Raw genomic sequence first — 413,492 nt, forward strand, 5'->3', positions numbered from 1 at the left:
ACCTTGTTATGGATACTTTACTACTTGATCGAAACAAAATTATATACACATGAAACTATTCAAGAAAGAAGAGCCACAACCAATAGAAGTAGCCGGGCATGAGCTGTCTTGCCCGATTTGCTATAACAAACTGTTCTGGTCAAGGAGGGCTCAAATGAATTCCGCTGTGTCAAGCTTCTTCAACCTCGACTGGACTGACCGCACTGCCACTTGCTTTGTCTGCTCCGAATGCACTCATATTGAGTGGTTCCTCGGGTAATTTATTGCGAACCTGTTTTAACCATGACTTTTGGAGAGGACAACACAAGGCGCCCAAGAAAAGCAACCAACCCCACCAAACACCCCCACGCCATCCAATCTCCTATCTTCGAGTAGATAGTTGCTACCCCTTTCGTTGCCAGATGACTGACCATCACATGTTCACCCGCTGAGCTAAAGTCATTGGAGACTAGTACTTTTCCATAGTAGTCTGAGGCGATGGATGTAGCATTGCTAACGGGCCGCAGCAGCGAAAAACCATTTTCTATAGCTCTGACTTTGGCCATCCAGGCGTGATACGGAGCAATCTCTTTCCAGTCGCCGGAAGGGAGCAGCATTATGTCAGCATTTTGCTGCCCTGGCTGCCTCATCAGGTAGGGAAAGTCGGCGTCGTAGCAAATGGAAATCGCAATGCGGCCATAAGGCGTCTCAACAACAGGAACCTTTCCATCGCCTTGTATGCTCGGCTCTACAAGCGGCACAGGCTTGTTTTTAAAAAAGGTGTTGAGCACTTGTCCATCAGGGCCAATGAACAAAGCCTTATTCTCCAGGTACTTTGAACCCATGGTGACTTCGCCCGGGATAATGGAGGCCATCGTTAACAATAGATAGAATTGGTTTTCCATTGCCAGGTTTCTTGCCTTGGCAATAAGCTTGTCCTCAGTGGCTTTGGTGGTGAAAAGGAGCCCTTCGGAAAAAGAGACAATCTTGGCGCCTGCCACTGCTTCCTTTTTAGCGACAGAGAGCATGCTGTCCTGAAAGGCTTCCATTTGAAGATGGGAAGCTGCAAATATTGGATCTGTTGGATTTTCAATGAACTTCACAAGTCCCTTGTTTAGCTCCTGAAGTGCTGGTGAGGTTTGGGTAAGCTTGGACAGATCAACATCCAATCGGCTTCCAAACACGGCTTCATAAGTTGACTGAAGCAACTCGAGGTTTTGCCCTGTGATGCCGACGACCCTTACCGTAGTTGTTTCTTTCTGCCACAGTGAGTTGATTCTTATGCTTCCACCAATCAGTACAGCTACGAATAATGATGAGCATACAGTGGCTGGAGTTTTTATTGAGGAAAAGCTAAAGCCACTGGTGTACCATGCTGATAAAAGTGCCGAAACCCAGGTAATGAGAAACGTAACACCCCATAAGCCAGTAACGGCAACCAGCTGCATCAAAGCATCATTGTTCACCTGGGTATAGCCCATCGACCCCCAGGTGCCACCGCCATCGAAACCATTGAGGTAGTCGTAGGCCACATAAAGGCACGGAAACAGCAGAGTAGCATACCAGCCTTCAACTCTTTTTGAAAGCAAGCGGAAAAGAAAGAAGGGAATCAAGTGCTTCAAGGCACCAATCAGTGCGATCACCACAAATACGATGGTAGGGAAAGGCATTACTTTGTAACTGCCAATCAACGACGAAACATAAAGGACCGACAACCCCATTAACAGGCTTTTCCAGGGCTTGTATTCTTTCATCAACAAAATAAGGAAGGCCGGAGCCACCCAGGCTGCGGGAGCGAACATCCATTTAACTGATAGTAGTGAGAAGCTGATCGTTGCCAACACCCAAAGTGCAGTAGTTTTTGTGTTTGTGAAAGTTTTCATGATGTCTCTGTTTTTTGAACAAAGGAGACATATTGTACTCACTCCCACGACCGACTGCCGGAAGTCGAACGCTTTTTCAAAAAGAAAACTGCAAAAGGTTATTCCTACTGCCAGGCTATAAAAGGCTTTTCTGCCGGGAGATAAATCCGAAGCTTTATTATTTAGGTTGAAGCGGCCAGTTTATGTAGAGCTTCTTTCCTAAAGGCAGAAGGAGTGGTTCCAGTCTTTTCTTTGAAGATGGTGTTGAACGACGACTTGGAATTGAAACCGACCTTGTAGAGAACTTCCAGCACAGTAAGCTTTGAGTCGGGCGAATTGGACAGGATGGTCATCGCCTCATTGATCCTGTAAGAATTGATAAAGTCATAGTAGCTTTGACCTAGCTGCTCATTGAGTACCTGAGAAAGCTTTTTGGGTGCCACTTCCAGTTTTGCGCACAGCTGCTCAAGGCTTATTTCAGGATCCAGGTATAGCTTTTCATTTTCCACTAGCTGAATCAGTTTATCCTTCAGCGCTTGCTTTTCTTCGCTGCTTAGAGTTGAGCTTGTGTATTTGGCAGTGTCCTTTTGTTCAAGGCCAGCGAATATTTCAGGTTGTTGCAAGCCTTTGAAAACGACTGCATTCACGAAAAGAAAAAAGAGCCCCACCACTATGGCGAAGGTGGGTTGAAACCAGGCGTCAAGCCCGGCATACGGGGCCATCACATTCACGAGAGAAAATAAAAGAATGCCTGTCATGGTCAGTATCAGGAAGCGTAGCCAGGCAAGGCTGATTTTTTCAGTGGACGAAAAAAGGTCTTTGATTCGCTGCTGATAGAACCTGATTTCTTTCAGCGCCAGAAAAAAATAGCTCAAAACATGGCCATAAACCAAAGCTACCGAAAAATAGAAGCCTGGAGGAAGTTGCCGGTTGGCGATAGATTTTTGTACGAAAAGTTGCTCTTCCTGGCTGTAGGAATGATAAAAGACCTGAAAAGTAGTTGTGATAATTATAAAAGGAAGGAGATGAAGCAGGTGGGAAGTTTTCATCTGAAATCCTTCATAAACTACTGACCGGGTGTAGAACAATAGCAAGGGACCAAGCAATAAGGCAAAGCCGTCTTCGAGGTGGGCAATGGCCGGGTATTGTTGGTAAAAACCGGTTAAGCCGATAAGGCCGTCGGAGAAATTGATTCCCAAAAACAGAAAGAATAAGGCGAGCAGTCGATTGCTTAGCTTTTTGCCCTTTTTAAGGGCGAAGAGAAAAAAGGCAAGCAGCAATACTTGCAGGATGATGATGGGCAGAAGAGTATTTAATACTATGTCCACCGCTTTTCCTTTTATTGAAACACAATATCCTTCAACACCTTCTCGCCAAACTCCTTCTTGAAGATATCAAGTACCTTGGCTTTATTTAAATTCATCTCGCTTTTGAGTGGGGCTGAGGTGAGGCGGACGAACAACACATTGTCTTTTACAAAAAGCTTGGAGGTGCGGCTGGCAATAGGCTTACCCATGAGTCGTTCCCAGGAAGCAAGCAGCCTGGTGTGATCAAATTTCTCCTCAATATGGTAATTCTGGAGCATTTCCCTGATCACATCCTTCAGCTCCAGCGACTCGTTTTTTCTATCGTCTTTCTTTTTGTACATACTTTCCACTCTAAAAGTCTATCTCCTCTACTTTTCCTTCCTCCACTTTAAATAGCTTCTTGTCTTTCTTCAAGCCCTTAAAAAGCGTCATCGTTCGTTCTGGTCTCGCATCAGTTACAAACAACTGACCGAAGTCGTCTTCCCCTACAAGTTCCATCAATTTTTTGATGCGATCGTCATCAAGCTTGTCAAATATATCGTCGAGCAGTAGAATGGGCGCAAAGCTTTTCACCTGACTGGTGATGTCAAACTGAGCTAATTTCAGAGCAATCACAAAAGACTTTTGCTGGCCTTGGGAGCCAAACTTCTTCACCGGTTCTTCTTCCAGCAAAAACTCAAAGTCGTCCCGGTGGATGCCAAAAGTGGTTCTTTGCAAGGCCATGTCTTTATCGATCGCCTTTTTGAAGTTTTCCTTCCACGAGGTTTCGGAAAGCTCAGAAACGTACACCACCTTGGTTTGCTCGGCTCCCCCTGAAAGCCACTGGTAGCGGGGGCTGAACAAAGCTTCAAACTTTTCAGTGAAGTCCCGTCTGCTATCGAAAATCAATTGCCCCGACTTCATCAAATGCTCATCGTACACTGCGAGCAACGTTTTGTCCAGCCGCCTGGTGTCCCCATATTGCTTCAGCAGACTGTTTCGCTGCTTAAGGTAGTGATGATACACCATCAGGTTTTCCAGGTAGCTGGCATCCAGCTGGGAAATAATACTGTCGAAGAATTTGCGCCGACCGTCGCTGCCTTCCCTTATCAGGTCGGTGTCGTTGGGGGCGATCAACACCACGGGGAAGCGACCTATGTGGTCAGCCAGTTTCTCATACTCTTTTTGATTCACTTTGATGAGCTTTTTTTGCCCCGGTTGAAAAGCCACCTGCACCTGTTCTCCCTTCCCAGCCCCCTTTTTAGCAGCCTTCCATTCGCCTTTTATAAAAAAAAGTGGATCACCTTTCCTTATGTTTTGACTATCCACACTATTCAACGACCCTTTTGTCATCGACAAATAGTGGATCGCATCCAGCAAATTGGTCTTTCCTGAGCCATTTTTGCCCACAAAACAATTTATACCCTTTGAGCAGTTAATAGCAAGTGACTGGTAATTTCGGAACGACTCAAGGTACAGGTTACTCAGATACATTTACTTTTGTTGAATGAAGGCAATTTACTTATTTTGCGGGGGTTAAATCTGCCGGGCGCATTCCAGGGCAGCGTAACACATCCCAAAAGTAATATTACAATTCGTAGACACAGAAATATTTCCAATAATGGCTAGTGTAAAAGATAAGGCGAAGGCAAAAGCAACAGCGAAGGATAACTTTTCGAATGAAACCTACATGTTCTGGTATGAAACCATGCAGCTGATGAGGAAGTTTGAAGAGAAGGCGGGGCAGCTATATGGTCAGCAAAAGATACGTGGCTTCTGTCACCTTTATATCGGCCAGGAGGCTTGCGTAGCCGGCGCTATTTCTGCACTGGAAACAGGCGACAAGTACATCACGGCCTACCGTGACCACGCCCACCCAATTGGACTTGGATCCGATCCTAAAACCATCATGGCCGAGCTTTACGGTAAAGAAACCGGTATTTCGAAAGGCAAGGGAGGTTCCATGCACATGTTCGATAAAGAGAAGGGTTTCTTTGGCGGGCATGGTATCGTTGGAGCGCAGGTGCCACTTGGCCTGGGAATTGGGTTTGCCGAAAAATATTTGAAGACAGGTAAGTTGTGCGTCACTTACATGGGAGACGGTGCTGTTAGACAAGGTGCTTTTCACGAAGCGCTTAACCTGGCCATGACTTACAAGATTCCTGTGATTTTCGCTATCGAAAACAACGGCTATGCAATGGGTACTTCTGTGCAGCGTACGTCCAACGTAACCGAGCTATATAAACTGGGTTCTGCGTACGACATGCCTTCATTCCCGGTTGATGCCATGTCGGTTGTTGATGTGCACCATGCATTTGCCGATGCGGCCGAGCGTGCCAGAAAAGGTGACGGACCCACGCTTTTGGAGCTTCGGACTTACCGTTACAAAGGACATTCAATGTCTGACCCTGCCAAGTATCGCACCAAAGAAGAGCTTGAGGAGTACAAAGCAAAAGACCCGATTGAGCAGGTTCGCCAATTGATACTCGATAAGAAAATTGCCAAAGAGGCTGACCTCGAAAAGATCGACGACAAAATTAAGGATCAGGTAGCTGAGGCTGTCCAGTTCTCCGAGGACTCAGGCTGGCCCGATCCGTCAGAATCGCTAAAAGACGTGTATGCCCAGCAGGACTACCCTTACCTGATGGAATAGTACTTATCATTGGTCATAGAAGCAAAAAGAGCTGCCCATCAGGCAGCTCTTTCGTTTATATAATGAATGAAACTTTACACTTTCAAACGAATATTGACTTTTTCCAGTAAGCTGGTGATGTAAATAACCAGCAGCGAAAACAGCAATGTTTTGACAAGCCCCACAACCCCAACTGTAGCAAAATTGGGAAGCCAGGCCGCAATGGTGACCATAAAGATCGGGTAGAACCAATAGGGCACCAGGTAACAGGTGAGCGTGCTTCTTCCCGCTGGTGCCAGAAAGCCAGCCCAACTCGTCTTCTTCCACACGTCGGCAATCAGATAAACCAGCGCAAACGAAATGGTGCTTATGCCAGCGCAGATGGCTGTCCAGGAAGGCGTAGCCCTGATTTTAGATATTCCCCATTCAGGGCGGGTAATGAAGCCAAAGGCCAGAGATATAACAGCAAAGGCCAAACAAGCGGTAAGAAAAAGGCTCAGTTTGTTCTTTTGACCAAAATAAGTGAGCATAAGGCTTACCCACACGCCGCTGAGCACACTGGCGTGGTTGGAGGCATTCACAACGAGAAGTCCCTTTGGCACCCCTCCCAGCAGGCCGTTCATTTGGTGAATATTGAATAGATAGAAGGCCACAAGTATTGCTGAGATAATAACTATTCTGTCACCTACGAAAACGTAGATAACCGAGCAGAAGAGATAGGCCCAGCCAATGAGTCCAAGAATGCCCCACCAATGTGTTTTCATCCAGACGGGGTTGTCTGTGGGCCCTCCTTTATATATGGCACACAGGGAGATAAGAATGCCGATGCCTGCTACCTGCATCACCCACTCAGGCACTTTGCCGAAGGCATTTTTGTCTTTATAGTTGTTCCAAATGAGAATAAACCCAATAGCCATAAGGATCTGCCAGGCTTGCTTGGGGATAGGAATCAGTTCTTTGTTGATGCTCTCCAGATTCACCATCATTACCCCCATCACAATTAGCGCCAGGCTTCTTTTAGCAATGTGGATAATCACCTCAGTGTTGTTTTCTCCCTTTGCCCTGCGTGCCTTAATGGCCATGGGCACTGAAAGGCCTACTATGAACAGAAATGCTGGAAACACCACATCTGCCAGGCCGAGACCGTCTTCGTTACCCGCTTTGTGGCCCATCCATTCCGGCACTTCACTGAGCGACCACAGGTCATTCACAAAAATCATGAGCAGCATGGTGAGTGCCCTGAAAATATCTATGGAGGCGATACGATTGTTCATGATCATCAATGTTATTTTGACTGGCTATTGATTGCCGAAAACATAGCCTTAAAGCAATTGGCCTGACCATCTTCAGAGGTGCCTTTTTCCTTCAGCTCATAGTACTTGTCAAGAAAACCGTCAGCACCACTCCATACGGTGTGCATCATACCAAGGTATCTTTCCTTCAGTACTTTACTGCCATTTTCTCTCAGAGCTATTGTTTGTGCTACTTGTTTTTTGGCAGGCTCTGGCTTATTCCATGGGCAGGTGATTACCGAGAGGCCTTTCATGGCCAGGTAGGCCGCTGTTGGGTCGGCCCGTTCATAGTGCCAGTCGCAAATGACCACATCTTTGGGAATCATGTCCACCGCCCTGTGCGTGTTGTTCATGCTCGCCTCCCACATGCCCAGTCCGGTGTTACTTCCGTCTAACAACCGATCACCCCAAATCCACAGCTTTCTCCCTTTCTGTGCCAGGTGGTTTCTTATAGTAGTGACTTCTCCGGCAAACAGCTCTGCCTTGTCCATGCCTTTGCAGCGTGGGCACTTGTCGTCCCCAATGTAGAACACCTCATCCATGCCTGCGTGGAAAGTTTTGGCCTCAAACACCTCCATTATTTCGTCTACCAGATCGAAAACTACCTTGTGCACATCAGGATGCAGCGGGCAGTAGCTTTTGCAATAGAGCCCGTCCGGGTTAGGCCACTCATACTTTTCCGGCATGGTCACATGCGGCGTTTCGTCAAACTGAGGATATTCTTTCAGCAGGGCATAGGTGGTGCTGGCCCACGATTGATGCCCAAGCAGATTAATTTGCGGGATCAATTCAATATTACTCCGTTTCGCAGCCGCCACCAGCTTTTTGACCTCCTCCTTTGTGAGGCCATCTTTGTCGGCAAGTTTTGGGTAAGACTTGTACTGATACTTCCAGTCAACCCTCAACACCAGGGTGTTTACATTGTTGGCCGTCAGTTCATTCTCCATGAATTTAATGAAGCGGTCAAGGCTTTTGGAACTCGGTGCCACTATCGCCAGCCCCCGTACTGGCATGATGGAATCAAGTGGCTGAGCCTGGATGACGCCCCCTAGGCAGAGCATAAAAAGAAATGCGATTTTTTTCATAGTGGTGTTCTTTAGCAGGTTATGAGTCATCAGTCAATTTAAAAATATTAAAGTGTTTGCGCACACAATTCACTGGAAAGGTGATGAGTGGTAATATGAAAGATAAATAGGGGGGTTAAAATAATGTAGTTGTTTAATAGCTGATAGTCTTTATTTTATCGAAAAAAATATATCTTTGCGACCTCAAAAGATTAGGATAAATGGCGAAGACTAAAAAGGCGTCAGCTAGAAAGGGTAAAGAGCACGGAAATGATTTGTTGGAAAGCCCCGAAGCGTTAGCCGAACAACTCACCCGTACAGAAGAATTTATTGAAAAGAACAGGCAGCTGGTATTTGCCATTGGTGCTGTCATTATTTTGGGAGTCACCGGGTTCATATTTTATAATTACTATCAGTCGAACCAAAATACGGCTGCTCAGAAGGAGCTCTTTCAGGCAGTTTATTATTTCGAGGCTGACAGCCTTGGACAGGCCTTAAATGGTGATGGAAACAACTATGGTTTTCTTGATATCATTGACCTGTATGGCAGCACGAAGGCTGGCAACCTGGCTAACTTTTATGCCGGAGCCACCTACCTGAAAATGGGCGATTTCGAATCAGCCATTCGTTACCTGACGTCGTTTGGAGCTTCTGACGATTTGGTGCAGGCCAGAGCGTATTCACTCATTGGAGATGCTTACATGGAGCAGCTGGACTACAAGAACGCAGCAGACTACTATCAGCAAGCATCAGACTACAAACCGAACAAGCAGTTTACGCCTGTGTATTTAACCAAAGCGGCCATTGCTTACGAAAGGCAAGGAGATTTAAGTGCAGCACTGAAGTGTTACACAACCATAGTAGATAAGTTTTACGGAGCAGCTGAATACCAGGACGCCAAGAAACACAAGGCCAGACTGGAAGCCCTCGCTTCAAAATAGTTGATGAAAACATCGGCAGAAGGAGGGATAAAGATAACTTTATCCCTTTTTTGTTTCTAAAAACCAAAAAATGGCGTCTTCAGAAAAGAACTTGAGCAGTTTCTCCGGCAGTAACGTTGGGGACGTAAGCAAAAAGAAATTTGGTATAGTGGTCTCTGAGTGGAATGAAGAAGTGACAGAGGCGCTTTTTCAGGGTGCTTACGGGGTTTTGGTAAAGCACGGAGTAAACAGAGACAATATTATCAGGAAGAACGTGCCCGGCAGTTTTGAGCTAAGCCTGGCTTCTCAGTGGCTGGCTCAGCAGGCAGACATTGACGCTGTTATTAGCCTCGGTTGCGTGATACAAGGCGAAACAAAGCATTTTGACTTCATTTGCCAGGCCGTGGCCAACGGTATTACAGAAGTGGGCTTGAAGTACAATAAGCCCGTAATTTTTGGAGTTTTAACCACCAATAATAAGAAGCAAGCATTGGAAAGAGCTGGCGGAAAGCACGGAAACAAAGGAGACGAGGCAGCCATCACGGCCATAAAAATGCTTGGATTTTAAACCTATCTAGTAACAATGATTGTAGTAAAATTCGGAGGTACATCAGTTGGGAAGCCTGAGCGGATGCATTCTGTGAAGGACATAGTGATGAGTGTGCCAGGCCAGAAGCTGGTCGTTCTTAGTGCCGTGTCAGGCACCACCAATGAGCTCATTGCGATTTCTGATGAGTTCTCCAATGGCAATATAGAGGGAGCGCTTGACAGAACCAGGAAGCTTTATGCGCAGTATGTTGACTTTGTGCAACAGCTTTATGCAACTGAGGAAGGCAAGCAAAAGGGAACTGACGTCATCGACAGATACTTCCAGCAGATTGAAACACTTGTGAAGCAGCCCTTTTATGGTAAAGCCAACAAGCTTCTGGTCGCTCAGGGAGAGATTATTTCCACCAGTCTTTTTTATGAGTACCTCAATGAGATTAAGGTTCCGGCTGTGTTTCTTTCAGCACTCGACTTCATGTACCTTAAAGACAATGGAGAGCCCGACCTTGACTTGATTTCCGAAAAGCTGAGGAAAATTTTGGCAGGCATCGACAATAAGAGTGTAATAGTTACTCAGGGATACATCTGCAGGAACGCTTCTGGCGGTGTCGATAACCTGAAAAGAGGAGGAAGTGACTATACCGCTACCCTCATTGGAGCTGCCATCAAAGCAGAAGAGGTTCAAATCTGGACGGATATCGACGGAATGCACAACAATGACCCGAGGATTGTTGAAAACACAATGCCTATTGCAGAGCTGTCGTTCGAAGAGGCAGGCGAGCTGGCATACTTTGGAGCAAAAATTCTGCACCCTACCTGTATTCTTCCGGCGCAGCAAAAGAATGTGCCGGTTCGTTTGAAAAATACTTTGAATCCAGCTGCCCGGGGAACCTTGATTACATCTAACAAAAACCCAGACGCAATCAAGGCCATTGCTGTCAAAGATGGCATCACAGCTATCAAAATCAAGTCAACCAGGATGATTCTGGCCTACGGCTTCCTGAGAAAGATTTTCGAGGTATTCGAAAAGTACCAGACTTCTATCGACATGATTACGACGTCGGAGGTGGCTGTGTCGCTCACGATAGACGAGCCCACTTACCTCAACGAGATCATCGAAGAGCTGAAGCCCTACGGCACCATAGAGGTCGACAAGAACCAGTCGATTGTGTGTATTGTGGGCGACTTTGTTGCCGACAAGAAGGGCGTGGGTAAAGACATTTTCGCTTCGCTGGAGGATATACCTGTCAGAATGATTTCGTACGGTGGAAGCAAAAACAATATTTCTTTGCTCATTGACACCATCTACAAAACAGAAGCGCTGAAGGTTTTGAACAAGGGATTATTCAATTTATAATCCCTTGTTCTTTTATCAAACGGGCTGGCTGTAGAAGAAAATCAACCACACAATGATGAACAGTGGAATGAGGATCGGAATGGAGAATCTCAATATATAGCCAAAGAAGGACGGCATTTTGATGCCTATTTGTTCGGCTATCGATTTCACCATAAAGTTCGGTCCGTTGCCTATGTAGGTCATTGCACCAAAAAACACCGCCGCAATAGAAATTGCTTTTAATGCCAGCACCGAATTAGCAAAAGTACCGCCGGCCGCAAATGCCGTCACATCACTGACCTGGCCGATATCTCCCCCTTTGGCAGCCATAGCTGCAGTCAGAAAGTTAAGATAGGTGGGAGCATTGTCCAGAAAGCCTGAGAGTGCGCCAGTACCCCAGTAGAGTGAATTGTGGGTGATGAGTGGAGCGCCGGCCTCAGATTGAGCAAAGTTGCTTACCAGCTCAAGAGCGGGCATCATGGTGCCGAAGATCCCTATAAAAATAAAGGCGACCTCTCTGATAGGTTCAAAGTTGAAGTCGTTGCCCTCCAGTGCCTTTTTCTCCGCAAACTTGAATGAAAGGAAGGCAGCGGAAAGCATAATGATTTCTCTAATGAAAGAAAATTTTTGCCCTTCGTAGTGTATGGCCGGAACCCATTCTAGAACATTCGGATCAAGGAAAACAGAAAGAATAATGACCAAAAGCCAGCCGAAGTTTCTGGCGCCGACCACGGTTACCTTATTGGTGAAAACCTGAGGATCCTCGCCGAAGCTATAGTCCGCTTTGTTGTTTCTGTCGATGAAGTAAAAAATCGCCGCCAGGAAGACAAGCGCAAAGACCCATGAAACGCTGTTGTTCAATAGTGTCCAAAAGAAGGGAACGCCTTTCAAAAATCCCAAAAACAGCGGAGGATCACCAATAGGAGTAAGAGAACCACCAATATTGCTTACCATGAAAATAAAGAAGATGATATGGTAGGCCTTGATCCTGTTCTTATTGAGCCTGATAAACGGCCTGATCAGCAGCATGGAAGCGCCGGTGGTACCAATGATATTGGCTATTACTGCTCCAACAAGCAGGATAATGATATTGGTCAGGGGCTTGGCTTCTTTGTCCACATTGATCATAATGCCCCCACTGGCAACAAAAAGGCCCGTAAGCAAGGCGATGAATTGTATGTACTCAGCCAGCGCATGCACTGGATTGTGCACGTTGTGCAACACAAACAAATAATACAGCACCACTAGTATGGCAAGCGATACAGCTACAATTGGGTAGTTTTTGTGCCAGAAATGCTCGTAGAACAACGGCCCCGTGGCAATCATTAACAGTAGCAGCACGAAAGGAATGACCAACCAACCTGGCGCACTGGGGTGCTCTCCTTCTTCAGCATGCCCATCCTCCGCTGTGCCGGGGGCTTCCTCAGCACTGTCACTCAAGTCAATATTGGCTGCCACCTCATTGTTTTCATGCAATGCTTTTGCTTTTACTTCATTGGCAAAAACGCTCGTTATAAGAGCGACACTAAGGCACAGAAATATTGCAATTTTTTTCATCAAAGGCCGATCAAAGTAGAGTGTTAGGTTCTGGAGGAGGGGCGCTACTGCTTTGCCAATTAGCTCCTCTTATTTTTACACTTGGTTAATTCCTGCTTAAATAAGTTGTTTTAGTGCGATTTCAAAAGAAGTTTTAGGTATTTGTTAACCGTGATTATGTAGCTGGTATGATTTCGAAAGAGAGCGCCCCGATGAGCTTCGAAACACGGCATATGAGCACAGCAAACACTATCACATTTTAGTCCCCCTCGAGCATAAGATAGGTAAAAACTATCTACTATTCTAAATAGAAATGACTAGTCGGGTTCCTGGTGATTCCCAAAACCACTTTTAACATCGTTAGTGGCTGATAGAGCCCACAAGATGCGGTGTACCAGTTTAGCTATTATATCGACACCTTAAAATTTCCATGTAAGCTTCCTGCCGACACATCTTTTTTGCTGCCGGTCACTTGAGAGGAAACGTTGGGTTGTCCGAGAAACCTTTGCAATCCGAGGAAGGCAAACACCAATGCTTCCTTAAACTCAACTGTTTTTCTATCGGGTGCCTCGTAAGTAAACTTTCCTTTGCCATAAATATTGAGAGCGTCCATCAGGAACCCGTTTAACGTACCACCACCTGTAACCATTACTTTTTCTGTAGAAGATCCAAGGCCATCCATACCATTATTCACCTGAAAGGCAATGTGATGAATGAAAGTGCAGAGGGCATCTTTCACTGGTGTGCTGCTGTTGTCAAGTAAAGTCGCTACTTCTTTCTCGAACCATTCGTAGCCCAACGATTTTGGACCTTTTTGCTGAAAATAATCAAGCTTGTTGAGCGATTGAAAAAGGGAATCACTCATGGATCCGGTTTTTGCCACTTCACCATTTTTGTCGAAGCTCATCCCAAGCTTCCTCGCCAGATGGTTGAGCCCCATGTTGCAGGCACAGGTATCAAAGCCTTTCATAGTGTTTTGACTGTGCAAGGCGACATTGGCTATGCCACCAAGATTAAGAAAAGCATGGTAGCCAGGAAAAAGATAGTGTTCGCCATAAGGAACTAAAGGAGCACCTTGTCCACCATTCAAGACGTCTTGAAGTCGGAAGTTGGCAATAACTGGTAGCTGAGAAAAATGACTGATGGCTTCAGGATTCCCTATTTGAAGCGTGAGAAGTTTCTCGGGCTGATGGAACACAGTGTGACCATGAGAACCTATTAATAGTGGCTGAATCCCATGCTTCCGGCAAAAGGCCTTGACGCTCGTGCCGAAGAATTTTCCGAGCTCAACATCCAGCAAGGACAACTCAAGGCCCGACAGCGTCACCGAATCTTTGAGCTTCTGTTGCATTTCGTCATCATAAGCTATCGATTCAGCAGCTTCGATAACATAACTCCATTTGCCTTGAGCCAGCCGAAACCGGCATGCTGCCATGTCGAGCCCATCCAGAGAAGTCCCCGACATAAGCCCGATCACAAGAAACTCTTTTTCCATAATTGCATCTATATAGGTAATATCGCCGACTAATTGTTTACGCTACTATGAACGCCGCCATTGATATAGGTAATACAAGGTGCAAGATAGGTTTTTTTGAAAATGACTCGCTCATAAAGCTGAAGACTGATATTGCTATCGACGCCATCGTGGCCACCCTGAAAAGGGAGGAGGTGTCGGACATAATCATAAGTTCTGTTGGCAAAGACGTAAGCAATCTGGAGAAAGAGTTACTTGAGAGATATAAAGTGGTCATATTGACCCACCTGGTATCGTTACCAATTGTGCTTGACTATGCCAGTAAAGACACCCTTGGAACCGACAGAATTGCCGCTGCTGCAGGAGCTTTCCATCTTTATAGTGGAAAGAACTGTCTGGTAATAGACGTGGGTTCCTGCATTACATATGACATCATAACCAGCGATGGTTACTATAAAGGTGGAGCTATTTCGCCCGGAGTAGAGATGAAACTAAAATCAATGCATACCTTTACGGCCCGATTACCGTTGATAGAGCACCCCGACTGGGTTGATCTGCCGGGAAAGGACACAAAAACATCAATGATCAATGGGGTTTTGCACGGCACACTGGCAGAAATTGAAGGCATGATCGAGAAGTTCTCCGGTTTGTTGCCTGACTTGCAAGTGATTATGTGTGGTGGTGGGAGTCATTTTTTTGAATCTAAGATAAAACACCACATCTTTGTACGCTCCGAATTGGTCCTCATCGGACTCAACAGTATTTTAAGGCACAATGAGAGGAATTAGATTGGTTATTACGGGCTGGGTAGCATTGTTTTGCTGTGCCACTTCCTATGCACAAGTTACGCTTTCACCATTCACGCTTTACGGCGTAGGTGACATCAAAGAGGGGAGTTTTGCGAATCAATTTGCCATGGGCGACCTGGGTATTGGCACGCCAACAGTATTTCATATTAATGGGATGAACCCGGCTATGCTTACCCGGAACTTGATGTCCACCTTTCAGATGGGCGTGGCGGCAGATATAAGGACGCTGTCCAGCTCAAACGGCAAGGATAAAAATGGGGGAGCCAACCTTAGCTATTTTGCGTATGCGTTTCCAATAATATCTGGCAAATGGTCTTCCAGCTTTGGGTTGGTGCCATTGAGTAGGATGAACTACAATATTGGCTATACGACCGACGTGAATAATTCCACTACTCAAGTCGAGTATCTGTTCAAAGGAAACGGCGGCCTTTCAAAGGCTTATTTCTCCAATGGATTCAAAATATACAAAGGTCTCTCATTAGGCGTTCGTGGCTCATTTGTTTTTGGCGAGTTTAACAAATCTGCGGAAACGCTTTTATTGGGGCTTACCAGTGGCACCAATTACACCACCGCCTATAAAGAGAAAATTAATTACGCAGATTTCGAATTTGGAGGAGGCCTTCACTACCATCAAAAAGTGACTGAAAGAACGGCTATCAACTTGGGTGTGGTATACGATCTTCCGTCATCTATCTCAGGTACTCGATTTGCAGGGCTTGAAAGAAGAAGTACCGGCGGCTCCACACCCGGCGACACACTGATTCTGGATCAATCAGTTGCATTTAATTTGCCAAAAAAACTGGGATTTGGCGTTTCGTTCGAAAATCTTAATAAATTTATGGTTGGCTTTGATGCCAGGATTTCCGAATGGAATGAAAATCCGTCTCCTGAAATAGTTAGCACCACTTATCAAAAAGGGCTAAAATTGGTTTTAGGGGGAGAATATACACCCGATATTAGCAGCGTGGATAGTTATCTGGCACGCACAACATTCCGGCTAGGGGCCGCTTGGGAGAGGTTGCCTTACTTGGCCAATGGGAATGACGTTACAGACTTTGGCATAAACTTTGGATCATCTTTCCCAATGGGTGTGTCAAGTTTTGATGTAGCAGCCAAAATCGGAAGAAGAGGTAGTGTGACGGATAACTTGATAAAAGAGAATTACATTCAGATATATATTGGAGCAACCATCAATGACAGAGGTTGGTTCGTTAGACGTAAATATGACTAAAACTAAGTAATCATGAAAAAGACGTGGATTTTCAGTTTGCTGTTTTTCCTTGGTATCCAGCTGGTAGCGGTTGCTCAGCCAGGGTGGAATTGGCCTGAAGACAGAGCAACGGCAGAAGAGAAAAACGCTCTCTACACAGACTTCTTAAAGCAAGATAATTTCAAAGCGGCATTGCCTCACCTTGATTGGTTGTTGGCTAATGCGCCTGACTTAAATGAGTCGCTGTATATTAACGGAGCAAAGATTTACGAAGGATTAGCCGACAATGAGCCTGATGCCGCTAAAACAGTACAATATCAGGAGCAAGCGCTGTCAATGTATGATAAGCGCATCCAGTACTTTGGTAACGAAGGGGACGTGCTTAACAGAAAAGGCTACACAGCTTATAAGTACTACAAAGACAATAAGGCCAAATACCCGGATCTTATCAAAATGTTTGAAAAGGTGTACGAACTTAATGGAGTGAACACCCTCGACAACAACTTACTGGCTTTTATGGACGTGGTTAGACGCTTTAAGCTAACCGGTGGTGCTATTACCGACGTGCAGGTGCTTGACTACTATGACGAGATCATGGCCATCATTGATTTGAAAAAGGCTACAGGCAAGAACCTGGATAGGATTGAAAAGATTTCTGAAAATATTGACAAGCTGCTTACAGCCACAGTAACCGTTGACTGCGAATTTGTAGAGAACAACCTGGGACCTAAGCTGAAGACAGATCCTACAGATCTTAAGTTGGCTAAGAAAATTTTGCAACTTCAGCTGACTGGCAAGTGTACCGACAGCCCTCTTTTCATGACATCAAGTAAGATTGTCAACGAAAAGGAGCCGACATATTCTCTGACCAAGGTAATTGCTCAGAAGCTGGCTGCTGAAGGAAAGAACGAAGAAGCGTTTAAATATTACAATCAGGCGGTGGAATTGGCTGACGACAACCAGAAGAAGGCTGAAATTTATTACGACATGGCCAGAATCAATGCGTCTGACGGTCAGAAAGTGGCAGCTCGTGCCAACGCAAGAAAAGCCTTAAGTATGGATCCTTCTTTTTCTGATGCTTACACACTCATCGGTAACCTTTACCTGACAAGCTATGACGATTGTCGTGGAGGTGAGAGCAAGGTGAAAGACAGGGCTGTTTATATTGCTGCTTATGAAATGTATAAGAAGGCAGGCAATAGCCAGGGCATGGAAAAAGCGAAAGAACAATTTCCTTCCATCGGAGAGATATTTGAGGAAGGCATGAAAGAGGGAGATGTCCTGAGTGTTGGCTGCTGGGTACAGGAATCTGTTACCTTGCAAAGAAGGCCAGCGTAAGAAAAACAACCATATTGAAACGGTCGTTGTAACGCAGCGACCGTTTTTTATTTATATGAGAGTCTGCTTAGGTTATCTTATTTCATTTGCTCTTCTTATCTTTTCTTGTGAGAAAAAGGAAGACATGTCGGACATGCCGCTTTACGAAGGGCCTGTCATGGAGATCAAAGACGTGGTCACCTTGTTTAGCGACTCCGCTAAGGTAAGAGTCAGGCTGGAAGCACCAACGCAATTCGAGTTCGAGAATGGCGACAGAGAGTTTCCTGATGGTGTCTACATCGAGTTTTTTGAGAAAGATGGCACCAAGTCATCCACCCTGAGGGCCGACAGAGGGGAGAAAAATGCTAAAGAGAATCTTTACAAGGCAGAGGGAAATGTGGTTGTGATCAGCCTTTTGGACGGAGATGAGCTAAACACAGAAGAGTTGTACTGGACCCCGATAAAAGAAGAGATTTTCACTGATAAATTTGTTACTATTAGGTCTGAAGGCGAAATCCATACTGGAGAGGGAATGACGGCCCGGCAAGATTTTTCAAGTTATTCCATCACCAAGCCAACAGGAACAATGACCATAGATGATCCACAATGAAGAAAGGTTGGGGTATAATATTGCTGACACTCAGCGTTGGTTTTTTAATTATCGGCGTTCATCAAACGATGACTGTCGGTGTGGTGCATTCATACTGGATCCTAATGATCAGTGTTTGTCTGCTACTTTTGTATAAATTTGTGAAATGATAAACCGAAATAAACATTTCAGGAGTAAGTCGGGTAACAAAATTTGTACTTCTTCTTTGCAAGGCAATAGAGGCTTCCAAAGCTAATGGATCCAAACCAAGTCATAATTATTCTCATTTGCCTGGCTTTTTCAGCCTTCTTTTCGGGTGTAGAAATTGCGTTTGTCTCGGCCAATCGACTTCACATCGAACTTCTGCGTAAGCAGGGAGCTATTTCAGGGCAAATTTTAACCCGGTTTGTAAAAAACCCATCCCAGTTTATAAGCACAACGCTGGTAGGGAACACCATTTCATTGGTATTGTATGGGTACTACATGGCTGGGCTGCTCGAGCCCTGGCTGGCGACAAGCCTTCCTGACTCTTTGAGGAACGATGTGACGGTGGGGCTAATTCAAACCCTGCTTTCAACTTTTATAGTGATCATCACTGCGGAATATACGCCCAAGAGTATTTTTATGATCAATCCGGATTGGCTGCTCACACTGTTTGCAGTGCCAATTTTGATCATCTACTATGTGCTTTACCCCTTTGTATTTATTATCGTTCTTTCATCCAAGTTTGTTATAACAAAAATACTTAGGTTCGAGTACTCTGAGGACAAGCCCATTTTTGGACTGATTGACCTCAATAATTACCTGAAAAACTTGTCGACAAGCGAGAACCAGAATGACAACAGGGAGGTTGATGCGAAAATTTTCAATAATGCCCTTGAGTTTAAGACGGTTAAAGTGAGAGACTGCATGGTTCCACGTCCGGAGATTGTGGCAGTTGACATTGAGGATGGGATAGAAGAACTAAAAAATGCTTTTATCGAAAGTGGACATTCGAAAATCGTGATTTATAAGAACACGATTGACGAAGTGATAGGGTACTGTCATTCGCTTGAGGTATTCAAAAAGCCAAAGGACATCAAGTCTATTCTAACGCCGATCATTATCGTTACCGAAACTTCTCTTGTTAATGAGCTGATGATTCAGTTTCTGACCGAAAGAAAGAGCCTTGCTTTGGTGGTAGATGAATATGGGGGCACGTCAGGTATCGTGAGCATGGAGGACATCATCGAGGAAATTTTTGGAGAGATCAACGACGAGCATGATGACGATGAGGACCTGGTAGAAGAAAAAATCGATCAACGAAATTACATTCTAAGTGCGAGACTTGAGATCGATTACCTCAACGACAGATACGATTTGAATTTGCCGGTAGGAGATTACGAAACGCTCGGCGGTCTGATACTTTCTGTGAACGAAAACATTCCTGAAGTAAACGACATTATAGAGGTTGCTCCTTTCGTGATCACCGTTTATTCAAAAACGGACAACAGGATTGACAGAGTGAAGCTAACGGTTCAAAATGAGGAAGATAGGGGCTAGTAAAACCTCGAATCTCCATTTTGATTTTAGCTTCGAATGATATTATTTTGCGGCTCGCTAAAAACGAAGATATGGGTTTCATTAATAAAATAAGAGAGAGAACTGGGTTGGCAGTAGGTATTATTGCTCTTGGGTTGGGGCTATTCGTAGTGGGTGGAGACTTGCTTGGCCCAAACTCGACCTTATTGGGCGGTAATACGAACGAAATAGGAGAAATTAATGGCACCACTATTAAGCTTGATGAATTTCAGAGCAAGGTAGATGAACTTTCGTTCAACTTTCAAATGAGTCAGGGCCGAAGCCCAAGTGGCGACGATATGTACTCTATCAGACAGCAAGCTTGGGATTTGTTGGTTAACAAGTATGCTTATGAAGAAGAGTTCGACGGGTTGGGAATAACTGTTTCTGATGAGGAAGTGGTTGATATGGTTCAGGGTAATAATATTAGCCCGGAAATCGTTCAGGCGTTTACAAACCCTGAAACTGGCCAGTTTGACAAAGACCAGATCATCACGTATTTGCAGAACCTTAGTGCCATGCCCGCACAGCAGCAGGCAGCGTGGTACAACTTTGAGGGCACGCTGGCTCCGGCGAGACTGATGCTGAAGTTTGACAATTTGTTTCTTCAAACTAATTATGTCACACAGGAAGAGGCTAAAAGGGAATATGTTCAAGCCAATAAGATCGCTGAGGTAAAGTATCTTTACGTCCCTTATTACACTGTTAGCGACTCTTCTGTTTCTGTAACTGATGCCGAGCTACAGGCATACTTAAAAAGCCACGCTGATCAATACCAAAGAGAACTCTCACGATCTCTTGAGTACATTTCTTTTCCTATCATTGCTTCCGCTGACGACACAGCGGCAGTGATCGAAGAGATTAATGAGATCAAAGGCTTATTAGCACAATCGAAGAACGATTCGCTTTTTTCCAGAGCCAACTCTGATGCACCGACGCCTTTTAGAACATACACTCCTGACCAGTTACCGGCGTCTTTGAACGACACTATCAAAACAATGCAGGAAGGCGATATCATTGGCCCAATTTTAGCCAATGACAGGTACACTGTTTACAAGCTTTCCAAGAAAGCAGAAGGCACAACCGGCTACGCCCGTGCCAGCCACATCCTCTTCAAAGGCGAAGACGAAACCGAGGCAGCCAAAAGCGCAGCCAAGGCTGAGGCCCGGAAGATTCTTGCTGAGATAAAAAGGGGGGCAAGTTTTGCCGAAATGGCTCGTATTCACGGAACCGACGGCACAGCTACCAGAGGTGGTGATTTGGGTTGGTTTGGTGAAGGCCGCATGGTTGAGCCCTTCGAGAAGGCCGTATTTGATGCAACAAAAACCGGCCTTCTGAACGATGTAGTTGAGACAGACTTTGGGTATCATATTATAGAGGTAACTGCTGTTAAAACAAACACTACCTATAAAGTAGCTACCATAGAAAAGGAGATTATTGCCAGTGACGATACCCGTAACATGGCGTATCGTGATGCAGATATGTTTGCATTGAGCAGCGAAAACCTGGAACAGTTTCGTGCCAATGCAGCAGAAAAGGGCCTTGAAATAGAAGAAGCGAAGGGAGTAGCACCAAATGCTAGGCGTTTCGGCGGACTTTCTGATGCCAGAACAATCATCATCTGGTTGTTCAACGACGGCAGTGTGGGCAAAGTTTCGGAGGTTTATGAGCTGGATAGCGAATATGTAGTGGCAGCCATGACTGGCGAGCAGCCTAAAGGACTTGTGGAGCTGAGCGCCGTTAGGGACGACATTACCAAAAAGGTAAAGGACGAAAAGAAGGCGGCTGTAATTGCTGATCAACTGAAAACTAAGACGGGCACTCTGGATGAAATCAGCGATCAAATGGGAGCTGATGCCACAGTCTATACAATGAGTGATTTGAAACTAAGCGCTAACGCACTTACAGGTGTGGGTAATGCGCCTGAGGCTGTTGGAAAAGCATTTGCGCTGGCAGCAGGCGAAAGGTCAGATGTGGTGAAGGCAGATAATGGAGTAGTAATTGTTGAAACTGTTTCGATCACCGAGGCCCCTGAAGTGGCTGATTTCAGCACGTTCAAAGATCAATTGAGTCAGCGTCGTCAGTCGAGGATATCATTCAGCTTGTCGCAGGCTATTCGGGAGTTTGCCGAAATAGAAGATGAGCGTTATAAGTTTTTCTGATAATATTTAGAAGCTAAAGAAAGGAGTTGCCGATATTTTTTGGTAACTCCTTTTTTCTTTTTACTACACGCAAGAATGGACCCGCAAATCGTTTCTTTCAAAGAAAAGCTGGAACAAGAGCACACATTTCCAGGAGCTTATATTTTCAAATTTATTGTTCCAAGTGAAAAAGTTGCTGACGTCGAAAGCCTCCTGCCTGTTGGAAAACTGAGTTTGAGGAGCTCCAGCAACAACCGGTACACCAGTTTGACTTTGGAGAAGATCGTCGAGTCGAGCGAGGAAGTGGTCGAAGTGTATGTTACTGTGAAGTCGGTGGAGGGCGTTATATCTTTATAATATGATTGGCTTTCAACAGTTCCTGGTTATTATGGGTATAGGCGTTGTGGTGATGTCGTGTGGTGGGGAAACTATTAGCAATGACGAGTCAAGCCAAAAAAAGGAAGTGGTCGGAACTGAGAGTGTGCCTGTCGGTGGGGAAGACTTGTTTTCTGACGAGTTTGAAGACCCGGATCGGGATAGCTGGCAAAAGCCTGGCGAGGTCATACAAAAGTTTGGTGACGCACACGGGAAGAAAATCGCCGACATTGGTGCCGGAGCTGGCTATTTCACTCTACGGCTGGCTACCGCAGGGGCTGATGTGATAGCGATAGATATTGACGACAACTTTTTGCAGCACATTGAGGAGGAAGCTACAAAACTGCCAACGCACGTTGGCAGTATAGAGACGAGAAAAACAGTGCCGGAAACACCTGGCATTGCGATAAACGAAGCTGATGGAGTACTCATTGTCAATACCGCATCTTTTTTACCAGAGCGAAAGAACTACTTTAGTGAAATAATGAGCGGGCTAAAAGAGGGGGGGCAACTGGTGATTGTTGACTTTAAGCCCGAGCGATCTCCGGTAACACCACCTGATAATCTTTGGATTTCTAGCCAAAAACTGGTGAACGAATTGAAGGCAGTTGGGTTTACTATAAAAGAGGTAGATGCGAAGACGCTACCCTATCAATACATCATTACCGCCACTAAAAGATAAAACATTATGTGGAAAGAAGAGAACAACAAACTTTTACGAGAAATTACCTTCAAGAATTTTGTTGAAGCATTCGGGTTTATGACAAAGGTAGCCATTGAAGCAGAGAAAATGGATCACCACCCTAATTGGAGCAACGTTTACAATAAAGTGACCATAGAGTTGACCACCCACAGTGCGGGCAATACTGTGACTGAGAAGGACAGGAAGCTTGCGAGCGTGATTGATGCGCTCTTGAAATAGATGGCGGCAGCGAAGCTATATCTGGTTCCGACGCCAATTGGCAACCTGGAGGACATCACTCTCAGAGCGCTAAGGGTATTGAAGGAGGTGGATGTGATACTGGCGGAAGACACCCGTACATCCGGGGTTCTACTCAAGCACTTTGAGATCAGCAAACCGGTTAAAAGCTTTCATATTTTCAATGAGCATAAAGTAGTAAGTGACCTTGTGGCAAGGTTGAAAGCAGGCGAGAGTATGGCGTTGATTTCTGACGCCGGGACTCCCGGAATTTCCGACCCCGGATACCTGATAGTGAGGGAAGCGATAAGTGCAGGCATTGTGATCGATTGCTTGCCAGGCCCAACGGCGCTCATTCCTGCTGTTGTCAAAAGTGGGTTTCCTTGCGATAGATTTGTATTCGAAGGTTTTCTTCCTCACAAAAAGGGTAAGCAGTCCAAAATAGAAGCCATTAAGGAAGAAGAAAGGGCAGTTATTTACTATGAATCACCACACAGGTTGGTAAAAACTCTTGAAATGTTTGTTACCTTACTTGGCGGCGAGCGAATGGTTTCGGTTAGCAGGGAGCTCTCCAAGCTCTACGAAGAAACCATTACCGGAAGCGCAACGGAGGTTTTGGCTCATTTTCAGGCTAAGCCACCCAAAGGGGAAATTGTGATCGTCGTATCAGGAAAGTAATAACACGATGGAAATACCATTAGAAACACTTGTTCACCACGTAATAGCCATCAGTAAGGAAGCCGGGCAATTTTTGAAAAAAGAAGCAGAAGGCTTTACACCTGACATGATAGAACTAAAGGGACACAACAATTTGGTGTCCTATGTTGACAAGGCGTGCGAAGAGATGATCGTAGAGCGCTTGAGAGAAGTGCTGCCGGAAGCTGGCTTTATTACCGAGGAAGGAACCGTGGCCAGCTCAGAGCAATCCTTACAATGGGTGATAGACCCGCTTGACGGCACCACAAACTTTGTGCACGGCCTTCCTATTTACTCTGTGAGCCTGGCGTTGGTGCGAGACAAGCAAGCGATTCTGGGGGTAGTGTATGAGGTAAACCGTGACGAGTGTTTTCATGCTATCAAGGGTAAGGGAGCCTTCTGCAATGGAAAGCCAATTAGGGTGTCAAATGCTACCCAAATAAATGAGTCGCTGCTCGCCACGGGCTTTCCATATAACGACTTTGGAAAAATGATGCCCTATCTGAATATTCTCAATGAATTGATGAAGTCTTCTCATGGGCTCAGAAGGATGGGCAGTGCGGCTGTGGACCTAGCCTATGTTGCGTGCGGCCGTTTTGAAGCGTTTTTTGAGTTCAACCTGAATTCCTGGGATGTTGCAGCGGGCGTCTTACTTGTAACGGAGGCAGGCGGTACTGTTACGGACTTCAAAGGGGGCGACAACTACATATTCGGCCGGGAGCTTATAGCTGGCTGTGGCATACAAAGCGAGCTGCTGGGTACGATTAAGAAATTCTGGTTAGACTGAACTTCAGCAGCAATACTACCGTTGACTTACTGAAATGATCGAAACTATTATCATCGGGGTATTATTTGCAGGTGCCGTCTTATTCCTGGGGAGAAAGATTTATCTGAGCCTGAAAGTTGACAAGGGGTGTGCCAAAGGCTGTGGCTGTAGCGAAGCCGACATCCAGAAGGCCCTGAAAGAAACGGCTCAAAAGTAAAAACTCAGGCCCAGACTGCTCCACCCTCGCTGCAATTCTTGCAAATGTCGATGTCTTTTCTTGACCGCAGCAAAGCGTTTCTGAATCGATTGTACGACGCTCCCCTCCAAATCTCTGCCATAGAGCTGTCCGAAACATTCCCCATTGAATGGGTAGCGTCTTTGTCGAAGCAGCAGGGTACCATTTGGCCATCCCAGGTAATTACTCCTGAGTGCCACATTTTCCAGCACTCATTGCGAAGGACGTTTTTCAGAGACCACTTTCCCTCGCCATTTTGGCTGTATCGGGAATATTTCTCGATGGTGGGAATTAGCGGAGACCCATTTTCGTAGTCATAAATTTGGGCTGTTTTGAACCGGATCTCATCAACACCAAGTTTTTTCCCCAGTTCTTTTATCTCGTCAATTTCATGCTCGTTTGGTTTGACTACCAAAAATTGAAAGATCAAGTGTGGCGTTTTTGAACCTAACTCCTTTTTCCACTTCACAAGCCGTTTGGTGCCGTCTATTACTTCCTGGAGTTTGCCCTCTTTACGGTAAGAGGCGTAGGTGTCCTGCGTGGCCCCGTCAATAGAGATGATAAGCCTGTCGAGGCCTGACTCAATAGTCTTTCTGGCCATTTCGTCCGAAAGGAAATGTGCATTGGTGGAGGTTGCAGTGTATATTTTCTTTTGGTGTGCATAACTCACCATTTCCAGAAAATCAGGATGAAGATAAGGCTCTCCCTGAAAGTAGAAGGTGAGGTAGAGCAAATGGCTGTGCGCCTCATCAATGATTTTTTGAAAAAACGGGAGCGCAATTTTTCCTGTGGGTCGGCTAAATGACCTCAGTCCGCTGGGGCATTCGGGACAACGCAGATTGCAGGCTGTTGTAGGTTCTATGGCCAGGCTGATCGGCAGCCCGCTGTGACGTGCCCTGCCCAGCTGCTTACTCACCAGGAAGCTACCCAGCAGCTTGCCACCATTGACAGCCTTGCGCCAGCTCAATTTGTTGAGCAGTCTTACGTTATCATTAAATGTTGCCAGGTTCATTGTTGAATAAATTCAAGTAAATTTAGCGTCTAATCAGCGACATCCTAAATCAGAGATGTTCTAAATTGGCATTAATGAAAAAGCTCGTCTTAATCAGCTTCCTCCTGTTCGGAGGAAGTGGCCTTGCAGAAAGCGTGGCACAAATACCACCCTTTATAAGCGACAGTACCACGGTATCGGTAATGACCATGGGTCCTTCGCAGGTAGAACTGTACACTGCTTTTGGCCACAGTGCATTTCGGGTGCTTGATCATAAAACCGGGATCGACCTGGTGTTCAATTATGGTATCTTCAGCTTCAATCAGCCTAATTTCTACTTAAACTTTGCCAGAGGGAAGCTCCTTTACAAATTGGGAGTTAACCGGTATGAAGACTTCAAGGAGGCCTACATCGAAGAGAATAGGTCGATTGTGGAGCAAAACCTCAATCTGACAGTCAGTGAAAAACACCAGCTGTATGCCTTTTTGGTGGAGAACAATAAGCCAGAAAACAGAGATTACTACTACAATTACATTTACGATAATTGCGCCACTAAAATCAGGGACGTGCTGGAAACGGTTTTCAAAGACCGGATCACGTTTGACTATTCTTACGTCACTGAAGATTTGACTTTTCGTCAGTTGATGGACATGAACCTCGGCCAACAGCCCTGGGGCGATTTAGGTATCGATATTTGCCTAGGCACGGGTATCGATAAGGTAGCCACTGGCTATCAGTACATGTACCTGCCTGAATACATACAAAAGGCTTTTGCTGGGGCGACCATTAAGAGAGGTAATAGCACTGTGTCTCTTGTGAGTGATACTAAGGTGGTGTTTATGCCGATAGAGGAAGGAGAATCGCAGGCCTCACTGGTTACTCCCACCATTGTATTTGTTCTCGTATTTATGCTGGTTGGTTTTTCTACACAGCAAGAGTGGAAGGCAGGAAAGCGGAGAAAGTGGCTCGACTTTACTTTGTTTTTTGTGATCGGGGTAGTGGGAATTCTGTTGTTGTTTTTGTGGTTCGCCACAGATCATATCTCGCAGTACAATTTCAATCTGCTTTGGGCATTTCCGGTGCATGCATTTGTAGCCTTTTATGCATTCAAAAATAGTCCCCCGAATTGGCTAAGCATTTACCTGCTTTCAGCAGCGGTGTTGCTCGCTATAGTGATTGTTTCGTGGAGCTTTTTGCCGCAAATGTTGCACCTGGCGTTGGTGCCAATTATGCTCACGCTGGGTTTAAGAGCTATCTTCTGGAGGAAGAGTGCCTTTAGGGCATCATGAACCAGTTGTAAAAAGAGTAGAGCCCCATCGTGAGAAGAACAATGCCGGGGATTTTGTTGACGGTTTTCCTGTTTTCCACCACCTTCTGGAAGCGGTGCGACAAGTAAGCTACGCTGGCCATTAGGGCAAAGGTGCCTGCTGAAATACCTGCTACGTAAATGAACAGGTCGTATCCTTTGATGACCACTATACTCCGGCTTTGCAGGTAGGCCGTTACTGCCAGCCAGAATGGGATCACCATAATATTAGTCACACCAATGATCAGGCCTTTCCGAAAAGCCCTGGGCGATTCCTCCACAGCTTTTTCTGAGGGGGCCTTGTTTGAGCTCAGCAAACTAGCAATTCCTAAAATAGTTAGGACAATCCCAGACACCAGTTCGAAGTCTTCAGTGAAGGAAGTATTCTCTGTCAGAAAAATATGGAAACGGACAGTGGCAGCGGCATATACAAACTCGACCAGACTGGCTGCCAGACCGAACCTCAGCCCGAGGGATCGGTGCCCGTGCAGTCCGTACTGAAGTACACTGACGTTGATAACACCGGGGGGAATCGATCCGAGGTAACTGCAAACAAAACCAACTACAAATAGCCAGAGTAGATTCATTCACTCTCTTTTAACCGATTGTAGGCTTTGACTTTTTTGATGAAACGAAGCCCTTCTTTAAATGAGGTATACGGCACCCCCAATCGGTGATTTTGGATGGCAATATTACACAAAACATTCAAATGATGGAGAATGTCTCTATAGCCTTCCCAAATAGACCTGCCCGGGTGGTAAATATGGCCCGGCTCGGCACCGGCACCGTTCAATTCCAATATTTTGAAGTTGATGCCCTTTTCCAGTTCATCGTATGATTGGCAGCGGAGATCAAACCTGCCGAAATGGAAGCCAGGGATGGAAACAGCAATTTGATCGAAGGTAGCTTCCAGCGCTTCCGTCACTTTTCCGGTGTCGTCCAAAAAAGTCGTGCCTCTGCAGTGATTACCAATTGGCTCAACTTCGATGGTTTCACCTTTACCAGGTACTGAGTTCATTTTTTCTGGATACTTTTCTTCGAAGTCGTTGATATAAAGACGGGCTCTCAGATTGGACTTCAGCAGGCTGCGGACGGTGGTTTTGCCATCGCCAGTCACCGCCATCAGGCCCTTTCGGGTGATGGACGAAATGCGGCCTTTTTTGGCCCCGGGAAACCTGTAGTAGAACAGCCCCAGCTCAATTGGGTACGGAACGTAGGCCTGGGCCAGAAAATCGACCTTGACGCTCCTCAAATACTGCTCAATGTCAGCCAGGGAGTCGATTTTTTTCACCATCCAACCCCTTTCGCCGATGTCCGGCTTGAGCAAAATCGGGTAGGCGAGCCCAGTTGCTTCCATCCAGCTGGTAATGTCCGTGGCAGAAGAGGAAGGAGGGAAGCACTTTGTCGTGGGGATGTATTTTTCCGGGATGAGGTTAAAAATGTCTCCTTTTGATTCGCCAAGCATCCCGCCAAATTCGATAGTTGGATTGGCCGCCGAAAAGAAAAAAACTGATCGGGCCCTGACAGCCAGAAAAGCGTAGTAAACGAAGACGGGAAAGTAGACGACATTAAATGGCCAGAATTCCCAATGGAAGAGCTTCATAAAGAAAGGCACTTCAAACAGCTTTCTTTTGAATAGCTGCCAGCTGCTTTGACGCATACTACTGAAATAGGTGATGATGAAGAATCTTAGTTACTCGCTTGTCTGCTTCGAATGGTACTACTGGCCACGCCAAAGTCTTCAGGCAGCTGCACGTAACTGCAAAACTCGTTAATCGCCACCCTTATCAACGCCATGTGGTGAATAGCATGTTCAATATTGTAGACCAATTCACGAAGGTAGTTGGAGGGTATGCTTACCATTGCTTCCCGGTCAGCCTGTCGGTCTGTTGATCCAAAATCTGCTTCAAGATTCAGCGCAGAATTTTCTTTATGGGATTTTACAAAGTCTCCAATACTTCTCAGGACTTGCCGGGCAAAGTCCATGTCGTCTTCAATCATCTTGTCTCTTCTGCGGTTGTCATAATTGACCACACCGCTGGGAGTGCCGTCCATGAGGCAGATAAAGAATTCTAGCGTGTGCCTTACATGCTGGCCAATAGTTGAGTTGTTGAGAAGTTTAACCGGGCGTGAGTAGTCTTCAGGCTTTAGTTGAACGATTACATCATCAAGCTGAGACAAAACGTTTCCTGTCGTGGTTATTAGGTTCATATATGCTGGGTATCCGAACAATAAAAATACTTACCGATCATTTAACATACGGTCAAATGAAGGACAAAAAGTCAATTCAGAACAAATTTTTTAAAATAGGGATATCATTCTTACGATCTAAAACAGCCACCAGGCTAGCAAGAAATACAATGACAGCATAGGCAAACAACAGGCCACCATCTCCCTGCACCTCGATGCCCAAAAACGCAAAGTGGAAGAACAAGGCTCCGGCCATTAGCCCCATCCCAAGCAGGCCGCCAAGCCAGTAGATTTTTGGGATGAGTAAAAGCACTGATGCAACAAGTTCCATGCAGCCTACCATGTACCTGCCCCAGGGTTCCATTCCGATGGTGCTGAATATATAAATGGACTCTGGTGCACCCGAAAATTTAAAATACAGTGTTTGGAGCATAATTATTGCGGCCACTATCCGCAAAATTATAACTCCGGCCTTCCTGATTTTCATGAGACTTCATTTGAGTGAATAACTCAACAGTTTACGGGAATCAGGATGAATTTAATCATTCTGATTGAAAAAAAGACGGGCTTTAGTCAAATACGAGACAATTCAAGGCAACGCTTGAATAGTTTTCCAAACGAGATCAGACTCGAAGCCACGCTGTAGAAGAAATCGGGCAATTTTGTTGTTACGGTCTGCCGTGCTGGTTGAGCGGGTATCTTTGAGCTTTCTGGTGGCTAAAGTAGTAATCAGTTGTTGGTAGTCTTCTTCGTCTATTTGTTCGAGGCCTTTTTCAATGATGGCACTATCCACCTGCTTCTTCCTCAGCGCATAGCCGATCTTAATCCTGCCCCACTGATTTAATTTGAACTTGTCGTTGGCAAAGGCTCTGGCATACCTGGCCTCATCAAGAAAACCTTCTTTTTTCAGCGTTGCTACGATGTGGTTCTTGTCATCATCAGACAAAGCAGCGCTTCGCAATTTCAAGAGGATATCAGAAACGGCACGTTCCTGCATGGAGCAATAATGCGCCATCTTCGACAAATGCGGTTTTATTCTTTTTTTGTCTGCTTCAGTCAAAGCTATTTGACAAGGCCTTTTCTTTTCAGAATGGTTTCCACAAACTTCACCTCATTCTCGGTGTTAAAAACCTTGAACGGTAGATGAATAATTTGCGCTTTGTTCACAAACAGTGTAAAGGCGTCTTTTTTGACTTGCGCCCGGGAGATATTTTCCCATTTCATTGGCATCCCCTGCTTGGTATTTATTTTGATCAGGATCTGTCGGCTGTCAATTTCATAGCCCAGTTTGTCAAAAAGAATTTTGAATTGCTCCATTTGAGTGGCGCCAGCAAACTGAATCAGCCAAAACAGTATATACAGTACAAGTGCAATGGTAGAGCCAATGAACCACCACCAGCTGGGTAGAAAAAACACTGGCAGATTGAGGCCGACATAGATGAGGGAAACCCACCATTGCTGCTTTAACACGCTCCAAAGAGCAATTTTTATATAAGTATTTTTTGGAAGTTGATACTTCTTGGTTTTTACGATCATGAATTATTCTATTACTACTTTCAAACTTAAATCCAGGCTTTTATAAGAGTGCGTGAGTGCGCCAACCGAAATAAAATCAACCCCGGTTTCTGCTATCTCTTTTATTGTCTTTTCGGTTATTCCTCCGGAAGCTTCCACTTTGGCTTTTCCGGCGATCAAAGCTACTGCTTTTTTCATTTCTGTGGTGCTCATATTGTCGAGCATGATAAAATCGACCCCGCCTTCTGCCAAAACTTCATTAACTTCTGCCAGGCTTCTGGTTTCAACTTCAATTTTAAGGTCTTTTCCTTCCTCTTTCAAGTAGCTCCTGGCGGAATGAATAGCTGGACCGATGCCCCCGGCCATATCGATATGATTGTCCTTGAGCATGATCATATCGTAAAGGGCGAAGCGGTGGTTCTTGCCGCCTCCGATTTCAACTGCCTTTTTCTCCAGCAACCGGAAGTTCGGTGTCGTTTTTCTCGTGTCCAACAGCTTAGCCTTTGTATGCGAAATCATGCTACTTAAACTATTTGTATAGGTAGCAATTCCACTCATTCTTTGTATGCAGTTGAGCACCAACCTTTCTGTGGTTAGGATCGACCTGGCACTTCCCATTAGCTCAAAGGCTATGTCGCCTGCCGTCACCGCTGAGCCATCTTCAATGTGCTGGGTAAACTGAAGAGCGGGATCGTATTTGTGAAAGATAAATTTTGCCACGTCCATTCCGGCTATAATGCCGTCGTCCTTCACCAGAAGCCTTGCTTTGCCTTGCTTTGCCGCAGGCACAGTGGAAAGAGTTGAGTGATCACCCTCGCCAATATCTTCCGCCAGGGCATTTTCCACAAGTGCTTTGAGTTGCGTGTAAAAGAAGTCCTCCTGTTTCACGTCGCAAAAATAGGCAAGCGATTTTTATTTAGTGGGGAATGATCGAAAATCTTGGTTAATATTTAACCAGTAGTTGACCGCAAATTATCCAGCCCAGCCCTCTCTGTCCAAGCTCCTGTACTGAATAGCTTCGGCGAGGTGTTCGATCCTGATTTCCTCGGTGCCAGCCAGGTCTGCAATAGTTCTCGACACTTTAAGAATACGGTCGTAGGCCCTGGCCGAAAGGCCCAGCCGCTCCATGGCAGTCTTGAGTAGCTTTTTCCCTGCTTCGTTGATCTGGCAAATGTCTTTCACCATCGGGGGTGGCATCATTGCATTGCTGAAAATGGTGGGGTGATCTTTGAACCGTTCGGTTTGGAGCAGCCGTGCGCTGATCACCCTTTCCCTGATTTGCGTGCTTGTTTCCGCTTGCCGGTCTGCGGTCATTTCGTCAAAGGAGACAGGCGTGACCTCCACATGCAGATCAATCCGGTCGAGCAATGGGCCGCTGACTCTGTTAAGGTAGCGCTGTACTGTGCCAGGTGGGCACACGCATTCCTTCTCAGGGTGATTGTAATAGCCACAGGGGCAGGGGTTCATGCTGGCCACCAGCATAAAGTTGGCGGGAAAGTCGATGGACACTTTGGCCCTGGAAATGGTTACCCGCCTCTCTTCCAGTGGCTGCCGCATTACTTCCAGCACGGTTCGCTTAAACTCCGGTAGTTCGTCAAGAAACAGTACACCATTGTTCGCCAACGAAATTTCACCCGGCTGGGGAATGCCACCTCCTCCAACAAGTGCAACGTCAGAAATGGTGTGGTGCGGTGAGCGAAAAGGCCTTGTAGCTACAAGTGAAGCATGAGCCCCAAGCTTTCCGGCGACAGAATGAATCTTGGTTGTTTCGAGGGCCTCGTGAAGGTTCAGCGGTGGCAGGATTGAGGGAAGCCGTTTGGCCAGCATGGTCTTGCCTGCCCCCGGAGGGCCAATCATGATCACATTGTGGCCGCCAGCAGCGGCAATTTCCAATGCTCTTTTGATATTCTCCTGTCCCTGCACCTGAGCAAAATCTGCCTCATACCCATCATAGGTATCTTCGAAAATGCTTCTTGTATCTTTTTTTAGCGGTTCAATTTCAAGCCTGCCCTCCACAAACTCAATGGCTTCATTGATCGTCTCAACCCCAATAATATCAAGCTTATCGACGATGGCTGCTTCAGAGGCATTTTCCTTTGGCAGGATGAAACCTTTAAATCCTTTCTTCCGAGCCTCAATGGCAATCGGTAAAACGCCTTTGATGGGTCGCAGCAGGCCGTCGAGTGAAAGCTCACCCATGATGATGTACTGCTCAAGCGCTTCTGTAGTTAGCTGGCCCGATGCCTTTAGAATGCCCAGGGCGATTGGCAGGTCGTAGGCGGAGCCTTCCTTTTTTATGTCGGCTGGAGCCAGGTTCACTACTGTTTTTATCCTTGGCATAGAATAGCCAAAGTATTTAATGGCCGATTCTACTCGCTGCTCACTCTCTTTAACGGCATTGTCGGGCAGGCCCACCATAAGAAACTTGGTGCCGGCGCTCACATTTACCTCAACGGTAATGATAGAGGCGTCTACTCCATATACAGCGCTTCCAAAGGTTTTTGCCAGCATCAGTACCCCAATTTCTTTTCAATGAGAAGAATAAAAATATGAATGACTTTGATGTGGATTTCCTGAATCCTGTCAGCAAAGCCAAAATGCGGCACTCTTATTTCCACATCGCCTGCGTTGGCTAGTTTACCACCATCCTTTCCGGTGAGCAAAATAATGCGCAATCCCTTTTCTTTTGCCTTGGCAACCGCTTCGATGATGTTTTTGGAATTGCCGCTAGTTGAGATACCCAGCAGCACATCGCCCGGCTGTCCAAGCCCCTCAATATATCTTGAAAAGATGTAGTCAAAGCCGTAATCATTGCCCACGCAGGTAATATGGGTAGGGTCGGAAATTGAAACCGCTGGAATTGAGGGCCTGTCTCCTCTGTACCTCCCGCTTAGTTCTTCAGCAAAATGCATGGCATCCGACATTGAGCCACCGTTCCCGCAAGAAATTATTTTTTTTCCTTCCAAAATGCTCGTTACCATCAGGTCAACGGCCTTTTCGATGCTTTGAGCAGTAGCAGGGTCTGAGAGAAACCTTTCAAGAAGTTGATGAGCTTCTTTAAGCTCATTCTCGATCAATTCTTTCATTTTTCGTCGGAAGAGCTTGGTTGCGTTGTGGTAATCGACGGAGGAGTGGTCTTTTGCTCCCTGTCGTAAAGTTTTGCCTTCAAATCGTTAACCTCCCCTTCAAGACGGGCAATCTTTCTTCTAAGGAAAAGCTTCCCAAAGAAGTCAGAGAAAAGTATCAGGAAGCTAAATACAACAGCAAGGATGGTGAATATCTGGAACGATCTGAAGTAAGTTTCTAGAAACGAGATCACACCGAAATAACCTCCGAATGTTTCTTTTAAATAAAGGTAGAAGGCATCTTCTGTGGCGTCTGGCACTTTCAGAAGTTTAACGCAAAGGTACAGGAGCATCAGAGCGTAAAGGACGTAGACCAGATAAAATATATACCTAAAGCGTTTAAGCATTATTTTTCGATAACTAATGAGGCTAAAATGTAGTTAGAATGAGTGAGTAAACAAAAAAACGATATACTTCAATTTCAGAACTAACGTGTCTGGTAGAACCCAACCGGATCGTACCCAGGACGATAGTAGCTAATGTTTAAACGAGGAAATTTCTTCGACGTTGCTATGAGGCTTTGTTCAAAATAAAGAAAGACTATAGGTCGCTCTTCGTGCAGAATTTGTTGCAATTTTTTCAAATGAATGGCCATCTCTTCTCTTGAGGTAGATAAGATGGCCTTTTCAATTTCCCGGTCGCTTTCATCAGTTCCGAAGCCAGAAAAATTCATTTTACCCGGAGCAGCCGACGCAGTGTGGAACAGCGGAGAGTAATCATAGGCCTGTGGCGAGCCAACAAATGAATAGAGTACAGCGTCGAATTGGTGCGATCGCAGCCTTTTTAAAAGCGTGCCTGACTCCTCCGGCGCCAGGTTTACCTGCACGCCTATTTTCTTTGCCTCGCTTTGCACAATCAGCGCTATTTTTTGATAGTCCGGATTTGCCCCGTTGTAAGTGAGTTCGAAGTCAAGTGTTTCTTCAGCGTCATTCTTCCAGTTATTTCCGTTGAAGTTCCACCCTGATTTTTCAAGTAGGGCCCTGCTTTGGTCTGGGTTATAGGCGTAGGTGCTTATGTCGGCGTTGTACAGATCCGATAAAACCGGATGTACCGGCCCGACAGTAGGCTCAGCATAACCAAGGCGGACTGCGTCGATGATGCCCTGAACGTCGATAATATGGGAAAGAGCAATTCTCACGTCCTTGCTGCTAAATTTTGGCTGACGGGTATTAAAGCCAAAAAACACAAACTTGAACCCGGCTAGCCTGAAGAGATTAAGCGTGTTTGAGGTTTTGTTAAAGGCTTCCAGCTGAACAAACTCGGTGGCAGGAATCTGGGTAATAACGTCTACTTCATTGTTTTGCAGAGCAAATCTGGCGGCCGTGGGATCAGTTATCATCACATAGTTGATCCTGTCAGCCAACTGAAACTGCGAGGGCAGCTTTTCTTGGTCTGTTTCGCTCAGCGTAAGGCTAATGCTTTGGTCAGGATAGTAGCTCTCGATTTGGTAAGGGCCAGAACCTTTAAAATATACGGAATCGAATGGGGCAATGCTATTGAAACCTTCGAAGTATTTTTTTACATCATCTGGTGCGTTTTCGTCATTGAAGGTGCTTATCTCTTCCAAACTATAAGCTCTCAATGCTTTTTGAGGGTCAAAAATGTGTTCGGGCATAACAAGGAAATCTCCGGCTACTGACCTGCTATATTCCGGGTTGCCATGCGTTTCGAGCTGAAAAAACCGGGCGTTGGCAGAGTCTGGGTAAAAAGCTTTGATGGCATCTAAATGAAAGCTTCCTGAAGAAATCCCGCTTCTGAGCCTGCATTTATTAAGTTTTAAGGTAAAAAGCACGTCTTCTTTTGACACAGGAACGCCATTCACCCATTTGGCTGAGCTCTTTAATGTAAAGCCAAATAAACTAATTGTGTCATTTATAGGTATTTTTTCAGAAAGTTCCGCTAAATTTGAGACTATCTTATCCGTCGAATCTCTTTCGCTTAAAAATTGAAATATAATCCCATCGAACTCGTTTGTTTTGATGGGCGAAAAGCTTTCTGGGAAGCTATTGATTTGAATCCTTAATTGCGAAGGATAATCAGCCTGCGAAGTGCACCCAGCAAGAAAGAGTAGGGAATAACCTAATAACCTTAATTTCTTATTCATAAAAAAAGCCCCTCAAAGAGGAGCTAATTTAAACCTGAGAAATGATTATTAGTAATATATTGGATTATAATCCACCTGGCTCCCAACCGTCATCACCGCCCGTCTTAATGATGTGAAGTGATTTCTTTGCCTTTTTTGAGGTGTGAGAAGTGGTTGTTTTAGGAGCGGAAAAATAAAGTCCTAATGATAGAATCATAAAGAAAACATACTGTGCCATAGGTCAAGCGATTTAATTGTTTAAAATTGTATGGCACGAAGATGTGGCTGTGCTTTGGAAAAAAAACTGACACTTTGTAACTTGACGTAACTATAACAAAATGTAGTTGTTATGGTGTATATATTAATCTAGTGAGTATTTAGCAAGTAAGTAATTGTATTGAAATGGAGGAGATAAAAAAATTAGTACGGATTATAACAACAAGGGTAAAGAAAAACGTTTCGCTGATTGATGTTATTAGTCATGACGAAAACCCTAGCAAAGAACAGCAGCTTTTTAATGGGATTCAAAAAGGGCTGTACAACACAGATGATGAAGCCTCTTTGGGCATGTATGAATCGGACTCCACCGACCAGCGTTTCCGGATGCTCAAATCACGCCTGCGGTACAAGCTCTATAATCTACTTTATTTTGTTGATTTCAACGACTCAAAAGTGAACATCGGATTCCCATACGAGCAGGAGTGTCACAGTTACATTTTCAGAGCCAAAATATTGTTTAAGGAAGGCGAGTATGAACTGGCTGAAAAGCATATCAACAAGGCTCTGGCGATATCAAGGGAAGCAGAGTTTACAGAATTGACACTTTCAGGTCTAAGAATACTGAGGACAATTTACTCTCAAATGTGCAGACCCAATCATTTGAGGAAGACGATTGGGCGGATCAAGAAGTATGAAGAGTTGCTTAAAATAGAGGAGGAAGCTGAAAGTATCTTTTGTATGAAGAAAATGCAGCTTCAAAAGTCAGTTCATTCCAGGAAGACTCACCTCGATTCGACGTTGAAGTCGGTGCAACAATTGCAGAATCTTTGGGAAAAAAGTAAGTCATACAATGTATTTGAACGCTATTATAGGTTAAAAATAAGGTCTAACGAGCTTCTGGGGGAGTTTGAAGGAATTCTTCAGGTTACGGGAGAGGCTGAGGAGATGGTAAAAAAGGGGATAATTAACCCACTTAGATTTGATGTGAGATATAACGTTTACATTAAGACATATGCATACCTCAGGGCGAAGGACTACAAGAATGGTATGAACTACGCTAAGGCCGGTTTGGAGCATATCGGCCGCTCTTCACGTAATTGGTTTTCTCACATGGAGAACTACTACTTAATGGCGCTGCATAGTGGAAACTATGAATTGGCGGAAGATCTTATTGGTCAGGTGCAGAGAAACCCTCACATGGAAAAAATTTCCCAGATGGCAAAAGAGAGGTGGGAGCTGTACAAAGCCTACTTGTATTTCCTTATGCCAAATAGGGACGTGGAGGATGTGCTCGATTTCTCCAAAATTTACCAGAAGCTGCCCTTTTATACACAAGACAAGCAGGGGCTCATGGTCGCCATTATGATCCTGGAGTTTATCGATCTAATGAAGAAAGATAAACTGGATATTGCGCTCACCAAATTGCCAAACACAGAAAAGTATATTTATCGCTACCTCAACGAAAACCCGGAAAGCCAGCGGGAGAAGCTGTTCCTTAAGTTGATCACCATTATGGTGGAAAGTAGCTTTAACCCCACAATAGCAGCTAAGAAGGGAGAAAAGTATTTCAATAGGCTGAAAGGCACGCCAGAACCTGGTGATGCATTTGCAGAGATAGAAATTGTGCCTTACGAACAACTATGGGAAATGATGCTTCAAAACATGGAGCATTCGTTTGTCAAGCTGGACTTCGGCAGGTAGATGAAACTTTGATTAGGTCGATGCTTGTCATATGTTGATATGACAATATAACCCTGCTGGCTCTGTCAGCAGGGTTTTTATTCTTTTAAACTCAGGTAGATTTTCTAGAACGACTGCATTTCGATCAGCCTCGAATAGAGACCAGCTCTGGCAATCAACTCATTGTGGGTTCCCTGCTCGGCGATTTGTCCATTCTGCAATACCACGATAAGGTCAGCATTTTGTATCGTGCTCAGTCTGTGGGCAATCACTACCGACGTGCGGTTTTTCATCAGGTTGGTGAGGGCCTCCTGCACCAGCTTCTCCGACTCCGAATCAAGTGCCGAGGTAGCCTCGTCGAGAATCAGGATTGGTGGATTTTTGAAAATAGCCCGTGCAATGCTCAGCCTTTGCCGCTGACCACCGCTGAGTTTCACGCCTCTGTCTCCTATTTCTGTATAATACCCTTCGGGCATTTCAGCTATAAACTCATGCGCATTGGCGATTTTGGCCGCAGCTATTACTTTCTCCTCATCAGCATCGGCTACGCCAAAGGCGATATTATTCAACACCGTGTCGTTAAAGAGAATGGACTCCTGGGTTACAATGCCCATCTGCTTGCGGATTGAGTCCATGGTGTAGGAGGTGAGAGGCTTCCCATCGATGCACACTTCCCCTTCGTTGGGGTCGTAAAACCTCGGTATAAGGTCGGAAAGAGTGGATTTTCCGCCTCCGGATGGGCCGACAAGTGCTACTGTTTTCCCTTTTGGGATACTTAGGTTGATGTTTTTCAGTACCAGCTCTTTTTCGTAGGCAAACGAAACGTTTTTAAATTCGATTGACGTGCTGAAAGATGGAAGTACTGTGGAACTCCGGGCGTCAGTAATGGCCGACTGCGTATCGATAACCTCGAAAATTCTTTCACCGGCAGCCAGCCCCCTTTGGATATTACTGAAAGAAGACGACATAGCCTTTGCCGGGGGTAATATTTGGGAAAATATGATAAGGAATGCAAGAAACTCTGAGGGGGTAAGGGTGGAGTTGTCCTGCAGGATGAGGTTGCCACCAACGAGAAGGATTCCGGCGACGACTGAAACGCCGAGAAATTCCGAGATCGGCCCTGCCATTTCATACCTTCTGGCAATAGACACATTCTTTCTGGCGTAGTATTGAACCTCTTTTATGAACTTTTGGAACACAAACCTGGTAGCGGTGAACGCCTTGATAATCCGAATGCCGCCGATGCTCTCATCAAGGATGTTATTGATATTCCCAAGGGCCTGCTGGCTTTGATGTGCCCGCTTTTTGAGTCGTCTGGCAATGCCGGCGATGAGGCCACCGGAGATGGGCAGCAGCAGCATGGTGTATAGGGTGAGTTCCACAGACATGCTGAATAGCACAGCGAAATAGCCTATGATCATGGCTGGCTCTTTGAAAAGCACCTTCAAAGTGCTCACCACCGAGTGTTCAACTTCTTGCACATCATTGGTAACACGGCTGGTGATGTCTCCCTTTCTGCGCTCTGTAAAAAAGCTGACTGGAAAAGAGAGAATGCGTTCATACACCAGGCTACGGAGGTTTTTGATGACCAGCGCCCTTATTTTTGCCAGCATTACCGCAGACAGATATCTGAATAAATTGGCGAGAAACACGGAAACTACAATGACTGCGCAAACAAATTTCAAGGCGCCGGTTTTTCCAGCGGTGTCGATAAAACCAGAAAAATGATAATAGAAAAGGGATTTGAAATAGTCGACGCTGATCGTGAACTCGGGTAGGCGTTTAAGGTTCTCCAGCTTCTCCGGCTCTATCTGATCAAAAAGTATTTCGAGCAGTGGGATGAGCACAGCAAAGTTCACCAGACTGAATACGACCTGGAGAATGGTGACCAGTATATAAGTGGGAATAAACTTCCCGAAAGGGCGGGCAAAAGAAAGAAGTCTGAAATAGGTTTTCATTCAACAACGTGAAGTGAGGGCGCAAAGGTAGAGCCTAATGCTGTCAATTAGAAATAATGATGTTTTGTGTCGGTATTGAGCCGGATGCCAAAACCAAAGAACTGATCATTTTTACGCAGCGAAATACTTTCTTGTTGCTCTTTGCGGTAAATGAATCTGGCATCAATGAAAAGATTGTGGAGCAACTGATAGCTGGCCTGTAAGCCCACAAGGTTGATTTTTGTAACTATTCCCTGGCCTGTGGAGTTTCCAAATTCTCTTTCAAAGGTAGCATAGGGCAGTAGTGGATTTCTGCCCCAGTTCGACGCTAATGTATCCTCACCCTGGGAAGCAAGCATTGCCCTGGCAGCGAGTTGAAGCTTTCCAATTGGTTGATACCTAAGCACAGCCACCCATTCTTTGAAATTTGCTCCAAGCGGGTTGGCCATCGGTTGCCGGTAGTGCGTGAAGCTGGTGTAGCTGCTCTGATGGGCGTATGTGTAAGGCCGTGCGTAGTTGTGTTCAAGCTGAAGGTCGAGATTGGAGACGTTGGCCACATCCACCCATTTCAAACCAAGTTGATAGGCGTATTTGTTCGACCACCAGCCTGTCTTGTTTTTCAGGTTGGTAAACGATAGTTCGTCCAGCAGGAATTGCCCATAAGCCGAAAAGTGGTGAGCAAAATTCCATTTGGCATCAAACCCAACAAGCACATTGTCGGGGCTGCCCAGCTGCTGTTCGAGCCCTCTGTAGAAGATAAACGGGTTAAGATAGTTGGGATCGAACGAGCCGGTTCGTAACGAGTCTTCAGGCGAAAACATCACAGCCTCAAAAAGGCCAACGTTGAAGTTTTTGGTGACTTGCCAGTTGAGCTGGTGCATCACCAGGTTTTTGTTGGGGAACTCCTTAGTGCCCAGCAACCCGTCGTTGTAGTAGAATACATCTGCCTTGAGACGGGCGATAACATTAGTATAATTGAACTTCCAGATCTTCGCATTGAACCGAAGGAAAAAATAGTTGTTCGAAAAGTCGGAAAGAAACATCGACCGCATGCCGTTGCCCACGAAGAGCTTATCATGCCCAGCCTGCAAGTGGATGTGTTTTGTGGGACTAAAAGTTAAATAACCATTGGCGGTAATGTAGTCGGTTCCGGCTTCTCCAAACCGCTTCCAGAAACCTTCGTTGGGCACCACATGCCAGCGGTCGATCCATCGCTGTGTGTAGGCCGGAAACACTGCCTGATTCTCGGTGAGGTAGGTATAAAAGCCCAGTTTTTCATCGATTCTGCCCCGAACCACTATGCCACGTGTATTGATAAATGGCGTTGAGGGAGAATTTGCGTCGTGCCCCACATCAAATTGAAAAACAGGGCTGACGTGAAGATCAATACCATCTTCCTGCACATGAAAGGCGTCGGACGGTGTTCTGTAGAAATACTTCAGAATAGGTTTTTTGCTTTGGGGCGCTGCTTCCAGACTGTCGGCAAAGAACTCCCAGTTGTCCTGTCGCAGATATTTTTCATTGAACTTGTCAGACGAGCTCTTGAAAACACCAACGTTGGACACCGAATCGACAAACGCAGCTGCCGACTGGCGCAGTGTTGGCTTGAAAGAGCTGAAATAGCCATCGTGCATCTTTCCGCTTTTGATCTCGTACCGGTCAAGCAGGTGGTAGTAGTCGCTCCACAACGGCACATTGGCGCTTTGGGCAAATGACTCGGTTTGGGCCAGGCAAAATAAAAGGAAGACGAATGCTAAGTTTTTTTGCATGCAGCCGCTAAAATAACAGGTTTATCTGGTTAATAAATGAGCCGACTCGCTGGTAGCACAATTGTGCCCGGATCCAGCATGGCGTTGATGAGTGTGACGGATTCAAAGAATTTAATGTCGCTGAGCTCGATTTTTCGTTCGGAGACCAGACCTTTTTCAAGTAGAGATGCTCGTTTGGTACCGGCTAGTAAGGGCTCATCAGGAGTGTACCATTTGTCTCCATCCCAAAAGCAAACATTGGCGTAGCTACAGTCGGTAAGTAAGCCATTTTGAGCGATCAGTATGTCATCTGTAGCGCCTCTTTGGCTAAAAAGCGTATTGATAGCTGACCGGTCGGCATACTTATGACGGTAGTCGAGGCGGTTTGCTTCCACTACCGTTATCGATTGGATTGGTCTGACAGAGTAGGGCGCTATTTCGACTTTGTCAAGCTCTTCACCATAAATTACCCTCGCCTTATAAATAGTGGCTTTGTCAAGTTGGGAGGTGTTGAGTATTTCCTGAAGGTTGATTGGTGGCAGCTGCATACCAAAAACTTCCAGCCGACTTGCATCGAGCCGCCGCTGGTGCCATGGCAGGTTTTGGGGTTGCCCGTTAGCTATTTTGATAGACTCCAATAGTAGGCACATACACCTTGTCGATTAATTCCTGATATTCTTGCTGCACCTGGCTTTGCGCTGTGATGCCTCCACCGCTTCGGTAAAAAAGCTGATCACCGATCTTTTCTATGTACCGGATCAGTACGCAGCTGTTCAAGCTGACCCCATCAAAGTATCCTGCGACACCAGTATAGTAGCCTCTTTTTTCACCCTCAGCTTCCTTTATGATCTGGCAGGTCATTGGCTTCGGAGCACCGCAAATAGAGCCGGCAGGTAACAGTTCCGTTATAATTTCTCCCAGATTTGATTCATATCCACTTGGCAATCTGCCGGCAATTTTTGAACTGGTTTGAAGCAGGTGCTTGCCATTGGTGCGAATTTCTTCCGTATACCTGAATTTTTCCACCCGCACGTCGTGGCTCACCCTGCTCAAGTCGTTTCTCAGTAGATCCACTACTGTCACATGTTCGGCAAGCTCCTTTGGGTCGTTGAGCAGCCTGGTTGCCGCCCCAGGCAAATCGGCGTCTATGGTGCCCTTCATGGGGCAGGTTTCGATGATGTTTCCTGAAATTCTCACGAAAGTTTCTGGAGAAAAAACCACCCACTCGTCTTTGTAGAGGATTTTGTATTTGGCAGATGAGGCGTGATAGATGTCGGAAGGGCTAGCCGATGTAATGAGCTCAGTTTTGGCAGTAAGATTCACTAAAAATGAGTTGCCGACTTGTAAATGCTGGAAAACCTGATCAAATACCCTTTGATATGTTTCAAACGCCGGATATACTTTTTCGGCGTGAACAGGGGTAGCTTCTTTTTTCGGGTGATTGGAAAACCCTTCGAAGTTGAACAGGATATTTTCGTCAATGAGTGAGGCAATGTCCCAAACCTGTGGGTTGTGTAGCTCAAAGTCGACCACAAAAAAGAATGGAACCCTATCTTTCCCCTTCTTGTTGACCAATTCTATGAATGCGGATAGACTCAAATGACTGATTATTAAACTTCAAAGGTAAATATTTGGCGTTCACAATTGGAGCAAAAAAAAGCTTTTGTTATATTTGCCGTCCGATTTAGGAATCAGTTCCTTAAAAGACTTTCAAAATGAGAAAAGACATACATCCAGAATACAGAGAAGTGGTATTTCAGGACACTTCAAGCGACTATTCTTTCATTACTCGCTCGACAATGAACTCTGAGGAGACCATTAAGTGGGAAGATGGTAAAACATACCCGGTAGTGAAAGTGGAAGTGAGCTCAGCTTCACACCCTTTTTACACAGGTAAGAAACTGTTTGTGGATACTGCTGGCCGTGTTGAGAAATTCAACAAGCGCTATGTAAATAAGAAATAAGCAAAACACTTCTGAAAAGAAGTTTGTGCAAAAAGTCTTTAGGATGCTTAGTTCCTAAAGACTTTTTTATTTTTGCGCCATGAATATTATTCTCTTCGACGATCCTATTCTGCGCCTCCAGCTTTTACCCTTCACCTATACCCGCCCTTTGGCAGACATACGGATAGGTATATTAAAGGTGAATGAGAAGTGGCAGAAGCTTACCGGACACAAAGTGTCGTTTCTCACGGAGAATTATCTGTCTGCGAAATTTCCTTCCCACTTTGCATCTGACAATTTCTATATAAGCGGTGCCTTGTGCCCCACCGAATCGCTTGTAGAAGCTATTATTAACCTTGGTGAAAGCGAGGGGCTGATGGTTGGCGATTACCTCGCTGCTTTTCATTTGTCTGATCAAATACCATACAGTGAGCTTGCCAGCTTAACGCCGAAGAAAAAAGTGGTTTTTGAAGGCGAGGCTCATTTGATAGATCGTCCGTGGCGGATCTTTCAGTGGAATGGCCTTCAGATTCGCAGCGACTTCGACTTAATCACTACGGGCCGGATTTCTGAGGACATTACCGACCCATTTACCCGGGTTTACAATCCTGAAAATGTTTTCATCGAGCCGGGGGCTTCAATTAAAAGTGCGATCATCAACGCTGAAAATGGCCCCGTTTATATAGGAAAGAATGCCCAGGTAATGGAAGGAGCCATGATAAGAGGGCCCTTTGCCATGGGTGAGCAGTCGATTATTGGCATGGGAGCGGCTATCCGTGAAAACACCACCGTAGGGCCCTACTGCAAAGTAGCAGGCGAAGTTTCCAATGCGGTGTTTTTTGGCAACAGTAACAAAGGCCACGACGGCTACCTGGGCAACGCTGTTTTGGGCGAGTGGTGCAACCTCGGGGCTGATACCAATGCCTCCAACCTCAAAAATAATTATGCCAATGTGAAAGTCTGGAGCTTCGCAGATGAGGCCTTCGTTGATTCCGGGTTGCAATTTTGCGGCTTGCTAATGGGCGACCACTCCAAATGTGGCATTAACACCATGTTCAACACAGGGACGGTAGTTGGGGTAAGTGCCAATATTTTTGGCGGCGGCTTCCCCAAGTCTTTCGTTCCCTCGTTTGCCTGGGGTGGCTCGGAAGGCTTCACCACCTACCGAATTGAGCAGGCGCTTGATACCGCCAGCAGAGTACTGGAGAGAAGAAAGATGCCATTGGATGAAACAGAAAGAGCGATATTGCTGGAAGTATTCGAAAGGTCAGCTAAATTCAGGTCGTGGGAGGAAGAATAGATGCAATTTAGAGACATACCAGGGCTAATAGAGGAGAAATCGAGGCTGATTGCCTCGGTGCAAAAGAACCACATGGCGCATGCTCAGCTTTTTAACGGGCCGGAGGGCAGTGCCAACCTTTCTTTGGCCTTGGCCTTTATTACTTACATCAACTGCGACAAACCAGGTGACACCGATTCGTGTGGTGCATGCCCATCATGCAGCAAAATGGCTAAGCTGGTTCATCCCGACGTCACTTTTGCTTTTCCCATTGCAGACATCCCCAACAAAGACTTCAAGGAGGTGGTTTGTAAAAACTACCTCAAATGGTGGAGGCCTTTTCTGGTGGAACAGCCCTATGGCAATCTGCTGGACTGGACTCGCCATTTTGGAGCGGAGAGCAAGCAGGCTATTATTTACAGAGAAGAAAGCCGGCAAATTATCAGCGCCCTGTCGTTGAAAGCCTTTGAGGGCAGGTATAAAGCCATGCTCATTTGGCAACCCGAAAAAATGAATATTCAGGCGGCCAACGCCTTGTTGAAGATAGTAGAAGAGCCGCCTGAAAACACCTTTTTCTTCTTCATTTCCAACAACTATGAAGCCATCATTAACACCATTATCAGTCGAACGCAACTGGTAAGTGTCAGAGGCTTTACCGACGAGGAAGTGGCGGACTACCTTGTAAAAACGGCCGAGGTGGATGCAGCAAAAGCGCAGTCTGTGGCCCGGCTGGCTGCTGGCAACATGAACCTTGCATTGAGCCTGCTCAACGAGGTTGAAGACGAGTCAACAACGATTTTCAGAGAGTGGATGCGGATTTGCTGGTCATCCGATTTTGAGGGTATGGCCGGGCTTACTGATAAGTTTAACGGCATGTCGAAAATGGCTCAGAAAAGCCTGCTGGAATACGGCCTGACCGTTTACAGGGAGTCGCTCATTGTCAAGGCTGGTGAGGCCAGCTTACAGAGAACGATGCCTCACGAAGAAGAGTTTGTCAGCAAATTTGCCAAGTCGATATCTCTGCCCACCATTGAATTGGCTGCCAGGCTGCTAAACGATTCTATTTACCACCTTGAACGAAATGCGAATCCCCGGATTCTATTTATGGATTTATCACTCCAAATGGCCGGGCTTTTAAGAACCGGAGAGCTCCAATATCAATGAGAATGAAGAGCAGCTATACCATTGGGAGAAATGACATCATTGACTTGCCGGAGTTGGATCTTTTCAATATAAAAGCCAAAATAGATACCGGTGCTTTCACTTCTGCTTTGCACTGTTCCAGAATTAAGGTAATTGACAAAGAGGGTACGCCAACAGTCAGCTTTCAGATTTCGGGAGCTACAATTGGAAGGAAGGGCAGCACTAAATTTGAGACAAGTGATTTTACCCAGCGGAAGATCAAAAGCTCAACCGGACACATCGAAAACAGAGTGATCATCAAAACACGCCTGGTGTTGTTTGGCAAAAAGTTCAGAACAGAATTCTCGCTGACTGATCGTTCAGGCATGAAATTCCCAGTACTTTTGGGACGCAAGTTTTTGAAAAAAGGGTTTGTGGTGGATGTGCGGGAAGAAAATCTTTCTTATAAAATGAAGATCGCACAGTAGAGAAAAATTAAAGCTAGTTGTTGTGGAGAAAATAAAAATAGGAACCAGAGGAAGTTTGCTTGCTATGTGGCAGGCTGAGCACATTGCTGAGCTTTTGAACAAAGCAGGCCTTGCTACTGAGCTGGTAACCATCGAAACCAAGGGTGATAAAGTGCTCGACGTGTCTATAGCCAAAATTGGCAGCAAAGGGGTTTTTACTGAGGAATTGGAAGAACAGCTGGCCAGCGGAAGTGTGCACATCGCTGTTCACAGCGCCAAGGACATGCAGTCGACGCTGCCCAGGGGTTTTGAAATTATCGCCTTTACTGAGCGGGAAAGAGTCAACGATGTACTGGTAAGCCACAAAAAAGGCATTTCGCTCGAAGACAGAAAAACGCCGATTGTGGTCGGCACGTCTTCCACCCGGAGAGTCGCCGTGCTGAAGCACTATTTTCCACATATAAAAACGGTGGAGGTGAGGGGAAACCTTCAAACCCGCTTTCGCAAAATGGAAGAAGGCCATTGTGATGCACTGCTGCTGGCGTACGCTGGTGTGCACCGCATGGGACTTGCCGATAAAATTGCTCAGGTGCTTGATACAGATTTGTTTGTACCGGCTGTCGGTCAGGGCTCGGTGGCTGTGGAGGCCAGCTCCAGTCTGGATCCAGCTATCAAGAAAGCCATTAGAGATGCTGTTAACCACGACCGCACCGCAGCCAGGCTCATAGCCGAGCGGGCTTTTTTGGAAACGCTGGAAGGAGGCTGCAGCATTCCGGTATTTGGACTGGCTACTTTACATGAGGACAGGCTTAAGATCAAAGGGGGTATCATCAGCCTGAATGGAAAAACGATTGTGCAGGACGCTGTTACAGGAAAAGTTGCTGACGCACGGGCGCTCGGCAAAAAGTTGGCAGAAAGACTTCTTGACAAGGGAGGAGATGCTATATTGAAAGAGATTAAAATGCAACTTAAGAAATGAGCAGAGTGAAGCAGTTATTTTGGGGGCTGTCGTTGGCGGTGTTGATTACATCCTGCCGTGGAAACAAGGACTATCTTGTGACAATACACACGTCGTACGGCGACATGAAGGCGGTATTGTATGACGAGACCCCACAGCACAAGGCTAACTTTTTGAAGCTGGCTGAGAGTGGTAAATACGACAGCACAATTTTCCACCGGGTCATGGAGAATTTTATGATACAGGGAGGTGATATCAACCGCAAAAAGCCCCGGGATAAAAAAGAGCCGGAGTATACTGTCCCTGCCGAGTTTGTACCCAGATATTTTCATAAAAAAGGCGCATTGGCTGCGGCCAGGCAGCCCGACGAAGTTAACCCGGACAGGGCCTCAAGCGGCAACCAGTTTTACATTGTGCAGGGAACGGTTTATGAATCGGAGGAAGCCCTGAAAGTAGACCAGGAAAAGCTGGGAATGGCCATCAGAAAGCTGCTGGAAGATTCTACGCAGGTGGAGGTAAAGAACAGACTGACTGAGCTTTACATGGAGGGAAGGAAGACGGGAAATTTTGATGCCTATACAGCTGAGGTGCAGAGTCTGGTTCCGCTCGTTAAGGAAAAGATCACTACTGATATCTACACTGAGAAAACTTTCTCACCTGAAAGGGTAGAGGCTTACACAACGATAGGCGGGGCGCCCCACCTCGACGACGAGTATACCGTTTTTGGCCAGGTGGTGGAAGGACTAGATGTTGTCGATAAAATTGCCGCAGTCAAAACCGTGCAGACCGTACCTGCTGTTGAAGTATATATGACAGTAGAAGTGGAGGAAGTGTCCAAGAAGGAGCTGACCAAAAAATACGGCATTGAATACAAAGAATAAGCTATGTCTATACTGATCACCGGAGCTAACGGCCTGCTGGGTCAAAAGCTGGTTGTACTTCTTAGAGAAAAAGGCGAGGACTTTCTTGCCACCGGGAGAGGGGCCAGCAGGATTCCACTCGAAGGTATCCGGTACCAGTCAATGGATATTACCAACGCTGCGGAGACGTTCAAAGTCATAGCTACTGAAAAGCCGGAAGTGGTCATTCACACCGCCGCCATGACCAACGTGGATCAGTGCGAGACGGACAAGGAGGGCTGCTGGTTGCAAAATGTAGCGGCGGTAGAAAACATAGTAAAAGCCTGCGAGGCCAGCGGTGCATTTCTTTTGCATCTTTCTACGGACTTTATTTTTGATGGGGAGGATGGCCCGTATGACGAAGAGGCCAAAGCTAACCCGGTGAGCTACTATGGGGATAGCAAGTTGGCAGCTGAAAAGGCTGTGATGGCTGGCAGAATAGACTGGGCCATGGCCCGTACCGTGTTGGTGTACGGCATTGCTTTCGATATGAGCCGGAGCAACATTATTTTGTGGGTGAAGAAAAGCCTTGAGGAGGGCAAAACAATCAACGTGGTGAACGACCAGTGGAGAACCCCCACGCTGGCAGAAGACCTGGCCATGGGCTGCTACCTTATTGCGAGGAAGAAGGCTAAGGGCATTTTTAATATTTCTGGCAAAGACTTCATGAGCCCTTATCAAATGGCCATTGCCACGGCCGACTATTTTGGTCTTGACAAGTCCCTGATCAATGAAACGGATGGCTCAAAATTCAGCCAGCCAGCCAAGCGCCCGCCTAAAACTGGTTTTGTGCTGGACAAGGCAAAAGAGGTGCTGGGTTACAATCCTCACAGCTTTGAAGAGGGGATAGCCGTGTTGGCGGAGCAGCTCAAAAAATAGACGGCGATTTTTAAAGCCGCGGCAACCCCCCCTTTTTTCCTAGCATTTTATTGTGTATGTATTCTAGTGATCAAATGGCATGTCGCACTACCCCGCCAGCTTCTCATTTGGCAACGACTTCCCGATACAGATTTTGCAAAAAAAGTAGGCGGGAGCCTCGAAGCCATTCGAAACTTTCATGAAAATGGCTACTTATTTCAGTATCTTCTCGTAAAATTGGATATTGGCACTTATGAAAGCCATTCAAACAACTGCCCTGTTATGCGTGTTCCTGTACCTGTCAGCGTGTCAAAGTAAGCCAATGAAAGAACCTCACGTAAAGCTCTATCAGGAAAAATTCCGCCCTCAGTTCCACTTCTCGCCTGAAGCCCACTGGATGAACGATCCTAACGGGATGGTGTATTATGAGGGTGAATACCACTTGTTTTATCAGTATTACCCGGACAGCACCGTTTGGGGGCCTATGCACTGGGGGCACGCCGTGAGCCCTGATATGGTCAAGTGGGAACATTTGCCTATTGCCCTTTACCCGGACAGCCTCGGCTATATCTTTTCGGGCAGTGCAGTGGTTGACTGGGACAACACGGCTGGTTTTGGCACTGAGGACAACCCTGCCATGGTAGCCATTTTTACCTACCACGATGCAGCGATGGAAAAAGCGGGCAAAGAGGATTATCAATACCAGGCAATAGCTTTTAGTCTTGACAAAGGGCGTAGCTGGACTAAGTATGACGGAAATCCCGTGCTGCCCAACCAGGGAATTCGTGACTTTCGTGACCCCAAGGTGAGCTGGAATGCTGCGGCCGGGAAATGGATCATGACGCTGGCAGTTGCTGACCATATCAGCTTTTACAGCTCGCCCGACTTGAAGAACTGGGCTTTCGAAAGTGATTTCGGCAAAGAATTAGGAGCGCATGGGGGTGTTTGGGAATGCCCCGATCTTTTTCAACTGGAGGTAGAGGGTAGTAATGAAGAAAAATGGGTGCTGCTGGTGAGCATCAATCCCGGCGGGCCCAACGGCGGGTCGGCCACACAGTATTTTGTGGGAAGTTTTGATGGCAAACAGTTTGTGCCCGATGAGGAAATACCGACTACAAGGTGGGTAGACCAGGGCACCGACAATTACGCCGGCGTCACCTGGTCGGATGTGCCTGCTGAAGATGGGAGAAGGCTTTTCCTTGGGTGGATGAGTAACTGGCAATATGCACAAGTGGTGCCTACCGAAGCCTGGAGAAGTGCTATGACTTTGCCAAGAGAACTTAAGCTAAAGCAGGTCGGAAGCGAGGTTGTGTTGATCAACTTCCCGGCAAAGGAGGTTGGAAACATTGTTGGCAGTGGGAGGTCGTTCCAACCAGAAAATGGTCAGATCATTGAGCTTACTGATGCTCTTGTGGCGATTGACTTGGCGCTGGATGGCACCAGCTTCGATGGCCTTTCGATCAGCCTGGGCAACGATGCCGGTGAGGTGGTGCTGATTGATTTTTCAGATTCAGTGGTTTCAATCGACAGGTCAAAATCTGGTCTCGTAGGTTTTGAAAAGGGCTTTGCTGCTACTCACGTTGGGAAGCTCCTTAGCGGCACTCGCCCAGCCTCGATTCGGATATTTGTCGACACTGCGTCGCTGGAGATTTTTATCAATGAAGGTGAGCTGGTACTGACTGAGCTGGTTTTTCCAACACAACCTTACGATAAGCTTACGGTGGGCTGGCAGGGAGGTGCAGTAGTGAAAAATGTAACCCTCAACAAAGTGGAAGCTATTTGGTAGCACCCACTTTTCGCTTGGTTTGTTAGCCTGAGTGATTACTGGCAGAAAATTTTGTCATACTCTTCTCCCCGAAAGGCTTGCGATTTGATGGGATTGCCTTTGGCATCAGCGTAAACTACCACATAAAATTCGGCTTCCCGCACATGCTTTTCGGCGAAATAAAGCGGGAGAGTGTCGCTTCCAAGGTTAACAAGGTCGTTGTAGGTGGGGGCAAGCACCACGCCATTTTTGCTACTCAAAACCCCATATCCATCGTTAGTGTATATTTTCAGTATCTTTTCTTCATTGTCGTCTTTCACCACCTGAAAGTTGATGAAAGGCATATAATATGTTTTTTTCCCATCAAGGGACGTGATGCTCCACAAGCCTTCTTTCTGCGCCATCACCAGGGAGTCGTTCCAAACCTGCACCTTCTCATACTCAAAAGGAAGCACAGTCTTTCCTTCAAAGTTGGTTAGGCCGGTTGCACCTTTGAGGGTGGTAGTGAGCAATTGGTCGTTAAAATACCTCGCACGGGTTTCATATTTGGGAGCTGCCAGAGCGCCGGTGGCCAGGTGATAGCTGCCAAATTTGCCGTCGAGCAGTACGGTTACCAGCCCTTCTGCATCGGCCTGCCCAATTCCGTCGTATTTGATGGCAAGGGTTTGCTTGCCCGTGGTGTCTACAATGCCTTGCTTCCCTCGGTTTTCAACAACCAGGTAATTGGGAGAAAGATAACGAAGTGAGCCTTGTTTTAACTCAAACAGAAGCTTTCCCTGCATGCTGTAAACCTTTTTCAGTTTGCTATTTTCTATCACCAAAAACTGACTTTTGCTGTCATAATTGTCCTTTCGGTAGGGGTCGCCAAGCACATACACCTTGTCGCCTTTAGTGAAATCGACTCTGGTGCCGTTGTAAAAATGGGCAGTGCCTTTTAGGTCCTTGAAGGTGAGAGCAACGTCTTCATTGATAAGTTTTGCTGAGTCGAGTCGGAAAATAATGCCTCTTGCGCTTTGCTTGTTAACAAGCGCCCATGCGGTGTCGCTTTTCCATGCCAGCCATTGGGAATTGAATTCAACTTCAGGAAAAAGATTGTCAGAGTATTTTCGGGTGTCGTTATAGAAAATACGATAGCCAAAAGGCTGCTTCACGAGCCAGTTGTCACCCATAGGATAGATATTTTGAACACCCATGGGAATAACGACTTCCTGGTTTTTGTCGATGATGCATTCTGAATCACCATTGTAGCCAATCATGTCACCATTAGGCAACTTTTCCAATTCCTCATAAACGAAAGAGAGCTTCAGCTCTTCCTGATTGGCAATGGCAGCAATTTTTTTGATGTTGGTGAAGGCCAACAGGTCATCTTTTATAAAAATCCAAAATTGGCCTTCCACAGTGATGTCATCATACTGAGGGGCGATAAGTATCCGGCCATTGTAGGAAGCCAGGCCCGCCTTTTCGCCTTTTGAGATCAAAAGCAGCCTGCTGTCCAGCAGCGAAATATCGTCATATTGCCGGGGAAGAATCTGGTAGCCAGATTTATGCCAGACTCCCATTTTTCCTTCCGAGCCTGCCTTGATCAACCCACCACCGATACTCTCAACAACGTCAAACTCTCCTTCAGTAATGATGCCGCCTTGACGATTAATAACTTTGTCATCCACCAGCAAAAACTCACTTACAATGTCACCACATAGGTAGTCGGTACTTATCGATGAAAAGGTAGGCCCAAACAGCACAGCACCATTTGGCTTCAAAAACCCATACTTTTCGTTTTCGTAGAAGGGCACCAGATAGATGTTTTCAAGCTTGCGCAGGTTGTCGAGGGAGTCCTGAATGGCTCTGGTGGGTGTATAACGTGAGTAGTATTGAAAGTTATAGGCCGCCTGATCAATAGCGAAGATGAAGTCGAAGGCCCTTTTTTTCATGTGCGAGTTGGGGTACTCTGCCATGAACCTGAGGTACGATTCGGGTTCGTTGGCCGCAGTCATGATTTCGAATATTTGCTCTTCAGCCTCCTTTCTAAATGGCGTAGCTGGAAAATTTCGAAGGAAATCTTTGAAGCTGCTTAGCTTTCTGTCTTTCGTGAGGTCGTTGAAAATAAGCACTTTATACCGTTCTTGTGCTTCAGGTACCTGTTCAGCCTCGGGGTAGGCTTCGTAAAACCGCTGGTAAGCCTGCCAGGTGTTAACTTCAGAAGCATCGCTAAAGGCGACACTATCTCTTTTTGTTCTGGCAAGGGGCACCTTGTCGGCATCGGCGAACTGCCTCATGAAGCTTTCGTAAGCGACCACATCACCTTGTGCAACAGCTCTCAGAAACGCCAGGCTGTCTACCCGCTCCTTTTGTACTTCAAAAAGAGACGGGTAAAATCCATTCTTGACACTTTTTCCCTGCTCTTTTTCAGTAAGCAATGGCCAGTCGACCCTTGCTGCAAGTATATATTTTTGAGCACTGTCGATACTGTAATCGGGAAGTGAGTCAATCGTGTAGATAAGTGAGTAGAGATAATTGCCCCCGGGGTTAACGATGTCGTCCTGTAGCGATTCTATAACTATTTCTCTGGCTTTGTCTACATCGCCCTTGGCTAGCGCCTTGGCAGCTTTTTTGTTCTTATCGGCATGCAACGAAAAACTTATCAGCACTGTCAGTACTAGCAAGAAGGGTTTGTGCATTTTCATAAATAGTCGATACCGATTTATTTTAGCTGATCTCAATTACTATAGACTGCGAAATTACTAATTTTATTGTGGCTAAGCAGACAACACCACTTCTCTTTGTACTGAATGATTAGCAAATTTCAGTATTAGTAAGTATTTAGAAAAAACCTGATGGCTATGGTGTAATTTATGAAGCTTCCCCGCCCACCCCGAAAACAGACACGGCTTTCAAGTTATCTGCTGAAGATTACTCTCATTACTTCTTTATCGGCAGTTGCTCTTTACTTTTTATCTATTGGCACCCTCAGGGAGATGGCTGTGAAGCTTGCCGGAACAATCATTGTGCAGGTAGTGGAGGAGGAGAGCAATGGTTTTTACGGCGTTAGCTTCGACAAAATTGAGATTGACCTTTTCAGGCGGCAGATTAACTTCAGCAATTTTCGGCTGAGCGTAGACTCGGTATCGCAAGGCCGGTTCCATTCGGGAGAGGATACCAGGGAGAATATGTATATCACGCATATCCCGCTGCTGACGTTGAGAATTAAAAGCCTTTATGACCTTTATCTGAATCGAAATCTTCAGGTGGCAGCAATAGATATTCTCCAGCCAGACATCAAGTGGTACAAAAACCCGAAGGAGGAGAAGGCCGTTACTTTGTCGTTGGAAGCCGGAGATTTTTATCAGCTGGTAACTGACTACCTCAACCACTTTGAGATCACCGACTTCAAAATCACTGAAGGCTATTTCACGTATATTAAAAATCTGAATGATGTTCAACAGACCTACCTGGTAGGCCCGGTCAATGCCTCAGTTGATAACTTCGAGATAGGGCAGTCGGTGAAGAAGGAAGACAGGTTTTTGAACACCGAAAAACTTTTGTTGCAAATAAGCAAGCAAAGCGTGAAGTTGGCAGACAGCATTCACGTAGTAGAGTTCGACGACCTCTCCCTTTCAACCGAGACTTCCGACATTGTATTCACCAACCTGAAGCTTAAACCAAGAGTAGAAAAGCTGCCAGTGCCCGACAGTGTAAATAGCTACGAGGTTTTCATTCCTAAGTTCAGGCTGACAAACGTCGATTTTATTCAGGCCTACAACGATAACATCCTTCAAATAGGAGAAATATTTTTTGAAGAGCCTGCCATCAATATTAATGAGGTAACCAGGGTTACCAGAAAGCGGGGAGAAAATCAGGAGAGCACTTCCATTGTCGAGCTTCTCACCTCTCTTTTCGATGTGATTGAAGTTCAAAACTTTGACCTTGACAGGGCCTTGTTGGACCTCAAGTTCTATGGAGGAAAGAACCAGGATCGGTTTACGGTGCAAAATGCCAGTGTGGGCCTCAGAAAGTTTCGAATAGACACCAGTACCGTTATTTTCAGTCGGGACAACAAGATTTTTGAGCATATTGATTTTACGGTTGACGAGTACGCTTACTTTCTGCCAGACAGCATTCACCGATTGTTTATTAAGAAATTCCGGTTTTCGACGCTCGATTCCATTATCCGTGGCGACAGCCTGGTGATTGCACCAATACAGGGTTTGAGCCAGAGGTGGTTTGCCGAGAAGGCTGACATGCAAAAGCGATTTTATGTACCTGCTTTTGAGCTTAGTCAGGTGGAGCTATGGAACGGTTGGGAAAACAAGGAACTTGTGGTTGGGAAACTCGAGATAAGTAGCTCCGAGTTTTTTCTGAAAAGGCTCAATGACCCAAAGAAAAAGATTGGGTTTCGAGAAATAGCCAACTTTTACCCCTATATCAGCCATATATTCTCAAGCCTGTCGGTGGCCAAACTTCAGGTAGACAAAAGTGAGGTGTACTTTTACGATAGAGAAAAACAGCGGTTCAGTTCGCCGGAAATCGAGGTGTTTGCAAGCTCCTTCCGGGTCGATAGCCTTACTCAGCTCGACTCTACAAAATTTTTTCACGCCGATGACCTGGTTGTGAAAGTGGGGCAATCCCGGCTGCTTTTTCCTGACGACTCCCACATTCTGGAGATTGGAGATTTCAGTTTTAATCCGATCAAGGGTAATTACATCGTTGAGAACGTGGTGGTAACACCCTATACGCCATCAGGCTGGTCGGCTGAGGGTAAAATCAGACAGATGAAAATGACCGGCTTTTACCTGAAAGAGTTTCTGGTAGAGGGTGAATGGCTGGCCGACAGTGTAATGCTGATAAACCCCGATATCAGGATTAACTCATACCAGAGGCGGAAAGGCCTGAAAAAGGCGTCGCTGGGCAAAGTGGAGGTAAAGAACCTGGACATCTATCGGGGCAATCTTTTTGTGAACCTAAGAGACACCTCTTCGCTGCAACTTTCCGACTACTCAATTGGAATGACTGGCGTTGGCTACCAAATAGGACGCACTACTAATTGGCATATAGACGATGCAAGTACAACTATTGCCGGGCTCAAAATTGCTTTGCCGGGCAAGGTGAATATGGATGTGAAAGATATCAAAGCGTCGCTTAGTGACTCCACTTTTACCACCCTCGATTTTAGCTATACATTGCCACCGGGAAAGGGGCTTGCCAGGCTTGTTACACCCAGTATTGACATCAGCGGAATAGATGTACTGGCGGTTATAAAGGGAGATCATATTAAGTGGAATGAGGCAACTTTCGGGGGAGCAAGCATCGAATGGGCGATCGCAGGAGGATCGCCTGAGGAAAAAGGAATTGAAGCCGCAATTAATAACGTAAAAACCCGGATACTTGGCGGCTACGACTATGTGAAAGGAAATGAGATACACTTTCCCCTGCGTTTGCTCACAACCCGACAGGACACCATTTCAAAAAGGATTAGCAATATCACTTTTGACCTGGGTGACATTTATTTTGACAAACAATCTACTGTTGCCAATTCGCCCATAGGTTTTGCCCGGGATATATCTATGGAGACAAACCAACAGGATTTTTCCTGGCTGGATGGGTTCGATACCTTTGCTTTGAACAGGTTGTTGTTGAGCACAGCCGACAGGAAGATTTCTCTATTGGACTTTCGTGTGGCAACAGACAGGGAAGGTAAGTTTATTGCTATGGCTTTTGCTCCGCAACTCGATATTTCGGGGTTGGATTTAAAGGAGCTGCTGCTGCGTGGAAATTTTTCGGCAGACTCGATACAGGCCAGGTTGGATTTTTTGGCCATAGATGATAGAAACACAGGAGCCCCGAAAGGCGGCAAAAGTAAGCCAGCAAACGGAAACGCCGCACTAGGTAATTTGGCAGTGGGGTATATTAACATCGACGGCGACAAGCTAAGCTATCAGAATGACGCAAAGAACCGTTCGTGGGAGATTCCTTCATTCGAGATACAGCTCAGGGGCTTCCTGATGAATGAAAATCAGAAGATGAAAGAGGATCGTTTGCTGTTTAGCGAAGCTTATAAGGTGTCGCTGGACAATATCGCTTTTCGTTTGCCCGATAGCCTCTATAGAGTTCAAATTGACAGACTTTCTATTAACTCTCAAGCACCACAGGTGGTGATTGAAGGACCCACCGTGCTGCCGTTTTATGGTATGTACGAGCATGCCCACGTGGTAGGGCATCAAACTCCCTGGGTGCAAGCGAAGGGGCGACAGATAGCTTTGTATGATCCTAACCTTTTCGGCTTGCTTCAGGGGGATGAAATTGTTGCTCGCAAGGTGGAACTAAGCAATTTTTACGTTCGGATGTTTAAGGACAAACGGCTGCCGTTTCCGGCTGACCAGATAAGAAGCTTGCCGCAGCTCCAGCTTTTGGAAATGAAAATGCCACTGCAAATTGACTCACTGTTGCTCACAAATAGCGCCTTGCTCTATCTGGAATTTGCCGAGGATGGCACCGAGCCGGGCGAGCTGATGATTTCGGAACTCAGCGCACGGGGAACCAATATTACCAATAAGCCTGAGGCCATTGCCCGCAATGCCTATGCTAATTTGCATGCGCAGGCACTTATGATGGAAGCCGGGCAGCTCAAAGCCGATTTTGTATTTGACTTGACGAGTAAGGCAGGCACTCACTATGTGACAGGAAGCGTCGGCCCAACGGATCTTCAAAAGGTAAATTCATTTCTTGTGCCGATCACCTTTGTGCAGGTAAGGGACGGTAAACTCAATGAGGCCTATTTTAACTTTGAGGCCGACACTTCGGTGGCTGTTGGAAACATGGATTTTCTTTACAACGATTTAAAGATAAACGTGCTAAACAGAAAAGAGGAAAAACAGGGAACCGGGAAGGCCTTTGAAAGTTTTTTTGCCAACGCATTTATCGTTTCCTCCAACAACCCTACTCTTTTCTCTACCCGCCAGGGTGGGATCTTTTTCGAAAGAGATACTTCAAGAAGTATTATTAATTATTGGTCAAAGGCGTTTTTAAGTGGCGTTATCAGCAGTATCGGCGCCCGAAGCAATAAGGATAAAATCAAACATTGGCAGGAGGAGGTGTACGAGAAGAATGCCACCCAGCAAAGTGGAACAAATGAAGAAAAGTGATTTGATCTTTGTTTACGGCACACTCATGTCGGGTTTCGAAGGGCCTTATGCAGTTTTTCTCAGGAAAAACGCTGACCTGCTGGGAGAGGCCAGCTGTAGTGGGTACCTTTACCGTGTTTCCTGGTACCCGGGCCTGGTGTTGTCGCCTGAAGCACTCGCCTTTGGTGAATTGTATAAGATCAAGGAATCGTCGGGGATAACTTTTTGGGCTACCCTTGATGAATATGAGGGGGTTGACCCAGCGCTATTAGTAGGCGATGAATATATCAGAAGGCAGGTAGACGTGCGAATGGATGGCAAAGCGTTTACTGCCTGGACTTATTTATTCACTGACCCGAAAAAAGGAAAGCCAATTGCCGGAGGCAGATTTTATCCAGATACAAGTGAACTATGACGGATTTTCTCAATAAAATTCCTTTGCCATTACTCATCATTGTAAGTGGGATTGTTGGTGGGCTGATCCTGAGGTTTATTATCGTTCTAAGCATAAAACTAGGGCTGAGAGGAAGTGATCAAACTGACTTCATCAAATCACTCAGAAAGGTAAAAACTGCCAGCCTCACTTTGGTGCCTATATTAGTAATCTTCCTGACTTTCACTTTCTACGATCCTGAAGACACCTTCCACAACTGGCGGCTGCTGTTTCAGATATTGCTTATTATATCGGGTACCTGGTTTCTTATCAGGTTAACCAAGGTTTTTCAGGACATTATTCTCAGCCAATATGACCTAGCGAAGGATGATAATATCCAGGAAAGAAAGGTCATTACCCAGCTCACGTTTATGAAAAAGCTGGTCATTGTGGGGCTGTGCATCATCGCTTTATCTGCCATTTTGCTAAGTTTTGAGGAGGGTAGGAAATTTGGTGCCGGACTTATTACATCTGCCGGCATTCTCTCTATCATTGTAGGTTTAGCTGCTCAAAAGACTATTTCAAACCTGCTTGCGGGGCTGCAAATTGCTTTTACCCAACCCATCAAAATAGACGATGTGGTGATAGTGGAAAAGGAGTGGGGCAGGATTGAGGAAATTAACCTCACTTATGTGGTAGTGAAGATATGGGACTTGCGAAGGCTGGTGGTGCCTATCACTTATTTTGTGGAGCAACCTTTCCAAAACTGGACAAGAACCGAGGCCAGCCTGATTGGTACGGTGTTTATTTATACCGATTTCCGACTTCCTCTTGATCCGCTACGTAAGCAGCTGGTAAAATACCTGAAAACGGATCCTCTCTGGGACAAAGAGACACAGGTTGTTCAGGTTACGGACACCACAGAGTCCACGATGTTGGTGCGAGCCCTGGTTTCTGCCCGCAACTCGTCAGATGCCTTTGACCTGCGGTGCAATGTGCGGGAAATGCTTATCACCTTTATTAAAGACAACTACCCACATTATCTGCCAACCACACGGGTTTTGATGGAGCCTGCGGATAAAAAGGAATAAAGCTTTTGAAATAGGGGAATAGGTGATAATTTGATAGTTGATTATTACACCCGCTCTCATGATTTCAAAAAAGGTACTGATTTTTTTGTGTCTATTGGCAGCCACCGTTGCGTGTCAACCACCCAATACAGCAGAAAAGCTGGGTTATCCGGCTGACACCAAACTCTTGATCATTCATGCCGACGACCTGGGAGTGGCACATTCAGAAAATGCCGCCTCTATTGAGGCTTTTGAAAAAAGCGGCATCAGCTCGGCCAGCATCATGGTGCCGTGCCCCTGGTTCCCTGAGATAGCGAGATACGGAAGAGAACACCCCGACAAAGACCTTGGCCTTCATCTTACACTGACAGCCGAATGGGAAAACTACAAATGGGATGGTGTTTCCATGCCATCACAAATTCCGAGTCTTATCGGAGCCGATGGGTTCTTCTATCCTACTTCAGAGGAAGTGGCGCAGAAAGCCAAACCAGAAGAGGTGGAAAAGGAAATAAGGGCACAGGTGCAAATGGCTATCAACGCTGGCTTAAAGCCTTCGCACCTCGATTCTCATATGGGGAGCCTGTTTCAAACTCCTGATCTTTTCAAAATATACCAGAAGGTGGGGAAAGAGTTTGGCATACCTGTGATGATCCCCGCCGGATTGTTAGAGGCAGCGCCACCACTTTTTGAGGCGATAGATGAGGTTTTTGTGCCAGTTAACCGTCTATATATGATGGGGGAGGGTGTGGCCGCCGACCAGTGGGGCAGCACCTACACTGGCTGGATGAAGGAGCTGCAACCCGGACTTAATGTGTTGCTGGTGCATCTGGCTTATGACGACGACGAGATGCAGGCAGTGACAGTCAATCATCCCGACTTTGGAGCGGCATGGCGGCAAAGAGACCTCAATTATGTGCTGAGCGATGAATTCAAGGAAGTGCTCAAGAGTGAGGGCATTCAGCCGGTGACCTGGCGACAGATACAGGAAATAACTTTTAACCAGAAATAGCCTACTTAAAATATATTTACCATGAACATTTCGAGAAAAGAAGCATTAAAAAAAATGGCCGTCTCCTCCCTGGGAGTGGCGATGGCGCCATCTATCATAAGCCAGGCGGCTCCAGCAACCGGCAAAGCAGCACGGAAGGGCAATATCAACCACTCTGTGTGCCAGTGGTGCTATGGGAAGAAAACAATAGAGGAGCTTTGTGAAGCGGCTGTTGATATAGGGATTAAATCGGTGGAACTGCTGGGGGAAAAAGACTGGCCTACGCTCAAGAAGTATAACCTGCATTGCGCCATGGCCTATGGCTCGAACATTGGACTCAATAAGGGATTTAATGATCCCAGCCTGCACGCTGAGCTTTTGAAGCAGTTTACGGCGTCAATACCAAAAGCAGCCGATGCTGGATTTACCAATGTGATTACCTTCTCCGGCAACAGAAATGGCATGGACGACATGGTAGGCCTGGAAAACTGCGCCAAAGGCCTTGAGCCCGTGATGAAGGTGGCTGAAAAATACGGCGTGACCATTAGCATGGAGCTGCTCAACAGCAAGCGCAATCACCCCGACTACATGTGTGACAAGACCCCCTGGGGCGTGAAGCTGGTGGATAAGTTAGGTTCACCAAACTTCAAGCTGCTGTATGACATCTACCACATGCAGATCATGGAAGGTGACGTAATTGCCACAATCAAAGAGTTCCACCCATACATCTCGCATTACCACACAGGTGGCGTACCGGGCCGCAACGAGATTGATGAAACACAGGAGCTTTACTACCCCGCCATCATGAAGGCCATCATCGAAACAGGCTTCAAAGGCTATGTAGCGCAGGAGTTCATTCCCAAGCGTGACGATGTATTTGCATCGTTAAGGCAATCGGTAGATATCTGTGATGTTTAATCAGGCATAGACCAATTGGAAAAGACAATCCTTCTTGGGTCTGGAAACCATAAGTTCTCTCTGAAAGCTCAGAGAGGACTTTATTTTTTTGTTGGAGCAATTTTTTTACTTCAGGGATCATTCCATTTTTGGAAGCCGGATAGCCGCCCAGGTTGGTGTTGGATTTTGACCGTGCTACTGACGCTGGGTGGAATATTTTACTTTTTTATGGCCCTGACGATCACCTCCGAAAGGTCAAATTATTCCCCGAAGGTGAGAGTAACAGATGAGCAGATAGAAATCCGCTCTGGTTTTTTTCAGAAGAATACGATTTTACTTTGGACTGATATTAGGGCAATTACGTTGCTGTCATATTCCTTCGTTTTTGAATTGACTGAGGGTGTCCAGAAAGTAGAGTACCACACTTCTGCGTCAACCTCAAAGGAAATTAAAGCGGCGATATGGAAACTGGCTGAAGCCAAAGGTATTGTTGTAGCTGCCGGTTAAGCCCCATGGTTTACGATCCTCAAAAACACCATCGCCGATCGATCCGATTGAAGGGATATGATTATTCGCAACAAGGGGCATATTTTGTCACAATTTGCACCAAGGATAGGCAATGTTTTTTTGGGGAGGTGGTGGACGGTAGAATGGTATTGAATGATGCAGGAAATATGATCAATCGATGGGTGATGGAATTACCAAATAAATTTTCAGATATAGAATGCGATGTTTCGCAGGTAATGCCCAATCATTTCCACGCCATTATCATCAACAACGGAAATCCTGCAGGGGCCGACCCGTGTGTCGGTCCAAATAACACATCGGACGCATCCTTTTCAACCAACAATTCGGCCACGGAATTACTGGGCGAACACAAGGGTTCGCCCCTATATCGGGTTATACAATGGTTCAAAACCATGACAACCAACGAATATATACGTGGTGTAAAAAATGCCGGGTGGCCTGAATTTAACGGTAAATTATGGCAACGGAATTATTGGGAACATATCATACGGGATCAAAAATCTTACGACCGCATAGCCCAATATATTATCAGTAATCCGGCGAACTGGGACAAGGATCAGCTGAACGGTGTCGATAAAGGGCCTAATTGAGGGAGGCTAATCTATCATCTTCTCCACCCCCACATAGTACAAATCAAAACCACCTTTGCCTCCCGGTCTGTTCGACGAGAACAAGAGAAGATTATTGTCAAAGCCTATATCGAAGGCTAGAATCACGGGTCTGTATTCATCAAATTCCGTATTGATGCGCTCCCCGAAATTGATCGGCTCCGACCAGGCATTTCCTTCATAAAGACTGTAGTACAGGTCAAACCCACCATAGCCTCCTGGTCGGTCAGAGCTGAAAACCATTAGCTTGCCGTTGATAAAGCCACATTTATCGTTCCCTTCAGCACTACTGATGGAGAGTTTCTCAGGTGCGATAGCCTCAGCAGATGAAAGAGAAACAGTGGGGTCATCAATAGACAGGTCGATTTGATAGAAATCATAGACACCGTCCTTGTCTGTGCAATAAATCAGCTTCTCTACTGTCGTGGGATCGGTAGCATACCGGGATTCCCATTTAAAATCTTTACCAAAGAATGCTGGATAAAGCTCATTGGCTTCCGTGTTAACCATGGTGAGGCCAATGGGCGATGCTGCTGCTACCTGACTGCTTTCGGTGGGATCAACATAAGTAAATTTGATATCAAAATTGCCGGCACAATCATTAGCATACAAGAACAAATAGGTCAACTGGGTGTTGTTGTTCACCTGAGTTTCGTAAGTAATTGAGTATGGCCCCAGTTCATTGCAGAATGTGTTGACAGAGTCGAAGAGGGAACGCATTGGTAGCGAAGTGCCCCGGGCCTTGTTTACATCAATTGTTAAATGTTCCGCAGCATAGTCCCATTGCAAAATGAGGTTCTTACCAACAATGTCGTAATGATTTACATCTCCCCTGTTTGATGAGAAATGAAACATGTGCTCATCGTGAACTACAGGAAGATCCATGTTGTAGTCGTCTTCACTCGAGTTGACGGCTTCAAAGTTGACCACGTCGTCAGGAAAATGGCCTTCCGAATATTTGTTGCTTTTGTCGCAAGAGGAAGCGATTAGCAGGATGAAGAATAGTTTGATAAGAAATTTCATATTTTAAATATAGTTCAAACGTAGAACACTCATGGATATTGTGTCTTTGCCTTAGACTTGTCAAGTGCCTTGTTGAGAATAATCCCTTGACCAGAATCACCATTTCCCACTGACTTCTATCATCCAATGGCGGCGCCTAAAAAAGTAGTTTTATATGTCATCAGGTCATCAGCAAGAGCCGATTGCCTGGAGGACAGGAATAGGAATTAAACACGTACAGCCATGACTACCAATTATCAAAAGATTTACGAACAACTGGGTAATCTGTTTTTTGCCATTGCTATGGCCGACAACCACCTCAAGCACAAGGAGGTGGAAAAGCTGAAGGAACTTGTGAATAAAGAATGGGTGCCTTTGGAGCATTCAACAGATGAGTTCGGCACTGATGCCGCTTATTATATTTACATATCGTTTGATTACCTGACCGACAGTTTCACGACAGCGGAGGAGGCCTTCAATACATTTAAGGAGTATTATGAAATACACAAGGCAGTATTTAGCGAAAAATTGAAGGCCAAGATACTAACCACGGCGACTGATATTGCGGTCTCTTTCAGAGGAATAAGTAAGGCTGAGCATGAGTATTTGGACAGGTTGGAGCACCTGTTTGAAGTGAAGGCGCCTCAGCTGAAGTGAATAGTGGGATTTTGGGCGGTAAGTGAAGAGAAATGAGAAAAAGGGTCACATACCACAGTGCAGTGTTTATCGCCATTTTAGTGGCAGCTGTTATGATAGTGCTCAACAGTTGCAAGCCAACAGCAGGGCATGTGTTAGGTGGCCCGGACGACTCCCTGGAAATTGGAGTGGCTGCCACGACAGTTGATACCACCTTGCTCAAAGAATACGGCTTGACTTCGACATCGTCCGTTTTGGCATTCTACAAAGGCAACGGTGCTTCGCTGGCCTGGTTCAATGACGGCAAGCTGCTGCCGGCGGCCGATTCGATGCTGGAGGTGGTGAGGGAAGCGGAGAACTATGGGCTGTCACCGGAAACCTATAAGTTGGCTGAGTTGGAGGTTTTGCGCAACGAGTTACTGGTTTTTCAGTTTACAACACCCGACAGACTGGATATTCTCCTAACAGATGCGTTTGTCACCATGGCAAGGAACCTTGGGCACGGCATTTCCGGGCAAGTTGCCAGCACACCCGGAGTGAATGCTGGTGACTACGCTGAACTATTGCGCAAAACGTTGGAAGAAGGTGAAATAAGGCATTCGCTCGAATCGCAAGAACCGTGTGGTGAGCAATACCTTGCCTTAAGGAACGAGCTGAGAACGCTTTTGATCCGGCGGTCGACGGCGCCGGATGATTTGCCTGATATTAACAGCAAAATTTCAAAGCTAAAGATCAACATTGAAAGGTGGCGCTGGGAGGCTGGCCCGCTGCCAGAAAGGTATGTGTTCATAAACATTCCGGCCTATCAGCTGTCCGTGATAGAAGGCGGCGAGACTGTACTCCAGTCAAAGGTGATAGTGGGTGCTAAAAGTACGCCCACGCCAGTATTGGAAAGCAGCATCTGGTGTTTTACCATTTACCCTTACTGGACGGTACCAAGGAGCATTGCCGTGAAAGAGATTCTGCCTAAGATGAAGACAGACAGCGGCTACCTCAGCCGACATCTCTACGAAGTGCTGGACTACAAAAACAACCTGGTAGATGCGAAGGCCATTGACTGGTTTCAGTACAATGAAGATAATTTTCCCTACTACATCAGACAGAAAGAGGGAAGGGAAAATGCCCTTGGAATTGTGAAATTCAGGTTTGAGAACCCCTATGGGGTTTATCTGCACGACACGAACGCCAGGCAGCTTTTTTCAAGAAAGGACAGGGCGCTGAGTCATGGATGCATTCGCATGGAAAAGGCTGAGGAGTTTGCCTACTATCTGGTGAAAAACGACTCGGTCTACAGCAATCCGATGCTATTGGCACAGTATTTCAAGCTGGTGAAGCGAACAGAGATCAGCGTGATTCAGCCTATCCCCATCTACGTGAGGTACTTTACCGCCTGGGACGAAAACGGGCAGATAGTTTATTACCCTGATGTCTACAATAAGGACGGTCGGCTGGGTTTCAGGGAGGTGCTGTAAGTGCAAAGCAGGCTTACCTCTCTTTCGGAGGAAACTTCTTTAGCACGATACCGATCCCTTTTCGAAGGTTCCTCTCGGTCATCTCAGGATTTAGTTCCAAATAACGGCTGGCGCTGGAACGCCAAATCATCTGGCCCGTTTCCCTGTCGGCAATGTCCATAATGAGGGTGCCTTCGAGGAAGTAGTACACGTCGGACTGGTCAATGGGGTCAAGCTGCAGAAACCTGTCTTCTTCAAATCTGTATACGTTGGTTTGCCTGTTCTCCACCGTTACGTGAAAATCGAGCAGGAGGTCGGGACTTTGATCGTCGTAAGTAAAACCCTTTTCGGCCATTTCTTTGATGATGGCATTTTTGAGGTTGTTAACAACAGCGCTGTCTTTCATGTAACTGGGGCCTGTAAAGGTGAACTCGCACCCTTGCAGCCAGCAAAAAGTCTTGTACCGGCTAAAATCGGCCTGCCTGTCGAATGACGTGCTGACCTTGGTGGCGCATCCGCCCAGTGCAAGGCTCAAAAACACGATCCATGCGATTAACTTGTTCATTGGTTTTGCTTTAGAACCCAACTTAACGAAGTGCTGGTGGCCATTGAATGACAATTGTCAACTCAATGCATGCCTTTTGTTTGCAATAGGGAGCTGGCAAAAAAGCAGAAAGCCCGGTGAACAGCCGGGCTTTCCATATCCAAAATCATAAATTTCAAATCAGCAATCCAAAATTCTTAAGTCGCCCAGGTTTTTCCCACTTCTGAAAATGGAATGCATCCTTCGTACCTGCCAGGAATGGCTTCATAACGCAATACTTGCGTAGCGCCGATTTCCGAAGTAAAGAAACCAAGCAGGGTCAACTCCTTCATCGAGAGAAACCATGGTCTTTCACCCCCACCTGCACTGCTCAGTGCGGCAGAGTTCTCCGCTTTGATCACTTCCAATTGCTTGGCAGCGTCCAATTGATTGAAAGGGTCACCCTCTTTGTCTTCCACCTTCTTGCTGAAAGCAGCCAGCCCATCCATGAATTTCTTCACGTCGGCAGGCTTGTATACCTCATGCACCATTTTTTCAATGAAGGCAGGCACTCCGGCATCTTTGGCGCCGGGTGTGCCAGTGGCTGGGATGATGGTTTCGGCAATGGCCTCCAGCTCTACGGCCTGCTCTTTGGTCACATACTTCGGCGTCCAGTAAAGGCTGGGCTCTGCTGTGCATCCATTCAAAATACCCATTATCGCAGGAGCTGAAACAGATGCTCCCATGAAAAGGGCCGTCTTTTTTATTAGTTCTCTTCTGTTCATGGTTGTTCTGTTTACAGGTTTTGCTTTTTCATTTCCTTCACAGCATAATCGGCCGCTCTGGCAGTAAGTGCCATGTAAGTAAGCGACGGATTTACGCAGGAAGCCGAAGTCATGGCCGAGCCGTCCGTAACGAACACATTTTTGCAGGCATGCACCTGGTTCCATTTGTTCAGCACTGAGGTTTTCGGATCACGGCCCATTCTGGCAGTCCCCATTTCGTGAATTCCCAGTCCGGGCCCACCTGCGTCGTCGTAGGGTGTGACGTTTTTCATGCCTGCTGCTTCAAGCATGGCCACGGCCTGCTCTTTCATGTCCACCCGCATTTTTAGCTCGTTTTCTTTGATCTCGCAATCAAAAGTTACGGTTGGCATGCCCCACTTGTCTTTCAGGTCGTTGTTCATCACCATCTTGTTTTCATGGTAAGGCAACATTTCACCAAAACCGGTAAGACCTATTCCCCACTTGCCGGGGGTCATCATCATTTCTTTAAGCTGTGGCCCAACTTCCATCTCGGCAACACCTCTGCCCCAGCCATCACGGCTGCCACCACCCTGGTAACCATAGCCTCTGATGTAGTCTTGCTTGTCGCTTCCGATGTTTCTGAAACGTGGAATATAGATGCCGTTAGGCCTTCTGCCTACATAGTACTCATCTTCGAAGCCATCAAAATCGGCCCTGGCACCTACACGGAAATGGTGATCCATTAGATTGTGCCCAAGCTCACCACTGTCGTTGCCAAGTCCATTAGGGAATCGATCCGAAATGGAGTTGAGCATGATAGACGTGGTATTGATGGTGGAGGCATTGAGGAAAATGATATTGGCATAATACTCAACCGTCTCAAGTGTTTCTGCGTCGATCACTCTCACACCAGTAGCCTTGCCTTTTGCTTCATCGTAAATCACAGAGTGAACGATGGAGTTGGGACGCAGTTCCATGTTGCCAGTAGCCTCTGCCGCTGGCAGCGTAGAAGCATTACTGCTAAAGTAGCCACCAAAAGGACACCCCCTGATACACAGGTTGCGGTACATGCACTTGTGGCGGCCGTTGTGATCCTGTGTAATATTCGCCGAGCGGCCCATGGTCATGATCCTGTCTTTAAAGTTGGATTCGATGCCCTGCTTTACATGCTTTTCGATACAGTTCATCTCCATCGGAGGGAGGTACTTTCCATCGGGAAGCCCAATCCAGCCATCGGCTATACCGTTTACCCCAATGTACTGCTCGGCGTAGTCGTACCACGGTGCTATGTCGGCGTACCTGATAGGCCAGTCGACTGCGATACCATCTTTGGCGTTGGCCTCAAAGTCGAATTCTCCCAGGCGGTAGCTTTGGCGGCCCCACATGATGGAACGCCCTCCAACATGGTAGCCTCTGATCCAGTCAAATCTTTTTACTTCTGAATAAGGCTGGTCTGTATCCTTGATCCACCAGTGCTTGGTAGAGTTTTTTACGGTGTAGCCTGTTCTGTTCTGTTTTTCGTAGTCTTTTTGCTCTTCGGCGGTAATCCTATCGCCATTTTCAAGCTCCCAGGGATTCAGGTTCATCGTTGGGTAGTCAGCAACGTGGCGCACCATTCTGCCTCTTTCCAACACCAATGTCTTGAGTCCCTTCTCTGTGAGCTCTTTGGCTGCCCACCCACCACTGATGCCGGTTCCCACCACAATCGCATCGTAGGAGTTTTGCTGCTTTGCTTTCAGGTTCAAATTCATGAGATAAGGATGTGTAGTTTAAATATTATGTATCCGTTGTAATCAATTCAAAATATAGAAAATCTTTTCGGCTTACCCTTTTAAAACATACTAAAATCAGGGCCAGGGCCGGAATTAAGGTACCGAAATGGTGCTTCCAAAGAACAGCGCATTCAAAAACAGCTTGTTGGTTCCATACCAGTAGCCTCTGAAGTTGCAGTTGTCGGTGAACAAAATAGTTCTGCCCCGGCCACTGCCATCAAGTAGAATCGAAGGAGAATTCTTCACCTTCTCAACATTAGAAGGGGTGACAAAACCAGCCAACCATGGTTGAGCGGTGTACTGCGCCGCCGTTCTGAACGGGCTCTCACTTGACTTCAGAAAGATTGAGCTGTTCCGGTATACCGGCAGTTTCTTTGAGGTATATCCAAAGGCAATTGGGTTGGTTAAATCGATGTCAGCTTCGAAAATCACCCCGCCGATGCTTTGAGCGCCATAGTAGTTGCGGGCATCTTCATAGTCCATTCTCCCCGGAGTCTTTTCGTCTTTGCTTTCTGCCAGTTTTTCTTTCACCAGGCCTTTGGATATCGCCCATTGGGTAGCCCCTTTTTGAGTGATAAGCGTTCCTCCACCACGAACCCAGGCTTTCAGGTCTTCAATGAAACTATCTGACACATCATTGTACCGTCCGTTCACCAGGATCACAGTATTGTAGTCCGAGAGCCTCACCTGTCCTATGTCGCCCTTGTCCACTTTTGTGATGGGCATACCGATTTTGCTGTCGAGCAAATGCCACACTTCGCCAGCTTCATAAAGGAATATTCCCTCACCGATAACCATCAGCGCTTTGGGAAGCGTAACGGTTTCGAAGCTTCTTGAACCAAGTCCGACACCTTTGTCGGTGTAGCCAGTGGCCGTTGCATCAAACGTCAAGCCTGAGAGCTCACTTGCTTCTTTTACCAGGGAAAAGAGCTTGTCTGCATCCACATTCTGATCGGCAACTGACACGAGTATCGAGCCATAGGAGTAATTCTTTTCAGCGCCTTTCACTATGGCTGAAAAAGGCTGGTAAGCAACTTTGGCAAAAACGCCGTTTTTCAGCAAATGATAAAGCGCCTTTGGTGCCGCATATTCTCTCCAGTCGAGAATGTAGGCATACGTTGCTTTTTCTACTGTTTGCTTTGCCGCTGGAACTGCTGTGAGTTCAGCACCAAGTGCAGGTGCTTTGGCTTTGATTTCAGCATGTGGTAGCCCATAGGCCAGTATCATCGTCCACGTGGAGGCGTCGTAAAATACGGAGTCATCGTATTGTTTTACCTTCTCAAAAACAGAGCGCACCATCCGGTACTGATTCTGGTTAGTAGGTACGAGGTAAGATTTTCCGCTTTCGAAACGCTGCCCCGACAAGGTTTGAGTTGTTGGATTCTCATACACCTTTACGTGGTGCTGAAGCAAAAGATCAACGAAGGCATTGGTTCTTCCGCTGTCAAAGTTATCGCCAAACACATAGGCTTTGATAGGATCCGCAGCGCCCTGCTTTACGCTTTCTTCGAAGAACTCCTTCATGTGGCGTTGAAAGGTTTCTTTTTCCTTTACCACACCTTTCACTGTCGCCAGGCTGGTAGCCACATGGTTGCGAATGGTGAACGCAAAGGTGATGTCCTTAGTGGTGGTGTGCTGCAAATGCCCACGGCTACTGGCTTGCTCGAAAGTTACACCGAGGCCGCCATGTATGTCGGCATAGGTGGCGCCGTAACCTGGGTAGGAGTTGTCGTACTGCTCTCTTAAAAAATACAGGGAGCCGAGATCGTCCATGGACTCGTGAAAATATTTGGCCATGACAGGATTCAATACATCATAGTTCTTGCGGCCTACCACGGGATTTTCTGATCCATAAGGCTTCGTTGGCTCGAAGAAATAGGTGCTGTTGGTACCCATTTCGTGAAAGTCGGTCACCATGTTCGGGTACCACTTTTGGTGCCACTTAATTCTGTTTTGGCTTTCGATGTGAGCGAGCGGTAGCCAGTCACGGTTGAGGTCGTACCAGTAGTGGTTGGTTCGCCCGCCGGGCCACACCTCGTTGTGCTCCCTGTCGATCGGGTCGGCCACCGGTGGAAAGCCTTTGTGCATATTGGCCCAGTTGGCATGGCGGTCACGGCCGTCAGGGTTGAGAGATGGCTCGATAAAGATCACCCCGTTTTGACGGTATTGCTCAGCCTCGGGCTCGTTGGAAGCCACCAGATAATAGGCTGTGAGCAGGGCAGCTTCCGCTGAGCTTGGCTCATTGCCGTGCACGTTGTAGCCCAGGTGAATGATAGCAGGTATTTTGCTGATGTCAGGAATCGGCTGGGCCGGGTCTGTCAGCTTGAGGTGCTCCGTTCGTATGGCTTCGAGACGGCTAAGATTTGCCGGACTGGAAATGGTGAGCACCACCTGCGCCCGGTGTTCATAAGTATAGCCGATATTTTGAACCGTGGCTCTGTCGGAAACGGCTGCTAGCTTTTCCATATAAGCCACAATATTGTCGTGGCGGGTATGCCATTCCCCGATAGGGTAGCCAAGAAATTCTTCCGGGCTGGGGATGCTGGGGTCAAAGTTTCCGTGTTCCGGAAAGAAATACTCGTTTTGGGCCTGAGCTAACCCTGTGAATACAAAAGCAAATAGTAGTAGAAATAAACGCTTCATAACCGTCTTTGTCATGGTGAATATCAAAGTTACCATGACTGGCAACGGCCTCAACGTATTTGGGATGAGTGGTTATTTTATGGCACCTATTCTTTCAAGCTCGGCGATGCCTTCGGCGGTTGAGATGCCACGAAGAAAGATTTTTTTGATTTCGACAAATGCCGACCGGGTAGACATAACCGACGCATAGGGTAATTGGAGGATAAGGTTTCGGATATTGTTTTCCCAGAAACGGGAAAGGAATAGGGGGCTTAAATCGGCGATAATGTGACCATCTTTTTTCCCGCCTTCGATCATTTGGACGAAAATTTGGTCTATGAACTCCTGCTTGTAGGTCTCCCAAATGCTGTATACCTCCCGGTGGTGCTTCTCGATCTGCAGGATTACCCCGCCAGGGATTCGTTCCAAAACCATCCTGAAATGGTTAATAAAGAGAAGTAGTTTGTGAATAGAAGACTCGTCGCCTTCGATTATCGTCGATAACATCTGCCTTTGCTTTTCTAGCATGGTGGAAAATAACTCACTTAGCAAATGCTCTTTGGCCGGAAAATGCTTGTAGATCGTCTTCTTGGACATGCCGAGATCCCTGGCCCATTCGTCGACAGTGTCCAGCCGGGTAGGCTCTGTCAGGAATTTGTCCAGCAGGTAGCTGATGATTCTTTCTTTGGTGTCGTTTGCTTCCATGTATTCAAGAAATAAGGGCGGAGCGGAGCCATGAACTCCTTAACTCCGCCCATCCACCAACCAAACTTATGCGTGCATTAATTCTTCGATATGTTTCTCTTCCACGCCTTCGCTTTCGTCAAGTTCTTTGGCATAGTCGTGTCCTTTTTTGTCAAGCTCAAACCTGGCAAGAACGCTATCAACAATTTGATAGGCCACGGGTATCACCACCAGGGTCAGGAACATAGAGCTGATTAAGCCACCAATGATGGCCCACGCCAAGCCGTTTTTCCACGCAGCACCAGGTCCCGTGGCGATGGCGATTGGAAGCATGCCAATCACCATGGCGATGGTGGTCATAAGAATGGGCCTGAGACGCTCCTGGGTAGCTTCAACCAGAGCATCCTTCGTTTTCATACCTTTCTCCTTCAGGTGGTTGGTGAAGTCAACCACCAGAATGGCGTTTTTCGCTACCAGGCCTATCAACATAATGATACCCAGGATGGTAAATATACTGAGCGTGTTCTGGGTCATGGCAAGTGCCAGCAGGGAGCCAACCATGGCTAGTGGAATGGAGAACAACACCACGAAAGGATAAACATAGTTATCGTACAAGGCTACAAGGATTAGATACACCAGCAGGATGGAGGAAGCAAAAGCGATCAAAAGGCTTGAGAAGGCTTCGGATTGGTTTTGCGCATCACCGCCGAACTCGTAGCTTACCTCAGTCGGAGGATCGAGTTTCGCCAGTCTCTCCCTGATCTCAGCAGTTACAGTACCTGAGGGGCGACCTATTACCTGCGACTGCACAGACACGGAAGTAATTCTGTCCTTTCTTTCCAACCTTGACGGGCCTGTACTTTCCTTGACGGCGGCAAATTGATCCAGCCGGATAAGCTGTCCTTTATTGTTGACCAGACTGAGTGCTTTTATATCGTCTATGCTCTTCCTGTCAAAGTCGTCGAACTTGATATTGATATCGTAGTCGTACTCACCCTGGCGGAATTTGGCGTCGTTGTTTCCGTTGAAGGCTGTTTGCATAGTAGCACCAACCATCTCAAGAGATAAGCCAAGTGACGCCATCTTGTCACGGTCAACAGCTACAAATATTTCAGGGTTACCTGCCTCCACCGACAGTTTCATTTCCGTGGTGCCCGATACTTTCTTCACCTCTTCCAATACTTTGTTGGCATACACCATTACACTGTCAAGGGTAGGCCCCTTCACAATGATATCGATCGGCGCCTGGTTGGCCGTACCCATGATGGAAATCGGTGTGGTCTTGATTTTGGCTTCTGGCACTTTGGCTTCCAGCTCATTCTTAAGTAAGCTAGCCAGGATATTGCTGGAGTGCTCTCTCTGATCTTCTGGCACTACCTTAACGGTAATTTCGGCAGCATAAGCTGTTCCCTGTGCGGATCCACCCACACCACCGGTAGACTGCTGGCCAACAGTAGTGAACAGCGATGTAATCTCAGGTTTTTCTGCCAGAAGATCTTCAATTTTTCTGGTGGCAAGGTTTGTTTGTTCCAACGTGGCATCTTTTGGCATTTCCACCTGAACGATAAACTCTCCACGGTCGCCTTGAGTGACAAACTCAGCGCCAATGAAACCCATTGGAACCAGTGCTACGGCTGCCACAAAGAGAACGAAAGTGACAGCGATGGTCACAAACTTATGACCAAGGGCCCACACAAGAATTCCCTTGAGCCAGGATGCAAATCCGTCAATTCCTTTTTCGAAGCCAAGGATAAATCGTCCAAAGAGGTTTTTATTAGAAAGGTGCTCGAGTTTTGAAAACCTGGAGGAAAGAAGAGGGATGACAGTAAATGAAACCAGTAAGCTGAGCAGTGTAGAGATCACAACTACTATCGAAAATTGCTTCATCAGGTTAGAGATAAGCCCCGAAGTAAGTGCGATAGGGAAGAACACCACCACAATCACCATGGTAATCGACACTACGGTAAACCCGATTTCTTTTACACCGTCAAAGGCAGCTCTGGCCCTGCTTTTGCCCATTTCCATGTGGCGATAAATATTCTCAATCACCACGATGGCGTCATCCACCAGAATACCCACCACCAGCGAAAGCGCCAGTAGCGTCATCAGGTTTAGTGAGTAATCCAGCAGGTTGATAGCAATGAATGTCGAAATGAGCGACAGTGGCACTGCAATCATAACAATGATGGCATTTCGCAGCGAGTGCAGGAACAATAGCATCACAATTGCTACGAGAATGATAGCGATAAATAAGTCGTGTATTACCGAATCGGCGGCTTCCAGGGTGTATCCCGAAGAGTCGGAAGCAATGCTGAATCTCAAATTGTCGCCAGCATATATTTTTTGAAGCTTGGTGATTTCTGCATTCACCAGGCGGCTTACCTCCACAGCGTTGGCATCCGATTGCTTAAGAATGGAAATACCCAGTGAGTTAACCCTGTCCACACGGGTAATCATGGTAGCCTCCTTCTTGGTATCCTGTACTTCCGCAATGTCTTTCAGCCTCACAGGAGCACCGTCCACAACAGTCACCACCAGATTGCGCATTTGATCGAGTGACTCATATTTACCAGCCAGACGGACAAGCACCTGGTCTTCACTGGTTTTTATTTTGCCCGTAGGGAAATCAAGGTTGGCATTTTGAATGAGCTGCGACACCTGAAGGATGGACATGTTGTAAGCATTCAATCGCTCACGATTGATGTTCACCCTGATTTCTCGCTCTTCACCGCCTATGATATTGATTTGAGCTACACCTGGAATACGTGCCAGGGCTGGCTGTATCCTGTTTTCCACCACGTCGTAAAACTTGGTTGCCTCCATATCAGCAGTGGCTCCCATTCTCATAATGGGGAGGTCATCGAAGCTGAACTTGTTGAGGGCAGGCGCTCTTACGTCCTCGGGCAGGTTGCCCATAATGGTGTTGATTTTTCGCTGAGCCTCTTGCAGGGCCAGGTCAACATCTGCGTCAGCTTTTAGCTGAATCACAATGATGGACACGCCTTCAATGGAGGTGGTACGTAGCTGATCGATGTTTTCCAGGGAAGACAAGGTGTTTTCCAGCTCTTTTGACACTGAGTTTTCTACTTCATAAGGAGAAGCGCCCGGATAAACTGTGCTTACAGTTAATATAGGAGGGCTGAATTTTGGGATCAGCTCATAGTTGAGTGAGAAGTAGCTGATGGCACCCAGAAAGATCAGGATGGTAAACAGCACCACTACTAGCGATGGTCTTTTGATAGATATTTTGGTAATTTCCATGATTGCTGGTGCTTAGTTTTGTAGTACTTCAATGACATCACCATTGCTCAGGTTGATTTGGCCGCTGGTGATCACCGACTCACCTTCTTTCAGGCCTGCCACAATAGCCACTCTTTCGCCCACTGAGCCACCAGTAGTGACAGACCTAAGCACCGCCTTGTTGCCCTCATTCACATATACCTGAGCGTGTTCAAGGCTGCCAATGATGGCATTTCTGGTTACAGTAAGCTGGGGAGTCGCATCTCCCGTGCCGAATAGCGCCTGTGCATACATGCCAGCTTTCAGTTGGTCTGATGAGTTGTTGACTTCTATCTCCACAGGGTAGTTCAGGCTTGCGTCAGCTTTCACTCCGATAAAAGTTACTTTACCGTCGAACGTTTTGTTGGGAAGAATATCCGAAAAAACAGTCACAGCCATGCCTTTTTGAATTTCGAAAACCTGTGCTTCTGTCACTTTCACAACCAGCTTCAGCTTGCTCACGTCAACAATGTCAAACATTTTGGCACCGGCGTTCAGATAGGAGCCCACTTCGATGTACCGGGCATTCACAGTGCCTGCGAACGGAGCTTTGATGCTCGAGTCTTGCAGCTTCCTCTTTGCATTTTTGAGCCTTATGTCAGCGTTGGTGTAGCCAAGCTTGGCATCTTCCAGTTGCTGAGAGGTGATGGCACCGCCCTCGGCTAGCTTTTCGTACTTTTCAAGGTCGGCTTTCATCTTTTTGAACGCTGCCTCTGACGCAACTACTTCGTTTTGAAGCAACTCATGATCAAGCGTTGCCATCGTTTGAGACCTTGAAATTTTGTCCCCTTTTTCGACATTGACTGAAACTACCCTACCCGAAATTTCAGAAACAAAGGTGAGCTCTCTTGTCGGTTCAAAGTTTCCAAATGCAGCAAAGCCGTCTTTCAGCGACTCCAGCTTAGCTTTTTCCACCCTCACTGCCACGTAGCCGTTCGATTGCTGAGCCAGGCTGGTTAGTGCAGCTGCCTCTTCTTTGTTGCCTTTCAGCACCCACACAATACCGCCAATGATGGCAAGCACTACTACTATATTTATAATGATCTTTTTCATCTTCTTTGTCGATGTGTTATTGATTGACTAATGATTTGATATTTCCCTCTGATTTAAGGAGTTGGAGTTCTGATAATCTGTATTGCAAAAGGGCAGATGCATAGCCTAGCTGAGCGTCTGTGAGTGCTGTTTCTGCGTCGAGCAAATCGGACAACGAAGTGACTCCCTCGCTATAAGTCTGCTGGCCTTCGTTGTATACTTCCTGCGCCAGGGCTACGTTTTCCTGCTGAGCCAGAAGGCTTTCTCTGCTTGTTCTGATGGTGTTCAAAGCATTAGCTCTTTGCAGGTTCAACATTTTTTCGGTTGACCTCTTGTCTTCCTGTACTTTTAGCAGATGGATTTTTGACTGCTGAATCTGGGCGTCCTTTCTAAACCCATCGAAAATGGGGACGCTCAGCTGAAGCCCGATTGATGCATTGTCGTACCAGTTCAGTGTGCTGTTTTCTTTCGACTTGAAGTAGTCGAAGTTGTTGCCCACGCCGTTGTAGGCGTACTGGGCTGTCAGTGCCAGGGTAGGAAAGTAGCCCGACTTGAAGCTTTTTTCTTCCAGGCTGTACAGGTGCTGCTGTGCATCGAGCAGGCGGTAGGAGGTCAGGTTAGTTACTTCCGAATCATCAGCTAACTGAACCTGACCTGGCATCTCAGCTGGGTTTAATCCTTCCAAACTAACATCCTGCTCAAGAGGAATGCCAGTGTAATACTTTAGTAAATTCTTTTGTTGCGACAGGCCATCGCTGATGCCTTGAGCCTGCGTTTTCAGGTTGGTCTGACTCACCTTCAGGCGACTCAAATCGGTTTTCTTTACAAAACCCGCATCTACCTGAAGTGCTACCAGCCGAACATTTTCTTCCAATTTTTGCAAAGTACTTTCCATTTGCTCCAACTGATGCTGGGTGATCAGCACCTGATAGTAAAGCGAGGCCACTTGCTCAATCACTTGCTCCTCAGTAAGTGACTTGCTCAGCTCATAAAATTCTTCGCTGGCCTTGGCGGCTTGAAGTCCGGTGAACACCGACTGATTGAAGATTTGCTGAGAAGCGGAGGCGGAAGCAGCAAAATTATACTGCGTGCCTATTCGCACCTGTGAAACAGTACCAGGGTTGCCGGTAAATTCGCCAGGCAAAATAAGCACGGGCAACAATAGGTTGTCAGTCAGGTTGGCGTTGCCATTGAGTTGCGGCAATGCTTGAGCCTTCACCTCCCTTACTTTTTGCTGGCCTTCCAGGATACTGAGGTCTGCTTTCCGTATCTCTACATGATGCTCAAGCGCCAGCCCAAGGATTTCCTGCAGGCTGTAATTTCCATCCGACGCAGCTTCTTGCGCCAGCACTGGTTTGGCAATCAAACTTGCTGCTACCAACCCCACACACATTATTATTCCTTTCATTTGATTCGTTTGGTTCGTTTTTAAAAGAACTAACTATATAAAATTTTTATGAATGCATTTTTTCCCACTTGTCAATAATCTTGGGCATCTCCGCAGCCAGGTACTTGTGGAAGGCCTCCAGCTTCATCAAGTCTTGAGTAAACTCAGACTGCTTGTCGTCCCTGATGGACACGCAGTCATTGATCAATGATGAAAAAGAAGAAAAGAACTCTGCCCTCTCTTTTGTCTGACCGATCCAAGGCTTAAGGTCAAGAAAGAAATATCTTTTTCTATCTCCAGAGATTGTTAAATACTTAACTAAACCCTTTTCTACGAGCTTATTGAGGGCGTTGCTTACCGAGCTTTTGCTGGCATTGACGAACTGATGAATCTCATAGAAAGTTCTACCTTTCTCATTCGAAGTCATCAGATACCCAATGAGCCTTCCCGCCACTGGAGGGTATCCGTTCTGCTCAAAGAACACGCCGACTTTCTCAACATAATCAACTCTGGCCTTTTCGTTCATGGGTGCTAAAACTTTAGTTTATTTGGTTCGGTTTCAAACGAACTATTATGCAAAGAAACGAAGTACGCTTCGGAAAGTTTCCAGTTCTTTTGAAAAAAGTTACGCAAACGATTTAAATAGATTCGGTCGATGTCTCAGTTGAAAAATTTTGCTTGAGTTAGGATGCAGTACCTGAGCCGCTTGTTACCTATTGGCGTTTAAGCAACTTCAGAAAGCGAAAAAAACTTCACATATTTGAGTGTATGTACGCTATCATCGATATTGAGACCACGGGGGGCAATGCGCAGTTTTCCAAAATCACGGAAATTGCCATTTATGTCCATGATGGCACGCAGGTTGTCGATGAATTTACTACGCTGATTAACCCCGAATGTAATATCCCCCCCTTCATCACCAAACTCACCGGCATTACCAATGAAATGGTGGAAGGTGCGCCCAGGTTTTTTGAGGTGGCCAAGAAGATTGTGGAGGTGACCGAGGGTAAAATATTTGTCGCACACAATGTCAACTTCGATTATGGATTTGTGAGGCATGAGTTCAAGCGCCTGGGGTACGAGTTTAAGCGGGACACACTTTGCACTGTTAAGCTCAGCAGGAAGATATTGCCGGGCAAGGCAAGCTACAGCCTGGGAAACCTCTGCAAAAGCCTGGGTATTGAAATAGAAAACAGGCACAGGGCTGGGGGTGACGCCTTCGCCACCGTGAAGCTGATAGAGATTCTACTCCAGGCAGACAAGGGAGCAGTTTTCAACAAATTTTTGGAAGCCGGTGTGGGCATTGGCAAGGTCAATGAGTTTCTTACCTGGGAGGAAATTTCCAGTTTGCCAGAAAACCCAGGCGTCTACTACTTCCATAACCAGGCCGGTGAGGTGATTTACATAGGCAAAAGCAAGAATATCAGAAGCCGGGTTACTCAACATCTGAAGAAACCGGCTGGACTGAAAGGCAGAGAGCTGAAAAACAAGGCAGCGTCTGTCACTTTTGAAGAGACGGGCAATGAGCTGGTGGCACTTTTGCTGGAAAGTGAGGAAATCAAAAAAGTGCAGCCGATGTACAACAGGATGCAGTTGCGGAATTCCTATCGCTATGGCCTCTTTGCCGATCTTCAAATTGATGGCTATATCCATTTCAACGTGGGAAAGATTGATGGCAAAGCGGAGCCCTTTGTTGTTTGCTCCTCTGAGGACGAATCGTTGAAAGTGCTAAGACGACTGGTCAAGAGGTTTCAGTTGTGCGCCCATATTGCTGGCCTGGAAAGGCAGATGACGCCGGAGAGAGGTTGCTTTGATTATAGCTTGCAGTCATGTCAAGGGGCTTGTGTTGGCAAGGAGGAAAGCGACGTTTATAACGAGAGAGCGACTTTGGCCATGCGTTCCTGGCAATTCAAACACCCCAACTGTTTTATATTTGACAAAGGCCGTCATACGGAAGAGAAGACGATTATTTGTATAGAAAATGGCAACTATCGGGGCTTTGGCTACGCCGATGCCGACCTGCTGGGTAATAGTCCTGACCTGATCAGGGACTGCATTCAACCAAAGAAACCAAATAGAGAGGTGAACCGCCTGATTTACCACTACCTCGAAACCAAAAGGGTGGAGGCGGTGGTTGAATATTAACGACCAGCCTATTCGCAATCACTTCAATCCTCCGAACACATAATTTTTTAGCCCTCCTTCTTATCTATATCGTTTGCAGCGGGAAAAATTCCTAAATTGATGCTTGCTGAGTATTTGTGCGGGAACATTTTCTGCCAACACCTGCAAATTAATTATGAAACACCCTCAATTTATATGCTTTTGCCTGACCATTTTGCTGAGCGCTTTTGTAACAAAAGCCTCAGCGCAGGAGGTATTTGACTACGATACCGAGATTCGGCCTATGCTGGTGCAGAAGTGTATAGAATGCCACAATACTAACATGCCCAAGGCCAATGTCAACCTTGATAACTACAAGGAAAAAGCCAGGGTAGTCAAAGACGGCGCCTTTTGGCTCAAGGTACTTGAGCAAATCGAGAGCCGGGCCATGCCACCGAAGTCGAAATCACCTCTTTCCGAGGAAGACTACCGCTTGCTTGTGGATGGCATCAACGGCATTCTCCAAAACTCGCTCAAAGAACATGTGCCAGGCCAAATCGTTGTTCGCCGACTCAGCCATACCGAATATCAATACACCGTCAAAGACTTGACGGGTTACGATTTCGATGCCCGAAGCTATTTCCCCTCCGATGGTTCCGGTGGTGGTGGCTTCGACAATCAGGGAGGCTCACTTTTCATCACGCCCCTGAAACTGGAAAGGTACTACGACGCAGCAGACCTTATCCTTCAAGGGGTGGCGGAAAACGAGCAATTGTGGAGAAACATAGCGCCGGAGGAGTATGACCCCTCATGGTTGACCAGGCTAACTGTGTGGGTAAAATCACTTTTCGACGACTCCTATAATAGCAGTACACATGCTCAATTGGCGGCGGAAAAAACCATTTTCCCTTTTGCTACCAAAGCCTACCGAAGGTTTTTGAAAGATGACGAGAAAGCAAGGCTGAGCACTTTGTTCACCCAGGTGTACCAGGGCATGGACACGCTTGATAATCCGCAAAGATTCGACCAGAGCATTGCCCAGGTGTATAAGATGGTGATGGTTTCGCCTCATTTTCTGTACAGAACCGAGGAGGAGCCGCCCAACAGCAAGCCCTATTACCTCAGCGATTTTGAGATGGCCTCAAGGCTTTCTTATTTCTTGTGGTCAAGCATGCCTGACGACGAGTTATTCAGCCTGGCCTACATGGGCAAGCTACAAGATACACTTGTGCTGGAAGGCCAGGTGAAACGCATGCTCGCCGATCCAAAGGCTAAGAGATTTGCAGAAAGCTTTTCCACGCAGTGGCTAGGCATCAACAAGTTACTTGATACGCAGCCCATCGTAGACCCTGAGAAGTTTCCGGACTTTGATATGCCGCTTCGGGAGGCGCTTTACCGGGAAACAGTGGAATACTTCTACTATGTGCTGACTGACAGCAAGAACATGATGGAGCTGGTCAACAGCAATTACACGTTTCTGAACCAGAAGCTCGCCGATTTCTATGGTGTGGAGGGCAACTTTACTGATGAATACAAAAAAGTACTTTTGGCTAATGCCAACAGAGGTGGGGTAATGGGCATGGGCAGTGTGCTGACCGTTTCTTCACTACCTGTGCGCACAAGCCCTGTGCTGAGAGGAAAATATGTGATGGAACAGATCATGGGTATTTCCCCACCACCACCGCCACCAGAAGTGGCTGAGCTGGTGGAGGATGAAGGAGCGCATAGTGAACTGGGCCTTAGAAAACTACTGGAGAGGCACCGTTCAAGTCCCGGATGTTTTAGCTGCCACCAAAAAATGGATCCGCTGGGCCTTGGCCTTGAGAACTTTGATGCTACGGGCCGGTGGAGAGACAGCTACGGCAAGGCCGCTATTGATGCCTCAGGTACTTTGGCTGACGGCAGAGAGTTCAATGGGCCCGCTGAGTTAAAGGTGCTGCTGATGGACGAAAAAGAAAAAATAGCGAGAAACCTGGCGACAAAAGTGCTTTCGTATGCTTTAGGTCGTGGCACTATTTTTACAGACGAGCCAGCACTTCGAAAGCTGGAAACAGCTCTATTGGAAAATAATTTTAATCCTGATCCATTTATTGTCGAATTGGTGAAAAGCTACCCGTTCAGAATGAAAATCAATGATTTCAGGGACAAGATAAATGAAGTATTATGAGCAAGAAGTGGCAAATATCCAGAAGACGAATGCTAAAAGGGGTGGGTGCCTGCATGGCCTTACCTTTTCTCGACGCCATGGCGCTACCTGGCATGAGCTCCCCGGTTCCGTCTAAGTCCCCGTTGAGAACAGCCTTTATTGTGATGCCAAACGGCGTGCACCCTCACCACTGGACGCCGGCTGCTGTTGGCCGGGGTTATGAGTTTACCCAACAGCTGCTGCCACTCAAGCACCTGCAAGATGATTTTCTCGTGCTGGGAGAGCTGATGAATATGAATTCGCTTAGAACGGCAGACGGTCACTACACCAAAACTGCCAATCTTCTTACTTCTACCAGAATCCGGCAGACTACTGGTGACAATATCAACAGCGGAGGCGTTTCTATCGACCAGGTCATCGCCAATCACGTAGGCGGAGATACATTGTTTCCTTCGTTAGAATACGGCCTGGATCGCATTGCTACCGGCGTGGACATCAACGTGGGGCTGACGAGATTGTACGCCTCAAGTATCTCCTGGAAAACAGCAACGCAACCGCTAACCAAGGAGATCGATCCAAAGATGGCATTCGACAGATTATTTGGGAGGTATGTTCCCGGGGCGAAAATTAAAAACGATCCGTGGAAACAAAGTGTGCTCGACGCCGTGCTGGATGATGCGAAAAGCCTCAAGAGAAACCTTGGCAGGTCGGACCAGGATAAACTGACGGAATACCTGGACTCTGTTTACAGCCTGGAAAAAAGAATTTCCGACGGAGCCAATCAGGAAAAGTTTGCGGCCAACCTGACCGGCGACGTTAAAAAGGAACTGATTCGCCTGAACCAGAACATTGAAGAATATGCGGAGGTGCGCAGCGGAGTGGACGTGACAGAAAAGACCCGCATGATGCTGGACATCATGGCGCTGGCCTTCTGGAGCGACGCTTCCCGGGTAAGCACCTTTTTGTTTGGCAACTCGGTGAGCAACCGTAATTTCTCCTTCCTCCCCGGCGTAAACGACGGCCACCATTCCATTTCCCACCATATGGACGATGAGAAGAAGCTGGCGCAATATGTCAAGATCACCCAGTGGCACATGGAGCAGTACGCCTACTTCATTGAAAAGCTGAAATCGATGAAGGAAGGTGAGAGCAACGTTTTTGATAACTCCATGATCATGTTCAGCTCCGACCTGCGGGACGGCAACCGACACTCACCCCGCAACCTGCCCGTGCTTTTGGCTGGCAGGGCTGGGGGAAGAATTAAACCAGGGCAAAACCTGATCTATGAAAAAGAAACCCCTTTGGCCAATCTTTATGTAACCATGCTGGAGGCACTGAACATTGAAAAGACCAGCTTTGCCGACAGCACCGGCAAATTGGCAAACATACTGGCATAGTTAACAAGACCCTATAATTAGTTTGGCATTTGAGAGTAGAAGCATTAGTTAAGCATCCGGCGCTGGTTGTTTGTTCGTTTGTTATCGGAGTTCTTGTTTTGGGATTGCCATTTATCGGCAAAATTGAGGCGCCAGTTATCTTTTTGATGCTGGGGAGGTTCCATCCTCTCGTGCTGCATTTTCCAATTGTCCTTATTATTCTGGCTTTGATGCTGGAGCTGGCTATTAAGTTCAAATTCGTTCCCAATGCCACTGGCCTTCAGTTATCGTTGCTTGCAGCCTCCGCTTTCACGGCATTGGTTGCCATTCTGGCTGGCTATTTCCTTTTTGTTGGCGGAGAGTATTCGGGAGAGCTCATGGAGCAGCATTTTTGGGGAGCTACTGTGAGCGGGGCAGGTGTTTTTTTTGTAACCGGGCTGTATTTGCTGTCTCAGCGATTCACACCAGTTTACCCTTTCTATGTTGGACTTCTGGTGCTTACTAATCTATCAATAGGCTTCACAGGGCATATCGGAGGCTCCATCACCCATGGCAAGGACTATCTCACCGAGTACGTTCCCCTTATTTTTCAGGATGAACCAGCAGGTAATAAGACAGTAGAAGAGATGCTGGTATACGACGACATGATCAGCCCAATCTTCCAGGCCAAATGCATGAGCTGCCATAATCAGTCCCGATCAAAAGGGGGACTCATTATGAGCTCCCTGCAAAGTATTACGAAAGGAGGCGACAGTGGGCTTGCACTCATTACGCCTGAAGATTTGGATCAGAGCGAACTCGTCAACAGAGTGACGCTTCCGGCTGACCACGATGATGTAATGCCCCCGGAAGGGCAGTCACCCATGAGCGAGCAGGAAATTGAATTGCTTAAATACTGGATTACTTCTGGGGCCTCTCCGGAGCAGAAAGTGACAGCGTTACAGGCACAGCCTAGGATCGCCGGCGTAACCAATGAACTGCTTCCACAGCTGGCCAGGTACCGCCGCAAGCAGGCTATAGCCGAATTGAAATTGAAAGAGGTAACTAATGAGTTGGAAACTGTGGGCAAAAAACTGAACCTGGCCATAGAACCAGACAGCCTGGAACCGGGTCTTTTTAGCCTGAGGGTAAAATTTCCACCTGCGCCTTTCAATAATGATCAGTTCCGTGAGCTGGCGCCTTACAATGACGCTTTTAGCCGACTTTCAATCGTCTCCAGCAGTATAAATGACGATGGGCTATACCACATCAGCCAAATGACTAATGTAAAAAAGCTCTACCTCCAGAAAACAAATATTGATGGGTCAGGATTTATCTACCTGATGCAAATGCCGAACCTTGAAACACTCAACCTCTCTTTCACTAAAGTTGACGACAAGGTTGCATTGGACCTATTGAAGTTCCCAAGCCTGAAAGAAGTGTATTTGCTTGGCACCAAGTGCACGCCACAGGTGGTCGAAGCACTTAGAAAGAACAAGCCGGGATTGAAGATTCTTTTTGAAGAGGGGCCGTACTTTTAGCAAGAAGGGTGAACATCCATGCGAATGTTCACCCGGAAAAATTGTCTCGATCACTTAGGAAACACACTCTTATCAATATTAGGAATGATTTTGAGAGCGTTCTTATAGTACACTTTCTTTAGCACCTCATCCGGCAAATCTAGCCCATACATTCTCCAGAAAGCATGGTACCTTTTGTAGTAAGGAAAGTACTCATCGGCGGTTTCCAGCACTCTGAAGTAAGTGTAGTATTCTTCAGGGTTGTAAGCGTCTTTGCCAAATAAAATTCTGTCCTGATACTTGGTGAAAAATGCTTTGGCCGCTCTTGGCTGCCTGCCTAGCTCAGCGATGATGGCACCGATTTCGGTATACATATTAGGCATTTCATCCAGCAGCTTGCCAAGGGTCGCCAGGTCGTTGGCGTACCAGCCAAAGTGAGCATTGATGAAGATCGTCTTCTTGTGCTTTTTGAAAACATTGTGTTGCTCCTGAATAATTTGCTCCCAGGGAACCGGGTCAGTAGCCGAGCGCTTACGGTTCGGGTGTGTTTTTAACTCAAGCCACCGCTCGTTATTTTCATCATAGTCGTCCCAGAACGACTTTGGATCGGCAGAGTGGATCAGCACGGGTATTCCCAGCTCACCACATTTCGCCCAAACCGGGTCGATTCTTGGGTCGTCTACAGCTACTCTTTTTCCGGAACCATCAGTCACGCTGAAACCCAGGCTTTTGTAAATTTTCAACCCATTAGCACCCGCTTTCACATCTTCTTCAAGAGAAGCCGCAGCTTTTTTGCCCCATTCAGGGTCGTCGATGCCTGTGAAATCAAGGTTGGTGAAGATAATGAACCTGCTGGGCGAGTTTTTCTTTACGTTGTCCAGCACTTCCAGCAGGTAGCCCCGGCTTCCCCGACCTCTTCCACTCAAATTGACCATCACGCCCATGTTCAGGTCGTCCATTTCCTTCACCAAAGGAGCAAGATCCTGTTGATTCATCCTGAATTGGTGATTGTGGACATCAACAAATGGATACTTCGATTTTGTCAACGGGTGTTCCGGCACCACGAGTGTTGATGGGGGATCATATTTCTCCCAGTCCATGATCATTTCCGTATCCACTTTTTGTGCCGAAGCTTGCGAGAAAACAAAGAGACCAGAGGCAACGGTAAGTAAGAGTTTCTTCATGAGATAGATTTTATAGCATAACTAATTACGAAAGATTGAAAGGCCGGGGCATAACAGCTTATAGGAACGGTATTTAGAGAGTGTGAACTTAGCCGTTTTGAAACTTCGGTGCAAAAGATTATTTTTGTTATATTACTAATAGTTAGTATAACAACAATATACCCATTATGAACATTTTAGATCATTCTCATCAAAACACCATTGAGGCACCGGAGGACTTTTTGCCACTTTTGGGCACCGACTATCTGGAGCTTTATGTTGGTAATGCTTTGCAGGCAGCTCACTATTACAAAACTGCCTTTGGCTTTCAGTCGCTGGCTTTTTGCGGGCTGGAGACAGGTGTGAAGGACAGGACTTCCTATGTGCTGGTGCAGGACAAAATACGCCTGGTGCTGACAACCCCCTTAAAGGCAGATACCGAAATCGGCAGACACATTGATAAGCATGGAGATGGCGTGAAGGTGGTAGCACTTTGGGTGGAAGACGCAGCTAAAGCTTTCGAAGAAACAACGGCAAGGGGAGCAAAGCCATTCATGGAGCCGCAAGTTGAAAAGGACGAAAATGGCGAGGTGGTTCGCTCAGGCATTTATACTTATGGAGACACTGTTCACATTTTTGTGGAAAGGAAAAACTATTCTGGCGTTTTTCTGCCGGGCTTTAAGCTATGGAAGAGCAGCTACAACCCTAAACCCATTGGCTTAAAATATGTTGACCACATGGTGGGCAATGTAGGCTGGGGGGAAATGAATCAGTGGGTCGATTTTTATGCCAACGTGATGGGATTTGCTCAGCTGGTGTCTTTCGATGACAAGGACATTTCTACAGAATACACTGCGCTGATGAGCAAAGTAATGAGCAATGGCAATGGAAGGGTAAAGTTCCCGATCAATGAGCCAGCCGACGGTGCGAAAAAATCGCAGGTGGAGGAGTACCTGGATTTCTATAACGGGTCAGGCATTCAGCACATAGCCGTAGCCACTGATGATATCATTGAAACGGTTACTCAGCTTCAGAACAGAGGAGTCGAGTTTCTAAATGTGCCTACTACCTACTACGATGACCTGCTCGACAGGGTAGGCCATATTGATGAAGATTTGGAACCTTTGAAGAAACTCGGGATCCTTGTCGACAGAGACGATGAGGGGTATTTATTGCAGATATTCACCAAGCCTGTAGAGCCAAGACCGACGATGTTTTTTGAGATCATCCAAAGAAAAGGGGCCAGGTCGTTTGGAAAAGGAAACTTCAAGGCATTATTTGAAGCTATAGAGCGAGAACAAGAGCTAAGGGGGACATTGTAGTTCCCCTACAATTGCCGATACATGCAGAATAAATATGGATTTCTTATTGAAGTAGCCTCCCGCCAAATAAAGCAAGCATTGCAGCGAAAATTGCAACTTTCGGGAGCAGACTTAACGGTTGACCAGTGGGTGGTTCTCGATCAACTATCCGAAGGCCCCAAGTCACAGGTAGCGGTTGTAGAAGCGGTGTACAAAGACCCTCCAACTGTCACCCGTATCATAGACTTGCTTGGACAAAAGGGCCTTGTGGTGAGAAAAGCCGACCCCAATGACAGGAGGAAATTCAGCGTGGGATTAACTGCTGAAGGAGAGGCGCTTATTTCGCAACTCAGACCGGTAGTGGATGACTTTCGAAACCAGGGTTGGGAAGGCCTGAACGAAGAAGACTATGTGCATTTGCATCGTATCATGACCAAAATAGTTCATAACTTCGAGATAGCATCCGCAGCTACACTCATGGATGCCACTGCTATTTCTAATGACAAAGCCGCCTGAGATTTGAGGGTAATATATTCAAACATAGCCCGTTAATTAGGCAGTGTTATGTATAATTATAATCTTTGGTGTATGAAGTATTTTGGTGTAATCGTCTTTTTGTTTTTTCTCAGCTGGGGGGCCTCCGCCCAATCGTCAAGGGAAGTAAATACTGCCCAGAAGCAAGGTTCGCAGTACAACTCCACTCAAAAGATAAAGAAGGTAAAGAAGAAAAAGAAGAGCAAGAAGGACCAGCTTATCGAAGAATACGAGGAGCGGATGAAAGACAATGCCAAGGCCTACAAAAAAGCTTCCAAGGAGATGGAAAAGCCTCAGTATTCCGATCAGTCCTACTTCGGACACAAGAAGCCGCCTAAGAAAAGGCCCCTAGGCAAACGTAAATTTTGCAAGGAATGCGGAATTGTCCATTAATTATATTGCTCTAAAATATTCCAGTCCTGATGATAGCCCATGCAGCACATAGCCAGGTGCATTGAGCATACACTTTTACGCCCGACACTGTCCGACAAAGACATTGACCAATTGGTGTCGGAAGCAAAAACCCATGGCTTCTGTGGAGTATGTGTGCCGCCCTTTTGGGTGAAAAGAGCGCAGCGGGAAATAGGCTCCGCCGATATTCAGCTCGTAACGGTTGTGGGCTTTCCGCTGGGCTACCAGATGACTGAAACTAAACTCGAAGAGGCCAGGCTGGCGTTGAGGGACGGGGCCACAGAAATAGACATGGTAATGAACATTTCTGCTTTCAAAATGAACCACCCCTGGTTCAAAATTGATTTGGCCAAAGTGACGAAGCTGGCTCATGAGCAAGAGGCCATACTGAAGGTGATCATTGAAACGGCCTACCTCACCGACGAGGAAATAGTGAAGGCTGCAACTATTGCCAAAGATGCTGGCGCCGACTATGTTAAAACCAGCACCGGCTTTGCAGGCGCTGGGGCAAAGGCTGAGCATATCAAGCTACTCAGAGAAATATTGCCATCGCATGTGGGCATTAAGGCGTCGGGCGGTATCAAAACTTTGGCTCAAACGCTGGAGCTGATCAATGCAGGCGCCGACCGGATTGGCACTTCGTCTGGGGTGGCTATTGTCAGCGAGCTTTCAAACCCCTCCTGAAATTCGTTCTCATTTATTTGCATAAGGCTGTTTGATTTTTGAATTGGAATTTTCATTTTTCAATCCTAAACCGGCAATTGTCAGATGGTCTGTTATCAAATACGTGTGGTGGGCAAAGTGCAGGGTGTCTTTTACAGAGCCAGCACTAAAACCGTGGCCGACGAATTGGGCGTGAAAGGATGGGTGAAGAATGAGTTGGACGGAAGCGTATTGATAGAAGCTGAGGGCACCAAGGACAAATTGATCGATTTAATGGCCTGGTGCAAAAAGGGACCTCTGCACGCCAAAGTTGACAGTATAGAACGCACTGAGGTTGACTTGAAGCATCACAACGTATTTTTGATCCGGCATTAGGCTACTTTCATGGGCACTATGCCACGTAGTTTGTGCACCCGCACTTCAAATTGGCTATTTAAAAACACCCTCAGCCGGTTTTCTGCAAGTTCGCCTTGTCTCCTGTTCTTACAAAAAACAGTGGCAGCCAGCACAGCTTTAAGAAACTGAGGGTTTTGACCAAATTCGGTGCACCAGATTACAAAACGCTCAGTCCATTCCCTGGAATACTTTTCGAAGTGGCTGCTGCCATCCCAAATGAGCTCAAGCTGGTTGTTGCCATATTTGTACCTGTAGATTCCACACAGAGAAGTGTAGAACGTATGGAGATAGATGAGCTGATTTTTCTCGTAGCTTTCGATCCGCAGCGAGGTGTCATCGTTGAGCCCCAACGGATTATAAACCTGCTGATAGGCACTTTTTGAAATTGATATCAGCTCCGTGAGAAGGTCGGCTTCCAGATGGGCCTGGGCTTGCTTTAATATAAGGTTTTTGTCGTAGGGGAAAAAGCGGTGATCTGTCAACTCCATATGGGCACAAATATAAGCTTTTGAATTTTTACTGCACCAAAAAAGTAGAATTAGAACACGAAAAAATGGAGAACGCTAAAACGGTTCCTGACTGTTTTGCTATTTTATTTTCCACACCTTATCTTAACAATTAATTAACATCCCCTTAATTTTTCAGTCGGCAATAGCGGTCTGGCTATGCGCCGTGAATGTAGAAATTCTTGACTTAAGTTGACCGGCCAGAAGGTTCGGGTCAATTTATCTTTGGCAACACCACTTTATAGCAGGTTTTTATATTAAAGAAACTGATCTGATCAAAAGAATAATTGGAATCTAAAGCATTGTTTAACAAGGCGTTTTGGGATTAATCTTTCGTTAAAATTTAATTTCATTCATATCGAAAAGTTAACGTTTTCATGCTGGTCTGAAAACAAGTATCCTTTAGCTTTGCACCATATTTTATCGACCGTAAAATTTATTTAACAACCAAAAAAACAAATTATGAGGCGAATTTTACAATTGGCTCTTACCCTGTTGATTACGGCTTCGTTTTCGACGGTATTCGGGCAAGGCACCACCACTTCTGCGCTTAACGGGCAGGTAGTGGATGCAAACGGAAGTGCTCTGCCGGGTGCTACTGTTCTTGCTGTGCATACACCTACTGGATCGCAGTATGGTAATGTTTCAGATGTGGAAGGCTACTTCCGTATTTCTGGAATGCAGGTAGGCGGACCTTACACCGTGACCATTTCATTTGTAGGCTACAAGCCCTACCAGCAGTCTGGCGTATTCCTTACGCTGGGACAAACTTTCAGAATCAAGGCGGTTTTGGAGGAAGAAAGCACGCAACTCGAAGGCGTGGAGATCATCGCCAGTGCCAATGATGTGTTCGACGGCAACAAAACAGGCCAGTCGACGATTATTGATGAGGAGTCGATAAATGAATTGCCTACAGTTTCCAGATCTCTTGTGGATTTCACAAGACTCAATCCGCTGGTTAATACCCAGGGTGATGCAATCGAGATTGCAGGAATGAATAATCGCTACAATGCTATCTACATAGATGGTGCTGTGAACAATGATGTATTTGGTCTTGCTTCAAGTGGTACCAACGGAGGCCAAACAGGTGTTTCTCCCATTTCAATAGATGCCATTGAGCAGTTTCAGGTATCGGTGGCACCATTCGATGTTACACAGTCAGGCTTTGCTGGGGGATCGATAAATGCGGTCACCAGAAGCGGAACCAACGAGTTTGAGGGATCAGCATACTATTTTTTCAGAAACCAGAATCTGGCAGGTAAGACGCCTACTGAAGATGCAGATGCAGAAAGAACTAAGCTAGCAGACTTTACTGCCAAAACTTATGGCTTTCGTGTGGGCGGGCCTATCGTTAAGAATAAAGTGTTCTTCTTTGCAAATGCGGAAATGCAGCGAGACGAAACTCCTCAGCCATTTAACGCTTCCAGCTATATTGGTGATGCATCTACTGCAGATATTCAGGCACTGGTAAACAAGCTTAAAAGCGATTATGGCTACGACCCGGGCACTTACACCAACAACGCTGCGACTTTGAACAGCGATAAGTTCCTTGCCAAGATAGACTGGAACCTGAGTCAAAACCACAAACTGTCGGTTCGCCATTCATATGTGAAGGCGGAGAACCTTCAGGCAAACCGTTCCAACTCAAGCACCATCAACTTCGAGAATGGCTCTGTGTTCTTCCCATCTACCACCAACTCAACTGCACTGGAATTGAAGAGCAACTTTGGGGGTAATATGTCGAATCATCTGACTATTGGCGCAACGTTTGTTAATGATGACAGAGACCCTGCAGGAGCTTCTTTCCCTTATGTTGGGATAAACGACGGCGATGGATTTATTCAGTTTGGTAGTGAGCAATTCTCTACAGCCAATCAGTTGAAGCAAGATGTAATTACTGTGACAGATAATTTCCAAATCTTCAAAGGAAAGCACACTTTCACAATTGGTACACACAACGAATTCTACAAGACTTATAACTTATTCATTCGCCAGGCTTTCGGAGCATATCAATACGATAGCCTATCAGGTTTTATGAATGATTTGAATGCAAGGCAGTTTGACGTCAGCTATTCTCTGGTTGATGATGTGGTTGGTGATGGATCAGCCGGTGCTGCTGAGTTCACAGGAATGCAACTTGGTGTATATGGTCAGGACGAATTCCAGGCTAGCGATAAGCTTAAGCTGACTCTGGGTCTCCGTGTGGATATTCCCATCTTCAATGACAACACACTGGAGAACGCAGATTTTAACTCAAATGCTGTTTCAGCAATTGAAGCACAAGGATATGACTTGAAAGGCGCAAAGACGGGTGAATTCATCGGTGCCTCTGTATTGTTTGCTCCACGCTTCGGGTTTAACTACGACGTAACTGGCGACAGATCTACCCAACTCCGTGGAGGCGCAGGTATTTTCAATAGCCGCATTCCTTTGGTTTGGCCAGGTGGCGCTTACAATAACAATGGTCTGACCGTTGGCGGGGACAGAAGCTTCAATGTGCCGTTCAATCCAAATTGGGATGAGCAGCCACGTAATGTTGCACCAGGCCAGGGAGCTCCGTCAGGACAAATCGACTTGTTTGCCTCTGACTTCAAACTTCCTCAGGTGTTCAAAGTTAACGTAGGGGTTGACCAAAAACTTCCCTGGGGTATGGTTGGTTCGTTTGAGGCACTGTTTTCTAAGTTTCTTAACAACGTGTTCTACCAAAACTTGAACATCAAGCCTTCTACCACCAGACTGACTGGTTCGCCCGACGACAGAATCTTGTACAACAGGAGAGACGCCGTAGATGGAACTTACACAGGTATCTACCTTGGAAGCAACACAAGCAAGGGGTACACTTACAACCTTGCTGCATCGGTGAGTAAGCCCTTCTCAAATGGATTTACCACCACCTTGTCGTATACCTGGAACGATGCTTTCTCAGTCTATGATGGCACATCCTCTCAAAATTCGTCTCAGTGGAGAGGTTTGCACTCTGTAAATGGTAGAAACTTCTTCGATGAAGCACCACGCTCTGATTTCTCAATGGGATCCAGGGTAATTGCCCAGGTGTCATATAGAAAAGAATACTTTGGCTTCGGCGCTTCGCAAATCTCGTTGTTCTATAATGGTCAGTCTGGTAGGGTCTACTCTTATATTTACAATGATTCAGGCAACTTGACCAACGAGGACTCAAGAGAAAGAAGCTTGGTTTATATTCCAGCTACTCAAAATGACATCAACCTTGTTGACTATACATCTGGGGGCACTACAGTAACAGCGGCTCAACAGTGGAGCGATTTGGACGCATTTATCAAGTCCGATAAATATCTGAGTGAGCATAGAGGAGAATATGCTGACAGAAATCAGAGCAGATCACCCTTTGAGGGAGTAGTTGACTTCAGATTCCTGCAAGATTTCTATATCCAAACTGCATCCGGAAAAAGAAATACGCTTCAGGTGTCTCTTGACATTTTTAACCTAACCAACCTTGTTAACAAGGATTGGGGGAGAAGATATTTTGTAAGCGACGGCGGCAATTTCCAGAGTGCGGAGCTTCTTAACTTCCAGTCATTCCAGGCCGACGGTACAACTCCTACATTCACTTACAGAAAAGGCGCCGACTACCAACCATGGCAAATCGATGACTCTGGTTTCCAGAGCTCTCGCTGGCAGATGCAGATTGGTGTTAGATATATATTTAAATAATTTACTTCATAATTTGATACAGAAAAGAGGCTCGCCAGAGCCTCTTTTTTTTGTCTTCACGGCTGTTGAAAAATGGAGTGGCCAAAAGAGATTTCTTTGAGTTTGTCAGTAACCGTTTTACTCAGCTCAGTTTTGCATGTTTCTCGAAGAGGCAAACAGACCTTTCCACTTTTCAAGGGGCCATCCATAAGCGGTTACAATTTAGTTACGCTTTAAAGCCATTTATTTACCCTTCAACCCGTTTGCCACAAACAATGAACAAATTGTAATGCACCCCGTTTTTTGGGTGTAATTTTGTCATTTCCGAAAAAATAGAAATCCGCCCTAACGGATCATTCTATCAACCAAACGTATGAAGAAAACTGTAAGAAGGGTACTATTTTATGTAATGGTATTGGTTGTTTTAGTCTACCTGGCCGACCGCAAGTTTCATTTTATTTCAAAGGGAGAGGAGGTCGCTCAGGCTGAGACACGATCTTCAGGAGGATCCCTGCCAGTTACAGCCACCATCATCAAGCCAGAGCCGCTTGATGACAAACTGATTATTACAGGTGCGCTTATTGCTAACGAGGCCGTTGAGATTGCCTCTGAGGTGTCAGGTGTGGTGCAAAAAATTTATTTCAAAGAGGGATCCCGGGTAAAAAAGGGAGACCTGCTGCTGACCTTAAATACCGAAGACCAGGAGGCCCAGCTGGAGAAGTTGAAATTCTCGAAGAAGCTGAGAGAGACCAGCGAATATCGCCAGCGTCAGCTGCTTGAAAAGGAAGCGATTAGTCAGGAGGAATATGACGTGGCATTGACAGAGTTAAATACCGCCTCCGCCGACATCAAAGTACTGGAAGCTCAAATTGCAAAAAGCAAGATCAGGGCACCTTTCAATGGTACCATTGGCTTGAGGTACATTAGCGATGGAGCTTTCATCAACTCAAGCTCCCGAATTGCAAGTTTAATAAACATCAACCCCATCAAGGTAGAGTTCTCCATTCCCGGAAAGTATGGAACAGTGATAAATGATGGAGACCCTATTTTCTTCACAACCGACGCTTCTGAGAAGACATATCAGGGTACCGTTTACGCTGTTGAGCCACAAATTGACCAGGCTACCAGAACCATGAGGATCAGGGCAACCAGCGACAATTCGAAAGGAGAACTGTTTCCTGGGTTGTTTACCAGGGTGGAGGTAGTATTGAACCACAAAGACAATGCTTTGATGGTGCCGTCTATAGCGGTCGTGAATGACCTTGCTGGGCACAAAGTGTTCCTTGAAAGAGGAGGAAAAGTGGTTGAGCAGCCCGTTACCATTGGTATACGTACTGCCAACAGCATAGAAATAATTGAGGGCATTAAGGAAGGCGACACAGTGATCACTTCAGGTTTACTGCAAATCCGCCCGAATTCAGTGGTGGAGATCACCGATTTTAACTAAAACATTAAAACTATGGCAGGTCTATCCAATATCAGTATTAACAGACCCGTGCTGGCGGTGGTAATGTCCATCATTATCATCATTTTTGGCATCATAGGATTCAATTTTCTGGGCATCAGAGAGTATCCTAGTGTTGACCCACCTATTATTTCGGTAAGCACCTCTTATACCGGAGCCAATGCGAGCATCATAGAGTCGCAAATCACCGAGCCCTTGGAAGAATCGATCAATGGAATTGCCGGCATCAAAAGCCTTACGTCAACAAGTAGGGATGGAGCCAGTTCTATCAGGGTTGAGTTTGACCTGGAAATTGACCTGGAAGCAGCCGCCAACGATGTTAGAGACCGGGTGTCGAGAGCGACCCGAAACCTCCCGCCCGACTGTGATCCACCGTCGGTGAGAAAAGCGGATGCTGATGCCATGCCGCTGGTTTTTTTGAATGTGAAAAGTGACAAAAGAACCCTTTTGGGCCTTTCCGATGTAGCAGAGAATATTTTTAAGGAGCGACTTCAGACTATAAAAGGAGTGGCAGCCGTCCAGATTTGGGGCGAGCGTCGCTATTCCATGAGACTTTGGATGGATCCCGCCAAGCTGGCAGCCTACTCGCTCACGCCATTGGAGGTCTTGAATGCAGTGACACGGGACAACGTCGAACTTCCTTCGGGGCTGGTAGAAGGCACAAACATGGAACTTACTGTGAGAACCATGGGCAGGATTTCCACACCGGAAGAATTCAACCAGCTTATCGTCAAAGAGGATGACAACAACGTTGTGCGTTTTCAGGATGTTGGGAGAGCCGAACTGGGACCAGAAAACAACCGGACCATACTCAAAAGAGACGGTGTACCTATGGTTGGCGTTGTGCTTCAGGCGCAGCCCGGAACTAATATCATAGAGATTGTAGACGAGTTTTACAGAAGGCTGGAGTTTATCAAGAAGGATCTCCCCGCCGATATTGAACTCGGGATAGGCTTCGATGTGACTGAGTATGTGAGGAAATCTATCACAGAGGTGCAGGAGACTATTTTCATGGCCTTTGTGCTGGTGGTGTTGATTATTTTCGCCTTCCTGCGTGATTGGCGAACTACGCTAATTCCTGTTGCCACCATCCCAATATCGCTGATAGGCACTTTCTTCATCATGTACCTTGCGGGCTTCACCATCAACGTCCTGACACTCCTGGGCATCGTGCTGTCGATAGGGCTCGTGGTGGATGACACGATTGTGGTGCTGGAAAATATTTACACTAAGATAGAAGATGGGATGTCGCCGCTGGAGGCCGGGCTTAAGGGCTCGACGGAGATATTCTTCGCCGTTATTTCCACCACCGTGGCGTTGGTGGCAGTGTTCATGCCTGTTGTATTTCTCGATGGCCTCACAGGCCGACTCTTCAGGGAGTTTGGGATCGTCGTGGCCGGAGCGGTAATAATATCGTCGTTTGTTGCCCTTACACTTACGCCAATGCTCTCTACCAAAATTCTTAAGAAAAGAGAGAAGAAGCAGTGGTTGTACAGTGTAACCGAACCTTTTTTCGATTGGATGAACGAGGGCTACAACAAATCGCTCGAAAACTTTATGGCCCGCAAATGGCTTGCTTTGGTCGTTCTTGTTCTTTCTTTTGGAGGCATTTATCTGCTAGGTAATAATATCCAAAGCGAGCTATCTCCCATGGAAGACAGAGGTGAGTTCAGGATCAACAGCACCGGGCCCGAGGGTGCCACCTTCGAGTACATGGACGCCTACCTTGATAAGATGCTTGCGTTGATCAGTGAGGCAGTGCCGGAAAAAGAGGCACTCATTAGCATGACCAGCCCCAGCTTTGGATCATCGGGCTCCGTGAATTCTGGAAATGTGAGGGTGATGATGGTTGATCCGTCGGAGCGAACCAGATCGCAGCAAGAGGTAGTAGATGCCATTAGCCCTCTGGTGATGAGAATGACGGAGGCCCGTTCTTTTGTTTCTCAAAGCCAGTCGATAGGGAATAGAAGAGGGGGACTACCTGTGCAATACGTAATACAGGCAACTACCATTGAAAAATTGAAAGAAGTGCTGCCAGCCTTTGTGGATGCGGCAAGTGCCGACGAGCATTTTAATTTCGTTGACCTTGACTTGAAGTTTACCAAGCCAGAGATCAACATAGAAATAGATCGTGACAAGGCCCGTAGTTTGAATGTATCGATTCGGGACGTCGCCCAGACACTGCAGCTTGGCTTGAGCGGCTCCAGATTTGGTTATTTCATCAAAGACGGAAAGCAGTACCAAATAATAGGCCAGGTGGACAGAGAAGATCGCAACGACCCACTCGACCTGAAGGCACTTTATGTGAAGAACCAGGTAGGAGATCTTATTCAGATGGACAACTTGGTAAAGATTACGGAGCAAAGCACGCCACCGCAACTCTATCGGTACAACAGATTTGTGTCAGCAACGGTATCAGCGTCGTTGGTGCCTGGTTATACCATCAAGGATGGTATTGATGCCATGGATGCCATAGCAGCGAAAGTGCTGGATGGCACCTTTCAAACCGAGTTATCGGGCCCTTCTGCAGAGTTCAGAGACTCTTCTTCAAGCTTGTACTTCGCTTTTATATTCGCTCTTATTTTGATTTACCTGGTGCTGGCGGCTCAGTTTGAAAGCTTCAGAGACCCATTTATCATTATGCTTACTGTGCCCATGGCAATTGCAGGGGCATTTCTATCGCTATGGTATTTTGACCAGACACTCAACATATTCAGCCAGATAGGTATTATCATGCTGATAGGTTTGGTAACAAAGAATGGTATCCTGATTGTGGAATTTGCCAACCAACGCAAAGCTCATGACATGGCCGTGGAAGAAGCCATAGTTGGTGCGGCACAGCAACGATTCCGCCCTATTCTGATGACCAGCCTGTCGACCATTCTGGGTATTCTGCCGATTGCTTTGGCACTTGGTGCAGGCTCTGAAAGCCGTGTGTCAATGGGTATCGCCATCATTGGAGGGCTACTATTTGCAACAATACTCACCCTATATGTAATACCTGCCATGTATGTCTACATCTCTGGCAAGGAAAAAAGAATGGCTAGATTTTAATTTTCAAATAATAATATGAATAAAGTGAGGATTGTGTTTTTCGTTCTGGGTGCGCTGCTGCTATCAGAGAGTTTATTTTCTCAGGACATAATGAGCCTGCCGGAAGCGGTCAGGATAGCACTTGAAAACAACTACGACATTAAAATAGCTGACAATACCAGAGAAATTTCTGAAAATGATGTCACACGTGGAAATGCTGGGTTTTTACCTACCGTTGGAGTCACTGCATTTAAGAACTTTGCATCCAATGACACTTATCAGGAGCGAAACGATGCAAATAGGACAATAGTTGATATCCAGGGGGCAAAGTCGGAACAGGCTAGTATTGGTGCCTCATTTAACTGGGTTGTTTTCGACGGATTAGGAATGTTTTATGCTTACGACAGACTGGGCCAGCAGAACGAAGCCAGCAACTTGCTGATGAAGGTAACTATGGAGAACACTGTGGCTGAAGTGCTCTCCACTTACTATACTGTTGCCCTCGAAGTGGAGCGAATCAAGGTGCTAAACAACTCGTTGCAGCTTTCAGAGAGACGACTTGAAATAGCACAGAATAAATATGAAATAGGCAAAGCCAGTAAAGTTGAGTTTCTCGCTGCTCAGGTCGATTTCAATACCGACAAAACTTTACTGATCAATGAGGAACAGCTGCTATACCAGGCCAAGGTAGACCTTAATAGAGTGCTGGCAAGAGATGTCGAGGCAAATGTCGAAGTTGACCAAACAATTGACATCAACGAAAATTTGGTTTTGGGCGAACTGCTTGAATCGGCAAACATGAAGAATCCTTCTTTACTTCAGTCGCAAAGGCAGTTGAACATGGCTCACCTGCAAATGAGGGAATTGAAAAGTGATAGATTCCCAATAGTCTCCCTAACTACAGCATATTCTAAGGGCAATAGCAGCTCGCAGGTTGGCTTTGCTGCTTTGACACGTACAAATGGCTTTAATTATGGCGTTACAGCCAGTCTCAACATCTTTAATGGCTTCAACGTTAACCGTCGTGTACAAAATGCCAAAGTGCAAATGGAGACAGCCGAATACACGATAGCTGACTTAAGACTGTCCCTGGAAGCCGATATCAACAAAATGTACAATCGGTACGTAACCAGCCTTGATCTTATTAATATCGAAAGGCAGAACCTCGAGGTTGCCAGGGAAAACGAAAGTATTGCCTTAGAAAGGTATCAGTTGGGTAATTATACTCCACTGGAGCTAAGAGAAGCCCAAATCAATGCTGTGCAGGCCGAGAGCCGTCTAATCAATGCTGCGTTCTCCACAAAGCTGGCTGAAATTGAGCTGCTTCGGCTAAGCGGAAGCCTGATCACGACATTCTCTGAGTAGGTAGGAAAGCGGGGCAGATAGCGTAGCTTCCCAATTCTTTGATGGTCAGAACTAGCTTTTTAGCAAAAAAAGCCTATTTTAGGTCATGTTTCTTCGCAAACGTAGCCTGATAAACCAGTTGTGCCACCGCACATTTGGCTATCTATTGAGAATACTCCTTTGCTTTCTCCTATGCCTTTTTGCTGCCTGTGGCAGAACTTCCTCCGATTCTAAAGCCATTGACAAAAATAAAAGAGTGGCCGAAGAGGTAGTAGACTTCGACCTTGACAAGATCATGGCCAGAGGGTTGTTAAAGGTCATCATCGAAAACAGTTCTACTAGCTACTTTATCTATAAAGGCCAGCCAATGGGCTATGACTATGAGTTGCTGCGCAGGTATGCCAGGTCCATAGGGGTGAGGCTGCAGTTCATTATTTCTCAGGACCTGGAAGAAAGCTTCAGGAAGCTCAACAGCGGAGAGGGAGATATTCTTGCGTACAACCTTACAGTTACCAAGGAAAGAAAGGAGAGGATTGCGTTCACACATTACCACAATCTTGTCAGACTGGTGCTCATACAGCGAAAACCTGAAAATTGGTATCAGATGAAACTCCATGAGATTGAGGACCAGCTTTTGACGAATCCGGTCGACCTGATTGGCAAAGAGGTTGTTGTGCGCAAAGGCTCGTCATACATAAGCAGACTGGAGAACCTGAGCGACGAAATTGGTGGTGACATTGTGCTTGTTCCGGCTTTTGCCGAGCAGACAACGGAGAACCTGATTCATGAAGTAGCTACCGGAAAAATTCAGTACACGGTTGCCGAAGAAAATGTCGCTCTGCTCAACGCCACTTATTTTCCTATTCTTGATGTTAGCACTGCTATTAGTCTGCCCCAGCAAATCGCCTGGGGCTTAAGAAAAAACGGCAGCCAGTTACAGAAGTCTTTGAATCTCTGGATTGACGGCATGCGGAAGACGGCCGATTACAATGTTATCTACAATCGGTATTTCAAAAACACCAAGACATACACTTTGCTGGCGCAAAGCGACTTTTCTAACCTGAACAGTAATACCATTTCTCCCTACGACGAGCAAATCAAAGCTGCGTCTCATGAGCTGGGCTGGGATTGGAAGCTGCTGGCTGCGATGGTGTTCAAGGAATCTCAGTTCAAACCTAAAGCAAAATCGTGGGCCGGAGCTGTCGGACTGATGCAGCTGGTTCCTGATACCGGCGAACTGTATGGAGCGAAAGACCTCACCAACCCCGCTCAGAATATAAATGCTGGCGTTAAGTACCTGCTTTGGCTCGACAAACTGTGGACTAAACGGATTCCCGACAAAAAGGAGCGGATAAAGTTTGTTTTGGCCTCTTACAATGTTGGCCAGGGCCACGTGATTGATGCGGTCAAGCTCACTGAGAAGTATCACGGAGACGCTGCGAGTTGGAACGACGTGTCGGAGTATCTTCTGAAAAAATCGGAACCGAACTATTTTAACGACCCTGTGGCCGAATTTGGTTATTGCCGTGGAGCCGAGCCGGTCAATTACGTGGCCGATATCTTGTCACTGTTCGATCAGTATTCTCAAATGATTTCAGTGTAGGTCAGGAAAATAGCTTGCTACAATCTTTGCAGAAGAAAGACAAAGCGGAATGCCACCGCCCGGGTGCACACTGCCACCACAGAAATAGAGATTTTTTACCCGCCTGCTCTTGTTGGGGTGGCGAAGGAAGGCAGCAAATCTGTTATTAGAACTATTGCCGTAAAGTGCTCCCTGTGAGGACGATGTTTTTGACTCAATCCTGATGGGGTCTAGCACGGCTTCTTCCTCAATCAGTTTCGCTATGTCGGTTTTCAAAACCCCCGAAAGCTTTGTAAGGATGTGTTCCTTAGCCCGAACTTTTAGCAGCTCCCAATCTTGCCCCGAATTGTGAGGAACGTTGATCATAACAAACCAGTTTTCGCAACCGGCTGGCGCATCGCCAATCACTTCCTTTGATGTGATGTTTACATATACTGTAGGGTCGGCATAAATGTCACCCTTGGAGAATATGTGATCAAACTCTTTTTGATAGTCACCGCTAAAGAAAATATTATGGAGATCGAGCTCCTTAAAGTTCTTTTTAATTCCCCAGTAGAAGATAAGGGCCGAGCTGGATTTTGGCTGGTTCAAAAGTCTGGCTGGTGCTTTTGTGTCCGGGAGCAAGCGCTTGTAGGTGGCCACCATGTCCATATTGCTAACTATGTTGTCAAATGGATGATCCTGGCCGTTGACTCTGAGTCCAGTTACCTTGCCGCTCTTTAGATTGATTTTCTTCACCGGGCTATTGAAGCGAAATTCTACCCCACTCTCTTTCGCAAGGGTGAAAAGACTTTCTGTAATTTGGTGCATGCCTTTTTCTGGGATAAATGCACCCACCCCAAACTCCAGATGGGGAATGATATTCATCGTAGCTGGCGTTAAATATGGACTGGAGCCATTGTAGGTCGCATACCTGTTAAACAGTTGTGTGGTTTTGTCCTTGGCGAACCTTTGCCGGTTGGCAGCGTGCATAGTCCGGAAAAGGTCAAGCTTGTGAAGCACTTTGTATGCCTTAAACGCTTGCCTATTGAAAAATGTCTTGACATCGTGCAATGACCTGTGAATAAAGAGGTCAGCCAGGTGGTCGTATAGAAAGGAGCTGTGCTTGAGAGCAGCCAGTGTATTTGCAGTTGGTTCCCCAAGCTTGTCTTCGAGTTCAGTCGCCAGTAGCTGTGGGTTGGCAGAAGCCTGCAGAGAAATCCCATCATCGAAGAAGTAATTAGCGGTGTTAGAGAGTTGCTTATAGCTGAAGTGATTTTTTGGATCTTTTTTTGATATTCTGAATAATTCATCGACATAATCTGGCATTGTAAACAGGGAAGGACCAGCATCAAATCTATATTTCCCAAGCCTGAGTTCAGTCAATTTGCCTCCCGGATAATCGTTTCCATCAAAAATTGTGACCTCATACCCTTTGTTAGCCAACCTGATACCCGCAGCCATGCCCGCAATACCCGCTCCAATAATTCCGACTGTTTTTTCCATTAAATGTATTTTCTTAGTAACATTAAAGCCGGGCCTAGGTTATGACCTGAGCGCAATTTTTTAGCACAGTAAAATTTTACTAGAAAAAATTATATTTTTTATAAGATAGTTTCTAAAAATTGGTTACCTTTATTTTGTAAGGCGTATTAATCGATGATGTAAAGACAACCAGCAGTTAGAATACTACTTCAAATGAACGCAATTAACGACACCATGTCTTACGCCATCGACCGATTACAGCAGGAATACCAGAGGTACCGCCCTGCCAAGCTTACTCTTGAGCAATTTACTTATTTGGTTCAAATGTTTCCTTCGCTACTTGTTTCTATGAGCGATGGGGTGTTGGACAAAGAGGAATGGGATGCTGTGCTAAGGGCCGCCGAAAACCTAGGCAAGAACCTGGCAGCTAGCCCCGACGAAGTCGAATCCCTTTCCGATGTGTACAAAACAGAGTTTCGCTACCTTATTGACAATAGCGAACGCTGGAGAAAGAAATTTATTAATGCACTGAATGACTTCCTTAAGGAAGACCCAACAGCAAAGGATTTGGTACTGGAATCAATGTACCTGTTTGCCAATGCTACTGACGGGATTTCAAGTGCCGAGCAAAAATTGATTGACGAATTGTCAAGCAGGCTGGATTTAAATAACTAGTCCAGCCAACCAACGATTTTTTCCAGGTCGATAGCTTCCGGAGGTGTGCTCATTGGGTACACCTCCCTTATTTTACGCATAACCGACTCTTGCCTGTTGCCCTGCTCAAGTGCCTTGCTATAAGGCATGTTCGAAAATGTCACCATTGTGTAAAGCGGAGTCCATTTGTCCGGGTATTTTTCGTGAATCCTCGCTTCCAATTTTTTTTGCCAGATAAAACCGGCGTCTGCTACCTTGTCACGCATCTCAATAAAGTTGTCATTAGCAAGCTTGGCAATGGCGTCAGTATTTGGCTTGCGTGACTTTTCGAATGTCTGAAATACTGTTTCCCAGTTTGGGTATTCAGCATCTATAATCTCATCCAGTAGCCGACAGTCTTCGAAACCTGCATTCATTCCCTGCCCAAAGAAAGGAACAATGGCGTGTGAAGCATCGCCAAGCAGCAGGCTTCTTTTCTTACTCCAGGGGTAACACCGTATAGTGACAAGAGAAGAGGTTGGGTTAGTGAAAAACTGATCAATGAGGTTAGGAATTACCGGTAGTGTATCGGGAAAGACTTCGGAAAAGAAAGTAGCGACTTTTTCAGGGGAGTCTAGTGCTTCAAAAGATGACTCTCCTTCAAATGGAAGAAAAAGGGTGCAGGTAAAGCTCTTGTCGATGTTGGGCAGGGCAATGAGCATGAATTTGCCCCTCGGCCAAATGTGGAGGGCGTTGGGGTCAATCTGGAACTCCCCGTTTTTCCCAGCAGGAATGTTTAACTCTTTGTACCCATGTGGCAGGTAGTCTTGCATAAAGTTGAACCTGTCTGAATGTAAAAAAGAGGCCCGAAGAACAGAGTAGGCACCGTCAGCCCCAATAATAATGTCACCACCATGCTCCTTTGGTTTTCCACCTGTTGAGAAAGACAGCACAGAGTTATCGATGTCGGCCCGCTCACATTTGTGTTCAAACCTGAAGGATGCACCGGCGGCTTCTGCTTCACCAATAAGGTATTCGTTCAACAAACCCCTCGACACTGAGTTGATAGCCTGGTTGGCCTTTCCGTAAGGCTGAAAATGAACCTGCGAGTCTAATTGGTGAATCATACGACCATGCATAGCCAGCATCACCTGGTCGAGGTTCCTGGTAACCCCTGCTTTTTCCAAAGCCAGCAGACCCCTGTCGCTTAAAGCGAGATTGATGGATCTTCCCCCTAAAACATCGTTTTTTCTTGGGTCAGGGCGCTTTTCAAAAACTTCTACTTTGAAACCCTTCTTAGCTAAAAAAATGGACAGCAGCGAACCAACCAGCCCCGCACCCAGGATCAGTATTTTTTCTTTAGCCATGTTTTATTGATGCTAGCTTTAAAAGTTCTTCCTTAAGAATTTCAACAAACTGAAAGACCTCCTGAAAGGTATTGTATAATGGAGCGGGCGCTATTCTTATGACGTTCGGCTCCCGCCAGTCCGCAATAACTCCCCTTCTTTGGATAGCATTGAAGACCTCTTTGTTCCCATTGGTAATGAACAAACTCAACTGACTACCCCTTTCTTCAGGATTGGAAGGCGTAATAATTTGAACAGTTTCGTCGTCCTTATTAAGCTCCCTGAGTAAAAACTCCAAAAAACCCGTGAGGGCCACACTCTTCTTCCTCAGCTCATCAATGCCTGCTTTTTCAAAAATATTCAGCGAGGCCATGTGAGCCGCCAGCAGTAATACAGGGGCATTGCTTAATTGCCAGCCGTCGGCATTGGGTGTTGGATCAAACCCCTTTTTCATCTTAAATCTCTCCTGTTCATTATGTCCCCACCAACCACCAAAGCGATTCAAATCCTTATTGGCGGCATGTTTTTCATGGATATAAATTCCAGAAATGCCTCCCGGACTGGAATTCAGGTATTTGTAAGAACACCAGGTCGCAAAGTCAACCTCAGCATCATGCAAGGACATCGGCACATTCCCCATGGCATGGGCCAAATCGAAGCCCGCCAGCGCTCCGACCTCATGCGCTGTTTTGGTAATGGCAGCCATGTCGAAAAGCTGGCCGGTGTAGTACTGTATCCCACTGAACAGCACCAAAGCAAGTTCGTCTCCGGCTTTCGAGATTTCATTTACAATATGACCCGTAGAGTAAAGATTGGTGTCGACATCCGGCTCTACTTCTATGATGCACTCTTCCGGGTCGTAGCCATACCATTTCAAATGGCTTTCCAGGGCATATTGGTCAGAAGGGAAGGCGCCCTTCTCCATCAGAATTTTTCTCCGCAACCCCTGAGGTTGGTAAAAGGTCACGAGCAGCAGGTGCAAGTTTACGGTTAAGCTGTTCATGGCAACGACTTCATGCTCTTTCGCCCCAACGAGGCGGCTCAGCGTTTTCCTGGCTTGTTTGTGATAGGTCATCCAGGGTGTCGCTCCCTCAAAGTGACCTTCTACCGCAAAATGTGCCCAATTATCCATTTGCTCTGCAATGCTATTCGCTGCAGCTTTTGGCTGGAGACCAAGTGAGTTCCCACAGAAGTAGATACAATCCTTTCCATTTCTTTGAGGAATTTTAAATAGAGATCTGAATGAATGGAGGGGGTCATGTTCATCAAGCTCCCTGGCGAAGCTGAGAGAATGTTTATAAGGAATACTCATCTATTTTCTGGCTAAAGTTGTCGATAGAACTCTACAGTCAATGTGTTAATTTGGTTGCGTACAACAATGGCGGACTGTCCGGGGCACACCTTCATTTATCGTTTGTCAGAGACAAAAATAGGCAAATTAGGAAGCTTGGAGCGACGGGAGCTGCTATTATTCACGCCTTTGCTAATTTGTTTTGCTGGATGCCCAGCCAGTTGAGGGCGTTTTTGTGAAGTAACTTCTGCCGGGTGCTCTTCGAATACGGCATTGACTGTATAAGTTTGCCAGGCTCATGCTCACCCAAAGGGAAAGGGTAGTCCGACCCCAAAACGATGTGATCCTCGCCGACCAGCTTCACCAGCATGTCCAAAGCCATTTGATCATAAACCAGCGAGTCGAGGTAAAATTTACCTATATAATTTCTCGGGTTAACCGGGTTGTCAACAGCACAAAGGTCGGGGCGAACGTTGAAGCCATGCTCAATTCGGCCGATGGTTGAGGGAAATGAACCCCCTCCGTGGGCAAAGGCTATTCTAAGGTTTGGAAGCCTTTCGAAAACTCCCCCGAAAATAAGTGAGCAAATGGCCCTGGAGGTTTCTGCGGGCATGCCCACAAGCCAGGGCAGCCAATACTTTGGCATGTCCTCTTTGCCCATCATGTCCCATGGATGAACAAACACCGAAGCGCCCAGCTCTTCCGCTGCCTGAAAAACGGGGAAGAGCTCCTCTGCATCCAGGTTGAGCTTATTTACGTGTGTGCCTATCTCAATCCCGTGCAAGCCCAGTTGCTTCACGCACCTTTCCAGTTCCTTCACTGCGAGCCTGGTGTCCTGTAACGGCAGGGTGGCGAGGCCGATATATCTGTCGGGATATTCCTGCACAATGGAGGCTATGTGATCGTTCAGCAGCATCGAAAGATCATGGGCATCTTCTGCCCTGGCCCAGTAGTTAAACATCACTGGTACAGTCGACAGCACCTGCACGCCTACTCCATGTTGGTCACATTCATGAATTCTCCTTACCGGATCCCATGTATTGTCTTCTACCTCCCTGAAAAATTTATTATCGATCATCATGCGGGCGCAGCAAGGCTTGTGGTGCTCAAGCCTGATCCACCCCCCATAGCCATACTTTTCCTTCAAATCCGGCCATTTCTCCGGTAGAATATGGGTGTGTATGTCTATTTTGAAATCAGTATCCACTTTAACACAAAGTTAGGCTCTTGCTGGCGGCTCCATCACCGTGCCGCAGTTGTCACATGTTCTTTTTTCTTCGCTCTCGTAAAATTCCTGCATGATTGGGGGCAGTTGCGAAACGATGTCAGTAATTACCTCAAACTTCTCATGGAGTTTGTGGCCACACGCTTCACAAAACCACATGAAGCCATCCTTGTGTTTTTCTCCCCGGTACACTTCCATTACCAGCCCCACAGTGTTGGCGGGCCTTTGCGGGGAGTGCGGCACTCGGGCAGGCAGCAAGAAAATGTCTCCTTCCTTAATGATCAGGTCAAGCGGCCTTCCATCTTCTATTATTTTCAGTTTTATATCTCCTTCTACCTGATAGAAGAATTCTTCCGTTTCATTATAGTGATAATCCTTTCGGGAGTTAGGGCCCCCAACTACCATCACTATAAAATCATCGTTTCCTTTATAAACTTGTTGGTTTCCTACCGGAGGCTTTAACAAATGTCGATTTTCATCTATCCAACCTTTAAAATTGAAGGGTCTTTTAATAGTCATAGCTAAACGAATAATGTTTTCGTATTTTTCTAAAAATAACGAATAATACCCATTTAGGAAAAGGTAGTATTACGAGAAAACGGTAACAATAACTAAACTATGGATTTAGATTTAAAGGGAAGGAAAGCTTTGGTTTGTGGCAGCACCCAGGGAATTGGCCTTGCCAGTGCGGTTGAGTTGGCCAGGCTTGGCGCTGAAGTCACACTTCTGGCCCGAAATGAGACAGCCATGAAAAAAATTGTCGCTAGCCTGGCTGCTGAAAACGGGCAGTCGCACAATTACCTCTCGGCAGACTTCAGTAGCCCCTCTAGTGTTGAGGTGGCCGTCACAGCTGCTATCAACCGGGGAGCTCGCTATGACATACTGATTAATAACACCGGAGGGCCTCCGGGCGGGCCATTGCTCGATGCAAATTATTCGCAGGTGTTTGATGCCATGGAGGCGCACCTGCATTGTAACCATATACTTGTGCAGAAGCTATCGCAGGGGATGAAGGAAAAGAAGTTTGGCAGAATTGTTAATGTAATAAGCACGTCGGTGAAAATACCCATCAGCGGTTTGGGTGTGTCCAATACCGTGAGAGGAGCGGTAGCAAGCTGGGCAAAAACCCTTTCGCTTGAGCTGGCGCCTTTTGGGGTAACGGTAAACAATGTGTTGCCGGGCTTCACTGAAACTGAGAGACTCTTTTCCCTTATCAGGTCCAAGGCTGAAAAAGAAGGGAAGTCGGAAGAAGAAGTGGCCAGGTCGATGAGGATGGAGGCACCTGCGGGGCGTTTTGGCACGCCGGAAGAAATTGCATCACTTGTCGCTTTTTTGGCTACGCCTGCTGCCGCTTATATTAACGGTACAAGCATTCCTGTGGACGGAGGAAGAACTGGCTCTATTTAATATGAAGCAACCTATTGTCGACCTTCATTGCGATTTGCTGTCTTATCTGTCGTCAGTGCCAGGTGCTGGGGTTGATAAAGCAGCAGAATTTGGGGCTGCTGTTCCGCACTTAAAGGCTGGTAATGTTAAGCTCCAGGTAATGGCCATCTACACCGATACCAAAGCAGGAAGTAGTGCGGCTGGCGAAAAACAGCGAAAGCTTTTTGACGAGCTCCCAACTCTCTCGAACGGGTTTTTCAGCTGTTTTACGAGCAATGCACTTTCTCCGGAAGCATTGGATAACCAACCTGGCAGCTACGCCTGGTTGGCAATAGAAAATGGATCAGCCTTTTGTGAAGAGGACGAGAGCCTCAGCGCAGGCTTGCTCCGGCTGGAACAGTTGGTGGCATTGTCAGGGCCACTGGCCTACATTATTATGACTCATCACTATGAAAATCGTTTTGGAGGCGGCAACTATTCGGATGCGGGGCTGAAGGCCGATGGCGAGGTGCTGCTTGATTTTCTGGACGGAAAAAGGATTCCGGTTGATTTGGCACATACGAGCGACAAGCTGGCTTACGGCATTCTGAATTATATCGACAAAAGGAGCCTGAATGTCCCGGTGTTGGCTAGTCACTCCAACTTTCGAAACGTTCACAGCCATGTCAGAAACCTTCCGGATGAGCTGGCTATGGAGCTCATAAGACGAAATGGACTGATCGGCATCAATTTTCTGCGCAACTATATCAACGACACCGACCCCGGAGTGTTATACGATCACATTGACCATGGCATAGAGCTTGGGGCGCAGCACCTTCTGGCATTTGGCGCCGACTTCTTTTATGCATTGAATCATCCTGACCCGTCTCGTTACCCAATCTATTTTCAAGGACAGGACAACGCCTCCTGGTATCAAAAGATTCTGGCCGAAATAAGGGAGACAGGAGCGAAGCATTTTGAAGAGGGGATTGCCTATAAGAATGCGATTGGTTATTACTCGTCATTGAAGTGAAGAAGTTTGCCAACTATATCGACGGAAAGCTTGTGCCCTCAACGTCAAAGGATTATCTGGACAACTTTAATCCGGCGACAGGCGAAGTCTGCAGTTTGCTGCCCGACAGTTGCCAGGAAGACGTTGAGGAGGCAGTAGCCGCAGCAAAAGGAGCATTTCCGAAATGGTCTGGCCTCTCCCCCGAGGATCGGTCTCAGTACCTTATTAAAATTGCAGAAGCTGTGGAGAAGTGCCAGGCCGAGCTTGCTCTTGCCGAAACAACCGACACGGGAAAGCCCCTTTGGCTTTCAAATGCCATGGATATTCCCAGGGCTGCTGCTAATTTCCGTTTTTTTGGGCACGCCATTACCCAATTTGCTTCCGAGTCGCATCTGGTCGACGGTGTTGCACTGAATTATACCCGACGTGGTCCCCTTGGCGTGGTTGGGTGCATTTCTCCCTGGAATCTGCCCCTGTACCTCTTCACCTGGAAGGTAGCGCCGGCATTAGCTGCCGGCAACACCGTGGTTGCCAAACCGTCAGAGCTCACTCCCCACACGGCCTCCCTGTTGTCAGAAATTTGTATAAAGGCCGGACTGCCTCCTGGCGTCCTGAATATAGTACACGGGGCCGGCGGCAAGGTTGGTCAGTCCATCGTCCAACACGACGAGGTCAAGGCCGTGTCGTTTACAGGAGGCACTGCTACAGGAAGAAAGGTTGCTCTTACAGCTGCCGAGACGTTTAAAAGAACATCCCTTGAGCTAGGGGGAAAGAACCCAACCATCATTTTTGAAGATTGTGATTTTGATTTGGCTGTTGAGAGCGCTGTTCGGTCATCCTTCACCAACCAGGGCGAAATATGCCTTTGCGGTTCGAGAATTTATGTCGAGGAAGGTATTTATGAGAAGTTTTTGGGTGAGTTTGTAAAACAGGTCGACGCTTTGAAAGTGGGCGACCCATTGGACGGTGACGTAAAAGTAGGCGCCCTTGTCTCTCAACATCATCAGCAGAAGGTGCTGCAGTATGTAGCGCTTGCGAAGCAGGAAGGTGGACACATTTTGTGTGGCGGCGACAGGCAAGTCGTTGTTGGCCGATGTGAGAGGGGCTATTTTGTGCAACCTACTGTAATTGCTGACTTGCCAAACTCATGCAGGACAAACCAGGAGGAGATATTTGGGCCAGAAGTAACCGTTCAATCGTTTAAAGGGGCCGATCAGGCCATCAGCCTGGGCAACGAGTCATCATATGGTCTGGCGGCGAACATTTGGACGTCGGACCTGAAGATGGCACACAATGTTTCTCACAAGCTGCATTTTGGAATTGTCTGGGTCAATACCTGGCTTTTGAGGGACCTTCGCACCCCTTTTGGCGGGATGAAGAATTCTGGTTTGGGTAGAGAGGGTGGCTTCGAGTCGTTGCGGTTTTTTACCGAAGCCCAAAACATTTGCATCAAACTATAAAAAGAAAGGCCTCAATTGAGGCCTTTGATTTTTTACGAGTCGATGGTGATCGATTAAACAGCTTCGCCTTCTGGCTTAAGTTTGTTGATTTTGAATGGCTTACGCTCCTTATGTCCGCAGTAAGAGCATTCGTAATATTTCATCATTTCGCCGTCTTCATCATTAGTAGCCGTCCGTGTAACTTCTTCTTTCATCACCCTCAGGGTTTGGTAGTTACACTCGCTGCACTGTAGTGCATGCAGTCGACCATTGTACTTTTCAATCTTCACATAACCTGACACTTCATCAATCCAAACGTCATAGTCTACAGAGAAGGCAAGTTCTTCAGCCTGCATACCTTCGTCAAGGTATTCATCTTCCTCTTCTTCGCTCAGAAGCTTCATCTTACGACCATCAGGAGAAAGCCTTGGAGAGTATCTCAATTTCTTAAGACGCTTCTCAATATAGAAGGGGTAGTAAAACTTAAGTACGTTTTGAACAACCACGCCAGCAATGATACCAAGCATGGAACTAACGAATATCCTTACGAAGAACCAAAGAACACCTGTTTGATCAACCAGTGTGTTTGAATACAGAGCAGCACCAATGATTATAAGAAGAAAAGCATACCACAAAAAGTTAATCTCGTTTTTGTTGATATAGTCATATTTAGTTTTCTTATCACCGATAGAAGCTAATCTGAGGAAATGATAAATAAGGACAACTAAACCGATAGCAACTAAAGCATAAGCCCCATATTTCCCATAGGTGTTCCAAGCTTCAAGCAGACTAGGTGAAATTTCTTGCATAGCGATTCGACGTTAATAGGTTCAAAAGTAAGTTTTGTTCGATGTAAGGTTTATGTGGCAATTAAATAACTCTTTCGTTGTGAGAATTGCACATTTACAGTATTGCAATGTACAAATATATTTAATTCAGCATTTATTCAATCTTATAAACAGCTAAAATTAAAAAAAAATTGACGGCAACCAAAAGTATTAGACTGCCGGGGCAGGTCGTTTTGGGCTACTGGTCAATGTAATATGCTAATCAAAAAGGCAGGCATAGCTGCTTGACTTTCTTGTGGAAAGCAGAAATAGCACTCTCTTTCGCAACTTTTTGACGAAAATCTGGTTCAATAGTAGAAATACCTATTATTAGGTATGGAATTTGCAGGTGGTTATTGGTACCTTTGGGTAGTTTATTGACTCTTCAATTTCATTACCCCAAAGCCAACCATAATTATTTAGAATACCTCAATATAAATTGGGAGTATAGATGTTGTTAGCAACCCAAATTTTTAACCCTAAGGGCAATTAGGCCTCTGTTTGTTATCAAAGTGTAATTTTTTTGTAAAATCTCATTTGACCTGATAAAAACGTTGGTAAAATTTAAAAATAGCATTAACTGGGTATAAACTTTAATTTTTACGATATAATTCATAATCTTGCAAACCAATTCAAATTATTTAACCATGAAAAAACTATTTAGAAATTTATTGTTCTTTAGTGCAATCGGATCTGTAGCCATTTTGGCAAGTTGCGGTGGTGACGAAGAAGAGCCGCTACCAGCTGCACCTTCAATTACTGTTACTGTTTCAGGTGATGCAGAAGTGTCTGGTTCAGAAATTACAGCTATCACTGGAGATGAGGTGTCGTTTGCTGTAACTATTACAGCCCCTGGAGTGTTCAACACATTGAACATCACGCCTTCCGTTGACGGTGTTGCTGGAACCCCTACTGTATTTACGAGAAACTCAACTGAGGTAACAAAAAATGCTGATAATACAGAGGCATCTATTACGATTACCTACACTTTTGAGGAAGAAGATGAGGACACAGAAATTACGTGGACGTTTGAAGCTGTAGACGACAGTGACCAAACAGCAACGAAGGAATTTACAGCAACTGTAAGTGCGCCTCCTTCTCCTGAAGCAAGGGCTTACACTGCAGTATTGCTTTCAGCTCCACTAGGAGATAAGTCTGCTGATGGGTTCTTCTCTTCAAACACCGGCTTAGTGTATTCTCCTGCCGATGTAACTGGAACTAGTGCTGCTATTTCTCCAAACATTGATTTCGGTTACTACTACGGTGCTACTGATAAAGCTAGTTTAGCTTCTCCTAAGGCTTACTCTTTGTTATCAAACGCTGGCTTCACTGCTCAAGTGGCTGGTTGGGGAACTCTCAATGAAACGATGCTGAAGAAGACTACGTTAACAGCAGCAGCTTTTACGGAGGTGACTACCTGGGCTGACCTTGATGAAGTGTATACTGCGGCTACTGATGCCGCTGCCGGAGTGAAAACTACTCTTGAAGCGAATCAGGTGTTGGCGTTCAAAACAGCTTCAACCAAAACTGGTGGTAGCAAGATAGGCTTGATCCTTGTGAAAAGTATCACCGCTGGTGATGGCGTAGCAGGTAAAATCGAGCTTGAGATTCTTGTTCAGGAAGACGCTGAATAATTAGCTCAATTAGAAAATACTTTAGCAAAGGCCATCTCGTAGGGGTGGCCTTTCTTTTTTTACGCCAGCGAACCCAGCGCCGCTTTGCACGCTTCCGGCTTCTCATACATGCCCATGTGGGCCGTCTCCTCCAAAAGCACAAACTGATCAGACCTAACCATTTCCTTCATCAGCAGACTTTGTTCTAATGGCACGGCACCGTCTTTTTCACCGGCAATGATGAGCTTTGGCTGGCCAAACATTTTAAGCACTTCGCTTCTTTCGGGCCTGTCCCGCATGGCAGCAGTGTAGGCAGTCAGGGTATCAAGCCTGGTTCCTGCTGCCAGGTCAACCACTTGCTGCACAATGCCCGGGTTCTTTCTTCTGAAGAGGCTGTGGAAAAGGCCAGGGACAAATTCAGTGGTAAAGCTTTCTACTCCGCTTTTGTTGACGTAATCAACCACCTTGTTTCTTGTTGCCTTCTTTTCAGGTGAATCAGCAAAGACAGTAGAGTGAAACAGACACAGGCCACTCAGGCTATTCCCATATTTTTCTGCCAGGGCCAGCGCCACATAGCCTCCCAGTGAATGCCCGACAACAATTGGTTCAATCTGTTCAGGTTCAATCACCTGATGGTAAATAACCTCAGCCACCCAATCGATGGAAAGTGGGTGGGCTAGCTCTAAATTGCTCCTCCCAAACCCGGGAAGGTCTACGAGATAGATTGTTCTGCCTGGAAAAGCCGACAGCATGTTTTCCCAGATGCTGTGGTCTTCGCAAAAACCGTGAAGCAAAAGTAAGGGAGATTGATTCGAAGATGGTAGTTCTTCGAGGGGTAGTTTCTTTACAAATAGGGCCATACGGCCAATATAGTAAGATTATTTTAGTACGCCGGACAGCTCAAGCAGTTTGATGGCTGCCTCATAAATTCCCTGCGTATCAAAGCCGCATTCGTGGTGCAATTCATGCTGCTCTCCGTGCTCAATCACATCGTCAGGGATTCCGAGCCGCACAATTTTGGACGTATAACCGTTGTCGGCCATAAACTCGATGATGGCACTTCCAAAGCCGCCTTGCAAGCAGCCATCCTCAACGGTGATTACGTATTTGTGACTTTTGAAGATCTCATGCAGCATCGCTTCATCCAATGGCTTCACAAACCGCATATCGTAATGGGCTGCATCCACATGATCTTCTTCTAACATATGGCATGCTTCAGTGGCATAATTCCCAATGTGCCCAAGGGTTAGTATAGCCAGGTCACCACCTTCTCTAAGCTTTCTTCCTTGCCCGATAGGTATTTCTTTGAAAGGTGTTTTCCAATTAGGCATTACGCCGTTGCCTCTTGGGTACCTGATGGTGAATGCGCCTTCTTTTTGCAACTGGGCAGTGTACATCAGGTTGCGCAGCTCCTCTTCGTTCATTGGCGACGAAACGACCATATTCGGAATGCAACGCATGAAGGCGATATCGTAAGCCCCATGGTGCGTTGGGCCATCGGCTCCTGAAAAGCCCGCCCTGTCGAGGCAAAAAACGACCGGCAAATTTTGAAGGCAGACGTCGTGGATCACCTGGTCGTAAGCACGTTGCATAAATGTGCTGTAGATATTGCAGAAGGGTGTTAACCCCTGCGTGGCCAGGCCGGCCGAGAAAGTTACCGCATGCTGCTCGGCAATGCCTACATCAAAAGCCCTGTCTGGCATGGCTTTCATCATGATGTTCATGGAGGAGCCAGACGGCATCGCTGGCGTGATCCCCATTATTTTTTCGTTCTTTTCGGCCAGCTCAACAAGTGTATGCCCAAACACATCCTGATACTTAGGTGGCTGAGGCGCATCGTAAACCTTCTTGTGGATTTCTCCTGTCAGCTTATCGAACTTGCCCGGTGCATGCCATTTTGTTTGGTCTTTTTCCGCCAAAGCGAAGCCCTTGCCTTTCACCGTAACACAATGCAGAATCTTGGGCCCGGGAATGTCTTTCAGGTCATTGAAAATCTGAGCCAGATGGGTGACGTCGTGGCCGTCGACCGGGCCAAAATATCTTAAGTTGAGGGATTCAAAGAGGTTACTGCTCTTTATCAAAAAGCCCTTCACGCTGTTTTCGACTTTGGAAGCAATTTCCTGGGCGTTTGGCCCAAATTTGCTGATTTTTCCGAGGATGTTCCACACCTCATCTTTCACCTTGTTGTAGGTGTGGGAGGTCGTAATGTCAGTTAGGTAATCCTTTAGAGCGCCCACGTTGGGGTCTATCGACATGCAATTGTCGTTCAGCACTATCAGCAGGTTGCTGTTCGCTACGCCGGCGTGGTTCATGGCTTCGAAGGCCATTCCACCAGTAAGGGCACCGTCGCCTATCACTGCTATATGTTGCTTCTGGTTTTCTTTTTTGTAGTGGGAAGCCACTGCCATACCGAGCGCTGCAGAAATAGATGTTGAAGAGTGACCTACCCCAAAGGCGTCATATTCACTTTCCTTTCTTTTAGGGAAGCCAGATATCCCACCATAAAAACGGTTGGTGTGGAATACGTCCTTTCTTCCAGTGAGAATTTTATGCCCGTATGCCTGATGTCCCACGTCCCAGACCAGCTGATCGCTTGGCGTATTAAAAGCGTAGTGAAGAGCAACGGTTAGTTCTACAACCCCAAGGCTGGCTCCAAAATGCCCACCATATACTGACACATTGTCGACAATGAATTGACGTAATTCATCTGCCAGCTGAACTAGCTGTGATGGGTCAAGTTTTCTGACGTCAGAAGGATAATTGATAGTGGAAAGAAGCTCGCCGGGCTGTATCAGCATACTATTCGCAGGTTGTGATATAAGGTAATCAACTAACCAGTTCCTTAAATGTTTATTGTAACTATTGAATCTTTATGAGTCAATCAAGTTGGCAAAGGTACATTTTTTTGACTAAAGGCTTACTATTATTTATTGAGTTGATAAATTTGATGCTACCTTACTGAAAATGGATATCTCACAAACCGATTCTTCAAAGTTTGAAATCAAATTGCCATTGTTCGAAGGGCCGTTTGACCTGCTCTTGTTCTTTATTGAAAGAGACGAACTGGATATTCATGATATTCCCATCTCTAAAATTACGGCCGACTTTCTTGACTACCTGCAGCACCTCGAGTCAATGAATATAGAGGTGGCCAGCGAATTTATACTAGTAGCGGCTACTTTGATGAGGATAAAGGCAAAAATGCTTCTGCCAAGACCTGTGCTGGACGAGTTGGGCAATGAAATCGACCCGAGAGAAGAGCTGGTTAAACACCTGCTTGAGTACAAAAAGTACAAGTCAGTGGTGGAGGAGCTCTCGAAAATGGAAGCAGACAGATTGGACAGAGAGATGAGGGGAAACCTCGAAAAAGAGTTGAGGTCTCTGTCAGAAATAAACAATGTGGAAGCCGAGTTGCAGGATATCGACCTTTACAAACTGCTGAAAGTGTATATGCGGGTGTTGGAGAGGTTCGAGTATGAGCAGAAAAAACCGATACACAATGTAGTGCAATACCCGTTCACCATTTCCAGTCAAAGGGACTTCATCATGAATAAACTGGGTGATGCTGGCCGGGTGTCGTTTGCTAATGTAATGGAAGATATGCCGACGAAAATTGCCGTGATATTTAACTTCCTTGCCATTCTGGAACTGCTGCAAATGAGAATGATTACCATTTTCATAGGAGAGGGGTTCAACAACTTTTGGATTGAAAAGCTTGAAGGCGAAGAAGTGGTAGTTCTGCCTGAAGAATAAAAAAAAGCCATGAAATGCTTCATGGCTCTGGTGTTTACTTTGGCTGGTCTTTCTTAAACCCTCTCGAACTGAGAGAAAAAGAAGCCGGCTTCGATGGCAGCATTCTCGTCTGAGTCTGATCCATGCACGGCATTTGCCTCAATTGATTTAGCAAAAATCTTACGGATGGTTCCATCGGCCGCCTTGGTAGGGTCGGTGGCACCAATTAATTTACGAAACTCTTCTACTGCATTGGCTTTTTGAAGCACCAGTGCAATTATCGGTGCTGAAGACATGTAGGCGCAAAGCTCACCGTAAAAAGGACGTTCCTTATGTACTTCGTAGAACTTACCAGCGACTTCAGGAGTCAGCTTTGTTAGCTTCATTGCTTTAATAGTGAACCCAGCTTCCTCAATCATTTTTAGGATTGCGCCGGAGTTTCCTGCGCTGTAAGCGTCAGGCTTAATCATTGAAAAGGTAATTGATCCTGCCATTTTTTGATTATATATTAGAAAGGGTTTTCAAAACGCCCGCAAAGTTAGCAGATTAATTTGTTTTGAACGAACCCTTGCATTAAATACGCACTCCTTTAATCATTTGCGTTCGGGAATGCGTTTTTCTAATTAAAATATTCTTCTCACTTTTGCACTTCACATTTTACCTATTCTCCTCGGAAGGTATCATTTTACATGCAGCAAATTGACCAGTTCAGGGATTTACTCCTTCAACCCAAGCGAATAATCATCACTACCCATATAAAGCCAGATGCCGATGCATTGGGTTCTTCGTTGGGTTTGGCGAATTATCTTTTGGCAAAAGGGCATCATGTGGATGTGATTACCCCCACGGATTACCCTGAGTTTTTGGCCTGGATGAAGGGGAATGATGCTGTAATTAACTTCGAAGATGGAAATGAGGCGCTCTCGGCGAAGTTGATCGACGCAGCTGATATTATTTTCTGCCTCGATTTTTCCACGCTGTCCCGGATTGAAAAAGTGGGAGAGCTGGTGGCCGCCTCCAATGCAGTGAAGGTGCTCATCGACCATCACCTTAACCCGGGTGATTTCGCCGATTATAGCCTTTGGACGATAGAAGCTGCGGCAACCGCTGAGCTCGTTTTTCAGCTTATTGAGCAGCTGGGCGACAAGTCACTTATAGATAACGATATTGCAGAATGCCTGTATGCCGGCATTATGACCGACACGGGTTCATTTCGGCATCCTTCAACGTCATCCAGGGTTCACCGAATAGTGGCTGACCTGATAGACAGCGGTGCGGATGTCACCAAAGTGAGCAAACTGATTTATGATAACAACTCCATTGACAGGCTGAAGTTTTTAGGGTTCGCCTTTAGTCAAAGGTTGCAGGTGCTTCCCGAGTTTGGTGTTGCCTATTTTGTGATCAGCAAGGAAGACCTGAAGAAGTTCAACTCGAAGAATGGTGACACTGAGGGGCTTGTGAACTATGCCTTGTCAATAAAGGGCGTGGTGATGGCTGCTACAATCATCGAAAGAGACGGGAAGGTAAAAATGTCTTTCAGGTCGATGGGAGATTTTTCAGTCAACCAATTTGCCAGAGATCATTTTGATGGCGGGGGGCACAAAAATGCCGCTGGAGGAGCCTCCACTGATAGCCTGGAAGCTACTGTTGAAAAGTTCAAGAATTTATTGCCTTTATATAAAGAAGATTTAAACAAAAACATTTCATTCTTACATGTTTAATAAAATTAAAAACCTATCGGGGTTGCTGGGACTGGCAGCTTTGGTAATTGCCTGTGGTGGTGCTGACAAATTTACAACGAAATCAGGGGCAGAGGTGTCTTACATCCGCAACGGCGAGGGAGAGAAACCTTCAGACGGCCAGATTCTTACTATGCACATCTCTTACCTCAATGAGAATGGAAATGCGCTATTCAATAGTGTAGAAGCCGGTGGAGGACGACCATTGCCTATGCTTTACAATGATTCGGCCTGGCAAACTCAGGGAGTACTTTACGAAGTGTTCCGTGAACTGAAAAAGGGAGACAGTGTGCAATTTAAAATGACTGCTGAAGCGCTATTTGAAGATACATTTGGAACTCAGCTGCCGGATTCTATCAAGAGAGGCAGTCTGATCACCTTCAATTGCAGCCTGGTGGATATGATGAGTGAGGAACAATATCAGGAAGAGCAGATGGCGTTGCAGCAAGCTGAAATGGAAAAAATGCAAATGGAGGCCGAAGGTCAAATTATAGTTGACGGCGAAATCATAGACAAATATTTGGCTGATAATAATATCACCGCTCAAACCACTGAGTCTGGCCTTCGCTACGTTATCACAAAGCAGGGAACCGGAGCGACACCGACTCCTGGAAGCATGGTCAACGTGCACTATCTGGGTACTACCCTTGCAGGTGAGAAATTCGATGCTTCTTACGATAGGGGTGAGCCATTACAGTTTGTTATTGGCAGAGGACAGGTGATTCCAGGCTGGGACGAAGGCATTGCCCTGCTTAACACAGGTGCTGAAGCCACATTGTACGTACCATCTTCTCTGGCATACGGACCTAGAGGCGCAGGAGCTGCAATTAAGCCGAACGAAATTTTAAAATTTGAAGTAGTGTTGGTTGGGATAGAACAAATGTAGATTATGATGAAGCGAATTTCTCTTCTTTTACTCTTGGTGATTGGATTGGTGACGTTGGGATGTAATAAGGACGATGATCCGCTTACGCTACAGGAACAATACGATGCTATCGATAAGTACATTAAGAAGAACGACCTGAAAAACGTGCAAACTACCACAAGCGGCCTCAGGTATACAATCACCAGGGAAGGTGCAGGCGCCTTCCCCAGAGTGAACGAGGTAGTTACAGTCAACTACGAAGGCAAGCTGCTGAGTGGCAAGAAATTTGATTCATCTTATGACCGGGGTGAGGCTTTCAAGTTTACGCTTGGTGTTGGTAAAGTAATTAAAGGATGGGACGAGGGAGTGGCGTTGTTGCCTGTGGGCAGCGAAGCCATATTGCTCATCCCTTCAAATCTTGGCTATGGTACTAGCGGTTCAGGGAAAGATATAGGCGCTAATCAGGTTTTGATTTTTAAGATTGAGGTTTTAGACAGCAAAAGATAAATAAAGTCGAGCAATGGTATTTAGAGTTAGAACAGCGGCGGTTATTTTGTTTGTTGCTACACTGGCAGCGTCACTTGCAAGCTGCGATCTTAGCGTGAACGAACCTGATCCCGTATTTGATGTGGAGGCGCAATACAAAAAGGACAGCATAGCCATAGACGAATATTTGGCTAAGTACGGCATTGAGGGCGTGCAGACTACGGAGAGTGGGCTCAGGTACAAAGTGCTGGAAGAAGGCAGCGGGCCTGCCCCCAATAAGAATGACATCGTTTCGGTGCACTTTACCATCAGTAGAATGGATAGCGCCGTAATAGAGACTACATTCACAGACGTGGCTTTGAAGTACAATATCTATGACTCAGCCATTGCCTACGTGCCTTACAAATTCAATTTTGGTGCTGGATTTGTTTTCTCAGGCTTTCAGGTGGCAGGGCTTAAAGAAGGCAGTCAGTTAATGAAATTGAATGACCGGTTTGTGTTCTACTTGCCTTCAAAATTAGCCTTTGGACAGGTTGCCTATGGGCAAATACCAGCCAACTCACCATCCGTGTGGGAGCTGAAAATGGTTCAAATTCGTTAACGCCAGAAATGATCGAGATTTGTATTGCATCCAATAATGCACACAAGCTAAAGGAGATAAAAGAAATACTGGGGGAGAGCTATCAATTGCTCTCCCTTTCTGATATCGGCTGCACCGAAGACATACCTGAAACGCAGCCAACCATTGAAGGGAACTCGCTTCAGAAGGCCCAATACATTTGGGATCATTATAAAATCAATTGCCTGGCAGATGATACAGGCCTGTTGGTTGACGCTCTCAACGGCGAACCGGGAGTTATTTCTGCAAGGTATGCCGGTGACCACAGAAGCGGGGATGACAATATTGCCCTGCTGCTAAACAAACTCGATGGAAATCCGCAAAGAGATGCGCATTTCAAAACAGTAATCACCTTTATTGATGCAGGCAGCATTTATCAGTTCGAGGGAAAGGTGTTTGGAAAAATAACTACAAGGATCACAGGTGCAGGAGGCTTTGGGTATGACCCTGTTTTTTTACCTGAGGGTAAAACACTTACTTTTGCTGAAATGGGTAGCAAGGAAAAAAATGCGATAAGTCACAGGGGCAGGGCCCTGGCAAAGTTTGCTGCCTTTTTGAAGTTTCAGCAAATGTCGGCAAGCCTAAAATGAAAGAACCACTTGTTGTAGGAATGACTGGAGGTAGTGCTTCAGGAAAAACGTTGTTTCTTAGCAGCTTGATTGAAATTTTTCAGGAAAACGAAATCTGCCTCGTTTCTCAAGACAATTACTATAAATCAAGAGATACGCAACCAGTTGATGAAAACGGCGTCAAAAATTTCGACACTCCTCTTTCGATAGATTTCGACGAATTTCGGCACGACCTGGAGGAACTCAAAAGAGGCAATACGGTGCAGAGGCAGGAGTATACCTTTAACAACCCCAACGTCACTCCAAAGAACCTGGTCTTTAAGCCCTCTCCAATAATTATTGCAGAGGGTATTTTTGTGTTCTACGATAAAGAACTCTCCAGCCTTTTCGACCTCAAGCTTTTTATCGAAGCCAAGAACTACCTCATGCTCAAGCGCCGGATAACCAGGGATGCCCTGGAAAGGGGATATGATTTGGATGACGTGCTCTACCGCTATGAGAAACATGTGGCCCCTACGTTCGAAAAGTACATAGAGCCCCTTAAGCATGAGGCGGATATCATCATACCCAACAACCATCATTTTAAAAAAGCCCTTCAGGTGGTGGTTGCTTATCTGAAAATGGAATTGGCCGGCAGAAAGGCATAAATCGACAACTTTACTGGGAAGTTTGCCGGAAAGCCTTACTTTTGCGGTTCTTCATGAAAACTCAGTTGAAAATATTAAGCAAGAAGAAAAGCATCACGCTGGCAGTGGGTCTACTGGCTGCCGTCGTAGTGGCATGCACGTCGGTTTTTCAGTTCAGCTTAACTTCTATTGATGCTGACGTTGACAAAAGTGAAGTTGCTCAAACCCAGGGAGACAACGACAATTTGCATTTTGAGGCTCCCCGTAAGGCCGACAATAGTACCGATTCGCAAAAGACGGTATACAAGATCCAGGCTGTTTCGCAGGGAATCCAACTGCATGTGACCTATAGTCCCATTGTTTGGGAGTCGTTCGACATTGATTTACCTGAATTCAAGGCGGAGATTCCGCAGCAGTTGTATAAAGCCGGTTGGGAGTATTTTAGGGTACTCTTCACAGATATTATCGCTGCCAACGCTCCTTAGAGGAGCGCTTTTCCTGCAAGGCCAATTCTGGCCTGTCTATAACCTCATTAAACGCACTGCCACGACATAATCTTAAGGGCGATGTCGTAAAATCACAGAAGATTTTTGTGCAGCACGATGATGAGTTATTTAATAAACTACTGAAAAATAAACATAACACTCATGAAAAATAAAGGTGGAATAATACTACTTACCGTAGTTGTTTCCTTATTGTGTATCTACTACCTCTCCTTCACATTCGTGTCGAAGGGAGTGCAGAGCAAGGCTGACCAGTATGCGACCGACGCCTCTGGAACGATTGATTTTACCAAAAAACAACAATACCTGGATTCGATCTGGAATGAGCCGGTCTATAACTTTTTGGGTATTGAATTTACTTACAAAGAAATAAAGGAGACTGAATTGAACCTTGGTCTCGACCTTCAGGGCGGGATGCACGTAACCCTTGAGGTGTCGCCGATTGAGATTGTAAAGGGGCTAAGCGGTGATAGCAAGGATCCGGCTTTCATCACATCGCTGAATGAGGCGAGACAAGTAACCCTGACGTCTCAGGCTAGCTTTGTTCCCGAGTTCTACGCTGCCTATCAGCGGAATGCTCCCGGCCAAAAGCTGAGCTATATTTTCGCCAACGCAGCTAACAGAGGTCGAATCAGCCTCCAGTCTACGGACGAAGAGGTGCTTGAAATCATCAATTTCGAGGTAGAAAATGCAATTGATCGTTCTTTTCAGATTCTGCGCACACGTATCGACAGGTTTGGAACGTCTCAGCCCAATATTCAGAGACTGCCAGGCACGGGCCGCATTCAGATAGAATTACCAGGAGTTGACAACCCTGAAAGGGTACGGAAGCTTTTGCAGGGTGTTGCTCAGCTTGAGTTTTGGGAAGTAAATGAAGTGAATGATATTTTCAACACACTTTCGGCTATCAATCAGCTCGTTGTTGACGATGAGAAAGCAAAGAATGCCGAAATAACTGTTTACCCGGACTCGAGTGCCTCAGAGGCAGCCACTGCATCAAATGACCTGGCTGGCTTGCTTTCTGATTCAACAGCTGACGATTCAACAGATTTGGCTGCACAGTTGGAGTCAGACACTTCAGATATATCATCGCTGTCGAGTGGGCAGTCACCGCTTTTCAGCTTGATGAAAGGTGGTTATGGACTGATGTATGATGTGAAGGACACTGCCAAAATCAACCGCATATTTGAACGCAAAGATGTGCAGGGTATGATTCCTTCGACGATGAAATTTCTTTGGGCAGTAAAACCTACGAAAATCGACGAATTTTCAACCGAGGAACTTCTGGAGCTTTACGCAGTTAAAACAAGCAGAGGTGGCAGAGCCCCTCTTACCGGCGAAGTAATCACAGACGCCCGTCAGGATCTGGACCAAAGCGCCCGCCCGGCAGTAAGCATGCAAATGAATGCTACCGGAGCCAAAGCCTGGAGAAAGCTTACCAGCGAAAACATCAATCGCCGCATTGCCATTGTGCTTGACAATTACGTTTATTCAGCGCCCATGGTGCAGGGTGAAATACCTAATGGTAGCTCTTCAATTACCGGCACATTTACGCTGGAGGAAGCCAAGGATTTGGCCAATGTACTGAAGGCCGGTACACTTCCAGCACCCACGACTATCGTGGAAGACGTAGTGATAGGGCCTACTCTTGGTAAAGAGGCTCAGCAGCAGGGAATCATATCAATTGTGGCTGGCTTGGCCATAGTAATCATCTTCATGGTGGCGTATTATGCCAAGGGTGGCTTCATTGCCAACCTGGCACTTGCCTTCAACGTGTTCTTCATACTCGGTATTTTGGCCCAGCTCAGTGCCTCGCTCACCCTGCCGGGTATTGCGGGTATAGTGCTTACCATCGGTATGGCGATTGACGCTAACGTGTTGATCTTCGAAAGGATTCGTGAGGAGCTAAGAGGTGGCGCCTCAATCAAGCAGGCAATCTCAGGGGGTTATGAAAAGGCTTACAGCTCTATCATTGACTCCAACGCTACCACTTTCCTGACAGGCCTTATCCTTTACACCCTGGGGCAAGGACCTGTGAAAGGCTTTGCCATCACACTGATGATTGGTATCGTTTGTTCATTCTTCTCGGCCGTATTCATTACAAGGGTAATCGTGGAATGGTGGTCTAAGAAGGGCGAAGAAAGTAAGATTAGCTTTGATTCAGCACTTTCGAAGAACTTCTTACAGGATACAAAAATAGATTTCATAGGAAAAAGACGGTTGGCCTATATTTTCTCTGGCTCGTTTATCGTGTTGGGTATAGTTGCTTTCATTATAAAAGGCGGCTTAAGCATGGGTGTCGACTTCACAGGCGGGCGCTCTTATATTGTGTCGTTCGCTTCTCCGCAAACCCCGTCAGAAATGAAAGTGAAGCTGTCAGACTCCTTTGATGGACAGAGCACAGAAGTGAAGTGGTACGGTGGTGACAATGTACTGAAAATTACTACGAGCTTTTTGATCAACAACGAATCGGATGAAGCCGACTTGCAAGTGAGGGAAGCTTTGATCAGCGGCGTGAGCAGCATCACTGGTTTGCAATACACCGAAGACGATAGTAAAGTGGACGATACACACTTTACAATTTCGAGCTCCTCGAAAGTAGGTGCAACGATTGCAGATGACATAAAGGCTTCGTCCACGGAGTCTGTGATTTTTGCTCTTATCACAATCTTCCTTTATATACTGATACGATTCAGGAAGTGGCAATTTGGCCTGGGCGCCCTGGTGGCCCTGTTCCACGACGTACTCTTTGTATTGGCGGCTTTGGCAATTGCGAACTTGTTCGGCGTTTCCTTCGAGGTTGATCAAGTGTTTATAGCAGCCATGCTGACGTTGATCGGTTACTCAATTAACGACACCGTTGTGGTGTTTGACAGGGTGAGGGAGAATATGCAATTGAGACCATCAAGCGATAACAAAACAGTGTTTAACCTGGCGCTAAACGAAACAATAAGCAGAACAACTATCACCTCTGCAACCACTCTGTTTGTGGTGTTGATTCTTTTCTTGTTTGGTGGAGCAGTCCTCAAAGGATTCTCTTTTACGCTATTGATTGGTATTTTGATAGGAACATACTCTTCGTTGTTTATTGCAACGCCGGTTGTTTTAGACTTTGAGAAGAAAAAGAAGTAAAAGTGTAACAATCACTGAAAGAAGGAGTGCAGAAATGTGCTCCTTTTTTAATTTTCTTACTTGAGAAAGATGCAAGCGGATGCTGATCGTTTAGTTCAAATTGAGCTGGGTACCTTTGTATAGATCTTCAAGGTCTTTTGATCCAGCTATAAGAATTATATAAAAAGGGAAGCAGCTCTTAACTGACTTCCCTTTGCTTTTTTTATTTCAGATGAACCACGGCTAAATCTTGACTTCATCCAGGTTGATAAACTCAATCTCCCGGTTGTCATTGAGCGACACGCCAATGACTGAGTCCTTTTGTACCTTCCCAGCAAGAATCTGCTTCGACAGCTCGTTGAGAATCAATCTTTGCATCACTCTCTTTAAGGGCCTGGCACCAAACTGAGGATCAAAGCCCATTTCTCCAAGGTAATCCAGTACGTCTGCCGAAGCCTCTAGTTTTATACCATTTTCTTCAAGTCTTTTCTGAATCAGCTTAAACTGGATTTCGACAATTTTCCTGATGTCCTTCTTATTCAGTGGCTCGAAAAGAATGGTCTCGTCGATCCTGTTGAGGAACTCTGGCCTCACAGACTTTTTCAGCAGGTCAAACACGTTCTTTTTCACTTCCGCCAAAGTAGCCTCTCTGTTCGAGTCGTCCATGGTGTCGAATGCATCCTGAATAATGCCAGAACCAATATTGGTGGTCATGATAATGATGGTGTTCTTAAAATTAGCCACTCTTCCTTTGTTGTCGGTAAGCCTTCCATCGTCAAGCACTTGCAACAGGATGTTAAAGACATCGGGGTGTGCCTTCTCAATTTCATCCAGAAGGATGACTGAGTAAGGTTTTCTTCTCACCGCCTCTGTCAGTTGACCGCCCTCATCGTAACCCACATATCCTGGAGGGGCTCCAATCAGCCTGCTCACAGCATGGCGTTCCTGGTACTCACTCATGTCTATTCTTACCATAGCGTTGTCGTCGTTGAACAGGTATTCGGCCAGCGCCTTTGCCAGTTCAGTCTTACCAACACCAGTTGTACCCATAAAGATAAAGGAGCCTATGGGCCGCTTAGGATCCTGAAGACCAGCCCGGCTTCGCCTCACAGCGTCTGCCACTGCCTCAATGGCCTCAGTTTGTCCGGCCACTCTTTTTCCAAGCTCTTCTTCCAGCTTCAAAAGTTTCTCCCGATCGCTTTGAAGCATTTTGCTCACGGGTATGCCCGTCCATTTACCCACTATTTCAGCAATGTCCTCGGCTTCCACTTCTTCTTTCAATAGCGAGTTTCCTCCCTGAAGTTCCTTTAGCTGCTCCTGGAATTTCTTCAGCTTATCTTCACTCTCCACAATTTTTCCATAGCGAATCTCGGCTACCCTCCCATAGTCGCCACTTCTTTCGGCTTGCTCTGCCTCCAGCTTGTATTTTTCAATGGCTTCCTTTTCGTGCTGAATGCCTTGAATAACAGACTTTTCATGCTGCCACCTGGCCTTCAGTGCATCTCTTTGCTCGCTTAAGTCGGCAATCGTTCTTGAAAGCTCTTTTTCCTTCTCCCTGTCTTTTTCCCGCCGAATGGCCTCCCTTTCGATTTCCAGCTGCATAATGCGCCTGTTCAACTCATCCAGTTCCTCAGGAAGAGAATCAATTTCAATCCGAAGTTTTGAAGCAGCTTCATCCATTAGGTCTATAGCCTTGTCGGGCAGAAACCTGTCAGAGATATACCTGCTTGAAAGCTCAACGGCGGCTATCACAGCGTCGTCTTTTATCCGGACCCCGTGGTGCAGCTCGTATTTGTCCTTAATGCCCCGGAGTATCGATATGGCGTCCACTACGGAAGGCTCATCCACAACCACTGCCTGGAACCTCCTTTCAAGAGCCTTGTCTTTTTCGATATACTTTTGATACTCTTTTAACGTAGTGGCCCCGATGGCATGGAGCTCTCCTCGTGCCAGTGCGGGCTTCAGCAGGTTGGCGGCGTCCATGGCCCCTTCGCCTCCTCCACCAGCGCCAACGAGCGTATGTATTTCGTCTATGAAGAGGATAATTTCCCCATCGCTGTCGATCACTTCTTTGATCACTGCTTTTAGCCGCTCTTCAAACTCACCCTTGTATTTGGCGCCAGCCACAAGTAGACCCATATCCAGAGAGATAAGGACTTTCTCCTTCAGGTTTTCAGGCACGTCACCGTCAACAATTCTTTGGGCCATCCCTTCAACAATAGCTGTTTTACCCACACCTGGCTCACCCAATAGTATTGGATTATTCTTAGTCCTTCTGGAAAGGATTTGCAGCACCCTTCGGATCTCTTCGTCTCGTCCGATAACCGGATCGATCTTGCCCTGGCGGGCCATTTCATTAAGGTTTTTTGAATACCTCTCCAGCGACTTATATTTTGCTTCAGCGTTTTGATCTGTCACAGAGTTGCCACCCCTGAGTTCCTTGATGGCCAGCTTCATTTCCTTCTCTGCAAACCCGGCCGACTTCATGACTGTAGCAATTTTGTCTTTGCTGCTCAGCAACCCAAGAATGATGTGCTCAACGGCCACAAATTCGTCACCAAACTCTTTGAGATAGCCCGTAGCCTTCTGCAGGGCCGCCGCTGCTTCATTAGAGAGATAGGGCTGCGATCCTGAGACTTTGGGGTACGAATTTATTGTTTCTTCAATTTTGTCATCCAGGTTTTGTTTGTTGATACCTAATTTCTTCAAAAGAAAAGGCATAACATTCTCATCTGTCGACATGATTGCTTTGAGTATATGTGCTGGCTCTATGGCTTGCTGCTCATAACTTTGTGCGACTTCGGCTGCCTTTTGCACAGCCTCCTGCGATTTGATGGTATAGTTATTAAAGTTCATTTCCTTTTTCTTTGCTCCCTGTCGGTAGGGCAAATACCGATCCATGAGGTAATTGGATTATTTTTAGGTCAAAATGACAGGGAAACAAGATCGATCACAGACTTTTCAGACAATTTGGCGCACTCAAGCTTCATCAAAATGTAATACCAATTCCATTCTTTATTTCTTATTTTCAGGTCGAAATAGAAATCTTGAATGGAATCGGTAGCAGAGGATAATTTAGAGCAGCCACCAAAGGCGACGAAATTTGAAAAAGTTTTGCTTTGGCTGTCTTTGTATGTGGTGGTGGAGTTATACGTGAGTTCAGTCACAGAGTATACTCCCCTGGTGGACGATATAACATATTATGTCGATTTCGGCATATGTATGATTTTCTTATACGATTTTTTCAACGGACTTTGGAAAGCGGAGAACAAGTGGAGGTTTGTTGCCAACAACTGGGTAGACTTTGTTGCGTCCATACCGACTGTTGGATTTCTCCGGGCGGCGAGGATCTTTAAAATTTTCAAGCTTTTAAGAGTTCTCCGGTCTGCAAAGTACGTTTTCCAGTTTTTTAACCGAAAAACTTCCTTTAGCACCTTTCGGAATGTGGTCATTCTCAATGTAGTTGTCGTGTTGCTTTTCACGATCAGTTTCTACCATGCCGAGCGAGACTCTAACCCTCATATTTCCACCTTTACTGACTCGTTATGGTGGACTACTATTACGACGATGACAGTTGGCTTTCTGCAGGATATTCCACCCGTCACTCCCGAAGGGAAGGTGCTTTCTGTTGTGTTGATTTTTGCCGGGATGATTATTGGTGCTACCATGATTGCGACGATTACTGACTATTTTATTGAAGATGAAGACATTCAGGTGAACGTCAATAGGGTACATGACAAGTTGATGCAAGTAGAAAAAAAACTAGATGCCCTCACCGAAAAATTGGAGGAGTTGTCCAAATCCCAAAGGAATGGAAATTAACAGACGGGAGTTTTTAGCAAAAGGGGGATTGGGCTTGGCCGGTGGAACTGTGGGGTTGCTTTCTGCCTGCACAGAGGAAAAAAAGCAGCTCGAAACGCCATATATCAATTTCAACAAGTTGTTTGAGTGGAAAATGGTCACTACCTGGCCGCCAAACTTCCCGGTGGTAGGTGAGGGTTGCGTCATGATGGCGAAATGGGTGGAAACCATGAGTGGCGGGCGCCTTAAAATAAAAGTCTATGGTGGAGGGGAGCTGGTTCCGTCGTTGGAAGTGTTTGATGCCGTAAGCAGCGGTGCTGTTGAGATAGGCCATGGTGCTTCCTATTACTGGGCGGGCAAGGTACAGGCTGCGCAGTTTTTCGCAGCGGTTCCTTTTGGTATGAACGCCCAGCAGATGAATGCATGGATCATAAGCAGCGGATCTATTGCGCTATGGGAGGAGCTGTATGAACCCTTCAGACTGCTGCCAATGATTGCTGGGAATACCGGCGTGCAAATGGCGGGCTGGTTCAACAGGGAGCTCAATACCATGGATGACCTGAAAGGACTGAAAATGAGGATTCCCGGGCTGGGAGGAAAGGTGTTGTCGGAGGCTGGCGGCACGTCGGTGCTACAGGCTGGGGGCGAAATTTACACCAATCTGGAAAGGGGAGTGATCGATGCGGCCGAATGGATTGGTCCCTATCATGACTACCTCATGGGGTTTCAACGAGTGGCTAAGCACTACTACTACCCTGGCTGGCATGAGCCAGGCTCTGTACTGGAGCAAATGGTGAACAAAGACAAATTTGAGGCGCTTCCAACAGACCTGAAAGAGATAGTAAGGGCTGGAGCATCGAAGCTCAATGAATGGATGCTTGCTGAGTTTGACGCAAAGAACAGTTTGTACCTTAAAAAGCTCCGGGAGGAAGAGGGAACGGATATCAGAAAACTTCCTGATGTGATTTTGAGGGAACTAAAGAAAATAAGTGATGTGATGCTTGGCGATATGGCTCAAGGCGATCCTATTATTAAAAAAGTATACGACAGCTTTACAGCGTTTCGAGATCAAATCAAACCCTGGTCCGACATTAGCGAACGAGCTTTTTATAATGATGTGCTAGGTCAGTAGAGCTGTTGTTGACTATTTTTTGAGCAGATTCGGTAGAAAAGAGATAATCTCTGGAAAAAGAACTACCAGCAGAAGAAACGCCAGTTGTATCAAGACGAAAGGAACAATTCCTCGATATAATTGCCCGGTGGTGATGTGTTTTGGCGCCACCCCTTTCAGGTAGAAAAGTGAGAAACCAAAAGGTGGTGTGAGGAAGGAAGTTTGCAGATTGAGCGCCAACAATATCCCCACCCAAACGAGGTCAACGCCCAGCTTAGCAAATATTGGCGCCACCACTGGCACTATGATGAAGATGATCTCTATAAAGTCGATGAAGAATCCAGCGACAAATACAGCGAGCATCACTACAAACAGGAATGCATTCACCGACAAGTCGGAATTTTCGATGAGTTGAATAAGGAAGCGATCGCCTCCCAATGCTCTGAAAACCAAAGAGAAAGCCGTAGCTCCAATGAGAATGGTAAAGACCATCGTGGTGAGGTGTGTCGTTTCCCTCATCACCCCTTTCAACACGTCAAGGTTGAACTTGCCAGACATAATGGTGAGCAAAGTCGCTCCAAGGGCGCCAACTCCTGCCGCCTCAGTTGGCGAGGCTATGCCCGCAAAAATGGAGCCCAGCACAGCTACAATAAGCAGGAGAGGAAGCACGAAAGCTTTAATAACCTGCCCCGTTATTCCCCTTTCCCTGAAAGCCCTGATTTCTTCTTCGGGCATGCCGGGTGCTTTGTTCGGTTTCACAATGGCGTATCCTACAATAAAAGCCAGGTAGCAAAAAACCAGGGCAACACCGGGTACTACTGCTGCAGTGAAGAGGTCTCCAACCGATACGTTGAGCACGCTGCCCAGCAACACCAAAACCACTGATGGTGGGATGATTTGTCCTAACGTGCCAGCTGAAGCAATGGTGCCAGTGGCCAGCTCAGGGCTAAATCCCCGCTTGAGCATGGTTGGTAAGCTAATTAGCCCCATCGTAATAACCGTGGCCCCAACTATGCCTGTAGAAGCTGCCAGCATGGCCCCCACCAGCACAACGGCGACGGCAAGACCACCTTTGAACTTGCCAAAAATGAGCGCCATTGTTTCAAGCAGGCTCTCTGCCAAGCCAGATTTCTCCAGCATAATTCCCATAAAAACGAACAACGGCACAGCTATTAGAACAAAATTGTTCATGGTGCCATAAATACGAAGGGCAACCAGGTAAAAGAAGTCGGCATCAAAGAATATTAGACCAAAAATTACAGAGAGGCCTCCTAGCGTGAAGGCAACAGGAAAACCCCAGAGAATGAAAATAAATATCAGACCGAAGAGTACGAGCGCCCAAATCTCATTCATGATCTTCGGATTTTGAGGGGTTCACGATGGTGATCAATGATTTAAGAGCGAGTGAAGTGCCTTGTAAAAACAAAAGAGAGAAGCCAATGGGGATGAAGGCTTTAATAATGTAACGAGCTGGAAGACCACCCGGGTCAGGAGAATTTTCTCTGATGATCCAGGAATTGTAAACAAAAAGCAGGGAGGTCTTGATGATCACTACACATGTTGGCAGAAGAAAGAGCAATACTCCGAGTAAGTTGACGTAGGCCTGTTTCTTAGGCGACATTTCCCCATAAAATACATCGACCCTAACATGCTTGTCATGCTTGAGTGTGTAACCTGCTCCAATTAAAAAAATGGCTGCAAAAAAATGCCATTCCAGCTCAAATACAGAAGCAAAGCTGACATTAAAGATATACCTCATTGCCACGTCGAAGCAAAAGACAACGACCATGATGCCGGCTAGCCAGGAGATAAGGCGCCCCGTGTATTCATTCAGCGCATCAATCCTTTCCGAAATAAGGGTAAGTAGGTGCATATCAACTTTTGTGGAATGAAGATATGGTTTTCCTTTTTAAGAGCAAGGTCAGATTTGCACAAGAGTGGGAAAATGGTTTGTGAGGCGGATATTGGGCGATTTGTGTCTTGGGGTAGGCCTCATTGAGGTACCGTGCCAAAAAAAGCTAGTTAGTAATGGTCAGACTATTATCCTTTAGTCTGACTTATCTAGGTATAGACAAAAAAACCCCGGCAACTGCCGGGGTTTAAGTGTTTAAAGATCATCGTCCAGTCATTGATTCACGTTTTGCAAACGCACACCTGAACCATATTTAACTGTCAACTCAAATACTTCTCCAGAAACGGCGTAAACGCTGGTAGGTCCGGAGTAGGCTCCAAAAGCGCTGTTGTTCAACTCTTGCATATACCCAGAACCTTTGTCCGTTACAGTCCATGAAGAACCATCCCATTGAACCTCGCCTGTCCCAAGTGTTGTGAAGTCGAATAATTGGATTGCTGCACCTGTTCCGGGTGAAGTAGCCAGTGTTGGCATGATAGTTACTCCGAAGACTCCAGTATAACCCATTCCTTCATCTTCATCAGATAAGCCTGCAATGGTTCCGTCTGAATTGATGTCAACGCTAGCAGAGGCTGTCATCGCCATTGGTTCGACAATTTCAAGAACGGGAGCAGCGTACGAGATTCCAGTTCTCAAGTTGGTTACTGTTCTTGTCAAGATCAGGTTCCCTGTGCCGTCGATGCCAAGAAGATCGTCAAGGTTGCCTGTCAAGCCTGTTCCGGCCTCTGTATAAGAGATTACGTCTGTGTCAGTTGCGCTAGCGTCTGGGAAGCTTGCAACGGATGTGTTATACCAGTTTACATCGGGTAGAATAGTGTAGGGTACAGTAATACCAGTATTGTCGATAGCTATAGTGTATTCAAACCCGGTTGCTACCACGTCTACAACTGGCAAAGCAGCTCCTGTGCCACCTCCAGCAAAAGTTATTCCAGTGATCCCGGCTGAATATCCAACGCCTGTAGTAGTCGTTTGGATAGCATCTACCCTACAGTCACAAGTAACTGTGATTGTTGCGGCTGTTGTAGGCGCAACAGCTGGTGCTACCTCAGTTACTGTTACCTGATAGCCAGTTACACCGAAAGAGTTAAGGTTATCACTGCCGTCGGTAAGGATATTTCCACCTGTTTCGTCGATGGTAGGCAGAACGCCATTTCCAGTACCATCATCCACTGCGGTTTCAGTTACCGTAACAGTCTGAAGGACTGTAGCGCCGGAAAGTACATCAATAGTAATGTCATAGTCTCCACCAATTGTATAGCCAACACCACCAGCAACCGTTAGATCAAGGTCGCCAATAATAGAGGTCTGAAGCGCAATTGGTGTGGTAGGGGTAGTAGCAGTTGCTACAGCAGCTGTGGGAGAAATCTGAACAGTACCACCGTCACTGATAATGTCGAATTCAACGTTTCCAGAGTTAGGAGTAGTACCTGCATTGCCATCAATAGTGAATCCGATATTCAAATCTCTAGGTATCACTGTAAACGTCAAGTTTGCGCCATTTCCAGCGCCCGTGGGTGCAGGGAATACAGCTTTGGCACCAGCGATAGAAATTGCTGGAGAGAAAGAAGTGGCATTTACAGGCCCGTATCGTGCTGGCACGGTAGCAAGTTCAGGCGCAGCCAGAAGCACGTCGTCTCTTGTATCAATAACAATAGTTTGGTCGGCTGTTACGTCAGGTACCATTAGTGAATATGAAATACCTCCCTCAGTTGCGGGTAGAACCATACTAAAGCGCCCGGTTGTATTGTCTACAACAGCTGAGCCGATTCCTTCACCTATAAACCTGAAATCAGACATGGTTACAGATGAATTGAAGAACCCAGAAACACCGCTACCGGAGTAAGCTGTTCCATTAAGGTAAGCCACAATTGTCACATCTTGTGGAACTTCAGAAGCTGAGTTAGTAAGGTCAGTTTCAATTGTTGCGGAGCCATTCACTGTTGCAAATGTTCCGCTAGCCCCATCTGCTGAAAGCAAAGTGATACGTGATGTCTCACGTCTTCCCAGGGGATAAACTCTCTCTCCAATAACAAAGAAGTCTTCATAGTAGTTGATGTTGTAAAGGTCTAGAATATAAGAAACCCCTACGAAGCCAGGTGCCGTGACGGTAATTGGGCTGGCTCCGATTACAATATCCTCGATAATCACCTGACCGGTAGCGTCAGTCACGGCATCAACCCGAGCAGCAGGGTTACTTCCCCCCACTGAAACAGTAACGCCTTCCAATGGAACACCACCCTGATTTTCGATCGTCACTGTGTAAGACGACAAAAGGCCTGCCTGACGTAATGCCTCAGTGTTTTCATCTCTGATGACGTTGGCCAATTCTGCTTGAAACACTCTCATCAGCGAGTCATTCTCACGCATGAGCTCATATTGTAGAATAAGTTTCTCAAGGTCAAAGCTATGCTGCGAAGCAGCCAGCTCAGCTTGCTTGTCGAGGAAGTCTTCCTCTGTGAATTCATCTTCGCAGGACGTGAAGGTGAATACACCCAGCGCCATTATTACGAGTAAAAAATTGAGTTTGATTGTTTTCATGATTTTATGAAGGTTTGTTTTTTAAATCTTTAAAAGAAATACCCAAAGTTGATGCTGAGAGTGGATGGAATAAGTCTTCCTCCAGTACCAGGATACCCTGAATAAATGTTAATGTTGTCTAGTCCATGGCGATAGCGTATTTCCTGATAAAAGGATTTACCATTGCCCAGGTCATACTCCAGTGCGAAACCAGCATGGCCAGCGAACTGATGGCTTTGCATACTGCTGGTAATGTTTTCACGAGAGTTGGAATGAATTCCTGTGGTGCCATTAGCAAAATTGTAATAGTTGTCCCGTGTCTCAAATGAGGCCACTGAATAACCATAACTGGCTCCAATCAGGATTTTTGGAGAAACAGAGCTTCCCGATGTTGGAATGCTGATTACTGCCATCACAGGCAGTTCTGCATTTTTGATCGACACTGATCTGTTCATAAAAGTGATTGAAGACACATTTCCCTCGATTTCAGAATAATCAACGGTCCTGTCCTCCAAGCCACCACCGATACCCATGTACAGCAACTCACCCCGGACGGCAATCATTTCTGTCACCTGATAGTTGCCAACTGCGCCAACATTTACATCAAGTGTCATGCCTGTCTGGCTGAACTGGTTTAGGTTCGCACCAACCTTCGCCCCATAGCGAAAAGGGCTAAAGGCACTAAGTCCATCATCCTGTGCGGACGCATCATGGACCCACAACCCACATAATAGAAATATTAAATGGGTGCTTCGCAAACGCCTTAAGCGTGAAACAAAACTTCTCATATATTATATAGTTAAGAATGGTTTAAATACTTAGTTCTGTTTGATGACCAAAGTCTAAAAGTAACCACAACCGAATTCGATGGAAATACCCATTTCTAGGTATTTTATCATTATCTAATCCAAAAGTTCAAAAAACACGGGACATGAAATAGGGAATTTTTTATTTGTTAGTCAAGTTTTAGCAAAAGTACTTTATCAATTAGTATTCGCTATTTTGTGTATGCCGCTAATTTTCCCATCAAATGCTCCTTTTTTCTTGTAGCCACCGGAAGGGTCGTACCGTCTTTCAGCACGATCGAACCTCCATCGGCTTTGTCGAGGCGAAGAAAAAACTTAAGATTGACCAGGTGAGACTGGTGTGCACGAAAAAACTGATTTGAAGAGAACAGGCTGTCAAAATCTTTCAGCGTCTTTGAAATAAGCAAGAACTTGCCATTGGCTAAATAGAACTTTGTATAGTTCCCTTCAGCCTCACACCGCACAATCTCATCCGTTTCGATCAGGTGAATGCTATCATGATCCTTTAGCAGTACCCTTTTGGGTAGCCGCTCATCTCTGGAACTCTCCAGAAGTAACTTAAGAGAAAGCTTGTCAAAATGGGCTTTTAGAGATTCTCTGGCTTTAGATACTGCAAAATTGAGTTCACCTGGATCAACTGGTTTTAGCAGGTAATCTACAGCGCTGAATTTGAAAGCCCGGATGGCATACTCATTGTGCGCCGTCACAAAAATGATTTTGAAGTCGATCGTCTCAAACTTTGAAAGTAAGTCAAACGCTGTGCCTTCATTAATCTCGACGTCCAAAAAAACGAGGTCAGGTTTTTTACTGCTGATCACCTGAAATCCAGTACTAACTGAGTCTGCCTCACCTGCGATTTGGATATCAGGGTGTGAAACCTTTAAGAGAGCTTTTAGTGCCTCTCGCAGTGGGGCCTCGTCGTCAACTATGATTGCTTCCAACTAGTTTTGAACAGTTAGTATGTAGTAAACTTATTGAAAGGTAATAATAGTGAAACTTTTGTGCCCGGGCCAACTCGTTGGAGCGTGAAAGTTTTATTGGTCAATTTTCATCTTCCTTTAGAGTTTCTGTGGTTACAGCTATCGAATCCCTGCTAACTGTGATGGCGTTCATTAATACAATCAAACAGGTGGAAGGAACTTCATGAAGCCACATAGGGTTACCCGCCTAAATTGTTGTTAAACCTGGAGGCATCAGCTGGTCAATTTTTTTCAATTCTAATTTTAGTGCAACACCTCTTCTTAGGCAAAAACCAAATTCCCTTGCCACCGGCGTCACTTAACAACTAATAGTCGTTAACTTTACAGCTTTAATACCCACACATAGTGCAAGATATTCGAAAAATTTCTTCATCAGAGCTTGTCGATGTTTTTAAAACATGGGGAGAACCTGCTTTCAGAGCCAAGCAGGTGAGCGAATGGCTGTGGAAAAAGTCTGCTACGTCCTTTGATGAAATGACCAACCTGTCGTTGAAGACAAGGGATATGCTGAAGGAGCATTTCAGTATTTTGGCTGTAAGCACGGCCACTAAGCAAATGTCTTCAGACGGAACGATTAAATCTGGCTTCCGGCTGCACGACGGCCACATGATTGAGGGTGTACTTATCCCGGCCGATGACCGGATGACCGCTTGCGTGTCTTCGCAGGTGGGCTGCTCATTGACTTGTAAGTTTTGCGCCACCGGTTATATGGAGCGCAAAAGGAATTTGGATCCCGCAGAAATTTACGATCAGGTGGTGATGATTGACAGGCAGGCAAGGGAAGCCAACAATGTGCCTCTTACTAATATAGTGTACATGGGCATGGGCGAACCGCTGCTCAACTATGCCAATGTGCTCAAGTCGGTAGAGTATATTACGTCTCCTGACGGGCTAGGCATGTCGCCAAAACGAATCACGGTTTCTACGGCTGGCATTGCCAAAATGATCAAAAAGCTGGGCGACGATGAGGTGAAGTTTAACCTGGCGTTGTCACTGCATGCCGCCAACGATGAAAAGCGCAACCAGATCATGCCCATCAATGAGTCCAATACATTGGAGGCATTGAAAGAGGCCTTGCAGTATTTCTATCAGAAAACGAAGAACAAGATTACTTTTGAGTATATCATGTTCTATAGTTTCAACGACACATTAAAGGATGCTGAAGAGCTTTTCCAGTTTACAAAGGCTGTGCCCAGCAAGGTGAACATTATAGAGTACAATCCGATTGCAGAAGCAACTTATAAAAATGCCGACCCCGAAGCGCTTGATAAGTTCTCGGCCTACCTGGAAGACAGGGGTGTGGTGGTGAATGTGCGGCGCAGCAGAGGCAAAGATATCGACGCAGCCTGCGGGCAGCTAGCCATCAAAGACAAACCCGCCGCCTAATCTGGTCTTGACATTAACCACATTTTCTATTTCTTGCTTGCGTTGAAAAGCTTCTGCTTTTCTTCTTTGCTCAGGCTCTCATAGCCGGAGTGCGAAATCTTGTCGAGGATAGCATCAATTTCATCCTGATCAGATTTAGTGTTGGACGCTGAAGCTTTCTTCGTGCCGGTGAATTTCGTGCTTTTGTGCGTGACCCTGATTTTTGGGGAGGGCTTGAATAAACCTTTGAACCATTCCATCACACTTACAACTGGCGTTCCAATATCGTTGCCTCGCTGGAGCTGTCGAATAAAGATGAAACCCATCAAAGCACCTCCGAGGTGAGCCAGTTCGCCGCCAGCGTTGGCACCAATGGTTTGTGAAAAAGACAGCAGTATGTAAAAGATGGCAATGTATTTGATTTTGACTGGCCCGAGAAAGAGCAGGAAAAAGGTATAGTTGGGCATAAACGTGGCGGCTCCTACCACAATGGCGTACACACCTGCGGAAGCTCCCAGCATGACCGATCCAGCCACTCTTTCGTGAAAGTAAGGGATAAGGTTATAAATGAGTATGTAGAAGAGCCCTCCAACGATGCCTCCAATCACATACATGGAAATGGCCCGCTGGTCGCCGAGATACTCTACAATGATCTTCCCGAACCAAAAAAGGAAAAGCATATTGAAGATAATGTGGAAGAAGCCTTCGTGGGTAAAGAAATATGTGAGCAGGGTCCACGGTTTGACGATGAAGCTATCGATGGACGCAGGTAACATGAACTGGCGAAGGATCATCTGATAGACATCAGGGTTGCCCGACAAGACCAATATCACTTTGAAAATGATCAGCGCTACAAAAATAATCACATTGATCATGATGAGCTGGATTAGCCCATTGTTAGGCCTGCTCCAGGCGTTTTTAAAATCGTCGAAAAGTCCGCCGTTTCCGTACATAGTCTTCTAATAGAATTTGCTGGAGTTTTTTTGCCAGTATTTAATCACTATAAATGCGATGAGCATACCACCCAGGTGGGCCAGGTGAGCGACATTGTCCCCCTGAGAACGGTTTAGCTCCGAATACAATTCATAAGCTCCGTAGAAAAATACCAAATATTTTGCTTTGATGGGTATGGGAGGGAATAACAAAAACAGTTGCGTATTGGGAAACAGCATTCCAAAGGCCATCAAAATTCCAAACACAGCGCCAGAAGCTCCCACCATGGGCACGTTTTCAATCCTTCCCATAAGATCCTGCACAAACACTCTGCTTTGGCTGATATACTCCGGGTTGTTTGGGTTTTCTACATAAGCATCGATAAAGCTAATCAGGCTTTCGTAGTACTGGCTGGCATGCTGCACCACAAAAAGGTTGAAAGCTTCAGGGTCAGGGTCGGCCAGGTAGGCCATCGCATCATTTGAAACAGCTGAAGTTTCGATATAGTCAATAGTGGCGTATAAAAGGCCAGCACCTATGCCAGTGACCATATAAAAGAAAAGAAATCTCTTTGGCCCCCAAAAGCGTTCCAGCATGTTGCCGAATATGATCAGGGCAAACATGTTGCCAAACAGGTGCATAAAGCTGCCATGCACAAACATGTAGGTGATGAACTGGTATGGCGCAAATGAGTCGGCCAGAATATACCGCAGCCCAAATGTGACTGCGAAGTCCATTTTTAAAATACTTTCCAAAAAAAACACCACCAGATTTACTATCAGGAGGTTTTTCACCATGGGTGTCAGGTTGAACATAGGCGTTTATTCATTAAAGAAACTGGCAAGCCGATCAAGGCCTAATATGTACATGGTTGCCTGGCCGCCGGGCGTATAGTTAGGTTGGGTGCAGGCAAAAAGCTGATCGATCAATGAGACCATTTCTTCGTTGCTAAGCATCTTTCCATTTTTGAGCCCGGTGCGTTTGGCCATGGACCTCGCCAGATTCTCTTTACGATTTATACTCAATTCAGATTTATAAACTTTAAATTGTTCTATCAGCCCCTCCAGCACTTCCTTCTCGTTGGAGCCGGAAAGTTCTGCAGGCATGCCGTTGATCACGAGGGTATTTTGGCCGAATATACTGAAAACAAATCCCAGTGCTTTCATTTCTTCCTCCATTTCCATTACTAATTGATAATCGGATGGATTAAGGTTGAGCTGCTGCGGAAAAAGGAATTGTTGCGAAGCTGCCTGCCCTTTTTCGAGGTGGTGTGTGAACCTTTCAAAAAGTATCCTTTCGTGGGCGTGCTCCTGATTGATGATCAGCAAGCCTGATTTCACCTGCTTACAAATGTATTTTTTGTGAAGCTGAAAAGGTGGATTGATTTCTGCTTCAAGTGTGGCCGCTTGAATCTCCTGCGTGGGTTCCTCCGGCGTTGCGTCGCTGGCAAAAGTTTTAACAATAGGCTCCACTCCGGCAGCCCCCTCTTTCTTCACATCTTCAAAAGAATATTGGGCTTCCAGGTTGGCATCTTCGTAGAGTCTTTCCCAGTTCTTTGCGTTGTTTTTACTCAACGGGGAGCTGAAAGATGACGAACCGGCTGGCATAGGTCTTTTCGCCTGGCTGATCTCATCAAAATTAAGCTTTGAGCGGGTGATCGCCTCAAAGTTCACGTCGTAATTGAAGTCCAGCGAAGGGGCAATGTTATGTGCGCCAAGTGCCTGCCTGATGGCAGATTTAACCACCCCATATATCATTCGCTCGTCTTCAAACTTTACCTCTGTTTTTGTCGGGTGTACATTGATATCGATTTTGGAAGGATCCATATCAATGAAAAGCACGTAAAACGGGTGAGTGTCTGCCGACAAAAGTCCTTCGAACGCACTTGTGAGGGCGTGATTCAGGTAATTGTTTTTGATGTAGCGATTGTTGATAAAGAAGAACTGCTCGCCACGGGTTTTCTTGCTGAACTCCGGCTTGCCAATGTAGCCATGAATTTTTATTTGGTCGGTGCTTTCGTCCACTGGCACCAATTGCTCCCGGTAATTCTTGTTGAAGAGCCCAATGATCCGGCCCGATAGCTTTCCTTCCTCGAGCTGATATACCGGCAGGTCATTTTGATGGAGGGAAAATGCAATGCCCGGATGTGCCAGTGCCACCCGCTGGAATTCATCAATAATATGGCGCATTTCCACCGGGTTGCTCTTGAGGAAATTACGCCTGGCTGGCACGTTGAAAAAAAGATTTTTTACTGACACCGTACTGCCCTGGGGCGTTACGCAAGGCTCTTGTTTTTTGATTTCCGACCCTTCAATGCATATAAATGAGCCCAATTCCGACTCCTTTCGTTTTGTTTTGAGTTCTACCTGAGCCACAGCAGCAATGGAAGCGAGAGCCTCGCCCCGAAAGCCCTTTGTTTGAATCCGGAAGAGATCTTCGGGCGTTCTTAGCTTGGAGGTGGCATGTCTCTCAAAACTCATGCGTGCGTCCGTTTCGGACATGCCAGCTCCGTTGTCTATCACCCGGATCAGTTGCTTGCCAGCCTCCTTCACAATCAATTGAATGGAAGTGGCACCAGCATCTACGCTGTTTTCCAGTAATTCTTTGACGGCCGATGCAGGGCGCTGTACGACTTCTCCTGCTGCTATTTGGTTGGCTAGCGACTCAGGAAGGAGACGTATGATATCACTCATTTGCTATTTTTTGAAAAAGATACCTCTGAAGCGAAAGTAAAGGTAAACAGGAACACCTAGCATTAAGAAGTAAAATACCTGATTGCCGTAAAAAAGATAGCCAACAAACCCACCGAGCAGGATCACAGCAATGACGAGCTGCAGGAGCGACGTGGAGTAATTGGTGCCTGTGAACGATGAGCCCGTTTTTCTTCTGAATGCTCCGGCAATGCTGGAGGTAGTGCCACTTTCGGCATCCTCATTCATCTCATTCTTTATTTTTCTGGTGCGCTCTTCGATATCTTCCTTGACAGGATCGTAGTGTCTTGGTGTATAATCAAAGTTCTTATACCTTGGCAGGCGAATAATTGAAGGAATTCTCATAATAAGCAGGTCTTCCGTTCTTCAAAATTTGGTACCGCTTTTGCTACTGTGTGCAGAAGGGCGAATAAAATCTTTACGTTTTAAAACAAAGTTAGGTTATATTTTAGGATTAACACAGATCAAAAGATCAATGTTCCAAAAACTTTACCCGGCCTCATTAACGCTACTTTGCCTGGTGCTGATGCACTTCGGAGACAAGGCGTATGCATGGGGCGAACAGGAAGTTTTCGGTGAAATAGTGACACAGAGGTGGATGTTGATGCTGGAGGAGGTTGATAGAAGATCACAAAACGACTCTGTTTTACAATTTCTGAATCAAAGCGAAATTGGGGGCATTTTATATCAGCCGCACCACTCCCTTGCCGAAATCGCAGCCCACATCGACTTGGTTGAAGAAGGCACGGGACATCAATTGCTGATCGGACTCAACCTCAGTGCCGCTGATCAAAAAACCTATCGCAACCTTGGACTGACGGCTCCGTCGGTGCTCGCAGCAGTGGCGGACGACGACTTGATACGAACGGCGGCCTCACGTGACGCAGTGCTCTTGCGTCTTGCAGGCATTGACTTTGTGATGGTAGACCTCTTTCGACTTTCTTTTTGGCAAGGCTATGGTGAGGAGCCCGAAGCTGTGAAACAGTCTGCCGTTGCTTATCTGAAAGGCCTTACCGAAGGGGGGATTGATGTTGTGGGTAATTTCTCGTCCAGTGCGTTTGGTGAGCCAAGACTTCCTTTAACCGAAGAGCTCAGCCTGTATAAGGAGGCCGAAATTAGAGGGGTCAATATTAGTTCTCTCCAAAATCAGCCAGTGGCTTTCGAAAACGGCTACGAGGCGACTAAATTCCTGGCTAAGGAGTTTAGCTACCATCCAATTACATTCGCCTCTTACCCTTCAGAAAAGGCCTGGAGTCAAGACTTGAAGAACCCTGTTGCTGATTTTCTTTTTGTGTCGCCAGGGCAGGCATTTCACGAGTTGGCAAGGCTTGCTGATGCCAAAATTAAATACAAAAAACAAAAAGCGGTAACGGGGAAAATCTCGCAATGGAAGTTGCAGCGACTCCTGCTCCGAAGCCAGCCTGAGAACTTTTCGCCAGCTGCAGGCAACACAGCTGAAAGGTCATTTGCTTTTCAACTGAATTTGAAGTCTGCTACGCTTCTGACAAATGCTGAGTCCTTGATTCCGTTTAAAAAACTGGAAAACCAATCCTTTGCAACATCTTCTTTTGGTGACGTGAGCAAGGATTTTCTTGAGCATATGCACAAGTATGCTTCGGTAACAGAATTTGCCTTTCCGATGGGGCTGATGAGCTCAGAAATGCCAGCCTGGCAAATCGCTCATTTCGACAATTACATCGCCGCTATCGACCTGGCGTGGTTCGATGCCCTGAGCCACGAGGAGCAAGCCAGGCTGCTGAGTTTTTTGATCAAGCTGCAAAAAGAGCGGACGAAGGTTACCCTGGTGCTTTTGGGATTGAGCGAAAACCTTGAGTTGTTTGCAGGCATTGAGCACATAAGCTACCACCCTGTGGGCGGTGAACAGGCAGAGCGACTGGCACCACAGCTTCTTTTTGGGGCCTATGGTTACTCAGGTAAATGGAATGGGTCGAAAGAGCTTTTTGCCAATGCATCTTCAACAGCGTCGCTTGCCAGACTAAAGTATGGAGAGCCATGGATGAGAACCATTAAAGGACTCAATGTGGTGGACAGCATTGCGATAAAAGCCATTGCAGACAAGGCCACTCCTGGCTGTCAGATTTTAGTAGCCAAAGGTGGCGTGGTGCTTTACGAAAAGTCCTTTGGCTACCTGAGCTACGACAGCCTGATGCCTGTTACCAACGAGACACTTTATGACCTTGCTTCGTTGACCAAGGTGAGTGCCACTTTACAGGCGTTGATGATTTTGGTGGATCAGGGAAAAATCGATATTAAATCCAACCTTGGAGCCTACATTAAGAGTACGCTAGGCACAAACAAAGAGAGGCTGATTGTGGAGGATGTGCTGCTTCACCAGGCTGGGCTCAAGCCCTACATTCCTTTTTGGCAGCGATCTTACGAAAGCAAAAGAAAGAAGATACTTGACCCTATGTTCTTCAATGCTTCCGCCGGCGAAGAATTTTCCATGGAGATTCTGCCCGGCATGTACTCAACTCCGGCCATGAAGGACTCTGTTTGGCGATGGACCTTGCAGACGGATTTGATGACCTTAGGGCCAAAAGATTCAGTTTACACCTACAAATACAGTGACCTTGGGTTCATGATCATCCAAAAACTAGTAGAGGAAGTTGCCGGAATGCCACTCGACGAGTTTGTGAGCAGAGAGGTGTACAAGCCTCTTGGCATGGATCGGCTTTGTTTCCAGCCTTTGTGTAGTTATCCCTACCAGTCGATCGCACCAACTGAGCTCGACTTCTATTTCAGAAAAAACATGGTATGGGGAACAGTGCACGATGAAAACGCAGCGATAATGGGTGGAGTAGCCGGGCATGCCGGCCTGTTTGGAAATGCGAATTCACTGGCAATTTTGCTTCAAATGCACCTGCAAAAAGGTTATTACGGAGGCAGACAATATGTTGACAATAAGACAGTTGATTTGTTTACTCAGCGCCTGTCTAACAATGCTCCACGGGCGTTAGGCTGGGACATGAAAGACCTCTCTTTCACAAGAAATAATACTTCTTTTTGGAGTTCTGAAACTACTTATGGTCATACTGGGTTTACTGGTACGGCGGTGTGGGTAGATCCGGAAATGGAACTGATTTATATCTTCCTTTCCAATAGGGTTCATCCGGACGCTCACAATAACAAACTCGTAGAATCGAATATACGTACAAGAATCCAGGACGTAATCTATCAGTCGCTAGGTTGGCAGCTTACTTCCGGTGAATAGTTAGCAAGAGATATGAACATCGGAATAGTATGTTATCCCACGTTTGGTGGTAGCGGAGTGGTGGCCACCGAGCTTGGAAAGGCCCTGGCCAAAGAGGGGCACAGGATTCACTTCATTACCTATTCACAACCCACACGACTTGATTTCTTTAATGAGAATCTTTTTTACCACGAGGTAGACGTTCAGTCATATCCCTTGTTCCAGTATCCGCCCTATGAGTTGGCTTTGGCTAGCAAAATGGTGGAAGTGGTTCAGTTCGAGAAGCTAGACCTGTTGCATGTGCACTACGCTATTCCTCATGCGTCGGCCGCTTACATGGCTAAACAGATACTGCGGGTCAAGGGGATAGAAATTCCGGTGATTACGACGCTGCATGGTACTGATATTACGCTGGTCGGTAAGGATCCGTCGTATGAGCCTGTGGTCACGTTTTCGATCAATCAGTCCGATGGTGTAACTGCTGTTTCAAGCTCGCTGCGAGATGAAACCTATGAGCACTTTGCAATCACAAAAGATATTGAAGTCATTCCAAATTTTATCGACCTCGAGCGATTCAAAAAGCAAAAGAAGGATCACTTCAAGAAAGCTATATGCCCTAATGGAGAGAAACTGGTTGTGCACACTTCCAATTTCAGAAAGGTAAAACGGGTCGAGGATGTGATAAAAATCTTCATCGGTATCAGGAAGGAGATGCCAGCGAAGCTTCTTATGGTGGGTGATGGTCCCGAAAGAAGTAAGGCAGAAGCACTTTGCCGTGAGACATGTTCGTTTGAAGACACCAGGTTCCTGGGTAAGCTTGACCACGTGGAGGAAGTGCTGTCAGTGGCGGATCTGTTCCTGATGCCTTCGGAAAAGGAGAGCTTCGGTTTGGCAGCGCTGGAGGCTATGGCATGCGAAGTACCGGTGGTGTCCTCAAATACAGGCGGTCTTACAGAACTCAATGTTGATGGCGTTTCAGGGTTTACCTGCGACATAGGTGACATTGAAAGCATGACGAAAAAGTCGCTTCACATTTTGAAGGACGAGAATTTACCCAACTTCAAAGAGGGAGCGCTTAAACGTGCCAAGGAGTTCGATATTTCGAATATCCTTCCGATGTATGAGTCGTTTTACAATAAAATCGTGGAATCGTTCAAAATAAGTGCGGTATAGTGGAATTTAAGGGGACAGGAATTTTGTTGTAAATCGAGCCAATTTTCGAGCGCAAAATAAATTTTTGTTGGAAATAAGAAGTAAGGAAAAATGCCTGCAAGCGTTAGAACGAAGGTAAAACCGAACAACAGTGGTACCACGCAGCTTTTTAAAAACCCTGTTCTTGAAAGACTGACAAGGGCCCACTATTCAGTAACACTTGGGATACTCTGCTCAATAGCCGCTTTTTTGTTGTACTGGTCGGGCATGGAAATAGGGTTTTCTATCACCCAAATTGCCGGCTTGTTTACTGTCGGCTACTTCAGCTGGACTCTGGCTGAGTATCTGTTGCACCGCTTCGTGTTTCATATGGCACCGACCAACAAGATCAAGAATGCTATTCAACACACTTTGCACGGGGTTCATCACGAATACCCTAAGGATAAATCAAGAGTCGTAATGCCGCCGACCGGCGCATTAATCATTGGAAGTGTGCTTTTTGTGATCTTCTGGATTCCGATGCAACAGTACGCATTTGCGTTTGTTCCGGGCTTTTTACTTGGGTATGTGACCTATGCCTTTATGCACTATGCCATACATGCCTATCAACCGCCTAAAAACTTTCTGAAGGTACTGTGGATCAACCACGGCATACACCACTATAAGGACGATGACCGGGGCTTCGGCGTTTCATCCCCATTTTGGGATTTTGTATTTGGGACGTTACCAAAAAAGTAGTCAATGAAGGCCGCCCTAAGCGACCTTCATTTTGAAGTTAAACATTCACCAATAGTCAATGTGTACTAAAGTGATGGTGTTTGTTAGTCTCAGTACCTTTTTGATCTGACTCGGCTAAAAACTTGTAGAATAGGTCTTTAACGAGCGTAAAAAAGAATCTTCTTCTGCCTTTCATAGTTATAATGCTCAAATGGTAGAAATAAGTTAAAGTATTACTTTAAGTATTCAAAGTCATTCAAGAATAAAAATATTAATGTGGTATTTAAAGTACAATTTAATATGTAATTAGTACAAATTATTATTACCATCGATTCACGTAGAGCAAGTTATTTTGTGTTAAGGACTGAATCAATAACTTTAATTGTTGGTTAATGGTTATAACGAAAAGGAACACATGATAGGCTACCGCTTTACTGACTATATACCCTCCAAAGACAAAGAGAAGACCGAATTTGAGAACTTGCTCAACATTTTCCATCAGCTCCTGGTCATTACATCGGGAGATGTTTCGGAGGCTTTGAGTTGGCTGACCAACCTCGACAAACAATATTCCATCACAAATCCTGACTACGGCATAGGAGATTTTATAGATGACCTCAAGAACAAGGGGTTCATTACTGACAAGACGCCAGATGGTGAGTTTAAGATAACAGCGAAATCGGAGAGAGCCATTCGAAAAAATTCTCTGGAGGAAATTTTCGGAAAGCTGAAGAAATCGGGCAAGGGAAACCACGCTACGCCTATGCCGGGTCATGGAGATGAGCCGGGTACCGACAGGAGAGAATTTCAATTTGGGGATACCCTCGAGCAGATTTCACTGACCGATTCTATAAAGAATGCACAAATAAATCACGGGTTTTCGGATTTCAGGTTGACTGAAGACGACCTGGAGATAGTGGAAACAGAATACAAGACGCAGACCAGCACTGTGCTGATGATCGATATCAGCCATTCGATGATCTTATACGGAGAAGACAGGATTACGCCGGCGAAAAAAGTAGCCATGGCGCTTTCTGAGCTGATCATGCACAAATACAAAAAAGACACGCTGGACATACTCGTGTTTGGCAACGATGCCTGGCAGATTGACATTAAGGACTTGCCTTACCTCAGCGTAGGGCCTTACCACACCAACACTGTTGCCGGGCTTGAGCTGGCAATGGACCTGCTGCGGAGAAGAAAGAATAAGAACAAGCAGATATTTATGATTACAGATGGGAAGCCTACCTGTATCAAGCAAGGGATTAAGTACTATAAGAACAGCTTCGGGCTTGATCCAAAGATTCTGAACAAAACATTAGATTTGGCAGCTGCCTGCCGCAAACTCAATATCCCTATTACCACCTTCATGATTGCTTCCGATCCATATTTGAAGCAGTTTGTGAAGGAGTTCACTATGGTTAACAACGGCAATGCTTACTACAGCAGCCTTAAGGGACTTGGCGAACTCATATTTGAAGATTACCGCCGGAACAAAAAGAAAAGATTTTAACCAACCAGAAAATTAGTAAGCACAAATGAAATATAGGGATCTTTCCTCTGCACAACTACGCAAAATACATACACTCGGCGAGCTCAAAGCATGTGGCTACCAGCCCGAATCCATCAAAGACGAGCTTAGGCGCAACCTGATAGCCAGGCTCAAAGCCAAAAAGAGCGTTTTTGAGGGGATATGGGGCTATGAAGAAACTGTGATTCCAGATGTGGAAAGGGCTATTTTGTCGAGACACAATATTAACTTCCTCGGACTAAGGGGGCAGGCCAAGACAAGAATGGCACGCCAAATGATTGAGCTGCTTGACGAATACATCCCGGTGATTGAGGGTGCAGATTTGAATGACGATCCGTTGAACCCGATTTCAAGGTTTGCCAAAGACCTGGTGGCTGAGCATGGAGATAAAACGCCCGTTAGCTGGCTGCACCGGGATGAAAGATATACGGAGAAACTGGCAACGCCCGACGTGACCATTGCCGACTTGATTGGAGACGTGGATCCGATAAAAGCCGCTTCGCTGAAGTTGCCCTATTCAGACGAACGGGTGATTCATCATGGCCTGGTGCCGAGGTCGCATAGAGGGATTTTTGTGATCAATGAGCTTCCCGATTTACAAGCGAGGATACAGGTGGCGCTTTTCAATATACTTCAGGAGGGCGATATCCAGATTCGGGGCTTTAAACTAAGGCTTCCTTTGGATATTCAGTTTGTGTTCACTGCCAACCCTGAAGACTATACCAACCGGGGAAGTATAGTGACGCCGCTGAAGGACAGGATTGACAGCCAGATTATTACGCACTATCCTAAATCTATTGAGATAGGAAGGAAGATAACTGATCAGGAAGCAAGGGTTTTGAAAGAGCAGTTGGCTATTGTGAGTGCCGGAGAGCTTGCCAAAAATCTGATTGAGCAGATAGCCTTTGAAGCACGCTCCAGTGAGTATGTAGATGCGAAGAGTGGCGTGTCGGCCAGATTGACCATTTCTGCCATGGAAAACATGTACAGTTCGGCTGAAAGAAGGGCACTGATCAACGGAGAAAAATCGACTAGTGTGAGGGTAGGGGATTTTGTCGGCGTGCTTCCCTCCATCACCGGAAAGGTGGAGCTGGTTTACGAGGGTGAGCAGGAAGGCCCTGGCATTGTGGCGCAAAACTTGGTTGGCAAGGCGATCAGGAGTCAATTTTTGCTTTACTTTCCCAATCCGGAAGAAATAAGAAAGAAGAGAAACGCCCCCAACCCTTACAAAGCAATCACTGATTGGTTTGGCGAGGGCAATATGGTCGACATATTAAATGAATCGACTGAGCAGGCGCATCGCAAGTTGCTTGAGGGAGTGCCCGGATTAAAGGAGCTGGTGAAAGAATACCATAAGCAAGCAGACGAAAAGCTGAGATACTTTTTGATGGAGTTTGCCCTTCATGGCCTGGCTGAATTCAGCCAGCTTTCCAAGCATCATCTGGCCACGGGCACGTCGTTCAAAGATTTGCTGAGCAGCATGTTCAGCATGCCTGGCCCTGGTGAGGAAGATGATGAGGATGACGATTTTAATCCATAATATTAAGGCTGATATTGATTCAGTTGTATCATGCCGGTGTCACTTCAGGAAATCAAAAAACTTGTTCGGAGGGGAGAGGGTCAGCAGATAGAGTTCAAGCGGAAGGTAGCCCATCCGGAAAAGATTGTGCGGGAGATTGTGGCCTTTGCCAATGCCGATGGAGGTTATTTGCTTGTTGGCATTAGCGATGAGGGGGGCATTCCCGGTCTAAAATATGCCGAAGAGCACGACTACCTGCTGAAGAAGGCGATCGATGAGTTGTGCAGGCCAGCCCTGAGCTACAAGTCGGAGATAGTGCCTATCGATGATAACCTTGGGGTACTCTATTATTTTATTAAACCCAGCAAAAGACGCCCGCACTATGCGCTTGCTGACACCACACAAGCTTACGGCAAGGCCTACATCAGAGTGGGCGACAAAAGCATTCAGGCAAGTGACGAGATGCGTCAGATTTTAAAACAGAGTCGGCGAACAAAAAATATCAAGTTTACTTATGGTGAGAATGAAAAAAAGCTGATGGAGCATTTCAAATTCAACAAGACGATTACCCTTTCTGAGTTTGTATCCATAGCAAAAATTCCCGGCATCGTTGCTTCCAGAACATTGGTGCGGTTGTGTCTTGCCAATGTGTTAACAATTCAACCTCTTGAAAAAGGAGATTTGTTCACACTGAAGGAGAGCTTTTGAGCCTTCACTTAATACCTAAAGAAGAGGAATGTACATGTCTATGCCACTGACAGATAAGAGTTTCTGTCGTCAATCCAGGTGGTATGGAGTGTTGAGTAAAGTCAAAAAAATGACAAATTTTTTATAAAGTTAACTTAGAGATTTAGGCATTTATCATTAACCTTAGAGCAACTTGTATTGTTGGTTTTTTTGATAAAGTACACATGGCTAAAGCATCGAAGGAAGGGAAAGTTTTTGTACTCGACACATCAGTTATTCTTTATTCTCACGACTCAATCATGAACTTTGCAGAGCACGATGTGGCCATCCCCATCACCGTGCTGGAAGAGCTTGATAATTTCAAAAAGGGGAACGACACCAAGAATTTTGAGGCCCGGGAGTTCATCAGGCTGATAGATACGTTGTCGGAGAATTACATGCTGCAGGATTGGATTCCACTGAACGGCAAGACAAAGGGCAAATTCAAAGTGGTGATGCAGAGCAATCCGGAGGTGGATGCGGAGAAGGTGTTTGATGAGCCGAAAGCAGACCATAAGATTCTGAATGCTGCCCTCACGCTAAAGAGCGAAGAAAAAGCTAAGAAGGTGATTCTTGTCAGCAAGGATATCAACCTGAGGCTGAAGGCCAAATCGCTGGGCTTGCTGGCAGAAGATTATGAAACTGGCAAAATTAAGAATGTAAGCGATCTATATACAGGCAAGTCGATCATCGAAAACATAGACCCTGACCACATCAGCAAGCTGTATGAAGAAAATGTCATCGACAGAAAAGAAATCCTTAAGGGTGTTAAACCTACAGCCAACAACTACTTCATTCTAAAGAGTGACAAGAACTCGATTCTTTCCACTTACAACCCCAACTCAAAGAATGTAGAAAAGGTGGATAAGGTGCCGGTGTATGGCATTAAACCCCGCAATGCGGAGCAGACCTTTGCCATACACGCAATTATGAACCCGGAGGTAAGACTTGTGTCAATTACAGGGGTGGCAGGCACGGGAAAAACCCTGCTGGCACTGGCGGGCGCTCTGGAGCAGAAACGAAACTACAAACAGATTTACCTGGCCCGCCCAATCGTTCCGCTGAGCAACAAAGACATCGGTTACCTGCCGGGCGACATCAAATCGAAGCTGAACCCCTACATGGAGCCACTGTGGGACAACCTCAAATTTATTCAAAACCAGTTCAGCGAGTCGGATAAGGAATATTCACGGATAACGGATATGGTGAATCAGGAGAAGCTGGTGATTACGCCGCTGGCCTATATCCGGGGACGAAGCCTCTCCAACATTTTCTTTATCGTCGACGAGGCACAGAACTTAACGCCCCATGAGGTGAAAACAATCATTACCAGAGCAGGTGAAAACACTAAGATCATTTTCACTGGAGACATTTACCAAATAGACACGCCTTACCTCGACTCTCAAAGTAATGGACTATCGTATCTGATCGACCGGATCAAGGATCATCCTCTTTATGCCCACGTGACGTTGGAAAAAGGAGAAAGGTCTGAACTGGCGAACATTGCGAACCAGCTGCTATAATATTTTCTAGGTTGTCGCTTCTCTTTTACTACATTTAGAGAAGAAACAACGTGTTATGGCATTACCGGATCTTCCGGATAGGGTATTGAACAGCTCCTTTCACAGGGATTTCTTCGCCAGGGGCTTGCAGGAAGTCGACTATCAGGATCTTCAAATATTGAAAGTCTACACCAGCAGATCGTTGTTTGCAAAGTCTTACGGCTTCAAACTTGGCGGGCAACGGCATCACTGTCGCTATACTTTTGACGAGCTTGGCCTGGCTACTCAGTTCACTATTTTCGAAAGAGGCAGCATTGAATTTGAGCGCCGTATTGACTTCTACAGGAATAAATTTACTCCGAACGACATTCTTATCAGCCTGGCTAACGTCATCTCAGGTATTTATAAAATACCAGTCGGCGGGCTTTTTTTTAATAGCCGTGTCGATGGCTATTTGGACGGGCTACCGGCCAGGCTTTTTGATTTTCTTGCCGATGAGTGGAATATAGATCTTGGTGATAACAGGGAATTTGATGATTTTGAAGAGCTGGTTGGCACTTTGGTGCTATTTCTAAAAACGCAAAGGGTAAAGGACCCTAGGGTGCTGAGAAATGGCAATTGATTTTTGTCTAGTAAGGGGCTAGGTGAGCAGGTTTGTTCAGAAAGGGTAATTATAATTGGATGCTACGATTTCTACTACTAACGCTAACCGTATTCACTTTTTTATCTTTTCATTCGTTCGGGCAGCAAATTTCCGACGTAAGGATTGATAAAAAATTTGAAAGCGAATTATTGACTGATGTGCTCAGTCAAATTGAAGCAAACTCATCTGTTAAGTTTTTTTATGACCCTTCCTGGCTTGAAAATGTGCGTGTTTCAGGGGAATACGCTGACACGTCGTTAAGGTCGGCGTTGGAAGACTGGACAGCGAATACAAGACTCAACTATCATTTTTATGATGCCTTTAATGTAGTACTCTATCTGAGGAGTGACCTGCTCTCAACCCTGAACCTGGCTGGCCTGAAAGACACCGACGTTATTATTGTTGGCGACTCTACAAATGCTGTGTCGGGCAGTGCCGTTGCTGTGAGAGGAACCATACGAAATGGGCAAACCAACGAACCGCTTCTTGGAGCCAGTGTCTACGTGGATGAGCTGGCCAGTGGAACAGTGACCAATGCAGCCGGCAGGTTTAGCCTCCAGCTTTTGCCTGGCGACTACCATGTGAGAGTGAGCCACGTAACCCTGCAACAGGAAGCTAAACGGATGTTTGTTTTTGGCCCCGGAGAATTTCAGTTGGATCTTTATGAAAAGACGATACAACTCGAAGGCGTTACCATTGCCGGACAGGCTCCGGATATTAACGTGAAGGGCATTCAGATGGGCACTGTGCAGTTGCAGGTGGAAGATGTGAAGAAGCTGCCTGCATTTTTGGGTGAGGTTGATATTATTAAATCGCTTACTCTGCTGCCAGGTGTAAGTACCGTTGGTGAAGGCACCACTGGGCTCAATGTGCGGGGCGGTACTGCCGATCAAAACCTCATTTTGCTTGACAAAGCCCCTGTCTACAACACCTCGCACCTTTTTGGTTTCTTTTCCATCTTCAGCCCAGATGCGACTGATGACGTGACTATTTACAAGGCTGGTATTCCTGCCAACCTCGGCAGCAGGGCCTCATCGGTGGTGGAGGTAAAGCAAAAGTCGGGTAGCAAGGAAAAATTTGGTTCACAAGGGGGGATTGGTTTGGTGGCGAGCAGGGTAATGGCGGAAGGGCCAATCAAAGAAGGTAAGAGCAGCTTTATTGTGGCCGCCCGCAAGTCTTATGTCAATTATCTTTTCGATACCTTCATCAAAGTGGAGGAATTGGTGGGAAACAAAGCCGGCTTCTGGGACTTGTCGGGCAAACTGGACTTTGCATTGACCGATCGGCTGTCTTTGAAGGCATCTGGCTATGTGAGCAAAGACAATTTCACCATTGCTAACGAGTCGTCGTTCGACTACCAAAATGGGCTGGGCTCTGCGGAGTTGGGTTATGTGTTTTCGGAAAACTTGCTTGGAGGACTGTCGGTAGCTTACAGCGATTATCAATATCAATTAGGTGATCTTCAACTGGCTGACCCCTATAAGGTTTCGAGTGGAGTGGGCCAGCTTGATATAAAAGCCGATATGACCAGGTACACCGAAAAGCATGCCCTGCAATTTGGGGGAGGCACTACTTTTTATGGGTTTAAGCCCGGTGAAAGAAGTGGGATAAATGCCGACTCGCAGATTACGCCGGTTGCTTTGCCGGAGCAACAAAGCCAGGAAAGTTTTTTGTATGCAAACGACGAAATTAACCTGAACGACACGTGGTCAGTAATGGCGGGACTTCGGTATTCGATGTACCGCAGCTACGGGCCAGCAGACGTTTTTGTTTATTCAGGTGAAAGGCCTGGAAGAACATCAACACTGACGGACACCCTTCAGTACTCAGGCAATGAAACCATCAAAAACTACTCAGGCCTGGAGCCCCGGCTGTCGCTTAGGTACAGCCTCGATGATGAGACTTCTCTAAAAGCCAGCTATAACCGGATTTACCAGTATATCCACCTGGTATCGAATACCACAGCCATTACGCCGTACGACATCTGGATGGGAAGTAACTATTATTTAATGCCGTTGATAGCTGACCAGTATAGCATCGGCTACTTCAAAAACTATGAAGACAATACATGGGAGACCTCTGCTGAAGTATATTTTAAGGACATAGATAATCTGGTGGACTACAAGGATGGGGCCGATCTGGTGCTCAATCCTACTTTGGAAACGGAGCTCATTCAGGGCAAAGGCATGGCATATGGCCTTGAGCTGCTGGTGAAGAGAAGCAAAGGCAAGCTCAACGGGTGGGCAAGTTATACCTACTCAAGAACGCTCCGGAAAATGGAGGGCGCTGACAGGGAATCCACAATCAACAAGGGCAACTGGTTTCCATCTTACTATGACAAGCCGCACGACTTGACACTCTCCGGCAGCTACAAGGTAACCAGAAGGTGGACGATCAGCTCGAACTTCACCTACTCAACAGGGAGGCCCTTTTCTGTTCCTGAAAATGGGTTTCTTTTCGACGGGGTGCTGGTGGGCAACTACACGGAGAGAAATAACGGGCGAATTCCTGACTACCACCGCCTCGACCTGGCCTTCACACTTGACACCAGTTTGAAAATAAAGAAGCTTTGGGAAAGCAGCTGGACATTTGCCGTGTACAATGTATACGGCAGAAAAAATGCATACAGTGTTTTCTTCAAAGACACGGCAGACGCCAGACCAACGGCCTACAAGCTGGCCATTTTAGGTGCTGCGTTTCCTTCTATAACCTACAACTTTAAGTTTTAGTCATGCAGGTTGCAAAAAAACTATCGTGGTCGGTGTGGGTGTTGTTAGTAGCGTGTATTGATCCCTACGACTATCCCTTTAAAGAGCAGACCAACTATTTGGTGGTTGAAGGAGCGGTTACCACCGAACCGGGCCCGTATGCTATAACGCTTACAACCACACGGAACATCAATAATGAAGAAAATGCATTCAAGCTACGTGAGCAGAATGCAAGGGTGATCATTGCTACGTCATCGGGCAAAGTGGAGAAGCTTGTTGAGAAAGACACCTCGGGAGTTTATTATACCTCAGCAAGTTTCCGGGGGCAGATTGGCGAGAGCTACCAGCTTACTGTAACGCTGGAAAATGGGATGATTTACAAATCGGAAGAAGTTGAATTGCTGCCAATGCCCCCAATTGACAGCATCAGCATCAAGTATGGTTCACAGAAATACGTTTCTCAGGCAAATGCCATAGTTGACAGAAAAGGATTTTACATAACAGCTTTCGTTAACGACCCGCCTGAAACAGAGAATGCCTATTTGGTGAATTGGGACTACACATACAAAATATTTACACACCCCGAACTGGCTAATTATTACGATGCAGAAGGTTGCGAATGCTGGGTTTCAAGCCCCAAAGAATGCTGTGCAGTTTGCTGGGTTGAGGAAGAATCACTGGATTTTGCCGTTGCCAATGACAGGCTTAATAATGGCAGTTCGCTCACACAATACGATCTTTTCTTTTTGCCGGTCGTAGGTATCATGCTGTATGAGAAGATTCACCTTGAAGTGTCAATTAGCTCGTTATCAAAGGATGCCTACTTTTTTTGGAATGCTGTATACGATTCCCGCTATAGCCAAGGAGGATTGTTCGATCCTACGCCAAATACTGTTGAAGCCAATGTTTACAACGTGGATGATAAAGAGGAGTTGGTATTGGGTTATTTTTATGCTTCTGATGTAAGAAAAATTTCGAGGTTCATACATCCGACAGATTTTCCCGAGCGTATCGACCCTGACACGGGCTACCCCGACACATGCCTTCTTTATCCCAACACAACGGCTGAAGAGCCAGAATACTGGAATGAGTAGTCGTATGTACATATCATTTGTTCTGGCTATGGGGGCACTAACCCTGCAGGGTTGTGTTGATCCGTATGACTACCCTTTCGAGGAAAAGACAAACTATTTGGTAGTGGATGGAGCGATTAGAACTGAGCCGGGCCCGCACAAAATAACCCTCACCACTACCAGAAATATAAAGAACGAAAAAAATGCCTTCAGACTCCGTGTACAGAACGCAAGAGTAACGGTTGCTACTTCTTCCGGGCGGGTGGAGCGGCTGGCTGAGCAAGACAGATCAGGGGTTTACTATAGCTCGGACGATTTTAGGGGGGAAGTGGGAGAAAAATATCAGCTGAAAATAGTTTTGGAGGATGGCCGGGAATACCTGTCAGATTCAGTCGAACTGCTGGCGATGCCCTACATAGATAGTATTGGAATAAAGTACGGAGCAGAAAAGTATGTGTCAAAGCTTAATTCAACTTTGGAAAGCACAGGTTTTTTTGTCGATGCGTTTGTGAAAAGCCAGGCTAATCAGAGTAGTTACTTCCGGGCCGAATGGCACTACACCTATTTGTTGAACACCAATGGTGCTGCTCCGAATACCTGCTGGGTCAATGTTGTGCCAGTCGAGTACAGAGTGTTCTCTTATGAAGCCAGTGGAAGCAATAGCAGCAAACAGCATCCTCTCTTTTTCCTTCCGGTGAGAGGTGTGATGTTTGCTGAGAAGATAAAGGTTAAAGTGATTTTTTCTTCCCAGACCTTGTCCTCTTACCGGTTTTGGAGCAGTGTTTACAATACCACCTATAACCAGGGAGGCATTTTTGACCCGACACCGGCCTTTATTCCGTCGAACATTCATAGCTTAACTGACCCGGCTGAAATTGTGCTTGGGCAGTTTTTAACATCAGACGTGAAAACTATTGTAAGAGAAATCTATGCTCAGGATTTTCCAGAGCGGGTAGATACCGGAAGTCCCTGGGCAGATATTTGTCTTAGGTATCCCAGGGAAGATCATTCCACAATCACTGATATTGAGCCTCACGACTGGAATGAATAAAGCAAAATTTCATATTGCTATTCTATTCATTTCAGGGCTTGCTTTGAACATGTGCGTTGAGCCTTATGACTATCCCGCTGGTGAAAGGAGCAACAACCTGGTGGTAGAAGCACTAATTGCTAGCAATCCAGGGCCGCAAGCAGTTAGGTTGACGACCACCAGAAACATTTACAATACAGGGAACCAGTACATTCTATATGTGAGCGGTGCAGAAGTGTCTGTTCTCGACAGCGATGGTCGTTCCTTTCCTTTCAATGAACAGGGAGGGGGACAATACTACTCCGATTCGTCTTTTAGTGCCGTGGGCGGAAAGGCGTACAGGCTCCGGATTGTCACGAAGGAAGGAAAGGTATATGAATCGAATGAAGAAACTGCCTTGCCCACTTCGGAGATGGACAAAGTAGAGATAGCGTACACTGTTAAGTCGGAAAAGAATGAACTCGGGAATTTTGTAGATGTTGATGGCTTCAGCGTTAAGGCCATCGTCAATGATTTACCCAGCCAAAAAAACTACTACCTGCTCAGGATGACCACCATATTCAAAGTGCTGACTGAGCCATCTGCTTATCAGGTCTTCGACCGGGAGCTTGGCAACTACGTTACTCAGCCTAAATCCTGCTGCAATATTTGTTGGGTTACCAAACCCCTTGATGAGTTTGTTGTCTTTAGTGACCAGCTGGTAGATGGAAGGGAGGAGGCTGAAATTCCGTTGACCTTCTATCCTGTAGATCAGAAGTACTTTTATGACAAGGTGTATTTTGAAGTGACTCAGTATTCTCTCACGGCCGAAGCTTATGTGTTTTGGAAAGGGTTGTACGACCTGAAATTCCGACAAGGCACTCTTTTTGACCCTGCACCGTCCGGATTACCCGGTAATATTTTCAACGTTGACGACCGGAGCGAACAGGTAGTAGGATATTTTACCGTGTCAGATGTTACAACAAAAGGAGAGTTTATGACTAAAGATTTTATTCCGAGAAACGTAGTCTATACTTACAGGTACGCAGATGACTGTAGAACTCTGCCAAACAGCACTACAACGCAGCCAGCTTTTTGGCGGTAAAAGAAAATGAACCAAAGAAAAATGAAGAAGCTATATACACTCATTTCACTTCTTATTCTTGCCTGCTCAGTTGGTGCGGCACAGGACAAAGTTATTGACCAGTTCAAGCTTTTTGCGGCCAACAAAACACAGGAAAGAGTGTATTTGCACATGACCCAACACTATGCCCAGCCGGGTGATAGGATATGGTTCAGCGCTTACGTATTTGACGATGCCAATCAGAGGTTGTCAGATGGAAGTAAAGTGCTTTACCTGAATGTGGTAAGCAAAACAGGGGACGTGGTTGTGGATGAAAAGGTGTCGCTTGAAGCAGGGGTTGGTGAGGGGTATATTGATGTGCCGGCGGACTTTAGCAAAGGGTTGTATGTGGTAAGGGCCTATACCGGGTGGATGAGGAATTTTGGGCCGGAGCATTTTTTCAGGGACTGGCTTTGGGTAAATCAGCAGCCGGGCGAACTGAGTCTCGCTGATGGCGAGCTCCCGCATGTTGATGACATGGAAGTTGCCATAACCGCAGAGGGTAATTTGACACCTGTTTCAGGGCTCACGTCAAGGTTCACCGTAAGAGTATTTGACGGTCTTGGACGAGGGGCGGTACTTGAAGGTGAGGTAGTGAACAAGGCGCATGAGTCCCTGGCTACTTTCTCCACCAACAAGCACGGCTACGGTGCTTTTATCTTGCGTCCTGAGGCTGGGGAAAAATATGAAGTAATTTTAAAAGATCAGCGAGGGGATGCGGTCACTCATTTCTTACCCGAAGTGAAAGCAGAAGGCATCTCTATGCTTGTCACAACCCAGCCCACCGTGGTGAGGGTATCGCTTCAGAGTAAATTAGCGGCTGTTGAAAGACAGAAACTCAGGCTCATTCTCCAGTCAAAAGGCACCATTTACCTGGATCGGGGGATCGATTTTGCTGCCCAGCCTGCTCAGGCCCTCAGCATACCAGCAGCTGGCCTTAAAACAGGTATTTACCAACTGTCGTTGCTCGATGGGGATGGGATAGAAATAGGTCAGCGAGTAATTCAGATATATCCGGCTTCCGATGAATTAACGCTGACAACCGATCAAAGAAATTTCAAAAGAGGAGAAAAGGTGAGGACGTCTTTCGCTGCCAGCAATGTGGCTGCCTACTCAGTTAGCGTGTCCGACAAGCTGCTCGAAGGTGACTATGTCGCCCCTGCCATCGACCAGATATTTTATATGGCCGATGTGCTTGCGCCGGATGCCGCTGAAATGATCAAGTTTTTCGATAACAGCTTTAAGTCCCCTGAAAACTGGGATTTGTTTTTGCTCACTAAAAAGCTGCCGGCTTATTCCTGGCGAGAAATAATGTCGTATAAGGCAATCTATCCTAAATGGCCTTACGAAAAGTATATCAGTGCCTATGGGCAAGTACGAACTTCTGATAGCCTGCTGCTGGGCCAGGAGCTTTTCACATTCTATAGCTTTGCCCACGAGGAAATCATTCCCGCCCGAACCGATGAGTATGGATGGTTTTTGCTTCCTGTTTTTGATTTTTCAGGGCCTACTAAAATTGTATGCTTATCCGACAATACCAACGTTTCGTTTTCGGAGATGAAAATAGACATTGAAAGCGGCCTTCCATCCACTGCTCTGGAAGTAGACATGATGAAAAAGTTAGCCCAAAGCGGAGTCACCTTTGCAGATCAAAAGAGAGACAAGCTGGTGTTCAAAGGGTCTTACAGAAAGCTGGTGCCTGGGCTGTATCCTGAGAGGAAAGAAACAGAAGTGAGCAGAGAGTTTTCACCTCTGACAAGGAACACTGAAGACTATCAGCTTGATTTACGTCAATATCTGAGCTTTAGTAGCCTAAGAGAGGTATTCATTGAAATAGGCCGTGGTATAGTGGTGAGGGAAAGAGGGGGAAAACGAGTAATCATGATGTATAACCCGGTTAACGCTACTTTATTTAACGATCCGGCGCTGATTTTCATCAACGGCATTCCGACTATTGACTATGATCTGGTGCTCACACTAGACCCTGATGTGATAGAAACCATCCAACTGTATCGGTCTGCCACTGCCCAGGAGCGCTTTGGTGCGATGGCCAGGAATGGCATTCTGTCTATCTCTACTAAGGACAAAGCACTTGAAATTCCCAACCAGGAGAATATCAGCTTCAGTTTTGAGGGATTTCAGCCCGAAGAAGAATTCACCAATGCCAGCCTGGCGCAGCAAAAAGCGTACTTGCCTGATCTGCGTCACCTGCTTTACTGGCGCACCGGAACTAGTCTACCCACTTACATAGAATGTACTTCGTCGGATGTGCTATCGAACTACGAGGTGAACATTATCGCAATCACTCCGGACGGAAGTTTAAAAACAGGCACTGCGGAGTTTAGTACTCTTCCTGTTGAAATGGCGGGCAACTAATCGATGGCGTACTCTGAGATATCCTTTGTGCCGGGCATCAAATGGAAGAAGTTGATTTGGCGCTGGATAAGGTCTTGCAATTCAGCAGTCATAAAGGCCTTCTTGTTTCTGTAGTAGCTACTGATGTACGAAAGAGCGTCTCTCGCAAGCGCCATGTGGTGGGGATTGGTCGGGTCGTAGTAGCTGTTGAGATAATAGAGCGATTTCAAATAAAAGCTTAGGGAAATGTTTTCAATCAGCACAGGGCATAACCGACCGGGATCTCTTGCCAATCTTCTCACAAGCTCCTGCATCTTTTGAATGGAGATGTCTTCGTCCAGCCAAAAATTGCGGACTGCGTCAAAGCTTTCAACCTGATAGTCAATAAAGTGATAAAGGTCAAACTCTATCATCTGATCAGACTGGTTAACCAGGCGCAGCATGGTTTCGTCTTCATTGATAAAGAGGACTTTAAGAAAGAAGTAGTAGTCAGAATAAGACCCTTTGTAAAAGGACGGTGGTTCCAGGTTCCCGTTCTCAAAAGCTGATTGATAAGTGCGGGCACTTTGCTCAAGCCTTTCAGCCAGACCCTCCACATCTGTTGATCTGAACCGGTGGCTTGCACCTTTGTACGAGTACTCATATGCCCTGCCAGAGTAGCAGCTTACTCCAGCGGCCAGGTTTGGCGGCAACTGCTGGAGGAAGGCATAATGATTGAGTTTGAGGGCATAAAATCCAGGCGTATTTGGGTAAGAAAACCGACATAGCACTGATGGGCTCAGCGAGCCATTCATAATGTATTTGAACGTATAATATTGCAGATCGACGGCCATCCCGTTGAGCATAGTCTTGGTATTGGCAGCTATGGTTTTCGAATAAAGCAGAGAAATGATGTCCTCGTTGGCTGCTTCGAACAATCGATCCCGGTCAAATTCCGCTAGCTTGTTATGCCATACCAGCGAGTCTACCTGAATCGGCCGCTTCCTCTCAAACTGCTCGATGAGCATATACATGAAAAGCACCCGAACGAATGGGGCATTGGGAGCTGCGTTAACGGCATACACCAACTCGTCACTTGTGATTTCGTCGCCCACGTAGATTCTGAAAAGGTAATGAAGAATGCCGCTGACCCGTTGCTGGTCGACTGTGCCTATGTGGCCAGATCGGGTGGCTACCACTCTGTAGGCAGTCTGGTTCAACACCCTGAAGGCCTTGTCAATCCGCTCTTCTTTGTTAAGCCTTTTGGCCAAAACTAATTGCAGTTCGGCTTTTCTGGATTGCTGTAGCAGAGGCTCCAGCCTGGCGAGCAAAAGGGTATCCTTTTGCAAGGTATCCTTCAACTGGGCTTTTGGCATGGCTTGAATCCACTTGATAGAATTCTTTTTTGCGAGTGCCACGAGCGCCTCATAACCATCATCAAAGCCAATCGAATCTGCTTCCACTGGGTCGCTGCTCATTTCATTCAGCAGTTTGTAGAGAAATGAAGCCCGCTTTTCCTGTAGGTTGCGGTTCAGGAGGCTGTCGCCTTCCAGCGAAGAATACCCATAAAAGTCAGCCTTCAAAATGCTGAGGTCATTGTCGTTCAGGTATTTCCTGAGTGAGTCAATCGAGACGGACTCAGGTTCGTATTTGTTCTTTGGAAAGTAGATTCTCTGCCGTCTTTTGAGAATGTCCTGGTCGTGGCCGGTGTAGGGTTGGTAGGTTATTTTGTCAATACCGTAGCCTTTAAGCTTTCGCAGCTCAAAAAAGCGGTCGATGGGCACACATTCTACATTTGACAGCGTCGGTAGGTAAGGGAGGCTAATTGTCCTCAGCTCTTCCAGCGTTAGTCTTGCCACCTTTCTAAAAGGTCTTTTTACCAGTACCGAGATTTCCGAAGGCGTGGCAGCACCCTCCCACTGCGCCAGAGTAATCCACTGGCTGTAGACCCATCTGCTTGGCCTTTTGCCCATCGTAAAATTGAGCAGGTCGTCGCTGTACTTTTGTTGAGTTTTCCCGGTGGTCTCTTCATCCATCGACAACGTTGTTGCCAAGGGCAGTGTGGCTTGCTGGCTTAAGATAGTTTGTATAACCTGCTTTTTATTGACCTTTTGTTTGACGCCATTTTTATCGAGAATAAATGCAAAGCGCAGGTTTTTGATATTTGACACTGGGTGTGCCTTTAGTTCCGTTTTGCCATCGGGTGTTGTTGTTAACCGAAGGCGGTGTCGGAGAAGCCGTTTCTCCCACTTGCCCTGTTTTTTGGCCAGGAGCTCGACTTGGGTGGTGTATGAGTAGTTGCTGATTTGTCCTTTTGAAGGGACGCAAAATGCAAGGAACAGAAGACACAGCCAGGCGATTTGGATTCTCATTGGTAGTAATTTCCAGAATTACCGCCGCTTAAAAAAGAAAAGAATGCTTAATTGGTGTTCGGAGGAAGAATTTTCCGAAAAAGATGAAAAGTGGTCCCGGCAGGAATCGAACCTGCACCTCAAGCTCCGGAGGCTTGCATAATATCCATTTTACTACGGGACCTTTTGCTATTGTGTTATTTGCGACTTCAAATATCTACGACCGCTCGCAGTTTTAAAAAATTTTTCTCTCTTAATTGCCTCATCCCTGGTTTCAAAAGTCTCGAAGTAGACCACTTCCCAGGGCGCATACCTGGCAGTTGATGTTGTTCGCCCCTGATTATGTTCTTTAAGCCTTCTGTCCAGGTCTTCACAATGTCCTTTGTAGAAATTCTTTTTATCAAGGCTCCTAAGAACATATGCATAGTACATCGCACCAATATTATTTAATCTTGCATCTCAAGCTCCGGAGGCTTGTATAACCTGCCCGACAGCGTGGTCAGGCGGGTATCCATTTTACTACGGGACCGATAAGAATTGAAAAGCAAATGTCTTAATGCTGCACGAAGAAGTGGTCTCGACAGGAATCGAACCTGTATCTAAAGTTTAGGAAACTTCTATTCTATCCATTGAACTACGAGACCTTGATGTCTTTTCAACAAAAAGGAGTGCAAAATTAAATTAATAATTGACGTTTTTCAAGTAATTGGGGTAAATGCTAATGTGATGCTCCAATACTTCCTTGTAAAGCGTTTCACGCAGCTTGCTGATGTCCCCCTTGCTCGTGGCTGAAATGAATATCAATTTTGTGTCGGGTTTCTCGGTGTAAAGAGCCAGGGCACGTTCTCTTGGTGTGGGCGCTACCGGCTCCTGGATCTCAAATTCATCTGTTGTTTCTTCCTGCGGCTCCTCAGGAATGAGATCTATTTTATTGAAAACAGTGATAACAGGCTTAGCATCGGCGCCGATTTCTTTCAGCGTTGCTTCCACTACCTTTGCGTGTTCCTCAAAAGATGGGTGCGATATGTCCACTACGTGCAGGAGAATATCTGCCTCCCGTACTTCGTCAAGTGTAGACTTGAACGACTCGATGAGTGCATGGGGCAGTTTTCTGATAAACCCGACTGTGTCTGAGAGCAGGAAAGGAATATCGTTGATAACCACTTTCCTGACAGTGGAGTCAACCGTGGCAAACAACTTATTTTCGGCCAGCACATCAGATTTGCTAAGCTTGTTCATAATCGTGGACTTGCCAACGTTCGTATAGCCCACCAGGGACACTCTTACCAGTTGCCCTCTGGCTTTGCGCTGTGTAATCCCTTGTTTTTCTATTTTTTCCAGCCGCTTTTTGAGCACAGTAATTTGATCCCGAATGGCCCGGCGGTCAGTTTCTATTTCTTTTTCACCAGCACCGCCCCTGGTGCCGGTTCCACCCCTTTGCCTTTCAAGGTGAGTCCACATTCTGGTTAGCCTTGGCAGCAAATATTCATATCGTGCCAGCTCCACCTGGGTTCTCGCCTGAGATGTTTGGGCTCTCTCCAGAAATATGTCGAGGATAAGGAGGCTCCGGTCGTAAATTTTTACTTTCAGCTCATTTTCCAGGTTTCTGAGTTGAGAGGGTGTAAGGTCGTCGTCAAAAATGACTACGTCAATTTCTTCCGCTTTAACAAAGGCGTTTATTTCCTCTAATTTTCCCTTGCCCACGAAGGAGCGTGTATCAGGTCTGGGCAGCCGTTGGGAAAATTTTCCCTTAATTTCCAGGCCAAGCGTTTGCGCCAGGAACTCCAGCTCATCAAGGAATTCCTCCGCCTTTGATGGCGGCTGATCTTTATTAATCAAAGCTACTAACACAGCTTTGAGTGGAACTGGGGCCGTAGAGATAAGTTTATCCATTTGTTGAAGTAACTTGCAAGTAAACCAATAAATAGCAATCGTTCATCGAAAAGTTCACCCCATTCATCTGATTATTGATTTTCCTTCTCTAATAATTAATACTTTCGATAAGACAAGAAGGAGTTAGACCTCCATCTAATTTTAAACTTCATTAATTAAGTTTAACTAATTAGAGGAATAATAATAATTTGCACAACCATTGGAAATATAGTCAGTCTGTCGCATTTGGTTTTTGTTTCTCGGTTTTCTTTCAAATATGTTTTAACGAAGTAGAAACAATTACTTGCATCGACTGTTTATAAACCACCTCGCCTTATTATGAGAATTGCTATCGTCATCAATTCGTCCTGGAACGTATTCAACTTTCGAAAGAACCTTATTCACGCTCTTTTGGAGAGGGGAGATGAAGTGATAGCTATTGCGCCAGAGGATGAGTACTCTAAAAAATTGGTGGCAATGGGCTGCGAGTTTTATCCGGTTCCCATGAACACTACGGGAGTAAATCCGATACGTGACCTGCTGCTTCTGTTTCGACTTATCAGAATATACAAAAAAGTGAAGGCAGATGTTTTTCTTCACTATACTATTAAGCCAGGTATTTACGGCACGCTCGCTGCCAAACTTGCTGGTAGTGCCGCTGTTATTAATAACGTGAGCGGCTTAGGAACTGTCTTTATTCAAGACAACTGGGTTTTATCTGTGGCGGTGCAGCTTTACAAGCACTCGTTCAAGTTTGCCGATCACATTTTTTTTCAGAACCCTGACGACAAAAAGCTCTTCATATCCTTGGTGAATCCTGAAGGCCCTTCTACAAGCGTTATTCCTGGTTCGGGTATCGACCACCACAGGTTTTTTCCAAAATTCAATACAAATGGGCATTTCACTTTTCTGATGGTGGCGAGAATTCTGGTGGAGAAGGGAGTGAAAGAATATGTGGAAGCAGCCAGAATTTTGAAAGGAAAAGGCCTTAATGTAAAGTTTCTCCTGCTTGGGCAAATTGAGAAAAAGCATTTGAGAGCAATATCTGCCGCTACGGTTCAGCAGTGGCATGACGAAAAGGTCATTGAATATGTGGGAGTTACCGATAAGGTTGAGGACTGGATTGCCAGAGCCCATGTGGTCGTACTTCCATCTTACAGAGAAGGGCTGCCCAAAACCTTGCTGGAGGGTGCCGCTATGAGCAGGCCCCTGATAGCGTCAGACGTCCCCGGGTGCAACGCAGTAGTACATGATGGTGTTACGGGACTGCTTTGCAAGGAGCGAGACGTTAACAGCCTTGCTGATGCCATGCAGCGAATGATGTTCTTCACCGACAAAGAAAGAAGCGCAATGGGCGAAAACGCCAGACAGCATGTTATCACACACTTTGACGACAGCTTCGTTGTTGACGAGTACTTAGAAAAAATTGACTCCTATACTTCCGCTGAGACACCAAAAACTCATCAATTAAAAGAAGTATTTGGTTGAGAATCTTTACTTTTCCGCATTAATTGACCTCCAGGGTTAACTTTTCTACTTTATCGAAGCATGGTATGAAGAACTGTGGAAGAACAGTTGTTTTTTTTGCATTACTTATATTGAGTTCCTGCAAGCTCTACAAGCAGGATATCATGTTCAAGATGGACGAGGAGTTCACCGAATCAGACCTCAAGCAGGCAGTTTCTTTGGCAGAGAAGAATTATCAGATAAAGAAAGACGACTATCTGAGGTTAGATGTGTTCACCAACGGAGGCGAAAGAATTGTTGATCCAAATTTTGAGCTTCGCCAGGGCATGACGAATCAGAACATGCAAAATACCCGTCAGTTCGTTTATTTGGTCAGGCAGGATGGTCTGGTGAAACTACCCATGGTTGGAGATGTCGATATCCTCGGCATGACTATATACGAAGCAGAACAAAAACTTCAGGCACTTTATAGTGAGCACTATATAGACCCTTATGTTGTATTGCGTTACGAAAACAGGAGGGTGATTGTGCTTGGCGCCAACGGCGGACAGGTGATTCCGCTGGTCAATGAAAATACTTCACTCATTGAGGTGATTGCTTTGTCGGGAGGAATTAATCAGGGGGCTAAAAGTCAGACTGTACGGCTAATTAGGGGGAACCTGAACAACCCAGAGGTATACATGATCGATTTGTCAACCGTTAGTGGAATGCGATCATCTATTGTGAGGCTGGAGCCAGGCGACATCGTCTATATTGACCCGTGGAGGCGGGTGTGGATAGAGTCTCTCAGAGACGTATCCCCAATTTTAAGTCTGATCACTGGGGTAATAACTTTGGCTTTGGTAGTAAAAAGCATCAATCTTAACTAAAGTGAGCAATTGACAGAAAGCAGCAACACAAGCGGATCAGGTTTAGGTTCTGACGTGAATGAATCAGAAGCGTTCAACGACCTTGACGTCGAAAAGCTACTTCAGGTAGTAAGGAGTAGTATTTTGTATGTGGCGGCCATTTTTGCTGTCGCTGGAACCGCTTCATACGCTTTTCTCAGATACACCAAGCCCGTATACGAATCCGAGTCGCAACTGAAACTCAATATTCAGAATGAAGCAGTGATTTTGGGGGTGCAAAATCCCCTGGAGAACTCTGGCGTGAACTCGCTATCAGGTGAGATCGAACTTCTTAAATCAAACCTGTTTTTCAGTCGGGTGGTTGAGGCGATTAATTACAATGTGTCTTACCACTACTATGGGAATATCCTTACTGAGGAGCGATACCGGAACAGCCCATTTGTGGTTAGTTATAAGTTGCATAACGCTGGTTTTTTCGATAGGCCTATCGATATCGAAATTATTTCGGAAAACGAATTTGAACTATCCTTTCCACCAGCTGAGCAGTCAGGTACCTCCCGGCATAAATTTGGCGAAACCATCAGCACCGCTGACTACAACCTTCTGATTGAGAAGACTGAGAATTTCGCCGATGACAACGGTATTGGCAAATATTACTTTACGATTAACAGCGAGTCGGCCCTGATAAATTTTTTCCAGTCAAACGTTACGGTTCAGCCACTCAACTTTAGTGCAAAAACGATAAAGATCTCTTTGAGAGACTTCAATAAGTATAAAGCAAGGGATTTTGTGACCGCTATTGACACCCTTTATCTCAAATACACAACGGAAGAAAAAAACCAGGCTATTGAGCAAAAGCTTTCATTCCTGAATGAGCAACTGGGAATTACCGAAAGGAAGATAGAAGAGTACGAGGACTATTTTGAAAACTTTACCATTGAGAACCGAACCACCAATATTCAGACGGACTTAGGTCGAACAATCGTGCTGTTACAGTCGCTCGACTCACAGCGATACGACCTTCAAAACAAGCTGACCAATATTCAGATGGCACAGGAGCAAATGGACAGGAATGAGCCATTGCTGCTAGCTAACTACAGCTCCAGGTCTTTACCAGAGTTCATATCCAGTTCTTTGACAGAATATAACAAGTTGTTCGGCGAGCGGGAATTGTTACTGGGTTCTTACAGTGAGAATACCTATGCCGTCTCTCGCATGACTCAGCGGCTGGCAACTTTGAAGAAAAATGTAACGAGTATCACAGAGGAGTACAGAGAAAACCTTGTGAAGGCGCTCAGGGAGTTGGACGTTAGAAAGGCCAACCTCGAACGTAACTTCGTCGAATTACCTTCGATGGGTACCGAGTTTAACAAAACAAGAAGGTTTTACAATCTTCAGGAGGAGTTCTATTTCTCCTTAATAAAAAGCAAGGCCGAGCTGGAAATCGCCAAAGCGGGAACGGTTCAGGATTTCGACATTCTGTCGCCCGCATCTTTGCCAGTGGATCCGGTGCATCCGAAACAGCTGCTCATTTATGGTGTTGGTGCCGTTAGCGGCCTTTTGTTGAGCCTTCTCTTTATTGGCTTGAGGTACCTGTTGGACAATAAGATATCTCATCAAAGAGAGCTTGAGCGCCTGGTTAGCGTGCCAGTTCTTGGTTCCATTCCGGTGTACAAGAGAGAGAAGTTGCTGACTACAAGGCTGTTGGTACATAAAGTTCCTCAGTCGGTATTAAGCGAGTCGCTACGCAGTATCAGGACAAACATGGACTTTTTACTCAATGGTGGAGACCAGCGGGTAATTGCTGTGACTTCTACCATTAGCGGTGAAGGCAAAACGTTTGTAGCAGTAAATCTGGGTGGTATTTTGGCTAAAACAGGACAGAAGGTGCTTGTGGTGGATCTTGATATGCGAAAGCCCAAGATACATTTGGCGTTTGGCAGAGAGAAAGATGACAAGGGGATGTCTACTGTCCTTATCGGGCGGGACAAATTTGAGGATTGTGTGCAGACGACAGAGATTGAGGGACTTCAATACTTAGGCGCTGGCCCTATTCCTCCAAATCCCTCTGAGTTGATGCTTGGGGAGAGGTTTGACAATTTTATCAGACAAGCATCGAAAACGTATGACGTGGTAATTCTTGATACACCTCCTGTTGGCTTGGTGACAGACGGCGTGATTGTAATGAAGAAAGCGGATTTAACCCTGTATGTAGTAAGGGCTGACTATTCCAGGAAGGTTTTCTTAAAAACGCTACAGAAGCTGATCAAAATGAACAAGTTCAACAACATTTCTGTCATTCTGAACTCAGTAAAAATTCTGAATAAGAAAGGCTATGGCTATGGTTACGGCTATGGCTACGGTTACGGCTATTACGACGAGGATCATAAGGAAAAAAGTTAAGTGATTCGTCAATTGACTGACTATCAATAAATAATAGGTCAATACTTCAATTTGGCATTCAAGCAAAATCATTGCGAATTTTTTCGAAAACCAATCTTTCTATTAGAACGGATTTAATTATTGCACTTTTTTTTGAGAGGAATTTAAATAATTGCCTATCTTTCATAAACCCTCTGCGACATAATGAGCAAAGAAGTTTTTCACTTAGAAAGATTGTTTTCGGGGATTCAATACCCTAGTTTTTTTGTTCCTACCTTTGTCACACTATTAATCATCACATTTAATGGCGGAAGATTTTCGTAAGAAAGAGCTTAAAGAGCTGGTAGAGAAATTTGAGGACTTTGTGAAAGGGAGAGTCAGCCATTATTTTGAGGAAGACGACTTCGAGAATATCATCGACTATTACCTTGACAAGCTGAAGTTCAGCAAAGCATTAAAAGCAGTCAATGTGGCTTTTGATCAATTTCCATTTTCAGTGGAATTAATGCTGCGAAAAGCAACTATCCTCACATCGCTTGAGGAATATGACGAGGCACTCAAATTACTGGAAACTGCTGAAAATCTACAGCCTGGAGATTCTGAGATCATTCTGCTGAAGGGTAATATATTGTCTCTCAATGGAAATTATGATGAAGCCATTGATGCGTTGAACAACGCACTGGAGTGGATAGAAGATAAGGACGAAGTTTTTTATAATATCGGCCTCGCTTTTCAGGGTAAAGGAGACTATAAGCAGGCGGCTGATAATTACAAGTTAGCCATAGAGTTCAATATCAATCATGAAAATGCGCTGTACGAACTGGCTTATTGCCTGGATGTAGCAGGTGAGCTTGAGAGCAGCCTTGATTATTATAGGCAATTCATTGACAGAGATCCGTTTTCGGAGTATGCCTGGTATAACCTCGGCATCGTATACAACAAGCTTGGAAGGCACGTAGAGGCTATCGATGCGTATGAGTACGCAGCCGCCATCGACGATAGTTTTAGCTCTGCCTACTTTAATATGGGCAATGCTTACCTTAACATAGAGGAGTACGACAAAGCGCTAAAGGCGTTTCAAACTACCGAAGAGTTAGAGGGGCCGAGCTCCGAAACCTATTGCTATATTGGAGCCGCCTATGAAAAATTGGGTGAATTAGATGAAGCGCTGTCTTTTTACAGACGAGCGGCCAAGCTTGACGACATGTATGACGAAGCATACTTTGGCATTGCTTCATGTTTGAAGGCTCAGGAAAGGTGGTTTGAATCCATTCATTTCTATAATAAAGCACTCAAACTCAACGCTGAAAACCCCGATTACTGGTTAGCAGTTGCCGAAGCGGAATACAAAGTTGGCAATATTGTGTCCAGTATGGACGCTTTTGAAGAGGCAACCATATTAGATCCCAAAAATCCCATGGCCTGGCTTGGTTGGTCGCACATTTATTTTGAGCAGGGCCAATATGAAAAAGCTGTCGACACTGTTTCTTCCGGCATGGACGAATGCCCCGAGGAGTCCGATTTATATTACAGGGCTACAGTGTATTTAATAACTGCGGGACGATTCAAAGAGGCCTTTGCAATTTTGGAAAATGCCTTAACTTTGAATTTTGAAAATCACGTCGTCCTCTTTGAGTTTTTTCCAAAACTTGAGACTCAGAAGGCACTATACAAAATCATTGAGCGCTATAAGTCTAATAATAAAGATAAATAAGAATTGCCTTTTATCGAAGGGTGTTTGAAAGCCATGCCTGGAGTGTACTGGCTTTTTTTGTTGGGAAATTTAGGAAATTGAAATGTTAGAAAACTATGCATTAAGTAAGGTTCCGGAGAGAACCAAGAAGCCACGGCAGACAGGTTTTACCATGGTGATGGATAAGGGGAGCAGCCTTAGAGAAGCAGCGGATTTGATAGAAACATGTGGTGAGTATGTAGATATTATTAAGCTTGGCTGGGCTACTTCATATGTGTTCCCAAAGCTGAAAGAGAAAATTGACCTCTATCAGTCGGCGGGCATCCCAGTCTATCTTGGAGGTACTTTGTTTGAAGCCTTTGTAATCAGAGATCAGTTTGAGGACTACAGGAAGGTTTTGGACAAATACGGATTGAAGTATGCAGAGGTGTCGGACGGCTCCATTACCCTCGATCATGACAGAAAATGCGAATACATTAGGCAGTTGTCTGGTCAGGTGACGGTATTGTCAGAAGTCGGATCAAAGGATGCTGCCAAGATTATCCCACCCTACAAATGGATTGAGCAGATGCAAACGGAGCTGGACGCCGGCGCCTGGAAAGTGATTGGAGAGGCCAGAGAAGGAGGAAACGTTGGTCTGTTCAGAGACTCCGGAGAAGTTCGCCAGGGACTGGTAGAGGAAATTTTGACCAAAATTCCGTTCGAGCGGATTATCTGGGAGGCACCGCAAAAGACACAGCAAGTTTGGTTCATCAAATTGCTGGGGGCCAATGTGAACCTGGGAAATATTGCCCCACAAGAGGTAATTCCTTTAGAAACGATAAGACTGGGCTTGAGAGGTGATACATTTGACCACTTCCTGTCTCAGTTCTAACTAACTATTATTGGGAGGTCATTTCTGTTTGAAGAAATGGCCTCTTTTTTCAATACCCTGGACATCATTTTAATGCCGAGAAAGTTAACTGACTATTTTTTGCTCTTTTTGAAGGGCCTGGCTATGGGAAGTGCCGACGTGATTCCGGGAGTCTCCGGTGGAACAATAGCCTTCATTACAGGAATTTATGAAGAGCTGCTAGACGCTATCAAAGCATTTGACCTGACTGCGCTTAAGCTGCTTTCAAGCTTCAAAATCAAGGAGCTTTGGAAGCACATTAATGGCAATTTTCTTGTCGCCCTGCTTGCTGGCATAGGACTGAGCATTATCATCTTTGCGCAGGTGATTACGCACTTGTTGGAGCTGTATCCGATCTATGTTTGGTCTTTTTTCTTCGGTCTTATCATCATTTCCTCCATTACCATTGCCAGGCAAATCAAAAGGTGGTCTCCGGGTGTTATATTTGCCTTTATAGCAGGTTTAGTTTCTGCATACATCATTGTTTCGTCCACACCTGCCACAACCCCAACATCGTGGTGGTTCATTATCCTGAGCGGGATGGTTGCCATAACAGCCATGATACTTCCGGGTATTTCGGGCAGTTTCATTTTGCTGATCATGGGCAAATATGAATATGTTTTAAGAGCGCTCAAGGAGCTAAATTATCTTGTTATAGCACTTTTTGCAGCTGGCTGTGTCATTGGGCTTTTATCCTTTTCCCGAGCCATTTCGTGGTTTCTGAAAAAATACCACAACATGGCCATTGGTTTATTGTCGGGGTTTATGGTCGGATCGCTATACAAAATATGGCCCTGGAAACGAGTGGCGCAATTTAGGCTGAACAGCGCCGGCGAACAGGTGCCATTTATCGAAAACAATGTTTGGCCACATTATTATCATAAGCTTACCGGGCAAGATCCTCAAATTCTTTTCGCTCTGCTTTTTATTGCACTTGGCTTTGGCGTTGTGGTGATTATTGAAAAAATTGCACACACAACCGTCAAGTACAAAAACAAGTAATGCCGAGGCTGTTTGGACTAATCGGGTTTCCACTGACCCACTCTTTTTCAAGAAAATATTTTTCGGAGAAGTTCCTGAGAGAAGGGATCAGCGATGCTTCCTATGAGCTGTATGAGATGGAAACCGCCGCCAGCTTTCCAGCTTTGTTTGCCGAGAATCCCAATCTGGTAGGGATAAACGTCACCATCCCTCATAAAAAGGCAGTCATTCCTTTGCTGAACAAGCTTGACCAGAGTGCTTCAAGAGTTGGGGCGGTCAATGTGATAAGAAAAGAGCGGGACGGACAGCTAACAGGATTTAACTCAGACTATATAGGTTTTTTGCGGTCGTTGCAGAGCTGGGCCGGTGATGCAATAGTTGGAGCAAAAGCCCTGGTGCTTGGCACAGGTGGAGCGGCTTCTGCAGTAAGGGTGGCACTGGAGGACTTGAAGATTGAATACCTTCAGGTGTCTAGGTCTGCTGGGAATGGAGTTATTACCTACGGAGATTTGAAAAATGATCCCACGATTCTTGAATCGAGGAAATTGATTATCAACACAACACCATTGGGCACGTACCCGGATACCGGAAAATGCCCGGAGATTGATTTCGAGAGAATTGGTTCCGGCCACTTATTCTACGACCTCGTCTACAATCCAGCCGAGACACTTTTTATGAAGAAAGGGCAGGAGCATGGCGCCAAAGTAAAAAACGGATACGACATGCTGGTGTTGCAAGCCGAGAGAGCCTGGGAAATCTGGAATCAAAAGTGATGAATATTTCGTTTATTCGTTGACCAACAAATTTCTACTCTTTGGACTTCGAACTAACATCTGAATACCAACCCACCGGGGACCAGCCAAAGGCAATTGCAGAGCTTGTAAAAGGTCTCAATGCCAACGAACCCGCCCAAACGCTGCTGGGAGTGACAGGCTCCGGCAAAACCTTCACAGTGGCCAACGTCATCAAGGAAGTGAACAGGCCAGCCCTTGTCCTCAGTCATAATAAGACGCTGGCAGCACAGCTTTTTGGAGAATTGAAGCAGTTCTTTCCTAACAATGCTGTTGAGTACTTCATTTCCTACTACGACTACTACCAGCCGGAAGCGTTTATTCCAACCACAGGACTTTACATAGAGAAGGATCTTTCTATCAACGAAGAAATTGAAAAGCTGAGGCTAAGTGCCACTTCGGCGCTGCTTAGCGGAAGGCGGGACGTGATAGTGGTTGCTTCAGTCTCCTGCATATACGGTATAGGCAATCCGGATGAGTTTGGCAAAAATGTTATTCGGTTAGAGGAAGGGCAGCAGATCACCCGAAATCAACTGCTTTTCAGCTTTGTGGATATTTTGTACAGCAGAACGGAGGTAGAGTTTAAGCGGGGTAACTTTAGGGTGAAGGGGGACACGGTTGATATTTTTGTTGCGTATGCCGACTTTGCCTACCGCATTATTTTCTGGGGAGACGAAATTGAATCCATTCAGCGGATCGATCCACAGTCAGGTAAAAAGCTCAGCGACGAGAAAATAATAACAATATTTCCTGCCAATCTTTTTGTCACCGGGAAAGATGTGATCCAGCAGGCCATCATCGAAATTCAGGACGATATGATGGCTCAGGTCAACTATTTTGAAAGTGAGCGGCGGTTTCTCGAAGCAAAACGGTTGAAAGAGCGAACAGAGTTTGATCTTGAAATGATAAGAGAGCTCGGCTATTGCTCGGGCGTGGAGAACTATAGCCGCTATTTCGACAGGAGGCAGTCGGGCCAAAGACCTTTCTGTCTGCTTGACTATTTCCCTGAAGATTTTGTGATGGTAATTGACGAAAGCCATGTGACTGTGCCGCAGATCAGGGCTATGTGGGGAGGCGACAGGTCGAGAAAGGTGAACCTGGTGGACTACGGTTTCCGGCTTCCATCGGCACTGGACAACAGGCCGTTGACATTCAATGAATTTGAAGGAATGCTGAGCCAGGTAATATTTGTTAGTGCCACGCCGGCAGAGTATGAGCTCAGAAAGTCAGAGGGTGTGGTCGTGGAACAGATCATCAGGCCAACCGGTCTTTTGGATCCGGAGATTGACGTCAGGCCGAGTATCAATCAGATAGACGATCTGTTGGAAGAGATTGATGAGCGGGTGAAAAAGGAAGAAAGGGTGCTGGTGACTACGCTTACTAAAAGAATGGCGGAGGAGCTTCAGAAGTACCTTGAGAGAGCTGGCGTGAAGTCACGCTATATCCACTCAGAGGTGAATGCACTTGACAGGGTAGAAATTCTCAGAGAGCTAAGGCTAGGTGTTTTCGATGTCCTTGTAGGTGTCAACCTTTTGCGTGAGGGCCTCGATTTACCGGAAGTTTCGCTGGTCGCTATTTTGGATGCCGACAAAGAGGGCTTTCTTAGAAACCAGCGATCGTTGGTTCAGACAATTGGTCGGGCGGCCAGAAATGAAAGCGGAAAGGTGATTATGTACGCCGATAAAATCACTGACTCCATGCGGGAGGCCATTGATGAGACCTATCGGAGGAGGGACATCCAAATTGCTTACAACAAAGAGCACGGCATTACCCCCCGATCTGTTAAAAAGAATATCGGCTCAATTATGGGTCAAACTAAAGTGGCTGACTCCAAAAAGGACGGAAGGAAGTACTACGTTGAAAATGAGGAGCCAAGTATTGCCGCCGACCCGATTGTTCAATACATGCCAAAGCCTGAGCTCGAAAAGCTGATCAAGCAAACACAAAAAGCCATGGAAAAAGCGGCCAAGGAGCTGGATTTTATTGACGCAGCGAGGTTGAGGGATGAGCTAGCTGATTTAAAAAAGTTGTTTGAAAAATGATCGTATGCAATGCAATAGGATGGATTAGCTGAGTTTGTTTGGTGGCAGTGCAATTAAAAAGAGATAAATGATGTTCTGTTAATGTAGACAGAAATAGATTCCTCCCTACCGTCGATAAAATTGCATCGAATGTTTCAGGTTTTAATCGTACCTTTGTCCTCTTAATTATCGAAGCACAGTAGGTAACTTGTGCTTTTAAATAACAAGAACCCTAATGAGTGCACCTAAATTTTCATCTCAGGGAAATTCGTTTTATGGCGAACTGAGGTCAAGAATAAACGAATACTTTCAAGAGGCAGGAAAGCCGTCGACTGGTAACTATAAGCTATACTTCAAGGCCGTTGTTCTGGTATTGAGCTGGGTGGGTTTCTATATCCATTTAGTCTTTTTTACTCCGGGCACGTGGTTGGCACTCACAGAATCTGTAATAATGGGAGGTTTAACGGCCGCCATCGGATTTAATGTGATGCATGATGGTTCGCATGGAAGTTTTAGCCGCAAAGAGTGGGTGAATAAGCTCGCAGGTCTATCGCTCAATTTTCTTGGAGCTAATGTGTTTATGTGGAATACCAAGCACAACGTTATTCATCACACCTACACCAATATTGATGAAATTGACGATGATATTGATGCCAGGCCGTTCCTGAGACTTTGCTCTACGCAGCGTCACCGAAAAATTCATCGCTACCAGCATATCTATGGTTGGTTTGCTTATTCGTTGCTTTACCTGTATTGGGTATTCTTTACAGACTACAAGAAGTACTTTACCCAGAAAGTAGGCTCTATGCCGCTAATGAAGATGAAGCCCAAGGATCATATCAGCTTTTGGGGTTTCAAAGTGATTCATGCGGTGGTTTACATGGCGTTGCCAATCTATATGGTAGGTTTCCTGCCATGGCTAACAGGCTTCCTGGTAATGGGCTTATTCGCTGGATTGGTGCTTACGCTCGTATTCCAATTGGCACACACAGTGGAACACACTCATTTCCCCGTTCCGAATGAATTGAACAAGCTTGAAGACGAGTGGGCGATTCATCAGATAAAGACAACGGCCAACTTTGCCACTAAAAATAAGCTGATCACATGGTGGGTTGGTGGCTTGAACTACCAGATTGAGCACCATCTGTTCCCCAAAATATCTCATATTCATTATCCTGCCATAAGCAAAATCATCAAGAAAGTGTGTGAGGAGAATGGTATCGTGTATATTGAATACCCCCGCATGCGGATCGCCCTGGGCTCCCATGCAGCCTATTTAAAGGCCATGGGTCAGGCATAAAAGAAAGCCCTTCTCCATGGAGAAGGGCTTTTTTGATTAAACCTTCGGCAAAGTCCATCCATTATTGTATTTCGCTTTCATCAGAGCGTTGGCTTCGGCATCGTTCTTGAATTGCCCGCTTGCCGCATCCCAGAAAACTTTCCTCCCGGTTTTGTAAGCGATATTGCCCATTTGCGCATTAATGGCCGCAATGCTGCCTGTTTCAATGCCGCACTTGAGTTTGGATGAATCATTTGCCTTGATGGCATCAACAAAATTTCTGGTATGGAGATCAAGCGCATTTCCCTGCGGGCGCTGATCTGGCACATCGTCCATTTTCCAGGCAGTCATTCCGTCTTTCTGTTGTGTTTCGGGGATGATCTCCCAGCCACCTCTGTTGACTACCAGCGTGCCGTTGTTGCCAATAAAAGCGATGCCTTCCGTCTTGCCGTAGTTGCCGCCGTCAATTCCCGTGGCGTGCTCCCACAGCATATTGAACCCGTCGTATTCAAATACCGTTTGCAGTGTGTCTGGCGTTTCTGAGGCGTCATCCGGGTAGGCAAACTTGCCACCTGAGGCCATCACTGATTTGGGTGCCTTCACACCCATGGCATAAAGAGCAATATCAATTTCATGTACACCCCAGTCGGTCATCAAACCGCCGGCGTAGTCCCAAAACCAGCGGAAGTTGAAGTGGAAGCGGTTGGCGTTAAAGGGACGCTTCGGAGCAGGCCCAAGCCACATGTCGTAGTTGACACCAGCAGGCACTGCTGTGTCTGGCAAAACAGGCACCGGCTTCATCCACCCCTGATAAGCCCATACCTTCACCAGTCTGATTTGTCCCAGCTTGCCAGAGCGAACCACATCGAGCGCCTGCTCGTAATGCGGACCGCTGCGCTGCCACTGGCCAACCTGTACGATTTTGCCATATTTTTTCGCAGCAGCTACCATGAGGTTACACTCTTCCATGGTATTGGCGATTGGCTTCTCCACATACACATGCTTTCCGGCCTGCACAGCATCGACCATGGTTTTGCAGTGCCAGTGATCTGGCGTGCCGATGATAACAACATCAATGTCTTTGTTTTCCAGCATTTTGCGGTAGTCGCCATACTGGGCGGGTTTTTTACCCCTCATTTTCTCCACGTCAGCGGAGCGTCTGTCAAGCACGCTTTGGTCAACGTCGCATAGAGCGACGCAGTCGACCTCGTCCATGTTGAGGTGTGAGCGCATGTCGCTCCAGCCCATGCCGTTGCAGCCGATCACACCATAGCGCAGCTTGTCGGCTGCTGCGACCGGCTTCCGTACGCCGGCGAATGACGAAAAAGGCATTTGGCTAAGTGCCAGCCCGCCCGCAGCGGCCATGCCGGTCTTTTGTATAAATGTTCTTCTGGATGTTGAACTCATAATAGTAGGTATGTTTTGAATCGTTTATTTCTCAATATCCTAATTCGATACCTAAAAAGGAAGGGCTAATTGCGTGGTCAGGCATATGGGTTGTTCGATGGGCAATAAAAAAGCCCCTCCGTTGCTGGAAGGGCTCTGATATTTAGTAGCAACTGGCTAATTATTTTGCCGCTGCAAAGCGCTTGGCAACTGCATCCCAATCTACCACATTGTAGAAAGCTGCTACGTAGTCAGGTCTTCTGTTTTGATAGTTCAGGTAGTAAGCATGCTCCCAAACGTCAAGACCAAGAATAGGTGTGCCACTGCAACCTGCGTCAGGCATCAATGGATTGTCCTGATTGGCAGTAGAGCATATTTCAAGCTTGCCGCCTTTCACACAAAGCCATGCCCAGCCTGAGCCGAACCTGGTAGCTGCAGCCGCAGAAAATTTTTCTTTGAAGCCGTCGAATGAACCGAAGGCAGCGTTGATAGCATCAGCCAAAGCACCTGAAGGCTGGCCGCCTTTGCCAGGGCCCATAACTGTCCAGAAAAGAGAGTGGTTCCAGTGACCGCCGCCGTTGTTGCGCACAGCTGGCACGTTAGAGTGGCTTTTCAGCAATTCTTCGAGCGACTTGCCAGCCATTTCAGTGCCTTCGATGGCTTTATTCAAGTTCGTCACGTAGGCATTGTGGTGCTTTCCGTGGTGTATTTCCATGGTGCGGGCGTCGATGTGCGGCTCCAGCGCATTGGTTGCATATGGTAATGCTGGTAATTCGAATGCCATAATTATTGATTTGTTTTATGGTTGAACATTTATCTTACTGAACAGTAAATCTACTAAGAACTGCCCAAATAAATAACGCCAAAAGGTGGGTATAGTTCCTTGATGTAATAGATATGTACATGGAAGTATCGATGAGTTTATTCCTTCTCCCTCAACCTCTTGAAAAAAGTGTTAATCAGTTGTCGGCATTCCTGTTCCATAATTCCCGATGACACCTTTGTTTTCGGATGCAGCACATTTTCCGTCAGCAGTGAGTAACCTCGCTGTAAATCGGATGCCCCGTAAACAACTCTGCCTATCTGCGTCCAGTGGAGGGCACCTGCACACATCACACAAGGTTCAAGCGTAACGTACAGTGTGCAATCGTTCAGGTATTTGGAACTGAGGTAGTTTTCTGCAGCCGTAATCGCCAGCATTTCTGCATGGGCAGTTACGTCAGTAAGCTTTTCTGTGTGGTTGTAGCCTTTGGCAATGACTTTGTTCTGACAAACAATAACGGCGCCGACCGGAATTTCATCTTCCTCCAGCGCTCTTTCAGCTTCACGCAGAGCGACTTTCATGAAATGATCGTCGCTGAAAACCGTTAGCCCGCTCACTTGAAGTTCTTTTTGATGGATACGCTTTGCATGATCTGTGGTGCCAAATCCTTCCATTTTCTCATATGCTGGTAAGGCGATGAAAGCGTGAACACGAGCGTTTGGTTGTTGACAATGGTGTACTGGATATAGCTGTAAGTACGGAGGGCTGATTCGTTGGTAATGGCGTCTTCCTCAGGTTTAACTATTGCAACAAACTCAAATACGGCAAAATCCCGGCCGTTGATAGTTTCGATGGCGTCTTTGGTGAAACTCACCTCATCGTAAAGAGAAGAAATGTTGGCTTTATAAAAATCCTTCAGAATGTTTAAGTCACCCTGGGCCCATTGGTTGTTTCCTTTGTTGATCCCGAAATCGACAGTCACACCATAGTCGGTGTGCAGGGCCATCGGTCTGCGGGTGTACACATACTTACTATTGATCTCCTGCTCGTTCATCGGACGAAAGTCGGAAGGAAGGCTCACGGTGATGTAGTCAGTTACTTTGGTGGGGCTTAGTTGGGCAAGGGCAGAAAAGCCCAAGGCGACCAAAAGAATGGTAATAAGAAATTTCACAACTGATTTGGTTTTGTTTGTAAATTTAGTGGCTTCAAGGTGACTTGGAAACTTAAGCAGAGCATATTTCACCTTACATGATATATTGAGATGAAATAAGAACCAATTCATTGTAAAGCTCGTCGAAACTTTCAGTTTTGAATTGTTCAGTCAGCTCAGCAGCACCATTGAGACCTCCAACATAGTACCTATTAAACCATGGCAAAATACTGATGATTCCGTCAATCAACCCCACATTTTTAGCTACAAATATGTAGGCAGCCCCTATGCCTGCGATCAGGACAAACGAATTGACTCCTTCTCTCAAGTGGTGGGCGTAAGTATGCCCTAAACCGGGCAACAATCCACTAAGCACAATGGCTTTGAGCTTGGTTTTTCTCTCAACCTTAGCAGTTTTTTTCCAAATTTTGTCAAGATTTTCCTGACTTAGTGGTACCGAGTTTCCTGCTGCATGAAAATATCTTTTTGCGTCCTCAAATTCTCTTTCTTCGTAGGCGATTAGCCCAAATAGTATTTGTTTCGAAACCTGGCCCTCTTCCGTGGCGACTTCCATTCCAAATAGCGCAGTTTTTGCTTCCATTAGTTTACCAGCTTTCATTAATGACACCACGTGATAAACGTAAAATTCATGGTTGTTCGTAACGTTAAAAGACAACAGAAAGAATTCGGCAGCTTCGTCCCACTTTTGAAGGTAAAAATCGCAAGCAGCCAGCGACGGAATGGTGATTGAGTCGTAGGCCGAGCTTTTATCAAAGAAAATAACTCGTCTGTAAAGCTCTGACGCCTCCTGGAATTCCTGCCTGTCGAAGTAGTGACCGGCAAGGGTTAGCGCTTCGGGTATTGCTTGCGAGCATCCTGCCCTAGTAAATGCCGTAATAAATATCCAGAAGGCTATTAACGTGAGTGCGGTACTTTTCTTTCTTGTTTGCATTATATTTTTTTGCTGATTTTGCCGATCCATATATATTACCAAGGTAGAAGCCTGTGGCAAGGCCGCCAAATGCCCAGCCGATCGGACTTTTTACACCGCTTTTCGCAAACCCTCTATAGGACTGCCATGCTGCCGTTGAGAAGAGAAGCATAGAGAAAAGGCCGTCTTTCCAATGTCCTACGTATATCTTACCTGTGCCAGGCACAATTGCCGAAAATGCGCCGGCGATGAATGGGCTCTTCATTTTTTCGTTTTCAAAATTTACAGAAAGCTCAAACAAGGGCTTCATAGGATATGACGCCGTGCTGTCAACACTATTTGGGACTACCTGATCCCAACGGTCTTCAAGCGCATAGCTGACTAATTTTAAAAACCTTTTGTCGTCCGATTCCAGCTTATTGTTATCTACCAACACCGCACGTGCCTCTTCATGTTGCGACAGATGAATATGGCTGTAAAATTTGCTGACTGATATCGTTTTGTCCGGGGAGCCAAATTGGTGAATGAAGCCGTCGATTTGTTTTAAAGAAGACTTATAATCACCAGAGAACTGAGTTGCTCTTACCAATTTCCACCACGCCGAAGTGTCGGCTGGTTGGAAAAATACCGCCCGCTCAAATTCTCGTTGTGCCTCCGGATAGCGCTTTGCTGAAAAGAGGTAATCAGCATATTCCTTGCTGTGTTGATAGTCGAAAAGATCCTGGGCGAAAGACTGTTGCGCCACTACCAATAATATGAAAAACGAAAAAATGCTTCTAAAATTCACCTACGTCGTCTATTAGTCTCTTTTTGTGAAAATCCCTTTTGTATAAGTTAGGGCTGAGTGAATTACATCGGGTGTATCTGTCGAAGAAGGCAACGCCACCTTTTATAGGGCCGAATTTTTCAACCGCTCTAATTGCATATTCGGAGCATGAAGGGGAGAAAGAACATGTGCTACCATCTTGTGAGCTGATAAATGTCTTGTACACATAGAACAATCCTGTATAGGCCATTTCCAACTCATCATCTGCTTTTTTGAAGTAGTGGTCAAAATGCTTTTTCTCTGTATTGACAGGCTCCTTTAACAATGCTTGGTTAAGATTAATTGACTTTACCTGTGCGAATGAGGGGAGCGACACGAAGAGAAAAACAGTCATAGTAATCAGCTTCATCTGAATAGTCATCAATTTTGATGTTTTTATGTTCAGTCATTTTTTTTAATTCTCCATCGCCCAAACTAACTATTTCGAAAATTTTAGTAGGAATCCGATATCTTCCAAAAGTTTCATAATTTTTAAAAAACTGGCGTATTAGAACTTCATTCTCACCGCTATAAAAGATTACACCATCCACCAGATTGCGAATTTGCGTAATCACAATATGCCCTGCTCCCAGATCCGGATGTGCCCACTTTGTGACAATTTTGTCCTCAATCCTCTCCGTGTCTATAAGGGAATAACCATATTCATCGAGACCAAAATTTGACGCCTTGTTCGACAATATGAGATGGTATATGGAAAAGTTGACCGTAAAAGATGAGCCCGGTAGTCTTTTGACATCCTCCCCTTTCACTAAGTAAGCAACCGTGTCCTTGTACAATAATATTTGTTCCTGGGGAAAGGTGTGGTGGTGGGTAAGGGTTTTCTGGTTGATGTCGTAAAAGACCCTGCCCATCACAAGTGATTGTTTGCCAGAAGGAAGAACCTCTTTGATCGAATAGTCAGCTTCTATTCTGGTATTGATGGACTGCCCTTTGGTGCCAAAAAATGGCAAGGTGGCAAGGACGAACAGTAAAAGTTGTTTTTTGCTCATAATAAAAAAGGGCAATCATTTTCAGATTGCCCGAACTTTAGACTTTTACATTTTTCTGGTTTAGTTGGTATAGTTACGATAAACCAGAGGATAAGTGATGGCATTGAGCACAACTCCTGCGGCGAAGCCAATCCAGAAAGATACTTTTTGATCAGAAGTCTTATTTTTGTTGGTGATCACAACGAAAAACCCGATTGGGCAGCATAGAAAACCCCATAACGCAGAGCCCCAATCAAAATTGCTCCAGTCAAACCTTTGAGTGGCATTGACTGAATAAGATACATCCAAAGCATCTGTGTAATTTCCTTCAACGTCGAAAATTTTAAGAGCCTCATAGTCTTTGATGTCTTCGGTTTTGATGGTTGACTCAAGTTTGTCCAAAAGGGTAAAAGACTGCTCGAAAGATTCCTGATCAAAAGCAATGTCTGCCGCTTGAACTTCAAACGTTTTCTTTTCGGGACTTGCTACAGCAATTTGACCAACTAACAGAAAAAAAGACAAAGAGAGTGCGGTTACTCGTAATAGTTTTTTTTGCATATGAAGAATAGGTTAAAGAGTGATAACTACCGTAAAGAAACAATTTATTTAAAAATTGCAGAAGGGTTCGGTGGGAATTTTGTTGTGAATTTTTGCCAAGTGCTTACTCACATAACTTTATCGCCAACTAATGCCGTATTGAATTGTCAAAGTTGAAAAATATTTGACCAAAGTATTGCTAACTTTGCCTCCCAAAATTCAAAACGACTAGCAATGCTTCGAACTCACACTTGTGGCGAATTAAGACTTGAACACGTAGGAACTACCGTGACACTTTGCGGGTGGGTGCAACGCCTCCGGGACAAAGGCGGCATGGCCTGGATCGACCTGAGGGATCGCTATGGCCTGACACAGCTCATGTTTGATGAAGGATCAACTGCTGCCGACATTCAGAAAATGGCACAGGGTGTGGGTCGTGAGTTTGTGCTGAAAGCTACCGGCGAAGTAATAGAAAGGGTGTCGAAAAACCCTAAAATGCCGACTGGCGACATAGAAATCAGAGTGACTGCGATGGAGGTGTTAAATCCCGCCAAAGTACCTCCGTTTATTATAGAGGACGAAACCGACGGTGGCGATGAACTTCGCATGAAGTACCGCTACCTGGACCTGCGTAGAAACTCTGTAAGAAGCAACCTTGAGCTTCGTCACAGGATGATGCAGTACACCCGCCGCTACCTTGATGGCAACAAGTTTATCGAAGTGGAAACGCCAGTACTCATCAAGTCGACCCCGGAAGGTGCCCGTGACTTTGTGGTACCCTCCCGTATGAACCCGGGGGAGTTTTACGCCTTGCCGCAGAGCCCCCAGACTTTCAAGCAGCTGCTGATGGTGTCTGGCTTCGACCGTTACTTCCAGATCGTGAAATGCTTCCGTGACGAAGACCTCCGGGCAGACCGCCAGCCTGAGTTTACCCAGATCGACTGCGAGATGTCGTTTGTTGGGCAGGAAGATATTCTCAACATATTCGAAGGGCTGGTGAAGTCGCTTTTCAAAGAAGAAAAAGGACTGGAATTTGGCGCCTTTCCTCGCATGAGCTACGATGAGGCGATGGCTAAGTATGGCAGCGATAAGCCAGATATTCGCTTTGGTATGGAGTTCGTGGAGCTGAATGCGCTTACCCAGGGCAAAGGCTTCCAGGTGTTCGATGCCGCTGAGTTGGTGGTGGGCATTTGTGCCAAAGGTTGTGCGGAATACACCCGCAAGGAGTTGGATGGATTGACCGATTTTGTCAGACGACCACAAGTTGGGGCTAAAGGCATGGTCTATCTCAAATGCAATACCGATGGCACTTTCAAATCTTCGGTAGACAAGTTTTACTCCGAGGATCAGCTGAAGGAATGGGCCGCAGCGTGCGGTGCCGAAGCTGGTGACCTGATATTAGTATTGGCCGGTGACAAGAACCAGACCCGCAAGGCCATGAATGAGCTGAGGCTGGAGATGGGCAACAAGCTCGGCCTGAGAAAAAGAGACGATTTCAAACCTCTTTGGGTACTCGACTTTCCCTTGCTTGAGTGGGACGAGGACACAAAACGCTTCCATGCCATGCACCACCCGTTCACGGCACCGAAGAAAGAAGATATGAAGCTGCTGGAAACCGATCCGGGTGCTATCCGGGCCAACGCCTACGACATGGTGATCAATGGCGTTGAAGTGGGCGGTGGCTCTATCCGTATCCACGATAGGCCTACGCAGCAGTTGATGTTCAAAACGCTAGGCTTTACAGACGAAGAAGCTAAGAAGCAGTTCGGGTTCCTGATGGAAGCTTTTGAATATGGCGCACCTCCGCATGGTGGTATTGCCTTCGGCTTCGACAGGCTTTGTTCACTGTTTGGTGGCGTGGATTCCATCCGTGACTTTATTGCATTCCCTAAAAACAACTCGGGCAGGGACGTGATGATTGATTCGCCTTCTACCATCTCTGCTGAGCAGCTGAAGGAGCTGAATATTTCTGTTGGCAAGGTGTAAGATGAAGGGTTCTTACCTTCAGTTTCTACTGGTTCTGTTGGTACCATGGAGTGGGCTAAGTCAGACCGTGGAAAAGGTGGATTCGCTTGCCAGAAAAAAAGGGAAGGTCATTGCGGCCCCCATTTTGGGTTATTCGCCTGAGTCAAGGTTCTTTGGCGGGTTTATGGGCATGTGGATTTTGCCGAAAAAGGGGGTAGACACAAGCAGCTTCAAGCGACCCAGCACACTGGCTCCGATATTTATTTACACTGCCAACAAGCAAGTGATCAGCTCGCTGCGATCAGAGCAATATTTTAAGAATGCTACCTACCTGAGCAATACCCTGAGGGTGCGTAACTACCCGGACTTTTTTTTCGGCGTTGGAAATGACACACACCCGGATGACCTGGAAATGTTTCTGGATCAGTTTGGCCAGCTGAACGGTCGGTGGATGAAGATCAGGGACGAAAAATACTTTTTTGGATTGTCGTACGACTTCAGGTATGACAAGCTTAGCGACTTCAAAGATGGGGCAGTGCTGGAGACTGGAGAGGTGTCGGGCACCGAGGGTGGTTGGACTAGCGGGCTAGGGCCAATATTTATCTTCGATACAAGAGATAACGTCCTCTACCCTTCAAAAGGTTGGTACGTCACCAGCAACCTCCACTACTTTAGTAAAGTAGTGGGTAGCAACTATTCCTTTGCACAGTTGAACATTGATTCAAGGTACTTTCGGGAAGTGATCTCGCCAAAACATGTTTTGGGGCTGCAGCTTGTGATTAACTCCGTGGCCGGTAACAATATCCCGTTTTACAGGCTTCCGCAGTTAGGCGGAAACGACAGGCTGAGGGGAATCAAGAATGAAAACCTGTACCGTGACAAAGTCTCTTGGTATTTTCAGGTAGAGGGACGAAGAACGCTTTTTTGGAGGCTGGGAGGGGTACTTTTTGCAGGTGTTGGAAATGTTTCTCCGGGCATAGTTTCGGCTTTTCAAACCCCGGTGAAGGCTGTGGTTGGCGCTGGCGGGCGATTCAGGCCGATAAAGGATCAAAAGCTCAACCTCAGACTCGATTTCGGCGTGGCAACTGATGGTTTCTATGCTGTTTATCTCAACGTTGCCGAGGCATTTTGACCGTCTAATTGCTTAAATTATCCTCAAAATCTCTGTTATGCTAAAGTATATCCTAGGTGGGCTCGGCCTGATCGCTGTCGGGTTAGCTTGGTTCTTCTGGCCAGTGATGGCAAACAACATGGAATCTTACACAATTAACGACATCAAGGAGAAAGGCTTCATTATCGTGGGGCATCGTGGCGCAGCTGGCCATGCTCCTGAAAACACGATGGCATCGTTTCGCAAAGCCATTGAGTTGGGTGCTGATGTGATTGAGCTGGACGTTCACAGGAGCAAAGACGGGCATCTCATAGTCATGCACGATGCCACAGTGGACAGGACCACCAATGGCTCAGGCGCTATTTCAGCCATGACTTTTGATGAGATTCGTGCGTTGGACGCAGGCAGCTGGTTTGGCGAAGCATTCAAGGGTGAGTTGGTACCCTCACTGGCGGAAGTCATTGTAGGCATCAACGGCGAAGTGAAAGTATTGATAGAAATCAAATGGCCAAAAGAAGGGCTTTACGATGGACTTGGAAAGCAGGTGGCCGAGGAGGTGCACAAGTATGGAGCCGAAGAGTGGTGCATTATTCAGTCGTTTGACTCAAAATATTTGGAGGAGGCTCATGCCAGTGGCTACAACATACCTTTGCAAAAGCTGCTGGTCAGCCAGACGTCGCTTTTCTTTGTCCCGTTTCATAAGGACAATAAGTTCAGACTAGGACGAGCCTCCGTTGCACATGTGGAATCGATGAACTACTACCATAAAATGATCAATGCGTCGCTTGTTGAACGGCATCACGAAGAAGGCTTGACAGTTATTCCTTACACTGTGAACACAACTGACGAAATGATAAAAGTACTTGGCATGGGCGTAGACGGGGTGATTACGAATTACCCTGATGTTGCGTTGGCCCTGAGAAACGAATTAAAGTAGCGCCTGCAGGTTGGTGAGCTCCACCTCTGAGGCGATGTACCCAAAGGCTGACCAGCTTTCGCCGGCGACCACTTTCTCCAGAATGTCCCTGCCCTTTTCGATGTTGCCGTTGAGAAGGTACCAGTTGGCCACTCCATAGCCCTGTGTGGCGAGTTGAACCCCATCTTCTTCGTCAGCATTAAGAACATCTTCTGGTTTTAAAAGACCTTTGTACATAAGAAGGCGCTTGTGATAGGAGTCGTTCTCTATGATCTTCATTTTTGGTTTGATCGCCTCAAGCACTTTGTCAGCCGCTTGCAGATTCCCCAACTTCCTGTAAGTAATGTACATCCAGTCAGAGGTAGCCACCAGCAGGTCATCGTTGGTGGAAAACTCCATACATTTTTTGTAAGCTGAAATAGCCTTATCGTAGTTGCCTTTCAAATAGTAGGCAAGTCCAAGATGATACCAAACATTGAACTGAGTACTTGACAGTGGTATGTTAAGCTTATTCGGTATCCCATCTTTTTCGATCATGGTTTCTTCCCCACGCATATAAAAAGCCGCCTTCTCCAAATCCCTGATGGCATCTTCAAACTGCCTGATGGAAATATACCGGTGGCCCCTGTGGCGATAGATCCTGTACGAATCGGGAAATTCTCTTAACCCCTCGGTGTATACTTGTATGGCCTCTTTGTACATCGACATGTAAGCAAGCCTTCGTCCATACCAAATGATGAAGTCCAGGCTGTCAGGATACGCATCGAAATTTGCCTTAGCCTTTGCCAGGTTTGTTTCGAGGGTTGTCCTTTGCTTCTCAGAAAGCTCTGGTCTTTTAAGTTTTTTGCCCAAAAGAGACACAGCTTCGTAAGGTTCTTCATCACTTTCTGCAGAAGTTTGAACTGTCTCTGTGGTCTCCTCACTTTTTTCCTCATTGCTGGGCTCAGTTGGGATACAGCTATTTAACAGAACCAACAAGAGTGCAAAAGTGAATGCTGTTGAAAGAGGAAGCTTTTCAAAAAGTGGTTTTAGTAAAAAGGATTGATCGGGGATGTTCATTCAATAATAACTATGATATCGGGCGATGCTTCAAATAATTTTCATAATACTAAAAAATCTTGAAAAAAGATAATTTCAAAAAAACCATACAGACTGAGGTCTGGTTTTTGAACGCCGATCAGATAGAATTTTAGTTGACGCCTGGTTGTTTGATGGTCTTACCGGTTGCCTCTTTAGAAGCTGCCACCATCGTTTTCACGTCCTCCAGCAGTTGCCTGGCATCGTAAACAATGCCGTCTTTGATCGTATACTTTACGCCGCCAACTCTTACGACTTCATTGTCTTCGGTCAACTTGATGGCGCCTGTTCCGTACAGTACCTGAAGGTTTTGCAGCGGATTCTCTTCTACTATGACAAGGTCGGCCAACTTGCCAGGTTCAATGCTGCCAATCTCCTTTTCCATGCCAAGGGCCTGCGCTCCATACAAAGTGGCCGAGCGGATCACCTCCAGAGGATGGAAGCCCGCTTCTCTCAGCAGTTCCATTTCTCTGATATAGGCAAAACCGTACAATTGGAAAATGAATCCTGAATCTGAGCCGGTAGTTACCCTGCCGCCCCGGTTTTTGTATTCATTTACAAATGTCATCCAAAGGCGATAATTCTCTTTCCATTGAATTTCTTCTTCGGTGCCCCAGTAGTGCCAGTATGAGCCATGCGATTGCATGCTTGGCTGGTAGAAATCCCACAGCGAGGGAAGTGTATAATCCTGGTGCCATTCGGCAGTGCGGGCCCTCATTAAATCACGATTGGCCTCATAAATATTGAAGGTTGGATCCAACGTAAAGTCGAGATCAATGAGTGAGTCCATCACTGCGTTCCATTTTTCTGAATATGGAGCGGCAGCCTGCTTCCAAAGCTTTCCGGCTTCGCCAAAACGATGCTGTTCGTTCTGGTAGTTGTAGTCGAGCCGGAAGTCCTGGATGGTGCGGTTGTCGAACATAGCCTCGGGCAGGCCATACCAGTGCTCCATGCTGGTGAGTCCCCAGCTGGCGGTGTTGAGCACATTGGCCCGGGCCACGTCCATTTGCGCATGGTGGCAGGCAGCTCTCAGACCCAGCCGCTTATTCTCCCGCAGCGCAGCTTCCATAATGTCGGGGCTGGCACCGAAGAATTTGATGCCATCGGCTCCTTTTTTAGCATTTTCCTGCACCCAAAGACGAGCTTCTTCGGGGCTGTTGATGCCCCCTTCTTTGCCCATTCCAAAGGCAGTGTAGGCCACGATGCGGGGAGCGGTAATTTCGTTTTTCAGGCTTTTTTTCTTGTGTTCAAGTGTCCAGTCGAGGCCATTGCCAGCTGAAGGTTCACGAATCGTAGTGATGCCATGCGCCATCCAGAGTTTGAACACATATTCGGCCGGAGTTCCCTGCGTCACGCCGCCGATGTGCCCATGCATATCGATAAAGCCGGGAAGCACGTACATGCCCGCTGCGTCGATTTCCTTGCCGCCTTCTTTGAGTTTTGGGCGTCTTTCGGCGTTGATCTCAACACCAGGATAGCCGACGGTCTGGACGCTTTTGATTTTGTTTTGTTCGATAACGATATCCACTGGCCCGATTGGAGGCGCTCCGGTGCCGTTGATCATGATGGCACCTCGAATGATGAGCTGCGTGTAGGGGCCGTCACCTTCAGCCCTGGCGGGTGATGGGGTGATACTTCTCCTTTGGGCAGAAACATCAATGGAAAATATTTGAAAAAGCGCTAAAGCCGTAAGGAATATAGTCTGTTTGTTAATTCGCCTCATGGTTGGGGTATGCTAGGTTTTCGAAGATGTTCATCAAGATAGAGATAAGTGTTGATCCGCCCAACAAGCGCTTTTACAGAAGGTAATTTTAGCGTATTTATTAGTTTTCAGAACTTTTTACTTGTTTAGGTCTTTAAGTAAACAAAAGTCAAAAGATGGCCAGTACTTATTCCACGATGCTCCCACTGAGCACTAAAGCCCCGGATTTTAAACTTTTAGACACCGTTTCTAACAAGCTCCTTTCGCTAAACGATGTCAAAGCTGAGAAAGGCACCGTGGTGATGTTTATTTGTAATCATTGTCCCTATGTCATTCATGTGTTGGATGAGGTGTTGGCGATTGCCAGTGAATACCAGCTAAAGGGTGTAGGTTTTGTGGCCATCAGCTCAAACGACGTGGTGAACTATCCAGAGGATGGCCCTGAGCAAATGAAGATCATGGCCAGAGAGAAGGCTTTCCCCTTTCCTTATTTGTACGATGAAACTCAGGAGGTTGCCAGGGCCTATCAGGCTGCCTGCACCCCGGATTTTTATGTGTTTGATGCCGGCTTGAAATGTGTTTACAGGGGACGACTTGACGCAAGTACACCAAGAAACGGGCTGCCGTTGACTGGGAAAGACTTGCGAAATGCACTGGATGCAGTTTTAAACGGAGACACCGTGAAGGAGGAGGAGCAGCTACCCTCGATGGGTTGCAATATTAAGTGGAAGAGCTAGACCGACAGCAGTTTGACGGCTGCTGCCAAAACCAACGACACCATTCCCACTATTTTTTTGGCAATGGCCAGCTTCACGGCAGAGGCCCGACTGTGCACATGAAGTTTCTTGTAGATGTTCTTGATGTGCGTTTTTACGGTGTGCGGACTGATGAAGAGCCCTTCAGCTATTTCGAGGTAGTTGTTCCCATCCACAAGCCGTTGGATTATTTTTACTTCCTGCTCGGAGAGCCCATATTCCTGAATAGCCTGGTCTTTCAATTTCGAATCCTCGCTCAGATTTGGATCTGAACTAATCAAGCCAATCATTTTGCGGGCGATGGTTCTCGACATTGGTGCACCACCCTCCAGCAGTTCTTCAACGGCTTTTACAATATTGGACGGGCTTTCGTCCTTCAGCATGTAACCCACAGCCCCGGCTTTCAGAGAGTTGAATATTTTGTCGGGCTGCTCAAACACCGTGAGCATCATTACTTCAATATCTGGCAGTGACTGCTTTAGGCGAGCGGTCGTTTCTATTCCGTCGATGCCAGGCAATTCAATGTCCATGAGAACTACCTGAGGTAGCTCTTGTGCAGTGGCCTGTTCCATTTTGTTGAGAAAATCCTCCCCGGTTGGACTGACTAGTACCAGGTCAATACTTTGGAAGTATTTAAAGTTGTCGATGAATCGCTTTCTCAGCGACGGATTATCCTCAACCAATGCAATACGAATAGCCATAGGTTTTTTGTTCAGTGTCAAAGGTGGGGTAAAGAACTAATTGCCCCAATACCCAATTTGGGGTAAATCAAATAGTGAGGCTAATGGTAGATCCCTGATTTTTTACGGATGAGATACTAAAGCCGCCTCCAATTTCCTCCATACGTCGTTTCATATTTTCAATGCCATAGTGCTCACCTTTAGCCATGGCTTCGGTATCGAATCCGACACCATCGTCGGAAATCTTTATCACCAGGGACTCCTTCAAGGACAAGTCTACGATGATGTGACGAGCCTCAGCATGTTTGGCAATGTTTTGAATACTCTCCTGCACCACCCGGGTAATGTTGAGCGCCTCCCGGGAGGCGAGCTTATAAGGGTAGGCGATGTGGTTAATGATTTCAAAAGAGAGGCTGGAATTATACTTGATTGCGTTGGTTAGGTATTTTTCAATGTGATCGATAAAATCGGCCAGGGTTATTTCGCTCTGATGCAGGCTCCAGATGCTGTCACGAAGGCTTGTGAGCGTGTCCTGCGCATCTGCTTTCAGACTGCTCACGATTTTTTGCACTTCTTCATCTTTCCTGAATCCCTCAATTTGATCCGTAATCTGCAGGCCAGAGAGAATACTTGTCAGCTGAGCGCCTACATGGTCGTGGAGGTCGCTTGAAATGCGTTCTCGTTCTGACTGAATTTTTTGAACCAGTTCTAGTTGCTGTACTCTTCGCTGGAGCTTCAGCCTATTGTAGCCCAGGTATAGCAGGATAAGCAAAACGACCACTCCACCAATGAATGCATAAAGCTGGAGATTCTTTTGTTGGATAAGCAAAGCCTGCTCGGCCAATTGCAGGTCCCTGATTTGTATCTGCTGCACCTTCTTTTCAGTTTCATATTTTGTTTGCATCTCGGCAAGTGCCTCCGACTGAGCTTTCGCATATGAAGAGTCTTTTTCAACACCCCACTTCCTGTATAATTCTGTCGCTCGCTGAAAGTTTCCGGCCGCCTCATAGTTCAAGGCGAGTGCCTCATATATGTTTTCAATCTTGTAGTCTACCTGATCGTCCTCAGCCAGTTTTAATGCTCTATTGCCATATTCAATACCTTTCGACGGGTTTTTTAGCTTGGCATAAATGTTGGAAATATTGGTCAGGTCGGCTATTTGCATGGCAGTGCCGGGCACTTTCTCACGTATTTTTTCTGCTGTCAAGAACATCTCCAGCGCCCTGTCATAGTCATCCGCTGACTCGTAAACCGTTCCCAGAATGTGCAGACCGTTTGCTTCCGCATGCAAGTTGTTGGTTGCTCTGGCCCGTTCTATACCCCACGTGACAAAGTATTCGGCTGAGTCGTAACGAGACAGGCTCCCATAACAAGAGCCGATGTTGTTTAGCACCACCGGATGCGGCTCAGGAATTTTTGGCAAAGCCTTCTTGAAGTTGGAGATCGCCTTTGCATACTGACGCAGCTCCATAAATACAAGACCGATATTATTGAGAGCAGCCATTTCTCCATAAGGGTTTCCAGCTTCCTCGTGGCTTCTCAGCACGTCATAAAATATGTTGACTGCCTCCTCAAACCTCCTTTTCGACACCAGGTAAAGACCCCTGCTGTTCATGGTGAGGGTGTGGTATTTTTTATCGCCGAGCGAATCAGAGAGGTGCAGGGATTTTTCGAAATAGTATTGAAGTGAGTCTTCGTTTCGGTAGGTCTCGTAATAAATAGCCAGATTATACATGGATCTGGTGAGACCTGGAGCGAACGCTTTGGTCAGTGCTTTTGCCCTGGCCGAATGACTGTACTGGTAGATCTTTTCCGGATTGGAGTAGCGGTATTTTTCTGCCAGCGCATTGAGGATATTGATCCGGCTGGTGTCCGGAATATTGGTTTTCAGTACATTTTCAAGACTGTCAATGAAGGCGGGTTGGCTACTTGAGCTTAGGGAGAAAAAAAGCATCAATGCGGCAAGACACAATTTCGGTCGCATGAAGATTTACGGTATAAGTTGTTGGCTCCGGTAAGATAAGCTTTTATTGGTTTTTTTCCTTTTGGAATAGTACTAATCAAATATTTTGTGATGTAGCGTGCCAGTTGAACGGGCTTCTTTTTTCGGGAAAAGGTTAGTGTAATATACCCCGAAGACGGTATTTCGGACGGTCTTGGCCCGGTCTAATTTTATGGTGTCAAAATCCAATTAGACCGTAGAACCAGATCAAATGAAAGTTTTCACCAAGATTTTTGCCGTTGTTTCTCTATGTTTTTTCATCCTGAATGGTTACTGCAAATCTGTAGCAGTTGATGACTTTTCCAGATCACCTCTAGACGATATCACCCTTTTGAGTCCGGTTGGCACGGAGGAAAAGAAGTTTGGTGAATCGCTGACGATTTCCTGGCAGAATTACTCAACCTACGCCACCTCCGACTACTTCCAGCTTTACTACCGCAAAGATGGAGCTGGCTGGGTGAATTTTCTCAGTCAATATGGGACGAACCTGTCGCCGACTGGCAACCAGATGAGCTACAACTGGACGATTCCAGATTTTGGAACCGATGCAGAAAGCCAGGTTGAAATTAGAGTTGTGAATGCTTCGAGGAGTGTTGAGGGAATCGGCAATGATTTCAGGGTTTACTACGAACCGGAAGTGGTGGTCACCAATCCGGTTGGTACCGAAGAGCTAAAATTCGGCGATCCACTGACCATAAGCTGGACCAACGGAGACTACACCAGTAATGACTATTTCCAACTTTACTACCGTAAAGACGGCGGAAGTTGGGTAAACTTTACCAGCCAATATGGGCTGTACTTGTCGCCTAGTGGCAGCCAGATGAGTTACAACTGGACAATTCCTGATTTTGGGACTGATGCAGAAAGCCAGGTCGAAATAAGAGTGGTGAACGCTTCGAGGAATGTCGAGGGAATCAGCAACAACTTCAGGGTATACTATGAGCCGGAAGTGGTGGTGACTAACCCGACTGGAACAGAGGAACTCAAGTTTGGTAACTCACTGACTATTACCTGGACCAACGGAGACTACACGAACAATGACTATTTCCAACTTTACTACCGTAAAGACGGGGGTAGCTGGATAAATTTTGTCAATCAATATGGGCTGTACTTGTCGCCTAGTGGGAGCCAGATGAGTTACAGCTGGACGATTCCTGACTTCGGCACTGATGCTGAAAGCCAGGTGGAGGTAAGAGTAGTAAACAGCTCAAGGAATGTTGAAGGAATCAGCAATGATTTCAGGGTTTACTACGAACCGGAAGTGGTTGTTACCAATCCGACCGGCACCGAGGAATTGAAGTTCGGCAATCCATTGACCATTACCTGGACAAACGGCGACCATACGAACAACGATTACTTCCAGCTCTACTACCGCAAAGACGGGGGTAGCTGGATAAATTTTGTCAATCAATATGGGCTTTACCTGTCGCCGAGTGGCAACCAAATGAGCTACAACTGGACGATTCCTGATTTTGGGACGGATGCAGAAAGCCAGGTCGAAATAAGGGTGGTCAATGCTTCGAGGAATGTTGAGGGAGTCAGCACTGATTTCCGGGTTTACTACGAGCCTAGCGTGTCGATTACCAGTCCGACAGGTGAAGAGATAAAGGCTCTCGGCTCTACTATACAGCTTGCTTGGACAAATGGTGATGTGACCAACAACGACTATTTCCAGATTTACTACCGGGTAAATGGGGGCGGCTGGGTGAACTTTTACAATCAATACGGGCTCTATTTATCCCCGTCAGGATCCGAAATGAGTTATAGTTATACCATTCCCAACGTGAGCATTTCCGGGACTGCCACTATGGAAATCAGAGTGGTAAACAGTAGTCGCTCGGTGGAGGCGATTTCACCCGCATTTACAATTTGTTCCAGCTGTCCCGCTGTGGCACTAACAGCGCCCAATGGAGGACAGGCGTTCTTTGTGGGCGACGAGGTAAGTATTACCTGGTCTCTATCTAACGCCTGGAATAGCTCCGACAATATTGTAGTCAGCTATAACACTGGTGCGGGAGACCAAACCATTTTTTCCGGATTATACTCCGCCGTGCCAGGCAACTCCTACACCTGGACGGTACCCGACGATGTGAGTTCAGAAGTAAAGGTGAAAATCACCAACACAACCACTGCAGAGTCCGACGAAAGTGACAGCTTTTTCAGTATCGTGCCCATACCGGTTCGTTCAGTCGAGTTTTCCAGTCCGTCAGGTGATGTGGTATACCTTGGTGGGTCGGTGGCCGTCGAGTTTTTGCCTTCGGAAATAGCGGGAAGTGATGAGCTCAGTTTTGAACTGTCGACCAACGGCGGTGTGAGTTTCCCTTATACAATCCAAACGGCCGCACTCAATACCCTGGACAATATTGCCGGGTCATATTTCTTCGATTTTGTGCCGAACAATCCTTCGTTTGTTTCTGAGTCATGCATGATCAGGGCGAAATACGGAACAACCGTTCTGGGCGCTTCCGACATATTTTACATTGCCAGCCCCGCCATTTACAACCTGGCGGTCAGCTACCCTCAGGAAGGGGAGAATATACTCGTTTATGACCTTCCCGTCGATATCACCTTTACAAACGACGGCCTCAGCACCTTCGACCTCTACTATGTGGTGCCCGGCCAGTCGCAGGTACTCATCGAAGACGCAATCGACATTTCTGCTGACTTTGACGTGACCTATAGCTACACCCCTGATTTTGTGGGTGAGAATGCCAAATTCAGGATCGTTGGCGGAGGCCAAACCATCGAAACAGAAGCATTTGATGTGGTTTATCCCGTAGTGGCAACAGATGAGGGATACGACCCTGTCAGCCTTGTTGACTTCGGCATCAGGCAGGCCAGCACGACGACTGTATTGTCTTATCTGCTGAATGTGACCAACGTTGGGGTTACGGTAACCTCGACCAATCCTGATGATTTTGAAATTTCTTTGAGCGAAGGTTCAGGCTTTACAAACAGTTTGGTAATAGCACCTCAAGCAGGCATCAGGAGCATTCCTGTGTATGTCAAGTTTGCGCCAGCGACCAATAACGGAGCACTTGCACAGGGTGTCTTGAGAAACCGATTTGTCGATTCCAATCTGTCGAATATTGATATCGATGTAAATGTGCAGGGCAGAGCGGCAACCTCCGGGCCTTCACTGGTGCTTTTTGCTCCGGCGAATGCTGCAGAGCTGATCTCAAACAGCGTTACTACAATCAGGTGGGGAAGTACGCTGGTCGATCTGCTCAGCGTTGAGTATTCGCTTGACGCTGGAGCCAACTGGTTCCTGATAGAAGACGACCTGTCTGCATCCTTCACAGAGTTTGATTGGTTGGTTCCCGAAGTTGCCTCACAAACAGATGCCATTATCCGTCTGGTGGATCAGTCAGGCCTGGCGACCATTGCCAGCGCTGAAGTATCAATCCTTCCTGCTCCTTCCATCAGTTCGCTTACGTTGATCAACAGCGGTGCCAATCTTCAAATTGACGGCAGTGGCTTTTCATCTATTGCCAATCACAACCAAATCACCTTCCCTGGTTTCCCGGACATAACTGCCTACCCAACATCGGCCTCGGCTACTCAGCTGGTGGTGGAAGTGCCACAAGGAACGGTTTCTGGTTTCATCAAAGTGAATGTTTCCGGCAAAGGAACGGCCATTTCGCCGAGTCAGCTCGTGCTTTCGGGAATTACCCTTACTCCAGACCAGGGCCAGGTAGGCAACACTGTCTTTATCAACGGCAGTGGTATTGACTTTGAGGCGGCCACAGCTGTTTCGGTAACGTTTACAAATGGTATTTTAGGATCTGTGGCAGCAGCCTCGGTGGTGGTGGAAAGTGCTGATTTACTTTCAGTAGTGGTTCCGTCAGGCGTGGAAGCTACCGGCGCAGTGGAGGTGGATGTTGACGGGATCGTTTATACATCCGCACAGGCGTTTAAAATTCAGTCGATTGATTTCACACCAAAAACGGCGGGAATCTTTGAAACAGTCACCATTTCAGGTGTGAATACGTCATTTCTTAATAACAATACGCAGGTATTTATCAACGGCCTGGCTGCTACCGCATCCGGAGTGTCAAATACCCAAATCAATGTGACCGTGCCTCATGGAGCCAGCACTGGCAAGGTGACTGTGAGTACTAACAATGGATTCTTCGAGGCGTTAGATGACCTGACGGTTGAGCAACACAAGATCACGTCCCTGTCTGCCACTAAAATTACCAAAGGTCAGTCGCTGGTCATCACCGGAGACAATTTTACGGGAGCCAGCTTAGTAAAGATCAACGGAGAGAGCATTACTTACCAGTATTATTACTTCGGAACGCCGTATTTCACAATAGACTCCGATCAGCAGATTACGGTGCACATTTCGCCATCTTCCATTGCGGGTACCGGAAAAGTGAGTGTGACCAAAGGTGGCCTGGAGGTTGAAAGTTTGGAAGACCTGACTGTTATCCCAGCCATTACGTCGCTGAGTACATTGCAGGCTGCGCCGGGTGCTCAGGTAACGGTATTTGGTTCGTACTTTAGCGGTGTTGACAACACCGTGTATTTCAACCAAAATAAGCCTGCGGCTATTGTTTCTCAAAGCACTTCCTCAATCACAGTCATCGTACCGCAGGACGCTATTGATGGCTCAGTAACTGTAGTGAATAACGACGTATCTCAGCAAGGTGTGTCTTCCGCCAGCTTCGATGTGGTGGCTGCACCTGTGTTTACAAGCTTCTCGCCGCTGAAAGCCACTTCCGGCCAAGTAGTAACCATCACAGGGCAGAACTTCCAGAGCCCGGCGCCAAGCAATTTGGTGGTCAATGGGAACAGCGTCACGTTCAGTGTAGTTGACAACAACACCATGCAGTTTACAGTCCCAACCTGGATGTATGGAGCCGGGGAAGTTGAAATAGCAAAAGGCGGAGTTACGGTGGAAGGGCCACAGCAGTTTACTGTTTTGCCAAAGATCACGTCATTCACACTTGCCACCGGAGCAGTTGAGGGAGCAAGTGTATCTATTTCCGGCACAGGCTTTAACCCGACCGCTTCCAACAACCTTGTTACTTTCTACAACAACAAGCCAGCTACCATTTCAAGTGGCAATAGCACATTCCTGAATGTGACTGTTCCTTCGGGTGCGGTAACTGGAAAACTTAGGGTGACCAACCAGTCCATCCTGGAGACAGCGGAGAGTGCCAACGACTTTATTGTTGTGCCTCACGCCATCATTTCATCATTTGCCCCTGCCAGTGGTCAGGTCACAAAAACAGAGGTGACGATTACTGGCGAACACTTTAATAGCCCAGCAGTGTCAACAGTCCGGTTTAGTGGCACAAACGCTACATTTAATGTGGTCTCAGACACGGAGATCAAGGCTACGGTACCTTCCATCTTCAACAATGGGGTCATCAGCATTACCAGGGCAGGTGAAACAATCCAGTCGGCCAATAATTTTGAAATTGCCCCTGACATCACCAGCCTTTCCGCTTCAACCCTTGCTTCGGGAGCCACGCTCAACATTGGCGGTACTTTCCTCAATGCTGTTTCGCAGGTAAGGGTCGGCAGTACAGTGGCCACCATCACAAGCAACAGCAATTACTACGGTGTTTCTATCACAGTGCCAACGATGGCACCCGGAAGCTACAAGGTAACAGTGACGAAAAATGGCCTGAGCGATGAGAGCGATTCAGAGCTAACAGTCGTTGCACCGCACACGATCACCAACTTCACTCAGGTAGCAGGTTTGGGTCAGGACGTGACGATCACAGGCACCAACTTTACGTCGCCAGTAGTTACATCCGTCACACTCAACGGCGTGTCTGCTGCTATCCAGTCGGCCACAGCCACGCAGCTTGTCGTGAAAGTGCCTAACAGCATGAACTTCGCTGGCCAGGGCAAGGTGGCGATCACACGTGCCGGACTGACCATCCAGAGCACTTCCGACTTCTACGTCCGGCATGGTATTTCCACCACATTCAATACCCAGAATTATGTGGTGGATCAGCAGATTACCGTTTCAGGGAACAACTTCTACTACCCTTCAGTCAGTCAGGTAAAGGTGAATGGCGTGAATGCGACCTTCTCCATTGCAGGCGATGGTTCACTGAGCGTGACCATTCCCAACGCCGTGGGTACGGGAAAGGTAGAAGTGATCAAACCGGGTCCTGTGGGCACGGTGGAAAGCACAACCGATATTACAATAGTGCCGAGAGCGGTACTTAGTTCCTTCAGCCCGACAATTCAGGCAATCGGCGGAACAGTGACACTGACCGGCCAGAACTTCACCAGCCCGGCGGTCTCTTCCGTCATCATCAACAATACTTCAGTAAGTTCATTTACAGTCAATAGCGCCACAGAAATAACGGCCACGGTGCCCAGTATTTCCAATTTTAATACACAGGGTAATGTGCAGATTACCAAAGCAGGCCTCACTCAGTCGCTGGGCACATTTACTGTGAAGCATACTTTTGGCAGCTTGTCGGCGTCAACAGTCACTGCAGGGGCTTCAGTGACGGTTAACGGCACGTTTTTTACCACACCATCCGCTACCGTGACTCTTGGCGGCACAAGTGTGTCGGTGTCGTCCATCAACGCCAATAGTCTTACTTTTACCGTGCCGACTAATACCACGCCAGGCAGCCACGAAATAGTCCTTACCAGGTTGGGTGAACAAGTGTCTGCTGGCAACATCACTGTGCTGGCGCCACACACCATCGCCTCACTTGACAGTGACAGAAAAGGAAAAACTGAGACCCTGACTATCACAGGCAGCAATTTCGATAACACCCCTCAGGTTTATCTCAACGATGTGTTGGTAAGCTCAACGGTTAACAGCAGCAGTGAAATCAGTCTCACAGTTCCTTCAAACATTACCGGAGGTACAGTTGCACTTAAAATTCTGAGAGGAGGCCTGACGGTATCAGCGTTTGATGGATCTGACGTAGATTTCTCGGGCACAGCTCAGTTCTACATGAAGCCGTCGGTAACTACAGATGTTGCTGCTTCCACCTACGTTATTGGGCAAACTTTGACACTTAGTGGTAGCAACTTTAGCACACCTGGTGTCAATTCGGTGGTGCTCGTCGATGGAGGCAATGAAACCACTGTCCAAAGCACAGTGCTAAGCGACAACGCAATACAGCTAGTGTTGACGGCCCAAAGTGGCCCGTCCCTGACGGCTACCAGCTACGATGTGAAGCTGGTGAAGACGGTCACAAGCGCTGAAGGTAATATTGAGGTGACACTCGCCAATCAGCTGACACTCGATGACCAGGCGACGATTACTGAGATTGCCGAGGCAAGTGCTCAGGCTGGCACTTTTGTCACTATCACAGGGTCTGGCTTTACCGCTCCCAATGTTACTTCTGTTAAAATAAACGGAGCCCTAGTAGGCGTTGGTAACTTCACTGTCGACGATGACAATACCATCACGGCCAAAGTGCCTATGGCGGCGGCGGCTTACGCTGATGGCACGGCTAACAATATCGAACTCATCAGAGGCGGTCTCACCATTTTCGCCACGGATGAATTCATTGTAGAGCAGCAGATCACAGGATTCCTGAAATCGGACTTTAGCAACATTAATCCAGCCACCGAACGAGTGGTGGAAGGGCAGACTTTCTACATAGAGGGCAATCATTTTGAAAGCCTGGCCAGTATCAGTAGCGTGACGGTGAACGAGGTGGGGGTTACGGCGGTGTTTGTGAATGGCAACAGGTTGCAGATCACAGTGCCGTCTGGATCGCAGGGTGTCGGGAAAGTGGCCGTTACCCGCAGAGGTATTTTGGCAGAGAGTGCCCAGGCGCTGATCGTCTCTCCCGCAGCGAGTATTACTGCGGTCGATCCGGCAGCCAGAATAGCCGGTGGCACGATCACTATCAGCGGAGACCATTTTAGCCTGCCAGACGTAACCACGGTGACCGTTAACGGAGCTTCTGCTACTTTTGACATTCTCAATGACGACAATATCAAAGCAACGGTGCCTTCGAATGCTGCGGCGACCGGAAATGTGACGGTGACAAGGGGCGGCGTGACGTCCAATGCAGTTGCTTTCAACGTCGTGCCGAAGATCTTCAGCTTCACCAATACCGGCCTTGAAGGGAGCACAGTGACAATCAACGGCTCCCATTTTGGCTCAACCATTGGCGCCAACGAAGTTTACTTCACACGGGCGTCTGACTTTGTTCAGGCAACTATTTCCGGTGCCAATAGCAACAGTCTTATGGTGACGGTGCCCGCTGGTACAATCACCGGCCCGATAAAAGTTATCAACACAACTTCTTCTCAGCAGGTGGTGAGCAGCGCTAACTTCAACTTGTTGCCTTCTCCCGGCAGCTTCAGTATCAATCCAGCCAGTGGGCCGGTTGCCTCTCAGTTTACTATCAGCGGCGTCAATATGAATGGGGCCAATGAGGTGAAAGTAAATGGAGTATCTGCCAATTCTTTCACCGTCGACCCTGATGGTACCAGCATTACCGTTACGGTGCCTTCATCAGCAACATCCGGCGATGTGGTCATCAAAAAGGCTGGGCAGTCTTTTACCGCAGGCACATTTAATGTGACACCAAAAGTGACCAGCTTCCCTGCATTGGCTGTGGTAGGCAGCCAGATCACCATCAATGGAAAAACATTTACCGGAGCAACAAGCGTGACAATCAACAGCACCGCTGCTACGATTGACCAGGTCTCTTCTGACTTCGTCAAAGTAACAACGGTTGCGGGAAATGTTGGTATTGGCAACATAGTGGTGACCACGCCTTCGGGTTCAGGAACCAGCAGCAGTACCATCGAAATAAAGGGCCAGCCGTCGATTGCGAGCTTTAGCCCTGTGTCGGGTGGCTCAGGTGATGTGGTGACCATTTCGGGCGCCAATCTGTCAACAGTGACCTTCGTGAAATTCAATAATACTAATGCCTCCTTCACAATCTCCAGCGATAACGAGCTCAGTGCCATAGTGCCTTCGGGAGCTTCGACCGGAAAAATATCGCTGGGATTGGGAGGCATTACCGTACAATCTGTGGGGAACTTCAGCATTGTGCCCAAGATTACCACTTTCACTGCTGCGGCTATCACAGGTGCCACCATTCAGATCAACGGCACTAATTTCAGCGGAGCTACTCAGGTTGCTTTCGCCGGAGCTACGGCCGTGCCATTCTCAGTTTCTGCTAATTCTCTATCGGTAACTGTGCCTGCTGGTGCGGCTACTGGTTCACTTACGGTTACTACCCCTTCGGGCACCTCGGCAGCGACGGCCAATAGTTTTGTAGTGCTTCCTTCCATTTCCTCGGGAGGGTTCTCACCAGCAAAAGGAGCGATAGGTTCTACCTTGACGATAACCGGAACAGGCTTTGTAGACGAAAATGCTTCACAAAATGTGGTGAATTTCAATGGAGGTGTAACTGCTACGGCGAGTGCTGCCACAGCCTCCAGTCTGACTGTGCAGGTGCCGGAAGGCGCCATTACAGGGGCGCTTAACGTAACATTCAATGGCACCACCACCGGGCCATTTTCAGCGGCGAGCTTTGTTATAGTACCGCAAATTGATGCAGCCGGCCTTTCGATTACGTCCGGTTATGGCGGGGAAAGCTTGACGATCACCGGCAAGGGCTTTAGTTCAATTGCAGCTAACAACGCAGTGAACTTTGGAGGAGGAGTTTCTGCTGTTCCCTTCTCCGCCACAACCACATCTTTGGGAGTGACGGTGCCCGCTGGCTTTGTCACTGGTGCTTTAACAGTAACTACATCAGGAGAAGCAAGTGCCGCAAGTGCGCAGACATTTACCCGCAAATCGGTGGTGGTGACGGCGCCAAATGGAGGGGAAACCTTCAATCTGGGGGATGCTTACATTATTACGTGGACTGAGGAGGGACTGGATGCTGACTCGCCTTTGACCATCAGTTACTCGACCGACGGTGGGGTCAGCTACACAGAAATTGTTGCAGGTGTTGTGGGTGACTTCTCTGGGACATTCGATTGGACCCCAGAAGGTGACCCAACTACTGCCGCCAGAATAAAAGTCGCAGTTGATGGCGATAAGGCGTTGGATGAAAGTAATGATAACTTCACGGTAAGAATCAAGCCATTGCTTACTGTGGTTTACCCTAACGGAGGAAAAACGGTTCGCTTTGGGAAGCCAGCTCAAATCGAGTTTACGACAGAAGGGCTTGATCCTGCTACGTCTTTGCTGTTCGAATATTCTCTTGATAATGGAGCGACCTACCAGCAGCTGGGTTCCGGTACGATCGAAGAGCTGGCGGGCGTATACGATCTGGTGATGGAAGAGGCATACAGCGATGAGGCACTTGTCAGGATCAGTACGGAGACTGGGGAGTCAGTAAGCGATGTGTCTGACGAAGTTTTCACAGTGTTGCCAAAGCCTGTGCTGGCTATCACAAGTCCAACTGAAGGGGAGACCTTGTTTATCGGCGAATCACATGATGTGACCTGGACCGCACAGTACCTGCTCGATTCGGATGAGCTGGAGCTGTTTTACTCAGCTGATAACGGCACAACATTTAGCTCAAAAGGAACCGGGCTTGCTTCGGAACTCGCCGGGAAAATGACCGTAACAATAGAAGCTCCCGTCTCTCAGGAAGCCCAGTTCAAGCTAGCGAATGCTGGCAATAACGTTTCGCCAATTTCAGCAACGTTCAGCATCGCACCTGCTCCATCCATCGTCGTCACTGCCCCGGAAAGCGGTGAGATACTTGCTGGTGGAGTGGAGAAGCAAGTTACGTGGACGACTACCTCTGTTGACCCGGATGCCGAGCTTGTGGTGGAGTATTCAGCTGATGGCGGAGCCACATATGAATCCCTGACCTCGGGAACAGCCTCCGCCCTGAATGGCTCGTTCGATTGGAGTGTGCCTAACGCAGCCACAGCCAATGGGTTTGTGAGAGTGAGAGCAGCAGATGGTACAGTGAGCGATACCAACGACGAAGCCTTCGTTATTCAGGCCCAGGTAACCAGCCTGAGTATCTCAGGGCTGCTGGTGACACCAGGCGGATCCGCCGTGAATGTGGTTGAGGTGCTTCTTTACAAAGCCAATGCGGCTGGCGGCTGGGATATTGTGAGCACTGACGAGTTGCAACTGGCAGAAAACAGGAACACATTCAGTTTTGTCAATCTTGAGGCGGCCGATTACCTGATATTTGCTAAACCCGACCGGGCAAGGTTCCCTAACCTGAGAAATACCTGGTTTGGTAATACACTTCTTGTGAGGGAGGCCGTCACCCTTTCGCTTACAGCCAGCCGGAGTGATGTTGACATAGAAGTAGTGGAGGTGGCGCCTGCACCCACGGGACGTGGCGTTGTGAAAGGCAGGCTGGTCAACACCAGCGGCAACAGTCGGGTAAGTGGCCTGGAGATTGGCAGGATTCTGGACGACGGAGACCCACTCGCTGGCGTGACGGTCAATCTGCTTAATGCTACGACAGGTGCTTATGTGACAGACGCAGAAACCGACGAGAATGGCCTCTTTACAATGACAGGCTTGGTGGTTGGCCAGTACAGGCTAAGCGTGGAATTGGCAGGCGTGCCGATGGATTTTGGCTCGGCAGTCATTGATCTGGTGAATGAAACTGACCAGGTGGCGTTGACAGCCATTGTCACAGAGGGCGGGACGGTGCTGGTGCGGATTGATGAAGTAGTTGCCGGGATAAACGATCCGTTGGTTGTCGAAAAGCTGGTAGCCTACCCAATGCCTGTGCAAAATGAGCTGACCATTGAGGTTTCAAACAAAAAGGCAGGAGATTTAAAATTCGTCATCTTCAATCTGGCGGGCTTGCAAGTTTTTGAGTCCCAGCTTTTGAAAGCTGACAAAGGAGACCACCAGTGGATTTTCGATGTCTCCCATCTGAAAAACGGCATGTACATGGGTAAGTTCGTAAGAGCGGAAATGAATGAGATTTTACCCTATCAAGTCAAGGTAATGATTGCAAAATAGGTCACAACAACAGTTTTCGGCAACAACCCCTTCCTCCTGAGCACTATCAGGTTGGTTGGGGTTTTTGTTTTTTTAAACTATTTGCATCCTATATTTTGTTAAGAGGAAATCAAATTTCTTATCGAGAAGGCTTTTCTTTAATTTTCACCCAAAATCAGCAAAATGCCATCAGCCCGTTCCACGAATCTCAAGAAGATAACCACCCATCAGCTTCAGGAAATGAAGAACAGGGGGGAGAAAATAGCCATGCTTACCGCCTATGACTATTCCATGGCCAAAATATTGGACGGCTCAGGGATAGACGTCATTCTTGTTGGAGATTCTGCTTCCAATGTCATGGCGGGCAACGACACCACCTTGCCGATTACACTGGATCAGATGATTTATCATGCCACAAGCGTGGTTCGGGCGGTGGTTCGGGCATTGGTCATTGTCGACATTCCGTTTGGTTCCTATCAGGGCAACTCCACCGAAGCGCTGCGATCTGCCATTAGGATCATGAAGGAGTCGGGCGGACACGGCGTAAAGATGGAAGGGGGTAGCGAGATCAAGGAAAGCATTGTGAGGGTGCTGAGTGCAGGGGTGCCTGTGATGGGCCACCTGGGGTTAACGCCGCAGTCTATTTTCAAATTTGGTACCTACACCGTTAGGGCCAGGGAAGAAGCCGAAGCGCAAAAGCTTATCGAAGATGCCAAGCTGCTGGAAGAAACTGGTTGCTTCGCCATAGTGCTTGAGAAAATCCCGGCAAAACTTGCCAAAAAGGTAGCTGAGGCTGTCAGCATACCCATCATTGGTATTGGTGCCGGGCCCGATGTAGACGGGCAGGTGCTTGTGGTACACGACATGCTGGGCATCACCAAAGAATTCCAGCCAAGGTTTTTGCGCCGCTATGCCGACCTCGACAGCGTGATGACCTCTGCTGTAGAAAACTACATTGACGATGTGAAAAAGAACGACTTCCCCACGCAGGAGGAGAGTTATTAATTTTCATTAGATTTATAGTATGATATCAATAATATACCCTGAAGGAGACTACTCGTCTTCGGACTTAGCTATCAGGCTTCAAGCATTGGCGCAAAGCCAGGGTAAGAATACTATTTATGTTGTTCCTAAACACCTGGGGAGAAACCCGGAGGCAATATATAAGAAACTGTCCAAGTCAAGCACGGCTTTATTGTTAATGCATGACAAGACTGGATTGGACAAAGGGACAGAAGAAGAGATAAGGTATCTTCTAGGCCGCTCGAAAAACATCCATGCCATTTTGCCTTCGAATGTTGTACTGCCAAAGGATATTGAAAAGAAAATAAATGTTCTGCCCTATGGGGGAGGAACCAACAAGACGTTTGCCGATATTGTGCAGGAAACTGTTCGGCAACTGGAGCCAAAAAACGGCGCAAAGAGTGAAAGCGGGAATGACTTTGCAGTTCTTTTGGCCTTGTTGGCAATGGTTATTCTCTTTATCGGACTTTCGTCAGACGATGGGAATAAGTAGATATCGATCAATACTATTAATTGATAATGACGTCTTAGTAAATCTTTCATTACTTATTGAAGCTGGCAGAAAGGACAGCTTCATGAAAGTAATCTCATTTCTCGCAATTACTTACACGGCTATTTGGATTCCAGCGACAGTTAGATACGAGTTTCTCATTAAGCGCAGGGATAAGAAAAGAAACAGAGTTCTAAAATGGATAATGAAGGAATTTAGTGTAGTTACGCTGTGTCCGATCAAAGTGAGTAAGAAGGAAATAGAGATTTTGGTGGGCAGCAATGACGAGAATGCTGGCGAGGCTGATGCAATAATCCAATGTCAAAAGGCCAAATCGAGTGATAGCTTTGCCTTTTCTGATATTGTCTTCTTTTCAAATGACAAAAAGGCGTTAACCAGAGCGGAAGGCTTTGATATATCTCTTCTAAGATATTCAACTTTCAGAGAGAGAATGTTAGAAGCTGGAATAGAGATTCCCATCTAAAGAAGGGAGGAAGCCTCGTTTTAGGTGTTGAACGTAATCAATCTCTGGTCTTCATCCATGACATTCATCATAGATGATACTCCTGCCTTTTTTCTCTTTCCTCTTTGATGTATATTGAATCAAAAACCAATCCTGATCTATGATTTTTTACATCATCATGGGGGTAGCTGCCGCCCTCTTCCTCTACACCATCAGCGTTTATAATCGGCTAGTTAAGAACAAAAACATGGCCGAAGAGGCCTGGAGCGGCATCGATGTGCAGCTTAAAAAGCGGTACGACCTGATTCCTGCACTCGTAAATACCGTGAAAGGCTATGCCAGTCATGAAAAAGAAACCTTAGAAAACGTGATCAAGTGGCGCAACATGGGTGTCGCTGCCAACACAGTGAAGGACCAGGAAAATGCGGAAGTGGGGTTAAGTGCCGTTCTTGGCCGTTTGATTGCCTTGTCCGAAAACTACCCTGACCTGAAAGCCAATGCCAATTTTCAAGACCTTCAAAAGCAGCTTTCCGAGATCGAAAATGCCATTCAATTGTCACGGAGATACTACAACGGGGTAGTCCGTGATCTCAACATCATGATTGAATCGTTTCCGAGCAATCTGGTTGCCTCATCTTTTGCGTTCAGCAAGCGGGATTACTTTGAACTCGACAAAGCCGAGCGGGAAGCCCCTGAAGTAAAATTCTGAACCATGAAGAAGCTGGTAACGCTATTGTTTGGCGGCCTGTTCTTTTCGGGCCTCGCCGCACAGGAAAGCATCATTTCGCCGCATGAAGAGCATGTTATTTCTTATGAAAGTGACATCACGATAAACCCGGACGCCTCCATCGATGTGGTGGAAACGATCAAGGTATATGCGAATGGCAATGATATAAAGAGAGGTATCTATCGGGCGTATCCAACAGAATACACAGATAGTGACGGTTTTTCGATGTCTGTTGGCTTCGAAGTATTAGAAGTGCTGAAAGATGGGGAGAAAGAGCCTTACCACACTGAAGGCAGCAGAAATGGGGAAGTGGTTTATATAGGTCAGGAAAATGTGTTTCTTGAGCCAGGCGAATATACTTACACCATTAAATACCGGTCGGAAAATCAGTTGGGTTTTTTCGACGGTTATGATGAACTCTACTACAACATCAATGGCAATGGCTGGATTTTTCCCATGGGAAAAGTTTCAGCTACTATCCATTTACCGCCTGGTGCGGACATTACTCAATACAGTGGCTATACCGGTTTCGAAGGCGACGATGGCAAGGACTTCGAGGTGACCGAGGAGGGCAATCAAATCACCTTTACCACGACCCGCCCGTTTCAGGCTTACGAAAACTTAACCATAGCTGTTGCCTGGCCAAAAGGAATAGTTACGGAGCCCGCCCGCCCGCTCAAAGCATTTTACCTGTGGATGGAGGAGTGGTCAACTACTATTAGTGGCTGTGTGCTACTCTTGCTGCTTCTCTACTGGTTCAGGGCCTGGCGCAAGGTAGGTATTGATCCACCAAAAGGTGCTATCATTCCACTCTTCGACCCACCAAAGAACTTCTCTCCAGCCGATTGCTATTTTGTCTATCATGAGCAGTACGGGCAGAAGGCGCTCGCAGCCGACATAGTCGACATGGGGGTGAAAGGGCTCCTTACCATCGACTATAGCGGCAAAAAATTCACGCTGAAGAAAACAATGAATCCCGATTTGAAGTTGGTTTCGGAGGCACAAAGAAAGCTTTTTGATAAGCTTTTTTCCAGCTATCGGACTGAGCTTGTGCTCGAGCAGGCGAACCATAGTGCTATAGGGAGTGCCGTGAGCGCCCACGAAAAGGCCCTTCGTAAAGAGCTTGATGGAATCTACTTCAAAATGAACAGAAGCTACATGTTTATGGCATTCCTGATTACCATTGTTGGCATGCTGGCACTTGTTCCATGGGGGAAGTACGAAACCGGATTTCTCATTTTTATATTGCCGATTCTCAACCTCCCAATTATTGGCCTCGTTGCAGGCACCATTAGTTCGCTAATGACTTATTTGGAAAGGAAATACGGCCTTGGAGTCTTTATTGCGCTGCTCATTTTCACGTTACCCCTGCTCGGAGGTTACATGTATCTGGTGTACGCTTCTCTCATGGACTTATCCGTCGTAGCCATTGTGTTTGGATTTATCCTTGCCAACGGCATGTTTATTTACCTCATTAAGGCTCCCACTGTGGAAGGCCGAAAGGTGATGGATCAGCTGGAGGGGTTACGTTTGTTTATGAAAACAGCGGAAGAGGACAGGTTCAACCGGCTCCAAAGCAAAGGGTCAGCGTTGGAGTTTTTCGAAAAACTACTTCCTTTTTCCATTGCTCTTGGTGTGGAAAACGAGTGGGGCGAGCATTTTGAGTCTTACCTGAAAGCCACGTCGAACGATGGCATGGATTATCATCCGATTTGGTATCACAATGCCTCAATGAGACACTTCAGCAGCAGCACATTTAGTAGCAGCATCAGCTCGAGTTTGACCTCCAACATTAGTAGCTCATCCACTGCACCCGGTAGTAGTTCAGGCAGTGGGGGAGGTGGCTCGTCGGGCGGCGGCGGCGGCGGCGGTGGCGGCGGTGGCTGGTAAAGTCACCGTCAATCAGCACGGCGTGGTTAAATCAAATACCTTTCGTAATTGAGCTGGGTACACTATCGCCCTTTGGCTGTGAGAAATAGCAAAATTACTGTAATTTGGCGCCGCCGGAGGGAGGGTGATTTCCTCTTGCTTTCAATGGAATAATTTTCAAATGGTGAGTGAACAGAAAGTTATGGGAAAAACGGGATACTTTGGGTTTCGGCGATGTTCACTCGGCCGATTTTTCAATAAACAAGAAAACTAGCAATCATTTACATAAATCGCAGACCAAACTGGTCTTTTGAAACTCAGGAAACAAATGGCAAAACAAGGCAAGATCATTTACACCATTACAGACGAGGCGCCTGCATTGGCTACACATTCATTGTTACCAATCATTGAGGGATTCACGTCGCCAGCGGGTGTTGCAGTGGAGACGAGAGATATATCTCTTTCAGGAAGAATTATTGCAAGCTTCCCGGAAAGGTTGAAAGAAGGACAGCGCATCAATGACGACCTGGCCGAGCTGGGTGAACTTGCCAAAACACCAGAAGCCAACATCATTAAATTACCAAATGTCAGCGCCTCTATGCCACAGCTGGTGGCGGCTATAAAGGAGCTTCAGTCGAAAGGGTACAATTTGCCGGACTACCCTGTAGAGCCAAAAAGTGATGAAGAAAAGGACATAAAAGTTCGGTACGGTAAAGTAATGGGCAGTGCGGTAAATCCTGTGCTTCGTGAAGGAAACTCCGACCGAAGGGCGCCACGGGCAGTGAAAGAATACGCCAGAAACAATCCTCATTCAATGGGCAAGTGGGAGTCAACTTCGAAGTCCCATGTAGCTTCCATGACAGACGGCGATTTCTATGGAAATGAGAAATCAGTCACCATGAACAAAGCCGGCGTCGTGAAAATAGAACATGTGGCAGCTAATGGCGCCATAACGGTATTGAAGGAGAAATTGGCTTTGCAGGAAGGCGAAGTGATCGATGCTTCGGTGATGAGTGCGAGCAAATTAAGTGCGTTCCTGGAAAAAGAGATTGCTAAAGCTAAAAGTGACGATGTGTTGTTCTCAGTTCACCTGAAAGCAACCATGATGAAAGTGTCTGATCCGATTATTTTCGGCCATGCAGTGTTTGCCTACTTCAAGCCGGTATTTGAAAAGCATGCTGCTACTTTTAAAGAACTAGGGGTAGATCCTAACAATGGAATGGGCGACTTGCTGGCGAAACTAGCGACACTTCCAGCCGATAAAAAGGCTGAAATTGATGCTGATATTAAAGCTTGCTACGACAAGCAGCCTCCTTTGGCGATGGTGAATTCTGACAAAGGGATTACCAACCTGCACGTACCAAGTGACGTGATTATTGATGCTTCGATGCCAGCCGCCATCCGTACTTCTGGCCGTATGTGGGGACCTGATGGAAAGGCAAAAGACACAAAATTTGTGATTCCCGACAGGGCTTATGCCGGTGTTTATGAAGCAGTAATAGAAGATTGCAAAGCCCATGGAGCTTACAACCCAACTACTATGGGTAGTGTGCCAAACGTAGGCTTGATGGCTCAAAAGGCTGAAGAGTATGGCTCTCACGATAAAACTTTTCTGATTCCTGCTGCTGGAAAAGTGAAGGTAGTAGCTGCTGATGGCAGCACCCTGATTGAGCACGCAGTGGAGGTTGGCGATATCTGGAGAATGTGCCAGGCAAAAGATGCTCCGATTCAGGATTGGGTGAAACTGGCCGTAACCCGGTCTAGGCTGTCCAATACTCCGGCAGTATTCTGGCTGGATAAAAATCGTGCGCACGACGCTGAGTTGATCAAGAAAGTAAACACTTACCTCAAAGATCACGACACCAAAGGTTTGGAGATTAAAATTATGTCGCCTGTAGAGGCTACGAAGTTGTCAGTGGAACGCATCAGAAAAGGTCTGGACACTATCTCTGTGACTGGCAACGTACTGCGTGATTACCTCACCGACTTGTTCCCGATTTTAGAGGTTGGTACCAGTGCGAAGATGCTTTCTATCGTGCCATTGATGGCTGGAGGAGGGCTGTTCGAAACAGGAGCTGGCGGTTCAGCGCCCAAGCACGTGCAGCAGTTCAACGAAGAAGGTCACCTGCGCTGGGACTCCCTGGGTGAATTCCTTGCTTTGGCAGCTTCATTGGAGCATTTGAGTATTGCTACAAGTAACCCTCGTGCACAGGTTTTGGCGGATACATTAGATGCCGCTACGTCCAAGTTTTTGCAGGAAAACAAATCACCCTCTCGTGATGTGAATGAGATTGACAACCGTGGCAGCCATTTCTACCTGGCCATGTACTGGGCAGAAGCCATGGCCGCTCAGGACAAGGACGCAGAACTGAAATCCATTTTTACCGGGGTTTATAAGAGCCTCAGCGAAAATGAAGCTAAGATCAACAAAGAGTTGTTGGCAGCACAAGGTTCGCCTGTTGACATTGGCGGTTATTACAAGCCTGATGAGGCTTTGACATTTGCAGCCATGCGCCCAAGTGCTACGCTGAATGCCGTTGTGGATGGTTTGAAGAAGTGATTGAATATTGGGCTGCTGGTTAGGTGGTAACAAAATTCATAAAGATGTCAGGATTATCTAAGGTTGATGATCCTGACTTTTTGTTTTAACTGGCAACGAAGATCTGTGTTGAGATAACAGAATGCTTTTCTAACGGTTATATAAAAACCGGTGTATGTTACTGAGTTTTTTATTTTGTGAACCCTTTTGTATGTTGACGCATTCTACCAACTGAGATGATCGAAAAGGAACTTCCATTATTTCCACTCAACCTGGTTGCCTACCCCGGCGAGGAGCTGAACCTGCACATTTTTGAGCCAAGGTACAGGCAGCTTATCACGGAGTGCGTCAATAACAACACTACTTTTGGCGTGCCCTCTTACGTACTCAGCAAAATCGAATATGGAACTGAGGTGAGAATTGTGAAGCTGGAGAAAACGTACGATGATGGGAGGATGGATGTGCGAACCGTTGGTATGGGTATTTTCAAAGTCCTCGACTTTGTAAGCCCGTGGCCAGGCAAATTGTATGCCGGGGGCACGGTGGAAATGATAAAGGCCGACCACGACGGCGACGTGGTTTTACAGGAAGAACTGTTTAAGCTGGCCAACGACCTTTTTGAATGGCTGGGGATGGAAGGGCTTGTGAAATTTGACCAAAAAATGCTCACCTATGCCATTGCTCACAAGATAGGCCTGAGCAAAGAGCAGGAATACGAGCTGCTGAAGACCACGTCTGAGAAGAAGAGGCAGGAGTTCCTTATTAACTACCTGAAGCTAACAATCCCGATTGTTAAGCAAATGGAGCAGGCCAAAGACCGCATTCGCCAGAACGGTCATTTCAAACACCTCGACGCTCTCGATTTCTAGAGAATAACTTTAAAAAGGAACGTCACGCCTGCGACGGCAGGCACCTCGGCTAATTACCTGCACACGCCAATGGGAACGAAGATGTTCCGACCAGTTCAATCCATTATTTTAGTGCATCATTGGTCTGCATCAGTTACTTTAGCATAAAAAGACCTCTATGCCCGAGCTTTCAGGATTTGGCACCATACTTTTATTCATTATCGGAGGCTTCGTCTTCGTGTTACTTTCCGTGGGCTTTGCTATGCTGGTCAGGCCCAATAGGCCCAATGTGGAAAAGCTTACCACCTACGAATGTGGCGAGGATCCATCGACGAGTGCCTGGGGCAAATTCAATGTTCGATTCTATATAGTTGCACTTATTTTTCTTTTGTTCGAAGTAGAACTGGTCTTTCTTTTCCCATGGGCAACCGTTTTTGGGCAAAAAGAACTCGTCGACGCTACTGGTGGACTATGGGGCTGGTTTGCGCTAGGAGAAATGACCGTCTTTGTTTTGATACTGGCACTTGGGCTTGTGTTCGCCTGGGCCAAGGGATACCTCGAGTGGGAGAGGCCAGTTGTGGAAGCTACCCGGATGGATTCAAAAGTGCCGAACGAACTATATGATGCAGTGAGCAAAAAAGTCAAAGAAGCCCGGTCGGTGACTCGGGTGATAAAGGAGGAGACAGTGTAATGGGACTACTAGACCAACAGTTAGGGCAAGGCGGAGTGATTATCACCAGAGTGGATGACCTGATCAACTGGGCCAGGCTTTCATCCATATGGCCTATGGGTTTTGGCCTGGCATGCTGCGCCATCGAAATGATGGGCTCCATGGCCTCCAACTACGACCTCGACAGACTCGGAGTTTTTCCAAGACCTTCCCCACGGCAATCCGATGTGATGATAGTGGCGGGCACTGTTACCTTTAAAATGGCCGACAGAGTGCGACGCTTGTACGAGCAAATGGCTGAGCCACGCTATGTAATTTCAATGGGCTCATGCTCCAACTGCGGCGGGCCTTACTGGGAGCATGGCTACCATGTAGTAAAAGGGGTCGATCGCATCATTCCAGTGGACGTTTACGTGCCCGGGTGCCCGCCAAGACCAGAAGCATTGATTGGTGGCATATTGAAACTTCAGGAAAAAATAAGAGGTGAAAGCTTGATGGCTCCTGCGGCACTTGAAAGACTGATGGCGAAAAAAGCTGAGAAAGCAGCGCAGGCTTAACCGAGGCAATGAGTCCTATATAAAGAACAGAAATGACCCACACCGACATCCAATCCCTTCTGCAATCTGAATTTGGCGCCTCATGCGTGCCGGAAACCATCGAAAACGCCGTTCCAAAAGGCCTGGTTGTATCCGTCGAAAAACTTCAGGATATATGCCTTTTTCTACGAGACAATGAGCAAACCTATTTTGATTCGCTCTCCTGCGTCACTGCCATTGATAATGGCATGGAGGCCAGCACAATCGAGGTCAATTATAACCTGTATTCTATTCCTTACAATTTTCAATTACTCCTGAGGGTAATTGTTGCCAGAAACGAGGAAGGAGCAGAGCTGCCAATGATTCCTACGGTCAGCGACGTTTGGAAAACGGCAGAGTGGCATGAGCGGGAAGCTTTTGATTTAGTGGGAATCAAGTTCGACGGCCATCCCGATTTGCGCCGCATTCTTTTGCCTACCGACTGGCAGGGCCATCCGCTGCGAAAGGATTATTCGACCCAGGAATACTACCACGGAATGAAAGTTGACTACTAACGATAATCAGAACACGACTAACTAATAGCAGGTATCCATTTGAGCACCGTTCAATACACATACGACCCCAGGCACCTAGAAGCCTCAGAGCCCACGAAGTATAAGCCGGAAGACCTGACGGAGGAGCAAATGTTGATCAATATCGGCCCGCAGCATCCATCTACGCATGGTGTTTTGCGGTTTGAAGTGATTACCGATGGCGAGGTGGTGGTCGATGTGGTGCCTCACCTGGGTTATTTGCACCGCTGCTTCGAAAAGCACGCTGAGAGCATGCCATTCAATCAGGTCATTCCCTATGTCGACAGGCTCGACTATGTAGGTGCCATGAACAATGAGCATGCCTATGTAATGGGCGTGGAGCGTATGCTCGGCATTGAAAACGATATTCCAAAAAGGACTGAATACATCCGGGTGCTCATGGCTGAGCTTAACCGGTTGGCTTCTCACTTTGTGGCTATTGGCACCTACGGGCTTGATATTGGCGCCGTAACCCCCTTCCTCTGGATGATGCGTGACCGGGAACATATCCTGCGTATGCTGGAATGGGTCAGCGGCGCCCGCATGCTCTACAACTACATATGGGTTGGCGGCCTGTTCTACGATCTACCCGTGGGTTTCGAAGAGCGCTGCAAGGAATTTGTCACCTACCTCAAACCGAAGTTGGTGGAAACGAGAGGCCTGTTGCTGAACAATAAAATCTACGTTGAGCGTACCGCCAATGTAGGGGTGCTGTCCCGTGACCTGGCTATTAACTACGGGGTGACTGGCCCCATGCTCCGTGCGTCGGGGTTGCGCTTTGATCTTCGCCGGATAGACGGTTATAGCGTTTACCCAGAGCTTGATTTTGAAATCCCTGTGGGAGAAGGTACCGTCGGAACAGTGGGCGACTGCTGGGATAGGACGTGGGTGCGCTACAGGGAGTGTGAGGAATCTGTCAAGATCATTGAACAGTGCCTGGAAATGCTCACCAAAGAGCACAAGCGAACCCGTGATTATGATCCACGAGCCATGGTTCCGAAAAAGATCAGGCCCCAGGCGCAGGACTTCTATGTTCGTGCAGAAAACCCAAAGGGAGAGCTTGGCTTTTATTTTCGTGCCGATGGCCGGAATGATGTGCCGGTTCGCTGCAAGGCCCGCTCGTGCTGTTTCTCCAACTTGTCGGTCGTTCCTGAAATATCGAGGGGCGTGCTTATCGCCGACTTCATCGCTATTGTTGGCTCAGTAGATTTTGTGCTGGGCGAAGTGGACAGGTAGAAAGATGGTCAAGTGGAGACTATTGGATAACCAAAAGGTGCCTGTCTGAGTCAATAAAGCTCTGTATGTCTTTTATGTGGCTTTTTACAAGGCGAATCAGCTCTCTGTTTCCACAATTGCCTCGTGTAATCCAAATGACTTTGGGAGGAGCACCCTTCAGACTAACACGGAAATAGAAATCTTTATCTTTTGTCAGAATGGTGTGGCCATTATCTTTTGCGAACTGCCAAATTGTTGTGTCACTTGCTGTGCCGAGATTAATATCATAGACATGCTGAGTTCCAGCAAAGTGAGGAACCAGTATGTTTTTTAGCAATGTTGAAAGGTTATTGTCAATAAGGAGCATTGCTTAGGTTGCTCTTAGACTGTCAATTGTAGTCTTTTCTCTGAATCTGCGGCATAGGCTAAACTTGCAAGAATGTCGTCTCTTGTTAGCATGGGGAAATTTTCCAGGATATCTTCCATTGAATCCCCTGCGGCCAAATAACCAAGAATATCATAAACAGTTATCCGCATCCCCCTAATGCAAGGTTGCCCGGAACGTTGGTCGGGGTTAATCGTAATATATTTTGAATACTCTATCATCCGTCATTGATTGCTAATTAAAGATAGTTAGAAGTTGGTGGAAGTCTAATTTTTGCCATTCAAAACGACTCATTTCAGTGCCCTAGCGGCATGCTTGCTAAAATTAAAATCATTTTTACTAAATATATTGACATTATAATTCTCTGATGCTATATTTGATAGCATAAAAGGAGGTAATTATGGTGACATACAAAATTCAGATATATCCTTCCCAGTCCATAACGGACTACGTGAGGGATCGTAAAGCACAAATACTTGACGAGTTTGGGCAGTACAAGTTCTACAATTCCCATCCTCACGTTAGTTTGTTTTCCTTTCAGGCAGACATCTCTAACGAACATCTTATCACTAAGGCGCTAAAGGAGGCCTCTGTTTTTGTCGACTCATTCGACATCTCACTTAATGGATTTGCCTACCTGAAGAGCAATAGAGCTATTTACCTCAAGATCGGAAATGGGTCTCAGGTGGCCCGGATCAACCAGCTATTTTACCAGAAATTTAGAGAGTCTGCCAAAAGCTTCGGCATAAGGGTGGTGGATCCTGTGTTTGCTAAATATCCGCACATGATCATTGGAAGTGAGTTTGAGCAGAAGGCTTTCTTGAAAGTACACCAGACATTCATCGACCAAAAATATAGAGAGACTTTTCAGGTGGATCAGGTGCGTTTGCTGAGAGACATAGGCAATGGTAAGAACGACTTCGTAGAAACCATCTCTTTGACGGAGAAAGTTGCCGTCAGTTTGAAGTGGCCTGAGGAAAAAGTCTGGATGGTAAATGAGCCCCAGATGTCTTTGTTTTCTCATGTAGCCTAACAAGCATACCTATTTTTTAGTCGGCTCTTTTCAAGAGGCTTTTCATCATTAACTGTATGGCAACTATGTGGTCACCTGCAACTGATCATCGCTCTATTATACATATGGATTTGGACAGCTTCTTCGTATCCGTGGAGCGGCTGCAAAACGACTATTTCGTTGGGAAGCCGCTGCTCATCGGTGGCGGCAGCGACCGGGGGGTGGTGGCTTCTTGTAGCTACGAAGCCAGAGCATTTGGCGTGCATTCCGCCATGCCCATGCGCCTGGCCAAACAGTTGTGCCCCGAAGCTATCGTCGTCCGTGGCGATATGGAAAGGTATTCGCAATATTCTCAGATGGTTACCGAGATTGTGCACGAATCCGTTCCATCCTATGAGAAGTCTTCTATCGATGAGTTTTATGTTGATTTGACTGGGATGGAAAAGTTCTTTGGCTGCATGAAGCTCGCCACGGAACTAAAGGCACGGATCAGAAAAGAGACTGGCCTACCTATTTCCTTTGGACTTTCGGAAAATAAGACAGTTTCTAAGGTGGCCACCAATGAGTCAAAACCCGACGGGCAGCGGCAGGTGGCATATGGGACGGAAAAAGGCTTTCTTTCACCTCTGACGGTTGACAAAATTCCGATGGTAGGGGAGAAGACGGCCTACACATTGCGAAAAATGGGTGTGCAAAAAATCCACACACTGCAGCAGGTGCCGGTGGAGATGTTAGCGGCGGTTTTTGGGAAGATGGGCATCGTGATTTCAGAAAAGGCAAACGGCATAGATCGTACGCCGATTGTTCACTACTCGGAGAGAAAGTCTATCTCTACGGAAAACACCTTTGAGCACGACACCATCGATGTGAAGAAGCTGGAGTCTATACTTGTGGCAATGACCGAGCAGTTGGCGTTCAAGCTTCGCAAGGAGCAGCAGCTGACCTCTTGCGTTACCGTAAAAATTCGCTACTCCGATTTCGATACCCATACCCTGCAGCGGAAAATGCCGTACACCTCTGCAGATCACGTACTGATACCGATGGTGAAAGAGCTTTTCAAAAAAGCTTACAGTCGAAGGATGCTCATTCGCTTAATTGGCGTTCGGTTCAGCAGCCTGGTGCATGGCAACTACCAGATCAACCTTTTTGAAGACACCGAAGAGGGTATCAAGCTCTACCAGGCCATGGACAAGCTTCGTCAAAAGCATGGGGATAAGGCCGTTGTTCGTGCCGTAGGCATGGGTGTATCGAGGCGGAGTTTCAATCCTTTCAATGGGGTCGCTGCCTGATCAGCACCACCATACTGTCACTTTCATCGTGATATATACCTTTCCTGTAATTGCGTTAACTGGCTAGTAATCAATGCCGTATAGGTACCAGGGCTAATCTCGATTACTTATGCTAACAAGAAAGAACTTTATTAAAAGGGCTGTTGCAAGTTCAGCACTTCTAATTCCGGGAATATCGGCCATTGGCGGCACGGCGCAGAACAGGCCAATACCCATCGATAGTGCGCTGGTGAAAGATTTCGTTTCCAAGGGCCATTCTGACCTGGAGGGCACCAAACAGATGCTAGCGGAAATACCGACACTACTTAACGCAACCTGGGATTGGGGAAATGGCGACTATGAGACCGCCCTGGGCGGGGCTTCGCACATGGGAAGGCCGGATATTGCTCAGTATTTAATAGATAGAGGAGCAAGACTGGACATCTTCACGGCGGCCATGATGGGAAAGCTGGATTTAGTGAAAATGATTGTGGCAACCTATCCAGCCTCACTCACCAGCGCTGGGCCTCATGGCATTACTCTGATGAAACATGCTGTGATGGGAGGAGAGGCAGCATTGGAGGTGGTCGAATACCTTAAGTCTCAGGGGATAGCCAAATAGGCGGGTAAGTTAAAGGCGTTCGTAGTTGCAGGGGGTATGACTTTTACTCAGGCCTTTTCCCACTAATTCTTCTAAACATTCTTTTTTCGAATTCCCAAAAGAAATTGAACTGCCCAAAAATGAAGCCGTAGAAAAGTAGAATGAGGTTGTAGATGGGCAGTATCAGGATGTAGTAAAGAATTGTCAGCAAGGTGTAGTATTCCTCTGAGGCGTGGATAAGGCGGAAGAGAGGCTTTTTCAAAAAAAGCACTGTAAAGCCAGTGCAGGCAAATACAATCAACACTATTGCTACCTGCCAGCCGCTTTTCAGGTTCCATCTGTCCTGTAGTCGGGTTAACCAGCTTTCCTTTTCTTTACTCATGAAACTGCCTGCCAATAACTTTTGATAGGTAACGGAGCGTCCACTGTCATTGTTTCTTTTGTAACCGGATGAGCAAATATCAATGTTTTTGCGTGTAAGTTGATACAGGAATCCTCGTTCGGAAACTGCTGACCATATTTACGATCACCTTTAATGGGGCAACCCATCTTGCCCAGCTGAGCCCTTATCTGGTGAGGTCGGCCAGTCACCGGCCTTACTTCAAGCAGACAATAGTCGTGGAATACCTTCAGAACTTTGAACGACAACTCGGAGCGCTGTGCACTGCCTTTTTCTTTGTTGTAAGCTGTTACGGTATTTTTTTTTGAGTCTTTCTCGAGCCAGTGAACCAACGTGGCTTCCTCCTTGGGAGGTCGTCTGGTAACCACGGCCCAGTATATCTTCTCGATGGTTCTTTCTCTGAAGGCCTTGGTCATCCGCTCCAAAGCCTTCGAGGTTTTGGCCAGCATCACCACGCCGCTTACCGGCCGGTCTATCCTATGCACCAGCCCCATAAAAACAAGGCCCGGTTTGTTATACTTTTCCTTAACATAGGCTTTTGCATAATCCACAAGTGAATCGTCGCCGGTATCATCTCCCTGCACCAACATGCCCCCGGGTTTGTTCACGATGAGCAAGTGGTTATCTTCGAACAGAATTAGTTTTCTAAAATCCACAAGTTTTTTATAATGCTCAAAGGTAGAAATTTATTACTCAGTGCCGGGCTGGTTTTTTCAGTTCTTTGTGGATGCTACTATTTGTGGATTCAGTCCGATAGGTCGTACGCCGACTTTGAAATGACATCGGAGCGCTCTGTTTTTGTCAAAGCGGGCACCTACACCAAAGGCAATATCGTTGGCATTCAGCCCTATATGGTGCCGGCAGACTACCGATCGGCCGATGCGCTCTATGCTAAGTTGAACCGCTATCTTTCCATTGCAAAGAAAAATGGCTGCTTCACGTCAGCAACGGTGGTAGTCTTTCCTGAATACATAGGCACGTGGCTGGCGGCCATCGGCGAAAAGGCCTCGGTGTATACAGTGGAAAAGACTGAAGATGCACTAAGTACTGCGGCGTACTCTCATCCGATTTCTTTCCTTACCAACTATTTTGTGTCGGATGCCAGGGATCGGGCTGTGGCAGCTCTTTTTTCATTGAAGGCAGTTGAAATGGCAGAGGCTTATCAGCAGGTGTTCAGCAGGCTGGCGGCTGAATACAAGGCAACGGTGGTGGCAGGATCCATTGTTTTGCCTTCGCCATCGGTAGAAGCTGGCGTGCTGCGGGTGGGTAGAGGGCCCTTGATTAACGTTTCGGCCACATTTGATGCAACGGGTAAGTTGATGGCTCCCCTTACAGTGAAGAATTTTTTGACATCCGAGGAAACGGCTTTTATCGTGGCCGGAAATAGTAGCCAACTGCCTGTAGTTGGTACGTCGGCCGGGAAGGTAGCGACGTTGATCTGTGCGGATTCATGGTATGATGATGCATATAGGGTCATCGCCGACAAGGAAGTCGATTTTGTGGTGGTGCCCTCTTTTTTGGCTGGGGAAAATGTGTGGAACCAACCATGGAAGGGATATAATGGAGGCCAGCCTCCTGCCAATGTCAGTCCCGATGACATCGGCACACTGACAGAAGGTCAAGCCTGGCAGAAATATGGCATGCTCGGTCGGGCACCGGAATTTGGCATCCAAACGGGGCTCAACATTTTTCTGAGAGGCCAGCTATGGAACCTTGGCACCAACGGAAACCCCCTTGTGCTGTCTGAAGGCCAGCCCGAAATGATCGAAATTCCTGCAGATGGGGCTGCCATTGTTAATCTGCAGTTTTAGGTAATTCTGACATCTTGTCACAACTATTCCCTTAAAAACCACTTGGCACAACCCTTGTTTAGCTAAGTGAGTACGGATTGAAAATTTAAAGGAATAAAATACATAATCATGGGAAAAATTATTGGAATTGACTTAGGAACGACTAACTCCTGCGTCGCTGTAATGGAAGGGAATGAGCCGGTGGTGATTCCTAACAGCGAAGGAAGAAGGACAACCCCTTCAATTGTAGCCTTCCTGGACAACGGCAAGGGCGAGCGCAAAGTTGGCGATCCTGCTAAACGTCAGGCCATCACCAACCCACAAAATACAGTTAGCTCTGTCAAGCGCTTCATGGGTAAGAAATACTCGGAAGTAACTGCCGAGCGTAAAAATGTATCATACGGTCTTGAATCAGGCAGCAATGACACTGTAAGGGTGAAAATTGGTGATCGTAACTATACTCCGCAAGAGCTTTCAGCAATGATTCTTCAGAAAATGAAGTCTACAGCTGAGGATTACCTGGGTACTGAAGTGAAAGAAGCGGTAATCACTGTGCCTGCCTACTTCAACGATGCGGAGCGTCAGGCTACCAAAGAAGCCGGACAGATCGCAGGTCTTGATGTGAAAAGAATTATCAACGAGCCTACTGCCGCTGCGCTGGCTTATGGTCTTGATAAGAAAAACAAGGACATGACCATTGCGGTGTATGACCTTGGTGGTGGTACATTCGATATTTCTGTGCTTGAACTTGGCGATGGTGTGTTCGAAGTGAAATCTACCAATGGTGATGTTCACCTGGGTGGCGACGACTTTGACTCATTGATCATCGACTGGCTGGCTGAAGAGTTTAAGAAGGACGAGAACATCGACCTCCGCAAGGATCCAATGGCGCTACAGCGTTTGAAAGAAGCAGCTGAAAAAGCTAAAATTGAGCTTTCAAGCTCTGCTAGCACCGAAATCAACTTGCCCTATATCATGCCAGTTGACGGCATACCCAAGCACCTTGTGAGAACTCTTTCTCGCTCTAAGTTTGAACAATTGACCGACAGCCTGGTGCAGCGTACGCTGGAGCCTTGCCGCAAAGCATTGAAAGATGCTGGCCTGAATCCTACAGATATTGATGAGGTAATTCTGGTAGGGGGTTCTACCCGTATTCCAAGAATTCAGGAAGAGGTAGAGAAGTTCTTTGGCAAAAAGCCTTCTAAAGGTGTTAACCCTGACGAAGTAGTGGCCGTAGGAGCAGCCATTCAGGGTGGTGTGTTGACTGGAGAAGTAAAAGACGTGCTTCTGCTTGACGTAACTCCACTTTCATTGGGTATTGAAACGATGGGTGGCGTGATGACCAAGCTGATTGAGTCGAACACAACGATCCCTTCAAGGAAGTCGGAGGTGTTCTCAACGGCGTCTGATAACCAGCCATCAGTAGAGATACACATTTTGCAGGGTGAGCGCTCAATGGCGAGAGACAACCGCACCATCGGTCGTTTCCACCTCGACAGCATTCCACCAGCACCACGTGGTGTGCCACAGATCGAAGTAACATTCGACATAGATGCCAACGGTATTCTTAACGTGTCTGCAAAAGACAAAGGAACTGGTAAGGAGCAGAAGATCAGGATTGAAGCTTCTTCTGGATTGACTGATGCTGAAATCGAAAAGATGAAAGCCGAAGCAAAAGCCAACGCAGATTCTGATCAGGCTGAAAGAGAAAAAATAGATAAGCTGAATGGCGCTGACTCTATGATCTTCCAGACCGAGAAGCAGCTGAAGGAGTATGGTGAGAAGCTTTCTGAAGGTAACAAGACCGCTATTGAAGCGGCCCTTGAAAATCTGAAGACAGCTCATAAGGCTCAGGATATTGCAGGTATAGATACTGCCACTGAGGCTTTGAACCAGGCATGGGCAGCAGCCTCGCAGGAAATGTATGCTTCTACTGAAGGTGGGCAGCCAGGTGCAGATCCGGGACAGCAAGCTAACGGAGCAGCCGGAGGTGAGGCAAAAGCAGACAGTGATGTGTCTGACGTAGAATACGAAGAGGTAGACGATACCAAAAAATAGTCGTTTGCCCTACATCATAGATCACGAAGCCTCTCAGGAAACTGAGGGGCTTTTTTGTGTTTTATTTTTACACGATTCTAGAAAAGGGTGCATTTTTCACTTACTTTCGTTATTGATTCATATTTTTTCAGATGAGAGCAAGTAAAATTTTTGCGCTGGCGACTTCCTTTTTTGTTTGCATGAGTTTTTTCGCAAACGGGCAGGAAGCATACCAAAGAATAGAGGTGGCAGCTCCTCTGCACCCGTTCATTCGAACTTTCGAAAATTACTACCTGCAGTCGGAGCTGTACGTAACACCAAAAAGAAGCTGGATAGCAACTGCTGGTTACAAAGGTGGGGAGTTATGGGAGCTCTTTTTTAGAAATGGAAATTATAAAGGCTACCGGCTTGACCTTGGCCACAGATTCTACATGCCTACGGAGGTTCGTTGGATGCAGGCTTTCGCAACAGCCAACCTCAACCTTGAAGCTGGAAAGCTGGCTATTCGGCAAGGTGCATCCGTGCCCACCGACTCTCTGCAAATGAAAGGCCTGATGATAGGGCCCGAAGTAAACTTCGGAGCCAAAATTACAGTCTTTAAACGGGTAACATTAACCACCCTTGTGGGCTATCGGCACTATTTCAACACATTCAATACAAATAAAATCACCAGCAACCCCGCATATTGGCGATACAATGATTGGGATAATAACCATCAGAACTGGGAAGAGAACAGAGAGTATCTTGAAAATTTCAGAAAGGGCCGATATCCCGTTGTTCAAATCAACGTGGGCTATGTGTTCGGACTTCGGAAAAAGCAAAAACTGCCTGAGAGCTAACCATTTCTCTCCTCAAACTTCCTCCTGATCACCAGCTGAACCGGCACGCCATCGATCTTACTTTCAAGCCACGAAATAATGTCGAGATAAAGGAAGGCTCGGAGTTCAAAGGGCTGTTTCAGTGTTTCTTCCAGCCTTTCCTTCAGTGCCTGGAACTCCTTTTTTATGTTTTCAGGCAGCATGCCCGGTACTTTTCGCAGCCATTTGATGATCTCCTTTTGTACCCCCTGGAGGTTATCCATTTTCACTAAAAACCGATACACCGACTTGATTTGGTATTCCAGCAAATCGCTGTTGCCCATTTCGTAGTGGGCAATCAGGTTCAGTATGCGTGCGAAGCAATGAATGTCTTCTCTAAGACTAACATCTTTGAGGTTAATGATTTTGTTGAGGTATTTGACGGCGTTTTTATTGTCGTCGCTGCCAAAATAGAGGCAGGCGATTTTGTAGTAGAAAAGCAGTACCCTGTGTGAATCGATTTTGTTTTCAAACTTATCAATGATTTCCAGCAATTCAGGAACAATGACCACACCGTCCGTAAACCGCCCCTCCATAAAGAACAGGTTGATCTTGTCGTTGTAGTAGTAGAAGGAAAGCAAGCTTTGAATGTTCTCATTCTGAGAGAAAAGCGTTGAATTCTTTAGTTCTTCCAGCACCAGAAGGTTTTCTGCAAACTTAGGATAATGCTGAATATTAAAGAGTGCCGCCAGGAGATTGTGTAGTCCTTTGATGTACAGGTCGGGCTTCCTTTTGATCATCGCCGGATGGCTTTTGAAAAGTTCCACCCAGCGGTCGGCATAGCGGTAGCACTTCACAAAATCCTGCACGATGTAGTAGTACCAAACCATCGACTGGCATAGGTACACCTTCTCGTTGAAGCTGAGGCTATCATACTCGTAGTCAGGCAGGTTCCTCTTAAAATAATGCTGCACAACCCTATAGTCTTCTTCATTTCGCACATAGCCCAGCTTGATGTAAAGGCTGTAAAGGGAAATGGACAGGTTCGACAGCTCTTGTGTTTTGGCAATTATTTTGGTTACATGCCTCGACTCATTCACCAGCTCCTCTGCTCTGTTGCCAATGCTTCGGGTGATGTACTGCCCTTCAATTAGCTTTTCGAAGTCGATAATCTCCAGCTGCAGAATCTCTTCATTGTTTTCAGCGGCCTTCTGTTTCAGCTTGTCGAGAATCCGGAGACTTTGCTTATAGAGTCCTTTGTTATACAGCACCCTCGCATAGTCAATTTGCTCCCGCACTTCAATAGGGTAGTCGTAGTTGATATGGATAAGCCGGAGGCTTTTCAGCACTTGCCCGTACAAATGACTTTTCAGGTTGGAAAGTTGCTGAGGAATCAATGATGGAGCCTTTTTAAGGATCACCTTTTCGTCATAAACATCAACATCGTCCATCACGTCGAAAAGAGTGATGAACTTACTGTCCTCCTTGCCGTTGATGCGCCTGGCATACAGCTTGAAATTGCGCTTCTCAGCCTTGGTGAGCGACTTAATCAGCTGGAATAAGGGATCTGTTTCTTGTTTGGCCATTGTATTGTCTGCATGGCAATATAGCCGTTAATTTGCAATTTGAGCCTTTTTATTGTCAAATAGATGCTTTTGGCTGTCGTAGTGATTTTGAATTTTAGGCTTTGGCAGACCTTCAGTTACAGTAGATTTGTTACATAGAATCAATTATCGAATACCAGAAATGGGATTCTTGTTAAGAAAATACACACCTTAGTATGAGCAAAGATCGAGTCTACATTTTCGACACTACCCTTAGAGACGGCGAACAGGTTCCCGGCTGTCAATTGAATACTGAAGAAAAAGTAATTGTTGCCAAGCAACTCGAGGCCCTCGGCGTTGACGTAATTGAGGCTGGTTTTCCAGTGTCAAGCCCTGGAGATTTTAACTCTGTAGTAGAAATCTCCAGGAATGTGACTGAGCCGGTGGTTTGTGCGCTTACCAGGGCCAAAGTGGTTGACATTGATTGTGCGGCTCAGGCCCTCCATTTAGCCAAAAGAAAAAGAATCCATACGGGCATCGGATCTTCCGATATCCACATTCAACATAAGCTTAAGTCGACTCGTGAGAAGGTGCTTGAGCAGGGCATTTCTGCTGTAAAATACGCCCGCCGCTTTGTCGACGACGTGGAATTTTTCTGTGAAGATGCCGGCCGTGCCGACCTTGAGTTTCTTGCATTGATGGTAGAAGGCGTGATTGCCGCCGGTGCCACAGTAGTCAATATTCCCGACACTACCGGATACACATTGCCATGGCAGTTTGGTGAGCGCATCAAGTATTTGTACGACAACGTGCCCAATATCGATAAGGCCATTATCTCGGTGCACTGCCACAACGACCTTGGTATGGCCACTGCTAACTCAATTTCTGGTTTGGCCAATGGTGCCCGTCAGGTGGAAGTCACTATCAACGGTATTGGAGAAAGAGCTGGCAACACTTCTTTGGAAGAGGTGGTGATGACATTGAAGTCGCACCCATACCTGAACCTGGAAACCAATATCAACACCAAAGGCATTTATGCGATGAGCAAAATGGTGTCGCACATGATGAATATGCCGGTGCAGCCTAACAAGGCGATTGTGGGCAAAAATGCTTTTTCACACTCATCGGGTATTCACCAGGACGGCTTCCTCAAGCACAGAGAGAACTACGAAATCATCGATCCGGAGGATGTTGGTGTTCCTTCGTCATTGATCCTTCTTACTGCCCGCAGTGGCAGGGCTGCGCTTACGCACCGGCTTCAGGTGCTTGGGTACAAGTTCGACAAAGACGAAATGGAAGTGATTTACATGCACTTCCTTGAAATGGCCGACCGCAAAAAGCAAATCGAAGATGAGGATTTGTTTGAATTGGTGAAGATTGATGAGGTGGAAGCTTTGTTGAGCACCAAAACTGGAAAAGGCAAGGACGTGCTATAAACCAGGCGGGAGCCTTTGAAGCATCGGATGTTGATTTCCCGAACACTTCAGAATTCTTAAGTCAATACGAACAAATTTTTAATACAGGAGACTTCTGTAAACGTTACCCCTATGACCGACGAGATCAAACAAGCGATACCACCTGCGTATCGTGGAATTGCTGTGGCCACTGAGAAAGCTGGCTTCACAATGGCCTCTGACCCTTTGACAGGTTCCCTGCTGCGAACTCTTGCCGCCTCAAAACCGCAGGGCAGCTTTTTGGAGCTGGGTACTGGCACAGGGCTTTCCACCTCGTGGATATTGAGCGGCATGGATCAAAAGTCGTCCCTGATTTCGGTCGACAATAACGAGACATTTCTGGGTATCGCTGCCGATTTTTTGGACCATGATCCCCGGCTACAGCTTGTGTGCGCCGATGGCGAGGAGTGGTTGTTAGCCAACAGTAGCCTGCGATTCGACTACATCTTTGCTGATACGTGGCATGGGAAGTATTTAATGCTGGAGGACGTGTTGGCGATGCTCAAACCAGGAGGGCTCTATATCATCGACGACATGCTGCCTCAGCCTAACTGGCCTGAAGGTCATCATGAGAAAGCGCTTCGACTGGTGGAAGAGCTGGAAAAAAATGAAAGCTTGCTACTGACAAAGCAGGCTTGGTCAACAGGGATAGTTGTAGCAACGAAAAAGGCGGGATAGGGGAGACAAAAAAAGAGAGGCCTTCAAATTTGAAGGCCTCTTAATAATTACTTAAGTCTTTTGCTTATTTCTTCAATTTTTGGCTTGGCGTCTTCACGGCCAAGGTCGAACGCTTTCTGGTATAAGTCGAGCGCCTCTTTGTAAGACTCCTTCTTTTTCTTGGGAGCAAGCTGCGTACGACGGGCTGCCTCTTCCGCTGCCTGAGCTCTCATAAAGTAAGAGTCGGCCTGTGAGACTTTAGACTGAGTGAGCAGTTCAGTGATTCTGGTTTCCAGCATGGTCAACTCCTGACGCTTAGCTTCAATTTGCAGCGCTTTGTCTTCCAACTCAGTGTTTTGAAGCTCAACCAAAGTGCCCAACTGCTCATTCTTCTCTTTGTATTCAGCAACTGTTGCTTCCAACTGAGCTATTTGAGCCGTTTTGTCTTCCAACTGCTTCTTCAACCTTGCGATAGAGTTTGCGTATGTTTTGTTTGAAGAATTCGACTTAGCAAGACTCTTCTCCATTTCGTCGATTTTCTTTTCAGAGTCCTTTACGTACTGATTCAATTCACTCAAACGAGTGTTAAAGTCATCGTAAGTAGTGCCCATTTCCATGTTCACCTTAAGCGCATTCCTGTTTTGATCGATCGAATCGAGTAACACGCCGACGTTTTCAAGAACCGCCGACATTTGACGCTGGAAAGCGAGCTCCGTGTTAAGGGAGTCAATCTTTGCCACAAGTGTTTCATTTTCCTGTTTAAGGCCACAAGAAGCCATGAGTGAGGTAACAATAACCAACACTGCCAATTGATTTTTCATAATAGTTTGGTGCATTTTTAAAATTGCGAGGCAAAAGTATGTAAAAGATAAATTCGCTAATGAAGTTGGCCCTTAAATATTTTTAAATCAGGGAGTTATTTAACTGTGCCAACGAAGTTCCAGGGGCGGATAGCAATCCAATATGGTCAAATTTAGCAAAAAATAAGGTAACACTGGTATTCCTCTACTTTCCGTCATAGAAATGTTCCATTGGAAATCTATTTGGCCAAAGATTTTACCCGATCAAATTCTTCATCATAGTCTTTGCGAAGGGTGCCGAAAAGCTTGTCCCACCACAGGAAATACAGGCCATAGTTACCTTTAAAGTATTTGTGGTGTTGATTGTGGTTCACTGACGTGTTGAACCACTTGCCCAGCCACGTTCGTTGGAAGTTTTTTGGGTAGAGTTCATAGCCAAGATGCCCGTAAACGTTATAGAGCATCATCAGTGCCAGCCAAATCAAGACGGCTGACCTTTGTGTTGGAATGGAGAAAACAATGACATATATAACGCATGCTTCTATAACTGCTTCTGCTGGCTGGAACGCTAGCGCAGCCCATGGCGAGGGATTGGTCGAAAGGTGATGAACCTTGTGCAATGCATTGAATAGCTTAGGGTGGTGCATTACCCGATGAATCAGGTAAAAATAGGCATCGTGAATGAGGAGCATCAGCACGATGCTGAAGGCAAAATACCCCCAGCCATAGTCCGCAATTTCGGTGTATTGTTTGGTGTAGGGCTTGATAAATGGAGTGAATGTGCTGAGTGCCACGATCCAGAAAATAAAGACTGTTAGCAGACTATAGCCTATCTCACGCAGGTAGTCATTTTTTTTTGGAAAGACCTGCTGAATTTTTCTTTTCGCCCATTTACTCTTAAGGATCCTGTAAAAAATGAAAAAGGCAAGTCCAGCGATCAGGGCATAGCGGAGAAAAATAATGAAAAGAAGGATATAGAACCTTTGATCCATTAGTATCAATATTTCCCCTAAAATACTATTTAGAGGCCAAAGAACCTTGCCTATCTTTTGTATAATGCGTCAACAAAAGCGGTTTGGACTATCCGCTTATTTCGTACCTTTCGGCCTTGTAATTTTCTCCTCATGTCTGAAAAACGCCCGGCCGCCCTCGGCTTCATTTTCATCACACTTCTTATAGACGTTACCGGGCTGGGTATCATCATACCGGTGCTTCCGAGCCTTATCAAAGAGCTTATCAACGGCGACCTCAGTCAGGCGGCGCAGTATGGCGGCTGGTTGCTGTTTGCTTATGCCGGCATGCAGTTTTTGTTTGCTCCGGTGCTGGGCGGGCTGAGCGACCGGTTTGGCCGCCGCCCGGTGTTGCTGGCCTCCCTGTTTGGCTTTGGGCTCGACTACTTGTTGCTGGCTTTTGCACCCAATATTTGGTGGCTATTTGTTGGTCGCCTGCTGGCGGGAGTAACCGGCGCCAGCTTCACAACGGCATCGGCCTACATCGCCGACATAAGCACGCCGGAAAAAAGAGCACAGAACTTCGGAATCATAGGGGCTGCATTCGGCCTTGGCTTTATTATTGGCCCCGTGATTGGAGGCTTGCTAGGTCAGTACGGCTCAAGAGTGCCCTTCTTTGCCGCTGCCGCATTGGCGTTGCTCAACTGGTTGTATGGCTACTTCGTGCTTCCTGAGTCGTTGCCAGCCGATAAAAGGCGGGCTTTCAGTATCCGTCGGGCCAATCCGCTGGGGTCGCTCAAAGCCTTGCAAAAATACCCTAAGGTACTAGGCCTGGTGGGAGCTTTCTTTTTCATTTACCTGGGGGGCCATGTGAACCAAAGCACCTGGGCTTACTTCACTATGCTGAAGTTTGGCTGGAATGAGGCCTGGGTAGGCTATTCGCTCGGCTTTGTCGGCTTAACTGTTGCTATAGTCCAGGGAGGACTTATCCGCATTGTGGTGCCGAAAATCGGGCAGTGGAATGCCGTGTTCGTTGGCATGTTTTTTTATATTTTCGGATTTGTTCTTTTTGCATTTGCGTCGCAAGGCTGGATGATGTTCGCCATTATGGTGCCCTTTGCCTTAGGTGGTTTTGCTGGCCCTTCGCTGCAAAGTCTTATATCGGCGCAGGTGCCATCCAACGAACAAGGGGAATTGCAGGGGGCATTGACCAGCATGACCAGCGTGACGTCCATCATCGGGCCTCCATTGATGACCAACCTCTTTGCCTATTTCACTGGAGAAAATCCCATCGTTTATTTCCCTGGAGCAGCCTTTCTGGCTGCTGCCCTTATCACGGTCGTGGCAGTTTTTTTGGCAATCCCGTCGTTCAACAAAAGAAATTCCTGATCTCAACTGTCAGCATCGTCATCCAGGATTTCAATATCATGGATGAGAACCTTTTTGGCTATTGATCGTCCGGTAGGTGTGGTAGCAAGCCCACCTTCAGCTGTTTCCTTATAACGGCTTTCCATCGCCTGGCCTATTTCACCCATGGCCTCTACACACTCGTCCACAGGAATAACGCTGCTTACGTCGGAAATAGCGATTTGGGCCGAGGAGTTGGCGATAGCGGCTGCGCTGGCATTGCGCACCACGCAGGGTACTTCTACCAGCCCTGCCACGGGGTCGCACACAAGGCCGAGCATGCACTGAACAGTGATGGCCACAGCGTTGAAAACCTGGTCAATGCTGCCTCCAAGGCAATAAACGATCGCCCCGGCAGCCATGGCCCCGGCACTGCCTGTCTCCGCCTGGCACCCACCTACTGCGCCGGAAATGGAGGCCTTCTGCTCCATGATCAAGGCAATGCCTGCCCCGACTAACAGGCCTTCTAAAATTTTCCGATCATCGAGCTGGTGAAGCTCCTGTAGAGTGACAAGCGTTCCGGGCAGGATGCCAGAAGCCCCGGCGGTAGGTGCTGCGACTACCCGGCCCATACAAGAATTGACCTCTTTGGCGGCCAGGGCCCGTGAAATCAGCACTTGAAATTCCTTCGACAGGACAGTGATGGGGTTATTGTATACTTTTTTTGCTCCGTTGTTGATCATCCCTGAGCGGGAGGTCATATTCTCAGTGAGCCCGGTTTGAACGGCCTCCTTCATCACCTCATAGGCTTTTTGAAGGCCATCCCATATTTCCTCTTCCGTTTTATTCTTTTGCTGGATTTCGTATTCGATGACAGGCTCATAGAGCTTTATGCTTCTGTCCTGGCAATCCTTCTTCCAGCTGGCGAAGCTTTCAAATAAGATACTCATAATGGGTCATTTGTTGTTCAACAAAGATAACGAAAAAGGAACCGGGAAACGTTTTGCCACCAGGTGTCTATTTGTCTTGATAAAATCTGAATGGAAATATGCAAAGCCTGACTAACTTTGCCGCATGCAATTGAAGAACGACCTGATCCTCCGGGCTGCCAGAGGAGAGAAAACGGAGAGAACCCCGGTATGGATGATGCGACAGGCAGGAAGAATTTTGCCTGAATACCGTGCCGTGCGAAACAGCCTGAACGGATTCATTGAATTGGTAAAAACACCGCAGTTTGCTGCAGAAGTGACAGTGCAACCGGTAGACATTCTGGGAGTAGACGCTGCCATTATCTTTTCCGACATTTTGGTGATACCCGAGGCCATGGGCTGCCCTTACGAAATGGTGGAGAAGAGAGGGCCAACATTTCCCAAAACAATAAAGACTGAGAAAGATATAGACGAATTGCGCATCGCCGACGGAGAAACCGATTTGGGCTATGTGATAGAGGCCATCAAGCTTACCAATAAAGAGCTGGCAGGCAGAGTACCCCTGATAGGGTTCGCCGGAGCCCCATGGACACTTTTTTCTTATATGGTGGAAGGGTCTGGCAGCAAAACGTTCTCAAAAGCCAGGGGCTTTTTGTACACCGAACCGGCCCTGGCGCACAAGGCGTTGGAAAAAATCACACAAAGCACCATCAGCTACATGAAGGCGCAGGTAAAAGCTGGTGCCCACATGTTGCAGATTTTCGACTCATGGGCAGGCGTATTGCCGCCTCAGCATTACAGAGAATTCTCCCTCGCCTATATCAGGAAAATATGCGAGGCTATTCCGGAGGTGCCGGTCACAGTTTTTGCCAAGGGAGCCTTTTTTGCGCTTGAAGAGATTGGTCAACTGCCTTGCGCTACCGTCGGCCTCGACTGGAACATGGACGTGGCCGAGTCGAGGGCAAAAGTGGGAGCCAGCAAAACACTGCAAGGCAACCTCGACCCCTGTGCCCTCTACGGGAGCTTTGCAGAGATAGAGAAGGCTACAAAAGGCATGTTAAAGGCCTTTGGGCCTCAGCGTCATATCGCCAACCTGGGTCACGGCGTTTATCCCGATACCGACCCTGAGAAGGTGAAGTGTTTTATTGAAACAGTGAAGGAGTACAGGCACGGCTAGCTTGCCAGCTGTGTCGTTAAGTTAAGAGTATTTTACCCTTTTTGTTCCCTAAGCCGGGCACCCCTAAAGGGCATACTAATGATCGTTCGTCGCCCTTTAGGGTCAGGGGTAAAAATAGAATTGGGAGAGCGAACCTCTTAACTTAATGATATTTAACTCGCCAGCGATAAGTACTTGATGAGCTTCTCATGAAGGTCCTCAGGCACAAAGGGCTTGGTAACAATGTCGTTCATGCCAACAGTGAAAATCTGATCCCGGATGTCTGAGGGGATGGCGGCGGTAATGGCGATAATGGGCGTTTTCGCATCTGTTTCCCTGATTTTTTCGGTGGCCTTGTAACCATCCATAACTGGCATCTGAAGATCCATCAGGATAATATCAAAAGGCGTGGCTGCGTGTTTTTCAACGGCTATCTGGCCATTGCCAGCAATTTCTATGTTGGCTCCCCACTTTTGCAGAAATTTTTTGATGACCAGCACATTCACCTTGTTGTCTTCCACCACTAATATTTTTTTGCGCTCCACAATGTTTCTGTCGATCACCTTTGGAGCCACGGGGGCGGGGGATTTTTCTGCCGTTTTCACCAGGCCAAACCATTGGCTGAAGTAGAAGCGGGAACCTTCGCCAGGTGTGCTAACAAACTGAATATCGGAGCCTTGGAGCCTCAGCAGCCGCCTGATGATGCTGAGGCCAAGCCCTGTTCCTCCGTACTCCCGGGTGGTGGAAGCGTTGCCCTGCGAAAAGCTTTCAAAAATCATTTCACTCTGACTCTCTTTTATGCCAATGCCACTATCAATCACCTCAAATAGCAACTTGACGCTGTCGCTTTCTTTTTCCTCCAGCGAAACCTTAAGATGGACAAAGCCCGACGGGGTAAACTTAAACGCATTGTCTAAAAGGTTGACCAACACCTGCGACAGCCGGGCTTTGTCGCATAGAATGTCGTCGGGGATATCCTCCGCTATTTGAAGTTGAAAGTCGAGCCGCTTCTGTTTAGCAGTTTTTTCAAAGGAGGTGTAAACCGATTGAAGGAATTCTTTAAGGGATATTTTTTCCGTAGAAAAGTCGATTTGGCCAGAGTCGATTTTGCTAAAATCAAGCAGCTCTGTGATCAGGTTCATGAGTCGCTCCGCTGAAAACTTAAGTGTATTCAGGCTTTCCTTTTGTGTCTGCTTCGGCTTGTCCCCGATCAAAAAGTTGGTCATGCCCAACACAGCGTTCAATGGCGTTCTCATTTCGTGAGACATGGTCGAAAGGAACTCTGTGCGGGCTCTGGAGGCCTTTTCCGCTTGCTCTTTGGCTTCCTTAAGATTTTGGGCAAACCGAAATGACAGGATAAGGCCCTGACAAAAGAAGAAGAGGATGTGGGCTATGAAATTAAACAGGACAATTCTCGGTGTCAGGTCAAAATACACCAGTACATTATAGCCCACAATTGCAAAAACGATCAGTTTTGCCACAAGTGCATACACAGCCGCCGGCCTCTTGTGTATGACAGCCATCACCACTATGTATACTCCGTAGCAAATAGCCAGCAGAAGAACATAGAGATAGTAGGGAAGGATAGAAGTAAACAGTAATATCGGCCCCACGGCAGTCAGGAAGCTGATCCCCAAAGTGACCCAAAAAAAGACTGAAAAAATGGGCTTGTATATTTCTTCGGGATACAGGCTGACGATGTAACGGGTAAAGAAATAAAGACCCATAAATACACTGAGGTGTTCGAGCCTTAGCAATAGCGAAAACGGCATTTCCCATACTGAGTTGATAGCATAAATATCCGAGCCGATATTTCTGTAGGCGTATACCAGGCAAAACAGGGCAAAGTAAAGCATGGGCTTGTCGTGCCGCCCAAACAGGTAGAGACCAAAGAAGAAAAAGCCCCCCATAAACATGGCACCTGCCAGAATCCAGTCGTAAGCCAGCTCGACTTCTTTGGCTCGGGCCAATTGCATTTCCTCCCCAAGGGTAATGCTTTGAGAGCTTCCGCCTTTTCGATGAACAAAATTGGAGACTTGAAGCACCAGGTGAAGTGTATCTGCCTTTTCTCTCAGCGGCTTTGTTTTTGGATAAGCCTGAGGTTGCGATTCTTCTTTGGTTTTTCCAACAATGCCGTTTTTTGAAAACACCTCGCCGTTGATGAATAGCTGGTAGCTGGTGAAAAAGTCTTCTACCCACATGAGCAAGGGTGGATGGTCTTTGGGCAAAAGAACAGTAAGAGAGTAGGTGGCGTAACCTGCTCTGCTTAGTTCGATACCGTCTACCTCCGCATTGTTCCAAATCCTGGGAAACTGAAAGTAGTGAGGAGGTTTTTTGGCTAATTCAGCACCTTCTGGTACGAGCAATTCTTCCCAGTAAAAGCCCCATTCTCCATCCAGCTTTATTGGGCCATCCCGCAAAAAATCCCAGCCCCTCAAGTCCAATGTCCCCTTCGTTGCTGTTGGTTTTTCAGCATCTGCGTGCAGGGAAAATGAAATAAAAGTGGTGAGGACTCCAACAAAAAATAAAAATCTCGACATCTTAGCCCCTTAAAGGGATTCAATATAGGCTTAATAGTTCAACAAATGGCCGTGCGAGCTGGTTGAATAAGTTTCGAATATAATTGTTTTCGACGAATACTTAACGGCAGACTAACCCATGGTTACTTCAGATATCGACATACTAAGAAAGGTAATAGTTCATCGCCCTGATCAGGGAATAGAATGGGTAACTCCCTTCAACAAGGCCGAGCTCTTGTACGATGACATTGTTTTTTTACCCAAAATGCAGGAGGAGCATAGCTTGTTGACAGGCGTGCTTTCTTTTTTTGCCGGGGAGGAAAATGTGCTGGAGTTTACCGATCTTCTGACAGATATTTTGACCAATGCAAAGCTAAGGTCGCAGTTGCTCGATGAAGTATTTAAGCTGGAGAGCTTGCCGCCCGATACACAGCTGGCAATGCAGCAGCTCTCACCAGAAAACCTCGCCAAAGCCCTGATTAGTGGCTACAAGGCAGGCGGAAATGTTCTGCTCAACCCCGTGCCCAACCTTATTTTTACCCGGGACATTGGAGCGGTGGTGAACAATTATGTGATTACCTGCCAGGCTGAAAAAATTCCCCGCAAAAGAGAGAACATTCTTACCTGGTTCATCACCCATCACCACCCGGTGTTTGTAAAAGTGGGTTACAAATATCTTGACTTGTGCATTTCGTCGGATCATCTGGCTACTACACTTTCTAACAGGGCGGAGACGATTGAAGGAGGTGATATTATTCATTTAAGCCCGTCGCATTTGCTCATTGGTTGCAGCGAGCGAACCAATATGGTGGCACTTTGGAGAATCAGAGAGCAGCTACGTGAGCACAAGGTGGTGGAGAAGTTCACCATTGTAGACATCCCCAAGGAAGAGTATTGTATGCACATCGACACCATTTTCTCCAAGGTGAATACTCATGATTATGTGCTCTACGAACATGTGCTGCAAGACCCCACTCAAATTAGTATCGAAAGCTTCGATTTGCAGGGCAACACCTCTCAGAGATTTGATACCATCAAGGATTTGATACTGGCCGAAGATGCCGACGCAAGATTTGTGTCGTGTGGCAATGGGGAGCACCCGTTCGACCAGCGGGAGCAATGGAGCAGCGCCTGCAATTTTGTGGCTGTAAGGCCTGGTGTGGCAGTTACTTACCGCCGGAATACCAAAACCATCGAAGGGTTTCAGCAGCTTGGATATACTGTTATCCCTGCGGAGCAATTTCTTCAGCAGGCCGCCGAAGGCAAAATTGAAAAAGAGAAGATTCAAAACACCATCATCACCATTCCAGCGGGTGAGCTTAGTCGTGGCAGCGGGGGCCCGCATTGCCTCACTTTTCCGATAGAGCGGGGTTAGCGGGATCGCTGTTCTGGCAGGTGTCTTCACCTGCCAGCCCGTTTAGCGGGGTGTCCTCACCCGCTACCGTTCTGGCGTGTGTCTCACACGCCAGCCCGAACCGTTCCGGGAGGGTATCCTCACCCGTCGGCTTTTACCAACACTGCCCAATCCTTTTCCGGCTCTGAAGGCGGGTTCCCAAGCGAACGCACCTCGCCGCCTTCCACCGTCTTGATATCGGTTTGCTGTAGCTCACCCCCTGTTCTGGGGTTGTACCAGCTCACGGAATAGCTTCCTTCAGCGCCGGCCAGGTCGATAGAGGCTTCTCCTCCCAGCGGCAAAAACACCGCATATACTTCTCCCGGCTTGGCCAGACAGTACGTGTTCTCTCCCGATAGTTCATCGTGGCTTTCCATTTCTGCAAAAGGCAGGTAACGTTGGAAAAAGTCGAGGCCGACTTTGGTATAGTTCCACATGCGGTCTCTTGAGCGCCAGTCTTCGCAGCCCAGGTCGTTGTTGTGGTTGAGATAGCCGAAGTACCACTCCACTCCGCCGCCGCCAGCCATCAGGTTGCCCCACAGCACCGCCACCCGCACGGTATCCTGGTTGTTGTCGGTTCGGTCGTCGGGATCCAGGCCACGGTTGGCGGGGCCTATTTCGTCGATATTCACTATCCATGGGTGATCAGCCTCAGCTGAGTTTTTTACCCATCTTTTGGTATCCTCATGAGCGTCGCCGATGTAGCCTATTTGGATAGAAGGCCCATCAAGGCTTGGGTGGCCGAGGAGGCGGTCGAACATTTCGTGGCGAAGTTCCTTGTGGGAGTGTGTATGGATGACTACATAGTTTTGGTAGGGGTCGTGGGCTTTGAAATAGTCGGTCATGGCCTTTTGCTGCTCTGGCGTTTGCCCGTTGGGGGTGAAGCTGGCAGGGCCGTTTTCCTCGCCCATGTTCCAGGTAACGGCCAGGTGGTGCCCAAAGCGGGCGATCAGCTCCCGGTAGTAAAGCTTCCGCTGCGGGCCGGTGTCGCCATCGTCCAGCAGTTTTTCGTTTTCTGTTTCCTGGGTCACTATGTGCAGCATCATGCCCTTGCGCTCCATGTGGTCAAATACAATTTCCCACTGGTCGAGCTTGCTGCAGTCGAACCGGCTGCGCTCGTCGTAGCCGGTGTAGGGCCACACATCTTTGCCGTCGCCGCCAATGTTCATCGTGAGGAAGTAGATGGAATTCATGCCTTTGCTGGCCAGGTAGTTGATGCCACCAATCAGGTTTTTGCCTTTGCCGCCCTGCCAGGTTGGGTCGCCTTGCTGCCAGTCGGCGGCATGAGGCGCATAATGGTGCAAAGTGGCTTTATTCTCTGCTTCGCCCGATCTGTTTTCGCCTTCCGTTTCTTTATGAGTGCCATCGAAGTCGGCATAGCCGAGCAGGTCTTCCGGGCTGTCGGCACCACCTTTGAGGAAGAATTCGCCAGTTTCCTGAAACTGGAGGTACCGTTCCCGCACATAGGCCAGTCTGCCTTTTGCCCGGAGGTCGGGCAGCTGGTAGTTGCCTGCCGATACGATGAGTTTTCCTTCCTCGCCGTCAAATGCCACTGGTTCGCCAGCGTCAGGCGCATTGTCCACGGCTATGTTGGCGCCCTTGCGAAACGACACCTGATAAGTCCATTCGCCTTCTTCATCGGGGCGGAAATGCACCTTCCACACATTGCCAGCGGTAGCACTGCTTTCGCCAGCATTGCCATCGGCGGCATAGTAGCCCGGCACCAGCATTTTCTTCAGTCCTTTAGAAAAGACCACGTTCAGCCGGTAGTCGGTGAAGGGATTGTCGGCAGCGTCCTCAGCCGTTTCCGGGCCAGCAAAAGTGAGGGTGACTTTGTCCCATTTAGTAGCTTGCAGGGGTTCTTTTTGTGTGCAATTGGTAAGCAGCGCTAAAAATAGGGCTGCTGATAGCAGAGAAGCGGAAAGTTTGTGCATAGTAGGCATTAGGCATGTTTAATGGGTTGAACTTACGATAAATTGGGAAGAAGGCATAGCTGTAGGGTACTTGGCGGTGTTGCTAGCCTTGCTCGACTTCGTAATAGAGCGCCGCTTGCTAGGGTTATCATTTGGTTGTGGGCAGGAACAAAGATTTTCGTAGAATAGAAAATATGCTATATTGATCGAGAAAAGGTGGCGGGTAGGATCAATAACCACATCTGGACATTATATTTAATAGCCGTCGAGCATTGTAGTACTTCTGATCGGGTTTCCAAAAAAAAAATAGATTGGGTAGCGGTGTGAATCGTTGGCAGAAGCGATTGAGCTCTTTGATACTTTTTGTGTCAAGCTATTTTAGGACTTGGCCCCAATGAGTAACTTTGAAAAATGGCAGCAGCAGATCAAATAAAAAGTTTAATTAAATCATTCGGTGACGGTGATGAAGACCGTTTTTTTGCTTCTGCTATGCAAATTGCTGCATCCGAGGCACGTAAAGGACATACAACATTTGCTCAGGAGCTTAAGTCGATGATCGAAAGAGCAAGAAAAAACCGTTCACTTTCTTTTCTCGACCGTAGTAAGACGATTCCGATAAATCAGTCAAAGCGAGATCTTCATGAGTTGATTGAAATATTTCAACCAAAGATCAAGCTAAGCGATATGGTTCTTGCCCCGTCAGTAAAAGAAGCTTTGCTGAAATTGGTTAATGAACAGCAGAAATGGGAAATGCTCAGGCAACACAACCTCATGCCAAGAAGAAAACTTTTACTTCAAGGTCCTCCAGGCTGTGGAAAAACCATGACCGCACAAGCAATTGCCGGAGAATTGGGAATCCCTGTTTTCATTGTTCGTTTGGATGGTTTGATTTCTAAATTTATGGGTGAATCAATTGCCAAGCTGCGTTTGATATTTGATGCAATGCCTGACCATAGAGGTGTGTATTTATTTGACGAATTCGATTCAATCGGTTCGCACCGAAACCAAGGACAAGATGTTGGAGAAATCAAACGTGTCCTAAATAGCTTCTTAATAAATATCGAAAAAGATCAAAGCAACAGCATTATTATTGCCGCTACGAATATGCCAGAGGCTTTGGATCAGGCTTTGTTCAGAAGGTTCGATGATATTATCACATATCCTCTGCCTACCCGAAGTGAAATTATAGATACCATTAAGAAAAACCTTTTCGGATTCAAATTCAATGAGAGAATTAATTACCAGATACTGGCTAAAGAGTCGGAAGGACTGAATTATTCGGATATTGTTAGAGCCTGTGAAGAAACAATTAAAGAGATGATTCTTCATGGAGATAATAAGCTTAAAAAAGCGGAATTAATTATTGCCCTTAAGAAACGTAAATCATAAATGGCAGATAATTTCGACAAACCACACATTGGGAGAATCGAAGAATATGCCTCCGGTCAACAATATAAGTATCCTGCCAAAATAAAGGTAGATTTCCCAACTAGCCAACGTAATCGTTCGGAACATGGGAACAGAATATTGCGCAAACTTCAAGCTGTGCGCCAGCAATTACAATTAGCCGAAGACACCGAACTGCCAGAAAATATTATTCGAGATGATGCGATTTACGTGACATTCATCTCAGAGTGGGGCTACCCGTTAAAATTTGATCAGCTACATCAAAATACAGATCGGCCAACCTATCAAATAGTCAATATTAAACAGGAACAACATCCTGAACAAGAGAATCAATACCGCTACCATGTAGCTCTCATGTTAACAAAAAGAGGCATCAGCCATTTCATAAAACGTGTTGAAGAATACTTGAATCCAGAAAAGGATACTAAATCTGGTGCACCGAAAGCAAATCAGTTAATCGCTAACATTGCAAACATAAAATTAGCCACCCTTGAAGCTTTTTGGTCTGACGGACCAGAAATTTCTTTCCCTAGTGAAAATGAAATAGTTTGGTGGGAAGTTTGGTTTAGGAAAACGGATAATGACGGTGACAGAATAAACAAAGTCATAACCAATCTTGAGCAATCAGAAGCACAGATTGGCCAACTGCAATTAGATTTTCCAGAGCATTTTGTGCGACTTGTTAGAGCCTCGGCTAACCAATTATCAAATTCTTTAATGCTCCTTGATAATCTTGCCGAGTTACGACATCCGCAGGAATTATCTGATTTTATTACTCACGATGATATTTCGATTGCCGAAAAAGAACTATGGTTACAAGACTTGGTCGAAAGAACAGAAAATCGTTTCGACGAAAACTCTGTTCTTGTTTGTCTATTGGATAGTGGGGTATCTAACCAACATCCTCTGATAAATCCTTTATTGCCTGACGAAAGATTATATACATGGATTGAGGATTGGGGCAAATTTGATAGTATACCTGGGGGCGGTCATGGAACGGGCATGGCCGGTCTAGTATTATATGGAGATTTAACTCAGGCACTGGCTGATAATGGAACTACCCAACTCTATCATGGGCTTGAATCCTTTAAGATTTATCATCCTCAATCCCCTAATGATCCGGAAATGTATGGTGCGATTTACGAATATGCCTGCGCTACTCCAATTGTCGATAATCCAAACCATCCCCGCATTTTTTGTTTATCAGTAACCAACAAAGATTTCGGATTTCGTGGCAGACCTTCATCAAGTTCTACTTCGGTTGACAAAATTGCATTTGGCAGTATTCTCGACCCTAACGAACCACAATTAATTTTAGTGAGTGGCGGTAACGTAAGAATAGAAAGCGCAGAAGATTTTCCAGATAAGAACTTTTATGAGTCAGTTCAAGACCCTGGACAAGCATACAATGCGCTAACAGTAGGGAGCTATACACGAAAAGACCGGATAAATGCGCAGCAATGGCCTGGATGGAATCCTTTAGCAGTTAATGGTGAAATGGCACCTTCCAATTCAACTTCAGGAACTTGGGAAACTCAGTGGCCAAATAAACCGGACATTGTGATGGAGGGGGGGAATTTGGCTCATAGGGAAAATGTAGTTGACCATAAAGACACTCTTCAATTATTAACCACCCATAAGGATCACCGAATAAACATCTTTCAAACTTTCGGAGACACAAGTGCATCTGTTTCCTTAGCTTCAAAAATGGCTGCCGAACTGAAAACAGAATATCCTGATTACTGGCCTGAAACAATTAGAGGGTTAATGGTGCATTCAGCAGAATGGACGGATGCTATGTTACAGAGCCGTAACCTGAATTTGGAAACAGATAGAAGGGCTCTATTACGATCTGTAGGTTATGGTGTTCCCATATTAGAACAGGCAAAGAATAGTGCGAACAACTCCCTTACACTTGTTTCACAGCGTTCTATTCAACCATATAGGTTAGAAAAATCTCAGCCACGATACAATGAATACCATTTGTATGAGCTTCCTTGGCCTGTGGATGTTCTGAGAGACGAAATTGGAGATAGAGATGCAACAATAAAAGTTACCTTATCCTATTACATAGAACCTAATCCAGGTAATCGTCAATATGCTTCAAATTTTCGGTATCACTCTCACGAACTTGATTTCAAACTTATTAAGCCTTTAGAGCAACTTAACGAATTTAAAAGAAGAATATCTGCTGCATCTTCAGGAACAGAAGAACATGATGATGATACAATTAATAGATCTTCCGAGCCATGGACTTTGAAGGAACGAGTCAGAAGCAAAGGATCAATAAAGAAGGACTTTATTACAATATCTGGAGTGGAGATGTCCAGAAGAAATATTTTGGCTGTTTATCCTAAAAATGGTTGGTATAGAACAAGAAAACAACTTGGGAAAATTGAATCAATGGTTCGTTATAGCCTTATTATCACAATTGAAACACCTGAACAAGAAGTTGACCTTTATACACCTGTGTTTAACATAGTTCAGACGGTTGTGCCAATTGGTTTAACTTGATACCCCAAACTAGAGTAAGCTTCCGCTGGTGCTAATTATCAATGGTGATTTATTCCGGAACAGCCAATTCGGTAGCCGCACTACGACTTATAGACAGGTACTTTAAAGACATTGAGTCATGACAAAAAAAAGGAAAGAATTGGATGTGGATTTTATCGGAGGGTTGGAGCCTTTGACGAAAGAAGAGGAAAAACTGATAAGCGACATCATAGAAAATCGTAAGAAAGCGAGATCAGCAAAAGCAAAACGGACTGATGGGAAAAAAGTAAATGCCTAGTAGGTCGGCAGAGTTCTACAAGGCAAGTGTTTTCGGCATCGAAAGGATGCCACTAACGTAAGCGTCCGCCTGTGCTGATCTCCCCGTTGAAAAAGCCTATTCCTCTACCATCAAAAACCACAAAAACTCCTATCTTTAATTAACGCCCGGTTCCACCAAACACCCGCAAGCAATCCTGGCGCTTGTTTTTTCATCTTGATTACCTAAACCTATCCACCTTTATGAAGCAGCTCAGAATTGTTTTCGCCCTTCTTCTTGTTGGCGTTGTTAGCTACCAGTGCACCGACAAATCAAATAAGGCGACCACAGATGGCTTGCCGCCCGAGGTAGTAGTCACTATTGAAAAACGCATTCAGAACGGGCAAATGCCCAGCATGGCCCTGGCGATTATCGACTCGTCGGGTGTTCAGTATTACAATTTTGGTAAAACGACGCTGGATGGTAAACCAGTCGATGAAAACACCATTTACGAAATAGGGTCTATTTCCAAGGTGTTTACGGCTATTCTGCTGGCGCAGCAGGTGCTGGATGCCAAGTTGAAGCTGGAGGACGAAATTAACGACTACCTCCCCGATAGTGTGAAAGTGCCCGTAATGGGCGATGCGCCCATCACCTTTGGCAACCTCACTGACCATACGTCGGGCATCCCAAGAATGCCCACCAATTTTGCCCCGGCCAATCCCAATAATCCCTATGCCGACTACACTGTTCAGCAGATGTACGAGTTCATTTCTACCTATGAGCCAACCAGAACGGTTGGCTCCGAATATGAATACTCCAACCTGGCCCAGGGTCTTTTGGGGCATTTGCTGGCCCGGAACAAGAACACAACTTATGAGGCGCTGATGGTGGCAACCATTGCCGACCCGCTGGGAATGAACGATACAAGGATTGCCTTTACCAAAACGATGAAACAAAGCCTGGCGCTGGGGCATACCGGTCCCTATGTGGTGGAGAATTGGGACATTCCTACGCTGGCGGGTGCAGGAGCCATCAGGAGTTCCACCTCGGACATGGCGAAATTCATTTCCGCCAACCTGGGCTATGTGGATACCCCCTTGCGGGCAGCCATGGATATGTCGCACAAAATGCGGCACAGCAAGGCCGGCAGCATGCAGGTGGGCATGGGCTGGCATATTAAGAATGGCATGGAGGGGGATGTGATCTGGCACAATGGCGGCACAGGAGGTTACAGAACCTTTGCCGGGTTTGTAAAGGAGACAGGCAAAGGGGTGGTGCTGCTGACCAATTCCAGCACAGGTGCCGACGACATTGGCTTCAACCTGCTCGATTCCGGGTCGGAGCTGGCAGAGCAGTATTTTAAGAGTGATGCGGTGGAGGTGCCCGAGTCGGTGCTGGAGCAGTACGTGGGGGTGTACGAGCTACAGCCTGGCTTCATGATCACCATCACGAGAGAAGGCGGGCAGCTCTATGGACAGCCTACCGCCGAGGAGCGCTTTGAGATTTACGCCGAAAATGACACAGTTTTTTTCCAGCCTGAGGTGAGGGCCAAGATATCGTTTCAGGTTGTTGATAATGGAATGGTAGAGAGCTTAACGCTGTTTCAAGGCGGCGGGGGTGGAGTAGCCAGGAAGATTGAGTGAGGTGGCATGGTGGGGCGCCACAGTAGCCTGAATGCCTCCACTACAGCAAGTGTCGATTTGTATTGAATATAAAAGCATCTCTTGCAGATTTGTAGTGGACTTGCTCAACCTGAGCAAGGCCGCCGCAAGCCTGCAACATGTTTGCTCAAGTTGAGCAAAGCTGGCGCAGGGCTGTTTCATGTTTGCTCAAGCTGAGCAAGGCTACTGCAGATGTGCAGGAGGTTAAAAAACAGGAGAAACCTGAAAGCTCAAATCTCCGGCCCGATCATAGCAAGTAGCACCCGTCCGCCTGCGCCAGAAAGCTTTCATCTCAATTGAGGTAGGCCAAGTCACGCTTTCTCCCCATCTTTTATTAATTTCCGATACCCGACAACTGGTAATATACCTGCTGTCGGTTGACCATTATAGCTACCACTTAAAACTACCTGCTCATGACCACCCGAAGAGACTTTGTCAAAAGAAGCCTGTTGACGGCCAGCGGCCTTGCCATGGGGCTCCCATTTTTGAATGCCCATACTCAGTCTGACCTTAAAATCACAAAAATCCGGCACTACCGGGATCCAGATTATACCAAACCGGCCTTTGCCCAAATGCGGGACATTGTGGTGGTGGAAACCAATGGTGGCATCGCAGGCATCGGGGAGGGTGGCTCCAAAGAGATGATTCAGAACGTGGCCGAAATGCTGATTGGTGAAGACCCGTTCCGTATTGAGCACCTCTGGCAGAAAGTAAACCGGGGCTATTTCTATCCCTCGGGTCGTGAGCGGCTCCACGCCATGGGTGCGCTCGACATGGCCCTGTGGGACATCAAAGGCAAAGCGTTGAATGTGCCGGTGTATGAATTGCTTGGCGGTCTCACCCGTGACTATATTCCTTGCTACTCCACCGGCTTTCCCGGCCAGGGGTCGGTAAAGGAAACGGCCAGGGCCTGCATGGAAGCCGGATTTTATGCCTTCCGCACGGATGGCGGTGTGGGATCGAGAGACGTTTTTGATGTACACAAATGGCTGAACAGCTACCGCAGGCATTGTGAGCAAATCCGTGAGGGAGTGGGAGAAGACGGCCAGTGGTGCATCGACCTGCATACCCGGTTCGACACAGCCGAAGCCGTGACTGTGTGCAACATGATTGAGTCGCTCCGGCCACTTTTTGTAGAGGACCTGGTGCGGTCGGAAAACCCTGGCATCTACGAAACCTTACGAACCAAGGTAAATGTGCCGATAGCCGTTGGCGAGCAGTTTGGCGACCGCTGGGACATCAACGAGCTGGTGGAAGACCACCTGATCGATTTCTCGAGGGTAACCCTGCCCAATACCGGGGGCATTACCGAATTCATGAAAATTGCCGCCATTTGTGAAACACACTATGTGGGGCTCATTCCTCACTTTACCGGGCCGATTTCCACGGCAGCCCTTGTGCATACGCTGGGTGCCTCGTCGGGCTTTGTGCTCACTGAGATACTGGGTAATGCCGCAACGAAGACTGACTACCTCAACGACGACTATCTGAACTTCAAAAATGGGAAGCTGTACCCAACGGAGAGGCCTGGCCTTGGTGTGGAGTTCAATCCTGCGGATGTTGAGCTGGTCAACGAGATCACCAAAGGCAGCGACTACAACCACCCGGGCTTCAGGAGAGCTGACGGATCATTCACCAACTGGTAAGAGAAACGTATGAAGAGGATCGCCGCTTTTTTATTGTCGATAGGGCCTGGGCTCTTTTGCATAGGGTACACGGTAGGCACAGGCAGTGTTACCTCCATGGCTAAAGCTGGCAGCCAGTATGGCTCGCAGCTGCTTTGGGTGTTGTCGCTGAGCTGTATTTTTTCATGGGCACTGATGGAGGCGTATGGCAGGTATGCAGTGGTGACTGGCCGAACGGCTGTCAATAGCTTCAAAACAGAGCTGAAGTTTGGCAAGGTGCTGGCGGTAGTGCTTATCGTCGGCATTGTGATTGGCCAGTGGAATTCGCTGTCGGGCATCGTGGGGCTTTCGGCCAACGCCCTTTATGAGATTGCCCGCTTGTGTCTGCCCGGCCTGCCAGCGGAAAGCTACTGGGCCGTATTGTCCATCGCTGTCGTCATCCTTGCCATTCTGTATTTTCTGCTGATAGTGGGCAAATATTCGTTTTTTGAAAAGGTTCTTATCCTTTTTGTGACCATCATGGGCGTGTCATTTCTCATTTCCATGTTCATTGTGCTGCCTCCCCCGGGCGAAATAGTGATGGGCTTTATCCCTTCCATTCCTGAGGGAGAGGGAGGAAGTCTCCTTGTGGCTGCCTTTGTGGGCACCACCATGGCTGCTCCTACCTTTGTGGTGCGGCCGCTGCTGATGCAGGGCAAAGGCTGGGCCAGGGAGGATACCTCTATGCAGTCGAGAGACGCCTTGTCGTCGGCGTTGCTCATGTTTGTCATAAGCGCCGCTATCATGATTACGGCCATGGGTGCTCTTTACTACAAGGGGCTGACAATCAACAAGGTGATTGATATGGTGTACACCCTGGAGCCTGTGGCAGGAAAATTTGCTGTGGCGCTATTTATGACCGGGGCGTTGAGCGCAGGACTTTCGTCGGTGTTTCCTATCCTGATGGTGGCGCCGCTGTTGATTTCTGATTATAAAAACGGCGAGCTTGATTTGAAGTCGAAGCTTTTCAAACGACTCACAGCCGTGGCTTGCGTGGTAGGGCTTTCGGTTCCTATTTTAGGAGCTAATCCCATCGCAGCGCAAATAGCCACCCAGGTGGCCAGTGTGTTTGTGCTGCCCCTGGTCATTGGCGGAATCATTTACATGATCAATAGAAAAGAGGTAATGGGTGAGCACCGGGCAGGCTGGTTGTTAAACACCGGGCTGGTGCTGGCGTTCGTCTTTTCCTGCGTTATTTCAGTGATTGGGTTCAGCGCATTGAAGGATTTCTTTTGAAGCAGGATGCCGTGAACCGGGCTGGCGCAGTGCTAGAGGTTAGAACTAAAAATAACTCAGTGCTAGTCTTTCAAATGCTTCAAAATCATTTCATTTTTCAGCGCTTCCTGAAGCAGGCTCTCCTTTTCGATGGGCATTACACCCAGGTGCTGGCACACGAGGCCGCCGCCCAGGTTGCTAAGTTCTGCCTGCACTTCCAGCGACAAATGCAGTGCCTCGCAAAGTGCGGCAATACTGACCACAGTGTCGCCAGCACCCGATACGTCGGCAATGCGGCGGATATGGGCAGGGTAGTGGATGGACTGCACATGGTCGGTAAGGTAAACACCTCTGTCTGATAGCGTGATGAGCGCTTTTTCAACCGGCATATGAGCATTGAGCTGGTTCACTGCTGACGACAGCTGATCCAGGTCGTGGTGATCGAACTCCAGCTTCAGGCCTTCTTTCAGCTCTCGCAGGTTGGGCTTGAACAGCGAAGCACCGCTGTAGGCCAGAAAGTTTCTTTTCTTTGGATCCACTACTGTGGGGATGCCCAGCTCATTGGCCAGATTGATGGTTTGTGAAATGATGGCCGGGTTAAGTACACCTTTGTCGTAATCCTCAAAAATGATGACGTCGCAACCTGTTGCCAGATTACGAATATGATCCATAAGTGCACGCTGCTCAAGAGCGGTTAGGGCTTTGTCGGTTTCGCTGTCGACCCGGAGCATGTGCTGTGAGCCAGCCAGCACTCTCGTTTTAACTGTTGTGATCCTCTCTCTGCTTTTGATGATGCCCTGGGAAGAAATGTTTCTTGCTTTCAACAGCTCAAAAAATGTTTCGCCGTCCAGCTCGTCGCCAATGATACTGCAAAGAATGGGGGTGGCTCCCAGCGACTGGATGTTGAGCGCCACATTGGCGGCACCGCCGAGTCGGTTTTCTTTCTTATTGACGTTGACAACAGGCACAGGTGCCTCAGGAGAGATCCGGCCAGCGTTGCCATAGATGTACGAGTCGATCATCACATCACCGATGACGAGTACTTTGAGGCTTTCAAAAGCGTTGAAAACTTCCTGAATGGAGGAGAAGGGCATGGACAAATGATTGGGTTAACGGCCCAAATATATAAGTTTAAAAAAGAAATTTTAAAGAAGGGATGTCAGTCTGAGCTTGTCGAAGACGATTTGGTTTCAATAATCTCTTTCGACAAGCTCAAGATGACAATTGTATTCAAAAGATGTTATTTCAGAACAGCCAGCGCCGCTTTAATTCTCTTGATTGCCTCCTGAAGTTCGGCCTCTGACGCAGCATAAGAAAGTCTTACCGCATTTGGGTCGCCAAACGCACTGCCAGTTACCAATGCCACATGGGCTTTGGCCAGAATGTAGATACAGAAATCATCAGCATCTTTTACGGTCATTTCACCGTCGCTCTTGCCAAAATAGTGGCTTACGTCCGGGAAGAAATAAAAGGCTCCATCCGGCATGTTCACTTTCAGGCCTGGAACCTCTTTCAGGAGGTCATATACCATGTCCCGGCGCTTGCGATAGATGGCTGACATTTTCTCAGTTGCCTCGAGCCCCGAAGTCAGCGCAGAAACAGTTGCCCTCTGTGCTATCGTATTAGTGCCGCTCGTTACCTGCCCTTGAATTTTTTCGCAAGCCTGCGCAACCTCCTTGGGTGCATTGATGTATCCAATTCTCCAGCCGGTCATTGCAAAGCCTTTGGCCATCCCGTTGATAGTCACCGTGCGGTCTTTAACTTCAGGGAAAGTGCCGATGCTGATGTGTTTGCCTACGTAGTTGATGTGCTCATAGATTTCGTCAGCCAGGATAAGGATTTGTGGGTGCTTGGCCAGCACTTTCACAAAGCCCTCAAACTCTTCTTTACTGAAAACCGATCCGGTAGGGTTGCAGGGAGAGGAGTAAAGCAATGCTTTTGTTCTGGGCGTAATGGCAGCTGCCAATTGTGCCGGAGTGGGCTTGTAGCCATTTTCGATTGTGCCCGACACCAATACCGACTTGCCGTCGCAAAGCTGAACGATGTCAGAGTAGCTCACCCAGTAGGGAGAGAAAATGATCACTTCATCTCCCGGATCGAGGATGCTCGACATCAGGTTGTAGATCGACTGCTTGGCACCAGTAGACACAACGATATTTTCTGCCTTCGACTCAAGGCCGTTTTCATTTCTGAATTTAGCGGCGATGGCCTCACGGAGATCCTGGTAGCCGGCTACAGGCGAGTAGGCAAAATACTTCTCTTCATCAATGGCTGCTTTTGCCGCCTCCTGGATGTGTTTGGGAGTTTTGAAGTCAGGTTCGCCTAAGCTTAGGCTGATGATGTCAACGCCGGTTGACTTCAGTTCTCTGGCTTTTTTAGCCATCGCCAGCGTGGCCGATTCGGCCAGGGCATTTACTCTTTTAGATAAGAAACTCATGTTGATCGGGTGTAATTGCGGCGCAAATTAAAGATTATGAATCGCTTATGCCAAGCGCCCGGGCTTTTTTAGGACTTTCAAAAATATGCAGCAGATCGATTGAGATTATCGAAATTATTCTTTCGAAAGCAGGCTAATATTTAGCTTCTCGTAATGGGCGGGCTTTATGATGCGGGAAGGTCATAATTTACCCTGGTCAATATGCTTCGTCCAAGGGTGATTTCGTCGGTGTACTCCAGCTCGCCACCGAATGGAATGCCACGGGCAATGGTGGAAACCTTCACTCCTTTATCGCTCACTTTTCGGGTAATGTAAAACGACGTCGTGTCTCCCTCCATGGTGGCGCTCAGTGCCAGAATGATTTCCTGCACTTCGCCACCTTTTCCGGCAATTCTGTCTACCAACGATTGAATATTCAGTTCATCGGGCCCCACGCCGTTCATGGGTGAGATGATGCCACCGAGTACATGGTAAAGTCCGTTGTATTGAGATGTGTTTTCTATGGCCAGCACGTCGTGAATATCTTCTACTACACAAATAAGCGAGCGCTCACGGCGGTGGCTGGTGCAAATGCTGCAAACCTCGGTGTCTGATATGTTATGGCATTCGACACAGTAGCGGATGTTTTTCCTGAGATTGTCAAGTGCCTCTGTAAAGCGGGTTGTCTGATCTTTTTCCTGCTTCAAAAGGTAGAGCACCAGCCGTAATGCTGTCTTTTTGCCAATACCAGGAAATTGAGAAAATTGTTCTACGGCCTCTTCAATGAGTTTAGAAGGAAATTCCATGCAGGCTGTTAAAGAATTTCAGCGTTGATGCCAGCCTCTAAAATAGCTTCTTTCATAGGCTTCAGCTCAGGCAGAGAGCCCTTTTTTACTCCACATTTGCCTTTGTAGTGGATGATCCACGTGCACTGTTCCGCCTGAAGCTTGTCGTGCTTACAAACCTTGATCAGTGTGTTGGTCACATGATCGAATGTGTTATAGTCGTCGTTGTAGACAATTAAGTCCTGTAAATCGGTTGACTCAAGGTCTTCCAATACCTCAACCAAATCTTCTTTTTGCGGTTGATAACTCATAGTCTTTTGTGATTTAAAAGAATTGTGGTTCTTCCAGTCTCAGTTGCCATCTTTGGATGCTTCTGGAAGGCAGTCCATTTTAGTATTCCGTTTATTTTATTCCAGATGAATTACTTTGCCAGAGTGATGTTCTGTTCGTTAATTTGGTTTGAATATCCCGCAAAATTAAGAAAATAAACTGACATCCCGATAGATATGACACCTACTCTTGTTCTCGCCGTCATTGGAAGTTACTTTTTACTGCTCTTCGTTATCTCCTATTTTACCTCCAGAGGCGCTACTTCGTCGACATTTTTTACGGGAAACAGAGAATCTCCCTGGTATTTGGTGGCCTTTGGGATGATCGGAGCTTCATTGAGTGGTGTTACGTTCATCAGTGTTCCTGGCGAGGTGGGTAATAGCGGTTTCAGCTATTTTCAGGTAGTGTTGGGATATTTGCCTGGGTACCTGATCATTGCCACAGTGTTGATGCCTCTTTATTACAAACTCAATTTGGTCACGATTTATACCTATCTCGAACAGCGGTTCGGTGTGGCTTCTTACAAAACAGGTTCTTTTTTCTTTCTCCTCAGCAGGGTGGTTGGGTCGTCTTTCAGGCTGTTTCTGGTGGCTGGTGTATTGCAGTTGGCAATTTTTGATTCTTTTGGTATCCCCTTTTGGGCTTGCGTGCTCATTACCATCGGGCTGATATGGTTGTATACTTTTAAAGGAGGTATAAAAACCGTTGTGTGGACCGATACTCTGCAGACCGGCTTTATGATCCTGGCCGTAGTTGTTAGTATATACCTCATCAGTACCGAATTGAATATTGGAATTGCAGACATAGGATCTACGGTTGTGAAAAGCGAGTACTTCCGGGTGTTTGAATGGGATTGGCAGAGTGGCAGAAACTTTTTCAAACAGTTTTTTGCAGGAGCCTTCATTGCCATAGTGATGACAGGTCTGGACCAGGACATGATGCAAAAGAACCTCACCTGCCGCAATATTGGCGATGCCCAGAAAAATATGTTTTGGTTTTGCGTGGTGCTGGTCATCGTTAATTTTTTGTTTTTGAGCCTGGGGGCGCTGTTGTTTATGTATGCGGAAGCCACAGGCATTCCTATTCCTGACCGTACCGACAATCTGTACCCGATGCTAGCGCTTGGTCATTTCAATACTTTTGCAGGAGTGCTTTTTCTCCTGGGCATTGTAGCTGCTGCGTACAGTAGCGCTGATTCAGCTTTAACCGCCATGACAACCTCTTTCTGTGTCGACTTTTTGGGTTTTGAAAAAAAAGAGGTAAAAAACAACGACAAGGTAAGGATGCTCGTTCACCTGGGCTTTTCCTTTCTGCTCTTTTTCGTCATCCTTATTTTCAACGCCATCAACGATTCGAGCGTAATTAATTCTGTGTTTACAGCGGCTGGCTATACATATGGGCCCCTGCTCGGGCTCTTCTCCTTTGGGCTTTTCACTAAACGCCCGTTAACAGACAAGTATGTGCCGGTAGTTTGCGTGCTGTCGCCATTGTTGTCGTACCTCATCAACATTAGCTCCGAAAGCCTTCTGTGGGGATATAAGTTCGGATTTGAAATTTTGCTTTTGAATGGGCTGCTTACATTCCTTGGGCTGTGGGCTATAAGCAGCAAGAGAGAAATAGGCGTTCCAGTGTGAGTTTCCCCACACTGGTACTAACACAGCTAATTGAATTCCAATGTCATTTGACCTTTTTCCTTTGAGGCGGTTGGTGCTTCAATAAAAGGAGGCCGATGCCTGGAAACTTTTTGAAAGGGCGCTTTAGAAAGCACTTTATTTTTTCCTCTACCGATATACTTTACGAGTAAAGCGCTTTCGGCTCTGAAGCCCTGGTGATAACGATGCTGAACAAACGCATTGTATAAAGAGCCATAGATTTTGCTGTCGAAATCGGCACCAATTGTCAAATGTGGATGATCGGTAAACGTCATATTACTGATGTCGATGCCCATGTCTTTTGTGATAGAAAGAAAGGCATCATGAAAAAGTCTATTTCTCTCCTTCAGCGTTCTGGCATTCTCCACTTTTATGAAGAGAGTGCGGCTTTGTGGAAAGTGAGAAAAGCCATTAAGCGACACATCGAAAGTATCGAGATAAGCTGCCGCCTTTCTCAGTGCCTTGATCAATTGCTGCTCGTCGGCCACTTCAGCCTCAAAGGAAAAAAGTGAAATGAACGCCTCTGAGGTCATGAACTTGAACTTCCCGGCTCTCTGCTGTATATACAGCTTGCACTGGTGTACATAAGAAGCCACTGGCTGTGACGCAGGAAGCTGAACTTTGTAGAACATTTTCATAGCGGTAGTATTTGCTATCAAATTTAGTAATACTAAAACATTATGCAAAAAATGTTGGAATAAATTACTACAAAAGTTAGTATTCAGCTAAGGCTGCTCAAAAGCCGCATCAGGTGGCAAGAAAGGAAGGAGTGATGGTTTTGAATTTCAGGAGTTGGTACCTGGAGCTCATTTGCTATTTATCTTTTGACACTTGGTGCTTAGAGAAAGTGGACGTATAGATACGAAGGGAGGCGTTGGTGTTTTGAAATTCAGCAATTAGCACTTGGAGCTTACTTGCTATTTGTCTTTTGCCATTTGGTGCTTCCCCGTTTACTCTAGTTCTTTCATCGGATCCCAGAATAACTTGTCAAACGCCACGATCTTGTCATTGTTCACCTCAATGCCTTCTGCCTTCAATAGATCTTCCATTCTGGAGCCTCCAAAGTGGTGTTTGCCGGAAAGTACTCCCACCCGGTTCACCACCCGGTGTGCTGGCACGTCGTCGGGCATGCCAGCGCTGTTCACCGCCCAGCCAACCATGCGGGAACTGCCCTTGGTGCCAAGATAGTTAGCAATAGCACCGTAGCTTGTTACCCGACCTTTGGGGATCAGTCGAGCCACTTCGTACACATCCTGGAAAAACGACGTCTTGTCTGCTGGCATAGGAGGCTCAAATATTACATCTTGCAATATCTTATTTTGACCAGGCAAAACAGAAAATGTTATGCAGAAAATTGTGCTGATTACAGGAGCCGGGGGAAATCTTGGCGAGGCAGTTGTGAACGAGTTTTCAAGCTTGGGCTACAAGGTGGTGGGTACGGCCGTGCCCGGTCATTTGCCAAAGGGATCAACTAAAGCTGAGTTTGTCGAGGCTGATTTGACCAACGAGAAAGCGGCTTCAGCCACCATAGACAAGGTAGTTGCCAAACATGGACGCCTCGATGCGGTGATTATGTTGGTCGGTGGCTTTGCCATGGGAAATATTGAAAATACTGATGGTACTGATCTCGACAAAATGCTCCACCTGAACTTTTATACAGCCTATTTCACAGCCAGGCCAGCGTTTCAAGCAATGGCAAAAACAGGCGGAGGTAGATTGGTGTTTGTAGGTGCCCGGCCGGCCATTCAAGCTGCGGCTGGAAAAGACACGCTGCCCTATGCACTTTCGAAGTCCTTGTTGTTTAACCTGTCCGACATCCTCAACGAATCAGGCAAGGGTAAACACATCACTTCAAGCGTCGTGGTGCCCAGCATCATCGACACGCCTCCTAACAGAAAGAATATGCCCGATGCCGACTTCAGCAAATGGGTAAAACCAGAAAAGATTGCCAAGACCATTGGCTTCATTTGCTCTGAGGAAGGCGACGCCTTGCGGCAGGGTGTTTATAAAATTTATGGCGATAGCTAATTGAACGTTGCAGATGAAACCTGTTGGCCGAATTTGGGGTTGGCATAAGGTTAGGTTTTAAATATTACTGATGTTAGACGTATTTGTGATAGGTGCGGGCCCCATTGGGCTGGCTTGCGGAATTGAAGCTCAGAAAAGAGGCTTGAGTTATGTGATTGTGGATAAGGGCTGCCTGGTCAACTCTATTTATAACTACCCGGCCAATATGACTTTTTTTTCGACTTCGGATAAATTGGAAATAGGGGGGGTGCCTTTTATTTCTCACAACCCTAAACCTACCCGACCGGAGGCCCTGGAATATTACCGCCGGGTGACCAGCTCCTGGAAATTGAATGTGCGACTGTATGAGCCTGTCAATAGTGTGGAGAAGAAGGGTGATTTTTTTGTTATCACCACCTCCAAAGCCACCTTTGAAGCCCGCAATGTGATCCTGGCTACCGGCTTTTACGACTTGCCCTATTTGCTGAATGTGCCCGGCGAAGACTTGCCCAAAGTAAGGCATTATTACAAAGAAGCGCATCCCTATTTTGGGATGAAGGTGCTGGTGATTGGGGCGGCCAACTCAGGGGTTGATGTGGCACTGGAAACCTACCGAAAAGGAGCGAAGGAAGTGACGATGGTAATCCGGGATGATGTGATCGGCGAAAGGGTAAAATACTGGGTGAAGCCGGACATTGAAAACCGGATCAAAGAAGGGTCGATTAAGGCCTATTTTAAATCACAAGTGACTGCCATTAGAGAAACGGAAGTAGACATCGTGACGCCGGAGGGCATGAAGACCCTCGAAAACGACTTTGTGCTGGCCATGACGGGCTACCAGCCTAGTTTCAGCTTTCTGAAAAGTATGAACATCGAAATTGGTACCGACGATTTTCTAACTCCCGTGCACAACCCCGAGACCATGGAAACCAACGTGCCAGGCATTTATTTGGCAGGCGTCATCTGTGGAGGCCTGAAAACCAACAAATGGTTTATTGAAAACTCCAGGGTACATGCGGAGGTGATTATAGAGGGAATTGCGAAGAAGGAGGTGGTTTGAAGTTTGAGGTCTCCAATGGGTTTGAATCCTTGGAGGGTTAATAAAATATTTTGCTAAGCTGGTTGCTTTCTTTTTAAATTCATCTTTCAATTTTTTCAACACGAATCCATGGAAAACCTCGAAGCGCTCAAATACCCGATAGGTGATTTTATCCCACCAAAAGATACATCGCTGGCGATGCGTAGCCATTGGATAGAAGACATTGCCCATTTGCCCTCGCAATTGAGGACGGCAGTCGTGGGCCTTTCTGAGGAACAGTTGGAAACTCCCTACCGCCCCGGCGGTTGGACGGTGCGGCAGGTAGTGCACCACATCCCTGATAGCCATATGAATTCGTATATGCGCTTCAGATTGGCGCTCACAGAGGACAACCCGACCATTAGGCCTTACGAAGAGCAGCTATGGGCTGAGCTACCCGATGCAGTGCATGGAGAAATAGATCTTTCTCTCGATTTGCTTGAAATGCTCCACAAGCGATGGGTGGTGCTATTAAAGGCGATGTCTGAAGAAGACTACCAAAGAACTTTTGTGCACCCTGCGTCCGGAAAGACCTCGAGGCTGGCCACTGTGTTAGCTATGTATTCCTGGCATGGCAGGCACCACCTGGCGCACATTACGGAGCTAAAGAAAAGGATGGGGTGGTAGCATAGCAGCTTTCCGGATCACAGTCCGAGCGTATCAAATCTCGAGTTGATCAACTCTTGAAAATTCACCTTCATGTCTTCAGGCAAAAAACTGATGTCAATGAAATCCTCCCATCTGGCTAGCGAGTTGGAAAATCTCCTGTAAATATTGTCCATGGCTTTTTGTTCGATTCCCGCAGATAACATGGCAGTGTCGAAATCAGTTTTTTTCAGTTTTTTCTTTTTTCCGTTTAAAGTGAGCGCAAGCTCTTCATCATCTTCTGGCAATACCAGGGCCGATGCTACAAGATCATAGGCGGGGCAAAGATTATAATTCACTCTGTCGGCTTTTAACAATGAAAAATTCTTGAGATGCATATCATTATTGCCTGTCAGAAAGCAGAAGATAACCTGCTCGTAAAAATTGATGACGTCAAGGCCGGGATTTGCCGAGTATCTGAGGAGGGTTTTTGCTATCTGTTCATAAGACCCCTTGTATTTGTGCTCGGTTAGCCTTTCGGTCAGTTGACACATGTCTTCCATATGCAGTTTCCTGGCAGCGACACTTTTTCCTGATACCTTTTTTCGATCTATTCGTTTGGTGATGTAGGCTAACTGCCCTGATTTGAGACTTATTAGCGAGTGCTCCACGGTGTTTATTCCACATAGCGTTGCCAAATGCATCGTTAGGTCTTCGTTCTCCGGCAGGTGTTTAAATGCTTCTGTCTGTGGCTTCAAAATGTACTCACCCCATAGACCGACTATGGTAAACCTTTCAGGAACCTGACTGTTTTTTACGTTTTCAATACTGAGAGATAGCTTCGGCTGGACGCCAGTGACTGCTTTGTGGCTTTTGATAACCTGCTCAGCAAGTTTTAAGATATCGTTCTCTGTGAACGGCAGTTCGGGAGGGGAGGTCTTCCCAAAAAATTTCTTACTGCAAGATGGATGGAAACCAGCTTTCCCTGCTTGAGACGCCAGGTCTTCCCCACTGAGAGGTTGATAGCAATAGAGGCATGATTTCCTATTCATTTGCCTCAGCTTCTACTGGTTCAACAGAAACGGCCCCGATGCAATCTCTACAGGTGGCCAATAGTAAGCTCATTCTGTCTCGGACATTGATCTTCCAGCTCTTCTCGGCTATTTCCAGCAGCCAACCTTCAGGGATCAAGCCATCAAAAAAAGGAAACAGCACTGCGCTGTGATAAGCTTTGTCTATGAGCGGCATGGTCAGACTTATAGGCTCTCCTCCTTCACTCACGTACTCCTTTTGGTAAGTAAAATGGTAGCCTTCATTGTCCTCAGTAAGTACACCAGCCCATTTGTCGTGCATATATATCTTAGCTTTTTTCATTGAGTAGCGTACTTCTGTTGATTGCCTTTGGCCCGAGTTCATACCCGAAGAGTTTCAACACCTGATTGACTTTGCTCATTTGTAAAGTTTGTTTTCCTTGCTCCATCTCACGCACAAACCTCAGCCCCACGCCAGCCTTTACTGACAACTCCTCCTGGGTCAGCCCGAGCGACTTTCTTTTCTCTTTAACGAATTGGCTTAAGTCCATACCTTAGAATTATACCTTTACGGGTATAAAAATAGTCAATAATCTTTAGATTATACCTGTAAGGGTATAAAATGATCGAATAATTATTAAATTATACCCTTTAGGGTATAATTTCTATCAGAAAGTGATAAATATACCCAATTGGGTATAAAATAGCGGCGATTGCTCTGCTCATCAGTACTCTTTTAACCCAACTGTCAATTCTGTTGAGTATCTTTCTCACACATTACTTCGTTAAGCAGCATCCTATGAAAAAGCTTTCTCTCCTATTTGTCCTGTCCCTCCCCACGCTGCTCCTGGCGCAGCAGCCCAAGCAGTTTCTTCTCTTCGACACAGAATTCACTTACAGCAAACAGAACGCAGACAATTCCACACCCAGCAAGTCGCACTATTACGTAAAAGGCGATATGCTCAATACCCGGCGGCCTACCGATTGGACTTCGCCTGTTGACTACCGCAACGGAACGGTGCACATTCGACTGGAAGTGATGGAAAAGCCTGCCGGAGGCTACCCCACGCAGTGGACGCTGTGTTACATTCCCAACAAAGGCCAGGGCAACGGCTACGGCTGTACTAATACAGACCTTTACACGGAAGAGGGGATTTTTGAGAAGGACGTTTCTATGACTGAATTCTGGGAGAATGGGTCGATCATCTGGAGTGAGGGCATCAAGCAGATGGATCTCGTGATCAAAGACGACAGCGGAGGACAAGGCCACGCCCACAGGCGAGCCGACCCGGAGCACTTTTTCCCAACCAAAGTACGGATTACCATGGTGCAAGTAGCAGCAGGGGAAACGTATGACCCGTCGATCATACCGGTTCGCTAGCGCAGATTGAGAGGCACAAACTCACTCGACACAATTTCCCCGTCCTTTACCTTGTACACCGTAAATCCTGAACGCACTGTAAAACCGGCTTCATGCTCAAACTCACCTGGTCGGGTAATGGCTGAAGTTTGCACAAATCTGGTTTGATCACCAGTCATTGCCCCTTCCATGGCGGCATGGTAATGGCCGGACAAGGCCAGTGGATACGGTCTCTGGCCAATTCTTTTTCTTACCTCATTATAGTTATAAACGATATGCCGATGCTCAAGCTTTCCATTTTGCATCAACAAACTAGGCCCATAGAAGACGTCATTGTCATAGTCCTGGAAAGAAAAGCCTGGTGAGACAAAGGGAATGTGGTTGAACGTAACGATGGGCATATTCGGAGCCACATAATTCAGGTCATTTTCCAGCCAGGCTAATTGAAGCGAGTCAACTCCTCCGAAGTAGTACAGGTTTTGATAGTCCACCCCATCGATGGAAATAAAGTGTATACCCCCATAATTGAAAGAATAATAGTCAGGCCCAAGGAAGTGTCGGAACATCTTTTTGCCGTACAACGGGTGTTCGCTGCTCACCAAAGATTTGTCTCTTTCGATGCCAAAAAGCTCGTGATTACCCACGCCGCTATATACCGGCATGCTGAATTTACTTATTTCCGCCAAGTACATTTTGTAGTAGTTGCTGGCGGTAGCTTCGTTGACCCGGAGGGCATCCCTGATGAGGTCGCCAGAGACGATGACAAAAGCTGGCCCAATGGAATCCACCATTTGCCGGAGTCTGGCTATCCTGAGCAGGTTCAGTGAGTCCACGTGCGTATCGGAGGCATGGATAAAGGTGAATTCCTTCTGGTCTTTGCTTTTTGCCAATGCAAACGTGACAGTGGCAGCCTTTGGGTAGTAGTACTTGCCGGTATAGCCTGTGGGTTGTGTGATGAAAACATAAGGAAAATCGGTGGTAGACGTCAGTGTGAATTCGCCTTTTTCGTCAGTAACGGTGGTAATCGCCTGGTCGGACACGGTAACGTTGGGGAGCCCGGCTTCTTTGACATCTTTTCTGCCATTGCCGTTGACATCGTGAAACACAACTCCATTTATTTCAGTGTCCTGTGCAAAGAGAGGCAAGGCGGCAATTGTGAAAATTAACGTAAATAAGGTTTTCATTACATGCGGTTATAAAGGCAGCTGGCACGGTGAAAGAACTGGTCTGCCATTGGCAAAGAAAGTGCACACGCAACCTGCCGATAAATTACAAATTTTCGGTTTCAAACAAGGCATCAGCCCTTCCTCCCTTTTCCGTTTTGCGCCAGAACCTCTAAGCCAATGCGTGATTTATGCAACTCATATAGACAGATGTGTAACTCGCAGCGGCTTCATGGAGTCTACTTTTGATAAAAATATTCCTTCTCTCAAAAGGTGGGCCTTATCCGATCTGAATACTTCGGGGTGACTCCCTGCCACATCAATCATTAAGTAGCTAAGTATGAAAAATTCAAGTAAGAGTTTGATCTTCTTTTTAAGCGTGGCTTTGGTCTTTTCAGGCTGTGCTGCCAATAAAACTAAGAAAGGGGCAGCTGTTGGCGTAGTTGGTGGAGGCGCCATGGGAGCCGTTATTGGCAGGGCTTCTGGAAACACAGCCTTGGGTGCTATTATCGGAGCCGCCGTTGGGGGCACTGCCGGCGCTTTGATTGGCAACAAAATGGACAAGCAGGCCGCTGAACTGGAAAAAACCGTTCCCGATGCAAAAGTGGAAAGAGTAGGAGAGGGCATCGTGGTCGAATTTAGTAGCGACGTGCTCTTCGGGTTTGATAAATCTGACCTTTCGTCAGAATCAAAGACTTCGCTGGATAAGCTGGTGAAAGTGCTCAACGCTTATCCCGACACGGACATTGAAGTGCAGGGGCATACTGACAGCAAAGGATCTGAGTCTTATAATCAGGGTTTGTCGGAACGGAGGGCAAGTACTTCATCAAACTACATTAGGAGCCAGGGAATCGCCTACAACAGGGTGCGCATCAAAGGGTTTGGTGAATCGGTGCCGAAATACAACAACGGTACGTCTAGCGGACAGGCCCAAAACCGTAGGGTGGAATTCCTGATCACTGCCAACGAAAAAATGAAGGCAGAAGCTGCCAAAGAAGCCTCTAACTAATTCAAACAATCTAAGAAAACTAAAATGAAAGCAAGACAATTATACATCTTCCTTGCCCTGGTCTTTGCTGCGTCAGCGGCCATGGCTCAAAGCACTGCATCAGAAAATGACGGTGTGGCCATTCTGGGTGGGGTTAATTTACAGAACTTTAATGGAAAAGATTTTAACGGAGACAAACTTGAGAATGACCTACTGGCTGGTTTTCATGCTGGCCTTAATATCCAAATACCCATTGCTCCTGAGTTTTACTTTCAGCCAGGGCTGATGTTCAGCACCAAGGGAGCCAAAAATACAACAGGACAAGTGACGAGTACTTACAGACTCTCGTATTTGGAACTGCCTTTGAATCTGGTGTACAAAAGCCAGGTGGGTAATGGCTATATTATGCTGGGCTTTGGGCCTTACGTGGGGTATGCTGTTAGTGGCAAGGCTACCTATGTGTCTGGTTCTGTAGAAGTCAACAATGACATTGAATTCACCAATGAAGTGAATGACGGCGATGCATTGCTAACCCCCTATTTTAAGCCACTCGATTTTGGGGGAAATATTCTGTTTGGCTATGAGATGGCTGGTGGTTTGTTTTTTCAGCTCAACTCGCAACTTGGTATGGTGAAAATCAACCCCGACGATAATAGAATCGCCAACGACAAAACCAACGTCAAAAACACAGGCTTTGGCCTTTCAGCCGGCTATAGATTTTAGTAGAAGACTTCCCAGGAGGAATGCAAGAAACCCCTTTGGTCTATGATAGGACCAGAGGGGTATTTTTTTGTTCAGCGCATAATGAGCATCCAGTCTTTCCACACCAGCTATCACAAAGGAATCTTATGCACCTCGAATGGCCATCCTGATTCCTTCTTTGTGCTACGGCCGGCAAGGGCTGTCGGCACCACCGATCCGGGCTACTCACTCTTCAAAAACTCATCTATCACTGACAACGTCAACTCGGTCGTTTTGCTTCCCTGATAAGATCCTTCCACCTGCCCCATATACGAGCCATGATTGCCGGGTAGTATCATTAACCTGGCATTGGGAATCAGCGCTGCCATAAGGGAGGCATGACTGTTCTGCACCACATCCTGATCGCCATTGATAATGAGCGATGGTGCCTGAATAGATTGCAGCAAAGCCACATCCCAATCCTGAAACCCGAGCATCCGATTTTTATCATGATTGAACATGGCAAGGAGTTTAGTAGAGTCAGGATTGATTGCCCAAAACGCTTCTTTCAGGTCGGTCGGCATATTATCGAGGCTGGCATGCTCCATGCCATCAAAAAACCCTGGAAACATGCCTTCTCTTTTGAAAAAAGCTGAAGCGATGATCAGTTTTTTTACTATTTCAGGGTGGCGGATGCCAATTTGCATCGTGGTATTTCCTCCATTGCTGAAGCCGAAAAAGGAAGCTTTGGCAATACCCAGATTTTGCAGAAGTGTAACCACGTCGTCCGCATCCTGCTCAAATGTTTCCGGGGCATCCCGGTCGCTGGTGTGGCCGTGGGCCTGTAGCTCAACGGCAATGAGCTTTTGGTTTTTCGCCAGCTCGGGGATAATATTGCCAAACGTGGTTTGTATAGTAGAACCGCCTCCGTGGATAAGTACGAGCGGCTCTCCCTCACCATGTATTTCGTAGTACATCTTCAATCCGTTGACGTCCGAATAACCGCTTTTGAAGTAAGCAGGCTTTTCAGTTGATTTTGCTGATTCCATCGGCTCATTATTTTTTGTACTGCATGAAGCCAGCAGGGCAACTGCCACACCAAGGCTCAGTATTATTGGTTGAGACAAATTCTTCATAGTTGTCATTTTTTGGCGACAAACTTTGTCAGGTATTGGGCAAGTTTTTCGATGTTCTGTTTCAAGCCTTCGTCGGCACCGTACTTTTTCACTACTTCTATGAATTGCTCCCTGCTTTCGAACAGCATGTGCCAGTGCATCAGTGTTTTTTTGCCCTGACTTTCAAACTCAACCGTCGTTAAAAACGATGGAGAAGAGACATGCTTATACACAATTTTTTTATGCCTGATCACTTCTTTGAAAATGCTTTCGTTCGGGTAGTCGGTGCCGTCTGGCCCATGCATCACCAGCGACCATTGTCCGCCGGGGTGCACGTCCATTTGACTGATGTCGGTTGTGAAGCCATTCGGCCCCCACCAGTTTTTCAGGTGATTGGGGTCAGTCCACACTTCCCACACCAGCTCAATGGGGGCATTGAACAGTCTGGAGATCCGTAGCTCTCTGTCTGAAGTATCTAAATGATCTTTTGCCATGGTGTTATTTTTTAAGAAAGTCGGTCAATTTGGAAAAAGTCGCACCAAAGCCCCGCTGCATATCTTCGGCGATGGAATTAAAACCGTTAATTTCCTCTTGTGTAGCATCGAACGGTTCTCCTGTTAGTTCGATACTTGTTTTGCCGCCTGTTTCGGTAAACCGAAGGCTGTAAAAAATTTCTACTGGCAGCTTTACATCGAAAGGAGCCGGAATAGGATTGCCCTTTTCATCGGCAAATGCATTGGTAAATGCCAGCAGGTCGTATGGCTCAATGGTTTTGAACAGAAATCTGGCATAGTTTACATGGTCGCCAAACTTCATACTGAAATGGAACACGCCACCTGGCCTGAAATCGAGGCTAATGGCGCTGTTCTTCGTTTCTACAGGCCCCCACGATTCGTTCAGGGCTTCGGCTGTGCTGAAGGCGTTGAAAACCATCTCCTTTGGAGCATTGAATTCGTAAGACAGCCTAAGCTTGTCTTTGTTTGAAATTGTTGGTGCATTCATTTGTCAATCTTTTTTTCTGATTGAATTTTGGTCAGGTATTTATCCAGAGAATCGAATTTGCTCATCCAAAACTGCTTGTATTGCTCTATCCACGCCGACACTTCCCCAAGCCCTTCCAATTTGGCCTCGCAGTAGCGCTCCCTCCCTTGCTGACGGATGGAAATGAGCCCGCACTCCTGCAAAATCTTTACATGGAGTGACACGGCCTGCCGACTTACATCAAATTTCTCCGCCAGGGCATTCACATTGAGCGACTGGTGAGCCACCATGCCAATGATTTCACGCCGGGTGGGGTCTGCTATTGCCTGAAATACGTCTCGTCTGGCCTCCATAATATGCAAGTGTTTGCTTGCAAATATATTCGCAAGCATTTACTTGCGCAAGTCTCTTTTGAAAATTGTTATTGATTAATAAAAATCATGGATCTGAATGGATGTTGTAACAACGGTTCTCTCCACTCCAGCCATCCCGTAGGGATCTTCTACTTCAAGAAAGTCGCTCCCTAAAGCCCTGCATGTGTTGCCACCAGCTAAGGCTGTGTGCACCACGGGCACCACGGCCTATTTCTCCGGTGCATCGTGCGCCATCTGCAAACCAATGGAAGTCCTTGGCTTGAAGCCCGTCCACACCTCTGCACTTGACTCAACAGGCACATCCATGTACTTCTTATACTCCGCCATCCCCTTCAAATGCATACCCAGAAAGGCAGTCACGAAGTGCTGGTTGATATTATTGATCCGGCGCATGTCCCAAACGGAGTCGGCGTAGCGCAGGTACTCGTTGATATTCAATCCTGGCTGCATGGCCTCCACGGGCGGTGGGTTGGGCGCCACATTGTGCCGTGCGTCTATGTATGTGAGCATATATCTGTCGGAATTGACAGCGCCTTCATAAATAGCTTTGATGCCTTTTTCATACCCAGACACATCGTCCATGCTGCCAGCCACAAAAAGCGATGGAATCCTGATGCCTGCCAGCCCTTCGGCATCCCACAGTCCTCGTTCCATGCCCCAGGGTGCAAAAGCGACAATCACTTTGATCCTTGGGTCGATCGACGCTTCAAAAGCCGCATTGCCTCTCATGCGAACAGCCAAAGCCTTGCTGCCTCCCGTCATACCTCCAAATAGTCCGACTGCCTGAGGACTGTAGCCGCCTCCAGCCACATTCACGGCGCCATAGCCACCCATAGAGTAGCCGACGAGCGCTGTGTTGCCGGTATTCACCAGCCCTGCCAGAAACGAACCTTTGTCTTTGCTAAGCCTGGCGATTTCGTTCAGCACAAAAAGATCATCCAATGAACGGTTGAGCAGGGTACTGGGGAAGCCATCGGCATCTCTGAAGGTTGATTCCATGTGATCGATAGACACCACCACATACCCTTTGGACGCCAGGTTTTCTGTGAGGTAGGTCATCAGGTAGCGGGAACCAGTGTAGCCATGTGATACAATGATCAGCGGGTAAGGGCCGTCTTTCAACAGCGGTGCTGCTTTGCGGGTAGCTCTTCCAGAAAAGGTAAAAGGAATGATCGGTCGCTCAGGATTACCGTTTTGGCCCATCACTTCATCATAGGTGATGAGCCCTGCCGGTGCAGTGGTTGGGTACCAGACCTCCAGCGTCAGCTTTCGGTCGTAGCGGGCCATACTGTCTTTGGCATAGCTCAGCACATCCACCTGGTTTTTGTTCACCACCTCTATGGTTTGCACGCCCACCGCATAGCTGCCTCTCACGGACAGCTCGGGTGCATCGGGCAGGGCATCGCCGTAAACGAAGGTTTTCTGAGCGCTTTGGCTAAAAGCTGGCTGGCAAATGCTGGAAACAACAAGAAGCAGCAAGAGAAAGAGGGGAGGGCGGCGTGTCATAAGTAGTTGAAGTAAGTAGGGTTTCAATATAGGGAAAACACGGGACTTGGAGGAAGGTTTTGGCGGAGTAGGTGGCCAACGGCTTTGCAGGTTTTCTAGGCTACTGTTGGGCTAACTAATTGCTGCCGTCGCAAAAGCGAAAAAATTCATGTAGCAGAGATTCTAGCTCAAAACTTGGGTTACTCCTTTTGATTACCTTGTATTGTCCATTCTCCCTCCACTCAAGGATCCAATCGGGAGCGCAAAAATGTGAACGGTTATACATCTCCATATTTTCGGAAATGAAGGGGTCTAATTCTCCGATTTTAAGATAAGTCATGAGGTCAAGATTTCTTCGAAATAGCGAACTGTCTAGTACAAATTCACTCATCTGAAATCTAAATTTCAGAGAATCTGTGATCGCCGACTTCTTAAAAATGTCACTCTTGTAAGTTGGCCATACTTCTTCTCCCATTTTTTTGATTTCCCTTCGTAATTTTGAGATTTCCCGGCTAGTTAGTTTTTTCTGATTGAAGTATGATAGTTTATATGAATTGTCAGCTTCGGTTTTACACACCGCCCGATACCCATTTGGAGAATTCTCGATTCTAACTATTCTGCTAACGTCGTGGCACGGAAAATAACAAACTCGAAGCATTACGGACTCTGCCTCCTCAATTACTGGCTCTTCAAAAAGCAAAAGCCTGATTCTATTTCGCTCTAAGTCTGACCAGAACACGAATTTTTCATCCGTCCTTTCAGTAGTGTCAATTTTTCCTTCAGATATGAGGCGTTTCAGGATTGGGGTGAAATAGTGTACTGTATCAGTTACAGCATCTGAATACATAAACCTAACTGGCTGGCCCCTAACTTGAAACAAAATCATCAAACCCAAAGCAATCAAAAAGCTATTCTTCATTCGCCAGAATTGGTAATAGAAATTGAATATAAGAACTGTCTTGTTCTTCTAATACAATTTGAGTCATTCATGATATTACTAGGGTGTTAAAGTTTGAGCATTGACATTGAGCAATCGCTCAATTCTCCTTGTTTGTTCATTTTCTTGTTGCTTTGGCGGCTCAAGGGACTTCCAGATCGGTGATGTGCATCCTGTAAACCTCCTGCTATTTTCGTACCTTTTACCCTCCACTTTCCAAATGTGTTATGAACAGACTACTGACCTTAATTGCCCTAATCCTTTTCGTTTTCCAACCTGCACTGGCCCAAAATTACGACGAATCCAAAGCAGGCACCTACACCTACACCTTACCGCCGCTGCTGGTAGACAGCAATGGCAAAACGATCAAGAACAAGAGCCAGTGGGAAACCTCAAGACGGTCGGAAATACTACAGCTATTCGAAGACAATGTATACGGCACGATGCCGAAAACATTCGATAGTGTCTCGTTTAAGGTCCTCAATGACCAGCCCGGGGTGATGCAGGGAGCGGCTCACCTGAAGGAAACCGATGTGACTATTTACAACAACGGGCAGCAGGCCACCATCCATGTGGTGCTTTTCACGCCACAGCAGGCGAAAAAAGCTGTGCCCACTTTTCTGCTGATCAATAACCGAAGCCCGAAAAATACCCTGGCTTCACGAGATACCATCATGGGCTTCTGGCCTGCCGAGCAGGTAATTGCGGCGGGCTATGGCATTGCAGCCTTCCATGTCAGCGATGCAGCACCGGATGACAAAAACACTTATCAGAATGGTTTGCTGCGGCTTTTCCCGAATGAGTTAGCCAGAGACAATGGCATGAAAGCCATCGGGGCCTGGGCCTTTGCGGCCAGCCGGGTGTTGGATTATTTCGAAAAAGAGGAGACCGTCGACCACAAGAACGTTATTGTAGTCGGCCACTCCCGTGGGGGAAAAGCTTCTTTGTGGGCAGCAGCGCAAGACCAGCGCTTTGCCATGTGTGTCACCAACTGCTCGGGCAATACCGGAGCGGCTTTATCAAAACGGAATTTTGGGGAAACGGTGGAGGTTATCAATACCGCTTTTCCGCATTGGTTCAATACCAATTACAAAAAATACAACGGTAACGAAGCGGCACTCCCTGTCGATCAGCACATGCTGATTGCCCTGGCAGCGCCTCGTCCTGTCTATGCCACCAATGCTACGGAAGACCTCTGGGCCGACCCCACCGGCACCTACCTGGCCATGAAAAACGCCGAGCCGGTGTTCAACCTTTACAATCGGCAGTCGCACCTGCCCGCCACACCCCCAAAGCCTGATAGCCCGATCATTGCCTGGCCGTTGTCGTATCACAACCGCACCGGTATTCATGACCTTACTTTTTACGATTGGGCGCAGTTTATCATTTTTGCGGATAAGTACTTGAAGTGATGCAGGATGATATCGCCGTTCTGGTGGGGTGTCTTCACCCACCGGCGCATCGTCGGTGATATTACTGGTAATCTTCTCTGGCCCACTTCACAGCAGGCTCAAACCACTCATTCATCAGTGGAAAGAGGAAGCCGTGCTCTTTGCCGGTGTTGAGCTCGATGTTTTTGAAATGCGCTATATGGCAGGTGGACTTTTCTATTCTGCCAGCAAGAGACACAGAGCCATGGTCAGTTTTTTCGTTGATCGCCAGGATATTACCACACAGGTCAATGTCAGGAATTTGCTCCACCAGCCCTTTAAAGGAGCTGCCGATAAAAACAAAATTCAGCTGTTCGTTTCTGGCGTAGGTAGAAACATACTGTGCAATAAATCCGCCCTTAGACGTGCCAACTACCGTGATTTCAACTGACTCAACACCCATTTGCAGTAGACTATCGATCTGCCCCTTCACTCTGCGGGCGTAAGCTTTCTCGTCGGTATTGGGCTGGCGCTTTTCAGTGATCACCGTAAAACCTTCTTTCTTGAAGGCGCTTACGATCTCCTGGTACTCAGCCCTGCCGTATTTGGGATGACCTTCATTAAACTCATGATCTTCTAACCACTTGTTGTGCAGAAAAAACAGGTAGCGCTCGTCGTTGGCAGCGCACGAAAGCAGCGAAGAGCAAAAAATAACCCCGATAAGAGTGAACTTCATACTGACTGGTTTGATAAATGGCCGAATATAGCACTTCGGGCTTTAAAGATAATTATTCCAAAATCACCTTCCGCCGCTTTGGTTCTTATGACCGGACAAACCTTAAGAGTTCATCCAGCCGACCTTTGTCTGCTTCTTTTAATGCTAGCAAATATTCTTTTCTGCTGTCGCTTAGCTTGGCAAGATCGCCAGCTCCCCAGGTAAATACGGGTTGCTTAAATATTTTGTCAATAATTACGTCTGCCATTAATCGACTGTGTCGACCATTACCATTTGGAAAACAATGGATGCTGACAAGCCGATGTTTAAACCGTATGGCCGTCTCATCCGGCGAATAGGTTTCGTTTTTAATCCAAAATGCCGCGTCGTCACAAAGTGCCTTTAGAGCAGTGGCGATTTGCCATTTGTCTATCCCAATATTTTTATCTGTCCTTCTAAATTCACCTGCCCAGCTCCATACATTTTTATACATCCGCCGGTGCAGGCCTCGTATAAACGACTCAGTCAAAATTGTTTCAGGCTTGAAAGAACGGCCCAAAGTCCACTGAATGGCATCTTCAATGTTTTGCTGCTCGAATTCATCCAATTCAGTCCTTGTTGCTATCGTTTCTATCAAAAGTCCCTCCCTCTCCTCCTCATCCAGCGGGGTTTGACCGTTGATGTATTCAAAATCTAATCCCATAACACCTTTGGCATTTCACTTTTTAGCGCAGATGCCCTTTCCGATATGGCCATTCTTAACCTTGACTCTGAATTTTCCTGAGCTTCCAGCTTCATGGTATTGGAAGTTCGGCGCACAATTTTCGTGGCGAGTTCTCTGGCCTTTCTTTCAACAAGCGCATCCAGTGAGCCATCCTTTGGCACAAAACCATATACCAAATCCATATCCAGGGCATTGGCCGCTTCACGCAATGACTTGATGGTGATGCTCCCGTTTTTCTCCCTATTCTCTATTTCAAGGACGCTCTGTCTGGTTATGGAGAGCTTGGTAGCTACTTGCTGTAGCGAAATACCCAAGGCTAGTCGAACGGTTTTTATCCAACCCGTTGGGGGAATAGGCGTGCTTTTGATGCTCGAATATACCTTTAGTTTTCTTTCGAGTTGATCTAACTGTAGCCTTTTAGCTTTCATTATGTAAGGATATAGCCTGACTTTTATAATACAAAAGTAAGGTTATAATTTGACAAAATCAAGTGAATTGTCAGCTTATAACCTGACGAAAGGATTGCGCCTGGTTATATATAAAAGTACTAAGCGTGGAAATAGCTTCACGAACCACGGGATTTTTTGGAGCGAGATAGGCCAGCTCACTCCAAAATCACCTTCTCCAGCTTCTCTTCTACTACTTTGCCATCCTTCATCGACACGAAGTAGCAATTGGCTTCGGGCTTGGTGGCCACCACCTTGAAGGGCTTGCCATTCTTGAAAATGATGCCTGAGTAGTTGTCCATGGCGTAGCCAGCTTTGAAAATGCCGTTTTCGATGTTTTTCATGTACAACGGCCTGCGAAATTCCTCAGCATCGTAGTGTGGGCTGTGGCTGTAGGGTAAAAATCCAAGGCCTTCCACTACGCTCAACTCGATGGGGCGGGAGTCGGTGGTGCCATTATCGAACCAGCAAAGTGAGCCAGCACTGCCGCCAGCCAGGATGATACCCTTTTCAAGCGCTTTTTTGAGTACTAGGTCAATACCCTGTGCCTTCCAGATGGCCATCATGTTGAGGGTATTACCGCCGCCGACATAAATAGCATCGACATTTAAGAGCACCTCTTCGAAAGTCTGCTTCTGGTTGTAAGAGCTGATCCACACCTTTTGCACCGACGGCTCCACTGACAGGTCATGCACCAGCTCGTAAAAGCGGATAATTCCTTGTTCGCTGTCGCCTGAGGCGGTTGGCAGGTAGCAGATCTTCGGGCGCTCCTTACCGGTGAGTTTGATTATTTCTTTGATGAATAACTTATTGGAACCACCGCCGAATGGGAAGATGTACTGGTCTTGGGCAAGAGAGATGCCTGTTGCAGATAGAATGGCGAGGCTGAGGAGGATTAATTTTTTCATAGGTTGGTTTTGGTTCAAAAGACAATGTAACCAGCCTGTGGAGCTTGAACAAGTTCTTTTCTGTGACCTGCCCAAGTGATTACTTTTCTAGTGAGCGTTACTCTCAGACAACTTACCGACTAGCTCTCTTGCCTTATCTTTGTCCGTCCTATGAATTTCTCCCATTTTCAATTCGACCATGTTCTTGGTCAGTGTAGCTATTTTATGGATTCGTACTATTGAGGGGAGTTTTAAACCTGCTTTTTCCCAGTTGGTCAGGACAATATCGAAAGCGATTTGGTATAGCCTGCTGGTGATTCTGCAAACGATAATATCGCCGTCTTCAAAATCGCTGATGACTAGCGGAGGCCTTCTTTTTGATGCAGAATTATCAGTGAAAGGAAATTTCAGGAGCACAACATCACCAAAACTGAGCCTACTCATCTATCTTGTAGGTGTCATAAATAGCATCAGACTCATCATAACCTTCAAGAAATTTTTCAACCACCAGCTGCCCTAGCGCACTTTCATCACGAATGGGCGACTCTTCCAGTAAAATAATTACTCTCGCAGCTCCATCTTCAGATTGAGCAATTTCATTCTGAAGCCTGGAGGGAATATCGATCTTATTCTTTTTAATCTTGGTTGTGAACTCAAATGCCTTCATAAACCATGGTTTTCTCAAATATACGAATAATGTCTTTTTAAGTGACTGTGGAGGTAAGTAGAACGGGGATTTACTCATGAAACAAAAAAGGGCCACTTCAAAACGGCCCTTTTTCGATCAGTTATTGACAATTTTATTGCTCACTCTTCACCGTCGGGTACTTAATGCCCAACTGCTCCAGGTAAGTGCCATACTTGCTTTCGTCATAGTAAAACGGCTTCAGCTGTGGACGGAATTCATCCTGAATTTCGGTATTCAAATGAGTTGCCGGCTTCTCATCGTCAGCAATCATGGGCTTGTACTCAGTGTCCATCATTTGCACGTTGCGGTAGTAGTCCCAGGCCTGCGTTACCAGCTCTGGCTTCAGTAGAAAATCCACCAACGTCATGGCCTCAGCCTTGGCACCTGCCACCACGCCTTTGTGGGCAATAGGTGTGGCCATGGCTACAGCATTGGCCCAGTGGTGACCTGGCAGCCCTGGGATGTTGGAAGGAAACCGCATGGTAACTGTTGGCAGCTTCCAGCTGATGTCGCCAATATCATCAGAGCCACCGCTCACGAAATTGCGTGTCGGTGGTTTCAACGTGTCAAGTGCCGTCGGTAGCCCCTCTTGCTTGGGATTGCCGAGCTCCTTTTGCAGCGCCTTAGCCAAAGTCTGGTCGTCATCACTCCAGGTAGGCAGACCGACCTTTTTGATGTTTTCGTACATGGTTTCTGCGATCACTTTGTTGAAGTGGCGGGGCCAGGCGCTGCCCAGCACTCTGCGGGTGACTGTGGTGCCTGTCATCATGGCGGCACCATCGGCAATGCGATTGCCCTTTTCATACATCTCCATGATTTTTGGGTAGGTCACGTTGCGGTAGTAAAACCAGATGGAAGCCTTGGAAGGCACCACATTGGGCTGATCACCACCATCTTTGATCACGTGGTGTGAGCGCTGCAGCGGATCAAGGTGCTCCCGCTGGTACTGCCAGCCGATAGAAGTAAGCTCTACGGCATCCAAAGCACTTTTACCTCTCCAGGGGGCGCCAGCAGCATGAGCCGCCTCACCCTCAAAAGAGTACTCCACCGAAATCAGGCCGGTACCGGAGGCTTGCCCGTAGGAAACACCAAAGTTGTTGCCCACATGGGTAAAGATGGAAATGTCTACATCGTCGAAATAGCCGTCACGGGTGTAGAACGCTTTGGTGCCTACCAACTCTTCCGCTACGCCAGGCCAAACGATCAGCGTTCCTGACATTTTTTCCCGCTCCATGATCTCCTTCACTGCCAACACGGCGGCAATGTTGAGCGGTGTGCCGGAGTTATGCCCCTCACCATGCCCGGGAGCACCTTCCACAATCGGGTCGTGGTAGGCCACGCCAGGCTTCTGCGATGCTTTTGGGATACAGTCAAGGTCGGAGCCGATAGCGATGACTGGCTTGCCATTGCCCCATTTGGCAAACCACGCTGTAGGAATGCCTGAAATGCCTTGTTCGATGGTGAAGCCATTTTCTTCGAGAATACCCGTAAGGTATTTCGATGTTTCCACTTCCTGAAAGCCGAGCTCCGAAAAGCTAAATACCTTGTCGACCATTACCTGTGCCAGTTTGGCGTTGGCCTCTACCTTGGCGGCCGCTTCTTTTTTTAGTGCGTCAATTTGTTTGGCACTGTACTTTTTGGCCTGGCCCATCAACAGTGCGGGGGCACACACCAGCATAAAACAAACAGTAAGAATCCTTTTCATTATAAACGGTTTAGTTATCAGTTCAGCATCAAATATTCATTGAAGTAATCTGGCTTTTTCGTTTTTACCAGCCGAACTTAGACGAACGGAAAAAACAACGTTTGTAAACGGTTTGCAAAAGTTACAGCTACCTGCGCCCATTACCCGATTTGCACCCACTCCCAGTGGATTTTTACACATCGGCAACGTCTATTCCTTTCTGATTACCTGGCTTTTGGCCCGAAAAAACAATGGGCAAATTTTACTCCGGATCGACGACCTGGATCAGGAAAGAGTGAGGCCGGAGTACGTGGAGAACATTTTTCGCACGCTGGAATGGCTCGGGCTGGATTGGGATTTGGGGCCTTCTTCTGTTGAGCAGTTTGAAAAGGAATTTTCCCAGCTTCGCCGCATGGAGCTTTATGAGGCTGCTTTGCAAAAGTTGGAGAACGAAGGGGCGGTTTTCGGCTGCGATTGTTCCCGAAAGCTGGTGAAAAAGCTCATTGAAGCGCACAACTACGAGGGAATATGTCAGCACAAAGGCCTTGAGCTCCATGGGCCTGATATCAGCTGGCGTCTTAAGACCGAAGGGATGGCGGTGGTTCAAATGAAGAGATTCAAAAATGATGCAACTGTAGAAAAGCTGTCATATGCTCAATCTCATTTTGTTGTCAGAAGAAGAGACGGCATTCCGGCCTATCACCTGGCCTCCGTGGTTGACGATGTGCACTTTGGGGTGAACGCTATTGTGAGGGGAGAGGACCTTTTTGAAAGCTCGGTGGCGCAACTGTATTTGGCCGAAAAGCTGGGGCTGGGCACTTTTTCTCAGGCAGAATTTTTTCATCACCCGCTGATCCTGGACGGGGGAGTGAAGCTTTCCAAGTCGCAGCGGTCGTCAGCAGTGTTGGATGAGTTTTCGCAGGACAAGGCAAAACTGTTCCGAAAGCTCGGTGGTTGGCTGGGGCTGCAACCGGAAGCGTGCGGGAGTTTGGATGAGATGTTGAAGCAGTTTTCTTTTGAACGTGTTGCACGAACTAATTCACACTAAGTAGCAAAGCCGGCGGTTGTTCTCGTCGTCTTTGCGTAGTCAAAAAATCCCGACTTTTTTCACCCCAACCAACATCTGAATTCTCCGTAGCCATTCCGTGATTTACCGATCCGCAACTTTAAGCAACCCATGTGTTAAAAATCGTTAAATCCCTTACTGCAACAACCAATAACGTTATATTGAAGAACTGAACATTCTAAAATTCAGTAGATTACAAAAGGACAACTCAAAAAAGGACTAATTATGCTTATTGGAAACTACCTCAAACTTGCTTTCAGGCATCTCCTGAAAAGCAGGGAAACCTCCATCATTAACCTTGGAGGGCTCATCGTTGGCTACACATGTGCCATGCTCATTTTTCTTTTTGCCAAAAACCAGCTCAGTTTCGACGACTGGAACACCCAAAAGGACAACATCTACCGGGTGCTCACCATCGATGAGGCGCTGGGAGTCAGCAGCAACCTGGTCGGGATTACCATGCCGGCTATTGGCCCGGCCATGAAGACAGAACTCAGTCAGGTGAAAGAAACCACCCGGATCAGCTACAGTGGCCGAAACCTGGTCGAGTACAACGATGTGCCGCTTTACACGGAGAACTGCGCCTATGTTGAAAACTCGATTTTCAATGTGTTTGACCTGGAGCTGCTGGCGGGCAATAAGGAAACAGTGTTGTTGAACCCGAACACAGCGGTTTTGACAGAAAGCTTCGCCAAAAAAGTGTTTGGGGTAGAAGACCCCATGGGAAAGACCTTTGAGATTGACAACTCAACCAATATGCAAGTGGTGGGGATCGTAAAAGACCTGCCAACAAACACACACCTGAGGTTCGATGTGCTGGCATCGCTGGTGCCTACCGAGGCGGACAGCTCTACCAGACAGTTTCTGAGTACCTGGCGATCCATTGCCATTACCACTTATGCGGTACTTGAGCCTGGTGCCAGCGAGGAAGCCACGGAAGCAGATATGGAAGCGCTGATTAGAAAGAATGATGTGGGTGAGAACTTTTCGGTCACCTTGCAACCCCTCAGCGACGTGCATCTGAGCTCAACAGGAATACTGTTTGACAATTTCAACTTTGAAAAAACCGATCTCAACTATGTGTACACGCTGCTGATGGTGGGCTTGTTTGTCATTCTGATCGCCACTTTCAACTTTATGAACCTCAGTACAGCCCGCTCGGCCAATCGAGCCAAAGAGGTGGGCATGCGCAAAGTATTGGGCGCCTACAAACCGCAATTAGTGGTTCAGTTTTTAAATGAAGCCATCCTGCTATGCACCATCGCCATGCTCGTGTCTCTGCTGGCAGTTGGTCTCTTGTCGAGCTACCTTGATTTTGGTATCCCGGATAACCTGTTGGTTTACCTACTTTCTGATGCTTCCACCGTGGTGGGCATTTTAGGCATTACATTGGGCATCGGGGTGCTGGCCGGCTTTTATCCAGCCTTTTTCTTGTCTGGCTTCCAGGCTCTCAAGGTGCTTCGTGGCAACTTTAAAACAGGGAAAAGTGGTGTTTGGCTTCGAAGGTCGCTGGTGATCATTCAGTTTACTGCCTCTGTCACCATGATCATTGGAACAGTGGTGGTTGGCAGGCAGCTCAACTATATCAAAAGCATCGACAAGGGCTTTTCAGAAGAACAGGTTGTCACTTTGAGCCTGAGCGACCAGACTGTTCAGCAGAAAGCAGAGGCGATGAAAAATGAGATGCTACAGCAGAGAGGCGTTTTGTCGGCAGCGTACTCTTCCAGTATGCCCGGACGAGGCTTTGGACGCAGAGGTATCCGGCCGGAGGGAAGCGACCCTGATGACGTGTGGATCGTGAGCGTGATGTCAGTCAATGAGGACTACTTTCCGCTCATGGGCATGGAAATAGTAAAAGGGAGAAATTACTCAAAGGACTTTCCTGCCGACGAGCAGCAAAGCCTGATTATCAACGAAGCAGCGGCGGCAGCTTTGGGCTGGGACGAGCCAGTTGGAAAAAAGATTGGGTATGGGCCAGCTGAGAGAACTGTCGTGGGTGTGGTGAAGAACTTTCACTTCGCCAGTATGCGTCACAAAATTGAGCCCATCATCATTGCCTTCAACCCCAATCCGACCTCAACGCTGTCAGTGAAAATAGATGCTTCTCAGACTAAAGAAGTGCTCGCTTCAATGGAAAGCATGTGGAAAACGATGTTGCCAGCCCACCCTTATGAATATACTTTCTTCGACGAAGAATTCGGTCGCCAGTATGAGAGCGACGAAGAGTTTGCTGGCCTGATCCAAAACTTTACGTGGCTGTCCATCTTTATCGCTTGTCTTGGTTTGTTCGGTCTTTCCACTTTTACGGCAGAGCAAAAAGTAAAAGAGATTGGCATACGCAAAGTGCTGGGAGCCTCTGTGCAGGGCATAGTGTTTTTGCTTTCACAGGAGTTTTTGAAGCTGGTGGTTGTAGCCTGCCTCATTGCCGTGCCAATAGCCTGGTACTCCATGGACGGCTGGCTGGAAGGTTTCGCTTACCGCATTGAGTTGAAATGGTGGTTCTTCGTTGCTGCCGCCAGCACTGCAGTACTCATTTCAGTGCTGACAGTGAGCTATCAATCGATCAAGGCGGCGATAAGAAACCCGGCTGGGTCGCTACGAACGGAGTAACGGAATCCTTGTCGCTTTATAAAAAGTGTATCACGCAAAGAAACGGGACTTTGAACTTTGCCGACTGATTCATCAGCCCGTCCTTTGCTTGAGTATTTCTGAAATAATTTGCGTCGGAATTGTAACGTTTGGTGTCTTTGGGAGTGATATACAGTAGAAATCCTATCACTCTCAATGAAGCATACCATTTTATTTTTATTGGTGGCCGGTCATTTTTTTGCTCAGGCTCAGTCAAACTCTACTAAATCATACACCACGGCTCACATTATTGGAGCCGCTCCCGAAATCGACGGCTACATCAACGACCCTGTGTGGGAAGAGGTAGACTGGGCCGGGGGCGATTTTCGGCAGGTAAACCCCGACAAAGGCAAACCAGCCACAGTGCAGACTAAGTTTAAGATACTTTACGACGCTAAAAACCTCTACGTGGCTTTCAGGTGCTACGACCCTGAGCCCGACAAAATAGTAAGGCGGATGTCACGGCGAGACGGTTTCGATGGCGACTGGGTAGAAATTAATATTGACAGCTACTACGACAAAAGAACTGCGTTCTCCTTCACCTCGTCCGTCTCAGGGGTAAAGGGAGATGAGTACATTTCGAACAACGGCGACAATTGGGACGACAGTTGGGATCCTATTTGGTATCTCAAAACAAGCATAGATGAAGAAGGGTGGGTCGCCGAAATAAGAATTCCGCTAAGCCAGCTCCGATTTGCTGAAAAACCAGAGTTAACCTGGGGCATACAAGTGCAGCGCCTTTACTTCCGCAACCAGGAGCGCTCGCAGTGGCAGTATATTCCTCCTGATGCTGCCGGTTATGTCCACCTGATGGGTGAAATGACTGGAATTAAGGGAATAAAGCCACAGAAGCAGCTGGAGATTCAGCCGTATGTAGTTACAAAGATGGAGCGCTTTGAAAAGGAAGAGGGCAACCCTTACTTAACTGGCCGTTCTGCCGGAGCAGACGTGGGCCTTGACGCAAAAATCGGGATCACCAGCGACGTCACACTTGACCTTACCGTTAACCCCGATTTTGGACAGGTGGAGGCGGATCCTTCGCAGGTCAATTTGAGCGCCTTCGAGCTTTTTTTTCAGGAACGAAGACCCTTTTTTACCGAAGGAAACAATACACTCAATTTTCCTGTTTCGCAAAACGATAACAACATCCTGTTCTACTCACGCCGGATTGGCAGGCAGCCGCAAGGAGGGGTAGATACGGATGCTTCTGGTCCCGATGCTGTCGACGAATACGTAAAGCCCAACAACCGGACAACCATTCTTGGCGCTGCCAAGCTGACTGGCAAGAATAAAAAAGGATTCTCCTGGGGAATCCTTGAAAGTGCGACCTCGAAAGAGTATGCGGAAATTGATAGCCTCGGCCATATCAGAAAAGAGGCAATTGAGCCGTTCACTAATTACTTTGTAGCCCGGGGGCAGCAGGATATTAACAAGGGAAATTCGATACTTGGCGGCATTGTAACTGGCGTAAACCGCAATATTAAAGACCAGCATCTGGATTGGCTGCATGATGCGGCGTACTCTGCAGGTGTCGACTTTCTGCACAACTGGAGTGAAAGGAAATACTACGTCAGCAGCAAAATAATGATGAGCCATGTAAAGGGAAGTGCTGAGGCCATTTCCAATACGCAGCTGTCGTCTGAGCGTTATTTTCAGCGGCCCGATAACGATCACACCGAGTACGACCCAACACGCACGTCGCTAACAGGCACAGGCGGTGAGGTGATTGTGGGGAAGAAAAGTGGTAACCTCATCAGCGACCTCGGCATTGTTTGGCAGTCGCCCGGGTTCGAATTGAACGACATCGGCTACCTGGCGCAAACGGACAATATTTCGCAGTGGTTCTGGATGCAATACCGGATACTGCAGGCCAAAGGCATAACCCGGTGGCAGCGCTATAATATCAACCAGTGGAAAGAGTACGATTTTGGCTGGCGTAGCCTCAACGAAGGATACAATGTGAATGCGCACGCCGAGTTCAAAAACTTTTGGCAGTCGGGAGGTGGCATTACCTACCGAGTCCGAAGCGCTTCCAACGCTGATTTGAGGGGCGGCCCAACCATTGCTTATCCCGGCATGTTCAATTTCTGGGCTTACACAGGCACCGATCCAAGGAAAAAATTTCATGTCAACGTAAATCCTGAGTTTGGGGTCGGTAGGGAGAATTATCGCAGATATGCCGGCTTATATTTTAATTTTACACTGAGGCCAACCAACGCTTTGAACATTTCTGTTTCTCCAACCTTTGAAACCAGCAAGAATCAATTACAATATGTTTCGTCGCCCACCACAGATGATGGTAGCAGGTACATAATGGGGACAATAGACCAGACCACGGCCAGGGTTGTGTTCAGGGCTACGTACATGATCACTCCGAATCTTTCGGTTCAATACTACGGGCAGCCTTTCGGCACTTCAGGAAAATATAGCGAGTTTAAATCCATCACCGACGCCAGCGCCTCGGAGTACAGTCAGCGTTACATTCCGCTTCCTGCCAGTGTCATGTCAACCGGCAACGACAAATATTTTGTTGATGAAAACAACGATGGCACGTCCGATTACTCCTTTGGAAAACCGGATTTCAATTTTGGACAGTTCCGCTCCAATATGGTCGTTCGATGGGAGTATATACCTGGCTCCACACTGTTCCTGGTCTGGACAAGGGAAAGAAATGGTGCCTTCTACGACTCCCATCCTGATCATGACAAATACTCTTTTGACTTTGATGAACGGGGGCACAATATTTTCCTTTTCAAGTTCACCTACAGGTTTGTTTTGTAGCGAAGAATGAAATTCACCAAAAGGAGAAGTAAGCTTTGCGGTCTGATTTATCTGGCCTGCTCCTTTGCGTGATTATTTCACCTTTTTTGTGAAATCACGCAAAGACGCTAAGGCGCAAAGATGGACTTAATTGAATTTTTGTTCGGGATGATTCGAACTGCGTCTATGTGATTAATCAAATTAGCCAGCCTCTTGAGAGAAAAACTACAGCCCATTAACAATTCTCTGAATCCCGTCTTTGATAAGTTCTTCATTGAAATTGACAAGCAAACCCAATTTCATTTTTGTAAGTCTCAGGTAGGTCAGTAGCTGTTTTTGGTGAACTCTGCTTATTTCTTCTACTGACTTAAGCTCCAGAATTACTTTTCTCTCGACGATGATATCAGCTTTGAAGCCGATATCCATTTTCAGACTATCCCAATAAACTGGAATGCCTTTTTGTCTTTCGATGCTCAATCCGGCTTTTTTTAGCTCATAATAAAGGATCTCCTCGTAGACAGATTCGAATAGCCCCGGCCCCATCCCACGATGAACTGTAAAGCAGGTGTTGACAATGATTTTTGATAGATCGTTTTCCGACATAGTTTTCATAGTTAATGGTTGGAAAAAAAGTATTCTAAAATATAACAAATGAAACGGTAAGGATAAGCTCAAGGCTTAATGACCTAGACCAATAATATACTCTTGCAAATTTACGTGGATCGCAAAGGCGTAAAGAAGGAGCTTCCAGACCTTTGCGGTCTGATTTATCAGACTTGCGTCTTTGCGTGACTATTTCTACCTTTTTAAAGAGATCACGCAAAGACGCCAAGGCGCAGAGAAGTGGCTTTGTATCTCCCTTTGAGGCCAGGCAAAATTGTTATTGGGAGTCCTGAATGTGGTCGCCATAAAAAAGAGAAGGACTCACAGCAGGCGAGTCCTTTTTCTTTACCTATTCCTCCCTTCCAACTGTGAAGAGGTGTTTTAAGCGTGAAGGGTTCTTAATTGTCTTTCTTTTCTTTTTCAATCATCGATGAGGTGAGATCGTTCAGCACTTCCAATTTTTTTGAGAAGTCGCCTTTCAGTTTGTCCCGAAAGGTTTTCATATTGTCCAACAACGACTGCATGCTGTCGGGGATAGCTTCCTCCAGGTACTGTCGCATGCGCTTGGCCAGGGTGGGCGACTTGCCGTTCGTAGAGATGGCAATTTTCAGGTCTCCTTTGCGAACGATAGAGCCAAGGTAAAAATCACACAGCGCCGGAGTATCTGCCACATTGGTCAAAATGCCCAGCTCCGTTGTCTTTAGTTTGATTTCTTTGTGAAGTTCAAAATTATCTGTCGCCAGTATCACCAGCTGCTTGTTGTTCAGGTCGTCAAATTCAAACTTCCTGTAGGTCAGCACCACATTGGGGGAGCTTTTTGCCAGCTTTTCAGTTTCTTCTAAATAGCGATCGGCAACAACCGTTACATTGGCCAGTGGGTTGTTGACCAGCAATGCAGTGAGCTTTTCGAGCCCCACATTGCCACCTCCCACAAGCAGCGTGTTGAAGTTCTCGAGTTTCAGGAAAACCGGAAAAAGCGTATTTTGGCTCATGCCTTTTTTTCCAGTTGTTCCAGTATCGTTGCCATGAATTCTTCTTTCTGCGCAACTTTTACCACTTCACCAATAACGATAATGGCTGGGCTGCCGAGTCTTTTTTCCCGGGCAATAGAGGTAATGCTCGACACAGTGCCAATACCCATTTTTTGATTGGGCAGGCTGCCGTTCTGAATAATAGCGACGGGCGTTTCGTCTTTTTGAAACCTGGAAAAGATTCCCATAATTTCCTTCAGCTTGTTCATCCCCATCAGTATGATAACAGTGGCATTTGATTGGGCAGCATAGTAGAGATCGTTCGATACTTTGCCACCACTGGTGGTACCCGTAATCACCCAAAAGCTGTCGCTCATTCCTCGGGCAGTAAGGGGGATATTGTTTATAGCTGGAACGGCATGCGAACTGCTGATGCCAGGAATTACTTCCACGTCAATCCCAAAGCTTTTCACGTAATCCATTTCTTCCTGTCCACGACCGAAAATGAAAGGATCTCCGCCTTTCAGGCGTACCACATGCCCGTAGTGATAGGCATGCTCCACAATCAGTTTATTGATTTCCTCCTGCCTGTAGCTATGTCTACCGGCTCTTTTGCCTACAAAAAGCCTGACGGCCGACGCAGGGGCATATTCGAGCAGTTCCTCGTTAACCAGGGCGTCGTAAAGCACTGCATCAGCCGACTGCAAGGCCTTCACTGCTTTCAGCGTAATTAGCTCAGGGTCACCCGGGCCGGCTCCAACCAGGGAAACTTTTGGAAGTTTTTTTGCCTGAATATTCATTGTCAGTTGCTGGTTGAAAGGTTAATTGGATGCAATGAGCTGCTTGGTACGGGTAGCTTTTACCTTCTCAATAAATGCCGCCGCTTCCTCCTTAAATGTGCCAGCGAACGCCTTTGTAGGCTCGTTGCTGCTTATTTTGGTGATGTGTGCTTCGAAGCTTCCTTCCGGGAAAGTGAACTCACCTTTTTCAACAAAAATTCTGTCAAAGTCTCTGATGATGGCTATCTGCGTATTGTTTTTCACATCTTCAGAAAGTAACAACGCCTTGGCAGAAGTCACAAACACATTGTAGCTATGATAAAGCGAGTCCGCCCAGCGGCCCTCCGCAAAGGCTTCATTCGCCCAGTCGAGCTTTTCCTCAGAATCATAGAACAATGTCGCCACCAGGTCAATGATCACACCGGCACACTCGCCAACAGCTGTTTCCACCTTGAAATTTTCTTCTTCGCCCCAGTCCACAAAATCAGAATCTGAAAGATCGTCCAGCGAAGTAAGTGGCTTCAGCAAAGTATAGAAATACCTGTCGCCTTGTCGGGCGAAATAATCTTTGTAGTACTCGCCATCGTTGCCATTTTCGTCATAATCGGCGAGTAGCACTCTCAGTGCTTCCGGGCCTCTTTTGCTGGGGATCTTGATCACTTTGTTAGCAATACGGCCATTGCCGTCGGCGTCAACTCCCCCACCGAGAAGCACTTGCAGGGCAGGGAGAACCAGCCCGTCTTTTTTCTGAGAGCTGCCGTGGAAGCCTATTCCAGCAATGCCATGCTGCCCGCAAGAGTTGGGGCAACCGCTAATTTTAATGCTGATGTCACTGTTTTTCACCAGGTCGGGAAATTCTTCCGTCATCACTCTTTCCAACTCTACAGCGATGCCATAGCTGCTGGAAATTCCCAGGTTACACGTGTCGGTGCCTGGGCAGGCAGCCACGTCAGCAGTCGATTCGAAACCAGGATTGGCCAGCCCCAGCTTGTCCAATGCCACGTAAAGACCCCGAAGCGCCTCTTCCCTTACAAACTTGAGTATGTAGCCTTGAGTAACAGTAATTCTGAGTTCATCCGCTGCAAACTCCCTGACGACCTCTGCAAGCGCCCTTGCTTTGTCGGAACTCAGGTTGCCAAGTTGGGTTTTAAGCCCGATAGCGAAGAAGCCTTTTTGCTTTTGAGGAAAAACGTTCGTTTGCAGCCATAGCTGATACCGAGCCTCATTGTCGATGCTTACTTCCGGATATACCTTTCCCTCTGGCTGCGGTTCAGGCTGCTGCACCGAATTCGTATCAATTTTGTAGGTCTTATGTTTGAGTGCCGGATATTCAGCTTTGGCCAGATCAAGTAAGCCCTGCAACCCGATTTCGGCCATCAAGAACTTCATGCGTGCCTTTTGACGGCGTGCCCTTTCACCATATCTATCGAAAACCCGCAAGAGTGACTCGGCAAACGGAATGATTTGATCTTCCTCCATGAACTCATAGGCTACCTGGGCTAGCATCGGTTGCGCACCAAGGCCGCCTCCCACAACCACTTTAAAACCTCTAACCTCTTTTCCGTTTATCTGCTTCACTTTGGCAATGAACCCGATGTCGTGGATGAAAGAGAACGCCGAATCTTCGTCGGAACTGGAGAAGGAAATTTTAAACTTTCTGCCCATTTCCTGGCAAATAGGGTTGCGCAGAAAGTACTCAAATGTTGCCTGGGCGTAAGGCGTGATATCAAATGGCTCGTTGGGGTCAATGCCCGCTTTGGCAGATCCGGTTACATTTCTTACTGTGTTACCGCAGGCCTCCCTAAGTGTGATTTTTTCTTTTTCAAGCTTTGCCCAAAGTTCGGGTGTCCTGTCGAGGCTTACATAGTGAATCTGAATGTCCTGCCGTGTGGTGGCATGCAGGGTACTGCTGGCAAACTCATCCGACAAATTGGCTATATGCACCAGCTGCCGGGTAGTTATTTTGCCATAGGGCAGTTTGATCCTGATCATTTGTACGCCAGGCTGTCGTTGACCATACACTCCTCTTGCAAGACGCACACTACGGAACTTGTCGTCGTCGATCTGCAGGTTCCTGAATTTTGAAATTTTGTCTGCCAGGTCAATGATGTCTTTCTCAATGACCGGGTTGTTGATGTCTTCTAGCTCACTTCTGAAACTTTGCATGGCTGAATTTTCTTGGGATAAAAACAAAAAAGCCTTTCCACTTTTATAGTTGGAAAGGCTTTCATTTATATTTTGGATGGTGCTATTGTTCGTTTTCTCGATTTGCTACCACACCAATTAAATGCCTTTCCGTTTCCGGACAACACCAGAACCAACAAGCGCACCTACTTGAGGCGAACTCTTTCTCATTTATCAAAAATTGGGTAGCAATTGAAATCACTTACTCTATAAATTTTATACAATGCTAAAGTTGGCATTTTATAAATCCAAAGATTGCATCATAAATTTTCCTGAATCAAAATATTTACAACTTTTGGGCGACTATTACAGTAGTTTATTTGGTATACCATGCGCTCAAATTAGCGGATGGTATACAACGGTGTAAGGACTCATTCGTACCTAAGCACTCTAACGGGATTTCGTCTCGCTGCGTTCAAGCTTATTACAGAAACGGTCAGCACAATGACACTTGCGACCAGAAGCCCCGCTGCCCCAAACGACCACCAACTGATCCCCGCCTTGTAAGCGAATGCCGATAGCCAGGCATCTATGGCAGCAAAAGTGACAGGTGTGGCAACAAGAACCGACAACCCAAGTATCACCAGCAGCCTTCTGTTGAGCAAAACAAGGATGCCGGAAATGGAAGCACCAAGCACCTTACGGATGCCAATTTCCTTAGTGCGTTGTTGAACCATAAAGCTGGTGAGTCCATAAAGGCCAATGCAGGCCACCAAAATGCTCAATATCGAAAAGAAATTGATGGCGCTGAGCAGTCGTTGTTCGTCGTTGTAAAAGCGGGCGAAATCTTCATCGAGGAAGGTGTAATTAAATGCTGCCTCTGATTCCATGCTTTCCCACTTTTCTCTGATGGCGTCAAGTGTAGCCGGGTAGTCGTTTCCGCTGAGCCGTGCGGCAATATTCCAGCCATTCATGCGGTTGAGAATACAGAGAGCAGGTTGCACTTGTTTGTGAAGCGATTGAAAATGAAAGTCTTTTAGCACACCAACAATATGAAGTGGCTGGCTGTCGTCTCCCCATATTTTAACAGTACGGCCCACCGGGTCGTCGTAGCCGAGGCCTTCTGCGAGGGTTTCGTTGATCACCACACCAGTGCTGTCGGAGGCAAATTTGGTATCAAGAAACCTTCCTGAGGTCAAGTCGATATTGTATACCTCGCTGAATTTGTCGTCGACAGTAAAGTAGGTAGACATTACGCCGCTCTCATTGACACTGCCACCTTCAGGCACGGCGTAGTAGGAGTTGTTGGTGTAGCCATTGCCAAGTGCATCCATGCCGGCGGATGCCGTTACAACATTGGGCACGGTGGCCAGCTCCTGCAGAAATGCTTGCTGTTGCTTGAAAATCGCTGAGTTTTGACTCACCCGCATCACCACCACCTGCTCTTTGTCAAAGCCCAGATCCTTGCTCAGCATGAACTGATTTTGCCGGTAAATGAGGAGTGAGCCGGCAATGAGACACACAGTTACGATAAACTGGAAAGAAATAAGTATCTCCCTGAAGGTTCGGCTTCCTTTGCCCTTTAATAGCTTGCCTTTTAGCGACTCCACCGGACTCCATGACGACATTACCAGCGACGGGTAAAGGCCCGAGAACAGGGCTGTAAAAACAAACACCGAGACTAGCAATATAATGCCACTTTGTTCCTGCCAAATGCTGATGTAGATGCTTCTACCCGTTAGCTCCGCAAAAAGAGGCTTGCCAACGTCGGAAAGGGTGGCGCCCATGCCCCAAGCCAGTGCGACGATAATGACTGCCTCAAACAAGAACTGCCACCTTAGCTGGGCCGACGAAGCACCCATGCTTTTTCTGACGCCCACTTCTTTAGCTCTTTTCATCGATTGTGCTGTGGAGGCGTTGATAAAATTGATGCAGGCCATCAAAAGGGTCAGCAGGCCAATTACGCCTAGTGTTTTTATAGTCGATGGGCTGCCAAACTGGAAGCCATCCATGAAATCGAAATTGCCTGCCTGGAGATAAATGTCAGCTACGGAGATTAGCCTTGGGTGATCCTTCACAAGCTCATAGTCGGCCTTGGCGTATACAGCTTCAATTTGCTTTTCCAGCGTTCTTGTGTCGACAGGTAAGGCACTTTTGATATAGGTATACACTGAGAGCTTGTACCACTGTGAAATGAGTTGACCGTCGGTGGTTTTGATTTCCCAGGGCACTATCGCACTGATTTTCATGTGGCTGTCGGGGTAGTTTTTGATGATACCAGTGACTTTCAATGGCACTTCAAAATCGCCTGTCAGGCGGAGCGTTTGGCCAATGGGATCCGTGCTTCCGAAATACTTGCTGGCAAGCGTCTCTGTTAGAATGACGGACGATGGATCGTTGAGGGCTGTGGCGGGGTCGCCTTTGAGAAACTCGAAATCAAAAAACTGAAAGAAGTGCTTCTCTGCCATAAGCACATCGCTGGAATACTTTTGGTCGCCCACTTGCACTGAAGACCGTAGGTTGCGCACATTGATGACATCGCTAACCGAAGCTAGTTGGCCTTTGAGTAATTCAGCGTCTTGTCTGGTGGTCAGGCCTACGTTTCTGCTACCCTCACCCTTTAAATCTTCCTTCCAATGCAGCAAATAGGTATTGCTGGCCTCCTGTTGAAACGCATCAACTTTGAGCTCACCAATAATAAATGCTCCAATGGTGATGGCGGCGGTGATGCCAACAGCCAGTCCAATAATGTTTAGCAGTGAGAAAGTTTTATTTCTTACAAGGTTGCGGTAAGCAATCAAAAGGTAGTTCCTGATCATAGCTACTTTTTTTGCTAAAATCCAGGGCTAAGGAAATGCCATTTTTATAAGTAGCTGATAACCAATTAATTAATTTCAAGGAGGGTGTGTTGCTCTGTTTCAAAATGGAACAGCCCGTACATTATTTTGACTCGTCAAGGAATTTGATAAGCTCTTTATGTGATAGCAGCAGGGCGTCCATCACCTCCAGCAAGTTTTCGTAGTCGTCGGCAATATTTTTAACGTCACGGGAGATGTCGCTTGATTTCGACATTTTGAACTTGTGAAACTGCCTGAATCCCTCAAGTATTTTCTGCATGTCATCCGATTGACTCATGAAACGCTCCAGCCTTGCCCTGTTGTCGATGAGTTCTGCTTTCAGGTGAGCGGTTGCTTCCTCGGCCGGAATGGGTGCGGCTTCGTTGGGCAGGCCCATTTTTTCTAGTTCCTCCTGTATCGCCGCTGAGTTCGACAGGTCTTTTTCCAGGAGATCGGACAACTCAATGTTAAATAATTTTACAATTTTGAGGACGTTCTCAAGTCGGGGCTCTGCTGTTCCTTTCTCGTAACTGGCAATATTCCCCCTGTTGAGGGCAATCCTTTCGCCAAGCTGCTCCTGGCTCAGACCAGCTTTCTTTCGTAAAAATTTCAGGTTATCAGCGAAAAACTTCATTTTTGTAAAAAATATTTACATTTTGATGTAGGGCCCGGTTGTTTTTCACAACAATTGTGTACTTTTAAGTAAATTTATGTAAAAAAATTAAACATTTTCTATTGACACTCGTTAATATTAGTGTTATGAATTTTACAAAACATCAAATTAACAGATATATCAATCCGATTCACACTTCTTCCAGTCAATTTTTTCCTTAGCGACCTAGTCCGCCAGGAGCGCCGTGCCGGGAATCCGTTATGGAGCAACCGGCAAGATGGCTAAAATAATTTTCTGACTTAAAAGAAGACGACATGATTACCGCAGAGAAAACCAGGAATACTAATTCGAAAAAGAAAGACTTTAAGAAGCTAGGGTTTTCTGCCCTAGACACCATAGAGATCACCCAAGGTCTAAACCAGCTATTGGCCAATTACTCAGTGCATTACCAGAAACTCAGGAACTTTCATTGGAATGTAAAAGGTAACGATTTTTTCAGGTTGCATGAGAAGTTTGAAGAGTTGTACGATGAGGCCAGAGGGCACATTGACGACATCGCCGAGCGGATACGGGTTTTTGGCCAAACGCCCATGAGTACGATGGGTGAATACATTGAAAACGCCGAAATCAAAGAGATTAGAAAGGAGCTTCTTGCCAGGGAAATGGTAGTGGAGGTTTTGCTCGACATCAGAATCCTTCTTTCCGACATGCACAGTGTGGTGCACACCGCTCAGGAAAGTGATGATACCGGAACGGAAGACATGCTCACTAGCTATATTCAGGGACTGGAAAAACATCACTGGATGCTTAGTGCATGGTTAAACGAAAAATGGGAGGTTAAATGAGCAGTTTAGTAACCCATCCAAGAGTAGCCACCTTTATTTATAGCAGATCGAAGGTAAGAGACAGAAAACTGCTCGCCAGAGCAGAAGCGCTTAGCTTTAAGCTTAAGCGGGTTGATATTGAAACGGAGAAGCTCACAACTACTCATTTCGCAAGCTTAGCGAATGACATGGATGTGGATATCAATAGTTTGATCGACTCACGAATTGTTCAGGGTCACGAAATTTCTGATACTGAAGGCGCTTTGAAGCTTATTAATAAAAATCCAGAGTTGCTTAAGACGCCAATAGTGGTCACTGCCGAATGTGTAACATACATTGGCGACTTCGGTGATTTGGCGAGGCTCGATAAGCCCCTTCACGCAAGTAATCAGTCATTATCTTAACCGTAAAAACATCCCCGATGAAAAGGAAAGAAAATTATATAATGGTGCCGTTTGATTTTCAGCCTGAATCAAAAATGGCATTGAAAGCCGCCCTCAAGATTGGTAAAACATTGGGGATGCGAATAGAGGTCATACAATTCAAACCGATTGAAAGTGCTGCTTTTTTGCCGAACGTTGGCTTGATGGGAGGCTATGGGGCTGCAATTCCCCAAGTGGTGAAAACTGAGCAGAAATTTGAGGGAATGGATGAATTTCTGCGGGTGTTGGAAGAGATGAATGCCTTGCATAGAGATATTCATTTTCATCAGATTGAGGAGTCGCCCGAGGCAGGGATCAAGGAATTTATGCATGAAAACGATCCGTCGTTGCTGGTGATACATAAAGAGGCTTTCAAAGGAAGCAATCCCTTGACGGGCTCAGTTGTTCAGCGAATTATCAGGCATACAGATATGCCAGTGCTGGCATTGGAGGGTTCGGTACTGCCTGAATCGTTCAAAAATATCGTGCTGCCTACCGACGTCAGCAGGTTTCTTCCCACTGAGGCCGATTTCATCAGTCACTGGGTAGACTCATTTAACTCAACCGTTCATCTGGTCAATGTGGTACACACCGACTTGAATGATGATGATGAAATAAGGGGAAAGATGCAAAAAATAGCCCTGGAACTAGGCTTTGAGAAGTTCTTTGTCAATGCTACACACCATGATAAAGAGGTCGAAGCTATTGTTGAATTCAGCGAGAAGGTTGATGCTGACCTCATCATGATGAAGACCTACGATAAGACCGGCCTTGAACGCTTTTTATTTGGTAGCATCACAGAAGATGTTGTGAAAGCGCCGTCGCCAGCTGTTTTGGCTGTTAATGTATCTATGAACTAAAACAAAGCGAGGGATTCTACTTAATGCATTGGCTGGACATACTCATTTTCTTTATTTACATGGTGATCATGCTGGGGATAGGTTTCTTCTTCCTTAGGCAAAACAAAAGTGACGACGACTATTATGTAGGAGGGCGGTCCATGGGCAGCATGCACGTGGGCCTTAGCGTGGTGGCCACCGACGTTGGCGGTGGCTTTTCTATTGGGCTGGGTGGTCTTGGCTTCACGATGGGAATTTCAGGGTCGTGGATGTTGTTCACGGGCCTGATTGGTGCCTGGCTTTCGGCCGTGGTGCTTATTCCCAAGGTAAGCAAGATGTCGAAGCTTGAGGGGCTTTACACCTTCCCCCAGATTTTCGGACTTTTCTACAACAAAAAGGTGGCTTTGCTGGCAGGCATCATTTCTGCCATAGGTTATCTCGGCTTTACGAGTTCCCAGATGCTGGCTGGTGCTAAACTCGCCTCGGCCACTTTTGTTGACCTTGATCTCATGACTGCCCTGTTCGTTATGGGGGTGATAGCAGTGGTATACACTGTCATGGGCGGCTTGAAAGCAGTGATCTACACTGATACTGTTCAATGGATCATTCTCATGGCCGGTTTGATCTTCATCGGCATTCCGATGGGTTATCACGCCATTGGCGGATATGACGCTATTGTTCAAACACTTCCACCCGAGTTCCTGCGCTGGGATAACCTTACCTGGCAAATGCTGGTGAACTGGGCTGTGACCATCATTCCCATTTGGTTTGTTGGGATGACTTTGTACCAGAGAATCTACGCTTGCAAAGGGCCGAAGGAAGCCCAAAAGGCCTGGTTTATTGCGGGCCTTTTCGAGTGGCCAATTATGGCAATCATGGGCGTGGTTTTAGGTCTTTTTGCCAGAGTAGCGGCGGAGCAGGGCATGTTTGATGCAGTGGGCTATGCTGGTGCAGGAACCATGGATGAAGAAATTGGGTTGCCTTTACTTCTGAGAGATATTTTGCCGGTGGGTCTGCTTGGCTTGATGATGTCGGCCTATTTTTCGGCGATTCTGTCAACCGCTGACAGCTGCCTGATGGCTGCCTCGGGAAATATTGTTACGGACATCCTTGGGGTTAAATCGACCTCAGACGCTACCTCAAAGTCAACGCTGCGGATGTCGCAGTTGATAACGCTGGGCGTAGGTGTAGCAGCGCTTATCCTTGCCAGCACTATGGAAAACGTACTTGAACTTATGTTGTACTCCTATGCGTTTTTAGTGTCAGGATTACTGATTCCGCTGGTGGCGGCGCTGTTCGGTACCAGGGTATCCAGCACCGCAGCCTTTTGGTCGATGCTGGTCGGTGGCGCTACCACTGTTGGTTTGAGCATTGCACCTATTGACCTTCCACTTCAGCTGGATCCGAATGTGTTCGGTATTTCAGCGTCAGCAGCCATTTTTGTCATATTAAATTCAGTTACTACTAAAAAAACCTACGCTCATGATAAGCTATGAACTTCTCACACCTGGCCTTACTGTTGGCATGAACCAGCGCATGTTAATTGCGGCATTTCTGCACAAGCACCTGGACGAATTTGGCGATGAAAAAGAAGATATTCTAAAGTGCATTGACTATGCCCTTGACGATAACCTGAAGCCAGGCGGGTTTGTGCTGGTGGCACATGATCAAGAAAAAGATAAGATAGTGGGGACTGTGGTGGTAAACCGAACTGGCATGGAAGGCTACATACCTGAGAACATCCTCGTATACATAGCCATGCACAAAGATTACCGTGGGCAGGGTATAGGTAAGCAGCTCATGCAGAAAGCCATTGATTCCGCCGACGGTAACATTGCCTTACATGTGGAGCCAGAAAATCCAGCTGTACACTTGTACAAGAAGCTTGGCTTTACCAATAAATACCTGGAAATGAGGCTGGTGAAAAACTGACCTCCTCTTTTTTAAGTAAATTTGACCAACACCAACCCATCTGCTGAGTTCCCCTCAGTAGATTTATCATTTTAAGATGGCTTATATTACGCTCAACAGAACCAAGCTCAAACACAACTACGACTTCCTCAATTCGAGGTTCGAACAGAATAATATTGAGTGGGGGGTTGTGTCCAAGTTGCTCTGCGGCAACCGGACATTCATCGAAGAGCTGATTAAGCTTGGCACACGGGAAATCCATGATTCCAGAATAGGTAACCTGAAGGTGGTGAAGTCCATCAATCCCGATGTCCAAACTGTTTATATAAAGCCTCCGGCTAAAAAAAATATATTGAAGATTGTCAAATATGCTGACGTTAGCTTCAATACTGAGTACACCACCATGCAGCTGTTGTCCAAAGAGGCGATGCGGCAAGGCAAAGTACATAAGGTGATTATCATGATTGAGATGGGCGACCTGAGAGAGGGCGTTGTGGGTGACCACCTGCTGGAATTTTATGAGCAGGTATTTGAGTTGCCTAACCTTGAGATTGTGGGATTGGGCACGAACCTCAACTGCCTGAATGGAGTGATGCCGTCTCCGGACAAGCTGGTTCAGCTAAGCTTGTACAAAGAGCTGGTGGAAACCAAGTTCAATAAGAAGATTCCTTGGGTCTCAGGAGGCACCTCCGTCACTTTTCCTTTGCTACAACGAAAGCTGCTGCCGAAAGGCGTTAACCATTTCAGAATTGGTGAAACGCTGTATTTTGGAGCCGATTTATTCACAGGCGGAACAGTGGAGGGCATGCAAACGGACGTTTTCAAGCTTTACACACAAATCATAGAACTCACACAAAAGCCAAAAACCCCCGAAGGTGAGCTGGCAGAGAACCCATCAGGCGAAGTTTTTGAAATTAGGCAGGAAGACATAGGAAAGACCTCTTACAGGGCCATTGTGGATATTGGACTGCTGGAGATTGCACCCGATTTTCTCATACCGGAAGAAAAGGGAGTTACGGTGATAGGAGCAAGCTCGGACATGCTGGTGCTTGATTTGGGCAATTCTGACAGGAACTATCAGGTGGGTGACATAGTGACCTTCCAGATGAAGTACATGGGTGTGCTGGGCGTGCTCAACTCCGACTACATTGAAAAATATGTAGTGGAGTAATCTTGTTAAGAACTTACCTTCTCTCCAAAAACCCAGCTTGGCTTAAGCATGATCCGCTTTAATCCAAACTTCTTGATCGACACTTTTTCGATATATTCGACGGCTTCCTCCACTGAATCAGTCACCAGAAACAGATCCAGGTCTTCAGGTGATACGGTCTTTTCCTCCACCATGTGGTCCAGCTGGCTAACCAGGTGGCTCCAATAGTCTTTGCCAAACAAAACCAGCGGGAAACCCTTAATTTTCCCCGTTTGTATCAGCGTCAACGTTTCAAAAAGCTCGTCCATGGTGCCAGCGCCGCCCGGCATCACCACAAAGCCATAGGAGTACTTTAGCAAAAGCACTTTTCTCACAAAGAAGTAGTTGAAGTTGACTACAATGTCGAGATAGGGATTGGCGTGCTGCTCGTGTGGAAGCACAATATTGCAGCCAATTGTTTTACCACCAACTTCTTTAGCTCCCCTTGGTGCGGCCTCCATGATGCCCGGGCCACCACCTGTCATTACGGTGAACCCAGCAAGTGCCAAGTGGTGCCCAAGTTCTTGTGCAGCTTTATAGGATGGGTGATCTTCCTGAAACCTTGCCGAGCCAAACACAGTAATACATGGCCCCGTAAAGTGCAACGCCCTGAATCCACGAATAAACTCAAGTGCCACTTTTACGATATACTTAAATTCCCGCCATCGGGTACCGGGCCCCTCTAAAAACTTCTTTTCGTTATGGTTATTAGTATCTGTGTTGTTCTCCATCATTGATCAAATAAAATCGCCTTCAATCACATTTGTATTGGCTCTATTTCCAAATTCTCCGTCATTAGCCCATACACTCAACCGTGAATATGACTATAAAATTTCCCTCCAGACTTATATTTTCTGCTTTTTCACTTGCCTTGCTGGCCGGTTGCGGCGACAAAACAACGGATACCAGCGAAAATAAGCAAGATAGCACAGCCGCTGGCAGAGCACCAGTTGCCATGACAGCTCCGAAGCTTGAAGATACCTTCAAAGCCGAAATCGATGCACTGTCGGCTCATCCGCAGGTAAAAGAGGCTTTCCAGTTCATCGAAGCCTATGATGAGCAAACCATTAAAACCCTTATCACTCTTACCCAGATTGAAGCACCTCCATACAAAGAAAAGAACCGCAGTGATAAATATTTGTCGCTGCTTAAAGAAGCGGGTGCCGATTCAGTTTGGCAGGATGAAGTGTGGAATGCAATCGGCTTGGTAAAAGGAACAAAAAGAGGCAAGGTGCTCGCATTCTGTGCCCACCTCGACACTGTTTTCCCGGAAGGCACCGATACCAGGGTGCAGCAATCAGGCGATACACTAAAGGCTCCGGGTATTTCGGACGATACCAGGGGGCTGGCCATCCTTATCACCATTATGAAGGCCATCCGTAAGGCAGGCATTCAGCCAGAAAATGATATTTTGTTTATTGGCAATGTAGGAGAAGAGGGGCAGGGCGATTTGCGTGGAGCCAAGTATCTTTTTGGGCCTAACGGGCCTAAGATTGACGCCTTTATCTCAGTGGACGGCAGTGGCCATGAGTCGGTTACCAACCAGGCACTTGGGTCGCACAGGTATCGTATTACTTTTGAGGGCCCCGGAGGACATTCGTGGGGAGCCTTTGGTTTGGGCAACCCTCACCACGCACTGGGTAGAGCCATTACTTATTTTACCGATGAAGCCGACAAGTTTACTCGTAGTGGGCCAAAGACAAACTATAACGTAGGCGTCATTTCGGGTGGCACGTCGGTCAATTCTATCCCATTTGAATCCATCATGGAGGTGGACATGCGTTCCGAGAGCCCTGAAAGCCTTGTTAAGGTAGATACCATTCTCCAGCAGGCTGTTCGCAAGGCGCTGGCCGATCAGAATAAGCTCAAAAGGCATGGCCCAGATTTGACCGTCAAAATCGAGATGATTGGCGACCGTCCCTCTGGTGAGCACCCTGAAAGCATGGCCATTGTCCAAAGAGGCATAGCTGCAACGCAGTTTGTTGGCGGCCGACCAACCTTAAGAAGAGGCAGCACTGATTCCAATATCCCGATTTCAAAAGGGATACCTGCCATCACGATTGGCGGCGGTGGCATGGGTAGAAATGCTCACTCCCTTGATGAATATTTCATCAACAAGGACGGTGTGCTGGGAATCAAGAGAGCCCTACTGATTGTTTTGGCTGAAGTGGGTATTGATGATGAAATGAGGATTGAATCAAGATAAGCGATTCCTGTAGTCCTCATAGCCAAACTGCCTTATGAGTTGGAACGAGTTATCTTCTTTCCAAATACCAATAGAAGGATGGGGTACACCGTTGAAGGTCGTGGTTTTCACCATCGTGTAGTGGATCATGTCCTCAAAAACAATCAGGTCCCCAGGCTGTAGTTCCTTATCGAATGAGTATTCGCTCATGTAGTCTCCGGCCAGGCAGCTCATGCCTCCCATGCGGTAGGTGGGTTTGCCTTTTTCAGGATCCATTTTGCCTCCTCTGATTCTTGGCTTGTAGGGCATTTCCAGGCAATCGGGCATGTGGCAGGTAAAAGAAGCGTCCAGAATGGCAGTTTTTACACCTGAGTTTTCTACTACATCGAGAACAGTAGATACCAGGTCGCCGGTTTCCCAGGCCACGGCACTGCCAGGCTCCAGAATCACTTCCACTCCCCATTTTTCTCTGAAGGCTTTTAGAATAGAAACGAGGTGGGCAGTATCATATCCTTTTTTGGTCATCAGGTGCCCGCCCCCCATGTTCACCCATTTTACCTGTGGAATCAGGTGACCAAACTTCTCTTCGAATGCTTTTAGCGTATTTTCAAGGGTGAAGGAGGTCGACTCGCATAAAACATGGAAATGCAGCCCCTCAATGCCCTCTGGCAGTCTTTCGCCAAAGTGCGCAGCGGTCATGCCCAGGCGGGAAGTAGGCGACGAAGGATTGTACAAGTCGGTTGTCACCTCTGAGTACTCGGGGTTGACCCGAATCCCACATGAGATTTTTTCAGGGTAGGCCACAACATTGTCTTTGAATCGCTCATACTGGCTAAGCGAATTAAAAGTGATGTGACTACTTAATGCCATGATCTCATCAAACTCCTGATCACGGTAGGCTACAGCATACGTGTGCGACTTTGTTTTCATCTCCTCAAAGCAAAGTTTGGCTTCAGAAAGCGAACTTGCTGTGGCCCCTTTCAGGTATTGCCTCACCAGGGGAAAGGCACTCCACATGGCAAAGCCTTTGAACGCCAGAATGATGCTGATACCGGCCCGCTCCTGCACATCGTTCATTAGCTCAAGGTTTCTGCGGAGCAGTGACTCTTCCAGCAGATAGCAGGGCGAAGGTATTTTTGAGTAGTCAATCATGGTCACTTGGTCGTGTAAAACAGTAAAGGGCAAGCCTTGTGCCTTGCCCCTTTTATCTTTTAATAAAGCTAAAGCTTAGTCCATTTCAAGATCCACATCATGCAGCTCATGCCATGGTAAGCCCTGCTTGTTCATTTCTTCCATGAAGGGATCAGGGTTGAACTGCTCAACGTTGAACACGCCAGCGCCGCCCCACTTGCCTTCAAGCACAAGTTTAGCGCCAATCATAGCAGGCACACCAGTGGTATAGGAAACGCCCTGAGCTTTGGTTTCACGGTATGCATCAGGGTGCTTACAGTTATTGTAAACGTAATAGGTCTTTTCAGCACCATTTTTTATCCCACGCACCCTGCAACCAATCGAGGTTTCGCCCTTGTAGTTTTCTCCAAGATCTCCCGGGTCAGGCAATACAGCTTTTAAAAACTGAAGCGGCACGATTTCCATTCCATTGTAGTTGATTGGCTCAATGCTGCCCATGCCTATGTTCAGAATCACTCTGAGGTGAGTCAGGTAGTTGTCGCTGAAGGTCATCCAGAAGCGGGCTCTTTTCATCGTGGGGAAGTTTTTCACCAGCGACTCGAGTTCTTCATGGTAAATCAGGTAAGATTTCATGGGCCCGATGTTCGGATAGTTAATATCCTTACCTATTTCATGTGGTTTTGTTATTTTCCACTTGCCATCCTCAAAGAATTTTCCTTCCTGCGTTACTTCACGAATGTTTATTTCAGGATTGAAGTTGGTAGCAAAAGCCTTTCCGTGGTCTCCGGCGTTACAATCAACAATATCGAGGTAGTGAATTTCATCAAAATAATGCTTGGCGGCGTAGGAAGTGAAAACACCTGTAGCGCCTGGGTCGAAACCGCAACCTAACACGGCTGTCAGGCCGGCAGCTTTGAATTTTTCCTGATATGCCCACTGCCAGCTGTACTCAAACTTGGCTTCTTCTTTGGGCTCGTAGTTCGCTGTGTCGAGGTAGTTTACTTTGGTCTCCAAACAAGCATCCATGATAGTAAGATCCTGATAAGGAAGTGCCACATTAATGACAATGTCAGGGCGGAAACTGTTAATTAACTTGACCAGCTCAGGCACTACATCCGCATCTACTTTAGCGGTTTGTATGCTTACACCCAAGTCTTTTTTTATGTCAGCGGCAATGTCATCGCACTTGGATTTGGTTCTGCTGGCGAGCATGATTTCAGTAAACACACTTGAATTTTTGGCGCATTTGTAAGCCACCACACGACCGACTCCGCCGGCACCAATAATGAGTACTTTTCCCATCTTATATCTTATTACAGGTTAATTGCTTGAACTGCAAAAGTAGCACATGCGGAAATGTATTAAAAACACTGCGATTAATATTCTGACTCATGAGAATTTTGCCAGACAAAGGAAGGCGAAGGAGTGAGTTAAAAACAAGAAAAACCGGAGCGTAAGCCCCGGTTTTCATAGCTGGTAGTTATATTATAATTGTCAATTAGTCCATCAAAGCGCCAACCTGAACCCTTGAGTGAGCACTTACATAGTATCCGTCGTAAAGAAATTCCGACAAAAGCTCGGTGAGTTGCTTTTCTGAAGCATCTTTCTTGAATGTAGCAAAGCAGTAAGAAGCGTCTATACCGAGCACTTCCAGTTCTGGCATTCTTGCTTTTATCCTCACAATCTTTTGCTCCATGTAGGCAGCATTGGAGTTTTCAAGCAAGGGGAAGGCGATATTGATTTTGTCACCAGAATAGCTCACATTCAATTTGGCTGGGAAGCGTACGCCAAGCTTGGCTAGTTCATGGTCAATCACTCTTGTGCTTTCGCCGTTTTCCAAAAGGGCAGTTCTTTTTTCGAAAAGAGCATCAACCTTTGCGTGATCAATTATCAGATCCTGAGCCATAAGAATGCCATTGAAGGCAACAAGAGAAACGATTATCAGTAGCTTTTTCATAGTGGTTGTATTATATGTTGTTTTTTGTCGTCGTTAAAATGCAATGGTGTAGAAAGCTCTTAAAGAATGTCATCACAAGCATGCCATTTTTGGGCTGCGATTCGTTGATAACCAGATAGATTTTTTCGTTAACCATGATCAAAATTACCAGGCAGATTTCCATTTTTAAAATCCGCTCGTTTCGAAGCATAAAAATGCATGTGGCATTGAAAACCACTATTCAGGATTTTACTAAAACGACCACTTTACACTGAAAACATTACATCATTTGTGACCCAATGGAGCACATGAAACTGCTTCAGATGCTTCAAATGATCGGGATGACTTGTTTTTGCTCATTTATTTTAACCTTTTATTACCTGCACCAGAAACTTTCAAATAATATGCAAGCCGTAAGGGGTTGGACTGCGGAATTATTGCTTATTGAGTTACTTTTGCACACCTGATTTGGACATGACTACACAAACCATCGAGACCCGCTTCAATCAACTTGCCGATGATCTTTCTGAAAATGGATACGGCATCATCGAGTCCTTTCTCAGCGATGAGGAGGTAAAGGACATTTTGAGTGTTTTGGATGACTATCAGGAAGCTGGCGACTTAAAGAGAGCCGGCATCGGGCAGGCTGAAAATCATCAGGTTGATAAATCGCAGCGGGGAGACTTGATCAGGTGGATAGAGCCTGAGAAAGCGAAGGATCCCACCCAGGTGTATTTGGATAGGATGAGGGAGCTGATGCAGTTCATCAATAGAACGTGCTTTCTAAGTCTGAAAGATTTTGAGTTTCATTACACGCTTTACCCGGTTGGCACTTTTTACAAACGGCATTTGGATCAGTTCAAGCAGGACGACCACCGTAAACTGAGTGTCATTTGCTATCTAAACTTCGATTGGAGGGAGGGGGACGGCGGACAGTTGCGGATGTACAAACCTGTTGGCGCTGACGAGCAGATAGTGGACGTGCTGCCTGTGGCAGGAAGATTGATCTGCTTCAGAAGCGATTTGCTGGAGCACGAAGTACTGCCAACTGCAAGAGAGAGGAAAAGCCTGACCGGTTGGCTGCGTGATCAACTGCTTGACGTGCCATTTTAATGAGAGACAAAAAAATAGGCACCGGCTGTTTTTAAGTTCCCGTCGTATAGCTTTGTCTCAAACCGTTCCTGTTTTTTGTTTTCGAGCGTTCGTGGATCCAAATGCTTGACATTAATGGAAACATTCCCATCTTCATAAACTCTGACCTTCACGTAGTTGTATACATAGCCGCTACCAGCTGGGTTCTCAATCATTTTACTCTCAGAAAAAGTGATGAACGCCTTGCTGTTCTTCGCAGCATTCCTGCCGAAGTACTCAAAAAAATCAATGTTCATTCCTCCCACTATGTCGGGTGCACTTTCGACTTTCTTTTCATCCACATAAAAATCGCATTTGGCATAGTAAAAAGTACCTTTCACGTCATATCCTCTCTTAAAGGTTTCCAAAAGCTCTTCAAAGGTTAGCAAAGGACTATTTTGAGCAAATGCGGGAGCAACACACGTAAAAAATACCAGGGAGATAAGTAGCAGCCTTTTCATAGATGGACGATTTAAACTGTAAATTAAACTATTAATTACATTTTTCAGATATACAAGGGAAGCTGGTTGCTCTTTAACGCTGCTTCTTGTTGAGGAAAGAGAAAACTATCCGCCCCACGCCAGAATGAAACATAAGATATGAAATGTGACTTGCTGGGATGATGAAGGGAGAGTGCGGAAGATGCCGAAAGTGCCTGGTAATAAGGAGGCTCATTTAGCCAGGGCAGTTGTGAAGGGTATAAAAATTCCAAAAAATAGAAAATTAGGGGAATCCCTTGCTTTGCAATTACGTTCTTCGAAATAGCTAATTCTCATATTTATGACCGATCTTCTGGCTGCCCGCTCACAAATGGCCATGTCACTGGGTTTCCACATTATATTCTCCTGCATCGGTATGGTCATGCCATTTCTCATGGCATTTGCCAATTACAAATGGCTCAAGACCGGCCAGGAGGACTACCACCGTTTAATGAAGGCCTGGGCCAGAGGTGTGGCTATTTTTTTTGCCGTAGGCGCAGTGTCGGGCACTGTGCTCAGTTTCGAGCTGGGGCTGCTTTGGCCGGGCTTTATGGAGCACGCCGGGCCTATCATTGGTATGCCTTTTTCGCTGGAAGGAGCAGCGTTCTTTCTGGAGGCGGTAGCACTTGGCTTGTTTTTATATGGTGAAAAGGTCTTGAAGCCCTGGGTGCATTTTACGTCAGGAGTTTTCGTTGGCATTTCCGGAGTGGCATCTGGCATTCTGGTGGTAGCAGCCAATGGCTGGATGAATAGCCCGTCAGGTTTCGACTGGGTAAACGGACAGGCATCGAACGTTGATCCTATTGCTGCTATGCTAAACGAGGCCTGGTTCACTCAGGCTTTGCATATGACGCTTGCCGCCTTTGTCGCCACTGGCTTTGGCGTGGCTGGGGTGCATGCCTGGCAATATTTAAAAGACAGAAGCAAATTGCTCCATCTTCGGGCACTCAAAATAGCTCTCGCATTCGGGGCAGTGGCTGCTTTTTTACAACCGTTCAGCGGTCACCTTTCGGCAGATGATGTGGCACACAGGCAGCCGGTGAAGCTGGCAGCAATGGAGAGTCATTTTGAGACAGAGAAAGGTGCTTCATTCGTTATTGGCGGGATTCCCGATGAAGAAAAAGGAGAAGTGAACTATGCTATCAAGATTCCTTACTTATTGAGCATTTTGGCATTCACTGATCCGATGGCTGAAGTGAAAGGGCTTGATGCTTTTCCAAGAGACGAATGGCCGCCTGTAGCCATAGTACACTTTGCTTTTCAGACTATGATAGCAATAGGTGTCCTACTTATGCTAATCGGCGTGATTTTCCTTTTTGGCCAATGGAAGAAGCCACTGCTGGTTCAACGCACCTGGTTTCTTAAGATTCTTGCATTCGCAACGCCATTGGGCTTTTTGGCTGTGGAGGCTGGCTGGGTGGTGACGGAGGTGGGAAGGCAGCCGTGGATTATTTATGGGATCATGAAAACAGCCGATGCCGTAACGCCTATGCCAGGCATAGCTTATTCATTTTATGTAACCACAGGTATTTATTTACTACTGGCCATTTTAGTCTTTTGGTTGATGGGGCGGCAAATCACGGTGTTCAATCAGGAAAAGGAGGTAGCTCATGTTTGAGTGGGTTGTGCTGGTGCTGGTTATTTCGCTTTTACTTTATGTTCTGCTGGGCGGAGCCGACTTTGGTGCAGGCATTCTGGAATTGTTCTCACCGAAAGAAAAGTTTGATGAACTGAAAGCCACTACTTACCAGGCCATTGGGCCGGTGTGGGAGGCTAATCACGTATGGCTCATTATTATTATTGTTATTTTATTCAATGGCTTTCCGGCAGCCTTCAAAGTAATCTCCATTTACCTGCATATTCCGCTTTTGTTGATGCTTGTTGGCATCATTGTCAGAGGAACGGCTTTTGTGTTCCGGCATTATGATGCGGTTCAGGGTAGGTCTCAAAAGGTGTATTCCAGAATGTTTGCCTGGTCAAGCCTGGTGACACCCTTTTTTCTGGGAGTAATTGCAGGTGCCATAGTGCTGGGTAGAATGCCCGTTGGCGTTGAAAACTTCCATCAGGCGTTTGTGGCTCCATGGCTCAACTGGTTCACAGTGGCGGTTGGTATTTTCACATCATCACTCTTCGCTTTTTTGGCAGCTACGTTTCTAATACCTGAAATTGAGGATAGGGGCACCAAAGAGCTTTTTCGCAAGAACGCATTGCTAACGAACATATTGGTAGTAGTAACGGGCGGGCTGGTGTTTGTGGCTGGCCTTGTTGAAAAAATTGATTTTCCCAGGTTGTTCTTTTCCCACCCTTTCGGCCTTGTCAGTGTCATTCTTGCCACGGCAGGGCTTTTGGTACTGGCTGTTACGCTGAGGAAGAAATGGGATCAGCTTTCGAGACTGCTGGCAGGGCTGCAGGGAAGTTTCATTGTGCTGGGCTGGCTGGCACTTCAGTACCCTAATCTGATTGTGTTTATTGATGGGACGGTGATAACGCTTGAAGCAGCAGCAGCCCCGGAGCTGGTGATATCAATTTTAGGCACGATGTTGGCTGTTGGTGTTGTGTTAATATTACCAGCATTGGGCTATTTGATATGGGTTTTTAAGTATCGCAAAGGTTTGCGGTAATTTTTTTCAACAAATCAGACGTTCTGTTAAACTTTTTTCAATAAATTTACGTCTGTATTGAAACAGGAGAAATCAAGAAATTAACAATATGCTAATGAGCTCTTGATTCTGCGCATAAAAAAAGGGGCTAACTTTGCCCCTGATAGTAGAATCCTCTCATTAATAAAGAGTGTAGTTTAAGTAGGTATGTGTTCTGAGCACCTTCGGCTTTTGGCCCAAGGTGCTTTTTATTTGCTCCAATGTAACTGAGATTTTTTCATTTTCACAACTCTTTTTCTGAAATTTTATCAAAGCAATCGTTTGAAAAGTTAGTTATATAACTATTCTCCGAAATCTTATGAAAATTGCCAGCTATTGCTAGCAAAGGTTGACGCCCTCACTTTTTTAGCGCACTAATGCTGATGATATATGTACCAACAGTCATCATTTTTGAATATGTCACTAGTACAGAGGTTGTTTTTTCTTCTGTCAGAAAAGAACCAGAGGAGTGAGCATTACGTATTCGCCAGAGGCGCAGCGCTACATGGTAAAATGGTCTATGAGATCACTATTTCTCCTTCTGCGGGTGTTCGTTTATAACTTAACCAGCCTAAAAGACTGTAGAGAGCCGTTTGCGGGGAAATGTAGGATATATACGCCTGAAGGGTAAGAAATCAAGTCAATCACGAGTTCGCCAGAAGCAACAGTCACCTTTGGTTTTATATGTTGGCCAGCGGTATTGTAAACTTTTACTTGCGAAGGGTTGAGATTGTGCGAACCTTTTAACTTGAACCTATTCCCTGAGGGGTTGGGGTAGACTATCAGATCGCTGGATAGCGTAAAGTCAACCTTTTCAATGTCGGAATATGAAATTGTGCCGTCAAAGTCCGTTTGTTTTAGTCTGTAGAACGACTTTCCCGGGTAGGGCTGATGATCAAAAGCACGATAGGTTCGCTTTTCAGAAGTAGTGCCAGCCCCCTTTACCTGAAGAATCTCTTGCCAATTTTGTGCATCAACTGAGCTTTCAACAGCAAAGAAGTCATTGTTCAGCTCTGACCCTGTTGCCCACTCGATAGTCACCATGCTGCTTGTTGCCATTGCCGAAAAGCTCAATAATTCAACTGGCAGCGGCACTGATACATCGGTATTACCCAAACTGAACCTGTCCCCATCCTGAAATGACACTCCGGAAAATACGGCGATTTTATTTGATACGGTTCCTGCTAGTGGTGTTACGTCATTTGTAGAAAAATCCCCATCCCGGTCAACAAGCAGTCTCAAATTGGAGCCAAGCGGACTTCCGCCCACTCCACTGAAGTCAAAAGAGATGGAAACGGTGCCTACGTCACCTGTTTTAGTGACCGTCCAGTTTCTTGACAGCTTTTCTTCGATAACTGTTCCGTCAACATCGGTGCCAATTGCTTTGCTTGTAGAGCTAATTGCAGCATTGTCGTGTCCCCAAAACATGAATTCGCCATCGTCCAGGTCACTGGGGTTCCATACACGAAGTATACCCGACCCACGGGCATCCACGTGTGCCGAACCGTCAGCAGCCCTTCCAATGCCGGCTACTTCAAAGTCGTAGTCTCCATTTGCCGGGTCATCCATTGTGTATACGTCGTTTCCGGAGGCCGAAATATCGATATCATACTTTGCAGACAAGTAATTGTCGATAATTATTCTTTGTGCAGTATTTACCTCGCCATCGTACATCGCTATTTCCGCAATGTCTCCGGTTAGGAGAAATCCAGTTGTTGTGGCGGTTCCACGTCTGGCGCCGACCAGCACGTCAGTGGTGGCCACGGTTCCTGTGCCTACTCCGCCCCCTGATACGTTTACAGCTTCATCAGACCAGGAGTTTTTTGCTGTCGTATTGTTGATGTGAGCTCCGATAGCCCAGGAATCGGCAGTGTTGATGGTGCCGAGCCCATAGTTGCCACCGATGAATGAGGTGAAGGTATTACCATCAAATGTATATTGATACTGTCTGGTGCCGGAAGTAGCTGTTGCCTTAGAAAAAATAGTGCCATTATTGCCCGAGGGGACATTGTAAACTGCAAAAAAGGACCAACTGTCCGTACCGGGAATTAAGTTGAGGCCCGCTGGGGTGCCAAGGGTTAAAAAGTCTCCCCCGTCGAAACTTACCGATGGGAGCGAAGTATTTACAGCGTTGGCATTGAATGTTGGCTCCTCAGCTGTTACTCCACTTGATACTGCCGACAAACCATTTCCTGATGGATCTGGCCAGGTTGTAACAGCAACACCGTCAGACAGGCTCAAATCATTTGCCCTAAGCCACAACTGGTTGTTGTTTTGGTCGCCAACTCCGCCTGGCCCGGCATTTCCTGTGATAAAATTCCCGGTGGGCGTGATTGGAAAAGCGCCACAATTACTGGAGCATGTGAGACTAAAATCAGCACATACCTGGTCGAGGGTGCCGCCGTTAAAGAATTGAACGGTAGGGTCTGCACCCCCGTTGCCAAGGTTTACGATACCGCTGCCACAAAGTGTAGCATCTGTCCAATCGATGTAAATATCATCTGCACCAAAAGATGTATTGTCGATGATAGCAACGCTGTTTCCCGACAGGATCAAGTCGTCAGTGTTGGTGAAATTAGCCGTTGCAGCTAGTTCAAAGTAACCCAGGTTAACAATATCTTCTGTCACCGTGAAAGTGCCTCCATTTTCCACCAGCGTATAGCCTTCTATCATTACCTCTTCACTTGAGGTGAGCGTTCCTCCGTTGGCAACGACAATATCTCCTGTATGATAAAACATTTGATCTGTAGAGCCGGTAAAAGCGCCCACATTGGCTCTCGCCAGATCCGCCGGCGATTGGGAACACCCGCCATTATCGTCTACATTATCAATTGTAATAGTGTGACCATTTTGTATGACGACATTGTCAGTTCTTTTCGGAAAGACGCCAGCCCCCACCGCACCGCTGGAACCGTCAGGAGTAAAAGACCAGCTGGAATTGGATTCCCATGCTCCGGAAGCAAAAGAGTAGAATGTGCGTGAAGCATTGAACTCCCCACTGGTGGTGTAAAATGTTGCATCTTCACGTTGATTGTTGTACTCAGTTTCGATCCAGCTGGCGCTGAAAACCTCATTCGACAGTCTGGCGTGATCAAGGTCGCCATTCCAACCCTCATTGCGGGAGCCTGTTGCTCTACCATCGTTACCAATGTCGAGGTAGCTTTCCAGTGTACCTAAACCACCATAGGCTTCGGTGTGCTCCAATTGGCCATTAACATACACAGAACACGTTGTACCATTCCAGGTAAGGGCAATATAGTTCCAGACATCAACTGCTAAAGTGGCAATGCCCTGCTCCAGGTTGTGATTATTGCCAAACCCTAAATCCAGCCCTCCAACGTTGTCATCAGAATATAACTGAATACGGTCGGCAAAACCACTGGGGTTTGATGTGTGACCAAACAGATATTTTTCATTTCCGGTAAAATCAGGGGTACGAGCCCAAATTGAAACTGTACCGCTTGCAGTAGAAATAGAAGCTGAAGGGATTTGCACATAGTCATTTTTCCCAAAATTTTGCCCGTCAGCAATTAAAGCTGGCGATGTGTCGGTGCTTCCTGTATTTGTTCCCGCAGTTCCGCCAGTAGCATCGCTGAAGTCGTCGTTGAGGAAATACACGGCGTCAAAATCTGAATTCCACACACTGGTAACGGAGGGGTCTGCTGACACTGAACAATTCCCATAGAACATGTAAATATCCGTATCAACAGAATTGCTCAGTGTCGGAATTCTAACCCAGGCCACGTATTCGCCTGTCGTAGGATCGTACGACTCAATTTGATGATCCAGCAGGGTTACACCTGCCTGGTCAGCACCAAAAATGATGTCGTACCCGGTAGTGTTTTCAACGTGACCCCCGTTGCCTACCGATCTTAAATCCAAATCGGCGGTGGCTCCCATGAACCTGATCATTACAGGGAAATCAGTTAGTGGACTTGCACCCACTACTTCGGATGCATCGATAGTTATTCGCTTGCCGTAGCCATACCCTTCAGTTTGGGAAAAGACTTCTGTTGAAAGCGCAAGCAAAAAAACAAGAAAAAAAGCTCTACAGAGATAAGACACTCGGTGTATAAATTAGATAATCTACCAAAACTAAAAAACATCATTGCTGGCACTTTTGGGTAAACAATTCGCAATTGAATACAATTGTAACTTTGAAAGTAACCTTTTTGACCGTAGACTTCAAATTTTAGCCGTTAATAATAATCCACACCCTCGACTACTTAAATTGATTTGATGACTTTCTTACTAATTTCCAGGTGTAAGTCTGAACCTTATTCATGTTACACCTTGGCCAAAATAATGGCTCAGCGCAACCCTTCTGTTTTAAATCGGTCTATTTAGTTTACAATTGTGAAACATAGGTATTACTTTCACGTTAGTAAATCAAATAATTTAGAGATCGAACCTAAATACCCGAAAAATGCAAAGAATCAACCTCGGCGAATTTGAAGAGCTGGTGTTGCTCATAACGGCAGTACTGCACGATAATGCCTATGGCATCAGCGTGCTACAGGAAATAGAAACTCAAACAGGACGAAAAATCAACATCAGTGCAGTGCATTCGGCGCTCGACAGGCTGGAGCAAAAGGGCTACCTGAAGTCATACCTGGGGGGTGCGACCAATGAAAGAGGCGGCAGAAGAAAAAGGCTTTTTTCTGTTACAGCAAGCGGAGCAAAAGCGCTATCGGACGTGAAGGAAATGCGCAACACCCTCTATGATCAAATTCCGGAGGTAACGCTGAAGTTAAATTTTGTATGACCGAACAGCACTTACCGGAGCCACCTGGCTGGGCCTTAAAGTTATTGCGTTGGTATTGCAAGCCAAGGTACCTGGAGGCTATCGAAGGTGACCTCTACGAGCTTTTTGACCTGCGTTGCCAAAGTGCAGGCGAAAAGGTTGCAAGAAGAGGGTTCGCCTGGGACGTGGTCAGGTTTTTCAGGTGGAAATACATAAAAGGACTGGAAAACTCAAAACGACTAAATCAATTCGACATGTGGAAAAATTACTTTAAAATCTCACTGCGAAGCCTCTGGAGGCAAAAATTTTACTCCGCCATCAATATAGCGGGTCTTTCTGTCGGCATAGCGTGTTGTTTGCTCATCATCATCTATATCAAGCACGACCTGAGCTACGATAGGGTTTGGAAGGATGGCGACCGGATTTACAGGATTGCCATCAACGACCGTGGGCCTTATACACCCACCAGGCTTGGCTCATTTCTGAAGAGCGACTACCCAGAGGTGGAGTCGTACACAAGACTGAATGGGCTTTATGATTTTTCTTTTGCCATTGGGGATAATGTCTTCTCGGAGCCGGGAGGGAGCCTGGCGGACTCTACAGTGTTTGAGGTGTTTGACGTAAAGTTTATAGAGGGAACGCCGCAAGGAGCGCTCTCCGAACCGAACACAGTTGTTTTGACGAAAAGTGTAGCTGATAAGTATTTTCCTCATGAAACTGCTGTTGGCAAAATCATCAAGTCGTCAGGCGACGCAGTGAAAATTACGGCAGTGGTGGAGGATCCGCCGGCCAATAGCCACATGCCGTTCAAATACCTGGTGGCCATGCCCCACGAGTATTGGGCCACCACCGGCTGGTGGACAGGCAACAATTTTTTTACATATGTTAAACTTGTTGAGGGCGCTTCAGAAGTAGACTTTGAAGCCAAAATGCTTGATTTTATGCGCAAGCACATGGCAGAGGAGCTGATGGAAAGCTACAACTATGACAACTTCGATGATTATCTTGCATCGGATGATTCCTACAGATTTACACTAGTACCTATTCAGGAAATCCATCTCAATTATCCAAGGTTAACATTGGCGGAAAGCGCCGGAGACATGGACAATGTCTATATATTTTCAGCCGTAGCATTCTTTATTTTACTTATCGCCTGCATCAATTTTATCAACTTGAGCACGGCCAGGTCTGGCAGTAGATCGAAGGAAGTGGGGATAAGAAAGGTACTTGGGTCGGTCAGAGGTGAGCTGATCAGACAGTTTATGGTAGAGTCATTTCTCATCAGCATTTTTTCTCTCGGTTTGGCTATTTTACTATCGCTGGTAGCGCTGCCATATTTCAACGACCTTTCCGGCAAGCAGTTCCAGTCAACAGATCTCATCACCGTGGATAATATGCTTTGGTTGACACTGCTACTTACAGCTGTGGGCATCATTGCGGGCAGCTATCCTGCGTTGTATCTTTCTTCATTTAAGCCTGTGGCTGCTTTGAAAGGGGAGCTCAAGTCCGGTAAATCCGGGTCATTTTTGAGAAAGGCGTTAGTGAGCTTCCAGTTTGCGATATCGATTTTTCTAGTGATTGCTACTGTAATTGTGTACCAGCAGATCAACCACATGACTAGTCAGAAGCTGGGCTTCGATGCAAGCAACACGATGGTGATAAAAGCCGGGTCGGCGCTAAAAGATAGCGGCCCGTTTTTCAGAGCCAAGCTGCTCGAGAATCCAAATATTGAAAGTGTGGCAGCCGGCAATAGTTATCCATCACAATTTCTGGGTGACTGGGGTTACAGAACTATGGGTGATGTGAAAGATAACTACAGCCTCTATACCATGTTTACAGATAGTTACTATTTAGAAACCATGGGGGTGGAGCTGGTGCAGGGAAGGTTTTTCTCGAAAGACCTGGTAACCGATACTGCATCCATTGTGTTGAATGAGACCGCTGTGAGAGAATTGGGATGGGATGATCCTATAGCTCAGCGTCTGGAGAGAACAGAAGGGGTATTTACCGTAATCGGCATAGTAAAAGACTTTAATTTTTCATCTCTGAAAAGCAAAATACGGAGCATGGCTATTAGGTACGATCCAGAAATTTATAAGGCCAACTGGGGTTCTGCCTTTTACCTGGCGAGAGTTAATGGCAACTACCAGGAAACTGTCAACTACGTGAATGAGCTTTGGGGCACCACTGCCCCCGAGGAACCGTTCGACTATGACTTTGTCGATCAGGCTTTTGCGAAGCTCTATGAGTCGGAGGGAAAGTTTGGAAAGATATTTACGGTTTTTTCAGCGTTGGCTATTCTTATTGCCTGCTTGGGGTTATTTGCCATGGCGGCTTACACGCTTGAGAAAAGATTTAAGGAGATTGCTATTAGAAAAGTACTGGGGGCCAGCGTATTTTCCATTACCACTTTGGTGTTGTCCGACTTCACGAAGCTGATTCTCTTCGGCTCAATCATAGCTGTTCCCCTTGCGTTCTATGTGATGGACCAATGGCTGCAAGAGTTTGCTTACAGAATGGAATTAGGCATTGTAGTGTTTCTTATACCTGTTTTGGCCGTAACGCTGCTAGCCTGGCTAACAGTAATTTACCAGTCGTTCAAAACTGCTACTGGCAACCCGGTATATGCACTCAAGCAGGAATAAGCTTTCTCAAAACCAAAGAAAAAGGAGCCAACCGGCTCCTTTTTTGTTTTGTGGCAAATAAATCCAGCCGACGTCGTTTCTTGTTTTTTGCTTCCCTTTATGTATTTTAAATCCAAACTATGCTGGGCTTTCGTACGTTGTAGTGACATGTTACCGCCATCAACCTGTCAAGTATTTGTCGAGTAATAAATAAAAAATGGTAACACCTCCAATTTCGAAGGATGAAAAGGCTCGTTTGGCCGATTTACTTTCCTACAACATTTTAGACACACCTGAAGAGGAAGAGCTTAACGAAATTGTGCAGCTAGCTTCAGAAATCTGCAATAAGCCCATCTCAACAATTACCTTGATTGACGAGAAAAGGCAATGGCATAAGGCCAGAAAGGGAATCGATGGCGCAGAAGGAGAGCGGGATTTCGCTTTTTGTGCCCATGCTATCCATGGCGACGATGTGATGATGGTGCCAGATGCAAAAAAAGACGAGCGGTTTTACGACAATCCGCTGGTTGAAGGAACCCCTCACATACGATTTTATGCAGGTGTTCCCCTTAAGTCAGCCAAGGGATACAACCTCGGAACTTTGTGTGTCATTGGAACCGAACCTACCAGACTCAGTGAAGTTCAACAACGGGCGCTGAAGATATTGGCCAAGCAGGTAGTCACCTATTTCGAGCTTAGGAAGAATAACCGTCACCTGACTGAAGCACTGAAAACGGTTGATAAACAAAAAGAAGAGCTTTCCTCCCACAATAAGACACTTACCAGGCTGCTGTCGATCATTGGCCATGATTTGAAGGGGCCTGTTGAGAACTTGAAGCAGCTTTTCAGTCTTTTTGTAAGTGGGAAGCTTTCTAAAGAAGAAATAGATAGCCTGGCAGCCGATTTGAATGAGCGCCTCGAAAGCACCTCCGATTTGCTCGGCAACCTACTTAGCTGGGCGACCAGCCAGCTCAACGATGCATCTTTACATTCGGATAAGTTTGACTTGCACGATATTGCCGAGGAACAACTCCACCGGATCAAAGGGAGCGCTGTTGCGAAGGGGAATAGCTTACTGAATAAAGTAAAAAAAGGTTCCGTAATAACCGCTGATAGGGACATCATTAGGTTTGTGATAAGAAACCTCATTACAAATGCGAATAAGTTTACCTCAGAAGGCGCTATTTCAGTAGCCCTGGAGGAGAGTGAAGACCTGAGTAGAATTGTTGTTGCAGACACTGGCCAGGGAATGTCGCAGGAGGCTATCAAAGCCCTTTTTAACTGGAACGACAGGCGCACCACCGCAGGAACCTCAGGAGAAAAGGGGTCGGGCCTTGGTTTGCTCATTGTCAGGCAGTTCGCCGGTCAGTACAATGGCCGCCTTATCATTGAAAGTGAAGTGGGTAAGGGAACCAAAGTTGTTTTTGAAATGGCAAAGGATATCGACATGGAACCATCAACGGATTAGCCATATATAACCCAATGGCCTCCCAAATACCCTGAGTGCATCTTATAAAAATGTTATGTGCCGACTGAGGCGCTCTGCTTTACTTTACTCCTGATCAAATCAATCGATTATGTCTAAAAAAGCAGGAGCGAGGCTCCTAATAACAACAATTTTGCTAACGCTGACCTATGGGTTTTCGCAGGCCCAGGCCGACTACCGGTCGAGTCAGCAGATAACAACGCAGTTACAATCACTTTCACGACAGTATTCCTCCCTTGCAAAGCTGCAGACCATTGGGAAGAGTGACGGAGGCAAAGACATTTGGGCGCTGACACTCGGCTCGGGCGACATCGACAATCACCCGGCCATTGTAGTGGCTGGTGGGGTTGATGGGCGATATGTTGTAAGCACGGAGCTGGCACTCAAGTTTGCCGAGCAGCTACTGGGTTCGTCGCAGACCGATTCGGTGAAGAATCTCCTGGCCACAACTACTTTCTACGTGCTGCCCAATGTAAACCCGGAAGCAACGGACCAGTTTTTTGCCTCACTCAAGTACGCCAGAACTGGCAACGGCCGTGCAACCGACGATGACCGTGACGGCCAAAATGGCGAGGACGGTTACGAAGACCTCAACGGAGACGGACTGGTTACAATGATTCGGGTGGAAGATGCTACCGGCGAATGGAAGAAAAGCGAAGCCGACGACCGGATTATGGTGAAGGCAGCTGAAGGCGAAACAGGTGGCTACCTCTATCTCACAGAAGGTACCGACAACGATAAAGATGGCGCATTCAATGAAGACGGTGCTGGTGGCATCAACTTCAACAATTCACTCACCTGGGACTTCCCCTATTTTCAGCCTGGTGCCGGCGACTTCCCTGTGGCCGACAAGGAAAACCGTGCAGTGCTCGATTTCCTTTTTGAGCGCTGGAATGTGTTTGCACTGGTTACTTTTGGTTCGTCCGATAACTTGAACGCCCCCATAAAATATAATGCAGGCGAGGCATCAAAAAGAGTGCTTAAGGGCATGCTGAAAGGCGATGCTGACGCTAATGCGTTGGTATCGAAAAACTACGTAGACATCGTCGGCAAAAAAGAAGGAGCTCAGCCTGTAGTGCAGGGAGGTGGCTTTATGGAGTGGGGTTACTTTCACTATGCCCGCTATTCGTTTGGTACACCAGCCTGGAGCTGGCAGGAGTTCAAAATGCCGGAGGATAGTGTTGCCAAGGCAAAATACAAACCCAACAAAGACAAGAACAAAGAAGTGGATTACCTGCGGTGGGCTGAAGCCAATAACCACGATTTGTTTGTGGAGTGGAAGCCGGTAAACCATCCGGACTTTCCAGGAAAAAAAGTGGAGGTAGGAAGCTGGAAGCCCTTTGCTCCCTACAATCCACCTTTCAGTTTGGTGGCGGACATCTCCGACAAACAGAATAAGTTTATTCTGAAGCTGGCCTCTATGAAGCCTCAGGTGAAAATAGAAAACCTCGCTGTGGAGACAGTTGGTAAGGGGATGACACGTATTACGGCTGACATTTTCAACGCAGGCACGCTGGCCACCATGACAGAATTAGCGCAGAAGACCCGCTGGGTACGAATGACCAAGGTGGAAATGACATTGACGGGAAGTCAGCAAATCGTTTCCGGTGACAAAGTGAAGCTTATTTCCTCTATTGACGGGGGAGACAAAGTGACAATGTCGTGGCTTGTGAAGGGCTCAGGCAGCGTGAAGCTTTCAGCAGGCTCGGCGCAAACCGGGATCGATACAAAAACCATTACCCTTAAATAAGAACAGTCATGAAGAGAATTATATACACTTTCATCATTCTTTTGGCAGGGTTGAATGTTTCGGCCCAAACGCCCGATCAGATTTTCAAGGCAGCAGGAAGCCCGCCCAACCCTAAGGTGCAGGTAAGCTGGAACAGGTACTACACCTCAGAAGGGCTGTGGGCTATCGCCAAAAAGTTGTCGGAGGCACATCCTAACCTTGTGAAGGTGGAAACCATCGGCAAAACCTATGAGGGGCGTGACATGATTGCCCTGACCATCACAGATTTTTCCAAAGGCAACGTGGATCGCAAGCCTGGGATGTATGTAGATGGAAACATCCACTCCAATGAAATTCAGGGTGGCGAATTTGCCATGTATACAGCCTGGTACCTGGCTGAAAGTTGGTATTACAACGATTTCATCAAAGACCTGCTGGCCGATAAGGTTTTCTATATAGTGCCTACTATTAACCCTGACGCCAGGAACGACTATATGAAAGGCGTTAACACAGCCAATACCCCACGGTCTGGCATGATGCCGATCGATGATGACAGAGACGGCCTGGTAGACGAAGATGGCTACGACGACCTGAACGGCGACGGCGAAGTGACCATGATGCGCCGCAAAAACCCTAATGGACGCTACATCATTGACCCCACTGATCCACGCCAAATGATTGAGGTTGAGGCAGGGGAGTCCGGTGAATACGAAATGCTGGGCTACGAAGGCAAGGACAACGATGGCGACGGTGAAGTGAATGAAGACAGGGTAGGCGGCTACTATGACCCCAACCGTGACTGGGGCTGGAACTGGCAGCCGGAGTACATCCAGAGAGGGGCGCACAAGTACCCGTTTTCTGTACCGGAAAATAGGAACGTGATGGAGTTTGTGATGAAGCACCCCAATATTGGAGGCGCCCAAAGTTTTCACAACTCAGGCGGTATGATTCTTAGGGGCCCTGGTGCTGAAGAAGACAGAGGGACTTACAACTCGACTGATGACAAGGTGTACGACGCCATTGGTGAGCTGGGGGAAAGCATTATGCCTGGCTATACTTATATGGTAGTTTGGAAGGACTTGTACACAGCTTTTGGCGGTGAGCTCGACTGGTTCCATGGCTGCCGTGGTATTTTCACTTTCACCAATGAGCTGTACCATCCTTACTTTATGTTTGGCAAAGACTACAAAGGGGGGAGAAGAGGAGACGAAGTGCAGAAGGACATGTATAAGTTTGAGAAGAACTTGCTGATGACTGATGCCTTCGTGGATTGGAAGGAATTTGACCATCCCGAGCTTGGCAAGATCGAGATAGGGGGCTTTAGAAAGAACTTTGGGAGAGACAATCCAGGCTTTCTGTTGGAAAATGACGCACATAGAAACATGGCGTTCCTGATCTTCCATGCTTACCACACGCCCAAGTTGGTGATAGAAAAAGTAGAAGAAAAAGACCTTGGCGGCGGACTGAAGCAGGTAACAGCCACCATTGCTAACAAAAGGCTGATCCCTACACACTCCAGTCACGATACCAAGAACAAAATCATTCGCCCAGACTACATTTCCCTCGAAGGGGCTAATGTGGTGGCTGGCATGGTCGTGACCGACGTGGATATGAACAAGACCACCGAGCAGAAGGTAGCTCCTGCCAAAATCGCTGTAGAAAACATACCGGGCATGGAAGCGGTAACCGTTCGCTGGATAGTGAGCGGCTCTGGCAAGTACACCGTGAAAGTGGATAGCGAGAAGGGTGGAGTGGTGACTAAATAATTGACGGTAATAAGATTGTGATACAAAAGGTCGCCCAGTGCGGCCTTTTTCCTGTTTTCAGCTTTGCAACACCCAGCAATTTTTCTGTACAATTCTACAAAGTTCGGCTTGCTGATCATCCATTTTCAGGAGCTTGGATTTGGTATGCCTGGAATCAGGTAGGGTATAAGTGATCTGGTAGATATTGTGGGTGAGTTCTGCTGCTTTTTTTACCGAGAGCGTCGACTTGTCCATGTATAGGATCCGCTCTAGTTCTTTATAGATGCAATAAGCAGTAAATGAAATACAGATGTGTGCTTCAATTCGGCGTCTTAACCGGTGATAGATGGGGCGTATCCTTAGATCGGTTTTTGACATCCGGAATGCTTTCTCGATATGCCAAAGGTTGTTGTAATTTTCTATCACCTGCAGATTGGACAACTTGGTATTGGTGATATAGCCTTTTAAACCGTCCCAGACTTGATCAGCTCTAAACTTTTCATAATCAATTTTTACCGTGAGTTCTCCTTCTAATTTGAGATACTTGTTATACCCCCGGTTGTTGATGTGGGATTTGGTGAGTTTACCCCGGTTGATTTGTTTTTCTAGCCGGTCAAGACCTCTTTGACGGTTGTGCCCGTCCTTACGAGCTCTTTTCTGAGAATAGGCAACAATAAGTATGGCATCATTCTTTCTTGATATCCGAATGACTTTACCGTCTTTCCATTCCTGTTCCTGTATGCGTTGTCTGATCTGCTCGGATTCATTTTTGATCCTTGCTCCAAGGATATATTGATACCCTTCTGCCTGCAACGCTTTGAGGTTATCATTTGACAATAAGCCCGCATCGGCTATCACGACTGGTTTGCCCAGTTCAAACCGGGCGGTGATCTTCTCCAGAAAAGGGATCAGGGTATGTCCTTCATAAGTATCTCCTTCAAAAATGTCATACCCGACTGCATAACCTTCCAGACCCACCAGCAAGCCCAGATAGATCTGTGGGTTTTGATGCTTTCCATCCTTTGAAAACCCCGTTTTGCGCAGATCATCCTCATCACTGGCTTCAAAATAAAGCGTTGTCATATCGTAAAAGACAACCGTCAAATTACCCTTCAATATCTTGCGGGTATGGGCAAAAGCTATTTGCTCAACTTCTTCCTTTAGCTGGTCATTGAGCTTATCCAGAAACCGATAGATAGCATCTACACCCAGGTCAACCCCCTGGTAGCGATAAAGATATTCTGCTGTCTTGAGTTTACTGAGTGGAAAAGCCAGGCGGGCAATGACCAAATGACGGAATAAGCCTTGATGTATGCTATTAAAGCCGATATGATCGTAAAGCCTGCCAAAGATCAACTCGGGGCCTACCGTTCTGATACTTGCATTGGCAAGGCTTTCCATTGCCTGTTCAAAGAGGGTATCTTGTTCTGATATGAAAATCTTTGACTGGGCTGAGAGCCGTTCCATCTCCTGCCTGCCCAGGTACCACAGCTTTTGTACCTGTTGCTCGGTATGGCCGCTACCAATAGTCTTGACTACCTGATATTTGCCTTGGGTCTTAGAGATGATTTGTACCGAAATACTACCCGAACGATTCTTCAACTTCCGCAAAAACATCACTAAAGTTAAGCGTGCAACACCCAAAATCATCACAAAAACCCCCAATTCTCAACGTATAGGCAGTTTCAATTTAGAGGTGCGGAAAACAGGTGAATAAGACCACCGAGCAGAAGGTAGCTCCTGCCAAAATCGCTGTAGAAAACATACCGGGCATGGAAGCGGTAACCGTTCGCTGGATAGTGAGCGGCTCTGGCAAGTACACGGTGAAAGTGGACAGCGAAAAGGGTGGGGTGGTGACTAAATAGTTGACTGTAATAAGATTTTGATACAAAGAAGGTCGCCTAGTGCGGCCTTTTTTTGTTTCACCCGGTCGGAAAAGATAAATCTGGCATTGGAGTTGCTATGTCTTTTTCATTTTTAAAATTCAATATGAAAAGACTAGCGTTTATTTTTTTAGTAGCAGTTTCATGCAAAACTGCTCATGTATCACTTCAGCAAGACTTCGCCACTAGCGCAGAGTCGTATGAGGTTCAGGGTAAAAATGGCTGGCAGGTCAACCAGGTCATTAAATTTGGCCCTTACGAAACAAGCAAGATTGACCGCAGCATGACCTTTAGTTATCATGTTCCCTTCCTTGTTGACTTTTCCGGCGGCAAGGAAAGCCTTGCTTTTAACATAGTGAACAAAGAGGCTGGCGCTGGGGTAAACTTTCTGGGAGACAGCCGCCTGAAGGATAACCACCTTTCCCTGGCCAAAGGGTATTTTCAGATTCCTCTGAAGCAAAAGGATGTCTTTGCAGGCGCCATCTATTTTTCCCAGCCAGGGCTTCAGCGCTTCGACTTTCTTTTGCTCAACCCAAACAACCAGCAACTGACCGCCAAGTGTCAGGGAGTAGTTTTGGGTGAAAAAGGCGATGAGTACTTTACCATAAAAGGAATAACCAAACTGCAAGGGTCAAAAATCCCGCAAACACAGGTGTTTGGCTATGAATTCCTCCAGGGCGACAAGGTGGTAGGGGCCGTCGAAACCCTCAACAAAGGAAGGGTGTGGTTCGACACGTCGTTAAGTGAAAGAGACAGGCTATTGTTATCGAGCCTGGCAACCGGACTGCTTGTGAGAAACAACTTGCAGGAAGAAGTAGAGAACCTATAAAAGGACTTGAACAAGATCGAAAGCCCTTCAGCCGATATGGCATGAAGGGCTTTCTATTTTTGGCTATTTCCTCACTTCAATATACCTCACTTCCCTCACCGGCGTGTTGTCCTCTGTCATGCCTTCCACTACAATCCGGTAAACTGTAGGTGAGTCAGCGGCATAAAAGGAAAACCCGGCTTTACCTGTTTCACTATCGGTGGTGAGTGCAGGGTTCCAGTAAATGGTCGAGCGGGTGTCGGGCTCACTATGGCTTTCCTTTCGCTGAGAATAATTGGGTGCTCTGAATTCCTGTGCCGGGGTGTAACCTTTTATCGTGTAAAGGCTGAAGCCGTCTTTATTGAAAATGGTGGGCTTTTCATTCTGCTTTCTTTCCCCCCCAAGGTTAGTTTCTACCATAATAACTCCGTCAAACCCAGCCATACCAAAGACTCCGGCGTTGTAGGTGTAGACCGTGATGCTTTTAATATCAGCGGGATTGAGCCGGTCTAAATAATCAACTCCGGTATTGCCTGGCTCCGGAGGTGCCTGTTCCTGAAATCGCTGACCATCGATAATGACCAACGGTGTAGGATAATAGTTTCCTCTGGCTGTTCCATAGTTTTTCCGATACATGCCATTTCTATTAAAACCAGGCATGCCTCTTTCAATAATAGACATCACTCCCTGCCCGGAAGATTTTTGAATGTCTTCCTGTGTAAAAGTTTTATCGCCAGGGCCAAAGCCATAGTTCCTTTCCGACAGAGGTTCAATCTTGGAGCTTTCCACCACCACTTCATTGAGCAATGTATAGTCGACATCGGTCGGGAGAGAAAAGATGGGCTGCGGCAACTCCTGTTCTTTAACAGTCAGGTTGAGGTTGGTAAGCTGTGCTTTTACTTCTGGTACAGCTTGCTTTGCCAGCACCACCGATCCGTGTGGTCTGCCTTTTTCATTGATCGCAGCCATCGCAATGGCTGAGCTATCGTTGAACTGTAAACCACTTGCCCAAAACTTGCCAGTCGAGTCGGCTGCTACCACCCCATAGTCTTCGTATTCGCCTTGCACGATGGTAATATTGGCGGCTTCGGGTTCTCCTTTTTTGTTGAGAAACTGCCCACTCACGCTGATGCCATATTCGATTTGATGTTGCGGTTGGGTAAAGTAGGGGGTAGGCTTTCCGTTGAGCACCCAGTTATAGGCGTGCTGTAGTGTTGGGCTTGTTGGAACCGAGGCTACCCGAAGTGTGTCAGTAATCGACACAGTCAGATTGGACGTAATGGCCCCTCCGTCTGTATCCATTACGGTCAAAGACACTTGCACTTTGTCGCGGGGTCGGTAACGGTCTTTGTCAGTGTTGATCGAGATCAGTAAATCAGGATCGGTCGTCTTGTCGCCGAGCACCGTTGTATTTACTACCGTCTCGTAAAGGTTAATTATTGGCAATGGCTGGTAAGTGATGTCGCTCGAAGGGAAGTTCTGCATCCACCGTGTGTAGGCCCTTAGGTTGTAATCGCCGGCTTGTATATATGACGGAAGAGCTAGTTGTCCGGTGACTTTACCGTTTTCAATCGGAAATGCCTCTGTTTTTACAATCTGGCGGAATGGGTTGATCACATCAACATAAAGTACCCGGCTCAGGGTGTCGGCCATCAGAGCGTTCTGGTACAGCATTTGGCCACTGAACCAAATGGTTTCGCCAGGGTAATAGTACGGCTTGTCCGTAATCAGATGGGGCTTCTCACGAAGGCTATTCTGCTTGTATTGCTGTTGGGCGATCATGATTTCCTCAGTCGAGCTGAATGCCGACACCGTGTCGCCCGGGGTGTAATTGTGAGGGAGCAAATGAGCTACCCTGGCCCTGGCCATATGGCCCGAAATGACAATATCGGATGGGTCCAGGGGCACGCCTTTGCTCGTCACTTCCGTGGAGCCCCCCTTAAGGGTAATCCAGCTAATGGGATGGTAAACGTCGTGATAATAGGTGTTTGGCCACGACATGCCGGTGTAGTGCACCTCCAAACGTTTGGAAGAAACGATCTTGAATTCGCCAATTTGCTGTCCTGGCCTGATGGCCCTGTCCAAAGAGAAAGGCTCAATGGAATTGCCTTTTTCGTAGTCGAAACTATTGGTTCGGATATAGGTAAGCGCAAAACTTTTTGATTGATAAATATCAAAATGTTGTGCGCTGAGGTCGTTTCTTATCATCGACTTGAAGAGATGCCGCAATGAAGACTGATAGGCTTTTTGCCTGTTTTCCATCCATTTTTTTGACAAGTCTTCAAAGAGAGTGTCCATTTCAACAAACTGTACCGGGCCTTGATACAAAGTGCCATTCCGGGTTTGGCTAAACACATTCAAATGATAAATCAGCTTGTAACCCAGGGCCAGGTTTTCAATTTCCAAAGGCTGGTTGAAGGTGGCGGAAAAATAGCGCATCCCATTGCTGGTTTTTCCTTCTTCGAAGTCAATGGCCCAGGGGTTAAGGATTTTGGTTTTATTTACCAGTGGGTCGTATCTGCTGCCGATAAATACTTCTTCAAACCTTTCCAGTTGTTTTTCCCACTTTCTATCCCTTCTCGAAGTAAGCTCTACCTCGTCGAGCTGTTTTTCCTGAGGAGTCAGGGAGAAGTCCTTCTGTAGTGGCTCTCCTTCTTTGAGGTCAATCGATACCGACTTGGTAATATAGCCAACGAAGGAAGCAGCCAAAGTCATTTTTCCCGGGCTGACTCCTTTCAAGACGTACTTGCCGTCGGCGTCGGTCACTGTGCCAATAGTAGTGTTGTCGACAAATACATTCGCAAAGGGGAGGGGGCTTCCGGTGGCACTGTCAATCACCACGCCCGTGATACTTTGAGCTGGTGAAGTAAGAAAACTCACCATTAAATATAAAGCCAGAATCAAATCTTTTATCCGGTGCAAAGTAGGTGTTATTAAGTTCTGTTCTCCCGCTAAATAAAAAGAATGAATATAAGTGAATGAAAATTAGTTAACAAGGGCAACAATCCGAAATGAATTACATCATTACCCCATCTTCACAAACAGGCTGAAATAATCCTCCAACCTTTCAAGAGTTACTTCCACCTTATCATCTTTCAACTCCACTTTGCAAGCTCCCTGAGACCTCATGACTTCAAATTTTTTCAATGTCTTTCCATCTGCGTCAAGCAAAATTTTAACAGCATTTACAGGCACTAGCCGTCTTACAGGTCGACCCTGGCCGGACGTGGTGTTCACCAGCGTGACAATGTACTCACCTTCAGCCCTTGCTGACTGCGTGAGCCCTAAATGGACGCTTTCCGGCGCATTGGTGGAGATTGGGATGGTTTCTCCAGCCAGGTATTGGAGGCTCCTGAGAAGGAGGTTGCTCATGTCGGGGTGCCCCATGGCGTGGGTAACCTGGTCTGGTTGGTTAGCAAAATAGATCACCTTTCCTTTTTGATAGTCATGCTCCAGAACAGTGGGGAGTTCTTTTGCCCACTCATTGGTCCAGGCCTTTTCCGGGGGCTGGTTGTGCACCAAAGGGGTATATGTGCAAATTTTCTTAGCACTTGGATTCGCCTCGCACAAAAGGGTAAACCCAGCATTGATAAGCAGTTCAGTCCTGGCGCTATCGGGACTTACAATTGGGTGACTGGGGTCGTTAATGTATTGATAGCAGTCTTTTCTTGTGTTCACTTTTTCCCCGGTAAAGTGGCATCCAAAAATGTCAGCCAGACCAAAGTCTTTTTTTGGTAATCCATCCTCGCTGTAAAGACTGGTTTCGTACGTAGCCAGAAGCTTTCCGCCTCCGGCTACAAAGTTTTGAAGGAGTGCTACTTCATTTTCGGAAAGACATTTGACGTCGGGCATGATAATGGCCTTGTACTTTTTCAGTCGGTCAGTGCTTATCTGGTCGTCCGGAATAAAATGATAGGGGATGTGATTTTCTGCCAGCACCCTTTCTATTCCCTTGATGGCGTCATCGAAGCTGTTTCCTTCTGGTGGCTTATTTCTGTAAAATAGCCTTGTGGGCCTGGAGTAGTAAATCCCCACATTGGCCACAGGCACATGATGGGCGAGCAAGTGTTCATATTTTTTTATGAAGCTGTAAGTATCCTGGTGGTTATAAGCATTCCTTCTGTCGTGCGTGGCGCCTGGGTATTGGCCGGTGAAACTACAGTTCCAAAACCTGCCCCCGGCTGACAATCCCTCCCAAAGCCAGATTTTCAGGTCCTGTGGCGGATCCATCACATAGCGGTGGGCAGTGCCGTTGCCACCGTATAGAATCACAGCCTCTTTTTCCGGTGCCATTGATTTAAGGAACCTGACGATGGTATTGGCATAGTTCAGGTCTTCGTAATGAATGTGCTCCGAATTTTCCGTGAGAAAAGCCACGCTCACAAGGTAATCAAAATGCTCCCTGGCGTTGTAGAGGTCAATCCCGGAGTCGACCTTCCCGCCCGACTCAAACATGCTGAAAACTTCAGCCGAATAGGCCTTTTCTTTTCCAAAAGCCTTTACCGTTTCTTTCATTCGTCGCATGTGTTGGTCGGCCACCTCTGATTTCCAAACCATATATTGTTTCAAATCTTCGTCTGAGGCAGTAGCATAAACCGGCAGATCGGCTCCTGTCTTTGCTTTGTATGATGCTTTGCAGCGGGAGCAGTGGCAGATACCACCTACACCAATACTATTGTGCCAAATGCCGTCAATATCATATTCCCCGACGATGTATTTGATGAACTGTTCAGCATGCTCATTCCGGTGGTAGCTGGTGTAGCAGGAGGCGTAAAGCTGAGGCCGTGTGTAGCCCAGCTGAATCGGCTTGCCAGTATCGTCGTAGCTGAACCAGTCAGGAAATTGTCTGAATATTTTTTCTTCCACGCCACGGAAGTCGACACGACCTATCACTTTAATCCCTGCTTTATGGCAGGCGTTGGTAATGTCTCTCAGGATGTCGTTCTTCCCCATGAACTGGTTGATATTGGCGGCGGGCAGTGGGTTCTGGAAGAAATCGACGATGCCACCGGCGTTGACCACCAGCGTATTGCAGTCGGTCTTGAGCATGTAGTCCACCACCGCTTGTGCATTGTAGTTGACAGCGTCAGGCTCCCTCAGCACGGTTTGCAGCATCCGAAGAGGCCTTTGGTACCACATGGGCTCATCGGCCAGTTGACTTTGTGATGTAATGGGTTTTGGAGAGGCATAGCCAACAAGAGGAGTGAGGGCTACGCCTCCGGTTATAATAGCCCCCTGCTGGAGGAAATTTCTTCGGTTGATGTTTTTGTGCAGCATGGTGTTGTGTCTGTTTGCTTGAGTATAGTGAGCAAATATTTGTTCAAGATCAAGCGAAATGGGACGGCAGGTGGCTGGTAATTGATAGTTTGTGAGAAGCTGCCATCAAGCGTTTGTATTACTGCGTCAAAACGTCAAAACAATTCGGGTCGGCAGCGCACAGCGAACTTTTAATGCGCTATATTTGTACCCTTATTTGCAAAATATGAATTCCGGGGCCGACTGGTTTTGACAGTAAGGACGGATTTTGTGCTTGCGTGCCGGGTGATGAGTGTACATCCGTGAGCAATTCACTCAAACAACAATTGGCGAATCTAATTACGCCATGGCTGCTTAATCTTAACTTAACGTTGAGGTAAAGGCTTAAAGGGTTGAGTCCGCCAGCTGGCGGATTCCCCAGCCACATCCACCAGTGCCTCGTTCTTCCGGTGCTGATTTTGGGTGTCGACATGGTTGAACTAGTGGGTGCGAGGCTACTAAGCACCTGCGAAATTAAGTGGCTAAGCTGTGCGTTGGTATGTTGCCTACCGGCAAGCAGTCGAAAATTCAATCGGTAACTATGCATGTAGACGGTACATTTTTCCCTTATCTGGACGAGGGTTCGACTCCCTCCGGCTCCACTCCGAGACCCGCTTATGGCGGGTCTCTTCGTTCCGACGGAGGGGCTCACGCCGCAGGCTGGCCCCTCGCTAAAAGGCTCCACCGGAGCCTTTCTTAACGCTCAGTCCTCTCCGGCTCCACTCCGGGGAGCTGATGGATGGAAAGCGGCAGTGCGCCTGACAGTGGCGGCGTTTACGGGCCTTATCGGCTTGTCCCGGCCTCTCTTATCTCGGTCGGCATATGGGCTAAAATGCATTCTCGAGAGTCTTTGGAGCTTTGCAAAAGTTTAATACATCGTTCTGTGAAATCTGAAATCTTGAAGTGTCGAGACACCACTGGGTGCAGCCCTTTATTGTTAAATATAGAAATAACGGACTCATATTCTCCGTTCATTACGATTTTGTCTAAAAGTTCAATGCGTGCCTTATACCACTTGTTGACATCCACTCTTTCAGTAAATTTTTTGAAATTACTCTCTACCTCTTCAAGTCTATTACCTCTTGAGACGTGTGAATCCTTAAAATAGTAATTTATCTTGGTGCTGATATAGTGAGCAGTTTGAGTTTCTTTTAGCTTATTAAACTCTGCTATAATATCATGCTTTATGTTTTGAACTAAATCTTTGTCAACTAATAGCTGAGCAGCCATCAACTTCAAAAACTTCTCGTCTAGGAACAAGTTTTCAACCTCAGCGACTTTGAGTGAAAAGACCTTATCGCTAACCAACTTGACTAACCGTGTTTGATCATGATGATCCGAATCTATGATGCCAAAAGCTCGAGTATTCACGTTTCGCAAGCTGTTAAAAGCCTTTGTATGATTGATCACTTCAAAGCAAGACCCAACAGGCATTACAGTAAATTCAGGTAAAATTATCGACAACACTTTTTCATCAATGCTACCCTTTTGGCCTTCACAGAATAGTATATTTTTTCTACTACCAAGCAGTTCAAATAGAAGAGTTTCTGGAATTTCATTTTCAGGAATATCTTCTATTTCCCATCTATCAGGATGACTAAACGACTTTATCCATATTTTTTTTGCTGTGGATCTGCTCGTGGCAAAATCAAGATCGTGCGTTAAATAGATGAAAAGGCAATCCTGCCGCTCTGCTTCAAGCGTATCCCAAAGTTTTTTTAATATAGTCTTATGGAGATACATCTCCGGCTCATCTATGACGATAAACCCATTGGCTGGTGCCTGCAAAACTTGGGCAATGAGATACAGCATAACCTTTTCTCCATCGCTCATTTGAACGGCAGGGTAATCTTTGCCCTCTTGAGGCTTGGCGGTTATGTTCATTCCGTCAGCACAGTCAATAATTCTGTGTTCAATTAAAGTATTCCAAATAGTAAATGTCTTGTCAAGATTGGTCGGGGTTGGTTCCATGATAGCACCACCCTCCTCTGACAATTCGAATGCTCTTTTCCTGTAAGCAGTGGCAGCTGATATATTATCAGCCAATAGATTTTTTAATAAAATTGCAAACTCATTTTGTAAGTGGCCAAATTCACCATGGTGCTTGTTGGTTTTATCACGTGCTTGTGAGTCTCTTAGCTCATTTGCGGTATAAGTGGGATTCGATATGGAATCGAAATTGGGTACCAAAAGAATTCTTTGTGCTGAAATAACCACCCCATTGTCTCCGAGGTAGGTTTTAAATAAGTTTGACAAAGTAGTTTTACCGCTGCCATTTGCACCGATAGCTACTATGTGACCACTCAGATACCCAATTTTTTCAAAGAAGGCTAGGTTGAAATTTAATTGTTGAAGTTGAAAAGATATCTGCGCACTAGCTTGTTGAATTAACTTCTTAGCATCATTTTTCCAGTCGTCATCTTGTTGGCGAACGAAACTTGAATCAGGTTGTCCCCTGAATCGAAGCGCACCTTGGATGGAGCTAATATTGGAATGAAACTGGTTGACGTGGTTTATTTTTAGATGCCCGATCGTAAATTTTTCCTCAACAATGCCTGACGCAAATATAGCCTCATCTAAAACCTGAAGCGCTGCTTCGGAGCACCCAACTTCGAAAGCAACCTCTCGCTCGAGATTTAGATCTCTTTTTGCACTGGCAAAAAAATCAATGAAAGGCTTCAGTTCTTCTTTCATAGGTGTATTTGAGTCGCTTGTTATAATTGATTTGACAACATGAACCGCTTGCGATATCCTTTGAATATTTTAAATCAATCTAAAGCATTTCTATGTATCAGAAAAGTGTATTTAAGTGCTATGTGATTTTCTCCAATGGTTTTCGCTCAATTACGTTCTGCTAATAGCTGTATGTCTCGCAAATCTTGCGATTTAATTTTGAGAGGCATTGCTCAAGGCTTTAAAAAGCCTTGTTTTTCTAAACGGTAAAAGTCACATTTCTGTCAGAACAATTGGTCAATTAAGATGCAGAACATGCGGACGGTTATATTCTAAGCTTCATCACAGGCGTAATAAGAGCGACGCTGTTAGTGCAATTTGTTAATTCAGCCAATATTTAAGTGGCTCTAATTGTGGATAACTTTTCTCTCCTCTCTCCATATTAACTTCCCTTTCATTTCATTTAATTTCCGATTCAGAATAAATTGCCTGCTCGATAAGGAGCGCCCCATGGAAAGCTTTGTAGTATCAGCAAGAAAATATCGCCCCCTTGGTTTTGATGAGGTAGTAGGTCAGGAGCACATCACCACCACCCTCAAAAACGCCATTGACCAGAACCATCTGGCCCAGGCATTGCTGTTTTGTGGTCCCAGGGGTGTTGGCAAAACTACCTGCGCCCGCATCGTCGCCCGGATGATCAATGGTTTCGACAACGCCAATCCATTAGCCACCGGCAACAACCTGAACATTTATGAGTTGGATGCTGCGTCCAATAACTCGGTGGATGACATCAGGAACCTGATCGATCAGGTGCGGTACCCACCCCAGCAGGGCAACTACAAAGTATATATCATTGATGAGGTGCACATGCTCTCCACCCAGGCCTTCAATGCGTTTTTGAAGACCCTGGAGGAGCCGCCGTCCTATGCCATTTTCATTTTGGCGACAACGGAAAAGCACAAAGTGATCCCCACCATCCTGTCTCGTTGTCAGATTTACGATTTCAACCGGATCGAGATTTCGGACATCACCACTCAGCTGCAGAAAATTGCGACGAATGAAGGCATTGAAGCTGAAGAGGAGGCCCTGCACCTGATCTCACAGAAGGCCGACGGGGCGCTGAGAGATGCGCTTTCTATTTTCGACCTGATTGTTACCTTTTCATCTGGTAACAAAATCACCTATCAGGACACTATCAAGAACCTCCACATTCTTGACTACGACTACTATTTTAAAGTGGTAGATTTCTTTCTGGAAGAAAACCTGTCAGGCGTGCTGCTCATTTTTGATGAAATCATCAGAAGCGGCTTCGATGGGCACAACTTTATCAATGGGCTCAGCGAGCACCTTCGCAATTTGATGGTTTGCAAAGACAAGGAAACGATTTCTCTCTTGCAGGTGGCCCAAAGCATCAAAACAAAATATAGCGACCAATCTTCGAAAACCTCTCTTTCTTTCCTTCTCTCAGGGCTGAACATTTTGAGCCAGTGCGACATACAATATAAGGCCAGCAAAAACCAACGCCTTCACGTGGAGTTGGCGCTTATGAAGCTCGCTCATTTGAATGCAGCTTTTTCTCTCGCCAGCTTGCCCGCCCCAGAAAACGGGGCAAAAAAAAAAGTGAGCTAACAGCTGAAAAGCCCATCGAAACCAATGGTGTAATAGGAACAGCTGCGCCTCGTCCGGTTGTAACCACCTACAGGAGCGGCACGGAGAAAAAAGAAACGCCGAGTATTTTTCCCGTCAAGGCGGAAAAGAAGGAAGTAGTGCAGGAAGCAAAGCAGGATGACACCCGGGAGGCTGAGGCCGTTAGTCAGCTTCCTTCGTCGGATTACACGCAAAACCAACTCGCCGAAGCCTGGCAGAAATTTGCGGAGCAGAAATCAGCGGGCAAAATTTCCGACTCGTTGAAGATGATTTTCAAGAAGCCATTGCTGAAGAGAGAGGAGTCGGTGGTTGAGATAGAGCTGTCTACGGACATTGAACGTAAATTTTTGAAAGTAGAGGAAACTGAGCTGGTTCAGTTTTTGAGAAAGGAGCTTTCTAACCCAACCGTCACACTGCGGATATCTATCAAAGAGGCAGAATTAAAACAGAGACTCTATACCGACAAGGAGAAGTTCAACTACCTGGCCGAGAAGCAGCCCTTGCTGCTTAAACTGAAAGAAAAGCTTTATTTAGACACAGATTTTTAAGCCTCTGTGGCGGCCAGCTCCATCAGGGCTTTTTCGCTCAAGGGCTTGGAAATAAACTGGTGAACAAACCTGTTGTTCAAAAACTGGTTAATGTCCCGCTTGTTGTTGGAGCTTGACAATACGACCACTTTAACTTTTTCGTGTAGCTGAGGAGGAAAGTTTTCATACTCATAAAGGAACACGAAGCCATCCACAATAGGCATGTTGATATCAAGGAAAATGATGTCGGGGATCTTATCGAGGTCGTTTTGGTTTTGATGCAGGTATTCAAGCGCACTTTTTCCCGTATTTTTTATCAGTATGTTTTCGGAAAAATTCACATGCTCCATTATCTTCTTACTGAGAAAATTGTCGGTGTCGTTGTCATCTACAAGCATGACAAGGCTCACTTTCGGGGTATTATTTAGTTCAAGTTCTTCCACGTAATAAAAGCTCTAGGCTAAACTGTCAGGTTGAGTGATAAAAAGAAACGGGTAACAAAATGAAAAAGCTGACTGACTGAGATTTTAACCTTAAATTTACGCTGTTAAGGGGAGAAAAAAAATCAATCAGTAACTTTTAGGTTTTCGCCAATCGAAAGGACAAAATTTGATTTATCGTTCATTTTCATCAGTTTTTCTATAGCGATATCATATTTTCTGGCAATCGAATACATCGTCTCGCCGGGTTGCACCACATGCACCGTCACCCTGTTGGCTGGTAGCACCGACGGATTTAAAACCTCCTTTACATCACTGGTGTCTCGCTTGATCAACAGTAGCTCTTGCCCTATCGAAAGTATGCTGTTGTCGGAAAGGTCATTCCACTGCTGCAGCTCCGCTTTGGTAACGCCATAGCGTCGTGCAATGCCATACAGGGTTTCACCCTTGCTGACAACATGAATGTCCCTGGCGGCCTCCCTGTCCGGAGTGAAAGCCTGCCTCTCTTGCTTTGCTTGCTCAGCGTTTGAAGTCTTAACGATGGGCTCAGGATCTTCTTGCTCTTCGAAAATGAGCTCTTTGGTTGTCAAAGCTGGCTCCTCATCGAAAGGTTTTACTGCCTCAGCAACTTGTATTTCTTCCTCCCGCACCACTACCGCTGGCTCCCTGGATGACGGCGGCGCTGGTTCACTTTTAACAATTACCGGCAAGTAGTTCTCGCTGTTATCTTTTATTTCTATATCGACCGACGAGGGACGTCTTTGCCTGAGCCAAAGCACCCGGCCCACCTCAGGTTTATCGATGGTGAACATTCTGTTTTTCCTTGCCAGTTGATTGAGCTTAATGCCGTACTCCTGCGCTACGTCCCAGAGCGTTTCTCCTTGCTTAACGGTATGATAATAAATGTTCGACCTCCAATGTTTGTTTTTCAGGTAGTAGACCTGTCCCTCTTCAAGGGCCTGGTTTGGCCGCAAGTCATTGTATTTCTCAAGCCTTTCCACTTCCACTCCTGACTTGGCCGCCAGCGTCTTCAGGTCATCGGATTTTGTGGCGATAATAGCCGGAATCCCATTTATTTCCACTATGAATGAAGCAATACGGCTGTCGATGGTTTTTTTCAGATCTGGGTACTTTTCCTGAACCAAGGCGGCATTTTCGTCCCGGACCGCTATTTCCTCACTATCGACAGAAGGTGAGGACGCCTGTGTATGCTTTTGCTCATTTTTGGCAATAAGATCCACTTTATCGCCTTTCTGTACTGGGATAATCACAGAGTATTCCTTCTCACTTGGTACGGGACCTCTCTTTAGCCACTTGTTGTACTGAAACACGAGTGCCTCGTCGGCTTTCAGCTCTTTCGAGATTTTGTCCAGAGGTTTGTCGGCACCCTTTGTATACTCTCTCAGCTCCAGGCCTGACGAGGGGCGCCCGCCTAATTCGTCCTGAAAGGCGATCATATGCGCCAGAAAAGTCTTGAAGTACCAGTGCGTGTCCTTGTCAATGGTCATTTTACTCGCACCGAAGTTAGATTTATCTACATGCTTTTCAGCGCCGGTCTTCCCTGTATTGTGTGCTATCACGGAGTAAACCCAGTTATTAAAAAAGAAGTTATGCCGCTTGATGTACTTACAGGCTCCTTTGGTAGAGGAAACTATATTGAGCCGTTCGTCCACATATTTATCGATGCGGAGGCCCACTTCCCGGCCTGCTGGCTCTTTGAACATCCAGAAGCCAACCGCATTGGAAGAAGAAACCGCATCAGAAACCAGGCCGCTCTCCTGTATCACCAGGTATTTAATGTCATCGGGCAGGTTCTCTTCCTTCATTACTCTCTCTATAATGGGGAAGTACAGCAACACCAAATCAAGCCTTAAGCGGAAATACCTATCGGAGGCCCTCAGGGCGTCTACTTGCTGCTGGATATCAGACCGTGCCGCATCGGTAATTTTGAGCTTCATGCCAGCAAAGTCCATTTGAGATGGAACCCTTGGTGCGGCGGTATCGGCCAGCCCATCAATCGCCGGGAAGAAGATAATAATTAGGAGAAGGAATCGAAAATGGCACTTTGCCAGCATACACCAGTTGGGAAATATTCGAAACAAAGTTACAAATGAATAGCCAATTCCAAAGTAAGCTACTAGTATTCAGGTAGTTATCAGCAAGTAACGAAGTATATCTTGCTGGACTCCAACTTATTACATTGCCACAGCAAAGTAATAGTTAAAGCGTTTATTTCTTCCTGAGCATCATAAGGCCATCTCTGATTGGAAGCAATACATTTTGCACCCGGGGATCGTCAGCCACTTTTTTGTTAAATGCCAGAATAGTGAGCGTATCGGGGTCATCCTTTTTTCTGTTCTTCTCCAGTACTTTGCCGCTCCAGAGCACGTTGTCGGCCATTATATATCCACCTGGCTTCACTTTGTCAATCACCAGGTCAAAGTAGTTAGTATAGTTTGCTTTGTCAGCATCAATGAATACGAGGTCAAAAGTCGCATCCAGTTTTGGAACCTCTACCATGGCATCACCGATGATATACTCGATTTGCTCTCCGTAAGGCGAATCGCCAATGAACCTCCTTACAATACTTTCAAGCTCTCCATTAATATCTATGGTGGTCAACTTTCCATTTTGCTGTAGCCCCTCGGCCAGGCAAATGGCCGAGTAGCCCGTGTAGGTGCCAATCTCAAGAATTGATGTCGGGTTGATCATGTGTGAAAACATAGAGAGCACCCGCCCCTGAAAGTGCCCCGAGAGCATTCTTGGCCTGAGCACATTAAGGTGTGTATGCCTGTTCAGTCTGCCGAGCAGCTCTGGCTCGTGTTCAGTGTGCCCTTCAATATAGCGGAAGAGGTCAGCATCTATGAAATCCATGATAAGGCTGTAAAATATTTACTCGTATGATAAGAAATTCAAAAATAGGCTTTAGAGATCGTTTTACATGATTTTTTCAATAATAACGAAGGAGTTGGTTGTTCTTTTTAACAATGAAACTAAAGCCTTGAATTATTCACATTTTGGTTACCAAGTAGTTATGTGAGATTTTTTTGGGAATATCGGAAAAGTATAAAATCTGTTTTATATTGATCCCCGAAATAAATCTGGGAGTGGATTTGAAGAATAATTACTAGAAAACGGTTACGCAAACGATTTAAACAGATTTTCCGCAATCGATTGCAATCAAATTTTCTTGGGAAAACTTGACACGTTAACAAATAATTTCTTTAAATTCGACAATTGCTCAGAACAATACCTACTTAAATTATTTGTTTTATGGTTCTTAGTTACAAGTGCCCCAAACGCTGTGCGCTATTTCCGAGTGCACCTCCTGCTACAGTTCCAGCATCAAGCTTTTCCATTTCATTTTCAGTTCCTCTTTATTCGTAACTGAATATTATCCTGTGTCAAACACCGCATGTGTGTCTGGATCGAAATGGTTTGCCTGAATTCAATGAAGCCTTTTTCAAACAATTATATACAACTTCACTTAAACTACATTTTTATGAAAAAAGGATTACTGAAGTACATTTTTCCTTTGATCTGCCTGGCGCTGCTAGCAGTGGCTACCGATGCCGCTGCACAGAACAGACAAGTGTCAGGAAAGATAACAGATTCCGAAACCGGGGAAGGTTTTCCCGGTGTGAGTGTATTGGAAGTAGGAACTTCCAATGGTACAGTGACTGACCTTAACGGAAATTACTCCCTTTCGGTTGGCTCTGGTGCTAGACTTTCTTTTTCCTTCATTGGGTACGTAACCCAGGAAGTGGAAGTAGGGTCAAGAAGTGTGATTGATGTTCCTTTGTCGCTTGACGTAAAGCAGCTTCAGGAATTGGTCATCACTGGTTACACAGTTGACAACCGCCGTGAAACTTCCGGCTCTATCTCAACAGTGAAGCCAAAAGACATCGCTGTTATCCCTACAGGTAACGTAGAGCAGTCTCTTGCCGGTCGTATTGCCGGTGTAAACGTAATTACCAACGGTCAGCCTGGTTCTACCAGCCAGATCAGGGTAAGGGGTTTCGGTGCCTTTGGTGGTAACGCTCCTTTGTATGTTGTTGATGGTGTACCCGTTGACAATACTAACTTTCTTAGCCCTGACGACATTGAGTCAACTACGGTGTTGAAAGATGCTGCTGCTGCATCTATCTATGGTGCGAGAGCGGCTAACGGTGTAATCGTTTACACTACTAAGAAAGGTTCTAAGCAGGCTAAGAAGATCAGTATTGATTACAATAGCATGTTTGGTATGACCTTCCCAGGTAAAGGCATTGAAATGATGAACCCTGCTGATTTTGCCGAGTGGACATGGAATGCTGAGCGCAATCAGGCACGTATCGAAAACCGTGAGCCTGTTTTCAGTCATCCTCAGTTTGGCACCGGATCTACTCCAGTATTGCCTGACTTCCTGAGCGTTGGTGGTGAGTCGGGCCGTATAGGCACCTATACTGCCGCTGAAGCAGCTATGTACAATGTCGATCCGTCTGCTGGTTCTGTTTATCAAATCACAAGAGCAGCTACTGGGGCAGGAACCGACTGGTATGATGCAATCACAGATGTGGCTCCACTTCAGAGACAAACGCTTGGACTTCATGGTGGAACTGATAGAAGCCGTTTCTATTTCTCTACCAGTATTCAGGATCAGGCGGGTATCGTATTGTATAACAAATTCAAGAGATATTCTTTCAGAGCTAATTCTGAATTCGATCTTCTTCCCAACTTGCGTTTCGGCGAGAACATGCAGTTCACTTACCGTTCGGTTCTTGGTCAGCAAGGTAACGAAGGTGGACAGGGTGTAGCGGATGATGAGAACGACATTCTTTCAGCTTTCCGTATGCCAACGATCATTCCGGTGTATGACGAGTTTGGTGGCTACGCTGGTACCGCTTCTAAAGGTTTTAACAACCCACGTAACCCAGTTGCCACAAGAGATGGCTTAAAAAATAACAGAGGTTTTAACGGCGGTGGTTTCGGAAATATTTACCTTGAATATGACCCAATCCCAGGATTGACTTTAAGAACCAACGTTGGTGGTGCTTACGACAACAACTATTACTGGTACTATGGTCGTCGTCAGTATGAAAACTCTGAGAACAACTCTGCATTTAGCTATGGCGAAGGTGGTGGTTGGAACTTCCAGTGGAATTACACTAATACTGCAAATTATAAGAAGACTTTTGGTATCCACAATATCGACATTCTTGTGGGCCAGGAAGCTTTGAATACTGGAAAAGGACGTGGGATGAGTGCGGATGGTTTGAATCCATTTTCGAACGATCCTGATTTCGTAACCATTTCTACTCTTGGGTCAAGAAACCCACCTAACAGTTTCTATTACAAAGGTGTTAATTTCTCTTCCTATTTTGGTAGAGCGAACTACATCCTGAATGACAAGTATATCTTTAGTGCTGTTGTTCGTCGTGACGGTTCTTCACGCTTTGGTTCTGAAAACAGATATGGTGTATTCCCTGCCTTCTCTGCTGCCTGGAGACTTTCGTCTGAAAGCTTTATGTCATCGCTTACGTTTATCGACGATTTGAAGATTAGAGGTGGTTATGGTACTATGGGTAACTCTAATAACGTGGACCCAAACAACCAGTTCAGCTTATACGGAACTTCTATTGCCAACTCTTCTTATGATATTGCCGGATCTAACGGTAATGCAGCTGGTTTCTACAGAAGTAGAATTGGTAATGCTGCTGCCAAGTGGGAGACTTCCGTTACGCAAAACATCGGTATCGACGGTACTTTGTTTGATGGTAAGTTCGACGTGATTGTTGACTTCTGGAGAAAAGACACAAAGGATCTATTGTTCTCTGTGCCAGTGCCACTTCCTCTGGGAGTTTACGCTGCAGCACCATCAGTGAACATTGGTGAAATGAGGAACCAGGGTATCGACTTACAGTTGATCAACAGAGGCAACCTTACGTCTGACCTTACTTACGAGGTAAACGTAACAGGATCACTTCTGAAAAACGAAATTGTCACGCTTGCTGGCGATCTTGAATTCTTTACCGCAGGTACTTCTACTTATAGAGGTATTGCTCCTATCCGTAACCAGCGTGGTTACTCTCTGTCGTCTTTCTTCGGATACGACGTGCAGGGATTGTTCCAGAACGACGCAGAAGTTGCTTCTGCTGCTACTCAGGCAGGTGCAGCTCCCGGTCACTTCCGTTACAGAGATGTTGACGGTGACGGTGAAATCACAGAAGATGACAGGGTATTCCTTGGAAGCCCAGTGGCACCATTCACAGGTGGTATGACCTTCTCATTAGGTTACAAGAACTTTGACCTGGCCGCTTACTTCTACACCTCTATTGGAAACGAGATATGGAACCAGTCACGTTGGTTCACCGACTTCTATCCTTCATTTGCAGGTGCAGCTATTGCTGAGCGTGTAAAGGATAGCTGGAGCCCTAGCAACACGGGCAGCAGTCAACCAGTGTTTGATAAGTCTTCTAACTTTAGCACCAACACACAGGCCAACTCTTATTATGTAGAGAATGGATCTTACCTGAGATTGCAGAACGTAACCCTTGGTTATAAAATGCCGGCCGATTTGCTTTCCAGATTGAAAATGACTCAGTTGAGAGTGTTCGTTTCTGCTAACAACCTGATGACTATCACTGGTTATGAGGGACTTGATCCATCAGTAGGTGGTAACGCTGATATCAACTTTGGTGTTGATGTTGGAAACTATCCAATCACAAAAGGCTTCACTGCTGGTTTAAACATTGGATTCTAAAAACAATTTGATTAAACAATCAATTCGATAATTGATGTTTTTGAAAAATCTAAAAGAATGATGACCATGAGAAAAAATATATTAAAAGGAGCCGCAGGCCTGTTTGTAGCCTTAACGGTTCTGGTGATCGGTTGTAAGGACGAGTTTCTTGAAATTGCCCCAACAGGCACATTGGCAAGGGCTCAGCTTACGTCCGCTAAAGGCCTTGATGGGTCTTTGATTGCTGCCTATTCACAAGTGAATGGTAGAAACAGAAGGATGGGTTCAGCTTCCAACTGGGTTTGGGGCAGTATCCGTGGTGGGGAGCACAACAAGGGCACCGACCCTGGAGACTTCTCTGATATCAACCCAATTCAGCGTTATGAGTACCTCCCTACGCAGGGTGTTATCAATGAAGCTTATGCTTCATGGTACGAGGGTATTGCCAGATGTAACAACGTGTTGGCACTTCTTGCTGATGCTGACCCTGAAGTAACTGATGCAACAAAAACTGCCATTGAAGCACAAGCCAGGTTTTTGAGAGCACACTTCTATTTTCAGTTGAAGATCAACTTTGACGACACGCCTTACATTGATGAGACCATCGACTACGGAACTGGCGTCAACGAAGTAGGTAACGATCAGGATCTTTATCCCAAGATCATGGCCGACATGCAATTTGCTTACGACAACCTTCCTGAAACTCAGGAGCAGGCTGGTCGTGTAAACAAAACTGCTGCTGCTGCTTACTTAGGTAAGATCAACTTGTACCAGAATAAGCACGCTGCTGCATTGACTTTGTTCAATGAAGTAATTACCAGTGGTAAGACCAGCAACGGCAAAACTGTTGGCTTGGTGGCGTCGTTTCCTGACATTTTCAAGGCTGAGAATGATAACCATGAGGAGTCAATCTGGGCTTATCAGTCAGCTGCCAACACAGGTAGTGTAAACAATGCCAACCCTGAGTTTGACCTTAACTGGCCTTACAACACAGGTGCTAATGGTCCTGGTAACTGTTGTGGATTCTTTGCGCCGACGTTTGAGTTGGCCAACCACTACAGAACTAGTGCAAGTGGACTTCCCCTGTTCGACAGAGCGTTTAATAGCCCTGCCAATGAGGTGAAAACTGACCAGGGACTACAGTCGTCTGCGCCATTTACTGAAGACGCAGGTAACCTTGACCCTAGAATTGACTTCACCATTGGTCGCCGTGGTATTCCTTACCTTGACTGGCAGGAGCACCCAGGCTTTGACTGGATTCGTAACCAGGCCAACGCTGGCCCTTACTCTCCTAAGAAGTATGTATACTACAAGACAGACGTAGGGACTTACCAGGACAACAGCTCATGGACACCTGGGTACGCTGCAATGAACATCAATATCATTCGTTTCGCTGATGTATTGCTGATGGCTGCCGAGTGCGAAATTGAGGTAGGAAGCCTTGAAAAAGCACGTGAGTATGTGAACATGGTAAGGGAAAGGGCAGCTAATCAGGATTCTTGGGTTAGGGAATACGATGATTCTGGGTTCGCTGCAAACTATGTGATCAGCACTTATGACACGCCTTGGACAGACAAGACAGCTGCACAGAAGGCTGTGAGAATGGAGCGTAAGCTGGAGCTAGCCGGCGAAGGACAAAGGTTCTATGACCTGGTTCGCTGGGGTATAGCTGCTGAAGACCTTAATGCTTACATTGCCTACGAAAGCAAAATCCTTATCAACGCCATGGGTGGAGCTTCGTTTGACCCTAAAGACGTTCTGCTTCCTATTCCTCAGGGTCAAATTGACCTGATGAATGGTGTGCTTGTGCAGAATACTGGATATTAATTCGCATTAAATAATTTGAATAGATGAAAAGAGGTGGCGATTATCGTCACCTCTTTTTTTATTTAGCATCTCTAAATTTTTCAGGGTATTTTTTGTGCTCGTCTCACACCTAAGTAACCTTGGAAAAATTACTCAAAATGACATTTAGCCGTAAATTTGTGGTCAAGCAAAAAGTGAACTGATATGTTTAGAGCATTAGTAGTGGCAGGCCTGATAGCCATTTTTTTGGCCTCGTGTGGAGACAGGCAAAGCACACTCTTTAGAGAGCTGCCAGCATCCGATACTGGTATCGACTTTTCAAATACAATCGTTGAATCGGACACCTTTAATATTCTCACCAACGAGTACATCTACAACGGAGGTGGAGTGGGGGCTGGCGATTTTAATAACGACGGCCTGACAGACCTTTTCTTTACGGGTAACCAGACCAGCAACAAGCTGTTTATTAACAAGGGCGGGCTCGAGTTCAATGATGTTTCTGCCGAAGCCGGAATTGAAGCACCTGACAAATGGAGTCAGGGAATCGCATTAGTGGATATAAATGGCGATGGCTGGCTGGATATCTATGTCTGCGCCACCATGTATAGCGATTCTTTGAAGCGGGAGAATATGCTGTTCGTGAACCAGGGTGGCTCACCCGGAGGTGTTCCTACGTTTAAAGAAATGGCCAGACAATATGGTGTTAACGACAATGGCTGGAGCACAAACGCTGCTTTTTTGGACTATGACAAAGACGGAGACCTTGACTTATACGTGCTTACCAATGTGCAAAGCGGGCGGATTCCAACCAACTACAGGCCCAAAATAGTAGACGGAACAGCGCCCAACACTGACAGATTCTACAAAAACAACGGTGATGGCACCTTTTCTATAGCCAACAGGGAAGCGGGCATACTTTACGAGGGATTTGGCCTCGGCATTGCTATTGCTGATGTAAACAATGACTCATGGCCCGACATTTATGTGTCGAACGACTTTTTGAGCAATGACTTGCTCTACATTAACAATGGTGACGGCACGTTTACCAATAAGCTGGGCGAATATGTCAGGCACTCAAGCCAGTTTTCCATGGGCAATGATATCGCCGATATTAACAACGATGGTTGGGTTGACATAGTAACGCTCGATATGCTGCCGGAAACAAACTTCAGAAAGAAGACAACTATTGGAAAGAACGTTTATCAGGTTTACATTAATAACGAAAGGTTTGACTATGAGTACCAGCATGTGCGCAACATGCTCCAGCTCAACAATGGCGCTGGTATCCCTTTCAGCGAGATTGGATTCATGTCCGAGATATTTGAAACCGACTGGAGCTGGTCGCCGCTGCTGGCTGATGTGGACAACGATGGCGACAGAGACCTCTTGATTACCAACGGCTTTCCCAAAGACATTACTGACAAGGATTTCGCCAGCTACCGGGCCGATGTGGGTAATATAGCTGGGGCAGATATGCTGGTCGACTCTATCCCAGTTGTAAAAATTTCAAACTTTGCTTTTGAGAACAATGGGGACCTGACCTTCTCCGATGCAACGAGAAAATGGGGCCTTTACAAACCCTCTTTCTCCAATGGTGCGGCTTTTACTGATCTCGACAATGACGGAGACCTTGATTACGTTGTAAACACCATTGATGATGTGGCCCTGGTGTACGAAAATACACTGAACAGCAAAGCCAATAGCAAGCAGGATTCGATTCACTTTCTGCGAGTCAAACTTAAGGGCAATAAAGAGAATCAAGCAGGACTTGGCACGAAGATTACTTTAAAGTATGGCAATGGACAAATGCAATACCATGACCATTCAGTCTATAGAGGCTTTCTGTCTTCTGTAGAAGATATTGCTCATTTTGGGATGGGGAGGACGACGTCGATCGACTCGGTTGTCGTCGATTGGTACGATGGTAAGTCCAGCGTCCTCACTAACGTGGCGGTTGATCAGGTGCTGACGATAGATTACTCATCAGCTTCTTCAGGAGACAATCTTGCCAGGGAGATGCCGGCCTTAGGCGGCAAACCAACGGTACTTGCCGACGTGACAAAATCACTACAGGTGGCTTTTACCCATAAAGAAGAAGATAAAATAGATTTTAACCTTCAAAGAACCCTGCCTCACAAGTTTACTCAATACGGGCCAGCGATAGCTGTAGGCGACATTAACGGGGATGGGCTTGAAGACTTTATTACAGGTGGCACAGCGAATCAGGGCATTCAGTTTTTTCTTCAAAAGCCAGACGGTACGTTTCAGGAGAAGATTGGCGTCGAAAAGAAAGGGGTGGAGCAAAACGAGTACATGGGTCTTCTGCTATTCGACATCGATATTGATGGAGACCTCGATTTGTATGCTGTTTCCGGTGGGGGTGAGTACGTATTCCCGTCTGACAAGTATGCCGATCACCTCTACTTGAACGACGGAAGAGGCAATTTCAAGCTGCAAGTAGACGGAGTTTCGTCGGACCTTCAGTTCAGCGGGTCGATTGCCCGGGCAGCCGATTTTGACAAAGACGGTGATCTGGATGTTTTTGTTGGTGGCCGGGTAGTGCCGGCATCGTATCCTTATCCTTCTCAAAGCGTGCTTTTGGAGAATCAGGGCGGGCGGCTTGTTGATGTTACGGCATCGAAGGCGCCTTTTCTTGCTGACGCAGGTATGATAACAGACATGCTCTGGACCGACTACAATGCGGACGGCCTGGTGGATATGGTGTTGGTAGGCGAGTTTATGCCGATAACGTTTGTAAAAAACGAGGATGGTGCCTACAGAGTTGATCTGAGCACAGGGCTTCTTGAGAAAAAGGGTTGGTGGAACAGTATTGTGTCTGGCGACTTTGACAAAGACGGCGATACCGACTATGTGGCGGGTAACCTTGGGGAGAATAATTACTACAGGGCTACCATGGAGCAGCCATTGAGAGCTTATGCCAAAGACTTTGATGGCAATGCCAGTGTTGACTTGATCATGAGCTGCTACTTTAAAACTGACAATGGGGAGATGAAAGAGTTTCCTCTCCATTTCTGGGATGAGATGAACTCGCAGAGCCCCATGTTCCGCAAAATGTTCTCCAGGTACAAGCAATTTGGTAAAATCACCATGGCTGAGCTGTTTACGAAACAGCAGCTGGAAGGAGCCCTGATATTGGAGGCGAACTACATGAAATCAAGCTATATTGAAAACCTGGGCAATGGCACTTTCAAAATGACGGCGCTACCTATCCGGGCGCAGATAGCCCCTATCAATGGCATGGTAGCAACCGATGTCAATAGCGACGGTCATCTGGATGTGCTGATGGTTGGCAATGACTATGGCAACGAGGTATTTCCTGGTCGATACGACGCACTAACTGGGCTGCTGCTATTTGGAGACGGTAAGGGCAATTTTTCGCCAGTACTTTCAGCTAAGAGCGGCTTCTTAGTAGAGGGCGATGCTAAATCACTTGTGCGACTGAGCTCTGTTGCAGGCAACGATATTTTTGTTGCCAGTCAAAACCGGGGCGACCTGAAGGTATTTGGCCTGCCGAATGACGCATTCAAAGGTACAGTTGTAAAAACGGAGCCAACTGACTTTTATGCTTTGCTGAAGCATAGCGGTGGACAAACTGAGAGGGTTGAATTGACTTATGGGTCAGGGTTTCTGTCGCAATCTTCACGAACTATCAGAATACCTGAAGGGGTAACGCAAGTTGAAATATTTGATTTCAGCGGGGATTCCAGGGTTATTTCATCATCTAATCAATAAATACCGCTCAATGGGCATAATAATTGCATTGAATTGACGATCTAATTCAATGCAATTATTATGAAAACTATACTAGCTACATTGTTCCTTGTTTCATATGCTATTTCAGCTTTCGCTCAGGGCGGACTAGCCTTTTTTTCCAGCGGGAGAGAGATAGCCGTAAGCACCAATTTCGAGAGGAAGGTTTGGGGCGAGTTTCGGTTAAGCACCAAGCCCTACTACACACTTTTTGAGGATGCACGGGTGGCCGAGTATAAGGGAATACCACAGCTGATAGGAAATGCTAACATCATGCACAACGACCAGGTTGCCATGTCGTTGGGGGTCGGGCTAGGCTACAGCCCCTGGGAAGGCGGCGAAGGCGGGCTTGGATTCGTTACTGTTCCTTTAGGCATAAGGACAGCTCCATTTAAGAATGCACCTAATTTTTACCTGCTCGGGGAATTTTCGCCAAAAATTGTACCTGATGGAGAGTGGTATTATGTGATACCGGCGGTGAGCTGGGGCATGAGGTATCAATTTCTCAAAGAGTAGGATAGTTGTTGCTAATGGTTGACTTTACCATTTTCTGGCACAAACACCAGTGTGCTCATGTCATCGTCGACCAGCATTTCATTAGCAAGTTCTATAATATGCTCCCTGGTGATCTTTCGAATGTCCTGAAACACATTTTCCAGACTGGGAACAGAGCCCATATCCAGCAGGCTTTTGGCCATCATCAGCATCATGCTGCCATTGTTCTCTTCGCTCATGGCCAGCTGACCCATGAGCTGCTCCCTGGCTTTGTGAAACTGCACCTCTCCAAGCTTTCGTTCTCTCAGCATGGCAAATTCTTTCTTGATTAGCTGGAAGCTTCTGGAAATATGCCTGGGGTCAGTGCCGAAGAATACTGAGAACAACCCGGTGTCAACATAAGGGTTATAGTTGGCGTCAATTGAATACACATAACCATACTTTTCCCGGAGAGACATATTCAGTCGGGAGTTCATCCCGGGTCCTCCCAGAATATTGGCCAGCATAAAAAAGGGAATCCTCCGTTCATCCGCTATCTTATAGGCAGGCCGGCCTATGGCACATTGAGCCTGGGTGATGGGCTTCACTTCTGATAGAGATGATGGGCGATAAGGGCCAAACAACTTTCGCTGCTTAGAAGAGCTGAAGGTTGGTGAATCGTTGAGGTGTTTTCGCACCAGCCGTTCTATTTTTTTTAACGAAAAGTTGCCTACCGTGGAAACCACCATTCTTTCAGAATCGAGGTTTTCCTCTAGAAACCTTTTGAAATCACTTTGGCTGAAACCCCCAACAGTTTCTTGCGTGCCCAATATATTATGCCCCAGTGGATGTTTTGCAAAAACGACCTCATCAAAATCGTCCATGATGGCGTCTTCCGGGTTGTCTTTATACATCGACATTTCCTCCAGGATCACATTTCGTTCTTTTTCGATCTGTTTTTCCGGAAAGGTGGAGTTGAAAGTGATATCTGTAAGGAGCTCCAGTGCCTTTTCCAGATGGAGATCGAGGACGCTGGCATAAAAGCAAATTTTTTCTTTGGTGGTGTAGGCATTGAGCTCTCCTCCAAGCGAGTCCAGCCTGTTAAGGATGTGGAACGACTTCCTTTTTTTAGTGCCCTTAAAAGCCATGTGCTCCCAGAAGTGAGCGATCCCGAGCTGGTCGGGCGACTCATCTCTGCTCCCAACGTCCAGCATGATGCCAACGTGAGCTATTTTTGTGGAAGCTACCTGCTTGTGGATTAATCTAATACCGTTAGGTAAAGTAATAAGGTCGAATTCAGCCATTTACATTTGTCAGCCTGCAAAACTAATGCTTTTCTCTTTATGAAGGTTAATGACTTCAGGAATGCCGACGGTGTTATAATGCATTTTATGAAAGAAAGTTCAAAAAAGTGGCCAGGAAGTTTCCTGGCCAAAAAAATGGTCGGTTCACACTACGCATCGATGCTCATTGATTTCCGACAGACAGACAAAAAAATAACGTTCTCCTATATTGATTTTAGATAAGCATAAATGGCTTTGAGTTCAGTATCGGTATACTTTGAGGTAGTGGGCCAGGGCATTTCTTTTGGATTCAGGCTTCTTCCTTCCGGCGTAACTCCTGTTCTCAAAGTATTCATGAACTGGTCTTCTGTCATTTGACCAACCCTACCTGTGGCAGTGATATCAGCAACCGGGGGCAATCCGGGAGCGATCGGTCCTCCGCCCTTGAGGTTCTCTCTGTGGCATCCGGTGCATACAGCTACCAGATACTTACCAAAAGCAGCTGATACATTTTCTTCTACCTCTTTAGGCCAGCCCATGTTATGATCGATCATGTCGACGGGCAGCAACGGGACCTTATCAAAATGGGTGAGTATTCTTCCAAGAAAGCGGATGTCGTGTGTCGGCAGGTCGCTATCTACAGGTGGAATTGTCTGGAGGTATGACAAAATAGCGACTATGTCCGCTTTGCTAAGCTGAACAATTTCGTGCGATGGCATAAAAAATAAAGGTTTGCCCTCCTTGTTTACTGCGTGCCTAAGCGCTTTGAGCCAATCAACTACGCCGTAGTCCGACGGGCGACCGCCTTTACCGGATGTGAGGTTCGAGGAAACGATTCTCCCAAGTAATGGATCATCAATGAACACCTTGCCAGCCAAATCGGGCCCATGGCAATCGTCGCATGCTTTGATCGCCACCAGGTGGGCTCCTCTGGTAAGTACAGCGGTGTCTGTAGACAATGTTACAGGATCTTCCCGGAACGAATACTTTTTATTGAACCTCGCCTCAGTGCTCAGATAGATATAAGCGTAAGCGATAATCAACAGCGAAAAAATACAGGCCAGAACAATGCCGACCCATTTGAATGTTTTCTTTAGCATAAAAAATTTGTTGTGACTAGGCGGTTAACGGGCAAACCTTTGGCATGGTGCTACGTAAAACGGAGGGTTTCCTACGCAGAAAGTAATTTTTTATGTCATCCAATAACTTTTTAAGGCTCGATTATTCTGACGTGTTTCCAGCCACCGCTTTGTTGTCGAATCAACCTGCCCTTGACATCGAGTTCAAGCTCCAGGCAGATTTTGGCAGCCACATCTGCACCAACCATTTTTTTGACGGAATCCAAACTTCGTTTTTGTTGGCTGAATTTTCCAGTGCACTGGAAATCTCTTACGAAGAGCCCCGGCGCAGCTTTAGCTTTTGCTTTAATTTTGAAGGAAATGTAGCCTCCAGGCACTGCGGACAACGCTATGACCTGGGGAAAGGGTACTATAACTTCTTTTTCGATCCGGATCCGGCAAAGGCACATTATTTTAACAGTGGGAGCTCATATAACATTTTTCATATGACCATTGAGGCGGAAAAGTTACTTTCTCTGATCGGGCAGGATGATCCGCTTTACGATCGTTTTGCGGATTGTATTTTGAAGGAAAATGGGATTCCTGGTTTTAGAACAAACCTGCCTCTTACCGTACAAGTAAAATCAATTATTGAGTCCATCAAATTTTGCCCGCTAAAGGGAGCGGCAAGGCGCTTGTTTATTGAGTCGAAGGTCTACGAGTTGCTGGCTTTGCAAATTGAGGTTTGGCAAAGAGAGTACGAAACATCTGGCTTTCAACAGCCTTTGGTCAAAGATGTTGAATTGATGCATGCTATACGAGAGTATCTTCAAGTGCACTTCCAGGACGATCTGAGTTTGAAAGCGATTGGCAAGGAGTTTGGGATTAATGAATGTAAACTAAAAAGTGGGTTCAAGGCTCACTTCGGAAGAACTGTTTTTGGCTATATCCAGGAGCTTCGCATGGAGTTTGCCAGGCAATTGCTTTCACAAAAAAGTTTCACAGTAAGTCTTGTGGCTGATAAACTCGGTTACCGGAATGCCAACCACTTCTCCACTGCCTTCAAGAAATATTTTGGCGAAAGTCCGGGTAAATTGAGGAGTTAGTAGTGGGAGGTTGGTAAATTTGAGGCCTTTGTTACATTTTGTCATCAAAAGTGAAAGCATGAAGGCTTCTGTCATCTTCAGTACATACAACTCACCCGCCTGGCTTGAAAAAGTGCTATGGGGGTTTAGCGTACAAACGACGAAAGACTTCGAAATAGTGATTGCCGACGATGGTTCGGGGCAGGAAACCAAAGACTTGATTGAAAGGCTTCGCCCGGAAATGGGAGTGCCCGTCAAACATATATGGCAGGAGGACGATGGCTTTCAGAAGTCACGGATTCTCAACAAAGCTATTGTGGCGGCTGAAGCCGACTATCTGATTTTCACCGATGGTGATTGCATTCCCAGAAAAGATTTTGTTGAGATCCATTTAAAAAGCAGAAAACAAGGTCATTTTTTGAGTGGGGGTTATTTTTTGCTTCCTATGCAAACGAGCATAACGATTGCGAAGGAAGATATTTTGACTCAAAGGTGCTTTAAAGTACGTTGGCTTAAGGCGCATGGCCTGAAGGGAAGCATCAAAACGCTGAAGCTATCGGCAAAGGGAGTTTTTCGATACCTGCTAAACGGGTTGACAAGAACCAAACCTACCTGGAATGGTCATAATTCGTCTGGCTGGAAGAATGACATTCTGGAAGCCAATGGATTTGACGAAAGGATGCAGTATGGCGGCCAGGATCGGGAGCTTGGAGAAAGGCTTGTAAACATGGGGATAAATGGTGTTCAGATAAGGTACAGTGCGATTGTTGTCCACCTCGATCATAAAAGAGGCTATAGAACCCAGGAGTCGGTGTTGAAGAACAGAGCCATACGAAAGAATACCAGGGACTCTGGTAAGAAGAGGACTGAGTTTGGGATTGTCAGAGAAAATGTTTGACAAAACCTGTTAAATTGATAGCTAGTAAACCGAAACCCTCCACTTCAATATAGAAAATGAGAATTTGTATCGCTCGCTCTCATAAGGATGTCTTAACCCAGACATTCATTAGAAATCAGATCAAGGGACTGTCAGAGCGAGCTGAAGTATTTCCTATTTATTCGGGCAGACTTCCGCAGCGTTCCGACGACGGAAAGCTGCTGTCTCCGTATCCAGTTTGGCTCATTCATCAGATCTACAAATGGATAACGGGGCGTCAAAACAATTACTTTGGGAACTACGGTATTTTGAGATTTCTCAAAAATAATAAAGTTGAAGTGCTGCTGGTCAATTTTGGAACGACGGCTTCATACTTTGTTCCAATTTGCAATCAGGCAAACGTTCCTTTGGTCGCCCACTTTCACGGGAGAGATGCTTCAAAAAGCAATGTATTCAAGCGCTATATCCATGGATATCAGGAGCTATTCAAATATGCCGCCGCTATTGTCGCTGTCTCCAGCGAGATGAAGAACAAGTTGATAGAGGTGGGGGCCAGTGCTGATAAAATTCACATCATACCCTATGGCGTTGATTTGTCCATTTTCCGACCATCGGACAAGCCCAAAACTGATCAGCCGATATTCTTAACTGTTGGGAGGTTTGTTGAAAAAAAATCCCCCCAGTCCACTATCAAAGCCTTTGCCATCGTACATAGGTCAGTGCCAGCGTGTCGATTGATAATGGTGGGGGACAAATCGGGAGAATTTGACCAATGCGTTCAGCTGGTTAATGAGCTCGGCATTCAGCAATCAGTAGAATTTGCCGGTGCCTTGCCTCACGCCGAAATCATCGATTTCATGAACAGAGCAACAGTATTTGTCCAACATTCCGTCCGATCCCGAGATGGAGACATGGAAGGTACACCAAACAGTATTCTTGAAGCCGGAGCGTGTGGCCTTCCGGTGGTTAGCACTTTGCATGGGGGGATTAAGGACGCAGTGATTGAAGGGGAGACAGGGTATCTGGTGGCAGAGCACGATATTGAGGGAATGGCCAGACAAATGTTGCGGCTCGCACAAGACTCAGGGCTGGCAGTTGAGATGGGGAGAAAAGCCCGTCTGCGGATAGAACGGGAGTACAATATTCATACTCAGGCTGATAAGCTTTTTCATCTCCTGCAGACTGTGGCAGGAAAATCCAATTAAGTTTACGTCTACTCTTTTTCTACCGCCTTCAGGAAATATTTTGGGGAAAGTCCGGGTAATGTAAGGAGTTAGTAGTGCGAGGTTGGTAAATTTGAGGCCTTTGTTACATTTTGCTAACAAAAGGGAAAGCATGAAGGCCTCAGTCATCTTCAGCACATACTACTCAACGTCCTGGCTTAAAAAAAGTACCATTGGGTTTTAGGGTGCAAACGACGAAAGACTTCGAAATAGTCATTGCAGGCGATGGCTTTCAAAAGTCAAGAATCCTCAACAAGGCTATTTTGATTCAGAAATGTTTCAAAGGATATTGGCATAAGGTGCATGGCCTGAAGGGAAGCATCAAAACGCTGAAGCTATCGGCAAAGGGAGTTTTTCGATACCTGCTAAACGGGTTGACAAGAACCAAACCTACCTGGAATGGTCATAATTCGTCTGGCTGGAAGAATGACATTCTGGAAGCCAATGGATTTGACGAAAGGATGCAGTATGGCGGCCAGGATCGGGAGCTTGGAGAAAGGCTTGTAAACATGGGGATAAATGGTGTTCAGATAAGGTACAGTGCGATTGTTGTCCACCTCGATCATAAAAGAGGCTATAGAACCCAGGAGTCGGTGTTGAAAAACAGAGCCATACGAAAGAATACCAGAGACTTTGGCAAGAGGTGGGCTGAGTTTGAAATAGAAAAAAACGACCAGTTGGCATGAAATCGTCCTTGATTATTTCGGTATATAAAAATACTGCGGACCTAAAAGTGGTGCTCGATGGTCTTTCTTTTCAAACTGATCAGGGTTTTGAAATAATTGTTTCTGAGGATGGAGAGAGCCCGGAAATGAGTGAATTTGTCGCCAGCTATCCTTTCAAAAATGACTATCAGCATTTGACGCAGCCAGATGTTGGATGGAGAAAAAACCAAGCGTTGAATAATGCAGTTAGGAAGGCCAAATCTGACTACTTGATATTTATTGACGGCGACTGTGTGCTCCACCATAAGTTTATTGAGAATCACCACAGGTATGCATCGAAAGAAAGGATCCTTGCCGGTAAACGGGTGAAGTTGGGGCCCGGGTATTCAGCTATTCTGCGTCAGAACACCGCTCATCTGCCTGGCTTCGAAAAGCAAGTGCAGGGCGAACTTTCGAAGGCGAAAAAGGATGGAGCAAAGTTTACCGAGGAGGCTTATTATATCAACCCGGATGGCCTGTTGGGTTTCGTGCCGAAAATTCGAAAGATGCACCAACTTAAGGGGTGCAACATGTCTTTTTTTAAAGAAGCGATAGAGAGAATCAACGGTTTTGACGAAGACTATATTTTGCCTGCCATTGGTGAGGATATTGATTTGACATGGCGGTTTTTGGGAATGGGGTTCAAATTGTATTCGTTGCGAAACCTGGCCGTGCAGTATCATTTGTATCACAAGGAGAATTGGACGGATCAGTCGGAAAATGAAGGACTGATGAAAATAAAGCAACAGCAAAAGCAGTTTGTTTGTCGAAATGGGCTTGAAAAGATGGAATAGCTACAGAACTGGCGAGGGACTGTTAGCAGAATGAAGGCTCACTTTTGTATAGATTCTAACTTTAGATTTATGTTACTACGAAGTTGTCGGATATGTAATGCTAGGGATAATCATGACACATATTTCCCGAAGGAAATGATGCACGGGCTCATGGAAGAGTTTACCTACTTTCAATGTAAGTCATGTCATTGCCTTCAGATCGAAACTATCCCAGCTAATTTACACAAATACTATCAGGAAGGTTATTACAGTTTTTCGCAGCACACAAAAGGTCAACATAAAGGGGCAAAGGGTTGGGTAAATAAGAGGGCGGTTTTGCATTCGATATTTAAAGATAACTTGGTTAACCGCTTGATTTCTTTTTTATCTCCTCAAGGAAAGTATAGAATTTTTGACAGATTAGGAGTTAATAGAGAAAGTAATATTCTTGATGTGGGCTGTGGAAATGGGAGGAAATTTCTATATCCATTGGCTGAGATAGGCTTTAAAAACCTACTTGGCTGTGATCCCTTTCTGAACGAACCGATAGCCTATGAAAATGGGTTGAACATTCTAAAAAATGATATATTTAGTGTCGTTGGAAAATGGGATATTATCACTTTTCATCACTCTTTTGAACATGTTACCAACCCAAAGGAGACTCTTGAAAAAGTAAGGGAACTCCTCTCACCGAATGGTATCTGCATTATCAGAGTTCCGACAGTTTCTAGCTATGCTTGGGAAAAATACAACACTAACTGGGTGCAACTAGATGCTCCTAGGCACATTTTTATTCACTCGACACAATCTATTGCTCAACTGGCCGCCAGCATTGGCTTGCAGCTGTTTAACACAGTTTTTGATTCGACTCATTTCCAGTTTGCTGGTAGTGAGAAGTATTTGAGGGGAATCCCACTGCGAACCGAAGAGAAGAGATCTCTTTTTGGGTATATGAGATACAAGAGAAAAAAGCTTTATTGGATGAAATTGGCGAAGAAATTGAATGAAGAAGGGAAAGGTGATCAAGCCGTGTTTTATTTTAGAAAGGAGGCTGCTTGAGAGTGAATTACTCCCACTCCACCTCCATCACTAGCTCGTGATCAACTATTACCGTGGTGAACTTTGCGTTTTCAAGCTGCTTCACCTGCAGGCTGTTTGTCTCGGTGCTGAAAAACTCCTGTTTTATCACACTGAACCTATCTTTTTTATGAAAAAGGACGACGTTCTTTTTGCCCTCACCCTCAAGTGTGATAGACTTCTTCTTATTGGCTGATTGCGGAGCTATGGCCGCCGGTTCAGGAATCTCCACCAGGTCTTGCGTGATTCTGGAGAGCAGCCATTTTGCGCTTGGCACACCGTGGCCCATATAATTGTTTGGTGCCCCGGCCAGGTGGCCAGACTGCAAGATGAGTGCTTTCAGGTCGGTGTTTGAGAGTGCCGGAGACTTTTCCCAAAGGCAGGCAGCAAGTCCGGTTATTACCGGAGCAGAAAACGAAGTGCCGGAAGAGGCAAAGCAGCTAATGTCGGGCTTTAAAAACGGGGCAAAGTCGGTGCCCGTTGAGCTGAAGGGCATTTTTCTCCAAAACTTTAAATCAGTTGAGCCCACGGTCAGCACGCCGGGGGCGTCTGCCGGAACGTCAATCACCTTCCAGCTGTTGTCACCGTCGTTGCCCGCTGCCACTACAATGAGCATCCCTTTTTCTTCGGTGGCCCTTTGGCAGGCAAGGCTAGCCAATGCGGTTTTTCCGTCCATCATTGCAGGAGTGTAGTTTTCTGCCGGGTTGTCGTAGTCGGTGTTATAGCCCAGCGAAATATTAACCAGCTTTACTTCCAGGCTGTCCATCCATTCCAGGGCTGCGATGAGAAAATCTTCTTCCTGCCGCTGCTCCCGGGCTCCGTGGTCTGTTCGGGCCAGGTAGTAGTCAGCACCGGTGGCCAGACCAAATTGAATTCGTTTTTGAGCATTGTATCCGCCCGTCAGCTCCCACACTTCAGTGCCATGCTGATCATCCAAACTTCGGAAGCCACCGAACGGATCAGTGTCTGATGGCTGTAGAAAGTTGCGAAATGCTACGAGCCGACCGTCTGCAATAATCGGTGCCAGCGACGCTGTCTGTTCGGCACCCAAAAAACCACCGTCTATTATGCCTATTTTCACTCCTTTCCCGGTAAGCCCCTCATTAGTAAGGATTTTGGCATCCATCTGCTCCAGGGCAAAGCCCAATGTGGGCTCTTCAAATAAGGTGCGCTGAAGTTTCAGCGGAGTCACCTTCCTGCAGCTGTCTACGCCATCGATCTCGTTGTCAAGGCTTCCGTGGGCCGACCATGCATGAAACCATTTGCTCCAGGTCACGGGTTCCAGTTGTAGGCTCTCAAGTATTTTTTGGCTTTCTGTTTTAGAAATACCTTCGCTAATGAAATACCAATACTTGTCCTGTGCACGAGCAGACAGGAATTGGAGCGACAAAAGGCAGATAAACGAGACTTTTAACAGACCGTACCTACTTCTGAAATGTTTCCGATGTGCTATCTTTGAGTCAGACATTGTCCAATTATGAATTAAATCTAACTAATAGAATGAGATATCGCCCGGCAGGAAAGGAGCTTTTTACTTATAACAGAGAAAAGCTGCAGAAAAGATTGAAGCCCAATAGTGTGGCCATTGTAAGAGCCAACGATATTATGCCAACCAATGCTGATGGTACCATGGGCTTCAGACAAAATGCTGATCTCTTCTATCTTACCGGAATCGATCAGGAGGACACCATCGTGCTGCTGGCACCTGATTTCCCTGATGAAAGTCTGCGAGAAGTTCTTTTTCTACGAGAAACTAGTGAAGAGATAGCCATTTGGGAAGGGCACAAGTTTACAAAAGAGGAAGGCCGTGAGATTAGCGGTATCACAACGGTGAAATGGTCGCATGAATTTCATAAAGTGTTGTACACCATTCTGGCGGAGAGCACCAACATCTACCTGGAATCGAATGAGCATATAAGGGCAGCTTCAGAAGTGACCACCAGCAATCAGCGCTTTGTAAAATGGTGCATGGAGCATTATCCCTTGTACAACTACGAACGGCTTGCTCCGATACTGTATGACCTGCGGTGCATAAAATCAGAGAAAGAGATTGAAATCATCAAGCATGCCTGTGACATTACGGCCAACACTTTTCGAAAGATGCTGGGACTGATCAAGCCTGGTGTGTGGGAGTACGAAGTGGAGGCGGAATATATATATGAGTTTATTCTGCATCGCTCCAGAGGCTTTGCCTATGCACCTATTATAGGTGGGGGCGCCAATTCATGTGTGCTGCACTACATCGAGAACAACCAGCAACTTAAATCCGGTGATGTGCTGCTAATGGACGTTGGCGCTGAGTACGGCAACTACAACGCCGATCTTACCCGCACTGTGCCTGTAAATGGTAAGTTTACTAAACGACAAAGGGCGGTGTATGATGCGGTGCTGCGTGTCAAGAACGATGCCATTGACATGCTGACGCCCGGTGGTGTGATACCTGAGTACCATAAGGAGGTTGGGAAAATCATGGAAAGCGAACTTCTGGGGCTTGGTTTGCTCGACAAGACAGATATTAAGAAGCAGAACCCTGCGTGGCCTGCCTATAAGAAATACTTTATGCATGGAACAAGCCACCACCTGGGTATTGATGTACACGACGTGGCCAGTATTTACAAGGTATTTGAGCCGGGAATGGTTTTCACGGTTGAGCCTGGGATTTATATCCGTGAGGAAGGGCTTGGAATCAGAATTGAAGACAATATTGTGATCACCAAAGAAGGCCATATCAACCTGCTGGCGGGTGCGCCATGCCATGCTGAGGAAATCGAGGATTTGATGAACAGGTCGTGAAAAATGCTTTCAACGCAGTAGGAGCTCCCGAGCCGGTAGGGCTATATCCGCATGCCCGCAAGGTAGGAAACTTACTTTTTCTCTCTGGTGTGGGGCCCAGGAAAAAGGGAACGAAGGAAATCCCGGGCGTCGAATTGGACGAGGCCGGACATATAGTCTCCTACGACATAGAAGCGCAGTGCCGTTCCGTTTTTAACAATGTCAAACTGATTCTTGAGGCATCGGGTAGCAAGTGGGAAAACCTGGTGGATGTGACCGTGTTTCTCACCAACATGAAAGACGACTTTGCTGCCTATAACCGTCTTTATGCAGAGTATTTCAAAGACAATCAGCCCTGCCGAACGACGGTGGAAGTAACTGCCTTGCCCACACCCATTGCCATTGAGCTAAAGTGTGTGGCTACAATCGAATAAAAAAAGGCCAGCAGAAATGCTGGCCTTTTGTCGAGGTGAGAAGATTCGAACTTCCGACCCCCACGTCCCTAACGTGGTGCGCTAACCGGGCTGCGCTACACCTCGAAAATCACTATCGAAGAAAGAACTCTTTATACTCTCTTTGGATAAACTCTTTGTTCCGAGTTTTTTTCAACAACTTTTCAAACCTAAGACCTTCTGCCTTCGTTTCAAAATCCCTTTGGAATATGAGCTCCCAGGGGCCTTTGAAGCGAGTGTAGAGTGACCGATTACTGTTATGATCTTTCAGTCGTTGTACTACATCATCAGAGGAGCCGTAATACCAACGACCACTTTTCGATTCAATGATGTAGACACTATACACATCAATTTTTTTTTTTGGAGGCAATTGCCAGACCCTCCCGACTCGTCGGGATGCGCTAACCGGGCTGCGCTACACCTCGATTCCCCAAAACGGATTGCAATATTAGTAAAACACCCGTACATTCTAAAAGTCGACTCTCATTAAATTAGAGAAGAGGTGACAATTTTTCTCCCGGTATTGTATGATATCCTCCGGTGAGGCAACGCTTCTGTTGTTTTGATTTCGAGAAGTATAGTTTTTTTAGCAGGCAACCTTTTCGACAAGTTATCATGTATTGTTTATAAAGACCTCAACCACCGTCATTGAAGGATTCTGATCATAGCGAGCTGAAGCGAATTATCAAAGGCTGCATGAATGGAAGAAGGGCTCAGCAAAAGGAGCTCTATCAGTCATTCTACAGCTATGCTATGAATATTTGTGTACTCTACGCAGAAAGCAGGGAAGATGCGGTGGAAATTATGAACGACGGGTTTATGAAAATATTTAAGTACATCGGCAAGTTCGACCTTTCCAGACCGTTCGTCCCCTGGCTGAGGAGGATCATGATCAATGCAGCCATCGACCGAACACGGAAGGATTTTCGATTTAATGAGATGAAGGACCTCGAAGAAGCGGAGTCGGTAGAAAGCGCTGACACGGTAATATCAGGTATTTCGCACGAAGAGATACTTGGGATATTGAAAAACCTCTCACCAGCGTATCGGACGGTGTTTAATTTATATGCCATTGAGGGCTACAAGCATGAGGAAATAGCCAGGCAGTTGGGGATATCTGTTGGTACCTCAAAATCTAACTATGCTAAAGCCAGAAAAAGACTTCAGGAGCAATTAAGAAACTTCTTTGAATCGGAAAATGTCTGACAAAGAGCAAAATATCGAAAACTTTTTCAAGAAGAGGCTTGGCCAAAAGGACTTTCCTTACAGAGAAGAAGACTGGCTGCTAATGGAGGCCCGACTCGATGCGTCTGCTGTTTCTACCGCAGGAGGAGGGGGTTCTTTTGTAGGGCTGAAGGCTGTTGCGGCAGTAGTAGTGCTTACCGTCATCGCTTTCTTATCAGGGTGGTTTCTTAAAGAGTATTTTGATAACCGGGAGAGCAAAAATGGAGAGATCGGAAGAGTAATCCAACCAAAAAATAGTGGCGCATCAACGCTTCAATTGGATAGCCAGGCAACAGAGGAAAGCGAAAGCAAGCCGAAAATTTTAAACGAGAATCAGCCAACGGAAACCGACGCCAAATTACCCGGCAGAGAGGAGCTGTCAGATAGAAACGGAGAAGTTTCAACATCAAACTCAGCGGGCATTGCTGTGGAAGGTGGAACGGAGCAAAGAGAGCCCTCGCCTCAGCAAAGAAGGGCAAAAGAGCCAGCCAAAGCCAGCTTTGATGCCGACGAATCAAAAGCATCAATTGGAACCAAAGAGGTGCCCCAAACACAGCAATCAGCTGGTCACCTGGATGTGGAACCCGTAAATGATTTTTCAGAAGTAGGCCTCAAAACGGAAAAACGTCCGGAGGTAATCACCCATCTGAGCAACAAACAATTGCCACATTCCCCGCTGATCGCTTACAAGGCAGCCGTTAACCTGGCACCACTATATGTGAACAATCCGTCTGAGGCAATTCCTGACGAAGGCTTTTATCGGTTTGCGGTTGGACTGGCCGCCTCTCCAGATGTGAGCAGTATCGGCTTTCACCCTAGTCTTCAAAAAATAGGAAAGGGGTTTGGATTTTTAGCTGAGTACAGTCCTGGCAGGCGCTGGAAGCTGTCGGGTGGTGTGTATAAGTTCGACAAGGTATATGCTGCCGGTGCGGGCGACTACAACCCGCCGTTTGGGTCGGGCTGGCCTGGTGGGATAGAACCGATCCGCACAGACGCTTCGTGTAGTGTGCTGGATGTACCGATAACTGTCAGCTTGCAGGTGGTTAATATTGGCAGAACCCGGATTTGGGTTAGCGCAGGCATGTCATCTTACTGGATGCTATCAGAAAACTATAGCTACGTCTACGAAGAAGGTGTGGAGGGGCGCTACAAAGGTTGGTCCGGGGAAAATTGGAGCAACCATCCACTCAGTGTCGTTTCAGCTTCATTCAGTATCGAAACCTATTTGACCAGGCATTTTTCAGTTCAGTTGGAACCTTTTGTGAAAGCGCCGCTGGGTGGGGTTGGCTACGGTGATGTCCATTTGTTCACCACAGGAACCCTGGTCACAGCCAAATATCATTTTTTAAAAAAAAACCATAAACTAAGACTATGAGAAAAAATTTACTTTTACTAACGGGGCTCACCGTATTTCTTTCCTCTTGCGGGGGAGGCGACGAAGATGCCACACCGGACTGCACTGTCAGCGACCTTGTCGTATCCATTGCAGGGTCGTCAAACGATGTTTGCGGGCAAGGGATAGGGGAAATAGAAGCAACGGCGACTGATGGAGCCGGGAGCTATGAGTTTTCTATCGACGGGCAATCGTTTCAAAGCAGTGGACTTTTTACTGGGTTAGAGGCAGGTGCCTACACAGTAACCGTGAGGGACGCTAATGACTGTATGAAAACTGTGGCTGCAAGTCTCTCTGATGAAGGCGGCCTTACCATTGAAGCCACTTCCACTTCCTCGACCTGCGGATCCTCTACTGGCGCAATTGCCGTGGAAGCTACGGGTGACGGAGGAAGCTTCCAATACAGACTGGATGATGGTGCCTTCGGCAGCGCAAGTGAGTTCACCGGGGTTTCAAGCGGGCTTCATATTGTGACTGTTAAGGATGAGACTGGTTGTGAAGAAGACAAAGAGGTTTTGGTGTTGTCGGGCGTGAGTTTCAAAGATCAGGTCTCTTCAATTATCTCCACCAATTGCGCTGTCGCTACATGCCATAATGGAACCGCCGGCATTCCAAACTTCACTTCATTCGGAGCTATTCAGGAAAATGCTGCTACTATCAAGGTGAAAACAGGTAACAAGACTATGCCGAAGGTGGGTTCATTAACTGATTTGGAAATTCAAACAATAGCTTGCTGGGTCGACGACGGTGCCAAAGACAATTGAAATGGTGTTTTGCATTTTGATTTGCGACTGAAGCGTGTGTATTACTAAAAAAGGGGCCATTTGGCCCCCTTTTTTCTTCCATATTTTTCTGTGGGTAGCACTACCTCGGTATATAATACACATTAGTCAGCCATTTACTGGTGTCAGGCTCGGTAGTTGGATCAGATATATACTCCTCAATCACCATGAGGTCCTCGGTCATTTCAAGCCCCTTCGCTGTGAAGTAGTCGTCCATGGCGTAGTGCGCCTCACCGCTGCCCTCATAAGCACCGTAGTAGGCAATTTTGTAGCCACTGCCACCAGCCGGGAAAGCCTTAAACCCCTTGAGAGTGTATTCGCCCTCGACAGGAATGGCCGCTGCCATAACGGTCTGTTCGTTGGCTTCATCCCAAACAAAGTAGATGCTGCTGGGAGCTCCTGCCATCGGGGCCTTTTTCTTCGTCAACTCGCCGTAGGCAGCACCAAAGCTGCTGGCCATAAATCCCTGCATGTCGGCCCATTTTACAGTATCTTTTCTGCCAATATATGTTCGTGGAGAAAGCTCCATTTTTTCGACTTTTAGGCCTCTGAAAGTGTCGCTGCTGGCAATTGCCTCAGTCATTTTTTTAAGCTCTGCAAGGCCAGCTTCATAGTCTTTGCCAATAAACCCATCCATCATTGGCACCATCAGGTTCATGGGTCTTGGGTTGCTTCCCTGCATGCCCCAGGTAACTTTTGTTGCGCCGTCAACCTCCTCAAAAACGAGATAGGTAGCGGCTTCCGATTCGTAAGGAGTAAGAAAAACCAGTTTCTCATCTACACGTGAGTCAGTTACCGCTGTAATTTCCATTGAGCCTTTCCCCACGTCGTCATTTCCTTCCCAGGAGTATTTGGCTCCCACTTCTCCATCTGTACCTGTGATAGAGGTTGTCATATTTGGGTCTAGCTTTCCCCACGGATTCCATTTGGCGAAGTTTTCGAACCTGCCAGCTTGTTGCATTACCAGCTTCTTCGGAGCGTTGATAGTGGTGCTTCGTTCCACTTTGTACTCCGTGGGAATCATAAATATTGCCGCTGTCACAATCACCACCAGGGCAAGAACAATGTAAAGGATAATCTTAAGTGCTTTCATCGGATGATAAGTTTGGTAAACCTCTAAATTAGGAATTTTTCAAACTTAAAGCGCTGGCACAGAGACAATTAATTTGGTTCCGTTTCTGGCGGAGACATTAACGAACCAAAAAAGTTTCCGTCTTGCCTTCTTCTTTACAGAGGTAAAAGGCATTGTAGAGGTCGTAGTGAATGTCGTCGTAGACGGAAGGGATCACATCAACACCCTTTTCATTGATCAGGCCTTTCTGCCCCCTTTTTTCGACAACAAAAAGGCCATTTGGTAGTAGTTCCAACTGATTGAAACGAGGAAGCATGACGTAGGCTGACTTGCGGTGGTAAAAGCCATATTGATTTCCCTGCTTTAAAATATAGGTGTTCTTATCAACAGACTTGATCTCGTCAAAGTCCAGCCCAACCACTTCATCGCCACTCCTGGCAATGATACCAGACTTACCATTTCTAGAAACAACCGAGATACCATTGGAAAAAGGTGTAACTGAGTCGTAAATGGGTTGAACAACCAGCCGTTCTATTTTGTCAATAAACCCCCAGTGTCCCCGGAGTTTTATCGCCGCCATTCCTTCCTGGAAAAAAGCCGCACTGTCGTATCTGTTCGCAATTCGCAGTTTATTGTCCAGGTCAACGAAGCCGAATTTGTCGTCTTTCACAATGCCAAAAAATGCTTCGCTCAGTCCGGATACTCCCTGATATTTACTTGTACCGTCGCTAATCTTATTGCCGTCTTTGCCATAAGACCACCAGTAATCTCCCTGCCTTAGAAATACGACCGAATCCATATCGGGAATCATCACTTCGTTAAACTCAGGCGCTGTCACTTTTTGCCCCTTTGAGGTCAGCAGACCAAAGTTTCCGGATTCAGTTTCTTCGATCAGCCACGACTTGTTAGCGTATATCGAGTGACTGCTCGTATGTAGCCATCCACGACCAGGCGTCACAAGGTCTGTCGACTCACCATTTTTGATCAGGATCACGGCTTCGTTAATCACCTCACAATAGTCGTGCTTAGGTTCGAGCACCCAATCACCGTTGATGTCTATAACGCCCCATTTTCCTACATATTCAACTGCCGACATGCCTTCGACAAAGCTGTGAGCCCGCTCAAATTTGTGGTCGATAACTATTCCGCCGTTGAAGTCAAGAAACCCCCAGTAGGCATCCCGCCTGGCCATAATCAATTTGGATCCTTCGGGCTTTATCTGGTCGTAAGAATGCCTTGTAACTCTCCGGCCGTAAGTGTTATATACATCCCACAGCTCTTTGTCATTTTTTAGTATCTGCGTATAAAAGTACTTTCCATCGAAATAGAGCGAATCGTAGTATTGCTCAAGAAAGGGTTCACCCGACTTGTTGTACACCCTGAATTTGTTTTGCTCCTTGCTTACGACAAAATTCTCATCAGTGCGCACAACGCTCCAATTACTTTTGTTGCTGAGTTGCTCTCCGGAGATATTGATGATGGCTTCGCCCTGATAAGTCTGAACCCTGTACAAACTTGGCCCGATAGTTTCGATATCGTCGAACGAGAATGTTTTCAGCCTTTTGTTTTTCCCATCAGTCAGGTGCCACGACGGATAGGTGGTCAGGCGCAGCACGGAGTCGTTTTCAGGGACAATTTCTTTGTAAAAAGGCTCCAGTATTATACTGCCATCATTTCGCATGGCACCCAGCTTGCCCTCCTTGGAAATGATGAGGAGGTTGGAGTTGACACGGAACATGCTGTCGAGGTTTTCCACCGGCAACTTCAACCCGCCCACGGTCCATACCGATAGCTTGTCTCTGGCATCAACAGCCTGGTAGATGCCATTGCCAGCGTCCTTAATGGCTTTGAATTGGAAGGGGATTAGGGTAGCCTCAACACCTGAAATAAGGCCGTAGGAAATCTTTTGATTTTCATAGCGTGACGCAATGTAGTTGTCGCCAGATGAGATAATGTCGTAGTATTGGAAGCCTACCAGGGCAGTGCCTTTAGTGTCTAGCACGCCGAAGTAAAGAAAATGTTCGAAGCTGTCGGTTCGGGATGCCTTTAGGAAACCGTTACTCATGGGGGATAGGTCACGGTATACAGCTTTGGTAATCTGCTGATCATTTAGCGAGCTTAAACCCCAAAAACCATTCGACTTATAGCCGATAGTGGACGACAGTGGGTCGACACCTCCATTGCTCCACCCGATGTCCTCATATTTGGCAGGGATGAGGATTTTGCCCTGGTCATCCTTCAATCCTTTCCGGTTATTGAGCTCGAAAACTTCTAATACCCGTTCACCGGTTTTTTTGCCATACGAGAGAATTGGTGCTAAAGCAAGCACCAATGAGAAAACGAACCTAACTACAGAAAGCTTCATACGCCGCTAAATTAAGCAAACAGTTAGGAAAAGCGGCAAGAAATTAAATGATCGGGGATTGTATGCTTATGAATTGGTCGTTTCCGACTGCTTTTCGAGGTCAAACAGGTCGTTCAACACGTCGATAAGCGTTTCAGCCTCACCTCTTTTGCAGGCGGCTTTCAGCTGAAGTACAGGCAGCTTAATAATTTTCTGCATCATGCTCCTAGTCACCTTCTCCACTAATTTGCTATCATCCATGCTAGCTCCCTTGAGATACCTGGCAACTTCCTCCTGCCTGATCTGCTCAAGGGCGTTCTTCAGCTTGTTGATGGTGGGCGAAACTTCCATTTCTTTGGACCAGTCGAGCAGTTCAGCCATTGATCCGGAAATGATGGCCTTTACTTGTGGTATTGCAGCCAGCCTTTTTTCCAGTGCCTCACTTGTTTTGCTATGGATGTCGTCAATGTTGTAAAGCAGGGTTCCGTGCACTTCTTCTACTTCTTTTTCAATACTTCTTGGTACTGAAAGGTCAAGCAAGTATTTGAAGGAAAGCGATTCTCCGTTTTGCAGGTGCTCTTTTCTGATCAGAGGCTCTTTATTGGCGACAGACGAAATAACAACATCAGCCTCCTTCATGGCTGCATAAACTGTATCGAACGGTATGGCCTGAAAACCGCACTCAAGGGCTATTGCCTCAGCTTTCTCAAACGTTCTGTTGGCAATGAAAACCTCTTTGCTCTTGATGTACTCAAGATTGCGGCAAACATCTTCTCCTATTTCGCCCAGCCCAACGATCAAAATTTTTGGTGTGGGGATGGCGGCAGTAAGCTCCCCAATCAACTCAACGGCGGCATAGCTCACAGAGGCTGCGCCGTCTCTGAAGGAGGTTTCCTGAACTACCTTTTTATTGGTGAAGAAAATCGTGTGCATCAGTCGGTGCAAAAATGGGCCCGCCATATCCTCATCAGCCGACCACTGATATGATCGCTTCACCTGATTGGCTATTTGCAAATCACCAACTACCTGCGCCTCCAATCCCATGCTCACATCGAAAAGGTGCTGAAGGGCGTCTTTGTGGTCGTTAATCACCACGAAGAAATCTTTGTAGTCGCCAATATCACTGATTGACCTTTCGAGGGCAATCAGTTTGATGATGTCCCCGGAAAGGTCTTCTTCTGAAGAATAATACACCTCAGTCCTGTTGCAAGTGGAAAGCACTAGTGCCTCACTGATGGGCGTAAATTCTTTGAAATACTTCAGCAAACGCTTGCAGGCCTCCTCATCGAAGGACACAAGCTCTCTGATATTGAGCGGGGCGCTTTTGTACGATAGACTTACTGCTTTGAAAAACTTATGCATTTTCCACTTTAATTCGGATTCAAAAATAGCTCCGTATTGATTTTAAAGGAAATGACATTTGTCAGATAACTCAATTTAGAATGAGTTTAAATTACGAGCAAATGCCTGGTACTGCCAGATGAACAGTTTTTTACCTTGAAATTGTTTACTGGAAGCCAAAAATATCTAACTTAATATTCAACAAATGCTTCTTACGCTCTATGAGCCAACTAAATAAATGGCTAAGAGAGAATTTTGGCTACAGTAAAAAAGAAATTAATGGTAGCATCATTCTTCTCTTTATCATTAGTGTACTATTCCTTGGAGTCTATGCACTTGACTACTACAGGTATGCTAGTAACGAGTATTCGTCTGAAAAAGATTTTGAACTTTTAGACAAATGGGCAGCGGAGCTTCAATGGGCTGAAGACATCGAAGGGGATAAGGGAAACCCCCAGCAAATGTTAGCCCTTAGCAATTTGGAGAGATTTGATCCCAACCAGGTTTCGGAGGCGCAATTGAGAGAAATGAATATACCACCCTACCTGGCGTCCAATTGGAGTAAATATACGAGCCGGGGAGGTAGGTTTTACAACAGCGAAGACTTGCTCAAGCTTTATGGAATGGATTCCTCTATTTTTGAGCAGCTTGCCCCGTACTTATCAATTGCGAATACAAAGCCCAATTCGGACAATGCCGGGCCAATAGCTGAAGGAAAGTCAACTGTTGTCAAGGAAAGAGTTGGGTTAATCGATATTAATCTGGCAACAGCAGAAGAATTGCAAACGGTACGAGGCATAGGCCCAGCTTATGCTGCCAGGATCATCAAATACCGGAACGCTCTTGGTGGGTTTCACGACCGTGGGCAGCTGGCGGAAGTGTATGGCCTCAAACAAGAAACGGTATCCGCCTTGTGGGAGAAGTTTGATCTCAACCCTGCTAATTGCTGTGTAAAGCTGTCGGTCAACACCATCCATTTGGATTCGTTAAAAAGGCAACCCTATATTAACTACAACCAGGCAAGAGCTTTGGTAGCCTACCGGGATCAGCATGGCAGATTTGCCAGCTGGAACGACGTGGCGGAAATAAAAATCATTCCGGATTCAACCATCCAAAAGTTAAAGCCGTATTTTGAATTCTAGTGAATAATGAACAATTAGGTTTATCGTTTACCTGATAGTTATCGAAAGGCTGCAAGCCGTCTTATGCGAAAAATTCTGCAATCCTACCTTCGTAAGCTTACCAATCTCACTGCCAATAATAGGTCGCTGCTTTTGTTGCGCCTGGCTTCCGATCAGTTTCTCGATTTGCATGATTTTGACTTCACTCTTGGGCAGCCCTCGTTTCATGTCATCAGCGACCTGATAGCGCAAAAAGCTAAGATTCCACTGTGCCAGATCATTGACAGCAGGGACTATAATAACAACAACCTGAGCGTTGGCCTGAAAAAACTGCACAGACTCGACCAATTCGTTTTTCAGGAAAGGGGCGGCCGTGATTTGTATGTAGGGTGGCCTTTTGTTCACGGCAAATTCAGCGATGGCACGCTGGTGCGGTGTCCTTTGCTTTTTTTTCCAGTGTCTCTCGAAATGGATCAGAAAAACTGGGTGATGGTGCCCCGAAAGGATGTTAATGTCACCCTGAATAAGACCTTTCTGCTTGGGTACGCTTACTATAATAAGATTTCTTTAGATGAGGACTTAATAGAGCGGGTGTTTGACGATTTTGATAAGGATAGCAGGGTTTTTCGAACGGCACTTTACGAACTTCTGCGAGACAGCAAAGTAGAAGTCAATTTCAATCCCGAAAATTTTACTGATCAGCTAACAGGGTTCACCCCTTTTCTCAAAGACAAGTTTGAGCTCGGGCACGACACAGGGAAACTGAAGCTGATGACTGAAGCAGTGCTGGGCATCTTCCCTCAAAATGGGTCCTATATGGTCCCCGACTATCTCAAACTCATTGAGGAAAACACGCTGGAAAGCCTGGAAGACTTCTTCGTTGGTAAAACCAACCTGGAAGATGTGGTGGACAAAGTAGAGTACTCCTATGTCAGCAAGATAAAAGAAGAACAGACTTTTACGCCATTTGCCATCGATGCTTTCCAGGAAAATGCTTTAAAAACGGTAAAGAATGGCCATTCACTTGTGATCCAGGGGCCTCCTGGCACAGGCAAGTCGCAGCTTATCTGTAACCTCGTTTCGGACTTTATTGCCCGGGGCAAAAAAGTGCTGGTGGTTTGCCAAAAGAGGGCGGCGCTTGACGTGGTGCACCAGCGATTGAGCGAGAAAGACCTGGGAGCATTTGTGGCGCTGGTGCACGACTTCAAAAATGACAGGAAGGAGATCTACGAGCAGCTAGCCTCCCAGATCGACCGACTTGATGAGTACAAACTTAAGAACAACTCTCTGGACGCTATCCAGCTGGAAAGAGAGTTTACCCAGGTAAGCAGAAAAATAGATCAGATTTCGGAAGAGCTCAACGAGTTTAAGCAGGCGTTGTTTGATGACAAAGAGTCAGGCAAGTCTGTGAAAGAACTTTATCTCTCATCCGATCTCAAAGGGAGGACCATTACCCTTAAGCAGGAATACAAATATTTCACTTTCGAGAAACTTGAAGCGTTCCAACGAAAGATTGGTTACTATGTGAAATACTCATCTCTCTTCCGCAAGGAGGAGTACCCCTGGGTTGATCGGGTCTCGTTTAGCCATTTTGGTGTGGCAGAGCTTGGGCGGGTGAAGGAGCTGGTGGCAGAAATTCTGAAGTTCAATCAAGCTTTGGCAACAAGGTCTAAAGAGGCCCTGGGTGAGGCATTGAGCTTCGATGAGTGCCAGGACATGCTGGAGCGCCGGGGGCAGGTAAAAGAGATGTTTTCTCTCATCAACGACAAGACTGTGTACGAAACTTTTGTGCACATGACGGCTTACCCCGATAGCGAAACAGACGCTCTTTGGCTGGCCAATAATGAGCGGATATTGATGGAGTGCTACAAGGGGCTGGGCCCTGAGTTGTCAACTCCTGGCAATGAGTTAGGCAGGTTACAGGAGGTCCTGGAAAGGGGGCGTAAGGCAAGAAAGGGGCTTTTTAGCTGGTTCAGGTGGAAGTTCTTTTCCAAAGACAAAGTGTTTATTTCACGGGTGCTGGTGGCCAATAATTTGGAGAGCAATAAAAAGGGGTTTGAGGAGCTGATGATCATGGTGGACAGCCGCCTGAACCTGGAACACAACCTCACCAAGCTGAGAACCAGCGAATGGATATTGAACCCGCCGAATGCCATGTCGAAGATTGATCTGCAAAACTGGTTTTTCTTTGTGAGAAGGGCGATCAACGCAAAGATGATTTTCAGTTCGCTGAGACCTGTTGCAAAGGTGGTCAACCCAAAAAACTACACTTTCGAAGAGTTAAAAGAACTTACTGACAGATCATTTGAAGCCCTGGACGAGATTCCGTTGAAATGGGAGCAGTGGCAGGGATACTTCACGCCCAAGCAGATCAAAATGATTATCGGAAAGAAAGGGTACGCAGAGGAGTTGCTCAAGCGGCTGGACAAGGACTTCGACAGCCTTGTTGAATACGATAAACTGCTGGATAGCGTGCTACCCTACGAAAACCAGATTTTTGAGAAGCTTGAGGAAATTTCGCCCGACTGGGATGAAAAGGAGTGGAATGAGATTTTTGAGAACAGCCTCAATCTTCAGTGGATCGACCACATTGAAACAAAATACCCCATTTTGAGAGCGGTGTCTTCTCTGAAATTGGACACTTTGACAAAAGAACTTCAGGAGGCGGTGCAGAAGAAGAACCAGCTGAGTGGCGATATACTTTTGTTGAGAATCAGGGAAAAGACATACAGCGAAGTGGAGTATAATCGGCTCAACAACCCGATTACCTACCGTGACCTGCAGCACCAGGTCACCAAAAAGAAGCGAGTTTGGCCGATCAGGAGACTTTTGGCTCACATGTCTGCCGAGGCTTTCAGATTGGTGCCCTGCTGGCTTACCTCTCCCGAGGCAGCTTCTGCTATTTTTCAGCTGGATGAGATATTTGACCTGGTCATTTTTGATGAAGCTTCCCAGTGTTTTGTGGAAAATGGTCTGGCTGCCATGTACAGGGGCAAGCAGGTGGTAGTGTCAGGCGATGACAAGCAGTTGCAGCCCAATGATCTGTATAAAATCCGGTGGGAGCAAAGTGAAGAGGAGGAAGAGATGGCGCTGGAGGCTGACTCCCTGCTGACACTGGCAAGGCAGCACCTGAGCCAGGTTTCTTTGCAGGGGCACTATCGCAGCCGTTCGCTCGACCTGATCGACTTCAGCAACCACTACTTTTACAAAGGCAAGTTGCAGCTGGTGCCTCATTTTGAAGTAATCAACGAGGCAAAACCTGCTATTTCCTACGAAAAAGTAGATGGCGTATGGGAAAGCAGCCGAAACGATGAAGAGGCCACCAGAGTTGTGGATTTGATTGTTGATTGTCTTAAAAAGTCGCCGGACAAAAGTATTGGCGTGGTTACTTTCAACGCCGCTCAACAGTCGCATATTTTAGACTTGCTGGATACGTATCAGGCGGATCATAAAAAGCTGCTGCCTGATTCGCTGTTTGTGAAGAATATAGAAAATGTGCAGGGCGACGAAAGAGACATTATTATTTTCACTATTGGCTATGCGCCCGATGCTAAGGGGAAACTTCAGATGAAGTTTGGCTCGCTCAACCTCGAGGGTGGCGAAAACCGGCTGAATGTAGCCGTGACCAGGGCCAAGGAGCAGATTTTTGTGGTTAGCAGCATTTTGCCTCATCAGCTAAACGTTGATGGCTTAAGGAACGAGGGCCCTAAGATGCTGAGAAAGTACCTGGAGTATGCTTTCACTGTTTCAAATGGGGAGTTCAGACCGTATGCGCCTAAAGAGCCAGCCTTCTCGCAGCATTGGTACCTCAAATCAAGAATGACAAAGTGGTTGGAGACCGTGCCTCAGATGCGAAATATATCCATGACGGAAGACCTGAATTTTGCTGACCTCTCAGTTAAGAAAAGGGAAGAATTTCTGGGGCTCATTTTTACTGATGACGACACTTATTTCAACAGCATTTCAGCAAAGGATGCCTATGTTTACCGATACACCTTGCTGATGGATAAAAAATGGAGGTCTACTCAGTTCTATTCCAGAGAGTTTTGGATTGACCCTGAAGGTGCTGAAGAGCGACTCTACAAGTTTATCGGGCAAATCGAGTAAATAGCTATTCTTGCCCGACTCTTTCAACTTTTAACCCAAGCGACTGAATGCCCGCCAGGCTTTCCACTCTCATGTATTGCTGAACTGAAAAGGTGAACTTCCCTTTGTAAGGAAACGTGAAGTTATCGATGGCTGGAAACTCATGAGAAAACAAATCTCCCAGCCCACTGCCATAGGGCTTCCCTGTTTTAGGGTCGAACAGAATTACCTCCTGCATTTGACTTTCGATCACTTGATGAAGGGAGTCTTCAAGAGTGAACTTGAGATAGAGGTTGTAGTATGAGTAATCTGCAGTGTTTCTGACCAGATAAGAAAGCCGAAACTGATCTTCCGTCGCATCAACAGGAAAAGTAAATTTCTCAGTAGAATCCATGTGCCACACATTTTCATCAAAGTCGTGGTATTCATCATAAATCCTTGAATCACTGCATGATGACAAGAGGAATACCAAACCTGCTGACAAACAAATGAGGCCGCCAAGTTTGCTTCCCAATAGTGGTGTCCTCATCTATTGCTTTGGTTGATTGTTTTGACCCCGGTTCCGGTTCTTGAATCGTTTTTTGTTCTTTTTCTTCTTTTTGCCGCTGCCCTGTCCACCAAATTTTTTGTCCAGGTTCACCAGGTCGCTGTTGAGAGCCTGGTTGGCATCTCTTCCGTTGTCTTCTTTGTCTATAGCCAGGGTATCAGGTTTTTGACCTTTCTTGTTCATTTCAAGAATCACCTTTACCCGCTCAACGTCCAATGGATACCAGGTATTTTCGTCCCTGTAGCCGAACCACATGGTTTTTCGAAAGATGTCAGTCTTTTGCAGCGACGCCTCACCACGTGCCGTAAGCAGAGGTGCTTCCAGCTCTGGAATTCCCTCCAGTGCATCCATGTAAGTGTCGAGCTCGTAATTAAGGCAGCACTTGAGCCTGCCGCATTGCCCGGAGAGCTTACTTGGATTCAGCGACAGGTTTTGGTACCTGGCTGCGGAAGTAGACACACTCTTGAATTCGGAGAGCCAGGTGGAGCAGCACAGCTCTCTGCCGCACACGCCAATTCCACCAAGTCGGCCTGCTTCCTGCCTCAAGCTGATTTGGCGCATTTCTACCCGAATTTTAAACTCGGCGGCCAGTAGTTTTATCAACTCACGGAAATCAACTCTGTCGTCAGCAGAGTAGTAGAATGTGGCTTTGGTGTTATCGGCTTGAAATTCGATGTCGGTCAGCTTCATGTCCAGTTTGAGCTCTCTGATGATCTCTCTTGTGCGAAAGAGGGTTGGGAGATCTCTGGCCTGAACCTGTTCAAATTTTTCCAGGTCTTTTTGGGTGGCTATTCTGTAGATATTCTTGACCTCACTGTCATTAGCCACTTTTTTCTTCTGCATTTGAAGCCGAACAAGCTCTCCCTGAAGAGACACGTAGCCAATATGGTGGCCGTTCGGAACATCTACTACAACGGCATCGCCGGTGACGATAGGCAGGTGTTCGCTATTGCGAAAAAAGTCCTTTCGGCCGTTCTTAAACCTTACTTCAACTACATCAAATTTATCTACAGCTGGCATGTCCATGTTGGAAAGCCAGTCAAAAACGTTCATTTTATTGCAACCACCTGTCGAGCAGCCACCATTGCTTTTGCAACCAGCCACTTTACCATCTGCGGTAGTTACACTACTGCATGTGCTACATCCCATCTCTAAGCAATTTTATGTTAGCTCTTCTCAAATATAAAAATAATTTCAAAACCATCAGGTGCTAACAATGCCTGCTATCCATTGTACTTTACCAAATCCTGGCCGATGTCCTTTCTGAAATTGGCCTGATCCCACGTAATACTATCTATTGTTTTATAACTCTTGCTGACGGCTTCCTGAATCGAGCTCCCAAAGCTGGTAATGGCCAACACCCTGCCGCCATTGGTGACAACGTCGTCGCCGGAGATTTTTGTGCCTGCATGGAATACCTCTGAATCGTATTTGCCGCCCAGACCAGTTATCGGCCTTCCTTTCTCATAGCCTGAAGGATAACCTCCTGCCACCATTACCACGGTAGTTGCAAAATCAGGCCTTACTTCAAACGACTGGCCCTTTAGCTTGCCCTGTCCTGTGGCGAGGAGCAAGTCAACAAGGTCTGATTTGATCCGGGGAATAACAACCTGTGTCTCCGGATCGCCCATCCTCACATTGTATTCGATCACATAGGGTTCACCGCCTACGTTCATCAAACCAATGAAAATAAAGCCTTTGTAGTCAATATTGTCTTTCCTCAGCCCGTCAACTGTTGGCTTTACGACTTTTTCCTCTACCTTCTTCAGAAACTCGCCCGGAGCAAACGGCACTGGCGAGACAGCCCCCATGCCACCTGTGTTTGGCCCGGTATCGCCATCGCCAATTCTTTTATAGTCCTTAGCCTCAGGCAGAATGATATAGTCCTTCCCGTCAGTTAGCACAAAAACGGAAAGCTCGATGCCATCCAGAAACTCTTCTATGAGCACTTTTCGGCTGGCTTCGCCAAATTCGGCCTCTTCAATCATGAATCTGAGCCTGTCTTTAGCCTCCGCAAGGTTGCTTGTGATGATCACACCCTTGCCTGCAGCCAGTCCATCTGCTTTTAGCACGTAGGGAGGTTGAAGAGAGTCGAGAAATTGAAAGCCCTCGGAAAGGTTGTCGGCAATGATGGTTTTCGCTCTGGCGGTGGGAATGCCGTGTTTCAGCATAAACTGCTTGGAGACATCCTTGCTGCCCTCAAGTGCTGCGCCGGCTGCTCCAGGGCCTACAATGGCTATGTGAGCGAGGTCTTTTCTTGTTTCGAAGTAATCCCGGAAGCCCTTTACGAGAGGTTCTTCAGGGCCAACAATGATCAGTTCTATTTTTTCCTTCAGGGCCCATTCGGCTATCGTTGGAAAGTCGGTAATGGAAAGTGAAACATTGGTACCAACCGATGAAGTGCCGGCGTTGCCTGGTACGATAAAGAGATTGTCACACTTCGGGCTTTGAGAAATTTTCCATGAAAGTGCGTGTTCTCTTCCTCCTGAACCAATGACGGCTATATTCATAGTGATGAATTGTTTAGCCGACAAACTTAAGAAGGAGGAGGCTATGCACCAATTAATTGGCGTATTCTGACAGGAATTTTATACGGACAAGTCTTAGCTCTTCCTCCGAATAGTCGTCGCCCAGTTCTTCCAGTGCAACTGCAATGCTGTCTGTTTCAGCATTCATAAAATAGTCGATGATTTCATCTTGCCTGTCTTCGTCCAGTACCTGATCGATATAGTATTCAAGGTTGAGCTTGGTGCCTGAATAGCAGATGTGTTCAATTTCGTTGATGATCTCTTCCATGGCCATGCTTTTGGCTTCGGCAATCTCCTCCAAATCCACCTTGCGGTCAATTTGCTGTATGATGAAGATCTTGATTTTCGACTTCTGTCCCGCCGACTTAACCACTACATCAGAGGCAGTTTCAATGTCATTTTCCTCAACGTATTTGGCAATAGTCTCGAGAAAAGGCTTACCAAATTTTGCCACCTTGCCCATGCCGACACCGTTGATCTGAGCTAGCTCATCTTTGGTAGTAGGGTAGATGGTGGCCATTTCCTCAAGGGAAGGATCCTGAAAAACGACATATGGAGGCAAGTCCATTTGCTTGGCCACCTTCTTTCGAAGATTTCTAAGCATTTCGAAGAGTGCTTCGTCGTAGGCCTTGGTTGTGGTAGGCACTTTTTCTGCGTCTTCTTCTTCCTCGGTCACTTCCACGTCATATTCGTGGTCTTTTGAGAGCTTGATCGCAAAAGGGTCCACAATAAAGTCCTTGCCTTTGGCGGTTACTTTCAACACACCAATATTTTCAATGTCTTTCTCAAGAAACTCCAGCAACAGAGACTGACGCACTACCGACTTGATGAGGCTTTCTTCCAGCTCTTTTCCTTTGCCAAAAATGGACAAAGCATCATGCCCGTAACTTTTAACGTATTGCGAGGGCGTGCCTTTCACCACATCTACGAGGTGTGCCAGGTTAAACCTTTCGCCCGTTTCCATTGCGGCTCTGAGCACCCATTGAACATACTCTTCGCCGTCGAACTTCTCTCTTGGCTTAAGGCAGTTGTCACAAAAGTTGCAATCATGCTCGTAGCTTTCGCCAAAGTAGTGTAGCAACTGCTTTCTTCTACAGAGTGATGACTCAGCGTAGGAAACCATTTCGTCAAGCAGCACTCTGGCGTTGTCTCTTTCAGTAACAGTTTTGTCCTTATTGAATTTTTCAAGCTTGATGATGTCGTTGTAACTGTAGAACATGATACAGTTACCCTCCAGACCATCTCTTCCGGCACGACCAGTTTCCTGATAGTATCCTTCCAATGATTTTGGAGTGTCGTAATGCACAACAAAGCGAACATCTGGCTTATCGATGCCCATACCGAAAGCAATGGTTGCCACAATGACATCTACTTCTTCGTTCAGGAAGTCGTCTTGATTCTTTATTCGTACCGCAGCATCAAGGCCGGCGTGATAAGGAGCAGCTTTCACATCATTTACCTGCAGCAAGTTGGCTATTTCTTCAACTTTCTTTCGGCTCAGGCAGTACACAATCCCAGATTTGCCTTTCTGAGACTTTACGAACTTTACCAGTTGCTTTTTGGTGTGCTGCTTGGGGCGGACCTCGTAGTATAGATTTTCTCTGTTGAAAGAAGACTTAAAAATGTCGGCCTCTTCCATTTGCAGGTTCTTCTGAATATCAATTTGCACCTTCGGAGTAGCAGTAGCGGTCAGTGCAATCACGGGCATGTTGCTGATTTGGGCCAGAATCTGCTTGATTCTCCGGTACTCAGGCCTGAAGTCATGGCCCCACTCCGAGATACAATGAGCCTCGTCAATTGCCGCAAAAGAAATGTTTGCTTTTTTGAGGAACTCAATATTTTCTTCTTTGGTAAGAGATTCAGGTGCCACATAAAGTAGCTGCACCTCTCCGCTCAGGGTCTCTCTCTTTACCCTGTTCATTTCCGTCTTGGTCAACGTAGAGTTGAGGAACTGGGCATTGACACCCACCGCATTCAATTGATCGACCTGATTCTTCATCAGGGCAATAAGAGGTGAGATAACAATGGCCGCACCATCAAGGATCAGTGCTGGCAGCTGGTAACAAAGCGACTTGCCCGCACCGGTTGGCATGATGACGAAGGTATTCCGTCCGTCAAGTATATTTTTGATGATCGCTTCCTGGGTGCCTCGAAAGCTGCTGTACCCAAAAACTTCTTTTAACTTATCTTTTAATTGTTCCTCCAGGCTCGCAATCATATGGCTCTGCAATTTCTTTTTCAGCTTTTACACACAGTTAGCTGAGCAATTGAATATACTAATTTTAATTCAAATGACACGCTCACTTTCCAAATATCAGTGATAAGGTGTGATGGGCGTCATTCATAATCGTTTTATAACAGCGTCATTATGCTCTTTAATGATTCCACGACCTTTGCTGACCGTATTTAAAGCCTATATTTGCAACGAAATACGTTTTAGCTAAGTAATGGACAGAAAAAGCAGTCAAACTTTTGTAATAATTATGGCCGGTGGTGTAGGGAGTAGGTTTTGGCCCTATAGCAGAAACAAGCGCCCAAAACAATTTCTTGACATATTTGGTACTGGTCAGTCACTTTTACAAATGACTTACAACCGGTTCCTGCAAACGGCGGGCAAAGATAACATATTGATCGTCACTAATCAACAATACGCCGAATTAGTGAAGGAACAATTACCTGACCTTGAGCAGGATCAAATACTGCTTGAACCGGCCCGGAGAAATACCGCTCCGTGCGTGGCGTATGCGTGCTACAAAATTCACAAAAAGAACCCTGACGCCACGGTGGTAATCACTCCGGCAGACCATGCCATTTTTAATGAGGACAAATTCATTGCTACGGTTGAGGAAGGCATATTCGCAGCTCAGAAGGAAGGCAACCTGGTTACGATAGGCATTAAGCCAACAAAGCCGGAAACCGGCTATGGCTATATTCAGTATTCTGAAGAAAAGTTTGGTGCAGCCAGGAAGGTTAAAACATTCACGGAAAAGCCTGAGCTGGAATGGGCCAAGAAGTTTCTGGAAAGCGGAGATTTTGTCTGGAATGCGGGGATCTTTATTTGGAAGACTTCTACGATCATCAAGGAATATGAGAATAGCCTGCCCGAAATGGCTGAGGCCTTTGATGATGGTATGGAGCATTATTACACCGACACCGAGCAGCAGTATATTGACAAGGCCTATACGCAGTGTAGAAATATATCTATTGACTACGGTATTATGGAAAAGGCAAACGATGTTTATGTCGTGCTGGGCGATTTTGCCTGGTCGGATTTGGGCTCGTGGGGCTCACTCTACGATAACCTGAAAAAGGAGGAAAACGAGAACATCGTTATGGGTGCAGAGTTACTTCCTTACGATAGTCACAGCAATATTATCAAAACCGATAAGGACAAGCTGGTTATTCTACAAGACCTCGAAGGCTACCTCGTAGCTGATTTTGAGGACGTACTAATGATAGTGAAAAAAGACCAGGAAGCGAAGTTCAGGGAATTTGTGAACGACGTGAAAAACAAGAAGGGTGAGGAGCTCCTCTGAGCGCTCAGCCAAAGCAGTTTTTTATAAATTTTTTGGATGGCAGTCTACTTCAAGGCTGCCATTCTTTGTCTTACCACCTCAAAAAGAAAAATACCGGCTGCCACGGAAACATTCAGCGATTCAATTTTGCCCTGCATAGGAATTTTCACCTTCGTATCAGCCATTTCAAGCACGCTGTCAGAAATACCATCCTCTTCAGAACCCATAATGAGCGCCACAGGCCCGGTAAGGTCAGCGTCTGAGTATAGCTGATCAGTTTTCTCTGTGCACGCCACTACGAGAAAGCCTGACTCTTTGAGGTACTTGACCGACTCTTCGAAGTCATTCACTTTGCAAATGGGAAGATGGTTAAGGGCTCCTGCTGAAGTCTTCACAGCATCACTGCCGATTTGAGCGCTGCCTTTGGAAGGGATAACAATCGTGTCGGCCCCGGCGGATTCGGCGGTTCGTACAATGGCACCAAAGTTTCTCACGTCCGTTACCCGGTCAATCAGCACTATGAGGCCGTCCTTGCCCTGGTCGAAGATGAACGATACAACCCTGTGCAGGTCGGCAAACTCAATGGGTGAGACAAAGGCGATGACACCCTGGTGGTTTTTGCCAGTTAGGCGGTCAAGCTTTTCTCCGGGCACATTCTGGAAAACGATGCCGTTTTCAATCAGTAGCTTGATGAGCTCATTGGTGAGCTCATTTTTAACATTTTTCTGGATGAAAATTTTGTCGATTTGTTTGTCGGCCTTGATGGCTTCTATCACCGCCCGGGTGCCATAAATCATATCGGAAGGGTTGGGCCTTCGCTGTTGAGGGTATTTTCTTATCACCTGATGCTTGTTGGTTCTGCGACCCGGCAGGCCGAAGAACAGTTTAAATTCTTCCTTTGCGCCACAAATCTACGAAGCGAAACCAATATCTGTCATAATCGTCCTTACGAATTAGCGTAAGGTAGCCAGGGGTGAAAATATTTTTGACCCTCATAAACTCAAACTTAAGGTCAGATTTGTCCTCCATTTTGAGGTAGGTCCAAACTTCTCCTACATCGTTTCTTTCGACCACATCAGGATGGCCAAAGATAATGTAAATCATGCCTGCATCAGTTTTCCAGCCTTCTTTAAATCCGGTAAACAACAAGTTCGCCTCAGCCACTCGGGTGAAATAGTTCTGCATGATCCGTTTTGCCCGGTCCTGGCTGCCTGAAATGTCCAGCAGGAAATTGTCCAGCGCTTTCTTTCTGGTTTTGGACGAAACCAGCTTGTTATACTCTTCTTTGGAACTGATGTAGCGAAGGGTGCCAATGATTTCGTCAACTGAAACGAACTTGGGATAATAAAAAGGTGCCAGGCGCATGGCCAGCGCTGAGCCGGAACTGGAATCGGTTTGAAACAGGTAAAGACCCGGCTTGGTTGCAGAAAAGTAACCCACTCTCATCATGAATGAGCTATCAATTCCCATTGTTTTGCCTCCGGAAATAGTGTCGATAACCATGGGTGGCCTGGCTTCTTCAAAATCCATATTGTAGTAAAATCCGTAAAGCTGAGCCGTATCTTCGGCCGTCAGGGAGAGCGAATCTCTTGGGCTGAAAAAAGACTTTAAGACGGGCATTCCATTGTTATCAACAGGGGTTATCCCATCAGGAGTAAACATGTTGTCGCCTTCCAGCGCTACATCGAAAAAGAAAGATTTTTGCGTGCTCGGTCTTTTGACGTGAAAGACAATAATATTTTGACTTTCCGAGGGCATGAAAGCCAGCTTTCCTGCGAGCTGCGGATAGGCTGAAACGTCGGTGAGATCAGCCCAATTGTGGGTTGTCTCATTGAATGCAGAGGAGTCCGAATATGAGCTTCGGTAAAAAGTGTTCAACTCGTAATTGCCAATGGTGTCGTAGGCAGGAAGATTCAGCTGAAAGTAAACTTTGTAGCCCGGGTCGGACTTAACCAAACGATATTTGAATTGAATGGGCCCGGAAGGGTTGTAGGTATAGGAAAGGTTAAAACTATTGATTGACTGACTGTGTACGTCAGGCCCTGCGAACGAAAAGGCAATGACAAATAAACAAAATAGGGCGCTTTGAACCTTGTTCATACTGAAATGCGTGGGAATGTTTAGCATATAACAACCAAGTAACTAAAAAACTTGAACCGAAAGTATAATTTTATCTTACTTTGAAGCCGAAAAGCAATCCGAACTGAATCTTCATGGCAGTTTATACTACGGAAATTACCTCAGCAGAGATACTTTCAGACAATCCGATACACCAGCGACTTTTGAAACCCTACATAGTGGCGAAAGACTATGTGAGAGGAAACATGCTGGAGCTTGGGTGCGGCGAGGGACGTGGGGTGAAAGAGCTCATGCCCCTTGTTGAGAAATATACTGCGCTCGACAAAATCGGGGATATTGTAGAAAAGCTTCAAAAAGAAAACCCCAAGGGTGATTTCAGGCAAGCTGTATTTCCCCCATTTAGCGGCCTTGAAGACAATGCGTTCGATAGCATCGTTACCTTTCAGGTAATAGAGCATATTAAGGATGACGAGCTGTTTCTGAAAGAAATGGCCAGGGTGCTAAAGTCCGGGGGCGTGGCGTTGCTCACTACGCCCAATATCAAGCTGACACTGACCAGAAATCCATGGCATATTCGGGAGTACACAGCACAGGAATTAACCGATAAAGCCAAAAAATACTTTCCTGATGTGGAAATGAAGGGAATTGCCGGAAGCGAGAAAGTGATGGACTATCACGAGAAAAACAGAGCTTCCGTGAAAAGGATCACCAGGTTTGATGTGCTCAATTTACAGTATCGATTGCCTGCCTGGATGCTTCGGATTCCCTATGATTTGCTGAACAGGTTTAACCGGAATAACCTGCAGAAGGCATCCGACAGTCTTGTGTCATCAATTTCTCACGATGACTATCTGGTTTCGGATGACGCCGATACATCCCTTGATTTATTCCTGATTTTGAGAAAATAAAAAAAGCCCCGGAATACGGGGCTTTTCATTAGTTATTCATCATTCCGTAGTGTTTTCGGAAGAGTTCCTCGTAGGTTTTTCCCAGCTCAGGATCTTCATAGGCCCGGAACACCCTGGCTAGCTCATTGAGTACAATCAGGTTCTTTTGCACCGTAAAGGAGTCAGCAATTAAATTGTCGAACATGTAAGTGAGCATTTCATCAGCTCTTACACTCATTGTTGCCGCTATCTCTTTGGCTTTTTCTTCCTCGCCTACTTCCATCAACAGGCTCACCATTCTCACAGTAAAGTGATCATAGGGAACCACCGAGTCAGGCATTACCTCAAGAGATTTGAGAAGCGCATTTTTTGCCCTTTCAGTATCATCTACCATCAGAAGAGATTCAGCTAGTGTATTGAAGCTTGCTCTGTGGTTAAGAACGAAATTCCTGTAATCTTCCGTGTAGTAAATGCTTGGGTCTTGCAAGCCTCTCCAGTAGAAGTTGTTCATCATGTTGTCGTACATAATGTCTACATCGACGAAAGTTTCCTGGTTGTCAGGGTTTTCAACAGGTAGTAATCGGTAAGCATTGCCTTCCTGCACTGCATAACGCCTGATGTCGATGTTGACACTGGCCAATGAAGTGTTGTTGAAATAAATAGGGCGCTCCCATTTATTGGTCAAAATGATATCCAGAATAGCCAGGTCTTTCTTTTCCAGTACCCTGTCTTTGATGTTGAACACCATCCTGGGCACCATATAATCTTCTAGTGTGGAAGGTATGATTCCTTTTGAAAGCACGCTAGTGGTGTCAACATTCAAGTACACGCTCTTGGAAGGGATAGAGTTGTAGGCACTTATCGAAGTCGCCACTCTGAGAGCAGGATTGCCTTCACGCACCAGCTTCATGTACTGCTCAAGGCTAATGGCGCCTTTGATGTTCTCTCTTTCCATTACCACCACGAAGTCATTCAACCCACCCTGGCGGTAGTCTTTGCTGGTCAGTGAGAATGGGAACGGCTCAGATTCGTATGCCTGTCTCATCATTTGATCGATGTACCAGTCGGTGTTGAAATAGCTCAGCACCACCACCCGAACGTCAGTGCGGAAGCCTTCTACCTCCTGCACATACCAAAGCGGGAAGGTGTCGTTATCGCCACCCGTGAAGAGAATGGCATTAGGGGCGCAGCTCGCCAGGAAGTTTCTGGCGGTGTCAACAGAGAAATAGCGATCCGACCTGTCATGATCATCCCAGTTTTCGCTGGCCATTATGGCCGGGCAGCTTAGGCAGATGATGAGAGACGTGGCAATAGCCACTTTTTTATTGGCAATAAACCTTTGGAACAAATCGTACATGGCCAATACTGCAAAGCCTATCCAGATCGAGAAGACATAGAACGACCCAACATAAATATAATCTCTTTCTCTTGGCTCCGAGGGCGGAGAGTTGAGGTAGAGTACTAGCGCAGCTCCTGTTAAAAAGAACAGCAACAACATAACGCTAAAGTTCTTTTGGTCTTTTCTGTACTGATAGAAGAAACCAATCAGGCCAAGAATAAGCGGGATGAACAAATAGTTATTTCGTCCTTTGTTATTTTCAAGCTCCCATGGCACTTTCTTAAAGGCATCTGCAGGCGAAGTCCAACTGGCGTCCTGTACATCGCTTTCACGCCCGGCAAAATTCCACATGAAGTACCTCATGTACATATGACCGAGCTGATATTTGAACATGAAGTACAGGTTGTCTCCAAAGGTAGGTTTTTGTCCTGCCCTGAGACCGGTAATTTCTCTATAGCGCTTGGCATGTTCCGCTGTGGAGCTGTACATCCTTGGCAGGATGGTCATGCCAGTTTTGTCGTAGATAGCGTCTACTTTGTAGTCAATAATATCGTATTCCGTTTCGCCTTTAGCGTACACAGGAGCTCCTTTTTTCTGTTCCTGAAGCTCGGTGGTAAAGTACTGCCCAAAGAAAAGCGGCCGATCACCATATTGCTCTCTTTTGAGGTAGGAAACAAAGGTGTTTACGTTTTCAGGGTTGTTCTCGTCAATAGGAGGATTGTAATTCGACCTGATAAGAACGACCGTGTAGGAAGAATAGCCAACCAGAATGAAAGCAAAAGCCAGCAGCGAGGTGTTCAGAATGACCTTCTCTTTTTTCTCGGAATAAATGATTCCGTAAATAAGAGCGCCGAGGAAAAGAAGAACGAAAACGATGATACCAGACTTAAATGGCAAGCCAAGCGAATTCACAAAGAAAAGCTCGAAAGAGAAGGCGAGACTTGGCAAGCCCGGGATGACGCCGGCCATAATGATAAGGATGATGGCACCACTAACTGCCAGGGTTGTCAATACACCCTTGGTTGTTACCTCTTCGTAATACTTGAAGTACACGATAAGGCCAAGGGCTGGAATGGCTACAAGGTTGAGAAGGTGAATGCCGATAGATAGACCAACGGTGTAAGCAAGTAGCAGGAACCAACGATTTCTGTGCCTGTCGTCATCAATTTGCTCCCACTTCAGGATGGCCCACACAACAAAGGCGGTAAAGAAGGATGAAATGGCATAAACCTCGGCTTCAACAGCCGAAAACCAGAAGGAATCCGAAAAGGTGTACGCAAGGCTGCCTACAATACCAGCTGCAATAATAGACCAGTTTTGATCGTCGGTGCCCTGGCCAGGCTTCAACCCCATTAGCTTGTTAGCAAGAGCTGTGATTGTCCAGAAAAGGAAAAGAATGGAAAATCCACTGCTCAGCACACTCGAAATATTGATCCAATAGGCTACCCTTTCCACGTCACCGAGGGCGAACAAGCTGAAGAATCTTCCTATCAACAGAAAGAGTGGAGCCCCTGGGGGGTGAGGCACTTCGAGTTTATATGAAACTGCTATAAATTCTCCACAGTCCCAGAAGCTGGCGGTGGGCTCAACAGTTAGCCAATAAACGAGGGTGGCAATGGCAAAAACGAACCAACCGGTAAGGTTATTCACCTTTATATAATTCATTCTATTAATTTTTTATTCGGGCGAAAATAGTAATTAATAAGCTATCTGCCTTACGGATACCTATAATATTGAGGGGGAGAAGAAAAGGCTTACCACCTAATTAAAAGGGTAGCAAGCCTCTAAATCAAATTGGGAGATTTTTATCCCTCGAAATGTGAGTAATGCTTTCTGAAAATGCTTTCGGTTTTCAATGCATCTTCATTAAAACCGTAGGCTTTCAGTATCCGCTGGAGTCTGTCGAGCACAAACAGGTTCTTTCTGACCTCAAAAGCATCTTGCTTCACAGCGGAAGAATAATAACTGAGCTCTTTGTCGGCCCTTTCGATCAGGGTTTTCCCAATGGCTATCGCAGTGTCACTGTCGTTGAGTGCCAGGAGCAGTCCGGTTGTTTCTACGGCCGAGAGATCGTAGGGAATGGTGTCATCGGGAATGGCATTGAGGCTTTTGTGAAGTGCCTCAAGCGCCTGGTCATTTTTCCCTTCCAGCATGAGTGCTTCGGCAAGTAAGTTGAAGCCCAGGCGGGGGCTCATCAGCTGCTTTTGGTAATACGACGAATAATTGACATCAGGATTGTTGAGGTTTCTCCAGGAGTAATTCTCCGTCATGTTGGCAAACATGACATGGCTATTGATCAAATGGCTATCGCTCTCAGGATTTTCGACAGGGAGCAATTTGTAAGTCATCCCTTCTTGCACAACATATTTATTGAGATCAAACGGCAGTAAACTCAGGGCGGTATGAGTGAAGTAAATGGGCCGTTCCCAGTTGTTGGAGGCGATCAGGTCGAGCAGCATGATTTCACTTTTTTGAAGACCATTTCCAGTAACTTCAAAAGTGATAAAATCAGGAATATATTGGGTCATCGTGTCGGGCACCAGGTGCCTCGCCAGCACATCTTCTTTGCTAACAGGCAGTCGAATCAATTTTGAGGGTAACGAGGCGAGGCTTGACCCTGTCCTTGTTTCCACCATAATTGCCGGGTGTTTTTTCTTCAGCAGATTGAGGTATTGAGTAAGGTTAATGGCTTCGCCCTTCAGGTTTGGGTTTTCCACTACTGGCACATAGTCGATTGGGCCACCCTGTTTATAAAGCGTTTTATCAATAGAAAAAGGGAGGGGCTCTGATTCGTAGGCTTTCCGTTTCATCATGTCAATATTCCAGTCTGCACTAAAGAGCGAGCCAACAATTACCCTCATATCGGTTCTTACGCCTTCCACATCCTGCGCATACCACAGCGGGTAAGTATCGTTGTCGCCTCCGGTAAATAGGATGCCATTTGGCTCACATCCAGTCAGGTAATTTTTTGCCATGTCAACAGAGTAGTACCTGCCGGAGCGATCGTGGTCATCCCAGCCCTGCATAACCATGATGCCAGGCACCATGAGTGTAGCAAACCAGGCCATGGCGAGGGCCAATTTTCGCTCAGCAAAGAACTGTTGCGACTGGCGGAGAAATGCAAATGCCCCAAGGCCAATCCAAATGCAGAAGGCAAAGAAAGATGCTACATAGATGTAATCCCTCTCTCTTGGCTCGTCTGGGGGTGAGTTGAGGTAGAGTACTAACCCGACTCCCGTAATAAAGAATAGAACACCTATTACTGAAAAAGACTGCAGGTTTTTTTTGTAGTTAAAAAAAAGACCGACTAAGCCGAGTACCAGTGGCAGCATTAAAAAGCTGTTTCTGGCATGGTTCCCTTCCATTGAAGGAGCCACAGAAGATGTCAGAGCAACGAAGCCAGCATCTTGCTGATCACTTTCTCTGCCGGCGAAATTCCACATAAAGTACCTCATGTACATGTGGCCAAGCTGGTAGCTGAACAGGAATTTGAGATTGTCTGCGAAATTCGGTTTTTGGCCAGGTTGCAAGCCTAAAATTTGCTGGTAGGCTTCAGGATGCCGATCTCTTTGGCTCCAGAGCCTGGGCAGAATTGTCGTTCTTGCTGGGTCGTAGTTAAGTTGATAATCGTAGTCTTCTATCTCATAAGAAGTGATACCTTTTTGATAAACCGGATCGCCAAGTTGCTGATCAATCAGCTTTGCGTCATAGTAGTTGCCGTACAACAAAGGCCTGGTTCCGTACTGCTTCATGTCCAGATAGCCTACAAAATTGGGCAGGTTCTCCGGATTCCACATGTCAATTAGCGGATTTTTTGATGATCGTATGGTGAGAATTCCGAACGACGAATAGCCAATAATGAGAAAGCTAATGCAAAGTGCAAGCGTGTTGAGCCCCACCAGTCCCTTTTTTTGCGTAAAATAGACTGCCAGCAGAATGCTTGCTGCAATAATGACCATGCCGAAGGCGGCACCGCTGCCAAAGCCAAGTTGGAGGGAGTTGACGAAGAATATTTCGAATCTGGTGAGGAGGCTCATCACGCCGACCCGGAATCCAAACATGACGAACAGAATACCTATCCCGCTCGAAACAATTGTAACGGCCAGCCCTTTCCAGGAGAAAGTGTAATTCTTGAAATAATAGATGAGTGCCAGAGATGGAATCGTGAGCAGGTTCATTGGGTGCACACCAATGGACAGGCCCATCAGGTAGGCGATGAATAATAGCCACTTGTTGGAAAGAGACGCATTTTCCAGTGCGTCCCACCTGAGGATGGCCCAAAAAGCGATGGCAGTGAAGAACATGGACATGGCGTAAACCTCTGCTTCAACGGCAGAAAACCAGAAGGTGTCGGAAAAGGCGAAAGCGAGCGATCCGGTTACCCCAGAACCCATTAACACGAGTGCATCTTTTGCCTGGAGGTCAAGAAGCTCAGCCTTGATAATTTTGGAAGCCAGTAGCACGATGCTCCAGTAAAGAAACATTACAGCCAGAGCGCTGCTTACTGCGCTCATCATGTTCACCCAGAATGCGATCTGCTCGGTGTCGCCTAACGCCAAAAAAGTAAAAAAGCGACCAAGCAGCAGAAAAAACGGTGGTCCGGGAGGGTGTGGAATCTGCAACTTGTAGCTGGCAGCTATAAATTCCCCACAGTCCCAGAAACTGGCCGTCGGTTCTAATGTGAGGGCATAAACTGTGAGCGCAACAAAAAATACCGCCCAACCGGTCAGGTTGTTGATCAGTTTAAAGTTCTTCATGCTCAAAAGCTGGTTTTACATATAAGCTTAAGACTCTGTTTACAAACGCAGGGTTGCCTCTATTTTGTATCTTTTCATATTATTTCAACCCTTGACAAAATACTTCTCGTAACGAACTGCCTTTTTGCATTTTATATAATTTTTGCACCAAAAACCCTGCTCTTTACTAATGCGTATGTGGCGTAAAGTAACCGGTATTAGACTTAAACAACTGTGAAGCATGAAATCACTACTTAACCTTGAGGAAGCTGCGATGTTTATTGCTGCTTTTTTCGGCACGATTTATCTGGACTACGCCTGGTGGCTGTTCTTTGCCTGGCTGCTAGCACCAGATGTAAGTATGATAGGCTATTTGTTCAACACTAAAATTGGTGCTGTCTTTTACAACTTAGCACATCATAAAGGGGTAGCTGTGGCTTGCTTTGTAACAGGCTTTGTCATTTCATCGCCAGAATGGATGTTCGCCGGGCTTCTATTATTTGGTCACAGCGCCATGGACAGGGTTTTTGGCTATGGCCTAAAGTATGCTGACGATTTCAAACATACCCACCTCGGGTGGATAGGTAAAAAATAGTTCCGACTACTTATAGATAATCAGGTAGAACCCAATCCAAAGAAAAAACCAAAGCACATACGATGTTGCCACTATGATGATGCTGTTTTTCCTCTGCTTCCCTGAGATGACATAAACACCTGCGGCTAGCGCAATCCAGTACACAACCTCAAAGAGATTGAGTGCCTTGAGAGGATAGTGCCAGCGGGGTGCCAACGACTCAAAATCGAACAGGTTCATCATGGAGAGCGGATAGAAAGCGCCAATTTCCTGATAAGTAGGGTCGGTGTTTACCACCAGAAACCAGGCGATTTTAATAAGCTCGGGAATAAAAAAGACAAGTTCTGCTGCCAAAGCCAGCCGCCACATGTCTTTAAAAGTAAGCTTGTAGCCAAACATAAAGCCGCCCACATAGAGGATAAATGCCGTAACGGTAAACTTCCAGGCATAAACGAGTGGAACCGTGAGGTACTGCACAGCACTTAAGGCGTGGAAAAATCCCATCTCACCACGCTCCTGTAGAATCTCGAATGCGGCTAACTCTCCTTCGATGAAACTTTTTTTGATAAAAAGCAGTATCAACGTGACAACGCAGATGACAGCAAACAGCTGTCCCGTGCCAAATGAAAACCATTCGTCGAGAAGTTCTTGTCGTCTTTCTTTGGAAAGTTGCATATCAATGGAAAAATTTACAATTCACAGAACGGGTTTGCCGTTGATTCGTTGTTATCTTAATTATTCAATTTGAAAATTGGCAGACTTTTGGCACTCCACCAAACTATGAGGTTTATCATTATCACTTTATTGTTGTCAGTCGGCTTTGCTGACCTTTCATTTTCTCAAACTATAAATGTGGGAGAAGTGAAGGCGGATACTGTGGACGTCGCCAGTAAGTTGCTCATTAACGACATCAAGGTGCAGCTTGACGCTACCGAGGCCCTCAACAATATGTATAACTTTCATTTTGCCACAGCCGAGAAGCAATTCAGGTGGCTGAAGCAAAAGTATGGTTGGCATCCGCTGCCTTATTTTTTGATGGGGCTGTCCGAATGGTGGAAAATTGTGCCCAATATTGAAAATGAGCAATACGATAAAAAGTTTTATGCTTATATGGATACCGCTCTGGTCCTCTCCGAACGGCTTTATAAGGAAGTGAATAAGGTCGAAGGCGCTTTTTTTCTGTCTGCTACTTATTCGTTTCAGGGCCGATTGCTTTCCGAGAGAAAAAAATGGACTAAGGCCGCTGTAGCAGGTAAGAATGCATTGGCTTATCTGGAGGAATGTCGTGGGCAGGAGGATCTCAGCCCTGAAATACTTTTTGGTGACGCCTTGTATAACTATTACTCTGTTTGGGTGCCTGAAAACTATCCTTTGCTGAAGCCCATCATGTTGTTTTTCGATAAGGGAGATAAAGATGATGGAATTAAACAGCTGAAAGAAGTGGCCAGGAACGCTTTTTATACTCGCACTGAGGCCCAGTATTTCCTTATGCGGATTTTATCGAGTGAAGGAAAAAACATGTACGAAGCTTTGCAAGTGGCCGAATACTTGCATCAGACGTTTCCTGACAACCCATACTTCCATCGATACTATTCCCGGCTCTTGTACGGAACTGGCGATTATCAGCTTTGCGAAAAAACCTCTCTGGAGATCATCGATAAGTATTATCAGAGATACGATGGCTACGAGGAAAACAGTGGCCGGTATGCTGCTTTCTTTCTGGGCCAGATATACCAAACGAGAAAAGACTATACGAATGCCAAAAAGTTCTACAAAGAAGCAGTAAGGTTTAGTTCCAAGAATGAAACCCAGCAAATGGGTTATAACCTGTATTCTCTGTTGGCCCTTGGAGAAATAGCCGAAAAAGAAAACAATCAAAAAGAGGCAAAGGAATACTACAAAGAAGTCAAACGCCTTGCAGGCAGAAAAGACCGTGCATGGGAAGTGGCCAAAAAGAATTTGAAGGAGATGGATTAGATAAGAAAAACAGGTAAATTTAGTCATGGCTCTCCCTATTTATAAGAACAAAAAAGTCACTTATGCTGATTACCTCACCTGGCCCGACAGCGAAAGGTGGGAGATTATCGATGGTATGCCTTACGATATGAGTCCTGCTCCGAGCAGAAGGCATCAAAAAATCAGCGGAACTATCCATTTCCACCTTCAAAATTTTTTGAGGAATAAAAAATGTGAAGTCTATGCGTCGCCCTTTGATGTTCGCCTGTCCGAGGACTATTCTCAAGAAGAACTGGTTGAAAACGTTGTTCAGCCCGACCTGTCTGTTTTTTGCGACAAAAACAAGCTTGATGAGAAGGGCGCTATTGGGGCACCTGATCTGGTGGTAGAGATTCTATCTCCTTCCACTTCAAAAAAAGATATGTCTGAAAAATTACTCCTCTATCAGAAATTTGAAGTGAAGGAGTATTGGGTGGTTGATCCGGAAGGTGAGGATGTTCGTGTGTTTGTGCTGGACAAAAATGGGAGATTTCACCTGTTGACCATCCTTAAGAAGGAGGAAACTTTGAAAAGTAATTTGTTCTCAGGTTTGACTATTCCGTTGGAAGAACTATTTGCCGAATAGTTCAAGGAAATTTTTTGTGTTTGCCTTTACCGAGTAGGTGTTTTCAACCGTTCGTCTCCCTTCCTCACTCAGTTGTGTTCTTAGTGCGGTGCTTTTGATCAGTTTTTTCAGTGCAAACACCCATTCTTCTGTATTGGTAGCCATCAGCCCATTGATGCCGTCCTTTATGATATCCGTATTCACGCCTACAGGCGAAGCGACGGTGGAGATCTCTAATGCCATGTATTGCAAAGCTTTGAAACCGCACTTCCCCTTGCTCCATTTGTCGTCTGTGAGCGGCATCACGCCGATATCGATGGCAGCCAGATCGTCTATTTCTGTTTCCTTGTTCCAGGCTATAAACTCCAGCCATGGGTAGTTTACTGGCGGAGGCTGGTTGGAGATCACCCTGAAAGAGAATTTTTCATCTTTGGCAAGTTGCTCAAGCACTGGCCAAAGCATATCGAGGTAAGGGAGCGTAGAGTGGCTGCCCGTCCAGCCGATAACGATAAGGTCGTTGTTGGGCTGTGTTTTTTTGTTGATTCGGTGGTGGTGCTCCGTGTCGATGGTTGTAGGGTTGATCACAAGGTTGTCATTGAACTGCTTCGCATAGTTAGCCAGGTAAGAATTGCCCACAGAAACTTTCCACGCCCAGCGGCAGACGCTCTCTGTTTTTGAATGCCATTTTAGCCAGGCAGCGATTTTATTGCTTTCACTCGTATTGGGCAGCCAAATGGCATCATCGAAGTCAAAAATGACCTTCTTACTGAAAACTTTGGCTATTAGCCATTCAAAGATGGGAGGGCCTAGCGGCGTAAGTTCCCGGTGGATAAAAACGAAATCGGCGGACGGCACCTGACCAAGCACTTTGAAGCGCCGTCCGAATCCATTGAGTAGCCCCCATGCCTTTTGGACTGTATTTCCTTTTTTGTAAAGCACCTTCCAGTAGTATTCCCCCCAAAAAGACTGACTATCGATAGAATGCCCTTCTTTGAGTAACGCCGCAAAGTACTGTTCGAACCGAAAGCGCTGCGACGGCGCTTGCTCTAGAGGATAGGGAAAGAGGAAAAGAATTTTCACCCGGTGAAATTAGTGCAAGATTGGCTTATGATAAAACCGTGCTTATCCCCAATTGACAGTTATTCGTCGAAATGCTGCTTTAACCGAAGGCTTCGGACGCCAGGTGTTCCGATATAATTAGTAATTTGCGACCTGTATTTAACTTTTATGGGCCTCCAAGACCTTATTGTCACACCTATTTACCTCCTCCTCTTGTATGCTCTTGCCTACTGGATCAGGCCAAAAGTGACTAATAGTGACACCCGCAAGTATTTCATTCCCGGCTTGACTGTCAAGTTTGTTGGGGCGATAGCTTTGGGGTTTGTGTATCAGTTTTATTATGAGGGAGGGGATACAATGAATTACTATAATTGGGGTGCCAAAATAGTTTGGGAGGCATTTCTCGATTCCCCGACAAAAGCGATTAGCTTGATAACTGCAGGTGCTGAGTACCCGGCGGACGCTTTTCAATATGCATCAAGGATTATCTTTTTTGGTGATTTGCCTTCTTACAGTATTGTACGAGTGGCGGGTTTGCTGGCCATTTTTACGCTTAACTCCTATTATGCGATTTCTCTGTGCTTTGCGGCTATCAGCTTTTCCGGCACTTGGGCGCTTTTTTATGCACTGGATAAATATAGTCCATGGATAGGCAAATGGACTGCGCTGGCGGTGCTTTTCATCCCATCAGTCTTTTTTTGGGGATCCGGAATTTTGAAGGACACACTCACGTTTGCCAGCTTGGGTTTTTTTATTTATTCACTGCTTGAGATTGTGAAATGGAAAAGAGTGACACTGCTTAATTTCATCATTTTGTTAGGATCGACTTATGTGCTTTACCATATCAAGATTTATATAGCGCTTAGTCTTATTCCTGGCGCTGTGTTATTTATATACTTTTTTTATTTTTCACGGGCGGTCAAAAGTACAGTAATGAGGATACTTTTGACACCAATTCTCATTGTGGGCGTGCTTTACAGTATGTATTTTGCCGCACTTAAGCTTGGCGAGGACAACAGAAAATATTCTCTAGATTCGATGATTGAAACAGCCAGGGTATCAGCAGAGTGGCTCTACTATGTAAGCCAAGTGGAAGGAGGGTCAGCGTATAGCCTGGGTGACGACGACTTTAGTCCTCCCGGCCTCGTAAGGAAATTTGTTCCGGGTGTTTGGGTGTCTCTTTTTCGTCCTTATATATGGGAAGTTCGAAATCCTGTAATGCTTTTAACCGCAATAGAAAGCTTGCTGCTCCTCTGGCTTTTCGGTTACACTCTGGTCAAGACGGGGTTCGTTTCTTTTTTTGGTTTCCTTATTAAGGATCCCCTGATGTCATTCTTTTTTTTATTCACTATCGTTTTTTGTTTCGCAATTGGCGTGTCGACATTTAATTTTGGTTCTTTGGCAAGGTACCGGATACCAGTGATCCCCTTGTTCGCTTACAGCCTATTTTTCGTTCAATTCAAACGACAGGACTCAAGACGCTGATGGATAAAAAGCATTTTACTTTGATCTCAAGTAGCAGGCCCTGGTGGAAGATCGATTTGAAAGAGTTGCTCAACTACAGGGATCTCTTCCTAGTACTCACTTACAAAGACATCCGGGTACGTTATGCACAAACTTTCCTTGGACTTGCCTGGGTTATTGTCCAGCCAGTAGTAACACTCATAATTTTCACTCTTATCTTTGGGAAAGCCATACAGGTGGATACTGAAGGAGTGCCTTACCCGATTTTTGCCCTGGCGGGCATGAGCGCCTGGAATTACTTCGCTTTTGTGATGTCCCAGAGTGGTGGTTCCATTATCGGAGCCCAGGACATGGTAAAGAAAATTTACTTCCCCAGGCTTGTGCTCCCACTAAGTAAGGCGTTGGTCGGTCTTGTCGATTTTGTAGTTGCGCTGGTTTTGCTTGCCGTTTTGATGGTTTATTATCAGCAATCGATGGGTGACAACTTCGGTTATGTGTTTGTATTTATTCTCCTCAACTTGTTTTGCTCGCTCGCTGTCGGCATCTGGTTGAGTGCACTCACCATCAGATTTCGTGATTTTCAGCATGTTGTTCCATTTATGGTGCAGATTGGGTTGTATGCTACACCTATTGCTTACCCTTCATCTATGATTCCGGACAAATGGCAGCTATTATATCATTTGAACCCGATGGCGGGAATTGTAGAAGGAATGAGGTGGAGTTTGCTGGGAGCTGGAGAGCTGAATGAGTACACCTTCCTTTCTTTCATTGTAACCTTTGTCCTGTTTCTTACCGGGGTATTTTATTTCCATCGGACTGAAAGAATTATTGCCGACATCGTCTAAAGAGATATGAGCAGAGCTATTGAAGTTGAGGGAATTTCAAAAAAATATGAGCTTGGTCATCAAAAGGCTGGTTCGCTCAGCGAAAGTCTCAAAAGTAAGTTTGGAAGGAGGTACTCGAAGGAGGAGCGTGAGTTCTGGGCCCTGAAAGACGTAAGTTTTCAGGTAAATGAAGGAGAGGCAGTAGGCATAATTGGTAGAAATGGTGCAGGTAAAAGTACTTTGCTAAAAATCCTCAGCCGAATCACCTATCCAACCAGCGGAAATATAAAATTGTTCGGCCGGGTATCGGCACTTTTGGAAGTAGGCACTGGATTTCACCCTGAGCTGTCTGGAAGGGAGAACATCTACCTGAATGGCACCATTCTTGGGATGAGACGCTCTGAGGTAAAGGCTAAATTTGATGAGATCGTTGAGTTTAGTGGAGTGAGTAAGTTTTTGGATACCCCCATCAAGCACTATAGCAGTGGGATGAAAGTGAGGCTGGCATTTGCAGTAGCTGCTCATTTAGAGCCAGAAATCTTGATCATAGACGAAGTACTTGCAGTTGGAGACGCCGAATTTCAGAAGAAGTGCCTGGGGAAGATGGAGGAAGTGGCAGGACAAGGGAGAACTGTGTTGTTTGTTAGTCACAATATAGAAGCGATCTCACTTTTTTGTAGGAAGGGGATTTTACTTAATAAGGGAGTAATAGAGTTAAATGACACTATTGAAAAAGTTGTGTCTAAGTATTTAGAACATGGAGTGGTTCTTGGGGAACGGCCAATACACCTACGTGAAGATCGAGATGGCTTAGGCAACGTACAATTGATAGGAATTGATGTGCTAAAAAATGATAAAAAATGCACCGTGATAAGGGTAGGAGAAAATATTAAGTTTAGATTTTTACTAAAAAAGGATACTTCAAGTGAGATGTCAATTCGTTTGGATGTCGGCTTGAATACTGCTACTGGTAAGAGGATATCTTGGTTTAGTACCTCATTATTCAATCGTGACCTAGTATTAGTTAATCAAATCGAGACAGTTGATTTGCAAATTTCAAGGTTTCCATTTAATGTGGGTAGCTATTCCCTAACTATTTTTATTACGCAAAAAGAGATAGTTGAGGATTGGGTGAAAGAAGCTATATTTTTCAATGTTGAAAGCGGCGATTTCTTTAGCCAGGGTAGAAGCCTTCCAGAAAACCAAGGAGCCTTTTTAGTGGAACACTCTTTTTTGAACAGCCCTTATGAAAACAATTACTAAAAAGATCCTGGCTTTCCTATATGCGCTACCTCTGGGACGGAGGCGAACCCTTAGTCTTTTTTTGAATGACGATGAACTACGACTTCTCAACTTTTCCAAGAGTGGCTATTTAGATGATCTAGGGTGGTTCCTCTCTGCAGAAATGGGAACGCCAACATCAAAAGATGGTCAACCACTTCCCTGGCTTGTGTACCCGATTATTGAATTTTTAAATGACCGACTAAAAGACACCATGACGGTATTTGAGTTTGGGGCTGGAAGTTCAACTCGCTATTTTTCAGAGCGTGTTGCCTTTGTGCACTCTGTTGAACATGATTCTTCATGGCTCAGTGATGTGGAAAGATTTGAGCTTCCAAATGCAAAGTTATATGGTTCCAAAGTTGACTATGATGGAATATATTGCCGATCCATTTCCAAACCGGGAGTGTTATTCGATTTGGTATTGGTTGACGGAAGGGATCGAGTCAACTGCTGCAAAATGAGCGTTAAATTTTTAACTGATGTCGGGGTAATAATCTTAGATGACTCCGAAAGAGATCGATATGGAGCAGCTGGCAATTTCCTAAATGAATTGGGATTTAGAAGAGTTGATTTTTGGGGAATTTCGGCGGCGAATGTGAACCGAAGGTGCACCACGATTTTCTATAGAAGTTCAAATTGCCTTGCAATTTAATTCAAAGCCTAACAATGAAATCCGATAGTCCTTTGGTCAGTATTATTGTCCCTACTTATAATTATGGGTCTTTTTTGAATGAATCATTGCTATCGGTAAAACTTCAAACCTACAGCAATTGGGAGTGTATTGTTGTAGATGACGGATCGACAGATTCTACGAAGTCATTTGTAGAGAGTTTGATGGATGAGGATAAGAGATTCGTTTACATTTTTCAAAACCAATTAGGCGTATCGTCTGCACGAAATACGGGCTTAAAGTACGCAAAAGGAAAGTTCATACAGTTTCTGGATGCGGATGATTTGCTTGATGCGGATAAGTTGGGAAGAAATATCGCCCACTTTGTTGAAAATCCGAGAACCGATCTTGTGTATAGTGATGAAATGGAGTTTCATGTCAATCAAAATAATGAAATTCTTCATGACAAAAGTACTCGTCGAGAAATCACTATTCCGATGGAATATAAGGAGCGTGTAGAAAAAGTGCTCGCCGCCACTATTTTCGGTATGGACAATCCGTTAATTAGACGAGGTGTCGTAGACAAAGTAGTTGGATTTGATACTGATATCGACACTGGACAGGATTGGCTATTTTGGTTTAAAGTAGTCTTGGCAGGAGCTAAATTTGAAAAGATCGATGGAGCTTTGGTGAGGATTCGTGTGCATAATATTAACAAGAAACGTAGAAACTATGTAAGGTCACAACGGCTGATAAGAAGTAGAATGGCTTTACAACTAAACCAAGATGGGCTTTTGTACCTGAATGATAAATACAAGTACTGGTTCATTACTAGGGAAGCAAGAAGGCTTGGTCATGACTCGATAGCTGTTTGGTATGGATTCAAGTATTTCATTTTTGCCTTTCCTAAAACCATGTCAGATTTTAAGATATTCATTGGCGACATTTTATTCCCTCGAACTACGGCTTGGCTGAAAAAAATAGCTACCTATAAATCCTGATAGACTTGATTAACATAGCGATAGCGTTTGACCGAAACTATTTGAATCAGTTATATGCTTTAATGGCGTCAATTTTTGCAAACAATAGAGAAGATCAATTCTGTTTTTATCTTACCTACCACGGACTAACACCAATAGAGCTAGAAGCCATAACAACTTACGCTCGGGTCAACAAATCTCTTACTACATTTTTTGACGCCACTCAGTTTCGTTTGGATAGGTTGAAAGATAGTCTCAGAGAACACTGGACATTAGCTGTTTACTACAAGATTTACTTCCCGCAACTGATCGGAAAAAGAGCGGACAGAATTTTGTACATGGACACAGACACTATAGTATTGAACAAACTTGACGAATTATTTCGAATGGATATGAATGGACTGCCCGTCGCAGCTGTATACGACTGCTATGTCAAAAAACAGCCACATATTGGGTTAGTCGATGAAGGAAGCTATTTTAACTCAGGGGTGATGTTGATTGACGTTCAAAAGTGGAACGAATTGAGGATTTCTGAAAAGGCGCTGGATTATGCGTATTCTAATATAGAAAATTTAGATTTTGTAGATCAGGACGCATTGAATGCGGTCTTAATTAATAAATGGAAGAAAATAGAAGACAGATTTAATCTCATTTATTCTTACATACCACAACCGGCAAATAGAAAAGTGTACCGAAAATTGAGAGAATCTGTCGTTATCGTACACTTTACTTTAGAAAAGCCATGGGAGCCATTGTGTAAAAACAGGTTTCGTAAAGACTACAAATATTACTTCAGGAAGTCTCCACTATCAAATTCTCGTATCCGACGTAGACTTGACTTTAAATGTTTATGCATTCAAGCACGAATTCGGTTAACCGAGATATATTTAGATTCGCTTTGGCTCCAAATTATTTGGAGGAAATTAAGACAATGAAATCATACAGCCATGTTTAAAGACTATCCAGCTGAATTATTCAACTCCAAGGCGGCTTCACGAGTCTTGCCAGTCGTTTTAGAACACATTCAACCTAAATCAGTGCTTGACATTGGATGCGGCAATGGGTCTTGGCTTTATCAATTCCAAAAACTTGGGATAGCGGATATCTCTGGTGTTGATAGTCCATACATTGACGGGATAGACTTATTGGTGGATAGGGAAAAGATTATAAAAAAGGACCTGGGTAAGCCTTTTGACTTGGGTAAAAGGTTTGATCTCGTGATTTCTCTAGAGGTGGCAGAACACTTACCTAAGGAAAGTGAGGACGCTTTTATTGAAAATATTGTTCGTCATGCAGACACCGTAGTTTTTTCTGCAGCGTTACCCCACCAGGGTGGGCAGGATCATCTAAACGAACAATATCCATCATATTGGGCAGAGAAATTTGCAAAACATGGCTATCATTTTTTCGATTGTATCCGCAAAGATTTATGGAATGATAGTGAGATATTCTTCTGGTATCGTCAGAATATTTTCTTTGTTGCAAACGACAAGTCAACGCTATTTAACAGCGGTGATATTTCATCACCCTTTGATGCAGTTCATCCAGTTTTGTTTGAAAGAGAAGCAAAATTAGCGATAGCACTTCGGGAGGGTGATCTCGGAATAGAGATTGCGTGGCGCTCCTTATGGAAAGCTTTGAAAAAAAGATTCATGAAGCGATGAACGGAATAACATTTCTTTATTTTTCGTACGGGCCTGCTCATATACACTATCGAGCAATTTTTTCAATAATGAGTTTGGCGCTTAATTACCGTTTTAAGCCAACTGATGCAATCCTCATTTACACAAATAACACTGATCTATTTGAGGCTCCTTGCAGGGGCCTTCCTGTTAATATCCAGTCGATTGGCGAAAGTGACGTTATTCAGATGATGGGAGGTATGGATCTTATCCATCGTGTTAAGATTGGAATAATTTCCCGTGCAGCACAGCTAAGACCTTTATGTAAACTGATTTACGTTGATGCAGATACATTTTTCACATCACCAGTCGAAGGATTGATTGAAAAGATCAATCCTAATCAGTCAGCCATGCACTGCTTTGAATTTTGTTTAAACACTGTGAGCCCGGAATACCTCCCGAGGCCCACCACCTACGAGTTCTCGAGAATGGTTTTGAACGCTGGCTATTATGATACATCCGGTCCAGTTAGTTTGAACTCTATGATATTAAACTCGTGGAACGCCGGACTTATTGGACTTGATCCAGTAAATTTTAAGCACTTACCTTTTGTAGTTGGCCTAACTGATCAATGGTACAAAAAAGTAAACTATCATGGTGCCGAGCAGTTTGCGTTTTCATTTGTTCTGGAGACTAAAACCTCAATAGTCACTGCGGAGGCCTACTGTTGCCATTATTGGTTCCACGTTAAAAAACGAATTGTGGATGAGAGTCTAGCCCAGGCGTCCAAGGAAGGATTTTTTTCCCTGCCTCATGAAAAATCGAATGGAAAAGTTGCAGCTTTAATCCAGTACTTTCAAAATGCTTTTCAAGGCCACGCTTATTTTTTACACAATGATGCAATTGTAAGCTTTTTGGAAGGAAACTACTGGAAGGGTGTTTGGAAGTCTCTGAAAATAATAGTTCTAAAACCGTCAATTGCCTGGCGTATGTTTAAGGACGCAGGATATTATACTAAAATTAAATTGTTTGCTAAAAATGAATGATCAGCATGAAGACCGATGTAATTAAAACTGGTTTTTTGGTATCATACGACTGGAGTCTGCTGAAACATTCTCTTCCTTGCGTATATGATCATTCCGACCGCATCTTTTTGGCTCTGGATAAGCACCGAATTACATGGTCAGGGAACCTATTTGATTTTGACTTGAACAACTTTCAAGCTTTTTTAAGGGAATTGGACAAGGAAAATAAAATTGAAGTTTTCGAGGAATCTTTTTATAAACAAGGACTAAGTCCGATGGAATGTGAGGTAAGAGAACGAAACTTGCTTGCATCCAAGATGGGTAAAGGGGGGTGGCATATTCAACTTGATGTCGACGAATATTTTAGAGACTTCGGAGGTTTCGTTAAGTTTCTTCGTTCCATTTCTGCCAATCCAAAAGGTGACGATAAAGCACTAAACGTTTTGGCGCATTACATTCCTCTGTTCAAGAAACTTAGAAATGGCTATTTGTTTGTCGAAAATGGGCGACGTCTTCAAAGTGTACCGGTTGCGACGAATACTCCCGAGTACCAATATGGTAGAGTAAATGGGCATTTCAACATTACTAGCAGCTTCTATATCGTGCATGAGACTTGGGCAAGATCCGAAGAGGACGTTCTAATGAAAATTTCTAACTGGGGACATAGAGATGACTTTAATAAGAGCAGTTATATCAAGCTTTGGAACGCTTTAGATGAGTATAACCACAAGTATCTTCGTAACTTCTACTATCTAGCGCCACGAGAGGCATGGGCCGAACTAAGTTATTCCGAAGGTAAAGACATAGGCGAATTTTTGGAGAAGTTCTCAACAGAGCATTTTCCGTATTCAAAGCTGGAACTATTTCTAAAAAACAACAGAAATGTTGCCCGTTTTTTGTCGCTTATCAGGCATGCAAGAAAATTGAATGGTAATTTGTTTTAGCCATGAGAGTATCTGTCATCGTCCCCACATACAATGGTTGCCACAAACTAGAAAGACTACTGCCTTCTCTTGAATCCCAGACATTTAAAAATTTTGAGACAATAGTAGTAGTGGATGGGTCAACAGATGGCACAAGAGCCGCTTTGTTGGAGTGGTCATCTAAATTAGATGACTTGAAGGTTTTTGAACAAAAAAATAGAGGCAGAGCCGGGGCTCGAAATACCGGAGCTAAAAAGGCAAATGGCGACCTCCTGGTTTTTTTTGATGATGATCTAATTCTGGAGCCAGGCTGTCTGGAAGCTCACGTTACCCACCAGGGCGATTTTCCGGGGACAATTGGAGGAGGCAGGCAAGTGATCGAGTTTAAAACGAGCGACTCGTATTTTCATAAATATCGTTCTTATCTATCAAGAAAATGGGAAATGCCTTTACTGGAAGTAGTTGGTCCTGTGAATAAATTACAGCCTTTTTTTACTGCGGCTAATTTTTCTATTCCTCGACTACTTTTCGAGCAACTTGGAGGGTTTAATGAGTCGTTAACCGATGCTGAAGACCAGGAAATGGCAATTAGGGCCGACCAGTCAGGCGTACCGATATATTACCTTTCCAAGGCGGTGGCATATCACGTCGACGAACTTTCCATCGGAAACTATATAAAAAGGCTGCGCCAGTACCGGAAAGCCCACCTGGAATTGTTGACTCGGCTTGATGGAAAAAATGAGAGCTATCTCACCAGAGCAGTCCCTTTTTCACAGCCAGTCGGTCTTTTGAGAAAAATAGTTTATCGTTTTTTTGGGCAGCCTTTTTTTTTACGGTTGTCAGAGAACGACAGGCTGATGGGAGTTCTGCCGGAATCTATACGGCATAAATTTTTTGATTGGGTTACGACAGCCTACGGCATTTACCACACGAGGTTACCATTGTGAAAAGGCATCGCATCATCTATATTTTGTCGAAAATTGATTCTGCTAAACAATTCGAGTTGGTGGCAGAAGGCCTTAGGGCTGATGGACTAGAGATTGAATTTATTCTCCTAAATAGCAGAAAAAGCCCTATTGAGGGATTTCTTAAAAGCAGAAACTTCAGTGTTACTAGACTTCACCTTACCGGTAAGATGTCTCTTTTACTTAATATTGTTTCCTTGTTAGGTATTTTCCTAATAAGAAGGCCCAGAATCGTACACACTCACTTGATGGAGGCCAATTTGGCAGGTCTTGCTGCTGCTTGGTTGACATGTGTCCCTATGAGAGTTTATACCCGCCATCACTCCATCATTCACCATCAGTTATTCCCCGAAGCAGTCAAGTGGGACAGGTTTTGCAACTGGCTTTCAACTCATATTGTTGCACCGTCGGAGACGATCGCCAACGTATTGATAATTAGAGAGAAGGTAGATGACAAAAAAATCTTCCTTATCCATCATGGGTTTGATCTGGACTCTTTCAGAGATGTAGCAGTTACTCGAATAAGCACTGTTAGGGAGAAATATGGTATTTTCGGAGAAAAGGGGCCAGTAATCGGCTGTGTTGCCAGATATACGGAATGGAAAGGAGTCCAATTTATCGTTAAGGCGTTTCAGGAAATTTTACAAAAGTATCCCCATGCGCTGCTTGTGCTATGTAATGCTCAGGGTGATTATAGTGCTGCAATAAAGGAGCTGCTTGCCAAGCTCCCTTCACACTCTTTTTTGGAAATTTCTTTCGAAGAGGATATGCCTGCTCTTTATAAGTGTTTCAATATTTTTGTACATGCGCCCACTGGTTCCGAAGATGAGGCTTTTGGGCAAATCTACGTAGAGGCAATGGCAGCTGAAATTCCCTCAGTTTTCACTTTATCGGGGGTAGCAAACGAGATAGCCAGGAATAATTTTAATGCTATCGTCGTCGGCTATAATGACCCAGAGGCAATAGCTGGAGCCGTTGATTTTTATTTAGATAATCCAATAAAGACAGCTGCAATGATAAAAAATGCGAGAAAGACTGTCGAACCAAAATTTTCAATTGTTAAGATGAATAGCCGATTAATAAGCCTGTATAAAGGGACTCTATTGATGTCATAAGTTTAAAGCCATGATAATTGAATTAAAATAGGGTACACGCACTACATGAAAAACCCAAAATCTCAAACGGATAGAAGAAATACCCAGTAAATTGTTTTTAAGTTTATGGCCAACATCGGCAGTACAATGTCGTTCTCTTGATTTTGTGAAAAGATAGTCCCTATTTAAAAATTAAGGTTCAATTAAAAATCTACCCGAAACTTGGTTTTTCCAAAATGAGACAAGTTCGTCGACTATGAAACATAAGGATATCTTGTTGTAATCAAGAACTTATCTATCGCTTGAATTAAATGGATCGGAACCCCCTTTTCTCTATTATCATCCCCACCTACAACAGGGCAGCTTTCATCGAAAGTACGATCAGAAAGCTACAAAACCAGAAGTTTACGGATTTTGAAATTGTGATCGTTGATGATGGGTCTGTTGATGGCACAAAATCTATCGTTGAAAAGATAGAGGACAGTCGAATCGTTTACACGTATATCAAAAATGGCGAGAGAGGGGCCGCCAGGAACAAAGGGGTTAGTATATCGAGAGGCGACTACGTCACTTTTCTGGATTCTGATGACGAGCTTCTACCACATTTCTTGCAGACTGCTTATGATTTCATTAGCGAAAACGAGGAAATCCCTATTTTTCATATTGCATACGAGGTCAGGGATTCGAATGGTAAGGTCTTGTCAAAGGTTATATTGCCGAGAACTGTCAATCACCTTTTGGTTGAAGGCAATCCGTTAAGCTGTATAGGTATTTTACTTCGCAGAGACGTTGCAGTTGACAACCCTTTTTCTGAGCAAAGGCAATTAGCTGGGTCAGAAGACTGGGTGCTTTGGCTCAAGCTGGCTTCCCGCTTTGCCTTTCCTCATATCCCGACTATTTCAGCGTACCTGATACAACACGACGAAAGAAGTGTCATGCGGACAGATGTGGCCACCCTTGAGAAACGAATTCAGCTTGCCGGCGAGTTAGTGATGAAAGATGGTTTTGTAACACAGAAGTTTTCTGGAAAGGAAGGTGTCATTTGGGCCCATCTGTACTTGTATGTGGCGCTTCACGGAGTTCTTGCTGGGAGTAGAAAGACTGGCTTGCGTTATGTATTGAAAGCTACGCAAAAGCATTGGCCATCCTTATTCACAACCAAGGTACTTGTTATATTTGCAAAACTGTTTTAACGCTAGTGATTCAATGAGTGTTGACATCAAATTACCAGAGGGGCAGAAAGAAAATTTTGTTAACGGAATTTACAGGTGTGCTGATGATGCGAACTACTCAGAGTCATTTGGCTTTCAATGGAATAAATTTCAACGCACGCAAATTGATCAGTTTGAAAAGGGGCTGGTTCAAAGTCGACTGAGATTGTTTGCTGAAACTGCCTGGAAACCTTCCGAATTAGCGAATTTGAACATCCTTGAAGTAGGCAGTGGAGCCGGAAGGTTTACCAGAGCGCTGCTCGAAAGTACAGAGTCAAACGTTTATAGCGTCGATTCTTCGACGGCAGTGAATGCCAATCTGGCCAATAACTCCCGCTTCGGGAGTCGCTTAAAAATCTTTCAGGCAAGTATCTACGACCTCCCATTTGCTCCGGAACAATTCGACAAAGTAATATGCATTGGCGTGCTGCAACATACTCCTGATTTCAAGAAGTCTGTTGCCTGCCTGGCTGCAATGCTGAAAAAGAATGGTGAGCTTGTTATTGACTTCTATCCGGTCACTGGCTGGTGGACAAAGATCCATGCCAAGTATATACTGCGACCAATTACGAGGCGTATGTCACATGCTCGACTTCTGGCCATAATTGAAGCAAATGCTGGTTGGCTTATTAAGACCTACTTTTTTTTCGAAAGAATAGGTCTCGGTCGAATTTTGAATAGGTTCTTGCCAATATGTGATATCAAGAATACTTTACCCGAAGGTCTTTCTTATGAAGAACTCAAGGAATGGGTTGTGCTGGATACTTTCGATATGTTTTCGCCAAGATATGACCAACCTCAGAAACCCGAAGTAGTTAGAAAGTGGGCTGAAGAGTCTGGTCTTGAGGCTAGTTTTTGTGGGTATGTGCCACTCGAAAAGGGTAGTGCGGCAGTGGTTCGGGCCATAAAAAAATGATAATTGCTGGTAGTTTATTTTTGGCAGGTCGTTAAGTTGATGCTTAAAACAATCTGATATGTGTGGCATTTTTGGTGCAGCGGTAGACGGAAGGCCACTTGATCGGGTGTTATTTCAAACTGTGTCAGGTGTTTTGGCGCACCGTGGGCCTGATGCCGAAGGCTTATTTTTCTCCCCCGACGGTAATCTGGGGCTGGGGCACAGGAGACTTAGCGTGATTGACTTGAGGGACATTGCCAACCAACCCATGTCGACTCCTGATGGAAGGTGGGCCATTGTTTACAACGGCGAAGTATACAACTACAGGGAAGTTAGGCAAGAACTCGCACTCGAGGGAGCTGGGCCTTTCCTGACGGATTCTGACACTGAGGTAATTCTCCTGGCCTGGCGGCAGTGGGGACCACAAGCCGTCAATCGATTCAATGGCATGTTTGCCTTTTCCATTTGGGACCAGCAGGAAGAAGAACTTTGGCTTTGTCGGGATCGTTTGGGTATCAAGCCGTTGTTTTATTCGATAACCGATGGGCTGGCATTTGCTTCCGAGCTGAAGGGAGTTCTTCCTCTGTTATCCCGGAAGCCTACAGTGTCAAAACATGCCCTAAAAGCGTTTCTTCATTTAGGATTTATACCTGAGCCGGGAACAATTTTTGAGGAGATAAGCAAGTTTCCCTCAGGACACTACGGCCGATACAAGAACGGACATTTGGAGCTGACTGCTTATTGGCATCCAGATCGCCGAATACAAGAACAGTCCAATGCTACTGAGGAGGAAGCGATCCAATCCTTTCAGGAAGGACTTTATTCTTCAGTAAAGTACAGAATGATAGCCGATGTGCCGTTTGGCACCTTTCTTAGTGGCGGCACAGACTCTTCGCTGGTTACGGCGATTGCCTCAGACTTATCATCTCAACAATTAAAGACATTTTCTATTGGGTTCAAGGAAGCGAAGTTTGATGAGAGCCAATTTGCGATGAAAGTTGCCAGCCATTTAAGGACAGATCATACTTCCGTTATGCTGGAGGAGAAAGACGCCATGCCCTTGCTTTTGGAAATGATGGCTACTTTTGATGAACCTTTTGCCGATACCTCTGCCATTCCTACGATGCTTGTTTCACAGCTGGCCCGGGAAAAGGTCACCGTTATTTTGACAGGCGACGGTGGTGACGAGTTGTTTTTGGGCTACGGAGCACATGATTGGGCGAGACGCCTGAGCGCAAGCCTGGCTAGGCCTTTCGCCACTCCTGTGAGTCAGCTACTGGCTCATGGAAACTCTCGGTTCAAAAGAATAGGACATCTGTTCGAAGGAGCCGGTTTCGAGTCCATAAGAGACCATATCTTCTCCCAGGAGCAATATTTCTTTTCAAACGCAGAGTTGGCCAGATTGATAAACGATTCTTACCAAACAAAGCCTTATTCGTACAGCGACCCAGCGGAGCTGGCGAGGCAGCTGACGGCAGCTGAACAACAGGCGCTGTTTGACTTAAAGGTATACCTCAAAGATGACCTTTTGACGAAAGTAGATAGAAGCTCTATGAAATACGGCCTTGAATGTCGGGTACCTTTGCTCGACTACAGGCTTGTGGAAATGGCAATTAATATGCCAGTTTCTTTAAAAAGGCGAAACGGTGAGAGAAAATGGATGCTAAAAAAAATACTGGAAAATTACCTTCCAAAGGCGCTTATTTACCGTCCCAAGTGGGGGTTTTCAGTGCCGTTGGCCAGCTGGCTCAGGGGAGAGATGTTTTTCCTTATAGAAACTTATCTGGATGACGACCTTGTTGATGCTATTGGCGTGGTGAATAAACAAGTTGTCAATGCCTTGATTAAACGGTTTCTTCGGGGAGAGGATTATTTGTACCAGCGTCTTTGGGCGTTGATTGTAGTGCATCGTTGGATGAAGGAAAACCAATAAATGGCGAAAAGGATACTATATATCACATACGATGGGTTAACAGATCCCCTTGGCCAGAGCCAAGTGTTGCCGTATCTGTTGGCCTTATCGCAAAAAGCAATTGAATTTCATATTCTGAGTTTCGAAAAGAAGGAGAATTATGAAAGCCAAAAGGATGTAATAACGTCTACTATCAGGGATAGTCCTATTGTTTGGCATCCGCAGGTTTACCATCGGCACCCTCCAATAATTTCGACTATGTTTGATTTATGGTGGATGACGTACCAGGCTAAGGCTTTGCACAGGAAGCATGTGTTTGATGGAACCTGGTGCAGAAGTTATATTCCTGCGCTGGTTGGCCTGGCGTTGAAAAGAAAGTCTAATGTTCCTTTTATTTTTGATATGCGAGGTTTCTGGCCAGACGAAAGAGTGGAAGGAGGGTCTTGGCCGCAGACTAACCCGGTTTTTAGAACTGTGTATAGGTACTTCAAAAAGAAAGAGAAGCAGCTTTTAGCGGAAGCCGATCACGTAGTTGTATTAACGAATAAGGCCAGCCAGCTTTTAAAAACCAGATCGCTGCATAATAATCCAATCCCGAAGCAAATTTCTACAATACCCTGCTGTGTAGACATGGATTTGTTTGATCCAGCGAAAGTAACTGTGGCACAAAAAAATAGTGTGAGGAACGAACTAGGTATAGCGCCTTCAGATGCTGTATTGGTCTATGCAGGTTCCTTGGGCACCTGGTATATGATGCAAGAAATGCTGCAATACTTTGGGGAGCTAAAGAAAGCGAAACAAGGATGGAAATTTTTGTTTCTGACCAGAGATAGCCCCGTGTCGTTGCTGCAAGATGCCAGGCTGACAGGGCTTACCGAAAGCGACGTACTTATCAAATCCTGTAGCAGAAGGGAGATGCCTGTTTATTTATCGATTGCAAACATGGCCATTTCGTTTATCCAGCCGGTTTTTAGCAAGCAAGCGTCGTCGCCTACCAAACTAGCCGAATACATGTCGATGGGGTTGGTGACAGCTTGCAATAGTGGGGTAGGAGACGTCGATCTCTTGATGCGTGATGCTTATTCCGGTGTTGTTGATCCAGCATCCTTTTCAACCTCTAATTTGGATAAACTAGCAAAGGAAGGTATTCGCTCCATTGCTGAGAGAAATTTCTCTCTGGAACGAGGGTTAAAGACATATTCTTCTGTCTTAGAGTCATTCTAGGCTCTTATATTTTATCTTTCAGACGAACGGGTTCTTGTGAGTGATGCGCCGCCGGTGGTAAATTGCGTCAAAGAATATGAGACTCAAAAGAAGGAACTCTGAAAATAGTGGTTCAAACATTCTCCATTCAATGGATCTAAGAAAAATCGGGAATAATATAATAACGATTATAGGAATGGATACAACTACCCAAGTTTCTGGTTCTCGATTCAATAGATAAAAAGCACCAATCACCCCGAAAGTCAGCGTTACCCAGTATAGCCCGGAAGTCCAAATTTTTAGAAGTAACTGAATGGGGTGATAACAAGGGTTTGACGAGTGAATTGGCAAATAGTAGGAGCCACTATTAACAATAAACCTCTTGGCCAAAATTAGCGGTGTTAGTAAATAATATCGAAAAGGTCGTTCTTTTTTATAGATGGATGTTAGGTTATTAAATTCCGACACAACTTGCTCCTCAAGTACTGGAGAAAAGCTACCCTGCAATTTGACATACTTGTCCCTAACGTTTTTTATTTCTTCAATTCCATACTTATCGGTGAAAACGTATGTGGGAAATTTAAACTCACAGTGTATTTCGGGTGTGGGAATAAAATAACACCCTGCGGCACTTTTCTCCCAAAATATAATGTCACCACCCCATGCCTGTACAAATTTGCGATAGGCAAAGTCAGCTTCGGTGTAGCTATATCCCGCTGTAGTAGTTATCTGAAGTGGAACAAATTTTTTGTATACCCCATAGTTTCTTATAATCCAGGGAGTAAGTACTACAACCAGAGGAATTGAAACGATTGCTGTTCTGGAGACCACCCTTCGAAGAGAATTGATCATATTTGGTTCCTTTATTTCTTCAATAAGAAATTGCACACCGACAGGAATAAATAGTAAAACCATATATGCCTTGAGACATGCTAGTAGGGCAATCATCAACCCCAAAACGAACAGGTTAGTGTTATTTTTTTTGTTTACGTAGCTTAGATAAGTGTAGATAAAAATTAGTATTAAGCTACTGGTCAAACTCTCTGGACTTATATAATTTGAAGAGTGAGAGAAATTGTAACTGAATATCAAAAGCAATACGCCAATCCAATAGGTGATTTTTGAACAGCCAAGCATCAGGAGAGTTAATCCAAAGTAGAGTATTGCTAATGATTCTATTACGACTTGAAAAATGACTACTGCATCGTAAGCAGCAGCTAGATTAAAAAAATTTCTGAATAAGAGGTATGGCAGGCTATAGTAGGGCATCCGTCCGGCATACACTCGCTCCTTTCCGTTATCGAAAAAATAAGTGCCAGTTTGGATATAGTTTTCCATAGCGCCAGTGTAAGAAAAGGTGTCTCCAGAGCTAATTGCTAACACCCCGATTGATCGATCAGGATTGGAACATCTGGTTAGATAGGCTTGGTAGCTGGCTTCGGTGATTTTGAAAGTAGAGATTATAATGAAAAGATAAACTCCAGACTTTAAAGTTATAGTGGGTTTTGGATTCATTTTTTTGATAGGCTAAGCGCAGGCAAAAAATATTACTAGCAGCTCTGCGTTTGTTATTGGTGTTTCTATACTCATTCGTTTTGAAAGAACTCCTTAATCAGCCCTACTATGTACAACTGTTGCTCCTCGGTCAATTCGTAGAAGAAAGGAAGACGTATCAGACATTCGCTAAACCTATCCGAATTCGGGTGGGAGCCGCCGTGTCCGTAATTTTTAAAAAACGGACTGCTATGAAGCGATAGATAATGAAAAACGGCAAGAACCCCTTTGCTTTTCAAGAAGGTCAAAAGATTTTGTTGCTCATCTAGATTCCTACAGAGTAAGTAAAACAGGTGTCCGTTATTAGTGGCAAAATTCGGGATGATTGGTAGAAGTACTTCATTCCCAACAGCGATAGGGAATAATTGCTCGTAATATTTATTCCAAATTGATTTTCGCTTGTTCTGGATGATCTCTATTTTTTCCAATTGGGCGTAAAGAAATGCAGCAATTATTTCTGATGGAAGAAATGAAGACCCTATATCCACCCAATTGTATTTATCCACTTCCCCTCTCCAGAAGGCAGCTCTGTTAGTGCCTTTTTCCCAAATAATTTCAGCTCTTTCAATGAATCGACCATCATTAATGACCAGCATTCCCCCTTCACCAGAACTTATGTTTTTTGTTTCGTGAAAAGAAAATGTGCCAAAGTGTCCAAGAGAGCCAAGTGGCTTGTCTTTGTAATACGAATCGATGGCTTGAGCAGCATCTTCAATAACAAATAGATTATTCCTTTCTGCCAGTGCCATGATTTCATCCATGGCACAAGCAACCCCACCGTAATGAACAACGACAATTGCTTTAGTCTTTTTTGTGATCAGGCCACCAATTAAATTATGGTCGATATTAGGATGAGTAATATAGGAGTCGCAGAACACAATTCTTGCGCCCCGAAGGACAAAGGCATTGGCGGTTGATACAAAAGTATAGGAGGGTATGATAACCTCATCTCCTGGCTTAATGTCTAATAATATCGCTGACATCTCAAGGGCATCCGTGCAAGAAGTAGTTAGAAGACACTTCCGGAACCCATATTTTTTTTGAAAAAAATCGTGACATTTCTTTGTGAAAAACCCATTGCCTGAGATTTTTCCATTTGCGAAAGCTATTTCAACATTTTTTATTTCTTCACCGATAATGAACGGTTTGTTGAATGGGATATCCATGACTAGATGATCAGGCGTTTATCTTATCTGCAATGATATATTGAGGCCTATCTTTTACAGTGTCAAAAACTTTCCCAAGATAAGTTCCTATTAATCCTAGGCTTAGTATGATCAGTCCAGACAGAAACCAAATAGATAGTATCAAACTAGTATATCCTGCCACAGCTATTTTTCCAGTTATGTATTCGACTAAATAATACAATGACGTCAAAAACGACACGAAGGAAATAGCAAAGCCAAACCGTGTCATGAGCGTAAGTGGCTTGTTTGAGTAAGTAAGAATTATATTTTCCGCAAGCAGAAACAGCTTTTTCAGCGTGTAAGTTGATTTCCCTCTTTTTCTGGATTCATGGACAACGGGCACCGAACTTTTCCTAAAGCCCACCCATTGGACAGAAAAGCTAAAAGTCTTGTAATACTCTCGTAATGAAAGTGAGGCAAGAATAGCCTTTTTCGAATATATCCCGAAGTTTCCAATACTTCCATCGAATTGAATATGAGTCATCGTAGATAGGAGCCAATAGAAACCATTGGAGAACCAACGTTTAAATAAGGGTTGATTTCTTGTGTTCCTTTTTGCAAGAACAACCTCATATCCTTCGAGTGCTTTTGCATATAAATGCTCAATATCTGCTGGGTTATCTTGCAAGTCACAATCCATTACAACGACCCAATCATACCTAGCTTGTTTTAATCCACAGAATATTGCGGGATGCTGTCCGAAGTTGCGACTCAGATTGATTCCAACAATATGGGAGTGTGCTTCACAAATTTTGGATATTTCACGCCAAGAATTATCGTAGCTGCCGTCATTAACCAATATAACTTCATAGTTAGCATATTTACCATGAAGTTCTAGTTCTATCTTCTCGATCAGTTCGAAAAGCACGTCAGCCGCTTGGTATACTGGAATGACAACAGATAATGAATCAGTATATTTCATCGAGGTCTTGAAGTTGTCGTGATGACTTCAGGTGCATTGAAATTCATAAAAAACCTTGATTAAAAAGGGGTAAATTTAGCTTTTTCTGGCAGAAGGTAATTCATAAAGGAAATTTCCTGCTTGTTCAGCATTTTCTTATATTTTCTTACAGACACATCAAAGTAACTGTACTCATCTTTAAAATCAACCATTTTAGTATCCATCACTATCCTAATGAGGTCTTTTGGATGTCGCCAGTTGTCCAAAATTTCATTGAGTTGCTTATACTTTTTTTCAAGAGGTACTTCGTTAAACTGTGGCCCAAGCTTACCAGAAATATTTTTCGCTGGAACTCCGGCATAGATACTATTGAACGTCATTCTTTCGGTAATTACTGATCCAACTAGTGCCATGGCTTTATCTTCAATTACAACAGGAGAGACAATGCAGTGCCCTACTAGCCAAACATCGTTGCCAATTTCAAGACTTTTCTCCGATAAAAAATTGCAGCCTTCCAGTTGATCGCCATATTTTATATGAGACCAAAGTTGGGAGTGAGCGCCGATGCCGCAGTTATTTCCAATACTTACACCACCAATAGAATCGATAATTGTGTATTGGCCGATCCATGCGTTGTGACCTATTTTACATGGTTTGTAGCCATGAATATTGGTGTGATGATGGATTTTGGAGTAGTCGCCTAGAAATAGTTCGTCAACTATAATTTGTACTTGCTCGCCAATATAAACATTGTCACCTACCACTATTCTCTTCGCTTTCCCACTTATGCCTCTGATGAAAGCTGTGGGGTGCATCCTGAAGTTTTTGCCAATTGAAATTTCTTCCGACTCAATGTTGACTAGATTAGAAGATTCTTTTAGACTCATAAGGGGTGATTTGGGTTACTTTTATCAATTTTCAGTTATAAATGTAGTATGATCTTGGTGTCAAAATTCGCCCAAGACCTAATTTACTTCCATCGCTCTAAAAACAAATTCAATTCGTCGAATAATTCTAATTCTTTGTGTGGTTAATCCTAATTTTACGTATTAGGGTCTAATCGATTCTAATACGGGAGTTCAAGCGGATGAAACTTACTTTTCTGTTCCTATTTATTTTAATCACTGTGGGTGCTTTTGCTCAGTGCCCAACCGTTGAGATCTCTGTTTCGGGCAGTGTTTGTATGGAGGAGAGTTTGACGGTGAGTAATACTACGATAAATGCTTCATCTTATTACTGGGATTTTTGCTCTGGGGATTTGGGTACAACACCAGTTATTAGCAATGTAGTTTCTATCAGTGGAAGTGGTAATGCAAGAGACATTGAGATTATTGAAGCTGGGGGCAATTGGTATGGGTTTGTAGTCGACCAGACCCAGAATAAGATAACTAGGCTTGATTATGGAACCTCGCTATTAAACACGCCGCAGATTGTTAGTTTAGGTAATCCTTCGAACCTTCTGAGTGGAGCAACTCCAATAAAAATTATTAAGGAGAGTGGACAGTGGTATGGTTTGGTACATAACGGAGGGAGTAAAAACATCATAAGGGTTTTGTTTGGAGCCTCTATTACAAATGCGTCACCTACTGCTGAGATCGCAGTGACAAACATTGGGAATACATCAAGTAATATGAGCTATGGGTATGATGGTTCCAATTTGGTTGTTGTGTTGTCACATTACATTGGGACTAATTTTAGTGTTGTCAATTTTGGTGCTTCGATTACCAATAACCCTGTGTCTCCGGCAGATATATTAACCACTCCAGCAGTAAGTGGTGCCGGCCTAGCTGATGTTAAGGTTTATAGTGACTGTGGCCAGTACTATGCTTTTTCAGTAGGCTATGATAACAATAGCCTTTATATGTTGTCATTTGGTAGTACACTCTTCTCGCAGCCAGTTGTAGCCAAGATAGGCACGTCCGTATTTGCGAAGAAGCCCTATTCAATAGATGTAGTAAAAGAAGGGGGGAAATATATTGGTTTGGTTTCGGGGACATCTTCTTCCTTGTACCGGGTTAATTTAGGGGCCACTCTTAGTGCTGTAAGTGTAGCTGTAGCAGATATTTCATCTGTTCTGTCTGGAAATATCTATAGTGTTGCTATTACACCTTTTCAGGGCAGTTGGCTTTCTCATCAAATCAGTACAACTGGTCAATTGACACGCAGTGTTTTTGCGAAAGACTGCGGGCAGAGTGTGAGTTATTCTACAGCAGAAATCCCGTTGGATATATTCTACAATCAATCAGGGTCTCACGATATTACCTTGTATGCTACTGGTGCAGGTGGTTCGAAAAGCAGCATGACCAAGACTGTTGTTGTGTCTACTCAAACAGCTCCTGACATTGATTTTAGTATAGACGCCTCCAGGTGCATCAGCAACAGCAATAGTTTCACAAGCATAGATGGTGGCGACATCACCACCTACTCCTGGGACTTCGATGGCGATGGGATAGAAGACTCCACAGACCCGAATCCGACCTATCAATATTTGAGTACAGGTACTTATATAGCCACTTTGATTGTAAGTAATGCTGGTGGATGCAGCAATAATATCAGTCACTCTATAACTATTTATCCCGAGCCTCCTGTGGCATCTTTTGACTATTCTGCTGCCAATTTGTGCAGTAATACTGCGATTCAATTCAATAATTTGACTGATGAGGCTGGTTTGGAAGGTGTAATCGAATATGTGTGGGATTTTAATGGAGAAGGTAGTAGCACTTTGTCTAGTCCTACATTTACATTTACAACACCTGGGGATAAAACGGTGGGTTTACAGGCTATTATTCCTGGTTGTAGTTCTATAATAGTTACCCAACAGGTTACGGTTGCAGAAGGACCACAAGCCAACTTTTCTTACATAGGCAACTGTTTTGGCGAAGCGATTCAATTTACCAACCTGTCTTCAGGAGTAGACATTTCAGGCTATAGTTGGGACTTTGGAGATGGCTCTGGGATTTCGATTATGGAGAATCCTTCCCATAGTTTTTCTGTGACGGGCACGTATACAGTAGGTCTTACAGTGACTAACCTTACTGGATGTAGTACCACATTTAGCCAGGATATTGTGGTATCAGATGCGCTGAAAGTTGATTTTACATATAGTTCTCTGGTGGAGAATATACCGATTCAGTTTACGACGCAAGACCTGACAGGGGCAGATGACCAGATTACAGGATGGTTATGGGATTTTGCTGGGTTTGGCACTTCGATAGAACAAAACCCTCTATTTTCCTTTGCGACTCCTGGAGACTATATTATTTCATTGAGTATTGCGACAATGCAGGGCTGTAATGAGAGTATTCAAAAAACTATTACGGTAAGTACAGCTATTTGCCCAACCGTTGAGATCTCTGTTTCGGGCAGTGTTTGTATGGAGGAGAGTTTGACGGTGAGTAATACTACGATAAATGCTTCATCTTATTACTGGGATTTTTGCTCTGGGGATTTGGGTACAACACCAGTTATTAGCAATGTAGTTTCTATCAGTGGAAGTGGTAATGCAAGAGACATTGAGATTATTGAAGCTGGGGGCAATTGGTATGGGTTTGTAGTCGACCAGACCCAGAATAAGATAACTAGGCTTGATTATGGAACCTCGCTATTAAACACGCCGCAGATTGTTAGTTTAGGTAATCCTTCGAACCTTCTGAGTGGAGCAACTCCAATAAAAATTATTAAGGAGAGTGGACAGTGGTATGGTTTGGTACATAACGGAGGGAGTAAAAACATCATAAGGGTTTTGTTTGGAGCCTCTATTACAAATGCGTCACCTACTGCTGAGATCGCAGTGACAAACATTGGGAATACATCAAGTAATATGAGCTATGGGTATGATGGTTCCAATTTGGTTGTTGTGTTGTCACATTACATTGGGACTAATTTTAGTGTTGTCAATTTTGGTGCTTCGATTACCAATAACCCTGTGTCTCCGGCAGATATATTAACCACTCCAGCAGTAAGTGGTGCCGGCCTAGCTGATGTTAAGGTTTATAGTGACTGTGGCCAGTACTATGCTTTTTCAGTAGGCTATGATAACAATAGCCTTTATATGTTGTCATTTGGTAGTACACTCTTCTCGCAGCCAGTTGTAGCCAAGATAGGCACGTCCGTATTTGCGAAGAAGCCCTATTCAATAGATGTAGTAAAAGAAGGGGGGAAATATATTGGTTTGGTTTCGGGGACATCTTCTTCCTTGTACCGGGTTAATTTAGGGGCCACTCTTAGTGCTGTAAGTGTAGCTGTAGCAGATATTTCATCTGTTCTGTCTGGAAATATCTATAGTGTTGCTATTACACCTTTTCAGGGCAGTTGGCTTTCTCATCAAATCAGTACAACTGGTCAATTGACACGCAGTGTTTTTGCGAAAGACTGCGGGCAGAGTGTGAGTTATTCTACAGCAGAAATCCCGTTGGATATATTCTACAATCAATCAGGGTCTCACGATATTACCTTGTATGCTACTGGTGCAGGTGGTTCGAAAAGCAGCATGACCAAGACTGTTGTTGTGTCTACTCAAACAGCTCCTGACATTGATTTTAGTATAGACGCCTCCAGGTGCATCAGCAACAGCAATAGTTTCACAAGCATAGATGGTGGCGACATCACCACCTACTCCTGGGACTTCGATGGCGATGGGATAGAAGACTCGGCCGATCCTAACCCAACCTTTCAATATTCTTCAGCAGGTGAATACGAAGTAACTCTCACCGTACAAAATGACGGTGGGTGCTCCAACACGGCCAGGCAAACCATAGGCATTTACGACATCAGCGAACCTGATTTTAGCATCACCTACAATGGAGGCCTTTGCAGCAACAACACACTTTCCTTGAAAGACTTAACTCCCAATCTCCCGCCCGACAGCCTTGTCACCTGGACGTGGGATTTTAATGGTGAGGCCACCATACTGGGAAAAGACACCACCTATGCGTTTGCTACAGCTGGAGAAAAAATCATTATGCTAACCGTTGGCATACCGGGCTGCGAAGCGTCCGTGAGCAAGACAATAAACCTGTTAGAAGGGCCAGCAGTAGGATTTACCGTGGGCAGCAATTGCATTAGCCCCACAACGCAGTTCAATAACACAACCACTGGTGACGGAATAACCGGCTACACTTGGGATTTCGGTAACGGCTACACGAGCTCAGTAGAAAACCCCGAAACGTTCTTTGAAACAATCGGCGACTATCAGGTGAGCCTTACTGTAACCAATGACCTTGGTTGCGAAACCACTCTTACAGAGAAAGTGGCGATAAGTGCGATACCTACTCCTGACTTCAAACATGATCTTGCCTGCAGTGGTGCTGCGGTGCAGTTCACTGACCAAAGCACTGCCGAGAATGCCAATATCACGGAGTGGAACTGGGATTTTGCAGGTCTTGGTACGTCTAATGAACGAAATCCGATATTTGAATTCCCAACTTCGGGAAAATATACTGTTACGCTGTCTGTTAGTTCGAACTACGGCTGTTCCAAATTACTTACCAGAGAAATTAATGTACTACCGTCACCAACTGTTGCATTTTTAATCAACACAGGTTGCGAAGGACAGGCCACAACATTTGTTGACCAGTCTGCCAGCGACGCCGACAATCCAATTATTGACCGCTTGTGGAGTATCAATAATCAGTTCTATAGCGCCCCAACCGTCAACGAGGTTTTCAAAAAACCTGGGAGCTACGACGTTACGCTACAGATAACTACGAAAAACCTCTGCACCATTTCATTGACAAAAACTTTGCAGGTCAATGAATTGCCATCAATTGACTTCGGATTCACTTCTGCTTGTGTCAACGAATTAACAGAGTTCAGCGATTTAAGCACCAGCCCAGATGACCCTATTATCAGCAGGAAATGGGATTTCGCTGGACAGGCCTCTGCAAACGGCCCCAAGGCCTACTACCAGTTTAAACAAGCAGGAAACTATAACGTAAGCTTGTTTCTCAAGACTGAGAAAGGATGTGAAATATCGATCAGCAAGAATGTGACCATTAATAACTCACCCGTGGCTGCCTTCAGTCATTCACTATCTGTAGGTCAACTGCCGGTGACAGTTAATTTCACGAATGAATCAAATGGAGCGACGGCTTATTCCTGGTTCGTTGGCGACGGTGTCGCCTCTGTAAGCAACGAGCAGGATATCAGTCAGGTGTTTGATAAGGAGGGCGACTACTTAGTAAGCCTGGTCGCCTATAATGAGTTTGGTTGCTCCGACACAACCAGCACGGTTGTCACTGTTGCTCTTCCAAAAGTAGACCTGCAACTTCGGTCGGTTAACTATACCGACACAGAAGGGAAACTGAAGTTTATTCTGAATATCGCCAATCGGGGCAGTATTGCGCAGACGAACTTCCCCATCGAAATAGTAGTTGATGACCGGGTCACCATTTCAGAAAAATACAGCGGAACAGTAGCGCCAGGCAAGTCGGTTTCTCATACTTTGCAGTTTGAGTTGGTAATAACCAGCAACTCCGTGGAAAAGGTATGCATCAAGCTTGTGCCTGTCCTGAAGGACGCTGAGTTTGAGTTTTCACCTCATGACAACACAAATTGCCTTTCATTTACTGAAGGGTTTCTCGTTAACAACCCATACCCTAACCCTGTTGATGACCTTCTTACATTTGGGCTGATTCTCCCGGAAGCTGGGGATGCCGAAATTACGGTGTTAAGCATGACGGGCCAGCCGATGTTTTCCGAAAAATACTATACGCTAAAGGCCGGCTTAACGGCTGTGTCACTTCAAATGGCTCACTACACGAAGGGAATCTACCTGCTTAGAGTGCAAAGCAAGGGAAATGAAGCAGTTAGGAGAGTCGTAAAAAGGTAAAGTACAGATTGCCTTTCCTTCCATAGTGGTATTCAACCTTTCAGTAGTTTAAGGAATATTATTTGGAATAGGTCAAATTGACAGAAGTTCCTTTTGGTGACAATTTATTGCAAAATTTTATACGCAATACCAAATTCCTTTAATAAATTACTGGTAAATGACAGATAACAAGAAAATTTTAGAATAAAGTATATTATACTTAGCTTTGTAGCAAATTTTATTTGGCAACCCATATGATGAGTAACCTGAATGTTAAACTGGATAAGACTGATCGAAAGATTTTGGAAATTCTTCAGTCTAATGCCAAAATTACTAACGCCCAACTGTCCAAGGAAATTGGACTTTCTCCAGCCCCGACACTTGAAAGAGTAAAAAAGCTCGAAACTTCCGGGCTTATCAAAAGCTATCACGCAAAGCTTGATACAGAAAAAATTGGTTTAGGGGTTAGCACTTTTGTGCAAGTAACTTTAAAAGGCCACAACAAGAGAAACATAGATAAATTTCTCGATGAAATAAACAGGATTGAAGATGTGATTGAGTGCCATCACATTACCGGTAGTGGCGACTTTATTTTGAAAGTAATCGCCAAAGACATTGCCTCCTATCAAAAGCTCATGCTGGAGAAGGTGAGCGAAATTGAAGTAGTCGACAGCCTCCAATCCATGGTAATTCTTGCTACCTTTAAGGACAGTAAAGTTCTACCAATTCCTCAGTAAAAATGCCTAAGGATCAGCAGACGGCCGGCCGCCGTAACATGATATTGGACAAGCCTCAAGTGCTTCAAAAGCTTCGAAGAATGGCTTTTGAGATTGTTGAGTTCAATCTTGACGAAAAAGAAATAGTGCTTGTTGGCATATATGACAAGGGGTTTGAGATTGCCAAAAAGCTGCTTGCGGAAATGGAAGGCATAGCAAAAATGAAGTTAAGCCTGGTCAGGCTCGACATAAATAAGGACGATCCTTCCGCAGATGAGATAAAACTCAACTGTCCGCCTGAGAGCCTCAAAAACAAGTGCGTGGTGCTGGTGGATGATGTGCTCAACAGTGGGCGTACCATGGCCTACGGAATGAGTGTTTTACTAAATGCTGAAATCAAAAGGCTTGAAACTGCCACGTTGGTTGATCGTAGTCACAAAAGATTTCCTATTAGTGCCAACTACAAAGGCTTCGAGCTGTCCACCACAATAGACGAACATGTAGAGGTGGTGCTGGGCAAAGGGATGGGTGTTTATCTTTACTAAAGTTTTGTCCAGCGGTTACCAAAGACAGTGTAATTCAAAAAAAATCTAGCCCAGCAGCTCCTGTAAAATAAGCTCCTGACTTCATCACTGGGACACCCAATCTTCTTGGAATAATTGGATAAGGTTTTT

At 46.1% G+C, this 413,492-nt stretch carries 335 protein-coding genes, 3 tRNA genes and 1 other RNA gene; 193 read left to right on the forward strand and 146 right to left on the reverse strand.

Going from position 1 to position 413,492, the window contains the following annotated elements:
* Window positions 1-49: 49 nt before the first annotated feature.
* The gene (locus AAC052_RS05010) at window positions 50-259 is read left to right on the forward strand and encodes a hypothetical protein (protein ID WP_152001722.1); all 210 of its coding nucleotides are present in this window, start codon (window positions 50-52) and stop codon (window positions 257-259) included.
* A gap of 1 nt (window position 260) precedes the next feature.
* On the opposite strand, the gene AAC052_RS05015 is transcribed toward AAC052_RS05010, so the two are convergent.
* The 4 genes from AAC052_RS05015 to recF all read right to left on the reverse strand — a co-directional run bounded on the left by AAC052_RS05015 (window position 261) and on the right by recF (window position 4,621).
* Complete coding sequence (locus AAC052_RS05015) at window positions 261-1,862, reverse strand: nitrilase-related carbon-nitrogen hydrolase (protein WP_339811446.1); 1,602 nt, start codon at window positions 1,860-1,862, stop codon at window positions 261-263.
* Window positions 1,863-2,023: 161 nt separating this feature from the next.
* Entirely contained in the window at window positions 2,024-3,169 is a 1,146-nt protein-coding gene (locus AAC052_RS05020; RefSeq protein ID WP_317488640.1) for a helix-turn-helix domain-containing protein, read from the reverse strand.
* Between the two features lie 11 nt (window positions 3,170-3,180).
* Window positions 3,181-3,489 (reverse strand): DUF721 domain-containing protein, encoded by a 309-nt coding sequence (locus tag AAC052_RS05025; RefSeq protein WP_152001725.1) that lies wholly within the window; start codon window positions 3,487-3,489, stop codon window positions 3,181-3,183.
* A gap of 10 nt (window positions 3,490-3,499) precedes the next feature.
* Complete coding sequence (recF, locus tag AAC052_RS05030; RefSeq protein WP_339811449.1) at window positions 3,500-4,621, reverse strand: DNA replication and repair protein RecF; 1,122 nt, start codon at window positions 4,619-4,621, stop codon at window positions 3,500-3,502.
* Between the two features lie 127 nt (window positions 4,622-4,748).
* On the opposite strand from recF, the gene pdhA reads away from it, so the two are divergent.
* Window positions 4,749-5,780, forward strand: coding sequence for a pyruvate dehydrogenase (acetyl-transferring) E1 component subunit alpha (gene pdhA, locus AAC052_RS05035; RefSeq protein ID WP_317488638.1), 1,032 nt, complete (start codon window positions 4,749-4,751; stop codon window positions 5,778-5,780).
* Window positions 5,781-5,854: 74 nt separating this feature from the next.
* Here pdhA and AAC052_RS05040 read toward each other — a convergent pair whose 3' ends face one another.
* Together AAC052_RS05040 and AAC052_RS05045 are read right to left on the reverse strand one after the other, a co-directional pair.
* Complete coding sequence (locus AAC052_RS05040; protein ID WP_339811452.1) at window positions 5,855-7,033, reverse strand: DUF5009 domain-containing protein; 1,179 nt, start codon at window positions 7,031-7,033, stop codon at window positions 5,855-5,857.
* Between the two features lie 11 nt (window positions 7,034-7,044).
* A complete protein-coding gene (locus AAC052_RS05045) occupies window positions 7,045-8,136 on the reverse strand; it encodes a family 20 glycosylhydrolase (RefSeq protein ID WP_339811454.1) in 1,092 nt (363 codons plus the stop codon).
* Between the two features lie 200 nt (window positions 8,137-8,336).
* Between AAC052_RS05045 and AAC052_RS05050 the strand changes: the two genes are divergently transcribed.
* The 3 genes from AAC052_RS05050 (at window position 8,337) to AAC052_RS05060 (ending at window position 10,938) form a co-directional block, all read left to right on the forward strand.
* Window positions 8,337-9,056 (forward strand): tetratricopeptide repeat protein, encoded by a 720-nt coding sequence (locus AAC052_RS05050; RefSeq protein WP_339811456.1) that lies wholly within the window; start codon window positions 8,337-8,339, stop codon window positions 9,054-9,056.
* A gap of 70 nt (window positions 9,057-9,126) precedes the next feature.
* A complete protein-coding gene (gene ribH / locus AAC052_RS05055; RefSeq protein WP_152001731.1) occupies window positions 9,127-9,603 on the forward strand; it encodes a 6,7-dimethyl-8-ribityllumazine synthase in 477 nt (158 codons plus the stop codon).
* 15 nt (window positions 9,604-9,618) lie between these two features.
* Window positions 9,619-10,938 (forward strand): aspartate kinase, encoded by a 1,320-nt coding sequence (locus AAC052_RS05060; RefSeq protein ID WP_339811458.1) that lies wholly within the window; start codon window positions 9,619-9,621, stop codon window positions 10,936-10,938.
* Window positions 10,939-10,953: 15 nt separating this feature from the next.
* Here AAC052_RS05060 and AAC052_RS05065 read toward each other — a convergent pair whose 3' ends face one another.
* On the reverse strand, window positions 10,954-12,474 hold the full coding sequence (locus tag AAC052_RS05065; protein ID WP_339811460.1) for a sodium:proton antiporter: 1,521 nt from the start codon (window positions 12,472-12,474) through the stop codon (window positions 10,954-10,956).
* 385 nt (window positions 12,475-12,859) lie between these two features.
* Window positions 12,860-13,948, reverse strand: a complete 1,089-nt coding sequence (locus tag AAC052_RS05070) for an anhydro-N-acetylmuramic acid kinase (protein WP_317488631.1) — start codon at window positions 13,946-13,948, stop codon at window positions 12,860-12,862.
* Between the two features lie 47 nt (window positions 13,949-13,995).
* Between AAC052_RS05070 and AAC052_RS05075 the strand changes: the two genes are divergently transcribed.
* The 12 genes from AAC052_RS05075 to AAC052_RS05130 all read left to right on the forward strand — a co-directional run bounded on the left by AAC052_RS05075 (window position 13,996) and on the right by AAC052_RS05130 (window position 24,526).
* Window positions 13,996-14,715 (forward strand): type III pantothenate kinase, encoded by a 720-nt coding sequence (locus tag AAC052_RS05075; RefSeq protein WP_317488630.1) that lies wholly within the window; start codon window positions 13,996-13,998, stop codon window positions 14,713-14,715.
* A complete protein-coding gene (locus AAC052_RS05080) occupies window positions 14,702-15,967 on the forward strand; it encodes a hypothetical protein (protein ID WP_339811463.1) in 1,266 nt (421 codons plus the stop codon). Before AAC052_RS05075 ends, AAC052_RS05080 begins: the two co-directional genes overlap by 14 nt.
* A gap of 12 nt (window positions 15,968-15,979) precedes the next feature.
* Window positions 15,980-17,284 carry a hypothetical protein gene (locus AAC052_RS05085; protein ID WP_339811465.1) on the forward strand — a complete coding sequence of 435 codons (1,305 nt, stop codon included), beginning with the start codon at window positions 15,980-15,982 and terminating at the stop codon, window positions 17,282-17,284.
* Between the two features lie 55 nt (window positions 17,285-17,339).
* Window positions 17,340-17,873 carry an LPS export ABC transporter periplasmic protein LptC gene (gene lptC, locus AAC052_RS05090; RefSeq protein ID WP_339811467.1) on the forward strand — a complete coding sequence of 178 codons (534 nt, stop codon included), beginning with the start codon at window positions 17,340-17,342 and terminating at the stop codon, window positions 17,871-17,873.
* 234 nt (window positions 17,874-18,107) lie between these two features.
* The gene (locus AAC052_RS05095) at window positions 18,108-19,394 is read left to right on the forward strand and encodes a hemolysin family protein (RefSeq protein ID WP_339811469.1); all 1,287 of its coding nucleotides are present in this window, start codon (window positions 18,108-18,110) and stop codon (window positions 19,392-19,394) included.
* 71 nt (window positions 19,395-19,465) lie between these two features.
* Window positions 19,466-21,574 (forward strand): SurA N-terminal domain-containing protein, encoded by a 2,109-nt coding sequence (locus tag AAC052_RS05100; protein WP_339811471.1) that lies wholly within the window; start codon window positions 19,466-19,468, stop codon window positions 21,572-21,574.
* Window positions 21,575-21,649: 75 nt separating this feature from the next.
* The gene (locus tag AAC052_RS05105) at window positions 21,650-21,910 is read left to right on the forward strand and encodes a DUF493 family protein (protein ID WP_152001741.1); all 261 of its coding nucleotides are present in this window, start codon (window positions 21,650-21,652) and stop codon (window positions 21,908-21,910) included.
* Window position 21,911: 1 nt separating this feature from the next.
* Window positions 21,912-22,610, forward strand: coding sequence for a class I SAM-dependent methyltransferase (locus AAC052_RS05110; protein WP_317488624.1), 699 nt, complete (start codon window positions 21,912-21,914; stop codon window positions 22,608-22,610).
* Window positions 22,611-22,616: 6 nt separating this feature from the next.
* Window positions 22,617-22,850, forward strand: coding sequence for a 4a-hydroxytetrahydrobiopterin dehydratase (locus AAC052_RS05115; protein WP_317488623.1), 234 nt, complete (start codon window positions 22,617-22,619; stop codon window positions 22,848-22,850).
* On the forward strand, window positions 22,851-23,525 hold the full coding sequence (gene rsmI / locus AAC052_RS05120) for a 16S rRNA (cytidine(1402)-2'-O)-methyltransferase (protein ID WP_317488622.1): 675 nt from the start codon (window positions 22,851-22,853) through the stop codon (window positions 23,523-23,525).
* Between the two features lie 7 nt (window positions 23,526-23,532).
* Window positions 23,533-24,330: an inositol monophosphatase family protein gene (locus AAC052_RS05125; RefSeq protein ID WP_317488621.1), complete on the forward strand. Its 798-nt coding sequence runs from the start codon at window positions 23,533-23,535 to the stop codon at window positions 24,328-24,330.
* Between the two features lie 34 nt (window positions 24,331-24,364).
* A complete protein-coding gene (locus tag AAC052_RS05130) occupies window positions 24,365-24,526 on the forward strand; it encodes a FeoB-associated Cys-rich membrane protein (RefSeq protein WP_317488620.1) in 162 nt (53 codons plus the stop codon).
* Between the two features lie 4 nt (window positions 24,527-24,530).
* Here AAC052_RS05130 and AAC052_RS05135 read toward each other — a convergent pair whose 3' ends face one another.
* Entirely contained in the window at window positions 24,531-25,556 is a 1,026-nt protein-coding gene (locus AAC052_RS05135) for a radical SAM/SPASM domain-containing protein (RefSeq protein ID WP_339811474.1), read from the reverse strand.
* Window positions 25,557-25,630: 74 nt separating this feature from the next.
* Between AAC052_RS05135 and AAC052_RS05140 the strand changes: the two genes are divergently transcribed.
* Window positions 25,631-26,824: a DUF4105 domain-containing protein gene (locus tag AAC052_RS05140; protein ID WP_339811475.1), complete on the forward strand. Its 1,194-nt coding sequence runs from the start codon at window positions 25,631-25,633 to the stop codon at window positions 26,822-26,824.
* Here AAC052_RS05140 and AAC052_RS05145 read toward each other — a convergent pair.
* The 11 genes from AAC052_RS05145 to AAC052_RS05195 form a co-directional block, all read right to left on the reverse strand.
* A complete protein-coding gene (locus AAC052_RS05145; RefSeq protein WP_317488617.1) occupies window positions 26,811-27,428 on the reverse strand; it encodes a LysE family transporter in 618 nt (205 codons plus the stop codon). The two genes, AAC052_RS05140 and AAC052_RS05145, sit on opposite strands and share 14 nt — an antisense overlap.
* A complete protein-coding gene (locus tag AAC052_RS05150) occupies window positions 27,425-28,501 on the reverse strand; it encodes a hypothetical protein (RefSeq protein ID WP_339811478.1) in 1,077 nt (358 codons plus the stop codon). Before AAC052_RS05150 ends, AAC052_RS05145 begins: the two co-directional genes overlap by 4 nt.
* A 29-nt stretch (window positions 28,502-28,530) precedes the next feature.
* Entirely contained in the window at window positions 28,531-29,052 is a 522-nt protein-coding gene (locus AAC052_RS05155; protein WP_317488615.1) for a DinB family protein, read from the reverse strand.
* Window positions 29,053-29,128: 76 nt separating this feature from the next.
* Window positions 29,129-29,518, reverse strand: coding sequence for a DoxX family membrane protein (locus tag AAC052_RS05160; RefSeq protein WP_317488614.1), 390 nt, complete (start codon window positions 29,516-29,518; stop codon window positions 29,129-29,131).
* Window positions 29,519-29,620: 102 nt separating this feature from the next.
* Window positions 29,621-30,046: a regulatory protein RecX gene (locus AAC052_RS05165; RefSeq protein ID WP_339811480.1), complete on the reverse strand. Its 426-nt coding sequence runs from the start codon at window positions 30,044-30,046 to the stop codon at window positions 29,621-29,623.
* Window positions 30,047-30,093: 47 nt separating this feature from the next.
* Window positions 30,094-30,567 (reverse strand): YcxB family protein, encoded by a 474-nt coding sequence (locus AAC052_RS05170; protein ID WP_317488612.1) that lies wholly within the window; start codon window positions 30,565-30,567, stop codon window positions 30,094-30,096.
* Window positions 30,568-30,570: 3 nt separating this feature from the next.
* Window positions 30,571-31,434, reverse strand: coding sequence for a carboxylating nicotinate-nucleotide diphosphorylase (gene nadC / locus AAC052_RS05175; RefSeq protein WP_339811481.1), 864 nt, complete (start codon window positions 31,432-31,434; stop codon window positions 30,571-30,573).
* Between the two features lie 84 nt (window positions 31,435-31,518).
* Window positions 31,519-33,057, reverse strand: coding sequence for a YifB family Mg chelatase-like AAA ATPase (locus AAC052_RS05180; RefSeq protein WP_152001755.1), 1,539 nt, complete (start codon window positions 33,055-33,057; stop codon window positions 31,519-31,521).
* Complete coding sequence (lpcA, locus tag AAC052_RS05185; protein WP_317488610.1) at window positions 33,057-33,632, reverse strand: D-sedoheptulose 7-phosphate isomerase; 576 nt, start codon at window positions 33,630-33,632, stop codon at window positions 33,057-33,059. The genes AAC052_RS05180 and lpcA overlap by 1 nt, the downstream gene beginning before the upstream one ends.
* The gene (locus AAC052_RS05190; RefSeq protein ID WP_317488609.1) at window positions 33,629-34,018 is read right to left on the reverse strand and encodes a hypothetical protein; all 390 of its coding nucleotides are present in this window, start codon (window positions 34,016-34,018) and stop codon (window positions 33,629-33,631) included. The genes lpcA and AAC052_RS05190 overlap by 4 nt, the downstream gene beginning before the upstream one ends.
* Window positions 34,019-34,098: 80 nt before the next feature.
* Window positions 34,099-35,775, reverse strand: a complete 1,677-nt coding sequence (locus AAC052_RS05195) for an ABC transporter substrate-binding protein (RefSeq protein WP_339811483.1) — start codon at window positions 35,773-35,775, stop codon at window positions 34,099-34,101.
* A gap of 381 nt (window positions 35,776-36,156) precedes the next feature.
* Between AAC052_RS05195 and AAC052_RS05200 the strand changes: the two genes are divergently transcribed.
* Window positions 36,157-37,674 carry a hypothetical protein gene (locus AAC052_RS05200; protein WP_339811486.1) on the forward strand — a complete coding sequence of 506 codons (1,518 nt, stop codon included), beginning with the start codon at window positions 36,157-36,159 and terminating at the stop codon, window positions 37,672-37,674.
* Between the two features lie 104 nt (window positions 37,675-37,778).
* Here the strand turns inward: AAC052_RS05200 and AAC052_RS05205 are convergent, their stop codons facing one another.
* The 4 genes from AAC052_RS05205 to AAC052_RS05220 are packed head-to-tail and all read right to left on the reverse strand — an operon-like array spanning window position 37,779 to window position 42,937.
* On the reverse strand, window positions 37,779-39,611 hold the full coding sequence (locus tag AAC052_RS05205) for an ABC transporter ATP-binding protein (RefSeq protein ID WP_317488605.1): 1,833 nt from the start codon (window positions 39,609-39,611) through the stop codon (window positions 37,779-37,781).
* Between the two features lie 47 nt (window positions 39,612-39,658).
* Complete coding sequence (locus AAC052_RS05210) at window positions 39,659-41,359, reverse strand: hypothetical protein (RefSeq protein WP_339811489.1); 1,701 nt, start codon at window positions 41,357-41,359, stop codon at window positions 39,659-39,661.
* 29 nt (window positions 41,360-41,388) lie between these two features.
* Entirely contained in the window at window positions 41,389-41,988 is a 600-nt protein-coding gene (locus AAC052_RS05215; protein ID WP_317488603.1) for an aminotransferase class IV, read from the reverse strand.
* Window positions 41,954-42,937 (reverse strand): aminodeoxychorismate synthase component I, encoded by a 984-nt coding sequence (locus tag AAC052_RS05220; protein WP_339811490.1) that lies wholly within the window; start codon window positions 42,935-42,937, stop codon window positions 41,954-41,956. Before AAC052_RS05220 ends, AAC052_RS05215 begins: the two co-directional genes overlap by 35 nt.
* Window positions 42,938-43,053: 116 nt before the next feature.
* On the opposite strand from AAC052_RS05220, the gene AAC052_RS05225 reads away from it, so the two are divergent.
* The 8 genes from AAC052_RS05225 (at window position 43,054) to AAC052_RS05260 (ending at window position 50,650) form a co-directional block, all read left to right on the forward strand.
* On the forward strand, window positions 43,054-43,302 hold the full coding sequence (locus AAC052_RS05225; protein ID WP_152000786.1) for a type B 50S ribosomal protein L31: 249 nt from the start codon (window positions 43,054-43,056) through the stop codon (window positions 43,300-43,302).
* A gap of 79 nt (window positions 43,303-43,381) precedes the next feature.
* Window positions 43,382-44,581 carry a GlmU family protein gene (locus tag AAC052_RS05230; RefSeq protein ID WP_339811491.1) on the forward strand — a complete coding sequence of 400 codons (1,200 nt, stop codon included), beginning with the start codon at window positions 43,382-43,384 and terminating at the stop codon, window positions 44,579-44,581.
* On the forward strand, window positions 44,582-45,724 hold the full coding sequence (locus tag AAC052_RS05235) for a DNA polymerase III subunit delta (RefSeq protein ID WP_317488600.1): 1,143 nt from the start codon (window positions 44,582-44,584) through the stop codon (window positions 45,722-45,724).
* 2 nt (window positions 45,725-45,726) lie between these two features.
* The gene (locus AAC052_RS05240) at window positions 45,727-46,170 is read left to right on the forward strand and encodes a RimK/LysX family protein (protein ID WP_339789584.1); all 444 of its coding nucleotides are present in this window, start codon (window positions 45,727-45,729) and stop codon (window positions 46,168-46,170) included.
* A 22-nt stretch (window positions 46,171-46,192) separates the two neighbouring features.
* A complete protein-coding gene (hemC, locus tag AAC052_RS05245) occupies window positions 46,193-47,128 on the forward strand; it encodes a hydroxymethylbilane synthase (RefSeq protein WP_339811493.1) in 936 nt (311 codons plus the stop codon).
* Window positions 47,125-47,988, forward strand: coding sequence for a peptidylprolyl isomerase (locus AAC052_RS05250; protein ID WP_339811494.1), 864 nt, complete (start codon window positions 47,125-47,127; stop codon window positions 47,986-47,988). Before hemC ends, AAC052_RS05250 begins: the two co-directional genes overlap by 4 nt.
* A gap of 3 nt (window positions 47,989-47,991) precedes the next feature.
* On the forward strand, window positions 47,992-48,885 hold the full coding sequence (locus AAC052_RS05255; RefSeq protein WP_339811497.1) for an SDR family oxidoreductase: 894 nt from the start codon (window positions 47,992-47,994) through the stop codon (window positions 48,883-48,885).
* Window positions 48,886-49,186: 301 nt separating this feature from the next.
* Window positions 49,187-50,650, forward strand: a complete 1,464-nt coding sequence (locus AAC052_RS05260) for a glycoside hydrolase family 32 protein (protein ID WP_339811498.1) — start codon at window positions 49,187-49,189, stop codon at window positions 50,648-50,650.
* A gap of 35 nt (window positions 50,651-50,685) precedes the next feature.
* Here AAC052_RS05260 and AAC052_RS05265 read toward each other — a convergent pair whose 3' ends face one another.
* Window positions 50,686-53,313: a WG repeat-containing protein gene (locus AAC052_RS05265; protein WP_339811500.1), complete on the reverse strand. Its 2,628-nt coding sequence runs from the start codon at window positions 53,311-53,313 to the stop codon at window positions 50,686-50,688.
* Window positions 53,314-53,481: 168 nt separating this feature from the next.
* On the opposite strand from AAC052_RS05265, the gene AAC052_RS05270 reads away from it, so the two are divergent.
* The 7 genes from AAC052_RS05270 (at window position 53,482) to AAC052_RS05300 (ending at window position 62,193) form a co-directional block, all read left to right on the forward strand.
* Window positions 53,482-57,768 (forward strand): hypothetical protein, encoded by a 4,287-nt coding sequence (locus tag AAC052_RS05270; protein ID WP_339811502.1) that lies wholly within the window; start codon window positions 53,482-53,484, stop codon window positions 57,766-57,768.
* Window positions 57,755-58,162: a gamma-glutamylcyclotransferase family protein gene (locus AAC052_RS05275; RefSeq protein WP_339811503.1), complete on the forward strand. Its 408-nt coding sequence runs from the start codon at window positions 57,755-57,757 to the stop codon at window positions 58,160-58,162. The genes AAC052_RS05270 and AAC052_RS05275 overlap by 14 nt, the downstream gene beginning before the upstream one ends.
* Window positions 58,159-59,211 (forward strand): mechanosensitive ion channel domain-containing protein, encoded by a 1,053-nt coding sequence (locus tag AAC052_RS05280; protein ID WP_339811505.1) that lies wholly within the window; start codon window positions 58,159-58,161, stop codon window positions 59,209-59,211. Before AAC052_RS05275 ends, AAC052_RS05280 begins: the two co-directional genes overlap by 4 nt.
* Window positions 59,212-59,269: 58 nt before the next feature.
* A complete protein-coding gene (locus tag AAC052_RS05285) occupies window positions 59,270-60,199 on the forward strand; it encodes a polysaccharide deacetylase family protein (protein WP_339811507.1) in 930 nt (309 codons plus the stop codon).
* 21 nt (window positions 60,200-60,220) lie between these two features.
* Window positions 60,221-61,096 carry a TIM barrel protein gene (locus AAC052_RS05290; protein WP_339811508.1) on the forward strand — a complete coding sequence of 292 codons (876 nt, stop codon included), beginning with the start codon at window positions 60,221-60,223 and terminating at the stop codon, window positions 61,094-61,096.
* A gap of 207 nt (window positions 61,097-61,303) precedes the next feature.
* The gene (locus AAC052_RS05295) at window positions 61,304-61,582 is read left to right on the forward strand and encodes a hypothetical protein (RefSeq protein ID WP_339811510.1); all 279 of its coding nucleotides are present in this window, start codon (window positions 61,304-61,306) and stop codon (window positions 61,580-61,582) included.
* A gap of 5 nt (window positions 61,583-61,587) precedes the next feature.
* Entirely contained in the window at window positions 61,588-62,193 is a 606-nt protein-coding gene (locus AAC052_RS05300; RefSeq protein ID WP_339811512.1) for a transposase, read from the forward strand.
* A 6-nt stretch (window positions 62,194-62,199) separates the two neighbouring features.
* Here AAC052_RS05300 and AAC052_RS05305 read toward each other — a convergent pair whose 3' ends face one another.
* Window positions 62,200-63,234, reverse strand: coding sequence for a hypothetical protein (locus AAC052_RS05305; RefSeq protein WP_339811515.1), 1,035 nt, complete (start codon window positions 63,232-63,234; stop codon window positions 62,200-62,202).
* Between the two features lie 222 nt (window positions 63,235-63,456).
* Here AAC052_RS05305 and AAC052_RS05310 point away from each other — a divergent pair, with 222 nt between their 5' ends.
* The gene (locus tag AAC052_RS05310) at window positions 63,457-63,870 is read left to right on the forward strand and encodes a hypothetical protein (RefSeq protein WP_339811518.1); all 414 of its coding nucleotides are present in this window, start codon (window positions 63,457-63,459) and stop codon (window positions 63,868-63,870) included.
* A gap of 32 nt (window positions 63,871-63,902) precedes the next feature.
* Window positions 63,903-65,321 (forward strand): L,D-transpeptidase family protein, encoded by a 1,419-nt coding sequence (locus tag AAC052_RS05315; RefSeq protein WP_339811520.1) that lies wholly within the window; start codon window positions 63,903-63,905, stop codon window positions 65,319-65,321.
* A gap of 13 nt (window positions 65,322-65,334) precedes the next feature.
* On the opposite strand, the gene AAC052_RS05320 is transcribed toward AAC052_RS05315, so the two are convergent.
* The 9 genes from AAC052_RS05320 to AAC052_RS05360 all read right to left on the reverse strand — a co-directional run bounded on the left by AAC052_RS05320 (window position 65,335) and on the right by AAC052_RS05360 (window position 77,871).
* Window positions 65,335-65,865, reverse strand: coding sequence for a DUF4136 domain-containing protein (locus AAC052_RS05320; protein WP_339811522.1), 531 nt, complete (start codon window positions 65,863-65,865; stop codon window positions 65,335-65,337).
* A gap of 176 nt (window positions 65,866-66,041) precedes the next feature.
* Complete coding sequence (locus AAC052_RS05325; protein WP_339811525.1) at window positions 66,042-66,608, reverse strand: gluconate 2-dehydrogenase subunit 3 family protein; 567 nt, start codon at window positions 66,606-66,608, stop codon at window positions 66,042-66,044.
* 11 nt (window positions 66,609-66,619) lie between these two features.
* Window positions 66,620-68,320 (reverse strand): GMC family oxidoreductase, encoded by a 1,701-nt coding sequence (locus tag AAC052_RS05330; RefSeq protein WP_339811527.1) that lies wholly within the window; start codon window positions 68,318-68,320, stop codon window positions 66,620-66,622.
* Between the two features lie 114 nt (window positions 68,321-68,434).
* A complete protein-coding gene (locus tag AAC052_RS05335) occupies window positions 68,435-70,984 on the reverse strand; it encodes a M14 family zinc carboxypeptidase (RefSeq protein WP_339811530.1) in 2,550 nt (849 codons plus the stop codon).
* A gap of 72 nt (window positions 70,985-71,056) precedes the next feature.
* Entirely contained in the window at window positions 71,057-71,668 is a 612-nt protein-coding gene (locus AAC052_RS05340) for a TetR/AcrR family transcriptional regulator (protein WP_339811531.1), read from the reverse strand.
* Window positions 71,669-71,734: 66 nt separating this feature from the next.
* Window positions 71,735-74,908 (reverse strand): efflux RND transporter permease subunit, encoded by a 3,174-nt coding sequence (locus AAC052_RS05345; protein WP_339811533.1) that lies wholly within the window; start codon window positions 74,906-74,908, stop codon window positions 71,735-71,737.
* Window positions 74,909-74,920: 12 nt separating this feature from the next.
* Complete coding sequence (locus AAC052_RS05350) at window positions 74,921-75,979, reverse strand: efflux RND transporter periplasmic adaptor subunit (RefSeq protein ID WP_339811534.1); 1,059 nt, start codon at window positions 75,977-75,979, stop codon at window positions 74,921-74,923.
* A gap of 16 nt (window positions 75,980-75,995) precedes the next feature.
* On the reverse strand, window positions 75,996-77,366 hold the full coding sequence (locus AAC052_RS05355; protein ID WP_339811537.1) for a TolC family protein: 1,371 nt from the start codon (window positions 77,364-77,366) through the stop codon (window positions 75,996-75,998).
* A gap of 46 nt (window positions 77,367-77,412) precedes the next feature.
* The gene (locus tag AAC052_RS05360) at window positions 77,413-77,871 is read right to left on the reverse strand and encodes a MarR family transcriptional regulator (protein WP_152000758.1); all 459 of its coding nucleotides are present in this window, start codon (window positions 77,869-77,871) and stop codon (window positions 77,413-77,415) included.
* A gap of 242 nt (window positions 77,872-78,113) precedes the next feature.
* Here AAC052_RS05360 and AAC052_RS05365 point away from each other — a divergent pair, with 242 nt between their 5' ends.
* From AAC052_RS05365 to AAC052_RS05380, 4 genes are all read left to right on the forward strand, one after another.
* Window positions 78,114-79,490: an exonuclease domain-containing protein gene (locus AAC052_RS05365; RefSeq protein WP_339811540.1), complete on the forward strand. Its 1,377-nt coding sequence runs from the start codon at window positions 78,114-78,116 to the stop codon at window positions 79,488-79,490.
* Window positions 79,491-79,644: 154 nt separating this feature from the next.
* Complete coding sequence (locus AAC052_RS05370) at window positions 79,645-81,615, forward strand: DUF1592 domain-containing protein (RefSeq protein WP_339811542.1); 1,971 nt, start codon at window positions 79,645-79,647, stop codon at window positions 81,613-81,615.
* Window positions 81,612-82,991: a DUF1552 domain-containing protein gene (locus tag AAC052_RS05375; protein WP_317488575.1), complete on the forward strand. Its 1,380-nt coding sequence runs from the start codon at window positions 81,612-81,614 to the stop codon at window positions 82,989-82,991. Before AAC052_RS05370 ends, AAC052_RS05375 begins: the two co-directional genes overlap by 4 nt.
* A 29-nt stretch (window positions 82,992-83,020) precedes the next feature.
* Window positions 83,021-84,490 (forward strand): c-type cytochrome domain-containing protein, encoded by a 1,470-nt coding sequence (locus AAC052_RS05380; protein WP_339811545.1) that lies wholly within the window; start codon window positions 83,021-83,023, stop codon window positions 84,488-84,490.
* Between the two features lie 50 nt (window positions 84,491-84,540).
* Here the strand turns inward: AAC052_RS05380 and AAC052_RS05385 are convergent, their stop codons facing one another.
* A complete protein-coding gene (locus tag AAC052_RS05385) occupies window positions 84,541-85,653 on the reverse strand; it encodes an amidohydrolase family protein (protein WP_317488573.1) in 1,113 nt (370 codons plus the stop codon).
* Window positions 85,654-85,820: 167 nt separating this feature from the next.
* Between AAC052_RS05385 and hppD the strand changes: the two genes are divergently transcribed.
* From hppD to AAC052_RS05410, 5 genes are all read left to right on the forward strand, one after another.
* A complete protein-coding gene (hppD, locus tag AAC052_RS05390; RefSeq protein WP_339811548.1) occupies window positions 85,821-86,954 on the forward strand; it encodes a 4-hydroxyphenylpyruvate dioxygenase in 1,134 nt (377 codons plus the stop codon).
* A 21-nt stretch (window positions 86,955-86,975) separates the two neighbouring features.
* Window positions 86,976-87,449, forward strand: a complete 474-nt coding sequence (locus AAC052_RS05395; RefSeq protein WP_339811550.1) for a MarR family transcriptional regulator — start codon at window positions 86,976-86,978, stop codon at window positions 87,447-87,449.
* A gap of 72 nt (window positions 87,450-87,521) precedes the next feature.
* Window positions 87,522-87,860: a hypothetical protein gene (locus tag AAC052_RS05400; RefSeq protein ID WP_339811553.1), complete on the forward strand. Its 339-nt coding sequence runs from the start codon at window positions 87,522-87,524 to the stop codon at window positions 87,858-87,860.
* Window positions 87,861-87,899: 39 nt separating this feature from the next.
* Window positions 87,900-88,562 (forward strand): deoxyribose-phosphate aldolase, encoded by a 663-nt coding sequence (gene deoC, locus AAC052_RS05405; RefSeq protein WP_339811556.1) that lies wholly within the window; start codon window positions 87,900-87,902, stop codon window positions 88,560-88,562.
* Between the two features lie 84 nt (window positions 88,563-88,646).
* On the forward strand, window positions 88,647-88,916 hold the full coding sequence (locus AAC052_RS05410; protein WP_152000746.1) for an acylphosphatase: 270 nt from the start codon (window positions 88,647-88,649) through the stop codon (window positions 88,914-88,916).
* Here AAC052_RS05410 and AAC052_RS05415 read toward each other — a convergent pair.
* The gene (locus AAC052_RS05415; RefSeq protein ID WP_339811557.1) at window positions 88,913-89,425 is read right to left on the reverse strand and encodes a hypothetical protein; all 513 of its coding nucleotides are present in this window, start codon (window positions 89,423-89,425) and stop codon (window positions 88,913-88,915) included. The genes AAC052_RS05410 and AAC052_RS05415 overlap by 4 nt on opposite strands.
* Before the next feature lie 480 nt (window positions 89,426-89,905).
* Here AAC052_RS05415 and AAC052_RS05420 point away from each other — a divergent pair, with 480 nt between their 5' ends.
* From AAC052_RS05420 to AAC052_RS05440, 5 genes are all read left to right on the forward strand, one after another.
* Window positions 89,906-93,133 carry a TonB-dependent receptor gene (locus tag AAC052_RS05420; protein WP_339811559.1) on the forward strand — a complete coding sequence of 1,076 codons (3,228 nt, stop codon included), beginning with the start codon at window positions 89,906-89,908 and terminating at the stop codon, window positions 93,131-93,133.
* 352 nt (window positions 93,134-93,485) lie between these two features.
* Window positions 93,486-94,559 carry an efflux RND transporter periplasmic adaptor subunit gene (locus AAC052_RS05425; protein ID WP_317488566.1) on the forward strand — a complete coding sequence of 358 codons (1,074 nt, stop codon included), beginning with the start codon at window positions 93,486-93,488 and terminating at the stop codon, window positions 94,557-94,559.
* Between the two features lie 12 nt (window positions 94,560-94,571).
* Window positions 94,572-97,631 carry an efflux RND transporter permease subunit gene (locus AAC052_RS05430; protein ID WP_317488565.1) on the forward strand — a complete coding sequence of 1,020 codons (3,060 nt, stop codon included), beginning with the start codon at window positions 94,572-94,574 and terminating at the stop codon, window positions 97,629-97,631.
* Window positions 97,632-97,646: 15 nt separating this feature from the next.
* Window positions 97,647-98,975 (forward strand): TolC family protein, encoded by a 1,329-nt coding sequence (locus AAC052_RS05435; RefSeq protein ID WP_339811560.1) that lies wholly within the window; start codon window positions 97,647-97,649, stop codon window positions 98,973-98,975.
* Window positions 98,976-99,060: 85 nt separating this feature from the next.
* Entirely contained in the window at window positions 99,061-100,557 is a 1,497-nt protein-coding gene (locus AAC052_RS05440; protein WP_339811561.1) for a transporter substrate-binding domain-containing protein, read from the forward strand.
* Here AAC052_RS05440 and crtD read toward each other — a convergent pair.
* On the reverse strand, window positions 100,549-102,021 hold the full coding sequence (crtD, locus tag AAC052_RS05445; RefSeq protein WP_339811564.1) for a 1-hydroxycarotenoid 3,4-desaturase CrtD: 1,473 nt from the start codon (window positions 102,019-102,021) through the stop codon (window positions 100,549-100,551). The two genes, AAC052_RS05440 and crtD, sit on opposite strands and share 9 nt — an antisense overlap.
* Window positions 102,022-102,213: 192 nt before the next feature.
* Here crtD and AAC052_RS05450 point away from each other — a divergent pair, with 192 nt between their 5' ends.
* Entirely contained in the window at window positions 102,214-102,675 is a 462-nt protein-coding gene (locus AAC052_RS05450; protein WP_151998059.1) for a tellurite resistance TerB family protein, read from the forward strand.
* Here AAC052_RS05450 and AAC052_RS05455 read toward each other — a convergent pair.
* The 4 genes from AAC052_RS05455 to AAC052_RS05470 all read right to left on the reverse strand — a co-directional run bounded on the left by AAC052_RS05455 (window position 102,672) and on the right by AAC052_RS05470 (window position 107,014).
* Window positions 102,672-104,000 carry an NAD(P)/FAD-dependent oxidoreductase gene (locus tag AAC052_RS05455; RefSeq protein WP_339811567.1) on the reverse strand — a complete coding sequence of 443 codons (1,329 nt, stop codon included), beginning with the start codon at window positions 103,998-104,000 and terminating at the stop codon, window positions 102,672-102,674. The two genes, AAC052_RS05450 and AAC052_RS05455, sit on opposite strands and share 4 nt — an antisense overlap.
* The gene (gene kynU / locus AAC052_RS05460; protein ID WP_339811568.1) at window positions 103,993-105,291 is read right to left on the reverse strand and encodes a kynureninase; all 1,299 of its coding nucleotides are present in this window, start codon (window positions 105,289-105,291) and stop codon (window positions 103,993-103,995) included. Before kynU ends, AAC052_RS05455 begins: the two co-directional genes overlap by 8 nt.
* A gap of 160 nt (window positions 105,292-105,451) precedes the next feature.
* Window positions 105,452-106,477: an amidohydrolase family protein gene (locus tag AAC052_RS05465; RefSeq protein ID WP_339811569.1), complete on the reverse strand. Its 1,026-nt coding sequence runs from the start codon at window positions 106,475-106,477 to the stop codon at window positions 105,452-105,454.
* A gap of 12 nt (window positions 106,478-106,489) precedes the next feature.
* Window positions 106,490-107,014: a 3-hydroxyanthranilate 3,4-dioxygenase gene (locus tag AAC052_RS05470; RefSeq protein WP_317488558.1), complete on the reverse strand. Its 525-nt coding sequence runs from the start codon at window positions 107,012-107,014 to the stop codon at window positions 106,490-106,492.
* Window positions 107,015-107,113: 99 nt separating this feature from the next.
* On the opposite strand from AAC052_RS05470, the gene AAC052_RS05475 reads away from it, so the two are divergent.
* From AAC052_RS05475 to AAC052_RS05485, 3 genes are read left to right on the forward strand one after another with little or no spacing between them, the layout of a single operon-like run.
* Window positions 107,114-107,902 (forward strand): SDR family oxidoreductase, encoded by a 789-nt coding sequence (locus tag AAC052_RS05475; protein WP_339811570.1) that lies wholly within the window; start codon window positions 107,114-107,116, stop codon window positions 107,900-107,902.
* Between the two features lies 1 nt (window position 107,903).
* Window positions 107,904-108,893: a membrane dipeptidase gene (locus AAC052_RS05480; protein WP_339811572.1), complete on the forward strand. Its 990-nt coding sequence runs from the start codon at window positions 107,904-107,906 to the stop codon at window positions 108,891-108,893.
* Window positions 108,890-110,332: an aldehyde dehydrogenase gene (locus AAC052_RS05485; RefSeq protein WP_339811575.1), complete on the forward strand. Its 1,443-nt coding sequence runs from the start codon at window positions 108,890-108,892 to the stop codon at window positions 110,330-110,332. Before AAC052_RS05480 ends, AAC052_RS05485 begins: the two co-directional genes overlap by 4 nt.
* Before the next feature lie 53 nt (window positions 110,333-110,385).
* Here the strand turns inward: AAC052_RS05485 and AAC052_RS05490 are convergent, their stop codons facing one another.
* Complete coding sequence (locus AAC052_RS05490; RefSeq protein ID WP_317488554.1) at window positions 110,386-111,120, reverse strand: hypothetical protein; 735 nt, start codon at window positions 111,118-111,120, stop codon at window positions 110,386-110,388.
* 665 nt (window positions 111,121-111,785) lie between these two features.
* Here AAC052_RS05490 and AAC052_RS05495 point away from each other — a divergent pair.
* Window positions 111,786-112,772 (forward strand): hypothetical protein, encoded by a 987-nt coding sequence (locus AAC052_RS05495; protein WP_339811578.1) that lies wholly within the window; start codon window positions 111,786-111,788, stop codon window positions 112,770-112,772.
* Window positions 112,773-112,831: 59 nt separating this feature from the next.
* On the opposite strand, the gene AAC052_RS05500 is transcribed toward AAC052_RS05495, so the two are convergent.
* Window positions 112,832-113,611 (reverse strand): alpha/beta hydrolase, encoded by a 780-nt coding sequence (locus AAC052_RS05500; protein WP_339811579.1) that lies wholly within the window; start codon window positions 113,609-113,611, stop codon window positions 112,832-112,834.
* An 18-nt stretch (window positions 113,612-113,629) separates the two neighbouring features.
* Window positions 113,630-115,549 (reverse strand): 1-deoxy-D-xylulose-5-phosphate synthase, encoded by a 1,920-nt coding sequence (gene dxs / locus AAC052_RS05505; RefSeq protein WP_339811582.1) that lies wholly within the window; start codon window positions 115,547-115,549, stop codon window positions 113,630-113,632.
* Between the two features lie 166 nt (window positions 115,550-115,715).
* On the opposite strand from dxs, the gene AAC052_RS05510 reads away from it, so the two are divergent.
* Window positions 115,716-116,504, forward strand: a complete 789-nt coding sequence (locus AAC052_RS05510) for a segregation/condensation protein A (RefSeq protein WP_317488550.1) — start codon at window positions 115,716-115,718, stop codon at window positions 116,502-116,504.
* 53 nt (window positions 116,505-116,557) lie between these two features.
* On the opposite strand, the gene ndk is transcribed toward AAC052_RS05510, so the two are convergent.
* Entirely contained in the window at window positions 116,558-116,977 is a 420-nt protein-coding gene (ndk, locus tag AAC052_RS05515) for a nucleoside-diphosphate kinase (RefSeq protein WP_317488549.1), read from the reverse strand.
* Between the two features lie 195 nt (window positions 116,978-117,172).
* On the opposite strand from ndk, the gene AAC052_RS05520 reads away from it, so the two are divergent.
* From AAC052_RS05520 to secDF, 8 genes are all read left to right on the forward strand, one after another.
* Window positions 117,173-118,204, forward strand: a complete 1,032-nt coding sequence (locus tag AAC052_RS05520; protein ID WP_317488548.1) for a bifunctional oligoribonuclease/PAP phosphatase NrnA — start codon at window positions 117,173-117,175, stop codon at window positions 118,202-118,204.
* Window positions 118,197-119,108, forward strand: coding sequence for an FKBP-type peptidyl-prolyl cis-trans isomerase (locus AAC052_RS05525; RefSeq protein ID WP_317488547.1), 912 nt, complete (start codon window positions 118,197-118,199; stop codon window positions 119,106-119,108). Before AAC052_RS05520 ends, AAC052_RS05525 begins: the two co-directional genes overlap by 8 nt.
* Before the next feature lie 3 nt (window positions 119,109-119,111).
* A complete protein-coding gene (locus AAC052_RS05530; protein ID WP_317488546.1) occupies window positions 119,112-119,594 on the forward strand; it encodes an FKBP-type peptidyl-prolyl cis-trans isomerase in 483 nt (160 codons plus the stop codon).
* A gap of 13 nt (window positions 119,595-119,607) precedes the next feature.
* Entirely contained in the window at window positions 119,608-120,174 is a 567-nt protein-coding gene (locus AAC052_RS05535; protein ID WP_317488545.1) for an FKBP-type peptidyl-prolyl cis-trans isomerase, read from the forward strand.
* Between the two features lie 8 nt (window positions 120,175-120,182).
* Complete coding sequence (rdgB, locus tag AAC052_RS05540; RefSeq protein WP_339811588.1) at window positions 120,183-120,782, forward strand: RdgB/HAM1 family non-canonical purine NTP pyrophosphatase; 600 nt, start codon at window positions 120,183-120,185, stop codon at window positions 120,780-120,782.
* A complete protein-coding gene (udk, locus tag AAC052_RS05545) occupies window positions 120,779-121,408 on the forward strand; it encodes a uridine kinase (RefSeq protein ID WP_317488543.1) in 630 nt (209 codons plus the stop codon). The genes rdgB and udk overlap by 4 nt, the downstream gene beginning before the upstream one ends.
* Before the next feature lie 53 nt (window positions 121,409-121,461).
* Window positions 121,462-121,872 carry a hypothetical protein gene (locus AAC052_RS05550; RefSeq protein ID WP_317488542.1) on the forward strand — a complete coding sequence of 137 codons (411 nt, stop codon included), beginning with the start codon at window positions 121,462-121,464 and terminating at the stop codon, window positions 121,870-121,872.
* A gap of 162 nt (window positions 121,873-122,034) precedes the next feature.
* Window positions 122,035-125,022, forward strand: a complete 2,988-nt coding sequence (gene secDF / locus AAC052_RS05555) for a protein translocase subunit SecDF (protein ID WP_317488541.1) — start codon at window positions 122,035-122,037, stop codon at window positions 125,020-125,022.
* Between the two features lie 222 nt (window positions 125,023-125,244).
* On the opposite strand, the gene clpB is transcribed toward secDF, so the two are convergent.
* Entirely contained in the window at window positions 125,245-127,857 is a 2,613-nt protein-coding gene (gene clpB / locus AAC052_RS05560) for an ATP-dependent chaperone ClpB (protein WP_317492376.1), read from the reverse strand.
* A gap of 195 nt (window positions 127,858-128,052) precedes the next feature.
* Between clpB and AAC052_RS05565 the strand changes: the two genes are divergently transcribed.
* Window positions 128,053-128,823 (forward strand): ion transporter, encoded by a 771-nt coding sequence (locus AAC052_RS05565; RefSeq protein ID WP_317488540.1) that lies wholly within the window; start codon window positions 128,053-128,055, stop codon window positions 128,821-128,823.
* Window positions 128,813-129,934, forward strand: coding sequence for a TRAP transporter substrate-binding protein (locus AAC052_RS05570; RefSeq protein ID WP_339811589.1), 1,122 nt, complete (start codon window positions 128,813-128,815; stop codon window positions 129,932-129,934). Before AAC052_RS05565 ends, AAC052_RS05570 begins: the two co-directional genes overlap by 11 nt.
* Before the next feature lie 12 nt (window positions 129,935-129,946).
* On the opposite strand, the gene AAC052_RS05575 is transcribed toward AAC052_RS05570, so the two are convergent.
* The 5 genes from AAC052_RS05575 to AAC052_RS05595 all read right to left on the reverse strand — a co-directional run bounded on the left by AAC052_RS05575 (window position 129,947) and on the right by AAC052_RS05595 (window position 136,089).
* The gene (locus AAC052_RS05575) at window positions 129,947-131,266 is read right to left on the reverse strand and encodes a TRAP transporter large permease subunit (protein WP_339811591.1); all 1,320 of its coding nucleotides are present in this window, start codon (window positions 131,264-131,266) and stop codon (window positions 129,947-129,949) included.
* Window positions 131,259-131,786, reverse strand: a complete 528-nt coding sequence (locus tag AAC052_RS05580) for a TRAP transporter small permease subunit (protein ID WP_339811592.1) — start codon at window positions 131,784-131,786, stop codon at window positions 131,259-131,261. Before AAC052_RS05580 ends, AAC052_RS05575 begins: the two co-directional genes overlap by 8 nt.
* A gap of 252 nt (window positions 131,787-132,038) precedes the next feature.
* Window positions 132,039-134,363: a carboxypeptidase-like regulatory domain-containing protein gene (locus tag AAC052_RS05585; protein WP_339811594.1), complete on the reverse strand. Its 2,325-nt coding sequence runs from the start codon at window positions 134,361-134,363 to the stop codon at window positions 132,039-132,041.
* A gap of 29 nt (window positions 134,364-134,392) precedes the next feature.
* Window positions 134,393-135,130: an outer membrane beta-barrel protein gene (locus tag AAC052_RS05590; protein WP_339811596.1), complete on the reverse strand. Its 738-nt coding sequence runs from the start codon at window positions 135,128-135,130 to the stop codon at window positions 134,393-134,395.
* 209 nt (window positions 135,131-135,339) lie between these two features.
* Entirely contained in the window at window positions 135,340-136,089 is a 750-nt protein-coding gene (locus AAC052_RS05595; RefSeq protein WP_339811598.1) for a LytTR family DNA-binding domain-containing protein, read from the reverse strand.
* Window positions 136,090-136,470: 381 nt separating this feature from the next.
* Here AAC052_RS05595 and rlmN point away from each other — a divergent pair, with 381 nt between their 5' ends.
* Window positions 136,471-137,514, forward strand: coding sequence for a 23S rRNA (adenine(2503)-C(2))-methyltransferase RlmN (rlmN, locus tag AAC052_RS05600; protein ID WP_339811927.1), 1,044 nt, complete (start codon window positions 136,471-136,473; stop codon window positions 137,512-137,514).
* 26 nt (window positions 137,515-137,540) lie between these two features.
* Here rlmN and AAC052_RS05605 read toward each other — a convergent pair whose 3' ends face one another.
* From AAC052_RS05605 to AAC052_RS05620, 4 genes are read right to left on the reverse strand one after another with little or no spacing between them, the layout of a single operon-like run.
* On the reverse strand, window positions 137,541-138,446 hold the full coding sequence (locus AAC052_RS05605) for a rhomboid family intramembrane serine protease (RefSeq protein ID WP_317488533.1): 906 nt from the start codon (window positions 138,444-138,446) through the stop codon (window positions 137,541-137,543).
* Between the two features lie 6 nt (window positions 138,447-138,452).
* Entirely contained in the window at window positions 138,453-139,241 is a 789-nt protein-coding gene (locus AAC052_RS05610; protein ID WP_339811600.1) for a rhomboid family intramembrane serine protease, read from the reverse strand.
* A gap of 6 nt (window positions 139,242-139,247) precedes the next feature.
* On the reverse strand, window positions 139,248-141,119 hold the full coding sequence (gene mutL, locus AAC052_RS05615) for a DNA mismatch repair endonuclease MutL (RefSeq protein WP_339811602.1): 1,872 nt from the start codon (window positions 141,117-141,119) through the stop codon (window positions 139,248-139,250).
* A gap of 3 nt (window positions 141,120-141,122) precedes the next feature.
* Window positions 141,123-141,482, reverse strand: coding sequence for a hypothetical protein (locus AAC052_RS05620; protein ID WP_151998092.1), 360 nt, complete (start codon window positions 141,480-141,482; stop codon window positions 141,123-141,125).
* Window positions 141,483-141,612: 130 nt separating this feature from the next.
* Here AAC052_RS05620 and AAC052_RS05625 point away from each other — a divergent pair, with 130 nt between their 5' ends.
* The 13 genes from AAC052_RS05625 (at window position 141,613) to AAC052_RS05685 (ending at window position 160,427) form a co-directional block, all read left to right on the forward strand.
* A complete protein-coding gene (locus AAC052_RS05625; RefSeq protein WP_339811604.1) occupies window positions 141,613-144,369 on the forward strand; it encodes a serine hydrolase in 2,757 nt (918 codons plus the stop codon).
* Window positions 144,370-144,381: 12 nt separating this feature from the next.
* The gene (gene bshA / locus AAC052_RS05630) at window positions 144,382-145,521 is read left to right on the forward strand and encodes an N-acetyl-alpha-D-glucosaminyl L-malate synthase BshA (protein ID WP_317488528.1); all 1,140 of its coding nucleotides are present in this window, start codon (window positions 144,382-144,384) and stop codon (window positions 145,519-145,521) included.
* A 90-nt stretch (window positions 145,522-145,611) separates the two neighbouring features.
* A complete protein-coding gene (locus AAC052_RS05635; RefSeq protein WP_339811607.1) occupies window positions 145,612-146,238 on the forward strand; it encodes a sterol desaturase family protein in 627 nt (208 codons plus the stop codon).
* A gap of 394 nt (window positions 146,239-146,632) precedes the next feature.
* Complete coding sequence (locus AAC052_RS05640; RefSeq protein ID WP_339791260.1) at window positions 146,633-147,730, forward strand: hypothetical protein; 1,098 nt, start codon at window positions 146,633-146,635, stop codon at window positions 147,728-147,730.
* 25 nt (window positions 147,731-147,755) lie between these two features.
* Window positions 147,756-149,288 carry a sigma 54-interacting transcriptional regulator gene (locus AAC052_RS05645; RefSeq protein ID WP_339811608.1) on the forward strand — a complete coding sequence of 511 codons (1,533 nt, stop codon included), beginning with the start codon at window positions 147,756-147,758 and terminating at the stop codon, window positions 149,286-149,288.
* A gap of 30 nt (window positions 149,289-149,318) precedes the next feature.
* Window positions 149,319-149,975, forward strand: a complete 657-nt coding sequence (locus AAC052_RS05650) for an ATP-binding protein (RefSeq protein WP_317488524.1) — start codon at window positions 149,319-149,321, stop codon at window positions 149,973-149,975.
* A 203-nt stretch (window positions 149,976-150,178) separates the two neighbouring features.
* Complete coding sequence (locus tag AAC052_RS05655) at window positions 150,179-151,516, forward strand: PhoH family protein (protein WP_317488523.1); 1,338 nt, start codon at window positions 150,179-150,181, stop codon at window positions 151,514-151,516.
* 55 nt (window positions 151,517-151,571) lie between these two features.
* A complete protein-coding gene (locus tag AAC052_RS05660; protein ID WP_317488522.1) occupies window positions 151,572-152,117 on the forward strand; it encodes a hypothetical protein in 546 nt (181 codons plus the stop codon).
* Between the two features lie 59 nt (window positions 152,118-152,176).
* Window positions 152,177-154,867, forward strand: a complete 2,691-nt coding sequence (locus AAC052_RS05665; RefSeq protein WP_317488521.1) for a TonB-dependent receptor — start codon at window positions 152,177-152,179, stop codon at window positions 154,865-154,867.
* 2 nt (window positions 154,868-154,869) lie between these two features.
* Window positions 154,870-155,940, forward strand: a complete 1,071-nt coding sequence (locus AAC052_RS05670; protein WP_339811613.1) for a DUF4249 domain-containing protein — start codon at window positions 154,870-154,872, stop codon at window positions 155,938-155,940.
* 4 nt (window positions 155,941-155,944) lie between these two features.
* Complete coding sequence (locus AAC052_RS05675) at window positions 155,945-156,970, forward strand: DUF4249 domain-containing protein (RefSeq protein ID WP_339811615.1); 1,026 nt, start codon at window positions 155,945-155,947, stop codon at window positions 156,968-156,970.
* Complete coding sequence (locus tag AAC052_RS05680; protein WP_339811617.1) at window positions 156,963-158,033, forward strand: DUF4249 domain-containing protein; 1,071 nt, start codon at window positions 156,963-156,965, stop codon at window positions 158,031-158,033. The genes AAC052_RS05675 and AAC052_RS05680 overlap by 8 nt, the downstream gene beginning before the upstream one ends.
* Window positions 158,034-158,054: 21 nt before the next feature.
* Complete coding sequence (locus tag AAC052_RS05685; protein ID WP_339811619.1) at window positions 158,055-160,427, forward strand: hypothetical protein; 2,373 nt, start codon at window positions 158,055-158,057, stop codon at window positions 160,425-160,427.
* Here the strand turns inward: AAC052_RS05685 and AAC052_RS05690 are convergent.
* The 5 genes from AAC052_RS05690 to hflX all read right to left on the reverse strand — a co-directional run bounded on the left by AAC052_RS05690 (window position 160,424) and on the right by hflX (window position 164,629).
* Window positions 160,424-162,757, reverse strand: coding sequence for a hypothetical protein (locus AAC052_RS05690; RefSeq protein ID WP_339811620.1), 2,334 nt, complete (start codon window positions 162,755-162,757; stop codon window positions 160,424-160,426). The two genes, AAC052_RS05685 and AAC052_RS05690, sit on opposite strands and share 4 nt — an antisense overlap.
* A 91-nt stretch (window positions 162,758-162,848) precedes the next feature.
* Window positions 162,849-162,920 (reverse strand) — tRNA-Arg (locus AAC052_RS05695).
* 5 nt (window positions 162,921-162,925) lie between these two features.
* The gene (locus AAC052_RS05700) at window positions 162,926-163,168 is read right to left on the reverse strand and encodes a GIY-YIG nuclease family protein (protein WP_339811623.1); all 243 of its coding nucleotides are present in this window, start codon (window positions 163,166-163,168) and stop codon (window positions 162,926-162,928) included.
* 140 nt (window positions 163,169-163,308) lie between these two features.
* A tRNA-Arg gene (locus AAC052_RS05705) sits at window positions 163,309-163,380 on the reverse strand.
* Window positions 163,381-163,417: 37 nt separating this feature from the next.
* Window positions 163,418-164,629 carry a GTPase HflX gene (gene hflX / locus AAC052_RS05710; RefSeq protein ID WP_339811624.1) on the reverse strand — a complete coding sequence of 404 codons (1,212 nt, stop codon included), beginning with the start codon at window positions 164,627-164,629 and terminating at the stop codon, window positions 163,418-163,420.
* A gap of 318 nt (window positions 164,630-164,947) precedes the next feature.
* On the opposite strand from hflX, the gene AAC052_RS05715 reads away from it, so the two are divergent.
* The 9 genes from AAC052_RS05715 to AAC052_RS05755 all read left to right on the forward strand — a co-directional run bounded on the left by AAC052_RS05715 (window position 164,948) and on the right by AAC052_RS05755 (window position 176,983).
* Window positions 164,948-166,096, forward strand: a complete 1,149-nt coding sequence (locus AAC052_RS05715; RefSeq protein ID WP_317488514.1) for a glycosyltransferase family 4 protein — start codon at window positions 164,948-164,950, stop codon at window positions 166,094-166,096.
* Window positions 166,097-166,161: 65 nt separating this feature from the next.
* Window positions 166,162-166,944, forward strand: coding sequence for a polysaccharide biosynthesis/export family protein (locus AAC052_RS05720; RefSeq protein ID WP_339811627.1), 783 nt, complete (start codon window positions 166,162-166,164; stop codon window positions 166,942-166,944).
* 9 nt (window positions 166,945-166,953) lie between these two features.
* Window positions 166,954-169,326 carry a polysaccharide biosynthesis tyrosine autokinase gene (locus tag AAC052_RS05725; RefSeq protein ID WP_339811629.1) on the forward strand — a complete coding sequence of 791 codons (2,373 nt, stop codon included), beginning with the start codon at window positions 166,954-166,956 and terminating at the stop codon, window positions 169,324-169,326.
* Window positions 169,327-169,609: 283 nt separating this feature from the next.
* On the forward strand, window positions 169,610-171,019 hold the full coding sequence (locus AAC052_RS05730) for a tetratricopeptide repeat protein (RefSeq protein ID WP_317488511.1): 1,410 nt from the start codon (window positions 169,610-169,612) through the stop codon (window positions 171,017-171,019).
* Window positions 171,020-171,101: 82 nt separating this feature from the next.
* Window positions 171,102-171,872, forward strand: a complete 771-nt coding sequence (locus tag AAC052_RS05735) for a phosphosulfolactate synthase (protein WP_317488510.1) — start codon at window positions 171,102-171,104, stop codon at window positions 171,870-171,872.
* 72 nt (window positions 171,873-171,944) lie between these two features.
* Window positions 171,945-172,892 (forward strand): DUF368 domain-containing protein, encoded by a 948-nt coding sequence (locus tag AAC052_RS05740; RefSeq protein ID WP_317488509.1) that lies wholly within the window; start codon window positions 171,945-171,947, stop codon window positions 172,890-172,892.
* Window positions 172,892-173,644 (forward strand): shikimate dehydrogenase, encoded by a 753-nt coding sequence (locus AAC052_RS05745; RefSeq protein ID WP_339811633.1) that lies wholly within the window; start codon window positions 172,892-172,894, stop codon window positions 173,642-173,644. The genes AAC052_RS05740 and AAC052_RS05745 overlap by 1 nt, the downstream gene beginning before the upstream one ends.
* A gap of 41 nt (window positions 173,645-173,685) precedes the next feature.
* Window positions 173,686-175,704 carry an excinuclease ABC subunit UvrB gene (gene uvrB, locus AAC052_RS05750; RefSeq protein ID WP_317488507.1) on the forward strand — a complete coding sequence of 673 codons (2,019 nt, stop codon included), beginning with the start codon at window positions 173,686-173,688 and terminating at the stop codon, window positions 175,702-175,704.
* Window positions 175,705-175,918: 214 nt separating this feature from the next.
* The gene (locus AAC052_RS05755; protein WP_317488506.1) at window positions 175,919-176,983 is read left to right on the forward strand and encodes an acyl-CoA desaturase; all 1,065 of its coding nucleotides are present in this window, start codon (window positions 175,919-175,921) and stop codon (window positions 176,981-176,983) included.
* A gap of 36 nt (window positions 176,984-177,019) precedes the next feature.
* Here the strand turns inward: AAC052_RS05755 and AAC052_RS05760 are convergent, their stop codons facing one another.
* The 9 genes from AAC052_RS05760 to AAC052_RS05800 all read right to left on the reverse strand — a co-directional run bounded on the left by AAC052_RS05760 (window position 177,020) and on the right by AAC052_RS05800 (window position 183,544).
* Entirely contained in the window at window positions 177,020-178,369 is a 1,350-nt protein-coding gene (locus tag AAC052_RS05760; RefSeq protein WP_317488505.1) for a Gfo/Idh/MocA family oxidoreductase, read from the reverse strand.
* Window positions 178,370-178,529: 160 nt separating this feature from the next.
* Window positions 178,530-179,132, reverse strand: coding sequence for a superoxide dismutase (locus tag AAC052_RS05765; protein ID WP_151998119.1), 603 nt, complete (start codon window positions 179,130-179,132; stop codon window positions 178,530-178,532).
* A gap of 137 nt (window positions 179,133-179,269) precedes the next feature.
* Window positions 179,270-179,728, reverse strand: coding sequence for a nucleoside deaminase (locus tag AAC052_RS05770; RefSeq protein WP_339811635.1), 459 nt, complete (start codon window positions 179,726-179,728; stop codon window positions 179,270-179,272).
* Entirely contained in the window at window positions 179,725-180,282 is a 558-nt protein-coding gene (locus tag AAC052_RS05775) for a hypothetical protein (RefSeq protein ID WP_339811637.1), read from the reverse strand. Before AAC052_RS05775 ends, AAC052_RS05770 begins: the two co-directional genes overlap by 4 nt.
* A gap of 73 nt (window positions 180,283-180,355) precedes the next feature.
* Window positions 180,356-181,213: a hypothetical protein gene (locus AAC052_RS05780; RefSeq protein ID WP_339811638.1), complete on the reverse strand. Its 858-nt coding sequence runs from the start codon at window positions 181,211-181,213 to the stop codon at window positions 180,356-180,358.
* The gene (locus AAC052_RS05785) at window positions 181,143-181,979 is read right to left on the reverse strand and encodes a hypothetical protein (RefSeq protein WP_339811641.1); all 837 of its coding nucleotides are present in this window, start codon (window positions 181,977-181,979) and stop codon (window positions 181,143-181,145) included. Before AAC052_RS05785 ends, AAC052_RS05780 begins: the two co-directional genes overlap by 71 nt.
* Window positions 181,969-182,379, reverse strand: a complete 411-nt coding sequence (yidD, locus tag AAC052_RS05790; protein WP_339811643.1) for a membrane protein insertion efficiency factor YidD — start codon at window positions 182,377-182,379, stop codon at window positions 181,969-181,971. The genes AAC052_RS05785 and yidD overlap by 11 nt, the downstream gene beginning before the upstream one ends.
* On the reverse strand, window positions 182,297-183,007 hold the full coding sequence (locus tag AAC052_RS05795; protein ID WP_339811645.1) for a hypothetical protein: 711 nt from the start codon (window positions 183,005-183,007) through the stop codon (window positions 182,297-182,299). The genes yidD and AAC052_RS05795 overlap by 83 nt, the downstream gene beginning before the upstream one ends.
* A gap of 60 nt (window positions 183,008-183,067) precedes the next feature.
* Window positions 183,068-183,544, reverse strand: a complete 477-nt coding sequence (locus AAC052_RS05800) for a hypothetical protein (protein WP_339811646.1) — start codon at window positions 183,542-183,544, stop codon at window positions 183,068-183,070.
* 213 nt (window positions 183,545-183,757) lie between these two features.
* On the opposite strand from AAC052_RS05800, the gene aspS reads away from it, so the two are divergent.
* From aspS to AAC052_RS05815, 3 genes are read left to right on the forward strand one after another with little or no spacing between them, the layout of a single operon-like run.
* Window positions 183,758-185,509, forward strand: a complete 1,752-nt coding sequence (aspS, locus tag AAC052_RS05805) for an aspartate--tRNA ligase (RefSeq protein ID WP_339811648.1) — start codon at window positions 183,758-183,760, stop codon at window positions 185,507-185,509.
* Window position 185,510: 1 nt separating this feature from the next.
* Complete coding sequence (locus AAC052_RS05810; protein WP_339811650.1) at window positions 185,511-186,620, forward strand: BamA/TamA family outer membrane protein; 1,110 nt, start codon at window positions 185,511-185,513, stop codon at window positions 186,618-186,620.
* A gap of 37 nt (window positions 186,621-186,657) precedes the next feature.
* Window positions 186,658-187,536, forward strand: a complete 879-nt coding sequence (locus AAC052_RS05815; protein WP_317488499.1) for a glycerophosphodiester phosphodiesterase family protein — start codon at window positions 186,658-186,660, stop codon at window positions 187,534-187,536.
* Here the strand turns inward: AAC052_RS05815 and AAC052_RS05820 are convergent.
* Both AAC052_RS05820 and AAC052_RS05825 read right to left on the reverse strand, forming a co-directional pair.
* Complete coding sequence (locus AAC052_RS05820) at window positions 187,528-188,574, reverse strand: tetratricopeptide repeat protein (protein WP_317488498.1); 1,047 nt, start codon at window positions 188,572-188,574, stop codon at window positions 187,528-187,530. The two genes, AAC052_RS05815 and AAC052_RS05820, sit on opposite strands and share 9 nt — an antisense overlap.
* Before the next feature lie 130 nt (window positions 188,575-188,704).
* Window positions 188,705-190,315, reverse strand: a complete 1,611-nt coding sequence (locus AAC052_RS05825; protein ID WP_339811653.1) for an amidohydrolase family protein — start codon at window positions 190,313-190,315, stop codon at window positions 188,705-188,707.
* A 155-nt stretch (window positions 190,316-190,470) separates the two neighbouring features.
* On the opposite strand from AAC052_RS05825, the gene AAC052_RS05830 reads away from it, so the two are divergent.
* Window positions 190,471-191,031, forward strand: a complete 561-nt coding sequence (locus AAC052_RS05830) for a thioredoxin family protein (protein WP_339811655.1) — start codon at window positions 190,471-190,473, stop codon at window positions 191,029-191,031.
* On the opposite strand, the gene AAC052_RS05835 is transcribed toward AAC052_RS05830, so the two are convergent.
* Window positions 191,028-191,750, reverse strand: a complete 723-nt coding sequence (locus AAC052_RS05835) for a response regulator transcription factor (protein WP_339811657.1) — start codon at window positions 191,748-191,750, stop codon at window positions 191,028-191,030. The two genes, AAC052_RS05830 and AAC052_RS05835, sit on opposite strands and share 4 nt — an antisense overlap.
* Window positions 191,751-191,817: 67 nt before the next feature.
* Complete coding sequence (locus AAC052_RS05840; RefSeq protein WP_339811659.1) at window positions 191,818-193,713, reverse strand: ATP-binding protein; 1,896 nt, start codon at window positions 193,711-193,713, stop codon at window positions 191,818-191,820.
* Window positions 193,714-193,942: 229 nt separating this feature from the next.
* Here AAC052_RS05840 and AAC052_RS05845 point away from each other — a divergent pair, with 229 nt between their 5' ends.
* The 12 genes from AAC052_RS05845 (at window position 193,943) to AAC052_RS05900 (ending at window position 216,597) form a co-directional block, all read left to right on the forward strand.
* Window positions 193,943-205,645, forward strand: coding sequence for an IPT/TIG domain-containing protein (locus tag AAC052_RS05845; protein WP_339811661.1), 11,703 nt, complete (start codon window positions 193,943-193,945; stop codon window positions 205,643-205,645).
* Window positions 205,646-205,807: 162 nt separating this feature from the next.
* Window positions 205,808-206,629 carry a 3-methyl-2-oxobutanoate hydroxymethyltransferase gene (gene panB / locus AAC052_RS05850; protein WP_317488492.1) on the forward strand — a complete coding sequence of 274 codons (822 nt, stop codon included), beginning with the start codon at window positions 205,808-205,810 and terminating at the stop codon, window positions 206,627-206,629.
* A 19-nt stretch (window positions 206,630-206,648) separates the two neighbouring features.
* Entirely contained in the window at window positions 206,649-207,140 is a 492-nt protein-coding gene (locus AAC052_RS05855; protein WP_317488491.1) for a hypothetical protein, read from the forward strand.
* 82 nt (window positions 207,141-207,222) lie between these two features.
* Complete coding sequence (locus tag AAC052_RS05860) at window positions 207,223-207,621, forward strand: hypothetical protein (RefSeq protein WP_317488490.1); 399 nt, start codon at window positions 207,223-207,225, stop codon at window positions 207,619-207,621.
* A gap of 139 nt (window positions 207,622-207,760) precedes the next feature.
* Complete coding sequence (locus AAC052_RS05865) at window positions 207,761-208,309, forward strand: LemA family protein (protein ID WP_339811663.1); 549 nt, start codon at window positions 207,761-207,763, stop codon at window positions 208,307-208,309.
* A gap of 3 nt (window positions 208,310-208,312) precedes the next feature.
* Complete coding sequence (locus AAC052_RS05870) at window positions 208,313-210,217, forward strand: DUF2207 domain-containing protein (RefSeq protein ID WP_339811666.1); 1,905 nt, start codon at window positions 208,313-208,315, stop codon at window positions 210,215-210,217.
* Between the two features lie 307 nt (window positions 210,218-210,524).
* Window positions 210,525-212,756 carry an NADP-dependent isocitrate dehydrogenase gene (locus tag AAC052_RS05875; protein WP_339811669.1) on the forward strand — a complete coding sequence of 744 codons (2,232 nt, stop codon included), beginning with the start codon at window positions 210,525-210,527 and terminating at the stop codon, window positions 212,754-212,756.
* Between the two features lie 215 nt (window positions 212,757-212,971).
* Window positions 212,972-213,604, forward strand: a complete 633-nt coding sequence (locus tag AAC052_RS05880) for an LON peptidase substrate-binding domain-containing protein (RefSeq protein ID WP_317488486.1) — start codon at window positions 212,972-212,974, stop codon at window positions 213,602-213,604.
* A gap of 157 nt (window positions 213,605-213,761) precedes the next feature.
* A complete protein-coding gene (locus AAC052_RS05885) occupies window positions 213,762-214,274 on the forward strand; it encodes an NADH-quinone oxidoreductase subunit A (RefSeq protein ID WP_339811670.1) in 513 nt (170 codons plus the stop codon).
* Entirely contained in the window at window positions 214,274-214,810 is a 537-nt protein-coding gene (gene nuoB / locus AAC052_RS05890; RefSeq protein WP_317488484.1) for an NADH-quinone oxidoreductase subunit NuoB, read from the forward strand. The genes AAC052_RS05885 and nuoB overlap by 1 nt, the downstream gene beginning before the upstream one ends.
* Window positions 214,811-214,842: 32 nt before the next feature.
* Window positions 214,843-215,343, forward strand: a complete 501-nt coding sequence (locus tag AAC052_RS05895; protein WP_339811672.1) for an NADH-quinone oxidoreductase subunit C — start codon at window positions 214,843-214,845, stop codon at window positions 215,341-215,343.
* Between the two features lie 33 nt (window positions 215,344-215,376).
* Window positions 215,377-216,597: an NADH-quinone oxidoreductase subunit D gene (locus AAC052_RS05900; protein WP_339811929.1), complete on the forward strand. Its 1,221-nt coding sequence runs from the start codon at window positions 215,377-215,379 to the stop codon at window positions 216,595-216,597.
* A 360-nt stretch (window positions 216,598-216,957) separates the two neighbouring features.
* On the opposite strand, the gene AAC052_RS05905 is transcribed toward AAC052_RS05900, so the two are convergent.
* The gene (locus AAC052_RS05905; protein WP_317488482.1) at window positions 216,958-217,182 is read right to left on the reverse strand and encodes a DUF433 domain-containing protein; all 225 of its coding nucleotides are present in this window, start codon (window positions 217,180-217,182) and stop codon (window positions 216,958-216,960) included.
* 179 nt (window positions 217,183-217,361) lie between these two features.
* On the opposite strand from AAC052_RS05905, the gene AAC052_RS05910 reads away from it, so the two are divergent.
* From AAC052_RS05910 to AAC052_RS05920, 3 genes are all read left to right on the forward strand, one after another.
* Complete coding sequence (locus tag AAC052_RS05910; protein ID WP_339811675.1) at window positions 217,362-217,994, forward strand: 2'-5' RNA ligase family protein; 633 nt, start codon at window positions 217,362-217,364, stop codon at window positions 217,992-217,994.
* Window positions 217,995-218,059: 65 nt separating this feature from the next.
* Window positions 218,060-219,262 (forward strand): DNA polymerase IV, encoded by a 1,203-nt coding sequence (gene dinB / locus AAC052_RS05915; protein ID WP_339811678.1) that lies wholly within the window; start codon window positions 218,060-218,062, stop codon window positions 219,260-219,262.
* A 109-nt stretch (window positions 219,263-219,371) separates the two neighbouring features.
* Window positions 219,372-219,863: a hypothetical protein gene (locus AAC052_RS05920; RefSeq protein WP_339811680.1), complete on the forward strand. Its 492-nt coding sequence runs from the start codon at window positions 219,372-219,374 to the stop codon at window positions 219,861-219,863.
* 43 nt (window positions 219,864-219,906) lie between these two features.
* Here AAC052_RS05920 and AAC052_RS05925 read toward each other — a convergent pair whose 3' ends face one another.
* Window positions 219,907-220,224 (reverse strand): DUF6787 family protein, encoded by a 318-nt coding sequence (locus AAC052_RS05925; RefSeq protein WP_317488478.1) that lies wholly within the window; start codon window positions 220,222-220,224, stop codon window positions 219,907-219,909.
* A complete protein-coding gene (locus tag AAC052_RS05930; RefSeq protein ID WP_317488477.1) occupies window positions 220,221-220,898 on the reverse strand; it encodes an RluA family pseudouridine synthase in 678 nt (225 codons plus the stop codon). Before AAC052_RS05930 ends, AAC052_RS05925 begins: the two co-directional genes overlap by 4 nt.
* Window positions 220,899-220,910: 12 nt before the next feature.
* On the opposite strand from AAC052_RS05930, the gene AAC052_RS05935 reads away from it, so the two are divergent.
* The 3 genes from AAC052_RS05935 (at window position 220,911) to AAC052_RS05945 (ending at window position 224,908) form a co-directional block, all read left to right on the forward strand.
* Window positions 220,911-222,053 carry a nitrilase-related carbon-nitrogen hydrolase gene (locus tag AAC052_RS05935; protein ID WP_339811682.1) on the forward strand — a complete coding sequence of 381 codons (1,143 nt, stop codon included), beginning with the start codon at window positions 220,911-220,913 and terminating at the stop codon, window positions 222,051-222,053.
* A 108-nt stretch (window positions 222,054-222,161) separates the two neighbouring features.
* The gene (gene dnaK / locus AAC052_RS05940; protein ID WP_317488475.1) at window positions 222,162-224,090 is read left to right on the forward strand and encodes a molecular chaperone DnaK; all 1,929 of its coding nucleotides are present in this window, start codon (window positions 222,162-222,164) and stop codon (window positions 224,088-224,090) included.
* A gap of 131 nt (window positions 224,091-224,221) precedes the next feature.
* Window positions 224,222-224,908, forward strand: a complete 687-nt coding sequence (locus tag AAC052_RS05945; RefSeq protein ID WP_339811685.1) for a hypothetical protein — start codon at window positions 224,222-224,224, stop codon at window positions 224,906-224,908.
* Here AAC052_RS05945 and AAC052_RS05950 read toward each other — a convergent pair.
* Window positions 224,905-226,452, reverse strand: a complete 1,548-nt coding sequence (locus AAC052_RS05950; protein WP_339811687.1) for a hypothetical protein — start codon at window positions 226,450-226,452, stop codon at window positions 224,905-224,907. The two genes, AAC052_RS05945 and AAC052_RS05950, sit on opposite strands and share 4 nt — an antisense overlap.
* Window positions 226,453-226,646: 194 nt before the next feature.
* Between AAC052_RS05950 and AAC052_RS05955 the strand changes: the two genes are divergently transcribed.
* Window positions 226,647-227,846, forward strand: coding sequence for a 2-isopropylmalate synthase (locus AAC052_RS05955; RefSeq protein WP_317488472.1), 1,200 nt, complete (start codon window positions 226,647-226,649; stop codon window positions 227,844-227,846).
* Window positions 227,847-227,957: 111 nt separating this feature from the next.
* Window positions 227,958-228,542 (forward strand): class I SAM-dependent methyltransferase, encoded by a 585-nt coding sequence (locus AAC052_RS05960; RefSeq protein WP_317488471.1) that lies wholly within the window; start codon window positions 227,958-227,960, stop codon window positions 228,540-228,542.
* Window positions 228,543-228,589: 47 nt separating this feature from the next.
* On the opposite strand, the gene AAC052_RS05965 is transcribed toward AAC052_RS05960, so the two are convergent.
* Both AAC052_RS05965 and AAC052_RS05970 read right to left on the reverse strand, forming a co-directional pair.
* Window positions 228,590-229,342, reverse strand: coding sequence for a hypothetical protein (locus tag AAC052_RS05965; protein ID WP_151998155.1), 753 nt, complete (start codon window positions 229,340-229,342; stop codon window positions 228,590-228,592).
* Window positions 229,343-229,560: 218 nt separating this feature from the next.
* The gene (locus AAC052_RS05970) at window positions 229,561-230,313 is read right to left on the reverse strand and encodes a sterol desaturase family protein (protein WP_339811690.1); all 753 of its coding nucleotides are present in this window, start codon (window positions 230,311-230,313) and stop codon (window positions 229,561-229,563) included.
* Window positions 230,314-230,445: 132 nt separating this feature from the next.
* On the opposite strand from AAC052_RS05970, the gene AAC052_RS05975 reads away from it, so the two are divergent.
* Entirely contained in the window at window positions 230,446-231,660 is a 1,215-nt protein-coding gene (locus AAC052_RS05975; protein WP_339811691.1) for a TCR/Tet family MFS transporter, read from the forward strand.
* A 2-nt stretch (window positions 231,661-231,662) separates the two neighbouring features.
* Here AAC052_RS05975 and sdaAA read toward each other — a convergent pair whose 3' ends face one another.
* Window positions 231,663-232,568: an L-serine ammonia-lyase, iron-sulfur-dependent, subunit alpha gene (gene sdaAA, locus AAC052_RS05980; RefSeq protein WP_339811693.1), complete on the reverse strand. Its 906-nt coding sequence runs from the start codon at window positions 232,566-232,568 to the stop codon at window positions 231,663-231,665.
* Window positions 232,569-232,692: 124 nt separating this feature from the next.
* Between sdaAA and hemE the strand changes: the two genes are divergently transcribed.
* On the forward strand, window positions 232,693-233,724 hold the full coding sequence (gene hemE, locus AAC052_RS05985) for a uroporphyrinogen decarboxylase (RefSeq protein ID WP_339811695.1): 1,032 nt from the start codon (window positions 232,693-232,695) through the stop codon (window positions 233,722-233,724).
* Between the two features lie 152 nt (window positions 233,725-233,876).
* On the opposite strand, the gene AAC052_RS05990 is transcribed toward hemE, so the two are convergent.
* Window positions 233,877-236,243 (reverse strand): response regulator, encoded by a 2,367-nt coding sequence (locus AAC052_RS05990; RefSeq protein WP_339811697.1) that lies wholly within the window; start codon window positions 236,241-236,243, stop codon window positions 233,877-233,879.
* Between the two features lie 118 nt (window positions 236,244-236,361).
* Here AAC052_RS05990 and AAC052_RS05995 point away from each other — a divergent pair, with 118 nt between their 5' ends.
* Window positions 236,362-237,597, forward strand: a complete 1,236-nt coding sequence (locus AAC052_RS05995) for an arginine deiminase family protein (protein WP_339811700.1) — start codon at window positions 236,362-236,364, stop codon at window positions 237,595-237,597.
* Between the two features lie 119 nt (window positions 237,598-237,716).
* Here the strand turns inward: AAC052_RS05995 and AAC052_RS06000 are convergent, their stop codons facing one another.
* A complete protein-coding gene (locus AAC052_RS06000; RefSeq protein ID WP_339811703.1) occupies window positions 237,717-239,549 on the reverse strand; it encodes a DUF5060 domain-containing protein in 1,833 nt (610 codons plus the stop codon).
* Between the two features lie 390 nt (window positions 239,550-239,939).
* On the opposite strand from AAC052_RS06000, the gene AAC052_RS06005 reads away from it, so the two are divergent.
* The 6 genes from AAC052_RS06005 to AAC052_RS06030 all read left to right on the forward strand — a co-directional run bounded on the left by AAC052_RS06005 (window position 239,940) and on the right by AAC052_RS06030 (window position 248,248).
* Entirely contained in the window at window positions 239,940-240,917 is a 978-nt protein-coding gene (locus AAC052_RS06005; protein ID WP_339811705.1) for an ATP-binding protein, read from the forward strand.
* Window positions 240,918-243,449 carry a S8 family peptidase gene (locus AAC052_RS06010; RefSeq protein ID WP_339811708.1) on the forward strand — a complete coding sequence of 844 codons (2,532 nt, stop codon included), beginning with the start codon at window positions 240,918-240,920 and terminating at the stop codon, window positions 243,447-243,449.
* Between the two features lie 118 nt (window positions 243,450-243,567).
* Window positions 243,568-243,726, forward strand: coding sequence for a hypothetical protein (locus tag AAC052_RS06015; RefSeq protein ID WP_339811711.1), 159 nt, complete (start codon window positions 243,568-243,570; stop codon window positions 243,724-243,726).
* A 221-nt stretch (window positions 243,727-243,947) separates the two neighbouring features.
* Window positions 243,948-245,330 (forward strand): serine hydrolase, encoded by a 1,383-nt coding sequence (locus AAC052_RS06020; protein ID WP_339811712.1) that lies wholly within the window; start codon window positions 243,948-243,950, stop codon window positions 245,328-245,330.
* A 431-nt stretch (window positions 245,331-245,761) separates the two neighbouring features.
* Window positions 245,762-246,994 carry a mandelate racemase/muconate lactonizing enzyme family protein gene (locus AAC052_RS06025; RefSeq protein WP_339811714.1) on the forward strand — a complete coding sequence of 411 codons (1,233 nt, stop codon included), beginning with the start codon at window positions 245,762-245,764 and terminating at the stop codon, window positions 246,992-246,994.
* 9 nt (window positions 246,995-247,003) lie between these two features.
* A complete protein-coding gene (locus AAC052_RS06030) occupies window positions 247,004-248,248 on the forward strand; it encodes an Nramp family divalent metal transporter (RefSeq protein ID WP_339811717.1) in 1,245 nt (414 codons plus the stop codon).
* A 62-nt stretch (window positions 248,249-248,310) separates the two neighbouring features.
* Here the strand turns inward: AAC052_RS06030 and AAC052_RS06035 are convergent, their stop codons facing one another.
* The 4 genes from AAC052_RS06035 to AAC052_RS06050 all read right to left on the reverse strand — a co-directional run bounded on the left by AAC052_RS06035 (window position 248,311) and on the right by AAC052_RS06050 (window position 251,739).
* Window positions 248,311-249,321, reverse strand: coding sequence for a bifunctional ADP-heptose synthase (locus AAC052_RS06035; RefSeq protein ID WP_339811719.1), 1,011 nt, complete (start codon window positions 249,319-249,321; stop codon window positions 248,311-248,313).
* Between the two features lie 146 nt (window positions 249,322-249,467).
* The gene (locus tag AAC052_RS06040) at window positions 249,468-250,664 is read right to left on the reverse strand and encodes a pyridoxal phosphate-dependent aminotransferase (RefSeq protein ID WP_339811722.1); all 1,197 of its coding nucleotides are present in this window, start codon (window positions 250,662-250,664) and stop codon (window positions 249,468-249,470) included.
* A 164-nt stretch (window positions 250,665-250,828) separates the two neighbouring features.
* Window positions 250,829-251,449 (reverse strand): recombination mediator RecR, encoded by a 621-nt coding sequence (gene recR / locus AAC052_RS06045; protein ID WP_317488451.1) that lies wholly within the window; start codon window positions 251,447-251,449, stop codon window positions 250,829-250,831.
* A gap of 8 nt (window positions 251,450-251,457) precedes the next feature.
* Window positions 251,458-251,739, reverse strand: coding sequence for an ATP-dependent Clp protease adaptor ClpS (locus AAC052_RS06050; RefSeq protein WP_317488450.1), 282 nt, complete (start codon window positions 251,737-251,739; stop codon window positions 251,458-251,460).
* Window positions 251,740-251,934: 195 nt separating this feature from the next.
* Here AAC052_RS06050 and AAC052_RS06055 point away from each other — a divergent pair, with 195 nt between their 5' ends.
* Window positions 251,935-253,392: a sodium:solute symporter gene (locus tag AAC052_RS06055; RefSeq protein WP_339811725.1), complete on the forward strand. Its 1,458-nt coding sequence runs from the start codon at window positions 251,935-251,937 to the stop codon at window positions 253,390-253,392.
* Window positions 253,393-253,418: 26 nt separating this feature from the next.
* Here the strand turns inward: AAC052_RS06055 and AAC052_RS06060 are convergent, their stop codons facing one another.
* Both AAC052_RS06060 and AAC052_RS06065 read right to left on the reverse strand, forming a co-directional pair.
* Window positions 253,419-254,048, reverse strand: a complete 630-nt coding sequence (locus tag AAC052_RS06060) for a 2'-5' RNA ligase family protein (RefSeq protein ID WP_317488447.1) — start codon at window positions 254,046-254,048, stop codon at window positions 253,419-253,421.
* A 312-nt stretch (window positions 254,049-254,360) separates the two neighbouring features.
* Window positions 254,361-254,693, reverse strand: a complete 333-nt coding sequence (locus tag AAC052_RS06065; protein ID WP_339811728.1) for an MGMT family protein — start codon at window positions 254,691-254,693, stop codon at window positions 254,361-254,363.
* Window positions 254,694-254,754: 61 nt separating this feature from the next.
* Between AAC052_RS06065 and AAC052_RS06070 the strand changes: the two genes are divergently transcribed.
* From AAC052_RS06070 to AAC052_RS06080, 3 genes are all read left to right on the forward strand, one after another.
* Window positions 254,755-255,438 carry an SDR family NAD(P)-dependent oxidoreductase gene (locus tag AAC052_RS06070; RefSeq protein ID WP_339811730.1) on the forward strand — a complete coding sequence of 228 codons (684 nt, stop codon included), beginning with the start codon at window positions 254,755-254,757 and terminating at the stop codon, window positions 255,436-255,438.
* Between the two features lie 70 nt (window positions 255,439-255,508).
* Window positions 255,509-256,477, forward strand: coding sequence for a YpdA family putative bacillithiol disulfide reductase (locus AAC052_RS06075; protein ID WP_339811731.1), 969 nt, complete (start codon window positions 255,509-255,511; stop codon window positions 256,475-256,477).
* A 108-nt stretch (window positions 256,478-256,585) separates the two neighbouring features.
* A complete protein-coding gene (locus AAC052_RS06080; RefSeq protein ID WP_339811733.1) occupies window positions 256,586-257,122 on the forward strand; it encodes a YfiT family bacillithiol transferase in 537 nt (178 codons plus the stop codon).
* Between the two features lie 17 nt (window positions 257,123-257,139).
* On the opposite strand, the gene AAC052_RS06085 is transcribed toward AAC052_RS06080, so the two are convergent.
* From AAC052_RS06085 to AAC052_RS06095, 3 genes are read right to left on the reverse strand one after another with little or no spacing between them, the layout of a single operon-like run.
* Window positions 257,140-258,132: a HipA domain-containing protein gene (locus tag AAC052_RS06085; RefSeq protein ID WP_339811734.1), complete on the reverse strand. Its 993-nt coding sequence runs from the start codon at window positions 258,130-258,132 to the stop codon at window positions 257,140-257,142.
* Window positions 258,125-258,454 carry a HipA N-terminal domain-containing protein gene (locus AAC052_RS06090; protein WP_339811735.1) on the reverse strand — a complete coding sequence of 110 codons (330 nt, stop codon included), beginning with the start codon at window positions 258,452-258,454 and terminating at the stop codon, window positions 258,125-258,127. Before AAC052_RS06090 ends, AAC052_RS06085 begins: the two co-directional genes overlap by 8 nt.
* A complete protein-coding gene (locus AAC052_RS06095) occupies window positions 258,441-258,662 on the reverse strand; it encodes a helix-turn-helix transcriptional regulator (RefSeq protein ID WP_339811736.1) in 222 nt (73 codons plus the stop codon). The genes AAC052_RS06090 and AAC052_RS06095 overlap by 14 nt, the downstream gene beginning before the upstream one ends.
* A gap of 248 nt (window positions 258,663-258,910) precedes the next feature.
* On the opposite strand from AAC052_RS06095, the gene AAC052_RS06100 reads away from it, so the two are divergent.
* Entirely contained in the window at window positions 258,911-259,492 is a 582-nt protein-coding gene (locus tag AAC052_RS06100) for a hypothetical protein (protein WP_339811737.1), read from the forward strand.
* On the opposite strand, the gene AAC052_RS06105 is transcribed toward AAC052_RS06100, so the two are convergent.
* The gene (locus AAC052_RS06105; protein ID WP_339811740.1) at window positions 259,489-260,655 is read right to left on the reverse strand and encodes a metallophosphoesterase; all 1,167 of its coding nucleotides are present in this window, start codon (window positions 260,653-260,655) and stop codon (window positions 259,489-259,491) included. The two genes, AAC052_RS06100 and AAC052_RS06105, sit on opposite strands and share 4 nt — an antisense overlap.
* A 319-nt stretch (window positions 260,656-260,974) precedes the next feature.
* On the opposite strand from AAC052_RS06105, the gene AAC052_RS06110 reads away from it, so the two are divergent.
* Together AAC052_RS06110 and AAC052_RS06115 are read left to right on the forward strand one after the other, a co-directional pair.
* A complete protein-coding gene (locus AAC052_RS06110) occupies window positions 260,975-261,643 on the forward strand; it encodes an OmpA family protein (protein WP_339811742.1) in 669 nt (222 codons plus the stop codon).
* 24 nt (window positions 261,644-261,667) lie between these two features.
* On the forward strand, window positions 261,668-262,345 hold the full coding sequence (locus tag AAC052_RS06115) for a porin family protein (RefSeq protein ID WP_317488436.1): 678 nt from the start codon (window positions 261,668-261,670) through the stop codon (window positions 262,343-262,345).
* A 200-nt stretch (window positions 262,346-262,545) separates the two neighbouring features.
* Here the strand turns inward: AAC052_RS06115 and AAC052_RS06120 are convergent, their stop codons facing one another.
* The 6 genes from AAC052_RS06120 to AAC052_RS06145 all read right to left on the reverse strand — a co-directional run bounded on the left by AAC052_RS06120 (window position 262,546) and on the right by AAC052_RS06145 (window position 267,177).
* Complete coding sequence (locus tag AAC052_RS06120) at window positions 262,546-263,439, reverse strand: alpha/beta hydrolase (protein WP_339811744.1); 894 nt, start codon at window positions 263,437-263,439, stop codon at window positions 262,546-262,548.
* A 5-nt stretch (window positions 263,440-263,444) separates the two neighbouring features.
* On the reverse strand, window positions 263,445-263,912 hold the full coding sequence (locus tag AAC052_RS06125) for an SRPBCC family protein (protein WP_339811746.1): 468 nt from the start codon (window positions 263,910-263,912) through the stop codon (window positions 263,445-263,447).
* 4 nt (window positions 263,913-263,916) lie between these two features.
* On the reverse strand, window positions 263,917-264,420 hold the full coding sequence (locus AAC052_RS06130) for an SRPBCC domain-containing protein (protein ID WP_339811747.1): 504 nt from the start codon (window positions 264,418-264,420) through the stop codon (window positions 263,917-263,919).
* Complete coding sequence (locus AAC052_RS06135) at window positions 264,417-264,752, reverse strand: metalloregulator ArsR/SmtB family transcription factor (RefSeq protein WP_339811748.1); 336 nt, start codon at window positions 264,750-264,752, stop codon at window positions 264,417-264,419. Before AAC052_RS06135 ends, AAC052_RS06130 begins: the two co-directional genes overlap by 4 nt.
* Window positions 264,753-264,980: 228 nt before the next feature.
* Window positions 264,981-266,279: a dienelactone hydrolase family protein gene (locus tag AAC052_RS06140; RefSeq protein ID WP_339811751.1), complete on the reverse strand. Its 1,299-nt coding sequence runs from the start codon at window positions 266,277-266,279 to the stop codon at window positions 264,981-264,983.
* Window positions 266,280-266,394: 115 nt separating this feature from the next.
* Window positions 266,395-267,177: a hypothetical protein gene (locus AAC052_RS06145; RefSeq protein ID WP_317488430.1), complete on the reverse strand. Its 783-nt coding sequence runs from the start codon at window positions 267,175-267,177 to the stop codon at window positions 266,395-266,397.
* A 245-nt stretch (window positions 267,178-267,422) separates the two neighbouring features.
* Between AAC052_RS06145 and AAC052_RS06150 the strand changes: the two genes are divergently transcribed.
* Window positions 267,423-268,607 (forward strand): alpha/beta fold hydrolase, encoded by a 1,185-nt coding sequence (locus AAC052_RS06150; RefSeq protein WP_317488429.1) that lies wholly within the window; start codon window positions 267,423-267,425, stop codon window positions 268,605-268,607.
* 61 nt (window positions 268,608-268,668) lie between these two features.
* On the opposite strand, the gene AAC052_RS06155 is transcribed toward AAC052_RS06150, so the two are convergent.
* The 7 genes from AAC052_RS06155 to AAC052_RS06185 form a co-directional block, all read right to left on the reverse strand.
* Window positions 268,669-269,301: an alpha/beta hydrolase gene (locus tag AAC052_RS06155; protein ID WP_317488428.1), complete on the reverse strand. Its 633-nt coding sequence runs from the start codon at window positions 269,299-269,301 to the stop codon at window positions 268,669-268,671.
* An 85-nt stretch (window positions 269,302-269,386) separates the two neighbouring features.
* A complete protein-coding gene (locus AAC052_RS06160; RefSeq protein WP_317488427.1) occupies window positions 269,387-269,983 on the reverse strand; it encodes a mobile mystery protein B in 597 nt (198 codons plus the stop codon).
* Window positions 269,974-270,432, reverse strand: coding sequence for a mobile mystery protein A (locus tag AAC052_RS06165; RefSeq protein ID WP_317488426.1), 459 nt, complete (start codon window positions 270,430-270,432; stop codon window positions 269,974-269,976). The genes AAC052_RS06160 and AAC052_RS06165 overlap by 10 nt, the downstream gene beginning before the upstream one ends.
* Window positions 270,433-270,608: 176 nt before the next feature.
* The gene (locus AAC052_RS06170) at window positions 270,609-271,358 is read right to left on the reverse strand and encodes a peptidase E (protein WP_317488425.1); all 750 of its coding nucleotides are present in this window, start codon (window positions 271,356-271,358) and stop codon (window positions 270,609-270,611) included.
* 87 nt (window positions 271,359-271,445) lie between these two features.
* On the reverse strand, window positions 271,446-271,781 hold the full coding sequence (locus AAC052_RS06175; RefSeq protein ID WP_317488424.1) for a type II toxin-antitoxin system PemK/MazF family toxin: 336 nt from the start codon (window positions 271,779-271,781) through the stop codon (window positions 271,446-271,448).
* Window positions 271,774-272,004 carry a hypothetical protein gene (locus AAC052_RS06180; protein ID WP_317488423.1) on the reverse strand — a complete coding sequence of 77 codons (231 nt, stop codon included), beginning with the start codon at window positions 272,002-272,004 and terminating at the stop codon, window positions 271,774-271,776. The genes AAC052_RS06175 and AAC052_RS06180 overlap by 8 nt, the downstream gene beginning before the upstream one ends.
* Before the next feature lie 133 nt (window positions 272,005-272,137).
* Complete coding sequence (locus AAC052_RS06185) at window positions 272,138-273,703, reverse strand: amidohydrolase (protein WP_339811930.1); 1,566 nt, start codon at window positions 273,701-273,703, stop codon at window positions 272,138-272,140.
* 139 nt (window positions 273,704-273,842) lie between these two features.
* On the opposite strand from AAC052_RS06185, the gene AAC052_RS06190 reads away from it, so the two are divergent.
* From AAC052_RS06190 to AAC052_RS06200, 3 genes are all read left to right on the forward strand, one after another.
* Complete coding sequence (locus AAC052_RS06190; protein ID WP_339811754.1) at window positions 273,843-274,757, forward strand: glutamate--tRNA ligase family protein; 915 nt, start codon at window positions 273,843-273,845, stop codon at window positions 274,755-274,757.
* A gap of 243 nt (window positions 274,758-275,000) precedes the next feature.
* Window positions 275,001-277,385, forward strand: coding sequence for an ABC transporter permease (locus AAC052_RS06195; protein WP_339811756.1), 2,385 nt, complete (start codon window positions 275,001-275,003; stop codon window positions 277,383-277,385).
* 174 nt (window positions 277,386-277,559) lie between these two features.
* A complete protein-coding gene (locus tag AAC052_RS06200) occupies window positions 277,560-280,184 on the forward strand; it encodes a DUF5916 domain-containing protein (RefSeq protein ID WP_339811758.1) in 2,625 nt (874 codons plus the stop codon).
* Window positions 280,185-280,388: 204 nt separating this feature from the next.
* On the opposite strand, the gene AAC052_RS06205 is transcribed toward AAC052_RS06200, so the two are convergent.
* The 6 genes from AAC052_RS06205 to AAC052_RS06230 form a co-directional block, all read right to left on the reverse strand.
* Window positions 280,389-280,766 carry a GxxExxY protein gene (locus AAC052_RS06205; RefSeq protein WP_339811761.1) on the reverse strand — a complete coding sequence of 126 codons (378 nt, stop codon included), beginning with the start codon at window positions 280,764-280,766 and terminating at the stop codon, window positions 280,389-280,391.
* 398 nt (window positions 280,767-281,164) lie between these two features.
* Window positions 281,165-281,758, reverse strand: a complete 594-nt coding sequence (locus AAC052_RS06210) for a bifunctional precorrin-2 dehydrogenase/sirohydrochlorin ferrochelatase (protein ID WP_339811764.1) — start codon at window positions 281,756-281,758, stop codon at window positions 281,165-281,167.
* On the reverse strand, window positions 281,755-282,537 hold the full coding sequence (gene cobA, locus AAC052_RS06215) for a uroporphyrinogen-III C-methyltransferase (RefSeq protein ID WP_339811765.1): 783 nt from the start codon (window positions 282,535-282,537) through the stop codon (window positions 281,755-281,757). The genes AAC052_RS06210 and cobA overlap by 4 nt, the downstream gene beginning before the upstream one ends.
* Window positions 282,538-282,558: 21 nt before the next feature.
* Window positions 282,559-284,682, reverse strand: coding sequence for a nitrite/sulfite reductase (locus AAC052_RS06220; protein ID WP_339811767.1), 2,124 nt, complete (start codon window positions 284,680-284,682; stop codon window positions 282,559-282,561).
* Between the two features lie 389 nt (window positions 284,683-285,071).
* Window positions 285,072-287,459: an ABC transporter permease gene (locus tag AAC052_RS06225; protein WP_339811769.1), complete on the reverse strand. Its 2,388-nt coding sequence runs from the start codon at window positions 287,457-287,459 to the stop codon at window positions 285,072-285,074.
* 121 nt (window positions 287,460-287,580) lie between these two features.
* The gene (locus AAC052_RS06230; protein WP_151998212.1) at window positions 287,581-288,111 is read right to left on the reverse strand and encodes a helix-turn-helix transcriptional regulator; all 531 of its coding nucleotides are present in this window, start codon (window positions 288,109-288,111) and stop codon (window positions 287,581-287,583) included.
* A 293-nt stretch (window positions 288,112-288,404) separates the two neighbouring features.
* On the opposite strand from AAC052_RS06230, the gene AAC052_RS06235 reads away from it, so the two are divergent.
* The 6 genes from AAC052_RS06235 to AAC052_RS06260 all read left to right on the forward strand — a co-directional run bounded on the left by AAC052_RS06235 (window position 288,405) and on the right by AAC052_RS06260 (window position 293,257).
* On the forward strand, window positions 288,405-288,935 hold the full coding sequence (locus AAC052_RS06235; protein ID WP_317488414.1) for a DNA starvation/stationary phase protection protein: 531 nt from the start codon (window positions 288,405-288,407) through the stop codon (window positions 288,933-288,935).
* Complete coding sequence (locus AAC052_RS06240; protein WP_339811773.1) at window positions 288,932-289,318, forward strand: hypothetical protein; 387 nt, start codon at window positions 288,932-288,934, stop codon at window positions 289,316-289,318. The genes AAC052_RS06235 and AAC052_RS06240 overlap by 4 nt, the downstream gene beginning before the upstream one ends.
* 17 nt (window positions 289,319-289,335) lie before the next feature.
* Window positions 289,336-290,196 carry a universal stress protein gene (locus tag AAC052_RS06245; protein WP_317488412.1) on the forward strand — a complete coding sequence of 287 codons (861 nt, stop codon included), beginning with the start codon at window positions 289,336-289,338 and terminating at the stop codon, window positions 290,194-290,196.
* Between the two features lie 23 nt (window positions 290,197-290,219).
* On the forward strand, window positions 290,220-291,671 hold the full coding sequence (locus AAC052_RS06250; protein ID WP_317488411.1) for a sodium:solute symporter family protein: 1,452 nt from the start codon (window positions 290,220-290,222) through the stop codon (window positions 291,669-291,671).
* Complete coding sequence (locus tag AAC052_RS06255) at window positions 291,658-292,107, forward strand: GNAT family N-acetyltransferase (protein ID WP_317488410.1); 450 nt, start codon at window positions 291,658-291,660, stop codon at window positions 292,105-292,107. Before AAC052_RS06250 ends, AAC052_RS06255 begins: the two co-directional genes overlap by 14 nt.
* A 76-nt stretch (window positions 292,108-292,183) precedes the next feature.
* On the forward strand, window positions 292,184-293,257 hold the full coding sequence (locus AAC052_RS06260; RefSeq protein ID WP_339811777.1) for an alanine/ornithine racemase family PLP-dependent enzyme: 1,074 nt from the start codon (window positions 292,184-292,186) through the stop codon (window positions 293,255-293,257).
* A gap of 5 nt (window positions 293,258-293,262) precedes the next feature.
* Here the strand turns inward: AAC052_RS06260 and AAC052_RS06265 are convergent, their stop codons facing one another.
* Complete coding sequence (locus AAC052_RS06265) at window positions 293,263-294,009, reverse strand: TIGR00730 family Rossman fold protein (RefSeq protein WP_317488408.1); 747 nt, start codon at window positions 294,007-294,009, stop codon at window positions 293,263-293,265.
* A gap of 86 nt (window positions 294,010-294,095) precedes the next feature.
* Between AAC052_RS06265 and AAC052_RS06270 the strand changes: the two genes are divergently transcribed.
* A complete protein-coding gene (locus AAC052_RS06270; RefSeq protein ID WP_339811779.1) occupies window positions 294,096-295,481 on the forward strand; it encodes a M20/M25/M40 family metallo-hydrolase in 1,386 nt (461 codons plus the stop codon).
* Here the strand turns inward: AAC052_RS06270 and nspC are convergent.
* From nspC to AAC052_RS06285, 3 genes are all read right to left on the reverse strand, one after another.
* A complete protein-coding gene (gene nspC / locus AAC052_RS06275; RefSeq protein ID WP_339811782.1) occupies window positions 295,473-296,612 on the reverse strand; it encodes a carboxynorspermidine decarboxylase in 1,140 nt (379 codons plus the stop codon). The two genes, AAC052_RS06270 and nspC, sit on opposite strands and share 9 nt — an antisense overlap.
* Before the next feature lie 75 nt (window positions 296,613-296,687).
* Window positions 296,688-297,893, reverse strand: a complete 1,206-nt coding sequence (locus AAC052_RS06280) for a saccharopine dehydrogenase family protein (RefSeq protein ID WP_317488405.1) — start codon at window positions 297,891-297,893, stop codon at window positions 296,688-296,690.
* Between the two features lie 196 nt (window positions 297,894-298,089).
* Window positions 298,090-298,548, reverse strand: a complete 459-nt coding sequence (locus tag AAC052_RS06285) for a hypothetical protein (RefSeq protein ID WP_317488404.1) — start codon at window positions 298,546-298,548, stop codon at window positions 298,090-298,092.
* Between the two features lie 453 nt (window positions 298,549-299,001).
* Between AAC052_RS06285 and AAC052_RS06290 the strand changes: the two genes are divergently transcribed.
* Window positions 299,002-299,640, forward strand: coding sequence for a 2OG-Fe(II) oxygenase (locus AAC052_RS06290; RefSeq protein WP_317488403.1), 639 nt, complete (start codon window positions 299,002-299,004; stop codon window positions 299,638-299,640).
* On the opposite strand, the gene AAC052_RS06295 is transcribed toward AAC052_RS06290, so the two are convergent.
* Window positions 299,637-300,119, reverse strand: a complete 483-nt coding sequence (locus AAC052_RS06295; protein WP_339811784.1) for a hypothetical protein — start codon at window positions 300,117-300,119, stop codon at window positions 299,637-299,639. The genes AAC052_RS06290 and AAC052_RS06295 overlap by 4 nt on opposite strands.
* Window positions 300,120-300,438: 319 nt before the next feature.
* Between AAC052_RS06295 and AAC052_RS06300 the strand changes: the two genes are divergently transcribed.
* Window positions 300,439-301,755: a cytochrome ubiquinol oxidase subunit I gene (locus AAC052_RS06300; RefSeq protein WP_339811786.1), complete on the forward strand. Its 1,317-nt coding sequence runs from the start codon at window positions 300,439-300,441 to the stop codon at window positions 301,753-301,755.
* On the forward strand, window positions 301,748-302,758 hold the full coding sequence (locus AAC052_RS06305) for a cytochrome d ubiquinol oxidase subunit II (RefSeq protein ID WP_317488400.1): 1,011 nt from the start codon (window positions 301,748-301,750) through the stop codon (window positions 302,756-302,758). Before AAC052_RS06300 ends, AAC052_RS06305 begins: the two co-directional genes overlap by 8 nt.
* 573 nt (window positions 302,759-303,331) lie before the next feature.
* Here AAC052_RS06305 and AAC052_RS06310 read toward each other — a convergent pair.
* Window positions 303,332-306,841: a DUF2341 domain-containing protein gene (locus AAC052_RS06310; protein ID WP_339811789.1), complete on the reverse strand. Its 3,510-nt coding sequence runs from the start codon at window positions 306,839-306,841 to the stop codon at window positions 303,332-303,334.
* Between the two features lie 361 nt (window positions 306,842-307,202).
* Here AAC052_RS06310 and AAC052_RS06315 point away from each other — a divergent pair, with 361 nt between their 5' ends.
* The 5 genes from AAC052_RS06315 (at window position 307,203) to AAC052_RS06335 (ending at window position 315,125) form a co-directional block, all read left to right on the forward strand.
* Window positions 307,203-307,541 (forward strand): PadR family transcriptional regulator, encoded by a 339-nt coding sequence (locus tag AAC052_RS06315; RefSeq protein WP_339811791.1) that lies wholly within the window; start codon window positions 307,203-307,205, stop codon window positions 307,539-307,541.
* On the forward strand, window positions 307,538-310,165 hold the full coding sequence (locus AAC052_RS06320) for an ABC transporter permease (RefSeq protein ID WP_339811792.1): 2,628 nt from the start codon (window positions 307,538-307,540) through the stop codon (window positions 310,163-310,165). The genes AAC052_RS06315 and AAC052_RS06320 overlap by 4 nt, the downstream gene beginning before the upstream one ends.
* Window positions 310,166-310,361: 196 nt before the next feature.
* Entirely contained in the window at window positions 310,362-311,612 is a 1,251-nt protein-coding gene (locus AAC052_RS06325) for a GAF domain-containing sensor histidine kinase (RefSeq protein ID WP_339811794.1), read from the forward strand.
* A 109-nt stretch (window positions 311,613-311,721) separates the two neighbouring features.
* The gene (locus AAC052_RS06330; protein WP_339811796.1) at window positions 311,722-313,380 is read left to right on the forward strand and encodes a M14 family metallopeptidase; all 1,659 of its coding nucleotides are present in this window, start codon (window positions 311,722-311,724) and stop codon (window positions 313,378-313,380) included.
* Between the two features lie 8 nt (window positions 313,381-313,388).
* Window positions 313,389-315,125 (forward strand): M14 family metallopeptidase, encoded by a 1,737-nt coding sequence (locus AAC052_RS06335; protein ID WP_339811798.1) that lies wholly within the window; start codon window positions 313,389-313,391, stop codon window positions 315,123-315,125.
* A 57-nt stretch (window positions 315,126-315,182) separates the two neighbouring features.
* Here AAC052_RS06335 and AAC052_RS06340 read toward each other — a convergent pair whose 3' ends face one another.
* Window positions 315,183-316,715, reverse strand: coding sequence for an IS1634 family transposase (locus AAC052_RS06340; RefSeq protein ID WP_339811799.1), 1,533 nt, complete (start codon window positions 316,713-316,715; stop codon window positions 315,183-315,185).
* A gap of 98 nt (window positions 316,716-316,813) precedes the next feature.
* Here AAC052_RS06340 and AAC052_RS06345 point away from each other — a divergent pair, with 98 nt between their 5' ends.
* Together AAC052_RS06345 and AAC052_RS06350 are read left to right on the forward strand one after the other, a co-directional pair.
* Complete coding sequence (locus tag AAC052_RS06345; RefSeq protein ID WP_339811801.1) at window positions 316,814-316,969, forward strand: hypothetical protein; 156 nt, start codon at window positions 316,814-316,816, stop codon at window positions 316,967-316,969.
* A gap of 124 nt (window positions 316,970-317,093) precedes the next feature.
* Window positions 317,094-317,816, forward strand: a complete 723-nt coding sequence (locus tag AAC052_RS06350; RefSeq protein WP_339811803.1) for a hypothetical protein — start codon at window positions 317,094-317,096, stop codon at window positions 317,814-317,816.
* Window positions 317,817-317,879: 63 nt separating this feature from the next.
* Here the strand turns inward: AAC052_RS06350 and AAC052_RS06355 are convergent, their stop codons facing one another.
* Complete coding sequence (locus AAC052_RS06355; RefSeq protein WP_339811806.1) at window positions 317,880-320,678, reverse strand: carboxypeptidase-like regulatory domain-containing protein; 2,799 nt, start codon at window positions 320,676-320,678, stop codon at window positions 317,880-317,882.
* Between the two features lie 141 nt (window positions 320,679-320,819).
* Complete coding sequence (locus AAC052_RS06360; RefSeq protein WP_339811809.1) at window positions 320,820-323,072, reverse strand: alpha-amylase family protein; 2,253 nt, start codon at window positions 323,070-323,072, stop codon at window positions 320,820-320,822.
* A gap of 214 nt (window positions 323,073-323,286) precedes the next feature.
* On the opposite strand from AAC052_RS06360, the gene ssrA reads away from it, so the two are divergent.
* Window positions 323,287-323,695: a transfer-messenger RNA gene (ssrA, locus tag AAC052_RS06365) on the forward strand.
* A 178-nt stretch (window positions 323,696-323,873) separates the two neighbouring features.
* On the opposite strand, the gene AAC052_RS06370 is transcribed toward ssrA, so the two are convergent.
* A complete protein-coding gene (locus tag AAC052_RS06370) occupies window positions 323,874-325,784 on the reverse strand; it encodes an AAA family ATPase (protein WP_339811810.1) in 1,911 nt (636 codons plus the stop codon).
* Between the two features lie 489 nt (window positions 325,785-326,273).
* Here AAC052_RS06370 and dnaX point away from each other — a divergent pair, with 489 nt between their 5' ends.
* Entirely contained in the window at window positions 326,274-327,392 is a 1,119-nt protein-coding gene (gene dnaX / locus AAC052_RS06375) for a DNA polymerase III subunit gamma/tau (RefSeq protein ID WP_339811811.1), read from the forward strand.
* Between the two features lie 137 nt (window positions 327,393-327,529).
* Window positions 327,530-327,958 carry a hypothetical protein gene (locus AAC052_RS06380; protein WP_339811813.1) on the forward strand — a complete coding sequence of 143 codons (429 nt, stop codon included), beginning with the start codon at window positions 327,530-327,532 and terminating at the stop codon, window positions 327,956-327,958.
* On the opposite strand, the gene AAC052_RS06385 is transcribed toward AAC052_RS06380, so the two are convergent.
* The 3 genes from AAC052_RS06385 to AAC052_RS06395 form a co-directional block, all read right to left on the reverse strand.
* Entirely contained in the window at window positions 327,955-328,380 is a 426-nt protein-coding gene (locus tag AAC052_RS06385; RefSeq protein ID WP_317488385.1) for a response regulator, read from the reverse strand. The genes AAC052_RS06380 and AAC052_RS06385 overlap by 4 nt on opposite strands.
* A 122-nt stretch (window positions 328,381-328,502) precedes the next feature.
* Entirely contained in the window at window positions 328,503-330,479 is a 1,977-nt protein-coding gene (locus AAC052_RS06390; protein WP_339811816.1) for a LysM peptidoglycan-binding domain-containing protein, read from the reverse strand.
* 127 nt (window positions 330,480-330,606) lie between these two features.
* Entirely contained in the window at window positions 330,607-331,251 is a 645-nt protein-coding gene (locus tag AAC052_RS06395; RefSeq protein WP_339811817.1) for an O-methyltransferase, read from the reverse strand.
* 628 nt (window positions 331,252-331,879) lie between these two features.
* Here AAC052_RS06395 and AAC052_RS06400 point away from each other — a divergent pair.
* From AAC052_RS06400 to AAC052_RS06415, 4 genes are all read left to right on the forward strand, one after another.
* Window positions 331,880-335,119 carry a TonB-dependent receptor gene (locus tag AAC052_RS06400; protein ID WP_339811819.1) on the forward strand — a complete coding sequence of 1,080 codons (3,240 nt, stop codon included), beginning with the start codon at window positions 331,880-331,882 and terminating at the stop codon, window positions 335,117-335,119.
* Between the two features lie 66 nt (window positions 335,120-335,185).
* The gene (locus tag AAC052_RS06405; protein WP_339811821.1) at window positions 335,186-336,925 is read left to right on the forward strand and encodes a RagB/SusD family nutrient uptake outer membrane protein; all 1,740 of its coding nucleotides are present in this window, start codon (window positions 335,186-335,188) and stop codon (window positions 336,923-336,925) included.
* A 183-nt stretch (window positions 336,926-337,108) separates the two neighbouring features.
* Window positions 337,109-340,657, forward strand: coding sequence for a VCBS repeat-containing protein (locus tag AAC052_RS06410; protein WP_339811823.1), 3,549 nt, complete (start codon window positions 337,109-337,111; stop codon window positions 340,655-340,657).
* A gap of 60 nt (window positions 340,658-340,717) precedes the next feature.
* Window positions 340,718-341,191, forward strand: coding sequence for a hypothetical protein (locus tag AAC052_RS06415; protein WP_317488379.1), 474 nt, complete (start codon window positions 340,718-340,720; stop codon window positions 341,189-341,191).
* A gap of 11 nt (window positions 341,192-341,202) precedes the next feature.
* Here AAC052_RS06415 and AAC052_RS06420 read toward each other — a convergent pair whose 3' ends face one another.
* Window positions 341,203-342,453, reverse strand: coding sequence for a pitrilysin family protein (locus AAC052_RS06420; RefSeq protein ID WP_317488378.1), 1,251 nt, complete (start codon window positions 342,451-342,453; stop codon window positions 341,203-341,205).
* Between the two features lie 203 nt (window positions 342,454-342,656).
* Window positions 342,657-343,532, reverse strand: a complete 876-nt coding sequence (locus AAC052_RS06425; protein WP_339811827.1) for a cytochrome c — start codon at window positions 343,530-343,532, stop codon at window positions 342,657-342,659.
* A gap of 92 nt (window positions 343,533-343,624) precedes the next feature.
* Between AAC052_RS06425 and AAC052_RS06430 the strand changes: the two genes are divergently transcribed.
* The 6 genes from AAC052_RS06430 to AAC052_RS06455 all read left to right on the forward strand — a co-directional run bounded on the left by AAC052_RS06430 (window position 343,625) and on the right by AAC052_RS06455 (window position 349,211).
* Window positions 343,625-344,596 carry an AraC family transcriptional regulator gene (locus AAC052_RS06430; protein ID WP_339811829.1) on the forward strand — a complete coding sequence of 324 codons (972 nt, stop codon included), beginning with the start codon at window positions 343,625-343,627 and terminating at the stop codon, window positions 344,594-344,596.
* A 58-nt stretch (window positions 344,597-344,654) separates the two neighbouring features.
* The gene (locus AAC052_RS06435) at window positions 344,655-345,473 is read left to right on the forward strand and encodes a glycosyltransferase family 2 protein (RefSeq protein WP_339811831.1); all 819 of its coding nucleotides are present in this window, start codon (window positions 344,655-344,657) and stop codon (window positions 345,471-345,473) included.
* 56 nt (window positions 345,474-345,529) lie between these two features.
* Window positions 345,530-346,657: a glycosyltransferase gene (locus AAC052_RS06440; protein WP_339811833.1), complete on the forward strand. Its 1,128-nt coding sequence runs from the start codon at window positions 345,530-345,532 to the stop codon at window positions 346,655-346,657.
* A gap of 191 nt (window positions 346,658-346,848) precedes the next feature.
* Complete coding sequence (locus AAC052_RS06445; RefSeq protein ID WP_339811834.1) at window positions 346,849-347,361, forward strand: hypothetical protein; 513 nt, start codon at window positions 346,849-346,851, stop codon at window positions 347,359-347,361.
* Entirely contained in the window at window positions 347,358-348,173 is an 816-nt protein-coding gene (locus tag AAC052_RS06450) for a glycosyltransferase (RefSeq protein WP_339811835.1), read from the forward strand. Before AAC052_RS06445 ends, AAC052_RS06450 begins: the two co-directional genes overlap by 4 nt.
* 150 nt (window positions 348,174-348,323) lie before the next feature.
* Entirely contained in the window at window positions 348,324-349,211 is an 888-nt protein-coding gene (locus tag AAC052_RS06455) for a class I SAM-dependent methyltransferase (protein WP_339811837.1), read from the forward strand.
* 7 nt (window positions 349,212-349,218) lie between these two features.
* Here the strand turns inward: AAC052_RS06455 and AAC052_RS06460 are convergent, their stop codons facing one another.
* The gene (locus AAC052_RS06460; protein WP_339811839.1) at window positions 349,219-350,697 is read right to left on the reverse strand and encodes a S8 family serine peptidase; all 1,479 of its coding nucleotides are present in this window, start codon (window positions 350,695-350,697) and stop codon (window positions 349,219-349,221) included.
* Window positions 350,698-350,729: 32 nt separating this feature from the next.
* Here AAC052_RS06460 and AAC052_RS06465 point away from each other — a divergent pair, with 32 nt between their 5' ends.
* Both AAC052_RS06465 and AAC052_RS06470 read left to right on the forward strand, forming a co-directional pair.
* Entirely contained in the window at window positions 350,730-352,022 is a 1,293-nt protein-coding gene (locus AAC052_RS06465; RefSeq protein ID WP_339811841.1) for an aminopeptidase P family protein, read from the forward strand.
* Entirely contained in the window at window positions 352,019-352,435 is a 417-nt protein-coding gene (locus tag AAC052_RS06470; RefSeq protein WP_339811842.1) for a RidA family protein, read from the forward strand. Before AAC052_RS06465 ends, AAC052_RS06470 begins: the two co-directional genes overlap by 4 nt.
* Before the next feature lie 30 nt (window positions 352,436-352,465).
* Here AAC052_RS06470 and AAC052_RS06475 read toward each other — a convergent pair.
* Window positions 352,466-352,540, reverse strand: a tRNA-Pro gene (locus AAC052_RS06475).
* A 561-nt stretch (window positions 352,541-353,101) separates the two neighbouring features.
* Between AAC052_RS06475 and AAC052_RS06480 the strand changes: the two genes are divergently transcribed.
* The 3 genes from AAC052_RS06480 to AAC052_RS06490 are packed head-to-tail and all read left to right on the forward strand — an operon-like array spanning window position 353,102 to window position 355,834.
* On the forward strand, window positions 353,102-353,659 hold the full coding sequence (locus tag AAC052_RS06480; RefSeq protein WP_317488367.1) for a sigma-70 family RNA polymerase sigma factor: 558 nt from the start codon (window positions 353,102-353,104) through the stop codon (window positions 353,657-353,659).
* Window positions 353,652-355,052 (forward strand): hypothetical protein, encoded by a 1,401-nt coding sequence (locus AAC052_RS06485; protein WP_339811845.1) that lies wholly within the window; start codon window positions 353,652-353,654, stop codon window positions 355,050-355,052. The genes AAC052_RS06480 and AAC052_RS06485 overlap by 8 nt, the downstream gene beginning before the upstream one ends.
* Window positions 355,049-355,834, forward strand: coding sequence for a hypothetical protein (locus AAC052_RS06490; RefSeq protein WP_339811846.1), 786 nt, complete (start codon window positions 355,049-355,051; stop codon window positions 355,832-355,834). The genes AAC052_RS06485 and AAC052_RS06490 overlap by 4 nt, the downstream gene beginning before the upstream one ends.
* Before the next feature lie 100 nt (window positions 355,835-355,934).
* On the opposite strand, the gene AAC052_RS06495 is transcribed toward AAC052_RS06490, so the two are convergent.
* From AAC052_RS06495 to hemA, 3 genes are all read right to left on the reverse strand, one after another.
* Window positions 355,935-356,945, reverse strand: a complete 1,011-nt coding sequence (locus AAC052_RS06495) for an SRPBCC family protein (RefSeq protein WP_339811847.1) — start codon at window positions 356,943-356,945, stop codon at window positions 355,935-355,937.
* 97 nt (window positions 356,946-357,042) lie between these two features.
* Window positions 357,043-359,289, reverse strand: a complete 2,247-nt coding sequence (locus AAC052_RS06500; RefSeq protein ID WP_339811850.1) for a WG repeat-containing protein — start codon at window positions 359,287-359,289, stop codon at window positions 357,043-357,045.
* Between the two features lie 66 nt (window positions 359,290-359,355).
* Window positions 359,356-360,630, reverse strand: coding sequence for a glutamyl-tRNA reductase (gene hemA, locus AAC052_RS06505; RefSeq protein ID WP_339811853.1), 1,275 nt, complete (start codon window positions 360,628-360,630; stop codon window positions 359,356-359,358).
* Between the two features lie 200 nt (window positions 360,631-360,830).
* Between hemA and AAC052_RS06510 the strand changes: the two genes are divergently transcribed.
* The gene (locus tag AAC052_RS06510; RefSeq protein WP_339811855.1) at window positions 360,831-361,751 is read left to right on the forward strand and encodes a helix-hairpin-helix domain-containing protein; all 921 of its coding nucleotides are present in this window, start codon (window positions 360,831-360,833) and stop codon (window positions 361,749-361,751) included.
* A 63-nt stretch (window positions 361,752-361,814) separates the two neighbouring features.
* Window positions 361,815-365,837 carry an AAA domain-containing protein gene (locus AAC052_RS06515; protein WP_339811858.1) on the forward strand — a complete coding sequence of 1,341 codons (4,023 nt, stop codon included), beginning with the start codon at window positions 361,815-361,817 and terminating at the stop codon, window positions 365,835-365,837.
* Window positions 365,838-365,841: 4 nt separating this feature from the next.
* Here the strand turns inward: AAC052_RS06515 and AAC052_RS06520 are convergent, their stop codons facing one another.
* From AAC052_RS06520 to recQ, 4 genes are all read right to left on the reverse strand, one after another.
* A complete protein-coding gene (locus AAC052_RS06520; RefSeq protein WP_339811860.1) occupies window positions 365,842-366,345 on the reverse strand; it encodes a gliding motility lipoprotein GldH in 504 nt (167 codons plus the stop codon).
* Window positions 366,346-367,512 carry a regulatory iron-sulfur-containing complex subunit RicT gene (gene ricT / locus AAC052_RS06525; protein WP_317488358.1) on the reverse strand — a complete coding sequence of 389 codons (1,167 nt, stop codon included), beginning with the start codon at window positions 367,510-367,512 and terminating at the stop codon, window positions 366,346-366,348. It abuts the gene before it with no gap.
* Between the two features lie 74 nt (window positions 367,513-367,586).
* Window positions 367,587-368,873 carry a phosphoribosylamine--glycine ligase gene (gene purD / locus AAC052_RS06530; RefSeq protein WP_339811863.1) on the reverse strand — a complete coding sequence of 429 codons (1,287 nt, stop codon included), beginning with the start codon at window positions 368,871-368,873 and terminating at the stop codon, window positions 367,587-367,589.
* A 52-nt stretch (window positions 368,874-368,925) separates the two neighbouring features.
* The gene (gene recQ / locus AAC052_RS06535) at window positions 368,926-371,109 is read right to left on the reverse strand and encodes a DNA helicase RecQ (RefSeq protein ID WP_317488356.1); all 2,184 of its coding nucleotides are present in this window, start codon (window positions 371,107-371,109) and stop codon (window positions 368,926-368,928) included.
* Between the two features lie 229 nt (window positions 371,110-371,338).
* On the opposite strand from recQ, the gene AAC052_RS06540 reads away from it, so the two are divergent.
* Window positions 371,339-372,427: a mannose-1-phosphate guanylyltransferase gene (locus tag AAC052_RS06540; RefSeq protein ID WP_317488355.1), complete on the forward strand. Its 1,089-nt coding sequence runs from the start codon at window positions 371,339-371,341 to the stop codon at window positions 372,425-372,427.
* Window positions 372,428-372,471: 44 nt separating this feature from the next.
* Here the strand turns inward: AAC052_RS06540 and rlmB are convergent, their stop codons facing one another.
* Complete coding sequence (gene rlmB / locus AAC052_RS06545; RefSeq protein ID WP_317488354.1) at window positions 372,472-373,248, reverse strand: 23S rRNA (guanosine(2251)-2'-O)-methyltransferase RlmB; 777 nt, start codon at window positions 373,246-373,248, stop codon at window positions 372,472-372,474.
* A gap of 43 nt (window positions 373,249-373,291) precedes the next feature.
* Complete coding sequence (locus AAC052_RS06550) at window positions 373,292-374,506, reverse strand: GWxTD domain-containing protein (protein WP_339811866.1); 1,215 nt, start codon at window positions 374,504-374,506, stop codon at window positions 373,292-373,294.
* A 113-nt stretch (window positions 374,507-374,619) separates the two neighbouring features.
* On the opposite strand from AAC052_RS06550, the gene AAC052_RS06555 reads away from it, so the two are divergent.
* Window positions 374,620-375,393 (forward strand): methyltransferase domain-containing protein, encoded by a 774-nt coding sequence (locus AAC052_RS06555; RefSeq protein WP_339811868.1) that lies wholly within the window; start codon window positions 374,620-374,622, stop codon window positions 375,391-375,393.
* 28 nt (window positions 375,394-375,421) lie between these two features.
* On the opposite strand, the gene AAC052_RS06560 is transcribed toward AAC052_RS06555, so the two are convergent.
* Both AAC052_RS06560 and AAC052_RS06565 read right to left on the reverse strand, forming a co-directional pair.
* The gene (locus tag AAC052_RS06560) at window positions 375,422-378,376 is read right to left on the reverse strand and encodes a DUF2723 domain-containing protein (protein ID WP_339811871.1); all 2,955 of its coding nucleotides are present in this window, start codon (window positions 378,374-378,376) and stop codon (window positions 375,422-375,424) included.
* Between the two features lie 140 nt (window positions 378,377-378,516).
* Window positions 378,517-381,468, reverse strand: a complete 2,952-nt coding sequence (locus AAC052_RS06565; protein WP_339811872.1) for a DUF2723 domain-containing protein — start codon at window positions 381,466-381,468, stop codon at window positions 378,517-378,519.
* Window positions 381,469-381,688: 220 nt separating this feature from the next.
* On the opposite strand from AAC052_RS06565, the gene AAC052_RS06570 reads away from it, so the two are divergent.
* Complete coding sequence (locus AAC052_RS06570; RefSeq protein ID WP_152001124.1) at window positions 381,689-382,042, forward strand: DUF4260 domain-containing protein; 354 nt, start codon at window positions 381,689-381,691, stop codon at window positions 382,040-382,042.
* 6 nt (window positions 382,043-382,048) lie between these two features.
* On the opposite strand, the gene AAC052_RS06575 is transcribed toward AAC052_RS06570, so the two are convergent.
* Window positions 382,049-382,696, reverse strand: coding sequence for a hypothetical protein (locus tag AAC052_RS06575; protein ID WP_339811875.1), 648 nt, complete (start codon window positions 382,694-382,696; stop codon window positions 382,049-382,051).
* A gap of 105 nt (window positions 382,697-382,801) precedes the next feature.
* Here AAC052_RS06575 and AAC052_RS06580 point away from each other — a divergent pair, with 105 nt between their 5' ends.
* Window positions 382,802-383,998 (forward strand): tol-pal system protein YbgF, encoded by a 1,197-nt coding sequence (locus tag AAC052_RS06580; RefSeq protein WP_317488346.1) that lies wholly within the window; start codon window positions 382,802-382,804, stop codon window positions 383,996-383,998.
* A gap of 25 nt (window positions 383,999-384,023) precedes the next feature.
* On the forward strand, window positions 384,024-384,602 hold the full coding sequence (locus tag AAC052_RS06585) for a Uma2 family endonuclease (protein ID WP_339811878.1): 579 nt from the start codon (window positions 384,024-384,026) through the stop codon (window positions 384,600-384,602).
* Here AAC052_RS06585 and AAC052_RS06590 read toward each other — a convergent pair.
* On the reverse strand, window positions 384,588-385,661 hold the full coding sequence (locus AAC052_RS06590; protein ID WP_339811881.1) for a glycosyltransferase family 4 protein: 1,074 nt from the start codon (window positions 385,659-385,661) through the stop codon (window positions 384,588-384,590). The two genes, AAC052_RS06585 and AAC052_RS06590, sit on opposite strands and share 15 nt — an antisense overlap.
* A gap of 147 nt (window positions 385,662-385,808) precedes the next feature.
* Here AAC052_RS06590 and AAC052_RS06595 point away from each other — a divergent pair, with 147 nt between their 5' ends.
* From AAC052_RS06595 to AAC052_RS06665, 15 genes are all read left to right on the forward strand, one after another.
* Complete coding sequence (locus tag AAC052_RS06595) at window positions 385,809-387,125, forward strand: hypothetical protein (RefSeq protein WP_339811884.1); 1,317 nt, start codon at window positions 385,809-385,811, stop codon at window positions 387,123-387,125.
* Complete coding sequence (locus AAC052_RS06600) at window positions 387,125-387,949, forward strand: ABC transporter permease (protein WP_339811886.1); 825 nt, start codon at window positions 387,125-387,127, stop codon at window positions 387,947-387,949. Before AAC052_RS06595 ends, AAC052_RS06600 begins: the two co-directional genes overlap by 1 nt.
* Window positions 387,950-387,955: 6 nt before the next feature.
* Window positions 387,956-389,191 (forward strand): ABC transporter ATP-binding protein, encoded by a 1,236-nt coding sequence (locus tag AAC052_RS06605; RefSeq protein ID WP_339811889.1) that lies wholly within the window; start codon window positions 387,956-387,958, stop codon window positions 389,189-389,191.
* Complete coding sequence (locus tag AAC052_RS06610; RefSeq protein ID WP_339811892.1) at window positions 389,175-389,864, forward strand: FkbM family methyltransferase; 690 nt, start codon at window positions 389,175-389,177, stop codon at window positions 389,862-389,864. The genes AAC052_RS06605 and AAC052_RS06610 overlap by 17 nt, the downstream gene beginning before the upstream one ends.
* Window positions 389,865-389,878: 14 nt before the next feature.
* The gene (locus AAC052_RS06615) at window positions 389,879-390,823 is read left to right on the forward strand and encodes a glycosyltransferase (RefSeq protein ID WP_339811895.1); all 945 of its coding nucleotides are present in this window, start codon (window positions 389,879-389,881) and stop codon (window positions 390,821-390,823) included.
* 5 nt (window positions 390,824-390,828) lie between these two features.
* On the forward strand, window positions 390,829-391,737 hold the full coding sequence (locus tag AAC052_RS06620; RefSeq protein WP_339811897.1) for a glycosyltransferase family 8 protein: 909 nt from the start codon (window positions 390,829-390,831) through the stop codon (window positions 391,735-391,737).
* A gap of 12 nt (window positions 391,738-391,749) precedes the next feature.
* Entirely contained in the window at window positions 391,750-392,466 is a 717-nt protein-coding gene (locus AAC052_RS06625) for a class I SAM-dependent methyltransferase (protein WP_339811899.1), read from the forward strand.
* Window positions 392,430-393,470, forward strand: a complete 1,041-nt coding sequence (locus tag AAC052_RS06630; protein WP_339811901.1) for a hypothetical protein — start codon at window positions 392,430-392,432, stop codon at window positions 393,468-393,470. The genes AAC052_RS06625 and AAC052_RS06630 overlap by 37 nt, the downstream gene beginning before the upstream one ends.
* A gap of 5 nt (window positions 393,471-393,475) precedes the next feature.
* Complete coding sequence (locus AAC052_RS06635) at window positions 393,476-394,393, forward strand: hypothetical protein (RefSeq protein ID WP_339811903.1); 918 nt, start codon at window positions 393,476-393,478, stop codon at window positions 394,391-394,393.
* A 2-nt stretch (window positions 394,394-394,395) separates the two neighbouring features.
* Complete coding sequence (locus AAC052_RS06640) at window positions 394,396-395,319, forward strand: glycosyltransferase family 2 protein (RefSeq protein ID WP_339811905.1); 924 nt, start codon at window positions 394,396-394,398, stop codon at window positions 395,317-395,319.
* 59 nt (window positions 395,320-395,378) lie between these two features.
* A complete protein-coding gene (locus AAC052_RS06645) occupies window positions 395,379-396,452 on the forward strand; it encodes a glycosyltransferase family 4 protein (protein ID WP_339811907.1) in 1,074 nt (357 codons plus the stop codon).
* A 290-nt stretch (window positions 396,453-396,742) separates the two neighbouring features.
* Window positions 396,743-397,624, forward strand: a complete 882-nt coding sequence (locus AAC052_RS06650; RefSeq protein WP_339811908.1) for a glycosyltransferase — start codon at window positions 396,743-396,745, stop codon at window positions 397,622-397,624.
* 13 nt (window positions 397,625-397,637) lie between these two features.
* A complete protein-coding gene (locus AAC052_RS06655) occupies window positions 397,638-398,558 on the forward strand; it encodes a methyltransferase domain-containing protein (protein WP_339811910.1) in 921 nt (306 codons plus the stop codon).
* Window positions 398,559-398,616: 58 nt separating this feature from the next.
* A complete protein-coding gene (gene asnB, locus AAC052_RS06660; protein WP_339811912.1) occupies window positions 398,617-400,470 on the forward strand; it encodes an asparagine synthase (glutamine-hydrolyzing) in 1,854 nt (617 codons plus the stop codon).
* The gene (locus AAC052_RS06665; RefSeq protein ID WP_339811914.1) at window positions 400,471-401,673 is read left to right on the forward strand and encodes a glycosyltransferase; all 1,203 of its coding nucleotides are present in this window, start codon (window positions 400,471-400,473) and stop codon (window positions 401,671-401,673) included. It begins immediately after the preceding gene.
* An 18-nt stretch (window positions 401,674-401,691) separates the two neighbouring features.
* Here AAC052_RS06665 and AAC052_RS06670 read toward each other — a convergent pair whose 3' ends face one another.
* From AAC052_RS06670 to AAC052_RS06685, 4 genes are all read right to left on the reverse strand, one after another.
* Complete coding sequence (locus tag AAC052_RS06670; RefSeq protein ID WP_339811915.1) at window positions 401,692-403,167, reverse strand: hypothetical protein; 1,476 nt, start codon at window positions 403,165-403,167, stop codon at window positions 401,692-401,694.
* Between the two features lie 71 nt (window positions 403,168-403,238).
* On the reverse strand, window positions 403,239-404,372 hold the full coding sequence (rffA, locus tag AAC052_RS06675; RefSeq protein ID WP_339811918.1) for a dTDP-4-amino-4,6-dideoxygalactose transaminase: 1,134 nt from the start codon (window positions 404,370-404,372) through the stop codon (window positions 403,239-403,241).
* A gap of 10 nt (window positions 404,373-404,382) precedes the next feature.
* On the reverse strand, window positions 404,383-405,315 hold the full coding sequence (locus AAC052_RS06680) for a glycosyltransferase family 2 protein (protein WP_339811920.1): 933 nt from the start codon (window positions 405,313-405,315) through the stop codon (window positions 404,383-404,385).
* 59 nt (window positions 405,316-405,374) lie between these two features.
* Window positions 405,375-406,181, reverse strand: coding sequence for a hypothetical protein (locus AAC052_RS06685; protein WP_339811922.1), 807 nt, complete (start codon window positions 406,179-406,181; stop codon window positions 405,375-405,377).
* Between the two features lie 200 nt (window positions 406,182-406,381).
* Between AAC052_RS06685 and AAC052_RS06690 the strand changes: the two genes are divergently transcribed.
* The 3 genes from AAC052_RS06690 (at window position 406,382) to AAC052_RS06700 (ending at window position 413,363) form a co-directional block, all read left to right on the forward strand.
* On the forward strand, window positions 406,382-412,123 hold the full coding sequence (locus tag AAC052_RS06690; protein WP_339811924.1) for a PKD domain-containing protein: 5,742 nt from the start codon (window positions 406,382-406,384) through the stop codon (window positions 412,121-412,123).
* A 233-nt stretch (window positions 412,124-412,356) separates the two neighbouring features.
* Window positions 412,357-412,839 (forward strand): Lrp/AsnC family transcriptional regulator, encoded by a 483-nt coding sequence (locus AAC052_RS06695; protein WP_317488324.1) that lies wholly within the window; start codon window positions 412,357-412,359, stop codon window positions 412,837-412,839.
* 2 nt (window positions 412,840-412,841) lie between these two features.
* Window positions 412,842-413,363, forward strand: coding sequence for a phosphoribosyltransferase family protein (locus tag AAC052_RS06700; protein WP_317488323.1), 522 nt, complete (start codon window positions 412,842-412,844; stop codon window positions 413,361-413,363).
* Window positions 413,364-413,492 lie beyond the last annotated feature (129 nt).

The sequence above is a fragment of the uncultured Imperialibacter sp. genome, from assembly GCF_963974565.1.
GTDB lineage: Bacteria > Bacteroidota > Bacteroidia > Cytophagales > Cyclobacteriaceae > Imperialibacter > Imperialibacter roseus.

Excerpts from the sequence above, each read along its gene's own strand:
- AAC052_RS05010 (WP_152001722.1), top strand. The coding sequence starts at position 50 with ATGAAACTATTCAAGAAAGAAGAGCCACAACCAATAGAAGTAGCCGGG.
- AAC052_RS05015 (WP_339811446.1), bottom strand. The coding sequence starts at position 1,862 with ATGAAAACTTTCACAAACACAAAAACTACTGCACTTTGGGTGTTGGCA.
- AAC052_RS05025 (WP_152001725.1), bottom strand. The coding sequence starts at position 3,489 with ATGTACAAAAAGAAAGACGATAGAAAAAACGAGTCGCTGGAGCTGAAG.
- recF (WP_339811449.1), bottom strand. The coding sequence starts at position 4,621 with ATGTATCTGAGTAACCTGTACCTTGAGTCGTTCCGAAATTACCAGTCA.
- pdhA (WP_317488638.1), top strand. The coding sequence starts at position 4,749 with ATGGCTAGTGTAAAAGATAAGGCGAAGGCAAAAGCAACAGCGAAGGAT.
- AAC052_RS05040 (WP_339811452.1), bottom strand. The coding sequence starts at position 7,033 with ATGAACAATCGTATCGCCTCCATAGATATTTTCAGGGCACTCACCATG.
- AAC052_RS05045 (WP_339811454.1), bottom strand. The coding sequence starts at position 8,136 with ATGAAAAAAATCGCATTTCTTTTTATGCTCTGCCTAGGGGGCGTCATC.
- AAC052_RS05050 (WP_339811456.1), top strand. The coding sequence starts at position 8,337 with ATGGCGAAGACTAAAAAGGCGTCAGCTAGAAAGGGTAAAGAGCACGGA.
- ribH (WP_152001731.1), top strand. The coding sequence starts at position 9,127 with ATGGCGTCTTCAGAAAAGAACTTGAGCAGTTTCTCCGGCAGTAACGTT.
- AAC052_RS05060 (WP_339811458.1), top strand. The coding sequence starts at position 9,619 with ATGATTGTAGTAAAATTCGGAGGTACATCAGTTGGGAAGCCTGAGCGG.
- AAC052_RS05065 (WP_339811460.1), bottom strand. The coding sequence starts at position 12,474 with ATGAAAAAAATTGCAATATTTCTGTGCCTTAGTGTCGCTCTTATAACG.
- AAC052_RS05070 (WP_317488631.1), bottom strand. The coding sequence starts at position 13,948 with ATGGAAAAAGAGTTTCTTGTGATCGGGCTTATGTCGGGGACTTCTCTG.
- AAC052_RS05075 (WP_317488630.1), top strand. The coding sequence starts at position 13,996 with ATGAACGCCGCCATTGATATAGGTAATACAAGGTGCAAGATAGGTTTT.
- AAC052_RS05080 (WP_339811463.1), top strand. The coding sequence starts at position 14,702 with ATGAGAGGAATTAGATTGGTTATTACGGGCTGGGTAGCATTGTTTTGC.
- AAC052_RS05085 (WP_339811465.1), top strand. The coding sequence starts at position 15,980 with ATGAAAAAGACGTGGATTTTCAGTTTGCTGTTTTTCCTTGGTATCCAG.
- lptC (WP_339811467.1), top strand. The coding sequence starts at position 17,340 with ATGAGAGTCTGCTTAGGTTATCTTATTTCATTTGCTCTTCTTATCTTT.
- AAC052_RS05095 (WP_339811469.1), top strand. The coding sequence starts at position 18,108 with ATGGATCCAAACCAAGTCATAATTATTCTCATTTGCCTGGCTTTTTCA.
- AAC052_RS05100 (WP_339811471.1), top strand. The coding sequence starts at position 19,466 with ATGGGTTTCATTAATAAAATAAGAGAGAGAACTGGGTTGGCAGTAGGT.
- AAC052_RS05105 (WP_152001741.1), top strand. The coding sequence starts at position 21,650 with ATGGACCCGCAAATCGTTTCTTTCAAAGAAAAGCTGGAACAAGAGCAC.
- AAC052_RS05110 (WP_317488624.1), top strand. The coding sequence starts at position 21,912 with ATGATTGGCTTTCAACAGTTCCTGGTTATTATGGGTATAGGCGTTGTG.
- AAC052_RS05115 (WP_317488623.1), top strand. The coding sequence starts at position 22,617 with ATGTGGAAAGAAGAGAACAACAAACTTTTACGAGAAATTACCTTCAAG.
- rsmI (WP_317488622.1), top strand. The coding sequence starts at position 22,851 with ATGGCGGCAGCGAAGCTATATCTGGTTCCGACGCCAATTGGCAACCTG.
- AAC052_RS05125 (WP_317488621.1), top strand. The coding sequence starts at position 23,533 with ATGGAAATACCATTAGAAACACTTGTTCACCACGTAATAGCCATCAGT.
- AAC052_RS05130 (WP_317488620.1), top strand. The coding sequence starts at position 24,365 with ATGATCGAAACTATTATCATCGGGGTATTATTTGCAGGTGCCGTCTTA.
- AAC052_RS05135 (WP_339811474.1), bottom strand. The coding sequence starts at position 25,556 with ATGAACCTGGCAACATTTAATGATAACGTAAGACTGCTCAACAAATTG.
- AAC052_RS05140 (WP_339811475.1), top strand. The coding sequence starts at position 25,631 with ATGAAAAAGCTCGTCTTAATCAGCTTCCTCCTGTTCGGAGGAAGTGGC.
- AAC052_RS05145 (WP_317488617.1), bottom strand. The coding sequence starts at position 27,428 with ATGAATCTACTCTGGCTATTTGTAGTTGGTTTTGTTTGCAGTTACCTC.
- AAC052_RS05150 (WP_339811478.1), bottom strand. The coding sequence starts at position 28,501 with ATGCGTCAAAGCAGCTGGCAGCTATTCAAAAGAAAGCTGTTTGAAGTG.
- AAC052_RS05155 (WP_317488615.1), bottom strand. The coding sequence starts at position 29,052 with ATGAACCTAATAACCACGACAGGAAACGTTTTGTCTCAGCTTGATGAT.
- AAC052_RS05160 (WP_317488614.1), bottom strand. The coding sequence starts at position 29,518 with ATGAAAATCAGGAAGGCCGGAGTTATAATTTTGCGGATAGTGGCCGCA.
- AAC052_RS05165 (WP_339811480.1), bottom strand. The coding sequence starts at position 30,046 with ATGGCGCATTATTGCTCCATGCAGGAACGTGCCGTTTCTGATATCCTC.
- AAC052_RS05170 (WP_317488612.1), bottom strand. The coding sequence starts at position 30,567 with ATGATCGTAAAAACCAAGAAGTATCAACTTCCAAAAAATACTTATATA.
- AAC052_RS05180 (WP_152001755.1), bottom strand. The coding sequence starts at position 33,057 with ATGCTGGCAAAAACCTTTGGAAGCGCTGTATATGGAGTAGACGCCTCT.
- lpcA (WP_317488610.1), bottom strand. The coding sequence starts at position 33,632 with ATGAAAGAATTGATCGAGAATGAGCTTAAAGAAGCTCATCAACTTCTT.
- AAC052_RS05190 (WP_317488609.1), bottom strand. The coding sequence starts at position 34,018 with ATGCTTAAACGCTTTAGGTATATATTTTATCTGGTCTACGTCCTTTAC.
- AAC052_RS05195 (WP_339811483.1), bottom strand. The coding sequence starts at position 35,775 with ATGAATAAGAAATTAAGGTTATTAGGTTATTCCCTACTCTTTCTTGCT.
- AAC052_RS05200 (WP_339811486.1), top strand. The coding sequence starts at position 36,157 with ATGGAGGAGATAAAAAAATTAGTACGGATTATAACAACAAGGGTAAAG.
- AAC052_RS05205 (WP_317488605.1), bottom strand. The coding sequence starts at position 39,611 with ATGAAAACCTATTTCAGACTTCTTTCTTTTGCCCGCCCTTTCGGGAAG.
- AAC052_RS05210 (WP_339811489.1), bottom strand. The coding sequence starts at position 41,359 with ATGCAAAAAAACTTAGCATTCGTCTTCCTTTTATTTTGCCTGGCCCAA.
- AAC052_RS05215 (WP_317488603.1), bottom strand. The coding sequence starts at position 41,988 with ATGTGCCTACTATTGGAGTCTATCAAAATAGCTAACGGGCAACCCCAA.
- AAC052_RS05225 (WP_152000786.1), top strand. The coding sequence starts at position 43,054 with ATGAGAAAAGACATACATCCAGAATACAGAGAAGTGGTATTTCAGGAC.
- AAC052_RS05230 (WP_339811491.1), top strand. The coding sequence starts at position 43,382 with ATGAATATTATTCTCTTCGACGATCCTATTCTGCGCCTCCAGCTTTTA.
- AAC052_RS05235 (WP_317488600.1), top strand. The coding sequence starts at position 44,582 with ATGCAATTTAGAGACATACCAGGGCTAATAGAGGAGAAATCGAGGCTG.
- AAC052_RS05240 (WP_339789584.1), top strand. The coding sequence starts at position 45,727 with ATGAAGAGCAGCTATACCATTGGGAGAAATGACATCATTGACTTGCCG.
- AAC052_RS05250 (WP_339811494.1), top strand. The coding sequence starts at position 47,125 with ATGAGCAGAGTGAAGCAGTTATTTTGGGGGCTGTCGTTGGCGGTGTTG.
- AAC052_RS05255 (WP_339811497.1), top strand. The coding sequence starts at position 47,992 with ATGTCTATACTGATCACCGGAGCTAACGGCCTGCTGGGTCAAAAGCTG.
- AAC052_RS05260 (WP_339811498.1), top strand. The coding sequence starts at position 49,187 with ATGAAAGAACCTCACGTAAAGCTCTATCAGGAAAAATTCCGCCCTCAG.
- AAC052_RS05265 (WP_339811500.1), bottom strand. The coding sequence starts at position 53,313 with ATGAAAATGCACAAACCCTTCTTGCTAGTACTGACAGTGCTGATAAGT.
- AAC052_RS05270 (WP_339811502.1), top strand. The coding sequence starts at position 53,482 with ATGAAGCTTCCCCGCCCACCCCGAAAACAGACACGGCTTTCAAGTTAT.
- AAC052_RS05275 (WP_339811503.1), top strand. The coding sequence starts at position 57,755 with ATGAAGAAAAGTGATTTGATCTTTGTTTACGGCACACTCATGTCGGGT.
- AAC052_RS05280 (WP_339811505.1), top strand. The coding sequence starts at position 58,159 with ATGACGGATTTTCTCAATAAAATTCCTTTGCCATTACTCATCATTGTA.
- AAC052_RS05285 (WP_339811507.1), top strand. The coding sequence starts at position 59,270 with ATGATTTCAAAAAAGGTACTGATTTTTTTGTGTCTATTGGCAGCCACC.
- AAC052_RS05290 (WP_339811508.1), top strand. The coding sequence starts at position 60,221 with ATGAACATTTCGAGAAAAGAAGCATTAAAAAAAATGGCCGTCTCCTCC.
- AAC052_RS05295 (WP_339811510.1), top strand. The coding sequence starts at position 61,304 with ATGGCCCTGACGATCACCTCCGAAAGGTCAAATTATTCCCCGAAGGTG.
- AAC052_RS05300 (WP_339811512.1), top strand. The coding sequence starts at position 61,588 with ATGGTTTACGATCCTCAAAAACACCATCGCCGATCGATCCGATTGAAG.
- AAC052_RS05305 (WP_339811515.1), bottom strand. The coding sequence starts at position 63,234 with ATGAAATTTCTTATCAAACTATTCTTCATCCTGCTAATCGCTTCCTCT.
- AAC052_RS05310 (WP_339811518.1), top strand. The coding sequence starts at position 63,457 with ATGACTACCAATTATCAAAAGATTTACGAACAACTGGGTAATCTGTTT.
- AAC052_RS05315 (WP_339811520.1), top strand. The coding sequence starts at position 63,903 with ATGAGAAAAAGGGTCACATACCACAGTGCAGTGTTTATCGCCATTTTA.
- AAC052_RS05320 (WP_339811522.1), bottom strand. The coding sequence starts at position 65,865 with ATGAACAAGTTAATCGCATGGATCGTGTTTTTGAGCCTTGCACTGGGC.
- AAC052_RS05325 (WP_339811525.1), bottom strand. The coding sequence starts at position 66,608 with ATGAACAGAAGAGAACTAATAAAAAAGACGGCCCTTTTCATGGGAGCA.
- AAC052_RS05330 (WP_339811527.1), bottom strand. The coding sequence starts at position 68,320 with ATGAATTTGAACCTGAAAGCAAAGCAGCAAAACTCCTACGATGCGATT.
- AAC052_RS05335 (WP_339811530.1), bottom strand. The coding sequence starts at position 70,984 with ATGAAGCGTTTATTTCTACTACTATTTGCTTTTGTATTCACAGGGTTA.
- AAC052_RS05340 (WP_339811531.1), bottom strand. The coding sequence starts at position 71,668 with ATGGAAGCAAACGACACCAAAGAAAGAATCATCAGCTACCTGCTGGAC.
- AAC052_RS05345 (WP_339811533.1), bottom strand. The coding sequence starts at position 74,908 with ATGGAAATTACCAAAATATCTATCAAAAGACCATCGCTAGTAGTGGTG.
- AAC052_RS05350 (WP_339811534.1), bottom strand. The coding sequence starts at position 75,979 with ATGAAAAAGATCATTATAAATATAGTAGTAGTGCTTGCCATCATTGGC.
- AAC052_RS05355 (WP_339811537.1), bottom strand. The coding sequence starts at position 77,366 with ATGAAAGGAATAATAATGTGTGTGGGGTTGGTAGCAGCAAGTTTGATT.
- AAC052_RS05360 (WP_152000758.1), bottom strand. The coding sequence starts at position 77,871 with ATGAACGAAAAGGCCAGAGTTGATTATGTTGAGAAAGTCGGCGTGTTC.
- AAC052_RS05365 (WP_339811540.1), top strand. The coding sequence starts at position 78,114 with ATGTACGCTATCATCGATATTGAGACCACGGGGGGCAATGCGCAGTTT.
- AAC052_RS05370 (WP_339811542.1), top strand. The coding sequence starts at position 79,645 with ATGAAACACCCTCAATTTATATGCTTTTGCCTGACCATTTTGCTGAGC.
- AAC052_RS05375 (WP_317488575.1), top strand. The coding sequence starts at position 81,612 with ATGAGCAAGAAGTGGCAAATATCCAGAAGACGAATGCTAAAAGGGGTG.
- AAC052_RS05385 (WP_317488573.1), bottom strand. The coding sequence starts at position 85,653 with ATGAAGAAACTCTTACTTACCGTTGCCTCTGGTCTCTTTGTTTTCTCG.
- hppD (WP_339811548.1), top strand. The coding sequence starts at position 85,821 with ATGAACATTTTAGATCATTCTCATCAAAACACCATTGAGGCACCGGAG.
- AAC052_RS05395 (WP_339811550.1), top strand. The coding sequence starts at position 86,976 with ATGCAGAATAAATATGGATTTCTTATTGAAGTAGCCTCCCGCCAAATA.
- AAC052_RS05400 (WP_339811553.1), top strand. The coding sequence starts at position 87,522 with ATGAAGTATTTTGGTGTAATCGTCTTTTTGTTTTTTCTCAGCTGGGGG.
- deoC (WP_339811556.1), top strand. The coding sequence starts at position 87,900 with ATGCAGCACATAGCCAGGTGCATTGAGCATACACTTTTACGCCCGACA.
- AAC052_RS05410 (WP_152000746.1), top strand. The coding sequence starts at position 88,647 with ATGGTCTGTTATCAAATACGTGTGGTGGGCAAAGTGCAGGGTGTCTTT.
- AAC052_RS05415 (WP_339811557.1), bottom strand. The coding sequence starts at position 89,425 with ATGGAGTTGACAGATCACCGCTTTTTCCCCTACGACAAAAACCTTATA.
- AAC052_RS05420 (WP_339811559.1), top strand. The coding sequence starts at position 89,906 with ATGAGGCGAATTTTACAATTGGCTCTTACCCTGTTGATTACGGCTTCG.
- AAC052_RS05425 (WP_317488566.1), top strand. The coding sequence starts at position 93,486 with ATGAAGAAAACTGTAAGAAGGGTACTATTTTATGTAATGGTATTGGTT.
- AAC052_RS05430 (WP_317488565.1), top strand. The coding sequence starts at position 94,572 with ATGGCAGGTCTATCCAATATCAGTATTAACAGACCCGTGCTGGCGGTG.
- AAC052_RS05435 (WP_339811560.1), top strand. The coding sequence starts at position 97,647 with ATGAATAAAGTGAGGATTGTGTTTTTCGTTCTGGGTGCGCTGCTGCTA.
- AAC052_RS05440 (WP_339811561.1), top strand. The coding sequence starts at position 99,061 with ATGTTTCTTCGCAAACGTAGCCTGATAAACCAGTTGTGCCACCGCACA.
- crtD (WP_339811564.1), bottom strand. The coding sequence starts at position 102,021 with ATGGAAAAAACAGTCGGAATTATTGGAGCGGGTATTGCGGGCATGGCT.
- AAC052_RS05450 (WP_151998059.1), top strand. The coding sequence starts at position 102,214 with ATGAACGCAATTAACGACACCATGTCTTACGCCATCGACCGATTACAG.
- AAC052_RS05455 (WP_339811567.1), bottom strand. The coding sequence starts at position 104,000 with ATGGCTAAAGAAAAAATACTGATCCTGGGTGCGGGGCTGGTTGGTTCG.
- kynU (WP_339811568.1), bottom strand. The coding sequence starts at position 105,291 with ATGAGTATTCCTTATAAACATTCTCTCAGCTTCGCCAGGGAGCTTGAT.
- AAC052_RS05470 (WP_317488558.1), bottom strand. The coding sequence starts at position 107,014 with ATGACTATTAAAAGACCCTTCAATTTTAAAGGTTGGATAGATGAAAAT.
- AAC052_RS05475 (WP_339811570.1), top strand. The coding sequence starts at position 107,114 with ATGGATTTAGATTTAAAGGGAAGGAAAGCTTTGGTTTGTGGCAGCACC.
- AAC052_RS05480 (WP_339811572.1), top strand. The coding sequence starts at position 107,904 with ATGAAGCAACCTATTGTCGACCTTCATTGCGATTTGCTGTCTTATCTG.
- AAC052_RS05490 (WP_317488554.1), bottom strand. The coding sequence starts at position 111,120 with ATGCAAGAAATTTCACCTAGTCTGCTTGAAGCTTGGAACACCTATGGG.
- AAC052_RS05495 (WP_339811578.1), top strand. The coding sequence starts at position 111,786 with ATGAAAAAACTATTTAGAAATTTATTGTTCTTTAGTGCAATCGGATCT.
- AAC052_RS05500 (WP_339811579.1), bottom strand. The coding sequence starts at position 113,611 with ATGGCCCTATTTGTAAAGAAACTACCCCTCGAAGAACTACCATCTTCG.
- dxs (WP_339811582.1), bottom strand. The coding sequence starts at position 115,549 with ATGCTGATACAGCCCGGCGAGCTTCTTTCCACTATCAATTATCCTTCT.
- AAC052_RS05510 (WP_317488550.1), top strand. The coding sequence starts at position 115,716 with ATGGATATCTCACAAACCGATTCTTCAAAGTTTGAAATCAAATTGCCA.
- ndk (WP_317488549.1), bottom strand. The coding sequence starts at position 116,977 with ATGGCAGGATCAATTACCTTTTCAATGATTAAGCCTGACGCTTACAGC.
- AAC052_RS05520 (WP_317488548.1), top strand. The coding sequence starts at position 117,173 with ATGCAGCAAATTGACCAGTTCAGGGATTTACTCCTTCAACCCAAGCGA.
- AAC052_RS05525 (WP_317488547.1), top strand. The coding sequence starts at position 118,197 with ATGTTTAATAAAATTAAAAACCTATCGGGGTTGCTGGGACTGGCAGCT.
- AAC052_RS05530 (WP_317488546.1), top strand. The coding sequence starts at position 119,112 with ATGATGAAGCGAATTTCTCTTCTTTTACTCTTGGTGATTGGATTGGTG.
- AAC052_RS05535 (WP_317488545.1), top strand. The coding sequence starts at position 119,608 with ATGGTATTTAGAGTTAGAACAGCGGCGGTTATTTTGTTTGTTGCTACA.
- rdgB (WP_339811588.1), top strand. The coding sequence starts at position 120,183 with ATGATCGAGATTTGTATTGCATCCAATAATGCACACAAGCTAAAGGAG.
- udk (WP_317488543.1), top strand. The coding sequence starts at position 120,779 with ATGAAAGAACCACTTGTTGTAGGAATGACTGGAGGTAGTGCTTCAGGA.
- AAC052_RS05550 (WP_317488542.1), top strand. The coding sequence starts at position 121,462 with ATGAAAACTCAGTTGAAAATATTAAGCAAGAAGAAAAGCATCACGCTG.
- secDF (WP_317488541.1), top strand. The coding sequence starts at position 122,035 with ATGAAAAATAAAGGTGGAATAATACTACTTACCGTAGTTGTTTCCTTA.
- clpB (WP_317492376.1), bottom strand. The coding sequence starts at position 127,857 with ATGAACTTTAATAACTATACCATCAAATCGCAGGAGGCTGTGCAAAAG.
- AAC052_RS05565 (WP_317488540.1), top strand. The coding sequence starts at position 128,053 with ATGGAATCGGTAGCAGAGGATAATTTAGAGCAGCCACCAAAGGCGACG.
- AAC052_RS05570 (WP_339811589.1), top strand. The coding sequence starts at position 128,813 with ATGGAAATTAACAGACGGGAGTTTTTAGCAAAAGGGGGATTGGGCTTG.
- AAC052_RS05575 (WP_339811591.1), bottom strand. The coding sequence starts at position 131,266 with ATGAATGAGATTTGGGCGCTCGTACTCTTCGGTCTGATATTTATTTTC.
- AAC052_RS05580 (WP_339811592.1), bottom strand. The coding sequence starts at position 131,786 with ATGCACCTACTTACCCTTATTTCGGAAAGGATTGATGCGCTGAATGAA.
- AAC052_RS05585 (WP_339811594.1), bottom strand. The coding sequence starts at position 134,363 with ATGAAAACAATCAAACTCAATTTTTTACTCGTAATAATGGCGCTGGGT.
- AAC052_RS05590 (WP_339811596.1), bottom strand. The coding sequence starts at position 135,130 with ATGAGAAGTTTTGTTTCACGCTTAAGGCGTTTGCGAAGCACCCATTTA.
- AAC052_RS05605 (WP_317488533.1), bottom strand. The coding sequence starts at position 138,446 with ATGTACGGAAACGGCGGACTTTTCGACGATTTTAAAAACGCCTGGAGC.
- AAC052_RS05610 (WP_339811600.1), bottom strand. The coding sequence starts at position 139,241 with ATGTTCAACCTGACACCCATGGTGAAAAACCTCCTGATAGTAAATCTG.
- mutL (WP_339811602.1), bottom strand. The coding sequence starts at position 141,119 with ATGAGTGATATCATACGTCTCCTTCCTGAGTCGCTAGCCAACCAAATA.
- AAC052_RS05620 (WP_151998092.1), bottom strand. The coding sequence starts at position 141,482 with ATGAGAATTCCTTCAATTATTCGCCTGCCAAGGTATAAGAACTTTGAT.
- AAC052_RS05625 (WP_339811604.1), top strand. The coding sequence starts at position 141,613 with ATGTTCCAAAAACTTTACCCGGCCTCATTAACGCTACTTTGCCTGGTG.
- bshA (WP_317488528.1), top strand. The coding sequence starts at position 144,382 with ATGAACATCGGAATAGTATGTTATCCCACGTTTGGTGGTAGCGGAGTG.
- AAC052_RS05635 (WP_339811607.1), top strand. The coding sequence starts at position 145,612 with ATGCCTGCAAGCGTTAGAACGAAGGTAAAACCGAACAACAGTGGTACC.
- AAC052_RS05640 (WP_339791260.1), top strand. The coding sequence starts at position 146,633 with ATGATAGGCTACCGCTTTACTGACTATATACCCTCCAAAGACAAAGAG.
- AAC052_RS05645 (WP_339811608.1), top strand. The coding sequence starts at position 147,756 with ATGAAATATAGGGATCTTTCCTCTGCACAACTACGCAAAATACATACA.
- AAC052_RS05650 (WP_317488524.1), top strand. The coding sequence starts at position 149,319 with ATGCCGGTGTCACTTCAGGAAATCAAAAAACTTGTTCGGAGGGGAGAG.
- AAC052_RS05655 (WP_317488523.1), top strand. The coding sequence starts at position 150,179 with ATGGCTAAAGCATCGAAGGAAGGGAAAGTTTTTGTACTCGACACATCA.
- AAC052_RS05660 (WP_317488522.1), top strand. The coding sequence starts at position 151,572 with ATGGCATTACCGGATCTTCCGGATAGGGTATTGAACAGCTCCTTTCAC.
- AAC052_RS05665 (WP_317488521.1), top strand. The coding sequence starts at position 152,177 with ATGCTACGATTTCTACTACTAACGCTAACCGTATTCACTTTTTTATCT.
- AAC052_RS05670 (WP_339811613.1), top strand. The coding sequence starts at position 154,870 with ATGCAGGTTGCAAAAAAACTATCGTGGTCGGTGTGGGTGTTGTTAGTA.
- AAC052_RS05675 (WP_339811615.1), top strand. The coding sequence starts at position 155,945 with ATGTACATATCATTTGTTCTGGCTATGGGGGCACTAACCCTGCAGGGT.
- AAC052_RS05680 (WP_339811617.1), top strand. The coding sequence starts at position 156,963 with ATGAATAAAGCAAAATTTCATATTGCTATTCTATTCATTTCAGGGCTT.
- AAC052_RS05685 (WP_339811619.1), top strand. The coding sequence starts at position 158,055 with ATGAAGAAGCTATATACACTCATTTCACTTCTTATTCTTGCCTGCTCA.
- AAC052_RS05690 (WP_339811620.1), bottom strand. The coding sequence starts at position 162,757 with ATGAGAATCCAAATCGCCTGGCTGTGTCTTCTGTTCCTTGCATTTTGC.
- AAC052_RS05700 (WP_339811623.1), bottom strand. The coding sequence starts at position 163,168 with ATGTACTATGCATATGTTCTTAGGAGCCTTGATAAAAAGAATTTCTAC.
- hflX (WP_339811624.1), bottom strand. The coding sequence starts at position 164,629 with ATGGATAAACTTATCTCTACGGCCCCAGTTCCACTCAAAGCTGTGTTA.
- AAC052_RS05715 (WP_317488514.1), top strand. The coding sequence starts at position 164,948 with ATGAGAATTGCTATCGTCATCAATTCGTCCTGGAACGTATTCAACTTT.
- AAC052_RS05720 (WP_339811627.1), top strand. The coding sequence starts at position 166,162 with ATGAAGAACTGTGGAAGAACAGTTGTTTTTTTTGCATTACTTATATTG.
- AAC052_RS05730 (WP_317488511.1), top strand. The coding sequence starts at position 169,610 with ATGGCGGAAGATTTTCGTAAGAAAGAGCTTAAAGAGCTGGTAGAGAAA.
- AAC052_RS05735 (WP_317488510.1), top strand. The coding sequence starts at position 171,102 with ATGTTAGAAAACTATGCATTAAGTAAGGTTCCGGAGAGAACCAAGAAG.
- AAC052_RS05740 (WP_317488509.1), top strand. The coding sequence starts at position 171,945 with ATGCCGAGAAAGTTAACTGACTATTTTTTGCTCTTTTTGAAGGGCCTG.
- AAC052_RS05745 (WP_339811633.1), top strand. The coding sequence starts at position 172,892 with ATGCCGAGGCTGTTTGGACTAATCGGGTTTCCACTGACCCACTCTTTT.
- AAC052_RS05755 (WP_317488506.1), top strand. The coding sequence starts at position 175,919 with ATGAGTGCACCTAAATTTTCATCTCAGGGAAATTCGTTTTATGGCGAA.
- AAC052_RS05760 (WP_317488505.1), bottom strand. The coding sequence starts at position 178,369 with ATGAGTTCAACATCCAGAAGAACATTTATACAAAAGACCGGCATGGCC.
- AAC052_RS05765 (WP_151998119.1), bottom strand. The coding sequence starts at position 179,132 with ATGGCATTCGAATTACCAGCATTACCATATGCAACCAATGCGCTGGAG.
- AAC052_RS05780 (WP_339811638.1), bottom strand. The coding sequence starts at position 181,213 with ATGCAAACAAGAAAGAAAAGTACCGCACTCACGTTAATAGCCTTCTGG.
- yidD (WP_339811643.1), bottom strand. The coding sequence starts at position 182,379 with ATGACTATTCAGATGAAGCTGATTACTATGACTGTTTTTCTCTTCGTG.
- AAC052_RS05795 (WP_339811645.1), bottom strand. The coding sequence starts at position 183,007 with ATGAGCAAAAAACAACTTTTACTGTTCGTCCTTGCCACCTTGCCATTT.
- AAC052_RS05800 (WP_339811646.1), bottom strand. The coding sequence starts at position 183,544 with ATGCAAAAAAAACTATTACGAGTAACCGCACTCTCTTTGTCTTTTTTT.
- aspS (WP_339811648.1), top strand. The coding sequence starts at position 183,758 with ATGCTTCGAACTCACACTTGTGGCGAATTAAGACTTGAACACGTAGGA.
- AAC052_RS05810 (WP_339811650.1), top strand. The coding sequence starts at position 185,511 with ATGAAGGGTTCTTACCTTCAGTTTCTACTGGTTCTGTTGGTACCATGG.
- AAC052_RS05815 (WP_317488499.1), top strand. The coding sequence starts at position 186,658 with ATGCTAAAGTATATCCTAGGTGGGCTCGGCCTGATCGCTGTCGGGTTA.
- AAC052_RS05820 (WP_317488498.1), bottom strand. The coding sequence starts at position 188,574 with ATGAACATCCCCGATCAATCCTTTTTACTAAAACCACTTTTTGAAAAG.
- AAC052_RS05825 (WP_339811653.1), bottom strand. The coding sequence starts at position 190,315 with ATGAGGCGAATTAACAAACAGACTATATTCCTTACGGCTTTAGCGCTT.
- AAC052_RS05830 (WP_339811655.1), top strand. The coding sequence starts at position 190,471 with ATGGCCAGTACTTATTCCACGATGCTCCCACTGAGCACTAAAGCCCCG.
- AAC052_RS05835 (WP_339811657.1), bottom strand. The coding sequence starts at position 191,750 with ATGGCTATTCGTATTGCATTGGTTGAGGATAATCCGTCGCTGAGAAAG.
- AAC052_RS05840 (WP_339811659.1), bottom strand. The coding sequence starts at position 193,713 with ATGCGACCGAAATTGTGTCTTGCCGCATTGATGCTTTTTTTCTCCCTA.
- AAC052_RS05845 (WP_339811661.1), top strand. The coding sequence starts at position 193,943 with ATGAAAGTTTTCACCAAGATTTTTGCCGTTGTTTCTCTATGTTTTTTC.
- panB (WP_317488492.1), top strand. The coding sequence starts at position 205,808 with ATGCCATCAGCCCGTTCCACGAATCTCAAGAAGATAACCACCCATCAG.
- AAC052_RS05855 (WP_317488491.1), top strand. The coding sequence starts at position 206,649 with ATGATATCAATAATATACCCTGAAGGAGACTACTCGTCTTCGGACTTA.
- AAC052_RS05860 (WP_317488490.1), top strand. The coding sequence starts at position 207,223 with ATGAAAGTAATCTCATTTCTCGCAATTACTTACACGGCTATTTGGATT.
- AAC052_RS05865 (WP_339811663.1), top strand. The coding sequence starts at position 207,761 with ATGATTTTTTACATCATCATGGGGGTAGCTGCCGCCCTCTTCCTCTAC.
- AAC052_RS05870 (WP_339811666.1), top strand. The coding sequence starts at position 208,313 with ATGAAGAAGCTGGTAACGCTATTGTTTGGCGGCCTGTTCTTTTCGGGC.
- AAC052_RS05875 (WP_339811669.1), top strand. The coding sequence starts at position 210,525 with ATGGCAAAACAAGGCAAGATCATTTACACCATTACAGACGAGGCGCCT.
- AAC052_RS05880 (WP_317488486.1), top strand. The coding sequence starts at position 212,972 with ATGATCGAAAAGGAACTTCCATTATTTCCACTCAACCTGGTTGCCTAC.
- AAC052_RS05885 (WP_339811670.1), top strand. The coding sequence starts at position 213,762 with ATGCCCGAGCTTTCAGGATTTGGCACCATACTTTTATTCATTATCGGA.
- nuoB (WP_317488484.1), top strand. The coding sequence starts at position 214,274 with ATGGGACTACTAGACCAACAGTTAGGGCAAGGCGGAGTGATTATCACC.
- AAC052_RS05895 (WP_339811672.1), top strand. The coding sequence starts at position 214,843 with ATGACCCACACCGACATCCAATCCCTTCTGCAATCTGAATTTGGCGCC.
- AAC052_RS05905 (WP_317488482.1), bottom strand. The coding sequence starts at position 217,182 with ATGATAGAGTATTCAAAATATATTACGATTAACCCCGACCAACGTTCC.
- AAC052_RS05910 (WP_339811675.1), top strand. The coding sequence starts at position 217,362 with ATGGTGACATACAAAATTCAGATATATCCTTCCCAGTCCATAACGGAC.
- dinB (WP_339811678.1), top strand. The coding sequence starts at position 218,060 with ATGTGGTCACCTGCAACTGATCATCGCTCTATTATACATATGGATTTG.
- AAC052_RS05920 (WP_339811680.1), top strand. The coding sequence starts at position 219,372 with ATGCTAACAAGAAAGAACTTTATTAAAAGGGCTGTTGCAAGTTCAGCA.
- AAC052_RS05925 (WP_317488478.1), bottom strand. The coding sequence starts at position 220,224 with ATGAGTAAAGAAAAGGAAAGCTGGTTAACCCGACTACAGGACAGATGG.
- AAC052_RS05935 (WP_339811682.1), top strand. The coding sequence starts at position 220,911 with ATGCTCAAAGGTAGAAATTTATTACTCAGTGCCGGGCTGGTTTTTTCA.
- dnaK (WP_317488475.1), top strand. The coding sequence starts at position 222,162 with ATGGGAAAAATTATTGGAATTGACTTAGGAACGACTAACTCCTGCGTC.
- AAC052_RS05945 (WP_339811685.1), top strand. The coding sequence starts at position 224,222 with ATGAGAGCAAGTAAAATTTTTGCGCTGGCGACTTCCTTTTTTGTTTGC.
- AAC052_RS05950 (WP_339811687.1), bottom strand. The coding sequence starts at position 226,452 with ATGGCCAAACAAGAAACAGATCCCTTATTCCAGCTGATTAAGTCGCTC.
- AAC052_RS05955 (WP_317488472.1), top strand. The coding sequence starts at position 226,647 with ATGAGCAAAGATCGAGTCTACATTTTCGACACTACCCTTAGAGACGGC.
- AAC052_RS05960 (WP_317488471.1), top strand. The coding sequence starts at position 227,958 with ATGACCGACGAGATCAAACAAGCGATACCACCTGCGTATCGTGGAATT.
- AAC052_RS05965 (WP_151998155.1), bottom strand. The coding sequence starts at position 229,342 with ATGAAAAATCAATTGGCAGTGTTGGTTATTGTTACCTCACTCATGGCT.
- AAC052_RS05970 (WP_339811690.1), bottom strand. The coding sequence starts at position 230,313 with ATGGATCAAAGGTTCTATATCCTTCTTTTCATTATTTTTCTCCGCTAT.
- AAC052_RS05975 (WP_339811691.1), top strand. The coding sequence starts at position 230,446 with ATGTCTGAAAAACGCCCGGCCGCCCTCGGCTTCATTTTCATCACACTT.
- sdaAA (WP_339811693.1), bottom strand. The coding sequence starts at position 232,568 with ATGAGTATCTTATTTGAAAGCTTCGCCAGCTGGAAGAAGGATTGCCAG.
- hemE (WP_339811695.1), top strand. The coding sequence starts at position 232,693 with ATGCAATTGAAGAACGACCTGATCCTCCGGGCTGCCAGAGGAGAGAAA.
- AAC052_RS05990 (WP_339811697.1), bottom strand. The coding sequence starts at position 236,243 with ATGTCGAGATTTTTATTTTTTGTTGGAGTCCTCACCACTTTTATTTCA.
- AAC052_RS05995 (WP_339811700.1), top strand. The coding sequence starts at position 236,362 with ATGGTTACTTCAGATATCGACATACTAAGAAAGGTAATAGTTCATCGC.
- AAC052_RS06000 (WP_339811703.1), bottom strand. The coding sequence starts at position 239,549 with ATGCACAAACTTTCCGCTTCTCTGCTATCAGCAGCCCTATTTTTAGCG.
- AAC052_RS06005 (WP_339811705.1), top strand. The coding sequence starts at position 239,940 with ATGGCAGCAGCAGATCAAATAAAAAGTTTAATTAAATCATTCGGTGAC.
- AAC052_RS06010 (WP_339811708.1), top strand. The coding sequence starts at position 240,918 with ATGGCAGATAATTTCGACAAACCACACATTGGGAGAATCGAAGAATAT.
- AAC052_RS06015 (WP_339811711.1), top strand. The coding sequence starts at position 243,568 with ATGACAAAAAAAAGGAAAGAATTGGATGTGGATTTTATCGGAGGGTTG.
- AAC052_RS06020 (WP_339811712.1), top strand. The coding sequence starts at position 243,948 with ATGAAGCAGCTCAGAATTGTTTTCGCCCTTCTTCTTGTTGGCGTTGTT.
- AAC052_RS06025 (WP_339811714.1), top strand. The coding sequence starts at position 245,762 with ATGACCACCCGAAGAGACTTTGTCAAAAGAAGCCTGTTGACGGCCAGC.
- AAC052_RS06030 (WP_339811717.1), top strand. The coding sequence starts at position 247,004 with ATGAAGAGGATCGCCGCTTTTTTATTGTCGATAGGGCCTGGGCTCTTT.
- AAC052_RS06035 (WP_339811719.1), bottom strand. The coding sequence starts at position 249,321 with ATGCCCTTCTCCTCCATTCAGGAAGTTTTCAACGCTTTTGAAAGCCTC.
- AAC052_RS06040 (WP_339811722.1), bottom strand. The coding sequence starts at position 250,664 with ATGAGTTTCTTATCTAAAAGAGTAAATGCCCTGGCCGAATCGGCCACG.
- recR (WP_317488451.1), bottom strand. The coding sequence starts at position 251,449 with ATGGAATTTCCTTCTAAACTCATTGAAGAGGCCGTAGAACAATTTTCT.
- AAC052_RS06050 (WP_317488450.1), bottom strand. The coding sequence starts at position 251,739 with ATGAGTTATCAACCGCAAAAAGAAGATTTGGTTGAGGTATTGGAAGAC.
- AAC052_RS06055 (WP_339811725.1), top strand. The coding sequence starts at position 251,935 with ATGACACCTACTCTTGTTCTCGCCGTCATTGGAAGTTACTTTTTACTG.
- AAC052_RS06060 (WP_317488447.1), bottom strand. The coding sequence starts at position 254,048 with ATGAAAATGTTCTACAAAGTTCAGCTTCCTGCGTCACAGCCAGTGGCT.
- AAC052_RS06065 (WP_339811728.1), bottom strand. The coding sequence starts at position 254,693 with ATGCCAGCAGACAAGACGTCGTTTTTCCAGGATGTGTACGAAGTGGCT.
- AAC052_RS06070 (WP_339811730.1), top strand. The coding sequence starts at position 254,755 with ATGCAGAAAATTGTGCTGATTACAGGAGCCGGGGGAAATCTTGGCGAG.
- AAC052_RS06075 (WP_339811731.1), top strand. The coding sequence starts at position 255,509 with ATGTTAGACGTATTTGTGATAGGTGCGGGCCCCATTGGGCTGGCTTGC.
- AAC052_RS06080 (WP_339811733.1), top strand. The coding sequence starts at position 256,586 with ATGGAAAACCTCGAAGCGCTCAAATACCCGATAGGTGATTTTATCCCA.
- AAC052_RS06085 (WP_339811734.1), bottom strand. The coding sequence starts at position 258,132 with ATGAATAGGAAATCATGCCTCTATTGCTATCAACCTCTCAGTGGGGAA.
- AAC052_RS06090 (WP_339811735.1), bottom strand. The coding sequence starts at position 258,454 with ATGAAAAAAGCTAAGATATATATGCACGACAAATGGGCTGGTGTACTT.
- AAC052_RS06095 (WP_339811736.1), bottom strand. The coding sequence starts at position 258,662 with ATGGACTTAAGCCAATTCGTTAAAGAGAAAAGAAAGTCGCTCGGGCTG.
- AAC052_RS06100 (WP_339811737.1), top strand. The coding sequence starts at position 258,911 with ATGAAAAAGCTTTCTCTCCTATTTGTCCTGTCCCTCCCCACGCTGCTC.
- AAC052_RS06105 (WP_339811740.1), bottom strand. The coding sequence starts at position 260,655 with ATGAAAACCTTATTTACGTTAATTTTCACAATTGCCGCCTTGCCTCTC.
- AAC052_RS06110 (WP_339811742.1), top strand. The coding sequence starts at position 260,975 with ATGAAAAATTCAAGTAAGAGTTTGATCTTCTTTTTAAGCGTGGCTTTG.
- AAC052_RS06115 (WP_317488436.1), top strand. The coding sequence starts at position 261,668 with ATGAAAGCAAGACAATTATACATCTTCCTTGCCCTGGTCTTTGCTGCG.
- AAC052_RS06120 (WP_339811744.1), bottom strand. The coding sequence starts at position 263,439 with ATGAAGAATTTGTCTCAACCAATAATACTGAGCCTTGGTGTGGCAGTT.
- AAC052_RS06125 (WP_339811746.1), bottom strand. The coding sequence starts at position 263,912 with ATGGCAAAAGATCATTTAGATACTTCAGACAGAGAGCTACGGATCTCC.
- AAC052_RS06130 (WP_339811747.1), bottom strand. The coding sequence starts at position 264,420 with ATGAATGCACCAACAATTTCAAACAAAGACAAGCTTAGGCTGTCTTAC.
- AAC052_RS06135 (WP_339811748.1), bottom strand. The coding sequence starts at position 264,752 with ATGGAGGCCAGACGAGACGTATTTCAGGCAATAGCAGACCCCACCCGG.
- AAC052_RS06140 (WP_339811751.1), bottom strand. The coding sequence starts at position 266,279 with ATGACACGCCGCCCTCCCCTCTTTCTCTTGCTGCTTCTTGTTGTTTCC.
- AAC052_RS06145 (WP_317488430.1), bottom strand. The coding sequence starts at position 267,177 with ATGAAGAATAGCTTTTTGATTGCTTTGGGTTTGATGATTTTGTTTCAA.
- AAC052_RS06150 (WP_317488429.1), top strand. The coding sequence starts at position 267,423 with ATGAACAGACTACTGACCTTAATTGCCCTAATCCTTTTCGTTTTCCAA.
- AAC052_RS06155 (WP_317488428.1), bottom strand. The coding sequence starts at position 269,301 with ATGAAGTTCACTCTTATCGGGGTTATTTTTTGCTCTTCGCTGCTTTCG.
- AAC052_RS06160 (WP_317488427.1), bottom strand. The coding sequence starts at position 269,983 with ATGGGATTAGATTTTGAATACATCAACGGTCAAACCCCGCTGGATGAG.
- AAC052_RS06165 (WP_317488426.1), bottom strand. The coding sequence starts at position 270,432 with ATGAAAGCTAAAAGGCTACAGTTAGATCAACTCGAAAGAAAACTAAAG.
- AAC052_RS06170 (WP_317488425.1), bottom strand. The coding sequence starts at position 271,358 with ATGAAAAAATTAATCCTCCTCAGCCTCGCCATTCTATCTGCAACAGGC.
- AAC052_RS06175 (WP_317488424.1), bottom strand. The coding sequence starts at position 271,781 with ATGAGTAGGCTCAGTTTTGGTGATGTTGTGCTCCTGAAATTTCCTTTC.
- AAC052_RS06180 (WP_317488423.1), bottom strand. The coding sequence starts at position 272,004 with ATGAAGGCATTTGAGTTCACAACCAAGATTAAAAAGAATAAGATCGAT.
- AAC052_RS06185 (WP_339811930.1), bottom strand. The coding sequence starts at position 273,703 with ATGCTGGTGTGTGCCCCCGCACTGTTGATGGGCCAGGCCAAAAAGTAC.
- AAC052_RS06195 (WP_339811756.1), top strand. The coding sequence starts at position 275,001 with ATGCTTATTGGAAACTACCTCAAACTTGCTTTCAGGCATCTCCTGAAA.
- AAC052_RS06200 (WP_339811758.1), top strand. The coding sequence starts at position 277,560 with ATGAAGCATACCATTTTATTTTTATTGGTGGCCGGTCATTTTTTTGCT.
- AAC052_RS06205 (WP_339811761.1), bottom strand. The coding sequence starts at position 280,766 with ATGTCGGAAAACGATCTATCAAAAATCATTGTCAACACCTGCTTTACA.
- AAC052_RS06210 (WP_339811764.1), bottom strand. The coding sequence starts at position 281,758 with ATGAGCCAAAATACGCTTTTTCCGGTTTTCCTGAAACTCGAGAACTTC.
- cobA (WP_339811765.1), bottom strand. The coding sequence starts at position 282,537 with ATGAATATTCAGGCAAAAAAACTTCCAAAAGTTTCCCTGGTTGGAGCC.
- AAC052_RS06220 (WP_339811767.1), bottom strand. The coding sequence starts at position 284,682 with ATGCAAAGTTTCAGAAGTGAGCTAGAAGACATCAACAACCCGGTCATT.
- AAC052_RS06225 (WP_339811769.1), bottom strand. The coding sequence starts at position 287,459 with ATGATCAGGAACTACCTTTTGATTGCTTACCGCAACCTTGTAAGAAAT.
- AAC052_RS06230 (WP_151998212.1), bottom strand. The coding sequence starts at position 288,111 with ATGAAGTTTTTCGCTGATAACCTGAAATTTTTACGAAAGAAAGCTGGT.
- AAC052_RS06235 (WP_317488414.1), top strand. The coding sequence starts at position 288,405 with ATGATTACCGCAGAGAAAACCAGGAATACTAATTCGAAAAAGAAAGAC.
- AAC052_RS06240 (WP_339811773.1), top strand. The coding sequence starts at position 288,932 with ATGAGCAGTTTAGTAACCCATCCAAGAGTAGCCACCTTTATTTATAGC.
- AAC052_RS06245 (WP_317488412.1), top strand. The coding sequence starts at position 289,336 with ATGAAAAGGAAAGAAAATTATATAATGGTGCCGTTTGATTTTCAGCCT.
- AAC052_RS06250 (WP_317488411.1), top strand. The coding sequence starts at position 290,220 with ATGCATTGGCTGGACATACTCATTTTCTTTATTTACATGGTGATCATG.
- AAC052_RS06255 (WP_317488410.1), top strand. The coding sequence starts at position 291,658 with ATGATAAGCTATGAACTTCTCACACCTGGCCTTACTGTTGGCATGAAC.
- AAC052_RS06260 (WP_339811777.1), top strand. The coding sequence starts at position 292,184 with ATGGCTTATATTACGCTCAACAGAACCAAGCTCAAACACAACTACGAC.
- AAC052_RS06265 (WP_317488408.1), bottom strand. The coding sequence starts at position 294,009 with ATGATGGAGAACAACACAGATACTAATAACCATAACGAAAAGAAGTTT.
- AAC052_RS06270 (WP_339811779.1), top strand. The coding sequence starts at position 294,096 with ATGACTATAAAATTTCCCTCCAGACTTATATTTTCTGCTTTTTCACTT.
- nspC (WP_339811782.1), bottom strand. The coding sequence starts at position 296,612 with ATGATTGACTACTCAAAAATACCTTCGCCCTGCTATCTGCTGGAAGAG.
- AAC052_RS06280 (WP_317488405.1), bottom strand. The coding sequence starts at position 297,893 with ATGGGAAAAGTACTCATTATTGGTGCCGGCGGAGTCGGTCGTGTGGTG.
- AAC052_RS06285 (WP_317488404.1), bottom strand. The coding sequence starts at position 298,548 with ATGAAAAAGCTACTGATAATCGTTTCTCTTGTTGCCTTCAATGGCATT.
- AAC052_RS06290 (WP_317488403.1), top strand. The coding sequence starts at position 299,002 with ATGACTACACAAACCATCGAGACCCGCTTCAATCAACTTGCCGATGAT.
- AAC052_RS06295 (WP_339811784.1), bottom strand. The coding sequence starts at position 300,119 with ATGAAAAGGCTGCTACTTATCTCCCTGGTATTTTTTACGTGTGTTGCT.
- AAC052_RS06300 (WP_339811786.1), top strand. The coding sequence starts at position 300,439 with ATGACCGATCTTCTGGCTGCCCGCTCACAAATGGCCATGTCACTGGGT.
- AAC052_RS06305 (WP_317488400.1), top strand. The coding sequence starts at position 301,748 with ATGTTTGAGTGGGTTGTGCTGGTGCTGGTTATTTCGCTTTTACTTTAT.
- AAC052_RS06315 (WP_339811791.1), top strand. The coding sequence starts at position 307,203 with ATGCAAAGAATCAACCTCGGCGAATTTGAAGAGCTGGTGTTGCTCATA.
- AAC052_RS06320 (WP_339811792.1), top strand. The coding sequence starts at position 307,538 with ATGACCGAACAGCACTTACCGGAGCCACCTGGCTGGGCCTTAAAGTTA.
- AAC052_RS06325 (WP_339811794.1), top strand. The coding sequence starts at position 310,362 with ATGGTAACACCTCCAATTTCGAAGGATGAAAAGGCTCGTTTGGCCGAT.
- AAC052_RS06330 (WP_339811796.1), top strand. The coding sequence starts at position 311,722 with ATGTCTAAAAAAGCAGGAGCGAGGCTCCTAATAACAACAATTTTGCTA.
- AAC052_RS06335 (WP_339811798.1), top strand. The coding sequence starts at position 313,389 with ATGAAGAGAATTATATACACTTTCATCATTCTTTTGGCAGGGTTGAAT.
- AAC052_RS06350 (WP_339811803.1), top strand. The coding sequence starts at position 317,094 with ATGAAAAGACTAGCGTTTATTTTTTTAGTAGCAGTTTCATGCAAAACT.
- AAC052_RS06355 (WP_339811806.1), bottom strand. The coding sequence starts at position 320,678 with ATGGTGAGTTTTCTTACTTCACCAGCTCAAAGTATCACGGGCGTGGTG.
- AAC052_RS06360 (WP_339811809.1), bottom strand. The coding sequence starts at position 323,072 with ATGCTGCACAAAAACATCAACCGAAGAAATTTCCTCCAGCAGGGGGCT.
- AAC052_RS06370 (WP_339811810.1), bottom strand. The coding sequence starts at position 325,784 with ATGAAAGAAGAACTGAAGCCTTTCATTGATTTTTTTGCCAGTGCAAAA.
- dnaX (WP_339811811.1), top strand. The coding sequence starts at position 326,274 with ATGGAAAGCTTTGTAGTATCAGCAAGAAAATATCGCCCCCTTGGTTTT.
- AAC052_RS06395 (WP_339811817.1), bottom strand. The coding sequence starts at position 331,251 with ATGGATTTCATAGATGCTGACCTCTTCCGCTATATTGAAGGGCACACT.
- AAC052_RS06400 (WP_339811819.1), top strand. The coding sequence starts at position 331,880 with ATGAAAAAAGGATTACTGAAGTACATTTTTCCTTTGATCTGCCTGGCG.
- AAC052_RS06405 (WP_339811821.1), top strand. The coding sequence starts at position 335,186 with ATGAGAAAAAATATATTAAAAGGAGCCGCAGGCCTGTTTGTAGCCTTA.
- AAC052_RS06410 (WP_339811823.1), top strand. The coding sequence starts at position 337,109 with ATGTTTAGAGCATTAGTAGTGGCAGGCCTGATAGCCATTTTTTTGGCC.
- AAC052_RS06415 (WP_317488379.1), top strand. The coding sequence starts at position 340,718 with ATGAAAACTATACTAGCTACATTGTTCCTTGTTTCATATGCTATTTCA.
- AAC052_RS06420 (WP_317488378.1), bottom strand. The coding sequence starts at position 342,453 with ATGGCTGAATTCGACCTTATTACTTTACCTAACGGTATTAGATTAATC.
- AAC052_RS06425 (WP_339811827.1), bottom strand. The coding sequence starts at position 343,532 with ATGCTAAAGAAAACATTCAAATGGGTCGGCATTGTTCTGGCCTGTATT.
- AAC052_RS06430 (WP_339811829.1), top strand. The coding sequence starts at position 343,625 with ATGTCATCCAATAACTTTTTAAGGCTCGATTATTCTGACGTGTTTCCA.
- AAC052_RS06435 (WP_339811831.1), top strand. The coding sequence starts at position 344,655 with ATGAAGGCTTCTGTCATCTTCAGTACATACAACTCACCCGCCTGGCTT.
- AAC052_RS06440 (WP_339811833.1), top strand. The coding sequence starts at position 345,530 with ATGAGAATTTGTATCGCTCGCTCTCATAAGGATGTCTTAACCCAGACA.
- AAC052_RS06450 (WP_339811835.1), top strand. The coding sequence starts at position 347,358 with ATGAAATCGTCCTTGATTATTTCGGTATATAAAAATACTGCGGACCTA.
- AAC052_RS06455 (WP_339811837.1), top strand. The coding sequence starts at position 348,324 with ATGGAAGAGTTTACCTACTTTCAATGTAAGTCATGTCATTGCCTTCAG.
- AAC052_RS06460 (WP_339811839.1), bottom strand. The coding sequence starts at position 350,697 with ATGTCTGACTCAAAGATAGCACATCGGAAACATTTCAGAAGTAGGTAC.
- AAC052_RS06465 (WP_339811841.1), top strand. The coding sequence starts at position 350,730 with ATGAGATATCGCCCGGCAGGAAAGGAGCTTTTTACTTATAACAGAGAA.
- AAC052_RS06485 (WP_339811845.1), top strand. The coding sequence starts at position 353,652 with ATGTCTGACAAAGAGCAAAATATCGAAAACTTTTTCAAGAAGAGGCTT.
- AAC052_RS06490 (WP_339811846.1), top strand. The coding sequence starts at position 355,049 with ATGAGAAAAAATTTACTTTTACTAACGGGGCTCACCGTATTTCTTTCC.
- AAC052_RS06495 (WP_339811847.1), bottom strand. The coding sequence starts at position 356,945 with ATGAAAGCACTTAAGATTATCCTTTACATTGTTCTTGCCCTGGTGGTG.
- AAC052_RS06500 (WP_339811850.1), bottom strand. The coding sequence starts at position 359,289 with ATGAAGCTTTCTGTAGTTAGGTTCGTTTTCTCATTGGTGCTTGCTTTA.
- hemA (WP_339811853.1), bottom strand. The coding sequence starts at position 360,630 with ATGCATAAGTTTTTCAAAGCAGTAAGTCTATCGTACAAAAGCGCCCCG.
- AAC052_RS06510 (WP_339811855.1), top strand. The coding sequence starts at position 360,831 with ATGAGCCAACTAAATAAATGGCTAAGAGAGAATTTTGGCTACAGTAAA.
- AAC052_RS06515 (WP_339811858.1), top strand. The coding sequence starts at position 361,815 with ATGCGAAAAATTCTGCAATCCTACCTTCGTAAGCTTACCAATCTCACT.
- AAC052_RS06520 (WP_339811860.1), bottom strand. The coding sequence starts at position 366,345 with ATGAGGACACCACTATTGGGAAGCAAACTTGGCGGCCTCATTTGTTTG.
- ricT (WP_317488358.1), bottom strand. The coding sequence starts at position 367,512 with ATGGGATGTAGCACATGCAGTAGTGTAACTACCGCAGATGGTAAAGTG.
- purD (WP_339811863.1), bottom strand. The coding sequence starts at position 368,873 with ATGAATATAGCCGTCATTGGTTCAGGAGGAAGAGAACACGCACTTTCA.
- recQ (WP_317488356.1), bottom strand. The coding sequence starts at position 371,109 with ATGATTGCGAGCCTGGAGGAACAATTAAAAGATAAGTTAAAAGAAGTT.
- AAC052_RS06540 (WP_317488355.1), top strand. The coding sequence starts at position 371,339 with ATGGACAGAAAAAGCAGTCAAACTTTTGTAATAATTATGGCCGGTGGT.
- AAC052_RS06550 (WP_339811866.1), bottom strand. The coding sequence starts at position 374,506 with ATGAACAAGGTTCAAAGCGCCCTATTTTGTTTATTTGTCATTGCCTTT.
- AAC052_RS06555 (WP_339811868.1), top strand. The coding sequence starts at position 374,620 with ATGGCAGTTTATACTACGGAAATTACCTCAGCAGAGATACTTTCAGAC.
- AAC052_RS06560 (WP_339811871.1), bottom strand. The coding sequence starts at position 378,376 with ATGAATTATATAAAGGTGAATAACCTTACCGGTTGGTTCGTTTTTGCC.
- AAC052_RS06565 (WP_339811872.1), bottom strand. The coding sequence starts at position 381,468 with ATGAAGAACTTTAAACTGATCAACAACCTGACCGGTTGGGCGGTATTT.
- AAC052_RS06570 (WP_152001124.1), top strand. The coding sequence starts at position 381,689 with ATGAAATCACTACTTAACCTTGAGGAAGCTGCGATGTTTATTGCTGCT.
- AAC052_RS06575 (WP_339811875.1), bottom strand. The coding sequence starts at position 382,696 with ATGCAACTTTCCAAAGAAAGACGACAAGAACTTCTCGACGAATGGTTT.
- AAC052_RS06580 (WP_317488346.1), top strand. The coding sequence starts at position 382,802 with ATGAGGTTTATCATTATCACTTTATTGTTGTCAGTCGGCTTTGCTGAC.
- AAC052_RS06585 (WP_339811878.1), top strand. The coding sequence starts at position 384,024 with ATGGCTCTCCCTATTTATAAGAACAAAAAAGTCACTTATGCTGATTAC.
- AAC052_RS06595 (WP_339811884.1), top strand. The coding sequence starts at position 385,809 with ATGGGCCTCCAAGACCTTATTGTCACACCTATTTACCTCCTCCTCTTG.
- AAC052_RS06600 (WP_339811886.1), top strand. The coding sequence starts at position 387,125 with ATGGATAAAAAGCATTTTACTTTGATCTCAAGTAGCAGGCCCTGGTGG.
- AAC052_RS06605 (WP_339811889.1), top strand. The coding sequence starts at position 387,956 with ATGAGCAGAGCTATTGAAGTTGAGGGAATTTCAAAAAAATATGAGCTT.
- AAC052_RS06610 (WP_339811892.1), top strand. The coding sequence starts at position 389,175 with ATGAAAACAATTACTAAAAAGATCCTGGCTTTCCTATATGCGCTACCT.
- AAC052_RS06615 (WP_339811895.1), top strand. The coding sequence starts at position 389,879 with ATGAAATCCGATAGTCCTTTGGTCAGTATTATTGTCCCTACTTATAAT.
- AAC052_RS06625 (WP_339811899.1), top strand. The coding sequence starts at position 391,750 with ATGTTTAAAGACTATCCAGCTGAATTATTCAACTCCAAGGCGGCTTCA.
- AAC052_RS06630 (WP_339811901.1), top strand. The coding sequence starts at position 392,430 with ATGGAAAGCTTTGAAAAAAAGATTCATGAAGCGATGAACGGAATAACA.
- AAC052_RS06635 (WP_339811903.1), top strand. The coding sequence starts at position 393,476 with ATGAAGACCGATGTAATTAAAACTGGTTTTTTGGTATCATACGACTGG.
- AAC052_RS06640 (WP_339811905.1), top strand. The coding sequence starts at position 394,396 with ATGAGAGTATCTGTCATCGTCCCCACATACAATGGTTGCCACAAACTA.
- AAC052_RS06650 (WP_339811908.1), top strand. The coding sequence starts at position 396,743 with ATGGATCGGAACCCCCTTTTCTCTATTATCATCCCCACCTACAACAGG.
- AAC052_RS06655 (WP_339811910.1), top strand. The coding sequence starts at position 397,638 with ATGAGTGTTGACATCAAATTACCAGAGGGGCAGAAAGAAAATTTTGTT.
- asnB (WP_339811912.1), top strand. The coding sequence starts at position 398,617 with ATGTGTGGCATTTTTGGTGCAGCGGTAGACGGAAGGCCACTTGATCGG.
- AAC052_RS06665 (WP_339811914.1), top strand. The coding sequence starts at position 400,471 with ATGGCGAAAAGGATACTATATATCACATACGATGGGTTAACAGATCCC.
- AAC052_RS06670 (WP_339811915.1), bottom strand. The coding sequence starts at position 403,167 with ATGAATCCAAAACCCACTATAACTTTAAAGTCTGGAGTTTATCTTTTC.
- rffA (WP_339811918.1), bottom strand. The coding sequence starts at position 404,372 with ATGGATATCCCATTCAACAAACCGTTCATTATCGGTGAAGAAATAAAA.
- AAC052_RS06680 (WP_339811920.1), bottom strand. The coding sequence starts at position 405,315 with ATGAAATATACTGATTCATTATCTGTTGTCATTCCAGTATACCAAGCG.
- AAC052_RS06685 (WP_339811922.1), bottom strand. The coding sequence starts at position 406,181 with ATGAGTCTAAAAGAATCTTCTAATCTAGTCAACATTGAGTCGGAAGAA.
- AAC052_RS06690 (WP_339811924.1), top strand. The coding sequence starts at position 406,382 with ATGAAACTTACTTTTCTGTTCCTATTTATTTTAATCACTGTGGGTGCT.
- AAC052_RS06695 (WP_317488324.1), top strand. The coding sequence starts at position 412,357 with ATGATGAGTAACCTGAATGTTAAACTGGATAAGACTGATCGAAAGATT.
- AAC052_RS06700 (WP_317488323.1), top strand. The coding sequence starts at position 412,842 with ATGCCTAAGGATCAGCAGACGGCCGGCCGCCGTAACATGATATTGGAC.